The organism is Haloactinospora alba, from assembly GCF_006717075.1.
Taxonomy (GTDB): Bacteria; Actinomycetota; Actinomycetes; order Streptosporangiales; family Streptosporangiaceae; genus Haloactinospora; species Haloactinospora alba.
Genome location: NZ_VFQC01000001.1, coordinates 1746212 through 2207584 on the forward strand (window position 1 = coordinate 1746212; position 461373 = coordinate 2207584).

Here is a 461373-nt window from a genome sequence, read left to right on the forward strand (position 1 = left end):
GCGGCGAAGTCGTTGACAACGTCGAGATGCTCAACCCCCAGCTCCCGGCGGGTTTGGGAGATCGAGCAGTCCCAGTGTGCGTTGGTCAGCCGGATCCGGTCCCCGTGTACGGGTCCCGCGACAGCGGCGCACGCGGCGACGGGACGGGCGCCGGGGGCATGCTGCTGCAGGTAGGCAGCCGCTGCGGAAGCCAGATCGCGGTAGGAACGGCACGGCAGGGTGGACACGTGACTGGGCCGCCCCTCGGGAGCAAGCACGAGACCGAACCGCGCGTTGGTTCCACCAACATCACACACCAGCCAGGGCCGGTCAGGTGTGGGAAGCATCGGGTGGCTCACTGTCTCCCCTTCCAGCGGAACGCGACCGCGGCATGGCCTGGTGTGCGGCGTCGGAGCCGCTCCAGGGAATCTCCCGTTGACTTCCCGGAAACCTAGCGGTCCTTCGGTAACGAGGCAACCCTCCCTTTTGGATTCATTGCTGCAAAAGTAGGGAGAATACTCCCGTGTGATCCCGCTACAGCATGATTCAATGGAGCATGTCCCGAAGTAAGGCTTTCCCCTCAGCAGCGTTCTCCAACGGGCATGTCCTGGAACTCATCCGCACCGGCAAAGCCACCACCCGCACGGAGCTCGGGCGCGTCACCGGCCTCTCCCGGCCCGCCGTCGCACTACGCGTCGGGGAACTCGTAGCCCATGGGCTCGTACTCGAGGAAACGACCGCTCCTTCCAACGGAGGGCGCCCACCCAGCCAGCTGCAATTCAACTCCTCTGGCGGGGTCATCCTCACCGCGGCTCTCGGAATCTCGCGCAGCCAGGTCGCCGTGTGCGACCTGTCCGGCCGCGTGCTGGCGCAGGAGAACGGTTCTCCACACGTGGAACACGGTCCCACAGCCGCCCTGGAATGGGTGATGGACAGCTGGGAGAGCCTTATAGGAAAGACCGGACACACGGTCCACGACGTCTACGGGACAGGCATCAGCGTCCCCGCCACCGTCGAGTTCGCCGTGGCCCGCACCCAGAATCCCCCCGTGCTCGCCAACTGGAGCGACGTCGCCGTGGAACCCCAGGTGGCAGAACGTTTCCCCGGCCCTGTCCTCCTCGACAACGACGTCAACGTGATGGCTCTGGCAGAGCACCGTTCCCTGCACGGCGCCCCGGACGCTGACGACATGATCGTCGTCAAGGCCTCCACAGGCATCGGGGCCGGCATCATTTCCGGCGGTGCGCTGGTACGCGGTTCGCTCGGTGCGGCTGGGGAACTCGGCCACATCCCGGTGCGCACGTCCTCCACCAGGCCGTGCCGGTGCGGAAACACCGACTGTCTCGAAACCGTCGCCGGAGGCGCCGCACTTGTGGAGCACCTCGCCGCCCACCCCACGAACGCCGAGACCGTGCACGAGGTCGCGGAGTTGGCACACGGTGGGGACCCCCAGGCGACCTATGCCGTCCGAACGGCCGGGCGTCACCTCGGCGAGGTGCTCGCGGGAGCGGTCAACCTCCTCAACCCCGCTGTGATCACCCTGGGCGGGGATCTCGCCTACGCCTACGATCCGCTGGTGGCCGGGGTCCGTGAGGTCATCTTCCGACGTTCCACCGCCCTGGCCACACGACAGCTACGCATCGTGGGAAGCGAACTCGGTGAGCAGGCCGGGCTGCTCGGTTGCGCGGTGATGGTGCTCGACCACATCCTCTCTCCCGAGGCGGTGAACGCCATGATCGCCTCCCAGACCTCCCGGTAGCAGACACCACGCAAAGCACAGCGGCCGGGCGCCGCGCGCTCACGAGAACCCCTGCTCGCCGCCCCGAAGGCGGTACTGTGGCCCCTATGGAGAATGCATCTAACCGGCCGTCCACCTCGGTTGAGGACTACGTGAAGGTCATCTACGACCTTCAGGAACGCGGCTCGGGCCCGGTGACGATCTCCAGAATGGCCGAACGGCTGTCGGTGTCTAACTCGTCCGTCTCCGGCATGCTCCGCAAGCTCAGTGAGCTCGGCCTGGTGCACCACCAGCGTTACGGCGCCGTCCAGCTCACCGACACCGGAACGAAGACCGCGCTGTCGGTACTGCGACGTCACCGGCTCCTGGAAACCTATCTCGTGGAAGCACTCGGCTACTCGTGGGACGAAGTGCACGACGAGGCCGAGGAGCTCGAGCACGTCGTGTCCGACACGTTCGTCAACCGGATCGCGGAAAGTCTGGGAAACCCCCTGGTGGACCCCCACGGGGATCCCATACCCACCCGTGACGGAAGCACCGTCGAACGGGACGTCCGCCGGCTCTCGCAGGCCGAGACCGGAGCCACCGGCGTCATCGTCCGGGTGAACGACTCCGATCCCAACCTGTTGCGCTACCTGGCCGAACAGCGCATCGGCATCGGTATGCGGGTGGAGGTGCTGGGGCACCAACCCTTCGGCGGGCCACTAGTCATCCGTATCGGCTCCGCCGACGACCAACGCGAACAGACTCTCGGCGTCGTCGCCGCGGAGGCTCTGTGGTTCGCGCCGGCGGGGGAGTAGTCCGCCGGCGGCTCACCGGCGAAGCAGCGCACAGTCCCCGCACATGCCGCACCCGGGTATGCGGTAGTACAGACAGCACGTCGCACGGACGAACGCGTGCTGCTCTCCGGACCGGTCAAACTCTCCGAGACCGGTGAACGGTTCACGCCCCAGTAACAGCTCCGTCAGAACAACGGCGTCGTCAGTGACCCACGGACGGTCCCGCGCCAGTGCCTGTACGGTTCCGGCCAGGGAGGAGGCAGCGTTTCCCCACAACAGACGGGGTGCCACCTTCACCTGGGAGCGCAACGCCGTAGCGATCGGGGCGAGGGTTCCCTGAACGACCCGCTGGTGGATCAGCTCGGCCAGTGAGTCGACGCGTGGGGTGTGAAACGTATCGGACGCCGGTGGTTCCCCGACCAGTGCGAGTGGCAGCATCCCCCCTTCGGGGCGCCACCGCAGCGCGCCGGGATCGAGTGCCACCCCATGGCACAGCGCCGCGCCCACGGTTGGCGACAGCAGGCGGGATGCCAGTCCCTGGTACATGATGGAGGCGGCAACACGCCGTTCCACACGGGAAACGGCGACACCGGCACGGGACGCCAGCCGGGTGCGCACCTCACTGACGCGCTCCTCCAGGTAACCAGGGTGCTCCCACAGCTCCCGGAGGGGAAGCCACCCCGATCCGGTCTCTCGCATGTCAACCGAGAAGAACGCGTTGACCGCGGAGACGTCACTGACCGCTGCCCGCACCCCGGAACCGGCCACTGCTGTCCTCACCTCCCTGCCGACGTTCTCCGGAAACGGTCTCACGTACCAGGAGGCGAGGAGCCATCCGGGCAGCCCGGACCTCACCCGACGTTGGAGGAAGACACGTACTGCGCTTTCCCGTGCCCGAGCGACCAGTCGGCCGCCTCGTTCTCGGCCAGGACAACGAACACGTTCCGCGGTTCGGTACCCGCGTACTCGTGGGCCAACTCGGCGATCCGCCGGTACATGTCCTGTTTCTGCGACGGGGTGCGCCCGGAACGCATCGTGATGGCGACGTACACGATGTCGTCGTCACGATGCACATCGGGATAACCGTCGTAGCGCAGCGTGCTGTTGACGCCGTCGTGATTGGTCAGTACCTGGAACCGGTCGTCGTACGGGAAACCGATGGTCTCCACCATGGCGTCGTGCACGGCGCGGCCGAGCGCGTTGAGCCGGTCTCTGCCGACCCGCCACACGTGGATGCTCCTCAAGACCGCCGAAGCGAGGTCACCGTGGGGGCGGGATGTCCACCCAGCTGGGCAGCGGTTCCATGTGGGAACGCCACTCCTGCGGCAGATGGCCTCCCGGGACTCGGGTGGCGACGATACCGCCCACGATGGCGCACGTGGTGTCGGCGTCACCGCCAGGCGCAACCGTGTGCCACAACGCGCCGGGGTAGTCGTCGAGGTGTTTGGCTGCCACCCACAGCGTGAACGGAACCGTGTCGGCCGCGGTGATCCTGCTACCGCAGCCCAGCTCCCGAGCCACGGCGTGAGGGTCGGACACCACGAGAAGACTGCGTGCGTTGGCGATCCCGTCACATACGCTCCCGGCGGGGACGTACTCCAACGTCTCCTCGAGGAAAGCCCCGGCTCCCGTCGGTTCGTTGCGAGCCGCGACGGCCGCCGCGACAGCGACCGCGACGGCCCCGGCGATGCCGTCGGGGTGAGTGTGGGTCACCTGGGCCGACACCGCTGCGTTGCGGGCGGCGTGGTCAGTACTGTCAGCGAACCACGCCCCGAGCGGCGCCACCCGCATCGCAGCGCCGTTCCCCAACGAGCCGGCACCGTCGAACTGGGCTGCGGCGAGCTCACGCCAGTCCCCGCCCTCACGGATGTCGCGCAACAGCCGGCCGGCAGCCGGCCCGTAGGCGCGGTCCGGGTTGTAGTGCGCGGCGAAGCTGGCAGCCAGCGCGTCCGGATCGACGCTTCCGTCACGGACCAGCTCGCTGTAGACCGAACAGGCCATCTCCGTGTCGTCGCTCCACGGCCACGGGCCGGGAGGAAGTACCCGTTCGGCCAGTGTGTGCTGGTCCGCGCCGACGAAGATCCGCGACCCGAAACCGTCGCCGATCGCCAACCCCGTCAGTGCGGTCCGGGCGCGCTGCGTTGGTGTGGTTTCGGTACGCAACATGACGGTACTAGTCGTGCCCAATACAGGCGCTGTCATACCTGCCGCCCGAAACCACACGGGAAGGAACATCCCTGGCACCGTTCGGAAAGCATGTCGACGTGTGTACACGCTCTGAGCACACGGAGCGGCCTGTTCCCGCGCACGACAGGAAACAGTTCCCAACCCCCTGGTGAGTGGCCCACGGGACCGTGTGTCCGATACTGGGCAGTGAGACTGGACCGCGTCGGAAAGAGACGACTGTGAGCGCCACAGCACCGGAGACGCCATTGGCGGGCTCCACCATCGGGGTTACCGCCGCACGCCGCGTTGAGGAACAAGCGACGATGCTGCGCCGCTACGGCGCCTTGGTGCGCTGCGCACCAACGATGCGGACCGTTCCCCTGAGTGACGACCACCGGTTGGTGGACGCGTCCCACGAGCTCCTCGAGCACCCCGTGGACGTGATCGTCGTCACCACCGGGGCAGGTCTCACCGGCTGGGTGCAGGCCGCCCAGGAGTGGGGGATCGGCGCACCCCTGGTTCAGGCGATGGCAACAGCCAGGATCGTCGTACGCGGCCCGAAAGCCAAGGGCGCGGTACGTTCCGTCGACCTCACGGAAGAGTGGACGGCACCGAACGAGACGTCCGATGAAATGCTGGACTACCTCCTTGGGGAGTTCCCGGCAGGACTGCGCATCGCGGTGCAGGTGCACGGGGACCCCATGACCGACTTCTGCGCGGCGCTGCGCACGGCCGGCGCCACCGTCATCGAGGTTCCGGTGTACCGCTGGACCGAACCCGAGGACGTGGGGGCGGTGGACGACCTGGTGACCGCTGTGGTGCGACGCGAACTCGAGGCGGTCACCTTCACCAGCGCACCCGCTGTTTCGGGGCTGTTCCGCCGCGCCGAAGCGCTCGGTGCCGAGGACGAGATGGTAGCCGCCTTCAGCGACAGGGTGCTCGCGATGAGCGTGGGACCGGTGACGGCACACCCTCTGATGAGCCGGGATGTCCCCACACTGTGGCCGCAACGCAACCGCACAGGCGCCATGGTGCGCAAACTCGCCGAGACGTTGGCGGACCGGTCGGGGTGAGGGCGGACCCTCGCGTGTCCACACCCGGCATCATCCGTACACGCACACTCGATGACGGAAAGCGATAATACGCGGTAAACCAGAACTCCAACTTTCGTTATCGTGCTGTTACGCGTATGGTCGTTCCTGGTCGGCACGCAACCGTCGCCGAGACTGCGTCGTCAGCCGACCCACCACCCCACCCCATGCCCCGGGTGGCCCGCCGCGCCCCCGCACCGGCCCTACAACCCTCACAGGGCCGGTACTGCGCGGCCACATCCCGTCCCCGTTCAAAGGATGCTGCATCGTGGGCAGTCACGAACCTTTCCGTGCGCCGGTGTTCCAGCGCATGAAAAGCAAACGTGCGATTGTTGTCACCGCCGTTGCAGGAGCCGTGCTCATCACTGGCGGTACCGCCGGCGCCGCCGCCATCGGCGATCTCGCCCCCGGTCCCGAATCCGCCGCAATGACGGTTCCCGAAGCCGACATCGCCGGTCTCACCCCTTCCGACCCGACCCCTGGGAAGGATGGGAAGAAAGACACGGAGGGCGAACAGGAGCAAGCACGCGAGAGCGCCTCGCAAAGCGCGGACAGCACGACACAGCAGAAGGAAGAACCCGAGGAAGAGCCACAGGACGAGGAGAACACCTCCGCGTCCGGCCAGTCCGACAACGGCGGCGACAGTTCCGGATCGGAGGATCTCACCCCCACCGGTCAGAGCGTCTCCTGTGAAGCCTCCATGTACAGCGAGCCCCAGCCCACCGCCAGCGGGGAACAGTTCGACCCCAGTGCCATGACAGCCGCACACAAGAGTCTGCCGATGGACACGAAGGTCAACGTCACCAACCCCTCCAACGGCAAATCAGTAACCGTACGCATCAACGACCGCGGACCGTACGTCGAAGGCCGTTGCCTGGACCTGTCCACCGCCTCGTTCGAGAAGATCGCCTCACCCAACGCTGGAGTCACCGATGTCCAATGGCAGGTCGTGAGCTGAACCGCCTGGTGGCTCCCCACCTGCTTCCGGGGAGCCACCGCTGGCCGTCTGCCCTCGCCGACGGCGACCGGCGCCGACCGGAAGTCCACGCACCGCAACGACAGCAGAGGCAGCCTGGCCCGAACGAACGGCCCAGGACAGCACACGGAATGAGGCTGTGACGACATCAACTCTCAACACCTGACGCGAGGCCGATCGCGCGCGGCCTCAGACGCTGTGCGGCCGGGCGCACACGGGCAGCCCGACAGAGCCGACCCGAGGTCCGGCTTGAGGGTGAGCGGAAGAAGGTGCCAGGTCTCAAGAGCGGGCGGAGTCGCGCGGTGTGTCCTCTGTCCTCACGACGACGGCGGCCGCGGGAACCCCACGGCGACGCGGAAGAACGGCTCAAACGGTTCTCCAGCGGCGGTGGTCCCGGCCGCTTGAGTTCGCACCAGCGGGTCGGCAACCGGACGGTCCGAGCCCGGATCGCGGCCCGCCCCCGGACACCGGCGAAACGCCGCCGCCATCGTGACCGCGTCACAACTAACGCGAACCGGGTCCACGACCAGGCAACAATGCTGCGGTGACGGGAAGCCTGCCTTCGTGGCAGCTACCGTGCTTCGGCCCAACAGAACACGGGATCCGGAACCACGACAGCCAGCGCGCAAAGAATCACGTCACGAAGCGCTCGGAGCGGCAGCAGAAGGGGTCTGAGGAAGCTGAGTACAGAAATTAGCGGTAGTACTCTCTGTAACTGTTATTGCTCAGAGTTACCTTCTGACTTGCTGAGATACCGGTAGATGCTTGAGCGGGTGACGCCGAACTCAGCGGCGATCTGGGCCACGGTGTAGCGGCGTTTGCCGTCCTCAGCGGTTTCCTCATACATCTGGCGGGCGAGCTGAACCTGGCGGGGGCCGAGCTTGGGTTTCTGCCCACCGGTGCGGCCGCGGGCGCGAGCAGCCTGCAGCCCATCAATGGTGCGCTCGCTCAGCAGAGCGTGTTCGAACTCGGCAATGGCGCCCAGGATCTGGAAGAACATCCGGCCCACAGCAGTGGCGGTGTCGATGCCCTGGTCCAGCACGACCAGGTCCACTCCCCGGCGCTGGAGGTTCTTGGACAGCTCGATGAGGTGTTCCAGGGAACGCCCCAACCGGTCGAGCTTGGTGACCACGAGCTGGCCGCCCTCGCGGGTGACCATGAGGGCGTTGTCCAGCTCAGGGCGTCTTGCCAGCGAGCCGGAGGCGTTGTCGATGAAGACGCGCTGGCAGTCGGCCGCTACCAGCGCGTCGTGTTGGGCTTCAGGGTGTTGGTCGCGAGTGGAGACCCGTCCGTACCCGATCCGCATGCGGTGAGCGTATCGAAAACCGGGGTTGGTGTTACATAGGCGCGGACACGGGTTGTGTTACACCTTCACCCCCGGGGAGAACGCAGGGGGTTGCCGATTAATTACTTACGGATCTCGGAGTCAGTGACCCTCTACGATTCCACTATGACAGAGCGTACTGAACCGGTGCTCGCGGACGTATTCGCCAAGCTCTTGCGCCACATGGACGAACGGCAGAAGCGCCTGACCGCGGGAGCCGCAGCACGGGCCCTCGGCCACGGCGGCATCCGCACGATCGCGCGAGCGACGCGCATCGCCGAGTCCACCATCGCCCGAGGCGCAGACGAACTCAACACCGCCACGGAATCGCACGGACGCACCCGCGTGGCGGGCGCAGGCCGCAAACCGCTGCGCGATACCGACCCGGGCCTGGTCCCGGCCCTATTGGCACTGGTGGAGCCCGACCAGCGCGGCGACCCCGAATCCCCACTGCGCTGGACCACCAAGTCCACACGCAACCTGGCTCAGGAACTGACCCGCCAGGGACATCCGGTCGGCTCCGACACCGTCGCGGCCCTACTCAAAGCAGAAGGGTTCTCCCTGCAGGCCATCTCCCGCACCACCGAGGGCGCCCGCCACCCCGACCGCGACGTCCAGTTTCGCTACATCAACGACCAGGCCACCGAGCACCTGGAGGCCGGCCGACCAGTCATCAGCGTCGACGCCAAGAAGGAGGAAGTTCTCGGCGGCTATGCCGTGGCCGGACGTGAATGGCACCGCACCGGGCAACCGGTCCGGGTGCGTGCCCATGACTTCCCCGACAAGGGGGGCGGCCAAGGCGGTGCCCTACGGCATCTACGACATTGGTGCCGATGCCGGCTGGGTGACGGTCGGCTGCGACGGCGATGCCGCCCGCTTCGCGGTGGCCACCCTGCGCCGCTGGTGGCAGGGCCACGGGCGGCGCCGCTACCTCGAGGCCAGTCGGCTGTTGATCACCGCCCGCACCGCCCAGAACCTGGCCGACCTGGTGGGAAGGACCACCCCGAAATCAAGCAGTAATTAATCGGCAACCCCCTGTCTCGCGCGCCCGCTGCAACACCCATATCCGCAGGTCAGATAACGAAGTACGGCTGCCGTACCAGCGCACTAACACACTCTTTACTGGAAATCCAAGAATCGAGCTTGGCCACAATGGGCCAAAGAGCTAAAGTTTTAAATATCCTGTGATGGAAAGCGTACGAACGAGGTTAGCGAGTTTGCTGTGAACATTGCCACTCCTGGTGCAGTCTATGGCCTAACACGTCCAGCGCACGCAGAAACCTACTCACTCAAGATCGCATCAAAAAATAGCTACTCCGGGATTGCGAGGGTCTGTATATATTTGTTTACATATCAGAAACGAAGAGTCCCCCAGGAAAGGATTCACCATGTTGAGGAGAACCTCCTTCGTCTCCAGTGCCATCGCCATCACCGCAGCGATGTCCATCACTCTTTCCGGTATGTCTCCGGCTTCAGCCGAGGAGATCCCAGTCATGGGAGGCCATGAGGTGATGCAGGTCGATGCACAGTCCCAGGCTTCTCCAGAAGAGGTAAACGAGATCCTCGCTCAGGAACTGACCGAGGAAGAGCTGGCCCTTATCGACGAGCATTTCGATACCGCCTCCGAAGACGAGGTCGGAACCCGGGCCTTACCCGCCGTCGTTGTCGCTGCCGCAGCCTGGTGCGCGCGTGGCGCGCTCGCCAGTGTTCCCACTACTGCCTTGACCGACCTTATTAATGGCCAGAGCTCTAGCTGGCAAACCTACGCGCAGAACGCAGCTGTGGGATGCTTGGTCGGCGAAGTCGGAGGTGTCGTATGGCGCGCGATCCCTCAGGCTGCGAAGAAGGCCGCAATCCGCGGAGTGTTTGTCTACTACTTGTCCATTCGCGGACCCCAGTAATTATCCGCAAAAGTGGGTTATTCACCAATGCGCAAGATAAATTATGGAATCCGTTGTCGCATTTCTATTCCTGATCAAAATATTATTATCTTTGGCCTTCGTTTTCTTTGGGAGGATGGGATTACGGAACAACAAAAACTATCTCGGTGATACCCCCGACCGTGTAGACTTCGACCCCGAACTTCGCAGGAAAGCGAACAAGATATTAATCATCTGGGGGTTGTGTGCCTTCGTGCTATCTCTTCCTCCTTTTCTTTGGTCCTTCAATGTCGCTTCCTCAGAGGAATCGTTCTCGATGGTCGGCCTAGCACTCCTTGTTGCGTATAGCATCATCACTACCTCAGCACTGCTTTACCCCTTCGAACGAATTAAGAAGATAGGAAATGCGATCAACTCGCATTGACAAGTAGTTCACTCGATTTGGGGAACCCCGACCATCTATGTTCTTTCCCATCATCAGGAGGTACCCAGCGCGGTGTCATAGCGTCGTAGCAACACCACAGTTCACAGAGGGGTGCTATGAGGGGCGACGACCGTTGATCCTGGGGGAATAAGTACCTCGACATCTCCCAGTACTGGCCGTATCTGACCGCTAATATCGAGGACATCAACAACCGGCCCTGGCCCTGCCTGGACTACCTCACCCCCAAAGGAAGTCATGCAGCAGCTCCTTATCGACGGCGTTGTTTCCACGGATTAACACCGCCCGATCCGTGAGGCACTGCTCATGGCAAGGTATTGGGGTCTGAGACTGGCAGGAAGATGTCCGCCTTCCACTGGCATGTGGGGGACGGAAGGCGGACATCCCACCGCTCAACTCACACGCCAACGACAGCGCCCCAACCCGCTATCGCCTTCGTCAGACCATCAGTGTGAGCCAGGTCCTGCAGATCCTGCAGCAGCGCGCCGCAGTACGCACGGGCCGCGTCCTCATCGATAGGATTAATGACCATAGCTGGAGACTACTCATCAGTTAGCACCTGATGCTACGCCCATTACCAGCACCTCTCTATGCCAGATCCTTTTTCATAGCTCGGTGGCACAGACCTTCCCGTGCCACAGCGTCTTCGGCGGGGGCGGCCGTTCTACTCCTCGGTTGCTTCAGGATCGCGGAGCGGACGCAGCCCGGCCTGCACGTCGGGTTGGGGGAAGGTGTAGGAGCCCAGGAAGTTGATGTGTTCGCAGATCAGTGGGGACAAGCGGGCGCACATGTCCTCAGTAGCGGGAAACCCGTCAGCGCGTAGCTGGTCTACGGCGGCGTCGATGTAGAGACTGTTCCACCACACCACGGCGTTGAGTGCCAATCCCAGCGATCCGAGTTGGTCTTCCAGGCCCTGGCGGTAGCGTTGGCGTAGCTCGCCGCGGTTGCCGTGGCAGATCTTGCGGGCCAGCCCGTGGCGGGCCTCGGAGGTGTTGAGCTGGGCAGTAATCATGCGCCGGTAGCTCTCGTCGTGCAGGAACTGCAGCAGGTGCAGGGTCTTGAAGATGCGGCCGTAGTGGGCGAAGGCATCGCCCAGCCCGATGGGCCGGCCGTCACGGGAGAGCATGCGCATCAGGTCATGGGCACGCACCGCCCCGGTGGTCAGCGAGCCGGCCACGCGCAGCATGTCTTCCCAGTGGGCCCGGATCTTGTCCAGGTGGACGGTATGGCGCGACATCGTATCCAGGGGTCCGTAGTGGGCGTGGGTGTTGGTGCGCCACAACCTGGTGTCGCCCAGATCGGCGATGCGTGGGGAGAACTGGTAACCGCAGATCGCGAACAACCCGAAGACGAGATCGGAGTAGGAAGCGTTGTCGGTGACCACCCTTTCGGGTTTCTCGCCGCCGTCGCGGGCGTGGATGGCGTCCAGGATGAACAGCGAGTCGCGCAGCGTTCCGGGCACGACCACTCCACCTAGGCCCATGACCTGGTCGTTGACGACGTTGAGCCAGGTGGCGCCGCGTTTACGCAACCCGAAGTACTTCGGGTTGGCCCGCGTATGCAGGTTGTTGACCGGGACGACGAAGCGCATTCCGTCGGCCGAGGCGAGCAGTCCTCCGCCCCAGGAGTCGACGATGCCGATGTCGGATTGGGCTTCGATGAGGCGAGCGTTGGCGGCACTGATGGTCTCGGCGCGGACATAGCCCTGGTCAACCTGGTGCAGCCGACTGCGGGTCAGAGCGGCAACGCCGGGTTTGGCCACGGGAGTCAGCCCGATGTTGCAGGCTTCAGACACCAGCAGTGCGCACAGGCTGGCGTTGAAGTCCTCCATGCGGGTCTCGGCCCCGGAGATATGGGTGAAGTCGCGGGTGAAACCGGTGCGGGCGGCCACCTCCATCAGTAGGTCGGGAAAGTCCACCCGCGGCATCATCGCCTCCACCCGGGCACGGAACTGACCCATCAGGGGCGGTTCGGCCCCAGCCCCCAGGGGGTCCATGCGCAGTTTGCCACCGTCGAACTGCACGGCAGTGTTGGTGCTCAACCCCTCCAGCACCCGGTGGTAGCCGTCCTCCAACGCCGAGGCGAGTTCAGCCAGGTGCGCGGCGGGCTCGGATTCCAGGCCCAGTGCCGCCAGCACCGTGGGCCGTGTGTGCTCCCACTGCTGTCCGGATAGTAGGCGAGCGCGGGGATCACCCCACCGGTCACCGCCGCGAGCGAACACATCACGGCGCCGTAGCGCCTTGTGCAGGTGTTCCATGACGCACATGATGAAAGCGGTCTTGTCGATGCGCCCCGGATCCACGTTCGGGTTGGCAAAGATGGGGCGCTTCCAGGACCCTCCGGTGAGCTCGGCGTGGGCGGCGATGTCCTCAGCGCGGTAGTGCTTACGACTGCGAGCCATGGGAGCGGCGGTACGCAACGCGTCCAGTACCGGTTGTCCTGCCTCGGTGGCATCGAACTCGATAACGTCCAGCAGTAGCTCGATGAAGCCCTGCACGGTGCGGTAGCGCTTGACCAAGCGGGCGCGCCACTCCGCAGCGGCGTCAGCGTCGTCGGGAACTTGCTCGGCCACGGTGTTGACCGCGGTGACGAGCTTCTGACGGTCAACAACCTCCTCGATGGCGTTCCACACCTGCGGCAGTGAGACCGCCTGTTCGTGGCTGTCCTGGGATGTCGCCAGCAACACCTCCAGGGCTTGGGCCATGTTCTTGGCTGCCATGCGCAGTTCAGGCAATCTGTTCAGCTTGTCCTCGTTGCCCTCGCGCACCGACCGGTTAATCAGCTTGGAGACCATTAGCAGATTCAAGACGTCCAGGGCGTCATCCACCGAGGACGTCTCCAGGCTGCGTACCGTTGCCAGCAGGGTCGCGCTCTTGCGGTATTCGTCCAACCCACGCAGGGTCGGAGCTTTGGACTTCAGCCCGTACTTGGCCAGAGCGTCCAGTTTGACCGCCGGAACGTCGGCGACATCGATTTGGCCCGTACCTACCGATGAGATCTCGGAGACACGGTCCAAGGCGGCGACCATGGCATGGCTTGAGGCCCGGGTCGGCTCGCTACGCAGCCGCTCCAGCTCCGAGCGTCGCCTGTCCTCGGGCACATGCAACAGCCCGGTCATGGCTGTCTGCACCGTTGTGGGGAGGCGCTGGTGCATGTTCGCATGCAGCCGGGCGTTCTCCTCCCGGCGCACGGTCGCTACCATCCGGGCCAGCACCGTCAAGCCCGGGAGTAGCACCTTGTTCTCCACCAGATACACCACGGCCCGATCGAACAAAGTCCGCGGTCCTTCCTCAGTGGTCCACACCCGCGCGGCCAGGAACGTCCGTAGTTCTTCCTGGCCCGCCGCGAAGTCGCGATAGCCGAACGCGTCCCGGATCTCCCAGGAATGCTCATAGGCGGTCTGCTGACGCCGTCGGTATTCACCAACGCAGGCGGGATCTATGTCGAGCTGTTCGGCGACGAAAGTGATCGCTGAGGTAGGAAGGCCGGTGGGGTTGTCCGGCAGGAAGACTCCCAGCATGCGCACAGTGCCCCACTGCAGGGTCCATCCCAGCTTGGAGGCCGGCCCCCGCTTGGCCGTAGCCATGGCCCGCGCCTGACTGTCGAGGCGGAAGAACTGCTCCAGCTCGCTCACAGACACCTCGGCGGGGAAACGAGCGTAGCGGGCGATCTGTTCATCGGAGAGAAAATCATGTGGCATGGGCCAGAACGTAGGGCCACCGCACCCGCCCATCAGGGCAGTGTCACCAAACCGCAGCCAAGATCACGGCCTTACCGCTAATTTCTGTACTCAGCTTCCCCAGACCCCCAGAACCGTTCTCGACTACCGATCGTTACCGTCCGTAAGCCGGTGAACGAAGAACCTCACGCTGTCTTTCCGCCGTGTTCCGGCCGCCCCCAGCAGGCGCGGTTGGCGCGGGAGCTGCAGGCCTTGTCTCCCCGGGCTCTGCGGGTCGTGTGCGGGAACGCTGATGCCGTCCAGGACGGTCTGGAACCGGGAGGGCCGCACCCACTGCCCATCGGTCAGGTCAAGCTGCCTCGTCAGCGCTATGGGGGCACGAGCTCCGGTGTTCAGGTTCTTCGCGGTCGATGAACCCTCTACCGGAGACCTCACTTGCTCCACGAGCACGGCACACCCGCCACGCCGGATTTCGAGGTAGCCCCGAGGTGCCTGGTGCGACAGGCGTGACCGATGAGTATCAGAGTGGGTTGAGGCGGGCCTTGAGCAGACAGAACTCGTTACCTTCGGGGTCGGCCAGGACGTGCCACTGCTCCTGTCCTGTCTGGCCGATGTCGGCCGGGCGCGCACCGAGCCCCAGAAGACGTTCGAGCTCGGCGTCCTGATCGCGGTCGGTGGGGTTGACGTCGATGTGCAGCCGGGATTTCCCCGGCTCCGGCCCATCCCTACGGCTGAGCATGATCGTCGGCTGCGGACCACCGAACCCTTCGCGCGGCCCGATCTCCAACGAGCCGTCGTACCCGCGATCGAGCACGGCGAAGTCCAGGACCTCGCACCAGAACCGCGCCAGCACCTCAGGGTCGTGGCAACCGAGCACGAGCTCCCCGATACGACACGCCATATAACGAAACCTGCTCTCGTCCCGGGAGCTGCCGGGGAGACCACACGCGAACCTCACGGGACCCCAGCAGTGAAACAACCCCGCGATCGTACTGGAGGAGGAGAGCACGGGGCGAAAAGATTTCAGGTCCGGCCCTGCCCGGGAAACCCACTCTGAGACACGGTCTGGTCGAGGACGCCATGTGCTGGGGTGGTGTTTCGGACGCGGACGACAGCGCCGGATGCCTGGCGCGGGTCGAACTCCGCCAGCAGAGTCTGCCGTGGGGTCTGGCCCGTGCCGCGGTGATCCCGAGGAGGGCTTGCGGCGAGGTGCGGCGCAGGTCTGCCAACTGCTGCGGGTGCCCGGTGGTGTCCAGGGCGGATTCGAGGGTGCGCGAATCTGGGGGGCGATGGTGGAGCGCCGGTGGTTGGACAATGCCCCTCCGGGTCGGTGCCGAAGTCGGAAAGCGCCCCCATGACGCCCGCTCGGCTGCCGCGAGCGGGAAGGGACACCGGAAAACGAACCGGTTGGCCCCAGGGGCGGAACCAGGTGTCGCGCCGAAGAGAAACCGGTCACCCACCACACCTCCGCACTGGCAGCACAGAGGCTCCTGCAGCGGTACCATTCCTGGACTGTGGCCCCGGGGCAACACACCCGCCACGCCACCCTCCCTCCGTCGCGTCCCAGCCAGAGGAAACCTGGCTGGAGGAGAACAACACCCCGCCGCACCACCGGAAAGGTACCGCGAGATCGTGGTCGACAACGGAAACCGTCCCGACCGCAACACCAGACATCCCACGGGTATACGCGTCGTCACCGGCGTGATCGCTACTGCGTGTATCACACTGGGCCCGCTCGGCTATCTCAACGGCGTCATGGCCACCACAACCCGCGCCGCAGAGTGGTACACCCTGGGGTTCGGCGCCGCGGTCGGGCTTCCGCTCCTGGCAGCGGCGATCGCCACCGTCGCCGGTGACCGCCGTGCGGCCCTGTGGTCCCTGGCCCTGTTGGCCTGGCCAGTCGTGTTCATCATCCCGATCCACCTTCTGCTCACCGGTGCCTGAACCACGCCAGGAACCGCATTGGAGGACCCGTGGCTCCCGAGGACAGTGACATCACCCCATCCCCAGAGACCACTCCCAAGGTCAGTCGCACCCCGGTGGTCCTCGACGACCGCCGGCGTTGGCCGATACTCGTGTGGACGTTGGCGGCGCTGGCATGGTTCCTGGGTTCAGCCGTGTTCTTCACGCTCTACCTGGCCGAGGGTCTGGCCATGATCAGCGCCAGTGACGTCACCGACGAAGCGCGGAGCGCGGCTGCCTGGTACCTCATCTGGTTGCTCGTCTTCGCGCTCCTGGTTCCACTGGCCGCGGCAGTGACAGCCGCCCTCGCACGCCGAAAAGCCGCAGCTGCCACGTTCACTGCCATACTGGCCCTGTCGGCGCTGTTCCTGTTCTCCCTGGCACCTCCCAGCAGCATGCTCTCCGCCATCAGCACCGCTCTGGGGTAGCCCCGGACCGCAGGCACCGCACCACAGCCGTAGGCCCATCCGAGGAGGCTCACCCGTGGACGAGGACACCCCGACCGCCGACGTCGCCCAGGTTGTGCCGGCAGAGGTCCGCACCCACCTGGAACGCGGCACCCAGAGTGTGCTCGTCGACACCCAGGCGCTGGAAGCGGTACGGCAGCGCTTCGACGAGGAGCAGGCCACGGTTCTGGGGAGCTACCTCAGCTCAGCGCAGTCCCCCAACACGCTGCGCGCCTACCGCACCGACTGGGCGGCTTTCACCCTCTGGTGCGAAGCCGAACAGCGCCAGTTCCTGCCCGCCGACCCGATCGACGTCGCTGTCTACCTCGCCACCGCAGCCAGCACCCCCAGCCACGACAACCCCGACCGCTGGGCGCTGTCCCCCGCAACACTGGAACGCAAGGCAGCAGCGATCGCCGCTGTCCACGGGGCTCACGGAGTCCCGTCCCCGACCCGGGCCGACGTCGTCCGCCTGACCCTGCGCGGAATCCGGCGTCGACGCCGCGCCCAACCCGAACGCAAACATCCGCTTCTGCTACACACCCTGGAAACGCTGCTGGAGCATCGCCCTCCCCCCGAGTATCCGGGAGGGGTGGCTCGACGCCGTGACGCGCTGCTGCTCCTCACCGGTTTCGCCGGAGCGCTCCGCCGCAGCGAACTCGCCGCTCTCACGTTCGACGATGTCACGGTCGACACCGAGGCTTCCACGGGTGACCCGCTACTGATCGTGCGTCTCGCAGCGACGAAGACCGACCAGCAGGCGCGCCACGCCGCCCAGGTCGCTCTCCCCCGGGGGCGCCGTCCCGTCACGTGTCCCATCTGCGCGTTCGTGGACTGGGCGGAGATCGCCCGAGCCCACCACACCGGTGGCAGCTCCGCGGTGCGTGAGCTGTTGGAACGTTCTTCCTCCACCGCCGAGGGGCGGATGCACCGATGCCACACCCACACGCGAACGGGTTTGGACGAGGGGAACCGGTACCCGTTGTTCCCGCCGGTCAACCAGCACGGTCACATCGGGCGGCACGCCATGTCGGGGCGGGCCGTCGCCGATCTCGTCAAACGCTACGCTCGCCGTGCCGGGTTGGACCCCCGCGCCTTCAGCGGCCATTCGCTGCGTTCTGGTTTCGCCACCCAGGCGGCCCTGAGCGGAGCGGACGACCGTGCCATCATGCGTCAGGGGCGCTGGACCAACCCCAAAACCGTGCACGGTTATATCCGTACCGCCAACCCGTTGGATGACAACGCCGTCACCCACCTGGGGCTGTGATGTCTTCGTGTCTGTCACATGCAACGATGGCCGGGTGATCGACGAGTTTCGCTCCGCTTTCCAGGAACTGATCGACTCCTCCGTGACTGCCGGGACCGGTTTCTCCACCGCAGTGCACAGGGTCTACCAGCTGGCACCCCATGTCCCCGCCCAAGAGCGTGCCCTTGCCATGGAAGCCCTGGGGCCGGTTCTGGCGGGGGACCACGGCACTCCCGGCGTCATCGCCGACCTGATGGTGGTCGCCGGAGCCATGGCCGAGATCGGTACGCCGCCCGGGGCGACCGGGGTGGAGGTGCTGCGCCAACTCGTTTTCTCCGGCAGGGGAGCTGTCCGGTTCCTGGAGGCCTGGGACCGAACGGGTGGTGGTGCTCTGCCCGATCCCGACAGTGTGGGGGAGGCGGACCAGGACCGGGTCACTCCTCACCTGGGTGATGACGCTCCGGTGATGACCGTGGCATGGTGGACCATCCGCCGTGGCGGGCTGGCGGCCAAAACCATGCTCACCGACCCCGACGTGCGTGCCGCGTTGCGCAGGGACACCGCGCTGCACTCCGAACTGACGTCCATCGCGCAACAGCTACGTTCCTCCCTGTGGGAGTTCGACGAGATCAGCACACTGCTGCGCATGGTCCACGCGAACTCCCTCGTGGTGCTCGACAGTTCCTCCGGCCGGGGGTTCCGGGTGCGGTTCGACGGGATCAGCGACAACCAGCAGCTGCACACGTTGCTCGCCGACGAGCTCGTCGGCGCGGACAGCTACGGGCTGGACGGCCAGCGTCCCGACCCCCGTTGCAGTGCCGCGTTCCGGGACGCCGACCCGCACGATGAGTACGTGTACGGATGGTGGAACCTTCTCGTCGCGGACGGAACCGACGTGACTACCGGCCACGCTCCCGCTGACATCCCCCATGCGGGAGACGAGCGGCTGGTGACCCTGCAGCGTCGTTCGCAACCGCGGCCGTGGAAAGCCCAACGTCGCCATCCTCAGGTGCAGGGGTGGCTCGTGGTGGAGAGGGAGCTCTCCGAGGAGGAACGCGCCGCGTGGTGGGAGCTCTCGCCGGTGGAACCAGCGCCCGCGGAGGACCGCGGCGAACGCGGCCCCGAAACCCCGGAGGCTTTCACCAACGCCGCACAGGTGAGCCGGTTCGTTGAGGACATTCTCAACACCGGCACACGGGAGGATGCGGCCGCACCACCATCGGAGGCCCCCCGTGCGGCGGAGGAAGGCACCGCTCGGTCCTCTGAGCTGACCGAGGCCTTTCCCGCGGTGGACGACGGCGCGGAAGCGCCCTCGGGAGACCCACCGGGCGAGACCACGCGGCACGACGCGCCGGGGGAGGGGAGCGACGTTTCCGGTCCTCGCTTCCTCCCCCCGCTGCCACCCGGTGTGTCGGACAGTTCCGCGTGGGGACCCAGGTGGCTGTAACCGCAGCGTGACAGCGCGGATCAGCGACGCCGGGAACCACCACGGTCCTCGGCGTCGTCCGGCTGTTCGTAGTCCTCGTCGTAGAGGCCGTGGAAGTATTCCTCCTCGTCGATTCCCGCTCCGAGCTCGCCCCTCCAACGGTGGGGGAAGAACAGGGGGACGACGAGCGCCAGAGCGAGTGGGAGGTAGAGGCCGAGTTCAAGCAGGGAACGGGCCCCCTCAACCCCGGGGAGCTCGGGCACGTTCCGTATGAGTTCCGGCCTCATCTCGTGAGCGGCGGTGAGACCCGCCAGACCGAGTCCAGTGATGCTCGGCAGGAGCGGGGTCAGCCGAGGCATGCCTACGGCCAGCGCGACCAGGAACGCGACGCCGCTCAGTACGACGACGGCCACCGGGGCGGGCGAGGTGAGGAAGGTTCCTGCCCCCTCGCCGACCTCGCGCAGACGCGGCAGTGCCCAGCCCGACCCCGCAAGGATGAGGGGAACGAAAAGCAATCCAACAATAAAACCGACAAAATGGCGCATAGGTGTACTCCTCTCCATGCTGAGCAAGCACAATAGCGACATCCGGCAACAACTGGATACTCAACCACACAGGGTCACGTAGCCGCCCTGCCGTTCCTCGCGCCAACCGGCCTTTTGCCTCAGAGCAGACGAACCATCCTCACCCGCGGTAACAAACGGCTCCTCGCGTGCCCGCTCAAACAGTCCGAGCGTGGTCACCGCTAGAGTGGAGGGGTGAGCGACGACGACACGACCGCCGAACCGCAGCCGCACCACGACCCGGAAGTCATCGAGCTGGCGCACAAGATCTTCGACCTCGCGCGCAACGGGGACGAGGAGACACTGCGTACCTACCTCGACGCCGGCATACCGGCGAACCTCACCAACGACAAGGGGGACACGTTGGTGATGCTGGCCGCTTACCACGGCCATGCCCCCACCGTGACGCTGCTGTGCGAACACGGAGCCGACGTCGACCGTCTCAACGACCGTGGCCAGTCTCCCCTCGCCGGAGCAGTGTTCAAAGGGGAGGACGATGTGGTCACCGCCCTCGTCAGCCACGGCGCGGACCCCGGAATCGGGACCCCGTCAGCGATCGACGCGGCCCGCATGTTCGAGAAGGAGCACTACCTGAACCAGTTCGCCTCGGACGACGCGTGAGTCGGCGCCTCACCCCGTCCAGTCCACCGGGAAACCGTGTTCCAGATAGACCGTGCTCCCGTGCGAGGCCGCGCGGACGGACTGGGTGATCCTGCGGGCGACCGAAGCGTTCAGGTAGTCACCAAGCTCCTCCGGCCAGAGCAGAGTCGCCTCGCTGAGCTCCTCCTCCGGCAGCCGGACACGCCCCAGATCCTCCTGCTCCAGGCCTCCGGCGAAAACGAAGATGGTGGCAGGCCGCTGGTCGGGGCTGACATCCGGCGGCAGCCAGTCCACCCCCACGAGCCCCCACAGCCGCGGGACGAACCCCAGCTCCTCACGGCACTCGCGCCGGCAGGCGGCTAGGGGCGACTCGCCCTGCTCGACCACACCACCGGGCATCCCCCACCCCGGCTTGTAGGTGGGGTTCACCACGAGAACGCGCCCGTCCCCGGTACGCAGTAGCGCCGTCGCCGCCCCACGACTACGGGGCAGGGCGTCGTAGAACTCCCGTTCAGTGGCAGCCATGGCTCAACCCTATGCAGCGGCGGTGTGGAACCCCCTCAGCGCTGGTCCGGTTCCAACGGTTCAGCACTGGGCGGCAGGGCACCGAACCTACGTCGCAGCTCGTAGGCGCAGAGCACGACCGTGCAGCTGGCCAACGTCGCCAGCAGGGGAAGCCGCTGGTCCGGAATGACCGCCATCGCCACCAGAATCGCCACCAGTCCCGCAAGCGCGGCCAGCGTCACGTAGGGAAACCCCCACATCGGAAGCGTCAGCCGTTCCGGTTCCTCACGGCGCAGCCTGTGCCCCATGACAAGTTGGGAAACCGTGATCACGAGGAACAGCACCAGCAGGATGGCTCCCACCGAAGCGAGGAGGAACGCGAACACCACGTCCGGCCACAGGTAGTTGCCGATCACCGACACGTAACCCACGACCGTGCCCAGCAGGATGGCGCGCGTCGGCACACCACGACGGTTCACCGCCGCCAGCGCCCGGGGGGCGTCCCCGTGGCGGGTCAGCACGTGCAGCATCCGCGAGGTCGTGTACATCGCGGCGTTGAGCACGCTCAGCACCGCGACGAACACGACCGCTTCCATGATCGGCGCCGCAGCGGGGACACCCACCCTCTCCATCACGGACACGAACGGGCTCTTGAGAAGCTCGGCAGTGTCCCACGGGAGAACGGCGACCACCACCAGGATGGAGGCGAGGTAGAACAGCGCGATACGCCACAGCACGTTGGTGGTCGCCCTGGCCACGTTCCGCCGGGGCTCGGCACTCTCCCCGGCAGCGATGGTCACGATCTCCACACCCCCGAACGAGAAGAGCACCGTGACGATGGCGGCGAACACCGCCACCCACCCGTTGGGAGCGAACCCGCCGTGCTGCCACAGGTTGGCGACGGTCGCCCCGGAAGAGCCCGGCCACATCCCGAGCGCGAACAGCGTGCCCAGGACCAGGAACGCGACGATGGTGGCGACCTTGATCAGCGAGAACAGGGATTCGGTCTCCCCGAACACCCTGACCGACACGAGGTTGGCACCGGTCATCACCACCAACAGCAGCAGGGACAACAGCCACCCCGGTGCGGGGAGCCACTCCTCCAGGATCCCCGCACCCGCCACAGCCTCGGCCGCCACCAGCACGCAGTACATCCACCAGTACAACCAGCCGATGGTGAATCCAGCGCGGGGACCCAACGCCATACGTGCGTAGTCCGCGAAGGCCCCCGACGCGGGGCGGGCGACCACCATCTCGCCCAGCGCGCGCAGGACGAGCAGCACGAGCAACCCTGCCAGGGCGTACGAGACCAGCGCTGCGGGCCCGGCGACGTGGATGACCGCCCCCGAACCGATGAACAGCCCGGCTCCGACCGAGCCGCCGATGGCGATCATGGCCATGTGTCGACGGCGCAGGCTGTGCGCGAGGCCGGAGGACGCCTGGTCAGCTGAGGAGGAGGTGTCGCGCGAAGTCACGTCCCCCCAGAGTACGCCTTAAAAAGAACAGGCTGTCATCTATATCCACAAAACACCCAAGACAGGAGGAATCTCTCCCTCCCCGTCGGCCGGGCACGACAATACCCCGCCCTCGCGACCGTACCTAGACTCATAGCCATGACCGAGCTGATGACACGGGACGGCACGTGGACGTTCGACGGGGAGAACGTGGGAATCACTCCCGCGAGCGGGCGAGGAGTGCACAAACTCCGCCGGTACCTGGGGGAGGTCACCGTTCCGCTCGCGGCCATAGCCGCCATCACCCACGAACCCGCTCCCAAGGGAGGGCAGGTGCGTCTGCAGCTGCGCCCGGGAACGGACCCGCTCACCCACGCGACCCAGGGCCAGCTACCGGAGGCCGCCACCCCCTACCGGTTGGGGGTCGACAGCGACCGCACCGGCGTCGCCGAGTACTTCGTTGACGAGGTCCGAACCGCACTGCAGCTCCACCCCACCGACCACACCGCGGAGGGCTTCATCCTGGCCGGGCCGAACGTCCCCGTGACAGCGTCAGCCTCCGACGGGCGAGCCACCTTCGACGGGGAGACGATCCGGATCGAATGGAACTGGTTCTCCCAGGGAAAGAAGGACCCCCGCCGTATCGCGCTCAACGAGGTGGAAGGCGTGGACTGGGTTCCCAACTCGGGTTTCGACGACGGCTACCTCCGGTTCCGGCTCACCGTGAACCCGGGGACCCTACCCCCCGAACACGACCCCAACCGGTTGACCATCACCTGGGGCACCCAGAGAGAGGTAGCCACCACCGCGCTCCTCACCGCGGCGGTGACCGCCCACCTCGCCCGTCACCAAACCTCCCCGCGCGCCATCCAACCGCCGGCAGGCAACGACAACGCCCAGGAAGCAACACACGCGCCCCACAACGACCCGGACGCGACACTGCGCCGCCTACGCGAACTCGGTGAGCTCTACGCCAACGGCGTCCTCACCGAGGAGGAGTTCAGCACAGCGAAACAGGCACTGCTGCGCCGCATGTAACACCGGTCACGCCCCTCACCCACAAGCCGCGACCCGCAGCTGACCTCCCGCTTCCTCCCGCACGGACAGCCACGACAGGTCAGGCACCACCATGTCCGCCACAGCGCGGAGCTCAGCAGCGTCACTGGTCGTCGCCACCGCCACCGTGGCCGCGCCCGCGGCGTTGCCCGCGGCGATCCCGGCCGGGGCGTCCTCGAACACCGCACACCTCCGGGGATCCACACCCAGCATTGCCGCCCCCCGCACGAACGGAGCCGGGTCGGGCTTGCCCCGCTGCACGTCGTCAGCGGTCACCAACGCCGGCGGGTGCATCCCCACCGCCTTCAACCGCGCCTCCGCCAACGGACGCGTACACGAGGTCACGATCGCCCACCGGTCCTGGGGAACGGACGCCAGCACCTCCTCCGCTCCCGGAAGAACCATCAGCCCCGAAGCGCGGTCGATCTCCAACTGCTCGATCCGCGCGACCGCATCAGCGACCTCGCCGGACGGCACGAGTTGCTCCACGATCTGCCGTGCCGGAATACCGTGACCCAACACCGACGCCAACCGCTCATCGGCGATCGCGTACTCACTGGCCCAGGCAGCCCAGCACTCCTCGACGACCGGCCCCGAATCCACCAGGGTGCCGTCCATGTCGAACAGCACGCCTTCCACATCTGCAATCACGGGAACCGAGTCTAGACACGCCGGAGGCCGTCCGGCGGGGCGCGTCCTGGTGACACCTCCCACCTAACCGTCCCTGCCGGCGGGCGGATCGGCCAACCGCCGCCGCGACGCCCCCTCCCGCACCGCCGCCACGTCCGCGGCGTCCGAGACGATCTGGGTGAAATTCTCCGGCTGGTCCAGACTCACCATGTGGCCCGCACGCGGCACGTTCAACAGCCGACCGTCCACACACGCGTCCAGGAACCGCTTCTCATGGATCCGGAAATGGTCACGAGCCCCGTTGATCAACCACACCGGACCCGGATACGACCCCAACGCACCCAGTACGTCCATCTCCGCGATCTCGTCGATCACCGGCCGCGCCGCCTCCATGGCCAACCCGCCGTCCAGCACGGCATCGGCGCCGTCCCCACGCAGCATCAACCGGTGGAACCGCTCGTTGACCGCCTGCCCCTTGTCCGGCAACCGGTCCATCAGGACCGTCGGGATCCGGTACACGTGCGTCAGCGCCTGCGCCGGCCGCGCCGTGCAACTCGCCGCCACCAGCCCCGCCATCCGGTCCGGAGCGGCGGCCGCCGCCAGAATCGACACGAAACCGCCCAGGCTCAGCCCCACAACAAGAGCTCGCCCACCCAGACCATCCACGGCCTCACACACCGCCTCCACCGCACCATCCAACGTGAACGGCTCACCACGCCGCTCCCCGTGCCCCGGAAGGTCCGGCGCCGCCACACGGCGGCCGGCCGACCGCAACGCCTCCACCTGCGGGCGCCACATACTCCCCGACACACGCAGACCGTGAACCAACACGATGGGAACGTCCATACCTCACCCTCACTGACTCAGGCACCGAACCACACACGCCCCAGGCCCAGTCGCGCTCACCCCGCCTGGTACCTCACCGTCACCGGCGCATGGTCCGACCAGCGCTGGTCGTGCGACTCAGCCCGTTCCACCCATGCCTGCTCAGCACAGGACGCCAACCCCGGAGTCGCCACCTGGTAGTCGATCCGCCACCCCGCGTCGTTGTCGAAGGCCCTGCCCCGGTACGACCACCACGAATACGGGCCCTCGCGATCCGGGAGAAGCGAGCGCATCACGTCCACGTACCCGGCCTCGTCGAACACACGCGACAGCCACGACCGCTCCTCGGGCAGAAACCCCGCCTTGGTCCGGTTGTTACGCCAGTTCTTCAGGTCAGCCTCCCGGTGGGCGATGTTCCAGTCGCCGCACACCACCAGGGAACGCCCCTGGGCCTCCACCTCAGAACGACGCCGCACCAGGTACGGAAGGAACGCCTCCATGAAACGTTCCTTCTCCTCCTGGCGCGGCGTTCCGACCTCCCCCGAGGGCAGGTACAGGCTGGCCACCGTCACGGGCCCCACGTCGACCTCCATGTAACGGCCCGCACCGTCGAACTCCTCCACTCCGAACCCCACCCGGACCGCATCGGACTGTGCACGCGAGTACACCGCCACACCCGCACGCCCCTTCGCCTCCGCCGGAGCGAGATGAACATGCCACCCGGGCGGCGCGACCACCTCCTCAGGCAACTGCCACCGCTCAGCCCGTGTCTCCTGCAGGCACACCACGTCCGCACGCGTGTCCGCCAACCACGGGACGAAGCCCTTCCTCGCTGCCGCACGCAGCCCGTTCACGTTAACCGTAGAAACCACTAGCACAGGCGCAAGCGTAACCACCACACCGCCCGGCCCGGTTCACACCGCTGGGAAACCACCCACCAGCACCACCGAACCACCACCCCCAAACCCGGCCCCGACCGCACAACAGAGCCGGTCACCACCCCACGCCCGGAAGACAGCCCCGCAAACCGACACCACATGCCCCGAAAAACACCACCCCTGTGCCACAAGTCCCCACCCTCGACGGACAGCCCCGCCTTTCCGACCAGCGACCGCCACGCCACGGGGGAGCGGCGGGCACCACACTCCCGCCCCGACACCCACAGTGAGAGCGGCGCGACCAGTGGTTTCTGGACGATTCCCACAACCACACCCGCCCAGCCTCCGTTGACTGCGACATGGCATCGACCGGCCCACAGGCGTCACGCTGGAACACTGTGGCGTTCCATGCCACCAACACATCCTTGGACCGAGAAGAGGGGATCCGCTCAGGTGTTCAGTCGTGTCGCCATTGTCAACCGTGGTGAGGCCGCCACACGGCTCATCCATGCCGTCCGCGACCTGTCCGCCGAGACCGGGACCCGCATCGAGACCGTGGCCCTACACACCGACGTCGACCGCACGGCCACCTTCGTGCGTGAAGCCGACATCTCCCACGAACTCGGCCCCGCCTCCACACGCCCCTACCTCGACCTGACGGCGCTGGAACACGCCCTGGCGGAGACCGGCGCCGACGCCGCGTGGGTGGGCTGGGGCTTCGTCGCCGAGGACCCGGCGTTCGCGGAACTGTGCGAGAAGACCGGCGTCACCTTCATCGGGCCCAGCGCCCAGGCCATGCGCACCCTCGGCGACAAGATCGACGCGAAACTGATCGCCGAGGACGTCGGCGTGCCGGTCGCACCGTGGAGCCGCGGCCCCGTCAGGACCCGTACGGGCGCCCACGAGGCCGCCGCCGGTATCGGATACCCCCTCATGCTGAAGGCCGCCGCCGGCGGCGGCGGCCGCGGCATCCGCGTGGTCACCAGCGAGGACGAACTCACCGACGCCTACGAACGCACCAGCCAGGAAGCCGAACGGGCCTTCGGCAGCGGCGTGGTGTTCCTGGAACGCCTGGTCACCGGCGCCCGCCACGTCGAGGTTCAGGTGATCGCCGACAGCCACGGCACGGCCTGGGCACTGGGCGTACGCGACTGCTCGGTGCAACGACGCAACCAGAAGGTCATCGAGGAATCGGCCTCACCGGTCCTCACCTCCGACCAGGTAGCCACACTCAAGGCCTCGGCCGAACGCCTGGCCGTCGCGGTCGGCTACTGCGGCGCGGCCACCGTCGAGTTCCTCTACCACCCCGGCGACGACCTGTTCGCGTTCCTGGAGGTCAACACCCGCCTACAGGTCGAACACCCGATCACCGAGTCCACCACCGCCTTCGACCTGGTCAAGGCGCAACTACACGTGGCATCCGGAGGAAGCCTCGACGGCCAGCCGCCGGTGGAGCGCGGACACGCCATCGAGGCCAGACTCAACGCCGAAGACCCCGACCGCGACTTCGCCCCCTCACCGGGACGCATCACCCGGCTGGACCTCCCCGCCGGACCCGGCATCCGCGTGGACACCGGCGTCAGCGAGGGCGACACCATCCCCACCGACTTCGACTCGATGATCGCCAAGATCATCGCCCACGGCCGCAACCGCGACGAGGCCCTGGGCCGGCTGCGCCGGGCGGTGTCCCAGACCACCGTGGCAATCGAGGGCGGGGCCACCAACAAGAGCTTCGTGCTCGACCTGCTCGACCGGACCGAGGTGATCGACGCCACCGCCGACACCGGCTGGATCGACCGCGTCCGCGGCCAGGGCGGGCTCGTCTCACAGCGCCACTCCACCGTCGCCCTGGCGGCCGCCGCCGTCGAGGCCCACGAGGAGGAGGAACACGTCGAACGACAGCGGCTGCTGTCCACAGCCTCCGGCGGACGCCCCCAGGTACGCCACGAGAGCGGCCACCCCCTGGACCTCAGACTGCGCGGCGTGGGATACCGCCTGCGCGTGGCCCGAGTGGGCCCCTACCGGTTCCGCGTCGGCATCGAGACCGGAACCGAGACGCGCACCGCCGACGTCGAACTCGACCGCTTCGACCGCCACACCGGACACATCATCGTCAACGGCACCCGCCACCACCTGCTCACCGACACCCACGGCCCCACCCACCTGGTCGAGGTCGACGGTGTGACCCACCGGGTCAGCCGCGACGAGGGCGGCGTCCTCCGCTCACCCGCACCCGCCCTGGTGGTGGCCACACCGCTGCAGGCCGGCGCCGAGGTGGAACCGGACGCGCCGGTACTGGTGCTGGAGAGCATGAAGATGGAAACCGTGCTTCGGGCACCGTTCCGAGCACGGCTGAAGGAGTGCCTCGTCTCCGTGGGAAGCCAGGTGGAAACCGGCGCGGCACTGCTGCGGCTGGAACCGGTGGCTGACACCGACGGGGACACCCCGGCCGCCGCCTCGGCCGAACTGGACCTACCCGCCCCCCACGAGGCACCGACACCAGACGAACGACTCGCGCACCACCGGCAGGAACTACGCAGCCTACTCCTGGGCTTCGACGTCGACCCCTACGACGAACACCGGGTGCGGAGGGACTACCTCACCGCACGCGGGGAAACCACCAACACCCACCAGACCCTGGCCGAGGAGATCGAACTCCTCGACGTGTTCACCGACCTCGCCGAACTGAGCCACAACCGGCCAGCCCACGAGTACGGGGGAGACGACACCCAGGTGCACAACCCCCGCGAACACTTCCACACCTACCTACAGAGCCTCGACGCCGAACGGGCCGGACTCCCCGAGGCGTTCCAGACCAAGCTCACCACGGCACTGGGGCACTACGGTGTCACCGAACTGGAGCGCACCCCGCAACTCGAGGCCGCGGTGTTCCGGATATTCCTCGCCCAACAACGCGCCTCCACCGACGCCTCCACCATCGCGGAACTGCTACGCGCCTGGCTCCAGGACCCTCCTCCCGACGAGACACTGCGCGAACCCGCCGGACGCGCACTGGAACGGCTGGTGTCCGCCACCCAGCTCCGCTTCCCCGCCGTCGCCGACCTTGCACGGGGAGTGGTGTTCGCCTGGTTCGGCCAACCACTACTGCGCCGCAACCGCGCCCGCGTCTACGCCGGCGTCCGCAAACACCTACGCCACCTGGACGCCCACCCCGACGCACCCGACCGCGCCGAACGCATCGCCGAGATGGTCCGCAGCACCGAACCGCTGGTACGGCTGCTCGGACAGCGGCTACTACGCGATGACCGGGACAACACCGCCATGCTGGAGGTGCTGACCCGACGCTACTACGGCAACAAGAGACTGGCCGACGTGCGCACCAGCAACGCCGCCGGCCACACGTTCGTACTCGCCCGACACACCGACTCCCACGTGCTCTCCACCGCAGTGGGCTTCGAGAACCTCGACAGCGCCCTGCGAGGGCTCACCGACCTGGCCGCCGGACAGGACACCGCCACCGACGCCGACATCTACCTCGCCTGGCCGAACCAGCCCGAGGACTCCGAGACCATGGCCGAGGCGTTGAGCACCGCCCTCACCACCGCCCACCCCCTTCCCGACGGGCTCCGCAGACTCACCGCCACCGTGGCGGGCCCCAGCGGAGCGGTGATGCACCACCACTTCACCTTCCGCCCCTCAGCCACCGGCATGCACGAGGACCGACTCATCCGGGGTCTGCACCCCCACATCGCCCAACGGATGCAGATGGAACGGCTGAGCAAGTTCGACCTCACCCGGCTTCCGTCCTCGGACGAGGAAGTGTTCCTGTTCCAGTGCGCGGCCCACGAGAACCCCTCCGACGAGCGCCTGGTCGCGTTCACCCAGGTGCGTGACCTGACCGAACTACGCGAACACGACGGCAGGCTCGTCGCACTACCCACAGCCGAGAACGCCCTGACCGCCTGCCTCGACTCGATCCGCCGCGTCCAGGCGCGCAGACCCACGAAGAAACGTTTCAGCACCAACCGGATCGTGGTCTACGTCTGGCCACCCAGCGAGATCACCCGCGCCGAACTGGACACGATCGCCAACCGCGTACTGCCCACAACCGCCGGCGCCGGGTTGGAGGAGATCCTCGTCCTCGCCCGCCAGCGCGACCGCGCCACGGGCGAACTGACCAAAACCAGCGTACGCGTCACCTTCGACGCCACCGGCGGAACCGAACTGACCGTGGGCGAACCCCCCACCGAACCGGTCGAACCGCTCGACGACTACCGCCAGAAGGTACTGCGCGCCAGCAGCCGCAACACCGTCTACCCCTACGAGCTGACCAACCTCCTCGGCGACTTCCTCGAGTACGACCTCGACACCGACCACACCCTGGTACCGGTCGACAGGCCCAAGGGCCGCAACACAGCCGCCATCGTCGCGGGCGTCGTCACCACACCGACCCAACGACACCCCCAGGGTGTATCCCGGGTCGTACTGCTCGGAGACCCGACCAAGTCACTCGGAGCGCTCTCCGAGGCGGAGTGCCGCCGCGTGATCGCCGCACTGGACCTGGCCGAACGAAAAGGAGTGCCACTGGAGTGGTACGCGCTCTCGGCCGGCGCCCGCATCTCCATGGAATCGGGCACCGAGAACATGGACTGGGTAGCCGCGGCACTCAAACGCATCGTCGAGTTCACCCAGGACGGCGGCGAGATCAACATCGTGATCGCCGGCATCAACGTGGGCGCGCAACCGTACTGGAACGCCGAGGCGACGATGCTCATGCACACCAAGGGCATCCTCGTGATGACGCCGGACTCGGCGATGGTACTCACCGGTAAACAGTCACTGGACTTCTCCGGGGGCGTCTCCGCCGAGGACAACTTCGGCATCGGCGGCTACGACCGGGTGATGGGACCCAACGGCCAGGCCCAGTACTGGGCACCCAACCTCACCGCCGCACGCGACGTCCTGATGAGCCACTACGACCACACCTACGTGGCCCCCGGAGAGAAAACCCCGCGACAAGCGGCCACCACCGACCCCACCAACCGCGACATCCGCGACTTCCCCCACGCCGTGGAGGGCAGCGACTTCACCACTGTCGGCGAGATCTTCTCCACCGAGGCCAACGCGGAACGCAAGAAACCCTTCGACATCCGCACCGTGATACGCGCGCTCTCCGACCAGGACCAACCGGTACTGGAACGCTGGGCCGACATGACCGACGCCGACACCACCGTGGTACAGGACGCGCACCTGGGCGGAACACCAGTGTGCCTGCTCGGCATCGAGTCACAACCGGTACCACGGCGCGGCTTCCCACCCACCGACGGCCCCGACACCTACACCGCCGGCACACTGTTCCCGCAGTCCTCCAAGAAAGCCGCCCGGGCCATCAACGCGGCCAGCGGCAACCGACCGCTGGTGGTACTGGCCAACCTGTCGGGCTTCGACGGGTCACCGGAGTCGATGCGCAAACTACAACTGGAGTACGGCGCCGAGATCGGCCGCGCGATCGTGAACTTCGACGGCCCCATCGTGTTCTGCGTGGTCTCGCGCTACCACGGCGGAGCGTTCGTGGTGTTCTCCAAAGCACTGAACCCGAACATGACCGTGCTCGCGGTGGAAGGATCCTTCGCCTCGGTCCTCGGCGGCGCACCGGCCGCCGCGGTGGTCTTCTCCGGCGAGGTCAACGCCCGCACCGCCGCCGACGAACGCGTACGCGAACACGAGACACGCGCCGCCGAAGCCTCCGGAACCGACCGGGCCGCACTGACCGCCGAACTCGAAGAGCTCCGCGGCTCGGTACGCACGGAGAAACTCGGCGAGGTCGCCGCGGAGTTCGACCGGGTGCACGACATCCGGCGCGCGGTCGAGGTCGGATCCGTCGACGCCGTTATCAGCGCCGCGGAACTACGCCCGCGCGTCATCGAGGCCATCGAGGCCCACCGCGGCTGACCCCGCACCGAGGAACCCACCGGACCGCCGGCACCCGTGCCGGCGGTCCGGCCCCGACGGCCGCAGCACCACCCCTACATCAGACTGAGCTGCGTGGAACGCGGCCCCCGCCGCCGCGGAGCCTCCTCACGGGCGACGACACCGGGATCCACATCCGACAGGAAACGCGAGGCCTTCCTGTCCCGCTGGTTCCGCCGCCTCGCCCACGTGAGGTAAAGACGCTCCTGCGCACGCGTCATTCCCACGAAGAACAGCCGGCGCTCCTCCGCCAACTCCGCCGGGTCAACCTCGCTTCCCGGCCACCACAACGGAAGCACACCGTCCTCACACCCCACGATGAAAACCACCGGAAACTCGAGGCCCTTGGCCGCGTGCAACGTCAGAACAGAGATCGCATCCGCACGCGGATCGAGCGTGTCCACCTCGGCACCCAGCGCCACCTCACGACAGAACCCCTGCACGTCCGTACCGAAACGACGCGCCAACGGCGAAACAACCTCCACCGCCCGGTAGATCTCAGCGCTGCGCTGCTCGTAGCCTCCCGAACCGGACCTCTCCACGATCGCCTCGGCAGCCGTATGCACCCGGTCGATCACCGCGGCGGAACCCGCCGAGGACGCATAGGTCAGCTCCTGCACCAGCTCCTGCACCCCCGCGCGCGCGACCAGCGGGTCATGCGAGCGCTTCTGCACCGGTAACCCGCAACGCGACAACTCGTTGACCACAGCCCGCGACTGCGCGTCCGTGCGGTACAGCACCGCGATGTCGGAAAACCCGATCCCGCCGTGCCCGTCACCGTCCACCCGGCCGCTGTCCATCGCGTGGAACGACGCACCGCCCAACAGCTGCTCCGCCGTACGCGCCACGTAGGCCGCCTCGGCGCGCTCGTCCGCAGCCTCGTGCATCCCGACACGATGGGCGCTGTCGGACCGCTCCGGCACCAACACCCGGTCCGTCACCAGCGTCTCCGGGGCGATCGCCGACAGCGCACCCGCCACGATGTTGCGACCACTGCGGTAGTTCCGCCCCAGGTGAACCACCGGCGCCGTCGGATAGTCCCGCTCGAACCGCAGGAAGAACCCGACATCAGCCCCCCGGAAGCCATAGATCGCCTGGTCCGGGTCCCCGATCACCGTCACGTTGGCGTCCGCCGGCGCCAACACCCACAGCAACCGGTACTGCAGCTCGTCCACATCCTGGTACTCGTCGACGGTGATCCACCGGAACCGTCTCCGGCACTCCGCCGCCACCTCCGGATCGTTCTCCAACAACCACACCGAGAGAACGATCAGGTCGTCGTAGTCCACCAGACCGCGGGACCGCAACGCCGTAACGTAGCCCTGGGCCACCTCAGCGACCTCGGCGTCGTCCCCAGCCAACCCACCGCGCCGAAACCGCGACAGCTCGGCCTGCCACCGCCTCGCCGACCGCTGGTCTCCCAGCACCTCGGTCAGCACCGACTCCTGCCGGGCGGCATCAGCAACCTCGAACTCCCCGGGCAACCCCAACCGGGACCGGTAGGACCGCAACAACCACATCCCCCACGAGTGGAACGTGGCAACCGTGACATCGTCCGCCTCGGCACCGACCAACCCCCGCAGCCGCTCCGCCATCTCGTCCGCGGCCCGGCGGGTGAAGGTGATCGCCAGGCACTCCCCAGCAGGAACCCCGCGTTCCAGGACAGCGTGCGCGATACGGTAGGTCACTGTTCGCGTCTTTCCGGTCCCCGGACCCGCGACGATCAGCAACGGCCCCTCAGCGACCCCGGCCGCGGCACGCTGGTCAGGGTCCAGTCCCTCCAGCACACCGCCGCCACCGTCACCCCCGGCATCCGCGGAGGGATCCGCGGTGTCGACCGCCACCTCCGCGGGATACCCCTCCGCTGCCGACGCGGCAGCCGGGGGAGCGGAGGGGGGAGATCCCTCCTCGCGCGGGCCGCCAGCGGGCAACGCCTCCTCGCCGAATAACGCGGGAACGTCCCACGACCGCAACCGCTGCAACTCACCGGGCTCGAACAACCGGATCGTTCCGTACTCCCCGTCGTAACCCGCCTGCCGGATCACCTCACCCGACCGCAGCCGCCGGATCGCCTCGGCCAACGGTTCCGAACGCCGCCGCACGTCATCGACAGGGACATCGTCCAGGATCGCCAGCTCCGGCCCGTGTTCCGCGGTCAACACGTCGATCTCACCACGGACCTTCTTGCTCTTCGGGCCGACCCCGAGAACCTCACCCACGATCTCCGGAAGCGGAATCAGGTTGCTGTACCCCGCAGCTCCCTCAGGGGCAACCCCCGCGGCACGGTCGGCGAGCGCGTCCACCCGGTTCAGCACCCCCACCGTCACCGGCTTCCCACACGTCGGACACCGCCCGCCGTGCGCACGGGTCTCGGCAGGATCCAGACGCGTCCCGCACTTGCGGTGACCGTCCAAGTGGTACTTCCCCTCCTCCGGAAAGAACTCCACGGACCCCGCGTACCCCCGCCCGGTCTCCAAGGCCCGACGGATGGCGAAGTAATCCACGTCGGTGTCGAACACGCTCGCTTCCCGACCCAGCATCGGCGGGGAGTGCGCGTCGGAATGACTCACCAGCGTGTACCCGTCCAACCCGGAGATACGCCAGTTCATCTCCGGATCGCTCGACAGCCCCGTCTCCAGGGCGAATATGTGCCCGGAGAGGTCGCGGTAACACTCCTCGATCGTGTTGAACCCGGCCTTGGACCCCAGGACAGCGAACCACGGCGTCCATATGTGAGCGGGAACCAGATACGCCCCGTCCCCACTCTCCAGAACGATCTCCAGCAGATCCCGGGAATCGAGACCAAGAATCGGACGCCCGTCCGACCCCAGGTTCCCGATCGCCCCCAGCCGACGGTTGAACTCCTCGGCAGCAGCGAAATCCGGCATGTAACAGAGATGGTGCACCTTACGCGTGTAGTCGCCGTACTTGTAGATCGTCGATATCTCAACCGACAACATGAAACGCACAGCGCCCGAACACGCAGGGGGCAAACTACGGTCGAGCGAACGCTCGATATCCGGCCGCAGCCGGAACAACCCCGGCTCCGCCGGCCCCAACACCTCTTTCAAATGGGCGAACCACGCCGGATGGGTGAAATCACCCGTCCCCACAACCGTGATCCCCTTACGCCGGGCCCACCACGTCAGATGCTCAATGTCGCAATCCTTACTGCAGGCCCGTGAATACTTCGAATGAATATGCAAATCAGCGTAGTAGCGCACCCGAACAACCCTGTCAGCAGATCACCATGCTCCACAGCACCCCAGGACACACCACAACAGCCGGTCACGCCCCCTCGTCACCCTCTGAGAGGCGCCGCAGCACCCCGTAGGTGCGGTTGGAACGCGCCGCTTCCCGTTGCGCCGACGCCGTCACGTCAATGTAGGACTGCGACGACGCGACCGACGTATGACCCAGCAACCGCATGATCTCGGTGACCGAGGCCCCGTCCTCCGCCAACCGTGTGGCGAACGTGTGCCGGAGCGCGTGCACCAGTGTCCCGCGCGCCACCCGATCATGCACCCCAGCGTGCTTGTAGCACTGGCGGACCAGGTACTGCAGCCCACCTCGGCGCAAGCCCTCCCCGCGGTTGTCCACCAACAACGGGTCCGTTCCCCGCACCTGCACACCGAACCGCGTCTCCCGGCTACGCAGGTACGTCTCGATCAGCTCCTCGAGGGGAGGTTCGATCGGCAACGAACGTACCCGCCCCCCTTTTCCCAACGCCCGGACACGGCGCTCCCCGGGACGACCCCCCAACGAGTCCACCCGCAGCGCCAGCATCTCCGCGGAGCGCAACCCGGTCAGCAGCGCCAGCGCCAGCACCGCGATGTCGCGTTCCGGCCATGGGTCCCGAGCCTTCCGACATCCCGCGGCGAGCGCCTCCAGTAGCTGCTCCGGCGTGTCCTCACCCAGCAACGGCTTGGGCTCCGCCGGTTGCAACCGAGGACGGCGCACCGCCGACATCGGGTTTCCCCCCACGATCCCCTCGGCCACCAGGAACCCGAAGAACCCGTTCCACGTCGACCACGCGCGCACCACACTCGACGCCGCCCGCTCCGAGGCGAAATCCGCGAACGCCTGACGCAGCACCCCACCCGTCAGGTCCTCCAGCCACAGCTCGGCGCGTTCACAGCCGCGCCCCTGGGCCACACATCCCAACACCCCGGTCAGATCACGGCGGTAGGCGGCAAGGGTATGGGAGGAGGGTTTCTCCGCGCTCCGCACCACCAGGTACCTCTCGATGGCATCGACCGCCCGCATCGGTGACGCCTCAGCCTCCACAGCACTCATGTCTCCCAGCATCCCCGGTTCCGGCGGACGCGATCACCAACCAGCCCGCCGTTGTCCGGAAACCACATCCATCCACGCAGAGAGTAGGGGAGTAGGCGACGGCGTCACCCACCCTCAGCCGCACAACCCACGCGCGAGGCGCCGTAACGCTGCGGTCCCGGTCAGGGGATGCGCCGCGCGACCACGGTCGACACCGTGTGTAGCGTCCACTCCAGCGGTCCGTGGCGAAGGAGCATCCGCCAGAGAGCGGTACCGGCGAGGGACCCCAGCAGTACGCTCCATGCCAGGTTGTCCGTCAGCCAGGCCAGGGGAGTGCCGGACAGCAGTGCGTGGTCGGCAACCCAGATCGCCAGGATGTGCCCGGCGTAGGTCGTCAGAGCCAGCGCGCCCAGGGCCGCCAACGGGAACAGGAGCCAGGAGAGGTAGCGGGCGGCCAGCAGACATGTTCCCAGGACGGCTATGGCGACCCCACCGGCCCCGTACACCTCGAACGGGGTTCCGCTGTGCGGAGCGGCGGCCAGCAGCCACGTCCAGTCGCCGGTGGGGACGGTTCCCCCCAGCTCGGTACGCAGGGTGTCGGCGAGGGACTGTTCGCTCCCGTAGCCCTGCGCCTGCTGGGAGCGGAACGCCGCATCGAGGCGTTCACTCCCCCCAACGGCCATCGCGAGCCACGACCCGCCGTAGGCCAGGACGGCTGTTCCCGTCCCAACCGCGGTCAGGACCCACTGCACCCGTGCTGTTCCCAAGCGCAACCGTCCGATGGCCAGTCCCGCCAGCACGAACGGCATCCAGGTGACGGCAGGGTAGGAGCCGGTCAGCAGGAAGGCGACGATCCCTTCCCCGGACAGCGCCACCAGGGGGTCGTGGGTGTTGATCCAGGCAACGGAAACCGCCAACGGCCCGCTTTCCAACATCCCGCGCAGCACGAACGAGGAAACCGGCCCCACAACGGCCAGTACGGCCGCCGTTCCGGCCACGACCTTCCACCGTTCCCGCATGAACGGAACCGCCAGGACGAAGAACACGGCGTAATAGGACAGGATGATCGCCGGACCGGTCTCCAGCATGGTCAGCAGTGTCCCCACCGGCAGCATGCACAGGGCCCGGATCACGACTCGCCACAGCGCGACTCCCATCTCCCCACCGGACTTCGGCGTGGCACCCCCCGAGAGCAGCGCGACCGACACGCCGGCCAGTACCGCGAACAGGGCTGCTGCGCGTCCCGACACCACCGGGATCAACGGGTTGTCGGAACCGCCGCCCAGGGAGGTCCCCAGGCCGAGGTGCACCACGAACATCCCCACGATGGCCAGGCCGCGCGCCACGTCGATCCCGAGCAACCGCCCGGGGCCGTAACCGGGGAAAAGACGCGGGAACGCGAAGCGTCGGGAAGTGGAAGCAGGGGAGGGGGGAGGCGTGTGTGCCACTGGTCGCACACGTTCCGCCTCCGCGATCGGAGAGTTGGCGTCGCCCATGTGGATCGGGGAGAGGTCGTCGCGGTCCGTCACCGTTCGATGCTCCCGCGAAACATAGCAAAAAGCACCCGTATCCCACGGCTTTTCGTCAATGGACGTGACAACTGGCCGGAGGTGCGCCCCTCCCACACCATCACGGACGAGAAACCCCACAAAAGGTCATCAATGCTCCAAAATCATGTATAACGCAATTTATGCATGAAAAGTACGATCGACCATAAAGCGGTAGAGGGGGGATGAAAGGGGCAGAACAAGCCAACAACAGGACCGGCAGGCGAACCGGTGCGTACCAGTTCGCAACCGTGCCGAACCGACCCTTGGCTGTCTTGCTGTCCTTTCGCCGAACAGGGCGCGGCACGGGCTGCACCCACGGGACACGGACAGGTGCGACGACGCGTACGACAAATCGGCGATGCCGAGGAACCGGCAGAATCCAGCACGGCATCGGCGGCGCCGCGGAACACGTCGGAGGCGCCCGCGCCGTTCACCGCACCCGACACACCGCGACACGACGAGCCGCCGAAGCGGCCCGGGCGCCGGTCGCATGCCGCTGTGCCAGCGGAACGCACCGCCGACAGAACGGCCCTCAACCCCTCTCGCTCCCACCTCCCAAACACGCCGATAAGAAACATTATGTAAAGTAATACGGGTGCGGCACTTCCCCGGCGGGCGCCGTAGGGCAGTTATCCTGCAAGGATGGACCTTACGATCGTGTGCCAGGGGTGCCAAGGAAGTGGCCTACGCGTGAACGTCGTCGGTTACACCGGTAGCGACCTCTACGGCGAGATGGTGGTGCCGCGGCCCTGCGGTGACTGCCACGGCTCCGGACGGATCCTGACCACGGGATGGTCGGCTGTTCCCGACCCCGGTGACACCGCGTGAGCGTTCCCCGCACCGAATCACCCGAGTCGTAACCAGCCGGTACGTACGTGCCACTGCCCGCCGTTGCGGAGATGTTCCACAACCGCGCGTTCCAACCGGGTCCGTTGCGGGGCCTCGTCCGGTCTGACCTCGGGCATGCCGAACACGAACCGGAAGACGTCGGTGTTCCCGGGGTTCTGGCGTTCCACCAGCGTGAACCGCCGCTGGAACGCCATGATGTTGCTCGCGGGATCCAGGTACTCGGCGAGCTGCGGGTCCAGCAACCATGACGTGCACGTCGCCACCGGATAGTCCGTGCCGAGACACGAGCGGAAGAACGGGCGGGCGCGCGTCAGCGACTCCTCCACTCCCCGAGCGTCCAATGGCCCTTCCGCCGGGATATGGACGCGGAGCGCTGGTTGGCCGGGGTGCAGTTCCGCGGGCAGGGAGGCCGCTTCCGAGGCGGGGTACCATGTCACGGCCGCCTGCTCGGCCAGAACGTTGGGTTCGAACTGCAGGCGCCCCAAGGCGTACAGGCCGGCCCGGAAGTGCAGCGCTATCCAGGACGCGGTCTCCAGCCCCACACGGCCGAACATCCTGCGTGTCTGGGCGACGTGGCGCCCAACGTCCCCCAGGGTCGCTGCCGTGGCCTCCCATGGAACACCGAGCCGACGGTGAACCTCCGCCAGGTGGGGCACGGCGGCCGCGAAAGCGAACACGGAAGCGCACCGTAGCCGCGGATCGTCGGCCTCCACCAGGGCGGGCCAGTGACGCCACTCCGGCGTTCGGGTGTACAGGTCGGCGACCACCTGGGCGTACATGCGCTCCAGCAGCCACCACAGTTCCGGCGGCCACGAGTCATCGGGCCACCAGTGCACGAGTTCGGTGGCGTCCTCGTCGGCCAGTCCGAAGACGGAAAGCGCACCGCTTGCCTCCCAACGGGGCGGAAGCGGCACTCCTCCGGACGGTCGCGGCAACTGTGCGGCCTGGTACAGCCACGCCTCCGTCGTCTCCGAGAGACCGAAGCGTTCGACGACAGTATCGGTGTCCATTCCCCCATCGTCGCTGACGGCGACCGGTGTCGCCCAGAAATGAGGGCACCGTCACACACGGGAAATACTCTGGTGTTGGACCGTGCTGATCATGATGTTCCATCGAAAAGAGGACAAGCACCGATGCCTGCTCCGGCGCAGCAAATCCATGACTGGCTAGCCACATACGACACCCCGGACACCTGTGTGGCCCACCTGCTGTGCGACCGCCATCCCGCCGACACCGTCGCCATCACCGAGATCGGTCCCGACCTGGGTTCTCGGGACCTCACCTACGGTGAACTCGCTCGGCGCTCCACCGAGCTCGCGGACGGCATGGCCCGACTGGGTGTCACGCGCGGCGACCATGTCGCCACGCTCATGGGCCGCGGTGCTGACCTGGCCGTTACGGCCCTGGCGCTGTGGCGTCTCGGAGCCGTGCACGTTCCTCTTTTCACCGCTCTCGCGCCTTCCGCCGTGGCCCTGCGCCTCACCGACCCCACCGTGGCTGTCGTCGTCTGTGACGACGACCAGCGGTTCAAACTGGACCCCGGCCCGGACATGCCCGCTGAGGCGCCATGGCACGTCGTGACCACCACAACGGCACCGTTGCGGGACGGGGACCACACACTCACCGGCCTCGCCGACCCCTCCGCTCCCCCGGTGCCGCCTGCGGCGGTCGGCGGGGCAGCACCCTTCATCCTGCTGTACACCTCGGGCACGGGTGGTTCCCCCCGCGGTGTCGAGGTGCCGGTACGGGCGCTGGCAGCGTTCCACGCCTACCACCATTACGGTCTCGACGTCACCGACGACGACGTGTACTGGAACACTGCCGACCCCGGCTGGGCCTACGGGCTGTACTACGGCCTGGTCGCTCCCCTTCTCGCCGGTCACCGCACGCTGCAGCTCCGCGCTGGCTTCGACCCCGAACTGACCCTGGACGTACTCGCGACCTTCGGGGTGACCAACATGGCTGCGGCTCCCACCGTCTACCGGACCCTGCGAGCCACGGTGAAGACCCTTCCGCCCGAGATCGCGCTCCGCTGCCTCTCCAGCGCCGGGGAACCGCTGACTCCCGACGTGGTGGACTGGGCCTTCGACACGTTCGGGGTGGCGCTACGCGAACACTACGGACAGAGCGAACTCGGCATGTGCGCCGGACAGCACCACCATCCCGACGTCGCGACCGACCTTCGGGCGGCCTCGATAGGGCGTTCACTGCCCGGCTGGGACATGACCGTCCTGGATCCGGTTACCGACGAGGAAGCCCCCACCGGCAGCTTCGGGCGTGTCGCGGTGGACGTGGCGAACAGCCCCGCGATGTGGTTCACGGGATACCACGCCATGACCACGGAGGCGACGGCGCCCTTCACCCCGGACGGCCGCTGGTACCTGACAGGAGACACCGGTAGCCAGGACGAGGACGGGTACCTGTTCTTCTCCGCCCGCGACAACGACGTCATCCTCATGTCGGGATACCGCATCGGTCCCGCCGACGTGGAGTCAGCCCTGTTGCAGCACCCCGCCGTCGAGGAGACCGTGGTGTACGGGGTCCCCGACGAGCTACGCGGGCAGACCGTGGCCGCCAGCGTCGTGCTGGGGGCCGACGCGCACCCCACCGACGAGCTCGCCGAGGAACTCAAGGAACTGGTGCGCAACCGTTTCGCCGCACACGCCTATCCCCGCTACGTCACCTTCGTCACCGAGCTGCCACGCACCCCGTCCGGAAAGATCCGGCGTTCCCGGCTGCACTTTCCCGTCCGATGACCCCGCCCCTAACGGGTCGGGGCGGCATCGGAGACGAGCTCATCGATCCGGGAAGCCATATCCAGATCCTGCTGGGTAACCCCACCAGCGGCGTGCGTGGTCTGGTGGAAGGTGATCCGGTTGAACCGGATGTCCATGTCCGGATGGTGGTCGGCCTGTTCCGCGACATGCGCGACCGAGGTGACAAGGTTGATGCCGCTCATGAAACTCGGCATCGCCACGGTTCGGCGAATCTCGTTGGACTCGGGATCCCACTCCCAGCCCTCCAACCGGGCCAGACCGTCCTGGATCTGCTGCTGCTCCAACAGGGCCATGTTGCCTCCTTCGCACACACGGGCAGGCAGGCGCACTCGTTGCGACCTGCCGTTGCAGCGGCAGGGTAACCCCTCCTCCCCCGTCTTCGTGGGAAGAAGCACCCCCGAGGGGACACATCAGGCCAACCCCTCAGGGTCCCGGGGGCTTCCGGGCGGGGAACCCTCCGAGGGAGCCGTCGGCGGCTCGCTGCTGGGCGACGGCTCCCGGGGAGATCCCGGCGACACCTGCGGATCGGCGTCCTCCTCCGGTTTCGGAGCCTCCACAGGGGACGGCGGGGGCGAGGAGGGCTGCTGCCACGAGTTCACATCCGCCTGCTGCGACAACGACGACAGCAGGAAGTACAGCAGTACCAACAACACCGCGACCACCAGCAGCAGCGCCAGCACTCCCCACACCACCGACCGGGACGGCTGTGCGGCGACCGCTCCACCCGCCCCTTGCCCGCCACCCAGCCACGACCAACGTACGGCCGCGGGCGGGTGCTGGCTGCTGGCCCAGTGGGGAAGATACGACGGCGCTCCCCGCGGTGTCCCCCCGTCCGGAACGGTAACGGCCCTCAGGAACACCTCGGCACCCGGTTGTCCCGACCGGCGGCGGGCCGCCACCCACGGGGCGCTCGACCCGCCCGTGTTGCATGCCAGAACCTCCGGACGGTACCCGTGTTCGTCTCCGCCGTGCACGGCGGAGACGAACCGTTCCCACGCAGCCGCGTCACCCGCCGCCCCAGGGTGGAGCACCGCGACGCTCACCGACCGGCCCGCAGCGTCGCTGCCCGCGTACACCGTGCCGGCCGGTTCCACCCGGTCACGTCCCACCAGCCGAAAGGCCCCGACCTGACGTGGATCAGTATCATTCAGCGGCATCGACACGCCTGGCTACCGCCCTCCCGGCGCACACACCCGGCCGTGAAACCGCGCCACCCCCACGCCTTCACCCCTCACAACGGAACAGCCAGGTAACATCACCGACACGCGTTCATAAACGTACCCGGCACCAGCGGAGCTAAGACAGCCGCCAGCGGTTGAAAGGCAGAAACACATGCCGGAAGAGCCCCTCCCCCTGCACGACACGGAAACCGCGACAGACAACAGCGACAGACAGGGTGACTCCACCCGGCTGCTTCGTGCCGCGCTACACGAGGTTTCCACCGTTATCGTCGGCCAGAACCAGATGGTGGAACGCTGCCTGATAACACTCATAGCCAACGGGCACTGCCTCCTCGAAGGGGTGCCCGGAATAGCCAAGACCCTGGCGGTCTCCACCCTGGCCAAAGTAACCGGTGGCTCCTTCACCCGCCTGCAGTTCACTCCCGACCTGGTTCCCTCCGACATTGTCGGGACCCGCGTCTACCACCCCTCAACCGAACAGTTCAACGTCGAACTCGGCCCCGTGTTCGTCAACTTCGTCCTCGCCGACGAGATCAACCGCGCCCCGGCCAAAGTCCAGTCATCCCTGCTCGAGGTCATGGCGGAAAAGCAGGTCTCGCTGGGAGGAAACACGTACCAGCTCCCCCACCCCTTCGTCGTCATCGCCGCCCAGAACCCCGTCGAGTCGGAAGGTGTCTACCCACTGCCCGAAGCGCAGCGTGACCGTTTCCTCATGAAGATCACCGTCCCCCACCCCCAAGCACACGAGGAAATGGAAATCCTGCGCCGGATGAGTGCCGACCCCCCGACGGCACACCGGATACTCGACCCGGTGACCCTGCGGGAGCTCCAACAGGACGCGCAGAAAGTACACGTGCACCAGCTCATCGCCGACTACATCGTGCGCCTCGTCATGGCAACCCGCGAGCCGGGGAACTACGGCGTCCCCGACCTCACACACGTCGTGGAGATCGGCGCCAGCCCACGCGCCACCCTGGGGCTCGTCGCGGCCGCACGCGCGCTGGCCCTCATCCGCGGGCGCGACTACGTACTACCCGACGACGTGCACCAGCTCGCCCACGACATCATGGGACACCGGCTCATCCTCACATTCGACGCCCTCGCCGACGGCATAACCCCTCACCACGTCATCGACCAGATCCTGGCCACCGTTCCCCCACCACGCGTCATCTGGGACACCCCCGCAACCGCGACGACCGTCAACTAGACAGCACCAGAGATGCCACCCACCACACGCGCAGCCATCCCCATAGACCGGGAACTCACCGCGGCCCTGCGCCACCTGGACCTGCGTGTCGTACGCCGGCTGGAGGGGCTGCTACACGGCGAACACCCCGGCCTACGCGTAGGCCCCGGAAGCGAACCGGCGGAAGCACGCGTCTACCACCCCGGCGAAGACGACATACGGCTCATGGACTGGGCGGTGACCGCACGCACCACAACACCGCACGTACGCGACCCCGTCGCCGACCACGAGCTGGAAAGCTGGACCCTGCTCGACCTCTCAGCCAGCATGGACTTCGGAACCGCCCACCAGGAAAAACGCGAGGTCGCCATGGGAGCGCTCGCCGCACTCACAATGCTGACCCAACGCGTGGGAGACCGCTTCGGTGTCCACTTCCTCCACAACGGACGCATCCGCCGCTGGCCAGCGCGCTCGGGAAAAGCAGCACTCATCACCCTGCTCGCGACGATCAAGGCCGCCCCACGCGACGCTCGGCCCACCGCGGACACACCAAACACAACCTCCCTGCCCGAAGCCCTGCACGACATGGCCCGCTCCCACCCCCGCCGAGGGCTGCGCATCATCATCTCCGACTTCCTCGACACCCCACCCGAGGCGAACCGCGACTCCCCCGCCTCCTGGGAACGTCCCCTGCGTCACATCTCGGCCCGCCACCAGACACTCGCTGTCACCGTCTCCGACCCCCGCGAAACCGACCTGCCCGCCATGGGACTCGTCCCCATGACCGACCCGGAAACCGGAAAAGTCCGAGAAGTACACCTCACCCCGGCCCTCCGCGACACCTTCCACCGGGCAGCCACGGCACAACGCCAAGCCATCCACGACGGCCTCCGCCGATGCGGCGTGGAACACATAGCACTACGCACCGACCGCGACTGGGTCGCCGACATCGCCCGATTCGTCACCCAGCAACGACGCAGCGTCCACAACACACCACCGATCCCCCGCTGACACCACCACGAGACCCCACTCCCGGCGAGGAAGAGAGGAAAAGCGGGTGACCGTCCTCGGAATGACCTTCCTAGCCCCACGATGGCTATGGCTACTACTCGCCCTCGCCGCCCTCATCGCCGTATACCTGTGGCTACAATCCCGCCGCACCCACTACACGCTCCGCTTCACCAACCTCGCCCTCCTCGACCGCGTCGCCCCCAACCGGCCGAAATGGCGCCGACACGTCCCCGCAGCCCTGTTCTGCGCCACCATAGGCCTGATGATCACGGCCCTCGCCCGCCCCGCCCTACCGGTGGACGTCCCCCGCGAACGCGCCACCATCATGGTCGCCATAGACGTCTCACCCTCCATGGTCGCCAACGACGTCGAACCAGACCGGATCAGCGCCGCCAAGGAATCCGCCAAAGGCTTCGTCAACGCACTCCCCGACAGGTTCAACGTGGGCATGGTCGCCTTCTCCTCCTCCGCCAGCGTCGTCTCCTCCCCCACACGCGACCACAAAGCCGTCACCGACTCCATCGAAACCCTGCGGATCTCCACCGGAACAGCGATCGGCGAAGGAGTATTCACCTCACTACAGGCCATCCAGTCCTACGACACCGAAGAACAGTCCGACCTCCCGCCCTCAGCGGTAGTACTGCTCTCCGACGGAGAGAACACCAGCGGCCGCTCCGTAACCGAAGCCAGCAGAGCCGCCTCCGAAGCCAACATCCCGGTATCCACCATCGCCTTCGGAACCGAGAAAGCACTCGTCGAGATCAACGGAGAACAGGTACCGGCCGACATCGACAAGGACGCCCTCCACCAACTCGCCGACCACACCGACGGCCACTTCTACGAAGCGGAATCCGAAGCAGAACTCACCGACGTCTACTCCGACATCGGATCCTCCCTGGGAACCGAAACCGTCAACAAGAACATCGCCAACCGCTTCCTCATCGCGGCACTACTACTCGCCGCCGCCACCGCCACGACCTCACTGCTCTGGTTCCAACGGCTACCCTGAACCACCGGGGCGGCGCTACGGTACGCAGCCGAGAACCGGTAGCGTGGGGATGTTTGCCCTGCTACCGGACGCGATGGGAAAGTACGATGCGAGATAGCCGCACCGCGCCAACCGTGATCTTCTTCGATCTCGACGACACCCTGCTCGACGACCGCGCGGCCAGCTCAGCCGGCCTGCGCGCACTCATGGAACGGGTGGGACACCCCAGCTTCACCGCCGCACGCCACCTGTGGGACGTACAGACCGACATCTCGTTCGGCGCCTACATCACCGGACGCCTCAGCTTCCAGGAACAGCGCCGCGAACGGGTCCGGGCCCTCACCACCCAGGCAGGCAACTCCCAGATCTCCGACGCCGAGTGCGACGAGCTTTACCAGGTCTACCTGCAAGCCCACCGTGCCTCCTGGCACACTTTCGACGACGTGGCCCCGGCACTCAGCCGGATCGCCACCCTCGGCATCGGACTCGGCGTCATCACCAACGGAGTCGAAACCCTGCAACGGGAGAAACTCACAGCCCTGGGGATCATCAACCAGTTCCACGACATCGTCTGCGCCGACGCCGTCGGAGTGGGAAAACCCGACGCGCGGGTCTTCGAGATCGCCTGCCAACGGCTCGGCGTCGCCCCTCACCAGTGCTGGCACGTCGGCGACCAGATGCGGGCCGACGCCCTCGGGGCAGTGGCAGCGGGCCTCCGCCCCATCCTGGTCAACCGCTACGGTCAGCACACCGGGCCGAACAACGAAGCACCCAGTGACATCACCGCGATCGAAAAACTGGACGATCTGGTCGACCTCGCAGGAGGTGGCGGCCCCACAGCAGTGCCCAAGGCCGAAACGGAACTGCAATGACCGAACACGGCCCCCGCAAGGCCAGACGCGTGTGTGCCCATGTGACAGCACACACTCCTGAGGGGTCCGTTCTCGTGGACCAACACGGCAGGAACCAGGGGTTGCCGGGAGGACGAGTACGTTTCGGCGACGACCCAGCCCAGGTTGCCCATCAAGCCGCGAACCTTCCGCCAGGTGCCGTGCTCACCCCGCACGACTCCTACAGCGAGGTCGTAGCCACGGCTGACGCAGCCGGACCGGTCCTGCTACACATCGACCGAATCCACTACACGTGCACCCTTCCCGCAGGGACACTCCTTCCCACCTCACGGGACCCAAACCTTCCCGCGCTTCCCCAGGCCGACGAACTCGTAACCGAAGAGCCCCAACCGAACACCCCCGTGTTACGCCGGTTCGGCTGTTACGGCGTCGTCACCGACACGGCCGGGCGCGTCTTGCTGTCCAGGATCGCGCCCGGCTACCCCTCCGCCGGAAGCTGGCATCTTCCCGGTGGAGGGGTCGATCACGGCGAGGACATACGCGAAGCATTACTGCGGGAAATCACAGAGGAAACAGGCCAGCACGGGAACATCGGTACGCTGACGTCGGCCACATACCATCGACGCCCGAACGCGACCGGCCCGGAAAGCTCCCACACCGACCTGTACGCGGTGTGGGTATTCTTCCGGGTGCACGTCAGCCATCCCAAACCAGCAGTGGTCTCGGAGAGCAACGGCTCCACCGCGGACTGCGCCTGGTTCCCCCCTGAGGAACTCGCGCACCTACGGCTGTCCGCGACCGCACGTCACGGCCTCGCTCACCCCCGGGGAGAAGACTGACCACCCGCCCAACCACGACGGTGGAGGAAACGGGTCAACAACCACGCGAGCCCCCCGGCGAGAAGAACAGTGACCCCCGGAACGACCGAGGTCAACGGGAGGCTGAAAGCCAGCACCACACATCCGGTCAGCCCCCCGACCGGAACCAGTAGGGGCGGACGGTTCTCCTCCGGCCCCAACCGGAGCGCGGAGGCGTTGGCAATGGCGTAGTACACCAGGACCCCGAAAGCGGAGAACCCGATCGCGCTCGGCAGGTCGACCAGAAGCACCAACACGCACACGACCAGCGCCACGGCCCACTGCGCCCGGTACGGCACAGCGAACCGCCCGTGCACCCTCGCCAGGAACCACGGAAGGTTCCGATCGCCGGCCAACGCGTGCACGGTACGCGACACTCCCAGCAACAGAGTCAGCAACGCCCCCAGACTGGCGAACGCAGCCCCCACCCGGACGAACCCGCCCAGGGACGGCCAACCGGCCGCGGCGACGGTGTCCACCAACGGGGCGGAGCTCTCCGAGAGGGAACTGTGTCCCAGCACCGTCAGCGCGGACACTCCGACCAGGAGGTACACGAGGAGAACGAAGCCCAACGCGACGGAGATAGCACGGGGAATGGTCCGCTCGGGCCGGCGCACCTCAGCACCCAACGTCGCGATACGCGCATAGCCCGCGAAAGCGAAGAACAGCATGCCGGCCGCACCCAGCAACCCGAAGAACCCCGGCCAGTGACTGGTCAGGGACAAACGCTCGAACTGAGCGGCCCCTCCCCCCAACGACACGGCAACGGACACTCCCAGCACCACCAGGACGACGACCAGCAGAAACCGGGTTACCAACGCCGTGGCACGAATACCGCGATGACTGATCCCCGCGAGCACGACGACCGCGCCAGCAGCCGCCCAACTCCCGCCCGCCGGCCACGCGTAGGCGGCGAACGTCATCGCCATGGCCGCACACGAAGCCGTCTTTCCCACGATGAACGCCCAGCCTGCGAGATACCCCCACAGCTCCCCCAGGCGCTCCCGCCCATAGACGTAGCTCCCCCCCGACTGGGGGTGACGTGCCGCCAACCGGGCGGAGGAGGTGGCGTTGCAATACGCCACGAGTCCGGCGATCAACAAAGCGACAGGCAACCATGCCCCCGCCTCGTCAGCTGCCGGAGCGAACACCGCGAAAACGCCAGCCCCGATCATGGCACCGGCACCGATCGTCGCGGCGTCAACAGTGCCCATCACTCGCGCAGGCGTACCCTGCGAACCAGAAGAGGTGGTCATCACGCCCGAGTGTGCCCTATCCCGACCCCCTCAGGGTGAACCGAGGGCCCACTCGATCTGGCCGCAACCGGCCAATTTCCGGTCACCACGCGCCTGGCGCACGCACGAGGACGAGGGACATCCCACCACCGCTCGTGCTCTGACCAGAGCCGACGGTGCTGTGGCGCCCCTCGTCAACCGGTGTCACGGACGCCACGGAGAACCCGTGTGCTCGGAGATATCCTCAGCAGCCACTTGACGCAACTGGCGGGACAAGTCCGCCAAAGCGCGCGATACTGCGAGCTCGTCACCGATCTCCGGAACATCGACGTCCAAGGGATGCTTGCGTGCCATCCCGTGGCCCCGCAGTGCCGAGCCATCCTCGGAGTCCAGGCCCACTTCGGCCCATGTGCGGGCCGTGTCCCCCTCACTGTCCTCGGAAAGCAGGATGTCGACGTTCCACCGCTTCATCGTGTGCATCTTTCCCCCCAGGTGTTGCCCGACCACCATCCGGAGTCAGGCGGAGTCCTCCTCACCCGGACCTTCCTCGATGTGGGCGTCCGGCCCGGGATAGACCAGCGCCTCGTGGTCCTCATCCAGCCAGCGCACCTGGTACGGCGGAGCACCTTCGGAACCGCGCACCTCAGTCACCACACCGGTACGCCGATGGGCATCATCGCGTGGAGCTTCGACAACCAGGTGGTCTCCGACCTGTGCTCTCATCGGTCCTCCCTGATGACGGACTCTACTCCCCATCTTCCGCCCGATACGGCATGATTTCAATGGTTGACCGAGCGCATCCGGTCCGGAAAGCACTGCTCCGCGGACAGCGGCCCTGGGACCGCGGAGCAGGAGCGGGAACTGTTCGGTTCACTCGACGCCGGCGCCGAGCGTACGCCCGCCGTCGAGAGTGTGCGTCTGCCCCGTCACCCACGCGGCATCCGCGGAAGCCAGATGTGCGATGGCGGCAGCCACGTCCTGGGCTTCGCCCAGACGCCCCAGTGGGTAGCCCTCGGCGACCGCGGCCTCATCCTCCGAGTACAGCGCGGAGGCGAACTGGGTCTTGACCACGGCGGGCGCGACCGCGTTCACGCGAATCCCGGGGGCGAGCTCGTACGCGAGCTGCTCCGTGAGGTTGATCAGCGCCGCTTTGCTGGCCCCGTAGATACCGAGACCGGGTGAGGGATGCTGTCCGGCCAACGAGGCGACGTTCACCACCGCCCCGCCGTTGTCCTTCATCCACGCGTGGTAGACGGCACTCACCCAGCTTGCGGCGGCTATCACGTTCACGTCGAAGATCTTGGCCATAGCGGCCGGATCGACGTTGACGACGGCGTCGAAGACCGGGTTGATCCCCGTGTTGTTGATCAGGACGTCGACGCGGCCGAACGTGTCCAACGTCCGTTCGATCGCGTCTTGCCTGTGCTCCTCGTCGTGGGCCTTACCCGCGACCCCGAGAGCGTTCTCCTTGCCCCCTAGTTCGGAAACCGCGGCCTCGAGCGGATCGGGGTTACGGGCTGTGACGGTTACTTTCCCACCTTCCGCAACGATCCGCTGGGCGGAGGCCAGGCCGATGCCACGGCTCGCCCCAGTGACGATCGCGACTTTCCCGTCGAAACGTCCCACGTGCTCTCCTCCTGAACAGTTGGCTCTGTCGGCGGCACAACAGTACCGACCACTTGGTCGGTACTGGTACTCGGGTTGCGTGGCCCACTGGTACCGTCATCGTGTGGCCCCGCACTACTTCGAACCCGATCCGGAAGCGACGCACCGCCCCGCTACTGTCAATCTCGTCCTTCCCGACCTGCACCTGCGTCTGAGAACCGACCGCGGGGTCTTCTCCCCGGACAGGATCGACGTCGGGACACGGGTTCTGTTGGAGAACGTCCCCGCCCCTCCCCCGACAGGCAGGCTGCTGGACGTGGGGTGCGGGTACGGTCCCATCGCCCTGGCAATGGCCGCGCGGTGCCCGTTGGCTTCGGTGCTGGGGGTTGAGGTTAATTCTCGTGCTGTTGCTCTTGCTGAACAAAATGCACAACAGAATGGCCTTTACAACGTAGATTTTGAGTTGATCCCCGAGGGACAACCGACCGACCGGAGCACCGAGAGCGAGAAACTGTCCGGGCCGTTCGACACGATCTGGAGCAACCCACCCATCCGGGTGGGCAAACCCGCCCTGCACACGTTGCTGCACACCTGGCTGGGGCGGCTCGCCGACGGGGGCAACGCCTACCTGGTGGTGCAGCGCAACCTCGGCGCCGACTCCCTGCACCGTTGGCTGGAACACAACGGCTACCCCACCCGGCGCCTCGCCTCGCGTGCCGGATTCCGAGTACTGCATGTCCAGCGCTCCTGACACGGTGTCTCCGCACACCTCAGGCACGCGTTCCACACCCGCGACCGCTATGCTGGCTGCAACTACCATCGCTCTATCCATATAAGGAACGCACTTCAGGTGAGCACACAGCTCCGCCCCACGGACATAAAACGGCTGAACCGCCGATGGCGCAGGAACACACACGGCCGCATCGGCCTCATCGTCGAGTCGGTGACCCAACCGTTCAACCTGGGATCCATCCTGCGAAGCAGTGCGACGTTCGGTGTGGAACACCTCTGGCTGACCGGCAACTCCGCGGAGCCGACCCATCCGCAGGTAGGGAAAACGGCCCTGGGAACGGAACGGAAACTGGACTGGCGCAAGCTCCGCACATCCGGCGAAGCAGTCAGTGCCGCCCATGAGGAGGGGTTCTCCGTGGTCGCCGTGGAGCTCACACGTGACGCGGCGCCACTGCACGAGGCAGCGCTGGAGGGTGACGTCTGCCTGGCTGTCGGCGCCGAGGACCACGGCTGCTCCCCCGCCCTGCTCTCCAACGTCGACGCGACCGCCTACATACCGCAGGTGGGCCAGGTCGGTTCCCTCAACGTCGCGGTCGCGACGGCCATCGCGCTCGCGGAGACCCGCCGCAGAGAGTGGCAGAGCCTTCCCAACGGGAATGACTCCTCGGGTCAGTGATTCGGTCCGCTCACTGCGGGAATTTCTTACCTCCAGCATTCGTATCCCCAGGTACAGGCGACCAAAGAGAGGAACAGTGGACCCGTACCGAAGTACCGGCAGCGCCCGAAGCGGGCGCTGCATCCCCGATCCCGAGGACATGACGAAACCGATACCGGTGCGTGCGGTAACCGTCCGAGCGGGTGACCGCCCCGAGGTGGTGCGCGCGAAGTGAGCGTCGTCCTCAGCATCCTTTTCGGAGCGGTGGTAGTCATCGCCATCACGGCGGCGACCGGGTACTTCGTCGCCCAGGAGTTCGGTTTCATGGCGGTGGACCGCTCCCGTCTACAAGCGCAGGCCGCGGAGGGGGACACCGGAGCGCGGCGCGCTCTGAACGTCACCGGACGAACGTCCTTCATGCTCTCCGGTGCGCAGCTGGGTATCACCGTTACCGGGCTACTCGTCGGCTACGTCGCCGAACCGATGATCGGTTCCGGAATCGGCGAGCTGTTCGGCGGGATCAACGTCCCCACCGGTGTCGGACTGGCGGTGGGGACCGCTCTGGCCCTGATGTTCTCCACCGTGGTGCAGATGGTCTTCGGCGAGCTGTTCGCCAAGAATCTCGCGATCGCCCGGCCCGAACCGCTCGCCCGCCGGATCGCCTGGTCCACCAACGCCTACCTGCGCGTTTTCGGCTGGCTGATCTGGTTGTTCGACCAGGCGGCGATCCTGGTGCTCAAAGCCGTACGGATCACTCCGGTGGAGGACGTCCGCCATGCCGCCACCCCACGCGACCTCGAACGTATCGTGGAAGAGTCGCGCGAGAGCGGTGACCTTCCGGCCGAACTCTCCACTCTGCTCGACCGCACGCTGGACTTCCACGACCGCACCGCCGGGCACGCCATGATCCCGCGCCCGCAGGTCACCACGGTCGAGAACGGGGAGCCGGTCAGTCGGGTCGTCGAACTGATGGCCTCCGGCCACTCCCGTTTCCCCGTGCTGGGCCACGGCCTGGACGACATCGTCGGTGTGGTCTGCCTGCGGGACGTGCTCGCGCTGGACGACCGCGACCTGACCTCGATCACGATAGGCGACGTCGCACGTCCGGCGGTGATGGTTCCGGCACCGCTGCCGCTCCCGGCAGCACTCGGCCGGTTACGCGAGTCGGACGAGGAGTTCGCCTGCGTCGTCGACGAGTACGGCGGGCTGGCCGGCGTCATCACGACCGAGGACATCTCGGAGGAACTCGTCGGAGAGATCGCCGACGAGCACGATCCCGAGGACGCCGGCGAGATACGCGTGGGCGAGGACGGCAGCTGGCTGCTGCCAGGAGCCCTGCACATCGACGAGGTCGAACGCCTCATCGGCCACGACCTACCGAAGAACGACTACGAGACCATCGGCGGGCTCGTCATCCACGAGCTGCGCCGGCTGCCCGAACCCGGGGACTGCATCCAGGTGGAGCTCCCGCGCCATCCCGGCGCGCACGAGGATGATCCCCAGTACTCCGTATCGGTGAGTGTGCGAGAGGTCGACCGGCACGTACCGGAGACGGTGCGGTTGGAACTCCATGAGACGCGCGTCGCGGAGCCCACGTCGCCCGACCGGGAGGTAAACGCGTGAGCGATCTGCATCCTGTTGTCGCGCTGCTGGTCTCGGTGGGCATCATCGCGCTCAGTGCCTTCTTCGTCGCCATCGAGTTCGCGCTCGTTGCCGCTCGCCGTTACCGGCTGGAGGAGGCCGCGGAGGACAGTTTCTCCGCGCAGGCCGCGCTGAAGAGCGCCCGTGACCTCTCTCTGCTGCTCGCGGGTTCCCAGTTGGGCATCACCCTGTGCACCCTGGCTCTGGGCGCTGTCACCAAGCCGGCGGTGCACCACCTGTTGGAACCGTTACTGCACGAGTTCCTTCCGGGCCCCGCGTCGGCGGTGGTGTCGTTCACACTGTCCCTGGTGATCGTGACCTTCCTGCACCTGGTGATCGGCGAGATGGCTCCCAAATCCTGGGCCATCTCCCACCCGGAGAGGTCGGCGATCCTCCTGGCGGTGCCGATGCGTGTGTTCATGTGGCTCACCCGCCCCGTGCTGGTGCTGCTGAACGGTATGGCGAACTGGTGCCTGCACCGTCTCGGTATCGAGGCCGTGGACGAGGTCGCGGCCGGTCACGGTCCCGAGGACCTGCGGGAGCTCGTCGACCACTCCGCCAAGGCCGGGGCTCTTGAGGCCGAGCGCCGCGACCAGCTCGCCACGGCCCTGGAGGTGAACTCGCGGCCGGTACGTGAGATCGTCACTCCCCGCCAGGAACTGGCCGGCGTCACGCCCGAGGCCACCCACACCGAGATCAAGAACGTCTCCCGCAGTTCCGGACACCTGAGGCTCGTCGTCCTCGAGGGCGACGAGCCGGTCGGGGTCCTGCACGTACGGGACGCGCTGGTCAGTCCGGAGAAGACCACTGCCGCGGACCTGATGCGTCCGGTGCTGACGATTGAGGCCGCAACCCCCATCTACGCGGCACTGAGTATCATGCGGGAGAGTCGCAGCCATCTGGCTCTGGTGGAGGACAGCCACGGGATCGTCGGGCTGGTAACGCTGCAGGACATGTTGGACCGGCTGCTGGTGAACACGGCCGCCTGATTCCGCCCCGGAACCAGTGACCCGACGGCGGACGCACCGCCGTGCATAGACAGAGGTAACGAACGTGGCTACAACGCGTACCGCTGACCGCATGTGGGCAGTGGCCGTCGCGGCTGGATTGTGGGGGACCTCGGCCCTGATGCGGGACCCCCTGTCCCAGGTACTCCCCGCACCGACGATCGTCCTGTACGAACACGCCATCATCACCCTGCTGCTGGCGCCGTGGATCGTTCCGGCACTGCGCGCGCTCCTTCGTGCGGGCCCCAAGGCCGTGGCCGCCATGGTGGTGGTCGGCGGCGGGTCCTCCGTCCTCGCCACCACCCTGTTCACCGCGGCGTTCACGGTGGGGGACCCGATCACTCCCCAGGTGCTGCAGAAGCTCCAACCGTTGTTGGGCATCCTGCTGGCCGTACTGCTTCTGGGAGAACGCCTCTCCCCCCGTTACGTCGGGTACGCTCTGCCCGCCGTCGCCGGGACATGGATCCTGGCGTTCCCGGACCCGTTGGATGTCAGCGTCCAGGGTGCCCAAGCGGCCGGTCTGGCGCTGGGGGCCGCACTGTTGTGGGCGTCCGGCACGGTGCTGGGGCGTCTGGCCGGTATTCGGATGTCCTTCATGCACGTCACCGCCGTGCGGTTCACGCTCGCTCTGCCGGTCGCGCTGCTGTTGGTGCTCGGGAGTGGCTCGCCGGTGCTGGTCGGTCCCACGCATCTGCCGATGCTGGCCGCGCTGGCCGTCGTTCCGGGGCTTCTCGCGCTGTCGCTGTACTACTGGGGACTGAGCCGTACTCCCGCGAGCCGGGCCACCCTGGCCGAGCTCGCGTTCCCGCTCGTGTCAGCCCTCGTCGGGGTCGCGGTTCTCGGTGCGGAACTGACCTGGAGCCAGTGGACCGGCGCCGGGATCATCCTGGCGTGTGTGACCGTGATGGCCCTGAGCCGTTCCCGGGAGCGCCCCACCGGAGTGGCGACACCTGTCAGCAGGGAGCCGGAGCCGAGCTGACCGCGACTCGCCGCTTTCCGTGGGTCAGGCGGAGAGTGCAGCGATGAAGGGTTCACGCACCGCGGGGTCGCATCGTGCCGCTTCCAGTACGCGCTTTTCCCTGTTCGGGTCGGGGCCGGCCTCATGGTCGCTCCCCTCCCCCACGGCGACCGGCATGGAGGAGATCCCGTCCCACTCCGGAGTGTGCGGGAACGTCACGTCGATCGTGACACGTTCCCCTTCCACCGCGACGGTGAGGTACCGGTGCACGTCCCACAGACCGTTCTCCGGGACGGCGGAGGCCGCTTTCTCACCGAAACGCCCCCGTGCCAGTTCCGGGGTGCACCGGTAGACCCGGTGCACCAGCCGCGGTTGGGCCTGCGGCCAGCGTTCGGCGACAACCGAGGACAGCAGTTCGTGCTTGGTGGAGCTGGTCCCGCGCCACTCCGCGAGGACCGCCTGTGCTGTGGGCTCGCTGGGGCGCCCGTGCGGGATGGCGTGTACGGCCCGAACCACCTCGGCAAGGGAGGGTTGGGGGGAGATACCAGCTTGCGCGACCAGAGCCTCGAACATGGAGGCTAGGGTAACGAAGACCCGGCGGCCAGGGTAGTGCGGGCCCGTGGCGGGGGAAGAAGGGAACTGCTCCGGAGACCGTTTTCCGGTCCCACTGGGCTGTTGGGCCGCCCGCGGGGCTTCTCCCGGAGCCCAACGGCCCCGGGAGAAGCCCGGTAGCAGCCCAGTCAGGATGTGACGGCGGTGACCGTCACGTCGATGTTGCCACGGGTCGCCCTCGAGTAGGGGCACGCCTGGTGGGCGGCGTCCACGAGCTTCTGCGCCTCCGCCTGGTCCTTGCCGGGCAGGTTCACGGTCAGCTCCACCGCGAGAGCCATCCCGTCCTCCTCGCGGCCGAGGCTGACGTTGGCGTTGACCGTGGAGTTCTCGACCGAGGCCTTGGCCTCACGCGCGACCTTCTTCAGCGCGCCGTGGAAGCAGGCGGCGTAGCCCACGGCGAAGAGCTGCTCCGGGTTCGTCCCCGGGCCGTCGTCCCCGCCCAGACCTTTGGGCACGGACAGGTCGACGTTGAGCCGGTCGTCACTGGTACTGCCCTTACCGGTGCGGCCCTCGCCCTCAACGGTCGCGTCGGCAGTGTAGAGAACGTTCACGTTGTCTCCCTCAGTGTTCCTTGTTGGATGTGGGTTCCGTCGAAGCACGCACCTCCACGGATGCGGCTTCGGCTGAGGAGGTCACCCGTTCGAGCAGGGAGCGTAGTTCGGGGATCCTGTTCTCCGGGATCCCGGACGAGCACAACACGTGGTGTGGAATGTGCTCGACGCTGTCCCGCAGCGCTGTCCCCCGCTGGGTGAGAGCCACGCGGACGACCCGTTCGTCCTGGGAACTGCGGATCCGCCGCACGAGACCGCTGGTCTCCAGACGGCGCAGCAGCGGCGAGAGCGTGCCCGAGTCAAGCCGCAGTCGCTCCCCGAGCTCCTTGACGGGCACGGTCCCCTGCTCCCATAGCACCAACATCACCAGGTACTGCGGGTAGGTCAGGCCGGTTCCGGCCAGGAGCTCACGGTACAGCCCGGTCAATGCTCGGGATGCCGAGTACACCGCGAAGCACAGTTGTGCCTGTAGCGCTAGCGGGTCGTCTGGTTCCGGTGCGTTGGACATGCTCTCTTGCCCTCCTCATTGAGGACCCTACCAGTCTTTATTGTGCACAACTTTGTTGGGGGCAACCAAAAATTTGACTTTACGATGTAGATTCATAATGTTGGGCAGGGCGTCCCGGTTTCCCGGCATCCGGCCGCGGTCCGGTACAGGACCGACCACGCGGCCGAGACGCTAGATCGCCCGCCAACGCTGCAGGAGGTGGAAGGCTCCCCAGCCGGGAAGAACCGGAAGCCAGAACGTCAGGACCCGGAACAGCAGGACGGCCGGAAGCGCGATGGCCGCGGGAACGGAGGCCACCGTGGTGAGCCCTCCGAGCAGCGCCGCCTCGACCGCACCCAACCCTCCCGGGGAGGGAGCTGCCGAGCCGATCGCGTTGCCGGCCAGGAACACCACCGCGACCGCCGCCACGCTCGCTTTGCCGCCGAAGGCCGCGACGGAGAAGTGGAGACAGAGCACGAACCCAACGGTGAGCAGCAGGGTTCCGCCCACCCCCATCGCGAGTTTCCCCGGACGCTGTAGCAGGTCGAGCAGCTGCGGAAGCACCCCCCGGAAATAGGGGCGGAGGCGTTCCAGGATCGCCCGGCGCAGCACAGGGAACAGAAGCACGGTCGCGCTCAGAGCCGACAGGGACACGCTCACGACGATGACCGTGGCCGAGGGGGAGAAGTCGGCGACATAGTCCGTTCCGGTGAGGTAGGCGCACACCAGCAGCAGCGGAACATGGACCAGAAGCCCCGCGGCCTGGGAGAGTCCCACCGCGGCTATGGCCACTCCCGTCGACGCGCCGCTCTGCGTCACATAGCGGGTGTTCAGCGCGAGCGCACCCACGCTCGCCGGGGCGGCGATCCGTAGGAACGACGCCGCGTACTGCACCAGAACCGTCCGCCACAGTCCCAACCGGAGCGGAACGAATCCCATGAGGGCCATGGCCGCGGCGAGCATGCACACCAGGGAAGCGACGAAAGCGGCCGAGGCCCACCCGGGTTCGGCACCGGTGATCGTGGAAAAGTCCACGTCCGCGAGCTGGTAGGCGAAAACTATCCCGACCACGGTGGCAGCGATGACGCTGACCACGGTCCGGGGACGCATCCGTTCGATGCGGGCCGGTCTCGCCGGAGCTTCCGGGGCGATCAGCGCGATCTGCTCCCGTACGCCGCTGAGGAGCCGTGGGTGAGTGGTCAGGCGGCGGCGTAGTGCCAACGGTAGTCCCGCGGGCTGCACGAAGGGCAGAACGCCGGCCACGGGAGGCACCCCCAGAACCCGTACGGCGGAGGCCACGGCGCGTTCCGCCCCCACACGCATCGCCAACACGGTCAGCAGGGCCGCCACGTCCAGGGACATCTTGAGTGGTGCGGCGGCGAGACTCCCGCCGTACACGCCGAGGAAGGTGGGACGTCCGTTCATCTGCCAGCCGAGGGTGTCGCCGTTGATGCCGTTGTGGGCGACGCGGTGCCGGTGCAGGAGGTCAAGCTCGCTCCACACGGCGTCGAGGCTCTCCTCGGTGAGGTCGGAGGCGGTGGTGTCGTCCAATGACCGGACACGGCGGTGCTCCCGCACGAGCACCGCCGTCTGGGGACCGAGTTCCCCGATGGCGATCAGACGCGGGACAGCGGCCCCGGCGGAGCGCGCGGCCGACTCCAACAGGGCGGCGTGTTCCACGCGTCGACGCAGTCCCAGCAGTACCGGTGGGGCGGCCGACTGGCGCAGCATGGCGATGCCGAGCAGACGCCTCCCGAGGCGTGCGGTGTCGTTGGCGTGCATCAGCATGATGTCCAGGCGGCGGTCAACGGTGTCCACACTGAGGTGCTGGTTTCCCTCCTGATCGTCCTCGGACGGGGTGATCTCGAGTGGTTCGAGGCCGAACCGACGCAGTTCCCGCACCAGTTGGCCGGTGATGGAGGCCGGTTGGGACATTCCCACGGCGTAGCTGGTGCCCGTGGCACAGGTCAGTCCGACCACGATGGTCAGTAGCAGGCTGACCGCAGTGGTGATCCCCGCGAACAGGACCGAGACGGCGGTGACCGTGATGCCGAGCCACATCGCTGTACGCACGCGGGGGACGTGATCGGGCGCCAGTGCGCCCACGTAGGCAACGGCGGCGGCGATGTAGGCGTGCAGGGCGATGGTGAAGACGCTGTGCGTGTCCGACGTGGCCAGCACCTCGGGCGGCCCTCCGGGGCCGGACGCCGCGAGCACTGCGGCGTTGAGCATGCCCGTGGCGCCGTAGCCACAGATTCCGGCGACGATCCCGCGCACAAGCTGGCGGAGCTGCTTCCGGAGGAGCCGTTCCACGGTTACCACGCTGATCAGCACCAGAACGGTGAGGTTGGCCGCTCCCGCTATCAGCGCCATCAGAGAGGGGGAGATCAGCGCACGAAGCTCCTCCGGGTCGGCGGTTCCCGTGTCCTCTGCGGGGATCTCGGCGACCAGCAGGACAAGCGCGACCAACAACGTCCCGGCGAGGGCGAGCAGCAGGTCCTGTGTTCTGCGTGCGGTCGGTTGGCTGTCTTCGAGTGTTCTCATCGCGCCCTGCGTCGGGGGTGTTTTTCCTCCTGGCTCCACGTTTCCAGCGTGCCCGACGCGTCTGCCTTTCGGGGGTTGGGTGGGGGCGTGTTCGGGGGTTTCCCCGTCGCGGGGGTTTGGTGGTTTCGGCTTCCGGCAGCACGACAGTCCCCCGCCGACAAGTGAGCTTTTTCCTGAATGAAGAAATTTGTACTTTAAGCCCGGATTGTGGAGCTGCTTTCGGGATTTCTGCCGCGTCCTCCTATGGCCACCATGATGTTTCGCACCCGAGAATGAGGGCTACGTGAGCAGAAAACCCACCAAGAGCAATGGAGCACTTCGGTGACCGAGACAACCTCTGCCCAGTCTCCCGCCGACCTTCGGTCCGTGATCGGCGGTGTCCCCCTGCAGCGCGCGGACCGCCCCATGGCCAACACCAATCCCTCGCTGACGGAGGAGGTGTTGGCCCACGTCAGCCTTGCCGACCGGGGGGACTTCTCCTCGGCGTGCCGCACCGCGAAGCAGGCCCAACAGGAGTGGGCGCGGACTCCCGCTCCCATCCGTGGCCAGGTCATCGGTAACATCGCCGACCTGGCCACGGCCAACAAGGAGGCGTTGTCCCGCGCGGTGACCCGCGATATCGGAAAGACCCTCACGGAGGCGCGCGGTGAGGTTCAGGAGGTCATAGACACATGCGAGTTCTTCCGCAGTGAGGGACGCCGGTTGTATGGCCATACCGTCCCTTCGGAGATGCCGGACAAACAGCTGTTCACGTTCCGTGACCCGCTGGGTGTGGCCGCTGTCATCACGGCGGGGAACTTCCCCGTGGCTGTTCCCTCGTGGTACATCGTCCCTGCCCTCCTCACCGGAAACACGGTCGTGTGGAAGCCGGCCGAATATTCCGCCTCCTGCGCCTGGGTGCTCTACGAGGTGTTCTCCCGCGCGGGGCTCCCCCCGGGTGTGCTGAACATCGTCTACTGCGAGGGAGAGGAGGCGTTCGCGGGGCTGAGCGACGCCCTCGACGAGGGACTCGTTGACAAGGTCGGCTTCACCGGCTCCACCACGGTGGGCTCCCGCATCGGGGAACTGTGCGGCCGTCACCTCCAGACCCCCTGTCTCGAGCTCGGGGGCAAGAACCCCATGGTTGTCACGGAGGACGCCGATGTGGAGCTGGCGGCCGAGGGAGCGCTGTTCTCCGGATTCGGCACCGCCGGACAGCGGTGCACCTCGTTGGGAACCGCGATCGTGCACGAGTCGGTCTACGAGCGGTTCATCAGCCTGCTCACGGAGGCGACCGCCTCAGCTGCGGTGGGGGATCCCACCCGCGACGTGCTCTACGGACCGATGATCAACGAGCGTTTCGCGGAGCGTTACGAGGGCTTCCTCAACTGGATCAGTGACCACCATCGGGTTCTGGGGTCAACGGCGACCGGAAGGATCACCCCCGCCCGTCCGCGGGAGGGGTTCGTCGGAGACCCGGAATCGGGCTTCTTCTACCATCCGGTGATCCTGGACGGGGTGCGTCCCAGCGACAAGGTATTCACGGAGGAGACCTTCGGCCCCATCATCGGCGTGACCACCTACCGGCACCTCGAGGAAGCGATCGAACTGTCCAACCTCCCCGGTTACGGCCTGTCAAGCGCGGTATACACCACTGACCCACGAACGGCGTTCACGTTCCGTTCCGGTGTCGGAGCGGGCATGGTCAGTGTCAACAACTCCACCTCGGGTGCCGAGGCGCACATGCCGTTCGGTGGGAACGGCCGTTCCGGCAACGGTGGACGGCTGTCCGGCACCTGGGTACTGGACCAGTTCACCCGGTGGCGGTCGATGAACTGGGACTACTCCGGCAAGCTCCAGAAAGCGCAGATGGACGTTGCCCAGATAGAGGCGGACATGAGTTTCCGGTTGGAGTGACGACACCGGCGTACCGTCGTGCTTCCGTGGTGGTACGACGGTACGCCGGAGGGGCCATGGCAGGGTGGGGGCATTGTCCCGGCCCGAAGCGGCGGACGACGCTCCGGGATGCTCGGCCCGGGACGGAGACGTAGCCCGCCGGGGTTCTCCGCCCCCGGGCGGAGGCGGTCAACCCGCCGGAACGACCGCTACCAGCGCGAGCCACGCGCGGGCAAGGTCGGCCGGTGGGCGCGGTCCCCGACCGACGGCGGGGGCGTCCGCTCCGGAGACCGGATGCGCGGTAAACTCCGCACCGATCTCGAAGCCCTGCCGCCGCTTCAGTCTGGAAAAGATGAGTGCCACCACAGCGACCGTCGAGGAATCCCGCGCCGAGCTGGAGACACCGCAGCTCATCCTACGCCGCTCCGGGTTCGCCGCGGCCGCTCCCCTGTTCTCCGCCGACCTCGCCGCGGCCAGCGACCTGGACCAGGCCACCCAAACTGTGTCCTCACACGGCCGCAGACTCTGGTCGGAGGCCGCCCGCCAAGAGACGACCGACGACCGGGTTCTCTACTGGGCCCGGTTGGCGCTCATCGCACGGCTCCGGTCCTGGCAACCGTCCTTCCAACTCGGACAACGGGACCGGGCCGCTCTGATCACCCGGCTGGAACACGCCTCCCGTGGACACGACGACCTGGTCTTCCCGCCGGACGACCGGTTGCTCGGCGTCATCGTGACCGGCTTCGACCCGTGCGGCCTCGACGCCGACATCCGAGCTTCCAACTCCTCGGGGGTCGCGGCGCTCGCCCTGCACGGCGCCACCTTCGACCTCGATGGACACACCGTGGTGGTACGCACGGCGCTCTTCCCGGTGCGGTGGCGCGACTTCACCGGCGGGATGGTGGAGAGCGCCCTGTCCCCGCACTACACCGGAGGCGACGGCGGCACGGCGCCGGCGAACGCCGTCGTCGCCCTCGGCCAGGGGGACGAGGATTGCTTCGTCCTGGAAACACACAGCGCGGCGTGGCGCAGCGACGCCGCAGACAACGAGGATGTGCGGGCTCCCGGGCCGGTGCCTCTCACCGGGTCCGGGACCCCGGGGCCGCAGTGGGCCCGCTCCTCACTGCCGCACCGGACCATGGTCACCGAGTCCTCCGGAAACGTTCCGGTGCGGGAGAACACCTCCGTCGTCGAGGTTCCGGCCGGTTCGGAGGAACCAGTCCTCAGGAGCGACGGCCCTACCGCGGGATCCCGGGCCCGGGAGGGCTCCGGTGGGAACGGACTGTTCAACGAGCTCGCCTACCGCGGTGCGGTGCTCCGGGACGCCGCGAGCCGGAACGTTCCCACCGGCCATATCCGGACTCCCCCGCTACGGTCCGGCTCCGACGAGAGGCGGGAAACCACCGGTCCTGGTATCGGGATCTCCCGTGCCGAACTCGTCGAACAGGTACGCGGCATGGTCCCCGCCGCGTTGGGCGGAAGCACGGACACCGACTGAGGCGACGACCGTGCGTGCCCGCTGGCCGACTGCGACCGCTGTGGGGGACCCGCGGCGTGACCGCGTGTGGGCTTCCCGCGCCCCGGGGCAGCGGCGGTGATGGGGCGTGGTGGCGGCGAGCACCACCACGCCTGTCGCGTCAGTACGAGTAACTGGAGTCGTAGTCGTAGTAGTAGTCGTAGTAACCGGGAGTGTCCCACCCCATCGCGAATACCAGTATGAGGTAAACGATCCCGAACAGGATGCAGAGGCCGAACAGGATCCACGACGCGAGGGTGCAGCCACGCGAGGCCTTGGGGTTACTGTTCACCATGGTCAGGCCGATGATGGCCAGGATCAGCCCGACGAGGGTGCCCCCGCAGCAGCAGAAGAGCCCTACCGCGTTGGCGATCAGGGCGCCGATGGCACTGCCCTGGCTGGCTGGCTTCTCGTTTCCCTGCTGCGGACCGGGGGGTGGTGGGGGTGGGGGGCCTCCGGGAGGACCTCCGGGCGGGGGGCCACCGGGCGGGGGGCCACCGGGCGGAGGAGGCGGCGCTCCCCAGCCCCCGTTGTTCGGTGGTGGTTGTCCAGGACCTGGACCGTAACTCATGATGCGTTCTCCCCCCTTGGGAAGGATGCTTGGGGATTCGTCGCTTGATGGTCTCAGGTCAGATGTGTGGGTGCGTGCTGTGGTTCCATGTGACGTGGGTTTTGTTATGGAATCGGAGAAGTTGCCATACCAGTTCCTTTACAGTGTAGATTCTTCTGGGACTGCAACTGGGACGCGAGAAGAGTGGGTCCGCGGGTCATGGGAGGGAGCTCCGCCAGAGGCGGCGACCGGCAGGGCGCAATCCGGCCCCGCCGACCCCGCGACCACCACTCGCGGCCGCCCGCCCATCAGAGCCTCCACCGCGCGTCCTGTCGCGGACCGGCGTTGTTCCTCCGGGGCCGGACGGCATGCCAGCGCCTGGACCCTCCGGAACGGGGCCGCCGCCACGGAGGGTCGAGATACGCCGGACGCGCCACGGCACCGGGTCCGACCGAGCGGGGCGCCGAACGGAGCCACCCGGCGTCACTCTCCCGTCGCCGACGTCTCCTCCCCGACGGCCGAGGGAGCGGCGCGCAGCTGTTCCAGGAATCCGCCGACCGTGATGACCGTGGCCGACCACCCCAGTTCCCGTGCGAGGCGCAGCAGCTGCGGTTGCTCGACCCGGGCCTCGTGCAGCTTGTCCTGCTGGGCGAACACCTCGGCGGGGGTGCCGTCGGCGATGATGCTTCCGTGGGCCATGACGATGACACGGTCGAAGTTCTCCGCGCAGAAGTCCATGTCGTGTGTGATCGCAACGACCGTGGTCCCCTGTTCGTGCAGCTCACCCAGGACGTGCTGGATCCTGGTGACCTCCCGGTGGTCCTGCCCGGTGGTGGGTTCGTCCAGCACGACCGCCGGGGTTCCCATGGCCAGTACCGAGGCCAGCGCGACACGTTTACGCTCCGCCGGGGACAGGTGGTACGGGTGGTGGTCGGCCTGGTCGGTCAGTCCGGTGGCCTCCAGAGCCCACTGGGTGAGGCGGTGCCGTTCCGTCTCCGTCTTCGCGAGGTTGCGCGGACCGAACTCCACGTCGCGTCGGACCGTTTTCGCGAAGAGCTGGTCCGCCGGGTTCTGGAAGACGTAACCGACGCTGGCCGACAGTTGGGCGATGCTCTGGTCGGTTGTGTCCTGCCCCGCGATGCGGACGGTTCCGTCGGAGGGTTTGTATATGCCGTTGAGGTGGCGGGCGAGCGTGGTCTTCCCCGCTCCGTTCTGCCCGATGATGGCGACCCGCTCCCCCGCGGCCACGTCCATGCTCACTCCCGTGAGGGCGGTGACACCGCTGGGGTAGGTGTAGCTGAGGTTACTGATACTGATCAGGCTCATCGCTTTCCTTCCAGGAACGCTCGGAAACCTGCAGCAGCGGCGTCCAGCGTCACAGGCAAGCTGCGACCGCTCGGCCACGCCCCTTCCCGTCGGGCTTCCATTGCCGCAGTGGCGAAGCGGGGGCGGCCGATTCCCCACTCCTCCATCCGCGTGTCGGTGAGGATCTCCTCCGGTGTCCCCTCCGCGACGAGCCGACCGCCGGTGAGGACGTGGAGCTCGTCAGCGTACTCAGCGAGGAGTTCGAGTTTGTGCTCGATGAGAAGGACGGTCATCCCGGACTGGCGGATGGTCGCGAGCGCCTCGACTACCATGCGGGAGCCGGCGGGGTCGAGCTGGGAGGTGGGCTCGTCCAGGATGAGAACGCTGGGTTGCATAACCAGCATCGATGCCACCGCGATGACCTGCTGTTGCCCGCCGGAGAGTTCGTAGGGGGAGCGCTCCGCCAGGTGCGTGATGTCCAGCATCCGCATCACGTCGTCCACCCGGCGCACCATCTCGCCGCGTTCGGTCCCGAGGTTCTCGCAGCCGAACGCGATCTCTTCCCGGACGCTGAACCTGGCACCGGAGATCTGGTTGAACGGATCCTGTTGGACCAGCCCCACCCTGGTGACGAGCTCGGGCAGCGACGTGTCACCGACGGTGAGGCCGTCGACCGTGACATCCCCGGTGTACTCGCCGCCCTGTGCGTGGGGGATGAACCCGGCGCCGGCCATGGCCAGGGTGGACTTTCCCGATCCGCCGGGGCCGACGAGGCCGTGGAACCGCCCGGGATGCACGTCCAGGGTGATGTCGTGCAGCACGGGGGACTCACTGGTCGGATAGGCGTAGGTGAAGTCGCGGAACGTGATCACGTTAGAAAACCCCCAGCGTATTCAGCACGATCGCGGAGACTCCCAGCAGGATCATTCCCCAGCGCGCGGCTTGCTGGGTGCGGGAATCGCTGACAACGGTGTAGGCGGTCGGGTGGTGGGGAGAGCCGAACGCCCGGGACTCCATGGCGATGGAGCGGTTCTCGACATCGGTGAGGGCGCCGAGGAGCAACGGCCCCATGAGCGGGACGAGCCGACGCGCTCGGCTCAGGGCACCGCCCGAGCTGGTCTCCATCCCGCGCGCCTGCTGTGCCTGCATAATCGCGGAGGCCCGCGCCTGGAAGGAGGGGATGATCTGCATGGTCGCCGAGATCACGTAGGCGATCTTCGGGGGCAGCCCCGCCTGTTGCATGCCCGACATCAGTGTTCCCGGGTGGGTGGTGAGCAGCAGCAGAATGAACGCCCCCACCATGACCAGCAGCCGCAGCGCGGTGGTGCCGGCGAAGACGAGACCCTCGGTCTTGATGGCGAAGGGGCCGAATTCGGCGAGCACCGTTCCGGGGTCCGGGTAGGTGAGTCCCTGCAGCAGGAACAGTATGACCAGGAACGGGCCGAAGAACCCGAGGACGAGCTTGCAGAACCGGAGAGCGGTTCGCGCGATGACCGCACCGGGGAGCTCCAGGACAACGAACAGGAGGGCGGGCCACCATACGCTGTCCACTCCGAAGGCGGCGATGGTCACGGCAGCGACGAAGACCAGTTTGGTGACCGGGTTGAGCCGGTGGATCCAGGTGGTGCCCTCGTCGTAGAAGTTCAGCGTCTGGCTCACGCTCGCCCTCCTTGCAACGTGTCCTCCTGGTGGGTGGCGTCCGCGGTTTCGGTCCGTGCCAGGGCCGAGGCGCGCCTGGGGGCGAACACCGCGTGCTTCCGGGCGAACGGGAAACGGGTCGAGAAGCGGCTGGGGAGGGATCGCAGGATCAACACCGCGATGAGGAAGGCGATTGCCTTGTCCAACGGGTCGACGGTGAGCCCCTGGGCTATCGCGGCGCCGAGCGTGTCCAACCCCAGGGTCTGGAACAGGGCGACTATGGCGCTGCGTCCCGCCGAGGCGTTGGCGCCGCCGAAGACGAAGGCGGATATCGGACCGGAGATGAAGGCGGCCACTCCGCCGGTGATCACTCCCGCCGCGACGCACGTGACCAGACGCCGGGTCCAGCCCCAGCGGGCGAACAGACCGGCGAGCAGACCGATCCCGACCTGGGTGGTGGAGAACGGCAACGAGGCCGGGCTGATACTGATGCCCCAGATGACGTTGCTCAGTGCCCCCGTAGCGGCACCGGCCGCCGGCCCCGCGAGCAGGCCGACGAGTACCGTCCCGATCGAGTCGAGGTAGAGCGGCAGACCCACCATGTTGTTGATCTGTCCGGCCACGATGTTGATCGCGATGGCGATCGGCAACAGTGTCACCGTCGAGGTGGGCATCCGGGACATGGCGCCGGCGATGATCAGGGCGGAGCCGGCCAGGTAGCCGGCGAGAGCGACGAGTGCGGCTGGTCCGACCCCCGCACCACCCACCAGGCTTTCCGGCTGCCACACCACCAGGTAGAAGTACGTGGCGAGGATGATGGCAGCGCCTGCGGCGATGAGGAGCCAGGGTGGGTATCGTCGCTTTTCCGGTGAGGTGGTCATAGCAGCTCCGGGTCGGGACAGGGACAGGGTGTGCCGGACAACGCGCCAACGGTCCGGAGGGCTCGTGCCCCGCAACACGCTTTCTGCGAACGATGTCCCATATCACACCGTTTACCTGCTCGAACTCTACCCCGGACACGCAGATGGTCCGGCATGTTGTCTCCGCTGGCACCAGGGCTTCCGCTCGAAGCCCTGTCACCGTATGTGACAGTCCTGTTTCCCTGGGATCATGAAAACCACACACGTCCGGAGGGCGACGCACCGGCTTCCCGGAAGGGCCCCGCAGCGGGCGGCCCGACCCCCGCCCGGGTTCCACGGCTGTACGTGTCGCCGCCGCCGGGATGGTCCCGCTGTGGGCGCGGGACTCTTCCCGGCGGCGGCTCCGCGGGTGGATACTCGGTGCGAGGCGGGAACAGGAACGGGGCATGTCCGCCCGACACACCAGGGGTGCCCGTGGCCGGGCGCACTGGTCCGAACACGAGGTTCCGAAAGGCACGAAACTATGGGTCGGGTGACGGTCCGCGAGAAGATACTGCGGATTCGGGAAGGCGCGGTGAGCGACCGTGTCGACACGTTGGTGGTGGAGGAACCGCTCGAGGTCCGCGTCAACGGGCGGCCGCTCACGGTGACGATGCGCACGCCCGGCAACGACTTCGACCTCGCCGTGGGTTTCCTCGCTGGTGAGGGGGTTGTCCACCGGTCAGACGAGGTGGTGGGCATCCGTTACTGTGCCGGTTCCACCACGGAGGGCAGCAACACGTACAACATCGTGGACGTGGCTCTCGCACCGGGCGTCGTCGTTCCCGAGGCGTCCGTGGAGCGGAACTTCTACACCTCCTCCTCGTGCGGACTGTGCGGGAAGGCGAGTCTGGATGCGGTACGCACCGCCTCCCGCTGGACCGTCACCGAGGACCCGGTGGCGCTGACCCCCGCCACTCTGTCCGAGCTCCCCGAGAAGATGCGTGCGGCCCAGCGGGTGTTCGAACGCACGGGCGGGCTGCACGCTGCGGGGTTGTTCACCGCCGAGGGTGATCTCGTGGCGGTACGCGAGGATGTGGGACGGCACAACGCGGTGGACAAGCTCGTCGGCTGGGCGTTGCAGCACGGTCGGCTCCCGCTGCGGGAGACCGCGCTGATGGTCTCGGGGCGCGCCTCGTTCGAACTGGCGCAGAAAGCGCTGATGGCGGGGATCCCCGTGTTGGCCGCCGTGTCGGCTCCGTCGTCGCTGGCTGTCGAGCTGGCGGCCGAGTCCGGCCTGACACTGGTGGGCTTCCTGCGCGGGTCCTCGATGAACGTTTACACCCGACAGGAGCGGATCCTGGCGTGAGCCCGGGGAGTGGTGCTCGCTACTCGGGAAGGTCGCTGCGCAGCCACCGTTCGACCTCCAGCACGTGCATGGTGGCGGCGGCGCGGGCGGCCTCGGGATCCCGGTTCAGCAGTCCGCGGTAGATACGCTCGTGGTCCTCCCGAAGCCGGGCGGTGAGTCCCGCTTCGCGGTGCCCGTGCCATACCCGGGCGTTGAACGTACGCGAGGAGAGTCCGTCGTTGATCGCCGCCAGTGTCGCGTTTCCGGTGATGTCCACGATGGCTTGGTGGAAGGTGAGGTCCGCGGCGACCGTCTCCCCCTCGCTTCCCCCGCCCTCGATCCGGTCCAGGATCGTCCCGAGCCGGTTGAGCTGTTCCTCGTCCGCCCGCGCCGCCGCCAGCGCGGTGGCCGCGGGCTCCAGCATGCGGCGGACCTGCAGGACCTCGATAAGGGTCTGTCCCTGTGATACCTCGGCGAGCACGGAGAAGGTGTCCAACAGGTCCCGCGGGCGCAGCGCCGATACGTAGACACCGGAGCCGTGCCGCACCTCCAGAACCCCGAGCGTTGTGAGCGCACGGATGGCTTCGCGCATCGAACTGCGCGAGACCCCCAGCTCCCCGGCGAGTTCCCGCTCGGTGGGGAGCCGGTCTCCGGGGCTGAGCGTCCCGTCGGCGATCATCGTCTTGATGCGCTCGGTCGCCCATTGCGTGACCGGGGTCCGGCCGGCTGGTGGGGTCGCGCCGGGGGGACTGTCGGAAATAGGCACGTGGTTCCCTCCGTGTCGGGCCGCCGCCATGTTACTGGACAGTTGGTTGCGCCTCCCATCTTGACACCCTCCAAACCCCACACGTAAAAGTGATCATACCAATTTTCCGACATGGCGCGGATAGTTCGCCCACTATCCGCCATGTCTCGTCGGCCATCGAACACTGGTCAGACCAACGAACTATGCCGTAACTGGCCCAACGACACGGGAGCAACGTGCGACACCTCAGGATCGGCCCGCATGGCAGTGAGCGCCCCGCCGTGATGGCTACGGACGGAACCGTGTACGACCTCAGCGGGGTGACGACGGACATCGACGCCGCGTTCCTCTCCGGTGGCGGTATCGAACGCACCCGACAGGCCCTGGACGACGGCGGACTCCCCCAGGTCACAGACCCACACCAGCAGCGCGTCGGCCCTCCGGTCGCTTCTCCCGGAAAGATCGTCGGTATCGGGTTGAACTACCTGGACCACGCAGCGGAGAGTGGAGCCTGCCCTCCCAACGAACCGATCGCTTTCCTCAAACCCAGTGACACGGTGGTGGGGCCCGAGGACGACGTTGTCATCCCCCCACACAGCACCAAGACCGACCATGAGGTGGAGCTGGCGGTCGTCATCGGCAGCACCGCTCGCTACCTGAGCAGTACGGAGGAGGCGAGGCGTTCCGTTGCGGGTTATACCGTCGCCAACGACGTCTCCGAGCGGGAGTTCCAGTTGGAACGCGGTGGACAGTGGGAGAAGGGGAAGTCGTGCGAGACTTTCACCCCTCTCGGCCCGTGGCTCGTCACCGGTGAGGACGCCGACGCGGCGCAGGCGGACGTGCGGTTGTGGGTCAACGGCGCCCTGGTCCAGAGCGGGAACACGTCGAACATGATCTTCGGTGTCGAGTACCTGGTGTACTACCTGAGCCACTTCATGGTGCTGCATCCGGGCGACGTGGTCATCACGGGCACACCGGCGGGCGTCGCCATGGGACGTCCGGGACAGCCGTACCTGCGGCCGGGCGACACCATGGAACTGGCGATCGACGGGTTGGGACGACAGCGCCAGCAGCTCGTGGCGGCGTGATCGCGGTGCTCCCGGAACCACGGGAACGGTTCCCGACGAACATGTACCTTACGTGTCGGCACGGTCTCCGGCCCGGCTACCGCACGGGCTCGTCCAATCTCGGAACGGTGGGAAAGACATGCGGATCGCGCTGTTCGTCACCTGCCTCAACGACACGCTGTTTCCCGCCACGGGACGTGCCGTGGTACGCCTGTTGGAACGTCTCGGTCACGAGGTGGTGTTTCCGCGGGCCCAGACGTGTTGCGGGCAGATGCACTACAACACCGGGTACCGCAGGGACGCGCAGCGGATCGCGGTGCATTTCGTGCGGACGTTCTCCGACGCCGAGGCAGTGGTCGTTCCGTCGGGGTCGTGCGCGGCCATGGTCCGGGACAACTACCGGCGGTTGGCCGAACCGGGAAGCCGTCTCGCCCGCCAGGTCGAGAACCTGTTGCCACGCGTGTACGAACTCACTGAGCTGCTCACCGACGTGTTGGAGGTGCGCGATGTCGGAGCGTACTTCCCGTACTCCGTCACCTACCACCCCACGTGCCACGGCCTGCGGATGCTCGGTCTCGGGTCGAGGCCCTACGAGCTACTGCAGCGGGTGCGCGGGCTGAGACTGGTCGAGTTGCCGGAGGCCCGGGAGTGTTGCGGGTTCGGCGGGACCTTCGCGGTGAAGAACGCCGACGTGTCCGCTGCTATGGCCGCGGACAAGCTTGGCCAGGTGTCCGCGACGGGCGCCGAGGTGCTGTGCGCTGTGGACAATTCCTGCCTGATGCACCTGGGGGGAACCGCACAGCGCGCCGGCACCGGTGTCCGGACCGTCCACCTGGCCGAGATCCTCTCCTCCACAGAACAGGAGCCGACGGTGCCATGAGTACGGCGTTCATGGGAATGCCGGGCTTTCCACGCGCGGCTCGTGCGGCGGTGAACGACGCCCAGCTGCGGAGCAACCTGCGTACGGCCACCCGCACCATCCGGGAGAAGCGCGACGCCGCGGTCTCCGAACTGGACGACTGGCAGGACCTGCGGGCGGCAGGCCAGGCCATAAAGAATCGAACGCTGCGCCACCTGGACCTCTATCTGGAGCGGTTGGAGTCCGCGGTCCAGGCGGCCGGGGGCAGGGTGCACTGGGCCTCCGACGCTGCGGAGGCCAACCGTCTGGTCACCCGTCTCGTGCGTGACACCGGCGAGAGCGAGGTCGTCAAGGTGAAGTCGATGACGACCCAGGAGATCGAGCTCAACGAAGCTCTCGGCCAGGCCGGCATCACCGCCTACGAGACCGACCTCGCCGAACTGATCGTGCAGCTCAGCGAGGACCGGCCCTCGCACATCCTCGTTCCGGCCATCCACCGCAACCGTGCCGAGATCCGTGACATCCTGGCCTCCCACATGGCGGAGTGGGGGACTCCCGCCCCCGAGGGGCTCACCGACGACCCCCGCGCGCTGGCGGAGGCGGCCCGGAGGCACCTCCGCGACAGGTTCCTGACCACCAACGTGGCGGTGTCCGGGGCGAACTTCGCCGTCGCCGACACCGGGACCATGGTGGTACTCGAGTCCGAGGGCAACGGACGTATGTGCCTGACCCTGCCGCGCACCCTGATCTCGGTGGTGGGAATCGAGAAGGTCGTACCGAGCTGGTCCGACCTGGAGGTGTTCCTGCAACTGCTGCCGCGCTCGTCGACCGGGGAGCGGATGAACCCCTACACCTCGACCTGGACCGGCGTGGCCCCGGGGGACGGCCCCGAGGAGTTCCATCTGGTGCTGCTGGACAACGGCCGTACGAACGCACTCTCCGACACCGTGGGGCGTCAGGCCCTGCGCTGCATCCGTTGCTCAGCCTGCCTGAACGTCTGTCCCGTCTACGAACGCACCGGCGGTCACGCCTACGGTTCGGTGTATCCCGGACCGATCGGTGCGATCCTCACCCCCCAGCTCCGGGGAACCACCGCGGAGCCGGAAGCCTCCCTACCGTACGCCTCCTCGCTGTGTGGAGCCTGTTACGAGGTCTGTCCGGTGTCCATCGACATTCCCGACGTTCTCGTACGACTGCGTGAACAGGTGGTCTCGCAACCGGGCCACCGATCCGAGAAGGCCGCGATGCGCGCTGCCGGTTGGGTCCTGGGCGGCCACCGCAGGTTGGGTCTGGCCCAGGCAGCGGCGACGGCGGCGCGGTCGGTGGTGCCCCGCCGCCTGCCCCCTCCCGCCTCGGCCTGGACCGACAGCCGGGACCTACCGTCCGTACCCGGCAGAACGTTCCGGGAGTGGTGGCGCGACCGGGCCGAGGGGAAGGAGAGCGGCGCGTGAACGGGTCACGCGAACGGGTCCTGGGACGGATCCGTGCGGCCCTGGCCGACGTACCCGCTGGGGAGGCGCCCCCGGACGTCTCCGTACCGCAGACGTACGCGGCCAGTCACGAGCAGGGTGAGAGGTTGGAGCTCCTCGCCGGACGGATCGCGGACTACCGGGCGGAGGTCCACCGGACCACCGGCGGCGGCCTTCCCGACACGATCGCTGCGGTCCTGTCCCAACGGCGAACGCGGCGCGCCGTCACCGCTTCGGACGCTCCTCCGGTGTGGTTCACCAGTACCGCGGCCGAGGTCGTCCGCGACGACGGGGTGGACGTGGCGACGTTGGAGGGGACCGACAGTGTCGTCACCGGGTGCGCGCTGGCCGTCGCGGAGACGGGGACGCTGGTGTTGGACAGCGGAGCGGCGCAGGGCCGCCGGATCATCAGCTTGATACCCGACCACCACGTATGTGTGGTGAACGCGTCCGATGTGGTGGCAAGCGTTCCGCACGCGCTTCACCGACTGGATCCCGACCGCCCGCTGACCTGGATCAGTGGACCCTCCGCCACCAGCGACATCGAGCTGGAACGGGTGGAGGGGGTGCACGGGCCGCGGGTCCTGGACGTTGTCCTGGTGGAATGAGGCTCCTCGGGAGCTCACGGTTCCGGAGCGGCACTGCCAGAATCCGTCGGCCCCGGAACGCCTCTCCCTTTCCGAGCGCTTGCCGAACCCGGAGCGGGCGAGGAAACCGGCGTGCGGTGGCGTCGTCGCACGCCGAAACACGAGCGGCGGCACGCCGAGTTTTGCGGAGCGACCCCACTACTGCTTGACTGCAACCATGCACGACCACGGTAAGCGCCAACGCGGAACGAAAATGGGATTGTTGGCACGGATCCAGCACGGAATTCGGCACCCTGACCGGATATATCCCTATGTGCGAAGGTTGACCCGCGACGCCAAACTGCGTTTTCTCCATCGCAATCATGTCAGTTACTACCGTGCGGTCATGGCACACGACAGTGCTGACGATCCCAACGCGGCGGTCGGTAGCGCCAACCACCGCCGGTGGCTCAAGCTCGGCAAAATGCAGTTCGACTACCTGGTGGAGCACGGGCTCACGCCACAGGACCGAATGCTGGAAATCGGCTGTGGAAACCTACGCGCGGGCTGGCGGTTCATTTCCTACCTGGAGAAAGGCCACTACTACGGGATAGACATCTCGCCGGATATCCTGTTGTCCGCCCAGCGCACGTTGCGCGATTACGAGCTGCAGAACAAGCTCGCCAACGTGACACTGGTCAACGACCTGAAAATGGGATCCCTCCCGCGCGGATACTTCACCGTCATCAACGCGCACAGCGTCTTCTCCCACTGCCCCCTGGACGTGATCGAGGAGTGTTTCGCCAACGTCAGCGACGTGCTCGCGCCCGGGGGCTTCTTCGACTTCACGTTCAACCGCGCTACCGGCCGTGAGCACCACGTACTGCGTGAGGACTACTACTACCGTACGGAGACACTCCTCGACCTGGCGGCGAAGTACTCGTTGCGGGGCCGGTTCATGGAGGACTGGGAGGAGCTCCCCCACAAGCAGTCCAAGATTCGCCTGGTCAGGGAATCCGACACGGGTCGGGAACCGGATGAGGGGACGGCCCGGCGGCACGACCTCTCCGAGGCGTCCCACTGACGCCGGTCCCGCGCGCGGTCGGATCAGTGCCCTGCCTCCCGAAGAACCCGTTCGGCGAGCGCGTCGTCGCGGGCCACAGCGACGAGTCCCGCTGCCAGGGCCGCCATGTCACCAGAGGCGACAAGTCCCTGCAGTTCCGCCCCGGTGGTGTTCAGGCCCAGACGTTGTGCTCCGCGACGGGCAAGGCGGTCCGTGTAGGGCCGTAGCCAGGGCCAGACCGCCTGGACCTCACGACAGAACATCCCGGCACCGGTGGGACCGATCCCCGGGAAGCGCTGGAGTTCCCGCAGCACCCGCTTCCGGTCGTACTGCGCTGCTGACGCGAGACCCCGCAGGTCGCCGTGGTACTCGTCGAGCGCCAGTTGGGCGCACTCTCCGAGGCGTGTGGCTGTGCTCTCGTCGTAGCGTACGTACTTTCCCCTCCCGAGCGCGTCCACGCGTTCCTGCCAGCTGAGCCGGGTCATGTTCGTCGGGGTGGTACCGCCCGCGGTATTGATCTCCCGCGCGGCGGCAAGGGCGATACTGGCGGAGATCCTGGTGGAGAGGAGGTTCACCAGGGTGAGGAGCTGCCACAACGGTGCGGGTTCGTCCGCCATCCGGATTCCCGCTTGCTGCGCCAGCGTGTCCCCCGCCGCACGAAGCACGGCCTGCGCGGTGCGCTCGTGGTCACGTGTTTCCTGGTCTGTCATGACCAGCCTCCTCTCCTCGCGTTCGACGGCCGCCCCAACCACGCTGGCACGGGCGGCGGCGGGACGGCCACGGGAGACGGCGCCTCCCGGGAGATGACGCAGAGCCCCGACAGTGCAGCTTCCCGGACTTGTCCTGCCCGAAGCATCAGCTGGAGACGCGAACGGTGCTGCGTCTCCCGGCAAACGGCGCGAGAGCGGCTTCCCGTGCCGGTACGGGCCAGCGGAGCAGTCACTCTTTCTTGTTATATTGTTGAACAATCGCCCTCAGCCGGGTGATGTGAAGGTGTGTACAGCGGTTGGCGAAACGACGGGGCGCCGTGTGCGTCCCGTCGGCGAGCGACACACGCCCCTGGGACGGACCGCCTCCTGCGGACCGGGAACGCCCGTCCCGGGAGGTACGGGCGTTCCCGGCGTCGCACCAGTCCACGGTCCGGCCACACGCACCACGCCCCTCGACCACTGCCCTCCGGTCCGTAAGCAAGGAGATCATCATGGTGACACCGGAGGCGGCCTATCGGGCCGCTCCTGGAAGCGCCCTGGACGTGGACAGGGAGTTCTACTCCCGGTTGGCGCGTGAGGACAGCCGCCAGGAGACGGTACAGAGCTTCGTCCTGCCGGTCCGTTCCGGTCGGGCCTGGGAGGTTCCGGCAGGCCACCTGTGCCGCATCACCACCCCCGAAGGACCGCAGGTGGGTGACCTCAACATCTGGAACCGGCACGATCCGCGCGAGCGCATGTGGGCCGCACGCACCCGGCAGTTACACGCCGCTCATGTCACCACCTTCGACCGGCTGTGGTCCACGCTGCCGTTCCTGCGGCCGCTCGCGACCATCACCGCCGACTCCCTGGAATGGTACGGAACCGACAGCGACGGCGGCCGGGTGCACGACCTGCTCGGCAGCCGGTGCGACCCCTACGTGAACCGCGTCCTCACCGGAGAGGACGCCGACTTCCACTGCCACTCCAACCTCACCCGGGCCGTGCTCCCCTACGGACTCACCGAGTTCGACGTGCACGACGTGTTGAACGTGTTCCAGTGCACCGGTCTCAACGGGGAGGATCGCTACTTCATGAAGGCGAGCCCGGCCGCGCCGGGAGACCACATCGAGTTCTTCGCCGAGACCGACCTGCTGATGGCGCTCTCCACCTGCCCCGGTGGCGACCTGTCCGTGGACCTGTGGGGTCCGAACGCCGGGGATCCCCGGGATGTCTGCCGCCCGTTGGGTGTTGAGGTGTACCGTCCCCACTCCCGGCTTCTGGCCGGATGGGAACCGCCCCGCCGCGCCCAGTACGCCGGTATGCACGGACTCGGCTTCCCCAGCGGCCACGAGGGTTGATCCGGGAGGCACCTCCCGCGCTGGCCGTCCAGGGCGCTGTCACCTCCGGACCACCAGCCACTCGTGACCGACAGCGCCCGTCACCCCGGACCCGACCCCAGGTTCCGGTAGCGCTGGTGCCTGCGGGTCATGCGGTGGTTCGGGTCGTCCGCCAGGAGGGCGGTGAGTTCACGGCGCAGTGCCTCTCCCATACGAGTGCAGAACTCCTCCGGTTCGTCGGCCGCGTCGGGCTCACCCGCCCCGGTGGCGCCGCTGCCCTCGAGGACGACGCGATCCGCAATGCCGTTGCGGCGCAACTCCGCGGACCGCACCCCCTGTTGTTCCGCCACCTCGGCCGCGTGACCGGAGCTGCGGTACATGACGGCGCTGGCGCCTTCCGGGGGGAGTGGGGACAGCCAGGCGTGCTGGGCGCACAGGACGCGGTCGGCGGGGGTCAACGCCAGCGCTCCCCCGCCCGTGCCCTGGCCGAGGAGCACCGCGACCGTCGGTGCCTCCAACGTGACCAGCTCGGCCAGGCAGCGGGCGATCTGCCCTGCCATTCCGCCCTCCTCGGCCTCCCTGGAAAGCGCGGCTCCCGGCGTATCCACCACTGTCACGAGGGGAAGCCCCAGCTCACGCGCAATACGCATGCCCCGGCGGGCTTCACGTAGCGCATCGGGCCCCAACGGGTGCTCCCTGGTCTGCCGGGCGCGATCCTGGCCCAGCAGGACGCAGGGCGCGGGTCCGAAGCGGGCCAGGGCGAGCAGCAGACCGGGATCGGTCTCTCCCTCACCGGTGCCGTTGAGCGGGAGGACGTCGGTGGCAGCGCAGTGGAGCAGGTGACGCACCCCCGGACGGCCGTTCCTGCGAGAGCGCGTGATGGACTCCCAGGCCGGTGTGTCGTCCTCTTCCCTTGTGTCCGTCCCGTGGTTTTCGGGGGCAACGAGTTCGGCTGCTCGCTCCGTTCGTGCCCGCAGCACGTTGAGAGCCCGCTCGGCGATATCCGGGAGTTCGTGTGGGGCCAGTACCGCGTCGACCAGACCGCGACGGCGCAGGTTCTCGGCGGTTTGCACCCCCTCCGGGAAGGGGGCGTCGTACAGGGCCTCGTAGACGCGCGGCCCGAGGAACCCGATGAGCGCTCCCGGCTCGGCAACGGTTACGTGCCCCTGGGAGCCCCACGACGCGAGTACCCCGCCCGTCGTCGGGTGCCGCAGGTAGACCAGGTACGGCAGCCCTGCCGCCTTGTGCGCGGCGATGGCCGCGGAGATCTTGGTCATGGCGAGGAACGCGAGAGTCCCCTCCTGCATCCGGGTCCCGCCGGAGGAGGGCGAGGCCAGCAGCGGCATCCCCTCGGCGGTGGCCCGTTCCACCGCGCTGGTGAGGCGTTCGGCGGCGGCCACGCCGATGGATCCGGCGAGAAAGGAGAACTCGCAGGCGATCACGGCCACGCGTCGTCCGCGTAACCGGCCCTCCCCGGTGACGACCGCCTCGTCGCGCCCACTGTGCTCGCGCGCCCCGGCGAGCTGGCGGGAGTAGTCAGCGCTGGGGTGCACCTCGACGGGCCGTGTGTCCCAGGAGAGGAACGACCCCGGGTCCAGGACGGCTTCCAGTAGCTCAGCGACACTGCGATGGCGGCTCACGCTGCACGCTCCGCTCTCGTGGTGGGTGCGGTACCGGCGCCGGAGACGTGCCGTCGCCCGGCGAGCGGCCCCGGCCGGATCCCCCGATTATCCCAGGGCGCGGCACGCGGCCCGGCGCAGGGTACTCACCATCGCCGACACCGGCGCGCGGGGGCGGCGGCGGTGCACGGCGTAGATCTCCCGGGCCTGTTCCGCTCCGGCGAGCGGCCGCGATACCCAACCGGAGGCAGGGGCGGCACGCAGGATGGTCCTGGGGATGAGGCTTATCCCCACCCCGGCCCGGATCAGGGCGAGGGTTACCTCGTAGTCGTGGGTCTCGTAGGCGACCGTGAGCCGTATCCCCTCCGCCGCGGCCGCGGCCTCGAGCGCTGCCCGGTTGGAGATACCGGGGGCTCCGCATATCCACTCCTCGGTCACGAACTCCGCCAGGCGGGGTGCCGCGGCCGCGGCCGCCGGGTGGCCGTCGGGAAGGACGAGGAGCAGCGGGTCGGTGAGGAGTTGTTCCCGGTGCAGGCCCGTCGCCGCGGGAAGGGGGGTGCCTGGGTAACGGTGTGTGATGAGCAGGTCCAGGTCTGCCGCGGTAACACGGCCGTAGCCGTCGGGTGGTTCGACGTCGGACAGGGTGAGACGCACCTGGGGGTGGGTGGTGCTGAACTCGGCGAGTGCCGTGGGGACGAGGACCTTTCCCGCACTGGCGAAGGCACCCAGGGAGAGCCTGCTCGGGGCTTCCCCGGCCGCGGCGCGCACCGCTATCTCGGCGTCCCGGAGCTGGCCCACGGCGCGCTCCCCGTACTCCAGCAGCACTGCTCCCGCTTCCGTGAGTCGGGCCCCGTTGCGGCCGCGCTCCACAAGGCAACAGCCCACGTCGCGTTCCAGCTTCGCGAGTTGCTGGGACAGAGCGGGAGGGGTGAAAGCCATGCGTTCGGCGGCTCCGGCGATCGAACCGGCGTGTGCTACTTCCACGAGGACCCGAACGCGGTCCGCATCCAGCATTTGTTTCCCTCGATGCGCGACGGGGAGGTGCCACCGCGCCAGCGGGCACCCGGGCATCCCTGTGGGACAGCGACAGCAGCGGCGCCGGCCGGGGATCCCGGTCCGGTTCGGCTCCCTCCCCTCGGAAAGGAACACTTAACTGTCTTTAGCAATCTTAACTTTAACTTAAGGATACTCCGGGGCACAGTGAAGGCATGGGATCCAGTACAACAGCGCTACCCCACATCCCCACGAGCGATGACGTGCGTGCGGCAGCCGCCCGCATCGGCGACCACGCCCGGCGCACGCCCGTGCTGCGCACGCACGTGGACGGACGTCCCCTCGTGTTGAAACTCGAACAGCTGCAGCGGACCGGGGCGTTCAAGTTCCGCGGCGCCCTCAACGCGCTCGCCGCGGAGCCCGGAACGGTCTCGGTCATCACCGCCTCGGGTGGGAACCACGGGCTGGGAGTGGCCACAGCGGCGCGGTCGTTGGGCATCAACGCGACCGTGTACGTTCCCACCAGCGTCCCGGAGGCCAAAGCACGCAGACTGGCCACCTCCGGTGCCGAGCTGGTGCGGGTGGGAGAGCACTACGCCCTGGCTGCCGAAGCAGCGCACGAGCACGCGCGCACCAGTGGCGTGCGTTACGTGCCCGCTTACGACGACCCGTACGTCGTCGCCGGCCAGGGAACGATCGGTGGGGAGATCGCTGAGGACTCCCCGGAGTGCGACACGGTCGTGGTCGCCGTCGGCGGCGGGGGACTCGCCGCCGGGGTCGCGTTGGGCAGCGGCGGGCGCCACACTGTCGCCGCCGAACCCGAGGGGTGCCAGAGCCTGCATGCGGCACTGGCCGCGGGCCGACCCGTCGACACCACCGTGGACTCGGTCGCCTCCTCCGCCCTGGGCGCGGCCCGGCTCGGCGAGGTACCTTTCGCGGTACTGCGGTCGCATCCGCCCACTCCGACGCTCGTCACCGACGAGGAGATCACTGCTGCCCGTGACCGGTTGTGGGAGGAGTTCCGGATCGCTGCCGAGCCCGCTGCCGCTGTTCCGTTCGCGGCCTGGCTCGCCGGCCGGGTCCCGGGCGAATGCCCCTGCCTGGTCATCTGCGGCGCCAACACCGCCTGGCAGCCTGCCGAGTGACGGCGCCGCAGTACGGGGACCGTGGCCGCGAGGTCAGGTGGCGGGAAGGCGCTCGGCGAGCCAGACTTCCACGTCGGAGGAACGGCGCGGCAGGTCCGCCGAGAGAACCCGGTTCCCACCGGCGGTGACGAGCACGTCGTCCTCGATCCGCACGCCGATCCCCCGCAGCTCCTCGCCCACCGTAAGGTCGTCGGGCTGGAAGTACAACCCCGGTTCCACGGTCAGTACCATTCCCGGCTCCAGTGTGCCGTACAGGTGGACGTCGGTACGGGCAGTGGCGCAGTCGTGCACGTCCAGACCGAGCATGTGCCCCGTTCCGTGCAGGGTGTAGCGCCGCTGCAGACCGAGTTCGAGCACACGCTCCACCGGACCCTCCAGCAGCCCCCACGCGATCAGCCCCTCAGCGAGCACGCGCTGGGCGGCCTCGTGGTAGGTGGTGAACGGCTTCCCCGGCGCCACGGCCGCGATCCCCGCTTCCTGGGCCTCGTATACGAGGTCGTACACGCGGCGCTGGACGTCGGTGAACGTCCCCGACACCGGAACGGTGCGGGTGACGTCCGCGGTGTAGAGGGTGTCGGTCTCCACGCCGGCGTCGAGAAGCAACAGGTCCCCGGCACGTACCGGACCGTTGTTGCGCTGCCAGTGCAGGGTCGTCGCGTTGGGGCCCGACGCGGCGATGGTTCCGTAGCCGACATCGTTGCCCTCGACGCGGGCACGCAGGAAGAACGTGCCCTCGACGTAGCGTTCGGAGGTCGCCTGGGCGTGGGGAAGCGCCGACACCACGTCGTGGAAACCGCGAACGGTGGAGTCGACCGCCTGCTGGAGCTGGGTGATCTCCCAGTCGTCCTTCACCAGCCGCTGGTCGTGGAGGGCGGTGCCGAGCTCGGCGTCCCTCTCGGCCGCGGCTTCCTCGGCGTCAGGAGTGCCGCCACGCAGTTCCGCCAGCAGCCTCTCCAGTGAGTCGTCATGGCCGCGCAGGATCCGGGTGGGCGCTGCCGGCGCGTCGCGCAGCACGCTGGTGAGTTCCCGAACGTCGTGGGTGGCGATCCCGAGGAGGTCGCTGGCCTCCTGCAGGCTGTTCCGTCGCCCCGACCACAGCTCTCCGTGCCCGGCCAGCCAGAACTCGCCGTTCTCCCGGTTGGAACGGGGGTAGAGGTAGATGGTTACGTCGTGACCGCCACCACCGACATGCGGTTCGAAGACCAGGCACCCCCCGTCCGACTGGTCACCGGAGAGGTACACGTAATCGCACGCCGCACGGAACGGGTACTCCGTGTCGTTGGAACGGGTGGTGAGTTGACCCGCCGGGATGACCAGCCGTTCCCCCGGGAACCGCGCGCTGAGCGCCGCACGGCGTTTCGCGGTGTGGGCGGCCTGTTCGACGGGGTCGAGGTTCCGCCGGTCCGTGTCCGCCCAGCCAGTACGCATCCATGCAGCGAGTTCCTCGGACACGTGCTGGTACATACCGTTCTTACGGGGGGTGAACACCGGAGCGTCCGTGGTTTCGCCCCCTCGTTCCCCGGCATGCTGGCCCTGATACTCGCTCACGGTGTGCCCTCCTCGTCGAGTGCGTGGTTCCGAGCTCCGCGTCTCGGCGGTCTCCTTCCATCGTAGGCGGAAGCTGTCCCGTGCCAGAGCGCTGTCGCGCGTTCCGGGCCCGCGCGGAGAGGGGAGAACGGCACCTCCCGCCCGGCGCGGACACCCCGGAAGATCCCTCCCGTAATGGCACTGTCACGTCACCCTCCGTCGAGCGCGTCCCGGCATGTGGGACCGGGCGCCAGATCCGGGGGTGGTTGCTCCGATCCAACGAGGGGGCCCTTACAGTGTCCGGTATGCCTTTGACCGAGCGCACTCTTTTGGGACCTGGACCGAGCAATCCCTACCCCGAGGCGACGGCCGGACTGGCCGCGCCTCCTCTGGGACACCTCGACCCGGAGTTCATCAACGTACTGGAGGGCACGTGTGCCCGGCTTCGGACCGTGTGGGGCACGTCCAACCCGGTGACGCTTCCGCTGTCGGGAACCGGATCGATCGGTATGGAAACGGCCTTCGCCAACACGGTCCGGCCCGGAGACGTCGCGGTGATCGCCGTCAACGGGCTGTTCGGTACCCGCATGTGCGAGGTGGCTTCCCGGTACGGCGCCGAGGTGGTCCGGGTTGACCACACGTGGGGCCAACCGGTCGATGTCGAACGCGTACTGGCCGCCCACCCCTCCCCCGCCATCATCGCGGCGGTCCACGCGGAGACGTCGACCGGGGTGGCCAGCGACATGGCCGCTCTGGGGCAGGCCGTGCGGGAGCGCCTCCCGGAGACCCTCCTGGTCGCCGACTGCGTCACCTCGTTGGCGGGCAGCCAGATGGCCGTGGACGACTGGGGCGTGGACATCGCCTACGCGGGCACGCAGAAGTGCCTGGGTGTCACGCCGGGCCTGGCGCCGTTCACGTTCTCCGAACGTGCCTGGGCACGCCGGGTGGAGGTCCCGCCGGTGTGGTACCTGGACCTGGGTCTGTTGGGTGCTTACGTGCGTGGCGGCCCCGGGGGTCGGACGTATCACCACACGGCTCCCGTGTCGATGATCGCCTCGCTCGACGCTGCTCTGGAACGGATCGAGCACGAGGGGCTGCAGGAAGTCACCGAACGGCACCGGGCCGCCGGAGAGCTTCTGCAGAACGGTCTGCAGGAGATGGGACTGGAGTTGTTCGCCGCCGAGGGGTACCGCCTTCCGCAGCTCACGTCGGTACGCGTGCCCGAGGGTGTGGACTCCGCCAAGGTCCGCGAGCAGCTCCTCGTCGAGTACGGCATAGAGATCGGCGCGGGCGCTGGCGAGTACGCGTCCTCCGTGTGGCGTATCGGGCTCATGGGGCACAACGCCCGCCTGGACCGGGCAGAGCTGCTGCTGGGAGCACTGGGCCGCATTCTGGGACGTTGACGTTAGGACGTGGCCGGGTCCCGGGCGGGGCCCGGCCACACACGTCTTCCGGGCTCCGTGTGCCGTTCCCGCGCCCGGCAGGAGCGGTAGCGTTGCCAGGCGTGCCGACCCCGCCCGCTCCGTTCCGGAACGGAGGATCGCGTCCGCCGAGGACCACGGCTATCCTTCCGGGGGCTTCTCCCCCGGCCGGTCGGCGTTGGGACCGTAACGCGCGGCGTGGTCACCGGGATCGCTCGGGTCGGCGATGTTTCCGATGGCCGCGGCGACCGGAGGCAGCAGCATCGCGACGGCGCACATGCCCGCCGCCCCCCATACTCCCCAAAGGTGGTACACCGGGAACGACCCGGCGAACAGCACCAGGCACGTGACCATGATCGCGGTGTAGCGGCGCTTGCGCCGTTCCATCCTCCCAGCTTATCCGGTCGGCCATCGGGCCGGTTCCCGCAGCCCGAGCAGGCCGTGGCTGACGTCGTAGCCGGCGGCGTGCAGGCGCACGCGCGCGGCTCGGGCGCGTTCCCGGGTCTCCTCGGCGAACAGCCGGTCGTACAGGTCGGTGGGCAGCGCGTGCAGACCCGTCCGCAGCGCTCCCAGCGCCGCTGTGGTTGCTACCTGGGAGCCGGGCGGTTCCGGCAGCACGTTGTAGGCGCGCCGTGCCCACCGGGGAAGGGTGTGGTACGCCAGAGCCCCCACGAGGAACCAGAGTGGCTTCAGCGGCGCCAGAAGACGCAACCGTTCGGGCATCTCGGGCCACAGGAGGTAGCGCACGGTGGCCACGGCTTCCGGGCTCGTGCGCAGCTGGGGCCGTGTCCGTGCGAGGTACGCGCGCAGCTGGGCGACGGAGCTGGGAACATCGGCGGGGTCCACGCCCACGTAAGCAGCGGTGCGGGCCTGCTCGGCGAGGTAGTCGTCCGCCTCCCGCCTGCGAAGACGCAGGCCGGCGCGGGTGACGACCTCCAGGTAGGAGGCCACCTCGGCGCAGTGCACCCACACCAGCAGCTCGGGCTCGTCGGGACGGTGGCGGGTAGCGGTGGCAGGGTCGGTGAACGTGAGCTGGTTGTGGACGAGCTGGATGCGCCGCCCGAGTTCGTGGGCTTCCACCGAGTGGCCGTAGGTGGTGGTGGAGACGAAGTCGGCCGTGCGCAGCAGCCGGCCGGTGGGGTCGTCCAGGAAATCCGAACGTTGCCACACTCCCTGCATCGCTCGGGGGTGCAGGGCCTGCAGCATGAGGGACCGCACACCGGCGACCCACATGGTCCGGTCGAGGTGCACCTGCCACGTGCTCTCTTCCGGCAGGACGGCTGTCGGCCGCACACGCGCCTCCCCACGGGTCGTCTACATCCGCGCTGACAGTTCGGCGACGATCTCCCCCGCCGGCCGGGCGACCGCCGCACGGTACCCCGTACCCGCCCACAGGTGCAGGGTCTCGGTGTCACCCGCACGGGACGCCGCGGCCCGGAGCGGTCCGGTCAGGTAGTGCACGTGGGGATAGGCATGCGGGGCCGCGGCGCTGTGGGCGCGCAGGAAACGGTTGGCCAGTCCGCGCGCGTTCCTTCCGCTGAAAGCGCGTGTGACCTCCGTGGTGGTGAAACGCGGATCGGCCAGGGCGTCCTTGTGGGTAGCGCTGGCACCACTCTCCGGCGTACGGAGGAAGGCGGTGCCGAGCTGGGCGGCCACAGCTCCGCTGTCGATCACGGAACGCACTCCCTCCGCGGTGGTGATGCCGCCGGCCGCGATCAGTGGCACGTCGACCGCGGCGCGCACCAGCGGCAGCAGCTCGGCGAGCGGAAGGGTGCGTTCACCGGCATCGAACGATCCCTGGTGCCCCCCGGCGTCGGCCCCGGCCCGCACAGCGGTGCGGGCTTCGTCGGGTGTGGTGACGGTAACCGCGACAGAGCTTCCGGCGCCCTGCAGTGCCGCTATGTCGCTCTGGCCGGGGCAGCCGAAGGTGAAGCTGACCCATGGCACCGGGTCGTCGACCAGGGCGGCCAGTTTCGCTGGGTAGTCGTCGTCGCTCCAGTGGGGCTCACCGAGCTGGATGCCGTGGTGCTCGGCTTCGGGTGCGAGCCGCTGCTGGTAGGCGGCGAGTTCGTCGGGGTCCGTGTCGTCCGGCCCGGGGACGAAAACGTTGACACCGAACGGCCGGCTGGTGAGAGCACGGGTGCGGTGGATCTGCTCGGTCATGCTCTGGACCGTCTTGTAGCCCGCCGCCAGGAAGCCGAAACCACCAGCGGCGTTCACGGAGGCGACGAGTTCGGGAGTACTCGCTCCTCCCGCCATCGGAGCCGCGATCACGGGGACTCCGCTGTCACCGACGATTCCCATCATTCCCCCAATCACCCGGATGAACCCACCCGGTAGGGTGGCACACCCTCCGGACGCGGCCTGCAGGGCGTCGGCCCTCCCCTCGCCGCGTCCGCGCTCGTCCGTACCGGGGACGGTCCGTTCCCCTGGTGGGGCACCTGCCGCGCGGGCGCGTTCCGGCGCCACGTGATACACGGGCTACGGTCCCGGACAGGGTGGCCGAGCCTCACTCCTGGTGTTCGGACCCGCCAGTCGTGAGGGTTTCGGCCAACAGTTCCGGGTCCACGTTCCCGCCCGAGACGACGGCCACTGTCCGGCCGGCCGGGCTCTTTCCGGAGAGGAACGCGGCCATGGCGACAGCTCCGCTGGGTTCGGCGACAAGACGGGCGGAGCGGGCCAGCGTCCCCACCGCGGAACGGATCTCGTCCTCGGTCACGGTGACGATTCCGTCCAGACGGATCCGCAGGTGGCGGAACGTGAGCTCCGAGAGAGTCACGCGCACCCCGTCGGCGACGGTGCGTCCGGTCAGCTCCGGAGGCCAGGAGACGAGCTGGTCGGCGGCCAGACTCTCCGCCGCGTCCGAGGCCAGTTCCGGTTCCACGCCGAGAACCGTTGTCCCGGGGTGTTGCTCCTTCACCGCTGTGGCTACCCCGGAGGCGAGGCCGCCGCCCCCGACGGGAACCAGTACGGTGTCAACGTCGGAAAGGTCCTGGAGTATCTCGGCACCCACGGTTCCCTGGCCCGCGATGACGTGTGGGTGGTCGAAAGGGGGGATCAGGGTGAGCCCCTGTTCGGTGGTGTGTTTCTCCGCAGTGGGGAGACGCTGTTCCGGCGGAACAGTGACGAGTTCGGCACCGAAGGCACGCATAGCGTCGGTTTTCACGCGGGGAGCGCCCTCCGGAACGACCACGACGCAGCGGACTCCCTCCGCTCTCGCCGCGTAGGCGAGCGCCTGCCCGTGGTTGCCGGAGGAGTGGGTCACCACGCCCAGGGAACGGGAGTTCTCGTCCAGTAGTGCCAGGGCGTTGGCCGCACCGCGGATCTTGAACGCGCCCACGGGTTGCAGGCTCTCGGGTTTGAGCCACAGTGGCGACTCCGGAGGAGCCCACGGGTACCAGAGCAATGGTGTGCGCTGCGCCCGGTGTCTGATGCGGACCGCGGCGTCGTCGATGTCGGAGAGCGATATCAGCTCCATGGGGGGGATTGTGCCCGGTACCGTTGCGCGGTGCACACCGCGTTGTCGGCTCGGGACGGGTGGAATGGAGGAGGGCCCGTCCGGCCTTACCGGGACAGCGGACGTACTGGCTGCATACGCGCCGGTCGGCTGTTTCCGGCGCTGCTTCTGCTGCAGAACCGGACCCGGTTGACCGGACTCAGCCCGCAGGAAGCACGGGCGTTGTTGTTCGCCGGGATTCCGAGCGCGGCCGCCGATATCGGTCCGGGAGCGGAGTCGGCTCTTGCCCGCCACACGGTTCCGGCCTCTCTTCCCGGTGAGCTCCGGGTCCACGCGCAACGGGTCCGGTCCCGTTTCTCCGGGGGCGCGAGGCGGAGGAGGAGGCTCCCTGTCTGGTCGCTCTCGCCGCGGCTGTGTGGAGGAGAACACGGTCGAGGTCACCTACCGCCGGTGGGACGGCACCTGGATACAGCGTGCCCCGGAACCGTTGGGCGTTGAAAGGTGGGACGTGGTGCTCCTGGCGCGTCCCGCACGGACCGGTTCGGAACGGAGGTCCGCACCTTCCGGGTAGCGCGGGTGAGTGCGGTCACCGATACCGGTGCGGGCTTCCAACGCCCGGAGGACTTCGATCCCGCCGCTGTGTGGCAGGAGCGTACGCGGGCGTTCGAGGAGAACCGACACACGGTTCCGGTCCGGGTCCGTCTCAGCGAACGGGGAATGTCCCTGCTGCGGACAGTGTCCCCGCCCCGAACAGCGGCAGGGGCCGAGGACGCTGTTGTCGGCGCCGACGGGTGATACGAAGCGGTCCTCATGGTGGAGTCGGTGGAGTACGCGGTTGTCGAGTTCGCGGGCTACTGCCCCGGCATCGGGGTTCTGGAACCGTCCGGGCTGCGCAGCGCGATCGCGAGCTATGTCCGCGCTGCGGCGGAGACGTACGCGTCCTGACCACGGTCCGGTTCTCGCCGGTGCTCGCCCCTCGGAGCCCCGGTAACCTACTGGGGTATCCGGGCGAACACGCTGCCCACGGGCCATTGTGCTACCAATGGCAGGCGCCGGAGTCCTGAGGAGTAGAAGTATGCCCGACCAGCAGACACTGCTGCACTGCCTTCACCACACGCTCCAGGGCACTTCCTATTCCGTGGAGGCAACGCGCGACGGAGCACGAGCGTGGGGAACGCTGGACCACGCTACGGGGCTCGCCGCGAACCGGGCCATGGTGGCCGTGGAGATGGAACTCGACGCGGAGGCAGGAACCGCCAGGATCATCGAGCGGGTTCACAGCGGACAGCGGACACCCGTGGGACAGGAGCACGCCTTCGATCGTGGCGCTGGGTCCTACAAGAAAGTCGTCTGGCAACCGGGCGAGAGGAAGCAGAGGCTCGACGCCGGTGACCTTCGTTCTCGCGTGGTCACCGCCGTCCGACAGGCCGGCTGGCAACCGCTGGAGGACCCCGTTGCGGGGGTCGCAGGCAGGATCGGGCTTGTCGTGGGGCTGTTCGCGGCCGGTCTCACCGTGCTGGCCCTTCTCGTCTCCGGGGCGCTGTCCCTCCTCTCCTGACCAACGGACCCGTACGGTTCCCTCCGTTTGCTGGTGCCGCCCCCGGCCACCCGCTGGCAGCGGCGACGACGCGGCCGCGCACGGCGGCGGGTCCGGATTCTCCCGTCCGGTCCCTCACCGTGCGCTGGCACCGCGGTGGGCGGCCTCCCCGCAGGCCCGGGGATGCGGAGTGGTTCAGCCGAAGAACCCGTACGACAGCAGTATGCCGTTGGTCGCGGCGATCACGGCGCCGGCCAGTACCACTCCGGTGACGAAGCCGGTGCGTAGCGAACGCACCAGGTATTCCAGCCCGATCGCGTTGTTCAGCAGGAAGTACCCCAGGAACATGGCGTGGAAGAAAGCACCCGTGGTGAACGGGTCCCCGAAGTACCAGGACGCCCCGCTCCACGCCTGTGTCGTCGTGAACCACTGCCACGCGTACGAGGCTCCGTACCCCAGCGGGATCTGCAGGATCGGCAGGACCAGCAACGGCAGCAACTTGACGAAGTTCCACAGGCTCGGCTGGGCCGACCTCCGCGCCTGAGCCTGCGCTTGGCGCGCCGCTCGCTGTTCGGCCCGAACGCGTTCCTGGTGGACGCGTTCCTCCTCCTGCTTCCTGCGCTCCTCCTCACGCCGCTGTTCGGACTGCCGACCGCGGTACTGCTGGCCCTGCTGCTGGTACCGGGGATCGGATTGCTCCTGGCGGGGACCGCGGTACAGGTCCGAGTAGGGGTCGTCACCGGACGGTGCGGCGGACGAGGGAGGTTGCCCGTAGGCCATGGTGGGCGGGGCTCCCTCGCCGGAACGGGGCCTCGTCTGTCCGGGGGGCGCGCTGCCGGGATAGTGCGCCGTCTGGTCCCGGTCGTCTCCCAGTGCCCTCGTTTCCGCCGGTGTGTTTCCCGCCTGCTGGGTGGTGTCCTCGTCGCCGAGTGCCTCTCCCGCCGCGCTTCCCGCGACCGCGCCTCCGGCGGCACCGGCTGCCGCGCTACCCAGGACCGAGGTCCGGCCGCCGGAGTCGGCAGTTCCCCCCTCTCCCGGTGCCTCGCTCAGAGCCGTATTGACCTTGTTCACCTGTTCGTGGACACCCTGCATGTAGGCGGGGGGAAGCCAGGAACCGCCGGCGGGGACATCGCCCAGCGCGTCCAGCAGGTCCGTCGGCCCGGGACGGAGTCGGGCCTCCTTCGCGAGGCAGCTGGAAACGATCCGTTGCAGGGATGCCGGCACGGCGGAAATATCGGGTTCACGCTGCATGATGCGCATCACCATGGTGGGCATGGCGCCCTCACCGAACGGCCCCGTTCCGCTCGCGGCGTACACCAGGACGGCCCCCAGCGCGAACATGTCGCTCACGGGTGTCATCCGTTCGCCCTGCACCTGTTCGGGAGACATGAATCCGGGGGTCCCGATCACTGACTGGGTTGCGGCTGTCCCCTCGGTGGCCCGGGCGATACCGAAGTCGATCACGCGCGGACCGTCCTCCGCCAGGAGCACGTTGCCCGGTTTCAGGTCACGGTGGATCAGACCGACACGGTGGATGTCGTTGAGCGCCTCAGCGAGTCCGGCGGCGAGCACCCGTAGCGAGTGTTCCGGGAGGCCACCATGCGCACGCACCCCCTCGTCCAACGGCAGCGCGGGAACGTAGGAGGTGACGAGCCAGGGGACCTCCCCCTCAGTGTCGGCGTCGATGACCGGTGCGGTGAAGGCTCCGCTGACCTGGCGCGCTGCGGCCACCTCGCGGGCGAAACGCTCCCGGAAGGAGGGATCGGTGGCCATGTGGGGGTGGATCCGCTTGATCGCCACGGCTCGGCCGCCGGCGGAACGGCCGAAGTAAACCTGGCCCATTCCCCCAGCACCGAGGCGGCCGATCAGTCGGTAGCGGCCGATTCGGTCCGGGTCGCCGTTCTCCAATGGGGCCACGTCGAGAACCTCCGCATGCGCCGTACTGTCCGATCCGTTAAGAGGCTAGTGCAACCGTGCGGGTGCGTTGGTCCGCGTGAACGCCCGCACCGGCCGCCGGCGCGGGAGGAGCGTGGCTGCCCGCGGGGGTGGCCGTTCCGGTGCAACGGCAGCGTCGTAGTCTGCCGGTATGCCGCATACCTTTCTCCCTCCAGAACAGTGGTTCGCCTCCCTTCCCACGGCCTATCTGGCGTCGTCCGGTCTGATCACTGACGAGTCCGGCAACGTTCTGCTCGTGGACCCCAACTACCGGGAGCACTGGACTCTTCCCGGTGGTGTCGTGGAGGAGGGGGAGGCTCCCAACAGTGCCTGTGCCCGGGAGATCGCTGAGGAGGTCGGGCTGAGGCTGCCCGTGGGAGACCTGCTGGCACTGCAGTGGAGCGCCCCGTACGGACAGCGTCCGAAGCCGTTCGTCTCGTTCGTCTTCGACTGCGGCCGGGTCGCGTCGGACACGCCGATCCTGCTGCAGGAGGAGGAACTCGATGACTACGCGTTCGTTCCCCCCGATTCCGCCGTTGACCTGCTGCATCCGGCGATCGCCCCACGGCTGTCCGCCGCTCTGCGAGCACGCACGACCGGAAGCACACAGTACGTGGAGTGACCCTCGGTGGGGTCCGCACCGCGAGAGCGCCCGCATCCGGTCGGGGCACACCGCCTTCGGGGGCCGGTGCGCACCGGCCCCGTCACATGTTTGCCTTCATTTCAACAACCGCTGCCCCCGCAAAAAGAAACAAAAACAGGAACCATATTATGCCAAATATCCTCCACAGCAAACAATAAAAATTGGATGTTTTCTTTCGTGCATGTATCCTGACGCCTCCGGATGGGGAAAATCCGATCCCCTTCTTTTCGGACACGCGACAGGTCTCGCTTTCCGCCCCCATTCCGACGTAGTGTGCCACGATCGTGAGGACGATGAGCGCTACCTTCCTCTTTCCGTGGGTGGCGAGGAGGAAGCGGCGCTTCGCGCGTGGAGGACGGCGTCAATGCACACTCGGAGTGACCAGTCTCTATCGCCCGGAAGAATCGCGGACCTCGTACGGTCGCTGTTCGTCGGACCGGATATGCAGGACGCCCTGCAACGTATCGCCGACAGCGCGGTTGATCTCGTCGGTGGTTGCGACTACGCGGGTGTGTCGGTCACTGACGGCGAGGGAGGGATACGCACGCTGTGCTACACCCACGGTGTCGTCCTCAAGCACAACACGCTGCAGTCCCGAGTGGCCGAAGGCCCCTGTGTCGACGTCGCCGAGGGTGTGGAGTTCCTGCACGTGGCCGACCTGGCGCACGAACACCGCTGGCCGCACTACGCCGCGGAGGCCTCGGAGCTCCCCTTCGGGAGCATGCTCCTCTACCGCCTGTTCACCCGAACCGACGTGCTGGGAGTGCTGGCGATGTACTCCGACTCCCCCGACGCGTTCCCCCCACACACCCATGAGGTGGGGACAGTCCTCTCCGCCCACGCCACAGCCGCGCTGGCGGCCTCGCACCACATCGCCAACCTGAACCGCGCCCTGAAGACCAGGGAGACCATCGGACAGGCCCAGGGCATCCTCATGGAGCGCCACCGTATGACACCCGACCAGGCCTGGGAGCACCTGAGAGCGGTGTCCCAGGACCGCAACGTCAAGGTCGCGCAACTGGCTGAGCAGATCTCGCGCACCGGCGAGGATCCGCACCGCACCGTGCGGTCTCACACGGCCTCGAAACGGGAAAAGCGCGACAATACCCCGTGACTCCCCGGGCTTCAACCGTAATTTTCCGCACATCCACCCCTTTTGAAATATTGCGCTATTACCCGATTTTGGCGCAATACTAGATTACGGCTACCTGTCAGCTGTTCACGAACCGGGAGGTTATCGTTAGTGTTGTGCTGTGTCGTGCACAAGGTCCGAAAGCGTGGCCTCATGACGTCTCGCACGTCGCTCTGACGAGTTCCGGAGTTCCGTTCTCCGCAGTGGACCGGACGCAAAGCGATACCCGTCGACGGGACACGACCGGCACAGTGACGGGTTCCATTGTCCACACACCACCACCGGCAGGGCGTGTGCGCGGCGGGACGATTCTGTGAGTAGCTGAGGATGCCATCCGATGTCTACACCGAACGCGCTTCGCAACCCGACAACGACCGTGCCCTCGCAGCCCCGTTCGAACGGGACACGCCGTTCGGACGAGGAGTACTACGCCAAGACCAGGCGCCTCTTCCACGACCTGCGCATGACAGACTGTGGAACCCCGCACCGCACCAGGATCTACCAGGAGCTGGTGGAGTTACACGTCCCCGTGGTACGCCGCATCGCGCGGCAGTACCGACACCGCGGTGAGCCGGAGGAAGACCTCAAGCAGGTGGCGATGGTGGGGCTCATCCAAGCGATCCGCAACTTCGACCCTGACTACGGCAAGGAGTTCATCTCCTACGCCCTACCCATGATGACCGGCGAGGTGAAACGCCACTTCCGTGACCGGACGTGGACGGTACGGGTACCGAGGAAGCACCAGGAGAAACGCTCCGAGCTGAACCGGGTCACCGCCTCGTTCAGCCAGGAGTACGGCCGTTCACCGACGGTGTCGGAGATCGCCGCCCGCCTTGAGCTGTCCACGGAGCAGACGCTCGAACTGATCGACGCCGCCAGTGCCTACAGTGCGCTCTCCCTTGACGTTCCCTACGGGAGTGACGAAGAGGACAAGACGCTCGGCGACACGCTCGGCGAGTACGACTCCGAGCTGGAGAACGTCACCGACCGGGCCACCCTGCGCTCGGCACTGGCCGAACTCCCCCCACGTGACAGGCGCATCCTGTTGCTGCGCTTCGCCGGAAACAAAACGCAGGCGCAGATCGCGGAACGGGTGGGACTCTCCCAGATGCACGTGTCCCGGACACTGTCGGCGACGTTGGCGGAGCTCCGGAAGAAGCTCGTCACGGAGATGTGAGCCGCGGGTGTCCCACCCGGAGCACTGCAGCGGAGCCGTTTTCCTCGCCCGCCCGTACCACGGCTCCGCTCCCCGGGAACGCTGCCGTAGTCCGGCTGGTGCGCGCGGCGCGTTCATCGACGGCGGCGGGCGAGGGCAACGCCACCGCGCCCGCTCTCACGCGCTCTCTGGCGACACCGTGTCCGCCCGAGCGACAGGACCGGGGGTGTTTCCCCACTGGTACGCCTTGTGGTAGACGCCCTCGAGCTGGCCAGCGACCATTGGCCACCCGTACCGGGCGGCAGCGCGGTCGGCTGCGGCGATGCCGTAGGTCTCCCGCGCCACTGGGTCGTTCATCAGGTTACGGATCCGGCGCGCCAGGGCCGCCGGATCCGCCGGTGGAATCAGCCTCCCCGTCACACCGTGGACCATGGTGTCCAGGTGCCCTCCGACACTGGAGGCGATGACAGGGGCGCCACATGCCATGGCCTCCACTGTGGCCAGCCCGAACGGTTGCCAGCGGGCCATGTCCACAGCGAGGTCGGCGGATCGCAGCAGCGAGGGGATCTCCCGGTGCGGCACCCAGCCCAGCAGCCGGACTCGCTCGGCCACACCAGCCTCGACGGCGACACCGCGGATCCGGGCAGCGTCCGGGTCGTCGTCGAGCTCGGAGGAGGGGGGCCCGCCCGCAACGACGAGCTCCGCGTCCGGTACGTAGGCCAGCGCGCGTACGACCGTGTCGATGTCCTTGTCACTGCCCAACCGTCCCGTTGTGACGATGCGCTGGTTTCTCCCCCGGTCGCACACGGCTCCCTCAGGCCGGAAGAGGGTCGTGTCGATGCCGTAGGGCACCATGACGCAGCGCTCTCCGGGTACTCCCGACGCGCGCATCTCCTGACGGGCCTGGGTGGAGGTGGTCACCACCATTGCGGCCTGTTTCGCCGTCTCCACGGTCTCTCCCGGCGATCCCCGGGAGGCGCCCTGGGGCAGCGCCGGTTCCCCGTACGTGTTCCCGGCCGAGGCGTGGACGGTCTGTACCACCGGAATACCCAGACGAGAGGCACCGGCGAGAGCGAACCGGGCGTTCACTCCCGGCTGTGCGTGTACGACGTCCGGAGGATCGGCGGACCACTCGGCCGCCAGACGCTCGCCCACCTCTGTCACGTACGCCGTGGTGCAGCCGGGGTCCGCGGTTGTGGGAACGTGTTGTCCCCACAGACCGTCGGCGACGTCGACCGTTCGCTCCAGGGGAGGAACACTGCTCGGCGCATAGACCGTCACACGGTGCGTCCGAGCGCTCATCGCACGTGCGAGCCCAGCGACGTGGATGCTGCTTCCGTCCGTGTGCTCTCCTGACAGCGCAGCCAGTGGACCAGTGCCGTCACAGACCATAGCGATCTTCATCGCACACTTCCCCGCTCCCTGAGACTCGAGATGACACGCACCCGCCGGGGGCGGCTGTTCGGCCGCCGCCCCGCTGGAACTCCTTCGGCTACCATCCGGCCTCCGGCGTCGCAACGCTTCCCGCGGACAACGGGCCGGCCGAACGGGCCACAACCCAAAGAAGCATCCCCTCCGAAGGGATCTCCCGTTTCCGCGGAGGACCTGCCGCGACAGCAGCGTGGCCCCCACCGTTCGCACATGGGAGTACGCCCTGCCGGACCTTCTCCCAGCGCCCCGTGAGCACGCCATACCAGCTGTCACTTCTCTATCGCTTTTTGTCACTGTCCCACGCGTCACGTGGCCACCCAAGGCGGCACTCGGAGAAGGGAGCGGACACGCGCGATGCCGACGCCCCATCAGAGGACACAGCGCGACGCCTGCCGAGCAGGACAGCGCGGAGACAGTGAAGAAGCGCAGCGGTGGGACCGCTCCCGCCGGGCTCCCGGGCGGCGCGTGTGACGCCGCCCCCGACCGGAACGGTGCGTGGTTGTCCAACGGTGACGGGAGCACTGCGCACCGTTCGGTTCGGCACACGGCCGGACAGCCGCGCGACAGGCCACACACGGCACGCTGCGGACCCCCGGGAACGGACTCCGAGCCGCGGGGGACGCGGGAGCTACCCCGCGGGGTCCTCAGTGGGGGTCCGGTACCAGCACCCGAACGGCGCGCGGCACGACCCTGCACGTGATGGGGAGCTCCCCGAGCCGCTCACCATCGGCGTAGCCCGTGGGCGGCCTGCGGGTTCCCTCCTCCCGGCTGGTAATGGTGATCTCCCGCCCCCGCAGTGTCGTGACCTCGTCCAACCTGGTGTGCGTGCCGTTGAGGACGCTGGGAAAGAAACGCAGGAAAGCAGCGCGTGGTACCTCGTGCACCAGCACCACGTCGAGCAGGCCGTCGTCGTGCACGGCGTCGGGGCAGACCCGCATCCCGCCGCCGTAACTCGCGGTGTTGCCCACAGCCACGAGCATCCCGTTGAAGTCCAGTTCCCTACCGTCCACACTGACAGTGAACGGTACCGGCTGGAACGCTCCCAGCTCGGCGACGAGACCAGCGAGATAGTTGACCCGGCCGAACGAGTACGGGAACCCGTTCACCCGTTCGTTCACCTGCGAGTCGAAACCGCAGGCAAGCACACTCAGGAAGTGTCGCCCCGCGGCGTGGACGGTGTCGCTGGCAACCGTCTCGTCACGCAGGATCATGTCGACCGCCGCGGTGAGCGAACGGGGGATGCCAAGTTCCCTGGCGATGTCGTTTCCCGTACCCGTGGGGACCACTCCCAACGGTACGTCCGTGTCGGCCACCGCTTGCAGGGCCATATGCGCCTGCCCGTCGCCGCCCACCGCAACGAGGGCGTCAGGGCCTGCCAGAACAGCTTTCCGTGCGCGCTCGGCGCTCTCTTCCGCCGAGCGGCCAGCCACCACCGTGACCCCGGCCCCGCGGGAACGAAGTCTCTGTACGAGCCGGGCCCCCGTTCTGGCTGCTCTGGGGGAGGCCGGGTTCACGAGAAGGGCGACGGAGGGGGGCATCACGTTCCTATCGGTAGGGACCGGTGGGAACAGACTAGTCGGTGTGGCCGCTGTCGCCTTCCGTGGCCCCGGGATTGTTGTTCGGGGAGGGAACTGCCGTCACCGGCACCTCTCCGCGCTGTATGGCGGCTTCCTCCTCGGTGAGATACTCCTCGGGGATGTCGAACTCCCCGTCCTTCGCGCCGAGGACGAAGGCCTCCCACTCCTCGGGGGTGAAGAAGAGCGTTCCCTTCTCCGGGTTCTTCCCGTCACGCACGGCCCGGTAGCCGTCGTCGAACTTGGCGACCTCGACGATGGCGTCGGAGTCCTCCGTCGACAGGGAGGAGCGTTTCCAGACCGCGTTCGTCGTGTCGTGCCACTTCGGGTTGCCCCGCGCTTCCGGTGGCAGTTCGGTACGGGACGTGTCGGCGGTGTTCTCGCTCATCTTCTTCTCCTCACAGGTGGGCGGGACGCTGGCTGGGAGGGTCCTCTTCTTCTCCCGTACCTACCCGGACCGCGGGAGTGATTCTAACTCTTGTGGCCGTCTGGGGAGGCGTGTTCCGTCTCCTCCAGCGGCGAGATCTCGTCGTCGCTGAGGCCGGCAAGCGGGTCGTTGTTCCTCCTGCGACGGTCGTTGAGGAAGCAGAACAGTTCGGCCGCTTCGAACAGCAGGATGACCGGAACCGCCAGTGCCAGCATGGAGAGGGGCTCGGCGGGTGTAGCGACCGCTGCGGCGACGAAGGCGCCGAATATGATCATCCGCCGCCAGCGGGCGAGGGCCGCGTGGGTCACCACGCCCAGCACGTTGAGCACGGCCACCAGTAGCGGAACGACGAAACCGATCCCGAACACCACCATCATCAGCATCATGTAGCTGAGGTAGTTGGTGATCGTGATCGTGGGGAGCGCGTCCGGTGGGGCGAAACCGAACAGCACCTGCATCGCCAGGTCGGTGATGGCATAGGCCAGGGCCGCGCCCACGGTGAACAGAACAGCGGCCACGGGAACGAACAGGTACGTGTACTTCTTCTCCCGCCCGTTGAGCGCCGGGAGGAGGAAGGCCCAGAGCTGGTAGAGCCAGAACGGACTGGACACCAGGATCCCGACGATAAGCCAGACCTTGAAAGCGAGGAAGAACGCGTCGAACATCCCGGTGAAGATGAGACTGCACGACTCACCGTCGATCTCGCGTGCCTCGGGCAGGGAACAGTACGGCGCCTTCAGGACCTCCCACACGGGCTCGTACACGAAGTACCCCACGACAGTGCCGAGCGCGATGAAGATCAGCGCCTTGACCAGACGGTCACGGAGCTCGCGCATATGGCCCATGAACGACATGCGCCCTTCGGAGTCCGGTTTCTCCTGTTGTCGCCGACGCTGCATTACTCGATTACTCTCCTCGACACCCGGTCCGCACCGCGGGAGACCGGTGGTGGGGACCGTTCAGCGCTTCCGCCCTGACCCATTCCGGCGCTGGGTCGCTAGCCACCGTACTTCTCGTTGCCGGACACGTGCCGTACCGGCCGGCCGTTCTCGTCGACGACGTACTGCCCCGCGGGCAGCTCGGCCTGACCGGCCTGTTGGGCGTGGCTGTCAGGTCTCTCCTGTGTCGTGCTCGGAGTGGCCTGCTGCTGGTGCGCATCCTCCGAAGCGGAGGACTTCTCGTCGGTCGATCCGGAATCGTCCTCCTCGGTCAGCCCCTTCGTCTCGGCTTTGAGGATCCGCGCGCTGCGCCCCAGGGAACGGGCGAGTTGCGGCAACCGGCTCGCGCCGAACAGGATGAGCGCGATAAGAAGCAGAATGAGCAGCGTTCGGGCATCCAACCCCATGTTTCAACCTCTCTCCAGGGCGTTGCGCACGTCTCTAGCGCTGAGCCCCGGTTCTCCGATCTCCTCCGCGGTCCCCTACCCCGGAACGCGCTGCCAGCTCGCGCGCGGACGGGTAGCGCCACTCCAGTTCGTGACGGGTCCGACGTAGCTGCCCGTGCAGTCGCCGTGTCTGGACGAGCAGTCTCAGCGTGAGGACGCCCGTGACGAGCAGCCCACCGAGGACCGCGGCGATGAGGGTAGCGATCGCGAACACGGCTCCCACTCTACTCGTCCGCTCTCGACACGCAGCTGTCCACACGGTTAACCCGTCGCGTCGGTCCCCTCATCGTAATGTGCAGAATATCCGGCCAGCGCTCTGCGGGCATCCTCGCCCACCCGTTCCGCCAGTTCCGCCGGAGCCACGACGCGACAGCGCGGACCGAGCAGCAAGGCGAGGCGCCGCACCCACTCGGGGACGGGAGTACGCAGTGTCGCCCGCCACCAGCCACTGTCCAGCTCCTGGACGTCAGAGCACACGTACTCCTCTGTCACCCAGCGGGCGGAGGGCGCGAGGTCCAGCGTCACACGAGCGTCCCCTGTCGAGAGCTGCAGCACACCGTCAGTGAGGTCGCGACGACGGGCCCCGGCGGGAACCACGGAGGAGGTGGGCAACACGGCCAGCCTCAGCACCCGGTCCAACCGGAACAGGCGCACGTTTCCACGGAGACGGCACCACCCTTCCAGGAACATGTGTCCGTCCTGGGCAACCAGTCCCATCGGGTCGACGTCGCGTTCGGTGACCTCGTCGACATAGCCGGACAGGTAACGCAGGTGCACCGCCCATCCGTTCCGCAACGCTTCGTCGCACTTTCGCTGGACGGTACGGACCTCCTCGCTGAGGTCCACCCGGACCCTGACGGAGTCGACCAACCGGTCCACCGCCCTCTCCCGGTCGGCGGTCTCCGCTGCGGGTTCCCCAGCTCCGGCCGCGGAACGCAGCTTGGCGCGTAGGCGGTTGAGGGCCTCGCTGTCCGCGACTCCGGGCAGTTCTCCCAGAAGCTCGACACCGACGATCACACTGGCTGCCTCGTCAACCGTCAGTTTCAGCGGGCTCGCCAACGTGTCGGCGTTGGCGATGATGATCTCGCCGGTGCTACGTGCCGCGTCCAGGTCCACATCGATGAGATCCCCCGGCGTGTAACCGGGCAGTCCGCACATCCACAGCAGGCTCAGGTCCTTGAGAACCTGCTCCTGGGACAATCCGAAGTGCGTTGCCACCTCGGAGACGCCAACGTCGTGGCTCAGCGCGTAGGGAACCAGCATCAGCAGACGGCGGAGCTGTTCCGCGGAATCCGCTCGTCTCTCCTGTCCCTCCTGCTCCACCGGTTCCGCGTTCCCCGCCGGCACCGCGGTGTCGGCGTCCGGAGCCTGTGTCGCTGCGCCGGAGAGGTGCGACATGAGAGCCGTACGAGCCGAAGCGGGGTGTTCCAGCACCACCCGGTCGCCGAATCCGGCAACACTTTCCACGAGCGCCGCGAGGTCCCCGTAGGGGTATTCCACGTAGTCCCACCAGGGTTCCTCGGGTCCCCGGCTTCCGGGAACGATCCGCAGCGCCTTCCGGCGTAGCTCGTGTGCCGCGTCGACCCGTACCCGCAGCCGCGCCACCTCCTCCGGTTCGGAGTGGTAGCCAGTGACCACGGAGCGAACGTCCACTCCCTCCGGCACCACCACCGTGGGGCCGTTGCCAAGAACCGTGACATCGCCACGTATCCGACCGAGCCGGAAAACACGGCGCGCCTGCCGGTCCCGGTCGTAGCCGGCCATGTACCAGTGGCCGTTCCTGTTCACCACACCCCACGGTTCCACGTGCCGTCGGGTCGCTTCGGCCCCGGGCTTGCGGTAGGCGAACGACACCGGTCTGCGGTCCCGCAGGGCGCGCCACACCGCCAGAAACGCCGGTTCGTCGGTGCCCACGACGGGGGTCACACCCGGCGCTGTCTCGGAGTCCACGGGAACGCCCGCAGCACGAAGTTTCAGCAGCGCGTTCGCACTCATCCCGCCCAGGGCGGCGTCGCGCCACGCCCGGGCAGCCAGTCCCAGCACGGCCGCCTCGTCCGCCCGCAGCTCGATCGCGGGGAGCTCGTAGGCGCTGCGCGATATGCGGTACCCCTCGTCCCCACTCCAGATGTCGGCGTTTCCCGTTTCGATCGGGATACCGCTGTCCCGCAGCTCCTTCTTGTCCCGTTCGAACATGCGCTTGAACGCCGCGTCGTCCTCAGCGCTGGTCCCGGCCGAGCTGGTGTAGCCAGCGACGGTGGCCCGGATCTCGCGGGCGGTCAGGAAACGCCGAGTGGCCAGTAGGCAGATCACCAGGTTGATCTGCCGCTCGGTCTTCTTGCGTGACATCCCTGCCTTTCCGCAGCAGCAGGAACACAGCCGCCCCCGCTCTGCCCAAGCGTCTGTACTACCAGGGGAGCCCGACCGCACCGGCCTCCGCGCACCGGCGGTCGGGGCCGCTCCCCCGGCGCTGCCGCTGATGGCGCCAAAGGAATACGGGAAGGGGCGTGGCCCCTCTCCCTCACTCCTCCTTGTCCTTCTCGCTGTTCCCATCCCCGCTGCCACCGGACTCCTCGTCCGGCGCGGGCGGCTGGTCGACAGCGCCCAGGATGTCCACAACGAAGACGAGGGTTCCTTCGGGAGCGTTGCCGCTTCCGGCGTCCTCCCCGTAAGCCATGTCCTCGGGGACCACGAGCATAACCCGGCTGCCGACTTTCTGGCCGGTTATCCCCTTGTCCCAGCCCTCAACCATCTGGCCGACACCCACCGGGAAAGCCGTGGGAGTCCCGCCCCGTTTCCAGGTGGAGTCGAAAACCTCACCGTTGTTCCAGGAAACCCCGGTGTACTGGACGACGACCTGCTGTTCCTTCTCGACCTTGGGGCCCTCGCCCTCGATCAGCTCCACGGTTTCCAGGTCCTCGGGGGGATCCGTGTCCTCGGGAATGGAGATGTCGGGCTGCTCACTGCCCTCGTCGCGCACGGCCGGCAGACCATCACCGCCGTTGGTGGTCTGTTCGCCACTGACAGTGTCACCCTTACCGTAGCGTTTCTCGATGTCGACGATCGACACCGAGCTTCCCGGCTCCGGTGACGGCTGTCCCTGCTGGCTCTGCTGGGAGTTCTGCTGGGAGGGGAACACGAAGACCACGCGGCTACCGACGCGCTGGTCCACCAGGTCCGAGGTGAGCTCCTCCCCCATCTGGCTCAGCTCCAGCAGCACGGGCGTGTCCGTCTCGTAGGTGGACTGGCTCTTCTCGGTCTCGCCCTTGGCCTTCCACTGGTAGTCGACGATGTTGGCGAGGACCATGTCGTCGGAGCGTACGAGCTCACCCTCTCCCTCCCCTTTTTTCACCACACCCGAGACCTGCTCCTCCGGCGGGGCGATCTTGGGGAATTCCACCTCGGGCTCGCTGCCGACATCACCGGTCACGGTGGGCAACCGGTCGTCAAGCTCCTCGTCCTGGGACTGCATGAAGGCAGGGGTCTTCCAGTCCTCCGGGATGGCGTTGCAACCAGAAACCGCCAGCAGAACGGCGGAGAACGGCGCTGCTAGGAGAGCGGCGCGACGTCGCATAGGTCATTACCTCAATTGTCCGGCTCGGGTCTTCGACACACTACCGAACGGGCCACACGGCCCGGGACCGCCGATTCCGCGACGCTTCACCGTCCTTCGCACCGACCAACGCCTCCGCTTCCGGACCGCTGGGAGAGGACCGCGGTCCCGGTACACCACCACTGTTGGCGTCCCCTCGCCCGTCCGCAGCGAGGGAGCCACGCGCGGACGCTGGTGCGTCTTCCCGCGACGGGGCGCCCCGCTCACACACCACGGCGCTCCAGCCCTCGGAGTCGGACCGGCCGGCACCGCAGCGCCTACGGTGGACCGTCCCGCGCCGCAGCGGGGGCGATCCTGCCACCCGGCCGCGGCACGGGCGAGGAGCGGCTCGGCCCGCCCCGCCCGGAACGGATGTGAGCCGCCCTACCCCGCCAGAGACCTACATCCCCGCGATGAGCTTCTCCACCCGCTCGTCCACAGCCTTGAACGGGTCCTTGCACAATACGGTGCGCTGCGCTTGGTCGTTGAGTTTCAGATGGACCCAGTCGACGGTGAAGTCACGCCGTTTCTCCTGGGCCTTGCGGATGAAATCCCCCCGCAGCCGGGCGCGTGTCGTCTGGGGAGGGACCGATTTCGCCTCGAAGATCCTCAGGTCACCGACCACGCGGTCCATCTGCCCCCGGTCCTGCAACAGGTAGAACAGACCGCGGTCACGGTGCACGTCGTGGTAGGTCAGGTCGAGTTGGGCGATCCGCGGTGAGGAGAGGGAGAGTCCGTACTTCTTCCGGTACCGCTCGATGAGCTGGTATTTCGCCACCCAGTCGATCTCCCGGGAAACCAGGTCCAGGTTCTGGGTCTCGACGGCTTCCAGGGTGCGCTCCCAGAGTTCCATGACCCGCTTACCGTTGGCATCCGTGCCGTGGCGGTCGACGTAGTCCTGCACCTTCTCCAGGTACTCGCGCTGTATCTCCAACGCGCTGGCTTCCCGACCGTTGGCCAACCGGATCTTGCGCCGTCCGGTCATGTCGTGGCTGATCTCCCGGATGGCACGGATGGGGTTCTCCAGCGTGAAGTCACGCATCACCACACCGCTCTCGAGCATCCGCAGCACCAGGTCCGTCGAGGCGAGCTTGAGCAGGGTGGTCACCTCACTCATGTTGGAGTCCCCGACTATCACGTGCAGACGCCGGAACCGCTCGGCATCGGCGTGCGGCTCGTCGCGGGTGTTGATGATCGGTCGGGAGCGTGTCGTCGCGGAGGAGACCCCCTCCCAGATGTGCTCGGCGCGCTGGCTGACGCAGTACAGGGCGCCGCGCGGTGTCTGCAGCACCTTGCCCGCGCCCGTGACGATCTGGCGTGTGACCAGGAAGGGGATAAGGGTGTCAGCGAGTTTGCCGAACTCCCCGTGCCGCCCTACCAGGTAGTTCTCGTGGCACCCGTAGGAGTTGCCCGCGGAGTCGGTGTTGTTCTTGAAAAGGTATATCTCTCCCGCGATACCTTCCTCGTGGAGCCGTTGTTCGGCGTCCACCTGGAGGCCCTCGAGAATGCGTTCTCCGGCCTTGTCATGCGCCACCAGGTCGTTCAGGTTGTCGCACTCGGGAGTGGCGAACTCGGGATGGCTCCCCACATCGAGGTAAAGACGCGATCCGTTCCGGAGGAAAACATTGCTGCTCCGGCCCCACGAGACCACACGCCGGAAGAGGTAGCGCGCCACCTCGTCCGGCGACAGTCGGCGCTGTCCCCGGAACGTGCAGGTGACACCGTACTCGTTCTCTAAACCGAATATGCGACGTTCCACGCGGACTCACCCTTTTCCCGTCCTCGCGCCGCCACGGTTGCACTTGTCTGCGACGCTCGACGACTTCACCCTGTGCACCCGGTTCCGCATGCCCATATTCCCTCGGCCCCGCAGCCGTGTGTGGTGCCCACCTGGTACCGGGGCCGGACGGGAACCGGCACTGGGGCACCGCTCTGCTCCCGGCCCGGTGCCCGTCCGGCCCCTTCCTTTCCTCCTGTCAGGAGTTTTCCCCGTTCTGCTCCGCAGAGCCTCCGGAACGCCCCTCTTCTATCAACCGGTTCAGTCGTTCGCCGTGCAGGCGCCGGAACTTACGGTGCTCCCGTTCCCGTTCCAGGACCGCCACCTCGAGGCTGGAGGCCTCCAGTTCCCGGTCCTCACCGCTCTCATGCGCCAACGCGTGCGTCGCTGAGGCCAGCGCCCGGGGCAGGGGTGCTTCTTTGGCGAAACGTTCCTGCAGCGCGGTGGTGACCTGTTCCGTTGACCCTCCCATGACCACGAAGTCGCGCTCGTCCACCACGGAGCCGTCGAAAGTGATCCGGTACAACTGGTCGCTGCCCGGATCGTCCCCCACCTCCGCGACGACGATCTCCACTTCCCAGGGTTTGGGGCTCTCGCTGAACACGCCCCCGAGTGTCTGCGCATAAGCGTTCGCCAGCATGCGCCCGTTGACATCACGACGGTCGTAGGCGTACCCGCGGGTGTCAGCGAAACGCACCCCAGCGAGCCGCAGGTTCTCGAACTCGTTGTAGCGCCCCACAGCGGCGAAGGCGATACGGTCGTAGAGTTCACTGATCTTGTGCAGGGTTCGGGACATATTGTCCGCCACGAACAGGATCCCGCCGTCGTACTGCATAGCGATGGCGCTGCGGCCTCGCGCGATTCCCTTGCGCGCGTAGTCCGCCTTGTCCTTCATGCTCTGTTCGGGCGAGACGTAGAACGGCATCGACACCGCAGATCGTTCCTTTGCTCGAGGTGGTGATGAGGGCAGGGGGTTAGCGCACCGGCGCGGTGGGCCCGTCCGGACGTTCGGAACGGGCCTCGACAACGGACTGGGCGACCTGCGCGACCTCGTCCGTCGGAAGCCGGCGGTGTCCCTCCTCGGTGATCACATCGATCAGGGGATAGATCTTGCGGTGCATGTCCGGGCCCCCCGTAGCGGAGTCGTCATCGGCGGCGTCGTACAACGCCTGTACCGCAACCGTGACCGCGTCGCTCTCGGACAGGTCGTCGGTGAAAAGCTTCTTCAGGGAGCCGCGCGCGTACACGGCCCCCGACCCGATCCCGTGGAAGCGGTGCTCCTCGTAGCGTCCGCCCACCGGATCGTAGCTGTAGATCCTGCCCCGCTGGAGTTCCTCGTCGAAACCGACCAGGACCGGAATCACCACGAAGCCCTGCAGAGCCATGCTCAGGTTGCTGCGGATCATCGTGGCGAGTTTGTTGGCCTTACCCTCGAGGGAGAGTGAGCGCCCCTCCATCTTCTCGTAGTGTTCCAGCTCCACCTGGAACAGTTTGGCCAGTTCCGTACCGATCCCGGCGGCACCGGCGATAGCCATGGCGGAGAACTCGTCGGCGCGGAACAGCTTGTCGATGTCCCGGTTGGCGATGACGTTGCCGGAGGTGGCTCTTCGGTCCCCCGCCAGTACCACCCCGCCGGGGAATGTCAGAGCGACGATCGTCGTGCCTTCCGGGGTGAGATGCGTATTGCCCTCGTTCTGCGGCAGCTCCGACTGGCCAGGCAGCAGTTCGGGATTGACCGCGCTGAGAAAGTCGGTGAAGGACGAGGTCCCTGGATTCATGAACGCGGCGGGCAACCGTCCACCGCCCTCGAACACTTCTGACACGCGACTCCCTTCGGTGGCGTCCCGTCCAGCGACGAGCCCGGACGGGGTAGCAAAGTTTTCTGGTTGTACGGGTGACCCTAGTTACCGCGGAAGACAGCGGCCCAATCGTCAACTGCGACTCTGCTGTCCGCGAACCGCACGGGAACGGTGCTGCGGCCCACGGGCACGAGGGGGCGCATGCTGGCTGCCCCGCCCTTCCGTAACAACGCTCCGGCTCCGGCCTGCCGCACCCGAGCCCTTGGAACGCACCGCCTTTCGCCGGCTTACGGGACCGGTTATCCCCGAAAGGCCCCTCCCGGTCGGGCAACACCGGTGTTTACCCGCGCTCCGGATCGTCTCCGGAGCGCACAGGGAACACGGACCTCCCAACCCACCGGGACGGCTGGCTGGGCGAAGAAACCGGCGGTTTCCCAGGGGATTCCGCACCGTCCCGGGATCCCCCGCCCCGCGAGAGCGCATTCGTTACTCTCCACCCTTTTGGACGAACTGGCGCACGAAGTCCTCACTGTTGCTTTCGAGTACCTCGTCGATCTCGTCGAGGATGTCGTCAACGTCCTCGTCCAGATTCTCGGTGCTCTCCTGCGTACCGGTGCTGGCCTCGACCTGCTCGTTCTCGGTTTCCTCTTCGCGGCGGTTGTCGTGCTTCTGGCCGCCGTTGTCGTTCGTCGCCATCGAAGCAACCTCCGATCGGGGGCGTCACCCTTATCTTGGCCCAACCGCGGGTGTTTCAACCTTGATCGCGGCTTCCGTTGTGTGCACGTTACCCATTCCGAGCTCCGTACACCCGTACGAACGCACCGCAGTAGTTGCCCAATTCCCGTTGCCGCACACTCCGGAAGGGGAAAGGAGGCTTCAGCGACCACCGGTTAGCACTGCCACCAGGTCATAGGCCGTCTCACAACGGTCCAGCAGCCCCCCGACGTGCTCCTTCGTGCCACGCAGCGGCTCCAGCGTGGGAACCCGCTGCAGCGAGTCGTGGCCGGGGAGGTCGAAGATCACCGAATCCCACGACGCCGCCGCGATGTTGTCCGCGTACTTGGCCAAGCAACGCCCCCGGAAGTACGCACGTGTGTCCTCGGGAGGTTGCGTGACCGCGTCCTCCACCTCGGCGTCGCGCAACAACCGCTGCATACGGCCGCGCTCGACCAGCCGGTAGTACAGGCCCCTCTCCGGGCGGACATCCGAGTACTGCAGGTCAACGAGCTGAAGCCGATGGTGGCCCCAGTCGATGTTGTCCCGGGAGCGGTAGCCTTCCACGAGTTTGAGCTTGGCCACCCAGTCGAGCTCCTCCGCCAGCCTCATCGGATCGTCGTCCAGCCGGTCCAGAGTGGACTCCCACCGGTCCAGCACCTCGGAGGTCTCGGGGTCCACATCGGCTCCCAGACGGTCCTCAACGTACTTGCGGGCCTGCTCGAGGTACTCCCGTTGCATCTGGAGGGCCGTCATCCTGCGCCCGTCTCTGAGCCGCGCAGCGTGCTTGAGCCCGATGTCGTGCGAGAAGGCCCGCATGTCCGAGACAGGGGTCTCCAGCGTCAGGTCGATGTTGAGGAACCCGTCCTCGATCATGGAGAGCACGAGCGAGGTGGTTCCGAGCTTGAGATAGGTGGAGATCTCGCTCATGTTGGCGTCACCGACGATGACGTGCAGACGCCGGTACTTCTCCGGGTCCGCGTGGGGCTCGTCGCGGGTGTTGACGATGGGGCGCTTCAGGGTTGTCTCCAACCCCACCTCGACCTCGACGAAATCAGCGCGCTGGCTTATCTGGAACCCGCTGTCCCTGCCATCGGCGCCCAGACCGACCCGCCCTGCTCCACAGATCACCTGGCGGGACACGAAGAACGGGATCAGGTGCCGAACGATCTCGGAGAACGGCGTGGAACGGCGCATCAGGTAGTTCTCGTGGCACCCGTACGACGCGCCTTTGTTGTCCGTGTTGTTCTTGTAGAGCTGGATCGGATCGACACCGGGGATCGCGGCAGCGCGCTGCGACGCGTCCGCCATCACCCGCTCTCCCGCCTTGTCCCACAGCACCGCGTCACGGGGGTTGGTGACCTCGGGCGCGGAGTACTCGGGGTGGGCGTGATCGACGTAGAGCCGGGCCCCGTTGGTGAGGATGACGTTGGCCAGCCCGAGATCCTCGTCGGTGAGCTGGGTGGGATCGGCCGCCTCGCGCGCGAGGTCGAAGCCACGCGCGTCCCGCAGCGGGTTCTCCTCCTCGAAGTCCCAGCGGGCCTTGCGCGCCCGCGCGGCCGAGGCCGCCAGGTAGGCGTTGACCACCTGTGTTGAGGTCACCATCGCGTTGGCACCGGGGTTTCCGGGAACGGAGATCCCGTACTCGCTCTCGATGCCCATAATCCGCCGCACACTCATGACTGAAGCGTATCCGCCGACGAACGGTTTCGAACGTGGTGAACGCGATCACCACCGAACCGGTGTCCGATACAGAGTTCCGACAACACGCCCATATCGCCCCGCTACTCCGGGTCCGCCAAGTAGAGATCCGTGCTGCGGAAAAACGTACTGTGCGAACCGGTGGTCTCGTGAAAGGGATTTCTGCCGGGTGAACAGTGTCGCTGTCCGGCCTCTTCGCCGGACAGCGACACCGCAGGGATCATCAGAGATACTGGCCGGTATTGGCCACAGTATCGATGGAGCGTCCGGAGTCGGCGCCCTTCTTCCCGGAGATCAGTGTGCGGATGTAGACGATCCGTTCGCCCTTCTTCCCGGAGATTCGCGCCCAGTCGTCCGGGTTCGTGGTGTTCGGAAGGTCCTCGTTCTCACTGAACTCGTCGACGCACGCCTGCATGAGGTGGGAAACCCGGATCCCCTTGTTCTTGTTGTCGATGTACTCCTTGATCGCCATCTTCTTGGCCCGGTCCACGATGTTCTCGATCATGGCGCCGGAGTTGAAGTCCTTGAAGTACAGCACCTCCTTGTCACCGTTGGCGTAGGTGACCTCGAGGAACCGGTTCTCCTCCGACTCCGTGTAGATGCGCTCGACAACACGCTGGATCATCGCGTCCACCGTGGCCTGGGCGGAACCGCCGTGCTCCGCGAGGTCGTCCTCGTGGAGCGGGAGCTCGGGGGTGATGTACTTACCGAAGATGTCCCGGGCCGCCTCGGCGTCGGGACGCTCGATCTTGATCTTCACGTCCAGTCGGCCCGGCCGCAGGATGGCGGGGTCGATCATGTCCTCACGGTTGGAGGCACCGATGACGATGACGTTCTCCAACCCCTCGACACCGTCGATCTCGCTGAGAAGCTGGGGAACGATGGTGTTCTCGACATCGCTGGAGACTCCTGAGCCCCGGGTCCGGAAGATCGAGTCCATCTCGTCGAAGAACACGATGACCGGTGTCCCCTCACCGGCCTTCTCCCGGGCGCGTTGGAACACCAGGCGGATGTGACGCTCGGTCTCGCCGACGTACTTGTTCAGCAGCTCCGGACCCTTGATGTTCAGGAAGAAGCTCTTTCCGGCTTCCTCGCCGGTCTTGTCCGACACCTGGTTCGCCAGTGAGTTGGCGACCGCCTTGGCGATGAGGGTCTTCCCGCAGCCGGGCGGGCCGTAGAGCAGGACGCCTTTGGGAGGACGCAGGTTGTGTTCGTAGAAGAGGTTCTTGTGGAGGTAGGGAAGCTCCACGGCATCACGGATCATCTCGATCTGGCCGCCGAGGCCCCCCACATCGGTGTAGGCGATGTCGGGAACCTCCTCCAGGATGAGTTCCTCGACCTCGGACTTGGGTATCCGTTCGTAAACATAGCCCGACTTCGGCTCCAGCAGCAGGGAGTCTCCGGGCCGGACCTGTTGGTCGCGCAGTGGTTCGGCGATCCGTACGATCTTCTCGTCGTCGTGGTTGGAGATCACCAGGGCCCGGTCGCCGCCCTCAAGGAACTCCTTGAGCATGACGAGCTCACCAACGGTCTCGAACGACTGCGCCTCCACGACGTTGAAGGTCTCGTTGAGCATGACCTCCTGGCCGGGACGCAGCTCGTCAGTGTCAACCGAGGGGCTGACATTGACCCGCATCTTTCGCCCGTTGGTGAAGATTTCGACCGTGTCATCCTCCCGGTTGCCCAGGAACACGCCAAATCCTGACGGTGGTTGGGAAAGTCGGTCGACTTCCTCCTTCAGCGCGACGATCTGTTCACGCGCCTCTTTCAAAGTCGACACGAGACGCTCGTTCTGGCTGTTTGCGGCCGCCAGATTGGCCTGCGCTTCCCGGAGCCGTTCTTCGAGCAACCGCACATGACGGGGGGAATCAGCGAGCTTGCGCCGGACTACGCTGAGTTCCTTTTCCAAGTAGGAGACTTGAGCCGTAAGTTCTTCGACTTCACGGTCGCGCTCTGCCTGACGCTCGTCATCGCGTTCAGCCACGTCCGCCACCTCCCTGTCAGAGGACGACTACTCGGAACCCTACCTATCCACGGCCTGTTCGTAACCTCCCAAACGCACCGAGTGTCGAAGGCCTCAGGGCCGAGTTCGCGAACACCGAGGACACGCTGGTGGAAGGACGGTCACCGTCATAAGAAAGTAACGTCCGCGCGGGCCGGAGTCATCCCTTTCGGGTCCCGCACGCGTCGCGGTTCACGTGTAGGGCTCGTCCTCGCCGGACTCGGACCCGGTCCCCGTCGCACGTTGCTCCGTCGCGCGGTTCTGCTGCCAATCCGGCCCGTAGGCGCCCTTGGCGGGACGCCGCCGGCGTTGCGGAGGCTGGACCCCCTCCGCGAGGCGCCTGGCGGTCACCAGGAACCCGGTGTGCCCGATCATCTTGTGGTCCGGACGCACGGCGAGCCCCTCGACATGCCAGTCCCGCACCATGCTCTCCCAGGCGTGGGGCTCGTAGAAGGAACCGTGCTCGCGCATCGCCTCCACCACGGTCGAGATCTGCGTCGTCGTCGCTACGTAAACGCACAGTAGACCGCCGGGAACAAGGGCTTCCGCAACCGTGTCGAGGCACTCCCACGGCGCGAGCATGTCCAGGATGACGCGGTCGACATCGGTGTCGTCAGCCGTCTCGCCGATGTCGCCGACGGTGAGCTTCCACGAGGAGGGGGAATGGCCGAAGTAACGTTCCACGTTCTTTCGCGCGATCTCGGCGAAATCGGCGCGCCGCTCGTAGGAGGAGACAACGCCTTCCGTACCGACCGCGCGCAGCAACCAGCAGGACAGCGCCCCCGAACCGGCGCCGGCCTCGATCACGCGAGCACCGGGAAAGATGTCGGCTTGCGCGACGATCTGGGCCGCGTCCTTGGGATACACGATCGTCGCGCCACGTTTCATCGACAACGTGAAATCGCTGAGGAGCGGCCGCAACGCGACATAGGCGGTTCCGGAGGTGGAGCTGACCACGCTCCCCTCGGGTTGGCCGATCAGATCGTCGTGATCGACTCGTCCCCGGTGGGTGTGGAAAGCCGATCCGGAACGCAGGGTGATGGTGTTCTTCCGCCCCTTGGGGTCGGTCAGCTGCACACTGTCGCCGTCGTCGAACGGGCCGCGTCGGCCGTGGATACCGGTCACTGGTGTTGATCTCTTCCGGGATGTCGCGGGAGTAAGGACAGCCGTCAAGGCTAGTGGTAGCTCGTCGAAGCGGGGTAATCGGTACCGAACCGTCCGTGGGTCACCAGGACCGGGCCGGGACGGCCCCCGACCCGCCCCGCCGGCGGGTCGGACCACTCTGTCCCGCCAGTCGGATAGGACACGGGGAGACACACACGGCAAGGAGCAAAGAGGTGAGTGCGATGGGAGGCGAGACCCCGCGCGTCGGCCTGGGAATCGACATCGGGGGCAGTGGCATCAAGGGCGCGCCTGTCGACCTGCACACGGGAAGCTTCCTGGCGGAGCGCAAGAAGATCTCCACACCACGGCCGACCACTCCGGAGGCCGTGGCCGGTGTGGCCTCGGAGATCGCGGACGCTTTCTCCGATCATCTCGCGGCGGGCGCTCCGGTGGGTGCGGCGTTCCCGGGGGTCATCCGGCAGGGCGTGGCCCGGAGCGCTTCCAACGTGGCCCGCTCGTGGATCGGAACGGACGTGGAACAGCTACTGTCCGACTCCACAGGCCACCGTGTGAGGGCGATGAACGACGCCGACGCGGCCGCGGTCGCCGAACACCGCTACGGCGCCGCACACGGCGCCTCAGGGCTGGTACTGATGACGACCCTGGGAACGGGGATCGGGACCGCGTTATTGCTCGACGGCGCGCTGGTCCCCAACACCGAGCTGGGGCACCTGGAGATCGACGGCCACGACGCCGAGACGCGGGCCGCTGCCAGCGCCAAGGACCGTGAGGGGCTCTCCTACAGGCAATGGACGACGGAACGGCTGCAACGCTACTACTCCACGGTGGAGAACCTGTTGTGGCCGGAACTGATCGTGGTCGGTGGCGGGGTGAGCAGAGAGGCGCAGGAGTTCCTCCCGTTCCTGCGACTACGCACTCCCGTGCGAGCGGCCCAGCTGCGTAACACGGCAGGGATCGTCGGCGCGGCGGTCCGTGCCGTGGAACGTTGCGCGAACTGACGTCACGGCAGCTCGAGTACACGTACGATCCGGCGGCTCGCACGCCTGGTGTCACCCACCGGCGTCAGGGGTGCGGTAGCGGAGTGGTACTCACTCCACCGCAGCCACCACCACAACCGTCCCCGGTGCGGACGCAGAACGACACGCTGGCTTCGGCGGACCGGCATGTGCGCGATAGCGTCGACGGCTCCCACGACCCCGTCCATACGCGCTTCCAGTCCCCACGAGCGCAATTCGACGGTCAGGGAGCTCAACGCCTGCAGCCACGCGGTATCGACCGGATTCTCGTCCAGAAAGGACCCGTATCCGGCCATACCGGCCATACCCGACGGTGGGGTTTCAACGGTCATTCGCCACTCCCGCTTCTGCCAACAGTCCCGGCGTTTCGGTAACCTTCGGCTCCGTGCTCGATCGGAGCGCCAGTGAGCCGCCTGTCGCACACTGTTCGTAACACTCTGCGTGCTGCCCCGCCCCCAGCCCCTCCGCGCGGAGCACTCCCACCAGGGGACTGCCATCCGGAAGGTTGCGGAAGCGTCCGCGCTGTATCTGCGCCGTCACCGCCACGGAGGTAGCCGCCTCAGTTCGACTGGGCACGATATCCTTCCGTTACAGTCGCCGCACAAGGCTGGCACAGCCGTTGGACTCGAATGCTGCACGCCTGTCACGTACAGCTCCGGCTATTTTACACATAGCTATCAAGCCCGCACGGCAACAATCATGTCGTTCTGGGCGGGATCACCACAATAGGGGTCAGCTTCAGGGAAACGCCGCGTTGACGTCAGATAAGTACAACACGCCACACACGCTTCCGTCGGTTTCGGCGAGAAGATATTCCGGCGCCGGATGCTGCCGCAACACTTCCAGTAATGACTCCCCCTCCAAATCAGCGGATATCACGTTGTCGGAGGTGATGGAGCGCGCGAGACTCGAAACCGTCACCCAGGGGAGCCGGGATTCGGGCACCGCCTGGACCGCCGCCTCACTGACGATCGAGGTGGGCGCACCAGCGGGGTCGGCAACCAGAATGGCGCCGGCGTCGGCCTCGGCCATCCGGCGCCGGGCTTCGGCCGCCGGAGTGTCCGCGACAACGCTGACCACCGTGCGGGCGAAACGGCGGGCCCGCAGGGCGGGGATGCGTTCCCTGATCCTTGCTGTCCGTAGCGCCGATCCGGCGTTCAACCAGATGAACGCTCCGAGCAGAACAGCCCAAAGCACCGCGAACAACTCCGGGGGGGTGCCGACGAGCGCGGCGTTGAGAAAGGGCAGCGCCACGACGAGAACCGCGAGCAGACGCCCCGCCCAGGAAGCAACCACGGTTCCGGCCATAGGCCGCCGTGTCACCCCCCACACGACGGCTCGGACGAGTCTGCCACCATCCAGCGGCAGCCCCGGCAGCAGGTTGAACACACCGACTATCGCGTTCGCCACCCAAAGCTGCCAGAGCAGGACATGGGCGACCGTGGCAGGCGTGGTATAGCCGTACGCCACGTACCCCAGGCCGGCCAGCCCCAGCGAGAGCAGAGGACCGGAGAACGCGATCCAGAACTCCCGGCTCGGCGTCCGCGACTCACCGATCTGGGATACCCCGCCGAGCATGTACAGGGAGATCCAGTGCACGGGAAGGCCGTAGAGTCGGGCCACGACGGAATGGGCCAGTTCGTGGACCAGCACCGAGCCGTAGAGCAGGACAGCGAAGACGAACGCCACCAGGTACGACCACGGACCGAGCGCCAGCTCTCCCTCGACGAGGGGCCGGTACAGCAGGGTGATCAACGCGGCGATGACCAACCAGGACGGGGAGACGTACACCGGGACGCCGAAGGGGCGCCCCATCAGGAGTCCGGAGGGCCGGTCGGCCGGCCCGTCGCCGGGATCCGAGGGACCGCGCCGCTTGGGACGTGCAGGGTGGGGTCTACCGTGTTCCGTCACACTGCCAGGCTACGTGGTCGGAGACCGCGCCGGAGGCGTGGCCTCCGGCCTAATCTGGAGAAACGCGGGCGCAGGGGCGGACCGCCGTCCCGACGGAAGCCGCGACAGGACGCACGCCAGGAAGGAGAAGGGCGCAGCAGCTCCAGTACGGCTGGGGCGGAACCGTCCACAACACGATGAGTCAAGTCGATGACCTCCCCGTGATCCACTCGCTGTCCCCCTCCCGCGCCTCTGACTTCGTGCAGTGCCCGTTGCTGTTCCGCTTCCGTGTCATCGACCGGTTGCCGGAACGTCCCAGCCTCGCCGCGCTGCGCGGCACGCTCGTCCACAGTGTCCTGGACCGGTTGTTCTCTCGTCCGGCCGAGGAGCGCACGCAGCAGGTTGCCCTGTCGATGCTGGAACCGGCCTGGGAGGAGCTGCGCGCCAGCGAACCACGCAGCGCCGAGCTGCTGGCTGACGACCAGGAGCTGGCCACCTGGCTGGCGGAGTCCCGTAAGCTGCTCACGCGCTATTTCGGTATGGAACGACCGGAGCAGCTCGAGCCACGCGAGCGCGAGAAGAGGATCGAAGTAACCCTGGAATCGGGACTACGGCTGCGCGGGTATATCGACAGAATGGATGTCGCCCCCACCGGACACATTCGTATCGTTGATTACAAGACGGGAAAGTCGCCTCAGCCCCGTTTCGAGGACAAGGCGAAATTCCAGATCTTCTTCTACGCAGTCATGCTGTGGCGGGAACTCGGCGAGGTCCCCACCCGGCTCCAGCTCATGTACCTCGGGGACGGAAAGGTCCGTTGGTACGAGCCAACGGAGGAGGAACTCCGCAACGCCGAGTCCGAGATACTCGACATCTGGACCGATATCGAGAGGACGGCGCGCTCGGGCGCGTGGGAGCCCAAACCCAGCAAGCTATGCGGATGGTGCGACCACCAGGAGATCTGTCCGGCGTTCGGAGGAACTCCTCCCTCCCTTCCCGAAACATGAGCCCCGGGCCCTACTCCCCGGGCCGCTACCGCGAAGCAGCCCCGTTCGGGCCGCCCTTCCCAGAGTCACGATCGGAAACGACCGCCCCATGCCCATCCGTGTGTTGCTTGTCGACGACCAACCGCTGGTACGCACCGGTTTCGGTCTCATCCTGGAACCCGACCCCGAGATCACCGTGGTCGGGGAGGCCAGTGACGGGCGCGAGGCCGTGACCGACACGCGGCGGTTGCTGCCCGACGTGGTGCTTATGGACATCCGGATGCCGGGCAGGGACGGCATCGACGCCACCCGGGAGATCGTGTCCTGGGCACGCACCGCCGAGCAACAGGTCCGGGTCCTCGTTCTCACCACCTTCGACCTGGACGAATACGTGGTGGAAGCGCTCCGGGCCGGAGCGAGCGGCTTCCTGCTGAAGGACGTTCCCCCCAACGAACTCACCAGCGCGATCCGCACCGTCTCCGAAGGGGCAGCGATCGTCGCTCCCACCGTCACCCGCCAGCTGCTGGACCGCTTCGCCGACAGGCTCCCCTCCCTGCGCGGCCCAAAGGGGCAACTGGGCCAGCTGACAGAGCGGGAACGCGGGGTACTGGAACTTCTCGCGCGCGGGCTCTCCAACGTGGAGATCGCTGAGCACCTCGTCGTCAGCGAGACGACGGTCAAAACCCACGTGGGCAACATCCTGACCAAACTCGGCCTGCGGGACCGGGTGCACGCTGTCGTACACGCCTATGAGACAGGTCTCGTCACACCCGGAGGGAACGGGGCGTAACCTCACTGGTAACGGACCCAAAGGGCTACCCGTGTCATGCGGGACGGGGGGACCGCCCGGATACGGAACCCGTCGAGGGCGGCTGTCTGACCCGGCTGTGCCACCACGCTCGGCGTGCTCATCAGCCTTCCCATCCCGAGCTGCCACGATTGTCCGTGAGGTACTCGACAGACAACGCACGGGCAACGGCCAACCCGGTGCCCGCCCTCCGCGTCCGCTCAGGGCTCTACCGCCACGAAGACGTATCCTCACCGGCTGACCGTCTTGAGGAGGTTGGGGAAACCGACCATGGCCCAGAATCCGCACCGGCCGAACCCGCAGAACGAGGACAACCTGCTCACTCGGTTGCGGGATTGGCGCGCATCCCACGAACCCGAGTTACACGGCAGCTCGCTCGACGACGAGGTGGCGGAACTTCCCGATCCGCGGGTCATCGACCTCATCCTCCGCGTGGGAGAACTACTGCTGGCCAGTGGCGAGAGCACCGAAGCGGTCAGCGAAGCCATGCTGAGCCTGTCAGTGGCCTACGAACTGCCACGTTCCGAGGTGTCCGTCACGTTCACCGCCATCACGCTCTCCGCCCATCCGGGGGGTGAGCACGCTCCCGTGACCGGCGAACGGGTGGTGCGGCGACGCACACTCGATTACTTCCGCGTGTACGAGCTGCACAAGCTCGTACAGGAGGCAGCGCTCGGTCTGCTCGAGCTGGAGGACGCGATAGCGCGCCTGCGTGCCATCAAACGTGCCAGGCCGCCCTATCCCAACTGGCTCATCGTCATGTGCTTCGGCCTGATCGCGTCCAGCGCCAGTCTGATGTTCGGTGGTGGCTTCATCGTCGCGGGGGTCGCGTTCGTCGCAACCGTGCTGGGTGACCGCGCCTCCGCCTACCTCGCCAAGCGCGGGCTCGCTGAGTTCTACCAGATGACAGCAGCCACGATCATCGCTTCGTGCATCGGGGTGGCACTGCTGTGGGCCAGTGAGGCCCTGGGGCTGGGACTGAACGCCGGCGCTGTGATCACCGGTAACATCATGGCACTGCTACCGGGACGCGCCCTTGTCGCCAGTCTGCAGGACGGGATCAGCGGGTCCTACGTCTCCTCGGTCGCACGGTTACTGGAAGTGTTCTTCACGCTGGGCGCGATCGTCTCCGGCGTCGGTGCCGTCGCCTACGCCGCGGTGAAGATCGGCGTCCCCATGGACCTCGACAACCTTCCCATGGCCGGCACCTCGATCGACGCCGCGGTGATTGCCGGTGCGGCGGGGATCGCCGTGACCTTCGCCGTCTCTCTCGCCGTGCCGCCCCGCATGCTCCCTGCCATCGGCGGTATGGGAATCGTGATCTGGGTGGTGTACGCCGGCGTACGGACGCTGCTGGACGCTCCCATCATCATCGGGACCGCGGCTGGTGCCATCACCGTCGGAATAGCCGGACACTGGCTGGCCCGCAGCACCCATCGCCCGGTTCTTCCCTACGTCATCCCCGGCATCGCCCCGCTCCTGCCGGGCAGTATCCTTTACCGCGGACTGTTGGAGGTGACCCTGGACCAGACCGTGGTCGGACTCGTCAGCCTGGCCAGTGCGGTCGCTGTCGGTCTCGCGCTCGGTGCCGGCGTCAGCCTCGGCGGGGAGTTCGTCCGCGCCTTCCACCGGGGTGGTCTTGCGGGAGCCGGCCGCCGGGCCCGCCCCGCGGCCCGCAGAACCCGTGGCGGACAGTGAGGGACCACCCGAGATGCCAGAAGAACCAGAAGAAACGTCGCACGGTGAGCAGGACGCCCGGCTACGCCCGTTCCCCAGCGACCCGGACGAGGCGCGCTCTCTCCAGGAGTCCCTGGCGCACCGTGTCCGTGTCACCGCTGTGGACCCGGACAGCGTCTCCCTCGTCGCCGGCACGGATGTGACGTACTCCCCCGACGACCAGCGACTGGTCGCTGCGGTCGTGGTGCTGTCCAGGCGCACGCTGGAGGTCGTCGACCACGCGACGACCGTCGCCGAACCGCGGTTCCCGTACGTTCCCGGTCTGTTCGCGTTCCGGGAGGCTCCTCCGCTCATGGAGACCATCGGGAAACTGCGCACCTCCCCCGACGTCGTTCTCTGCGACGGTGCCGGCAGGGCTCATCCGCGCCGGTTCGGTCTGGCGTGCCACATGGGGTGGTCGCTTGGCCGTCCCACGATCGGTTGCGCGAAATCCCTGCTGGTCGGTGCCGCGGAACCGCTGGCGGAAGAGCGGGGATCGTGGAGCGACCTGGTCGCGGAAGGGGACGTCGTGGGGCGTGCGCTACGCACCCGGACCGGGGTCCGCCCCGTTTACATCTCGGTTGGTCACGATGCGGACCTGGCAGGATCCACCCGGCTGGTCCTGGACCTCAGCCCCCGGTACCGGATACCGGAGCCGATCCGGGCGGCGGACCAACTCTCCCGGGAGATACTGCGCGGGGACGGGGACCGTTCCGGCAACGTGTAACAGCGCCCCGGTGCCCCGGGACGGTTCCGGAAGCCGGGCGTCGCCTCCCCGCGGTGCACCGCAGCGGGCCGGTTCGTGCCAGCACCGGCAGCGCCTGTCGACGGCCCCGGCGGGAACGGAGAGGGCGGGGACGAGCGTGACCGGCCAGACGGTTCCGCGTCCTTTTTCCGGCAACGACACACGAAGTGTGTCTCATGCCACTAGAGTGCGGGCAACAGGTACCCGTTCTAGCTGAACCGGAGGCACAATGTCGTGCCCACACTCCCCGCAGTGCCCGGATGTCAACAGTCCCGAGCGAGAGGCGGCCCGGGTCGTAGCCAGCCATGCGGAACAGGGCTGGAGCCTGCTGTGCAACGGTGTCGTGCTGTTCGACGACACGGGGGAACTGTTGCCCGACGGCAACACGGTCGCGCCGCACCGCCCCACGGACAGGTCCGCCTCCACCCGGTCCGACGCGGACCTGTCCGCTCACTCCGTGTAACGAAGCATCCACGTGACCGCGCCCTGGGCGATGTCGTCCGGGGCCTTGGCCAGCTCGTGGCGCTCTCCCGGGCGCACGTCCAACGTTGTCGCGTCGCTGGGGTCCGGTACCCCGAACGGGTCACGGTCACCGTTCACCACCAGCGTGGGGACTCCCGTGGAGCGGAGTTCGGCTACGCGTGAGTGCTCCGGACGCCGGGGAGGGCGCAAGGGGAAGGCGAGCGCCACTACCGCCTGCGCTCCGAGAGAGCGGGCTGTACGGCAGGCCACCCGTGCGCCGTTGCTCCGTCCGCACACGACCAGAGGTAACTGGCCGGGTTCCGTACGGGCGCGGACGTGACGCACGACCGCGCACCAGGCCTCGTCCTGGGCGCTGCTTTTTCCGGGCGCCTTCCGGCCGGCGACGCGGTAGGGCTGGGTCACCCGCGCCACCACCAGTCCGGCCGCACGGGCGGCCTCGCACAGCGCCAACAGGTCGGGGGCGTCCACTCCCCCTCCCGCTCCGTGCGTGAGGACCAGCAAACCACGCGGCCGGGTGGACGGCGCGGCGATATCGAACCGGGCGGGACCGTGGGGCGTATCTATGTCCATGTGCCCCGACGTTAGCCCGTGCCACCGGGCCTCGAGTGAGATCCCACCGGAACGGTCCCGCAGCACACCTAGGTCGCGTCCGGCCATCCGGGCGGAAGCACGTCGGTACCACCCGCCACCGCACGACGTAGGCGCTCCCGGAAGTCGTCGTGCAGCGCCCTCCCCCACACGTAGGAGCTCGGCACCCGTACGGCCTCCTCCGCAACCTGGCGCAGTTCGGCGGCCCGCTCCTCCCCCGCGGCGACTGGCCCCGCGATTCGCGTGTACATCTGGTCGAGCGCGAGAAACAGCTCTCCGGCGAGCATGGCGGAAGTGCCCTCGCTCGCGGCGGCCTCCACATAGGGGTCCCACCACGCGGTCACCTCGTGTGTCTCCTCGGCCTGTGCCTCCTCGGGTGGGGAGGCGTCGAGCGCGAGGAAACCACGTCGCAGCCGGGAGCGCACCTCCTCCGCGGTGGCGGAGTCGCCGTGTGCCATGCCGTACTCCCACACACGCTGGGACTCCTCCGGGTCTCCGCGCACCTCGAGCAGGCGGGCCAGCAGCTCCACGGCCGCACCGGTCGTCTCGGGGGGCGCTGTGGTGCCTCCCTCCGGCCCCGGTTCGGTCTCGGCCGTTACGGCACCGAACTCCCCGATGGCGCGCTCCATGTACACGGCCCCCAGCAACAGCCGCAGCCCCGGGTGCTCGCCCGCTTCCAACCCCGTGCGGATCGCTGCTTCCGCCCCGTCCACCTCTCCCCGGTCGAGCAGACGCCCGGCGTAGTCGTGGGCGGCCTCCGCCACGAGCCGTGTGGGGGGTTCCGCCAGCGCCCTGCTCCAGTACTCCCGCGCCTCCGCAGGGTCGCCGCGTTCCTCGGAGATGCGGGCGAGCCCGTGGTGGGCAGCCGGAACATAGCGGTCATTGCCCAGTGCGAGGAGTTCCTGCCATGCCTCGCTGGCTTCCTCCCCGGCTCCGTCGGCCTCGTGGGAGAGGGCCAGGTGGTAGGCGGCGCGAGCGGCGAACTCGGGGTCCCCCGTTTCGATGGCCATCCGGTCCGCTCCACGGGCGGCACGCACGTCACCCAGGTCGTGTCGCACCACGGCGAGGCCGAGAGCTGCCCGAGGGCGGTACGTGGGGCTCCCCTGGTCGAGAACCTGCTCGTACACGTACGCAGCGCGTTTCAGGTGGCCGTTCTCCGCAAGGTCGCGAGCCTGCTCGCACAGGTTCGCGAGTTCCGCCTCGTTCGCCGTGCTGGGGTCAGGGTTCCCGGAGGCCGCGGTCATAGAGTCACTCTCCACTTTGGCTGGTAATGCAGCAGTGCCGTTGGTGGTGGAAGAGTAACGTCTGTGGGACGGAAGGTTAGTGGCCGTGCGCGGGATGGTTTCGTAATTGGTTGAAGAAAAGCTCCACCTTTACGGTGTAGATTCACCTCGGTGGCAGTATGCCGCAGGTACCACGTCACGGCCACGGACCGGAACGTCTTCCGGCATCCCGCAGGGGGCAGGCCCGGACCGCACCGGCCTGCACGGAACCGGGTGGTGTCAGCGACCCGGCGGGTCGCTGACACCACCCGAACACTCCTACGGGAGGGACCTATCCCTCGAAGGCCTCCGGCGGGGGGCAAGCGCAGACCAGGTTGCGGTCCCCGTAGGCCTGGTCGATCCTTCCCACGGGAGACCAGTACTTGTTGAACCGCAAACTCGCTACCGGATACCCCCCCTCGCTACGGGGGTAGTCGTGTTTCCAGTCGTCAGCGGTTAGGGCCTCGGCCGTGTGCGGAGCGTTCTTGAGCGGGTTGTCCTCAGCGTCGTAGCTCCCGTCAGCGACGCGGTCGATCTCGGCGCGGATGGCGACCATCGCGTCGATGAACCGGTCCAGCTCAGCCAGGTCCTCGCTCTCGGTGGGTTCCACCATGAGCGTCCCGGCCACGGGGAAGGACATCGTCGGGGCGTGGATCCCGAAGTCGATCAGCCGCTTCGCGACGTCCTCGTTGGTTATGCCGGTCCTCTTCGCCAGGTCGCGGATGTCGATGATGCACTCGTGAGCCACCAGCCCACCCGAACCGGTGTACAGGACCGGGTAGTAGGGCTCCAGCCGCTTCGCGACGTAGTTGGCGGAGAGCACCGCCGTCTCCGTCGCGGAACGCAGTCCTTCCGCCCCCATCATTCGCATGTACGCCCAAGAGATCGGCAGGATCCCCGCCGAGCCGAAGGGAGCGGAGGAGACCGGACCGACCCCCGTGTAGGGTCCGGCTTCCGGCTGCCCCGGGTGGTTGGGAAGGTAGCCGGCCAGGTGCGCCCGGACCCCGACCGGCCCCACTCCGGGACCACCGCCGCCGTGCGGGATGCAGAAGGTCTTGTGCAGGTTCAGGTGGCTGACGTCGGCACCGAACTCCCCGGGCTTCGCCCAACCGAGCAGCGCGTTGAGGTTGGCACCGTCCACGTACACCTGGCCCCCGGCCTCATGCACCAGACGGCACACATCGGTGATCGTGTCCTCGTACACGCCGTGGGTGGAGGGGTAGGTCACCATGATCGCGGCCAGGTCGTCACTGTGCTTGTCCAGCTTGGCGCGCAGGTCCGCCAGGTCGATGTTCCCGTTCTCGTCGCAGGACACGACACTGACCCGCATCCCCGCCATGATCGCGCTGGCCGCGTTCGTACCGTGTGCCGAGCTCGGGATGAGGCACACGTCCCGCTGTTCCTGCCCGCGGCCACGGTGGTAGCCGCGGATCGCCAGCAGCCCGGAGAGCTCTCCCTGGGACCCGGCGTTGGGCTGCAACGACACCGCGTCATAACCGGTGACCTCCGCCAGCCACTTCTCCAGGTCACGCACGAGCGATACCATCCCCGACGCCTGTTCCAACGGCGCGAACGGGTGGAGGTCAGCGAACTGCGGCCACGTTATCGACTCCATCTCGGCCGTGGCGTTGAGCTTCATCGTGCACGATCCCAGCGGAATCATGGTGCGGTCCAACGCCAGGTCCTTGTCGGAGAGCTGACGCATGTAACGCAGCAGTGACGTCTCGCTGCGGTGGGTGTTGAAGACCGGGTGGTCGAGGTAGTCCACGCCGCGGCGGAGCGCCGACGGCAGTGCGTCACGTCCGCTCTCCGAACCCTCGGTGTCCTCCCTGCCCCCGAACGCGGACAGGACCCCGTCCACGTGCTTCTGGGTGGTGACCTCGTCACATGTGATACCGACAGTGCTGTCGTCCACGCGCAGCAGGTTTATGCCCCGCTCCCGCGCGGCCTCCACGACCGCCTGGGCGTCCCCGCGCACCTGCACTCGCAGGGTGTCGAAGAACTCCCGGTGGAGCACCGTGAAGCCGCGAGCACGCAGCTTCGCCGAGATCTGGGCCGTCTGTGCGTGCACTTCCTCCGCGATGGCACGCAGCCCGTCCGGGCCGTGGTACACCGCGTACATGCCGGCCATGACCGCGAGCAGCACCTGGGCTGTGCAGATGTTGCTCGTGGCCTTCTCCCGGCGGATGTGCTGTTCGCGGGTCTGCAGAGCCAGGCGGTAGGCGGGTTTCCCCGCGTTGTCCACGGAGACGCCCACGAGGCGCCCCGGAAGCTGGCGTTGCAGTCCCTCGCGCACAGCCATGTAACCCGCGTGCGGGCCTCCGAAGCCCATCGGAACGCCGAAGCGTTGGGTGGAACCGACCGCGATGTCGGCTCCCAGCTCACCCGGGCTGCGCAGCATGGTCAGCGCGAGGATGTCAGCGGCGACGACCGCCATCGCCCCCTGCTCATGAGCTGCTTCGATAACGGGGCGCGGGTCGCGTACCGCCCCACTGGCCGCCGGGTACTGTGTCAGGACTCCGAAGGCGTCGACCTCGGGAAGACCGTTCGAGAGATCCGCGACGACGATGTCGATTCCCAGCGGCTCAGCTCTCGTACGCAGTACGGACAGCGTCTGCGGGAAGACGTCGGAGTCCACGATGAAAGCCGAGGCCGCGCTCTTCTTCTTGCTCGCGCGCCGGGCCAGGGTCATCGCCTCCGCGGCGGCGGTCGCCTCGTCCAGCAGAGACGCGCCGGAGACGGCAAGGCCCGTCAGGTCACAGACCATGGTCTGGAAGTTCAGCAGAGCTTCGAGCCGCCCCTGGGAGATCTCCGGCTGGTAAGGGGTGTAGGCCGTGTACCAGGCCGGGTTCTCCAGGATGTTGCGTTTGATCACGGGCGGGGTGACCGTGTTGTAGTAGCCCTGCCCGATCATCGTGGTCAGGGCCTGGTTGCGTTCCGCGAGATCGCGGAGCTCGGCCAGAGCGGTGCTCTCGCTCGCCGCGTCGGGGAGACGCAACGGCGCGGGCCCCTTGTTCTCGTTCAGGATATTGTGGGGGACAGCAGCGGTCATGAGAGCTGTTGTCGATTCGTATCCCACAACCTTGAGCATCTCGGCGAGGTCCGCCGGATCCGGACCTATGTGCCGGTCCGCGAACTGTCGCGCCGGAACGCGGTCGGAGGGGTTTTCGTAGGTGGGCTGCTCCGGCATGGAGACCTCCTGGTCGCATAGGCCGACTGTCGGCTGCTCCTGTCTGGTCTCCCCCTCTGTCGCCCACGACCTCTCGGACGTGGCGCAGGCGCTTACCGCCTACCGCTTCAGAGTTGCCTCCTCCACGCGGTCCTTTTGCCTGAGAGGTTACTGGGGAGTATTGCCCCGTCGGCGCCCGCTGAGGGTCTCTCCCACGTGGTATCGACGGCTCGGGTCATTGCTGAAGTTGTCCCTGTACGTCACTCGCCATGGTACTAACACCTACCCGCCACCGGAGTTTCCGGGCAGTCTGTCAGCCATCGGGAGCGCCGCTTCCCTGATCCTGGCTGCGTCCTCCCGGAACCAGCCCGAGAGTACGTGCAGGTGACCTTAACAGGACACCCACACCGCCCCCCGGATACGGGACCCCGCTCAACCGGTCTTGCGATGCCGTCTCCGCCGCGTCAGCTCGTCGTCGTGGGGAGGCTCCGGCGGCCTCGTCCCCGCGAGGCGCTCGCCGGGAAACTCGCGCAGCGAGCTCTCCAGCTCCCGCCACACGTGCCCGAGGGCGATACCGAAGACGGCTTTCCCCTCCCGCATGAGGTCGGCCACGTCCCCCGGAGAGGTGCACTCGTATACGCTGACGCCGTCACTCATCAAGGTGATCTCGGCGAGGTCGGAGGTGCCACGGTGACGGAGGTGCTCGACCGCGGTACGGATCTGCTGCAACGAGATCCCCGTGTCGAGCAGCCGTTTCACCACTTTGAGAATCAGCACATCCCGGAAGCTGTACAGGGCAGCCCCGCATGTGTCCTCGGGCCACACGCTCGGCTCGACGAGACGGGTCCGTGCCCAGTAGTCAAGCTGGCGGTAGGTGATACCGGCAGCCGCGCACGCTGTGGGACCGCGATAGCCGATGTTCATAGGCAGCGCCACCACGTCCTCGTTACACAGTAGGCCCTGCTCCCCGGCTCTCTGCACGGCGAACCGCTCGCTCCCGGAGGCCTGCTGTTCACTGTTCGCAACCGCCACGCCGAACCTCCGGCTTCTTCGCCCACGGCAGCCCGGCAAGGAGACTTTCGACGAGTGCACCGCGGGTTCTCATCGAGAACGAAAGTAAGTCGACGGTGTGGAAAGCGTCAACGGCACGCTCCGGCGCGTTGCGAAACGCTCTCCTCCTAACATGCAGTAGCCATCCGTAGCCACACGCGCACGCAGAACCGCGGTGCCTTCCGTCCGACGGCCGAAGAGAGCGAGGAGCGGCAGAGTCCCGCCACACGCCCCACCCCTCGTACGGCAGTTCACCCTCCAGCTTTCACCACCGGGGGTTTCCGGCCGCGCACGGTCCCGAACGTCTCCGGGGCGGCCCCCACACCGCCCCTCGCCCGACGGAGGGAAGGACAGCTCCCGCGCTGGCCTGACCCGTGTCTCTCAGGTTGTCCGACCGAAATCCTCGGGACTGATCGTGTCCAGGAACTCGCGGAACTTTTCCACTTCGTCCTCTTGCTCGTCAGGTATTGGAACGCCGGCCTCGTCGACAACATCGCTGTGCGCGTAGATCGCCGCGCCGGTACGCAACGCGAGAGCGATGGAGTCCGACGGTCGCGCGCTGATCTCGATCCCGTTGGAGAAAACCAGATCAGCGTAGAAGATACCGTCGCTGAGCGACGTGATGTTCACGGTTTCCAGATGCGCGTCCAGACCCTCGAGAACGTCCCGGAAAAGATCATGAGTGAGCGGCCGTGCCGGAACGACCCCTTGTTGAGCCAAAGCGATCGCAGTGGCTTCGACCGCCCCGATCCAGATCGGAAGATAACGTTCACCATCGAACTCTTTGAGTAACACGATCGGTTGGTTTGAGGGCATCTCGACCCGGACGCCGACAACCTCCATGTACTTCACTTCGGCTCCGTCCCACGACTCGTCGTCCCGGATGGGCACTCGCCAGGGTCCATTCCGTCTGTCTTCACGGTACACCGCCGAAGCCAAAGGCCACAGAGACGGATTCGGGTGTCGTGTGAGCCACACCTGCCGCTTCTACCGCCGACGGCGCCCTCCGGTACAAGGTTCTCCTGCAGTGGAGTACGCAAACCTCCCTGTCCCCTGGGTGTACCCTCCTGCCGGCGGGAGGCTCAGCGCCGTGGTTTGGTCAGCAGAACCAATCGGAACTTGCCGATCTGGACCTCGTCCCCGCCACCAAGTTCCACTTCGTCTATACGCTCCCGGTTGACATAGGTGCCGTTCAAGCTACCGACATCGCGTACGCCGAACCCATCGCCGCGCCGGAAGAACTCGACATGACGCCGGGACACGGTCACATCGTCGAGGAAGATGTCGCTGTTGGGATGACGCCCCACGGTCGTGACGTCGCTGTCCAGCAGGAAACGGCTGCCGGCGTTAGGGCCGCGCTTGACCACCAGCAGCGCTGTCCCGGAGGGAAGGGCGTCAACGTTGGTGGAATCAGGGGCGACGTCGTCACCGGACTCGGTCTCGGCCTCCAGAGCCTGGATCCCCGAGATGGATATGGTGGACGTCGTCTCACCAACGGACTCACGGCGCTCCCCCGATTGGGGGGCTTGCTGCGCGTCACTGCGGAGAGGGGTACCACAGTTGGAGCAGAAACGGGCACCATCCGCAACGGCGTGACCGCACTGCGTGCAGTAAACGCTCGACATAGGTCGGCTCGGCCTCCTACCGCACGGGGCGGTGGTTGATTCGGCTGATAATCATGGCACGTGGTGTTCGGGCGGTGTGCCCGTGACGAAGAACGACCCAGGAGATTCCTGTAGTTCCCGATTCACTTCATAGTCCTCATCCTATGTTGGGCGCGGGAGGCGCAGTGCCGATACAACAGAGGAACCTCCCCTCCCTCCTCTCGGGAAAGGCGCGGCGGCTTCGTCGGGGGAACGGGGATGAGCCGCCCTCCTGCCGGGCCCACCACGGGCATTCCCGCATGCCAGACACCGCAAGCCTTGGCATACGGGGTTACCGAGCGGTTGCACGGAGGGGAATGCCCGTCTCGACACGTGTACGAGTGTATTCGGGACACGGCCGTTCCTGATCGGAAGTTCCCGAGAAATCGGGGCTGTGAGAAAAACGCTCTCCTGCGTTCCCGTGTTCCGCGCCTCCGGGAACCGGTCCCGCGCCCCACCTGTTCCCGCCGAACGGCACCGTAGGAAGCCCTCGGTGCCCCTTCCCCACCCGCTGGCACGAACGTTCCGCACGAGGGTGCGGCCACGGCCGGGGGATCCGCCACCCGACAGGAGCACCGCACCGGGCACCCTCCGGACGCATCGGTCCCGTGGGACGCCGAGGGCAAGACCGCGTGTGTCCCACCGACGGCGCCCCGCCTTTCCCGGCGGAGTCTCCCAACCGACCACACTGTTCCCATCGGGGACACCAACGCAGCGATCGGGCTGTCCTCCCCAACGCTCCCCAGCGGCTCGTCGCCGTCGGTTCCCGCGTACCGGGGCGGATCCTCCGCGACCGTTCGCCTCCCGTGTTCCCACGTGTGGCGCTGGCCAGGAGGACACGGGGAGCCGAGGCATCCGGCCAACACGAGAGCTCCCGGAACGTAGCGCGTGTCGACCGGGTCAGCTCGACCGCGGAGGGGGTGCGTCACTCCTCGGCCTGCTCCACGACCGCTCCCCACTCGTCCAACATGCGCTGTGCGGTGTCAGTGTCGGTTCCCTCCGCCCACACGTGCGTGACCGCCTCGGAGGTGTCGGGTAGCACCAGAGCCCAACTCCCGTCGGGCTCGATGATCCGCACCCCGTCCGTGGTGTCGATCTCACGATCATCCGCGGCCTCGACGACAGCGCGCATGACAGCGCCTTTGGCGGCCCACGGAGTAGGGACGGAACGGCGCAGCAGGTTGGACCGGGGGATACGCCGGTCGATCTGGCTCAGCGACAGCCGGGTACGGGACACCAGTCCCAACAGGCGCACGAACGCCGCTATCCCGTCACTGGTTCGGGAGAACTCCGGCAGCATGAAACCGCCCCTCCCGTCCGCGGCGAAGATGATGTCATCGGCACGGGCTGCCTTGGTGAGTTCGTCGATGGCGGTGGGGGTCCACTGCACACGGACTCCGTACTGGCCAGCCACCTGTTCCGCTACCCGGGTGGATGTCACGGGGAGCGCCACCCGGCCCTCCCCCCGTTCCGCGGCGACAAGGTCCAGCACCACCAACAGGGCACGCTCGTTGTCGATGAGTTCCCCGTTCTCGTCCACGATGGACATGCGCTCCGCCACCGGCTCGAAACGGACGCCGAAGTCCGCTCCGGAGGAGGAAACGAGATCCCCGAGGTGTTGCAGGTCACGCATCTGCTTGGCGAGGGTGTCAGTGGGAGAGTCCTCGTCCAGCCGGTTGTTGAGGGTCAACACGTCGACCCCGAGACGCCCCAACAGTGACGGGAGCACCAGCGCCCCAGTCCCTCCGGCGCAGTCGATGACCACTTTCATCCCCGACTCGCGCACACCGCTCGTGTCGACGCAGCGGAGCAGCTCATAGGCGTAGTTCTCTATTCCGCGGGAGGGCAGGGAGAGCTCGGCTATCTCGCCGGGGAACGCCCTTCGGTACTCCGCCCTGGTGAAGACGCGTTCCAGCTTGCGCTGGGCCGCTGGGGAAAGGTCAGCCCCGCTCTCGTCGAAGAAGACGATGTCCACGGACTGCGGGTCTCCCGGAGAGGTCCGCAGGGCGATGCCTCCTCCGATCCCGCTCTGTGAGGTGTGGAACCGGGCCACCGGGAGCGGAACCACCTCCAGGTCATGGACATCGATCGCACCCGCGGTCAGCGCGCTGATCACCGCGCGTTTCAGTGTGCGCGCCCCACGTGACACGTCACGTGACGTCGTTACCACTGTCCCCTTCTTCAGGGTCGTCGCGAACGCGCTTGCCAGACGCACCGCGAGCTCGGGGGTGATCTCCACGTTGATGAGCCCGGAGACGCCGCGTGGACCGAACAGCGACCGCTGCCCCCGGGACTCCCACACCACGTTCGCGTTGACGACGGCACCGGCCTCGATGGTCTTGAACGGATAGACCTTGATGTCGTTGGCGAGGTAGGCCTCGGACTCGATGACGCATTCCTCGCCGACGACCGTGCCCTCCTCAACGCGGGCCCCCGGCATGACGTCCGTGTTCTTGCCGATCACGCAGCCGCGGAGGTTGGTGCTGGCACCGAGATAGACGTTGCCGTGCACAACGGAGCGGTGCAGGAACGCCTCCGAGCGCACCACGGCGTTGCTGCCCAGAACGGTGAACTCACGCAGCTCCGCCCCGGGTTCGACCTTGGCATAGTCACCGATGTACAGCGGGCCTTTGAGTACTGCCTCCGGGTCGACCTCGGCCCCTTCGGCTACCCACACACCGGGCGACATCTCGAAGCCGTCGATCTCCACGTCGACCTTCCCGGAGAGCACGTCGGCCTGGGCCCTGAGGTAGCTCTCGTGGGTACCCACGTCCTCCCAGTAACCGTCAGTGACATAACCGTAGATGGGGGATCCCGCTTCGAGGAGGGCGGGGAAAACGTCACCGGACCAGTCCACGACCTCGTTCTCCGCCACGTGCTGGAGCACTTCCGGTTCCATGACGTAGATACCCGTGTTCACCGTGTCGGAGAACACCTGGCCCCATGTGGGCTTTTCCAGAAACCGCTGGACCCTCCCCTGGTCGTCGACGATGATGATGCCGAACTCAAGCGGGTTGGCGACCCGTTTGAGCCCAATGGTGACCATGGCCCCGTTCTCCCGGTGGAAACGGACCATATCCGATAGGTCGATGTCGGTGAGCGCGTCCCCGGAAACAACGATGAACGGTTCGCCCGCCAGTTGTTCCTCGGCATTCTTCACGCTTCCTGCAGTACCTAGCGGCACCTCCTCGGCGACGTAGTGCAGATTCATGTCGAACTCTTCCCCGTCACCGAAATAGTTCCGTATCAGAGTGGCGAGGAATTGCACTGTGACGACCGTGTCATGGAATCCGTGCCGGTTGAGGAGCCGTAGCACGTGTTCCATGATCGGCCTGTTCACCACAGGCAGCAGGGGCTTGGGCTGGTTCGCGGTCATCGGACGCAGACGTGTTCCCTCGCCTCCGGCCATTACCACTGCCTTCATCGGAACCACCCTCCGATCCGGCCAACGCGTACTCTCGGGAATTCGGGCATCAGTCGGTCTCCAGAAATCGTGCGGCCTCCGGTGACGGTAGCTGACCTGCCGCTACGCGGCTCCGCCCCGACACAGGGGGCCTTGATGCCATGCAGAAGGAAGGTGCGCCACGAGGTAGTCGGCAACCGTCGGGAAACATTGGTTTCCTTTCCCGCAGAAGGTATCAATGCGGGGATCCGGCTCCCTTTCTGCCGCCGGAGGTTGGACCTGCGTCATCGGAACGCCTCCCCACGGACATGTTGGCTTCGGAACCATGGCGTCCGGAGCCATGGCGTGACTCGTCAACGTTGCCAGCGGTGTTCCACTGTTGCGGTGCGGTACCGTTTCTCACTGCGGAATTTGGGGCGGAGCCCCGACCCTGTCGCACCAGTCGGCTCGCATGCACCGCGTACAGCAGACCGGACCACCAGTAGATAGCCGTTCCCCAGATGGCGAAGGCCCAACCAACGGTTTGCGCAATATCTCCTGCTATACCGGAATAACCAGCGACAAAGAGCAGAGGGAAGGAGTACAGCAAACACAGGGTCGCAGTTTTGCCGGCGAAGTTCACCGGAAGAGCTCCGTACCCGTAATGCCGCAGAAGCGGCAGCCCCAGGGTGAGAAAAGCGTCACGCGCCACCAGGACCGCCATCAGCCACCAGGGGACGATCCCCCGGACCACCAGGCCCAGCAACGCGGCAAAGATGTACAAACGGTCGGCCATGGGATCGAGCAGCTCCCCTATCCTGCTGCTCTGGTTCCATAGGCGTGCGATCTTGCCGTCGAGCCAGTCCGACAGCCCGGCGAACGCCAACAGGCCGAGCGCCCACCAGTCCTCGCGTGGTACCAGGACCAACCACAGGAAGACGGGCACTCCGAGCAGACGGACCACGCTCAGCAGGTTCGGTACCGTCCACACGCGTCGGCCGACCGGTTCCGTACGGATCGCCACCCACCTCCTGTGTATCCAGGTGACGAGCTTACCGCTCAGGATACGTGCGGGAACGCGTCCTGAACCCTCGTTGCGCGGAAGGTGTTCTCACCGGGCGCTGCCCTGGGTGTCCGGTGGCTCCGACAGACCGGCCACCGTCGCGGAACACCCTGCCGAGGACGCCGTACCCCGTCCGCCCCCGGCCGAACCACGCCACCTTCCGGACGGGACCCACCGGCACCGGGGTGTCCGTCCCCGGTCCCGGGTCGCGGTCATCCCGCACCCTGTTCGGGACCGTTGCTCACGCGGTGCCCCAGCGAACGCAGACGGGACTCCCCGGTGGGTTCCTCCAGCAGCGCCGGGAGCTCGACGACACCCTGCCGGGCGAAACACGCCCGGACCTGCTGCGGCACAGGAGTCCCTTCCCGCTCCGGAACCTGGTTGAGCACAACGGGGCCCAGCTGGAAACCCGCTTCCGTGAGCTGCTTCGCGGCACGCCGCGTTTCGGAGAGAACCATCCGCCGCGGGAGTGTGACGAGGCGCACCCACGCGTCGGAACGCAGCCGGCTCGCGGTGCGTTCCAGCCTGTGACGACGCGCGTGCAACCGTTCCAGCAACGGGTCGTCCCCCTCGGACGACGGCCCGACAAGCCCCTCGGCGAACCGCTCCGCGCCAACGGCGCGTTCCCGTTGCCGCGCAAGCCCGTGTACCCACGGGGTGAGCAGCGCCGGCAGGTCCAGCATGCGCAGCAGATGGGCCGTGGGAGCGCTGTCCACGACAAGGCGGTCCCACTTTTCCGGAACCTGGTCCATCGCGTCGATCAGCACGTCGGTCAGGGCGGATTCGGTCATTCCCGGGCTGGAGGCCGCATGGGCAAGGTGACGGCGCACCGCGGGCATGATGTCCCGGGAGACCGCCGCACGGGCGTCCTCCGTGACACTGGCCACCCGTCGCTGCACGGCCGCCTCGGCGTCCGGTTCGACCGCCCACAGGTTGTCGGCCACACGCCTGGGGCGATCGCCGAGCCCCGTCTCCAGCGCGTCTCCGAGGGAGTGCGCCGGATCAGTCGACATCACGAGCGTACGCTCTCCCCCGTCGGCGAGGGTAACGGCGTGGGCGGCAGCGACAGTCGTCTTGCCCACCCCTCCTTTCCCGCCGACGAACACGATGGCGGGGGAAGGCGGTCTCAACAGCACACCCCCGGGTCGCCGAACTCTTCCCTGCCCATGCGCTGGTGCCACTCGTGCAGGTCAGCCACCATGTAGGGAATCACGTCCAGCGTCTCGTAGGCCACTGGGTTGTCCACTCCCAGGGTTTCCAACAGCATGAGGGCACGGAGGGTGTCGTGCTGCGTCCGCGCTTCGCGGCGCAGCACGTGACGCCATCGCGCCTCGAACCACTGCTCGTGGAACTCTGTTACCTGACGCCAGGCGTTGCGCAGGCTCTCCCAGACCGTGGTCACGTCTCTTCCGCCCTGGTGGGGTTCTCGGAGCCGACCGTGTCGTCCTGCTGCTGGCTGCTACGTGCCCCCCAGGCCCGGTACAGGGCGATCGCGGCCTCGACGATCAGCCACATGGCCAACGCGAAGATCACCACGTCCAGCGGGGCCAGGAAGAACATCTGGAGCGGCTCCCCGGAGGAGAGGAAGCCCGTCAGGTTCACGACCAGTGCCCAGGTGGTCATCACCACGAGGAACGCCAGTGGGACCAGGACCGCGACAGGGTTCCGGCTCTTCTTCGTGACCCACACCGCCACCACGGCCAGCGCGAGACCGGCGGTGAGCTGGTTGGTGGTTCCGAAGAGCTGCCAGAGCGTCCCGAACGCGAAATCACCGGGCACGAGAGCCAGAGCGAGGGGAACCGCCGCCGCCACGACCGTGGCGAGGGTAAGGTTGCGCGCCAGGGGCCTGATCCGGACGATGTCGGCGATCTCCTGGACGATGTAGCGCTGCAGCCGCAGACCGGTGTCCATCGTGGTCGCGGCGAAGCTGATAACCACGATGGCGGCGAAGACCGCACCGATACTGGTGGGGACCCCCAGGTTGGAGGCGAACTCGGCGACGCCGTTGACGAAGTTGGCCGTGGAGTTGTCGGACGCCGTGTCGAAGTCGCTGTACACGCTGTTCCAGCCGCCCGATGTCAGGGCGACTCCGGCGGTACAGGCCAGCAGCGAGCACAGCGCCAGGCTTCCCTCGCCCACAGCGCCGAGGTACCCGACGTAGCGGGCGTCGGTTTCCGAGTTGAGCTGCTTGGCCGTGGTTCCGGAGGAGACCAGGCTGTGGAATCCGGACACGGCGCCACAGGCGATGGTGACGAACAGGAGCGGGAACCAGGGTGGGGAGTCCGCGGGAACGTCGTTGACGGCGGGCGCCACGATCGTGTTCATCCCGACCACGACACCGACCAGGATCACCACCAGCGCGAGGAGCATCTGCTGTTGGTTGATGTAGTCCCGCGGCTGCAACAGCAGCCACACCGGAAGCCGGGAGGCGACGAACGCGTAGGCGAAGATCAGCACCACCCACACCGTGTGCGGCGTGACACCGACCGCTTCCGCCACCGGGTCCATAGTGACCGGCATCTGCACGCCCACCGGGATCGAGGCGTAAACGATGAGCAACGCGACGATCGAGGGCAACAGGGCCGCGGTACGCCGACGGTAGACGTACTGTCCCACTCCGATCGCCAGCGGGATCGTCACCAGGACCGGCAGTACCACGGCGGGGTTGCTCACGAACAGGTTGGCGATGACCACGGCGAACACCGCGTTCACCATTGTCAGCAGGAAGTAGATGATCAGCAGGAAAAGGGTGCGTGCCCGTGAGCTGATCACCTCGCTCGCCAGTGTGCCGATGCTCTTGGCCTTGTGCCGGACCGAGACCACGAGCGCACCGAAGTCATGCACCCCTGCGGCGAACACCGTACCGAGCACGATCCACAGCAGCGCCGGTCCCCAACCCCAGAAGACAGCCACCGCAGGCCCCACGATGGGAGCAGCCCCCGCGATCGAGATGAAGTGGTGGCTGAAGACGATGTGGCGGTTCGTGGGGACGAAGTCGATTCCGTCCCTGTAGGCGTGGGCCGGGGTGACGAACTCAGGATCCAGCGCGTAGACGCGCCTGGCCAGATACGCTGAGTAATAACGGTAACCCAGTGCAAATATCGCCAGGACAGCGACCATAACGACGACTGCGGGCATGGGGGTCCTTACTTCCCGTTGCGCTGCTCCGGTTGCTCCGTACTCACTGGGTCAGTCCCTGGTGGGTGGGCGCCTGTCCCACTGCGCGCCGCGCCAGCGCCGCTCGTGGCGAACAGCATCCACCCACCAGGGGCCGGGGGTCGGAGGCAACCGCCCAGGGCTGGTCGGATGATCCGTTAAAGTTGGCCAGAAGTTAACATGCGGCATTCGTCACACAAAGGTATGGCCTTGCAGGACATGGTCACGGTTTGGCAGCGATCCACGACGGCGGAGCTGTGCTGGGTCGCTCCCGACGGACCGACGGGGATCCCGGTGGTTCCACTGGTGTGGGGGGAGTTCCCGTGCGCGGCGCTTCCTCTCGCCCACCTGGACGCCGTCGACGGCATGTCCGGGCGCCGGGTCGTCTTCAGCGCCGGCGGCGGCGCCGGTGCCGGGACCACATCCGCGGTACTGGGCAGCGGCCCCGTCGAGGTTCGCTACGATCTCGCCGGGGAACAGTTCACCCGGGACCTGTTGGCGCAGGAGGTCGCCAAGCATCCCCCCACGCGGCTGCGCGCCGACAGTCTCATGGCCCGTCGGGAGCACTGGTGGTGGGTCGCGCGTGTTCTGGTGATCCTCACCCGCCTGGACAGCCGGAACGAGGTCCGTCCGTGGAGGCCTGCCGAGGACGCCCTGCTGGTGCGCCCCGGCAACCGGGAACCGCGCGTCGACGTGGTCACGGCGCCCGGGTGGGGCGCGGCCGGCCGGTCCGAGGAGCTCTGGCGTCGGGACGGCCTCCCGCTGGCGGGCAACCACGAGCAGGCGTTCGCTTTCGGCCACCGCCACAGCCCGGACTTCGAACGGTGGGAACGCTGGTACCGCGCGGGGAGCCTGTCCCAAGAGACACTGACGGTGGCGGAGGCCGCGGGTAATCCCGGTGAGCAGCCGCAGCCGTTCGGTTTCCTCGGCCGGATCCGCAACCACTGGCGGGTTTCCCGTGCCTGCCGAACGGGAGTCGCCCGGGCCGAGGCACGGGGCGCACCACCGTGACCGGGGCGGTAGCGATGTGGCACCTGCCGCGCCGGCGGGCTACACCTTCCGCCAGTTCGGTACCCAGGCTCCGTCCTCGACCTCGTAGTCACCGAACAACGAGGGAGCCTCGGCCCGGACCGCCTCGCCGATCTTGCCGAACACCATACGGATCTCCTCCTCCGCTCCGGGAGCGGTCCGGGCCTCCAGCGTGTGCCGCAGTGTGCGGACGTTGGCGGTCCAGACCAGGCCGGTCGCCAACCCCTCGGGGGCGAAGCGGCGCATGAAAGAGGTGTGGTGCTTCTTCTCGGCGAACTGCACACCCTCCTCGTCGAGGCCGAAGTGGTCGGCCATCCACTGTTGGAACTCCTCCATCCGCCCCAGCAGGTCCGTGGCGCGCTCCATCAGTTCGGGGTCCTGTTGGGCCCATTCCGGGAACCAGAAGGGAATGTCGGTGAGACGGACGAAACGCAGCGACTCCTGCGAGATGGCCACGCCGGGACGGTGGCGGACCAGTTCGTGCGTGGTCACGCGGGACACGTTGTGCAGCACGAAGCTGAAACTGACGTGTTCCAGCACCGAACCGTGCAGGCTTCCCATGAGGTTGGAGAGATACTGGTCCTGGTCAGTGCGCACGCGGGTCACGTTGGGGTTGAGTCCCGGCTCCCACGAGCGGTAGCACAACCGGCCGGCGAACTCGGCGAGGTTCTGCGGGTCGTTGAGCGCCGAGTCCAGCTCCCCCTTGTCCAGGCGTTCCAGCCAGCTCTGGCCGCCGACCTCGGCGAGATAGCGCGCCATCTCCTCGTAGTCCACCTGCGGACGTGCCACCAGATGGACGTCGGGCTCAACGCTTCGCACTGTGGGTTCTCTCCACTCCTACATTGCCCGGGCCCCCGCTGTCCGCAGACCGGTGGGGAAGGCGTACCGACAGTTTCCGGCCGGAGCTGTACCGGCCGCCCTCCCGGGACCTTACATGCCACAACGCCGGGTTGATGCACCGTAGGAGCACCCCACCGGCTACTCCGGGAGGTAGGGCAACAGGGCCTCCGGAGTCGCGTACTCCCCTCCCTGTGGACCCCCGTGCCAGAACGGGTCGTCGTCGGGGAAGCGGGAAGCGTACCGTGCCGCGTCGTCGACCGGTTTGTAGCCCAGCTCGGTCTCGGCCACGCTGATGTCCCAGAACCGGCGCGCGTTGGCAGACACGGCGTACACCGCGAGAAAGTTCACGTTGGGCGCGGTGAGAGCGGAACGCACGTAGCCCACACAGTCGCGTGGGCTCAGCCACGTAGCCAGATGCCGGGTTTCGGCGGGTTCCTCCTCGAACGAGCCGAAACGCAGCGCCACAACCTGCAGTCCGAAGGTGTCGGCGTACATCTGTCCCAGCGCTTCCACCGCCACCTTGCTCACCCCGTAGAACCCGTCAGGACGGGGCGGCTCGTCGCAGAAGACGTGGTGGTGGATGGGATACCCCCCGGTCACCCGGTTGCTGGAGGCGAGTACCACGCGGGGGACCGAGGTCCGCCGTGCGGCTTCCAGCACGTTGCACGTTCCCTGCACGTTGGTGTCGAGCAGGTCAGCGAGCGGGGCCTCGTCGGACAACGCCGCGAGATGAACGACGGCGTCCGCGCCGTCGAACGCTTTGACCAGTGCGTCGAGATCGGCGGTGTCGGCCTCGACCACTGTCTCGTTGTCGTCTGCATCGGTCACAGGAGCCTGGTCGACCAGCACGAGACTGTCGGCCTCCGCGCGCAGCCCCGCGCGCACGGTGAGGGCGATCCTGCCGCCCGCTCCGGTAACCACGACCCTGCCAAGATTCGCATCCATGCTGTGGAGCCTATGAGCTATCGGGGACTTGTTCACGCGATGCGCGACATCAGAGACTATCGTGTCTCCGTTCCCACCGCGCTCATTCGGGCCATACGCAGGACATTCTCCACGATCCGCTCCCCTACCCCCGAGGTGAGGATGGACTCGGGATGGAACTGTACACCCCACTGCCTGGTGTGCGGGTTCTCGATCGCCATAACCACCGGGGTGGTTTCCTCCCTGGCCACAGCGGTCACCGTGAAGTTCTTCACCTGCTCCGGAGTGGTGAAGGTGGAGTGGTAGCGCGCGGCGGTGAAGGCTCCCTCCTCGTCCGCGAGCTGGTCCAGCATGTGCCCGCCGGTAACCCGCACCCGTTCCGGTTTGCCGTGCACCGGTTCGTCCAGTGTCCGGAGCTCACCGCCAGCGTGTTCCACCAGGGCCTGCAGACCGAGGCAGACACCGAACACCGGGATGGAGCGCTGTTCCAGAGCCTCCAGCAGCTCTGAGGTACCGAAGTCAGCAGGTAGTCCGGGGCCGGGCGACAGCACGACCAGGTGGGGGGCCAGTTCGTCCAGCAGCCCCGGATCGAAGCTGTAGCGCACTGTGGTGACCTCCGCCCCGTGCCTGCGTACGTAGTCGGCGAGAGTGTTGACGAAGGAGTCCTCGCAGTCCACCAGCAGCACCCGCATACCCGCACCGGCCCGGGCGTCGGCAACGGGGCGCTCTGTCCCCTCCGCACCGCTCTCGTTGAGGGTTTCCAGCAGCGCCCTGGCTTTCAGGAATGTCTCACGCTCCTCGGCCTGGGGCTCGGAGTCGTACAGCAGGGTCGCCCCGGCCCGCACGGACGCCACACCGTTCGTGATGTGCGCGGTGCGCAGGGTCAGTCCGGTGTTCATGGTGCCGTCGAAGGCGATCACCCCGACAGCGCCCCCGTACCAGCGCCGCGGGGTGGTCTCGTTGCGCTCGATGAAACGCATCGCCCACGTCTTGGGGGCTCCGGTCACTGTCACCGCCCACATGTGGGTGACGAAGGCGTCCAGGGCGTCGAACTCCCGACGCAGTGTCCCCTCGATATGGTCCACGGTGTGGATGAGCCGGCTGTACATCTCGATCTGGCGGCGTCCGATGACCCGGACGCTTCCCGGCTCGCACACCCGGGACTTGTCGTTGCGGTCCACGTCGGTGCACATGGTCAGCTCGGACTCTTCCTTGGGGGAGGTCAGCAGGGCGCGGATGTTCTCCGCGTCCCCCAACGCGTCGGCACCACGCTGGATCGTTCCGGATATGGGGCAGGTCTCCACGCGCTGTCCGCTCCCCGGAGTACCGGTGACGCGCACGAACATCTCCGGGGAGGCACCGACGAGGTACTCGTCCTCCCCCAGGTTGAGGAAGAACTCGTAGGGGGCCGGGTTGCGTTCCCTCAGCCGGTCGTAGAAGCGTGCGGGTGAGTCGCAGGCGGCGTACATGCGGTGGCCCGGCACCACCTCGTACAGGTCCCCGCGCGCGAACCTCTCCTTCGCGTCGGCGACGATGCGCGCGTAGGAACCGGGCGTGGGCGGGGGAGGGACCTCGGTGGGGGTGCCCATCGGTGCCTCTGGGGTCTCACGTGCCATACCGTCGGTGCTCGCCGCCCGGTTGTCCGGGGAGAACGAACCGGGAACGGTGAACTCGTAGGTGTAGCGCAGGCACTTTTCGCGCTTGCGGTCGTGCACGACGAGCCTGTCCGGCAGGTGAAGCACCAGGTCCCGGTCACCGGGGTCACGGTCGATGGTGCGCGTGACCGGTTCGAACTGGAAGGCGAGGTCATAGCCGAACGCGCCGTACAACCCGAGGTGCGGGTCGGCGTCCCAGGAGAAGAGAGCGACGATGGAACGCAGCGCCGAGAACACACTGGGCCTGCGGGTGCGCTCCTCCTCGGGGAGGAAGGCTGCGGGGTCGGGTTCGGGGATGGTGGCCGTGACGCTGTCCCCGGATGATCCGGAGGATGGCACCTCGACGGCGGCGTGCTCGCGCAACGCGGCGGCGATGACGGGCAGCAGGACCCGGCCCCGCCCGTTGAGCGCCCGCGCGGTGAGCGTCCGGTCCCGGGCGGCCAGCTCCAGGCAGGGGTCGACGTATCCCAGATGCCACCTGCTGTAACGCCCCGGGTACTCCATGCCGGAGGAGAGTATCCCCCCGCGTCGGTGTTCGACGGCACGGGAGAGTTCGCCGAGGGCTTGGGGGTCGCACGCCTCAACCGTGCGTCGGACGGTGAGACCGCCCCTGGTGCGGTGGGGGACTGCGTTTTCGTTCCGTTCTTCCACTGCCGGTCCTTTTCGCGCTGAGGTGACAGCGTGGCACCGGTCCGGCGTCCGGAAGAGCGGCCACCGGTCCGGCGGCCGCTGCTCAGGTGGTTAGATATGCGAACCCGCGCGCGCCGCCCGGAAGCAGCGCCACTGGCGCTTGGAGAAAACGGTTCGCATTGCGGCAATCCTAGCGCACTCCCCGCCGGGATAACACCGGGTGAGTGCGCACTGTCCCGGTCCCTGACGGTGCTGTCCCGGCAGAGGGAGGTGTGGATACCCGTTCCCGCTCCGTTGGAGGGCGCCGTGCGGGACGTCCGTCCCGGATCCCCGCGCCGAACCGGTGGTCCAGCCAGCTCACGGTCGGATGCGGCCCTTCCTCGGTCGGACCGGGCTCGCGCTGGATCCGGGACCCGTTCACTCCATGGCGACGAACGCGCCCGACGTGTCCCGCCGCAGGTATCGGACCGCGACCACCGCGGACCGCGGTACCGGGCCGTAGATGTGCGGGAACAGGGCCTGGGGTCCGACTCCGGGCGGCGGGGCCGGTGAGGGGGCCTCCCACCGGACTTCGGCGGGCAGCAGCGTGGTGTCTATGACGAGAGCCACCTGTTGCTCATTCGTCCCCGGGAGAACGTGGTTGGCTACCGCGAGCGCGGTCGCCTCGTCGGGTGAGGCGTGGACGAACCCTTCGGTTTCCAGTGAGGCGGGCGCGATCTCCGTCGGGGCGGCGGACCAGACCTTCTCGTCGGTGAGGTGCAGCAGGTAGCGCATGGCGTCGGAGGTTACCAACGCCTCGGCTACGGCACCGCTGCGGGTCGCCCCCGGACCCGTGCTCCCGTTCCGGGGCGCTCATCCCGATACTGCCCGGTCCACCGCGGCCTGCAGTCGGGAACGCAGCTCAGCAGCGTCGGAACGCTCGGTCCGTACCTCGATGAGCCGCAGCCCCTCCCCGTGCAGGGCCTTGGGCAGCTCACTCGGGTGTTCCACCCGGGAGTAGGGGAGATCGGCCATAGCGGCCACACGCTCCATCTCGACGCCGTGTGGTGTGCCGAACAGGCGCTCGAATCCGGCGTGTCCGGCCTGCTCCATCCCGGAGAAGATCCCTCCGCCGTTGTTGTTGGCCACGATGACGGCGAGATCGGGGCGAGGCTCTCCGGGACCGATGACCAAGCCGTTCTGGTCGTGCAACGCAGCGAGGTCCCCCAACAGGGCGTAGGCCCCCTCCCCTCCCTGGCTCTGGTGCGCCAGAGCAGCACCAACGGCGGTGGACACGCTCCCGTCTATACCGCTCACTCCGCGGTTACCGAGGATCCGCGCACCGCACCGCGGGTGCATGGTCGCGTCCAGGTCCCGGATGGGCATGCTGGAACCGGCGAACAGCAGTGACCCGTCCGGCATGTGACCGGCGAGGTCACGGGCCAGACGGAGCTCGCTGAACGTCTCCTCCCGGTCCAGTACGGTGTCGATGGCCAGGCGGGCGGTTGCCTCCGCGTTGTGCCAGGAGCGCGACCATCCCGTGTCCGGAACGGGGGCACTGGGGGGGTCCACCGCTGGAACCACGTCGGTGGCGGTACGCACCGGGTCGGCGAACGAGGCGGGGGTGCTGACGACGATGTGTCGGGACGCCCCGCGCAGGTACGAGAGTATCTGGCGGGAAAGGCCCGGACGACCCACGGTCACGACCAGGTCCGGCCTGTGCCCGGCGGTGAACTCCGGACAGGCGAGGAGGTGCCGGTAGGTCGAGATCGCGTCGGCGCGCCGGGCGTTGGAGGTGGGCTCGGCGAGCAGCGGCCAGCCGGTCCGTGCGGCCAGGGCGAGGTACTCGACGGGATCGTAGTCGCCGTCGCCGCAGACGATGACACCGCGTTCCACGGGCGGGAGTTCCAGTGGGGCGGAGCCTCCGGAACGGTGCGGCAGCGTGATCCACGGCTTGCTGTTGTCCCGCCCGTCCAACGCTTCGGGCCACTGGGCGGCGTGGTTGTCCTCGCCCGGAACCAGAGGGTCCCGGAACGCGAGGTTCAGATGGACGGGACCGGGGTGTTCGGCGGTGGTGGCCGCCCATGCGCGGCACGCGACGGAGCGCCAGTAGGCGACCATTCCGGGGATGGCTTCCGGAACTCCGACCTCGGTGAAGTAGCGCACCGCCGAGCCGTACAGTCCGATCTGGTCCACTGTCTGGTTGGCTCCGGTCCCCCGCAGCTCCGGTGGACGGTCGGCGGTGAGCAGCAGCAGCGGTACGTTGCTCTGGTCCGCCTCGAGTACGGCGGGGTGGAAGTTGGCCGCGGCGGTTCCCGACGTGCAGACCAGCGCCGTGGCACGGCGCGATGTACGTGCCAGCCCGAGGGCGAGGAACGAGGCGGAACGTTCGTCGATCCGGACGTGTGTCCGGATCCCGGGATGGTCGGCCAGCGCCAGCGCCAGAGGTGTGGAGCGCGACCCTGGCGCTACGACGGCCTCGTCGAGTCCGCAACGGGCAAGTTCGTCAACGAGAACGCGCGCCAGGGCGGTGGACGGATTCATCGTGTTTCGGGCGTGGGAGCTCCGGGGTTCCGGAGGCAAACGCCCTTCTCCTTTCTGACGGGACGGCCCGGCCCTTGGTCCGTGCTGGGGTGCACGCCACGGTCATGTGGGGACATCCCACCGCGCGACACGGGCAGCGCACGCGATAGGGCGGCCCTTCCGCGTGGCGGCCGCGGGAGGACATCCCCGGAAGTGTCGGTTCGACGTACCAGCCGACGACGCGGGCGAACGTCCGAACCATGGCACGAACCACCCGGCACAACACAGGCGCATCCCCGACACGTTCCGGTGCGAGGATGGGGCAGGCCGTCGCCTGCCACGCGGGCGCCTCTCCCCCGGGTGCGCAACGGACTTCCCGCCCCAGCCATTCCGGGCCGTGGTGGTCTGCCGCGTCACAAGCCGTGGGGCGAGGGGTCGGTGTGTTCCTGGTGCCATATCCGGCGTGCTTCGGCCATACGCCTCGCCGGTGTCGGGGACCGGGTCTCCACGGCGCAAAGCCGGTGTTCGTCGACCTCGGGGCGGCGCACCGGCAAACGCCCCCCGACGGGCGACAGCGGCTCCGCGCACACGTCCGCGCTGAGCAGCTGCATCGTCGCCAGGCCGCACGCGTAGGGCAGTTCGGGCAGCGCCGCGGCGAGTGCCGCCCCGGCCGCCAGTCCCACGGAGGTCTCCACAGCGCTGGACACCACCACGGGAAGACCGCATGCCTCGGCGACGCGCAACGCGGAACGCACCCCGCCCAACGGTTGCGCCTTCAGCACGACGATGTCCGCGGCGCCGGCGGAACGGACGCGCATCGGGTCCTCGGCGCGGCGGATCGACTCGTCCGCGGCCACGGGAACAGAGCTGCGGCGGCGCACGTGGGCGAGGTCCTCCACGGCCGCGCAGGGTTGCTCAACGTACTCGAGCTCGAACGGCCCGAGCCTGCCGAGCATCCGTACCGCCGTGTCCCTGTCCCACGCCCCGTTGGCGTCGATCCGGATCCGTCCGTCCCGGCCGAGAGCGTCACGCACCGCTGCCACCCGGTCGACGTCCTCGGCCGGATCCTGACCCACCTGGGCCACCTTGACCTTCGCCGTGGTGCAATCGCTGTCGGTGACGATACGGGCCGCGTGCTCCGGGTCCACAGCGGGCACGGTGACGTTCACGGGGATGGTGTCCCGTACCGGAGCGGGCCAGCCCAGAACGGCAGCCTCGTAGCAGGCCGCCCACCACCGTGCGCACTCCCGGGGCGGATACTCGGGGAAGGGGGAGAACTCTCCCCAACCAGCCGGCCCTCGAACCAGGACGCCCTCACGCGTGGTGACGTCGCGAAAGCGTGTCCGCATCGGTATCGAGAAGGCTCTCTCCTCGGCCGCAGTGTCCATACTCCCCAGTATCCCCGATCCGCGGTGTGGTGGACGGCGTTTTCCGTCCGCTCAGGGGCGTCGGGGGAACCTGTCGAACTCGGGGGAGCGCTTCTCCTTGAACGCGTCCCGGCCCTCCTGGGCCTCGTCACTCATGTAGTACAGCATCGTGGCGTCCCCGGCGAACTGCTGCATGCCAGCGGCGCCGTCGCTGACCGCGTTGATGGCTCCCTTGACCATACGCAGGGCGAGCGGGGACTTCTCCAGCATCTCCCGCGCCCAGGTGACGGTCTCCTCCTCGAGCCGCTCCAGCGGGACGACCGTGTTCACCAGCCCCATCTCGCGGGCTTCCTCGGCACTGTACTGGCGGCACAGGTACCAGATCTCGCGCGCTTTCTTCAGGCCCACCGTCTGCGCGAGGAGCCAGGAGCCGTAGCCGCCGTCGAAGGAACCAACCTTGGGTCCGGTCTGACCGAACCTCGCGTTGTCCGCCGCGATCGTGAGATCACAGCACACGTGCAGCACGTGCCCCCCGCCGATCGCGTAACCGGCGACCATGCAGACCACCGGTTTGGGCAGACGGCGGATCTGCACCTGCAGGTCCAGTACGTTGAGCCGCCCGATCCCCTGCCGCGCGGCCGCGTCGTCGTCACCCCCCAGATAGCCGTCCTCGCCACGAATCTTCTGGTCACCACCGGAGCAGAACGCCTGCTCCCCTGCCCCGGTCAGGATGATCACGCCCACGTCCGAATCGTCACGGGCAACGTTGAAGGCCTCTTGCAGCTCGAACAGAGTCTGCGGCCGAAACGCGTTGTGGCGGTGCGGTCGGTTGATCGTGATCTTGGCGATGCCCTCGGCAGTCTCGTAGATGATGTCGGAATAGTCGCCCGAACGTTGCCAGTCCACGCCACTCACGGTTATTGACTCTCCTCACGCAACACTGCCTGTCATACCGCGGCGTCGGCCACGGCGCGGCGTGGTGTCCGTTGGCTCGCTTCGAGCCCGACCGTCCCCGCCACCGCGCTGCTTACGCCGGCGGCTGCCTACCCTAGGCTCTGTTTGGCGGACGCCTGCCGCGCTCCGCGGCGAACAGCGTCCGCCAAACAGAGCCTAGTGGTTTCGCCGCGCCGAACCACACCGGTCACCTCCAGCAACTGTGCTCCTGGTCCGGCTCCGGAAAGCGTTATCCTCGTGGACGTGGCGACTCGATCCCTACAGGCCGTCTCCGGAGTCGATCCGGAGCGTTTCACCGCGTTACTGTCCGATGCCCTCCGGGGGGACGGGCCCGCGTTACTACCGCTCGACCACCATCTGCCGCGTCCTCGTATCGACGCCCTTCTCCAGACGATGCGCCCGGACTCGCTGCGCACACCCGACGGAGTCACCCAGCTCGACGGAGGGGAACCGGTCGCGGACGACACGGCTGTCGTTGTCGCCACCTCGGGCTCGACCGAAGCGCCCAAGGGTGTGGAGCTGTCGGCTGACGCCCTGCTGCGCTCGGCCCGCGCCTCGATCGACAGGATCGGTGCCGGGCCGCAGGACACGTGGTTGTGCGTGCTTCCGCTCCCCCATATCGCCGGGTTGCAGGTGGTCGTACGGGCCCTGGTGAACGGGGGGCGCGTCCTGCACCCGTCCGGGTCCGGGACGGAGGCCATCACGGCAGCCGCCGGGGAATCTCCCCACGTCTCCCTCGTTCCCACCCAGCTCCGCCGGCTGTTGACCGAACGGGCGGACCTGTCCCGCTTCCCGACGATCCTGCTGGGTGGGGCGGCAGCGGACGAGGGTCTGCTGACCGCGGCCCGCGAGGCTGGCGGCCGTGTCATCACCACCTACGGGATGAGTGAGACCTGCGGTGGTTGCGTCTACGACGGGATCCCGTTGGACGGGACGCTGGTGCGGCTCGACGAGGCGGACCGCGTCCTGCTGTCCGGCCCCACATTGTTCTCCGGCTACCGCCGCGACCCCCGGCGAACCCGGGCGCACCGGGAACGGGATGCCGAGGGTGGGGTCTGGTTCCGTACCGGGGACGTGGGCCGGTTCGGCGCTGACGGGGCGCTGGAGGTACGCGGACGCGCCGACGAGGTCATCAACACCGGGGGATACAAGGTGGTCCCCGGCGAGGTGGCGGCGTTGGTGAACCGGCTCGACTCGGTTCATGACACAGTGGTGGTCGGTCGGCCCGACGAGGAGTGGGGAGAGCGGGTCACGGCTGTGGTCGTCCCCTCCAGGGCGGATGCCCCGCCGACACTGCGGGAGGTACGCGCGTGGGTGCGGGAGAGGATGCCGAGCTACGCCGCTCCCCGGGAACTGGAGCTGCGTTCGGCCATCCCGCTTCTCAGCTCGGGCAAACCCGACCTGACGACACTGCGTTCACCTGCGACGATGCAGGATTGATGCGCCGCTTGCTGGGCAGGATTACCTACACCACGTTCTTCTGTGAGCGAATCATTCTCGAGGGGGAACCTCCCCGAGCCCGCGGGCGTCTATTCAAGCACCCAGTCCCTATCCGTGAAGGAGGCCGGCGGTGCGGAGCACCGGGTTCACCGGACACGCGCGCGACGCCACGTTCGAGGGCAGGGGGTCGATGACCACCGTTCTTTACCCGGTCAATGGGTTAATCGGCCACAATAACAAGTGTGATCTATACCACGGCTGCCGATATGCAATCGAGACCGGGAACATTTGACTCTCTGACACGTTGGACATAATGGCGCGCCAAGACGGCGGAGGCCCAACCGCCGCGTGCCTGACGTCTTGGAAGGGAGGGAGGTGCCTTCATGTCGCGCACTGCCCTAGCCACTTCTGCCACGGTGGTGGAGACCGCAGACGGCAAGGAGGGAGCGTCCGCAGCTCTGGAGGAGCTGATCACTCGGGGGCGCTCGCAGGGACACCTGTCCCTCGACGAACTGCGGTCCGCGTTCTCCGCAGCCGGCATCAGCCCCGCCGATGGCCGCTCGATCCTACGCGAACTCAGCGACGCCGGGGTTCGGCTCGCCAACGGGAGCGATTCCGACTCCGACAGCGGGGCGGTAGTGGAGTCCGTTGACCCAGATGCCGAGGACGAAGTACTAGAAGAGACTCTCGCAGCCAGCAAGATCGCTGAGCGGGAGAGCGAGAGCGACACCGACACCGAATCCGAGAACGGCGCCGCACAGGACCTCGAACCCCAGAAAACCACCCAGGAAACCGACCTCCCCGAAGCCGATCTGGACGACCAGTCTCCCGCCATGGGGGATTCGGTCCATACGTACCTGAAGGCTATCGGCCGTCGTCAGCTGCTCAGCGCGGAGGAAGAGGTCGACCTCGCCAAGCGCATCGAGGCTGGCCTGTACGCCGAGTACAAGCTCGGGACCCTCGATGAGGACGAGGCTCCCGAGGGCAGCGTTCCCCAGCCCCAGGAGCTTTCCGACGCGGAACGCGAGGAGCTGGAGAACATCGCCACGGACGGCCGCCAGGCCAAGCAGCACATGCTCGAGGCCAACCTGCGCCTGGTCGTCTCCGTGGCCAAGAAGTACAGCGATCGGGGCATGTCCCTGCTGGACGTCGTCCAGGAGGGGAACCTCGGCCTGATCCGCGCTGTGGAGAAGTTCGACTACACCAAGGGCTTCAAGTTCTCCACCTACGCCATGTGGTGGATCCGTCAGGCGATACAGCGCGGTTTCGCGGACTCGGCGCGCACCATCCGGCTGCCCGTCCACGTGTTGGAGCTTCTGAGCAAGGTCAGCAGGCTGGAACGGGACATGCACCAGACTCTGGGCCGGGAGCCCAACCCGGAGGAGCTGGCCAAGGAACTGGACAAGACGCCGGCCCAGATCGAGGAACTGCTGCGGATCACCCGCCAGCCGATCAGTCTCGACTCCACGATCGGTGAGGACGGCGAGACCCGGATCGGTGACCTGATCGAGGACATCGACGCTTCCGAGGCCTCCGAGGTGGTCGACCGGCAGCTGATGGCCGACCAGCTACGTAGCGCACTGGATGACCTCGAACCGCGCGAGGCGACGATAATGTCGCTGCGGTTCGGACTGATGGACGGCCGCCCCCGCACCCTCGACGAGATCGGCAAACACCTCGGCCTGACTCGGGAACGGATCCGGCAGCTGGAGAAACAGTCCCTGTCCAAGCTCCGGCACCCCAGCCGGGCACAGCAGCTGCTCGACTTCGCCAGCTAAACGCTCGGACGCGCGTACGGTGGCGCGGTGGGCCAGTGATCCCCGTGATCCTGGCGCGCCCCGCCACCGTACGTTTTTCATCGGTGCCCCTGGCGCAGCGCCGCGGCGACGATGTCCAGCGCCTCCTGCGGCCCGAGACCGAGCCGGGCGATGGCGTCAGCGTAGTCGCGTGCGGCCGCTACCGCCTCGGCGCGCTGATCGTCGCCGCCGGCGGCGACGAACGTTCCGGAACGGCCGCGTGTTTCCACGACCCCGGCCTGTTCCAGCTCCCGGTAGGCACGCGCGACGGTGTTCACCGCGATGGCGAGCCGGTCGGCCAGCGCTCGGACAGTGGGCAGCTTGTATCCCACGGGGATCTCCCCTTTGGCAGCGGCGTTGGCCACCGATGTCCGTATCTGTTCGTAAGGGGGGACCCTGGAATGCGGGTCAATGCGGATGAAATCCGGCATCGTTGGTCCGTGCTCCCTGTCCTCGTCGTGGTAGTGGCCGCTGCTTCCGCCGTGGCCGGGCCACCGTTACAGGCCGGGTCGTCCTGGGGTGACCGCGGGGCGCACCCAGCCGCGTCAGGCGGCGACAGGTTGGGGCGGGACCCGCTCGATCCCGTGTAGCCGGTGTGACTCACGCGCCGTCAGCAGACGCTCGGCGGTTTCCGTCACCCGCCTGACCCTGGGGGTCGCCAGCTTCTTCCTGCGGTAGATGCGGTCGGTGTAGCCGCGGGGACCGATCAGGACACGCTCCCTGGCGTAGGCGGCGCGAACAGCATCCGTCAGCGCCGTGTCCAGCGCGGTGCCGTAACGGTTCAGCTCGGCCGTGTCCGCTCCCCCGGCGCGCGCCTCTCTGAGGTCGTGCTCCGCGGAGGCGACCGTGCGCAGCAGCTCCGGCAGCAGGTCGGCCCTACGCTGGTCCTCAGCGTACTGGTCACGCACCTGCGGGTCGGCCTTCTTCCCGATCAGACTTGCCATGAGTGCTTCCTCTATTCACTGCTTACTGCGGCTGTGGTCCAGGGGCGAACACACCGGACACCAGCCACTGATGGCTCCGCTGCGGTTCTGGTGGTGTTTCGGTGGCTAACGTCTACTGTAGGGACGGAACGGCTCCTGCGAAACACGCTGTCAATCCTTCGCCACCTTTACACAGTAAGGTTATGCTGGGGTCATGAGCCGGAACAACGCGGGTCTCAGTACCGAACGCATCATCACGGAGGCCCTGCGCATCATCGACGGCCAGGGGCTGCGCCGACTGACCATGCGACGCCTCGGCGACGCGCTCAACGTCGAGGCCATGGCCGTGTACCACCATTTCCCGCTGGGCAAGGAACAGCTCTTCGAGGCCATCGTCGCCTACATCACCGACGTCACTCCCAGCGCCGCGTCCTCTGAGGAGGAGGCGGACACCGACCAGGGGGAGTCCCCCGCCGCCGACCCCTACCGCGGCATGTCAGCGGAGGTCCCGTGGGACGAGCGACTGCGCAACTGGGCACGCGCTTACCGCCAGGCCCTGCTGCGCCATTCCGGAGCTCTCACCCTGCTGATCAACCGGCGGCCGGACACTCCCGCGGCGACCCGGTCACTGGAACTCCACTACGCGGCCTTCCACGAGGCCGGGCTGCGCGGGGCAGCCGTTGTCCAGGCGTCCGCTGTCCTGGACTCCTACGTCACCGGTGCCGTGATCCACGAGGTCCGGGAGGCCGGCCTGGCGGGCGCCGCCCCGGCCGTGGTGGACGGCCGGTTCCCCCACGTCCACCGCCTGGACAACGTCGCGCTCGACCCCGATCAGCGGTTCGAGGAGGGGTTGGAGGCGACGCTGTCCGCCCTTGCCCGCGACGCGTGAACCGGCGCAGGCGAGGACGGACATCCCCTCTCGACGGGGCGAGAGGCGGAGCGTTCTCAGGCGGGAACCCTGCTCCCCTCCTGACCGCGGCGTTCCGCCCGGTGGCGGCGCGCCTCGTCCGGGTCGAGCACGGGCGCCGCGGTGAGCAGCTTTCTGGTGTACTCGTGCTGCGGGTTGTCGTAGACCTCGTCCCCGTCGCTCATCTCCACGATCTCACCGCTGCGCATCACCGCGACCCGGTCACTGACCTGGCGCACCACAGCGAGGTCGTGCGCGACGAAGATATAGGTGAGTCCCAGCTCCTCCTGCAGGTTCGACAGCAACCGCAGCACCTGGGCCTGGGTGGAGACGTCCAGCGCGGACACGGGTTCGTCGCAGATCAGCAGCTTGGGTTGCAGTATCAGTGCCCGCGCGATCGCGATACGCTGCCGCTGCCCGCCGGAGAACGCGTGCGGGAACCGGTTGTAGTGGTGCGGTTCCAGGTCGACACGCTCCAGAACCTGTTGCACCTGTCTCTTGACCGACCTGGTGTCGGTCTCCCCCTGCACCCGCAGTGCCGTTCCGATGCTCTCCCCGATCGTGAGCCGCGGATTCAGCGAGGAGAAGGGGTTCTGGAAGACCATCTGGATGTCCCGGCGCAACGGGCGAAGCTGGCGCTCCGACAACCGGGTGATGTCCTGGCCCTCGAAGGAGATGCTGCCCTCGGTGGGCTGTAGCAGTCGCGTGATCATCCGGGAGAGGGTGCTCTTCCCCGACCCCGACTCTCCCACGACGCCCAGTGTCTCGCCCTTGTGGAGGTCGAAGGAGACATCGTCCACCGCGTAGAAGGAACTGCTGCGGCCGAACGCGCCCCCGCGCACGTTGAACCGCATGCGCAGGTTCTCGACACGCAGCAGTGGCTCGCCGCCCCCGTGCTCCGCGGGCGCCTCCCCGCCGGTTTCCGCGGGTGGGTGGGAGGCCACCGCCTCGCCCTCGGACCTTCCGGCAGCACCCTCGGACCCGGTGGGGGCGTGTTGGCCACGTTCCTGTCGCATCCGGGCCCGCTGCTCGGCCCGGGACACCTCGAGCCGGGGAACGGCGTCCAGGAGCGAGCGCGTGTAGGAGTGGGTCGGCTGGGCGAGCACCTGGCGCACCTCACCGTGCTCCACCGCCACCCCGTTCTGCATGACGAGCACCTCGTCCACGGAACCGGCGACGACAGCCAGGTCGTGGCTCACCAGGAGGAGTGCCATGTTCCGTTCCAGGCGCAGCTCGTCGAGCAGGTCGAGGATCTGCGCCTGGACGGTGACGTCCAGCGCGGTCGTCGGCTCGTCGGCCAGCAGCACCTTGGGGTCGCACATCAGTCCCATCGCGATCAGCACCCGCTGTCGCATACCGCCGGAGAACTCGTGGGGATAGGAGTTGATCCGTTTGTCCGGCTGCGGAATACCCACGCGGTCCAGGGACTCCACGGCGCGGCGCTTCGCGTCGGCCGCGGAGACGTCCGAGCGGTGCGTGCGGTAGGCCTCGACGAGCTGGTTGCCGATCGTGTACTGGGGGTGCAGCGACGACATGGGGTCCTGGAAAACCATGGCGATGTCGTTGCCGCGCATCGCACGTACCGTTTTGTCCCCGGCGTGCACCGCACGGGGCGAGGCGCCTTGCGCGGCCGGCTGTTCGGTACGCAGCACATCGGTACCGGCGACGGTGATGTTCCCGGTGATCCGCGCGCGACTGCCACGGTGCAACCCCATCAACGCCAGTGAGGCCGCGCTCTTGCCCGAGCCCGACTCCCCGACGATACCGAGCGCTCCCCCGGGTTCCACCTGGAAGGACAGCCCGTCGACCGCACGGACGTCGCCGTCCATGCTCGGGAAGGTAATCGCCAGGTCGCTGACGCTGACAGCGGCCGCCTCGGTTGTTTCGTTTCGCTGTTCGTTCGCAGGAGTGCTCATCGACCTTCCTTATCTCACATCCCAGGTCATAACGGGCGCTTCCGGCGCGGTGGAGGATCCGTCGCCGGCGTCAGGCCGTGACACGGACCCGGGGGTCGAGCCAGGCGTAGAGCAGATCGACGATCAGGTTGCACACCACCACGGTGAAGGCTCCGAAGAGCGTGACGCCCAGGATGACCGGCAGGTCCTGGGATATGATCGCGCGTACGGTCATCTGCCCGATCCCCTGGAGGGAGAAGACGCTCTCCGTGAGGATCGCGCCGCCGAGAACCAGACCGATGTCCAGTCCGAATATCGTGACGATGGGGGTCAGTGTCGGTCGCAGCCCGTGCTTGAGGATGACCTTGCGTTCCGACAGGCCCTTGGCGCGGGCTGTCCGGATGTAGTCCTCGGACATGGTTTCCAACATCCCCCCGCGTGTCTGGCGCGCGTACTGCGCCGCGTGCAGGAACGCCAGCGTGACCCAGGGGAGGAACATCCCGCTCGCCCACGCCCACGGGTTCTCGGCGAACGGCACGTAGGTCGGGGTGTCGAACAGTTCCCAGGCGTGCACGGGGAACGCGAGCAGCATGAGGCCGGTGAAGAAGATCGGCAGCGACACGCCGCCCAGAGCGACCATCATGGCCAGGCGGTCGAAGATGCTTCCCTTCTTGATAGCGGAGAGGACGCCGATGGCGACACCGCCCACCAGCCACATGACGGCCGCGCCCACGGTCAGGGACGCCGTCACCGGTAGACGCTTGATGATCTGCGGGAAGACCTCGGTGTAGTTCTGGAAGGAGAAGCCGAAGCAGGGCACCGAGCACCGGATCGTCTCCCCGCCGAACTGGTACTGGGCACCGACGAAGATGCCCTTGACGAACTCCCAGAACTGCAGGGCGACGGGCTGGTCCAGGTTGAGCCGGTCGATGGTGGCCTGGATCGCCTCGTCTGTGGGCGCCTTACCGACGTACATGGTGGCGAGCTGCTCCGTGGTCTGACCCGCAAGCCGGGGGACCACGTAGAAGATCACGAACGTCATCAGCGTGACGATGCCGAGCAGCAGGACACCGGCACCCATACGGCGGAGAATGTATGTGAGCATCGTTATCAGTCCCAGGCACGGACTTGCCGCAGGACCTTCACCTGCCTAACTCAACGGTCGCGAAGGGTTGGGTCGTTTTCGTGCGTTCGCGGGTGACGCTCAACGCCGCACGGTTGCGCGCCGGCCGGCGGGGAGACAGGACCAGCGCGGGGCGGCTGTCCCGCCCGCCGGTTCCGGCGCCACCAGTCACGGGGGTGGGTCCGGTGCCCGTGGTGCTGCCGCCGCGCGGGAGCGGCGGCAGCGCGCCCGGAGGGGGCGGTCCTGGTACCCGGTTACTCATGGGCGTCTCACTTCGCTGGCTCCGTGTCGACTCTCGCGGACGGAACCGCTGGTGTTCGGGAGCGGCCCGAACGCGGTGACCGTGACGAACAGTGTCCATCGGAACACCTAGTCGGTGGAACGTGGGTCGTAGGCGTCCCGAAGCCCATCCCCGAAGAGGTTGAAAGCCAGGACGGTGACGAAGATCGTCAGGCCCGGGATGATCACGAAGTGCGGGGAGGTGGTGTAGAACTGCAGCGAGTCCGACAGCATGCGGCCCCAGCTCGGTGTGGGCGGGTTGATACCCACCCCGAGGAAGGAGAGGGATGCCTCGAAGATGATGTTGGTGGGGATGAGCAGCGTCGCGTAGACCAGGATCGGGGTGACGAGGTTGGGGAGCAGCTCCCGGAACAGGATGTGTCCGGAACTCGCTCCGAGGCTCCGCGCGGCTTCCACGAACTCGCGTTCGCGCAGGGTGAGCGTCTGCCCGCGTACGATCCGGCCGATGTAGGGCCAGTTGAAGAAGCCGATGACGAAGATCAGGATCCCCACGCGCAGGCCGTTTCCTTCCAGCCCGAACGCCTGGTCGGGGATGGCGCCGGTGAGGGCGATCGCGAACAGCAGGATCGGGAAGGCGAGGAAGATGTCCATCGCGCGGCTGATGATCGTGTCCGTCCATCCACCGAAATAGCCGGCGATAGAGCCGAGGATGGTTCCGATGACCACGCACACCACTGTGGCGCCGAACGCGACCAGCAGGGATATCTGTGCGCCGTAGATCAGCCGGGTGAAAAGGTCCCGGCCCGTTTTCGGTTCCAGCCCCAGCAGGTGGTCCGTGCTGATGCCGCCCATGGGGTCGATCCCGGAGGCCCCGTCGTCGGGGTCGTTCAGCGCCCCGCCGGTGAGGGGGTCCATGAGCTCACTGTGGTACTGGTACGGCGAGGTTCCCAGGAGCCAGCTGATCACCGGCGCGAATATCGCCGACAGCACGAGGAGGATCACGACGACCGCACCGGTCATCGCGACCTTGTCCTTGCGGAACCGCTGCCAGGCGATCTGGCGCAGTGAACGGTTCCCGGCGCCGCCGTCGCGGCGGTCCTCCGTCTCCGTCACCACGGCCGAACCATGGTGTGGTTCCGATTCGGGTGTCTCCAACGGCGCGGTCATGGCACCAACTACCCCCACTACTCCCGCGTGCTTGTGGCCTGCGGTGCTTGATCCGGCTGCGTCGCCGGAACACGACCGGCGATGAGCGGGGTCTGCCACCGCCGAGAAGCGCGCGACACAACCGCGTCTAATCTTCTGGGATAAACGCAGCTACGCGCACTGTGCGCTGGGTGGCGCACAGCGTTCAATCTACGCCCCACTTACGGAGAAAATCGTCCAGCATACGGACATGTGACGATATCGTGATAGATACCTCACATACCCGTCATAACTAAAGCCCTACTCACCTCGGGTGAGTAGGGCGAAAGAAAACGCTCCGGTTCCCGCAGCTCATCGCTCTGGCACAGCGGGAGCCGGCGGAGGGGACGGACCGCCGCACCGTGGCGGTCTCCGGATCACTCGATCCCATGCTTGCGCAGCAGCTCCTCGACATCGGAGAAGTCCTCACCTCCGCCGGAAGCCTGCTGCGTACCGGCTCCCACCTCGCCCTGGGCCGCCTGCTTTCCGCCGGCGCCGCCTGCCTTCTCAGCATCCTTGGCATCCTTGGCCTTGCGGCCGCCGCCACTCGGCGAGGAGCTTCCCCCACCCCGGGAGCGCATCACGCCGGAGACGATCCACAGCACGACGGCCAACCCGAGGAGGACGAGTCCGGCCCATACCACCGGGTTGAACACCAGGCTGGCGAAGAACCCCACAAGGTCGCCCACCAGGCGCCAGAGGATCGTCATCAGTCCCATCAGACCCGCGGCCAGTGGCAGCAGCGACCAGGAGATACCGCGCAACCCGGCCGCGGCCCCCTTCCGGCGCCACAGCAGCCAGGAGATGAGCAGCCCCACGACGGTGAGTGCCGCTCCCAGCATCGGACCCGCAATCGGCAGTTGTTCCGGCATGTCACTAGTCTCCCATCCGCGGGAACCTGTGCCTATCAGGTTATCCACCTAGGGAATTCCCGTCGTCGGTCCGGGCGGAGCACCGTGCTCCGCCCGGACCGCGTTCGCGGAGGGAGTCCTCGGCCCCGGAAACTACTCGCTGCCGCGGGTCGTGCCCAGCGCCATGTAGTCGTACATCTTCCAACTGGGGTTGAAGAACACGTTGGTCAGGTTGTCGGGGCGGTAGAGCACGGCCTTGTGGAACACCATCGGAACGATGACGGCCTCCTCCATGGCCATCTCGTCGATCTCGGAGTAGAGCTCGGCGCGCTCCTGCTCGTCCTCGGTCCGGATGGCCTCGTTCAACTTCTCGTTGATCTCGGCGTTGTCCAGCTCGGAGATGTTGGTGTTTCCGGCCTGCTTGATCGCGTCCCCGTGGATGATCTGGCCGAAGTAGCCGTAGCCGGTCGGCCAGTCCGGCATCCACCCGTAGATGTTCAGACCCAGCTCGTTCTCGTGCACGAAGTCGGGAGACCCGGCCTGGGAATTCGTGAAGCTGTCCGAGGGGTACTGCTTGATGCTGACGTCGATACCGGCGCGGTCCAGGCTGGTCTCGACGGCCTGTGCCGCCTCGACCTCGGCCGGGCGGTCGCTGCGCACGCCGATGTTGGTCGAGAAGCCGTCCTCCTCGCCGCACTCGGCGAGCTTCTCCTCGGCCTTGTCGATGTCGCCCTTACCCTCCTCGGAGGGGTAGAGGTTCATGTCCGGGTCCGCTCCCGGGATCACCGGCGGGAGAATCTGGGTGGCCTTGCTGCCTCCGGACTCACCGCCCCAGGCGCGCTGCACCTGGTCCCGGTTGAGCGCGTACTGCACCGCCTGGCGGCAGGCGCGGTCGTCCAGCGGCTCCACCTGGGTGTTGACCGCCGTGTAGTAGTGCGCGCTGTTCTCCGGGTTGTCGAGCCGCGCCTTGGTGTCGTCGTTCTGGAGGAGCTCCCCCTTCTTGGCCGGGCCGAGACCGGTACCGCTCAGGTCGACGTCCAGGTCGCCGTTCTCCAGACGCTGGTCGATCTCGTCCTGGTCCATGCCCTCCTTGACGGTGACCTTGTCCGGCAGCGCGTCCCGGATCGGGTCGGACTCGGCGTCCCACTCGCCGTTGCGGACCAGCGTCAGCCCGTCGCCGGGGCTCCAGTCCCCGTCGAACTTGTACGGACCCGAGGACATGACGTTGCTCTGGTAGCGCTCACCGGTGTCCTCCTCGGCCGGGATCGGGGAGGTCTGCGGCTGCACCAGCACGTACTTGAAGTCGACGAAGCGTTCCTTCAGGTGGAAGACGAGGGTGTGGTCGTCCGGCGTCTCGATCCCGTCGAAGCCCTCCAACGGGTCGTCGGTGTCGGCGTAGGGACCCTCGTAGTCCCCGCTCTCGGCGAGGTGTTCCTTGTAGTACTTGGGGCCGTTGGGCAACGCGTCGTCCCCGAAGTTACTACGGGCGATCGCGTACTTGATGTCCTCGGCGACGATCTCCGAGCCGTCCTCGTACTTCAGGCCCTCCTTCAGCTCGACGGTGTAGGTGGTGCCGTCGTCACTGACCTTGGGCATGTCCTTGGCCAGGTCGGGGACGACCTCGCGGCCCGCTTCCCCGGGCTCCTTGGCGTAGGTGTACAGCGTCCGCGCGTAGTAACGGCTGAAGTTCCAGATGTAGCCGTAGTACGTGTTCCCGGGGTCCGTACTCTCGATGTTGCCCGAGATCGCGTAGCGAAGCGTTCCGCCCCGCTCGTCACTGGCGTTCACGACCTCGGAGTTCCCCTGATCGAACTCGGCCGAGCTCTCACTCGCCCCGTCCGTTCCGCAGGCGGACAACACCAGGGAGGCCGACGCGCCGAGCGCGATCCAGCCCAGTACTCTTTTCCGCAATTTTCACCTCTCGTCATGGAGCGGGGCTACCGTCCGCCGCACGTCGCTCCACGCCGTCGGCTGCGACGTTTGATCGACAGCGTTGAACAGGTGCGCGCTCATGGTGCGCACAGCGGTCAATCTAGGGCGATTCAGATCACGTTTTGTCTAAGTTGCGGTAACTTATCCAAGCCGAAACTGCAAAGTGCCGCACCATCGGCGGCGCCGGCGCCCGCACCGCCACGCTCCGGTCCGGTGCCGGACACGCACTGTCTCACGCTCCCGACCACTGTCTCCCGTCCGCTGTGGGAGACGAAAGCCCGCCTCGGGGTATGTGTGCCCCGAGCGAGCAGGCGCGGCGGAGACGGCCGGGGGGCGGCGCTCCGGCAAACGGGCGCAACGTCCGGGCCGGAGGCGCTATGCTTCGTTCCGCTCGGAGACGAGACGCGCCAGCCACGCCATGTCGATACCGGTGAGATCGTCGACGAGGGTGAGTCCCGGCGCGGGGTCGAGATCCGCTTGCGTCGCCACGGCCACGGTGGCGCACCCGGCGGCCAGTGCGGAGGCCACCCCCACCGGGGAGTCCTCGAACGCCACGCACCGGGCGGGGTCTGCTCCCAGAGCACGGGCAGCAGCGCGGTAGGGCTCGGGGTGGGGCTTGTTCTCGCGCACCTCGTCGCCCGCCAGGGTGACGTCGAAACGGTCGATGCCGATGCTGGTGATCGCTTTCTCCAGCAACGCCCGCTCCGTGGAGGTGACGAGAGCCGAGGGCACCGGGGACGCCGCCACCAGCGCCACCAGTTCCGAGGCGCCGGTTCTGGGATCGGTGCCCTCAGCCAGCAGGCGGACGAACACGGCGTGCAGCCGGCCCGTGATCTCGCTATGGGACAGCCGTGTACCGGTGAGATCAGCGATGTAGGCGGCCACTGCCTCCGCTGCCCCACCGATGTTTCGCTGGTGGTCGACCTCGGACCACTGCCCACCGAGTTCGGCGACAGCCTCGGCCTCCGCCCGGTGCCACAACCCCTCACTGTCGATCAGGGTGCCGTCCATGTCGAACAGGACGGCCTGCGGCAGGGCAGCGGGACTGTCGCCGAACTCGACCGGTGTCATGCGTTGAAGTACTTCGCTTCCGGGTGGTGGACCACGATGGCGTCCGTCGCCTGTTCCGGGACGAGCTGGAACTCCTCGGAGAGGGTGACGCCGACACGGTCGGGCTGGAGCAGCCCCGTGATCTTGGCCCGGTCCTCGAGGTTGGGGCAGGCCCCGTACCCGAGGGAGAACCTCGCTCCGCGGTACCCCAGCTTGAAGAAGGAGTCCAGCTCCTCGGGGTCCTCGTTCCGGTAGCCCAGTTCGTCACGGATCCGGGTGTGCCAGTACTCCGCGAGCGCCTCGGTGAGCTGCACGGACAGTCCGTGCAGCTCCAGGTAGTCACGGTAGGCGTTCTTCTCGAAGAGCTCCTGGGTGGCCTGGCTGATGGCCGAGCCGACTGTGACGACCTGGAAGGAGACGACGTCGAGCTCACCGGACTCCTTGGGACGCCAGTAGTCGGAGAGGCACAGGTGCCGGTCGCGACGCTGACGGGGGAAGGTGAAGCGGGTGCGCTCGCTCTTCCCGTCCTCGTCCAGCACCACCAGGTCGTCGCCCTCGCTGTAGCACGGGAAGTGGCCGTAGACCACGGCGGCTTCCAGCAGCCCCTCCGTCTGCAGCTTGTCCAGCCACATCCGCATACGCGGCCGGCCCTCGTTCTCGGCCAGCTCCTCGTAACTGGGACCGCTGTCGCTGCGGGAGCCCTTCAGGCCCCACTGCCCCATGAAGGTCGCGCGCTCGTCCAGGAACGCGGCGTAGTCGGCAAGCGGGATCCCCTTGCTGATGCGGTCGCCCCAGAACGGCGGCTCGGGAACCCAGTTGTCGGTGGCGACGTCGCTGCGGGCCGGCATGTCCTCCGGCGCCGTCACGTCGAGCTGGGCCTTGGACTTGACCTTGCGCTTGCGCAGCGGGGGAAGCTCGGCTCCCTCCTCGCCCCGCTTGTAGGCCATGAACTGGTCCATCAGGCTGAGGCCCTCGAAGGCGTCCTTGGCGTAGCGCACCTCACCCTCGAATATGTCCGAGAGGTCCTCCTCCACGAAGGACCGGGTGAGCGCCGCGCCGCCCAGCAGCACGGGGTACTTCTCGGAGATCCCGCGGGAGTTCATCTCCTCCAGGTTCTCCTTCATGATCACCGTGGACTTCACCAGCAGGCCGGACATGCCGATGATGTCGGCCTTGTGCTCCTCGGCGGTCTCCAGGATGGTCGACACCGGCTGTTTGATGCCGATGTTGACGACGTCGTAGCCGTTGTTGGAGATGATGATGTCGACCAGGTTCTTGCCGATGTCGTGGACGTCACCCTTGACGGTGGCGAGCAGGAGACGGCCCTTGCCCGCGTCGTCCTCCGCCTTCTCCATGTGCGGTTCGAGGTGGGCCACGGCGGACTTCATCACCTCGGCCGACTTCAGCACGAACGGCAGCTGCATCTCCCCGGAGCCGAACAGGTCACCGACGACCTTCATCCCGGCCAGGAGGTGCTCGTTGACGATCTCCAGCGCCTTCTTCTCGTTCAGCGCCTCGTCGAGGTCGTCCTCCATACCGTTCATCTCGCCGTCGACGATGCGCTTCTCCAGCCGGTCCCACAGGGACAGCTGCGCCAGCTCCTCGGCTCGGGAGGCCTTCATCGCCTGGGCGTCGACACCGTCGAACAGTTCCAGGAACTTCTGCAGCGGGTCGTAGTCCTCGGTGCGCCGGTTGTAGATCATGTCGAGGGCGACCTGGCGCTGCTCGTCCGGGATCTGGTTCATCGGCAGGATCTTGGAGGCGTGGACGATCGCCGAGTCCAGACCCGCCTGGACCGCCTCGTGCAGGAACACCGAGTTCAGCACGATGCGCGCGGCCGGGTTCAGACCGAACGAGAGGTTCGACAGACCCAGGGTGGTCTGGACGTCCGGGTAACGCCGCTTGATCTCGGTGATGGCCTCGAGCGTCTCCAGACCGTCGCGCCGCGTCTCGTCCTGGCCGGTGGCGATGGGGAACGTCAACGCGTCGATGATGATGTCCTCGACGCGCATCCCCCACTTGGTGGCCAGCTCCTCGATGAGCCGGACCGCGACCTTGACCTTCCAGTCCTTGGTACGGGCCTGGCCGTCCTCGTCGATGGTCAGGCCGACGACGGAGGCACCGTGCTCCTTGACCATCGGCATCAGCCGGTTGATCTTGGAGTCGGGGCCGTCGCCGTCCTCGTAGTTGACCGAGTTGATCATGGCGCGGCCGCCGACGTACTCCAGGCCGGCCTCGATCACCGCCGGCTCGGTGGAGTCCAGCATCAGCGGCAGTGTGGACTCCGTCGCCAGCCGGGAGGCGAGTTCGCGCATGTCCTGCGCGCCGTCCCGGCCGACGTAGTCGACGTTGAGGTCGAGCATATGCGCGCCGTCCCGGATCTGGTCGCGCGCGATCTCGATGCAGTCGGCGTAGCGTTCCTCGACCATCGCCTCGCGGAACTTCTTGGAACCGTTGGCGTTGGTCCGCTCACCGATGGCCATGTAGCTGGCGTCCTGGCGGAAGGGCACGCTCTGATAAAGGGATGCGGCCGACGCCGGGCTGGAGGCGTTACGGGTCTTGACGCCGCGGCCGCCGACCCGCTCGACAACCTGCCGCAGGTGTTCGGGGGTGGTGCCACAGCAGCCACCAGCCATGGACAGCCCGAACTCGCCGGTGAAGGAGTCGTGGGCGTCGGCCAGTTCACTGGGCTGGAGGGGGTAGACGGCGCCCTCGGCACCCAGTTCCGGCAGACCGGCGTTGGGCATGCAGGAGATCGGCACCCGCGCGTGCTGGGAAAGGTAACGCAGGTGCTCGCTCATCTCGGCGGGACCGGTAGCGCAGTTGATACCGATCATGTCGACGCCGAGCGGTTCCAGCGCGGTCAGCGCCGCACCGATCTCGGAGCCGAGCAGCATTGTTCCGGTTGTTTCGATCGTCACCTGCGCGATGACGGGGATGTTCGAGCCGGTAGCGCGGCGGGCGCGCATAGCGGCGATGACAGCGGCCTTGGTTTGCAGTAGGTCCTGGCTGGTTTCCACCAGGATCGCGTCGGCCCCACCCTCGATGAGGCCGATATGGCATTTCTCGTAGTAGTCGCGAAGTTGTGCGAAGGGGGCGTGTCCGAGCGTGGGCAGCTTGGTGCCCGGCCCGGCCGCGCCCAGAACGTAACGGGGATGGTCGGGTGTTGAGTACTCCTCGGCGACCTCGCGGGCCAGCCGTGCCCCGGACTCGGCGAGTTCGTAGGTGCGCTCGACGATGTCGTACTCGCCGAGGTTCCCAAAGTTCGCGCCGAACGTATTTGTCTCAACACAATCAGAACCGATTTCGAAGAAGCTCGCGTGAGTGGAGCGAACGACGTCGGGACGTGTGATGTTGAGGATCTCGTTACAGCCTTCGTGCCCCTCGAAGTCGTCGAGGTCGAGATCATGGGCTTGGAGCATGGTGCCCATCGCGCCATCGGCAACGAGGACGCGTTGAGCAAGGGCTTCCCTGAAGGAGAGTCGAGAACTCATGACCCTTAACTGTAGTGCCAGCGGTACCTCGACCTCTGGCATGGGGGTGCCTCAGTGCTGTTATTCGCAGGTCACACGCCCGGCTGCCGGTAGGGAATGCCATCGCACCGGTCCGCTGTTGGCCTTTGGGGGACGATACCGCACGGCGTTACTTCCCTGCCTTCGCGCCCCATAGGGTGGGGACGGTCCGGTTCACAGGCGCCTCGGGGCCCGGCGGTTCGCTATCGCCGTGGCCGTTGGGCGTGGTAGAGCTGGACAGCGCGTCCGCGTACGCGTCCCGTGTCAGTTGGAACCGACCGGGTTTCCCCGAGTAGCCGGGCCCGGTCAAGTAAGGAGGCGGCCCGTGCCTGAGCTCGACAGCGTCGGTGAGCTCGTCGAGCCCGTCATGGTGGCCGCGTTCGAGGGCTGGAACGATGCCGGCGAGGCTGCCAGCTCGGTGATCGAGCATCTGGCCTCCGTCTGGAACGCCAACGAGCTCCTCTCGTTGGAGTCGGACGACTACTACGACTTCCAGGTCTCGCGCCCGCGGACGACGGTGACCAACGGGGAGAACCAAGGTATTACCTGGCCCACCACCCGGGTTTCGATCGCCCATCCCGCGAACGGGAACAGTGACATTGTTCTCGTCAGCGGGGCCGAGCCGAACATGCGGTGGCGAGGGTTCGCGAGTGACCTGCTGTCGGTGGCCCGCGAACTGGGAGTGCGGCGCATCATCCTGGTGGGGTCACTCCTCGCCGACACCCCCCACACCCGTCCCGTTCCGGTGACCAGCGTCGCTTCCCCGGTGGAGCTGGGACAGTCGCTGAACCTCGAGCCCACCGGATACGACGGACCCACGGGAATCGTCGGGGTACTGCACGACGTCTTCGCCGCCGCCGGGATCGAGGCCGTGTCGCTGTGGTCCGCGGTCCCGCACTACGTCGCCCAGCCGCCCTGCCCCAAGGGGACGTTGGCACTGCTGCGCCGCGTCGAGGACATCCTCGACATCCGGATCCCACTGGGGGACCTCTCGGAGGAGGCTCGCGCCTGGGAACACGGTGTCGACGAGTTGGCCTCCGAGGACGACGACATCGCCGGTTACGTCCGGAGTCTGGAAGAGGCCAAGGACGCTGCGGAGCTCCCCGAGGCCAGCGGTGAGGCGATCGCCCGGGAGTTCGAGCGCTACCTGAAACGCCGCGGCCGGGGCTGAGCCTCCGCAGACGGTCCTTCTCGCGTAGCCGGTGTGCTCCCTCGCCGTCAGTGGGACAGCTCGACCGTCTCACCAGTGGCCGTGATCGCGGCCCAGGCCGCGGCGATGCGTGCCAGTCCACGGCGCAGCTCACTCACGACAGCCGGGCAGAGCACCGCTGAAGGGTCGTCGGTTCCGTCCTCAGCGGGCTCCATCCGGGCAGTCATCCGCAGCCCGTCCAGTACTCGTTGCCCCTGGGCGATGGCATCAGTGTCGGCCGCTCCTCCCTGTGCGCGAAGCAGGCAGGCGCGCATGCCGTCCCGGAGCGCGATGGCCTCGTCGAACTCCGCGTGGGTGATGGCTACGGGGTCGTCCCCGACCAAGTGGTGCTGGCGCAGGAACCGCGCGAGATCCGAACGACTGGTGAGTGAGTCGCCGCTGGTGGTGAAATCGTGGATGATGCCAGCGGCGGTGCTGGGGGTTGTGCCAAGAGCCATGTCCACCATTTCACCATGCCCTGTTACCCGTATCACCGAACCAGCGGCGCAGGGGCCGCGGGATTACAGGCGCACGCCGAGGAGCGCCGCCGCGGTGTCGCGCACCAGCGCGGGCGACTCGGAGTCGTCGCCGGAGCCGTCGGCCAGCGCGGCGTCGGCCCACGTGTCGATCTCGGAGACCGCGGCCGCGGTGTCGAGGTCGTTGGCCAGCGCGGCACGCACCCGCCCGAGCACTGGCATCGCGTCCGGCCCCGCCGCCAGCGCGGTGGCGGCGCGCCAACGCCGCAGACGGTTCGCGGACTCGTCCAGCCCCGTGGCGGTCCAGCTCCACGGAGTGCGGTAGTGGTGGTTCAGCATCGCGAGGCGGATCGCGTCCGGTTCGGCGCCCTCGGCACGAAGCTGCGAGACGAACACCATGTTTCCCTGGGACTTCGACATCTTCTCGCCGTCGAGCCCAACCATCCCGACGTGGGCGTAGTGCTGGGCCTGACCGCTGCCGGTCGCGCTTCGCGTCTCCGCCGCCCCCATCTCGTGGTGGGGGAAGACCAGGTCCGTTCCCCCGCCGTTCAGGTCGAAGCCGACCCCGAGTTCGTGCAGTGAGATGGCGCTGCACTCCACGTGCCATCCGGGGCGCCCCCGACCGAGCACGGTGCTCCACGCGGGTTCGTTCGGACGTTCGGCCCGCCACAACAGCCAGTCCAGCGGATCCTTCTTGCCCGGACGCTGCGGGTCACCGCCGCGTTCGGCGAACAGGCGCAGCATCTCCTCCCTGCTGTAGCCACTGATCTCCCCGAAGTACGGTGCGGCCTCGGCGGCGAAGTAGATGTCACCGTCGAGTTCGTAGGCAGCCCCGCTCTCCTGGATCCTGCTGACGAACTCCGCGATGAGGTCGACGGAGTCCACGACCGAAACGTAGGCGCGCGGGGGGCGGACCCCGAGTGCCGTCATGTCGTCCCGGAAGACCTGGATCTCACGTTCGGCCAGTTCGCGCCAGTCCTCTCCGTTGGCCCGGGCGCGCTCCAGCAGGGGATCGTCGATGTCGGTTACGTTCTGCACGTAGTCCACATCGTGTCCCGCGTCCCGCCACACCCGCTCGACCATGTCGAACGTGAGGTACGTGAACGCGTGGCCGAGGTGCGCCGCGTCGTAGGGGGTGATGCCGCACACGTACATCCGTGCCGTCGGGCCGGGGCCCGTCTCGCGCACTGTGTCGGTAACGGTGTCGTACAGGCGGAGCGGCCCGCCGGTTCCCGGCAGGCGAACGATGTCCTCAGGCACAGACCATGAACGCATGCTTCCGAGACTATCCGGCCATCCCGGAACAGAATGCTCACACCGGGGTGCGGCGACGAGATCAATCCCCTAGTGCAACCGGGAATGCGACACGTCCGGCCCGAGCTGCCGCACTCCGCGCGGCGCGCCGCAGCGACGCACCGCCCCGCCCTCCTCCGACCAGCACGGTGCTTGTCAGAACCGTCCCGCGCTCCCACGGTAGGTGTGGAGTATGGCGCCGGCTCCGAGCAGGGTCCCCGCGGCGCACAGCAGCGCGAGGACGCTGTTCCCGGACTCCCAGTGCGCCATCGTCGCGGAGAAGGCCACCACGTACAACAACCAGTAGGCGGGGCGCTCCCCCACGTACCGCCGGTACGTCAGGGGGAGGGCTTCTTCCGCCGTGCCGGTACCCCCGCGTTTCTCCCGGGAAGAGCGTCGAACCATCACGTGCCGTGGGACGCCGTGCGCCCTGCCCGGGTTTACCCGCCTCCCTGGGCCCGGTCAGTGCACGATACGCCAGGCCTCCGGATCCCCGGGCGAGTCGGTGAAGGCGTACCGGAGCACGTCTGGTGCGCAGGCGAGCAGTGTCACTGAGGAGGTCGCCCAGAGCTGTCCGTCGCCGAGGTCCACCCGGGCGCGCAACGAGGTCGGATCGTCCGTCTTTGTTCCGTCGTGCGTTCGTGCCCCCGCGCTCATGGCACGGTCGACCATCCGGGGCCACTTTCCCCATATCCCGTCGGGTTCTCCCGCATGCAGCTCCGCGGTCGTGGGGCGGGGCCGGTTCTCGGTGAAGAGTCCCGCGTACCGCCGCACGCGGGGGTCCTCGGGATCGATCCCGGTGTTGACCAGCATGCTGACCCCCGGTTCGAGGCTGCGCCGGGTGAGAGCGCCACCGTCCCAGGCGTGGTGAACGGCCGAGCGGGAGTCGGCGCCCAGGAGGTGGAAGGGTTCGTAGTCGCCCACCCGTTCCGGTCGTGGCTCCCACTGGCCGTGTGAGGCCAGACGCAGCGGAAGTTCCCCCCGGCTCGGTCGGGCGGGTCCGGCGGGACGGGCCGGATCCGCCCCGTCCCGTGGCAGCCCATTCACGACAGCGCCGACGCGGGGGCCGGAGGGAAGCGAGGCACTGGTGTTCACCGCGAGCCAGGTCCCGCCCGCACGGGTGTCCTTCCCCCCGAGCAGCTCGGGACGCTCGGGCCAGTGCCGGCCGGGCTGCTCCCAGGGACGGGCGAGCAGCTCGTCACGGACCGCGACCACCAGCAGCGGAACCTCTTCCGCCGGGGCGAAACTGACGATGACCGTACACATAACCTTCCCTCCGGGAGCCCGGGGTTCGGGAGGGCCGTCCACCGCACGGGGCGGCCAGCGGCACCCGAACGCCGCTCAGACGGGAGGCCAGGGTATCGCCGGCCATCCCGGGGCCGGGTACGGGTGCACCCGGTGCTCCAGCAGGAGCTCGACCCTGCGGCGCAGCGCGTAGCGTTCCGGCTTAGTGAGGTGGCTGCTGAGCTCCGCGGTCAGGGCGCTGTCCGGCTGACGCAGGAGAAGACGCACGTTCTCCAGGGCGTGCAGGGTCTCCGTTGCCAGTTCCTCGCCCTGCCACTGCCACAGCACGGTGCGGAGCTTGTACTGTTCCGCGAAGGACACCCCGTGGTCGCACCCGTAGAGGTGTCCGGCAGCGGTCGGCAGGAGGTGGCCGACCTTGCGGTCCGAATTGTTGATCACGGCGTCGAACACCGCCATACGGCGCAGTCCGGGATGGTGGTGCTCCTGGGCCAGGTCGACCAGGTCCACGGTGGGGTCACCCGTTATCCACAGCTGGCACATGCCCTCGCCGAAGGGGCCACCGCGGTACACCGTGGGGGGAACGATCCCCCACCCCAGCGCCTCGGAGACGGCGAAGGCAGCCAGTTCCCGGCCGGCCAGCGTCCCGTGGGGGAAGTCCCACAGCGGGCGTTCCCCCGACACTGGCTTGTAGACGCAGGGGATCTCCCTACCGGCGGAGGCGACCGTGCAGTAGAGGGTGGTGTTGGACGCCTCGGTGAGCCGGCCGGCGACAGTGATCTCACCGGTGCTCAACGCTTCCACGATCTCGCCTGCAGGCAGCTCCTGGAACGCCGCAGTCATCACTGCTCCCACCTGGATCATGATCCGCCAGGCTTGTACCCGTTCTGCCGGGGGCAGATGTGCCCTTCGGGATCGAGCGGTTGTCCGCACAACGGACAGTTGGGTCTGCCGGCGGCGACGACCTTCATCGCCTGGCCGGCGAACGCCCGGGCAGCCGTCGGGGTCAGGTGGACGCGCAGCACGTCCTTGTCCACCGGCTCCTCGTCGGCGAACACGTCGACCTCGCCCTGGTCGTCGGCGTCCCCGCCCGTCTCGTCGACCTGCTGGGCCTCGATGATCACACGGGCCGCCTCCGCGTCCCACGCCACGGCGAGCGTGCCCACCCGGAAGTCCTCGTCGATGGGTTGTTCCAACGGGCCATCGTCGATGTCGACGGTGTCGGGCTGCGTGTCGCCTGGTTGCTCGCCGAAGCGTCGCCGCACTTCCTCCAGCAACTCCTCGATGCGTTCGGCGAGCGCGGATACCTGCGCCTTCTCCAGAGCAACGCTGGTGATCCGCCCGCCGCCGCTGGCCTGCAGGAAGAACGTGCGTTCTCCCGGTTGGCCGACCGTGCCGGCCACGAAACGTTCGGGAGGGTCGAATTGGAACACGGGCATAGGACGAACCTTAGGGGATAGTGGGTCACCGTAGCGACTCTTCGTTCTGCGGGCCGCCACTTCCGCCCCCGACGACGGCGTCACCGGAGCCGGCGCTCTCCGCCGGCTCCAGTCCGGCGGCCGTCGCCCCGACATCGTTGAGCCGTTGCACGAAGGGACGTGTGGCGGTGTAGCGGATTGCCGTGAGCGAGCACGGGTCGATGCTGATGCGTTGGAACTGGTCGAGGTGCACCCCCAACGCATCCGCGACAATAGCCTTGATCACGTCGCCGTGGCTGCACATGACGTACACGGGCGAGTGGCTCCGGCCCAGCAACCACGTGTTCCACTCTCGCACAGCGGCCACCGCTCGGTGGGACACTTCGGCCAGGCTCTCCCCGCCGGGGAAGCGTGCGGCACTGGGATGGTTCTGGACCACGCGCCACAGCGGTTCCGCTGTCAGGCTCCGGATCTCGCGTCCGGTCCAGTCCCCGTAGTCACACTCGCTGATCCCGTCCTCGAGGAGCACCTCGTTGCCGCTCACCTCCGCGACGGCGGCAGCGGTCGCGCGGCAGCGTTCCAACGGGCTGGACACCACGGCGTCCAGTGCGAGGCCGGAGAGGCGTTGGGCGAGTCCCGCCGCCTGGGCCGTGCCCCACTCGTTGAGGTGCACTCCCGGGCTCCTCCCGGTCAGGGTCCCACCGGTGGTGTCGGTCAGACCGTGCCGGACGAGCAACAGGCTGACGGCCGGCTCGCTCTCGCCCATGCTGGTATCCCCTGTCGGTGCTCGGGTGTGCTGCGTCGGCAGGTGGCGCGGGATCCTCCCACCGCGACCGGGCCCCACTGTACAGCGGCCCGCGGCGCGGGCCGCCGGGAGCGGCGCTCACCCTGCGGGGGTCTGTTCCTGCTGTCCCTGCTCCTGCTGGGCCTGGGGGTCGTAGGGCTGGCCGGTGTAGGGGTCGATGGGAAGCCCGGTCTGCGGATCGATCTCCACGAGTTCCCCGGTGTTGGGGTCCTTGTGCTGTCCGGTCTCGGGGTTCTCCGCCAGTCCGGTCTCCGGATCGATCGGCCATCCGGTCTCCGGGTCCGTGCTGGGACCCGTGGACGGGTCCACCGAGGAGTCGGAGGAGCTCCCGTCCTCGTCGCCCGCGGAGTCCTTCTCCTCCTTGTCCTTCTCCCCGCCCTCCGAGGAGCTCTCCTCGGAGGAGGCCTCCGGTCCGGCGCTGCCGTTGCTCGCCGAGCCTCCCTGCGGGTCGAGGACGTTGAAACTGACGAGGGTGAGCACCAGAACGCCGAGGCCGATGCGGTAGTAGACGAACGGCATGAAGCTGTGGGTGCTGATGAACTGCATGAACCAGGCGATAACCGCGTAGCCCACGAGGAACGCCACTGCCGTGCCCACGAACGTGGCGGTCCATCCCGCGTACTCGTTACCGCCGATGTCCGTCAGTTTGTAGAACCCCGAGGCGAACACGGCGGGCATCGCGAGCAGGAAGGCGTACTCCGCCGCGTCCCGGCGTTTGAACCTGAGCAGCATCCCGCCCGTGACCGTGGCCCCGGAACGCGACACTCCCGGGATCAGCGCGAGTGTCTGGAACAGACCGTAGATGAGTCCGCGCTGCACGTTCAGGTCGCTCAGCTCGCGGTGTTTGCGCATGTACCGGTCGGCCATGCCCAGGAAAACACCGAAGATGATCAGCGTGAGGGCGATCAGCCGGAGATCGCGGAAGAGACTGTCGATCTCCTCTTCCAGGAGCAGACCGATGACCCCGATGGGTATCGTCCCGATGATCACGTACCAGCCCATGCGGGCGTCGAGGGTGCGCCGCAGTTCCCGGTTCACCAGGGACCGGAACCAGGCGGAGAGGATGCCCCACACTCGCGCGCGGAAGTAGATGAGGACGGCGAGTTCGGTTCCGATCTGGCTGACAGCGGTGAAGGCCGCTCCCGGGTCGGGCCAGCCGAAGAAGGAGGAGACGACACGCAGATGACCGCTGGAGGAGATCGGTAGGAATTCGGTCACTCCCTGGATCACACCAAGGATGATGGACTCGAGGATAGACATGACGGGCTCGGCTCCTGGGAACTAATTCCGTGGCACGTTCGTTTCCGGACCCCAGCCGGGGAAGAAGGATGGCACGTACACCGGGGGAAGGGCTGGGTCGACCGCGACAGGGGCGACGGCAGTCTACTGTCCGCACACGCGGGACAGCAGCCGACTGTGCGGGCCGGAGATTACCAGTCACCGGAGGGTGTGGGACGCGCTCCTCCCCACGTCCGCTCCCGTTCCGTCGCGGACCGGTCGCCGCTGCGCGCGCCGCGACAGCCGGAAAGGCGGTACTCTCCGCCGCATGGAGCAACGACAGGTGGGTGGGTCCGGACTGTGGGTGTCTCGCATCGCACTCGGCACGATGGCCTGGGGAAAGGATACGGCCGAGGAGGAAGCGGCCGAACAGCTCACCACGTTCGTGGATGCCGGTGGAACGCTGCTCGACACCGCCGACGTGTACACCGGGGGCAACAGCGAGCGCATCACCGGTCGGCTGTTGAACAGCACCGTACGGCGCGATGATGTGATACTCGCCACCAAGGCGGGACACACGCCCGACGGCCATCGCCCCGGGGACACGTCCCGCAGACACATGCTGGCGTCGTTGGAGGCCTCGCTGCGCCGGCTGCAGACCGACCACATCGACCTCTGGCAGTTGCACGTGCACGATCCGGCCACGCCGGTCGAGGAGACGCTCGCGGCGATGGACGCCGCCGTCACGTCGGGCAAGGTGCGCTACATCGGTGTGGGGGACCTCGCGGCCTGGCAGTTCAGTGTGTACGCGACGTGGCAGCAGGCCGCTCCCGGGTGGGAGCGGGCTCCCGTCGTCTCGACCGGGAACGAGTACTCGCTTCTCAACCGCCGGGCCGAACGCGACGTGCTGCCGGCTGCCATGGCACGCGGCGCCAGTCTGATCGCGTGGGCACCACTGGGGCGCGGTGTCCTCAGCGCGAAGTACCGCAACGGCCTCCCGCAGAGTTCCCGGGCCGCCCTCCCCCACATGGCCGCCTACATCGAGCCCTACTTCGACGAACGCAGCCGACGCATCGTGGAATCGGTGTGCACCGCCGCGGAAGGGCTGGGGGTTTCCCCGCTGTCGGTGGCACTGAGCTGGGCGCGCGACCAGAGGGGGGTGGCCGCGGCGACTGTCGGTCCCCGGACGAACGCGCAGCTCGTCGACATACTCTCCCAGGAGAGTACGGAGCTTCCAGCCGAGATCCGCCATGCGCTCGACGACGCTTCCGCGGTTCCCCAACCGTGACCGTACGGTTGGCCGCGTCGCGGCCCCCGGGAAAACACCGGGCACACGCGTGGCCCGCACACCTGTGACACGGACATGTCCAGAGAGGAGGAGGGCGTCCCTTCCGGTACGAGCGCCGGAGACGTACGCCGCGAAGCGATGAGTGAGCTCCCGCTGTCCACCGAGGGAAGCACCGTTCCCTCGTCTCCTTCGCCCGAGGAGGGCGGCAGTGCCCCTCCGGCGCAGCAGCTGCGGCAGGTACTGGCCAGCATGGGGGCTCCCGAGACCCTGGCAGAGCCCGTCACGGAAGCTCTCGGTCCGCAGGCGGCCGCTCTCCTCACCGAGGATCCGTGGCAGCTACTAACCCTCGGCAGTGTCACCGTGGAGCAGGCCGACTACTGCGCCCACCGGTTGCTCGGCCCCTCCCCCTCCCCGGACGACCCCCGTCGCCTCCGTGCCATCGTGCGCTGCGCGCTGTCCCGGGCCGCACGCGAGGGCCACACCGTTCTCGAGGAGCACCACCTCTCCACCACCGTGCGGGACCTGGGGGGTGCGTCTCCCCGGCAGGCACTGGAGGAAGCGCTGCAGCAGCAGGACGTCGTCCCCATCGAGGTGGTGGAGGACACGGACGAGGAGGGGGAGGAAGAGCCGCCGGATCCGACCCGCTACTACGCGTTGGCTGACCTGGGGCAGGCGGAGCAGGAGCTCGGCACCGGTGTCGCACGGCTGGCGTACACCAGTGAGCCCATCATGGACTCCGCCACCGCGGCGGAGACCGCGGCGGCCACCGCCGAACGGTTCGGCATGGAACTGGCCGGAGAGACCACCGCCGCTGTCGTCACCGCGGCGCTGCGGGGAGTCTGCGTGCTGGCGCACGGAGCCGGCGCTTCCCGTGGCGTGTCGCACGCTCTGGCATGCTGCGCGGATGTGGCTGCGGAGAGCGGCACCGGCATCGCTGTCGCCGCTCCCACCGCGCAGTCGGCCCAGGCCCTCAACGCGCAGCTGGACAGCGAGGGCGTCTCCGGGGTCCGCGCCGTACCACTCCCCCAGCTGCTGGAGTGCAGCTCCCCCGGTGTGTTCGAGCGCGGCCCGGAACATCCGCTGGAAGCGGGCCTCGTCGTCGTCACCAGCGCCATGGCGCTGGACACCCGGCACGCGGCGGCGCTGGTGCGGGCCTGTGGCGACGGCACACACCTGGTGCTGCTCGCCGACCCCGACCAGGCGCCCTCGGCCGGCCCCGGCCAGGTGGTGCGTGACCTCCTCGCGTCGGGAACAGTGGCCAGCGCCACGGTGCCGTCCGACCCCGCTCCGGATCCCATCACCGCGATGGCGGAACTCGTAGCCGCCGGTGAGTGGGGGGAGGTTCCGGCTCCGCACCGGGAGGTCGCCGTTGTTCCCGCCAGCTCCGGCGAGGAGGCGGCCCACCGGGTCCTACAGCTCCTGACGGACTCGATTCCCCGTGCGTTGGGGATCCCTGCCGAGGAGACCCAGATAGTGACGGCCACCCGCGGTGGGGAGGCGGGCGCGGACGCCCTGAACGCGGCCTGCAAGTCCCGGTTCAATCCCGGGGCCGGGCGGGTGGACGGCCTGGACAGCGGAGACCGGGTCCGGTTCACCACCGACGGTCCGGGCCATGCTGCCGGCGACGTGGGCTACGTGCGCGCGTTGGACGACGACGGTGCCACTGTCGACCTGGCCAACGGCACCGTCGCGACCGGTGTGGACCGCGGGAAACTGCGCCTCGGATGGGCTGTGACGGTAGCCGCTGCCCACGGCGGCCACTGGCCCGCGGCCATCGCGGTGTTCGACCCGCGGGCCTCCGGGTCCCGACCGCAGGTGTACACGGCCGCCACCCGAGCGCTACGGCACCTCTCCGTGGTCCACGCTTCCGGCCCCGAGCTCACGCGAGCTGTGCGGGACAACGTCACGCTGTCCCGGCACACGTGTCTGATGTGGATCCTGCGCGGCGCGTGAGGGGTGGCGCTCCCCGGAAAGGGAACACCACCCCGGCACAGCGCCGCTACCGGGCTCTGCCGCGCGCGGCGCTACACCTGGTCGAGGAACCCGCCGTCGACGGCCACGTTGACACCGGTGGTGAAACTCGCCGCTGGGCTGGCCAAAAAGACCACCGTGCGCGCGATCTCCTCGGGAGCCCCCAACCGGCCCATGGGGATCGAGGAACGGATCCGTTCGTAGAAATCGGGGGCGTTCTCCCGGCGGCGGGCCCAGCCGCCGCCCTCGAACTCGACGGGTCCGGGCGAGACCGTGTTCACCCGGATCCCCTCGGAAGGCAGGCTACGGCCCAGAGCGGCGGCGTGCTGGTTCATCGCCGCCTTGACCGCTCCGTAGGCCCCGGCCCCGGAGGGAGGCCCCGTGTGCAACGCGGACGTCGTCGAGATCAGCACGATCGCACCGCCCCGTCGGGATGCCGCCAGATGGGGCTGGGCCTGTTCGGCTATCCGTACGAACGGCATCAGGTCCGTCTCGTAGCTCTGCTGCCATGTCGCTCCGCCACCCGCGGAGACGTTCGACACCAGAACGTCGACACCGCCCAGCTCGCGCGCGGCGTGGTCGACGAAGCCGCGTATCCCCGCGTCATCGGTGACGTCGACGGCCTGGTGCACCACGGTTCCACCGGCCGCACGCAGCTCACGCGCGGCCTCCGCCAACGGTTCGGGGGAGCGAGCGCAGATCGCCACGTCCGCGCCCTCGTCGGCGAACGTGTGCGCGATCGCCCTACCGATGCCCCTGCTCGCCCCGGTGACGACGACCTTCGCCCCGCGGAGTCCGAGTTCCATGCCGCTGGTTCCTTTCCCGACTTCTGGATCGCGCGACCGTGCCCGACTCGAACGACGCTCTCCGCACCGACCACGCCACGGCTCTGGCCTCGTCGGCCGGACTGCCCCGCAGGGCTCAGCCTACGCGCCGGTCGAGTGGAAACCTCCGTCGACATGCACCACTTCCCCGGTCGTGGCGGGGAACCAGTCGGAGAGCAGGGCGGTGACAGCGCGCGCGGCGGGCTCGGGGTCGGACGTGTCCCACCCGAGAGGGGCGCGTTGCGGCCAGGCGTCGGCGAGCTCGTCGAAACCCGGGATGCTGCGCGCGGCCATGGTACGGAGCGGCCCGGCGGAGACCATGTTCACCCGGACCTGGTCCTCGCCGACATAGCGCGCGAGGTAGCGGGCCGTGGAGGTCAGGGCGGACTTGGCGACGCCCATCCAGTCATAGACCGGATACGAGACGCTGTTGTCGAAGTCCATCGCGACGACCGACCCTCCCTGTTTCATGAGGGGAAGCACGGCCGTCGTGAGGGCCTTCAGCGAGAACGCCGAGGTGTGCACGGCGGTGGCGACGTCGTCCCAGCCGGCGTTGAGGAAGTTGCCGCCGAGGGCCTCCTGGGGGGTGTAGGCGATGGCGTGCACGATGCCGTCGATCCCGTCGACGTGTTCGGCTATACGGCTGCTGAGGCTGTCCAGGTGCTCGTTATCGGTGACGTCGAGCTCAAGGACGGGGGGAGCTTCCGGAAGCCGCTGGGCGACGCGTTCGACCAGGCTGAGCCGCCCGTATCCGGTGAGCAGCACCGTGGCGCCCTGTTCCTGGCACATACGGGCCACGTGGAAGGCGATCGAGCTGTCCGTGATCACCCCGGTGACGAGGATGCGCTTGCCCTCGAGGATTCCCATGGGTTGTTCCGTTCTATGTCGTGGGTTCGGTTGCCGTGGCCGCGGTGTCAGTGGCCCATGCCGAGTCCGCCGTCCACCGGGATGACGGCGCCCGTGATGTAGGCGGCGCTCGGGCTGGCGAGGAAACGTACCGTCGAGGCGACTTCCTCGGGCGCACCGTAACGGCCCAGCGGGATGTTCTTCTTGATCTCGGCCTGCCGGTCCTCCGGAAGCTCGGCGGTCATGCCGGTCTCGATGAATCCGGGAGCGACAATGTTCACCGTGACGTTGCGGGAACCGATCTCACGGGCGAGGGAGCGGCCGAAGCCGACCAGCCCGGCTTTCGAGGCGGCGTAACTGGTCTGTCCCCCCGAACCGAGCAGCCCCACGACAGAGGAGACGAGGATGATGCGGCCGTCGCGGCTACGCATCATGGAGCGCACGGCCCGCTTGGCGACGCGGAACGCACCGGTGAGGTTGGTGTCCAGCACTGCGGAGAAATCCTCTTCGCTCGTCAGTGCCAGCAGTTGGTCCTTGGTGATGCCGGCGTTGGCGACGAGAACGTCGACCGGCCCCTGCTCCTTCTCTACCTGGGTGAAAGCGCTGTCGACCTGAGTGGTGTCGGTGGTATCGCAGGAAACGCCGAACAGCCCTTCCGGTGGGTCTCCGGAACGGTAGGTCACGGCGACGTTGTCCCCGGCGGCGGCGAGCTCCCGGGCGATGGCCAGACCGATCCCCCGGCTGCCGCCGGTGACCAGTGCCGAGCGGGACATAAGGTGGGCACCTCCGAAAGCGCTGATGGGCGCGAGACGACCATGAGAGAACGGGTAGCAGCGTATCTAGCTACCGGACGGTAGCGGAACGTCCGTGCTGGTTGACCTCCCCGTCCTCGGACGGCCCCCGCTCCGACGTGCGGTGCGTCACACCTCCGGTGACCGGGTATGCAGTCTCTGTGTGCCCCGGTATCGGGGGGACGGACGGGGCACCAGCGCCACTGGCAGGGGAGGCTCCAGTGAAAACCGTCACTACCGCTACACCCGTCGACTTCGACACGTTCGGGGACTACGGCTCCTACATGACCAAGCCCCGGGGGGAAGCGTTCGAACGGCCCGCCTACCCGTTCCGGGAACGGATCGGTTCCCAACGCTTCCCCGCCGAGAGCGGCCGCTACCACATCTACGCTTCCTACGCGTGCCCTTGGGCGCACCGCAGTCTGATCGTGCGCAAGCTCAAGGGGCTGGAGGACGCCGTGTCGGTCGGCATCGTCGATCCGATACGCGACGGCCGCGGCTGGGCCTTCCGGGAGGGCGAGGGGCACGGCCCCGACACCGTGGGCCACTTCGCTCTGCTGCGCGAGGCCTACGAGGCCTCCGAGCCCGGTTACGACGGCCACATCTCCGTTCCCGTGCTCTGGGACACGCACACGCGGCGCATCGTCAGCAACAACTTCCCGGACATCACCATCGACCTGAACGAATGCTTCAACGCGTGGGCCACCAAGGCGATCGACCTGTACCCGGAAAGCATGCGTTCGGAGATCGACGACCTCAACCGCCGGATCTACGCCACCGTGAACAACGGGGTCTACCGGTGCGGGTTCGCTCCCAGCCAGGAAGCGTACGACAACGCGGTGGCCGCGCTCTTCACCACCCTGGACGACCTCGAGGAGCGTCTGTCCACTCGGCGTTACCTGCTCGGTGACCGGATCACCGAGGCCGACGTGCGGCTATGGGTGACCCTGGCGCGGTTCGACATCGTCTACGCAACGCACTTCAAGACCAACGTCCGGCGCCTGGTGGACTACCCCAACCTCTGGGGCTACACCCGCGACCTCTACTCGTTGCCGGCCTTCCGCGAGACCACGGACTTCGACCACATCAAACGGCACTACTACGTCACCCACGGCGCCCTGAACCCGAAACGGATCGTTCCGGCCGGCCCGGTCACGGACTTCGACGCGCCGCACGACCGGGCCCGGCTCAGCGAACACGACCCGCACGCACAGGTCATCAGCCCTCGCCAAGGCGGTTGAGTCCCGCCCGGACCAGCTGGGGGACGGCCTCGCCGATGCGGTCGAAGTCCTCCCCCACCGTCTGGCCCTGGCTGTGCCGGTAGTGGATTCCTTCCAGGATCACCGCGAGCTTGAAGAACGCGAACCCGACGTAGAAGTCGAGCGTGGAGACGTCCCGACCGGAACGTTCCGCGTAGCGCCGCACGATCTCGTCGGCTCCGGGGAAGCCCGGGGCCTCACCGACGTTGCTGACCCCGGCGATGTGGGGAAGTTCGGGGCTGCTGTAGGCGATGATCAGCGCCAGGTCGGTGAGCGGGTCGCCGAGGGTGGACATCTCCCAGTCGAGCACGGCCGTGATGCGGTCGCGCTCGTCCACGAGCACGTTGTCCAGCCGGTAGTCCCCGTGCACGACGGTGGGGGCCGGCGATTCGGGGAGCATCGTCGTCAGCCGCTGTTGCAGCTCGTCGATTCCGGGAAGGTCGCGGCTGCGGGAAGCGTCGAGTTGTTTGCCCCAGCGGCGCAGCTGCCGTTGGAGGTAGCCGTCCGGCCGGCCGAAGTCCTCCAGCCCCACGCTCCCCGGATCCACGGTGTGCAGCTCCACCAGCGTGTCCACCAGCGAGAGGACGAGCCCGCGGGTGCGTTCCGGACCGATCTCCTCCAACTGCTCGCGCCGGCGGTACGGGGTCCCGTCGACGAAGTCCATGACATAGAAGTTCGCGCCGAGGACGTCCGGGTCCTCGCACAACAGCACGGTGGGGGGCACCGGAACGCCCGTCCCCGCCAGCGCGGCGATGACACGGTGCTCGCGCCCCATGTCGTGCGCCGTCGGCAGGACGTGGCCCAGCGGTGGGCGCCGCACCGCCCACGCGCGGTGTCCGTCGGTGACCCGGTAGGTGAGGTTGGAACGGCCACCGGCGATCACCTCTCCCGCCAGTTCCCCCTGGACCAGCCCCGGACGCTCCGCCGCCATGTGCGCGCGCAACCGTGCAAGGTCCAGCCCCGGAGGGTCGGTCTCCCCCATGAGTTCTCCCGCCTGGTCTCCTGTCACTGCAACGCCCGGGGGCATTCCGGTTCCCCGCCGGGCGTGAGCGCAATATACCCCACGGCTTTTCCAAGAGAAAATCAATGGGGATATTGACATACCATCCGGTCGGTTTCATGCTTTGGCGAAAACGTCGGCGTGTTTTTGTTCACATTTCCCGCCCCGGAACAGCGCCAGGAGGAACGGCCCGATGTCTGGTCAACCAACCGCTGCCACCGCTGCGCAGCAGCCACCCTCTCCCCGCACACGCCGCGTTGTCGCAACCGCCGCGGCGGCCACCGCAGCCGTCGAGTGGTACGAGTACTTCGTGTTCGGCGTCGCGGCCGCGCTCGTCTTCAGCACGCTGTTCTTCCCCGAGTTCAGCCCGATCGCCGGGGTGCTCGCCTCGTTCGCCACGTTCGCTGTCGGGTTCCTCGCCCGTCCGCTGGGTGGGGTGCTCGGCGGGCACCTCGGCGACAGGTTCGGGCGCAAGCCCGTACTCGTGTGGTCGCTGGCGGCGATGGGAGTGGCCACGGCACTGATCGGAGCGCTGCCCACGTTCGCCACCATCGGCGTGGGCGCTCCCCTCCTGCTGGTCCTCCTGCGGCTCATCCAGGGGGTGGCGGTCGGTATGCAGTGGGGCGGCGCCGCGCTGCTGGCCACCGAGTACTCCCCGGAGGGCAAACGCGGCCTGTACGGCAGCCTGGTCCAGATGGGGGTACCCATCGGCCTCGTCACCGCCTACACGGTGTACTACGGCACCAACTTCCTCACCGGTTCGGAGGCGTTCGTGGCCTGGGGATGGCGGGTGCCGTTCCTCCTCGGCGGGCTCGTGCTGCTGCTCGCCTGGCTGATCCACCACTACGTGGCGGAAACCCCCGACTTCCAGCGTGCAGCGGCGAAGGACTCCGGTGCGCGCTCGCCGCTCGGTGACGTGCTGCGTTCCCACAAGGCGACGGTGCTGCTGGCCGGCGGCTCCTTCATGGTCAACCACGCGACGTTCTACGTGCTCATCACCGGAATCCTGGACTACGCCACACGCGACCTGGGTCTGCCGTACGGGAACGTGCTTCTGGTCGCCCTGGCCCTGAGTATCTTCCAGCTTCCCCTCATGCCCCTCGCCGCGGGAATCTCCGACCGGATCGGCCGGGTCAGGGTCTACACGGCCGGGATCACGGGGCTGTTCCTGTGGGCCGTTCCGCTGTTCCTCCTGGTCGACACCGCCAACATCTGGGTCATGGCAGTGGGCATGTTCGGGTGCGGGTTGTTCCTGAGCATCATGTACGCCCCGCAGGCCGCCCTGTTCGCCGAACTGTTCGACGCCGAGGTCCGGTTCACCGGTGCCTCCCTGGGGTACCAGATCAGCTCCGTCCTCGGAGGCGGATTCGCTCCCCTGATCATGGTCTCCCTACTCAGCACCACCGGAAGCTCGCTGTCGGTATCGGCCTACCTCATGGTGCTCGCCACGATCGCCCTGGGGTCGGTGTGGGCGCTGGTCCGGCGGAGGCGGCGCCGCGACGCGGAAAAACCAGCCGCACCCAGCGGCACCTGAGCCTCCGGGAGCCGTCCGGGTGCGCCCGCGACGCGCATCCGGCACAATGCCTGCCGTACCCGACTCTCCGCGAAGCGAACCGACAACGTGAGCCCCCCATTGACCGAGACACCTCCCTCCGTCGACACCAGCGTCGCGCATGTGGCCCGCATCTGGAACTACTGGCTCGGCGGCAAGGACAACTACGCCGCCGACCGCGAGACCGGAGACGAGATCGCCCGTGTCGTCCCCGAGGTCCGTGAACTGGCCAACGCCGCACGGGCGTTCCTGGGACGCGCGGTGCGCTACCTGGCCGGTGAGGCCGGGGTGCGCCAGTTCCTGGACATCGGCACCGGCATGCCCACCGTGAACAACACCCACGAGGTCGCCCAGGCCGTCGCGCCGGAGTCCCGCGTCGTCTACGTGGACAACGACCCGCTGGTGCTGGCCCACGCCAACGCCCTGCTGGTCGGCACCGAGGAGGGCAGCACCGACTACATCCACGCCGACCTGCGCGACCCCGCGACCATCATCGAGGCCGCCCGCCGGCGGTTGGACCTCACCCGACCGGTCGCGCTGATGCTCATGGGCGTCCTCGAGTTCGTCACCGACGACGACGAAGCCCGCGGCATCGTGCGACAGCTGTTGGAGGCGCTACCGGCCGGCAGCTATCTCGCCCTGTACGACGGGAGTTACGTCATCTACGAGGAGCGCTCCGCCGAGATGGCTCGGATGTGGAACGAATCCGGAAACACACCGCTCGTGCTGCGGAGCCCCGAACAGCTCGCCGGTTTCTTCGAGGGCACGGAGCTGGTCGACCCCGGCGTCGTCTCCGTCTCCCAGTGGCGGCCGGATCCCACCCATATCGGGTCTCCGCGCGAGGTCGACGCCTTCTGCGGTGTCGCCCGCAAACCACACGCCTGACCCGGCAAGGACCTCCGCCGGGAGGGGCCGGCGTTCCACCGGGGTGTCAGGTCATGTCTGTATATTTCCCACTGCTGTGGGGCGTAGCGCGTCCAGGAGCAGCCGGGCGTAGTGGTCACCGATCTCGGCCGCGCTGAGCGGACCGTCCGACCGGTACCACGTGCTGAGGTGGTGCACGGAACCGAAGTAGAACTCCGCCACGAGGTCCGCCGGAACACCGGCCGCGAACACCCCGGCTTCCTGCCCCTCACAGATCAGCGAACGGAACAGTTCGTGGTACCGGCGCCGCTCGGCACGCACGTTCTGCTGTTTCGCGGCGCTGAGCTGGTGCAGGGAACGGAAGAAGATGGTGGCGTCGTCCAGGTGGGCGATGGTGGTGACGACGACGTCGGCGGCCGCCTCGCGTACCCGCTGCGCCACGGGGAGCTCCTGGTAGGCGATACGCTCCAGGCGCTCCATCTGCATCCGCAGCACCCGGGAGTAGACCTCCGCGAGGAGGTCGTCCTTGGAGTCGAAGTAGTGGTACATCGCCCCCTTGGTGACGGCAGCGGTGTCCACGATCTCCTGCACCGACGTGCGGTCGAAGCCCTTCTCCGCGAACAACCGGGTGGCCACAGCCATCAACCGGCGTGGAACGGAGCCTTCCGATCCCTCGGAGGCGGTCGGGGTCGTCGTCTCGTTTCCCCCCGTGCCGCCATGGGCGCGAACGGCCACGGCATGCGCCTTTCTGCTGAGCGGTTAACCCGGTCGGGTCTTCCTACCACCATAGGACCTCACCGCGGGCACGGGACGACAGGAACACCGCGCGAGGTGCTCACGCCCACCCGGCGTCGTGGGCCAGAATCGCCGCCTGCACCCGGTTCGTCATCTCCAGCTTCGCCAGGATCCGGCTGACGTGGGCCTTGACTGTGGCTTCCCGCATATCCAGCTCGCGTCCGGCTTCCGCGTTCGACAGGCCACGGGTGACGGCGACGAGCACCATGCGTTCCCGCCCGCTGAGGACTTCCAACCGTTGCTGGGCTCGGGCGGCGCTGTCCGGTGCGGGGGTCGCGAAGCGTTCCAGCAACCGTTTGGTGACGGTGGGGGCGAGCATCGCGTTCCCCTCGCTGATCGTGCGCACCGCCGCGATCAGGTCACGCGGCGGGGTGTCCTTCAGCAGGAAGCCGACCGCCCCCGCGCGCAGTGCCTGGTGGACGTACTCGTCCAGGTCGAACGTCGTCAACAGCACGACCTTGGGCTCATCCGCCAGCGCCACGAGTTCTCCCGCGGCGGTCAGCCCGTCGACCCCCGGCATCCGGATGTCCAGGAGCACGAGGTCGGGGGCGAGCTCACGGGCCAGGCGCACCGCATCCTCTCCGTCGGCCCCCTCCCCCACGACCTCGATGTCCTCGGCCGAGTCGAGAATCATCCGCAACCCCGAACGCACCAGTTGCTCGTCATCGATCAGGATGGTGCGGATCATCCGTACTACTCCCCGCCGTCGTCGTTCGAAGTCGTCGTGTCCTGGTCCGCTGCGGGCGCCGCCGGCAGAACGGCGCGGATCCGCCACCCACCGTCGGGATCCGCCCCGGCCGCCAGCGTTCCCCCCACCAGGGCCACGCGTTCCCGCAGCCCGGTGAGTCCGAAGCCGCTGCTCGGTGGTGGGGAACCACGGCCGCTCCCCTCCCCGGCAGAGGGCTCGTTGCTGACGACGATCTCCAGGTCCTCGCTGCCGTAGTCCAACCGTACTGCCACCGGAGCGCCCGGCGCGTGTTTCCCGGCGTTGGTCAGCGCCTCCTGGACCACGCGGTAGGCGGTGCGCTCCACCTGTGCGGCGAAGGAACACGGCGTTCCCGTCACCTGCTTCTCGACGCTCATTCCCGCCGCACGCCATTCGTCCAGGAGACGCTCGATGTCATCCAGCACCGGCTGCGGGGCGGTGGGGGCCTCGGTGCTGTTCTCGTCGCGGAGTACACCCAGGATGCCGCGCAGTTCCGAGAGCGCCTCACGGCCGGTGCTGCGGATCAGGGATGCCGTGTCCGCGGTGGCGCGGTCCGAGGCCGAGATCTCCAGCCCACCGGCGTGCAGCACCATCATGCTCACCCGGTGCGCGACCACGTCGTGCATCTCGCGGGCGATGCGGGTACGTTCGGCCACGATCGCCCGGTTCGCCATGAGGTGCTGCTCACGTTCCAGCCGCTGGGCGCGTTCCTGAAGGTTCGCGATGAGCTGGCGGCGGGTCCCCACCCACAGTCCGGCGACGAGTGGGAGGGCGATGGTGAGCGTACCCATGAAGACGATGAACAGGGCCGCTCCTGCGGCCGTGTTCGATGGCCCTATCCCGTAGAACACGACGAAGAGCGCCGCCAGGACTCCGGTCCAACCGGAGAGCCGCCGGGCGTCGGAGTACCAGGCCGCGTAGGAGTACAGCGCTATGACGCTCGGTACGAAGTTCGCGGTCGCCACCATCAGCACGGCGGCGAGTACCAGCAGCGGCCCGGGATTCCGCCGCCGGAGCAGGATCGCCCACGACACCAGCCCGGGCAGGGCGATCCCGAACAATACGATCATGACGAGCTGCGTCGGGATTCCGGGAGGGGCTCCCTGAACCAGGTAGCTGAGCACACCGGACGGGGACGGAAAGTTGAACAGCGCTACGAACGGGAAGTACGCGCACGCGGCCACCCAGTCGACGATCCGGTGGCGCCGCCCCCACCATCGCCCCCACATGCTCCGTGGCCGCCCCGTGAAAGCCCGCCACCACCGGTGTGCTCTCCCCTCGCTCATACCGGGGAGTCTAGGAGCGCGCTGGCGGTGGCCACTCGGTTCGCCGGCGGGTTCGTGTGTTCCGCCGACGAACGTCGGTGGTACCGGGTGCGGGGCGTACCCGCGGGTTCGGCCGGCTGGGACCTCTCCGTCGGAGCCGCGGTACCGACGAAAGTCGGTGGGCGCGTCCACCTAAGAGAGCGGGGCGGCGGTCAGCGCGTACTTTCGTCTGGGGGAAATCTCAGTGCTACGTCGGAGGTGTGCCGACCGCACGTGCCCGTAGCGTTGTGTCGCGAGGCGGCGGGCCCTGCCCCCGTCCGGCGCCGTCCGGAACACCCATGCACATGTCAGGAGACACCAACGTGAGCGACACAGCCGCCACGGCTGACCCCCACTCCGTCGACGCCCCGCCTGTCGTCAGCGCGCGAGGGTTGGACAAGACCTACGGAAGCGGCGACTCGGCCGTGCGCGCCCTCGACAATGTCAGTGTCGACTTCTCCCGCGGGGCCTTCACCGCGATCATGGGCCCCTCCGGCTCGGGCAAGTCCACGCTGATGCACTGCCTGGCGGGGTTGGACACGGTCACCTCCGGGTCCGTCCGGCTGGGCCGCACCGACATCACCACGTTGAAGGACAAGGAGCTGACCCTGCTGCGGCGGGACCGCATCGGGTTCATCTTCCAGTCGTTCAACCTGCTGCCGATGCTGACGGCCGAACAGAACATCCTGCTTCCGGCTCAGATCGCCAAACGCAAGGTCGACCGGGAGCACTTCAACCACCTCGTCCACGTTGTGGGGCTGGGCGAACGGCTGGACCACACGCCGGCCAAGCTGTCCGGCGGCCAACAGCAGCGTGTCGCGGTCGCCCGGGCGCTGCTCAACGCGCCCGAGGTGGTCTACGCCGACGAACCCACCGGAAACCTCGACTCCCGCTCCGGATCCGAGGTGTTGGGGTTCCTGCGCGACTCGGCCCGGGAGCTCAACCAGACCATCGTCATGGTCACGCACGATCCCGTCGCCGCCGCCTACGCCGACCGGGTGATCTTCCTGCGTGACGGACAGCTGGTGGACGAGGTGCGCGAGCCCACGTCCGAAATCGTCCTCGACCGACTGGTGAAGCTGGAGTCCTGAACAGATGCTGCGCACAACTCTGGCCGGCCTGCGTATGCACACGGGCCGGCTGGTCGCTACCGCGCTCGCCATCGTGCTGGGTGTCATGTTCGTCTCCGGCACGCTGGTGTTCTCCGACACTCTGGAGGAGGGGGTCGATTCCCAGGTCATGGGGTCGGCGAGCGATTTCGAATCGATCGTCACCCCCGAGGAGGGAGCCGGTGCTCCGGCGGACGCGGAACCGCCGCTCACACCGGAACTGCTCGACCGCATCGAGGGGCTGGACGAGGTCGCCTCCGCCAGCGGAACGATCCAGGGCGACACTCCCGTACTCGACAAGGACGGCCGGGCTCTCGGCCAGACCCCGACGACCGGTATCTCCGTCGACGGTGACACCCGGCACACCGCCGCCACCGGGGAACTGCCCTCCGCGGACGACGAGATGGCGCTGGCCACCACCACCGCGGAGCAGGCGGGCTACGAGGTCGGCGACGAGGTCACGGTTCTCGGCGGGGAGGACGCGAAGCACACGTTCACGGTCACCGGCCTGATCGACTTCGGTGTGGAGTCGCCGTTCGCGTTCAGCGGCGGGGCCGCGTTCACCCCGCAGACCGCTGAGAAGCTCACCGGCAAGGAGGCGTTCTCCGAGATCGACGTCCGGGGAGCCGAGGGGGTACCGCCCGCCGAGGTCACCGACGCGGTCGCCGAGGTTTCCGGCTCCGGCGCCAAGGCCCAGACCGGCACCGAGATGGGGGAGGAACTCGCCGAGCAGTCAGGGGCGCAGGTACAGATGCTGAGCATCGGGCTGCTGCTGTTCGCGCTCATCGCGATGTTCACCGCCGCCATCGTCATCTACAACACCTTCGCGGTGCTCATCGCCCAGCGGCAGCGCGAGATGGCGCTGCTGCGGTGCGTGGGGGCGCGACGCGGCCAGGTGTTCCGGGGCGTGCTGCTGGAGGCGCTGATCGTCGGGGCCGTGTCGTCGGTTATCGGCGTCGCCGCCGGTATCGGTCTCGGGACGGCGGGTTTCGCGCTGAGCAAGGAGAGCCTGGGTGCGGGCGGGGCGACGACGTCGCTCGTCGTCACTCCCACGGCTGTCGGACTGGGGGTTCTGGTCGGCACGGTCGTGACACTGCTCGCGGCGCTGCTTCCGGCCCGCAAGGCGACGAAGGTGTCACCGCTGGCGGCGCTGCGGACCAGCGCCGCGGCTGCGGGAATGGAGAAGGGGATCGGCTGGCTGCGGACCGGCGCCGCCGTGCTCCTGTTCGCCGTCTCGGCCTGCATGACGGTGCTCGGCCAGAACGTTGGACAGGAACCGGGGCTGTTCCTGACGGTCGGCGCGGCCATGCTCGCTTTCCTCGGGGTCGTGGTTGTCGGCCCGTTGATCGTGCGCGGGATCGCTTCGGCGGTGCGGCTCCCGATGAGGGCGTTCGGGGTTCCGGGGAAGCTGGCCGCGGACAACTCCCAGCGCGGTTCCCGGCGGGCCGCGACCGCCATGATCGCCCTGACCATCGGCGCGACGCTCATCACCGGCTACGCGGTCTTCAGCTCCTCGATGCAGAGCACGATGGAGGAGGAGCTCGCCGAACAGTTCCCCGCCGACTACGTGCTGAACCAGCAGTTCGGCACGGAGGACTTCGAGCAGGGGGGCATACCCGCCGACGTCGTCGACAGGTTGCAGGACTCCGAGGAGATCGCCGGCGCCTACAGCCAGCGCAGTGAGCCGGTCAGCATGGCCGGAGAGCCTGCCACGGCCTTCGCCTACACCGGCGCGGAGCTCGGCACCGACCTGCAGGGATCGGTTGTCGCGGGTGAGCTCTCCGAGGTCGGCCCGGGATCCGTCGCGGTCGCGGAGAACATGGCCGGTGACCGGGAGGTCGGGGACACGGTGAAGATCGGCCCCGCGCCGGAGGCCGCTCCGGCGGACGAGCCGGACACCTCCGCCTCCGAGGAGGAACAGCGCTCCTACACGATCGCCGCGATCACCCCGGCCACGGGAGCGATGTACGGGATCACCATGGACCCGGACGACTTCTCGACGGCTTTCCCGGACAGCGACACGGCCCAGAGCGTGTATGTCACCGCTGCCGAGGATGCGGCGACCGCGGACAGCCGGGAAGCCGTCAACGACGCCATCGCGGAGCACCCCACGATCCAGGTGCAGTCCACGACGGAGATGAAGGAGCAGTTCGAGCAGGTGCTGGACATCGCCTTCGCCAGCATCGCGGCGATGTTGGGGCTCGCGCTCGTCATCGCGGTGTTCGGTGTCGCCAACACCATGGCGCTCTCGGTCCTGGAGCGGAGACGCGAGTCCGCGATGCTCCGGGCGTTGGGCCTGTCCGGCGGGCAGCTACGCCGGATGCTGAGCCTGGAAGCGGTGCTGCTGTGCCTCACCGGCGCCGGGATCGGGGTCGTCCTGGGGGTCACCTTCGGCTGGGCCGGTGGCCTGGTGGCGTTCAGCGACCTGGTCCTGACCATCCCCATCGCGAAGATCGGACTGTTCCTGGCAGCCGCCGTGGTGGCCGGCCTGCTGGCGGCGGCGCTCCCTGCCCACCGCGCGGCGCGGACGTCGATCACCGGTGCGTTGGCCAGCGAGTGAGCGAGCCGGAGAACACTGCGGGGTCAGCGCGAACGGTTCGGGGGTTTCCCGTACCGTTCGCGCGCCCGCCGCTCCTGGGTTCGCATCCGGAGCGGGCGGAGTGCGGACTCCAGCTGCACTCCCAGGTCCATCTTGCTGGTTCCCTGGCCACGGTCCCGGAAGTGGATGGGGATCTCCACCATCTTCTGCCCGCGCCGGTAGGCGCGGAAGTGGGTCTCCACCTGGAAGCTGTAACCGTTGCTGTCCACGCTCGGAAGGTCCAGGGCTTGCAGCGCTTCGCGACGCCACATCTTGTACCCGGCGGTGACGTCCCGGATCGGCATCCCGAGGACGCTCTTGACGTAGGTGTTCGCCCATCCGCTGAGGAGCCGCCGGTGGAGGCCCCACTGGTGGGAGAGGCTTCCTCCCGGGACGTAGCGGCTGCCGATCGCCACCCCGGCTCCGGTGGAGAGTAGTGTTCCCAACAGCTGTGGAAGGTAGGCGGGCGGGTGGCTCAGGTCGGCGTCCATCTGCGCGACGAACTCGGCCCCCTCGTCCAGAGCCCGGGTGAGCCCCGCCACGTAGGCACGTCCCAACCCGTCCTTCGCGGTGCGGTGGAGCACCGTGACCCGTCCGGCGTACTCGGCCGCGAGTTTCTCGGCGACGTCACCGGTGCCGTCCGGGGAACCGTCGTCCACGATGAGCAGCCGCAGTCGGGTGAGTTCCAGCGAGAGTACCTCTTCCACGAGGGTGGGCAGGTTCGTCGCCTCGTTGTAGGTCGGGACGACGACACTTACCGCGGAGTCCGCCCAGGGCTCGGGAAGAACGGTCGGGGTTGGCATCGCATGATCTCCGGGACGGGTGAGTGGGTCGCAGTGGCCAGCGTACGTACTCGGCTCACTCGCCGCGATCGGACTCCAGTACCGCCACGTGCACCACGGTTCCCGTCTCCTCCAGGGTCAAAAGCACCTCCGGATCCGCGTGGTTGTCGGTGACCAGGTGCGCTATGTGCTCCGGTGGCGCTGTCGACACCATGGTGTCCGTCCCGACCGCGGTGTGGTCGGCGAGAACGATGGCCTCCTCGGCACAGGACACCAGGGCCCGCTCGGTACTGCCGGTGGCCGTCACGGAGGTGCTGAGCCCGCGGTCGGCGGTGACCCCGTCGCCGGAGAGGAACGAACGGCGTACGCGCAGCCCCCGCAGTGTCTGTTCCGCCGCGCTTCCGACGAGGGAGCGGAGCGGACCGTGCAGGGTTCCGCCGCTCACCACCACCTCGACTCCGGGGGACGCGGACAACGCTTCCGCCACCGGAAGCGAGGTCGTCACCACGGTGAGACCGTTCCGGTGGGCGATCTCGTGGGCCAGCGCCTCGGTCTTCCGTCCCGGTCCGAGCGCGATCGTGTCGTTGTCCCCCACGAGCCGGGCCGCCGCGTAGGCCAGAGCGCGTTCCCCCGCCACGGGGGCTTCCCCCGCGCCGTCGGCCGGGGGGTCGTGGTCCAACAGTCCCGGAAGGACGGCGCCGCCGCGTCTGCGGTCGAGCAACCCGTCGGACTCCAGCGCGCGTACGTCGCGGCGCACCGTGGCTTCGGACGCCCGCACCTGACGGGCGATGTCGCGCAGTGCCATGGCCCGGTTCACACGCAGCAGTTCAAGAATCCGCTCCCTGCGTTGGGCGGTGAACGTCGGTGTCGCCCCTGCCGTCATCGCTGGTGTCCCCCCTCGCGTTGTCCCACGTCTGTTGGACCGTGCATGCGAGCATAGGGGGACTGGACTCCTGAGACGGGCGAGCCGCACTTTCCGGGTAGCCGCCCGGGGGGTCCTCCTCTTCCGTTGCGTCCTCCGGCGCGGTGTCCGCCCCGGAGAAAAGCGTGACGACAAAGAGCACGACAAGCAGCCCGCACATGCCGAGGGCCGCGGTACCGAACAGCGCCAACGGGGACATGGCGCACTCCCTTTGTTTCCTGGGGTCGGGCACGGTCGTCGCCTCGTTTCAGGAGGGTCGTAGCCGGGGTTACCCGCTCGGCGCGTCGGCGACACCCGTGCGGTACGGCTCGGTTGGCCCGAGACAGCCTCCGGCATAATGGGCCCGTGGTGTCGGTAGAGCTGTGGTGGTCCACTCCGCGGGCCGCGGAGAATCCCGAGTTGTCGGACCTGCTCGACGCGCGGGAGCGGGCGAGGCGGGAGCGTTTCCGGTTCCAGGACGACCGGGACCGCTACACCGTGGCCCACTCCCTGGCGCGGCTCGTGGTCGCACGCTTCTCCGGCCGCGCTCCCGACACCGTGGAGTTCTCCCGGTACTGCGCCAACTGCGCGTCCGGGCAGGAGACGCCGACTGGCAGCCGGGAGCCGCACGGGAAACCGTATCCCCTCGGGGCCGCTTCCGGTGTGGAACTCTCGATCAGCCATTCGGGCGAGCGGGTCGTGGTCGCCGCGGCCCGGGAGGTCCCGCTCGGGGTGGACGTGGAACGGGTCTCCTCGGAACGCGACCTCGCGGGGCTGGCTGGGTACGCGCTCACGGAGGCGGAACGGCACGCGCTTTCGGGGCTTCCCCCCGACTTCCGGACGGAGGGGTTCTTCACGTACTGGGCCCGCAAGGAGGCCTCTCTCAAGGCGACCGGAGAGGGCTTGGGCGGAGGGCTCGCGTCCGTGGAGGTGAGCGGCGCTGACGCGGCCGCCGCTGTCGTCTCCTGGACGGGCCCCCGCCCGCCCCGCGACGTCCGGTTACTCGACCTCGACGCCGGTTCCGGTTACCGCTCCGCTCTGGCCGCCCTCACCCCCGAACCGCTTCACAGCGTCTCGTACGACGCCGGATCCCTCCTCGCCCGGGGGCGGAGGCACGGCTAGGTGCTCCGCCCTAGGCTGCCAGTGCCAGCGCGATCCCGAACGCGGTCAGTGTGATACCGCTCGTCAGCTCGATCCCCTGCCGTACCCGGCGACGACGCATCAGGTCCGCCAACCGCGCTATCGCCAGCACGTACACCAGCCACCAGGTCGCGGCCATCGCCACGACGATCCCGCCCAGGAGGGCGGTCTGGGCGGTCGCCTCGGGGCCGGGCGTGACGAACTGCGGCAACAGGGTGACGAAGAACGCGAGCGCCTTGGGGTTGAGCGCGTTGTTCATCACCCCCTGCCAGAACGGTGCCCCGCCCCGCTGGTCCGGTTCCGTGCGCTCCGCGGCGGGAGCCGGCGCGCGGTGGGCGCGCCACACTCCCACGAGCGCGCTCACCCCCAGGTAGCTCAGGTAGCAGGCTCCGGCCACGCGCAGCACGAGCAGAGCGGTCCCGCTGGAGGCGATGAGCACTGTCAGTCCGGCCACGGCGAGTGTCGCGTATCCCGCGAGCGCCGTCGTCGTACCGGCGGCCGTCGCCAGGCCGGCGGCCTTCCCCCGGGCGAGCGTGTTGCGAGTGACGAGGACGAAGTCGGGTCCCGGGATGACGAGGACCAGAGCCAGGGTGGTGACGAACAGGTACAGGTGCTCCGGCACGGGCATAGGTCCCCTCACACGAATACGTACGGATACTCCACAACGACACGCAGGCTTGGCCCGGCCATCAAACGGCTCATGCACTATAATTATGTATTTAAAACGACAAAAAAAGCAAATCACCGAATGAAATTTTTCAAACCATGGAAAATACGCAATTAGATTCGAAAGATTTGGAAATCCTGCGGGTGCTGCAGAACGATGCACGGATGACCAACCGGGATCTCGCCGCGGCGGTGGGGATCGCACCCTCCACATGCCTGGACCGGGTCGCACGGCTACGCGACGCGGGAGTGATCACGGGACACGCGCTCCGCGTCTCTCCCCAGGCACTGGGGCGTCCGATCCAGGCCTTCCTCTCGCTGGAGGTCCAGCACAGCAGTGAATCGATGGTGTCGCTGGTGGAGCACATCCGCGCGCAACCGGAGACGCGGGCCCTGTACCACCTGGCCGGACCGGACGACTTCCTCGTCCTGGTCGCCGCGGCGGACGTCGCCGACCTGCAGCGCCTCGTGGTCGAGGAGTTCACGTCCCTGACCGAGGTCACTCAGGTACGGACGATGCTGGTCTTCCAGGAGTGGGACGCGGGACCGCTCCTCCCTCCCCAGCGCTGAGTATCGCCCTCACTCCGAAGTGAGACGCACCTGTCGTCGGGTAAGGAAGAACTGCCTTGTGCGGTGCCACGAGGCATGTGAAGGATATGGACCGTGCGTAACCACACGAAGATCCGGTCCCCCCACAACGGCAGCCGACGCGTCGTTCGCATGTGAGTATGGCCTCCGCAGGCTCCGGGACCCAGTGTTCCCATGGCCGTCCGACAGCTCCCCCCACTGCGGGGACACAGCACGGAACCAGTGCCCCCGACCCGTACCGGTGGCTCGAGGAGCCCGACTCCGTGGCAACCCGGGAGTGGCTGCGTCAGCGACACAGCGAGTTCGCGGCGGCCGCTTCCGACTGGCCCCTGCGCACGGCTCTGGCCGCCGAGATCCGGGACCTGGTGGACACCGAGCTGTGGTCCGCGCCGGAACACCGCGCCGGCTGGCTGTTCGCCACCCGGCGCGAGGCCGGGGCGAACCACCCCCGTCTCCTGGCGATCGCGGAGGGACGGGAACGAACGCTCTTCGATCCGGAGGTCCTCGACCCCAGCGGTCGTACCACCCTGGACGGCTGGAGCCCCGGACCCGGCGGAGAGCTGGTCGCCGTGCAGAGCTCGACGGGAGGCACGGAACGGGGCGAGCTCCGTGTCCTGTCCACCCGCTCCGGGCTTCCCGTGGAACCTCCCGTCCGGGGGCTGCGGTACTCCCACATAGCCTGGCTCTCCGACACCGAGGCGCCGGCCTTCTACTACGTCCGCCGGGACAGTGGCAGTGGCGAGCGCGGAATATGGTTGCACCGCGTCTGCTCCGACGAACCCGACGTTCTGGTGCGCTCCTGTGCCGAACCGGGCAGCGTTCCCGGTGTTCGCCTGCTGGGGCAACGGTGGTTGCTGGCCACCGAGAGCCACGGCACCGGCCACAGAACCGACCTGTGGCTCGCGGACATCGGCGCTTCCGGCGGCAACGCGGCCGAGCCGCGTTGGACGACCGTGCACGAGGGACGTGACATCGTCTCCGACGCCGAGCTCGGAACGGACGACCGGCTGTACTTCCGTACGACGTTCGGAGCCGAACGGCGCCGGATATGCGTTGCCTCCCCGCACAGTCCGGACACCGCGCACTGGCGTGAGGTCGTCCCCGAGTCCCCGGACGCGACCCTGGAAGAGTTCACCGTCCTCGGCGCGGGGAAGGACACCGAGCTGCTGGTCACCCGCACCCGTCTGGGCGTCAGTGACCTCACCGTGCACGATCCCCGCGACGGGCGGACACGGCGCCGCGTCACGCTTCCGGGGGCGGGTATGGCGAACGGGCTGACCTCGGCCCCCCAGGGGCGCGCCTACATCCACTATGCCGACGTCACCCGCCAACAGACCGTCCTCGCTCTCGGCGCAGGTGGGTACGAGCCGCACCCGTGGCCGGACAGCTCCCGTGTTCCGCACGGGGAGCCGTTCGAACACCGGGTGTTCTGGTGCCGTTCGGCAGACGGCACCCGCGTTCCGGTCTCCGTGTTCACCCTGTCCTCCCGCGGGGACCCCCGGTCCGGACGACCCACCGTCCTGCACGCCTACGGAGGGTTCGGGCGGCCCCGCCAGTTCGGGTTCAGCGCCACCGTCCTCGCGTGGTTGCGTGCGGGGGGCTCCTACGCCGTCGCTCACGTACGGGGAGGCGGGGAGGGAGGACGCGGGTGGCACGTCGCGGGAGCCCGGCGCAACAAACCCCGCTCGGTACAGGACCTGGTGGCCGCTGCGGACGCCCTGGTGGCCGGCGGTTACTGCGCGCGCGAGCAACTGTGCCTCTCCGGGGGGTCGGCCGGCGGCCTCCTCGTCCTCACCGCCGCCACGTCACGTCCCGACGTGTGCTCGGCCGTCATCGCGCTGGCCCCCCTCGCCGACATGCTCCGCTTCGAACGTCTCGGTCTGGGCAGGATGTGGACGCGGGAGTTCGGCACCGTTGCCGATCCCCAGGACCTCACCGCCCTGTTGTCGTACTCCCCCTACCACCGGGCGTTGGCAGCGGGCGAACGTCGCTATCCCGCCGTCCTCATCAACGGTTTCCACGGGGACACCCGCACCGACGCCGCACACGCGCGCAAGATGTGCGCCGCTCTGCAGCGGGTCGGGTACGGCGGACCGATCCTGTTGCGCTACGAACACGGTGTGGGCCACGGACAGCGTTCTGTCGCCCGGGCTGTCGAACTCGCGGCGGACGCCCACGCGTTCGCCGCGGCACGAACGGGGCTGTCGCCGGACCGGTAGCCGATGCGTGCGGCAGCTCACGCAGATGGGAAGAGAGGTGAGAACAGCAATGGACCAGATCGAGATCGAGGTCGAGGACCTCAGCGAGGTCACGTCGCGGGACATCACCGCGGGCGGCGACAACGACGGCACGGACTCCAGCTCCGATTTCATCTGAGGTTCCCGACTCCCGGCGGCGTGTGGCTGGCGGCATCGCCAGTCACACGCCCGGTACGTGTCCCCCCTCGGAAGGTTTGTGCGTGACCGACCACCTGTTCACTGAGACACTGCGCGCGGCTGTCGGAGACGACCTCCTCACCCGACGACTCTCGGAGGAGGTCGTCTTCGCTGACCTGGGGGCGGAGACCGTGCGCCCGTTGCTGGACTTCACCGCCCTGAGCGACCTACTCACCACGCATACGTTGGAGCCCCCACGGTTGCGGCTGCACAGCGCCGGCTCCCCCGTCCCCGCGGAGCGCTACACGGAACCGGGCACGGCCTCGCCCGCCGGCCGGGGAACGATCCGCCCGGAAGCGCTGTACCGGGAGCTGCGGGACGGCGCCAGCCTCGTTCTGGACAGCGTCGACCGGCTGCATCCACCGGTTCGCGCGGCGGCCGACGACCTCATGCGTATGGTGCGCGAACGGGCCCAGGCGAACCTCTACCTGATCTGGGGAGACTCCTACGGTTTCGACACCCACTGGGACGACCACGACACGTTCGTCGTACAGCTCGCCGGAACGAAATCGTGGCAGGTGCACGGCCAGGGAGACCGCCGCAATCCGATGAAGGAGGACACGGACCATCGCCACGGTCCGCCCGGGGGAACCGTGTGGGAGGGAACCCTGCGTCCCGGCCACGTCCTGCACGTTCCCCGTGGGTGGTGGCACACGGTGAGCGGGACCGGCGACGTCAGTATGCACCTCACCTTCGGTTTCACCCGCACCACCGGGATCGACTGGGTCGCCTCCGTTCTCGAACGGTTGCACGAGGACGAGTTCCTGCGTGCGGACATCCCGCGGTTCTCCTCCGCACAGGAGCGTCACGAGCACCACCGGGAGCTCCTGCGCCGCCTCACGGAGACTGCCGAGCGGCACGGTATCGACGGGTTGCTCAACGAACGTGCCGCGCGTTTCCCGCGCCGGCAGTCGTTCGCGCTGCCGTGGGCGGTGGACGGATCCGAGCCGGAGGAGCACACCGTGGCGGAGTTCGTTCCGGTGGTGTGTCCGCCGCTGGAACGGGGCGGGACGAGTGTCGCCCTCTCCGTGTCCGGACGCCGCTACCGCTTCCCCGCGCGTGTCGAGCCGGTGCTGTCCGAACTCGTCGAACAACGGTCGCTGACGGCGGGGGAACTCGCCGAACGCTCCGGATGCTCGCTGGACACGACCGCGGAGGTCCTGCGTGTCCTGGTGCGCAACCACCTGGTGCTGCTTCGGTGACCTGTCCGGTAACGAAGAGCGACTCCGTGTCCCGTCACCCGGGTGACGGGACACGGAGTCGCTCCGGGAGCGCCGGTCACACGGCCAGCTTGACGTCCCGGGGTTTCGGCTCCGCCATCAGACCGCGAAGCTTGCCCAGGAAGAACATCATGGCGATCCCGCCCAGTACCGCAACACCACCAAGCAGCAGGTAGTAGTCCCCTCCCAGCAGGGGTTGCAGGCGGCTCACCTGGCCACCGACCGCGTCTCCGGCGGAGATGGACAGGAAGAACAGCCCCATCATCTGGGCGTGGAAGGCCTTCGGGGCGAGTTTGGAGGTCATGGACAGTCCGACCGGGCTCAGGCACAGTTCCGCGATCGTCTGCAGGAAGTACACCCCCACCAGCCACATCAGACTCACCTGGACCGAACCGCCCTGCGTGGCGAGGGTAGCCGCGTACATCAGCACGAACGAGAGACCGCACAGCACGAGCGCCACGCTGAATTTCGCGCCGGTCCCCACCCGGTCGCCGAGTTTGCTCCAGACGAAGGCGAACACGCCCGCGAAGACGATCACCATGACGGGATTGATCGCCTGGGTCCATCCGGCTGGTATCGCGAACCCGCCGACGGTCAGGTCAGTGCTGTTCTTCGCGAACAGCGTGAGTGGACCGGCGGCCTGGTCGAATATCATCCAGAAAACGGCCGAGGCGATGAAGAGCCACACGAACGCCTTGAGTTTCACCCGTTCCTCGCCGGTCATGTCGCCGCTTCGGAACACGAACATATAGACGAAGTAGCAGACGGGAACGACGAGGGCGAGCGCGGTCAGGGCATAGGTCACGTTGTCCACCGTCAGCGTCCCGGTGGCAAACGCGACGATCCCGATAACGAGGACCGCTGCGACAACTGCGGTGACACGGGGCTTCAGCGCGGACTTCTCCGCTTCGGAAAGCGGGTTTCCGGGCCGTTCTCCCGCCTTTCCGAGGTTCCCTCTCCCCAGGACGTACTGGATCAGTCCCAGTGCCATCGCCACAGCGGTAATTCCGAACCCGAAGTGCCAGGAAACGTTCTCACCGACCCAGCCGACGAGGAACAGACCGATCGCCGAACCGAGGTTGATCCCCATGTAGAAGAGAGAGTATCCGGCGTCCCGGCGGGACGCGGATTCCGACTCCCCCTCCTCGTCGTACAGTTTTCCGACCATGGCGGAAACGTTGGGCTTGAGCATCCCCGTTCCGGCGCACACCAGCGCCAGTCCCGCCCACACGAAGAACGACCCGAGCTGTATGGCCAGGGATATGTGCCCCAGCATGATAACGATTCCGCCCACGAGGACGGCGTTCCGCTCACCCAGGACACGGTCGGCGATCCAACCTCCGGGAAGGGCCGTGAAGTAGCTCATCGACAGGTAGATACCGACGATGGCGGTAGCAGCCCCCTCTGCTATTCCCATTCCTCCTTGACCCACCGATGCGACAAGGAAGAGAACGAGGATCGCACGCATTCCGTAAAACGAAATGCGCTCATTCATCTCAGTTCCAGCAAGGGTGATCAACCCTCTTGGATGTCCGCGCACGAAAGAACCAACCTTTTCGCGACCTGCTCTTGTGGAGCACAAAAAACACGCGTATTCCGCCGGCTGTGGCCGGCTTGGAAAAGCTCACGTTCCTCGGTTACCGGAATTCCGGATCCGGGAGAGGGCCGGTATTGCCCGACGCCGCGCACAGAAGCCGGACAACCCGAAATAAACCGTACCACAAAAATGTGAGACTCAGTACGTTATATCTCATGTTCCGCGGAAGCCGGGCACCGGAAACGGGAACGCCCGCGACGCGGGGAAACCGGAACGCGCCGCTTCCGCCGCACCCCGGGCAGGCCACCCCACTGGCCAGGAAGATCATTGCTTCGCACCACGACATTAGGGTAGCCTCATCTAACAGGCGGGGACGCAGTGCCGTACCGCATCGTGACGCGTCCCGTCGTCTCACCACTCCGTCCAGGAAGGTTGATGCGTGCATGGCCACGAACCAGCATCCGCTGCAAGCGGTGGTCGATGCCTGCACGCCGTTGAAGTTCGCTCCCCTCCCGGACATCCGCACTCCCGGATTCCCAGCGAACCATGACCAGCCCACCACTCAACGCTGGTACCGCGCCGACCTGATGGCCGCCGAGGGTGCCGTGGGAGAACTGTTCGACCGCACGGCCCAGCGGAACGGTCAGCACAAGCTCCCCGCCGCCACCCGCTTCCTCCGCGCACTGCTGCGCGAACCGATCTTCCTCGTCTCGGCGGGCCTATACCGCACCGGCCGCGCACCGCTGGTCGACGCCCAGCACCTGTGGTTCCCGTGGACGTCGGACGCGACCTTCGGTACCCCTACCGTGACCAGCGCAGCGATAGCGGTACTCGCGGACGACCCCGCTGCCGAGCATCCGGACGCGCTCGTCGTGGGCGGAGAGAGCGCCGCGTTGGAGCAGGCGGCAGCGCAGCACATGGTCAACGCCTTCTCCCCGATCATCGACGCCGTGCACGCCCACACCCGGGTGGGGATGCGCACCCTGTGGGGGTGGGTACTGGACACCACGCACTTCTACATGCTCAACCCCGCCCGCTACCTCTGCCATGACGCGGAGGAAGCATGGGAGCGGGCACACCGCCTGGGCGAGGAACTGATCCGCGCCGGCGCCCGGACCCGTTCCCGGCCGCGCCTGTTCCCCTTCTGCGAGAACCACCCACAGGGCACGTGGGCGGTACGCGGAACCTGCTGCTTCGCCTACAAGGACGACGCGGAACACGGCGTCTGCACCACGTGTCCGCTCAAACCGGACTCCGACCGGCGTGCCGAGCTCCAGGAGTGGATCCGCGATCCAGCCCTCGCTCCCTGACGACCCACGCCCTCGCGGGCACACCGCCGCCCGCTGCCAAGCGAGAGAGGGGGACATTCCGGCGGTGGCACCCTCCGCCGTGGAGCGGCCGCGCCCGCGGTGACCGGACCGTACGGGTGGACGCCCGCAGCGGTCTCCGTCCCGTCGCCCCCGTCCCTATCCGAAGCGAGGGCTCAGGCCCGACGGTGGGTTCCCTGACCGCAGAGGGCGGAACAGGGTGTCACATAATGTACCAATGAAGTTCACACACTTACGTCCGGACAACCGGACATCCGCGGCACGCCTGTTGCGACTTCCGAACCATAGCCTCTCGTGGCGCATCCCGTGGGGGCTTCTCGCCCTCGCGCTCACGATCGGAGTCGGTTCGGGACTCGGAGCGGTGGCGTTCCGCTGGCTCATCGACACGTTCACCCTGCTGTTCTCCGGACACGAGGATTACGCAGCCGCCGGACACGCGGCCCACCCCTACGTTCCCCAGCTGGGCATGTGGTTCCTGCTCCTCGTCCCGCCACTGGGCGGACTGCTCTACGGCCCCCTGATCGAGAAGTTCGCCAACGAAGCCCGCGGCCACGGCGTTCCCGAGGTCATGGCATCGGTAACCCACGACGGGGGGCGGATCGCTCCCCGGGTCGTCCTGGTGAAATCGCTGGCTTCCGCGCTGTGTATCGGTTCCGGGGGTTCGGTGGGCAAGGAGGGGCCGATCGTGCAGATCGGCTCCGCGCTCGGCTCGGTGTTCGGCCGCCTCGCCCGCATGGACGGATCCCGTCTGCGCCTTCTCGTCGCGTGCGGAGCCGCCGGTGGTATCGCAGCCACGTTCAACGCGCCACTGGCCGGTGTCTTCTTCGCCATGGAGCTGATCCTGGGAGAGTTCACCGTCCGGACGTTCGGGCTGCTCGTCCTGTCGAGCGCTACCGCCAGTGTCCTCAGCCGTGTGCTGGTCGGCGGTGAGCTGTTCCTGACACTCCCCCCGTTCGATGTGGACCATCCGGCCGAGTACCTTCTCTTCGCTGGCGTCGGTGTCGCCGCCGGTGCTGTGGGGGCGGGGTTCGCACGCCTGCTGTATCTGGTCGAGGACACGGTCGCGCGGATCTGGCGCGGCCCCGAGTGGTTGCGTCCCGCCGCTGGCGGACTGCTGCTCGGCGCGCTGCTGCTGGCGCTGCCGCAGCTGTACGGGGTCGGTTACCCGGCGCTGCGGAACGCCATCGAGGGACAGTACGTGCTCTGGTTCCTTCTGGCCCTGCTCGTCGGGAAGATGCTGGCTACCAGCCTGACGCTCGGCATCGGCGGATCGGGCGGCGTCTTCGCTCCCAGCCTCTTCCTCGGAGCCGTGTTCGGTACGGCGTGCGGCATGCTCATGCATTCGGTGGCTCCCGCGCTCGCCGGGCCCGCGGGAGCTTACGGGGTCGTCGGGATGGGTGCGGTGTTCGCCGGTGCCACCCGCGCTCCCATCACGGCGACGATCGTTATCGTGGAGCTGACCGGGGAGTACGCGCTCCTGTTGCCGCTCATGCTGGCAGTGGTGCTGGCTACCGGGGTGAGCCGCCTGCTGTCCGCCGAAACGATCTACACCATGAAACTGCGCCGGCGGGAGGCGGAACCGGACCTCTCCCCGCTTCCCGCGGCCAGAGGGTGACCGTCGGCCCGCCCGGTCAGTGGAACGGATCGGGCGGGACCCCGGTTCTCCCGCTCACACGCGTTCGGCGCCGGAACGCAGTCCCGATCCGGGAACCGGTTCCGCGGGGTCCGCCCCCACGCCGACGATCCGGTTGTCGGCATCGACGTGGACGACCCGCTGCCCGTGGCGGGCGCGTTCGGCCTCCTCGAGCACGACGAACGACATGATGATGACCAGGTCCCCCGGTGCCACCAGGTGGGCAGCGGCTCCGTTGATCCCGATCACGCCGCTGCCGCGCTCACCCGTGATGGCGTAGGTCACCAACCGGTTCCCGTTGTCGATGTCGACGACGTGCACCTGCTCCCCGTCGACGATGTCGGCTTCTTCCATGAGGTCGGCGTCAATGGTGATGGAGCCGACGTAGTGCAGGTCAGCCTGCGTGACTGTTGCACGGTGGATCTTTCCGTTGATCAGAGTACGCTGCACGGTTCTGTCCTTCGTTTCGCCGCCCGGCAAGGTACCGGCCCCACAGCGTCCTGTGGCCCTCCAACATGATGCCGACCGCGTGGCGTCCGCGTGCGATCGGGTGGGGCCAGTCCATCGAACGCATCACGGCCGCCCACTGTTCCCTGCCCGCCCCACCGGCCGGATCCTCCCGCCCGGAGCACGTACGGTGCCGAACGGGAAGCCTGTCGTGCATAGCCGTCCAGGGTTTGTGCATAACACAACATTGCCGGTGCGCTCTTCAACCGGTGCGCACGGGTTACCTACATTCGTGGCTCATCAGGATCCGACGCGGTCGGAGCCCGCGCTCCGGCCCCGACCGCACGCTCCCCCATTCCCCAAGGAGATCCGATGCGAGCCACCCGCGCTGTGGGAATACTCGGATTAGTCGCCCTCCTGGCCTCGTGCGCGCCTGCACAGACGGACAACGACGCCTCCGGGGCCGACAAGATGACCGGCACCCTGCGGGTCTGGTTGTTCTCCGAGGTCGACCAGGAGCCCAAGGAGGACGTCGTCAACCAGGCGGTAGACGAGTTCGAGGCGCAACACGACGACGTGACCGTCGATGTCCAGTACATCCCGGTCGACACACGGGCGGAGCGGTTCCACGCCGCGTTCAACGACCCCTCCAGCGCTCCCGACGTAGCCGAGTACGGCAACACCGACCTGGCGGGCTACGTGGAGTCCGGTGGCTTCGCCGACATCAGCGGGGAACTCGCCGACTGGGACCAGTACGACGGCATCGCCGAGGACGTTGCCGACACCGCACGCGTCGGTGACGGCACCTACGGCGTTCCCTGGTTCCTGGGGACGCGCGCGTTGTACTACCGGACCGACGTCCTCGAGGAACTGGACCGCGAGCCTCCCGAGACCCTGGAGGAGGTCGTCGACACCGGTCGTGCGATACGGGAGGAGAACCCGGACATGCTCGGTATGTCCGCCGGCGGCGACTACACCTACGGCTTCCTGCCGTTCATCTGGGCGCACGGCGGGGACATCGCGGTCGAGAACGGCGACGGTTACACCTCGGCGATCGACTCCGCCGAGGCCAGGGACGGGATCAGGCAGTACTCCGAGGTTCTCTCACCGGATGTCTGCCCCCCGCAGACGTGCGCCCAGATGGACGGCAACGCCAGCGTCCAGAACTTCATCGCCGGCGAAGCCGGTATGACGATCGGGGGGAACTTCAACCTCAACGCGGTCGACGACAGCGACATATCCGATGACTACTCTGTCGTCCCGCTCCCCGGGACAGAGCCGGGCTCCATCGCGCCGCCGTTCGCCGGCGGGAACAACCTGGGGGTGCTCTCCGGAACCGAACGCCGCACCCTGTCCGTGGAGTTCACCAAGCTCCTGGCCGGCAAGAAGTACCAACGCGAGATGTACGAGGCGATGGGGAACCTTCCCACACTCACCGGCGTCCAGGAGGAGATCGCCGAATCGGACGGGCGGATGGAGCCGTTCATCGCCTCACTCGACTCCGGCTCCCGGTTCGTTCCCGCCACCAGTGCCTGGGCCACGATCGACTCCGGCGCGGTACTCCCCTCGATGATGCAGCGGATCGCCTCCGGCGACGCCTCCGTGGACGAGTCCGCGAGCGAGGCCGCGAACGAGCTCGACGACGCTTTCGCCGAGGGCTAGATGAGCTCCCGCACCCAGCGCCCGCGGCGGGCGACGACACCGCGCCGCCGCGGGCTCGAACCATGGTTGTACCTCGCCCCGGCGTTGCTCGTTCTCGCCGCGATGCTCGCCTACCCGCTGTACCAGCTCGTCCTCGTCTCGTTCTACGACTACCGGCAGCCGCAGGTCAGCGGGGTGGAACCCCTCCGGTTCGTCGGACTGGACAACTACACGGAGCTGTTCGGGGACAGTGAGTTCTGGGGTGTTCTGGCGAACACGATCGGGTTCGCCGCTGCCTGTGTGCTGGCGACGCTGTTCGTCGGGGGCGCCTTGGCGGTGTTGGCCACACGGCTGTCGCGGTGGGTACGCACGGCGCTGTTCCTGTCGGCGCTCGCCGCGTGGGCAACGCCGGCCGTGACCGGAAGCGCCGTGTGGCTGTTCCTGTTCGACCCCTCGCTGGGTCCGGTCAACCAGGCGCTTTCCGGACTGGGGCTGGAGGGTTTCGAGGGCCACTCGTGGACGTACGGCAAATGGTCGGCGTTCGGTCTCGTCGGCGCTCAGGTCGTGTGGTGCTCCTTCCCGTTCGTCATGGTCACCTTGTATGCCGGAATTCGCGCCATTCCCGAGGAAGTGATCGAAGCGGCCCGGCTGGACGGGGCGTCCACCCCGCGGTTGGCTGTGGGGATTCTGCTACCGATGCTGCGTCCGGCCATGACGGTGGTAACGATCCAGTCGATCATCTGGGACGTGAAGATATTCACCCAGATCTACATCATGACCAGCGGCGGCGGTATCGGGGGACAGAACCTGGTTCTCAACGTGTACGCCTACCAGAAGGCGTTCGCCTCCAGTCAGTACGCGTTGGGGTCGGCGATCGGTGTGATCACCACTCTCCTGCTGCTCGGCATCACCGTCGTCTACCTGCGTTCGCTGCGCCGTAACGGGGAGGGACTGTGAGGACACGACACCTGCGCAGGGCACGCGTCGACCTGGCCGGCGCGCTGATCACGGTCGCGGTCGCGTTTCCCCTCTACTGGATGGTGCTGTCCGCGCTCAGGCCCCGTTCCGCGCTGGAGGCGGGGGAGGCCAGCCCCATCACTCTGCAGCCGAGCCTGGAGTCCTTCCGGCGCGTACTGTACGTGGACGGGTTGGGGCAGTATCTGGCCAACAGCCTCGTCGTCGCGGCCGCCGTCGTCGTGGGGTCGACAGCCTGCGCCTTCTTCGCCGCGGTCGCGTTGGCCCGTTACCGGTTCCGTACCCGCACGACACTGCTGATCATGGTGCTCGTGGCACAGATGGTTCCGGTGGAGGCTCTGACCATCCCGCTGTTCTTCCTCATGCGCAACATCGGCGACGCCGTCCCCGTGTTGGGCCTCAACCACCTGGGATCGCTGATCCTGGTCCACACCGCGTTCGCGATCCCGCTCGCGATCTGGATGCTTCGCGGGTTCGTGGCAGCGGTACCACGCGAGCTGGAGGAGTCGGCCTACCTGGACGGGGCCAGCAGTTTCACGTTCGTCACCCGGATCCTCTTCCCGATGGTCGCACCGGGCATGGTGGCGACGAGCACCTTCGCGTTCATCCTCGCGTGGAACGACTTCCTCTTCGCCAAAACGTTCATCATCTCCGCACAGGAGAACCAGACGCTCCCCCTGGCGCTGCTCTCGTTCTTCAAACCCGACGAGAACGACTGGGGCGGCATCATGGCGGGGTCCGTCCTGATGACGGTGCCGGTGCTGATCTTCTTCATGCTGGTACAACGGCGGTTGGTCTCCGGACTCGGTGGGGCGGTGAAAGGGTGACCACCTCCCAGCCCAGCGGTGCGCGGCGCAACGCCTCGGTGTCGTTGCGCCGCGCCCTGACGATCCTGGAACACGTGCGTTTCCTCCCCGTCGAGAGCGGCGGCGCCACTCTCACCCAGCTCGCCGTTGCCCTGGAGGTGAACAAGAGCACGGTGCTGCGACTCGCCACACCGTTGTTGGAGTTCGGGCTGTTGATGCGCGACCGCGACACGGGCAGGTTCCGTCTGGGTGCGGCCGCCCTCGCGCTCGGACAGGCGTATCTGGACCAGCTCGATCTGCGTTCCGTGGCTGCGACGCACCTGCGGGAGCTGATGCGCCGCACGGGGCACACGTGTCACCTCGTCGTTCTGGAGGGCAGCGACGTCGTCTACGCGGACAAGGTGGAGAACACCGCCACGGTGCGGATGGGCTCACGGATCGGGGCGCGGATGCCGGCCTACCGCACCGCGGTCGGTAAGGCGATCCTGGCGTACAGTCCCCCCGACCTCGTCACCGATGTCCTGAACGCCGGCCTCGACCCGGCCACCCGCACGACCATCACCGACCCCGAGGTGTTCCGTGGCGAGCTCTCCCGGGTACGGGAACGGGGGTACGCGATAGACGACCGGGAGAACGAGCCGGAGGTGCGGTGCGTAGCGGCACCGGTGTTCGACCACAACAGCGACCCGGTCGCGGCGATCAGTGTGTCCTCGCTGGCGAGCCGGCTCCCCGCCGCACGGGTGCGCGAGCTCGGCCCGCACGTCGCCAGCGTCGCTGCCCGGGTGTCGGCTGTGCTGCGCGCGCCGAACAGCGAGGGCGCTCCCTGAGGAACCTACTCGTAGGGATCGGGGGGATCCGTGACACGCGTCATCTCCGCGACCGCGAAGCGGTGGTCACGCACGCTCTGGAGATCCCCGTCCGGTTCCTCCCATGTCCCGCGAACCGTCCACCACGTGTCCTCCTCCGGTGCGGGCTGGCCAGTGACCAGCACCCGGTTCACGACGGCGTCGGCCGCGCAGCACGCCATCTCCAACCGCGCCAGGTACCACTCCTCGTTCTCCGGACCCGCCACGGCGAAGCCGGTGAGTTCTATGGTCCGTCCCGCCATCTCCCGGTCCGTGTCGGTCCAGGCCCGGGACACGAACTCGCTCAGCTCCATTTCCACGGGGCCGTCGGTGTCCCCGCTTCCGAGGTCGTCGAAGTCGTCCGCCTCGTTGGACACGGGGGACGCGGGCTCGCTGCTCTCCGCCGTGTACGCCCCCAGCGCGGGTGGTGCGACAACGACCACCGACACCACGGGCAGGAGCAGGAGCCACGCCACGCGCGGCGCGTGCCCGTGGTCACCGCACCCCGCCTCTCCGCCGGCAGTGTGCGGGTCGTCGGCCGTTCCGCCCGGCCGCAGAGCGGTACGTACGTCGGCGGTGATGACCCACGCCGCCAACGCGAGCAGCACCACCCCGGCAGCGACCAGGAAAGGCTTCAGCAGCCCCTGCACGTAGTTGAGGTAGAGGTCGGAGAACACGGTGGCGCTGAGTACGCTCGTTCCCAACAGGGCCAGCACCAGCCCCTGCGCGATCCGGTTCACAGCAGCACCTCCCCCAGGACGAAACTGAACAGCAGCGCCGCGCCCAGCGTCAACGGAACGAACCGGCGCACGAAGGACCATCCGAAGGTCCCGCCCTGCAACGCGATCAGTTTGAGGTCGACCATCGGCCCCACCACGAGGAAAGCCAACTGGGCTGTTCCGGAGAATCCGGTGAGACTGGCGGCGACGAAGGCGTCCGCCTCGGAGCAGATCGACAGCAGGATCGCGAGCAGCGCCAGAACCAGCACCGACACCACGGGCCTCTCGGCCACGGCGGTAACCCATTCCCGTGGGAGGGCGACGTTCAGTGTCGCAGCCGCGGCCCCGCCCACGACGAGGAATCCGCCGGCGTGCAGCAGGTCGTGCAGTATCGACTCCCGGAAGACGCGCGCCGGGGGTGCCGCGGGATCATGGGAGTTCCGGGAGGGGCGCAGCCACGCGGCGTTGCCGAACCTCGCCCACAACCAGCCCACCACGACCGCGGCCCCCAGGGAGGCGACGAAGCGTGCCGCCACCATCTCGGGCTGTCCGGGGAACGCGACCGCCGTCGCCACCAGGACGACGGGGTTGATCGCTGGCGCGGCGAGCAGGAACGTCAGCGCGGCGGCCTGGGCCACACCGCGCTTCATGAGTCCTCCGGCGATGGGAACCGACGCGCACTCGCACCCTGGCAGTACCGCACCGGCAGCACCCGCCACCGGGACGGCCGCCGCGGAGTTGGCGGGGATGGCGCGGCGGTAGAACGAGGTGGGGACGAACGCGGTGAGCACCGCCGACAGCACGACACCGAAGACGAGGAACGGCAGCGCCTGCAGGCTGATGGCGGTGAAGATGGTCGCCCAGGCGAGGAACGCTTCGCCGCCCGTTTCCTCGGACCACCATTCCTGGGCCACGAGCAGCCCGACGACGAGCAGGGCGAAGAGCCACACGGTGGCCGTGCGGCGGGGACCGCGTGGCTTTCCCCAGTCGGCCGGCGGTAACTCCTCGTCCGGACGGTCCCAGCCCGTTGCCAGGGAGTCACCGAGAGAGGGGGGAGCCTCGTGAGCCCGCTGGTTCGGCACAGTATTTCCTCGCGGTCGGAGACGGATTCCGCGGTATAGTACCGGGAATCGTTATCGTTATCGACCGCGGAAGCGGATCCTGTGCACGGCACCGACCGCGGAAACACCACGGCTCGCTACTCTTCGCACACGCCAGTGGACAGCGTACCCGGCGACGGGCCGTTATCCACCGCACTCCGGGCCCGGGGCGCGCCCGCACCCGCGTGTGAGAACACGCCGGAAGCGCCCCTGCGCGCCGGACAGGCACACTGCCAGCGGCGTCGGAGCCCCCTACACCGACCCACGCGCCGACGACGGCACGGGGCCGCCCCCTCGTTGGGACGGGACCGCTTCGCGGGGTCCTAACGACCGGGGCCACACAGCGCACTGTGTCCCCGGTGACGGTGGTGACACGCCCTTCCGCCCGTCCGGGGCGCCCGCCTCCGGCGACCGCGCGGGCATCGTCTCCGGCGGCGCCGCCGTTGTGTCCCCGGCGTGGGACCGCCGGATCCCGAGCGCCCCGGACGGAGGGATCCCATCGGTACGGGAAGCGCTGAGCGGGTGGGGACCCGTGCGCGGTCCGCCCTCCGCCTCTCCTGTGTCGCGGACGCGGTGGGGACTCACAGGCCTCCCGTGGAGGCCCAGGGGCTCGGCGACGACGTCGCGGGCGGGGCACCCGAACCAGGGGTGCCCCGCCCGCGACGTTAACCAATGCTGTGCCCTAGGGGGCCGGGGAGGACGCGGTCAGTACCGCCTCACCCACGTGCGGGGCCGGACCCGCGTTTCCCGCCGCGGTGCTGCTTGTTCCCGCCCCTGCCGGTTGCGGAGTTGTCCCGCGAGGAGCGGCGTTCCGTGTCGAACCGCCGGTCGCGACGCTGTGCCTGGTCTCCGCGGCGCTCGCCGCTCTCCCCGCGCCGTTCGCCGCGCTCCCCGTTCGGTCGCCGGTCGTTGCGGGGCCGGTTCTGGTTGTTGCGCCGGGGCCGCTGACGTCCGCGTCCACGACGGGCGGGCTCGGGTTCGGGCGGCTCCACCCACGGCTCCCAGGAGGGCTCCTGGGCTCCGGTGACGGTGCTCAGCAGCTCGTCACCCGGATTGACCAGGTGCTGCTTGGCCTCCACTCCCGCGTCCCCGAGCAGCCTCCGTGCCAGACGGCGCTGGTTGGGAGAGACCAAGGAGACCACGCACCCGGACTCCCCGGCACGTGCGGTACGGCCCCCGCGGTGCAGGTACTCCTTGTGCCCGGTCGGCAGGTCCACGTTGACCACCATGTCGATCCCGTCGACGTGGATACCGCGCGCTGCCACGTCGGTGGCGACCAGGGTCTGGATGCGGCCCTCGCGGAACTTCGTCAGCGTCTTGGTGCGTACGCTCTGGGTCTTTCCACCGTGCAGGGAGGCTGAGGGCACCCCGGCGTTGACGAGTTGCTCGCTGATGCTGTCGGCACGGTACTTGCTGCGGACGAACAACAGGGTGCGGCCGTCCCGCGCGGCGATCTGGGTGACGATGTGGTTCTTGTCCCGCGGCAGCACCTTCAGCAGGTGGTGCTCCATCGTGCTGACCTGGGACGTGGGGGAGTCCACCGAGTGGGTCTCGGGCTCGTGCATGTAGGTACGCACCAGCTTGTCCACGTCACCGTCCAGGGTGGCGGAGAACAGCAACGTCTGCGCACCCGAGGGGACCTGTTCCAACAGTTCGGTGACCTGGGGCATGAAGCCCATGTCGCACATCTGGTCGGCCTCGTCCAGGACGCACATGCCAACGTCGTCCAGTTCACAGGCGCCCTGGGAGATCAGGTCACTCAACCGTCCCGGGGTGGCGACGAGGACATCGACGCCCCGCCGCAGCTCGTTGATCTGGCGGCTGTAGGAGCTCCCGCCGACGACGTCCCCGACACGCGCGCCGACAGCGCGGGCGTACGGCAGGAGAGCGTCGCGCAACTGGTGCGCGAGCTCACGGGTGGGAACCAGCACCAACCCGCGCGGACGGCGCGCGGCGGCACGGCGCTCGCTGGCCCGTATCAGCAGCGGAAGACCGAAGGCCAGGGTCTTTCCCGATCCGGTACGGCCGCAGCCGAGGACGTCGCGACCGGCGAGTGCCGCGGGGATGGTCGCTGTCTGGATCGGGAACGGGCTGGTGACGCCGTTGCGGGTGAGTATGTCGGTGATCGATTCCGGCAGCCCAAGGTCGGAGAAGACCGGGTCTGCGGCATTGTTCGCTTCCGTCACGTGACGTAAAACCTTCCTCGTAGAGCGGCAGCGTTTCGAGGAAGGCCCCGCGGCTGCACGGCCGCAATCACACAAAACGCGCCGGGAAACGCGGCACGGAGGGCTCCTGGAGCTTCCTCCGGCGCTGGGCGGTCCGGCGCGCCGGGTGCGCGCAGTACGGGTGAGACCGCCTCCAGTAGGGTACTAGAGAGCCCGTGCCGGCAGACACAGCGGGAACCGTTCTTCCGGGGTGATTCGTACCTCCTCGGTGGGCCGGCCCCGGTCAACCGGCTCCCCGGAAGCCGTCCGTCCCGGACACGACTTGCGACCCGACCGCCCTCGGCCGGCCCGGGTACTACGCGGACTGCTGCCGGGCGAGGTCGGTGAGGCGACCGATCTGCGCCCGCCGCTCAGCCGCCGCCTGCTCCGCCAGGCTGTTGTCCGGTGCCTGCAGTAGGAGCTCCTTCGTGGCCCGCGCCGCCTCGGCGGGGGTAGTGAGCACGGCGGCCGCGAGGTCGGATACGGCGCCCTCCAGCTCGTCGCCGCCGACGACGAGCTCGGCGAGCCCGAGCTCCCGGGCCTCGGTAGCGGGAATCCGGCGGGCGGTCAGGCACAGTTCCAGGGCACGGTTCGGTCCGACCAGGTCCACGAGGGGTTTGGTTCCCGTGAGGTCGGGGACGAGCCCCAGCGCTGGTTCCTTCATGCACAGCTGCGCGTTGTCGGCGAGTATGCGCAGGTCACAGGAGAGAGCGAGCTGGAACCCCGCCCCTATGGCATGGCCGTGGACTGCGGCTATGGAGACGAGGTCCGGCCTGCGCAGCCAACGGAAACCCTCCTGGTAGCCAGCTATCGTCGCGTCCAGCTCCGCGGGGTCGGGGACCTTCCCACTGGCGAGAGGGGAACTCTCGCCCTCGGGCCCGCCGGGTTCGAACATGGTGAGATCGATACCGGAGGAGAAGGAGGCCCCATCCCCGGCTAGCACCACGATTCGGACGGACTCGGGGAGGTTCTGGCCGATACTGGCCAACGCGCTCCACGTGCGCCCTGTCATGGCGTTGCGACGCTCCGGGCGGGCCAGGGTGACTCTCGCGATCTCCCCGTCGATCTCCAGTCGCAGACCGGCCTCGTCCAGCTCCTGGTCCGTGATCACCTGGTCAGCCATGCGCACCTCCGCGATTCGGGCTATCCGCCGCAACCGGCGGGTCTGTTCGGCCGGGAACGGGGGCCAACCCTACTCGGCACGGGAGGAGGAGCGACCGCACGGGTCACGAACGGCCGGTGACCCCGCCCCGTCCACGCAGCGTTGCACCGGCCTCGGTGAGCAGGCGGCGCACGAAACCGTAGGAGCGGCCGGTGGCCGCGGCCAGCGAGCGTATGCTCTCCCCCTGCTCGTAGCGCTCCCGGAGTTCGGTCGCGAGCTCCGAGCGTTCAGTGCCTGTCACCCGCGCGCCTCTCTGCAGCGACTCGGACACGGCGTCCTCCCACTCTCCGTCGGTGATCATGGCCACAGTCGCTGCCAATGATCAGCCATGCCCGCGGCTGTGGCTACCGGTGGGACACGACGGGCGCGGCACTACAACCGCGCCTCGGGGTTTCGGACACGACACTTCGGGGGCCGAAACCGGGTCCCCGGCCGGCCACCGTTCAGGCGAGCGACACGAGTTCGGCGTACTCGGGGCTCCACATGTCCTCCCCGCCGTCGGGCAGCATGATGACCCGCTCCGGCTGCAGTGCCTCGACCGCTCCCTCGTCGTGGGTGACGAGCACGATCGCGCCCTTGTAGTTGCGCAGCGCGTTGAGGATCTCCTCGCGGCTGGCCGGATCAAGGTTGTTGGTGGGTTCGTCCAGCAACAGCACATTGGCGCTGGAGACCACGAGTCTGGCCAGGGCCAGTCGTGTCTTCTCCCCGCCCGAGAGCACCCCCGCGGGTTTCTCGACGTCATCACCGCTGAATAGGAACGATCCGAGAGTGCGTCTGGCCTCGACGTCAGGCAGGTCGGGAGCGGTGTCCATCATGTTCTCCAGGACGGAGCGCTCCGTGTCCAGGGTCTCGTGCTCCTGTGCGTAGTAGCCGAGCTGTAGCCCGTGGCCGGGTATCACCTCTCCGGTGTCGGGTTGTTCCACTCCCGCCATGAGGCGCAGCAGTGTCGTCTTGCCGGCGCCGTTCAGACCGAGGATGACCACCCTGCTGCCGCGGTCGATGGCCAGGTCCACCCCGGAGAAGATCTCCAGGGAGCCGTAGGACTTGGACAGGCCCTTGGCGGTCAGCGGTGTTCGCCCGCACGGAGCGGGGTCGGGGAACCGCAGTTTGGCGACCTTGTCCGCGCTGCGCTGGCCCTCCACGGAGTTGAGAAGCCGTTCGGCGCGGTTGTCCATCTGGTGCGCGGCTCTCGCCTTGGTGGCTTTGGCCCGGAACCGGTCGGCCTGTTTCCGTAGCGCCGACGCCTGCTTCTCCGCGTTGTCCTGCTCCCGTTTGCGCCTGCGCTCGTCGGCCTCCCGCTGGGCCTGGTAGGCCTTCCAGCCCATGTTGTACATGTCCAGTACGCACCTGTTGGCGTCCAGGTAGAAGACCTTGTTCACGACGTGTTCGACCAGGTCGACATCGTGGCTGATGACGATCAGCCCACCCTGGTGGGACTTCAGGAAGTCGCGCAGCCAGATGATGGAGTCACCGTCGAGGTGGTTGGTCGGTTCGTCGAGCAGCAGGGTGTCGGCTCCGCTGAACAGGATGCGCGCCAGCTCGATGCGGCGGCGCTGTCCACCGGACAGGGTCCCCAACGGTTGGGAGAGGATGCGCTCCTCCAGCCCCAGGCTGGAGGCGATGGACGCCGCCTCGGCCTCGGCCGCGTAACCACCCATCAGGTGCAACCGTTCCTCGGCGTGGGCGTAGGCACGGGACCCCTGGTCGCGCACTTTGGGATCGTCGCTTCCCATCCGCTCCTCGGCGGCCCGCATCTGCCGCACAGCCTCGTCGATACCGCGCGCGGAGAGGATCCGTTCCCGAGCGATCTCCGAGAGGTCGCTCGCCCGGGGATCCTGCGGGAGGTACCCGATACTTCCGTTGTTGGTGACCTGGCCGGAGCTCGGCGTCCCCTCCCCTGCCAGCACTTTGGTCAGGGTCGTCTTACCGGCGCCGTTACGGCCTACCAGTCCGATCCGGTCACCGTTGTTGACACGGAAGGAGGCGGACTCCAGCAGCAGGCGGGAGCCCACACGCAGTTCAAGATCAGAAGCGATCAGCATGAAGGCAAACTTTCTCACGGGAGAGTGCGCACGGAGATATCCGGCAGGAGCTCGGCGGATGGAACAGGCGCTGAACGCCCTCAACGAGGCTCAGTCCGGCATCGCGCACACTCGCTCCAGGATAGGGGCACCAGCCGGAGGTGCGTCCGGCCCCGTTCTCTCGTCGACACGGTGTTGGGGACCCGTTCGGTGGGTGCCTGTCCCGCTGAGTGCCGCCCCAGCACCGCCCGGCCGCGTTCCCGTCGGTCGACGGAGCCCGCTCCGCCTCCCTGCGCGGCCGCGCAGGGGCGGCACTGGAGTACGCCGCTCGCGACGAACAGCCTCCACCGAACGGGAACCTAGGCGGCTCCCGGATCCCGGCCGGAGCCGGCCCCTGGACCCGCGGCGGGGACGGCGGCACCCTCACCAGCGGAAACGGTGGCGAACGGGCGGTTGCGCAACAGGGCGGCGACCACGGCCGCGATCGGTGTGGCCAAAAACATCCCGAGTACACCGGCGATGATGCTTCCCACCGCGATCACCAGCAGGACCACCGGGGACGGCAGTTCCAGCGCCCGCCCGTAAACGCGTGGCGCGAAGACGTGGCTCTCCAGCTGCTGCACCACCAGGACCACCGCCACCACGAGCACCGCGACGATCCATCCCTCGGTGACGAACGCGACCAGGGCCGCCAGTAATCCCGTGAGGAACGCGCCCACCACCGGCAGGAAGGCACCGACGAATGTCAGTACGATCAGCGGAATCGCCAGTGCGGGGTCGATCAGGAAGATCAGGAAGACGCCGATGCCGACCGCGTCGATCAGGCCCACGAGCGCCACGCCGCGCACGTAGCGTCCCATGACGTCGTAGGCGAGGTCGCCGGCGGCCTTCAGCGCCGGCCGGGAGGGAGAGGGGAACAGGGTCCGGACCCACTCCATGAGCCTGTCGCCGGAGTGGACGAAGTACACGGCCAGCACCAGCACGAGGACCAGTCCGACCAGAACCTCCAGCACCGCCGTGCCGGCGGTCCACACACCGCTGACGATGTCCGAGCCCCTCTCCTGCAGTACGCTGCGGAGTTCCTCCTCGGCGCTGGTGATGGTCTGGTCGAGCAGGTCCGGGTCCAGTCCGACAGCGGCGAGGAGCCCCCGTATGGAGTCCAGCCCTTCGCCGACGCTGCGGACCAGTCCCCCGAATCCGGAGATGGCGGGCTGTACGACCAGCGTGACGACCGCGCCCAACGCGAGCAGGGCCCCGACGAACGTGAGGGCTGTCGAGAGGCCACGGCCGAGCCCTCTGCGGCGCAGCCAGTTGGTCGGCGGGGACAGGAGCGCGGTTATGAACACCGCGAGGATGAGGGGAACGACCACCACGCGCAGGTAGGAGATCCCCCACAGCAACAGCCCGATGACCACACCGAGGATCAGCAGCCGAAGCGCGATGTCGCTCGCCCGACGCAACGCGTCGACGGTGCCGACCTCGTCGTGGTGCGCCGGCTCGGGTTCGACAGAACGCTCCGGTGGGGGTGGATCAGCGCTCTTCTCGCGCGATGCCCGCCACCGGTTCACCAACGGCCATTCGCTCGGCCGCTTCACCCGCACATTCGCCCCTTGGGATCGGATACGTCAGAACTGCCAGTGTGCGTGCTCCCGTGTAATCCCATGATGCACCGTCGTCGACGGATTCACGTTCCTGCCGCGCTGGCTTCCGCAGCACGGACGGTCAGAATTGCCATGGCTCACGAGCGTCCTCACTGCTCACGATCTCGTTTCCGAACGGTGCCAGCGCCACCGGAATCATCTTCAGTGTGGCCCACGCCATGGGGATACCGATAACGGTCACGGCGAGGCCGGCCGCGGCGACGATGTGACCGACAACCAGCCACCATCCCGCGACGAGCACCCAGACGACATTCAGCAGCGTACTGCCGCTTCCGGAGCCACTCTTGCTCGCCATCTCCCTCCCGAACGGCCAGAGCGCGTAATTCGCCATTCTCATGGCGGCGACACCGAACGGAATGGTCACCACCAGAACGAAACAGATCATGCCGGCGATCGCGTAGCCGACAGCGAGCCACAATCCAGCCACGAGCAGCCAGATAATGTTACAAACGAGCCTTATCAGGGCCACAGTCGCCCTTCCTGTTCAGTGTTCTCGGCCGTGGGCGCGGGTTCTCGGTCCCTACTCCGGTTCGGACGGCGCTGGAGCGCGTTTCGTTCCCTCCCACCCGGGATCCGTGGATCTGCTCTGTTGCCGGCGGCGTCCTCCGGAGGGCTGGTACGGCCGCGGGGCCGCTCGGCGGTTTTCCTCCCAGTGGGAATCCTCCCGGTTCGTCCCCCATCGCCGACGGAAAACCGCCATCCGGCCTCGCGCCGTGGGCGGGGTGGCGGCGTTCCCTCCTCCCGCGACCGCGACACACCGCGGTTGGCAGGGGCGTTCTCGCGCTTCGGGGACAGCGGTGGCATGGTTGGCAGCACCCCGCGCTGTCACGTGCGCCGCTGGGTACCCGGCTCGGACCGGCTGGCCGCGTCGGGACGGCGAGAACGCGGTCAGGCGTGCTGGGGCGCCGCGTGCCGGGAGAAGCGTCCACCGCAACAGGGCCTGACGGTCGTTGCCTCAGGGTCGTGCGGTCCTCGGCGGTCTCATCCCGCGCACGGGAGGAGACCGGTACAGGCCCCGGGTTCCTCGGCTCCCGCAGCGCCGTCGGAGTGGGCGCGCTCCCCGGACCGGGCGAAGCTCTGGCCCAGGCCGTGCTGACAGGAACGAAGGCAAGCAACGCGGCATCCCGTCGCCGGATCGGCTACCGGGACAGGAGGGTGCCCGTACCGAGGATGGAACGGAGAACGGCATGCGGATCACGAAACACGGACACTCCTGCGTACGTGCGGAGAAGGGGGACGCGACCCTCGTCATCGATCCCGGTGGGTTCAGCGAACCAGAGGTCGCGGTGGGCGCGGACGCGATCGCCATCACCCACGAGCATCCGGATCATTTCGACATGGACCAGTTGAACGCTGCCGTACGGGCGAATCCGGAACTGGAGATCTACACGCACGCGGGTATAGCGGCCCGGCTGGAAGAGCTGGGGGCGCGGGTCCACGAGGTGGAACACGGGGACGCGTTGCGGATAGCCGGTTTCGACGTGCACGTGTACGGGGAGCGCCACGCGGTTATCCACCCCGACATTCCGGTAATCACCAACGTCGGGTTCCGTATCGCCACGGAGGGGGGAGCCGTCTTCCACCCGGGGGACGCGCTGACCGTACCGGAGGACCCCGTGAGCACACTGCTGCTCCCGATCCACGCCCCCTGGTCAAAGATCTCCGAGGTCATCGACTACGCGCGGGAGGTGCGCCCCAACGGGGCGCTGGCGATACACGACGGTCTGCTCAACGAGAACGGCGCCGGAGTGTACGCGGCGAACCTGAAACCCCAGCTACCGCACGTCGACTACGAGCGCTTGCTTCCCGGCCAGGAGCGCGATGTCTGACCGGACGGGCGGTTCTACCCGCCCAACGACTCGGACATTCCGGTCTAGACCGGAATGTGATCCGCGCATCAGGGCCACCCCCTAGGCAGAAGCCCAAAATCGCCATACGATGTTTGGTGTCCGGCGAACACGTCGGAACTTGCGAATCAGCACGAAATCCGGACAGACGACCAAAGGTCAGTCGCTCCGTGTCAGGTTTCGGTAACGGTTGAGCGAGTAATTTCCCCACCCCCCGTGCACGAACGGGCTCAGGGGTGGCATGATTACATACCGGCTTGCGGGGAGCAGCTCTCTCCCCCCGGCCGTCTACGTGAGCGCCCCTCGCCATCGGCGGGTCCGGGCCGCCATGGTCTCTGCCACACCGGGAACACCGAAGCGTTACACGGCGTTCGCGTTGTGTCGGGGCGACTCGCGTCGCTTGCCCGTTTTTGTGCGGAACTTTTAGCTATCCAACAGCTTACTAGCGATTCAGTAGAGGTGGTTCAAGCATGTCTCAGGTACGTCGGCAGTCCGCGATGCGCCCCCGCCCGAGCTGGGGGTGGCAGGACCGTGCCGCGTGCCGGGGAGAAGACCTTGTGCTCTTCTTCGGTCCGGATGGCGAGCGCCAGCCGGAACGCGAGATCCGGGAGCGCAAGGCCAAGGAGATCTGCGCCCAGTGCCCGGTCAAGACCGAGTGTCTCGACTACGCCATCTCCCGTCCAGAGAAGTACGGCACGTGGGGCGGTCTCAACGAGGACGAGCGCGCGTCCGAGCGTCGGCGTCGCATGCGCCGCGCCAACGCGGCCTGAGTCAATCGCCCGTACCGGGCAGAAACGCGACGATCTTCATGCTCGTGACACCAGTTCCGGTAGCGGCCCCGGCCACGCGCACCCGTGGCGCCCCGACCCTCCACGGTCGAGGGCGCCCGGGTTCTCCCACCCCAGGCAACCAACCCCGCGTCACATCCGCGACGTGAACCATTCGGCAGCTGAGTCGGCAACCGCTCGCCACTCACGCGTCGTAGCCAGCAACTGCTCCGCCCCTGCCACCGTGCGCAGCTCGCAGGGAGCACCCAACCGGCTCACCACCCACTCCGCCAGCTCACGCACGAACGAGTCCTCTCCCTCGACAAGCACCAGTACCGGCGCGCGCACCCGGGCCAGACTGCCTTCCGCGGCATCGATCCGCCCCCCGTGCACCACCACTGCGGCGATCTCGTCCGGATGGGCTGCTGCGGCGACGAGCGCTGCCGGAGCTCCCGGACCGGAGCCGAACACCCCGATCCGCTGGGGGGACACCTCCGCTGTCTCCCGCAGCCACGCAGCGGCCCGCCCGAGCTTTCTGCCACGTTCGGCGGGCTCCTCCCCACCGGTCTCACTCTCCGCTCCCTCGCGCGGATGCGACGGGTCCACGATGAGGGTGGCATAGCCGGAGTCCCGCATCGCCGCGGTGAACGCCTGACGGCGGGGCCCGTCCTCCCCACGTCCCAGCGCCACCACGACCCCGCCCCGAACGTCGGGGGGCATGGTGAGTTCACCTTCCAGCTCCGCCGTCCCCACCGGGACGTGTACGGTGCGCGCGTCACTGCCGGTGGCCGGGGCCAACCCGCGCAGCTCCGTCAGCGTACGTGTCACGTCATCGTCGGAGAGCTGACCGAAATCGCGGTACCACTCCCCCACCGCGCGGAAGTTCTCCGGCGCGGTCAGCACGACGACATGGTCGGCCTCCGGGCGCAGTGACTCCACCGCGGACTGCGCCCCTACCGGAATCGCCGCCACGACGCGCGCCGGTTGCTGCCGACGGACCATGCGCAGTGCCGCCCGCGCCGTTCCTCCGGTGGCTATCCCGTCGTCCACGACCAGAACGTCGCGTCCGGCGATCCTGGGAGCCGGACTGTGTCCCCGGTACGCCTCGAGGCGGCGTCCGAGTTCGGCGCGTTCGGCCTCGACCGTCGCCCTCAGCTGGTCCCGGGAAACATGGAGTCGGGCGAGGGCGTTGTCGTCGAAACACACCTGCCCGTCCTCGGTCACGGCGCCGACCCCCATCTCGGAGTGTCCGGGCAGGCCGAGCTTCCGCACCATGAGCACGTCCAAGGGGGCGCCGAGGGCACGGGCGAGCTCGGCACCCACCGGGACTCCGCCCCGGGGCAGAGCGAGCACGATGGGGTCGGTAACCGCATAGTCCCGCACCCGCTCAGCGAGCCGGCTCCCGGCTTCGGAACGGTCGGTGAATGGTAATGACACAGGTAGCGGACTCATCGCACACATCCGGCACCGCTTCCCCAACAGCCAGGAACCGCGGCACCGCTCCTCCATCGGCTGATCGGGCTCAGAGTGGTAGCGGGATACCCACTGGAGCGACCGAATCAACCTCACGAGGAGAGTGTCGTCCGACCTTTTCCACAGGACAGGGGGAAGTCCCTGTCCTTTTTCCGCTAGTGCCTCCGCGCCGACAGCGCGTGCACCCGTTCAGCTCCCGTCCTCCGCCGGGAAGACACGGGTACGGAACTCGCTCTCCAAAGCCGACATGATCAGGGCGTCATGCCGCCGTCCCTCCCACAGCAGAGCGTCACGTAACCGTCCTTCGACGCTGAAACCGCACGCGCGGTACACGGCGATGGCCCGCATGTTGAACGCGTAGACGTGCAGCCATACACGGTGCAACCCGAGTTTGCCGAACGCGTACTGGAGCGTGAGCCATGTTGCCTCCTTCCCTAACCCCTGTCCGGCGAACTCGATGGCGGAGAGCGCGATTCGGTAAGCGGCGCTCTCGTTCTCCGCGTCCACGTCGTTCAGGGCGAGCTCACCCACGAAACGTCCCGTCTGCTGTTCGATGATCGCCAGATCCAGGCGGTCGGACTGGTTCGGCCGGCTCCGACACCACTCCAGGACGTGTTCGTAGTCGAACGTGGTGTGTGTACCGGTGAGTCTGCGTATCTCGATGTCCTGGGTCGCGGCGTACAGGGCGTCAGCGTGCTCCAGTGAGAGCGGAACCAGACGCACGCGGTCGCCGGTCAGGGTCGGTTTGGAACGCAGGGCGCTCAACTCGATCATCGGTTACGGCTCCGGATCGGCAGGGCCGGACGAGCGGGATCCGGCGGCGGGCGGGGTCGGCAATGTGACCGGGAGCCCTATGTAAAAGGCATCGTGGGAAACGGCGCAACCCCTCACCGGTACCGGCGGGCAGCTGTTCCGGAGCCCGCCCGGATCATCGGGAAGGGAGCGGCTTCGGCTGTGACCGGTCCTGGTCCTCGGCCTCAGCAACGTGCCGGACAGACCTGCGGCCTGTGGTTCGCGCGAGGCGGTTGCCCGCCTCCAGCATCCGGAAGCCGGGGGGGAGGAAAAGGGCGGCTGTGCGGAGGGCGGTTACCGGCTGCCCCCGGTTCCACAGCAGCGGGAAAACGCGGGGGATTCCGGGACCGGTTCTGGGACGGCTGGAAAAGCCGTCCCAGAACCGGTGAGCGGGTTAGCGCACCTGCGGCCTACGGCCTGCCGCGTAGATGGTTACCGCGCCAACGCCGGCGGCCAGAACACCTCCGAGCACGAAGCCCGAGAGCTCCACACCGGTAACCGGCAGCTGCTCGCCCGCGTCGTTCACGGACTCAGTCTGGTTGTCCGTTTCCGGCGCGGACTGGTTGTTCTCCTGCTGGGCTGCGTCGTCCGACGTCTGCTTCTCGTTGTTGTCCGGGCCGCCCCCGGAGCTGTCCGAGTCGTCATCGGACGGCGGCGACGGCGGGTTCGTCCCGTCGTCCTTGGGCGGGTCCTGGGTGTCACCGTCATCCCCGCCGGGACCCTCGTCCCCGCCGGAACCGTCATCATCGTCGCCCCCGCCGGGACCCTCGTCCCCGCCGGAACCGTCATCATCGTCGCCCCCGCCGGGACCCTCGTCCCCGCCGGAGCCATCATCATCGTCGCCCCCGCCGGGACCCTCGTCCCCGCCGGAGCCATCATCATCGTCGCCCCCGCCGGGACCCTCGTCCCCGCCGGAGCCATCATCATCGTCGCCCCCGCCGGGACCCTCGTCCCCGCCGGAACCGTCATCATCGTCGCCCCCGCCGGGATCAGGGACATCGTCCCCTGGCGGGTCCTCTTCTCCCGGGTCGTCCGGGGGAAGGTCGGGGGATACATCGTCAACGATGTCAGAAACCTGAAAACCGTCATCGGACTCGACGGGGGTCTCCGTCTCCACGGCAGGCTCCGCCGCGGACCGCTGCCGGTCGTCAACAGCCGCTTCCGGATCCTGTCCGGTTTCCTGCTGTTCGCCGGTGGAAGACGAGACCGCCTCGGGCGCTGTCTCGTCCACGGTGTCCGCAACCGCCGGAGCTCCGGAGAACCCGGCGGCCAACAGACCTGCGGTGGCTATGCCGACCGCACGTGCTGTGTGGGACATCCTGCTCCCTTCGTATTATCGGGGGGATCATTCCGGGGAGAGGGCATACAGGTCGCCGTCAGCGACGACGACCGCACGACCGTCGACCAGTCCCCACGGCCGGGCGGCACCGTCTTCCATCTCGCGCGGTTCGCCCTCGGCGTCCACCGCCACGGGAACACCGCCCGTACTGCCGTAGACCACGTCGCCGGTCGCGTTCGCGGGTTCGAACCCGCTGACAGTGGTGGCGTCGCCCTCCGCAAGATCCACCACCACTGGTCCGTAGGCCGCCACACTGGCGCCCTCCACCCATCGGGCGTCGGCGATTTCGCCCGTTGTGGTGCCTGTCGCTGCTACGACGGAGCCGTCGCCGGAATCGTGGACCGCGAGAACGACACCGTCGCCCTCCGCAGCGCTCCACCGGACGATGACGTACTCCTCGCGAGCCGTCAGTACCTCGTCGAGTTCTCCGGCGCCCTCCGGCGGGGTCGGCTCCACCTCGGTCGAGGTCCCGTCGGGGGTGACCCAGTTCCACGGGCCGTGCGCCACCGCTGTGAGCACACGTTGCCCGTCCGCGACCATGGCACCCGAGTCGCCGGGCAGCTCGACCTGTTCCAATTCCCCCTGTGCCGGGACGAAGGCCTCGTCACCGCTGAGAACCAACGGGGCGGTGCCGGCGAACACGACGTTGGCGTCCTCCGGAAGCTCCACGGGATCGGATCTGTCGCCCTGCGGGGACCACTGCCACAGGTTTCCCGCGTCGACGAGGGCGATACCGTATCCGTCCTCCTGGCGCACGAACCTCGGTCTTCCCTCGACGCCCTCGGGGTCCAGCGGCAGGTCAGCCGACCACTTCTCCTCCCCGTCCTCCCCGACGACGACGAGTTGCCCCTCCGGGTCGATGAACGCGGCGGCGCTCTCGTCTGGAGCGACGTCGGGCTGTGTGTCGGGACGCATCGTCAGCCGCCACCGGGCCTCCTCGCCGAAACCGGGTGGAGCGGGGCGGGCGTCGAGGGTATGGGAGGGGCCGTCCCCGTCCTCCGTTGGTTGCGGGGGCCCCTCTCCCGGGAGGAAGTGCACGACGGTCGCCCCGAGCCCGGCGACCACGGCGACCGACAGTACTCCCCCACCGACCAGGAGGCCGACCCTGCGCCTGCGTCGTTTCGGCGCGGCGCCCCCGGTGTCCTCCGCTCCCGCGGCGCGCACGACACCAGCGGGATTGATGACGAGCTGCCACGAACCGTTGGCGTCGCGTGCGTTCACCAGGACGGACCTGCCGGTCGCGGCGGCGTGCGCGGTGGCGGTGTCCAGGGCGGCACGACGTGTCTCTTTGGGAAGACTCCCGGTCACCAACCGCATGGTGCCCTCAATCGTCACGTGAGCGCTCAGTTCGTCGGGAGCGATCGCGATCGTAACGGGAGCAGGCGTCTCTGAGCCGGCTGTGTTCATGTCCGGCCCTGTTCGGGAGGGGTAACGGCACCGGCCGCGGGGAGCCGTCGTTGGATGCGTGGCGGAATCATGGCCTTCAACCTGGTCACGAACCTGTTGTTTCTCGGGGTGTGACGATCGTCGGACACGCTCCGTGGGTACCGGTCCCACTGCGGGAGACGGGAACAGCCATGAGCGGTCAACCAGCAGACACGGACTCGGGGGATGGTACTGGTCCGGTACACACGGACAGGCTACGTTTTCAGGTCACACTTCCGGGCACCAGCTTACGGGCAAGAGAACGCTGCGGATGCCCGCACTCGGGGATTACGGCGGGCTGGTCAGGGGTGAGGGACCGAATCGCCGCAGGCAGTATGCGTTTCGGTCCGTATCCAAATCAGTTTTGGCCACATCCGGCCACCGGTGATGTTCGGTGACGGAACCAACCGGTCACTATTAGTCCCTCGTCCGCCGAGGGCCAGGAGCTGAGAGATCGTGCGCGTCCTCCGACCGCTCCGGAGGCACACGGCCCCTTTCGGGAAGCCCCTCCCTGGCTTGGTCCTTCTCCTCCTCATCGGTGGGCTCGTTCGTAACGTCACGTAGCGCGCGTTCGTGCCGTTCGGCGGAACGAGCCGCACGGTCCCTCCTGCGGTCGGCGAGCTCGGCCCGCGCCGCCGCGGTACGGCCGGTGGGCCAAATAGCATCCATCTCCGCGTTCAGCGTGGTTCCTATGAGCACTGCCAGCGCCATCACCCACAGCCACGCGAGTATCGCGATCGGCGCGGTGAGCGAACCGTAGATGGTGACCCTCCCGAACGAGGCGTCGAGGTACAGACGCAGTGCTCCGGATCCCGCGACCAGGATCACCATCGCCAACAACGCGCCGGGGAGGTGGCGCAGCACCGGAGTCCGCACTGGAACGCTCAGTGTGTACAGCAGCACGAGGGCCAGCACCGACAGCCCACCCACCACCGGCCAGTAGGCGAAACGCAGGTAGCCCGCGGCCTCGGGAAGGAGGTCACGGATGACGTCCGGACCGGCCACCAGGACCGGCAGCATGACCAGTGCGAACAGCAGCCCACCGAGGTAGGTGAGGAACGCCAGGGCCCGTTGGCGGATGTAGCCGCGCAACCCGTCCAGACCGTAGGCGATGGTGATCGCGTCGATGAAGACGTTCATGGCACGCGACCCGGACCACAGGGACACGACGAAGGTCACCGACAGCAGTCCCCCCTGGGCTCCGCGGAGGAAGTCGTCCACCAACGGCGCCACCATGCGGTCCACGGTCCGCGCTGTCAGCACCGTCTCAGCCAGGTCGAGCATCCAGACGCGTATCTCCTGGACGGTGTCCTCCCCGAGCAGGGGGGACAGATGGCCCAGCGTTCCGAGCAGCCCCAGCAGTAGGGCGGGTAGGGACAGAAGCGAGAAGAACGCGGACTCCGCGGCGAGTCCGACAACGCGGGCACGCACCACGGAACGCACGGTCCGCCCCAGGAGTAGGACGAGCTTTCCCGTACGGGGGAAACGTTCCCCGCACCTTGCTGCGGCGCCTCGCAGCCGCGCCCGTATGGTCCACACGCCACCAACATAACCGCAGGGCATGCGCGCCTCCGCGGGAGTGCGCCGCTTCGGGAACAAACGCTGCCGTTTCGAGAGCCGACCGTGACCGAGCGCGGCTCCCTACCGAACGCACCCGTGCCGGTACGACGCACGTGATGTGTTTCACGAACACCCGCGTAATTATGGACAATGCCCCGTCCCCGTGGCATTGTCAGGAACATGACTGCTGTGCTTGACCCGATGCTCTGCGTGCGCCGGCACGTGGACTTTTTGCGGGTCCGCAGCGCCATCTGTCGTAACGTCGGTTAACTTCGCCGCGCCCGTATATCCGAGTCCGCCCGAGCAACCGGGGCGTACGCGGCGCCGACGTTCCCCGCCCCCATCCGCGATCCGCGTGGTCCTGCTCGACTCGCGGAGAGTCCCGCGACTGGGGTGTGGCACGCGCCGGGCCGCGCGCCTCACCAACCCCAGTGAAGGACCCCGCGATGTCTTCCACCCCATCCACGACGTCCCGTGCGGAGAAACCCCGGCCACGCCGTGGCGAGGGCCAATGGGCCTTCGGCTATCGGGAGCCGCTGAACAAGAACGAGGAGAACAAGAAGAACGACGACGGGCTCAATGTCCGGCAGCGTATCCTCGACATCTACTCCAAGTCCGGGTTCGACTCGATCGATCCCGCGGACCTGCGCGGCCGGTTCCGCTGGTTCGGGCTGTACACCCAGCGCGCCCCCGGGATCGACGGCGGGAAGACCGCCGTGCTGGAGCCGGAGGAGCTCGAAGACCGCTACTTCATGATGCGTATCCGCATCGACGGCGGGCAGCTCAACGCCGCGCAGCTGCGCGCCATCGGTGACATCTCCACCACCTACGGACGCGACACCGCCGACGTCACGGACCGGCAGAACGTGCAGCTCCACTGGGTGCGCATCGAGGACGTTCCGGATATCTGGGAAAAGCTGGAATCCGTGGGGCTGTCCTCGACCCAGGCGTGCGGTGACGCGCCGCGTGTCATCCAGGGATGCCCGCTCTCCGGCATCGCCGCCGACGAGGTCATCGACGCCACACCGCAGATCGAGCAGGTGTACGCGGAGCACCTGGGAAGCCCGCTCTTCTCCAACCTGCCGCGCAAGTACAAGACGTCCATCTCCGGCTGCGCCTCGCACTGCACCAACCACGAGATCAACGACGTGGCCTTCGTCGGCGTCGCCGGACCGGACGGCACGACAGGCTATGACCTGCATGTCGGCGGTGGCCTGTCGACCAACCCGATGTTCGCGCACCGGTTGGGGGCCTTTGTCGCCCCCGAACAGGTCAGCGAGGTGTGGGCCGGCGTGACCGCGCTCTTCCGGGACTACGGGTACCGCCGGATGCGGCACCGGGCCCGGATCAAGTTCCTCATCAAGGACTGGGGCGCGGAGAAGTTCCGCGAGGTGCTGGAGAAGGAGTACCTCGGCTACGCGCTTCCCGACGGCCCCGCGCCACAGCTCGACCCCGGGCTGCAGCGCGACCACATCGGGGTGCACCGCCAGCGCGACGGGCGCAACTACGTCGGGTTCACCCCGCGGGTGGGGCGCGTCTCGGGGACCATGCTCTCCCGTATCGCCGACATCGCCGAGGAGCACGGTTCCGAACGCATCCGTACCACCGCCGACCAGAAGCTCGTCATCCTGGATATCGCTGACGACCAGGTGTCCTCCATCGTCGCGGCGCTGGAGGGCGAGGACCTGCAGGTGCGCCCCAGCGTCTTCCGCCGCCAGACGATGGCCTGCACCGGGATCGAGTTCTGCAAGCTGGCGATCGTGGAGACGAAGGATCGCGGCTCCCAGCTCATCGACGAACTGGAGCACCGGCTCCCCGACTTTCCGGAACCGGTCACCATCAACCTCAACGGCTGCCCCAACTCGTGCGCGCGCATCCAGGTGGCTGACATCGGTCTCAAGGGGCAGCTCGTCACTGACGCCCAGGGGCAACAGGTCGAGGGCTACCAGGTGCACCTGGGCGGCGGCATGGGGTTGAACGCGGCGTTCGGCCGCAAGGTGCGCGGGTTGAAGACGACCTCGGCCGAACTCCCGGACTACATCGAACGGGTCCTCCGCCGCTTCCTGGAGCAACGCGCCGAGGGCGAGCCCTTCGCGTCGTGGGCGGCACGCGCCGAGGACCACGACCTCACCTGACGCCACATAGGAACGGGCCACGACGACGATGTCGGAACGAGCAGCACCCCACTACTGCCCATACTGCGCGGACGAGGATCTGGTGCCGCACGAGGACGAGCAGCGTCCGGACGTCACGGGAGCCTGGGCGTGTCTCTCCTGCGCCCGTGTCTTCCAGGTGACGTTCGTCGGTCTCCGTTCCGCCGCGTTCGGTGGGACGGAGCCGGCACCGAGGGATGGGAACGCATGAACACCACACTGTCTGGCAAGGATTTAGCGAAGCACGCGGCAGCGGAACTGGAGGACGCGAGCGCGGCCGAGATCATCCGGTGGGCGTCGGAGACGTTCGGCGACGGGCTGTGCATGACCTCGTCGATGGCCGACGCTCTCATGGTCGACCTGGTCTCCGCGTCCGTCCCCGGGATCGACGTGATCTTTCTGGACACCGGGTACCACTTCGCGGAAACCATCGGTACGCGCGACGCGGTCGAGGCGGTGTACGACATCAACCTGATCAATGTCGAACCGCTGCGGTCCGTCCCCGAGCAGGACCGTGAGCTCGGCCCCCGGCTGTACGGCCGTAACCCCAACATCTGCTGCCACCTGCGCAAGGTGGAACCGCTGCAGCGGGCATTGGAGCCCTACGACGCCTGGATCAGCGGGCTGCGCCGCGACGAGGCCACCACCCGCACGAACATCAGCGTCGTGCAGTGGGACGCGCGCAAGCAGATGGTCAAGGTCAACCCGATCGCACGGTGGACCCAGGAGGACGTGGACACCTACATGGCCGAACACGGTGTTCTGGTCAACCCGCTGCGCTACGAGGGGTACCTCTCCATCGGCTGCGCTCCCTGCACCCGGCCGGTCGCCGAGGGGGAGGACCCGCGCAGCGGGCGCTGGGCCGGCATGGGCAAGACCGAGTGCGGGATCCACGTGTGAGGGTTCCTCCGCCGGAGGGACTGTCGGCCGGGCCGACCGGCCCGCCGCGACCGGTACCGGCCACCGTCACGTTCGCCCACCGCGGTGCGTGGACGGCAGCGCCCACACCAGGAAGGAGGACGGCGTGTCCTTCCCCGCCCGACGGCGGGGATCCGCGCCAATCATTCGATGAACGACAGTGACAACGTTCCGTTGGTGGCGGTGGCCCACGGGAGCCAGGACGAGCGTTCCGCGCACGCGGTGGAGATGATCTTCCAACGGGTCCGGCGGCTGCGTCCGGAGCTGGACGTGCGGGTGGCCTACCTGGACCACGTGGAGCCCGGCGCCGAGGAAGCCATCACCGGGCTGGCCGCCGAGGGCGCCGGCGAGGTCGTGGTGCTGCCGACGTTGCTGACGGCGGCCTACCACAGCACGGTGGACCTTCCCACGGTGCTGGCGCGGGTGCGGGAGTCCTGCCCGTGGCTCCGCGTCCACTACGGCGAGACCCTGGGCCCGCACCCGCTGCTGCTGGACGCGGTGGAGCGCAGGCTGGCCGAGGCCGGTGTGACGCCGGACCCGGCTACCGCGCTGGTGCTGGCCTCCGCCGGTTCCAGCGATGCCACGGCGAACGCCACCATCAGCGCGCTGACCGACCAGCTCGCCGCCCGGGGAGCCTGGGGCCGGGTGATACCGGCGTTCGCGTCCATGGCCTCCCCCACCCCGGGTGAGGCGGTAGCGCGGCTGCGGGAGTCCGGGGCCGCGCGGGTAGCGGTGGCGAGCTACCTGCTGGCTCCGGGATTCTTCGCCGACCGGGTGGCCGACCAGGCGTCCGCCGCGGGCGCGGCCGCGGTCTCTCCCGCCCTGGCCGACACCCCGGAACTCGCCTGGCTGGTGCTGGAGCGCTACGAGGAGGCGCGCTCGCGGAAGCCGTCGGTGGTGTCGGGCTCGTAGCGTGTCCCGCTCCGGAGTCACTCGCGTGGCGCGTGGGAGCACGCGGGTGACGGGAGAGGCCAGCGTGGGCGGGGCGGCTTCGCAAGGGTCGCCGGCACTGCGGCCACTGCGGATGGTGGGACCGGCTCGCAGGCGCGGGCCTCGGCCCGGTCGTCGGTGTTCCCACCGCACCGGTAGTGCGTGGGGAACACCGTGCAGGTGCGAGGTATGGCCTCCCGCTCGTGCCCCTTGGGGCGGGGATAAGGCCTCCGCCATCAGGCGCGCGTCCGGCTTGGGGAGCTGGCCTCCGGCGATGGGCGCCGCGAGCGAGGCGGCCCGGACCCGCGTACCGCCGGGCGCATGACGCACCATCGCCCGGGCCGTCAACAGCAGGCGAACTCGCAGTAGACCTGGCTGAAGTCACCCGCCCGCAGCGCCTCGGCCGGGATGTCCAGCGAGATCATGCCGCCGTCGCCCCATTCCCACATGTCGTCGGTATCGAGCTGAAGCAGGTGGTCGCTGTCGAGCTGAAGCAGGTGGAGGCGGCTGTCGTCGGCTATGGGCTCGCCCTGCATCTGCCACGGCCACCCGAACGCCCGGTGCCCGTTGATACGCCGTTCGGCGTCGAGGTCCGGAGCATGCTCATGCATATGCCGGAATCCTCCGTCGTTCCCGTCGTCCGGGAGCAGCTCCAAAAGCGGTTCCTGGATCCCTGCCAACGCCTCGCGCACCTCGGGATCGAGCCGCTCCTTGCCAAGCGCGAAATCGGTGTCGTTCAGGTCGGGAACCGTCACGATGGGCTCGGCACGGACGGGGCGCAGGGGCAGCGTGCCCACTCCAGAGGGGGCCGGGGCCTCCACCGCTTTGGCCGGGTCGGCGGGCACCACCCGCCAGTCGCGCGGCGCTCCGAAGACCGCATGACGCGAGTGGTTGGTGCCGTCCTCGATCATGTCGTTGTATCCCCCGTAAAAGACGTTGAGCAGGTTCGCGCCAGGCGGCAGTGCGACGTCGAGCCAGGGCGCCAGTGCGTCGGTGTCAAGCACCGCGAGCAGGGTCAACGTTCCGTGTTCCGATGCCGGCCACGGCGTCCCCGGCTCCAGCAGCGCCGGCCCGCCGAACCGGCACCGCCCCGAGGGTTTCTCGCCCTCCCCCGTGGGGTATAGCTCGAATCCGTTCCGAAACAGCGCCGCGACCCGCGGCCCCATATCGGTACCCAGGTGGCTGGTGCACAACCGTTCGATCCGTGTCTTGAGTTCCTGTGGTTCCACGGTGGAATCCAACCACTCCCTGAAGACATTTCTGAGCGCAACCCCAGCGCAACCCTTACATCGTAGATCCACGTACACGTTGGCTTCTGCCGCACGGTCGGCCAGTCCACGACGAGGCCCCGGGACGCTGGGACGCAGACCGCCTGCGAACACCGCGTAGCCACCGCACTCGGTGAATCTCGCACCCGCTCCGCCGGAGGACGCAGCGGTGAGAGCCCACCGCCTGGACCACGTGGTTGGTCATTGCGCACTCGGCGCATCGCCGGCTGGCCCCTCTCCTCTGCGCCCAACACGATCGGGCCGTTAGCCTGGGATCGACCACCGACCGAATCCGGTTCGAGACACGCGCCGAGGAGAGCCAACCGCATGCCCCCCACGCACGAGGTGTTCAACCAGCCCGCCCCGCTGGAGGACTACGACGTCGCCACCGAGGACGCTCTGCTCGACGGCCTCCACCGCGAGGGCGCCGGCTGGGCCGCTGACGAGCTGCACGAGCTGGGGCGGCTCGCCGGGACGGCCCGCGCCGGCCTGTGGGCCGAGCAGGCCAACGTGAACCATCCCGCGTTGCGCACGCACGACCGGTACGGGCACCGTGTCGACGAGGTCGACTTCCATCCCGCCTGGCACGTGCTCACGGACACCGCCGTGCGTTACGGGTTGCACGCCGCACCGTGGGCGGAGGACACACCGGGTTCCCACGTAGCACGAGCCGCGAAGTTCTACGTCTGGTCCCAGGTCGAGGGCGGGCATGGCTGCCCCATGTCCATGACCTACGCTGCCGTCCCCGCGCTGCGCCACTCCCCCGAGCTGGCCGCCCGGTACGAGCCACTGCTGTCGGCGCGGAGCTACGACTTCGGGCTCCGCCCACCGAGGTCCAAGGAAGGGCTCCTCGCCGGGATGTCGATGACGGAGAAGCAGGGCGGATCGGACGTACGGAGCAACACCACCAGCGCTGTCCCCACCTCGGACGGCGGGTACCTGATCACCGGCCACAAGTGGTTCACGTCGGCTCCCATGGGAGACCTGTTCCTCACCCTCGTCCAGACCGCGGAGGGCCCCACCTGCCTGCTGGTTCCCCGGGTGCTGGAGGACGGCACCCGCAACACCCTGCTGATCCAACGGCTCAAGGACAAGCTGGGCAACCGTTCCAACGCCTCGGCCGAGGTGGAGTACGACGAGGCGATGGGATGGCCGGTCGGTTCCCCCGGACGCGGGGTGCGCACCATCATCGACATGGTGAACAGCACGCGGCTGGACTGTGTCGTCGGTTCCGCCGCGGGGATGCGAGCAGGACTCGTGCGCGCCATGCACCACGCCACCCAGCGCCGCGCGTTCGGTGACCTGCTGGTCAACCAGCCGCTGATGCGCAACGTCCTCGCTGACCTCTCGTTGGAGGCAGAGGCGGCGACGGTGCTGATGCTGCGTCTGGCCGGTGCCGCGGACCGTGCCGTCCACGGGGACGAGCACGAGGACGCTTTCCGTCGGATCGCTGTCGCCGTCGGGAAGTACTGGGTCACCAAACGGTTGCCCGCCCACGCGGGAGAAGCCCTGGAGTGCCTGGGAGGCAACGGTTACGTCGAGGAGTCCGGGATGCCGCGACTGTTCCGGGAGTCGCCGCTCAACTCCATCTGGGAGGGATCCGGCAACGTGGTGGCCCTCGACGTGCTGCGCGCCATGGCAAAGCAGCCCTCCGGGGTGTCGGCGTTCTTCGCTGAGGCGGAGCGGGCCTGCGGGGCCGACCGGCGTTTCGACGACGCGCTCGCGCGGCTGCGCGAGGACGTGGGCGACGTGACGGACATGCAGTTCCGCGCTCGTGAACTGGTGGAGCGTATGGCACTGACGCTGCAGGCTTCCCTGATGATCCGGCACGCTCCCGCACCGGTCGCCGACGCGTTCGTCGCCTCACGCCTCGGCGGGGAGCGGGGCGCCAGCTTCGGCACCCTAGCGCGCGGAGCGGACGTCGCGGCGATCCTGGAGCGGAACCAGCCCCGAGTGTGACCCCTCTCTTCCCACGGGGAGCCTGCCGTTCCTTCCCTCCCCTTCCGCGATCCCGCCCCCTCCACACCGAATCGGTCATTTCGCAAATCCTACACTAAAAACAGAAAGAAAAGAACACAGGATTCCCGCACTGCCGCATTCGGAAACAGCGACTTTCCACCCATCGACTCCCAACCGGAATGCGGACCTCGTTTTTCGCGATATCTCTGAAAGAGCAGGGTTTCTGTGGTTCCATTAGGTGCGACGCCACAGCACACAACGGAACCGACACGAGCGAACCGGGGGCGGTAACGTCATGGTGGAAGTACGGCCGGGGAATTCCTACCCTCTCGGCGCGACCTATGACGGCGCGGGAACCAACTTCTCTCTGTTCTCCGAAATAGCGGAAGGTGTGGACCTCTGCCTGTTCGACCATGCCGGCAACGAGACCGTCGTTCCGCTCGTCGAGCGGGACGGCTTCGTCTGGCACGGTTACCTTCCCGGCATCGGTCCCGGCCAACGCTACGGCTACCGGGTGCATGGGCCCTACGAACCGGAAGCCGGGCTGCGTTGCAACCCCAGCAAACTACTCGTCGACCCCTATGCCAAAGCCATCGACGGTACGGTCGAATGGCACGAGGCGCTTTTCAGCTACCACTTCGACAACCCCACCCACCGCAACACGCGCGACAGCGCACCCTATGTTCCCAAATGCGTGGTGGTAAGCCCATTCTTCGACTGGGGGAACGCGAGCCGCCCCCACATTCCCTACCACCGGACCGTGATATACGAGACGCACGTCCGGGGACTGACGATGCAGCATCCGGACATTCCGGAACACCAGCGCGGAACTTACGCCGGAATCGCCCACCCGGCCATAGTCGACTACCTCACCTCGCTCGGCGTCACCTCGGTCGAGTTGATGCCAGTGCACCACTTCGTCCCGGAGCACGCGTTCGTCGCCCGTGGACTCACCAACTACTGGGGTTACAACACGCTCGCCTACCTCGCGCCGCACAGTGGCTACTCCTCCAGCGGAACGCTGGGACAGCAGGTCCAGGAGTTCAAGAGCATGGTGCGATCGCTGCACGAGGCCGGGATCGAGGTGCTGCTCGACGTGGTCTACAACCACACGGCCGAGGGCGACCACACCGGCCCCACCCTGTCCCTGCGCGGGATCGACAACCTCAGTTACTACCGGCTGCGCGACGGCGACCAGCGCTACTACCTCGACTACACCGGGTGCGGCAACAGTCTCAACATGCGCCACCCCCACGCGCTGCAACTCATCATGGACTCCCTGCGCTACTGGGTTCTGGAGATGCACGTCGACGGTTTCCGCTTCGACCTGGCATCCGCACTGGCCAGGGAGTTCCACGACGTGGACCGTCTGGCGACGTTCTTCGACATCGTCCAGCAGGACCCGGTCATCTCCCAGGTGAAACTGATCGCGGAACCGTGGGACGTCGGCCCCGGCGGGTACCAGGTCGGCAACTTTCCGCCCCTGTGGACGGAGTGGAACGGTAAGTACCGGGACACGGTCCGGGACTTCTGGCGCGGTTACCCCGTCGTCCCCGACCTCGCCTCCCGGCTCGCGGGGTCCAGCGACCTGTACCAGGACGACGGCCGTCGCCCCGGGGCTTCCATCAACTTCGTCACGTGCCACGACGGGTTCACACTCGCCGACCTGGTCAGCTACGACCACAAGCACAACGAGGACAACGGCGAGGACAACCAGGACGGGACCGACGACAACCGCTCGTGGAACCACGGGGCCGAGGGGAGCACGGACGATCCCGCCATCCGACGGCTACGGGAACGGCAACAGCGCAACCTCCTGGCGACCCTGTTCCTCTCCCAGGGAGTCGTCATGCTCTCCCACGGGGACGAGATCGGCCGCACGCAGTACGGGAACAACAACGCCTACTGCCAGGACAACACCCTCGCGTGGGTGGATTGGGACCTGTCCGAGGAGAAGGCGCGACTGCTCGTCTACGTCCGGCACCTCGCGGAACTGCGCCGCACCCATCCCGTGTTCCGGCGGCGGCGTTTCTTCTCCGGACACGCGCCCCGGGGCGGCGGGCTGCGTGACATCACGTGGTTCCACTCCGACGGAAGGATGATGACCGACCACGACTGGCAGACGGGAGGAACCGTGCTCGGGGTGTTCCTCAACGGGGACGCCATAACCGAACCCGACCGCTGGGGACAGCCGATCTCGGATGACTCCTTCCTCCTGTTCCTCAACAGCAGCACGGAACCGGTGGACTTCACCGTCCCCGGAACGGAGTACGGCCGTTCCTGGGAGACGGTGCTGGACACCGCGGATCCGGACTCCACCGGACGCCCGCCGGCTCCCGCCGGCGCCGCAGTGCGGGTACCCGACCGCGCGCTGCTGCTACTCCGACGCGGCACGACAACCCACCTCTCCGACGTCCCCGGTATGCCGGGCGCGGTCCGTTGCGCGGCGACCCCGCGGCAGCGTCTCACCTCACGGAGGTGAGTTCCCGCCGTTCCCTCTCCCGGGGGAGGGCGGCCCCGACCGGTACGGTCAGGGAACGGGTACGAAGAACGCGGCACCACGCGGTGTAGCGCGCGAGCGTGCGTCACGGTGCCGTGGGACGGACGCCGTGCACGCGGCCCAACGCGCGCGGAAGCTGTGCTTCCCACATGTGCGCGGGTGGCGTAGGAACGGTGCGTCGGATCTCCGCTTCGCCGTCGCCCGACCTGTGGCTCACACCGTGTCGACCGCTGCGTGGATACGAGCAGGAAGGAGAGGGCGTTCACTCCCCGTCCCCGGAGGGTCGGGTACTCCACGCCCAACACAACGATGAACCAGAGTTCCGCTACGGGTGCCGCGCGTTTCCGCGCGCTGCTGCCCGCCTCCGACGAGGAGCCCGGACTCGCCACGGCCTACGCCTATCCCGGGGAGCTCACCCGCCCGTGGCTGCGCGCCAACATGGTCACCAGCGTCGACGGTGGCGCGTGGGGCCCGTCCGGACGCACCGCCGAGCTCTCCGCTCCGGCAGACCGGGCTGTCATGAGCGTGCTGCGCGGCCAGGCCGACGTGGTACTCGCCGGGGCCGCGACGGCACGTATCGAGGGATACCGCCCGGTTCGGCCGCGCGAGGTTTTCACCACGCTGCGGGCGGGACGGTCGGCCACCCCGCCCGTAGCGATCATCACGCGCACGTTGGACGTCCACCCGGACCTGCTGCACCAAGCGCCGCAGGACGCTCCCACCATCGTGTTCACGACCGAGTCGGCGCCCGAGGCCAAACGCCGGGAGGTCTCGCGCGTCGCCGACCTCGTCGTTGCCGGAACCGAATCGGTACGGCCGGAGGAGGTCCTGTCGGCCCTCGCGGCACGGGGGATGTTCCGGGTTCTGACGGAGGGGGGACCCCAGTTGCTGTCCGAGTTCACTTCGGCCGGGCTCGTCGACGAGCTGTGCCTGACGGTGGCTCCCCACCTGATCGGACCGGCGGCCTCTCGCATCGTCGCCGGGGACGCCCCCTCCCACACCCAGGATCTCCGGCTCAGGCACGTACTGGAGTCCGAGGGGACGCTGTTCCTGCGCTACACGGCACAGTAGGCGGCGGCTCCGCCCGTTCTCGGACGCGGGCCGTTGCTTCCTCCCCGCGGTGGTACCGGTTGCCGCTCACCAGGAAAGCGGCGGGTCCGACGACAGCGCGGCCCCGTACGGGCGGGGCCGCAGAGGTCCGCGCCCGCGCCGGAGAGCGCGTCGGCCGCTGGTCCAGATCGCCGATCTCGCAACGGACCAACCAGGACTCCCGGAGGGCAAGGGTGGTCCGTTGCGAGATCGGCGGGCACAACGTCATGCCTCGCTAGTGTCCTACCGAGCGTCTGGACTTCTTGGACGCGAAAACCAGATAGATCAACGCGAGGATCGCGCTTCCGAGGAGGACCGCTCCCCCTGCGGCGGGAAGCAGGTCCTGGGAACGCGTCATCATCCACTCCGAAAGGGCGATTCCCAGGAGTAGGGCGACCGCCAACGCCCCGGCCGCGAACGTGGCCAGCACCCAGAAGAGCTTCTTGTCCGTCATCGGCTGCGGACGGGCACGTTCGATCCGCGACTCCGCCAGGTTCGCGGCCGTCCGCACGCGTGTCGTGGTCGCATTGACCGTCGTGGATATCACCTTCCAACTAAGACGGGCTTCCGAACGGATCCGGAAGGTGTGGTGGGCCAGCCAGAGGCGGCAGTACAGTGTCCGCCCCACACGGATCGGCTGGCGGCTTCCCAATGGCTGTCGGTATGAAACAAGCATCGCCACTTCTCCCGATCTACCTCCAAACCCTGGTGTTTCTCCTACCCGAGGAATTTCGTCCCGAACTTCACAGCTGGTATGGAAACAGACATTCAACGCTGACCCACGGGCCCGGAAGGGGCGGAAGGCGCACACGAACGGCGCTCGGGGTAGCGTCTCTCGTATGGATGATTCGACAGCTGGGATTCCCCGGACCGAAGCGGAGTGGCGCGAACGCCTCGGTTCCGACGCGTACGCTGTCCTGCGCCAGGGGGCGACCGAACGGCCGTGGAGCGGGGAGTACGTCTCCACTGACACGGTGGGCGTGTACCGGTGTCGGGGCTGTGGCACCGAGCTGTTCCGCTCCGCGGAGAAGTTCGAGTCGCACTGCGGCTGGCCGAGTTTCTACGACCCCGCCGACAGCTCCGCCGTCACCCTCCACGAGGACCGGTCACTGGGTATGACCCGCACGGAGGTCCGCTGCGCGCACTGCGGCTCCCACCTCGGACACGTGTTCCGGGGGGAGGGTTACCCCACGCCGACCGACGAGCGGTACTGCATCAACTCCGTGGCCCTCACCCTGGAACCAGCCGACTCTGCGCGATAACGCCCCTGCGTGCGTTCCACCGTGGCACCCGGCGGCGGTTGGCGACGGGTGTCGGTACCGGGCGTGTGTCCCGCCCGGACACGTGCCGCACGGACCCCACCGCTGCGGCGCCCACCCCCGGGAGATGCGGCGCGCAGCCCCGTGGGGATCTCTCCTCGTTCGACACCGCCCGTCCGCCACCGACGGACCAACCAACCGAGGGGAGGGCGGGGTTCTCCCGCCCGGCGCCAGGCACGCTCACCGGCCGCGTCCGAGTTCCCGTTCCGGGCGGTCATACCCCGCAGCGGGAACCGGAGGTGTCCCGGTCACCCGGGAGGGACGCGTTCCGGCGGCAGGCCGGGCGCGAGCACCCGCGCTCCCGCAACGGACCGGCGGCCGTGTCCGCTTCCGCGCACGAGGAGGAAGGGGAGACCCTCCGCGCCTGCAAGCGGGGTATCCGTCCCCGCGGCCGACGCCCGGTGAGCACGCTCCGCGCCGGCCGGCTCCGCCCTGGCAATCCCGCGCCCCGTGGCGAGGGCCGGGCTGCGCCGGGGAACGGGCGCCGCGATACCCGCTGCGGGTACCCGTCGTCCGCACCGGCCATACCACGGTCAGAGAAACAGGGCGCGCTCCGGGTCCCCCTCAACGGGCAGAACACGGTACAGTCACAACGCGGCCCGCGGCGCTGGCTACCTCCACGGTGGCACATGGAGTACACGCCCGCGCCCGTCCTGGCTTCTGTGCCTTCCCTCCGGGGCGCACAGTCGCATCCGGGGCGCACAGTCGCATGTGGGCCCTTGCTGCACCGGTGTCCCCGGACACCAGCAACGCTGGCCGGCGTGAAGGAGGGCGCCGCACTGGCCATGTCCATAAGCCACATCGGTATCCGCACCGGCGACACTGTCACCATCCCCGTGCCCGCGCCGCAGGAGGAACATATCCACGGCTGCCGCATTCGTCCGCTCCACCGCGCCGGTGGTGACGTCCATGCTGCCAGAAAGGAGGCGGGCCTCCCCTCCTTCCGATGAGGATGGGATCCCTACGCCCAACATCCCGATGAGCAACGACGCACAATCTGCCCCCCGACGACGTGTGCGCATGGCACGCGGCTCGGCCCCATGGCTCGTACCAGCCTGTGTAGCTGCCGTGGCTTCCGCGGTCGCAGGACGGCGCTCGTGGCTGGGATTGGCTCTGGCCGCACCGGCCGTCGGTGTGGCGGCCGGTATGACGTGGTTCTTCCGCGATCCCGAGCGTGGACCGGCCCAGGAAGGGATCATCTCCGCCGCCGATGGCGTCGTGCAGAGCGTCGAGAGCCAGCCCGACGGCCGCATCCGAGTCGCGGTTTTCATGAGCCCGCTCAACGTGCACGTCAACCGTGCGCCGGTAGCGGGTGTGGTGACCCGACAGGAGCATCGGCCCGGAGGCTTCCGTCCCGCATTCGACAAGGACAGCGAGCGTAATGAGCGCGTCATCTGGACCTTCGAAACCGCGACCGGTCAGGTCACGGTCGTTCAAATCGCCGGCGCGATGGTCCGGCGTATCGTCCCGTATTTCTCTGAAGGGCAGAAGGTGGCGGCGGGCGAAAGGATCGGGCTCATCCGGTTCGGCTCGCGCGTCGACGTCTACCTACCGGAGGGGGTTGCCCCGGCGGTGGCGCCCGGGCAGAAGGTTCGGGCGGGAGAGACGCGCCTTGACCACGGCTGACAACGCGAGTCCCGGGATCGGCAGTGCTCCTGTGCTGGAGACCGAACAGCCACCGGCACGGATGCGGCTGGCGATGGCCGATTACTTCACACTCGGCAACGCGCTGTGTGGCTTCATGGCGGTCTGGCAGCTGGCTGCTGCCCAGTCGGCGCACCTGTCGGCGGGTGTGCACGACTCGTTGCAGCGCGGTGCCATCGCGACGGCTGTGGTGCTGCTGCTGCTCGCCTCCGCCTTCGACCTGTTCGACGGTCGGGTGGCCCGCAAGTTCGGCGGGAGCGGGATGGGAGCCGAACTCGACAACCTCGCTGACGTGATCAGCTTCGGTTTCGCGCCGGCGTTCTTCGTCGTCGCGTGGGGGACGCTCACCGGCGCGGGGAGCCTCGCTCCGGTAGTGGCCGCGGGGGCCGTGCTGTTGGCGGTCGTGGTGCGTCTGGCCCGGTTCTCCCGCCAGGCGAGTGAGTGCGACTACTTCACGGGTCTGCCGAGCCCCTTCGGCGCCATGGCCGTGATCACGGTGGTCCTTCTCGATCCGCCGGTGTACGTCGGCGTGGCCGCGATCCTCGCCGTCGCCTGGCTGATGGTGAGCAGGTTGGAGTACCCCAAACCACGTGGCCGTCTGGCTTTCGCCGTCCTCGCCTGGATCCTGGGAAGCGTGGGTTGCCTCACGGCGTGGGCTGTGGACGCTCCCGCCGGCAATGCCCTGCTGTACTCCGGTTCCGGCCTGGTGGTGGTGCTGCTGCTGACCATCCCGGTCTACGTGCTGGCGACCCGCAGACACGCCTCGGGGCGCCGGGATGAGGACGTCGCCGTCCCGGCGGCTCGCGAGAGGTGACGGCCTTCCGCCGGGGCGGCTCTCTGCCGGCGCCGCGAACGGGATGCCCCGCGGGACCGAGGGGTCCGGAGGGTCGCGGACGGCCGCGCCACTGCACGGGCGAGCCCGCGTTCCCGGTTCCGGGCGGTACAGCCCACGTGCTCCGGAGCGGGAGACCACGGGCCGTACCGCACGGGTTGGCAGCCCGGGTGGCGAACTGACCGATGTCCGGAGCGCTGCCGCAGCACGGGGCGTGCTCGGCGGGCTCCGGACTCCTCCGGAACGGCTGCCACCGGGTCCGTGGTTTCCCGCCGCGCCCCTCCCCCTCCTCCGGTCCCTTCGTCGCTCGTTACTCAGACGCCCGAGGCGCTGCAGCACTCCGTGCAGGAATCGGGGCTTGCTCCGGAGGCAGCGCTGCACGAGACGCGGTGACACCTGCGCCTCGTGGACCACCGAACGGATCGTTGCGGCGCGCATCGCGCATCCCCTCCCCCTCCCTACCGGCGACGCGCACGAGATCTTCCGGGGGCTGGACACGCCGCTCGTGGTGGTCGGCGGGCCTCACACGCTCACTCCTTCTCCCGCCTCCACGACCGTGCTGTGCTGATCCCACGCTTTTTGATACACATGTACCAGAGAGCGTTCCCCATGGGACACCCGCGCGGGGGACGGCAGCGGACACGGAGGGGCCCGGCCATGACCGAACGCAAGCCACCGCACCTGAGTTTCGAGAGCTGGGTGGACAAACAGGTCCGGGAGGCCACCGAACGCGGGGAGTTCGACAACCTACCGGGCGAGGGAAAGCCCCTGCCCGACATCGACCGCCCCTACGACGACCTGTGGTGGGTGCGGAAGAAGGCTCGGCAGGAGAACGTCTCCTGCCTCCCTCCGGCACTCGCTCTGCGCAGGGAGGCCGAGGACGCGATCGCGGCCGCGCACCGCGCCGGATCGGAGGCCGAGGTGCGGCGCATCGTCGCGGACATCAACGACAGGATCCGCGCGGCGCTGAAAAGGCCCACCTCCGGACCACCGGTCACCCTGATGCCGTTCGACGCCGACCGTGTCGTCGCGCAGTGGCGTGACCAGCGTTCCGGGTGACCGGGAGGGAGCGTGGCTGGGTGCCCACCGGCACACTCCCCGCACCCACACGCGCGTCCCCAGGCACCGTCCTTGGAGGCGGGAGCAGAACGGATCCTGCCCCGGAAGAGGGGGTGCACGCTGCCCTGGCGGCTCAGGCCGGGGCGCTGCTCACCGACGCCATGGAGCCTCAATCCGCGGGAATCCGTGACCTGCGTGAGCACCAGCGCGCCACGGGCCAGGCTGCGCTGGACTGGCTGCGTGACCGCCTCAACCATCCCGGCGCACCCTGAACCCGCGTACTCGTGTCACGCCCGCCCTGCCGCGTCGGGTGGGAAGGACGTGACACGAGAAGGGGGACCCGCGACCGCGGCGAACTTCCTCGGCGCGGCAGTGGGCAACATGCTCTCCCGGACCCCTGGGAGTGGCCGGGCGCCCCTCGGCCGGGCCGGCCGGTCCGCGTGTTTCCGTCAGCGGGTGGGCGGGGCCGTCCAGGAGTAGTACCGCATGAGCCTGCCGCTGGGCGGGAACGGCTCCTCGGCTGTGCAGGCGAACCCGTGAGGGAAGAAGACGTGGCGCTCCATGTGGGCACGGGCGGGATTGTGCGACTCCATCCGCACCCTGATCGCGGAGAAGCGCGGGTCGTGCTGAGCGCGGGCCAGGTAGGCGGCCGCGGCCTCCCGGCAGTAGCCAGAGCGCCAGTACGCACGGATCAGCATGCAGCTGAGTTCAGGGATACCGTCCTCCCCGGGTGAGAGGCCCAACAGCCCGATCACGTCCCGGTTCCCGCGCAGTTCGATGGTCGCCATGCCGTATCCGTGCTGCTGGTGGTCGTCGGCCCAGCCCTGCAGGCGCCGTCCCATGCTCTCCCGGTCCCACGCGGTCTGGGTGCCCACGTGTTCGAGTGCGGCGGGATCCTCGTAGAACTCGCGCAGGGGGTCGAGATCGGTGGCCTGCGGCACGCGCAGCAGGAGCCGCTCGGTGGTGATCGGCAGGGCCAGCATCCTCGTGTTCCTTTTCCATCAGCCGCGGGGGTGGAAGGCCAGGTGCAGTCCGGCGGGGGTGAGCGCGCCGTCGGTGTCCAGCCGGTAGGGCTGGGAGTCGGGGCAGGACAGGCGGTGTGTCCGCGCTGTCATCGCCAGCACCAGGACGAGTTCGAGGGAGGCCAGAGAGGCCCCCGGGCACAGCCGCGGCCCGGCGCCGAAGGGCAGGTAGGCGCCGGTGGTTCCGGGTGAGGAAGCCTCGAGCCAGCGCTCGGGTGCGAAGGTGTCGGCCCGGTCGTGGTGGCGCTCGTCGCGGTGGAGCAGATAGGGCGAGACCATGACCCGGTCGCCGGGGACCAGTCGGTGCCCGCCCAGGTGGGTGGGTTGGGCCACGACGCGGGAGGTCAGCCAGTTCGGCGGGTACAGGCGCAGGGTCTCGCGGACGAAGGCGTCGGCGGTGCGCAGGCGCGCGACGTGTCCGGCGTCGACCTGGTGCCCGTCGTGGGGCAGCGCCGACGCCTCCGCGGCGATGTGCTCGGCCCACTGGGGGCGGCGGGCCAGGTTCAGCAGCAGCCAGGCACCCGCGCGGGTGGGCATCTCCTACCTGCTGGCCACCAGGATGGTGGCCAGCAGGTAGGAGATGGGTGGTCCGGGAGGTGTGCCGTGGTCCGATGACGCCTGGATCATGGCGCTGAGCAGGTCGGGGCCCCTCGCGCGGCCCTGGGTCAAACGCCGTTCCATCACCGCGCCGATGCGCCCGGCCAGGGCGTTGATGCGGCTGCGCATGCGTAGCCGGGTTGCGGTGGGCACCCACCACGGCAGGTACAGGGTGCTGGGGGGAATGTTGTTGCGGGTCCGGGCCAGGGCGGCCTCGGCGTGGGTGAGGGTACCGGCGTCGGCGCCGAAGCAGAAGCCGGCACCGATGCGGGAGAACGTGCGCCTGAGTCGGGGCATGACCTCCTCGGGACGGCCGCGGGGCCAGTCGCGGGCCAGGGCGGCGGCCTCGGCGGCGACCATGGGGGTGTGCTGGATGGTGCCGTTATGGCGGAAGCAGCGCCTGGCCGCGTTCAGGCTCTCGGGCAGCAACGTGCCCGGTGTCAGGGCACGGCGCACCCCGCGAGGAAGCGGGAACGCCCCCTGCGAGGGGCTGAACTGCGCTCCGGTGCGGCGGAACACCTCCCGGGTCAGCTCCGGCCCCGCCGCGACATAGACGTGCGGGGCGAACTCCCAGAAGTCGCCGTAGCGCACAGTACCCTGGGTCAGGAAACTGATCCTGTCCGCCTTGTACTGTGAGGCGGACAGGATCTCTCCGGTGTCCGGTGCAAGGTGTTGGTCCACGGCGACCGAACCTTTCTTGTACGCATTGGCCGGCCGCCGAACGCGGCCCTCCGCATGGTTTTTCACGTCCGGAACCGGAACAGGTTCGCTACCTCCAGTAGAATGGGTAAGCTCCGGCCTTCGCGGCACGGACATCACGCAGGAACTTCTTGATAGCGGTCATCTGTTCCACCCTCCTTATATCTGCGGAGCGAATTCTCCTTCCCTGGCCATAGCTGCCCAGGACATGCCGCGCGAAACATCGGGCCACAATGGTCCACATTCAAACAGGAGCGCGCGCAGCAGATTTTTCCTTTCCCGTTCCGGTTGTTTTCCGATGGGTATGATGTCCGGTCGCGTGTCGCTGCCTCTGCATTATTCTCTCTTTTTGTGCTTATGGGAAACGTTGACCTCACGCTGGCCGTATCCGGCGGTTCCTCCGACGGGAAGGAGTGATCAGGTAATGGGACCGCCGCTCAGGCGCTGTTCTGCGAACGGGGCAGATCGCGAAACCGGATCCGGACCGAGGTGGCCTGCACCGTCCCGTCGATGGTGTTCGCGCTGATCACGGGGCTGGGCGATGGTCGCTGCGAGCCCACGCCTGCGCGGGTGGACCCGGTCGGCCTTGCTGGAGCAGGCCGTGCCGCCCAGCACTCGGTCAACTCGGGTCGCGGCCTGCCGGTACCGCGAGGCAGGCCCAGAGCATCCATCAGGGAATCGAACACGGGCGAGTCCCTGCGTTGGCCGAGGCTGGCCAGGACCGGGGGGACGCCGGTGATGATCGGCGATCAGGTGGATCTTGGCGGCCGGTCCGCCTCGGAAGCGTCCGCGTGCTTCGGTCCCGTCCGGCTCGTCCCTGGCCGCGCCCCCCTTTTTCACAGCTCCGGCACCGGGCTGGTGGGCGCGCACGCTGCTCGATCCGATATTCGCGATGCGTTCTTCACCGCTGTTGGCGTCGATACGCAGCCGGTCGGCGGTTCTCTGCCAAGTGCCGTCGGTGCGCCAGCGGCGGTGGTGTCCGGCGGCGGTCTCCCAGGGGTCGTAGCGTTCGAGCGGGGCGCGCCAGGGGATACCGGTGCGGGGTCGGAACAGGATCGCGTCGATGATGCGTCGGTGGTCGGCCCGCCTCTTGCTTTCGGGCGCATCGGCGGGCCGGAGCGGGGCGAGCAGGGCCCACTCGGCACCGGTGGGTTCATGGCGGCCAGGCCGCGCTCACCAAGCCTGCCGGGCCGGGCCCTGCTTCACTCCCATTTCCAAAGAACAGTGCCTAGGGCAGGCTCGCGACGAGTTCGGTGGTGTTCTTCCGGCACCCCGTGTAGAACGGGACCTCCAGCCGGGTGTGTCTGCGGGCCTCAGCCCCTCGGAGGTGGCGCATCAGGTCAACGATCCGGTACATCTCCGGGGCCTCGAAGGCGAGGATCCACTCGTAGTCGCTGAGCGCGAAGCTGGAGACGGTGTTCGCGCGGACGTCGGAGTAACCAGCGGCCATCTTGCCGTGCTCGGCCAGCATCGTCCGGCGCTCCTCGTCGGGCAGCAGGTACCACTCGTAGGAGCGGACGAAGGGGTACACGCACAGGTAGTCCTGGGGCTCCTCCCCGGCGAGGAACGCCGGGATGTGGCTCCGGTTGAACTCGGCCGGACGGTGCAGGCCGACCGCCGACCACACCGGCGTGCTCAGCTTCCCCACACGGGTCCGGCGGAAGGCCGTGTACATCTCCTGCACGGCCTGCGGGCTGTCTCCCACCCACCAGAACATGATGTCGGCGTCGGCCCTGAAGCCCTGGACGTCATAGGAGCCGCGGGTGGTCACCCCCTTCTCGGCCGAGCTGTCGAACAGTTCCGCCAGCTCCTCCGCAGCGGCGCCGCGGTCGGTTCCACCAAGGTCACCGACCTTGAACACCGACCACATGGGATACCGCAGAAGCTCGTTCAGCTTCTCCGGATCAGCGCTGGCAGTGTGTTCCCCTGTCGCCACGTTCGTCTCCTCACTCATGGGTGTTCGCCGTTCGTCCTCAACCGGTCAGGCCGTGCCTGTCGAGAATCCGTTGCGCCTCCCGTTCGGCGCTGGCAACGCAGGCCGGTATGCCCACTCCCTCGTAAGCCGCTCCGCACAACGCCACGCCCTCCCTGTCCGAGAGCGCGTCCCGCACCCGGGCGATCCGCTGCTGGTGCCCGACCGCGTACTGCGGGAGCGCACGGTCCCAGCGGGTGACCCGGCGGTCCACGGGCGGTTGGGACACACCGCAGATCTCGGCCAGGTCGGCGGTGACGCGCTCGGTGAGCTCCTCGTCGGAGAGTTCCGCCACGGCCTCGCCACGGGACTGCGCGAGGGAACAGCGCACCAGGACCATCCCGGTGTCCGGATGCTTGTCGCGCAGTTGTTCGGCGAGCCACGGCCACTTGGTGCTGCTGAACGTGGCGGCTTTGATCGACCGCCCCTCCCGGGGGCCGACGAGGAAGCCGCTTCCTGCCGGTGGCCGTGTCACGGAGGCAGCGGGGTAGGCCAGGGTCACGATGGTGGTACTCGCGTAGTCGATCCCGGCCAGCTCACCGGAGGCCGCCGGAACGACCGGTCGCAGGAGCCGCGCTGCTTCGGGAGCGGGACAGGCGAGCACCACACTGTCCGCGTCGAGCTCCCAGGGGTGCTCCTCCGGTCCGACCAGCAACTGCCACCCTCCGCCGACCGCGCGCAGCTCCCGCACTGGGGCAGAGGTCTCGACCGCCGCGTCCGCCTGCTTGGCAAGAGTGTCGACGAGAATGGCGAGGCCGCCGCGCAGAGTGGCGAAGGCCGGACCGGAGCTCGCTTCCGCCGCTTGCTGGGCGGCGGCCCTGCGAGCGATGCCGAACAGGGAGCGTTCGCTGCGGGCGAGGGGTGCGATACGGGGGAGTGCGGACTCCACGGACAGCTCCCCGGCCTTACCGGCGTACACCCCGCCCAGGAGCGGCCCCACCAACCGGTCCACGACCTCCCGGCCCATCCGGGCTCCGACGTAGTCGCCCACCGAGGCGTCCTCCGCCACGCGGGTGGAGGGAAGGACCCTGTCCGCGGCAGCACGCAGCACGCCCCTCCAGGACACCACTCCGCTTCGCGCGAGGCTGGTGAGGCTGCCCGGGATCCCCATCACATGGGGGCGGGGGAACGAGCGCAGCCTTCCCCTGCTGTAGATGGCGGCGGGTCCCGGAGCCGGGTGGGCGATCCGCTCCTCCAGCCCCAGCTCCGTCAGCAGCCGGAGAGCCTCCGGACGTCGGGTCAGGACCGACTCGGCTCCCGAGTCCACGGGCACACCCGCCACCGGGGAGGTATCCAGCTTCCCCCCGATGCGTTCCGTGCTCTCCAGCACCGTGACCTCGGCGCCGCCGCGGGCGAGGCGATAGGCCGCGGTCATTCCGGACACCCCGCCCCCGACCACGGCGACGCGTGGTTTCCTCTCCATACCCCCAGCTTTCCAGACAACAGCGGCGGACGCGGCTCGCCCCCTGCAACCGCTGCCGCGGACCGCGCTGCCGAGCTGTTCGTTCCCGGTACCAGCCTACGCGGGCGACGCACGTGACCTGCCCGCCTCGGGAGACGCGGAGATGGGCGACGGGGGCGCGCTGCCCGCTGGTGGGAGAACGCGGACGGCTGGCCGGTGCTTCCCGGCGTCCCGCGCGCCTCGGGGATCGGCCCGGGAACACCTCCGAGCGCTCACCGGCCGGGAGACCGCCCGCGCGCTCCCTCCGGCGGCGAGGCCCAGTCACACGCGGGAAGCGCCGGACCGGCCCGGGGGCCGGGAGTGTTCAGCCGCGGGCTGTCTCCTCGTGCACGAAGTCGGTCAACCGTGCCAACGCGTCCGGGTCCGTGTCCGGAAGCACACCGTGCCCGAGGTTGAACACGTGCCCCTCGGCAGCGCGCCCCTGGGTGAGGATGCCCCGGGCCCGCTCGTTGACGACCTCCTCCGGTGCGAACAGCGTGGCCGGGTCGAGATTCCCCTGCAGGGCCGTACCGCGCCGGACGCGCTGCGCCGCCTCGCCCAGGGGGACCCGCCAGTCCACGCCCACGACATCGGCCCCGGCCTCGCTGAGGGAGGGCAGCAGTTCGCCCGTGCCCACCCCGAAGTGGATACGCGGCACGTCCAGGTTGGCCAGCTGGTCGAAGATCCAGGAGGCATGCGGCAGCACCGACTCCCGGTAGTCGGCAGCGCTGAGCGCGCCCGCCCAGGAGTCGAACAGCTGCACGGCGCTCGCCCCGGCCGCGACCTGAACCCGGAGGAACTCGGCGGTGATGACGGACAGGCGGCGCATGAGCCGGTGCCACAGTTCCGGCTGGCCGTACATCATCGCTTTGGTGCGCTCGTGGTTCTTGGAGGGGCCGCCCTCGATCAGGTACGACGCCAGGGTGAACGGGCCGCCGGCGAACCCGATCAGCGGGCGCTCCCCGAGTTCGCCGACGAGCTCGCCGACGGCTTCGGTGACGTACCAGACGTCGTCGGGTTCGAGGTCCCGCAGCTGTCCGACGCCGTCAGCGTCCCGGATCGGCTGCTCCACCACGGGACCCACACCGGCCTTGATGTCGATCCCGACCCCGATGGCTCTCAACGGCACGACGATGTCACTGAAGTAGATGGCGGCGTCGACACCATAGCGACGCACAGGTTGCATCGTGATCTCGACGATCATGTCAGGGCGCGCGCACGCCTCCAGCATCGGCACGTCCGCGCGGACTCTACGGTACTCGGGCAGAGAGCGCCCTGCCTGGCGCATGAACCACACGGGGGTGTACGGCACTGGAAGGCGCCGACAGGCGCGGAGGAAAACGGAATCTTGGAGCGTCACACCACCGATCGTGCCACGCACGGGCTCCCGTTGGGACCAGCACTCCGCGCTCCGTTCCGGTCGTCAACACGGCACGGCGGGAGGGACGCGCGAGGCACCGCCGCTCCGGTCGGCATACCCGCACCGCACGGCCGCGCGGCCGACGCCCCGGCCACCTACCCGTAGGACGGGGACCGTGTGTTCCGGCCGCGCGGCGCGAGCCGACGGGCGGAACACACCGGGAGGGAGCGGCGCCCGAGAGTGTCGTGTGCCGTGTCCGGGCCGGTCCGGGTTCGCGGTCCGCACGCGGCGGCCGGGTCACGCTCCGCGTCGGCGCCGCGGCTGTAACGAGTTCGTCGCGCCCACGATCCCGAGATCATTACAAAACACCGACACGCCGGGGAAACTCTGCGCTCTGCCACACGGCTCGTGCCACCGTCATGGGGTGCCCGCCGCCGCACTCCGGTAAGCCTCGGCCACTGCGGCGGGTAGCGGGCGCGTGTGCCGGTTCCCAGACGGTCGACGCTGCGCCCGCCATCCATGACGTACGAGACACCACATGAAGGCTGACATTCCCATCATGCCCCCTGCCGGTAGGGTCGATGACGCGCCGCCCGAGTTCCGCCGAGCGGTCGAGAGTTTGCACGTTCCCGTCGCGCGTCCCGAGATCAGTGTCGAGGACATTCCCGCGCCCCAACGCCTTGCCCCGTACGCTGTCGCGATGTCAGCGCGTGTGTGGCTCCACCAGGAGGACGTGGCGTTCGGTCGGCTGATCGTGCTCTACGACCCGGACAACACGCGCGAGTGGCCGAGTCCTTTCCGTGTTGTCTCCTACATGAGCGCGGACATGGAATCGGAGATCGCCACCGACCCCCTGCTGGGTCAGGTCGCCTGGAGCTGGCTGACCGACGCGCTCGCCTCCTGCGCTCCCCAGCACCAGGGGCTGAGTGGAACGGTCACGCGGGCCACGACCGAGGGATTCGCCGCCAAGGCCGAGGATCCCACGACCACGGAGGTAGAACTGCGCGCGTCGTGGTCCCCGTCCGGTGACGACCTCTCCGGGCACATGGCGACCTGGTTGGAGCTGTTGGCCTCCGCCGCCGGCCTCCCCCCGGTCAACGTCACCGACATCACGCAGCGCCGTCCGAGTTCCGACAGTTAGGTCCGGTCCGGCCGGCGCTGCTCGTCACGAGCGGCGCCGGCCGGTACCGCGTTGGCAAGGCCGAGAACGAAGGCAAGGCGGGGGGCGGGGGTCTGTGTCGACTGACGGGCAGGCGGCCGGACGGCGCTGGGCCCCGCGCGAGGGGACGAGCGCCTGCCGGACGGGCTTGGTCGGGACCACCGTAACCACTCCGCCGGCGGAAGCACATACCGTAGTGCTGTGGCGAATGTGCTGAATTCCAAAACAGGCTCTCCCGAGCCGGAACCGGACGGGTCCGAGGAAGGGAACCGGGCCCCGTTGCTGGAGGAGCCCCGTGGCGGGGTACCGTCCGTCGTCGAAACGGCGGATCAGCTCTCTCGGGTTGTCGCGGATTTCGCACGTGGTCAGGGACCGGTCGCCGTGGATGCCGAACGCGCTTCCGGATACCGTTACAGCCAACGCGCGTACCTCGTGCAGTTGCGTCGCTCCGGCGCGGGATCGGCTCTGGTGGACCCGGTCGCCTGCCCCGACCTGAGTGAGCTCGACGCGGCCCTGTCGGACGCGGAGATGGTGCTCCACGCGGCCCATCAGGACCTGCCCTGTCTCGACGAGCTGTCGTTGCGTCCCAGGACGCTGTTCGACACCGAACTCGCTGGACGGCTTCTCGGCTACCAGCGGGTCGGTCTGGGGACGATGGTCGAGCGCTTCCTCGGTGTGCGGCTGGCGAAGGAGCACTCCGCCGTGGACTGGTCCGTGCGCCCGCTTCCCGAGGAGTGGCTGGCCTACGCGGCGCTGGACGTGGAGGTCCTGACCGAACTGCGTGACGCTCTCCACGAGGAGTTGTCGGCCGCGGGCAAGCTGGGGTGGGCCCGGGAGGAGTTCGCCGCGGTGCTGTCCGCCCCGCCCAAGGAGCCCCGGACCGAACCGTGGCGTCGCACCTCCGGCATCCACCGGGTGCGCAACCAGCGGGCACTGGGAGCGGTTCGGGAACTGTGGCAGGAGCGGGACCGCATCGCTCAGGAGCGCGATGTGGCCCCTGGCCGGGTCGTTCCGGACTCCGGTCTCGTCGAGGCCGCCATAGCCATGCCGCGCACGGAGCGGCAGCTCGTCGCGATCAAACCGTTCGGCGTCCGGTTGGCGCGACGGTATGTCCCCTCGTGGCTCAGGGCGGTCAACCGGGTGCGGGACATGCCGGACGCGGACCTTCCCCGTCCCGGAACACCGGGCGACGGCCCTCCGCCGACGAACCGGTGGGCGGACCGCGACCCGGCCGCCGCCCAACGGTTGGAGTCCGCGCGGGCACGGGTGCGCGCTCTCGCCGAGCAGGTCACGATGCCCGCGGAGAACCTTCTCCCGCCCGACGCGGTGCGGCGGCTGTGCTGGACACCGCCGGAGACGATCGACGTCACCACGGTGAGCGAGCACCTCCGGAGGAACAACGCGCGCGAGTGGCAGATATCGCTGACCGCTGGGGAGCTCACGGGCGTGTTGGGGGGACCGGGGAACTAGGCTCTGTTCGTCGCGAGCGGCGTCCGCCGGACAGGGACCAGAGCTCGTTGTTCTCCGGCGCGTCCGGGCACCGCGCCGGCCGTGTTCCCCTCGGTTGGCGGAGGAGCGGCTCCGTCCCCGTGCCGCCCGTTCCGGCGCGGCGGCGCGGGCGGCGCAACGCGCCGGGAGCGGTGCCCGCCGAACCGGCCTGACCAGGACTCTCCGGTGCTCTCCACCACCGCGTCCAGACCTTTGTTCCACCCGCAAAACGGACAAGTGACTGATTTCACAGTTTTATCACCACTGCACGGCTCCCTAGTGTGAGCGTCACGGATTAAGTTATGGAATCGTGCTGTTGTTGTTGCGTGGTGGAAAGTTCCCAGGGTCCCCGGCGCGCGGAAGGGTGGTGAGTCTGATGTCGATGTGGCGTACTTTGCTGCGCAAGAGTGGATTCCCGACGGCGAGTTCTCCCTCCTCCCGCGCACCGTCCACCGAAGCGGGCCCCGGGCAGACCCCGGCGATGCGGGCCGCATCACTGGAACGGACGCTGAACGAGCACATAGAACAACTGGGTCACGACGACTCGCGCACCATCACCGCCCGCAACAACCTCGCCGGCAAGTACGCGCAGATCGGACGGCGCGACGCGGCTGTCTCCCAGTTCGAACAGGCGCTGGCCGAGGCCAGCCGGGTCTTTGGCGAGGACCATCCGCAGACCGACGTGATCCGGGAGAACCTCGCCTGGTCTTACGAGGACGCCAGCAGGCCCGCCGAGGCCGCGTACCAGTGGGAGACGCTGCTCAACCACCGTGACCGGCGCCTCGGCCCGGTCTCCGCGGACACGGTGGCCGCACGTGCCCGGCTCGCGGTCTGCTACCGCAAGAGCGGGCGTTACTCGGCCGCCATCGCCCATTTCGAGCGGGCTATCGAGGACTCCGCCGTGCCCGAGGAGCGGGAGGACCTACGGATCGGGCTCAGCGTCGCCTTCGGAGCCGTGGGCCGACACGACGACACCATCCAGCAGCTGCGGATCGTCCACGCGCAGCGGACCCGCAGGCTCGGGAGCAAACAGCACGACACGCTCGTGATCCAGCACCGACTCGGCCGTGCCTACAACCAGGCGGGCCGCAGCGGGGAAGCGATCGACACGCTCGGCTCGGCGTACCGCAACGGCATCGGGGCCTCCGGGGACCCCGAGATCCGGATGCTCACGCTGAAGATCCGTCGTGACCTTGCCGGGGCCCTCAGCGCCGCGGGCCGGCACCGCGAAGCCGCGAACCTGTTCTGAGCCGGACACCCCCTTTCGGTAGTCCGCGCTCCCGGCACGGTGCCGCCGGAGCGGCCCCGTGCCACTGCTACCGCAGCCCCTCCCTTCCCCGCGGAGACCCCCTCGGGGTGCCGTGTCGTACGGCGCCCCGCAACCAGCACGTACGCCCCACCGGAAGCGCCGGCGGGCCCTGGTTCGCGGGCTTCATCCGCTGTTGCGCCCCCTTGCGCCCCAGGATCCGACACAGGTTCCCGGTAGCGCTCGCACCATTGGTTACTGACCAGTAGCATGAGGGCACCAACTGATCCACCCGCATGAGTAAGGAGGGGCGATCGTGCCGCGAACCGCCCGCGATGTCGTGTTTGTCGACGGAGCACGGACTCCGTTCGGCAAGGCCGGCAAGGGCCTCTATGCCGAGACCCGCGCCGACGACCTCGTCGTCCGTGTCATCCGCGAACTGCTACGGCGCAACCCCGACCTCCCGCCGGAGCGCATCGACGAGGTCGCCATCGCCGCCACGACCCAGATCGGTGACCAGGGGCTCACCATCGGTCGCAGCGCCGGCATCCTCGCCGGCCTGCCCCGCAGCGTTCCCGGCTACGCCATCGACCGTATGTGCGCCGGAGCGATGACCGCCGTCACCACCAGCGGCGCCGGCATCTCCTTCGGGGCCTACGACGTCGCCATCGCCGGAGGCGTGGAGCACATGGGCCGCCACCCCATGGGCGAGGGGGTCGATCCGAACCCGCGTTTCCTCTCCGAGAAACTCGTGGACACCTCCGCTCTGGTCATGGGCAACACCGCGGAGAACCTCCACGACCGCTTCCCCAGCATCACCAAGGAACGCGCCGACGCCTACGCCGTACGCAGCCAGGAGAAGGTCGCCAAGGCCTACGCCGAGGGGAAGCTCCAGCCCGACCTCGTCGAGATGCTCGTCCGCTCCACGGAGGAGGGCTACGGCCTGGCTACCCAGGACGAGCCGCCGCGGGCCAACACCACCATGGAGTCCCTGGCGGAGCTGAAGACGCCGTTCCGTTCCCACGGCAACGTCACCCCGGGTAACGCCGCCGGTCTGAACGACGGTGCCACCGGCGCGATCATCGCAGCCGAGGACGTCGCCGCCGACATGGGGCTGAACGCCGGGATGCGGCTGGTGGACTTCTCCTTCGCCGGTGTGGAGCCCGAGGTCATGGGTGCCGGGCCGGTTCCGGCGACGGAGAAGCTCCTCCAGCGCCAGGGCATGTCCATGGACGACATCGGCCTGATCGAGATCAACGAAGCGTTCGCCGTGCAGGTGCTGGCCTTCCTGGAGCACTTCGGCATCGCCGACGACGACGCCCGGGTCAATCCGTGGGGCGGCGCCATCGCTCTGGGACACCCGCTGGCCTCCTCCGGCGTGCGACTCATGATGCAGCTCGCCCGCCTCTTCGCCGAGCGGCCCGACGTCCGTTACGGCGTCACCACCATGTGCGTGGGCATGGGCATGGGCGGAACCGTGCTCTGGGAGAACACGAACTGGGAAGGAAACACCAAGTGAGCAGCGCGATCGAGGAAGCCCGCGAGCTGTTCGCCGACGAGGTCGTCACCCACGCGCTCTCGCGTGACGTCGAGCTCCCGTACGGCGCGGGCACAGCTGTCCTGATCACCCTGGACAACGGGCACGACCACAACAAGCCCAACACCTTCGGCCCCGCCGGCCTGGTGAGCCTGGGCGAGGCCATCGACGCGGCCGCCGCGCGCACCGACATCGCCGCGATCGCTGTCACCGGCAAACCGTTCATCTTCGCGGTCGGCGCCGACCTCACCGGTGTCCCCCGGGTGCAGAACCACGAGCAGGGGACGGCCATCGGGAAACTGGGCCACGACGTCTTCCGCAAACTCGGTGAGCTCTCCGTCCCCACCTTCGCCTTCATCAACGGGGCGGCCATGGGCGGCGGCGTCGAGGTGGCGCTGCACTGCTCCTACCGGACCGTCTCCTCCGGGGTACCCGCGTTCGCGCTCCCCGAGGCCTTCCTCGGCCTGGTTCCCGGGTGGGGCGGCACCTACCTGCTTCCCAACCTCATCGGTGCGGAGCAGGCGCTCAAGCTGATCATCGACAACCCGCTCGCCCAGAACAAGACGATCAAGGGGCCCCAGGTACGGGAGATGGGCATCGCGGACGCGATGTTCGAGCCGGCCGACTTCGTCGAGGAGTCGCTGCGGTGGGCGTCCCGGGTCATCACGGGCGAGACCAGCGTCGAGCGCCCCCAGGTGGACCGGGGTGAGGCCTGGGACCAGGCCGTGGCCAACGCCCGCTTCCAGGTGGAGGGGAAGCTGCGCGGAGCCGCCCCGGCGCCCGTGCGGGCGCTGGACCTCGTCGCCGAGGCCAAGCACCGCGACCGGGACACGGCGTTCGCCGCCGAGGACAAGGCGCTGGCCGACCTCATCCTCAGTGACGAGCTGAAGGCGGGCCTGTACGCTTTCGACCTGACGCAGAAGCGGGCCCGTAAGCCCGCCGGCGCTCCCGACAAGTCGCTGGCCCGCCCCGTCACCAAGGTCGGGGTCGTCGGCGCCGGCCTCATGGCCGGCCAGCTCGCCCTGCTGTTCGCCCGCCGCCTCGAGGTGCCGGTCGTACTGACCGACCTGGACCAGGACCGTCTGGACAAGGGCGTCAACTACGTGCACGAGGAGATCGACAAGCTCCTCGGTAAGGGACGCGTCTCCGCCGACAAGGCCAACCGGCTCAAGAGCCTGGTGAGCGGCTCGTTGACCAAGGACGCGTTCTCCGACGCCGACTTCGTCATCGAGGCGGTCTTCGAGCGCACCGACATCAAGCAGCAGGTGTTCGCCGAGGTGGAGGCCGTCGTCTCGCCGGAGGCGGTCCTGGCCACCAACACCTCATCGCTGTCGGTCACCGACATGGCCAGCGAGCTGCAGCACCCCGAGCGCGTGGTCGGGTTCCACTTCTTCAACCCGGTGGCGGTCCTGCCGCTGCTGGAGATCGTGCGCGGGGAGAAGACCGACGACGCCACGCTGGCGACGGCGTTCGCCACGGCCAAGACCCTGAAGAAGACCGCCGTGCTGTGCAAGGACGCCCCGGCCTTCGTGGTGAACCGGTTGCTCACCCTGTTCATGGGTGAGGTGCTGGGTGCCGTCGAGGAGGGTACCGAACCCGAGGTCGCCGATCGCGCCGTGGCTCCACTGGGGCTGCCCATGTCCCCGCTGATGCTGCTCCAGCTCGTCGGCCCGGCGGTGGGGCTGCATGTCTCCGAGACGCTCAACGCCGCCTTCCCGGACCGGTTCGGTGTCTCCGAGAACCACCGCAAGCTCGTGGAGTCCGGTAAGACCGAGATCTTCGGTTCGGACCTCCAGATCGACCCCGAGGTTCGGGAGATGTTCTCCGGTGGGGGCTCCCCCTCCAGCGAGGAGCAGATCCTCGAGCGCGCCCTGCAGGCTCTGGCGCGCGAGATCCGGATCATGCTCGACGAAGGGGTCGTCGCCGAACCCGCCGACATCGACCTGTGCCTGATCACTGGTGCGGGCTGGCCGTTCCACCTGGGCGGCATCACCCCGTACCTGGACAGCTCCGGGGTTTCCACCAAGGTCAACGGGGTCCTGTTCCACCCGGACGGCCCGAAGGCCGTGTGAACCGCTTCCAGCGGCCGAACCAGCCCCGGTCCGGACGTGTCCTTTCCCGTCGCGCGATGGGTGCGCCGGGCCGGGGCTGGCAATAAACCGGGTATGCGCAACACCGCGGAGCCCTTCACCGTCGCCAACCGGGTGCGAGTGACCTGGGAGGGGACCTGGCTGGCCGCTGCCTGTACGATCTTCGCCGGCGCCGGCGCGGCCCTGGCGCTCCGGGACGGTTCCACCGACACCGCTATCGGGGTCGTGGCGCTCGTCCTGTTCGGTGGCGGCGGGCTGCTCGCGGCCTCGCGGATGCTGTCCCGCCGTCCCGTGCTCGTCCTGGACGAGGCGGGGGTCCGGCTGGTCGCACCGTGGCCACGGCCCTCCAGCGGCGACGTTTTCCTCCGGTGGGAGGACATCGCCGCTGTGCGGGTGTGCAGCCAGTTGGTCCCGTACCGCGGGGCTCCCACCGCGTTGCGCTATCTCGACTTCGTCCCGCGCGGCGAGGCCGACCAACCGCCGCAGACCCCCGGACCGTGGCAACCGCACCACGCCGTACGTATCCGGGAGAGCTGGGACCACACGGTTGCGGACGTCATCGCCGAGGTTCGCCGCCACCGCCCGGACATGCCGTTCGAGGAGCAACGGGCTCCCTGGTCGGAGCCGTAGTCCGACCGGAGGCGCGGGCGCGCGGAGGCGCGGTCGCCGCAGTCCTCCACACGCCCGCGCGCGGAGTTCACTGTTCGGACTCGTTGACACCGATCCGGTCGTGCACCAGCCGCAGCCCGCGGGGAAGCCACCAGTTGGCACCGCCCAGCAGCCGCATGGTCGCCGGGACGAGCACGGCGCGCACCAGGGTCGCGTCCACGACCACCGCCGTCGCCAGCCCGATTCCGATGATCTTGAGGAACAGCAGGTCCGAGGCCCCCATCGCCGCCAGAACCACCACCAGCAGCAGCGCGGCGCTGGTGATGATCCGTCCCGTGCGTTGCAGGCCCACAGCGACCGAACGCGGGTTGTCCCCGCTGGCCGTGTACTCTTCCCGCACCCGGCTGAGCAGGAACAGTTCGTAGTCCATCGCCAGGCCGAAGGCAACGATCAGGATCAGCACCAGGTAGGTCGGATCGATGGTTCCGACCGCGTCGAACCCGAGCAGCGACGCGAGGTGCCCCTCCTGGAACCCCCAGATGACCGCGCCGAGGGAGGCGCCCAGGGACAGGAAACCCATCGCCACCGCCTTGAGGGGGAGCACGATGGAGCCGAACGCCAGGAAGAGCAGCACGGTGGTCACCGCGATCACGAACAGCAGTGTCCAGGGGACGGCCTCCATGATCGCGTCGACGTTGTCGACGTGCTGCGCCGCGGGCCCTCCGACGAGCACGCGTTCCGCGCTGTCCGGCCCGGGTTCCCCTCGCACGTCGTTCACCAGTCGGCTGGTGTCGGCGTCGTCGGGGTCGCCCTCGTAGGTGACGGACAGGTGGGCGGTGGTGTCGCCGGCGCGCTGGACCGTGGCTCCGGTCGCGCCCTCCAGCTCTGCCAGGCGCTGTGTGTAGGCGGCGAGCTCCGGTTGGGCAACCTCGCCGGTGACCGCGACCTCCAGCTGTCCGTTCCCGCCGTTGGGAAAGTCCGTTTCCAGGATGTCGGCAGCGGTGCGGCTCTCGGAGCCGTGGGGCAGGTAGCGGTGGTCGGTGGAACCGATGTCGGTGGACAGCAGCGCCGAGGCGAACGCGAGCAGCACACAGCTCACGGTGATCAGGTACCGGAGCGGTCGCTGCATGACACTGTGCGCCAACCGTTTCCACACCCCGCTGCTGTTCGCCGCCGCGCCCGTGATGGTGTTCCGCGACCCCGGGAGCCGCAGGGAGTCGACGTGCCGTCCGACCATGCTCAGCAGGGCGGGCAGGACGAGGAGCGCGGCCAGCACGTCGAACAGGACGACGGCCATACCGCCGAGACCGATGGAGCGCAGGATCGGTTGCGGGAAGAACAGCAGTCCCGCGAAGGCGATCATCACGGTGACACCGGAGAAGGCGACGGTGCGTCCGGCCGTTTCCAGGGTGCGCGGCAGGGCCCGGGCTACGTCGCCCCTGGCCATCTCCTCCCGGAAACGGCTGACCAGGAACAGGCCGTAGTCGATGGCCAGCCCCAGGCCGAGCAGTGTGGCGACGTTGATCGCGAACACCGAGACGTCGGTGACGTGGGTCAGCGCGCGCAGGAGCGTCAGCGACCCCAGAATCGCCAACCCGCCCACGGCCAGGGGCAGCAGGGCCGCCACGACGCCACCGAAGATCACGACGAGGAGGACGAGGAGAAGGGGCAGGGAGATCAGCTCGGCACGTACGACGTCGCTCTCCGCCTTGTCCTGGAGCTCCTGCTCGACGGCGACCGGCCCGCCGACGTGCGTGTCGAGCTCCTCGGAGCGGAGTTCGCCGGTGATCTCCGCGAGCCCGTCCATCCGTTCGGCCGTGGAGTCGCCGTGGAGGGTCAGGGCCACGTAGGTGGCGTCCCGGTCCTCGGAGACGAGGACGCTACGCTCCCGCTCGCCGATCCCGTTGTCCCAGTACGTGGTGGTGTCCGCCACCACGTCGTCGGGGAGGTCGTCGACCGTCCGCTGGACCGCGGAGGCGAACTCCCGGTCCCCGACGGTCAGTTCGTCACTGCGGTAGACCGCGGTGACGTCCACAGCGTCGTGTCCCAGCTCGTCCTCGATGACCTCGCCCGCCCGTGTGGATTCGGCATCGGGGTCCTCGAAACCTCCCTCGCTCACCGCGTCGAAGATCCCGGTGCCCCAGAGGGAGGCCAGGACCACGAAGAACCCGGTTGCGACGAGTATCCAGGTTCGGCCGCGGTGGGAGAATCGTCCCAGCGCAGAGAACATGTGACCGCCTTTGATCGTTTCTGACGCTGCTAGCGTGGTGTTAATGCCAATAAATTCAGTGAACGATGTTAGCTTACAGTGTTCACTGAAACTGACAGCATTAACCACGGGTGCCGGCGGGAGCCCGGCACCGCACCCACCGACAGGAAGGACGAGCGTGGTTCACCAGGAAGCGCGGGAACCGGACACCAGGGGGAACGCGGCTCCCCCCTCTCGCCGCGAACGTCTGCGTGAGGCCACGCTGCGCGAGATCAAGGACATCGCGCGCCACCATCTCGCCGAGCACGGACCGGCTGGTATCTCGTTACGCGCCATCGCCCGGGAGATGGGTATGACCGCCCCGGCTCTCTACCGTTACTTCGCGAGCCTGGAGGAACTGCTGGAGAGCCTCGAGGCCGACTTCTTCGCCGAGCTCTCCGCCCACGTGCGCTCCTGCGAGGAGACGCTGCCCGCGGATGACACCGACGGTCGCATCCTCGCCTCCCTCCGGGCGTTCCGCCGATGGGCCCTGCGCAACCAGGCGGAGTTCGCGTTCCTGTTCGGCCCTCCCAGCCCGCAGCGGGAACGCGCCGCAGCGGGCACCGCGATCGAGGCGGGACAACGCTTCGCGGCGATCTTCTTCGCCCTGTTCGACCGGCTGCTCCAGGAGCACCGGTTCACCGTTCCAGACGAGGCCGAGCTCTCCCCCGCGCTGTGCCGCCAGCTGGAACTGTTCGCCCGCAACAACGGCTTCACCGACGACGTCTCCAACGGAGCGCTGCGCGTGCTCACCTCGTGCTGGATACGACTCTACGGACTGATCTCCATAGAAGCCTTCCATCACATGTCGTCCCTCATGGAGGACATGGAGCCCCTGTTCGAGTACGAGCTGAAAAACGTGCTCACCCAGCTGGGAGTCGACTACCGCGCTCCGTGAGACCGCTTTCGGGCGGACGTTCCCGCTTCCACTACCCTGCCCCTGTATCCCCACATAACGTGGGTTATCGCGATTCCCGAAGCGCAACACAACAGGCAGCACAACAGAAGGAACGCCCCAGTGGAGACCCCCCAGACCGGCGGACAGCCTCCCGGAACGGCCCAGACTCCCCCCTGCGGACCTGCCGGGCCCCAACCAGCGGGTCCACCCCCCGCGGCCCCTCCCCCTCCTCCGCGCCAGGACGGCCCGCCGCCCGCGCGGGGGAGTTCGACCGCCACCATCGCGGTAGCGGCGGGAGGGGCGACCTTCGCGGCTGTCACCGCCCTCGCCGTCGGAGCCACGATCCTCGTCAACGCCACGGACGACCCCGCGGCCACGGAGGGAAAGCAGGAAACGCCCGACCTCTCCCGCCACTACGAACGGAGCCTGGACGACGCCCCCTCAGCGGTGGACGTCGACGTCGCCGCGCATCCTCTCTACGGGGCCAGCCCCCCGGAGCCGAACGACTGCGACCTCCCCCGCGTTGACACGTCCTCGTCCGCTTCCTGGGAGGCGTTCAGCCAGGACATCGGAGACTGCCTCAACGACATGTGGCAACCCCGGCTGTCGGAACTCGGAATCCGCAAGGACGCCCCGTCCTTCAAGGCCAGTTCCGACATCCCGGACGACACCCCCCAGGAGGGGATGACGTTGGCCTACTACAAGGACCGGGAACCCAGCATCACCGTCGTCATCCCCAATGTCGCCAAGCTCGCCCGGCACGTTCCCGAGGAGCACCAGCAAGGGGTGTGGAGCGCGTTGCTCGCCCACGAGTACGGTCACCACGTCCAGCACGCGACGGGCATCCTGCAGCGAACCGCCGAGATGGAGGAGGACGCCCCAGCCGAGGAGGAAGCGCTGAACACGCTGCGCCGCACCGAGCTCCAGGCCGAGTGCCTGGGCGGAGCTGCCATGGGCCGGCTCGGGACCTTCCAGGACTCCGAGCTGGAGGAGATCAACCGTTTCCTCAACGGCGGAAGCGACCTGGAGACGCACGGGAGCGCGGCCAACCGCCAGTACTGGTTCGAACAGGGAACCGCCGGGGGAACTCTGGACGGATGCAACACGTTCGACGCCGACCGGTCCCGGGTGCGTTGAGTCCGCCCCTCAACGCCGCATGGCGGTGTAGAACTCGTCCCACCCCAACAGCTTCACTCGTTCCCCCCGACCCAGCGCGGCGGCCCGGTCCCGCTCGGCGCTCTCGATCGCCAGCCAGTCCTGGTACGTGGACACTGTCGCCCCACTCGCGTGAAGGACCTGATCAGCGGGAACCCGCTCGCCGCGCCGCGCGCGCAGGTCGTCGGCATCGTCCAACAGACTGCGCACACTGGCGGCGGCGTCGGACTTGTTCGTCCCGATCACCCCGGTGGCGCCGCGTTTGATCCAACCGGCGACGTACTCGCCGGGAAGAACCGTCCCTTCGGCGTCCACGACCCGCCCGTCGGCATGCGGCACGGTCCGGGAGTCGCTGTCGAACGGAACCCCGGGAAGCGGAACCCCCACGTAACCGATGGAGCGGAACACCATGCCGACATCGAACGTTTCGTACTCCCCGGTCCCGACGACCCGGCCGTCGGCGTCCAACCGGGTCGCCTCGGCCCGCAGTCCCCTGACCCGGTCCTCCCCGGTGACCGCGACCGGTCTGCGCCAGAAACGGAACTCGATGCTGCGCGGCAGCCCGGCGGGGACGCGTTGCGCCCAGTCGCGCAGGTACGTGAGGTTGGTACGCGCCGCCCGGGCGGCCTCGCGCATGGCCGGACCGTTGGGGTCGATGTCGACCTCGTCGGGGTCGACGACGACGTCGGCGTTGTCCAGCTCACCGACACCGCGCAGTTCCGGAGCGGTGAACTTCGCCTGGACCGGTCCTCGGCGGGCCAGCAGGTGGATGCGTCGTACCTTGCTGTCAGCGAGTACGTCCAGAGCCGGCTGGGGAATGTCGGTGTCACGCAGTTCCTCGGCGCTCTTGGCGAGGATGCGGACGACGTCGAGGGCGACGTTCCCCGCCCCCACCACCGCGACCTCCTCAGCGTCCAACAGGAACGATGCCAGTTCCGAGTCGGGATGACCGCAGTACCAGTTGACGAAATCCGTCGCGGCGACGCTTCCCGGGAGGTCCTCACCGGGGACCCCCATCCGGCGGTCCACACTCGCACCGGTGGCGTACACGACGGCGTCGTAGGCGCGCCCCAGCTCGCGGCGGGTGACATGCCGGCCGAACTCCACTCCGCCGACAAAACGCACCTCGGGGCGTTCCAGAACATCGCGCAGTACCCGCGCCACACCCTTGATCTTGGTGTGGTCGGGGGCGACGCCGTACCGCACCAGGCCGTAGGGGGTCGGGAGGCGGTCCAGGACATCGACGGCCACATGCTGACGGTCCTGCCGGGTGAGGGCATCCGCCGCGTATATACCTGCCGGACCGGACCCGATCACCGCTACCCGCAGGGGATCCTCGGAAGAGTTCATACCCCCATTGTTCCGTACCGCGCCAATCCGCAACGGGAACGCGGTGGCCGGTATCGGCCACACCCGTCCCCGTCTGCGGGACTCGACTCAGCGGGCGTGATGGGTTAGAGGCACCGTCCGGCGGACACGTGCCCTGCCTGCTGCACGGCGCCCCGGTACCGTGCCGGCCGCGACGAACGGCGGCCGGCGAACAGGCCCTAGTTGTACTGCCCTGAGAGGTTGGTGACGCGGGAGGCGGGAGGGCCGCTGATCGCGGTGTGGAACCGGTGGTGATTGTAGTGGTGCAACCATCCCTGCAACGCTTGGCGCCGCTCGGTTTCGGAACGGTAGGGGCGGGCGTAGGCCCATTCCTCGTTCAGGATCCGGTTGAAGCGCTCTACCTTGCCGTTGGTCTGGGGCCGGTACGGGCGGGTGCGCTTGTGCTTGACACCCTGCTCACGCAGCAGGTCCCGCCACACGTGGGACCGGTAGCACATCCCGTTGTCGGTCAGCACCCGCTGCACGGTGATGCCGGCTGAGGCGAAGAAGGCCCGGGCCCGTTCCCAGAAGGCGGTGGCGGTCTCTTTCCTCTCGTCGGCCAGGACCTCGGTGTAGGCCAGCCGGGAGTGGTCGTCGATGGCGTTGTGCACGTAGCTGTAGCCGTCCCGGGAGCGGTTCTTGCGCCCCTGGGTGCGGCCCAGCACCTTGTGTCCGCCCCCGTCGGGGATGTTGCCGAGTTTCTTGATGTCCACGTGCACCAGGTGACCGGGGCGTGAGGGGCCTTGCTGATTCCGGACAGGGAGTGAGCCGGTGATTTTACGCAGCTAGGCGCTGTTTCTCATGTTCCGCATAGATCTCTGATGGAGTGTTGTATCCCAGTGCGGAATGAAGACGCCTGTGATTATACCAGTGCTCGATGTATCGTGTAATGTCCCGTCGTGCTCGTTCTCGCGTGGGATACACCATCTGGTTCACACGCTCATTCTTCAACACCCCGAAAAATGATTCCGCCATCGCGTTGTCGAAACAAATCCCGGTTCGCCCCACCGACCGTGTCATCCCGACCGAAGCAAGGTAATCACCGAACTCCCGGGACGTGTAATTACTCCCCCGATCCGAATGGAACACCGCCCCCGCACGAACCTTTCCCTTGCCTGTCGCATGAGCGACAGCCCGGATGATCAGCGGAGTCCGGTAGTTGTCATCCATCGCATAACCAACCACTTCTTTCGTGCAGCAATCAATGACGGTGGCCAGATACACCCACCCGCTCCATGTCGGGATATAGGTGATATCCCCGACGAGTTTCACACTGGGCATGGGTGCGGTGAAGTCGCGGCCCACGAGGTCGGGGATCGCACCGGTATCCGCTGGTGTGGTCAGCGAGCTGCGCCGGGGGCGGGGTTGGCAGGGATGCAGCCCCATCTCGCCCATCAACAGACGCACCAGCTCCACTCCCACCGCAACGCCCCAGCGTTGCAGCTGGGCGCGGATCCGCCGGTGGCCGTAGGTGCCGTCGGCGTGGTCTACGGCGGTGCGGATCAGTAGCCGCAACTGTTGGCGGCGCTGAGACGTGGCGGATTCGGGCCGGGACCGCCATTCGTAGTAACCCGACCGGGAGACGTTCACGCATGCACACATGAAATCAACGGGGAAAGCGTACTCCGCGTGTTCATCGAACCGCATCGTCTCGATGAACTCGTATATGTCGCTTACGGACGATCCTTCGCGAAGTACGCGGCCGCTTTTTTCAAAAAAGCGATCTCCATGTCCTTCTCGCGGTTGAGTCGTTCCAGTTCACGCAGCCGGGCCCGCTCGGTCGTATCCAGTGACGGTGCATCGTCGGGAGTTTCTTTCCTGTATTTGCGCACCCAGTTCCGTAGTGTTTCCGAGCTGATCCCGAGCTCGTTGGCAACCCGGTTGATAGAGCGTTGACTCTCGATGACATGTTTCACCGCTTCATCACGGAACTCCGGCGAATATGCGTTTGCCTTGCCCAATGCTTCCCTCGTTTCCTTTCAGAACCATCGTATTGGCACTCTGTCCGGAAAACACGAGGCACCCCAGCGGTCGTGCTCGTAGCGGCGCACCGCCCGCCCGGTGGCCCGGTCGGTGTGGGCCAGGCGGGGGCATGTGTAGCGGGTCAGGATCCGGTGCACGGTCGAGGCGTGCATGCCCAGGTGCCCGGCGATGCGGGCCGGCCCCCACGCCCGGGTGCAGCGCAGTTTGACCACGCGGCGCTCACGCCGGGTGGGGGTGCGCCGCGGTGAGTGGCCCGGGCGGCTGGAGGCATCGGCCATGCCTGCCGGGCCCAGAGTGCGGTAGCGGTCGGCCCATCGTTGGGCGGTGGGAACCGCGACCTGGAAGCGCTCGGCGGCCCGGCGCAGGGGCCAGCCCTGGTCGATGACGCAGCGGGCCAGTTCCAAGCGCGAGGTAGGGGTGAGCTTGGCATTGGCATGGATAATGTGGGGCACGGAGGGCCTCCTGACCTACTTCAGGTGTTGGTCTTGGTCGATTCACACCTATGTCGGAGGCCCTCTCTTGTTGTCAAGCCCAGTCCGGGCTGTACTCAACCTCTGTGGTCAGTACACCTACTGAGGTTTTCGTTGGTTGGTTGGTTGTAGGACGGGGGTGGATTGTCAGGCCAGTGTGGGCGAGGAAGGACCAGGCGAGCTGGTCGTCGTTGCAGATGCGGGTGATGCCGGCCCGGGCGGCGTGGGCGGTGTCGGCGAGGTACTCGCCGGCGAGGTTGGCCAGTTCGGCGTTCTTCAGGCTGGCCCACAGCATCTCCACGGGGTTGAGCTCGGGGGCGTAGGCGGGCAGGCGTTCCACAGTCAGCCAGTCCTGCTCGGCGAGCCAGTCGCGCATGGCGCGGCTGCGGTGGGCGGGCAGGCCATCCCAGATCAGCACCACGCGCTCGCCGGTGTAGAAGTCTTTGAGGCGGGTGAGCACGTCGATCAGTGCGGTGGTGTCGTAGGTGCCGGGACGCAGGTCGAAGCACAGTCGCGCGCCGCGGCCGGGATCGGCGGCGTGATAGCCCACGGCCGCGGCCATGGATGCGCGTTTCCAGTTGCTCAGTCGGTGGCCCAGCACGGGGGTGCGTCCGCGGGGGGCGTAGGTGCGCCGCACCTGGGGCAACAGCGAGATGCCGGATTCGTCGAAGAAGACGATCCATGCCCGGTTTTCTAGGGCCCCCTTTTGATGCGCGGCCACTCGTGGGCCACCCAGTGGGCGATGGCGGCCTCGTCGCGCTCGGCGGCCCGGCGCACCGGGCGCTGCAGGCTCCAGCCCAGCCGAGCGGTCAGCAGCCGCCACACCGAGGCCGCCGACATCTGCACCCCGCACACGCGCTCGACCACGTGGCCCACCCGCCGCACGGTCCACAGATCGGAGTCGAAGCCGTGGGCGTGGGCTCCCTGCTCCAGCGCTCGGCGGACGTGCTCCACCTGGGCCTGGGTGAGCTTGGGTGCGGCCCCTGGGGCGGGACGGCGACGCAACGCGGCCGCCCCGCCCTGCTCCCAGCGCCGCTTCCAGCGGCGCACACTCTCGGCCGACACCCCGAGCCGGCGCGCGATCTCGGCCTGCGAGCAGCCCTGCTCCCACAGCTCGACGGCATGCATCCGCCGCGCCTCACACGACTGCGGCCGAGTCAACGGCGGCACAGCCTCAGGAGCGTTTCCGGTACCAGAAGGGAGAGACATGCCGCGATGCTCACACAATCTGACACCTCATACCCACAGAACCAACGAAAACCTCAGTAGTTCCGCATCGACTCGTCGCTCTCCAACTCGCGTTCCGCGTAGCGGGACACGGTCTCGGTGAGCTTACGGGCGATGTCCTGGGCGGTCAGTTCCATCTCCGCCAGCAGGTACTCCCGTTTCCCGTGTTCCGGGAACTCCTGGGGAACACCGAAGGTACGCACCGGGATGTCCATCTCCGCGTCGCGCAGCGAACGCGCCACGGCGTCGCCGACGGCACCCACCTTGCCGTTGTCCTCGACGACCGCGGCCACGCGGTGTCCGGCGGCCTCAGCGACGAGTTCCTCGGGAACGGGTTTCACCCAGCGCGGGTCGACAACGGTGACCCCGATGCCGTGGTCGGCCATCCGGTCGGCGACGTCGCAGCACACCTCGGCCATCCACCCCACGGCCACCAGCAGCAGGTCCTGGCTGTTGCCCTCGTCCGGGGAGCGACGCAGCACGTCCATGTCCCCGACCTTCTCGAGCGTCGGTATGTCCTCGGGAACCGCGGTCTTGGGGTAGCGCAGCACGGTGGGCGCGTCCTCCACCGCTACCGCCTCACGCAGCAGTTGCCGCATACGGGTGGCGTCCCGCGGCACGGCCATCCGCAGCCCCGGAACGACGTTCAGGACGGAGAGGTCCCACATGCCGTTGTGGCTGGGACCGTCGTCTCCCGTGACGCCTGACCGGTCCAGGCAGAACGTGACCCCCTGACGGTGGAGGGCGGTGTCCATCAGGATCTGGTCGAAGCAGCGGTTCAGGAAGGTGGAGTACAACGCCACCACCGGATGCAGTCCGCCCATGGCCAGGCCGGTCGCCGAGGTCGTGGCGTGCTGTTCGGCGATTCCCACGTCGTAGGTGCGTTCGGGATAGGCCTCCGCGAACGGAGCGAGCCCCGTGGGGTGCATCATCGCGGCGGTTATGGCGACGAGGTCGGAGCGTTCCGCGCCGAGCTTGACCATCTCCTCACCGAAGACCTTCGTCCACTTCAGTCCCGGCTTCGCCTGTTGCTCCCCCGTCTCGACGTCGAACGGTCCCGGACCGTGGAACTGGTCGACCGTGTGGTTCTCGGCGGGAGCGTACCCCTTGCCCTTCTGGGTCAGACAGTGCACGATGACCGGACCACCGTAGTCCCGGGCGCGGCGCAGGGCCCGCTCCACCGTCTGTTCGTCGTGGCCGTCGATGGGCCCCACGTACTTCAGCCCCAGGTCCTCGAACATCATCTGTGGCTGTATGGCGTCCTTCAAGCCCTTCTTCACCCCGTGCAGCGCCTCGTAGAGCGGCTGTCCCACCACCGGCGCGTGGTTCAGGGCGGTCTTGGCGAGGTCGAGGGCGTGTTCGTAGCCCTGGGTCATCCGCAACGACGCCAGGTGGTCCGCCAGTCCGCCCATCGTCGGGGAGTACGAGCGGCCGTTGTCGTTGACCACGATGACGACCCGGCGGTTCCTTCCCTCCGCTATGTTGTTCAGCGCCTCCCACGCCATGCCGCCGGTGAGGGCACCGTCTCCGATGACCGCGGCGACGCAGCTCCCGGTCTCCCCCCGCAGGTCCTGCGCCTTGGCCAGCCCGTCCGCGTAGGACAGCACCGTGGAGGCGTGGGAGTTCTCGATGAAGTCGTGCTCCGACTCGGCTCGGGAGGGGTAGCCGGACATGCCGCCCTGACGGCGCAGCGCGGAGAAGTCGCGCCGTCCGGTGAGGATCTTGTGGACGTAGGACTGGTGCCCCGTGTCGAAGAGAACGGGTTCCCGGGGCGACTCGAACACCCGGTGCAGCGCGACAGTGAGCTCAACCACACCGAGGTTGGGACCCAGGTGGCCGCCGGTACGGGAGACTGCGGAGAGGAGGAACTCGCGGATCTCGCCGGTCAGCGTTTCGATCCGCTCGGGTTCGAGCTTCTTCACGTCTTCCGGTGTGCGTATCGACTCGAGCAACGTCACCTCGTGTCAGCCCCCTCGTCCGGCATCGTGATACCAGCGGCCGCAGTGTCCCCGCGGTGCCACTGGACCACCTCGAGTTTATGTTCCGATGGGAACGGTTTTGCCCCGAATCTATCCCGGACCAGACGGACCGGAAGCTGCGACCGCCCCGTTCGCTGGAGGGACCCGCTTCCACAACGTCGCCATCTCCGCAGCTATCGAGGGAACGTCCCAGTGGGCGTTCAGGCCGCTGGGGTTCGGCAGTACCCACAGCAGAACGCCACCAACCGTCTCCTCCTGCTCTCCCACCCGCGCGTGGGGGCGGCCGAACGCCTGACGGTAGGCGGTGACACCCAGCACGGCGAGCGCGGCGGGCCGGTGGTCGGTCACCCGCTGGACCAGTTCCTGTCCTCCGGCCCTCAGCTCCTGGGCCGACAGCTCGTCAGCGCGCCCGGTGGCGCGGGAGACCAGGTTCGTGATGCCCATGCCCCACTGCGGAAGCAGGTGCTGCTCCGAAGGGGCGAGGCGCCGCGGCGTGAGTCCGGCGTGGTGCAGGGACGGCCAGAACCGGTTTCCGGGCCGTGCGAAATGCAGGCCCGTGTGGCCGGAGTACAGCCCGGGGTTGATGCCGCAGAAGAGGAGTCGCAGCCCGGGCGCGATGACATCGGCAACCGTGGCACCACGCGCGGCTGTCAGTTCGTCCTTGGTCGGTCCCGCCATCGGTACCGCAGCATACTCCTCTCAGCCCAGTGACCGCATGATCAGTACCACGCCGGACACGGCGACCACCGCCAGCAGCGCGGCACGCAGGATCCCGGCGTCCACCACGCGCCGCACCGGGCGCCCGGCGAGGAAACCGGCGATGACGCAGGGGACGAGCACCGCCCCGGTCCATACTTCCCGTTGCCCCATCTGCCCGGTCACCGTGAGTACGATCAGGGATATTCCCACCCCGAACAGGAAGAACGCGGCGAGGGTCGCGCGTACGCGTGGCCCCGACTCGTTCTGGTAGAGGAGCGCGAGCGGAGGGCCGCCGATCGACGTGGCGGTTCCCGTGACTCCCGACGCGGCTCCAGCGCTGAACAACGAGACCGGCGTGATGGGGACCCGTACCGACAACAGGCTCAGCCCGACCGCCACCAGCACCATCGATCCCACCACCGCCCCCAGGGTCTCCGGGTCCAGCACGGCGACGATCCAGGCTCCGGTGAGGGACCCGGGGACGCGGCCGGGAAGCCCCCAGGCCAGGCCGCGCCAGTCGACGTGGCGTCGTTCCGCGAGCAGGGACAGCAGGGGAAGCACCGCCGTCGCGATCAGGATCGCTCCCGGCATGAGGGACGGTTCGAGGAACGAGATCACGGGAGCGGCGATGAGCCCCAGCCCGAGGCCGATGCTGCTCTGCACCGTCGCGCCGATCAGCACCACGGTTCCGGCGATCAGGAAGAACGACATGTCGGGAAGGGCGACAGCGGATAAGGGCATTGGAACCGACGCTACATCCCCCACCAGGGACGGGTATCGACAGGTGGGGTGATCGGAACCTCCCATGCCGATGCACTGTCGTTCCGCTGTCCGGGAAACAGCGGGTTCCCCGGGCTCGTCCGGGGCGTCCCGGAGGGAGGGGAGGGAGGGGCCCCGGGACGCCCCGGTCCGGCCGTGAACCGGATCGGGAGTGGCGGCGGTACACGGCCGGAGCGGACGGTCACCCTCGCGCGTGGGCGCGTCGGGTCCGCCGCGAGACGGCGTCCAGCACGACAGCGATCAGCAGCACGACAGCCGTGATCATGAACCGCACGGAGGCGTCCATCTGCAACAGGTACAGCCCCGACTGGATCGCCCCGAGAACCAGCCCACCCAACAGTGCGGAGTAGGAGTTTCCGCGCCCTCCGAACAGGCTGGTGCCCCCGATCACGGCCGCGGCTATCGCCATCATCAGCTCGTCTCCCGCGGCGGTCGCCTGGCTCGCGGAGAAGGACCGGGAGACCAGCATGATGCCGCCGATTCCGGAGAGGGCCGAGGCGAGTCCGAACACCGACACCCGGATCAGGTCGACATTGATTCCCGCGCGGCGGGCCGCTTCCGCGTTACCGCCGACGGCGAAGACCATCCGCCCGTAGCGGGTTTTCCGCAGCATCAGGTCGAAGGCGACCACGAACCCCACGAAGATGAGGAAAGCCAGGGGCACGCCCTTGAACTGGTTGAGTACGGCCACCGCGGCCAGGGCCGGAACGGCCAGCAGGACCGTCCGGACCACCACCTCCACCGTGGGTTTGGCCGCGAGTCCCGCGGAGGCGCGGCGCCGCTCGCCGGCGTACGTGGCGGTGAAGTACCACACGATCGCGGCGCAGGCGATGGCCCATCCGACCGCGGGAGGGAAGTAGGTCTGGGTCAGGCCCGCGATGAGACCGTCGTAGGAGATGTTGATGGTGCCCTCGTCACCGAGCAGGTAGAGCTGTGCCCCCTGCCAACCGATCAGCCCGGCCAGCGTTACGACGAGCGCGGGAACCCCGATCTTGGCGAAGATCGTGCCGTGGATGATCCCGATGGCGGCCCCGGTGGCGACGGCACCGGCGAGGGCGGCCCATTCGGGCACTCCCTGTGTTGTGGCGAGGACGGCCAGCACCGCACCGGAGACACCGGCGACCGACCCGACCGATATGTCGATCTCGCCGAGCAGCAGCACCATGATCACGCCGGTCGACATCAGCCCGATACCGACGATCTGCACCGTGAGGTTGGACAGGTTCTGTGGCGAGAGGAAGCGGTCGTTCAGTGTCTGGAAGACCACGCAGATAACAACCAGGCCGACGAGCACGGGCAGCGGTCCCAGCTCACCACCGCGCAGGCGGCGCATTCCCGCCTCCATCAACCCGCGGGGCGAGATGGTGGTGACGATCATTCTCGGATCGGGCCCGGTGGCCGGAGAGTCGTCCGGCCCTGTGGCGACAGGGGTCTGTTGTGCCATCACGCCTCCTCCGTTCCCACCGCCGAGGAGTGCTCGGCACGCAGGGTGGCCGAATTGTCCGCCGCGCCGGTGATAGCCGCCACGATCTCCTCGTAGGCGGTGTCCTCGACCCGGAAGTCTCCCGCGTTGCGCCCCAGTCGCAGCACGGCCGCACGGTCGGCGACCGCCCGGACGTCGGCCATGTTGTGGCTGATCAGGATGATGGCGTGCCCCTGGTCGCGGAGGCGTTCGATCAGGTCGAGCACCTGGGCGGTCTGGGCCACCCCGAGCGCCGCGGTCGGTTCGTCCAGCATCACGACCTTGGGGGATCCCAGGAGGGAACGCGCTATGGCGATGATCTGCCGCTGGCCTCCGGACAGTGTCGCGGCGGGAACCCGCAGACTGGGGACGTTCACCGCGAGCGAGTCCAGGAGCTCCTTGGCGCGCCGCTCCATCTCCAGCTCGTCCAGGACCCCGTGGCGCATCTGCTCAGCACCGAGGAACAGGTTGCCCACGATGTCGAGATTGTCGCAAAGCGCGAGGTCCTGGTAGATCGTAGCGATCCCGAGCCGCTGCGCGTCACCGGGCTTGGTGATGCTGACCTCCTGGCCCTCCCACAGGATGCTGCCCGTGTCCGCCGGCCCCACGCCCGCGATCGCCTTCACGAGCGTGGACTTGCCGGCGCCGTTGTCGCCCAGCACCGCCACGACCTCTCCGGCGGCCACCCGCAGGTCCACCCCGGCAAGCGCCTGGACGGCACCGAATCTCTTGGTAATCCCGGAAAGCTCCAGGACCGGTGTACTCATTGGCTTTCCTCTGCCTCGCCTGTGTCTGGCTGAACGTCGGATTCCCTCCCGCGGCCCGGGGCCGCGGGAGGGAATCCGGTCACGTGTCCGCAGCGTTCTGGCAGAACTCGGTGTCGGAGTAGTCGTCGGTGCAGATCTCCTCGACGGTGTAGTAACCGTCCTCCACGACGGTTTCGCGCACCTGCCCCTTGGTTATGGGGACGGGCTCCAGGAGCACCGCGGGGACGTCCTCACCGCCACCGTCGGTGACCTCCCGCAGTTCCCGCTCCCCTCCGTCGTAGTCCTCGCCGGTGGCCGCGGCGACCGCCATCTCGGCCGCTGTCCGCGCCTCGGGCCGGATCTTCTTGTAGATCGTCATGTACTGCTCACCGGCGATGATGCGCTGGATCCCCGCGAGTTCGGCGTCCTGCCCCGTGACGGGGGGCAGCTCCTCCGCGCCGGCGCTCTTCAGCGCGGCGATGACGCCGGCGGCCATCCCGTCGTTTGCGGAGTAGACCCCGCTGATGTTGTCCAGTCCGACGTCGGAGATGGCGGCCTCCATCTGTTCCTGCGCCTTGTCCGGGGACCAGTCGGGGGTGTCGTACTCGGCGCCGATCTCCGCCTCACCGTCCAGGGCGTTGTGGGCCCCGGTCTTGTACGAGTCCGCGTTGGGGTCGGTGGGGGCGCCGTTGATCATGACGATCTCGCCGTCGGCCCCCTCCTCGTCCACGGCTTCCAGCAGCGCTTCGCCCTGCACCTCTCCGACGGTCTCGTTGTCGAAGGAGACGTAGTAGTCCACGCCGCCTTCAGCGAGCCGGTCGTAGGCGACCACCGGGACACCCTGGCTCTTGGCGTCCTGGACGATGCTGCCTGCCGACTCGGAGTCCACAGCGTCCAGTACCAGCACGTCCACGCCCTCGGTGAGCATCGCCTCGGCCTGCGACTGCTGCTTGGCGATTTCCTGGTCGGCGTTCTGGTACGAGAGCTCGCAGTTCTCGCAGAGTTCGCCGAGCGCCTCCTCGAAGTAGGGCTTGTCGAACTTCTCGTAACGCGTGGTCTTGGACTCGGGCAGCAACAGGCCGACGTTGAAACCCTCCTCGACGCTCACGTCGCCACCGCCGTCCGCCGTACAACCGGTAGCCAGCAGTACCCCGGAGGCTGCCACGGCCAGTGCGCCCCGCGTGACTGTGCTTCCTCGACTCACCGGCACCGACCTCCTCTTCGCGATGTTCCGGGCCAGGGGGATCAGACCCGGTAAACCAGTGCCGTGAAGTCAAACTCGTCACACTCGCAACGTCAAGACTTGAAAACATAACCGAAACATCACAGGAATTGAATTCAATCCTTAAAAACAAAAAAGACGCAGGTCACAGCCGAACAGCGTTCGTGTCACCGGAGTTCAGCCAGCGGAAACCGCGGCGATGTGCAGTGCCCCCCGCAGAGGGGCGTCGGAGGCGAGCTCGCCCGCCACGACCCGCAGGTCACCCAACGCGCTACCGAGCGTCCCCAGCTCCATGGCGCGCCGCATCGGTTCCAGCAACAGGTCCCCCGCCTCGGCCAGCTCCCCGCCGACCACGACCACCTGAGGGTTCACCATGGTCGCGACCACCCCCATACCGTGTCCGAGGGCGGTACCCGCGTCGCTCACGACCCGCTGGCATCCCGGGTCACCGGACCGGGCGGCCGCGATCAACGCGCCCAGCTCCGCGGGGGACTCCGTTCCCGCCTGGGACGGCACCATGCTCAGCAGGTACGGCGCTCCCACCAGCGTCTCCAGGCACCCCCGGTTACCGCACCGGCACACCTGCCCCCGAGAGTCCAGCGCCATATGGCCGATCTCGCCGGCGGTTCCCCCCACCCCGCGGAACACGTGCCCGTCGATCACGATCCCCGCGCCCACGCCCTCACCCAGCCGCACGTAGACGACGTGGCGCGAACCGCGCGCGGCCCCGACCGAGACCTCCGCCAGAGCGCAGACGTTGGCGTCGTTCTCCACCACCACCGGCAGGCCGAGCCGGTGGGACAACGACGCGGCGGGGCGGAACCCCGCCCAACGCGGCATGCACGTTATCGGGGAGACCTCCCCGCTGTCCGGAGCGACCGGGCCGGGTACGGAGGCACACACCAGGGACACGCTCGCGTGGTCCACCCTCGACCGCGCCAGCAGTGTCTCCGCCAGCCACACCGCGCGCCGCACACTGCGCTCCGGGTCGGCCGCTACGTCGTAGCTGATCGACTCCCGGGCCAGGACCGCACCCTGCCCGTCCCCGAGAGCGACGGTGAGCGTGACGAACGAGAAGTCGATCGCCAGCACGGCGTTCGGGGAACGCACCAGTGTGATCGCCCGGGCCCGACGCCCGTTGGCGGACGTGCTGATGACCGAGACCGCACCGGTACTGCGCAGGTTCCGGACGATGTTGGAGACGCTTGCCGCGGACAGGCCCGTACTGCGCGCGATCTCCGCCTGGGTGAGGGTTCCCGACTCGCGCAGCACCTCGACCACCCGCTGTTGGTTGGCCTGCCGCAGGGCCGCCTGCGATCCCGGTGTCACCCCAGCGTCACCCACGACTCCCCCTCGGTACCCCACTCGACGTCCGCGGCCTTACCAACGGCCCGGAGCCTACAAGAACTGAACTCACACCGGGTTTCCGGGGGCGTGGAGCCTGTCGTTAGGCTGCCGTACGTGCCTGCTATCCGCACCGACACCCCGGAGTGGCCCTCCGCAGGGGCCGAACTCCTACTCAGTCTGCCAACAGCCCCCGGAGGGTTCCGCCTCGTGGCCGTCGAGGGACGCTCCGGTTCCGGGAAAAGCACCGTCGCCGACAGGATCGCCGCCGAGCTGCGCGCTCCCGTGGTACGGATGGACGACCTGTACCCGGGTTGGGAGGGACTTGCCGCGGTGGTACCGCTGGTGCGGCGCTGGATCGTCGAACCGCTGCGCCACGGTCGCGCGCCCTGCTGGCAGCGTTACGACTGGGATCTCGGCCGGCGCGCCGAATGGCGGGAGACACCGGTCGCGGAGACTCTGTTGATCGAGGGGTGCGGCACGGGAGCGGCGGAGCTGCGGCCGTTCCTGTGCGCCCTGGTATGGGTGGAGACCCCGCCGGAGGTACGACAGCGGCGGTTGGCGGCTCGCTGGGACGCCGGCGTCTACGCGCCCTACCGCAGTACCTGGTCCCGCCAGGAGGACGCCTTCTACGCCGAGAACCGTCCCTGCGCCCACGCCCACCTGACCGTCGACAACGGCACGGACCTCCCTCTTCCCTGACTCAGGGGGTGACGGTCACCGCGACGCCGTGGTGGCCCGTGGCGCCGTCCGGAGAGGTGGGGGACTCCCGGGAGGTCTGTACCCCGCCCTCCCGGTCGCGCGCCCGCACGCTGATCCGGTGCTCACCCGGTTCCGCGTCCCACTCCAGTACCCACTGCCGCCAGGTGTCCGCCGTGTCCTCCGCCGACAGGCGAGCCCGCTGCCACTCCCCGTCGTCGACACGGACCTCGACCGCCTCGATCCCGCGGTGCTGCGCCCACGCCACACCCGCGACCGGTACGGTTCCGGCGCTGACGTTCGCCCCGTCGCCCGGGGTGTCGATACGCGACTGCGTCTTGACCGGAGCTTTCTCCGCCCAGCCGCGCGGCACCCAGTAGGGGTCGTAGTCCTCGAACGTCGTCAGCTCGAGCTCCACCAGCCACTTGCACGCCGACACGTAGCCGTACAGGCCCGGGACGACCATACGCACCGGGAAACCGTGCCGTTGGGGCAGCGGCTCCCCGTTCATCCCCAGGGCGAGCATGGCGTCGCGCCCGTCCATGACGTCGGCGACCGGTGTACCGATGGTCATCCCGTCCTCGGAACGCGAGACGAGCTGATCCGCCGGCCCGCCCTCGCCGGGCGGACGTACGCCCGCTTCCTCCAACAGCCCTGCCAACGGCACCCCGATCCACCGTGCGTTCCCCACGTAGGTACCGCCCACGGGGTTGGAGACGCAGGCGAGGGTGATGTCGCGTTCGATCAGGTCCGCGCGGTTCAGCAGGTCCGCGATGGTGTACTCGCGCTCGGCCGCTCCCCTGCCGTGCAGGCGCAGCCTCCATTCGGAGGCCGCGATCCGCGGCACGGACAGCACGGTGTCGATGCGGTAGAAGTCCTCGTTGGGGGTGAAGAACGGGTCCAACCCCGCGATGTCGAGTTCGGCCCCCTCCGGCAGCGGAGGCGCGGGCGAGGCCGGCTCCGGCAGGGTGAACCGCGCGCTGGACGGGCCGCGGCCCGCGGCGGACGCGGCGTACCAGCGGGCGCCCGTTCCCCCCACCGCGGAGACCGTGGCGACGGCACCCGCCGCGGCGACGAACCGGCGCCGGTTGGTTCCAGCACCGCGGGCCCCCGGACCGGCTGGCGCCTCCACGGCAGCGCTCTCCGCCGCCTCACGGGGCTCCTGTCCATGGGTCGGCTCCGGAGCCCGGGCCACGAGCAGCCACAGCACGACGACCGCTGCCCCTCCGCCGAGCAGGCTCGGCACGGCATCCAGCGCCCCACTGTCGGGACGGTCCAGGGCCGCTGCGGCACCGATCGCGGTGAACACCGCCACTCCCGCCCCCGCGGCCCCCGGTCTCCGCAGCGCGAGCACCCCGAGCAGTGCTGCGGCTCCCGCCAGGGCGAGCGCCATCCCCGCGAGCAGCACCGCCTTGTCCGCGGTACCGAGGACGGAGACAGCGAGCTCCTTCACCGGCCGGGGCGTCGCGTCGATGACCTCGCCCCCGACGGCGACGAGCGGTGTGGCCTCCGGTCGGGCGGCCAGTCCCGCCGCCTCCGCGGCGGCGAGTCCCGCACCGGCGGCGACGATCCCACACAGGGCGCCCACCGCGGGGCGTGCTCTCGGACGTTCCCCTGTCTGCTCACTCATCGAACCAGGCACACCTCTCGGCCGCGAACCGTGGAGAGCGTCCCCGCTCCCCGATCGCAGCCAACGGTAGTCCGCGCGTTGACGCCCTCCCGCGCCGTTCCCCGGGTCGGCACGCTCGCTTCCGTCCCGACAACCCCAGGTGGGAGGGGGTGGCGCACCGTACCTCCGGTCGTTTCCGCCCCGGGAGAGTTCACGTTTCCGTAATGGCTGTTCCCCGCGGGCGCCCGAGCGCGCTGGGCCCGTGTCTCCGACCGCGGGAACGGCACGCTCCCGTCCGGAGGCGGGTGTTCGTTTTCCCCAGCCGCCGAGCCTGTGGTCTGCGGGGAGGAACCGGCGGGCACTTGCCGGGGTGACGCCCCCGGTGGCCACGGGCGTCCCTGTCGAGCTCTCCCAGCGAGGTCGCTATGTGTATCCCTGTCCTGCGCACCGCACCACGCCGCACACGACTCGCTTCGGCGGGAGGTGGCGTGTGACGACCGAACCCACCGAGGAGCAGCGTTCCTCCCTGGTACAGCTGCGCAACGCCCACCAGGACTCGGGGTGGGTGTTCTGGTACGGCACGACCACCCGGCAGTACTGGGCCGCCCACACACGTCTGATGGTGCTGCTCTACGCGGAGGAGCCCCACGAACTGGACCGGGCGGCCCACCAGGTCAGCCGGTGGTGGTACAGCACAGCTCGTCCCCCGGCGCCCCGCCTGACTCGCCGCGTTCCGCGTCCCCGGCCGCGTGAACACCGCCCGGCCGGCCAGCCGCAGCCCGCGTGACCGGGCGCGGGACTGTCCACCCGCACGCCTGCTCGGTTCCCGGGAACACGACAGCGCCGCCGTGCTCCGGCTTCCGGGAACACGGCGGCGCTGGCCGCGACGGGTCGGGACATCCGACTCCGGTGTCGTTACTTCTGGATCAGCTGACGCAGCACGTACTGCAGGATGCCGCCGTTGCGGTAGTAGTCGGCCTCACCGGGGGTGTCGATCCGCACGTCGGCGTCGAACTCCACCCCGCTGTCGGTGCTCACCCGTACCGTCCGCGGGATCGTCCCCTCGTTGAGGGTGGTGACCCCGGTGATGGAGAACGTCTCCTCACCGGTCAGGCCCAGCGAGTCGGCGGACTGCCCCTGGGGGAACTGCAACGGGAGCACACCCATGCCGATCAGGTTGGAACGGTGGATGCGCTCGTAGGACTCGGCGAGCACGGCCTGCACACCCAGCAGACGGGTGCCCTTGGCCGCCCAGTCGCGCGAGGAGCCGGATCCGTACTCCTTACCCGCCAGCACCACCAGCGGTGTGTTCTGGGCGGCGTAGTTCTGGGCGGCGTCGTAGATGAACGTCACCGGGGCGTCGGCCGGGTTCTCCGCCTGGGTGAAGTCGCGGGTGTAGCCGCCCTCGGCACCCTGGGCCAGCTCGTTGCGTAGCCGGATGTTGGCGAACGTCCCGCGGATCATCACCTCGTGGTTGCCGCGCCGCGACCCGTAGGAGTTGAAGTCCTTGCGCTCGACCCCGTTGGCCTTGAGGTACTGACCCGCCGGACTGTCCGGCTTGATCGCGCCGGCTGGTGAGATGTGGTCGGTGGTGACCGAGTCGCCCAGTTTGGCCAGGGCGCGGGCACCGGAGATGTCACCGACCGGCTCCGGTTCCTGCCCCATCCCGTCGAAGAACGGGGGCTTGCGGACGTAGGTGGACTCCTCGTCCCACTCGAAGGTGTTTCCGGTGGGTGTGGGCAGGGCGTGCCACCGGTCGTCCCCGGCGAACACGTCCGCGTAGGCGTTGACGTACATGTCGGAGGCGATCGCGGAGTCGATGACCTCCTGGATCTCCTCCGGCGACGGCCAGATGTCGGCCAGGTAGACCGGGTTGCCGTCCTGGTCGGTACCCAGCGGCTCGGTGGTGATGTCGACGTCCATCGACCCGGCCAGGGCGTAGGCCACCACGAGCGGCGGCGAGGCCAGGTAGTTCATCTTCACGTCCGGGTTGATCCGGCCCTCGAAGTTGCGGTTGCCGGACAGCACCGACGTGACGGCCAGGTCGTTGTCCTGCACGGCCTTGGAGATCTCCTCCGGGAGCGGGCCGGAGTTACCGATGCAGGTGGTGCAGCCGTAGCCGACGAGGTGGAACCCGAGCTTCTCCAGGTAGGGCGTGAGGCCCGAGCGCTCGTAGTAGTCGGTCACGACCGTGGAGCCGGGCGCCAGCGAGGTCTTCACCCACGGCTTCCGGTTCAGGCCCTTCTCCACCGCGTGCTTGGCGAGCAGGGCCGCGCCGATCATCACCGAGGGGTTGGAGGTGTTGGTGCACGACGTGATCGCGGCGATCACCACAGCACCGTGGTCGACCTCGGTCTCGGTGCCGTCGGCCAGCGTGACCGGAACCGGCTTGTGCGGGCGCCGGATGCTCTGCTTGGCGGTGTGCTCGGCCACGGCGTCGCCGCCGTTGATGTGGACCGCGGGGGCGTCGGATGCGGGGAAGGACTCGGCGGAGGCCTCGTCGACCCCGGTCTGGATGCCGTCGTCGTGCACGTACTCCTGGACGTTCCGGCGCCAGGTGGGCTTGGCCTCCGACACGGCGATCCGGTCCTGGGGACGCTTGGGACCGGCGATGGAGGGAACGACGTCGCCCAGGTCCAGTTCCAGGTACTCCGAGTAGACCGGCTCGTGGGCGGGGTCGTGCCACAGCCCCTGGGCTTTGGCGTAGGTCTCCACCAGGTCGGTGTGCTCGGCGCTGCGCCCGGTCAGGCGCATGTAGCGGATGGCTTCCTCGTCCAGCGGGAAGATCGCCGCTGTGGAACCGAACTCGGGGCTCATGTTGCCGATGGTGGCGCGGTTCGCCAGCGGGACCGAGGCCACGCCCTCGCCGTAGAACTCGACGAACTTGCCGACGGCCCCGTGCTCACGCAGCATCTCGGTGATGGTCAGCACGAGGTCGGTCGCGGTGGTTCCGGGGCGGAGCTGACCGGTGAGCTTGAAGCCCACGACGCGCGGGATGAGCATCGAGATCGGCTGGCCGAGCATGGCGGCCTCGGCCTCGATACCGCCGACTCCCCAGCCCAGGATGCCCAGACCGTTCTGCATCGTGGTGTGGGAGTCGGTTCCCACGCAGGTGTCCGGGTAGATCTGGCCGTTGCGGTTCATCGTGACCCGGGCCAGGTTCTCGATGTTGGCCTGGTGCACGATGCCGGTTCCGGGCGGGACGACCCGGAACTCGTCGAAGGCGGTCTGTCCCCACCGCAGGAACTTGTACCGCTCGTAGTTTCGTTCGTACTCGATCTCGACGTTGCGCTCGAACGCGTCCGGGCTACCGAAGAGGTCCACGACCACGGAGTGGTCGATCACGAGCTCCGCGGGGGCCAGGGGGTTGATTTCGTCCGGGTTCCCGCCCAGGGCCCCCACTGCCTCGCGCATCGTCGCGAGGTCCACCACACACGGCACACCGGTGAAGTCCTGCATGATCACCCGGGAGGGGGTGAACTGGATCTCCTGGTGCGGCTGGGCGGTGGGGTCCCAGTTCCCGAGCGCCCGGATGTGTTCGGCCGTCACGTTCTGACCGTCCTCGGTGCGCAGGAGGTTCTCCATCAGCACCTTCAAGCTGTAGGGAAGGCGCTGCGCCCCCTCGACCGCGTCCAAGCGGAAGTACTCGTAGGATTCGTCGCCAACGCGCAGCGTGTCACGGCTGCCGAAGCTGTTCGCCGACACGGTATCTGCCTCCTGATCTCGCCACTGTTCTTCCAGCAGGCCGGTGTAGCGGCTGGTGCTGGGACACTCTGCGACCCCGTGCGAGACGCCGTTCACAGCCGGCTCAGCCTGCCACGCGAGCCCCCGTTATCCCCGTTTGTATCAGGTGGAAGCGGTGGGAACGTGTTCGCCAGTGCCGGACTCGACCCGTACGCGTCGCAGCGGGGATATCCGGCCCACCGGGCGGGGCCGCATACCCGACACCCCGTACCCTTTCTCTCGATATCAAGCTAGCGAATAGATCTCTCGATATCAAGCTAACTTTCCGTAGGTTCGCACACGCCAGCCGCCACATCGGGCAATCCACCTGAAGAACACAAACCGGATAAAAGAGAAAACCGGGGGGCCGGATCCTACGGCCCCCCGGGGAGACGGGGACGAGTGGAGGCCCGAGAGAACGCCCCCACACCCGCCGTGTCCGTGCCGGACGAGCTCCGACGTCACCCGAGCTGCGGCGCCACCTCCGTAGCGACCAGCTCCAGATGGTCCAGGTCGGAGAGGTCGAGCACCTGCAGGTACATCCGCTGCGCCCCCGCTTCGGCGAACCGGCCGATCCTGTCGGTGACCTCGTCCGGCGTCCCGGCCAGACCGTTGGCTTTGAGCTCGGCCACGTCGCGTCCGATGGCCTCGGCCCGGCGCGAGACCTCGGCGTCGTTGCGGCCGCAGCACAGCACCTGGGCGGCCGAGTACACCATCGGCTCCGAACGCCCCGAGTCCGCCACCGCGCTTCTGGTGCGCTCGAAGGCCGCCGAGGTCTCCGCGACCGGGCTGAACGGCACGTTGTACTCGTCGGCGTGAGCGGCCGCGAGCCGCGGAGTGCGCCGGGGGCCGGTCCCGCCGACCAGCACGGGAGGTCGCGGCCGCTGCTCGGGCTTGGGCAGGGCGGGGCTCTCGGAGAGACGGTAGTGCGACCCGTCGTAACTGAAGCCCTCCCCCACCGGCGTCGCCCACAGGCCGGTGATGATGTCGAGCTGCTCCGCGTAGCGCTCGAAGCGCTCCCGGGAGCTGTCCGGGAACGGGATACCGTAGGCCGCGTGCTCCTCGGCGTACCATCCCGCGCCGAACCCGAACTCGACCCTGCCACCGCTCATCTGGTCAACCTGGGCGACGCTGACGGCGAGCGGCCCCGGGTACCGGAAGGTCGCGGCCGTCATCAGGGTTCCCAACCGGATCCGCGACGTCTCCCGCGCCAGGCCGGCGAGAGTGGTCCAGGCATCGGTGGGCCCCGGCAGCCCGTCCGCGTCCCCCATCCTCAGGAAGTGATCACTGCGGAAGAAAGCGTCGTAGCCGAGGTCCTCGGCCGCGGTGGCTACGCGCAGCAGCGTCTCGTAGCTCGCACCCTGCTGCGGTTCGGTGAAAATCCTCAAGCGCATGCGTTCCATCAAATTTTCGCGGCGGGGACCCCGGCCTTCAGGCCGGGGAGGAAGCCGCTTCCTCCTTTCTCATGGTGTAGCCGTAACCGTCCGCCCGCTGGAGCAGGCGGACATGGCGATAGTGGATGTCTTTAGCGGTGCCGTGGGCGGTGGTGATATTGAAGCTCCCCCTGGCACGCACCGCAACGCGGCCGGTGTAGGTGCCCGCCTTCTTCCCGGCGGGCACAACCGCCTGGACGAGGTCGCCGGTCTGGTATCCGAAGAACGTCTTCTGCCGGGGCAGGCGCAGCCGGGGGAACCCGTGCTTATCGGGGCGGGTGCGGGCGTGGGTGCCGCGCCCGGTGCAGGCGGCCACCACCACCCGGTTCACAACCTCAGCAACAGCGCCGGTTTCACCCACGCACAACGCGTCCAGCGTGTGGGTCTTGGGCAGGTGGTTGCGGGTGCGGTTGTACTTAGTGCGGCCCCCCGAACCCACCCGGGTGGGAAGGCGGGACTCCAGTACGCGCCACAGCGCCCACCGGGTGGACTGCGCCGCCGCAGCATCCCGCAGCGGGGCCTTGGCCTGGGCGAGGATGCGCGCGGCAGCCTTGGGGGCGAACTCCTTCACGGGCTTCTCGCCCTTGGTCTGGTTGCAGCGGATGCAGGCCAGCACCAGGTTGGACACCCGGTCGGACCCACCCCGCGATTTGGGGTGGACGTGGTCCACGTTCAGCGGCGTATTCATGGCGCCGCAGTAGACACACGCCCGGTCGAACTTGGCGAGCAGGTATTCGCGGACCTCGTAACCGTGCAGGGTTCCGTGCTGGTACTCCCTGCCTTCCAACGGGCTCCCGGCGGACAGGGCGTGGGTATCGAACGCGACGCGTTCCACGTGCACGTGGCGCACCGGCGTCCACCGGGCAAGCCGCTCCACCCACGACACGGTTGTATCGACCCGGTGGCGCAGCGACGGAGGCAACCACCCCTGAGGGCGGGCGCGGTTGTTGAACCGAGGAGCGCGGTAGCGCACGTTGGCCGTCCGGCGGCGGCGCCGGTAGGCGCATCGCTGGTCGAGTTTCTTGCGGATGGCCGCGCCGCGATGGTCCAGCTGGATGCTATAGCGGTTCCGACGCTGCCCCTCTTGAGCGGTGAATACGGCAATGCCGGTGTGTTTGGATCCCGGGTCGATACCGACCTCAACCCCCTCCATCTCGGAAGCCTCGGCGGTGCGGTCTTTCAGCCGGATGGTGAACGGAACACGGCGGTGGACGACTGCCCGGCCTTTGGCCAGGAGCTTGCGGGCCCTGGCGGGCGGGCACGGTTGTAACGGCCGGTGGTGAGCGTCGAGCACGAACACGTACGGGTGCACCTCACGGTGCGTCTCCCCACCCGGAGGAGTGGGGGTGGCGCCCCCGGCGCCAGGTGCAGCACCGGGGATCTCCTCTCGCACATGTTCCACACCGGGTGCGTCGTGGCGCCCGACCCCCGTTTCGTCCCTGTTCCCGGGGGTGTCTGCTGGGTCGGGTTCCAGAGCAGGCCGCTGAGGAGGCACGGCCTGGTGGGTCTGTGGTCCTGTGTGGAACGTAGCCAACGGGGTCACCTCCCTTCATGTTGGCTAGTGCTGGTAACGGCGGGCCTTCACTCGCGGGGTGAAAGCCCCCGCCTTCAGGCGGGGGAACCCGTTACTGTCCTAGAGTCCGCACCGCGTCACACGGTCCGAAACGCGGGCTTTGGAGGGGGAGAGCCGCCTGTGGGCCCGCGGTGCCACCGCGCACCCGCAGGAGCGGGACGTCACCACGACCCGCTCTCCCGCTCCACGGGGATGTTCCGGCTGTTGGGAGACGCCAGGCCGCCGGTTCGATCCCCCAGCCGAGCACCCGCCTTGGATGGACACGGATACGGGCAGCACCGTTCTCATCGGCGGGAAGAGCCCGTGCCACCCCGCGGATCTCGACTCCGCGGGGACGCCAGGGATCCACGGAGGCGAGGTCGCCACCGGGATCAGAAGGCCCTCTCTTTGCTCAACCGCTCTGTGTGGCGTGTTGCCTGTTACCAACGTTCCGGGACATCACAACTAACCGCGGGCCAGCGTCACGACGCACTCCACATGGTGGGTCATCGGGAACGCGTCGAAGGCACGCAGCTCGACCATCCGGTACCCGAGCCCGGCGAACGTGGCTATGTCGCGGGCCAGCGTCGCCGGATCGCACGAGACATAGGAGACACGGCGCGGGCGCAGCTCGGACAGGGCGTGCACCACCTCACGGCCGGCCCCGGAACGCGGGGGGTCCAACACCGCGATGTCAGCCCGCAGGTCCCACCATTCGCGCAGTTGTCCGATCACGTCGCTCTGCGCGACACGCACCTGGTCGGTGTCGCCCAGGTTGTGAGCGGCGTCGCGGGCGGCCTGCGGATGGGACTCCACGGCCATGACGCGCCCCTCGGCCCCGACAGCGTCCGCGAGAGAGCCCGCGAAGAGTCCCGCACCGCAGTACAGGTCCACCGCGGTCTCCCCCGGCTGCGGGTCCAGAGCATCGAGCACCGCCGAGGTGAGAGTGTCGGCAGCCTGCGGATGGACCTGCCAGAAACCGCCAGCGCTGACCCGCCACTCGCGTCCGGCCGCATGCTCGCGTACGCTCCGCCGTCCCCGTACGGACTGGATCCGCCCGCCCTTGAACCGGCGCAGAACCGCCGCCGAGTCGTTGAGTTTCGGCAGCGAGGGGAGCTTGGCGCCGCGCGGCTGTACGATCACGGCGCTGTCGTTCGTGCTGTCCGACACCACGGCCTCGACGTCCGACACACCCGGCCAGGGCAGATCCTGGACACCGAGCCGGTTCACGTCGGGGTGGGCTATCGCGCACTCGTCGACGGGCTGTATCTCGTGCGACCGGTGTCGGCGGAAACCGGCCGTCCCCTCCTCGTCCACGGCGAACCGCACCCGGGTACGCCACCCCAGCCCGTCCGGCGTGTCCGGCAGCTCCTCAACCCGCACCTCCGTCTCGATCTCCGCGATACGGGAGAGCTGCTCCGCGACCACCTGCCCTTTGATCCGGCGCTGCGCCTCCAGCGAGGCGTGCTGCCAGTCGCACCCCCCGCATTTCCCCGGACCGGCGAACGGGCAGGGTGGCGTCACCCGGTCGGGGGAGGCGTCCAGGATCTCGACGGCGTCGGCTCGCAGGAACCGGCTGGTCTCCTCGGTCACCTGCGCCAGGACGCGCTCTCCTGGCAGCGTGTGGCGAACGAACACGACCTGCTGCTCGTAGCGGCCCACGCACCACCCCCCGTGCGCGGGGCGGTCCACACGAAGTTCAATACGGGTTCCGGCACGGCTCATGGGAAACCTCCGAATAGGCGGGACTGTTACAGGCGTTGGGCGGCTGACGCGACGCTCTCCGAGCCACGGCGGTCCGGCGACCGGCCCGCGTCATGGCTCGGCGGCTCCCCACGACCGGCGGGACGCTCTGGAGCGGGGCTCTGCTGCCGCCGTGCCGTCAGCGGGAACAGCCCTGTTCCTGCGGAGGGCACGGCACGGGTCCGTACGGGCGAAAGCGGCGGTGACGGCCGGGGCCGCGTCCGGCTTCCCCACGCTCCGTACGGCACGCCTGACAGTGGGATCCTGCTGCCCGCCTCATCCGGGTGGCTCACAGCCCAGGGGCAGGCCTGCACCAGGTTGGCTGACCACCGCCCATCTGCGACAACCCTAACCGACCCGCCCCCTGCCCCACGCCAGCGTTGGCCCCCGCTCCGGGCAGCGCGCATGGCCCCTTGCACGACAGGCACGGTTACGCTCGGATGGGTGAGGGCCGAGCCACACACCTAGGGGAGCGGAGCGTCAGTGCATATCGTGATTTTGGGGTGCGGACGGGTGGGCGCGACCCTCGCGCACACCCTGGAGGACCTCGGTAACACCGTCGCCGTGATCGACCGGGACCACGAGGCCTTCCGTCGGCTGCGCGCGAGTACGGCCAAGGCCGCCGTCCGTGGCCTCGGCCACGACCGCGCCGTGCTCACCACCGCCGGCATCGAGTCCGCCTCGGCGTTCGCCGCGGTCAGCAACGGTGACAACTCCAACATCATCTCGGCACGCGTGGCCCGGGAGACCTTCGGGGTGGAGCACGTGGTCGCCCGGATCTACGACCCGCGTCGCGCGGAGGTCTACCAGCGGCTGGGGATTCCCACCGTGGGTACCGTGCGCTGGACCGCGGACACCGTCCTCCGCCGTCTCGTCCCGGGATCGGCCGGGTTGGACAACGGGCCGTTGTGGCGCGACCCCTCCGGGACGATCGTGTTGGACGAGACCCCGCTTCCGGAGGAATGGGTGGACTGGCGGGTCGAGAACCTGGAGGCCGCCTGGCCCGTCCGGGTGGCGTACCTGTCCCGCGGAGGCGAGCTCCTGCTTCCACGCGGGGACGAGGTGCTTCGGGCCGGGGACGTGCTGCACGTCCTGGCCCGGACCTCGGACATCGACGGCGTACTGGCGCGGTCGGGCGCACGCGCCAGTAGCGACGAAACGACGGGAAGGGCGTTGTGATGCGGGTCGCGATAGCCGGAGCCGGAAGCGTGGGACGCTCCATCGCCACGGAGCTCACCGGGAACGGCCACGAGGTCGTACTCATCGACTGGGACTCCCGCGCGATCGGCGTGGACGAGCTTCCCGGGGCGGAGTGGCTGCTGGCCGACGCCTGCGAGCTCGCCTCCCTGGAGGACGCGCGGCTCGCGGAATTCGACGCTGCTGTCGCGGCCAGTAGTGACGACAAGGTGAACCTGGTGTTCTCGCTGCTGGCCAAAACCGAGTTCGCGGTGTCCCGGATCATCGCCCGGATCAACGAACCGCAGAACGAGTGGTTGTTCACCGACGACTGGGGGGTCGACGTCGCCGTCTCCCCGCCCCGGCTGATCGCGGCCCTGGTCGAGGACGTGTCCAGCACCAACGACTCCGGCGACGCGCTGCCGTTGCTGTCGACACCGGAGACGGACCTGTTGGAGTTCACACTTCCCGACGGGGCGCCGCACGCGGGCCGACCCGTCTCTGAGTTGGCCCTCCCGGAGGGGATCGTCCTGGTCGCGGTGGTCCGCGAGGGTCAGGTACGGACACCGCACCCGGAGACCGTGCTCGACGCCGGGGACGACCTCGTCTTCCTCAGCAGCGCGGAGAGCACGGAGGAACTCGGCGCCCTCCTCACGGGCGGTGACGGGTGACCGACCGCGGACACGGTTCCGGACGTCGGCGGAGGCCCCGTCATGCTCTGGAGCTGTGTCCCGCGTCGCTCTGAGGGGCGAGCGTACCTCCCGGCCCCATGGGGGTGCGGCCGCGTGTCAGCAGCCACACCATCACGGCCAGAGCGGCCACCTGCAGTGGCCACCCCAGGGCGATCTTGGAGAAACCGAGCAGGCCGAACACGTCAGCGGTGCCGGAACTCTCCGCCGCCCACAACGGGAACTGGACCGCCACCCGGATCACGCACGGCAGCACCAGCAGCCACGTCAGCCGCGAACTCAGTTTCACCACGGCCGGGTTCTTCCGCCAGCCGGTGGGGTCGCCGGTGACGCTTCCGATCAGTAGGCCGACGGCGGGCCACCGGATGAGGACGGTCAGCGCGAGCACGACGGCGTAGCCGGCGTTGTAGATGATGCCGGGCAGGAACGCGTCCTCGGCGTCGCCGCTACGCAACGCGAACACTGCGGCGATGGCGATACCGAACAGGCTGTTGGCCACGAACTGCAGCGAGGAACGCTGCACCAGCCGCACGCCCCCCAGCAGCACGGCGGCACCGATACCCAGCCCCAGCGCGAGGCGCAGCTCCTGGCCGACCATGTAGGTGAGCGTGAACACCAGGGTCGGGATCGCCGCCTCCACCATGCCGCGTTTCCCGCCCAGCGCCTTGGACAACTGCGCGCGTACCGCGGCCTCCACGGTGTGTTCCGAAACGGCGGGAGTCTCCTGCGCGGTTCCGGAGGTGGCGGACGTCGTTTCCCCGGGGCCGTCCGCTGCCGCGTCGGCAGGGCGCTGTTGTTCGGTCATCGATTCTCTGGGGCCAAATCCCGGACCCTCGGATCCGGGGAGGAAGCCCCTGCCTCCTTCTCTGCGGTTCGGGCGTACCCGTCGGCGCGTCGCGGCGAACGGACGTGCTTATGCCGGATTCCTTGGACGGGCGTGTGGCCGGTTCCCGTGGCGACACCGCGTCCGCCGCCCGCACGGCTTCCTCCCGGCCCGGGAGCTGTCCGCTGGGACGGGAGCCGCGGCGCGCCGTCGGCCGGAGACAGTCTGGTGGGTCTGCCGCCCTGGGCACAACGGAGCCAACGTCGGTCACTTCCCCTCGGGTGCCGGCTGGTGATGGTAACTGCGCAACCCTCGCCCCATCCTCCCGGAAGCCCTCTGTGGGAGAAGGCCCCGGTGGCGCTCCGCGGTGTGACACCCAGGGCGGCTACCGGCGCTGCCCCCGGAACCGGCCCTGCCCCGCTTCCAGGGTCTCACGGGGAGGAATTCCACACACGCATCGTCCCAGACACGGTACGTGACCGAACCGGTCCGGAGAAACTGGTGACATGTCCGGGACGGTCTCACTAGGCTGGTCGCGATCCGCACCAGGCCGGTGAGGAGAGTGAACGCGACGCTATGCCAGCACCGCGCAGCGACCATCTCGACTTCGCGCTGCTGTTGGACGGCCGGCTGTCCGACAGCGGCTCCTCCACGGTGTGGTCCCCGCACTCGGTGGCCTACGCGCTGGGGACACTGGCCGCCGGCGCCCGCGGTGGGACCCGTGCGGAACTGACACGTCTGCTCGGCGCGAAGCCGCGCGAGCACCTCGCGGCCCTGGACGACGCCGTGGCCGACGGCCCGGAGCTGGCCGCCGGCACCGGACTGTGGGTACGCGAGGAGCTTCCCCTGAACCCCGGCTTCGAGGCGGAGCTGCGGCAGACGCCCGGAGCGGCGGTGCACACCGCCGACTTCCACAACGACGCCGAGGGGGCGCGGCACACGATCAACGCTGACGTCGCCAGGGCCACCCGCGGTATGATCACGGAGCTCCTCACCAGCGGGACGGTGACGGCCGCTACCCAGGCCCTGCTCGTCAACGCGCTGTGGGTCCGCCTCCGCTGGCGGCACCCGTTCGACCCCGGTAGGACGGCACCCGCCGTGTTCCACGCGCCCTCCGGCGACCATCGGACCCCGATGATGCGCTACACGGGACGACTCCCGCACTCCCACACCGCCGGGTGGCGCATGGTGACCCTCACTGGGGAGCACGAGCTCGCTCTGGACCTGCTGCTTCCCGACGACACCACCGGGTTCCCGCCGCGACTGGAACACGACGCCCTCACCGCTCTGTACGAACGCTCCTCCCCCACCGAGGTCGAACTCACCCTCCCCCGCTTCGAGGCGGCACAGCGCGCCGAACTGTCCGGGCCGCTCGCCGGTTGCGGTGTGCGTACCGTCTTCGGCGACCGGGCCGACCTGTCCGGCGTCTCCGAAGTGCCGCTACGTATCGACGAGGTCATCCACCAGGCGCGGCTCCGGGTGGACGAACACGGAGCGGAGGGCGCCGCCGCCACGGCCGTGGCGATGCAGCTCGCCGCCGTGACCCGTTCCCGACCGGTCGTGTTCCGGGCCGACCGCCCGTTCCGTTTCGTCCTGCGGCGCCGCTCCTCGGTCCTGTTCCTCGGTACTGTCGCCGCTCCCAGGGATCCGGGGACGGCGGAGTGACCCGTCCGTAGCGGATTCAGAGCCGGGTGAACGGTTCGGCGTAACGGAACACGGCCCCCGCCGTGAAGGGCGCCCCCGCCAACAGGCGCGCCTGGAAATAGGTTCCCCAGGACGCCTCGGGTGGTTCGATCCCGTGGTCCTGAGCCGGGCGGAAACCGAACCGCCGGTAGTACGCCGGTTCGCCGAGCAGCGCGACCATCCGCTCACCGCGCGCCTCCGCGGCGGCCAGTACCGCGTGCATGAGCGCACTCCCCGCACCGTGGCGCTGGTGGTGCGGGTGGACGCTCAACGGGCCCAGACCAAGCGCGGGCACGTCCGCCAACCAGCCACGGGTGCACACCACGTGCCCGACCACCGACGGGCGCTCCGTCGCACCGCCGGGGTTCCGGGGGCGGGTGGCGACCAGGGAGAGCTCCGGTATCCAGCCGGGGTCGGCACGGAGCCGGTCAAGGAGTGTCACTTCGACCGGCTCGCGGTCGGAAGCACCGGCCTCGGCGGAGGAGAACGCCGCGCTGGTCACGCTCCGGACAGCGGGGATGTCCTCGTCGGTCTCTCGTCGGATCAGCATCGGTCCATCCTCACCGCGGCTCTCCCGGAGAGCAACGCGTTTCCCACGTACCGGGCACGGTCGTGGGCCCCGCACCCGGGGCCCTCTCACCGTCCCGACCGGGTCAGCCCGTGGAGGATGCGGGACCGGCGGTTGCTCGGAGCCGGGGGCACCGGGGCGCGTCCCCGAAGCACCCTACTCCTGACCGTTGCCCTGGGAGGGCTCGGAGGCGCGCTGCACCGCCGCTGCCATGGCTTCCTGCTGCTCCGGGGGAACCTTGATCTCGAGCATCTCGCGTGGAGGGATCGGTTCCTCGCCGCGGACCACGACGATCTTGGCGAAGATCTCCTCGACCCGGGCCATGGCCTCGGGCTTCACCGCGGCCTCGCCGCGGATCACGCCGCGCAGCACCCAACGGGGCCCGTCAACACCGATGAAACGCATTCGCTGTCCCATCTGGTGCCCCTCCTCGTTGGTCTTGCCCTCCACAGGCACGACCGCGCGCAGCTCCGTACCGAACGTTCCGGAGAACTCCTCGGCCTTGCCGCCCTGTTCCGTGATCTGGCTACGCAGCTCCTCGCGCATCTCGTCCCACAGACCACTGGACTTGGGGGCCGCGAACGGCTGCACCTGGATCGCCGACCCACCGTGGACCAGGGTGACCCCGATGATCCGGTTCTGCTTCTGGGCGACGTTGACCTGGACCTCCACCCCGGACTCCACCGGAACCCTCATACTGCCCAGGTCGAGGCGCTGCGTCTCGGGAGCCTCCTCGGAGGAGTCCCACGGACCCTGCGCCCGGTGCTGGTCCGACTCCTTCTCCGGCTCCTGCACCGGATCGATGCGTTCGGGAGCCGCGACGCTCTCCTCGGCCACGTTCTGCGTGCTGCTCTTCGTGCTGTTCTTCCTGCTTCGACGTCCGAACACGCCTCACACCTCTCCCGCGTCATCGTTCCCGGATCGGCCGGGAATCACCGTCGTGGTTCTTCCCTCGCGTATCCGCCCGTGGAGCCGAACCCATCCGCACCGCGCACCGAATCGGACAACTCATCTACCTCAGTAAAAATCGCCTGTTCGACACGCTGAATAATAAGTTGGGCGATTCGGTCGCCACGCGACAACCTGAGCGGCATATCCGGATCCGTGTTGAGCAGGGTCACTCTGACTTCCCCCCGGTACCCGGAGTCAATGGTCCCGGGAGCGTTGACAAGGGTCAGGCCGTGCCGGGCGGCCATGCCCGAGCGCGGGTGCACGAACCCCGCGTACCCGTCGGGAAGAGCGATGGCGATACCGGTGCCCACTGTGGCGCGCCGGCCGGGAGGGAGCTCGACGTCCTCGGCCGTAACGAGATCAGCGCCCGCGTCACCGGGGCGAGCGTAGTCGGGAAGCGCCAGGTCCGGTTGCAGACGACGAACCGAGACGCGCGGTTGGTCGCCGTTCGGGCAGTCACTACTCACACCGTGCGAGCCTACCGTCTTCCGCACGGCGCGGCAGCCGAGCCGCGGACCGCCGTTCCCCGCCCGCCGGGCCCCATCGGGCTCTGTCCTCCGGCCGCGCGGTGGCCCCGCGCTCGTATCGTTACCTCGGGGACCCAGCACCCGCCCCGGGAGGCGGGGCTGTTCCGTGGTGTGCGGGAAGCCCTTCTCGCACGTTCCCTCTTTCCGGTCCGGAACAGCCCCGTACCTCGACGGGACCGCGTCTCAGCCCACGGTCTCGGGAAGTGTCACGTCCACGCTGAGCTCGGCGCCGTCCACCGCCTCGAAACTGAGGTCGTTGACATTGCCCGCGGCGGCGATGTCGCTCTCGGCGGCCCGGGCATCGGGCACGTTCTCCCCGCGTACCGCGGCCCGCTCCACTTCGGCACGCATCGAGAGCTGCGCCTCCGACTTGGCCTTGCGCACCCCGCGCAGCACCTCGGAAGCCGCGGTCAGGACAGCGGGGTCCCCGTGCACCGCCCCGAACTCCGCCGTGTCCGGCCACGGCTCGGCATGCACCGAACCGTCGTGCCACCAGGACCACACCTCGTCGGCGACGAAGGGCAGGAACGGGGCGAACAGCCGGTTCAGGGTCGCCAGAGCGATCAGCAGCGCGCTGCGGGCCGATGCACCGGCCTCGGAGGAGGTGTCGTAGGCGCGGCTCTTCACCAGTTCCAGGTAGTCGTCGCAGAACTCCCAGAAGAAACGCTCGACACGCTCCAGGGCACGTGTGTGCTCGAACTCCCGCAGTGACGCCGTGGCGTCCGCAACGGCGTCACTGAGCGCGGCCAGCATCGCGCGGTCCAACGGTTCGCGCACTGCCGCCGGGTCCGAGGGGGTCTCCTCTCCCGCCACCTTCAGTACGAACTTGCTGGCGTTGAGGATCTTGATCGAGAGCCGACGGCCGACCTTCATCTGGCCCTCGTCCAGGGCGGTGTCCGTACCGAGCCGGCCGTTGGCCGCCCAGTAGCGGATAGCGTCCGAGCTGTAGCGCTCCAGCAGGTCGATGGGAGTGACGACGTTGCCCCGGGACTTCGACATCTTCTTCCGGTCCGGGTCCAGGATCCAACCGGAGATCGCGGTCGCGTTCCACGGAAGCCCGCCGTGCTCGAAATGGGACCGCACGACGGTGCAGAACAGCCACGTCCGGATGATGTCCTGGCCCTGCGGACGCAGGTCCATCGGGAACACCCGCTCGAACAGGTCGTTGTCCCGTTCCCACCCTCCTGCGATCTGCGGTGACAGGGAGGAGGTCGCCCACGTGTCCATCACGTCGGAGTCGCCGGTGAACCCGCCCGGAACGTCACGCTGGCCCTCGGAGTAGCCGGGTGCCGCCTCGGAGCTGGGATCGACGGGCAGGGTGCCCTCCTCCGGTAGGATCGGCGCGTCGTAGCGGGGTTCGCCCTCGGAGTCCAGCGGATACCAGACCGGGAACGGCACCCCGAAGAAACGCTGCCGGCTGATCAGCCAGTCCCCGGTGAGGCCCTCAGCCCAGTTCTCGTAGCGCGTGCGCATGTGCTGCGGGTACCACGTGAGCTCCCGGCCGCGTTGCAGCAGCGCGTCACGCACCTCGGCGTCCCGACCCCCGTTGCTGAGGTACCACTGCCGGGTGGTGACGATCTCCAGCGGCTTGTCGCCCTTCTCGTAGAACTTGACCGGGTGTGTGAGGGACTCCGGTTCGCCGATGAGCTCACCGGACTCACGCAGCATCTCCACCATCCGCTCCCGGGCGGTGTGCACCGTCGCGCCGGCGAGACGCGCGTAGGCAGCACGGCCGGCCTCGGAGTCCAGCCCCGGCGGAGGCGTGGGGACGATGCGCCCGTCCCAGCCGATCACGGAACGCGTCTCCAGCTGGAACTCCCGCCACCAGGTGACGTCGGTGATATCACCGAACGTACAGATCATGGCGATACCCGAGCCCTTCTCGGGATCGGCCAGGTGGTGGGCCTTGACGGGAACCTCCACGTCGAACACGGGGCTGCGCACGCTCCTGCCGAACAGGTCCTGGTAGCGCTCGTCGTCAGGGTGCGCCACAAGCGCGACGCAGGCGGGCAGCAGCTCCGGCCGGGTGGTCATGATGTACACCGGTTCGCCGTCGTCCCGGTGGAAGGAGACCTTGTGGTAGGCGCCCTGGCGTTCCCGGTCCTCCAGTTCGGCCTGGGCGACGGCCGTCCTGAACGTCACGTCCCACAGCGTGGGCGCCTCGGACATGTAGGCCTCCCCACGCGCCAGGTTGCGCAGGAACGCCCGCTGCGCCGCCGCGCGGGAGTTGTCGTCGATCGTCGCGTAGGTGTAGCGCCAGTCCACACTGAGACCGAGCCTGCGCCAGATCCCCTCGAAAACCTTCTCGTCCTCGGCCGTGAGCCGGTCGCAGAGTTCGATGAAGTTCCGTCGGGAGACCGGTACCTGTCGTTTCGGGTCGGGCTTGGCGGGCGGGGAGAAGTCCGGGTCGTAGGGGATCGACGGGTCGCACCGGACACCGTAGTAGTTCTGCACCCTGCGTTCTGTGGGCAGGCCGTTGTCGTCCCACCCCATCGGGTAGAAAACCGACCGGCCCTGCATCCGTTGGAAGCGGGCGATGATGTCGGTATGCGTGTAGGAGAAGACGTGGCCGATGTGCAGCGACCCCGAAACGGTGGGGGGCGGGGTGTCGATCGAGAAGATCTCGTTGCGGTTCTTCGTACGGTCGAAGTGGTAGACGCCGGACTCGTCCCATACGTCGGCCCACTTCGCCTCGATACCGTCCAGTGAGGGCTTGTCGGGCACGTGGAAGGAACGAGAGCGGTTGGTCATCGTGGCGCTGGAGGCCCTCCGCGTCGCCGGGGCGCGGGTTGGACCTCTTTCCTCCATTTCTCGGGTTCGCAACGTCTTTCGGTAACACACCCATTGTCGCAGGAGCGGGCGGGCGCGTGCGTGTCACCGGACCTCGCACCGACTGCTCTCGGACCCGTGGCGACGGCGTTCTCGCGAGTACGCAGCCAGCAACCACCTGAACGGGGTTGCCACGGCGACACAGCGCTGCCCTCCGGCGTGGGTGGAGCCTGCACCACCGGCACCGCACCGGCGACGGCGGCAGGTGCGGTTCGGGAAGGCGCTGGGCCAATGGTATTGCTTCCCGCAGCATGCTCGCTCCGGAACACCTGAGCCTGTCGGGGGAGAACACCCGAATCGCGGCCGCCCGGCGGGACGGAGCCGACATTCCGGCGGCCGGCGCTCCGGACGCGACGCACCGACCATGGCAGTATTTCGGTACAGGCTCCCCGCAGCACGCGGGAGTGACGCACGACTACGGAGAAGTGATCGATCGTATGGCAAAGAGGGAAGGCGCGCTCCCCGCGCAGCTCGTCGGCGGTGCGGCCGCCCTCGTGGCGGGTTTCGTCGCGCGCAAGGCTCTGACTTTCGCCTGGACCCAGGCAACCGGTAAGGAACCCCCGACCGAACCGGAGTCGTTGGATGTCGGTTTGGGAGAGGCCCTTGGCTGGGCGGTGGTGACAGGCGTGGGGATGGAGGTCGCGCGTGTCCTCGCGGTACGCGCCGCTCACCAGAAGATGCTTCCTCCCCCGGAGCACGGGGCTGATAACACGGTGTGAACCCGCGGATCTCGTGGTGGCAACGGCTGTCCCCGTCGTCCCCGCGAGGTCCGGTCCGTGCCCTCGGGCCGGTGTCTACGCGGGACGGGCCCTCTCCCCGAGCCCGGCGTTACGAGGGTTCGCTGTCCGTCCTCTGCCGCGTCTCCGACGGGGCGGAGGGGCGCAGTTCGGCGCGGAGGCCGGAAACGAGGCTGCGTGTGGCCGCTCGGTTCAGGGTTCCGCCCGCGACCGCGCCGCTGAGGTAGGGGCCCAGCGTGCCGAGCTGGCGGCCGAACAACAGCATCAGGCGCTTGCGCAGGGCCGTTCTCGCTGTCGCTCCGAGGACGGTGGTCACGCTCTCGGGGGAGCCCAACGGTGCGACACCGCGGTTGTGCGCCCAGGCGAGCACGTAGTCCAGGCCGCGTTCGGTCGCGGACCCCTGGGCGGGCCGGTGGTAGCACTCGTGCAGTTCGGCGACGAGTTTGACCTCGACAGCGGCGACGACGAGCGTCTCCGCCGCGAGCTGCGCCGGTGTGCTGAGCAGCAGTGGTGGAGCGGTGAACTGCGCGGCCGCGAGTGCTCCTCCCACGACGCCCGTCGTGGTGGTGGCGCGAGAGGCGTTGCGCTCCAGCGCCTCGGCGAGTCCCTCACCGTCCAACCCGTTGTGGTGGCGGACCAGCGTCGCGTGGTCACGCACCGGTATGCGGGGGACGACCTCGTCAGTGAACGTCTCCGTGAGCCAACGGCCGCTGGCCACTCCCCGCACGCCCGCGGTGCGGGCACCGGAGGCCAGAACCCGCGCCAACCGAGCCATCAGGCCGCTGCGCTGCCGTGCGTCACTCCCCTCACCACCGATGATCCGGCCGACGAGCACGCCTGCGTCCTCGTCGGCCGCGGGGGTCGCGCTCCCACCGGAGCGGTTGCCGTGTGAGGGCCCCTCACTCACCGAACGTGGCACTGCCGCCACCCTTCCCGGGGAACGCGGAAAACGTTCTTGAGCCGTTCTCGTACGGCACGGTGTCGCCCCCGACGTGTGATACGACCGCTTCGCGACGCCATCCGGTGGCAGCGGTCGGTGTGGCTGTCACCGACACGGGCTCTCCTCACTCACGGGTACGGGTACGGACCCGCGGCACAGTTCCGGTTTCCGCCCCGATCAGCACGACGCTTCGCCTCCGGGTCGCAACGACCGACCGGGGTGAGCGCCGCCCGTGGGATCAGGACAGGACCGGCGTGTCTTCCCGCGTGCACGATGCGTCCCGAACCGGGACGCATCACGCGCAACGGTCCGCCGGTCGCCGAGGCAGCGGGGGGAACCGCCCGTCTCAGGCAGCGCATTCCTTGCAGACGAGCTGGCCCTTCCGCTGTTCGGCGAGCTGGCTACGGTGGTGGACGAGGAAGCAGCGCGAGCAGGTGAACTCGTCGGCCTGGCGCGGCAGGACACGGACCGCCAACTCCTCACCGGACAGGTCAGCCCCCGGGAGTTCCATCCCCTCGTTGGCTTCCTCCGGGTCGACGTCGACGGTGCTCGTTCCCTTCTCACCCCGACGCGACTGCAGCTCCTGCAGGCTGTCCTCGTTGATCTCCTCTTCGTTCTTGCGCGGGCTGTCGTAATCGGTCGCCATTCTGCTAACTCCATCCCCCTCGATCTATGCCTCGTTGCGCCGATGCAACGTTTGGGCGCCGCCTCGTGTGCCCGACACGACGGGAAAATTCCGCTCGCGTACGTGGACTGTGCCCCTTCCGGGTGTCCTCACACCCGGCAACCGCGTTGAGTGACCGAACGCGTCCGCTCCCAAGCACTCTGCGCAACGGCTGCTGTTCATGTGCTACCCAACGCTCGAAGGAGTCCGACCTATTTCTCCGTCTTCCCTCGCACCGGACAAGCGTGGGTACGCCCCGTGTGACAAGGTCAGAACAGACACGTCCGCGTCGCGGCACATTCCCGCCGCGTTCACGCCCGGGAGAGCATACCTAGTTGTGGCACGCGCCCGGACCACGGGTTGCCGTGTCGTCAGACACGTATAGATACCATGCCGGCGCGGTCAGCCGCAGCTTCTCCACGGAAGGCGTTACGGGTTCGTCCCCGCGGACGTCTCCTGGGCCGCCGACGGGAACCGCACGGTGACGACCAGCCCCCCGCCCGCTCGGGGCCAGGCGGTCACGGTACCGCCGTGCGCCTGGGCGACCGAACGGACGATGGACAGCCCCAGGCCGGCGCTCTTTCCGGAGCTGGTGCGGTCCGAGGTTCCACGGCGGAAGGGCTCGAACAGTCCCTGCATCTCGTAGGCGGGAATGACCGGGCCCGAGTTCTCCACCTGGATCGCCGGCGCTCCCTCGTATATCCCGGAACGCACCGTGATCTCGCCCTCGGCCACGTTGTACCGCAGGGCGTTCTCCACAAGGTTGGCGACCAGGCGCTCCAGCAGCACGGGGTCCCCGGTCACCGGCGCGCCACGCAGGTCAGAGCGGACCGTCAGCCCCGACTCGTCCAACTCGGCCGACAGCTGGCTGAGCACGGTCGTGGACACCTCTCCCATGTCGACGTGGGTCCGGACCTCGAGCTCCCGGTCGCTCTTGGCCAGGAACAACAGCCCGTCGATGAGCCGCTCGTGCCTGGCGTTGGTCTCCTGGAGGGTACGCCCCACCGTTTTGAGGTCGGACGAGGCCTCCGGGTCGCTCAGTGCGACCTCCAACAGGGTCCGGTTGATCGCCAGGGGGGTGCGTAGTTCGTGGGAGGCGTTGGCGACGAACCGGCGCTGCCCGTCGAACGCGCGGTCGAGGCGCTCCAGCATGTCGTCGAAGGTGTCCGCGAGCTCGCGGATCTCGTCGTCGGGACCGCTCAGCGCGATCCGTTCGTGCAGGGAACGCTCGGAGAGACGGCGCGCTGTCCGGGTGATCTTCTGCAACGGGGACAGGGCGCGGCCCGCCACGACGTAGCCCAGACCCACCGCGAGCATGCCGACGATGACCAGTGCGAGTACGGAGAACCGGGTGACCTCGGCCAGCACGCTCTCGATCATGGAGTTCTTGAGGCCCTCGATCAGCTCCGGATCGTCGGCGTAGGGGGAGTCCGGCGGGAGGGTGAACGTGAGGTTGTCCAGCAGGCCCGCCACGATCACGTAGTTCAGCAGGACCAGCAGCGACCCCGCGGCGAAAAACAGCATCCCGTAGATGAGGGTGAGCCGGGCCCGCAGGCTGATGTTGTCGGTCAGCCGGCGCACCCCGTGGGACGCCGCGTGCTGGTTCGCCGTCTGCTGGTCCGGGGAAGACGCCAACCGGCGCCACGTCCCGGTGTCCCCCTGCCGGGTGGGCGCGACCGTCTCCGGGTGGGAACCGGGGGTCGTCTCGTTCTCGCTCATGCTCACATCCGGTACCCGGCGCCCGGCACGGTATGGATGACCGGGGGGTCGCCGAGTTTCTTCCGTAGTGTCATGACGGTGACGCGCACGACGTTGGTGAACGGGTCGGCGTTCTCGTCCCAGGCCTTCTCCAGCAGCCCTTCGGCGCTGACGACCGTTCCCTCGGCACGCAGCAGGACTTCGAGCACGGCGAACTCCTTGGGGGTCAGTGACACGCCCTGCCCGTCGCGTTCGACCGTGTGGTTCGCGGGGTCGAGCGAGATCCCGTTGCGTTCGAGCACCGGCGGCAGGGGCGGTGTCGCTCGTCTCCCCAGCGCCCGTACCCGCGCGATCAGTTCCGGGAACGCGAAGGGTTTGGCGAGGTAGTCGTCCGCGCCGAGTGTCAGCCCCTCGACCTTGTCCTCCATCTCACCGGAGGCGGTCAGCATCAGGATCCGGCACGTGTAACTCTTGTTGACCAGTTCCCGGGCGACGTCGTCCCCGTGGACCCGCGGAAGGTCCCGGTCCAGCACGACGACGTCGTAGTCGTTGACGGTGAGGTGCTCGAGAGCGCTGTCACCGTCGTAGACGACGTCCACGGCCATGGACTCACGCCGCAGCCCGACAGCCACCGTGTCGGCGAGGACCTGTTCGTCTTCGACCACAAGTACGCGCACTGTCGCCCTTCGTCACGGGACACCGGGGAGAGCCGCTGCCGGAGCATCCCCCAACACACCGGCAGCGGCATCAACCCCGGCTACGTCCGCCGTTATCGCACCCGCGGAGTAAGGATGAGGTAAGCCCGTCCGGTTCACACGCCGCAGCGGTACCGCATCCAGCACCTCACCCTGTTCCACCCGCCCCGCGGGCCAGAGCGCGGGTGCGTGACAGACCCCAGGCAGTGGAACCACCGACCGGCTCGGAGGCGCGGTAGCGGTTCCTCCTGGATGCGGGGTAACCGCTGCCGGTGTATCCCCCAACCACCGGCAACGGATCAACCCCGCACATCTCAAAACTGACACATCCAGGATAAGAAAAAACTAAACACAGCCACCCACCGCCCACTGTGTCATACGACACCCCCGAAACCAGAGCGTCGGTGTGTTCGGGGACCATGGGAACGGAGGGCGCTACGGTCCCCGAGCCGAGGTGCCGATCACCCACCCCCCGCTGTCGGTGGAGGACGAGCAGTAAGGCAAGTTTGGTCACAGCGACAGCACGGGTAAGAATGGTGAGGCTTCCGCTAGCTCCCGTCACAGTGCCGTGACATGTCATAGCGCGGACACAACCGAGAAGTGAGGTGAAATGGGCGAGTTCGTAGCGGAGATCAAGGGCCGCATCGACGAGACGCACCAGTCGCTCCAAGCAGCCCGAGCCGCAGGAGACGACGTCCTTGCCGACGCGCACGCGTCCGAACTCGAGGACCTGCACCGCATCGCTACTCGCAACGGTGTCAACCCCCACTGCGGGTAGTTCACACGACCACGAGCCATAACACAGCACGTACCCGCCGGCGGACCGACCGTTCCGCCGGCTTTTTTCGTTACCCCGGCAGCGGCGGAGAACACGCCACGTCCCGTCCGCGTTTCCGGTTAGTCTTCTCCCGAGGATGCCCTCCCCGTTCCCGACGCCACGGGGCCGCACGGGAGGTGGTTGTCGCGGGCGGCAGAACAGGCATCCACGTCCGCCGCGTTGCCGTACTGGTACGCGGCGGCCCCACCGCCGCCCACGGCGTTGGCCACCGTCGTGTCCGTCCGCTGCGGCGCACGGACGGCAACACCCGCACCAGGAAGGAGGACGGCGTGTCCTCCCCGCCCGACGGCGGGGATGTCCGCGCCAACCGTCCAGTGACCGTCGAGCAGTTCCGTGCCGACCTCGCCGGGAGACCGGAGGCGCTCAGCACGCTGGCCGATCGCGTCAGCAGGAACGATCCCTACGCCGCCCTACCGTCCCTGTTGGACGAGGAGCCCGCCGGGGTTCTCCTGCTGGGGGTCGGCGGCGCACGCTACGCCTGTGAGGTCGCCGCGTCCCGAATCCGTATGGCCGGGATCGGAGCGGTCGCGGAGTACGCCTCCGCGGCGCGCAGTTTCCCGCCCAGCTCCGACATCCTCGTGGTCGCCGTTGCCGTGGGAGGCGGCCTGCGCGAAGTGTGCGGGGCTCTCGAGGCCTACACGTCCCACTCCCCCATCATCGTCCTGACCGACGCTCCCACGTCCCCTGTGGCCCGTTACGCGGACGTCCTCGTCCCCGTCTCCCCAGCGGCCGCGCACGGTGGGACCGGTAGCCACGGATACCAGAACGCTCTCGCGCTGCTCCTGCTTCTGGGACAACGGTTGGGTGCTCCGGCTCTCGGCGCCAGCAGCGACCTGACGCTGAGTATGCGCCGCGCTGCCAACGCCGCGCAGGACCTGCTGGAGCGTGCCCCCACCTGGGTCCCCCGATTCGCCGCGGCTCTCGAGTCGCCCACCGGACCGCACTTCCTGGCTCCGGCCGAACGGTTCTGTTCCGCACAGCACGCGGCGTTGGCCCTCCGGCAGGGACCTGTCCTCGCGTCCCACGCCGTCGAGTCGGGCGAATGGTCGCACACCGGCCGTTACCTGGCCGCCGTCAGCGACTACCGGGCCGTCCTGTTCACCGGGTCGCAGTACGACGACCGGGTGTCGGAGCACCTTCGTCAGCTGCAGGGGACGTTCGTCGCGGTCGGCGGAACCGTGGAGGGCGCGGCGGCGGAGCTGCGCTACCTCGGGGACGGGGACACCGAGATCAGGCTGCTCACCGAACCGTTGGTGGGCGAACTGCTCGCCGCGCACTGGTGGGCCCAGCGCGGTGTCTGAGCCGGGCTCAGGCCGAACTGCGCACCCAGGAGGAGTGCAGGTCGGCGTAGACGCCCGGTTGCCCCACCAGTTCCGCGTGGCTTCCGCGCTGGACGACGCTTCCCCCGTCGAACACGAGCACCTCGTCGGCGGCCTCCGCCGTGGACAGCCGGTGGGCGATCGTCACGGACGTCCGGCCGGAGGTGAGCCGCTGCAGCGCGTGTTGGATCCGCACCTCGGTGTCGGGATCGACTGCCGACGTCGCCTCGTCCAGCACCAGTAGCTCGGGTCCGGCGATGTAGGCCCGCACCAGCGCCACGAGCTGTCGTTCTCCCGCCGAGAGCGACTCTCCCCGCTGCCCGACCGGAGTGTCCAGCCCGTGTGGCAGTCCCTCCAGCCAATCGGTGAGACCGAGTTCGGCGACCGCCGAGAGGAGTTCGGCGTCCTCGGACTCGGGCCGGGAGAACCGGATGTTCTCCCGGAGGGAGTCGTCGAACAGGAACCCCTCCTGGGGAACCATCACGATCCGGCTGCGCAGGGAGGAGAACGTGACGTCGCGCAGGTCCGTCCCGTCGACGAGGACCTGTCCCTCGTCAGGGTCCATGAGGCGCGTCAGCAGCTTGACGAACGTGGTCTTTCCGGAACCGGTCTCTCCGACGACGGCGACCCTGCTCCCCGGCCGGATCACCTCCTCGATCCCGTCCAGCACCGGAGGACCGCCGGGGTAGGCGTAGGAGACACCGCGGAAGCGTACCTCCACCGGTCCCGGCGGAAGGTCGTGGCCACGCTCCCCCGGGTCCGTGATGTCGGGGGTGGTGTCGAGCACGCTGAGGATCCGGCTCCAGCCGGCGATCGCGTTCTGGGCCTCGTTGAAGATCTCCGTGGCCATCATCATGGGCTGGATGAACAGTGTCACCAGGAACAGGAAGGCGACGAGCTGGCCGGGGGTGAGGTTTCCCCCGACACCGAGCAGCACGCCGACCACGACGATGGCCGCGGTGGCGAAGGCCGAGACGAGTTCACCGACGGGGGACACCGCCATGGACAGCCGCTGCGCCCGGACCTGGGCGTCCCGCGTGGCGACAACCGTCGTGTCGATGCGCCGCGCCGTGCGTTCCTCCGCCGCGTGCGCCCGGATGACGGCGGCGCCCGTGATCGTCTCACCGACGACGCCCAGCATCGCCCCGGTGCGTTCACGTACCCGAACATAGGCTCGGGAGAGCAGGCGCTGCAGCCAACGCGCCCCGAACAGCAACGGCAGGAAGCACGCCCAGACGACGAGTGTGAGCTCCCAGGAGTAGACCGCCATCAGCCCGGTGGCGACGAGGAGTTGCCCCGCGCTCACGATCAGCTGCACCCCGCCCCACTGCATGAACGTGCTGATCTGGTCGACGTCGGAGGTGACGCGGGAGACCAGGGAACCGTTGCGCTCACTGTTCTGGGTCAGCACCGACAGGTCGTGGATGTGCCGGAATGCTTTGCGGCGCAGCGTTGCCAGCCCCGACTCCGTGGCCCGGTACAACCGGACGTTCATGAGGAAGCCGGACACGGTGGTGAGCACCAGCAGCACAGCGCACGACGCGACGGCGAACCCCACGAACCCCAGGTCGGGTGCTTTCCCGGTCCCTCCCAGACCGTTGTCGATGATCTGCTGGACGGCCAGCGGGACCACGATCTTGCCGACAGTCGCGACAACGGCGAACACGAGTGTCAGTCCCAGTCCCCGGGTGAACTCGGGGGAGAGACGCAGGCCGCGGCGCAGGGTTCCGGACGCGGGTTCGGAGGAGTGCCCGAGTCCGGGCGCCGGCCCGTCGGAGGCCGCTGTACTGTTCTCGTCGTGGACAACCGTGGAAGCGCTCACCGCAGTACCTCCGTTGCGGTCTCGGGGGTGGTCTCCGGGGTGGTCCGGTCATCGTGGCGGTCACGGGCCGCACGCTCGTAGGCGGTGACCAGGCGGTTGTAGCCGGGGGACCGGCGCAGCAGCTCACTGTGGCTGCCACGGTCGCGGACGGTGCCCTGTTCCATGTAGACGACCTCGTCGGCGAGCTCTATGGTGGCCCGCCGGTAGGCCACGACCAGTACGGTGCGTCCGGCCGCGGCCTCCTGTCGTCCGGACGCCCGGGTAGCGATCTCGCCCAGCCCGGACAGGATCCCGGCCTCGATCTGCGGGTCCACCGCCGACGTCGCGTCGTCCAGGACCAGCAGCCTCGGGTCGCGTGCCACGGCGCGGGCCAGCGCGAGGCGCTGGCGCTGGCCCCCGGAGAGCGTGGTGCCCCGTTCGCCCAGTTCGGTGTCGAGACCGTGCGGCAGGGCCGCGACGAACGAGTCCGCGTGTGCCACCCGCAGGGCGGCCCACACATCGGTGTCGTCGGTCTCCTGCTCCGCGCCGAGGAGGACGTTGCCGCGCACGGTGTCGTCGAAGATGAACGCTTCCTGCGGCACCAGGGCGGCGGATGCGGCGATCTCTCCCCTGGCCAGGTCCCGTGTGTCGGTCCCGTCCATCCGGACCGTTCCCGTGTCGGGGTCCACGAGGCGCACCAGGAGGTGCGTCAGGGTGGACTTGCCCGAACCGGTGGGGCCGACGACGGCGACGGTGCTTCCGGCCGCGATGTCGAGGTTCACGTCGCTGAGCACGGTGGTGCGTCGCGTTTCCGCCGGTTGGGCGGTGCCGGCGAGGTCCTGACCGGAGCCCGCACCGGTTCCGGTCGGCGACGAGGCGTCGAAGGCGTCCTCGTAGGAGAACCCCACCCCGCGCGCCGAGAGCCGGATGCCGCCGCTTCCCTCCAACCGGGACGTGCCGTGTTCCATCGCTCCCCCGGCGGACAGGACGCTCTGGACACGGCTCCACCCCACGACGCTGCGCGGTAGGTCTCCCAGCAACCAACCGAACGAGCGGGTCGGTTGCGCGAGCAGGGTGAACAGGTAGGCCACCTCGACCAGGTCCCCCGCCGCGACGTTGCCGGTGGCCAGACGCCACGCGCCGACGGCCAGGACGGCGAGCACCCCGAGGTTGGGCAGTGCCTCTATGACGGGGTCGAACATGCCACGCATCCGCCCCACCCGGATCTGGGCGTCGCGCAACCGGTGGGCGGCGGAGGTGAAGCGGCGCGTCTCGGTGTCCTCGCGCCCCAGGGATTTCACCACGAGGGCTCCGTCGAACGACTCGTGGGCGACCTCGCTCACCTCGGCCCGTAGCGCCTGGGCCCGGCTGGCGGCCGGCGACACCCGGCGCTGGAAGACGAGGTTGGCGGTGATGAGGAGGGGGAAAACGACGAACCCGACGGCAGCGAGCAGGGGGTCGGTCGCGACCATCGCCACGGCCGCGATCACGAACATGAACAGGCTGCCGATAGCCATGGGAAGCGGGGCCAGTGGGCCCCACGCGGCCTCGACGTCAGCGTTGGCGTTCGACAGGAGCTGACCCGCGGGATGGCGGTGGTGCCAGGACATGGGAAGCCGGAGGTACTTCCTGGCGACCTTCCGCCGGTAGCGCGCCTGCATCCGGAACTGCATCAGCCCGGCGAACAGGCGGCGCGCCCCGAGACCGAGGGCCTTCGCCACCCCCACACCGAACAACAGCGCCGCGGCGGTGGTGAGTGCGGCCGCCGTGGTGCGTCCCTCGTCGAAGGCGGGGAGGATGACCGTGTCGGTCACATGCCCGAGAACCGTTGCCGAGGCCACGGAGACGGCGGCGTGGAGTGAGGCCCCGAGCGTGGCGAGGAGGAAGACGGCGGGCTCGGTGCGCATCGCCGTCCACAGCACCCCCATACCGCGGCGGAACACCGCGGGTTCACCGCTCCTGTCGGGTCTGTTCCCCTGCCGCATGCGGCCCCCTTGTCATGTCCTGGTCCCTGCCGGAGGCGGGCCGCCCGCAGGAGACGACATCCGCCTGTATCGCCCCGCTCCTGGGGCGGAGGGGGCCGCCCTGTTCAGCATCCGACCGGGGCGGCCTATTCCGGTTTTTCCGACACGTGTCGCGTTCCTGGGACCACGAGAACGGGCCCGGCCCCCCGTGGGGCGAGCCGGACCCGTCAGCGGTTGGCACGTGGGGCTATACTCCGCCTGCCACAAGGGCGCGGAACGTGTGCGGACCGACGATGCCGTCCACGGCCATTCCGAACTCGTCCTGCATTTCCTCAACGGCCTGTTCCGTGTTCGGACCGTAGATTCCGTCGAGTGCCAGGGATTTGTCGTAGTCCTGGATCAGGCTGTGCTGGATCGCGTACACCACGGGCCCGGTGGTGCCCCGGCCGTACTCTCCGAACACCTCGCTCCGGAGGGTGTTCCAGGTTTCCTGGTTCAGTGTCCCGCTGTCGTGGAGATCGTTGTCGGGATCGTCCTGGAAGGCGGTGACGGCCTCGGTCATCGCCTCGCCGTAATCGTCGTTGATGTCGCCCTCGAAGTATCCGAGGTCGTCGAGTAGGTATTTCGCGACACCGATGTCGGTGTCACTGTCCCCCTCCTCGTATTCCGGCCACTGCAGTGCCTCGATCTCGGCCAGTACCTCGGGGGAGGTGTCCGGGTCGTCCGCGGAGGCGGCCTGCGCCCCGGCTATTCCCATACCGAAAGCGAGAGCTCCGGACACGAGCACCGTCGTGGTCGTACGCACCATCTGCATACGTGCTTTCCCTTCATCGACTGGAATCGGCAACTGTTCCACGCGGGAAGATGCCTCAGCCAGATGAATGGTTTGCGACAACGCGGCAAATCAATCTTAAGGGTTAACTTTTTCTTACTTTGCGAATTGCGTGACAACCAAAGGGAGGCGAATGCGTCGGCCACGAATTATCCAGGATCCTGGCCAGTCACAAAACAAACAAAAAAGAAAAATGCGACACAAAAAACAAAGCGAACTTTTTTAGCGCCCAGTTATCTGCCCGTGGAATGCAGAACAAACAACTATCTGCCACACTAATCGACCCAATCCCGACTCCGCGCACCGAAACAACAGCAGCAGGTTCCGCGACGGGGGAGCATGCGGGGACGGTGCGACAGGCTGCCTCTCCCGCTCCCGGGACACCGGGGCGCGAGTCCCGGGGAGCAGACGCCTCGGCAAGCGGCCCTGCCCCCCAGAGCTCTCACGGTCCGCACACGGTCATGGCAGCGCCCTCCCCACGCCCCCGTGCCCGGTTGCGCGGGCCCGCACCGCCGGAAAACCGCTCAGCGCACCGGGTACCCGGCGTCGGAGAGGTGCGCCTTGATGTCCGGGATGGTCACTTCCTGGAAGTGCAGCACACTGGCCGCGAGAACGGCGTCGGCCCCCGCGGCGACGGCCGGAGGGAAGTCCGCCGCCTTTCCAGCACCGCCGCTGGCGATGAGGGGGATTCCGGTCGCTCTGCGCGCTGCCCGGATGAGCTCCAGGTCGAACCCCTCTTTCGTCCCGTCCGCGTCCATGGAGTTGAGCAGGATCTCACCGGCCCCCAGCTCCGCGGCGCGCTGCACCCACGCGACGGCGTCGATGCCGGTACCGCGCTTCCCGCCGTGCGTGGTGACCTCGAACCCGCTCGCCGGCGCGTCACCGCCCACACTCCGGCGGACATCAGCGGAGAGCACCAGTACCTGGCTACCGAAACGGTGAGCGATCTCCCCGATGAGCTCGGGCCTGGCGACAGCCGCCGTGTTCACCCCGACCTTGTCGGCACCGGCACGCAGCAGGCGGTCCACATCGGAAACCGTGCGCACCCCACCGCCCACTGTCAGTGGGATGAAGACCTGCTCGGCCGTACGCCGCACCACCTCGTAGGTCGTCTCCCGCTCACCACTGGAGGCCGTCACGTCCAGGAACGTGAGCTCGTCCGCACCGCTCGTTCCGGCGTCGTAACGCCCGGCGAGCTCCACCGGGTCCCCAGCGTCACGCAGCTGGGCGAAGTTGACTCCCTTGACGACACGTCCCTCGTCGACGTCCAGGCAGGGAATGACTCGAACCGCTACTGACACTGTTCCACCGCCTCCACTGCCTGGGCGAAGGTGAACGCCCCCTCGTACAGGGCGGTTCCCATGATGACCCCCTCGACACCCATCGGGGCCAGCCCGGCGACCGCCCGCAGGTCGTCCAGCTCGGCGATACCACCGCTGGCCACCACCGGTTTGGTGGTGTTCTCGCACACGGTACGCAACAGTTCCAGGTTGGGGCCCTTGAGCGTACCGTCCTTGTTGACGTCGGTCACGACGTAGCGGGCGCACCCGTCCGCGTCCAACCTGCGCAGGGTGTCCAGCAGGTCGCCGCCGTCCCGGGTCCAACCACGAGCGGCCAGCGTCGTCCCCCGCACGTCCAGGCCGATCGCGATGCGGTCCCCGTGTTTCGCGATGGCCCTGGCGCACCATTCCGGGTTCTCCAGGGCGGCGGTACCGATGTTCACCCGGCTGCATCCGGTGTCCAGGGCCGCGGCGAGCGAGTCATCGTCGCGGATACCGCCGGACAGCTCCACCCGGATACCGAGGCGCTCGATGATGGCGGCGAGCACGTCGCGGTTGTTCCCGCGACCGAAGGCGGCATCGAGGTCAACGAGGTGGATCCACGTCGCTCCGGCGTTCTGCCAGTCGAGCGCGGCCTGCAACGGGTCGCCGTACTGGCCGCCGGAACCACTCTTTCCCTGGACGAGCTGGACGGCCTGCCCACCGGAGACATCCACCGCTGGGAGCAATTCGAACGTGGAGGACATTGGCGTTGTGTGACCTTTGCTGACGAGACGTTGGGGTGCGAGGCCGGGGTGCCGGCCGCGTATGAGCCGCGTGACAGGAGTCGCGGGCGCGACGGTGGGGACCGGACGGCCGCAGTGGAGGCTGCGTCTCCGACCTACAGGGTCGCGACCCAGTTGGCCAGCACCTGTGCTCCGGCATCACTCGACTTCTCCGGGTGGAACTGGGTGGCGCTCAGCGGGCCGTTCTCGACGGCGGCGACGAACGGCTCACCGTGCGTGCACCAGGACACCAACGCCGGCGGGATGTGCGCGCTGGCCGGTTCCTGCTCCCACTCCAGAACGGCGTAGGAGTGGACGAAGTAGAAGCGCTCTTTCGGGTCGAGGCCGGCGAACAACCGGCTCCCCTCCGGAACGTCCAGGGTGTTCCACCCCATGTGCGGAACGGTCCGGGCGCGCAGCCGTTCCACGGTACCGGGCCACTCACCGCATCCCTCACTGGTGACACCGTGTTCGGCACCGTGCTCGAACAGGATCTGCATTCCCACACAGACCCCCAGCACCGGACGCCCGCCGGCGAGGCGCTTACCGATCACACGGTCCCCACCCGCCGCGCGCAGCCCTTCCATACAGGAGCTGAAGGCGCCGACTCCGGGAACGACCAGCCCGTCCGCCGCCATCGCGGCGGACGGGTCGTCGGTAACCACAGTGTCAGCCCCCGCACGCTCCAGCGCCCGGTGCGCCGAACGCAGGTTGCCTGATCCATAGTCGAAGATGACGACGTACGGTTGCACGTACGACTGCCGCCTTTCATTCACACCTGGTGTTTCCAGGACTTGCGATCACGTTAGCCACCCAGGCGCAGAACGCCCGCGGCGAGAGCCACCGCGGCACACGCGCCAAGGCTCAGAGCACCGGCCGTGGTGGCGGTTCGCACCGACCAGGCGCCCCCGAGCAGCAGCCCACCCAACGCGAACAGCAGGACGGGCCACGCGCTGTCCATCACAGGGCGCCCTTCGTCGAGGGGACGTCGCTGACCCGGGGATCCCGCTCGCACGCGAACCGCAGCGCGCGGGCCAGCGCCTTGAACTGGCACTCCACAATGTGGTGGGCGTTGCGTCCGTAGGGAACGTGCAGGTGGATCGCCACACGCGCCTGCGCCACGAAGGACTCGAGAATGTGGCGCGTCATCGTCGTGTCGTAGTCCTGCCCCACGAGCGGGGCCATTCCCTCGGGTTCCGTGTGCACCAGGTAGGGCCGCCCGGAGACGTCAACAGTGGCTTCGGCCAGGGCCTCGTCCAACGGGACCTTCGCGTCCGCGAACCGACGGATGCCGGCCTTGTCGCCCAGGGCCTCGGCGAACGCCGCGCCCAGGGCCAGAGCGGTGTCCTCGATCGTGTGGTGCGAGTCGATGTACAGGTCGCCCTCGGCTCGGACCGTCAGGTCGAACAGCCCGTGTTTGGCGAGCTGGTCGAGCATGTGATCGTAGAAGCCGACGCCGGTGGCGACATCGGCGACCCCGGTACCGTCGAGATCGATCTCCACGGCGACCTTGGTCTCTTTCGTGGCGCGTTCGACGCGGCCGGTACGACTCATGTGCCCTCGGATTCCTCTGTGTTCGTGCCGCGCTGGGACGGACTCCGCCGTGCGGACGGGTCAGGACGGCGAAGCCGGACCTCCCCGACCGGGACGGGATACGTGGCGCGGTGTGCCTCTATCGCGCGGACCGGACGGTCGGCGACACTAACCCCCGGTCACTTGGAGCAACGCGTCGCGGAACGCCGACATTTCCTCCGGGGTGCCGACGCTGACCCGCAGCCACCCCGCGGGGCCGGTCTCACGGATGAGCACACCGCGGTCGAGCAGGCCCTGCCACACGGACTTCCGGTCACTGAACCGCCCGAACAGCACGAAGTTGGCGTCGGAGTCAGCGACGACGAAACCGTGCGCGCGTAGCCATTCCACCAGTTCGTCGCGTTCCTCGCGAAGCTGTTTCACCGCTCCCAGCAGTTCGGGGGCGTGCTCCAGCGCCGTGATCGCCACACTCTGGGTGATAGCCGACAGGTGGTAGGGGAGCCGCACCAGGTGCAGGGCTTCCACGACGGCAGGGTGGGCCGCCAGGTAGCCCAACCGCGCTCCCGCCATGGAGAACGCCTTGGACATGGTGCGCGAGACGATCAGCCGAGGGTGGGAGTCCAGCAGTTCCAGCGCACTCGGGGTGCCCGCGCGGCGGAACTCGGCGTAGGCCTCGTCCACGACGACGATCCCGGGAGCCACCCGCGCGATCGCCTCGATGGTCTCCAGCGGAAGCGCGGTCCCCGTCGGATTGTTCGGTGAGCTCAGGAAGACCACGTGCGGCTGGTGCTGTTCGATCGCGCTCGTTGCCTCGGCGACGTCGACGGAGAAGTCGTCGGCGCGCGCTACCGAGAGCCAGGTGGTGTTGGTGACCCCGGTGATGATGGGGTGCATCGAGTAGGAGGGTTCGAACCCCATGGCCGTACGCCCGGGGCCACCGAAGACCTGCAGGATCTGCTGCAGTACCTCGTTGGAACCGTTGGCGGCCCATATCCGGCTCTCGTCCAGCCCGTGGCCGAGGTACCCGGCCAGCGCGCGGCGCAGCCGGACAGCGTCCCGGTCGGGATAGCGGTTGAGCCCGGTGGCGACCTCGGCGACGTCGCGCGCGAGAGCCGCCGCCACCTGCTCCGACGGAGGGTAGGGGTTCTCGTTCGTGTTCAGCGCGATGGGAACGTCGATCTGCGGGGCACCGTAGGGGGTGCCTCCGCGCAGGTCGTCGCGGAGTGGGAGATCCTCGAGTCCGAGTTCCCGCGAGTTCGGGTCCATTACTCCCCCCGTTCCGTCGTACTGCGTTCGGGAGCGAACCGGGCGCTGACCGCCTCCCCGTGGGCGGGCAGGTCCTCGGCGTCGGCCAGCGCGATCGTGTGGCCGGCGACCTCCCGCAGCGCCGAGCGGTCGTAGTCCACGATGTGGGTCCCCCGCAGGAAGCTCTGGACGCTGAGGCCGGAGGAGTAGCGGGCGCTGGCCCCGGTGGGCAGCACGTGGTTGGATCCGGCGCAGTAGTCGCCCAGTGAGACCGGGGTGTGGTCCCCGACGAAGATGGCACCGGCGTTGTGCACCCGTTCCGCCACCGTCCGGGCGTCGGCCGTCATGATCTCCACGTGTTCGGCGGCGTAGGCGTCCACCACGGAAACGCCGTGCGAGAGGTCGTCGACCAGCACGATACCGGACTGGGGGCCACCGAGCGCCTCGGCCACCCGCTGGCTGTGCTTCGTGGCGGGGACGCGCGTCTCCAGTTCGTCCTCCACCCGCTGCGCGAACGTTTCCGAGGGGGTGACAAGCACCGATGCCGCGACAACGTCGTGTTCGGCCTGGCTCACCAGGTCAGCGGCCACGTAGCCGGCATCGGCCGTGTCGTCGGCGAGGACGGCGATCTCGGTGGGCCCCGCCTGCGCGTCGATCCCGATCACGCCGCTGAGGAACCGTTTCGCGGCCGCCACCCATATGTTCCCCGGCCCGGTCACCATGTCGACGCGTCCGCACTCGTCCGTGCCGTAGGCGAACATCGCCACCGCCTGCGCGCCGCCGACACTGTAGATCTCGTCGACACCGAGCAGCGCGCACGTGGCCAGGACCGTGGGGTGCGGAAGCCCGGTGTCCGGCTGTGGAGGGGAGGCCACGGCCAGCGACCCCACCCCTGCCTCCTGCGCCGGTACGGCGTTCATGACCACACTCGAGGGGTAGGCGGCGCGCCCGCCCGGCACGTACAGCCCGACCCGGCCGACGGGAAGCCACCGTTCGGTGACCGAGCCCCCGGGGGCGACATGGGTGGTGGTGTCGGTCCGGCGCTGGTCCCGGTGGACGAGCCGACTGCGGCGGATGGCCTCTTCCAGGGCAGCGCGTACGTCCGGGTCGAGCCCGGCGAGAGCGCTGTCGACAGCCGTTCGGGGGACGCGGAACTCGGTTACCCGCACACCGTCGAACTTCTCCGTAAGCTCGCTCAGTGCCTCGTTTCCCCGGTCACGCACGTCCGCGCAGATCGGGCGGACCTTGTCGGCCATGTCGTCGACGCCGGTTTCGGCACGCGGCAGTACGTCGCGCGGGTCTCCCGGCTCTCCTCGGAGGTCGATTCTAGAGATCACGGCCCCTATTCTACGTGCGCTGGAGCAGCGTCCCGGTGCGCGTTCCCTCCCGTCCCCGGTCGCGGAGCACGATCCACGCTCGCCGGTGGCGAGGAGACGGGCGGGCCGGAGTGACCCCTCCCCGGAACCACACGCCCGGGCCCCGCCACGGGGCGCCGGGCGCGAGTGAGCGCCCGTCCGGCACACCACCCGCGCGGCACGGACAACCCACCCCTCACTGCACCATTTCCCACACCACAACAAGAATGTAGGCAAGCCTCACCATAAGAAATAAAAACGAGCCTATCCTAACTTTGGAATACCTAACCTAATGCGGCAACAATGGAGGTGCACCTAAGTGATGTACCTTGCATTCATTTGATCGAACGTTCTTTGGATATGAGTTATTGTTGGGGCATGACTTCGACGAGCAAGACAAGCGAGCACGGACTGTCCAAGTTCCACCGCCTCCTGGTTGACCAGCTGCGGCACGAGTACACGGCGTCCCAGCAGTACATCGCCCTGGCCGCGTGGTTCGACGACCGCGACCTCCCCCAGCTCGCGCGGGTCTTCTACCGCCAGTCGCTGGAGGAGCGCGACCACGCGATGATGATCCTGCGTTTCCTGCTGGACAACGACGTCCCGGCGACGATCCCGCAGGTCGATGAAATCCAGAACAATTTTGACGCCGCACGGGAGCTCGTGGCGCTCGCCCTGCGCCAGGAACAGGAAGTGACCGAACAGTTCCATTCCCTCATGCGGGCGGCCCGTGAGGAGAACGACTACACCGGGGAACAGTTCCTCCAGTGGTTCCTGCAGGAGCAGACGGAGGAAGTCGCCAAAATGTCGACCCTGCTTTCCGTCATCGACCGCAGCAGCGGGAACCTTTTCGACGTCGAGACGTTCGTCGCCCGCGACATGCCGGACGAGGCCGGCGGCGACCCGTCCGCCCCGGAGACCGCCGGTCCCGCACTGACAGTGTGAGCCGACACCCGTCAGACCGGTCCGCTGTCCGCCGCGCAGGCGGGCAGCGGACCGGTCGGCAGCAGCGTTGCTCCCGCTCCGTCCATGTGACACCTCCATGACCCTCCCGGTAGTGACCGGGTCGGTCTCGCTTCGGGTCTCTCCCCCACACATTCCGGCTGTCCACCCGCCGGCCGGGGACACACGAGACCCCGCACCCATCCCGGGCCATGCGTCGGTTCCGCACCAGGACCGCCCGGCTGAGCACGGTTCCCGAGCGGACGCGCACCAGCCCGAGCCGCGCGTGTGACGGACCGCCAGCGGACCCCCTGGGAGGACAGCGCCGCGCGGCACACCCGTGGCCCCTCCCCGGGCCCGCGCCCGCGTAGGGGCCCCTCCGGAACGGCTGGCGCCCGACCTTCGCACCGTGGGAAAGCCGAACGGCGACGAACCGGAACCGTCGCGACTCGCTTCCCTGTCTCCGCACGGGCCCCGTGGACACGCGGCCCTGTTGTCCACGCTCCGGACGCGGCTCTTTCGGAACCGGTCCGTGGAAACGGCGGTCCTGGGCACCGGTTACGAGAGGTCCGCCCTCCGGCGACAGGGCTCCACGATGCTTCGTCGCCCCTCCCCGGATCCGCTGGGAGGGCCGGGGCCGTTCCGGTGCCCCCGTTCACGGGCGGCGACATTCAGATAACTCCACCAAACACACCACAAGTGAAAATAATTCACACGTCAGGTAATTCCCATGCTTTTCCGTTGCTCCTTTATCTTTTCCGTGGTGCGGGATAAACTCATGCCCGCATCACCGGCAGCGACGCATTACACGAGCACAAAAACACAACAAAACGGAACAAAAAGGCAACCAGCACCCAGTGCCCCCCTCCAGAGAGATACCTGTGCACCCTCCACACTCACCAGCGTCGGGAACGGGGCCACCACCGAACTCGGCCTGCCCTCTGTACTCCGGTGAAAGCCCTCCCCCCGTTCCCCTCACCGGACAGGAGAACCTGGCCGAACTCCGCGAACGCTACGGTTCCGCCGCCCCCGTCGAGCTGGAACCGGGCGTCCGCGCATGGCTGCTGCTCGGTTACCAGGAGAACCTGGAAGCACTGCGTAACACGCGCAGCTTCTCCAACGACCCACGCAAATGGAGCCTACGCCGGGAAGGCCACATACCTCCGGACTCTCCCCTCCGCTATGTCGCCCAGCACCTCCCGCAGGCCGCCACCAACGACGGAGAGGTCCACCGGCGGCTCCGCTCCCCGGTCGCCGCAGCGCTCCGCCGCCTTGACGAGGAAACGTTGCAGGCCCGGGTCCAGTACCTGGCCGACCTTCACATAGACGCGTTCTCCGGTCGCGGACACGCCGAACTCGTCGAGGAGTACGGCTCCGCCCTTCCCGCGGCCGTGCTCAACTGGATCATCGGCGTTTCCGACGACGAGCGCGCTCCGGACATCGCCGCCACGGACCCCCAGAGCAGTGACCGGGCGACGGCCCACGAACAGTTGCGTACCGTGACGCAGTACTTCACCGAACTGGCGCGCCGCAAACGCGACTCACCCGGCCACGACCTCGTCAGCCAGCTGGTAGCCCACGAGTCGAACCTCTCCGACACTGAGGTGGCCCACTCCCTGACAATGCTCGTCACCTCGGGGCACGGGACAACCTCCGCTCTCATCGGCAACGCGTTGTACCGGGTACTCACCGACGCGGACCTGCGCTCGGCGCTGTTCGACTTCCAGCTGCGCGTCGATGACCTGGTCGAGCAGACCCTGTGGAACGATCCACCACAGCGGAGCTGGCTGGGGCGCTACGCTCGGGAGGACCTGCGGTTCGGCTCCGCCGACATCCGGGCCGGGGACGGAATAGTCATCGGCTTCGCCGCAGCGCACAGCGACCCGACAGCGACCGGCTCCGGTGAGTCCGCCGCCGGCCTCGGTTCCGCCACGAACCGGGCCCACCTCTCCTGGGGTGCCGGGGCCCACCAGTGCCCGGGACAGCATCTCGCCTGGCACATCGCCACCACCGGGATAAGCGCTCTGCTCCGCCGCCTACCCGACACGCGACTGGGCACATCACCCGCACGGATACGCCGTTCCGGGTTGTTGAACGGCCGGGGACTACTCGAACTGCCCGTCACCTTCACCCCGGTGGCGGCCTCCCGGAGTGGGGGCAAGACGCCGCCCTCCACGCCCGAAACCGCGCAGTACGCCCCAAGGGGCGGGGTCTCCGCGCCGTTCGCCGCCATGGTCGCCCGATGGCGGCGCCGCCGGTAGGAACTCAGCGTGGCACGTCACCGTCCGGACCGGCGGCGCGCGCACTACCGGGGTCAGCGCTGTCCGGCTGCCCACCGGCACAACGCATGTACGGAAGATCCCGGCGCCACATGCTGACCGCGTCGAAGACCGCGTACTGCAGCACCCCCACGAACGGCCACGTCAGCAGGGCGCTCAACGCGTGCAGCCGCAGCCCCGCGGTAATGACGTCGCCCGGCTGCGCGGCGTCACGCGCGCGTTGGAAGCCCTCCGCGTCGAGCAGGACTCCCACGCGCCACGCGACCACCGAACCCAGGAAGGCGCCCACCACGAGGCAGAACAGGAAAAAGAGCCGCACGTCGGCCCCGCGGAACGTAGCGGCCAGACGATACTGCAGGGCGTAGACGGTGTAGCCGGACACCAGTCCGACCGCCGTCGCCATGAGAGCGAAGTACCCTTCCGAGGCGAACGTCGTCTCGGAGACCGGGTAGGGAACGGTGGCCCCCTCCGAGGTAACGGTGACGTCGGGACGCGGGGCGAGCGTCCACCACAGCACACCGACCAACGCGCCGACCAGCGCCATCGCCCCCACGACCACCGCGGCTGCCACCAACCGCCGCTGCGTCACCAACGACCCACCCTCTTTCCTACTCTCCCGTGGTTACCGGAACATCCCAGCACCACTGTCCAGCACACCGGCACCAGGGGTGCCCCACGGGACGAGCGCGCGAACAGAACACCATCGTGCACCATAACCGAGTACGCGCCAGGACTCGTGGTTTCGGGCGGGGGCTCGGACGGCTGTCCGCACGGACGGGCCGGTGCGATCCGCCCGCACCGACCGACCGTCACCCCGACCGGCGGGAACGGCAGGGTGACGCGAGTGGACACGAATGTTCACTTTCCGGTTGGTTCAAGACGTCTCCCGCGAGTGGCACGCTTGGACCACCCGGTTCCCGTCCCCGCCGCGAAAGGTCCGAACAATGCGCCTTTCCCGAAGAAACTCCCGTGCTGTCTCTCTCACGACAGCAGCCGTTCTCTCCCTGGCCAGCGCTCCCCCGGTATCCGCGGCGGAAACGCAGCGGGACAGCGTCCGGTTCGCGACCTACAACGCGTCGCTGCACCGGCAGTCGGAGGGAGAGCTCGTCGCTGACCTGTCCGACGGCGACGACGAGCAGGCGCAGGCTGTTGCCGAGAACATCCAGCGGGTGCGCCCGGACGTTCTGCTCGTCAACGAGTTCGACTACGACGAGGCGGGGCGTGCCGCGGAACTGTTCCAACGGAACTACCTCTCCCAGGGGCAAAACGGCACCTCGGGTATCGACTACCCCTACCGGTACACGGCGCCGAGCAACACCGGGGTCCCCTCGGGCTTCGACCTGGACAACGACGGCAGGAGCGTGACCGACCCCGACGAGCCGGGCTACGCGGACGACGCTTTGGGATTCGGGGAGTTCCCCGGGCAGTACGGGATGGTCGTCTACTCCAGGTACCCCATCGACACCGACCGCGTCCGCACTTTCCGGGAGTTCCGTTGGGCGGACATGCCGCACGCCCTGCTTCCCACCGACCCGGAGACCGGCGGGGACTTCTACTCCGACGAGGAGCTTGCGGCACTGCCTCTGTCCTCCAAGAGCCACTGGGACCTCCCCGTACGTGTCGGGCCCGGGCCCCCGGTACACCTACTGGCCTCCCACCCCACGCCGCCGAACTTCGGGGGTCCCGAACAGCGCAACCTCGCCCGGAACCACGACGAGATCCGGTTCTGGTCGGACTACGTCTCGCCCCGGGCCGGGGACTACATCCACGACGACAGGGGAGAACGTGGCGGGCTGCGGCCCGGCGCCGCGTTCGTCGTCGCCGGTGACCTGAACGCGGATCCGCGCGATGGCGGCAGCCACCCCGATGCGGTGTCCCAACTGCTCGACACCGCGCGGGTGAACGCTTCGGTCCGCCCGCGCAGTGAGGGCGGGCCGGAGGCGGCCGAACTGCAGCGGGGCGCGAACGAGGAGCATGATGGCGACCCCGCTCACGACACGGGTGATTTCACCGACGACCCGGCCCCGGGGAACCTGCGTGTCGACTACGTTCTTCCCTCCCGCGGCTTGCCCGTGCGGGACAGCGGGGTGTTCTGGCCCACCACCGACGACCCGCGTTCCGAGGCCGCGGCCACCGCCTCCGACCACCGGTTGGTGTGGACAGACGTGCTTTGACCGTTCAGAAAGCGTGTCAGAACGTGCGCACGTTCTGAGTCGTCGCATTACTACGCGGCGTTGACCCCGCCCTGGGGCGGGGGCGTCCCGTGGCGGTACCCGCTACCCGACACACCCGAGGATGCGGCGGTCGTACACGGGTTTCCATCGGGCGTGTTCAGCGTCCCGGCGCAACTCTCCGTGGACGTGCCACCCGCCTCCTCGACCAGGTGGGCGAGGTTGCGGGCGGCATTGAGGTCGCGGTCCAGGTGTGTCGGGTTGGGAACGGTTTCTCCGGTGGACAGCACCGCCAAGTGGTGCCCCAGATCCACACCGATCACCCCGCCGCGCTGTGCCGGGGCGGTCTCGCGTGGGGTGGTCTCGGTGGAGAAGGAGACCATCCACCGGCCGCGCTGGAAATTCACCGTTGCCGAGCGGATCCGGCCGGTGTCCCGGGCCAGGTGGCGGGCGAGTGTGCGGGTGGACTCGTGGGTGCGCACCGTGCCGATGCGCGGCAGCGCCACATGGCGGCAATCCCGAGGGGACAGGCCGATGCTGCCGGTGGTGAACCGGCACGACCACCGCGAGCGTTTCGTCTTGAACCGGGGAAAACCCACCCGTTTCCCCGCACGGGTGCCGCGCCGGGAGGCGGTCCAGTTCGCCAGGGCGGTGGCGAGGTTGGCCGCCCCGCCGGCGTAGGCCTCCGTGGAGTTCTCCGCCCACTACGGCGCCACCTCACCCTTGACCTGGTTGAAGGCTTTGCGCAGCCCCGTAGGCCGACCACGACACGCTGGGGGTCAGCTCCCGCTCACCCACACCGGACTCGCGCTGCGCGCGGCGCTGCTCCAGATTCGTCTTGATCCGGGCGAGAGCCCGGTTGTAGGCGAAACGGGCCGCACCGCAGTGCGAGGCCAGAGCCTGCTGCTGGGCCGGGGTGGGATCCAACGCGAACTGATACGCCCGCACCAGCCCCGCACCCACGCCCGCCCCCGCGTAGCTCGCCGCAGCACAGCCCCTGGCACCCGAATCATGACCGAGAGTGGTGACATTAGCACGGATTGATCTGTTCCCGCACACAACAAGGCACAATTCCCCACCCCCACGGCCGCGGAACCACCACCGGGAAGAGAGGAATACCCCTCCGCACTCCCGGTTAGCGGGACAGTGACGGCGGCGCCCCGGCCATCGGACGCCGCGGTCGGCCGGCCGGCTCCGCCGGAGACACGGCGTCCCGCCGTCCGGCCCGCGGTTCCCGGCATGGGTGGTGAGCGAGAATAAGCACGGACACGGATACGGACACGGAAACAGTCCGAGTCGGCCGGTACACCGTCGCCGTCAGCCGACCGGACAAAGAGCTGTTCGGTGGTTCCGGCGTGACGAAACGCGACCTCGTCGCGCACTACCGCGAGGCGGCACCGTGGATGCTGCCGCACGTACGGAACCGTCCCGTGGCGCTGCACCGCTTCCCGGACGGCATCGATCCCTCCGGACCGGGGACGGCGGGGTTCTTCCAGAAACGGGTACCCGATACCGCGCCCCCGTGGGTACAACGCCTCCGTGTGGTGCGTGTCCGGGGTGGAACGCTCACCATGGTGTCCTGTACGAACGCGGCCACCCTGGCATGGCTCGCTGACCAGGGTGTCATCACGGTGCATCCCTGGTTGAGCCGCGCTGGCCACCTGGGGGAGCCGGATCGGCTCGTTGTGGATCTCGACCCGCCGAACGACGGGTTCGCCCGGGCCCGTTGGGCTGCCCGGTGCGTCCGGGAGACGCTCCAGGAGGCCGGTCTGGTGCCCTACGTGATGACCACCGGATCGCGCGGCCTGCATGTGGTGGTCCCGTTGCGGCCGGAGCGCGACCACGCGGCCGTGCGGGAGCTGGCGCTCGGCGTGGCCGAGGTCACGGCACGGCGCCATCCGGACCGGTTGACCACCCAGTTCCGGAAGGACCGACGCGGGGGGCGGTTGTTCCTCGACACTCTGCGCAACGCCTACGGGCAGCACGCCGTGGCCCCGTACGCCGTCCGTCCGTTGCCGGGCGCGCCCGTCGCCGCTCCCCTCTCCTGGGAGGAGCTGGAGGACGTTGACAGCCCACGCAGGTGGTCCGTGTCGAACTTCGGGGAACGGGTCCGGGTGCTGCGGCACCGGGGCAACCCCTGGCGGGACATGGCACGCCACGCGTGCTCCCCCGGGAAAGCGGCCCGCCGATTGGAGCGCATGGACGGCTGATCCGGCCCCGTTCGCGCCACCGCGTCCCTCCCCCGGGTGGGAACCGCGATGCCCGGACACCTTCCGTGGAGCCTCCCGCGAGGAGCGGAGGCAGGGAAGTCACATATAGCCACTCACATAGAGTATTTGTTCCTATACAGGGAATATAAATAGTCAACCGAATCTTACTTTTTCTCCTTGCACATAACCGAAGAAAAGAGGATTCGTAACGGTGGTACCTCCGTCGCTGGACCTCACCCCCGCGTGGCAAGTCCGGATCGTGGCTCACGGCGGCACGATCGCCGGAGGCGGAGTCCTCGTCCCCGGGAACCAGATCCTGACCTGCGTACACGTTGTCAATGCCGCTCTGGACCGAGGGGATAGCCCTTCCCCACCAGGAGGGGAGAGCCCCCTGCGGGTGGATCTCCCCCACGAGACCGGGTTCCGGCCCGCCGACGCTCGCGTCGTCACCGCGGCCTGGAACCCGGAACGGGACACCACACTTCTCGCGCTGGACAGCGCTCCTGCGCACACGACGGCGCGGCTTGACCCGTGCATGGCGGACACCAGTCCCGCGAACACACCGCGACCGGTGCGCGTACGGGGCTATCCGCGTGGTACTCCCGAAGGGCTGACCGCGAGCGCGCGCGTCGTCGGCGTCGGTGGCGACCGCGCCCACCGGGCACAGCTCGACATCAGTACGGACGACCCGGTCCGGTTCGAGGCGGGGTTCAGCGGCTGCGGCGTGGTGGACACCGAGAGGGGATCAGTCGTCGGGATCCTCGTCAGCGCCCGCTACGGGGGATCCGAACCGGGACACGTCGGGATCATGGAACCGGTCGAGATGGTGGAGAGCCTGTCCCACCACCTGTACGACCGGGAGCTCGAGGCGCTGCGCTCCGTACTCAGCGCGCTGCGGTTCGACGCCGTCCGTGACGTCTACCACGCGGTTGCGGGACGTGGCGCCTCCACCCCCGCTGGCTTCGCCACCGCCTGGGAGGCGTTCCTCCAGCTCCGCCAACTCGCCCCCACCCCTGACGGGCTCCCCCGTGAGGTGTCCTTCGTGGCGGGGATCGCCAGGACCGGAGTGGCGAACACCGCCACTCTGCGCTCCTACATCGACAGCCGCCCCGCGCCGGAGGTCCCACCACACGCTCCAGCCCCGGTCCGGGAGGCCCCCGCGCCGAGCCCGCAGCCCTCGGGGACACTCATCGTCACCGCGGAGCCGGTTCCGGGACGCACCGCCCCCGGCGCCCGCCATCTCCTCACACACTGGGTCGACGACGGGGAGACCCTCACCAACGGCGGTTCCGTCGAGATCGGCCAGACCCAGCTGCGCGAGTCCGTACTGGATCTGATCGGACGCGTCGAGGAGCGGATCCCGGTCTCGCAGGCCGGAAGTTCCACCGCCCTGCGCTTGGACTTCGTGCTTCCCTTCACTCTTCTCACCCGGGGAATCGCGGAATGGCGCCTACCAGCGCCGCTTACCGGCGAGGGGGAGCGCATAGGAGCCTCGTACGACCTCGTGCTGCATTCCCGGGAACGCCTGTGCAACCGGGGGTGGGAACGAGCGCGGCACAAACTGGCCGAACGTTGGCACACTCTGGGAGAGAACGGGTCCGGGAGGGTCTACCACGTTCCCGTGGAGTCCGAGGCCGCCGCGGACCCGGGAATGCAGGACAGTATGTGCGACCCGGCGATCATCGCGTGTGTTCTCGGCAGGAGCCCCTCCCAACGGGAGGGCGCCTTGCAGCTCGGATGCGCGCTGCAGACCGGAATGCCGGCCATAGCCTGGCTGGACTCCGACGACCCCCAGGAGACGAGGAACTTCCAGGAGGACTTCGCCCGCCTGGCTTCCAGCGCGGGAAACACCCTGACGGGCGAGAACGTGCTGGAGCTGCCGCACTGGGTACGGAAGTGCCGAACACGGGACGACTCCCCGCCCCAACGGGACCGTGGCTACGACCCGTACAGCGTGCACCTCATCCTGGACGACATGGTGCACATACGGAGACTGTCCAGGATCGGGATCCTCGCGCTGCCGAAACGGGCGAGGAGGGAGCGTTCGGCCGCCGTACCCCCGTCCGGGAGCACCGCACCCCACTGACCGACCGCGTCCCGCGCGAGACGAGAACCCCGCGAGCCGAACGAGAACGCCCCCACCCCGCGAGGGAGACCCCCATGACGGAAATCATAAGGTTCACGAGCACACGCGGAGATCCCATCCTTGTCGAGGCGACCGGAACGTCATCCGTGATGCGCGAGGTCTCCGGGACAGCGGGTTTCCGGAACTCGGAACACGCCTTCGAGACGATCCTGGGAAAGGTCCGCGACATGTCCGACCTCGTCGCGGGGGAACTGACCCGGCTCTCCTCGGGTCCGGACGAGGTCACCGTGGAGCTGGGGGTCAACGTCAGCGCCGAGGCGGACGTCTTCATCGCCCGCGCCTCCGGCGAGAGCAGCATCACCGTCACCATGACGTGGCGAAACGACGGCTCCGGCGGGTGGGAGGCGTGACGGCCGGGCCCGCCCGCGTCACCGACGCTCGTACATCCCGGCGATCTCGTCCGCGTACCTTTCCAGTATCCGGGTCCGGCGCAGTTTCAGCGTCGGTGTGAGCGTCTCCTCCGCGACGCTGAACCCCGGATCGATCAGGGTGAACTCGCGGATGGCCTCGGCACGGGAGACCGTGGTGTTGGCGTCGTCCACGGCGCGCTGCACCGCGGCGCGCAGCCTCGGGTCGGTAGCCAGGTCAGCCACCCCGTACTCCTCCGGGTACCCGTTCTCCCGTTTCCACGCGGAGAACTCCTCCGGCGCGAGGCTGACCAGAGCCGCGACGAACGGTTTCCCGTCCCCCACGAGCATGCACTGGTCCACCAGGGGGTCGACGCACACACGTTCCTCGATCGGAGCCGGGGTGACGTTCTTCCCTCCCGCGGTGACCAGGATCTCCTTCTTCCGTCCCGTCACCCGGATGTAACCCTCGGAATCCAGCTCACCAAGGTCGCCCGTGGCGAACCAGCCGTCCGTGAAGGCCGCCTCGGTGGCTTCGGGTCGGTTCCAGTACCGGTCGAAAACGTGCGGCCCGGAGACCAGGATCTCGCCGTCGTCGGCGATCCGCACCGCGGCGCCGGGCAACGGGGTCCCGATGGTTCCGGGACGCACACGGCCGGGGACGTTGGCCACCACGGCCGCTGTCGTCTCGGTCAGCCCGTAGCCCTCGTACACGTCCAGTCCCACACCCCGGTAGAAGTGCAGCAGCCGCTCGTCCAGCGCACCCCCGCCGGAAATGATGCTGCCGCACCGTCCACCGAGCGCGTTCCGCAACTGCCGGTACACCAGCGGCTCGAAGACGGCACGCGCGGCACGTAGCCACGGCCGGGGCCCGCTCCGGTCGAGAGACCTGCTGTAAGCGACCGCCACCGCCTCCGCACGGTCGAAGATCCTGCGCCGCAGACCACTGGTCCGGTTACGCGCGCTGCTGTGGACCTTCTCCACCACGTAGGGCACGGCGAGCAGGAAACTCGGGCGGAACGTGGCCAGATCCGCTATGAGGGAACGGACGCTGCCCGTGTGTCCCAGCTTCGCTCCCGCCTGTACCACACCGATCTGGACCATGCGCCCGAAGACGTGGGCGAGCGGGAGGAAGAGCAGCGTGGACGGCGTGCTCCCGTCCGGCTGGGGACGGAACAGTACCGACAGCTCCTGCACCACGCTGTCGACCTCGGCGCGGAAGTTGGCGTGCGTGAGCACGCACCCCTTGGGTGTACCGGTGGTTCCCGACGTGTAGACAATGGTCGCTGGCTCACCGCTCGCCACCCCGGACCGGCGTTGCGCGAGCTCAGCGTCGGTGACCCCGGCACCGGCACCGTCCAGCTCGTCCAGGGCTCCCCGGTCGATGGTCCACACCCGGCCCAGGTCCGGAAGCTGGTCCTGGAGGTCCCGGACAGTAGCAGCGCGCGTCTCGTCGTCCACGAAACAGGCCACCGCTCCGGAGTCCCGCAGGATCATCGCGATCTGCTCGGCCGAGGACGAGGGATAGATCGGCACGCTCACCGCACCGGCCGCCCAGACAGCGTAGTCGAGCACGGTCCACTCGTAGCGGTTTCCGGAGAGCAGAGCCACCCGTTGCCCCTCGGTGACGCCGCACGCCATGAGCCCCTTCGCCGCTGAGGCGACCCAGTCCCGGGTCCGGGCAGCGCTGATGTCACGCCAACCCCCCGAGTCCGGGATGCTGAGCATGGGACGGTCCGGGTCCCGCGCGGCCCGGTCGAACAGTGTCTCGGCCAGTCCGCGGGGGTCGGGATCCACGCTGGCCTCTGGTGCGGAGATATGCTGCACACTTCCGGTGTATCGGATGGCGGCACCGTGCAACGCCGGTACGCGCCCCTCAGCCGCCATGAGATGGCCCATAGTCGCTGACCGACGCGGGGACGGCGCACGTGCCGCTCCCCCATCGGGCCCCTCGAACGGCGACCGCCTTCCGGAACCCCGCGGTGGCACAACGGATCCGCTCCGTAACCGGCCCACCTAGCGTCTCTCCCGCCGCAAACGCAACATCCATCGCGCGCACACCGCCGAGGGGGGCGACCGGCCGACCTGCTCCCCTTCCTGACCTTCCTTACAGACGCTACTCCCCGTAAGGTGCTTACATGGAGCTGATGAAGGTCGAGGACGCACGGAAGAACTTCGCGGACATCCTCAACGAGGTCCGGTACCAGGGGAAACAGATCATCATCACCCGGCACGGGAAACCGGTCGCCAAGATCGCCCCTCTCACGGAGGAGGAACGCGCCGAGTACGGGAACCCGTCACCCTGAACCACAGAGCGGTTGCTGTTCGGCGGTGTGTCCTCCCGCCCGACCGCGCGGGAGCGTTCCCGCACGACCGTGCCGGTGCGGCACCGGCGGCCCGCTCGTGACGGCCAGCCCGCCGGGGGCGGGAGCCTAGCCGGAGGCGTCGAAACGCACCATGAGCGCGGTCCCTTCGGCGGTAACCGTGCCGTTGTGCCGGACCTCTCCGGAGACGAAGACCTTGCGGCGCTCGGTACCGGTGACACGCGCGGTGACCTCCAACGGGGCGTGCAGCGGTGTGGGGCTGCGGTAGTTCACGTCCAGGTTGGCCGTCATCCCGGGCATGCCGGCCGCGCTCGCCGCGCCTCCCAGTGCCTGGTCGAGTATCGCCGCGATCCAGCCACCGTGTACGAGGCCGGGAGGTCCCTGGTACACGCCGTTCAGAGTGATCTCGGCGCGCAGCCCGTCTCCGGAACGTTCCAGTTGCAGCGGCGGGGACGCCGGGTTCGTGACTCCGGAGACGACGTTGGTCAGCGTTCCGTACTCGGCGGTGCCGTCCGGTCGGGTCTGTTCCATGAGCGCACCGGTCTCCCGGCGGGTTCCACTGATCCGCTCGGTGGCGGCGGCCACGGACGCGCGCGCCTCGGCGAGGTCCTCCGGACCGGCCTCGGTGTGGGCAACGGCGTCGACCAGAGCGCGGACATCCGCCACCAACGCTGTCAGTTCGCTGGGAATCTCGTGCTCGGGCAGCACGGACAACCCGAACTCTCGGGGATCGGGGGTTTCCGCTACCGGCTGGTCGTGAACCGTCATGCTCTTCTCTCGTCGTGTCTCTCGGCTGTGTCGCGGGACGGCCGTACCGCCACCAGAGCAGAATATTACTCGGTAGTAGTACAGCGTGGCCAACCCTCCCCGAGGGGTTGGGGCCGCCCCACTCTGCAACCCGCGGCGATCCACCACCTATTTCGTGACACGTGCCACCGGCATCGGGACGGCGCTGCCGGTTCCCGTTCACAACTCCTTGCGCATGTGCAGGTGCGGGATCCCGGCCTCGAGGAACCGCTCGCCGTGGGCGGCGTATCCGAGCCGCTCGTAGAAACCACGGGCGTGTAGCTGGGCGTGCAGTTCCACCACCGCCAGACCCCGCTTGGCGGCGCGCTCCTCGAGCCCGTCCACCAGGGCCTTTCCCGCACCCGTTCCCCGCGCGTGCGGCAACACGGCCAACCGCCCGAGCAGACCCTGCTCCCCCTCGACCACCATCCGGCCGGTACCCACGGGACTGCCGTCGAGGCGTGCCAGCAGATGGTCCGCATCCCGGTCTCGGCTGTCCGGTTCCTCGTCGACGGGAACCTGCTGCTCAGCCACGAAAACGGCGCCCCGGATGGTGAACACGAGCGCGCGTTCCAGGGCATCACTAGCGAGTTCAACGGTCACCATGGGTACCGAGCCTATACCGCGGTCGCGTCGCAGCAGTGCCCGCGTGGTACGGGCAAGCACCGTACCCGGCGGTTGTGGCACCACCTTGCCTCCCCGCGACATCACACGTGGCGACAACGGCGTAAGTCGGCGCGAGGCGGGAAAGTCCCGCAGGGGACCAGACCCCGTTCGGTGGAGACTGTTCGTCCCGAGCGGCGTAGTCCAGCACCGCGCCGGTGCGGTGCTGGCGCGTCGCGCGGCAGGGACAAGCGTGTGCCGAACAGGGACTGGCACCCGTGCCACACGACGACGTGTCGGAAGGACGATCCGATGGCTGATTCCCCCGCCCCACGCACCGCCGCCGAGGAAACCGTGCGCGTCCTCGCGCAGTCGGGCGTCCAACGGTGTTACACCGTGCCCGGTGAGAGTTTCCTGGAGCTGGCCGACGCGATCGAGCAGCACGACGGGATGCGGCTCGTCTCCACCAGGCACGAGAACGGTGCGGGATTCATGGCGGAGGCCGATGCCAAGCTCACCGGGGTCCCCGCCGTGGCCGCGGTAACCCGGGGCCCCGGTGCCTCCAATCTCGCGGTGGGGGTGCACACGGCTATGCAGGACTCCACGCCGATGGTGGTCTTCCTGGGACAGGTGGAGACGGACTACCTCGGGCGGGAAGCGTTCCAGGAAGTGGACCTGACCGCGTTCTACTCCCCCATCACCAAGTGGGCGACGACGGTCGGCCGGGCTGACCGGCTGGCCGAGACAACGGCCCGGGCCCTGCGGCTCGCCACGACCGGCCGCCCCGGCCCGGTGGCCGTGGCGGTACCAGCCGACCTGTTCGGCCAACACGTGGCGCCGTTCCCGGCACTGCCCGGGGCGCCACCGCCGCGGCCTCCCCTGGAGGACGCGGAACGCGAGAGGCTTGCTGCCTGGTTGGCCGCGGCGCGCCGCCCCGCCATCATCGCCGGCGGCGGCACGTACGGTGCGCGCGAGGAGCTGGTGCGCGCAGCCGAACGGTTCCAGGCCGCGGTTTACACGTCCTGGCGTCGGCAGGACGTGTTCCCCAACGACCATCCGCTGTACGCGGGCCACCTGGGGCTGGGGTGCCCGAAGCCGGTTCTGGAGACGCTGGAGAACGCGGATGCCGTCCTCGTGGTCGGTTCCCGGTTGAGCGAGGTCACGACCCAGACGTACCGGCTCCCCGGTGGTGGGACACCCTCCTCGCCTTCCTCCGTCGCCCAGATCGACATCGACGCCGCCCAGGTCGGAGCGAGTGCGGGAGTGTGGCTGGGCGCCGTGGCCGACGCCGGCAGGGCGCTGTCCGCTCTCGCCGAAGCCGACGTGCACGTACCGGAACGGGACACCAGCGCTGCCCACCGGGCCTGGGTCGCGACCACCACCGCACCCGAGAACACCGCGGACAGCGGGAACACCCCCCTACACCCGTGGGCGGTCGTCGAGGGGATGCGCCGCACGCTTCCGGAGGACGCCATCATCACCAACGACGCCGGAAACTTCGCCGCGTTCCTGCACCGCGGTTGGTGGTACCGCCACCCGCGTACACAGCTCGCCCCGACAAGCGGCGCCATGGGATACGCGGTACCCGCTGCCGTGGCCGCCAAGCTCGCGGAACCGCGGCGGACGGTTGTCGCGGTCGCCGGCGACGGGGGCGCACTCATGACCGGCAGCGAGCTGGAGACGGCGGTCCGGCTCGGGCTCCCGCTCGTCGTGGTGGTGTTCCAGAACGGCCTGTACGGCACGATCGCGATGCACCAGGCACGCGCACTGGGCCGCACCGCAGCCGTCGACATCAGCGGCCCACTGGACCTGGCCCGCTACGCCCGGGGGCTGGGAGCTCGCGGCGCCACCGTCACCACTGCCGGGGAGCTGGACACGGTGCTGTCCGACGCCGTCTCCGCCGACACGGCGACGCTGGTCGACGTCCGTACCGACGGGGAGGCCATCAGCCCGGAGACGACCATGACGGAACTGCTCTCCTGAGCTCGGGGAGGCGGCTCAGTCCTCGCGGAGCTGCTCCACGGCTGCGACGAGATCGGGCGGGTAGGAACTGTCGAACTCCACGGTTCCGCCCCGCGTGGGGTGCTCGAACCGCAGCCTCATCGCGTGCAGCCACTGCCGACTGATCCCCAGCCGTTCGGAGATGGTGGGGTCCGCACCGTAGAGGTGGTCGCCCACGCAGGGGCGGCCGATGGCGGCCATGTGCACCCGGATCTGGTGTGTACGGCCGGTCTCCAGGTTGATCTCCAACAGGCTGGCGGAGCGGAACGCCTCGAGCGTGTCGTAGTGGGTAACCGAGGGCCGCCCGCTGGTGACGACCGCGAACCGGCCGTCACCGGAGGGATGCCGGCCGATGGGGGCGTCGACGGTACCGCGCAACGGGTCCGGGTGCCCCTGGACCAGCGTGTGGTAACGCTTGTCCACAGTGCGTTCCTTGAAGGCACGTTTGAGGACGCTGTAGGCGGTCTCGCTCTTGGCGAGCACCATGAGACCGGTCGTGTTGGCGTCCAGCCGGTGGACGATTCCCTGGCGTTCGGCGGCACCGCTGGTACTGAGCTGGACGCCGGACGCCAGCAGCCCTTCCAGCACCGTCGGCCCGGTCCAGCCGACGGTGGGGTGGGCGACGACGCCGGTGGGCTTGTCCACCACGATGATGTCGTCGTCCTCGTAGACCGTGGCCAGGCCGGGGACCGGCTCCGCGGTCGCGGTCGGTGGGGCGGGGGGCGGCGGCAGGGTCACATCGAGCCAGGAGCCTGCCTGGACCCGGTCGGACTTACCGGGTTCGCTCCCGTCGAGACGCACGTTGCCGTCGGCTATGAGTTCGGCGGCGCGGGTGCGGGAGAGCCCGAACATACGCGCGATGGCCGCGTCGAGCCGCTCCCCCTCTATGCCGTCCGGGACGGGCATACTGCGCTCGTCACCGGCTGCCGTCGTCACGCGCGTTTCCCCTTTCCGTCATTGGCCGTCGTGGCCGACCCGCGATCCCGGGTCCCGTCGATGTTGACACCGTTGAACGCCAACAGCACCGTGAGCACGCCACCGACAACTATGCACGAGTCCGCGATGTTGAACACCGGCCAATGCGGGAGCTGGATCCAGTCCACCACTGCTCCCCGCAACGGCCCCGGATCCCGGAACAGCCGGTCCACCAGGTTCCCGCACGCCCCGCCGAGGATCAGGCCGAGGGCCACCGCCCAGCCGGGACTGTGCAGTCTGCGCGCTATCCGCAGGATATACCCCACGACAACGAAAGCGAGCAGGGAGAAGACCCAGGTCATACCGGTCCCGATGGAGAACGCCGCTCCCGTGTTGAAAACCAGGGTGAAGCGGAGAATCTCGCCGACGACGCTCACGGCCTCCCCCGGGCGCAGTAGCGCCAGGGCGGCCTCCTTGGTGGCCAGGTCCGCCGCTATCCCCGTGAACGCGACAGCCGCCAGGAGAACGAACCGCCGCGGTCCCTGCGCGGCGGTTCCGTCCCCTTCCCGTCCGTCACCCTGTGAAGATCCCGTATCAGTCAGCGACGCTCCTCGCGCTGTTTGCACTGCACGCACAGTGTCGCCCGCGGGAACGCCTGCAGCCGGGCCTTCCCGACAGCCTGGCCGCACGACTCGCACTCACCGTAGGTTCCCTCGTCCATCCGCTGGACGGCCCGCTCACTCTGCGCGAGCAGGTCCCGGGTGTTGTACGCGAGTGCCAGGTCGTGTTCACGCTGGTACGCCTTGGCTCCCGTGTCGGTGGGGTCGTCCCCCGCCCCGTCCACCGAGTCCGCGAGGCGTTCCGCCAGCTCCGATTCGGCCTCCGCGATCTCTTTGCGCAGCAGGGCGATGTCGGACTCGAGCTGGTTGCGTACCTCGGCCAGCTCCTCCTCAGTCCATGCAGACTCCCCCGGTCGAACGGGCAGCCCCGCAGCTTCGGTCACGCTCATGTTCCCCTCGTGTTTCCCCCGGTCGGGCCCGGCTACGATCCCTAACTCTGACGCAGGACGGCCGCTGGTTGGCACCGCCGGTCGTGGCTGTCTCCCGGCACCCGTCCCTTTCGGTACCGTGCCGGAACGCGGCGGCTCAGGGCCCTATTCCACACAATTCCGGGTAGCTTAAGCGCCGTCCGCGCGCGGATCAACTCGCGACACCGGACGACACTTTCCCTGTGGTGTTCCCGGTGCTCCCGCTTTTGATACGCGGGAGCACCGGGGCTCAGTCCAGCGAGGCCACCCCTCCGTAGTCGGCGGCCAGGGCCGCCAGGTGCGGTTCCTCGAACGCGGCGGGACCACCGTGCGGCCCGGTCCGCACCTCGATCACCCAGTCGGCGTCGGCGGCGTCGTCCTCGCCCGCGAGCATGCTGCGATGCACCGAGCACGGCTCGTAGCCCTGTTCCAGCAGCTCCTCGGCCAGCTCGTCAGCGTCCTCCCGTTCGGCCAGCGTCACCAGCACGCTCTGTCCCTGGTCGTTCTGTGCCATTCGGCTCACCTTTCCTGGCTGTGTTCGGGGTTACGACAGGCAAGTATGCCCGGTCGCGTTCAGCCGGGGGGAAACGGCCGCGGCCAACGGGAATCCAGCACACGCTACCGCCGCAGTTGCGCTATTCTCGGTCCGCAGCAAGGCGTTGATGGGGCGAGTAGCGCCGGACACAGCCCGCAGCGACTCGGGGATGGTGGGAGCCCGAGGGTATGACCGCCGTGAAGATCACCCCGGAGCCGCCGGAAGAACGGCTGGAAGCGCCACCGTCGCCCTGGGTCCAGCTCAGTAGAACCGGCAGCAACAGGAACAACGAGGTGGGGGACGCGCGGCGTTCCCAAGGAGGGTGGTACCGCGGGGCTTGGGCCTCGTCCCTCCATCAGGCCACTTGTCTGGTGGAAAGGTACGACGAATGCCGAACGAGCAACACTCCGACTCCCGCGTTTTCCCCAGCCTTCCCGCCCAGATCGACCTGCCCGCGGTCGAGCACGAGGTACTGGACCGCTGGTCCCGGGACAGTGTCTTCGAGCGCTCCCTGGAACAGACCCGGGGTAGGCAGAACTGGGTCTTCTTCGAGGGGCCGCCGACCGCCAACGGCCAGCCCGGCGTGCACCATGTCGAGGCCCGCGTGTTCAAGGACGTCTTCCCCCGCTTCAAGACCATGCGGGGCTACCACGTGGACCGCAAGGCCGGATGGGACTGCCACGGCCTTCCCGTGGAGGTCGCCGTGGAGAAGGAGCTCGGCCTGAGCGGGAAGCGGGACATCGAGGAGTTCGGCGTCGCCGAGTTCAACGCGCACTGCCGCGAGTCGGTGCTGCGCAACGTGGACGCGTTCACCGCCATGACCCACCGCCTGGGTTACTGGGTGAACATGGACGACGCCTACCGCACCATGGACCCCCAGTACGTGGAGTCGGTGTGGTGGGCGCTGAGGTACATCTGGGACCAGGGACTGCTCGTCCGCGACTACCGGATCAGCCCCTACTGCCCGCGCTGCGGCACGACCCTGTCCGACCACGAGCTGGCACTGGGCTACGAGACCGTGGTCGACCCCTCGGTGTACGTACGCTTCCCCGTGACCTCCGGCCCCCTGGCGGACCCGGAACGCTCCACCTCACTGCTGGTGTGGACCACGACCCCCTGGACCCTGGTATCCAACACCTCGGTGGCCGTCCATCCGGACGTCTCCTACGTCGTGGCCACCGACGGCTTCGAGCGGCTGCTCATCGCCGAACCACTGGTCGCCGCTGTGCTGGGTGAGGACTGGGAACTCACCGGGGAGCGCTTCGAGGGCGCGGAGATGGAGGGGTGGTCCTACCAGCGCCCCTTCGAGTTCGTCGAGTTCGACGAGACGGCGCACTACATCGTGCTGGCCGACTACGTCACCGTCGAGGACGGCACCGGCCTGGTGCACCAGGCTCCCGCCTTCGGTGCCGACGACATGGCGCTGGCGCGCGCCTACGACCTGCCGATCGTCAACCCCGTCGGGTCCGACGGCACCTTCCGGGCCGAGCTGGAGCTCGTCGGCGGCGACTTCTTCAAGACCGCCGACGACAAACTCGTCACCGACCTCACGGAACGAGGGCTGCTCTTCCGCCACCAGTCCTACGAGCACAGTTACCCGCACTGCTGGCGCTGCCACACCCCGCTGCTGTACTACGCCCTGCCGTCCTGGTACATCAAGACGACGGCGATCAAGGAGCAGCTGCTGCAGCAGAACGCCGACACCAACTGGTACCCCGAGAACGTCAAGGAGGGGCGCTACGGGGAGTGGCTGCGCAACAACGTCGATTGGGCCCTGTCGCGCAGCCGTTACTGGGGAACGCCGCTTCCGATCTGGCAATGCGCCGAGGAGCACACCACCGTCGTGGGATCGCTGGAGGAGCTCGGGCGGCTCGCGGGTTCCGACCTCGGCTCGTTGGACCCGCACCGGCCCTACGTCGACGGGATCACCTTCGCGTGCCCGCAGTGCGGCGGTGATGCCGCCCGCGTCCCCGAGGTGATCGACGCCTGGTTCGACTCGGGCGCGATGCCGTTCGCCCAGTGGGGCGCACCGCACCGCAACGAGGAAACGTTCCGGGACAACTTCCCCGCGCAGTACATCTGCGAGGCCATCGACCAGACACGCGGCTGGTTCTACTCCCTCATGGCCGTGAGCACCCTGGTGTTCGGCCGTTCCTCCTACGAGAACGTGGTGTGCCTGGGCCACATCCTGGCCGAGGACGGGCGCAAGATGAGCAAGCACCTGGGCAACGTGCTGGAACCGATGGAGGTGATGGAACGGCACGGTGCCGACGCGCTGCGCTGGTTCATGCTCGCCAGCGGTTCGCCCTGGATGCCGCGCAGGGTGGGACACACCGCCCTGGAGGAGATCGTCCGCAAGGTGCTGCTGACCTACTACAACACGGTCTCGTTCTTCACCCTGTACGCCAACGCCGGCGACACGTGGGACCACAGCAGACTGGCCGAGGCCCCGGAACCGGGAGCGCGCCCCCTGCTCGACCGGTGGCTGCTCTCCGAACTCAACCGTGCCGTGTCCGGCGTCACCGAGGCTCTGGACAACTTCGACACCACGACAGCGGGGCGTCTTCTCACCACGTTCATCGACGACCTCTCCAACTGGTACGTGCGTCGTTCGCGGCGCCGTTTCTGGGCGGGACCGAAAACTCCCGAGAACGCCTCGGCGTTCGCGACACTGTTCGAGTCGCTGGAGACCCTCACCCAGCTGATGGCGCCGATGGTGCCGTTCATCACCGACCACGTGTGGTCGGCCCTTCGCCGCCCCCAGGCCCCGGACTCCGTGCACCTGACCAGCTGGCCCGAGGTGCGCAGCGAGCTCATCGACACGCACCTGTCCGAGCAGATGGCTCTCACACGGCGCCTCGTGGAACTCGGCCGCTCCGCCCGGGCCGATTCCGGAGTCCGCACCCGCCAACCGCTGTCCCGCGTTCTGGCTGGTGCGGAGGGAGTCGGTTCCCTGCCGGAGGAGTTGCGCTCCCAGATCGCGGAGGAACTCAACGTCGGTCGGATCGACGTACTCGCCGAGGAAGAAGGCGAGCTTGTGGACTACATCGTCAAACCCAACTTCCGTGCCCTGGGGAAACGTTTCGCGAAACGCACCCCGCTGGTGGCGGAGGCCATCCAGTCGGCCGACGCGGCGGAGCTCGTCACGGCGGTGCGCTCCACCGGCTGGGCGCACGTGCGGGTCGAGGAGGAACCGGTGGAGATCAGCGCGGAGGAGGTGCTGATCACCGAGCAGCCGCGGGAGGGCTGGGCCGTGGCCTCGCAGGCCAACGAGACGGTGGCGTTGGACCTGGAGATCACACCGGCGCTGCGGCGCTCCGGCCTGGCGCGTGAGGTCATCCGCCTGGTCCAGGACGCCCGCAAGTCCAGTGGCCTGGACATATCCGACCGCATAGACGTGTGGTGGTCGGCCACCGCCGACGAGACGCACCGGGCGCTGGTCGAGCACGCCGACACCATCGCGGGCGAGGTGCTGGCCAACACACTGACCGAGGGAGTTCCCGAGGAGGAGACACACGCGGTCTCCTCGGACGAGTTCGGGGTGACCTTCTGGCTCCGCAGAGCCTGACGGGCCCCGGGCTCTCCTACGACCGGCCTCGGCGGGGGAACCGTCGGGGCCGGCGGGGCCGGTCGGTACGCGGCAGGCGTCCGGCTCCCACGGCGCGGCACGTCTCGTATCGGTTCCTGCCGGAGTCGAGGGCCCGTGCGGCTTACGACCCGTCGGAGCGGGCGTCGTCCTCCGGGCGCGAGGAGGTCTCGGTTGTCTCGGAGGTTTCCGGCACCTGCGAGGTGTCGCCTCCGTCCCCGGTTTCCGCCTCCGCGGCGGCGGTCCCGGCAGCGGAACCCTCCCCGGAACGGTCCTCCTCGTCCTCCGCCCCGGAACTCTGATCGTCCTGGGAGTCGCCCTGATGGCCGGTGCTCTCGGGATCGGGGCGGGCGCCGCCTTCGGAGTCCTCCTCCACGGCGGTGCTCTCCTCCGCGGCAACGCTCTCCTCCCCGACGGCACTGCGCGCCGCGGAGTCCTCGGAAGCGGGACCGGATGGCTCCGGACTGGTTTCCGGGGCCACCGTCGGTGGAGGAGTGGCCGGGTCGACAGCGTCGGGGGCGTCCTCCTGTGACGGTGTGTCGGCCGGACCTGGCTCAAGGGTCCCGGCCGGTGGGGTCCCAGCCGACGGGGTGTTCTCCTCGACTGAGACTTCCCCGTCCGTCGCAGACAGCGGGGAGTTCTCTTCCGTCGCCTGCTGGGTCGCTCGCGACGGATACTCCGTTGGTACGTCGGGGGAGAAAGTGTCACTCTCCTCGACGCTCTCGGTCGGCGCCGGCGACGTTGCCGACGCGCCGGGGACGGACGCCTTCCCCAACTCGTCCGTCCGCGGGGTGCTTTCGCCGGACCGGTCGGCCCCGTCCGCAGGGAGGCCCCACAGCGCTACCGAGTAGCCCATCAGACGGAGCGCCTCGACAGTGAGAAGCACCGCGCTGATGACGCCCAGGCCGATAGCGATGTAGGCCAGGACCGTCTCGGCAAGTGTCACAGCCATCAGGAGGACGAGCAGCGCCGCCACCAGGATGACGAGACTGGCGATAGTTAGCACCGGAAGAGAGCCTTCGTCGTCGAGGTCGTGTGCAGCAGTGTGACACTGCCTCCTGGGCTACGTACTAACGGCGTTCATGCGGAGGCTCGCTCGGGTTGTAGTTCCCGGGCTGGGCGGGCTCGGCCTGGGCGAACGGGTTTCCGGAGGGGGCACCGTTGCCCGGAGCGCTCGCCTGCTGCATCGCGGGCGCCCCGCCCGAGGGCGCCATCGTCTGGAAACCGCCCGTCGTGTTCGGGTTCTGCTGGGCCGGATTCTGCTGGGCCGGGTTCTGCTGGCTGGGGTTGGGAGCGCTCGGCTCGTTCGCGCCCTCGGCGAGTTCACGCAGCTGCCGCTCGAAGTAGTCCTTCAGCCGGCTGCGGTACTCGCGCTCGAAGTCCTTCAGCTCACTGACCTTGTGCTCCAGCTCCTCGCGCTGCTGCACCAGGGAGCCCATGACCTGACGGTGACGTTCCTGCGCGTCGCGGTCGAGGTTCTCGGAACGGGCACGGGCCTCGTTGACGATCTGCTCGGCCTGCCGGCGCGCTTTTCCGAGGATGTCGTCAGCCTCGTTGCGGGCCCGGCCCAGCGTCTCGTCGGCCTCCCGGCGGGCGTCCGAGATCGCCTGGTCAGCTGTCTGTTGGGCGAGGGCCAGCACCCGCGAGGCGGTGTCCATGTTCTCCTCACCGCCGCCGCCCTGGGCCGCCATGTTCGCCGCCATCGCCGGAAGCTGCTGCTCCATGGACTGGGCGGGGGAGGACTCGGCACGGGCCGGCTCGGGCTGCTGCTGGGGCTGCTGGGCCGGCTGGGGCTGTTGCGGCTGCTGGGCCTGGGGCGCCGGTTCCGCGGGCGCCTGCTCCTGCGGCTGCTGGGCCTCCTGGCCGTTGCCGTTGGGAACCTTGCCCCGCAGGCACTCGGCGAGTTTCCCACGGAGTTCCTCGTTCTCCTGGATGAGTCGGTCCAGCTCGGACTCGACCTCGTCGAGGAACGCGTCGACCTCTTCCTCGTCATAGCCCGGTCGCAACCGGGTCGTACTGAACTGCTTATTCCGCACATCCGCGGGTGTCAGCGGCATGTTCGACTCCTTGGCGCGCTTGGACTCTGTCCGTAAGGACGCTACCTGATCGTGACCTCACGGCAACCCGGAACATGACCAAGACCACACATCGAAACCTCAACCTGCTTTTTCTGTGCCCGTGGCCTGGTCACATGACGGAAATCCGGCTCACGATCTGGATGAGAATAACCACGAAGAGGAAAAGGACGGTGAAGCTGAGGTCGAGTGCCACGCTTCCCAAACGTACAGGTTTGATGAACCGCCGTAGGAACCTCAACGGTGGATCGGTGATCGTGTACGTGGCTTCGGCGAGCACAAGTACGGCCCCCGTGGGCCGCCACGATCGGGAGAACGACTGGACGAGCTCGAACACGAGCCGACCGATCAGCACGAACATGAAGATATACAGGGCGCTGACGAGTACGTTCTGGACGATACTCACGGTCGTTCTCCGACTCCGTCTCTGAACAATGGTCTAGCTCTGATTGAAGAACCCCCGCTCGGCGATGCGGGCTTTGTCCTCAGCAGTCACTTCAACGTTAGCTGGTGACAGCAGGAACACCTTGTTGGTCACACGTTCGATGCTGCCGTGCAGACCGAATATAAGCCCCGCCGCGAAGTCGACCAGACGCTTGGCATCGCTGTCGACCATCTCGGTGAGGTTCATGATCACCGGTATACCTTCCCGGAAGTGCTCCCCGATAGTGCGCGCTTCGTTGTAGGTCCGTGGGTGCAGGGTCGTGATACGCGCGAGGTCGGCGGTGGAGGGAGGAGCCGTCGCGGACGCTCGCCGCTCCTCTGTGGACGTTGTCTGACTGTCCGCATCTGTCACGGGCTCAGCTCGCGAATCACTGCGTTGTTCGAGGCCACGGTCCCGCCGTTCCTCGATACCGTCATCGAAGTCATCAAAGTCATCATACTCGTCCGCATAGCGGAGATCGTAGCGGTCGTCCTCCATGAGGCCGAGATAGACTGCCATCCTGCGCATCGCGCCGGCCATCTCTAGTCCTCCGTCATCTCTGTGGTGCCGCGCCGCAGATGACTTTCCGGTATCCGCCCTGGTTCGCCAAGCGGGCGAACTCGACAGATGGGCGCCAACGTCCATGTGGGGACATTACCCCACGTTGGCATCGCGGGCACCGAGCAACGCCGTGCCCACACGTATGTGGGTTGCCCCTTGGCCGATCGCGGCCTCCATGTCTCCGGTCATCCCCGCGGAAACCACCGTGGCTTGCGGATAGCGTTCGCGGATCGCCGCAGCTGTGGAGCGCAGTCGCGCGAAGCTGGCACCGGGGTCCTCGCCACGGGGAGCTACCGCCATCACCCCGCCGAGGGACAGTCCGGGTTCCGCGACGATCTCGTCCGCGAGACCCATCGCGTCACGCGGGTCCACACCACCGCGGGTTCCGAGTTCGCCCACTTCCGAGTCCGGGTCGAGATTGACCTGTACCAGGCACCCGATCTCCCGGTTCTCCGTCCGCACCCGGGAACCCAGGGTCCGGACCAAGCGGGTGCGGTCCACCGAGTGCACGACGTCAGCGTAACGCGCGACCGAACGGGCCTTGTTCGTCTGCAGCTGGCCGACGAAGTGCCACCTGAGCGGCAGGTCCCCGCACTCGGCCGCCTTTCCCGCCGCCTCCTGGTCCCGGTTCTCACCAACATCGCCGATACCGAGACCAGCGAGAATTCGCACATCAGAGGCCGGGTACGTCTTCGTCACAGCGACGATCGTCACATCGTCCGGCGACCGGGCGTGTCGTTCGCACGCTGCGGAGATCCGGGAACGCAACTCGGCGAGGTTGGCCGCGATCCGCTCGGTCCGAGCGGTCTCCCCCGCGTTTTCCGTCACACGCTTCATGTCGGACATGATCAGCACCACCAGATATATCCGGCAAACCGCCCAGTCATGCCGGTACGCCGGTGCGAGAAAAGGTCGGGGTCCTCCAGGGTGCAGCGCCGATCCACCACGACATTGTGCACCCCGCACTCCTCGAACTGGGCGGTGACCGCTGCGCGGAGGTCGATACTGGCCGTTCCGACGGAGGTACGACCGGCCCCCTGGGGGAGGCGTTCGGCCATCTCGTCACGCATCCATTCCGGCACCTCGTAACACCGGCCGCAGATCGCCGGGCCGAGGGCCACCGTGATCCGGCTTTCCCTGGCCCCCTGGTTGACCATGGCCTCCACGAGACGGGGCGCGATCCCCGCCAGCGTTCCGGCGCGCCCGGAGTGCGCCGCGCCCAGGACACCCGCGTCCGGATCCGCCCCGAGGATCGGCAGACAGTCCGCAGCCAGCGCTGCCAGGACGAGATCGTCGCGGGTGGTGACGATCCCGTCGACCCGTGGCGCCACACCGGGTGCTGTCACCACCGCGACATCAGCACCGTGCACCTGGTCCATCCAGACCACACGACCGCTGTCGAACCCCAGCCGGGCGGCCGCGTCCTGCCGGTTGCGCTCCACAGCCGTGTGGTCGTCGGACACCCCCGAACTGAGGTTGAGCGTATCGAACGGAGCAGCGCTCACCCCGCCGTCATACCGTCGAGTGAAACCGGCAGCCACTCCGGGGCCCAACTGGAACACGGCACTCATCAACCGACGCTGCTCTTCCTGGCTGTGTGGGGAGGGGACAGCAAACAGGGTACCGGCCTCGGAGGAGGCCGGTACCCTGTGCGTTACGTTCCCGCAGGGCATACCGCCCCTGCGGGAAGGGACTACTTGAGGAAGTCCGGGACGTCCAGATCGTCGGGATCGTCGAACACCACTCTGCGCCGGGGGGAGGAGACCTCCCCACCGGAGGCTCCCGAACGCGGAAGCTGGCTCTCCGTACCGGTGCTGCGGAGTTGGGTGCTCTCGCTGTCGCTGACCGACTGGATGTTGCGGCCGCGGTTCCCCTCCTCCTCAGGAGCAGGCTCCGTGTCGGTCTCCTCCTCCACCCGCGCCGCGGCGGAGGCCTGGTTCTCCTCCCTCCGGGGCTCGGGCTCGGGCCGCCTGGATTCCGGTTCTGGCCGCCTGGGCTCGGGCTCGGACCGCCTGACCTCGGGCTCGGGCCGCCTGGGCTCCGGCTCGGGCTCGGAGGGGACCTGGGCGCGGGGAGGCTCCTCCCGCACCGGTTCCGGGGCGGGGCTACGCACCGGCTGTTCGGCAGCCGGCTCCGGGGCGCGCTCCGTTTTTCTCTCCGGCCCGGTCTGGGTGGTCTGGGCCGTCACCGATGACGGTTTCGACTCGGCGGACTCGCCACGCTGCGGTACGGACGGTTCCGCGGTGAGCGCTGCCGCGGTGGACTCGGGTCCCGATTCGACACTCGGCTCGTCGAACCCGGCAGCGATGACGGTGACGCGCACCTCGTCCCCGAGCGCGTCGTCGATCACAGCGCCGAAGATGATGTTGGCGTCGGGAGCGGCCGAGTTCGCAACGAGCTGTGCTGCCTCGTTGATCTCGAACAAGCCCAGGTCGGAACCGCCCTGGATGGACAGGAGCACCCCGTGGGCACCATCGATACTGGCTTCCAGCAGGGGCGAGGAGATCGCCATCTCGGCCGCGGCCACAGCGCGATCGTCCCCCCGCGCCGAGCCGATCCCCATGAGTGCCGACCCCGCACCCGACATGACGGATTTCACGTCAGCGAAGTCCAGGTTGATCAGTCCGGGTGTGGTGATCAGGTCGGTAATGCCCTGCACACCGGAAAGCAGCACCTGGTCGGCTGCTTTGAACGCGTCCAGCACGCTCACTTGCCGGTCAGAGATGGACAGTAGGCGGTCGTTGGGAATCACGATCAGGGTGTCGACCTCTTCGCGCAGTGTCGCTATCCCGGACTCCGCCTGGGTCGCTCTGCGCTTACCTTCGAAACTGAAGGGCCGGGTCACCACACCGATCGTGAGGGCGTCCAACGACCGGGCTATATCGGCAACCACGGGAGCGCCGCCCGTGCCGGTGCCACCACCCTCCCCAGCGGTGACAAAAACCATGTCGGCCCCTTTGAGGACCTCCTCGATCTCCTCGCGGTGGTCCTCGGCCGCCTTTCGTCCCACATCCGGGTTGGCCCCGGCGCCCAATCCGCGCGTGAGCTCGCGGCCGACGTCGAGCTTGACGTCGGCGTCGCTCATCAGCAGCGCCTGAGCGTCGGTGTTGATGGCGATGAACTCGACGCCCTTAAGTCCCTCTTCGATCATCCGATTCACGGCGTTGACACCACCGCCGCCGATACCGACGACTTTGATGACCGCGAGGTAGTTCTGCGGTGCTGCCACGACGAGGGGCCTTTCCGCTCGCTTCTGCCAGCCGCACCGTCCCGTTCCAGCACGATCGTGTGCCTCGCACAGGAGCGAGTCAGCCAGCTTTTCCGGTTCTACAGTGCTACGTCCGGGCTTTTCCGGACTGGTCAACCACCAGCCCGGCTCCCTACAAGAGTGGGTACCGCCCCGCCAGCTCCAGGCTGCCGGCCCCGCCCACCTCGCCCGTTGCAGGGTTCATAGTCATGTCAATCAGGGGCTGCGTTCTTCGACAGTAAGTTGCAGGATGCCGACGGGCAACCAACCACGCGCTTAGCCTAACGGGGCGCACGTTTCCAAGGCGATGCGCGGCCTCGGCGCGTCGCGGCTGTTCCCCCGTCACGCGCGATCGGTCACGCCCCCGAGCCGCCTCGGAGGGAGTCAGGAAACGACCGCCGTGTCCGGAGCGCTGACGTCGTACTCGCGATCCTCGTTCGGAGGCCGCTCGCGCAACAGGATCGCCAGAACCTCGCTCTTCTCCCGCGTCCGCTCCCCGTCTCCCCACACCACACGAGCACCGCTGTCCAGGAGCACGACCACGTTGTCGGGCTCCTCCGCCTCGATGCCCGTGACTCTCCCGAGCACGGGGTCGGAAAGGTGCTCGGTGATACCGGCCGCCACGGAGAGGCCCGGGTTACCCCTGACCTCTCCCGTGATGCGCGCCAGCGGGTAGTCGGAAGGCTCCTCCTCCCGTTCGGCGATCCGCACCCCGGCACCGTCCACCAGCCAGTACCCGCCGTCGATCTCGATACCCACCCGGGGTTCGCGTTCCGTGATGGCCACGCGCAGTGTCGACGGCCATTGCCGGGTGACGTCGACGGACTCGACCAGCCGCAGCTCGTGCACCCGCTGCGCGATGGCGTCCGTGTCCGCACGGATGAGCGGAGTCTCCGATCCGACGTCCGCGCTCGCCACCACCTCGTCAGGGTCGACCCGTTCCGCCCCGGCGACGTCGACGTCGCGGACAGCGAGCAGTTGGGAACTCAGTAACAGCCACCCCGCCCCCGCCAGGACCCCCAGCACGAGAAGCACGACGAAAGCGACCTTCCACGGGTCCCGAGGGGAGGAACGCGCGGCGGTACCAGCCTCCTGTTTCCGGGATTCACCACGTCTCACCGGTCCCCTTCCGACGCCCGTTCGTACCACCCAGCGTCAGGCTAGGCGGAGACACGCTCCAGCTCTGCCAGCAACTCCGGTCCCAGCTCAGTCACGTCACCAGCACCCATGGTGAAGACGAGGTCCCCCGCAGACGCGAGTTCCGCCACCTGCTGCAGGGCCTCGTCCCCGCTGCGACAGTCACGGACACGGCCATGCCCGATGCCGCGGGTGATGAGTTCGGAGCTCACTCCCGGTTCCGGGTCTTCCCTGGCCGCGTATATCGGCAGCACGAGGACCACGTCGGCCAGCGAGAGGGAGTCCGCGAGGTCCGCGGCGAAGATCCGGGTGCGGCTGTACAGATGCGGTTGGAAAACCGCGATCACCCGCCCCGGCCGCAGGCCCTCCCCAGCCGGCACGGAGGTGTGTGACTCCAGGGCCGACCGTGCCGCTCGCAGGTCAGCAGCGATCTCGGTGGGGTGGTGGGCGTAGCTGTCGTAGAGCGCGACCCCTCGGGCCTCGCCCTTGTACTCGAACCGGCGGGCGGCACCGGAGAAACCGCGCAGACCCGCGGAAGCCGACTCCGGGGAGTACCCCAGTTCCTCGGCGACGGCGACGGCGGCCGCGGCGTTGAGCGCGTTGTGCCGCCCCGGCACGGGGACGGTGTACTCCAGCGGCGGCGCGGAGGCGGTGTGCAGCGTGAAGGTGGTGGTGAACCCTTCGGCCCGGACGTCGCTCACCCGGTAGTCAGCCGCCGGGTCCTCCCCGTAGGTACGGACGCGTGCCCCGCGTTCCCGGGCGAGTTCGGCGATCCTGCCGGCGCCGGGATCGTCGATACCGATAACGAGCGTCCGCCGGACCTGGTCGACGAACCCCGCGAAATTGGCGTGGATCTCTCCGAGGTCGCCGTAGTTGTCCAGGTGGTCCGCCTCCACGTTGGAGACCACGGCGATGTCGGGCCAGAGCATCAGGAACGAGCCGTCGCTCTCGTCGGCTTCCGCCACCATGATCTCCCCGGCGCCGGCGTCGGCCCCGGCACCGGTACTGGCGAGCGTTCCGCCGATGACGTATCCGGGGTCGGCTCCCGCGGACCGCAGCACCGTGGTGAGCATCGCGGTGATGGTGGTCTTGCCGTGGGTTCCCGTCACGGCCACGCTGTTGCGGCCCCTCAGCAGTGCGCCCAGAGCCGCGGCCCGTGGAAGGACCCGCAGTCCGCGCCGGCGCGCCTCGCGCAGCTCGGGGTTGTCCTCGCGTACCGCGGAGGAGACGACGACCGTGTCCGCGCCGTCGACGTGCTGCGCGTCGTGTCCCACGTGCACCGTGGCCCCACGCTCTCCCAGCTCGCGCACGAGGTCACCGTCCTTGGCGTCGCTTCCGGACACGGAGGCTCCGCCCTGCAACAGGATGCGCGCGATACCCGACATCCCGACACCGCCGATACCGACGAAGTGCACCCGCCCCAGTTCGTCACTTCGGACCGGTTCGGTCGGCTCGACCAGGCTCATTGCGCGTCCTTCCCGTCGTCAACGTAAGCGTCGTCCTCGTCTCCCTCGTCGTCCTCGTTGACCGGAATGTCGGGAGTGGGACGCTCGCCGGTGGCGATCGCGCTCACCTCCCGGGCCAGTTCCATGTCCGCGTGACGCCGCCCCATGGCCGACGCCGCCTCGGACATACCCACGACCCGGTCCGTATCGGTGAGAAGGGGCACGAGGTTCTCCCTGATCCACTGCGGGGTCAGGTCAGCGTTGTCCACCATGATGCCCCCGCCCGCCTCGATGATCGGCTCGGCGTTGAGCCGTTGCTCACCGTTACCGATCGGCAGGGGCACGAACGCTCCCGGCAGCCCCACGGCCGTGAGTTCGGCGCAGGTCATCGCGCCGGAACGGCACATCGCGACGTCCGCTGCCGCGTAGGCGAGGTCCATGCGGTCCACGTAGGGGACGGCCACGTAGGGAACGCCGTCGCGCGTGTAGTCCTCGGGTTCACTGGCGTTCTTGGGTCCTACGACGTGCAGGACCTGAACGCCGGCCTCCCGGAAGTCGGCTATGGTGTCGAACGCCGCCTGGTTGACGTCCTGCGCTCCCTGGGAGCCGCCGAAGATCAGCAGGGTGGGGAGTTCGGGTCGGAGGCCGAAGTGCGCTCGGGCCTTGTCCCCCGAGGCGAGACGGTCCAGGGTGGATATCCCCTCACGCAGCGGAATACCGACGAAACGGCCGCGGCGGAGGTCGGTGTGCGGGTGTCCGGTGAAAACGTGGGGGGTGAGTCGCGCCCCGAGCCGGTTGGCCAGGCCGGGCAGCGGGTTGGCCTCGTGCACGACGATCGGGATGCCGCGCCGACGTGCGGCGATGTAGCCGGGGGTGGCCACGTAACCACCGAAACCGACGAGTACGTCGGCGTTGAGCTGGTCGAGATGGTTCCCGGCGGCACTGATCGAACTCGCCAGTTTGCCCGGTACGGTGAGCAGCTTCGGCGTGATCTTCCGCGGCAGGGGGACAGCGGGTATCTCACCGAGATCATAGCCCCGCATGGGCACGAGCCGGGTTTCCAGTCCCCGTTCAGTTCCCAAACACGTGATCTGGCACTCCGGATCGATACGCCGCAGCGCATCCGCCAGGGATAGGGCGGGCTCGATATGCCCGGCCGTGCCGCCTCCGGCGAGGGCTACCCTCATCGTCGCCGATTCCTCCTTGATTGAACCTGCGTTGGACGCGAGCTGTTCTTCGTCTGCGCCCCGGAACCGGGTCTCGTGTCCGTCCCGGCCCTGTCCAGCCCGAGCCAGCGTAGAGCCTGTTGCACTGGTCCCGGACCACGCGCGGCCAACGCTTTCCTCGCTTGGGGCTCGGTTTTGGCGAGAGCGAGCAGGACGCCCAACCCTGCCAGGGTCGGAACCAGCGACGATCCACCCGCCGAGACCAGGGGGAGCGGGATACCCGTCACCGGCAGCACGCCGATAACCGTGCCGATGTTGACCAACGCCTGGACCACGATCCAGGCGGTGACCGCCGTGGCGGCCAGCCGCACGAACGGATCCTTGACCCGCGAGGCGATGCGGAGCCCAGCGTAACCGAGGACACCGAAAAGTCCCACGACGACCAGAGTCCCGATGAGACCGAGCTCCTCGCCGAGGATGGCGAAGATGAAGTCGCTCTCCGGGTGCGGGAGGAATCCCCACTTCTCCCGGCTCCTCGCGATCCCGACACCGAGTACCCCGCCCGTACCCAACGCGTACAACCCGTGCAGCAGCTGGAATCCCGAACCGGTCGGGTCGGACTGGGGGTTGAGGAAGGAGGTGACCCGGGCCAGCCGGAACGGCTCGACCGCGATCATGATCCCCGCGAGTACGCTGGCCAGACCGAACATGCCGACGAACAGCTTCGCCGGTGCGCCGACGACCCACAGCAGGGCGAGGAATATCGCCAGAAGCACCAGCGTGGTCCCCAGGTCGGTACCGATCAGCACCAGCAGTACCAGCACCCCGCACCCCGGCAACAACGGGACCAGCAGGTGGCGCCACTCGGCGATCTGCCGCAGTTCCTCCTTACGCGCCAACACGTTGGAGCCCCACAGCGCGAAGGCGAGTTTGGCGAACTCCGAGGGCTGGATGGTGTAACCACCGACCTCCAACCAGCGCACCGCGCCGTAACCGTACTCCTTGCCCTGGAAAGCCGTGAGGACCAAGAGAGCGATCGATCCCAGCATCGCCGGGTAGCCGACCTTACGCAGCAGCGTCACCGGAAGGTGGGACACCACCATCATCAGCGGAATCCCGCAGGCGGCGGCAGCCACCTGCTTCTGGAAGAGCGAGTACGCCGAGCCGGTCTCGGTGTAGGAGTCGACTATGGAGGACGACAGGACCATGGCCAGTCCCAGTGCGATGAGCAGCACGCTGCTGGAGAAGACCAGGTAGTACGAGGTCAACGGCCGGTTCAGCGCCTGGGGCAGTTCCCGCAGCCACCCCAGGCTCCTCGCGGCGGTGCTTTCCGGTCTGTCCGTGCCGCCGCGCCGAGGACCGGCGCTGGGAGTACGGGCAGATCCTGACCTCGAGGTTGACGATGACACTGCCGCTGGCCGCCTTTGTCCCACTGGTTCCCTTGCTGTCCTTCTCACCGTCCGGGGGCGGGGAATCGCGGTTCCCCCACGGAGCGCACAAGGGACAGGGGCTCCGAGCCCGGTGGCTGCGTCCGGGCGGGAACAGACACCGCCGACTCCGCGACAGCGCGGCTGTGCCCTCGCACCGCTGGGCCCGTGCCACGCCGGGGCCCGCCCTGTCCGCCGTGTCCCCCGGCTCCGTGACGCTTCCGGAGGCCGCGCTCTGACACACGGTCGGACGGGACCGGAACCGCAACAGCACGGTCGTTCGCCTCCCCCATCTCTCCGGCGCGAACGGTCGGCTCCTGGTTCCGGTGGGAGCCGACAGCCCCCAGGAACGCGTTCTGCCTCAGCCCGGGAGCCGGAAACACCCCGCGATAACTGGTAGCGTCGCCCAATTCTGGCGGCGCGACGACGACAAGCGTCGGACATTTCGCGCGTGTTGCCGTCCTTGTGGAATACCGGAGAGCCTAGCCCTCACGGAACGGAGTACGCCAGAACACAGTGCGTCCGCTCATTCCGGCGGGGAGGGCGCCAATCCCCCGACGGCCGCGACGAAGGCCTCACCGCGCTCGTTGTAGTCGGTGAACATGTCCATTGAGGCGGCGGCGGGAGCCAGGAGGACCGTGTCACCGGAACGGGCGAGTTCGGCCGCGGCGGACACGACCTTTCCCATAGCTTCGGGACCGGTGTCGGGGATGTCCACGACGGGAGCGTCGGGAACGTGCTCGGCCAGGGCCGACCGGAGCCGAGCACGGTCCTGGCCGAACAGGACCGCCCCTCGCAGTCGGGGAGCGGCCGCACGGACCAGCTCCTCCACGTCGGCCCCCTTCAGCAGTCCCCCCGCGAGCCACACGACGGATCCGAACGAGGCGACGGACGCGGCGGCAGCGTGCGGGTTGGTCGCTTTGGAGTCATCCACGTAGTCCACCGTCTCCACGGTCGCGACCCGTGAGATGCGGTGGGGCTCGGGAGCGAACCGCGCGAGGCCGGTACGAACCGCTTCGGGTGAGACTCCGACGGAGCGCGCGAGCGTCGCCGCGGCCAGCGCGTTGGCGACGTTGTGCGGGTCCGCGGCAGCCATCTCGCTGACCCGGGCGAGTTCGACGGCTTCGGTCCGCGGTTCGCTCACGAACGACCGGTCGACGAGCCGTCCCGCGTCCAGTCCCAACTCGCCGGGCTCCGGCCGGTTGGTGGAGAAACCCGCGAGCGGAGCCCCGGAGTCTCCCCGGGTTGTGGCCAGGTGCCGGGACCACGGGTCGTCCTGGTTCGTCACCCGGACCGTCCCGGGCGCATAGACCTGCCCCTTCGCCCGGGCGTAGGGTTCCATCCCCCCGTGCCAGTCCAGGTGGTCGGCCGCCACGTTGAGGACCGTCGCGGCGTACGGCCGCAGCGTCGCCGACCAGTGGAGCTGGAAGCTGGAGAGCTCCACCGCGAGGATGTCGGCGGGAGCCCGGCCGTCGGTTCCGGGAAGTACCGCGTCGATGATCGGGGTCCCGACGTTTCCCACCGCAGCGGCGGCGCGGCCGTCGGCGCGCAGGATCTCCTCCAGCATGCGCACCGTCGTCGTCTTGCCGTTGGTTCCGGTCACGGCCAGCCATGTCTGGTTGGCCGGTCTCAGCCGCCAGGCGAGCTCCACATCACAGATGACCTCGATTCCGGAACGGGCGGCGGCAACCAGCAGGGGGGAGTCGGGGCGCCACCCGGGTGAGGTGACGACGAGTTCGCTACCAGGGGGGAGTTCCTCACCGCCGAGCGCGACCTCGACACCCTCGGTACGCAGTTCGGCAGCACGCTCTCGGGCGGTCTGGTCCGTACGGCCGTCCACCACCACCACGTGGGCGCCCATACCCGACAGGGCGCGGGCCACCGGCGGTCCGGACACTCCCAGACCGGCGACGCACACGACGCGGTCCCTGAACTCGCCGGAGAGGTTCCCGGGCGGAGAGTCACACACTAGCTCGGCATCCATTCAAGGTAGAACAGGCCGATACCGATTCCCACCAGCAGGCCCTGGATGATCCAGAACCGGATCACGATGGTGGTCTCGTCCCAGCCCTTGAGTTCAAAGTGATGCTGCAGGGGCGCCATTCGCAGGATGCGCTTCCCTGTCAGACGGAAGAAGCTGACCTGCATCATCACGGACGCGGTGATGATCACGAACAGTCCGCCGATGATCAGCAGCAGCAGTTGCGTACGGGTCGTGATGGCGAGACCCACCAGAAGACCGCCCAACGCCAGCGACCCGGTGTCGCCCATGAAGATCTTGGCAGGCGGCGCGTTGTACCACAGGAACCCGATGCACCCGCCCAGGCACGCCGCCGCGACCACGGCGAGGTCCAGCGGGTCCCGCACGGGATAGCAGCTCGGGGTGAGAGCGGTCGCGCAGCTCTGGCGCAGCTGCCAGTTGCCGATGATGACATAGGCCACCAGCGAGAGGATCGTCGCTCCCGTGGCGAGGCCGTCCAGACCGTCGGTCAGGTTCACCGCGTTGGAGAAGCCCACGATCAGCAGCAGCGCCCAGATCACGAAAACGGCGAGCAGCAGGGGCGGACCGAAGTCCCGGAGGAACGAGAGCTGCGGTGCTGCCGGCGTGTACTGGTAGCCGTTGGGGAACTGGGTCACCCCGACGGCGAACGCCACACCCACCACGATCTGGCCCAGCATCTTCGCGCTGCTGCGCAGACCGAGGCTGCGGCGCTTGTAGATCTTGATGAAATCGTCCAGAAAGCCGACTGCGCCCAGCCCGACGAACAGGAACATGACCAGCAGGCCGGAAGCCGTGGGTCGGGTCATCAGGATCAGGTGGGAACCGAAGTACCCGATCACCGCACCGATGATGATGATGATGCCACCCATGGTGGGTGTGCCCTGCTTGGTCTTGTGCCCCTCCGGACCGTCGTCCCGGATCTCTTGACCGAACTTGAACCGGAACAGGATCCGGATCACCATCGGCATAGCCAACAGTGACACGACGAGGGAAAGCGCAGCCGCGGCGAGGATGCCGGTCACTTGTCGGCCTCCTGTGCGGTCAGTTGTTCGGCTACCTGCTCCAACCCGGCCACGCGTGATCCCTTCACCATGACGACGTCTCCTGCCCGCAGCCGGTCACGCAATGCCGCTGTCGCTTCCGCGGCATCCGCCACGCTACGGACCTCTCCTTGCCACGCGGCAACGCTGCGGGCGCCGTCGGCGATGGGCGCGGCCTCGTCCCCGACAACGATGAGCTCCGTCACTCCGCTCGAGGCGGCGAACCGCCCGACGTTCTCGTGCGCCTCCCGGTGCTGCGCACCCAGTTCCGCCATGTGCCCGAGAACGGCGTAGGAGCGCCCCGCGCCAGCCAGCGACCGCAGCGTGCTCAGGGCCGCTCGCACCGACTCCGGGTTGGCGTTGTAGGCGTCGTTGAGGACGGTGGCGCCGCCGGTGGAATACGTGATCTCCATCCGCCACCGGCTGAGCGGTTGGGCCTCGCTCAACGCAGCCGCGACACTCTCCGGGTCGGCACCCGCCTCGACAGCCGCCGCGGCGACAGCCAACGCGTTGTGCACCTGGTGCCACCCAACGAGCCGAAGGTGGACCCGCGCCGTGTGCTCCCCCACGCAGAGCGTGAAGCGGGGGCGTCCCGCGTCGTCCAGCTCCGCGTCACGAGCACGCACGTCAACGTCGGCCGCCAACCCGTAGGTGACGACGCGCGCACGCGTACGCTCGGACATGGCCAGCACAGCGTCGTCGTCGGCGTTGAGCACGGCGACACCGCCACCGGCGGCCTCCGGCAGGGCCTCCACCAGCTCACCCTTGGCCTGCGCGATGGCCGCTCGGCTGCCGAACTCCCCCACATGGGCGCTTCCCACATTGAGCACCACACCGATGCGCGGTGGGGCGACGGAGCACAGGTGCGCGATGTGCCCCTGACCACGAGCCGCCACTTCCACGGTGATGAACCTGGTGTCCGCGTCCGCCCGGAGAACGGTCAGCGGGTGGCCGATCTCGTTGTTGTACGAACCCACGGGTGCGACGGTCCGTCCGAAACGGCCCAGCACCTGCGCGAGCAGATCCTTGGTGGTGGTCTTACCGGAGGAGCCGGTGATTCCGATGATCTCGGCGCCGGTGAGCCGGTCCGCCACGGAGCGGGCAAGACGGCCCAGGGCCGCCACGACCTCGGCGTCCCCGCCGTCGACCCTCAGATGCGGCACCGGGACCGGCCGAGAGGCCAACACGGCCACCGCACCCGCCGCGACAGCGGACTCGGCGAAATCATGGCCGTCCGCGTGTTCGCCCTCGAGAGCCACGAACAGAGCGCCCGGCTCGACCCGCCGGGAATCGGTCACCACAGGGCCAGTGACGAGTTCCGCCGGTCGCGCCGACCCACCCAGTCGGGCTTGGGTGATCTCGGCGATCCGATCGAGCGTCAGCGCGATCAAATCCACTCCTCAAGTCGGGCCCGCCCCTACCACGCTTGGAAACACTCGGCACGTCAACGGAACTCGACACACGGGGACACCACCGTGCTCGTTAACCGCGCGGCGTCGCCGTGCCACGGGGCCGGGCAGCGATTGCCGGACCTACCTTAGAACATCTCACGTGGCCGGGAGTGCCTCCAGTCCCGGACGAACCTGTCTTTTCCGTTCGTTTCACCGAGAAGTGCGGCTTCCGGGCACCCGCGAACACCGGGTCGAAGGTGGGCGCCTACGTGCCGGCGCGCCGGCGTAGTGCCTCCCGCAGCACCTCGCGGTCGTCGAACCACACGACCTCCGATCCCACGTATTGGCCGCGCTCATGGCCCTTGCCCGCCACGACCACGACATCATCGGACGCCGCACGGTCCACCGCCAGGCTAATAGCGGCGGCGCGGTCAGGTTCGACCGTCACCCCAGCGCGCCGTTCCGGCGGGACCTTCGTGACACCGTCGAGCATGCCGGTGATGATCGTGATCGGATCTTCACTGCGGGGGTTGTCGTTGGTGACGATCACCATATCCGCCAGGGCGCTGGCGGTTTCCCCCATGAGAGGGCGTTTGGCCCGGTCACGGTCACCTCCGCACCCGAGGACGATGATCACCCGCCCCCGAGTGACCTCGCGGAGCGAGCCGAGGACGGCCTCGATCGCTCCGGGCTTGTGGGAGTAGTCGACCAGCGCGGTGAAATCCTGCCCCTCATCGACGCGTTCCATCCGCCCGGGAACACCGGGAGACTCGCTGACTCCGCGCACCGCTTCCTGCAACGGCACTCCCGCATCCACCAACGCCACGATCGCCGCCAACGCGTTGGAGACGTTGAACGGGCCGGGGAGGCACACCGACGCGTCGGCCTGCACCCCACCGGGACCCACCACGTGGAACGTGCTCCCGTCCGCACCCGACCGGATGTCCAGTGCCCGCCAATCGGCCTGTGCGTCCCCGGCCGTGGAGAACGTGGTCACCTCGACGGCGCCCCGGTCCTCCACCATGTCGACGAGCGCCCGCCCGAACTGGTCGTCACGGTTGATGACAGCGGTCGAACAGTGTTCCGGGGTGAACAACCGGGCCTTGGTTTCGAAGTACTCGCGCAGGTCGGTGTGGAAGTCCAGATGGTCCTGGGAAAGGTTGGTGAAGACGGCCACGTCGTAACGGGTCTCCCCCACCCGGCCCAGGGCGAGCGCGTGACTCGAGACCTCCATGGCGGCCGCGGCCACCCCACGTTCCCGCATAACGGCCAGTAGCCCGTGCAGATCGGTCGCTTCCGGAGTGGTCAGGGAGGACTGGACCCGGTCGTCACCCACGCGCATCTCCACGGTGCCCACGAGCCCGGTCGACATGCCGGACGCCCGCAGACCGGACTCCACCAGGTACGTGACCGTGGTCTTCCCGCTGGTCCCGGTGGTACCGATCAGCAGCAGGCTGTCAGCCGGGTGGCCGTAGACGCAGGCGGCCGCCGACCCGAGGTGGGAACGCGGCGAGTCGACCGTGAGGACGGGAACTCCAGCGGCCGCGGCGCGCTCGCGGCCCGCGGGGTCGGTGAGAATGGCCGTAGCGCCGGCGGCCACCGCCTGACGGGAGAAGTCCGCTCCGTGCGCCTGCTCGCCAGGCAGGGCGGCGTACAGGTCGCCGGGACGCACCTGTCGGGAGTCGTGCGTGATCCCCGACACCGTACGGCCGGTGTCGGCGACGCGTTCGGTCGTATCCGCACCCACTGCCCGGACGATGTCGGAGAGGGGCCGGGGCTGGTTCTGTTCGGGTCGTGTTTCCGGTGCCACATCGAGAGGTTATCGGGTGCGCGGCGCGAATAGCTAATCCATGTCCCCGCTCCCCCCATGCGGTGAGGGGGCGGGGACCGATCTCTCGGCGGGGCCGGAGCCTCCCCGGCCTCTCCCGATCACTCCTCCTCGAACAGGCGCACGTCGGGAGCACCCGAACCCGACGGTGGGACCTGTTCGCTCTTGAGCGCGAACGACATCACGTCGGAGAACACGGGGGCGGCGGCGTCATTGCCGTAGTAGTCGTCCTCCGGGTCGTTCACGACGGCCTGGACGATCAGCTCCGGATCGTCCGCGGGGGCGAACCCGACGAAGGACGCGGTGTAACCGCCGTCCTCGTAGTTGCCGGTCTCGGGGTTGAACCGCTCGGCGGTTCCGGTCTTACCAGCTACCCGGTACCCGGGGATGTTGGCATTCGGCGCGGTGCCCTCCTCCCCTGTCACCGCCTCCAGCATCCGCCGTGTGTTGTCGGCTGTCTCCTCGCTGACGACCCGCTCCCTCTTCGGGTCCTCGGCGGGGGTGAGCTCACCGTCGGCGCCGACGGTCCCCTCCAGGATCGTCGGTTCGGTCCGCACTCCCCCGTTGGCGATCGTCGCGTAGACACTCGCCATCTGCACGGCGTTGACGGATATCCCCTGTCCGAACGAGATCGTGGGCAGGCGTGTTCCCGACCAGTCGTCCGGGTCGGTGAGCATGCCGGCGTTCTCGCCGGGAAGGTCCAGCCCGGTCGGCTTGCCGAAGCCGAACTTGCCCAGGTACTCGTAAAGACGGTCAGCGCCGAGCTCCTCGCCCACCTGGATCGTACCGACGTTGCTGGACTGGGCGATGATGCCGTTCAACGTGAGCCGTTGTGTCTCGTGCTTCTCGGAATCCGTGAACGTCCGGTCGTAACGCTGGATGGAGTCCGGCACGGTGAAGACCGTCTCCGGGTCCACGAGTCCTTCCTCCATCGCGCCCGCGGCCGTGATGACCTTGTTCGTGCTTCCGGGCTCGAACGACTCGGTGACGGCGCCGTTCAACCGCTCCTCCGGTGCGGAGTCGTCGATGTCGTCGGGAGAGTAGCTCGGGTAGTCGGCCATCGCCACGATCTCCCCCGTGGGACGCATCGCGATGACACTGCCCCCCTCGGCGTCGAGTTTCTCCACCTGCTCGGACAGCGCCTGCTGGGCCTTCCACTGGATGTCCTGGTCCAGGGTGAGCCGAACGTCCTGTCCGGGAGTGGGTTTCTTGACCAGCCCACCGGCCATCGGGATCCGTGTTCCGGAAGCTCCCATCTCCACCTGCCGCTTACCGGGTTCCCCCGCCAGTGTGCCGTCCATGACGGCTTCCAGCCCTTCCAGACCGTCGCCGTCGTCCCCGGTGAAGCCAACCAGGTCGGCAGCTGCCGTCTCGTCGGGGTAGACCCGTTTGTAGTCCACCTGGGCGCCCACCCCGTGCAGGCCGAGTTCGTCCAGCTTCTTCCAGCCGGCGGGCAGGACGTTGCGTTTCACCACCTCGTAGCGGCTCTGCTCGGCGTCGATTTTGGACCGGACGTCGTCCGGTTCGAGGTCGAGGCGTTGCGACAGCTCGTCAACGACCTCGTCACGCTGGTCGTCGTGGATCTCCGCCGGGTCCACGAAGACGGTACGGACCTCGATGGAGGTGGCGAAGGTGTGGCCGTTGGCACCGACGATGTCCCCGCGAACGGTGGGAACGTCGAGAGTGGTGAGTCGGGCTTCGGCGGCTTCGGAGGCGTAGTTGGCGGCGTCGATCCCCTGGATCTGCACCAGCCGGACGGCGAACAACGCCATGACCCCCGCCATGAGCACCGCAGCGATCCGGAGCCGGCGTTTGGGGTCGCTCCGGCGGAAGTACCGGCCCAACCGCGGGGAAGCGGGCCGCCCGCCGGGACCCCGGCGCGGGGGCCCCTGCCGGGAGGCCGACGACCTCCGGTCGGTTCCGGACGCTCGCTGTCGCTGCCTGGCCCCGGATGTGGGACGTTGGTTTCCGTTCTTCCCGGTGGCCCGTCCGTCAGCGGAACGGCGCCTACCGTTGGGGTACCTGTCCCGGGAGGAGTTCAACGGCACCCTCCTCCGCTCTCCCGCGCCGTTCCGGGGACGGACCCGCGGAACGCGTCACTCTCCCGCATCTGCAGCTCCGTCGTTCCGCGACGCCTTGCCACCGATGACCTCTCCCGTTTCCAGGTTGATGAAGACCGGGGCCTCGCCCTGCTCCATTCCGAGTTCCTCCGCCGAGGAGGCGAGGGAACCCGCCGACTCCAGCTCGACCACCCGTTCGCGAAGCTTCTCCTCCTGGTTGGAAAGCTCACTGTTCTGCTGTTCCAGCCGGCTGATGGCGAACGCGTCCTCGATGAGCACCGTGCGCAGCGCCAGCAGGCTTACCAGAGCCCCGCCGAGCAGACCAAGGATGAGTAGCACGAACGGCATGCGTGGTGCCTTGGGGCCCGTGCCCGCGCCTTTGGACGTGTCGTCCCGTCGCCTCATACAACCCTCCGCCTTCGTCCTGGCCTATCGCGGTCCGGTCTCACTTCCACCGGTGCGACGCGCTTCCGTCACGACGCCGTTCCCGGATCGCGGATACGCTCGGCTGCCCTCAACCGCGCCGACGCGGCGCGAGGGTTGCCCTCGCTCTCCTCGGCGCCGGGTTGTTCGGCGCCCCTGGTGAGCAGACGGAGTTCGGGACGTTCCTCCTCGAGCGTCACCGGGAGGTCGGGTGGAGTGGTGTCGGTCGCGAGTGACGCCAGTGTCCGCTTACTGATGCGATCTTCCAGGGAGTGGTAGGAGAGCACAACGACCCGGCCACCCACGGCAAGCCGGGAGACGGCGGCGGGAAGCGCGCGCCGCAGGATCGTCAGTTCGGCGTTCACCTCGATCCGCAGGGCCTGGAACGTACGTTTGGCGGGGTTGCCGCCGCTGCGCCGGGCCGCGGCGGGGATGGCCCCGCGGACGATCTCCGCCAAGCGACGCGTGGAGTCGAGGGGCTCTGTCCCCCGTTCGCGTCCGATCGCCTGGGCGATACGCCGCGCGAACCGTTCCTCGCCGTAGTCGCGCAGCACACGCGCGAGCTCGCCGACCGGGTAGGTGTTGACCACGTCAGCAGCCGTTTGCCCCTGCGAACGGTCCATACGCATGTCCAGCGGGGCGTCGTAGGAGTAGGCGAAACCCCGCTCGGCCTCGTCGAGCTGCGGGGAGGACACTCCCAGGTCCAGGAGGAGGCCGTGGACACGGGAGATGCCGAGGTCATCGAGGACGCGGGGGATCGCGTCGAAGTCGGCGTGGTGCAGGCTCACCCGTTCGTCCACGGACGCGAGCCGACGGCGGGCGCGGTCCAGGGCCGACGTGTCCCGGTCCAGCCCCACCAGACGCGCTCCGGGAACGGCGTCCAGTAACCGCGCGGCATGCCCTCCCAGACCGAGGGTCCCGTCCACGAGGACCGCCTCCTGGCTTTCCAACGCGGGGGAAAGCAGTTCGCACACCCGGTCCGGCATGACCGGAGTGTGCGAGGCGTCAGCATCCGCCATGGACACGTTTCTCCCTACCGTTCAGACGCGTGCGAACGTGTTGTTGCGCTGTCCCGGTGACAGTGCGGTACCAGCCCGGTGTGCGGTGGGCTGCCTCCCGGCGGCCCCCGCGACCGGAACGACCGGCCGCCCGCCGCGTTCCGGCGACTAGGCCGGCCGCCTTCCGGCGACGGGAGAACGTGGCCTCCGCCATCCCGACCGCTCCGACGGGAACGGCGGACGCGTTCAGCTCGTGGCCGGCACCGTCACCCTACTGCCGACGGGCGGGCCCGTGCTTAAGGGGACACAGCCCACCGGAGGCGTTTCCCGCCCCGTATTCCAGGGTCCCACCGGACAGCACGTCACACGCGGCGGGCCGGACCCAGCTTCCGGGGGAACCGCGGAAAACGTGGTGGTAGCGACCGGACACGAGCCACCGGTCTCCGGCCACGGAACGCGGCGCGCGTCGGCGACCAGGTTCCGGCACCGCGTTGGGACACACGGCGGCTCGCGCCTTCCGCCCGTGAGCCCGGGGTTCACGGGCCTGCCCCGAACGCCCCGGGACACAAGTGAGCGCCCGCCACAACGTGTTGGCGGGCGCGATCCACCGCTGGGAAGAACTGGCGAGACGAAGCTACTGGTCGCCCTCCTGCCGCCGGCGCCAGCGTTCCTCGAAACGCTGCATCATCCCGGGGCGTTGCTGGCGACGCTGCTTGGGACGGGACGCGGCAGCGGTCTTCTCCGTACCTCCGCCTCCCGCCGCACGTCGCCAACCGGACATGCCCCACAGGGCGCATGCCAGCATGGCGACGAAACCGATGATGCTAACGACCGGCTGCTGGAGGAAGACGCCAGCCATCAGCAGAATGATGCCGAGCGCGAACCCGATCGACGCCTTGACGATCCAACGCTTGTAATGGACCGCAGGAGTCGTCTGTCGCACGGTGTTGGCGAATTTCGGATCCTCAGCGTAGAGCGCCTGCTCGATCTGGTCGAGCATACGCTGCTCGTGTTCAGAGAGCGGCACGGCGCCTCCCAATGACAGTCCCCAGCGGGTGCTGAACAGCATTGTAATGAATAGTGCTACGCCCAGAATACGGCGACATAGCTGCTAATGAAAAGAAGCGATCCACATGTAGCTGACCCACATCACTCACGGTACCCTCACCGCCACTACGAAACACCACGCCACGGACTCCACCTCCACACGTCACCACGGTTTTGGACCGCACGGGACGGCCCCGCCCCCGTGGTGCCGTCCACATATGCAACGAACGATGCCGCACCGATGGTGCCAGACTATGTGTCACGTTCCTCACGCTGTGCCAACGTGGCAGGAAGAACAGCACCGGTACCGAACTTCCGGGCGATGTGGTCCATCGCCTGTTCCGCCTCGCGCCACCCGTTTTCCGGCTCGTCCAGAACGGGTTGGCGCGAGACGCGGGAAGCCGTGACGAGCCCCTCGGCACGGACTCCCACCAGACGCAGCGGTGTCCGCTCCAGACCGGCTGCCAGGTAGAGCTCCCGTGCTGCCGCGTTGATGTCCCGGGCCACGTCGGTGGGTGCGGTCAACGTCCGGGAACGGGTGATCGTCGTGAAATCGGACCGGCGCAGCTTCACCACCACCGTGCGGCCCGCCTGGTCCTCAGCACGGAGCCGCCGCGCCACCGTCTCGGAGAGCCGCAGCAGCTCGCGCCCTATCACTTCCGCGTCGGCGACGTCGTGGGAGAACGTCTGTTCCACGCCGACACTCTTGTCCGGCGCCGTCGGGACGACGGGGCGTTCGTCCCGACCCGCCGCCAACGCCGCGAGATGGTTCCCGGCGGCCTGGCCCAGGGTGTGCCGCAGCGTCTGGGCGGGGATACGAGCGACGTCCCCGATCGTACGCGCTCCCAGCGCCCCGAGCGCGGACTCCGTCCGCTCCCCCACTCCCCACAGCGCTCCGACCGGCAGCGGGTGCAGGAAATCGTGGACGTACTCGGTGGGAACCAGAAGCATCCCGTCCGGTTTGCAATGGGTCGAGGCGAGTTTCGCGACGAACTTGGTCGCCGCGACCCCTACCGAACAGGTGAGCCCCTGCTCCGCGTGGATCCGTTCCCGGACCAGCTCGGCGATACGTACGGGGCTGCCGAGCCGACGGCGGGAGCCCGACACGTCGAGGAACGCCTCGTCCGCCGAGAGTGGTTCCACCTCGGGGGTGACGGACCGCAGGATCCGGCCCACCTCGCGGGAGACGCGCTGGTACTCCTCCCCGTCCGGCGGAAGCACGACAGCCCGGGGGCACAGTCGCAGCGCCCGGGCCATGGGCATCGCCGAGTGCACTCCGTAGGTACGGGCCGTGTAGTCGGCCGAGGAGACGACCCCCCGGTTTCCCGTACCGCCGACGATGAGGGGCTTCCCCCGCACCTCCGGGCGCCTCAGCTGCTCGACACTGGCATAGAAGGCGTCCATGTCGATGTGCAGTACGCGGCAGTCGCCGTCCTGCTCCGCCCCACCGGGTAACCGCCTGAGGCCCTCTGGCCCCACGGCCCCGCGCAACGGTGTTCCACGCTCGAGCTGACGACGACTCATACCCACAGTCTGCCGTGGGACGCGCGGGACACCAACGGGCTCTACGCGGCGGCCGGCGGACGCCGCGCGGGGCCGGGGTCACGCCCCGGGGCGGTGCGCCACAACGTGCAGTTGGGTAGCGATGCCCGAGAGTGCCGGGTGGGCCGCCGCGATCCGCTCCAGAGCCAGGAGTTGCGGCCCCTCCTGCGTATCCGCGTCACAGGCGCGCCCGGGGAGCAGGTCGGCGAAGACGCGCACGCCTCTGGTGCTCGGCTCGATCAACCCCGTACGTTCGGCCAGTTCGGTGAGCTGCTCCGCGGTGAACCGGCGCGGCATCGGGTCACCGCTCCCCCAGCGCCCGTCCGGATCCACCAACAGCTGGTGGGCCTCGGAAACGTGTCCCGCCAGGGCCCGGTGCAGGGCGCCCGCGACCGTGTTCGCCGCGAGTACGCTCACCGCCCCGCCCGGGCGGGTGATCTCCATGACGTCGGTCAGTGCCCGCAGTGGATCGTCCACGTACTCCAGCACGTTGTGGACGAGGACGAGATGCGCCTCCCGCGCGGGAAGCAACCGGGAGAGATCTCCCGTCTCCCCCTGCAGCGCCTGTACACGGACCCCGGCTTCCGCCGCGCGGCGTTCCAGGGCGGCCAGCGAGTCGGGGCTGGGCTCGACCACGGTCACCCGGTGTCCCAGCTCGGCGAGCGGAACGGCGGCGCCACCGGTGCCACCTCCCGCGTCGACGATCTCCAACGGAGTGTCGCCGCCGGGACTGAGGCCGGCCAGCAGGCCCTGCAACGCCTCCCACACCACGGCGGGGCGAGTGACGCTCGCTTCCCTGGGGCTACCGGCAGCTGTGCCCTCGGTGGATGCGCCGCCGTCCTTGTCCGTCACGCCAGTCCTTCCTGATCGGCACTCCGCAGACTACAGCGCGAGTGTCGCCTTGTTCTCCATCAAACGCGAGAGCAGACCGTTGACGAACGTCGGTGACTCCTCGGTGGACAGGTCCTTGGCAACGGCGACAGCCTCCGCGATCGCCACCTTGTCCGGGATGTCACTGTCCCACAGCAGCTCGTACGCGCCCATGCGGAGGATGTTGCGGTCGACCGTGGGCATCCGCTCCAGCGTCCACCCGATGGCGTACTCCTCGATCAGCTCGTCGATGCGCGCACGGCGCTCGTCGACGGCCGTGGCGAGCCGCTCGGTGAACTCGTTGATCGGCGGTTCCGACTCCCCGCGGCGCCTGCGTTCGATCACCTGCGGCGCGGTGGTCGAACGCAGTTCTGCTTCGTAGAGTACCTCGACCGCGCGCTTTCGGGCCTTGCGTCGCGCGCTGCTCACTGCTCTCTCCGCTCGCGTTCGGCTACGGTTCGTGGGTGCAGTGTCCTCAATTGACACGGCCGAGGTAGTCACCGCTACGGGTGTCGACCTTGATTCGCTCACCGTTGCCGATGAACAGCGGAACCTGGACGGTCGCTCCCGTCTCCACCGTCGCCGACTTCGTGCCGCCGGTCGAGCGGTCTCCCTGGACTCCGGGCGCGGTCTCGGTGATCGTCACCTCGATGGACGGGGGAAGCTCCACGTAGAGCGGCTCGCCCTCGTGCATGGCGACGGTGACGGTGGCGCTCTCCATCATGAAGTCGGCGTTCTTGCCGACGACCTGGTCGGGCACGATGATCTGGTCGTATGTCTCGGCGTCCATGAAGACGAAGGACTCACCGTCGTTGTAGAGGTACTGCATCTCGCGCCGGTCGACGTTGGCGAACTCGACCTTGGCGCCGGCGTTGAACGTCTTGTCCACGACCTTGCCGGAGGTGACGTTCTTCAGCTTGGTGCGCACAAACGCACCACCCTTACCGGGCTTCACGTGCTGGAACTCCACCACGTTCCAGAGCTCGCCGCCGTCGAGCTTCAGGGTCGTGCCGTTCTTCAGGTCGTTCGTCGTGGCCACTTCGGTCGTCTCCCCAAGGGTTCGGGCGCAGTCGATCACGGGACGGGATCCCGGCCGGCGGCGTCGACCCGTCTCGGGGACGCGCAACCGTTGCCGGTCCTGTCTCTCGCACCTGTCCAGTCTAGTGGGTTCGCGGAGTGGGGGTGTTCAGACGCTCACCGCCCGGTACGCAGCGGTGAGAAGGTCCTCCGAGGGGGAGGCGAGGAGCGCCGGCCTCCCCGGGGCGTCCAGGACCACGAACCGGAGCGTGGCTCCGCGCGCCTTCTTGTCCACCCGCATCGCCTCGTTGAGTCGCGGCCAGGCCGCTTCCGGATAGCTGACGGGAAGTCCGACCGAGGACAGGACATCCCGGTGGCGGTGCACCACCTCCGCCCCGATACGGCCGTCCAACCGGGACAGTTCCGCGGCGAACAGCATCCCGACACTGACCGCGTACCCGTGCCGGAAGGTGTAGCCCTCGACACGCTCGATCGCGTGCCCCAGGGTGTGGCCGTAGTTCAGCATCTCCCGCCGGCCGCTCTCCCGCAGGTCGGCCGAGACGACCTCGGCTTTCACCGCCACGGCGCGTTCCACCAGCTCCCGGGTGTGCCTCCCCTCGGGCCTGCTGGCCTCCCGGGGGTCGGACTCCACCAGGTCCACGATGGCGGTGTCGGCGATGAAACCGGCCTTGACGACCTCCGCCAGACCAGCGATGTGGTCGTCGGCGGGCAGGGTCGACAGGGCGTCGAGGTCACACAGGACACCCGCCGGCGGGTGGAACGCTCCCACGAGGTTCTTGCCCTCGTCGGTGTTGATCCCGGTCTTGCCGCCGACAGCGGCGTCCACCATGCCGAGCATGGTGGTGGGTACCAGAACGCAGCGGACCCCGCGCAGCCAGGTGGCGGCGACGAAGCCGGCGAGGTCGGTGACCGCTCCCCCGCCGATACCAACGACCGCGTCGCTGCGGGTGAAGCCGGCCCGGCCGAGCTTTCCCCACAGCTGTGCTGCGACGGTCGCGTCCTTGGCGGCCTCGCCGTCGGGGACCAGCATGGAGTGGACCGTGTGGCCCGCGGCCTCCAGCGCCTCCACCAGGGGGCGCGCGATCAGCCACGTGTTCCCGGTGTACAGCACCGCCACCCGCTCCGCGCTGCTTCCCACCAGGTGGGGCAGCTCCGCGGAGACGCCGTTGCCGATCACGACCTCGTAGCGGTCCGAGCTGCCGCCCACCGCGATCCGGCTCACTGTCATGACCGGCCGTCCCGGCGTCCGGGCAGCGTGGTCAGGAGCTCGTCGACGACCTCCTCGGGGTGGTAGCCACTGGTCGGCACCGTCACGGTGGCCAACCCCTCGTAGATCGGCAACCGCTCCTCCAACAGCTTCTTCAGCCTCGTCCGCGGGTTGATCGCCAGCATGGGACGGGCCTGGTCCATGCCGACGCGCTTGGCCGCATCCGAGAACTCCACCTGCAGGTAGACCACATGGTGGTCGGCCAGGTCCCGCTGGGTGTCCGGGTCGAGGACCGCCCCGCCACCCAGCGCCAGGACGCCCGAGCATCCGGTCAGGCTCTCCGCGACCACCTCACGCTCCAGCGCGCGGAACGCCGCCTCTCCGTCGTCGACGAACATGTCACTGATCGTCTTGCCCGCGCGCGTCTCGATCTCGGCGTCCGTGTCCACCAGCTGCGTCCCCAGACGCTCGGCCAGCGCGCGGCCGACCGTGCTCTTCCCGGAGCCGGGTGATCCGATGAGAACCGCTGTCGGCGCAGTCATTCGTCTCCTCCAGGACGTGTTCCCGTCCAGCCGCGGTCTTCCAGCGTTTTCAGGTAGGAACGCAGGTTCTGCTCGGTCTCTCCCACCGAGTCCCCACCGAACTTCTCCACCGCCGCCTCGGCGAGCACCAGGGCGACCATCGCTTCGGCCACCACCCCGGCCGCGGGGACCGCCGTGACGTCGCTGCGCTGGTGGTGCGCCTGGGTCGCCTCGCCCGTGGCCACGTCGACGGTCTCCAGAGCGCGCGGCACCGTCGCTATGGGCTTCATCGCCGCGCGCACCCGTAGCGGCTCTCCCGTGGTCATGCCGCCCTCGACGCCACCGGCCCGGTTGCTCCGGCGGTTCACCCCCGTGCTGTCCCCGGCGGGTTCGATCTCGTCGTGCGCCGCGGAACCGCGGCGCGCCGCAGTGCGGAAGCCGTCCCCGACCTCGACGCCCTTGATGGCGTGCACCCCCATGAGGGCACTCGCGAGCCGGCCGTCCAGGCGGCGGTCCCAGTGGACGTGGCTCCCCAGCCCGGGGGGCAGGCCGTAGGCGAGAACCTCGACGACGCCGCCCAACGTGTCCCCGGACTTCTTCGTGTCGTCCACCTCGGCGACCATCCGGGCGCTGGCCTCCGGGTCGAGGCAACGCACCGGGTCGGCGTCGACGCGTTCCATGTCGTGGGGCCCTGGCGCGTGCTCCTCGGACACCTCGACGGTCCCCATGGAGACGACGTGGCTGAGGATGCGCACTCCGAGCGCCTGCTGGCAGAACCGTCGTGCGACCTCACCGATGGCCACGCGGGCGGCGGTCTCCCGTGCGCTGGCGCGTTCCAGGACCGGACGCGCCTCGTCGTGACCGTACTTCTGCATGCCCACGAGGTCGGCGTGCCCCGGCCGGGGGCGGGTCAACGGCGCGTTGCGCGCCAGCCCCTCCAGTTCCTCCTCGGGGACGGGGTCAGGGGACATGACGCGTTCCCACTTGGGCCACTCGGTGTTGCCCACCTCGACAGCGACGGGGCCTCCCATGGTGGCACCGTGCCGGACACCCCCCGTGAAGGTGACCTCGTCCTGTTCGAACTTCATCCGGGCGCCGCGGCCGTATCCGGCGCGGCGCCGGGACAGGGCGGCGGCGAGGTCCGAGGAAGTGACGGACACACCTGCCGGAAGCCCCTCCAGTATCGCTACGAGTTTGGGCCCATGGGACTCGCCCGCGGTCAGCCAGCGCAACATACTCCGATCTTCCCATGTTCGACGGGGTGACGGCGCAACGACCCGAGCCGCCCGTCGCGGCGGCACTCAGGAGAACAGGAGAGACATCGGGTCACCGAACAGGATAACCGCCAGTGCTCCGGCGACCATGAAAGGACCGAACGGGATCCTGCTCTTGCGGGTCGCTCTCCCCAGCAGGATCAGCACCAGGCCGAGGGAGGCGGAGAGGAGCGAGGCCAGGAAGGTGGCCGAGACCACGCTTCCCGTCCCCTCCCATCCGAGGTAGAGGCCGAGCACACCGGCGAGTTTCACGTCCCCCCAGCCCATACCCGCCGGATAGATGAACCACAGCAGCCAGTAGAAGGCCCACAGTCCGACAAGGCCGAGGAGGGCCCCGACCATGGGTCCGGCGTCGGCGGAGAGCCCGGAGGCGGTGGCCAGCAGCACGAGGGCCACCACGTAGGAGGGGAACACGAGGGCGTTGGGCAGCCGCTGCACCCGCGCGTCGACGACGGACAGCAGCACGCCCACGGAACAGAGGAACAGGAGGGCCACGGTCTCCGCTGGCGCGCGGCCGGCTCCCTCCAGCCCTCTGGTGAGGCCGACCAGCGCGAACGTCGCCGCGGTGAGTACCGCCGTGGGGACGGACTCGCCGACGGGGGTCGCGCAGGCGGGGCAGCGGCCCCGCACCGGCAACCGGTAGTCGCGGGGTACCGGCGCCCAGCGCGCGAACCCGACCTCGGCGTCACACCGGGGGCAGGAGGGTGGCGGTGGTCCGGACGCCTCGGAGGCGGGTTCGTGCCGGTGGAACAGGGAAACGGTGCGGCCCGTGGCGAGCCCCACCGGAATACCGGCTGCGCCAAGGCACAGGGCGAACACGGCGTCCGCGGCGGAGGGCAGGAGCGAGAGCATCGTGTGCTGATCGTACAGATCCCGGGAGGGTTCCTCCGCACCACCGGGGCGTACCGGGTCCGGGTCCTATCCGTTGTCCTCCACACGGGGACGGGAGCGGCCTCACTCCTCCTGACCGGAGCGAACCACGGCGCTGAGCTCCACCCCGCCGGGCAGCAGGGGGGCGAGCACCGCGTCGAGGCGTCGGGCGAGGTGCCGCAGGGAGTCGTCGTCGCGTTGTTCCAGCTCCAGGCGGATGCCGATGTCCGCCCGGTCGGACTCCAGGACCCGGACTCGCTCGATGCCGAACTCGGTGTGTGTCACGCGGTAGATGCCCGCCAGGACCTCCGGGTCCTCGCGCGGCTCGGGCAACGCGCCGCGTTCGGCCAGGGCGGTGAGGAAACGCCCCTGGACGGTGTAGGTCACCGGTCCCGCGATGTCGAGGACCAGCGCGTCGGCGCCCTCCTCCAGCGCGGCGCCGCACGCTTCGGCGGCGCTCAGCGGTACGGGGCGCGCGTCCGTGCGCCACGCCCCCAGTGCGGCCGCGGAGGTGAAGGCGGGGACGCCCCGGCGCCCTTCCGGTCCGGAGATCAGCGGGAGGGTGACGTCACTGTTCCGCTCCGTACCGGTGCCGTTCCCCTCGGCGGGGGCGGCGAGCACGGGCACGAGCACGCGGCGGGTCCCGAGCGCGGCCAGTACTTCCCGTTCACTGGCCTCCCCTCGCTCGTAGGCCGCCAGCCGCTCGCTCACCAGCGGGTCCGCGGATCCGTCGTCGTTGGAGAAGCGCTGTGCACCGATGATGGATGGTCCGTTCACAGGGGAAGCCTACCGCCTCAGCGTGGAACTCCCGGCGGGGATGGGCGCGACGGTCGCGACGGACGGGGGGCCGCGGTTGACGTTCCCCACCGGAAATAAATTATCTTCCTTGAAAGTTATTTCTCTTAAAGTAAAGATGTGACGGTACCATCACATGGAGTAACCGCACATACCCTAGTCACAGGAGGACCCCGTGAGCGAGCAGCAACTTCCCGTCGGAACGTGGCGGATCGACCCCGTGCACTCCGAGGTGACGTTCTCCGTCCGTCACATGATGGTCAGCAAGGTACGCGGGAGTTTCGAGCGGTTCGACGCCACGCTGACCGTCCCGGAGGACCCGTTCGCCTCCTCGCTGGAAGCCACGATCGACGCCTCGTCCATCAACACCGGCAACCAGCAGCGCGACGACCACGTGCGCTCCGCCGACTTCTTCGACGTCGAGAACCACCCGCAGTTCCACTTCGTCTCGACCGAGGCCCGCCAGTCCGGCGACGACCTCGTTCTCACCGGGAACCTCACGATCAAGGGCAACACCAACCCGGTCGAGATGAAACTGGAGTTCAACGGCTCCACCCGCGACCCCTACGGCATGCTCCGCGCCGGCTTCCACGCCGAGACCGAGATCAGCCGCAAAACGTTCGGAGTGGACATCGAGATGCCCATGGAGGGTGGCGGCGTGGTCGTCGGCGACCGCATCAGGATCGAGATCGACGCCGAGTTCACACTCGACGAGGGCTGAACCGCACGGCCGGGTTCCGGCCCTGCCGCCCGATCCCGACCAGTGCCGGACCCGGGACCGTGGTAGAGCTCACGAAGCCTAGGGCTACCCGCCCCCGCCGGGGGCGGGTAGCCCTAGGCTGGAGGCGTCGTACCGCAACCGGACCCTCAGCCGAGAGACGCCGCCCGCACCATGGCCACGCCAGACGAGCCGGACCCCAACGCACCCACGGAAAGAGTCGAACCCGCCGCCCCGGGACGGTCGGGACACGACGCCGGTCCCACACGCCGGGCCACTCGGATCCTGCGTCCCGACACCGGCCGGAACACGCGCGTGTCCGCATCGCCGCAGTCCCGGCGTCCGCACCGGCCCCGGCCCTGGCAGCGGTTCCTCTCCTGGCTCGCCGGCCTCGTCTCCCGGTTGGTCATCCGTCCGGCCGCAGAGCTGGAATACGCGGTCCCGGCAGAACTCCGCCGCCGGTACGCCATCCACGACCGCATCGGAGCGGGCGGAGAGGCCGTCGTCTACCGCGCCGAGCCGCGTGGCGAGCCGCAGCGCCCGCTCGCGCTGAAGGTCTACCGTCCGGGGCACGACATCAACCGCGAGCTCCTGGACCGGCTGCGTGCCCGCAGCAGCGCCGCACCCCACGCACCGGCCATCCACGACTACGGCTACGCGCGTTCCTCGTGGGACGAGGAGACCGCCTGGGAGGCCCAGGAGTACTTCTCCGGCGGATCGCTGCGGGGACTGCTGGAGGACGCCCCGCTGCCCGAGGAACGCGCCCGCGAGATCGTCTCCGCCATCGCGGAGTGCCTGCACTACTGGCAGGACTCCCTCAACCACAACCACACGGACGTCAAACCCGAGAACCTGCTCGTCCGCAGCAGCGACCCTCCCGTTTTCGCCCTCACCGACTTCGGCGGCGCCGTGCGGGCCACGATGAGCCGCGTGTACGGCGGTCTGGCGGTCACCCAGGACTACGCTGCCCCCGAGGTCGTGGAGGGCCGCAGGGAGGCTCCCGCGGCGTGGTGGTCCCTGGGAGTGATGGTCCACGAACTGGTGACCGGACGGCGTCCGGAACGCGGCGAGAACTGGTTGGTGGCGCGCAGTACGGGGGTCGACGTTTCCGCCGTCGCCGATGAGGAGTGGCGGCTGCTGGCCCGGGGCCTGCTCACCCCCGACGCCTCGGGGCGCTGGGGGTACGCCGAGGTACGGCAGTGGCTGTCCGGTGAACGTCCGCAGTTGGCCTCCTCCCGGACGACATCGCCCATACGCTTCGCCGACGTCTCCCACCACGACCCGCCCAGCCTCGCGTTCGACCTGCTCGACCGCTCCGACAAGGGCGAGGTGTGGCTGGGCACCCACTGGCCGACGGTGCGGACCTGGCTGGACCGGGAGGTCAACGACTACACGTTCGACCGGGGGTATCTCACCGACCTCGAGCAGCGCCCGGAACGCGTCCACGTGGCGATAAGCGCCCTTGCCGCACGGTTCGTCCCCGGGATGCCGCCGCGGTACCGGGGGCACGAGACGAGCGCCGAGGGCGTACTGCGGCTGGTCTCGGGGGAGCAGCGCCAACACGCGGTCCTGCGGGAGGCCGTCGAGTTCGGCGCGCTGGAGCTGGCCGCACGGCACTGGTGCGACCACTCCGAGTGCCGGACCGAGGGAACCGGGCGCTGTGCGCTGCTGGAGCGTGTCCACCACGAGGTTCCCCTGGTCATGGAGCGTGTCGAGGAGCGGGTACGGCTTCTGGCCAGTGAACACGGCGCCGGCACGCCCGCCCGCCACGAATGGGACACGTGCTGGGCGCGTGTGGCCGAGCTGGTGCTCGACCCCCGAGCGTGGACCCGCCAACGGCGGCTGCTGCGTGCCCAGTCCTGGCATCCGGCGCAGCGGAGCAACGCCCCTCGCCTCGCCTGGTGGCGCGGGTTGCGTACCGCCGGGTTGCACGGCGGTTCCGGCAGCACTCCCGTGGACACGACGGCCGCGTTGGCCACGGCGCTCCTCCTGCTGCCCGCCGCGTCCCGGGCTGGGGACACGCAGCGGGAGCACGACCGGGCGAACAGCAGGGCCCGCTGGCACAACCGGTGGCAGCGGGCGGCCAGCGGCTGCGTCAGCGGTTGGTACTGGCTGCGCGAACGGTTGACGCGTCGGTCGCAGCCAGGTTCCACGGCAGTGGGCGATCCCACGGTCGGGGAACCTCCCGCGACCGGTCACGACTACCCGTCGCGGGGTGGGAAGGCGGAGAGGAAACGCCTCGATCGCGGGATGCGCCAGTTGCAGAAAGCGATGGGTGCCGGCCGGTGCCGCCGGTTCGTCTACCCGGTCGCGCTGTTGGGACTGGTCGACGGTCTCGGTCGGGTGCTGCGCGGCGACGGGTACTTTCCCGGCGACAACCCTGCCGGTGCCGCCTACGTCTCCCTGGTGGACTTCAGCGGCGACGGGGCGGTGCGGCCGGTTACCGGGACCGCGAGCTCCGTCGCCGAGACACTGGGCGACAGCGGGCAGTGGTGGTACCCGGTTCTGCTCGGCCTGGTGCTGTTCCTGCTCGGACGCACGACCGCGAGCGACCGCCGCAGGGCCAGAACCCAGCTGATGGCGCGGCGGCTGGCCGTGGTCGGTACGGTGCTGCTGGCGGTCGTGCTTCTGGGGAGCGTCCGCGCTCTGGGCGGCGGCGTGCTCATCCCGTTGGACTCGCTCCTCGGCTGATCAGCTCGGGGCAGGCCGCCCGGAACGTCACGTCCTCCCGCCGCCGATTCGGGAAACCGCGGTTCAGTCGGATCCCGCGTCGAGTGTTTCCCGGATGCGTTCCAGGTCATCCCGGGTATCCACGTCCTCGGGGGAACCGGCGTCGTCACAGGGGACCGGCGTGACAAGGTGAGGGTTGGCACGGAGGAAGGGACGCGCGCCGACGTCTCCCGTCGCCAGGCTACGCACCTCAGGCCAGTGTTCACGGGACAACAGCACCGGGTTGCGCGGGAGCCCCTCGTACGTCGCCACCGCCACGCTCGCCCCCGCCCGGTGGGCGTCACACAGCCGCCGCACGGCGACCGCGGTCACCAGGGGCTGGTCCGCCAGGGCCACGACCGCCGCCCCGACGTCCTCCGGCAACGCGTCCAGGCCGGCCCGCAGCGAGGTTCCCAGGCCGCTTTCCCACAAGGGATTGTCCACGATCCAGGCGCCCGCCACGGTCACCCCGACAGCTCCGCTCACGACACACACCGGTTCGCAGCCGCCGTCGCGCAGCGTCCGCACGCCGCGGTCAGCGAGCCGTTCCCCCGCCACCGTCACCACCGCCTTGGGGCCGCCCAACCGGCTCCCCTCGCCGGCGGCGAGGAGAACCCCGGCCACCGGCGCGTGCTTCCCCCGGACCGCGGACATCATGCTCCGGCCCGGTTACGTGTGGTGGGGAGAGTGTCGTTCATGCCCGGAACCCGCCGTCCCGGTCGTCGGTGTCTCCCGCCGACGGAGCGGATCCCACCAGGGGTGTGCTGTGGATGCGGCCGCTGGTCGTCCGCAGCGGGCGGCCGCTTCCTCCCCGTCTGCCCTGGATGAGTTCGGCGGCCACCGAGACCGCCGTCTCCTCCGGTGTACGGGCTCCCAGGTCCAACCCGATGGGGGAGCACAACCGGTCGAGGTCCGCCTCGTCCACACCCGCCGCGCGCAGCCGTGCCAGCCGGTCCTCGTGGGTTCGCCGACTGCCCATCGCCCCGATGTAGCCGGCGCGGGTGCGGAACGCCGCCTGCAACGCGGGAACGTCGAACTTCGGGTCGTGTGTCAGTACGCAGATCGCCGTACGTTCGTCGAGCCCCTCCGCGACCTCCTCGAGGAACACGTGGGGCCATCTGACCACGACCTCGTCGGCGGTGGGGAAACGCTTGGAGGTGACGAAAACCGGCCGCGCGTCGCACACGGTCACGTGGTACCCCAGGTAGCTCCCGATGTCGGCGACCGCCGCGGCGAAGTCGATCGCGCCGAACACCAGCATCCGCGGCGGTGGGGTGAACGACTGCACGAACACCTCGACCTCGTCGCCGTCGCACTGCCCCTCGGGACCGTAGCGGCGGATTTCCGTACCGCCGTGCGCGAGCGCGCCCCGGACCTCCTCGTCCACGGCCGCATCCAGCTGGCCGCTTCCCAACGTTCCCTCGGAGCCCTGCTGCCGCACCACCCGGCGCTTCCCCGCACGCCCGGCACCGGAGACGAGGGTGACCACCGCCACGGGCTCGTGTACCGCGATGCTCTCCAGCACGCCGGACAGCTGGGGATAGAGCCGGGGGTTGACCGGTTCCACGAAGACACGCAGTACGCCGCCACAGGTCAGACCGGAAGCGAAAGCGTCCTCGTCGGTGATGCCGTACTGCTCGCAGACGGGTTCGCCCGTGGCCATCACCTGTTGTGCCAGTTCGTAGACGGCGCCCTCCACGCATCCTCCGGACACGCTTCCGGCGACCTCTCCGGAGGCGCTCACGGCCAGCGCCGCGCCGGCTTCCCGGGGCGCACTCCTGTAGGTGTCGATGACCGTGGCGAGAGCGAACGTCTCACCGGAGTCGTAGAACTCCGTGACGGCCGAGCGAATGTCCCGCACGTGGCACCCTTCCCGTGCATCCGCCTACTGTCCTGGGAACCAGCTTAGGAGCCGCACGTTGTTGGGAGGAGAGCACGATTCTCCAAAATCGGCCGGGCGCACTCGTCAGTGAACACATACGCCCGGCCGCCCGAGCTCGGAAGCCCCGGACCGTTACCGGCGCTCAGGAACTCCGCGCCCCGGGCGGCGTCCGGGAGATGTCCGAGAGGTGTCCGGGAGGCACCTACACACCGACACGCTCCGGCGCGGGTGTCAGCGAGCGCCCCACCATAGCGGGGAGGTTGGTTGCCATCTCGGCCAGTTCGGTGATGTCGGACCCGCTGAGAGCCTGCGGGCCGTCGCACAGGGCGGTTTCGGGGGCCGGGTGGACGTCGACGATGACGCCGTCGGCGCCGGCGGCGACGGCGGCACGCGAGAGCGGGAGCACCAGCTCGCGCTTCCCTCCCGAGTGGGAGGGGTCAGCGATCACCGGCAGGTGGGACAGGCCCTGGGCGACGGGAACCGCGCTGATGTCCAGCGTGTTGCGGGTCGCCTTCTCGAAGGTACGTATCCCCCGTTCGCACAGCACGATGTCGAGGTTCCCGCGCTGGGCGATGTACTCGGCGGCCATCAGCCACTCCTCGATGGTGGCGTTCATGCCGCGTTTGAGCAGCACCGGGACGCCGGCTTCCCCGGCCGCCTGCAGCAGGGCGAAGTTCTGCATGTTCCGCGTGCCGATCTGCAGCATGTCCGCGTAACCAGCGACCAGGTCAACGTCGGCCGCGTCCACGACCTCGGTGACGATCGGCAGGCCGGTTTCCGCACGCACGTCGGCCAGGATCTTGCAACCGGACTCCCCCAGCCCCTGGAACGCGTAGGGGGACGTCCGGGGTTTGTAGGCACCGCCGCGCAGTACCGAGGCTCCGGCGGCTTTGGCCATCTGCGCCGCGGCCAGGGTCTGTTCCGGGGTCTCCACTGCGCACGGGCCGGCGATCAGTGTCATGTTGTCTCCGCCGATGGGGACGCCGCCGACCCGCACCACGGTGCGGCTCTCGTGGTTCTCCCGGCTCACCAGCTTGTAGGGGGCGGAGATACGGAGTACGTCACTGACTCCCGGCATGGCCCGCAGGTCGAGGGTCTCGAACTGCCGGACGTCCCCCACGAGGCCAACGATGGTGCGGCTGACTCCGCGGGTGACGTAGGCCTCGCCTCCAGCCGAGGCGACGAGTTCGACAAGACTGTCGATGTTTTCCGGGGTGGCGTCCGGCGCCATAACGATGACCATCTGCACGGTTCCTTCGGCGTTCGGGAGCTTTCCCGCGGTTCGGGGCCGCGGGTGTGGGACACGTTTCTGGGACAAAAAAAGCCCCCGGGCCATGTGGCCCGGGGGCAGGAAAGATCGTCCGTTTCAGCGCAGCGCTTGGCGGGCGACCGCCCTCTCCCTGGGCCGGTAGCCATAAAAACGCCAAAAGTTACGCTGCATGGTTCCGACTGTAACGCACCCGGACTACCGCTGCGCACACCCGGGGTATGCATGTTCCGCCTTCCCGTCCCTGGCAGTATGGCGGTGACGGTTCGTGAAGGAGCTCGATTGTCGGATCATCGACTGCCACCAGGGCAGTATGTGCCACGCGAGCGGCCGGTTCTGCACTACGGTCCGGTCCCCCGTTTCCGCCCGCAGCAGTGGGATTTCCGGGTATACGGCATCACTGCCTCGCTCGGCGAGTTCCGGTGGTCCTGGCCGGAGTTCGACGCACTGCCGCGTACGGAGGTCGTGTCCGACTTCCACTGCGTTACCAGATTCACGATCCCGGGGATCCGCTGGTGGGGGGCACCCGCCGCGCACCTGACGGAGCTGGCTCCTCCCGACGGTTCGGTGACCCACGTCATGGTCTGGGCCGAGTTCGGTTTCAGCGCGAACCTGCGCATCGACGACTTCCTCGCCGAGAACGTCGTGCTGGCCACCCACCGGGACGGGGAACGCCTGCCGCCCGAGAACGGGTATCCGGTACGGCTGGTCGTTCCGCACCTGTACGGCTGGAAGAGCGTGAAATGGGTGCGCGCCATCGAGTACCTGACCGCCGACCGTCGCGGTTTCTGGGAACAGCGCGGATACCACAACATCGCCGACCCGTGGGCAGAGCAGCGTTACTTCTACCAGGAGGAGCCCGGGCAGGGCCCGCCGCTGGCATAGCCACCGCGGGGCTACCGGAGTCGTGGCCGCGTGTTCCGGGAAGGTGCGACCGGCGCCCTGCTGCCGGGTCAGCGCGGGACGCACATCTCGATCTCGGTCCCCTCCTGGGGTGCTGTCGTCACCGTGGTCCACCCGCCGAGGTCGCGGACGCGACCGCGGATCGACTGGGCGACACCGAGGCGCCCGTGCGCTGCGGCCTCCTCCAGACGCGCCTCGGACGTTCCGGGGCCCTCGTCCCGGACTGTCACCGTCACCCGGTCCCCCTCGTCCTCGGCGAGGATCCACACGCCGGTTTCCGGTGGGCAGTGCCGTCGGACGTTGTCCAGCGCAGCCTGCACGGCAGCGTCGACCTCCCGGGCGCGGGACGGTGGCAGCGGTACCCCCGTGGCGGGTGCCGACACCGTGACGCTGGTGGAGGCGTGCGCGCGCAGGAGGGAGCGCAGGTCCTCTTCCTCCGGCTCCGAGCGTGCGGCGGGGGTAGCGGGGGCCTCGGCTGTGGGAGGCTCCCGCTCCTGCATACCGACCAGGCTGCGCAGCTTCTCCTCCTGCTGGCCTGCCATACGCCCCAGTTCCGCCGTCTCCCCTCCGATCTCGAGACCGCGACGCTGCACCATCGCCAACACCTGCAGCACGGAGTCGTGTATGGAACGGGCCAGACGCTCGCGTTCGGCTGTCCTGGCCTCCATCTCGACGGCCTGGGCGAACTTTCGCTCCGCCTGGGACATGTAGTGCGCCATGTAGCCCACGGCGTAACCGGCGAGGATGAGCAGCACAACACCACGTACCGTGGCGCTGGTCATCCCCGTGCCCAACGACACGCGCAGCGCGACGTCCACAACGCCGTACCCCAGCGCCACGGCCAGCGCCCCGCGGCGCCCGCAGATCACGGCGGTGGCCAGAGCCGCTCCGGCGAACCATGTGGCGGTGAGCGGGGGCGCCATCCGCACGTAGCTCGGTTCGACGGCGAACGCGGTCGCCCCCAGGCACCCGAACGCGACCGTGAGGTCGGTAGCCAGGACCTCCCACCCCGTGTACCTGCGGCGCACGTACACGTGGCTGGAGAGAGCGGTCCACCCGGCCATGACGACCAGCACCGTCCACGCCAGCCAGGGACGGGCAAGCAGCTCGTGGTTCTGCGCGAGGAGGGCGCCCGCGTACAGCAGCGAAGCCGCGCGGAAGACAGCTATGCCGCGCCACAACGGAACATGGAAGCCCATGGGAATCAGTGTCCTCGCCGGCAGGGTGCTCCGTGTCTCTGCTGCGTCCACGGTTCCGGGAGAAACCGTACCGCTGGCACCGCAGCCGGCGCCCCACTGTGGGCGACACCGTCGCCGCCGGCCTTCTCCGGTGCCCGACGCCAGCGGCCCGTGCTACACCACGGCACCGTCGTCCGGCCCGTTGTCCCCGGACGGCCCGTCACCCATCCGGACCACCAGCACCACGAACCCGGCGATGAAGGCGGCGACGGAGCAGAACGCCAGCCAGCCCGGGAGCCGCTGCCCGAGCAGCATCGAGCCGAGTAGGAGCAGAGGCCCGCCGAGGAGCCCCGCCCATGCCAGCCTGCTGGTGGCGTCCCCTCTCGGGAAGGGCGGGGGCGGGGGCGGGACGAAGTGGTCGTCGCTGCCGCCGCTGTCGTCCGCAGCACGTTCCGCACGAACGCTGTCGGGCGTGTCCCGCGACGTGGTGTCACTGGCCGCGTCGGCGCCCCCGGGCGTCGTGTCCTCCTCGTCCGTTGCCACCGGAGATTCCTCCCCGGAGGCGGATATGTTCTCCGCGTCCGGCCAGACCGCATCGTGGGCCGCGACGTCACTCTCGTAGAACCGCGCCACGAGCTCGGCCCACACGGCGTCGTCGGGGTCGCTCTCCTCGGATCCGGACTCCTCCCCGCCGGAAGGGTGCGTATCCGTGGTGGCGGTCCCGTCTCCCTCCGCCCTGTCCGCGGCCACCGACGTCCCGTCCGCGGTACCGGCCAGGTCGGGAAGCTCCGCGTGCAGCACCCGCTCGGCTTCCGCCTGTTCCCGGGCGTCGACGTAGAGACGGTCGCACTCCGGATGCCCCTGCGCCGGGTCCGTCTCGCGGTTCGACGGTTGCTCGACGTCGATCGGAACCGCGTAGGCGGCTATACCAGTGCGGCGCAGCGCGTCGAGCATGGCGTCGGCGCGGGATGGCGGAAGTGTGATGAGTGGAGTGTAGGCGTCCGCGGGCAGGCCGTTCTCCCGACGATCCGTCATCAGCTTTTCGGGCGTGCCGCTCCACCTCAGGCAGAGGAAACGCCCTCCTCCTTTCGGGTGGTGTAGGCGTGGCCGGCGACGCTCTGACGTAGGTGGATACGGCGGTTACTGGTCCGGTACGCGGTCCGCTGGCTGGCGGGTCCCGGCAGCGGGAGCGGTGGCACCGCACCCACCGGAGCTCGGGAGGCCGCACCACGGATACCGCCGGAGCGGGGAGTGTCTCCGGGCGCGGAGCGCCACGGGGGTGGCGGGGCAGCGGTACTCACGCCCCCGGGCGCGCCCGAGGCACGAGGGGGTGCGCCTCCCGGCCCGCCGGGAGGCTGGGCGCGTACCGGAACCATCGATGCCGCCTCCCTTCGCGGTGGTTGGTGGTCACGGCGCAACCGGACCGTTTGTCCGACGAACGCTGGAGTCCGGTGCGGGTGTTCCCGCTACCCACTGTCGTCGTCGCCGTAATGCTGTGTGTGCCCGCGAACGGCCACTGTCGGCACTGGCCGCTCCTGTTGGTGAGGATACGTGCTGCCGGATGCGGCACCACATGGTCGTGCGGCTCGCGACGGAGCGCAGCGGACTCTGGTGACTGACGCCACATTTTCCGGTTTCCGGTCGCGCGCCGCGCTCCGCAGCCGGAGCACCGCGACGCCGCTGTCGCCGTTGCCTCCTCGGTACGTTCCCCAACGTGCACGGGGGAAGCCCGCCGCGCGGTTTCCCTCCCGGTTGCTGGCGGGACACGTGCGGGACCGCGCGTTGTGCCGTGAGGCTCGGCCAGCCTCGTACCCGCGGTTTCCCGCCGAACTTGGTGGTCGTTGCCATGCGATGCGAAGATGGCAAGGATTGTTCGTGGATACGGGGAGGCAAGCCGGGTGTTCTACTGGGTGGTCAAAGCAATCCTCGGGCCAGTGCTCGCGGTCCTGTGGCAACCGCGCGCGGAAGGAGTGGAGAACGTCCCCCGTCAGGGGCCGGCGATTCTGGTCAGTAACCACCTGTCGTTCTCCGACCACTTCTTCGGGCCGCTCCCCCTGCCCCGCAAGATCACGTTCCTGGCCAAGTCGGACTACTTCACGGGCAAGGGCGTCAAGGGGCTGTTCACGCGCCTGTTCTTCACCGGGGTCGGCCAGCTCCCCATCGACCGCTCCGGCGGCAAGGCCAGCGAGGCCGCGTTGCGCACCGCGCTGCGGGTCCTCAACCAGGGCAAGCTACTCGGGATCTATCCCGAGGGCACCCGCTCCCCCGACGGGAAACTGTACCGGGGGAAGACCGGCGTCGCCCGGATGATCCTGGAGTCGCAGGCACCGGTCATCCCGATGGCCATGATCAACGTCGACAAGATCATGCCCCCCGGGCGCACCGTTCCCAAACTGGGGGTGCGTCCCAAGGTCGTGTTCGGGAAACCGCTGGACTTCTCCCGGTATTACGGAATGGAGAAGGACCCGAAGATCCTGCGGGCGGTAACGGACGAGCTCATGTACGCCCTGATGGAGCTGTCCGGCCAGGAGTACGTGGACCGCTACGCCCAGTCGGTCAAGAGCGAACGCACCGCCGCCGCGAGGGAGGAGAGGAAGGAGCACACCAGCGAGAAGCGTGCTCAGCGGCGTAGCGAGCGGAAGGCGAGCCGGCGCGCCAGGAAGCGACGGGCCCGCGCCGAACGGAAACGCGACGGCTCCGGGTCGGGCACCGCCGAGTGAGACGGCGCTGGGCTCTGTCCGGCTGGCGCTTGTCCTCCCGCGCGGGCACGCCCGGTGCCGCTCGCGGCGAACAGCGTCCGGCGAACAGGGCCTAGTGGGACCGGCCGCCTTCCCGGGGCGGGTCCTCTCCGGAGGCCGGGGAGGCCGAGCGCTGGTTCCGTTGCTCTTCCAGGGTCCGCTCCAGCACCCCCCATCCCTGGTTCAGCGCTGTGAACAACGTGCTTCCCGCCCGGAAGAGGTGGGTCGCGACCTCGGGTCCCGCGGTGCGCGCGATTCCGGCGAGCTGCTCCAGCGGCCGCTCCTGCTGCTCGGGCTGCTCGCGTCTGACGGCCTCCTCCCACACGTCCCCGCTGCTCTCGGCTCTGGTCGCCGGGCTGGAGGGGGAACGGCGCATTCCCGCGACGACCAGCTTGCGTTGCAGTGCCTCCGCCAGGTGCAGCGCGTCGTCGATGATGTCCTGCGACCCGTCGGTCTGGCGATCCTCGTCTACCATGGTCCTGATCTCCCGTCGCCTCGGCTGGACAGTGCTGGACGCGGCGCCCGCCGCCCTGGGAACGAGGATATCGGTACCGGCCGCGGCCCTCCCGCGTGTCAACCACCGGTCACCATCTCATACCGAACCGCTCGGTATCCTACCCGCGAGTAAGGAAAGTTGTTAGCGTCATCACGTCCCCTCGTCTACACCTCATACCCAGGAGCGAACATCGTGCGCGAGTACAGCCGCCCCGTGAGAGCCGAGATATCCTCCGACGCGCATCTGCCGGACACCGTCTTCGCACGCGTGGTTGAGGAACCCGACTCTGTCGCGCTCCGGCGCCAGGAGTCCGGCCAGTGGCACGACGTGACGTGGCGGGAGTTCGGCGACGACGTGGCACGCACGGCCAAAGCCCTGATCGCGCTCGGTATCGAACACGGCGACCGGGTCGGCCTGATGTCGCGGACCCGCTACGAATGGACCGTCATCGATTACGCGATCTGGTCGGCCGGCGCGGTCACCGTCCCCATCTACGAGTCCTCGTCCGCGGACCAGATCGAATGGATCCTCAGCGACTCCGGGAGCAGGGCCGTGTTCGTCGAGAAACCGGAGCACGCGGAACGCGTGCGTTCGGTGTGGGAGAGCCTCCCGGAGCTGGGCCACATATGGGAGATCGAAGGCGCAGGACTGCGGGAGTTCAACGAGTCCGGTTCCGAGGTTGAGGACTCCACCCTGCGGGAGCGGCGCACGGCCGGAGACGTGAACGACCTCGCCACCCTCATCTACACCTCGGGAACGACCGGCCGCCCCAAGGGGTGCGAGCTCACACACCGCAACCTGTTGTTCACCATCTACAACACAACGATGTACGGACCGCTGGAGGAGCTCTTCAGCGTCCAGGGCAGGTCCACCCTGCTGTTCCTCCCCCTGGCGCACTCGTTCGCCCGCATCATCCAGATCGGTTGTATCGAGTCCCGCACGGTGCTCGGCCACTTCCCGACCACCGGCCCCGAACTCATCGACACGCTCGCGGTGTACAAACCCACCTTCCTGCTCGCCGTCCCCCGCGTCTTCGAGAAGGTGTACAACAAAGCCGAGCAGAAGGCCGTCTCAGAGGGGCGAGGGAAGATATTCAAGGCCGCGGCCGACACCGCGGTCGCCTACAGCCGGGCGATGAGCTCCGGCCGGGTCCCACTCGGGCTGCGTGTCAAGCACGCGGTCTTCGCCAAACTCGTCTACGGGAAGATCCTCTCCGCGGTCGGAGGACAGGCCAGCCACGCCGTGTCCGGCGGCTCGGCCCTGGGCGACCGCCTCGGCCACTTCTTCCGCGGTGTGGGACTGACCATCATCGAGGGCTACGGCCTCACGGAGACCTCCGCCCCCACCGCCGTCAACTCGCCGCAGGAGAACAAGATCGGCACGGTCGGCGCTCCCTTCCCCGGTGTGACCGTCCGGATCGCCGACGACGGCGAGGTGCTGTGCAAGGGCGACCACGTGATGCGCGGGTACTGGAACAACGAGAAGGCCACCAAGGAGGCCTTCGACGAGGACGGCTTCTACCGGACCGGTGATCTCGGGTCCCTGGACGAGGACGGCTACCTCAGCATCACCGGCCGGAAGAAGGAGATGATCGTCACCGCAGGCGGGAAGAACATCCCCCCGGCGGTACTGGAGGACCGGATATGCGGCCACGCGATCGTCAGCCAGTGCATGGTGCTCGGCGACGGCCGCAACTTCGTCTCCGCCCTGGTGACGATCGACCCGGAGGCCTACGAGTTCTGGCGCCAGAAGCACGGCAAGACCGGTGACATCCCGGACATGGTCAACGACCCCGACCTCCTCGCCACTGTCCAGGAAGCCATCGACGACGCCAACGCGGCGGTCTCCCGCGCCGAGTCGGTGCGCAAGTTCACGATCCTCCCCCGGGACTTCTCGGAGGAGGGCGGCGAGATGACCGCCTCACTGAAGGTGAAGCGCCACGTGGTGGCCAAGCAGTACAGCGACGAGATCGAGGCGATGTACGCCTAGCCGCCTACCCGCCCCGCCGTCGACCGGACGGCGGGGCGGGGGTGGGGCCCCGACAACTCCTCAGTCGAGCAGGTCCGCCAAGCGCCGGGCTGTCGCCTCCCAGCTCCACTCTCGTTCGACCCACGCCCGGCCGCGCTCTCCCATCCCGTCGGCGGTTTCGGGATCGCCCAGCAGCCGGACCAGCGCGCGCGCTGTGGGGCCCGGCCGGTCCCCGTCCACGACCCTGCCGGTCTCGCCGTCGAGGACAGCGTCCGGAGCGCCGCCGGAGTTACCGGCGACCACGGGAAGCCCGCTCGCCGACGCCTCCAGGTACACCATGCCCAGACCCTCGATATCCAGCCCGCCGTTGCGGCTACGGCACGGCATGGCGAACACGTCACCCGCGGCGTAGTAGGCGGGGAGTTCCTGGTGGCTCGCGGTTCCCGCGAAGTGGACGCAGTCCTGCACCCCCAGTTCCCGCGCCAGTGAGCGCAGCCGCGCGCGGTAGGGGCCGTCTCCCACGATGAGCAGGGCAGCGTCGGGGATCTCCGCGCGCACCCGGGGCCACGCCCGGATGAGAGTGTCCTGGCCCTTGCGGGCCACCAGCCGGGAGATACACACGGCGACGCGCCGACCGGTGAGTCCGTGCCGCTGGCGGATCCGTTCTCCCCCCGACCGGGGGTGGAACCGGTCGGTGTCCACGCCCGGCGCGAGCTGGCGCATCCGCGCGGCGGCGTCCGGGGAGACGGCGCGGGCCAGCCTCCTGCGGGTGTACTCGCCCAGGTAGGTCACGGTGTCGCACTCGTCGGCGATACGGCGCAGCGCCTGCCGGGCTCCGGGCAGGAGCGACCATCCGGCTTCGTGTCCGTGTGTGAGCGCGACGACGCGCTCCACCCCCGACCGGCGCAGCCCGCCGGCCAACAGGCCGAGGGGCGCCGCAGCGCCGAACAGCACCGAATCGCAGCCTTCCAGCGAGGCGATGCGCTGCGCGCGGCGCAGAACACGGGGGGTGGGGAGCAGCACGGATGTGTTCTCCCGGATCACGGGGAACGGCTCACCCGTGTCGTGCACCCGCGGGTCGCCCCGTGTGGCGGAGGTGGGAGTGGAGCAGTAGACCACCACCGAGCCGGGCGGTCGGCGCAGTGCGAGTTCGTGCACGAACTCCTGGATTCCGCCGGTTCGGGGTGGGAAGTCGTTGGTGACGATCAGTGTGGACGGCACGGGGCCGAGTCTAGGACCGGTTGGCGCTCCGGTGTGCTCGGCCCCGCGCGTCGGGTGTCAGGGGCGTACGACGCCGGTCTGGTTCCGCTCGTAGTAGCCGTCCAGCTGGACCTCCTGGACGGGCTTCTCCGGGTTGGAGGCGTGCACCATCTTGCCGTCCCCGGCGTAGATCCCCACGTGCGAGGGACCGTCGTAGAAGAAGAGGAGGTCACCGGGCTGCTTCTCGCTCCAGGAGACGCTCTGCCCAGCGTTGATCTGGTCGTAGGTGGTGCGGGGCAGGTTCACTCCGGCCTGCTTCCAGGCGTGCTGGGTCAGGCTGGAGCAGTCCCACACGTCGGGGCCGTTGGCGCCCAGTTGGTAGCTGTCCCCGATCTGGGCGTAGGCGAAGTCCAGTGCCGCTCCAGCGTCGCCGGAGGCCGAGCCGGTGTAGGAGGCGGACGAGGAGTTACCGGACCCGCCGCCGACCTCTTCCTGCTGTTCGGCGGTCAGCTCGTCGAGCAGGTCCTCCTTCTCCTCGAGCTTCTCCTCGGCGTCCTCCTTGGCGGACTCGGCCTCGTCGAGCTTCTCCTTCGCCTCTTCCTCGGTCTCCTCCGCTTCGGACTTGAGGTCGTCGAGCTCTTCCTTCCTCTCCAGGTAGCTCCGCAGGTTCTCCTGCTGGTTCTCGGAGAGGTAGCCGAGGTCGGATGCCTGCTCCAGCGCGTCCTGGGGGCCGTCCGAGCTGATCAGGTAGGCCGGCGACGTGTAGTCCACGCCGCTGTAGGCGGCGTTGGCCAGGGTCCGCACGTCCTCCTGCATCGTGTCCAGCTCTTCCTGGGCGTCCTCCTGCTTGGACTCGATGTCCTCGAGTTTCTCCTGGGCGGCGTCATGCTCTTCCTTGGCCTGGTTGTACTCGTCGGCCAGGCTGGCGTAATCCTCCTCAAGCTGCTCGACCTCGTCCTTGACCTCGTCGAGCGACGGGTCCGCCTGGGCGGTGCCCGTGGACATCAGCAGGGCACCAACCGCGACGAAACCGACGGCCGCGAGGTGACGACGATACGAGCCACGTTCATGGTGGTCGTCCATGGTGGTGGCACACCTTTCTCCCAATGGTCCGCCTGCCGGTACGCGCAACCGGTGTCGAGGGGGCCTCTCTGGCGACACGTGGTCAGGGGTTGTGCTCAGGGGCCCGGCCTCCGCACCAGGGGGTTGCGGGGACATGTGCGGAGTTCGGCGGGAACGGGCCGTGCCGTCCTGGTGACGGCGAGAACGACGGCGCCGCTCGGCGGGGAACCCTACTGTATCGTGCGCTCCCCTCTCAACTATTTCGTTACTTTTTACCTTAATCTACGGAATATCCGGAAATAACACTGCTGCCCGAACACGCGGTGTCCAGGCGGCAGGAAGACCCGCGGGATCGGGGGTTCTACGGACGGACCCCGAACTGGAACTTACTGTCCCAGTGACCCGCCATGGAGACCACCTGGACGTTCTTGCCCGTACGCGGAGCGTGCACCATCTGGTCGTTTCCGGCGTACATGCCCATGTGGCCCAACCCGTCGAAGAAGACCAGGTCGCCCGGTTGCAGCTGGCCACGGGAGACACGGTTACCGACCTCGGCCTGCGTGTAGGTCGTCCGCGGCAGGTCGACCCCGGCGGCCTCCCACGCGCGCATGGTCAGGCCGGAGCAGTCGTAACCGTCCGGTCCGGCACCGCCGTACACGTAGGGCTTACCGATCTGGGCGTAGGCGAAGTCGAGGGCGGTGCGCGCGTCACCGGAGGCGCTCCCCTCGTAGCTGCCCCCCTCGGTGTCGCCCTCACCGGCCGGGTCGGCGTCGGGGAACTCCTCGAGCAGGGACTCCTGCTCGTCGATCTTGTCCTCGACCTCGTCCTTCTTGTCCTCGATCTCCTCTTTCTTGTCCTTGGCGTCCTCCAGGGCGCTGTCCGCTTCCTCCTTGAGTTTGAACAGCCGTTCCGAGGACTCGCTGAAGTCGTCGAGCTCCTTCTTCTGGCTCTCCGAGAGGTACCCGAGGTCGGCCGACTGGTCGAGAAGGTCGTCCGGTTCCTCCACCGAGAGCACTGTGCTCGTCGCATCGAGCTCAGTGGACTTGTAAGCGGCGCTGGCGAACTCGGCTACCTTGTCCTGCAGTTCCTCGTAGCGGTCCTGCTCGTCGCCGACGTCGTCCTCGAGTTCGTCGGCCTTCTTCTTCGCCGCGTCGTAGTCCTCTTTCGCCTGGTTGTACTCGTCGACGAGACGTCCCGCCTCGTCGTTGAGCTCGTCGATCCGGTCCTCGACCTCCTCCTGGGAGGGGTCCGGATCGGCGTGGGCGACTCCGGACGGCACGATCAGACTGCCGGCCGCAACGGCTCCGATGCCGGCGGCGAACCGGTGCGCCGTACGCCGACCACCACTACTCGCCATGGCGGTACACGCTCCTTCTGGTTAAGAATCCACATGCGCAGACGGGACATCGGCGCCCGCAACGGGGGTGGAGGAGAAGCCTGCTCCGGGACAGGCAGGCGGGAATGCTCCGGGAAAAACGTAGCGGACCGCCACCCTCACCTCAACCAGGGAGACACATCCATAACGCCCAGCACGCCGGGATCGTGCGGATTGTGCGTTACCCGCGCTCCGTCAGCCACCGCAGGAACAGCGCGGAGGGCACCGTGCGCGCCCCCTCCCGGCGGACGGCGAGAACGATCTCGTGGTCCGAGGTCACCACGGCCAGGGGGCGGCCCGTGGGCTCGCCCCGGACGAGGCGGATGATCAGGTCGTCGGCGGTCTCCTCCGGGTCGCTGAACAGCAACCGGATCCGGCGCGCCGTCGACCGCGCCGGCTGGGGGTCCACGTCCGCGCCGTCGAAGACGCAGGTGATCTCTGCTTTCGTCTGGCTCGTGATGCCTTCCAGCGAGGAGACGAGCCGCAGCCGCTGGTCCGCCAGCGGAAGGGCGGGATACCCCGTCTTGGTGACGTTGTAGCCGTCCACCAGCAGGTGGACACGCGGCAGCGCCAGCAGGTCGTCCACGACCCCCGGGTCGTCGTCGGGGCGCCCGTGGCTGCGACGTTCGGGTTCGGGCTGTGGCTGTTCCCTGGCCATCAGATCCGCCGGGGTGTCGATGGAGCTGGGAAGCGCGAGTTCCCGCCGCAACCCGTGCGCGGATTCCAGTAACACGTCCAGAAGCACGCGCAGCCGCGCGTCATCCGCGCTGCGCCCCGCCCGCGCGGCCCGCCGGGCGTTCTCCACCTGCTCCTCGGCGGCGGCGACCCGGTTACGCAACCGACGGTTCTCCGCATCCACGGCGTTGGCGTGGTTCTCCGCCTCCGTGCTGCGTTCCTGCGCGCGTGCGGTCGCCTGTTCGGCCCTCTCCTCCGCCTCCCGCACACGTTGCCGCTGACTGTGCATCTTCCGCCTGAGGTCGGCGATCGTCCGACGCTGTTCGCGCAACTCGCCACGCAGCCGGTTGGTCTCCTCCCGGTGCTGGGTTTTGCTCTCCTCCAGCTGACGCCTGAGGTCGGCGATCGTGTCCTCCGCCTCCGCGGCCTCCTTCGCGCTCTCCTGACGCTCCAGCTCGTCGTGGACGCGCTCCACGACCGCGGCCCACCCGCGCGGCCGAACGACATAGGCAGCGGCAGCCACCGCAACCGGATCAGCGGCGGGAGGAACCTCCCCCTCGCGCAGCCGTGTCACGAGTTCCGGCCAGAACCGTTCCACCTGCTGGGCCACGCGGGAACGGAAGCTGGAGTCGCTCTCCAGTTGGGCGGCGATCTGCGGACCCGCCAGTCGTGCCCGGCGCCGCGGCTCGAACTTGGCCACCCGCCGCAGGGCGGCGGGAACCTCCGAACTCGGCAGGGAGCCCAGGACATCCGACCCGTACTCGACAACCCTGCTGCGCACTCTCTCCGGCAGCGGCCGGGACAGGGAGTCGGGGGACGCGGCCCCCTCCTCACGTGAGGAAGAGGCCGCGCCCTCCGGGTCATCGCCGGAGCTCATTCCCGCTCCGCACCGTTCTCGGCGGCGACGAGCTCCTCCGCGGCGGGACGGTCGACGATCTCCACCGAGTCGACCGTGTCACACCAGCGGCACCGCACCTGCTCAACAGTCTCGTTCAGGATCTCGTGCTCCTCGGTCCTACTCGCGCCGGAAAGATCGAAGTGCAGGTAATCACACGAACGTACAGTACGCGTCACGTCGAACCGGGTCAGGTTCCCGCACTGCACGCATCTCCAACGCTGGGTATCGGACGGTACCGAGACACTCACAACTATGTCCTCCTTACTTCCTCTACCGACCTTAGGCGCTGGCTACACGCAAGGTCCGGGCCATCTTTCCATGGCCGGGGCCCGAGGTCCGGGGGGCGGGTGGCGTTTACCCTGACGGGGTGACGCAGTCGCAACCTCACGTCCAAACCTCTCTTTACGACCTCGGCACGCCGCTTTCGCACGTCACCTTCGTCGTGGTGGACCTGGAGACCACCGGCACCCGCCCGCGGGAGGCGGGGATCACCGAGATCGGTGCGGTGAAGGTACGGGGCGGGGAGGTCCTGGGGGAGTTCACCACACTCACCAACCCGCGTACCCCTGTATCCCCGAACGTCACCATGCTCACCGGAATCACCAACGCCATGGTGGCCTCCGCCCCTCCCCTGGAGACGGTGCTTCCCGAGTTCCTGGAGTTCGCGGAGCTGGACGGGGACACGGTGCTGGTGGCCCACAACGCCCCGTTCGACGTGCGGTTCCTCACCGCCGCCTGTGCCGAGCACAACCATCGCTGGCCCCGCCCCACCGTGGTGGACACGTTGCGGATCGCGCGCCACACCCTCCCCCGGCACGAGGTCAGCAACCACAAGCTCACGACGCTCGCCTCGTTCTTCGGCGTGACGGAACAGCCCGTCCACCGCGCGCTGGAGGACGCGCGCGCCACGGTCGGGGTACTGCACGGGCTGTTCGAACGTCTGGGGCCGTTGGGGATCGACACACTGGAAGAGCTGCGCCGGTTCGGCCCCAAACCGACCCAGGCGCAGCGGAGCAAGCGCCACCTCGCCCGGGACGTCCCGCACGGCCCCGGGGTCTACGTCTTCGTCGACGCCGCGGGAGACACCCTGTACGTGGGCAAGAGCTCGGACGTGCGCACCCGTGTGCGGTCCTACTTCACCGCCGGGGAGACCCGGGGCCGGATCCGCGAGATGATCCCCCGCGTCGAGAGGGTCGTCCCGATCCCCTGCGCCACGGCGCTGGAGGCTGACGTGCGGGAGCTGCGTCTCATCGCCGAACGCAAACCGCCCTACAACCGCCGCTCCCGCGCGCCGGAACGGACAGCGTGGCTCACGCTGACGGAGGAGGAGCGCCCCCGGCTGACGATCGTGCGGACGTCCCAGAACGACGGCGGTCCGTGCATCGGGCCGTTCAGCTCCACACGCGAGGCGGAAAGCGTCCGGGATATGCTGCACCCCGTTCTCCGCCTGCGACGCAGCGCCTGCCAGGCCGCCCGCGAGGAACCGGAGGACTACGCGACGCGTGCCGCGGCCGCGCGCGAGGCACTGTTCACCGACCCTGCTCCGGTGGTCGAGACCCTGTTCGCCCGCATCTCGGAGCTCTCCGCCGACCTCCGCTTCGAGGAGGCTGCCACCGCACGCGACCAGCTCAGCGCCTTCCTCTCGGCGGCCGCCCGGACACAACGGCTGGCGGCGCTCGCCCGGATCCCCCACCTGGTCGTGGCACGTCCCGCGGCATCGGGCTGGGAGACACACGTCGTCCGCCACGGCCGCCTGGCGGGCAGTGGCGTACTGGAACCGGGGCGCGATCCGCAGGCGTTCACTGACTCCCTGGTACGTACCGCGGAGACGGTGCCGCCCGGCGTCGGCCCGGTCCCGCGCGCCAGCGCCGCGGAGACGGAACGGGTACTGGCGTGGCTGGACGCCCCGGACCTGCGGATCGTGGAGATCGAGGGATTCTGGACGTGCCCTGTCACCAGCGCGGAGAGATACCGCGACCTGACAGACTGGCGGCATGGCGGGCATCCCACTCAGTGACGACTACCCGGTACGACGGGTTCCGGCGGTCAGCTACCTGCTCATCACCGCGAACGTTCTCGTCTACCTTCTCTCGCCGTTGTCGTTATTGGCGACCTGGTACGGGGTCGACCTGCAGGTACGGGCGTGTGCGCTGGAAAGCTACCTGTTGCGGTGGGCGGTCATTCCCACTGAGCTCCTGGCCGGGGAACAGCTGTCCGCCGTCTCCTCCTGCCCGGGCTCCGACGTCACCAAGGTGGTGTGGCTCTCCCCCGCCACCGCCATGTTCCTGCACGGCGACGTCGTCCACCTGCTGAGCAACATGGTGTACCTGTTCGTGTTCGGTCCCGTGGTCGAGGACCGGCTGGGACGAACACGCTACGCCGTTCTCTACGCGGCTTCGGGGGTTCTGGCGACGTACGCCTTCGCCTTCACACAGCCCGGCTCCGCGTCCCCGATGCTGGGGGCCTCCGGCGCGATCTCCGGCGTGCTCGGGGCCTATCTCGCCGTGCAGTTCCGCAGCCGCGTCACCACACTGATCTTCTTCGTGCTGCCAATCCGTCTGCCGGGGTGGGTACTGGTGCTCAGCTACTTCGTGCTCCAGTACTTCCTGTACATCAGTGTCGCGCTCTTTCCCGGAGCCGAGGATTCGGGTGTAGCCTACGCCGCGCACGTGTACGGCTTCATCGCCGGTCTGCTCGGCGGAGCCGTCATCTACCGCATACGCTGGCGGTCCGGCAGGCGCCTGTCCGACGTGCACTAGACAGCCGGTGTCCGCACGCCACGATTTCGCAGGAGAGCTCGTGATCACTGCCATCGTCATGATCAAGACCGACGTCGACCGTATCTCGGAGGTGGCGGAGACCGTCGCCGACATCGACGGCGTCAGCGAGGTGTACTCCGTGACAGGAGACGTCGACCTGATCGCGATAGTTCGGGTGGCCGGACACGAGGAACTCGCCGAGGTCATCCCGGGCCGGGTGAACAAGACCACCGGGGTGCGCTCCTCCGACACGCACATCGCGTTCCACACGTACTCCCAGCACGACCTGGACGCGGCGTTCTCCCTGGGGACATAGCCCTCGGGTCGCGCTCAGCACCGGTCCGGTGGAACACGGCGGTTTCCGGGCCCACCGGACCCGCGACACCGCGCGAGGACCGGGTGCGTCCCTCACACGCCCGCGCGCTTGGCGAACTGCTGGCTGGCGGCGATCCAGTCCTCCAGTGTCGCCGTCGCCGCGCCGCTGTCCACGGCGGATGCCGCCCTCTCGTATCCCGAACGCAGCAGCTCGACGAGGCCCGCGGAACCGTTCTGGTCCTCGTCGGCGGCCGCGATCGTCGCGGCCGCGTTCAGTAGCACGGCCTCCCGAACCGGGCCCCGCTCGCCGGAAAGCACCGCGCGCAGGACACCGGCGTTGAACTCGACGTCCCCGCCACGCAGCGCCTCCGGGTCGCAACGCTCGATTCCGAGGTCTGCGGGGTCGAACTCCCGTTCCTGGATCTCGCCCCCGCAGACGCGCCAGACCCGGGACGTGGTGGTCGTGGTCAGCTCGTCCAACCCGTCGTCACCGCGGAACACCAGCGCGGAGGCGTTCCGTTGGGCGAACACTCCCGCGATGGTCTCGCACATCTCCCGGTCGAAAACCCCGACGGCTCCGGCTGTCGGACGCGCGGGGTTCGTCAGCGGCCCGAGGAAGTTGAAGACCGTGGGCACCCCGAGTTCGCGACGCGGTTTGGCCGCGTACCGCAGCGAGGGGTGGAAGAGCGGCGCGAAACAGAACGTGATTCCGGTCGTCTCGGCCACCTGCCGCGTCTGCTCCGGAGGGAGGTCGATGACAACGCCGAGCCGCTCCAGGACGTCAGCCGTTCCGCAGGAGGAGGAGGCCGCACGGTTGCCGTGTTTGACGACCTGGCAGCCCGCCGCGGCAGCGACGATGGCGGCCATCGTCGAGATGTTGACGGTGTGCGCCCGGTCCCCGCCGGTGCCCACGATGTCCACCGTGCGCCCCGGGACATCGAGCCGCACGGCGTGGTCCAGCATGCCCTGGGACAGGCCGGTGACCTCCGCGACGCTGGCGCCCTTCGCACGCAGCGCGATGGCGAACCCGGCGATCTGGGCGTCGGACACGGACCCTGTCATGATCTCGCGCATGGCCCATTCCGTGTCCGCCGCCGACAGCGACACACCGTCCAGCAGGGACGTGATCAGTTCGGGCCAGGTCCGGTCTTGTGGTCTCACGTGGCTCCCATCCCGGCTGTCAGTTCTGCTGCGCGGAGAGCTCGGCGGCACGGCCACGCATGAGCTCCGCCAGCGCCTCGGCCAACGCCACCGGGTCTATGGGGTGGCTGACGACCCTGTCCGCGCGTGACCACGTGGCGAGCCACCCGTCGTCCCGCCTACCGATGAGCAACAGCACCGGCGGGCACCGGAACACCTCGTCCTTGACCTCCCGGCAGACGCCCATGCCTCCTGCCGGGGCGGACTCGCCGTCGAAAATGGCGACGTCGACAGCGGTGTCCGGGTCGTGCAGTCGCTTGTGCACGGCGGGAGCGGTGGCGCACTCCAGGAACTCGACCTTGGGGACGTCAGCGGCGGGCCTGCGCCCGATGGCGAGACGCACCTGCTCGCGCACAGCCGGCTTGTCGCTGTAAATGAGAATGCGCATTCCCCTAGGATGCCACCAAGGACGCACCAGTGGCCACGCATCAGCGGTACGGTGGGGGCGGTAGCGGAGCCGACGCCATCGGCGATCGGGCACGTTACGGGGGGTCGTGCAGCACTCGTCGCCAGATACCGCAATAATGCTGCCGTGGCGACAGTAACCGCGAACCAAGAAGCTCAACCGACACCAGTGCATGGTGCGGCCAAACGACCTGACCTGGTGAGCGTTGGCACCATCGTGTGGTTGTCCAACGAACTCATGTTCTTTGCGGCGCTGTTCGCGATGTACTTCACCATCCGATCAGTGACGGTGGGAGACCCCGAGCTGGGACCGTGGCCGGCCACCGACTTGAACGTCGGCTACGCCCTGGTCTTCACCATCATCCTCGTGGCCTCCAGCTTCACTGCGCAGGCGGGTGTTTGGGCCGCCGAGCGCGGTGACGTGGGCAAGCTCCGGATGTGGTTCATCATCTCGTTCCTGATGGGCCTGGTCTTCGTACTCGGGCAGGCGAACGAGTACCGCGAACTCGTGCACGAGGGGCTGACTCTGCAGTCCAGCGCCTACGGCTCGATGTTCTACCTCACCACGGGCTTCCACGGCCTCCACGTCATCGGTGGTCTCATCGCGTTCCTGCTCATGCTGGGACGGACGTACGCCGCGAAGCGCTTCACCCACCAACAGGCCACCAGTGCCATCGTCGTGTCCTACTACTGGCACTTCGTGGACGTGGTCTGGGTCGCTTTGTTCGCATCCATCTACTTCATCCAGTAACCCGAAACGGGGAAACCGTGAAATGGATTAACGCGCGGCGGCGGCATCCCCTAGCGGGGTATGTCGTCGTCCTCATCGCGCTCGCGTTCTTCGGGGCGGGCTACGCCTTCCTGGCCCCCGACCCGGGAACCGCGGAAGCGCAGACTCTTGCCGCGGAAAGCACGAGCGACGACCGGGAACAGCCCGACGTCGCCAGGGGCAAGGAGATCTACAACAAGAGCTGTGCGAGCTGCCACGGAACCGACTTCTCCGGTACCGACGACGCCCCTGCGCTCACCGATGTTGGCGGCGCCGCGATCGACTTCCAGGTAAGCACCGGGCGTATGCCCTCGACCGACCCCGACACGCAGATGCCGCGCAAGGCCCCGGTGTTCTCCCAGGAAGAGATCAACGACCTGATCGCCTACTACAAGCAGGAAGGCGGCAGCGGGCCGGAGGTACCCCAGGGGGTTCCCGGCAGTGCTCCCCAACGCGCCGACTTCTCCGACGAGGAGGAGTACGAGGCCGCCAAGGAGGAGTACGACGAGGCCAAGGAGAGCTACGTCTCCGGTGCGGAGGACACCGAGTCGGGGATGAAGCTGTACCTGACCAACTGCGCGCACTGCCACAGCTGGTCGGGTGGCGGCGGTGCCCTCACCGGCGGCAACTACGCGCCGGAGATCCACGAGGCCTCGCCGCGCCAGCTCTACGAGGCGATGATCACTGGCCCCAGCCAAATGCCCGTGTTCAACGACGCGAGTATCACACCGGATGAGAAACAGGATCTGATCGCCTATGTGAAGGAGCTGCAGGCCGAGCCGGACGCGGGTGGTGTCTTCGCCCTGAACCGGGTCGGTCAGGTCGCCGAGGGCTTCATCGGCTGGACCGTCGGCCTCAGCCTGATCGTGGCGTGCGCGATCTGGATCACCGCGAAGCAGCGAGCCCATGACTGATAACAACACCAACCACGACAATGGAGGTGCCGAGGACCGCGACCGGGTCATCGGCACCCCGTCGTCCGCTGATGACGACGCGATCATCGCCGCCGAGGAGGATCAGCACCCCGAGCACGAGGGGGCGTATCCGGCCGAGGAGACGCAGAAGCACTCGGAGGAGGTGCAGCGTCGCGGCGAGAAGGTGGCCGCACTGTGGTTCGTCCTCGCGTTCCTCGCCGGGATCGGATTCTTCGTGGCTTATTTCGCCTTCCCGCCGAACGCGGAGGGGGAACCGGCCATCGCCAACCCCCAGACCGGCCAGTACTCCAACATGGCGTTGGGGGGGACTCTCACCGTCGCACTGTTCGCGATCGGGGCCGGCATGACCGTGTGGGCACGCAAGGTCATGCCGCACTACGAGGTCTCCTCACCGTACGACGAGCTTCCCTCGCCCGCCGAGGAGAAGAGTTCGTTCGGTGACTTCTTCATGAAGGGCGCGAACGAGAGCGGACTGACCAAGCGCCCCCTCATGCGCCGTACGATGCTGGCCGCGATGCTGCCGTTGGGGCTGGCGCCCCTGGTGCTGCTTCGGGACACCGGCCCGCTTCCCGGCGACAAGCTCAAACACACCATGTGGCGGAAGGGCATGCGCATGGTCGTGGAGGGCGGCACCGGAGAGGGCGACGACCAGTGGATCCGGGCCGAGGACCTGGCGAACGAGCCCGGCGGGATGATCACCGCCCTGCCCTACGCCGAACCCACCGAGGAGCACCCGGAGGGCCTGAGCCTGGACGAGAAGGCGAAGGCCGTGGTCCTGCTGATCCGGATGCCCCAGGACTCCTGGGGCGAACGGATGAAGGAGGAGAACGGCAAACGACTCGACTGGACCCAGGACGGGATCGTCGCCTACTCCAAGATCTGCACCCATGTGGGCTGTCCCGCCGCGCTGTACGAGCGGGATACCCACCGGATTCTGTGCCCGTGCCACCAGTCGACGTTCGATGCCGCCAACGCCGCCGAGGTCGTTTTCGGACCAGCGCACCGCCCTCTACCCCAGCTACCGCTCTCGGTGGATGACGAGGGATACCTGGTCGCCGACGGTGACTTCGACACTGCGGTCGGACCGACCTTCTGGGACGCGGAGAGGGGTGAGTAGCCGGTGAGTACGAGCTCCCAGCCGCCCAAAGGGCTGCGCAATGTCGGTAACTACATCGACGACCGGTTCCATTTGGCGAAGCTCGGGGAGAAGAACCTGCGCAAGGTCTTCCCGAACCACTGGTCGTTCATGCTGGGCGAGATCGCGCTGTACTCGTTCATCATCCTGCTCGTCACCGGGGTCTTTCTGACCCTGTGGTTCAACCCGAGCATGTCGGAGACCGTCTACGAGGGCTCCTACGAGCGCATGCACGGCGTCCACATGAGCGAGGCCTACGCCTCGACGCTCTACATCGACTTCGATGTACGCGGCGGGTTCCTCATGCGGCAGATCCACCACTGGGCGGCGCTGATCTTCGTCGCAGCCCTGGTGACACACATGCTCCGGGTCTTCTTCACCGGCGCGTTCCGCAAGCCCCGCGAGATCAACTGGATCATCGGCGTCGTGATCTTCATGCTCGCCATCGTGGAGGGACTCTTCGGTTACTCGCTTCCCGACGACCTCCCGTCCGGCATGGGTGTGCGGATCCTGCAGGGTGTGATCCTGGCGATCCCGGTCATCGGCACCTACGTGATGATGTTCCTCTTCGGGGGGCAGTTCCCGGGCGAGGACATCATCCCGCGGCTGTACATGCTGCACATCCTGCTCATCCCGGGGATCCTGCTGGCGCTGATCGTCGCCCACATATTCATCCTGTGGCACCAGAAGCACACCCAGTATCCGGGGCAGGGGCGAACGGAGAAGAAAGTCGTCGGGACACCGATGTTCCCCGGCTTCGCCATCAAGGCCGGAGGATTCTTCTTCTTCGTGTTCGCCATTGTCACCGGTCTCAGCGCGTTCGTGCAGATCAACCCGATCCACCTGTTCGGGCCGTTCACCCCGACATCCATCACATCGGGCCTGCAGCCCGACTGGTACATGGGCTTCATGGAGGGGTCGCTCCGGATCTTCCCGAACTGGTTCGACTTCAGCATCGCCGGGTACGCGGTACCGACCGGTGTCCTGGTCCCGGGGCTCGTCATCCCCGGCGCCATCTTCGGCGCTCTGCTGCTGTGGCCGTTCGTGGAGCAGTGGATCAGCGGCGACAAGCGTCACCACAACGTGGCCGACCGCCCGCGCAACGCCCCGGTCCGCACGGGCCTCGGCGTGGCCGGCATGGTCTTCTACGGCCTGCTGTGGTTGGCGGGCGCCAACGACGTGCTCGCCGAGACGTTCTCCATCAGCCTGTACGCGACGACGTGGTTCTTCCGGATCTTCGTCATCGCGGGGCCGATCATCGGGTTCATCGTCACGAAACGCATCTGTCTGGGGCTGCAGCTCCGGGACCGTGAGACTCTGGAGCACGGTTACGAGAGCGGCAACATCCAGCAGCTCCCCAGCGGGGAGTTCGTCGAGGTGCACCGGGAGTCCTCCGCGGACACGGTCAGCGTGCTGCAGAGCAAGAAGGAGGCACCCGCCCCGGCTCCCACGGTGGACGAGAACGGTGTCGAGTCCCCGGCCGCCCGCGGCCTCAAGGGACGGCTCCGTCGTGCGCTGGCCCACTGGTACACGAAGGACAACGTTTCCTTCGAGGGAGTCGAGCCGCACAGCGCCCACCACGGCCACGGCGAAGGGGGCTCCTCGGAGGAGGAGACCGCAGCCAGCCACTGACACGGCGCTCGGCACTCGGCCCGGCCCTCCGGTTCGCGCGGAACACCTCCGCACGGCACCGGGCGGCCGGGCCTTACTGTGTCTCCCCCGAGCCCCGGGCGAACCCTCCCGGGACCAGCCGGTGGGCCCCACGGCCACGCGCGCCGACTCCGTGACGGGCCACAGCCCCGACTGTCGTCCGACCCCCTCACACCATCGGCCACTGTGTCCCCATCTCCTCTCCGTGCCACTGATGGGCGCACACGGGAATCGGAGTCCGGCCCCGGAGCCGGACGGGTGCGCCCCACCGGCAGCCGGCGGGCAGAACACGCCGATCATCCGAGAGGAACGGTGGCACGCGGTGCGTCCGCGGAGGCCCGCTCGGGTCTTCCCGCCGCCCGGCCGGGGCACGGGGCTGTCCCGGACGTGTCAGGCGGAGCCGGCGGGGTGTGGGGGTCGCGCGCCGTCGGCGCTGCGGGAAGCCGTCGCAGCTGCCTGGAAGGCCCCGGCAGCGTCCGCCGCCCCGCGGTGGGGACGCTGCCGGGCTTCGGGGGAACGGCCGGGAGAACCCTGCCGGCGCGCCCGGATGGACGCGCCGGCAGGGCGGGAGCGGGGAAGGCCGCGAGCCGGGAGGGGCTCCGCGGCCGCTCGTGGGGGTCACCCGGCCGGAGGAGGGAATTCTCCGGTGTCGCTGTCGGGGGCTCTTCGCGGGAACGGGATTCCCGGACCCGCTACTCGTCGGTGGTGTGCACCGAGCCGGGGGTCCCCTCCTCGTCGGTCCTGTCGGGCTCGCCCGTCGCGCTGTTCTCCAGCCACTGGTCCCACGAGCGCTGCCAGTAGCCCCAGCCGTTGTCCACCTCGAGCTCGCGGTCGGTCCCCTCCACAACGAGCGGGTCACCCTGGTAGCTGTTCTCGTAGAACCACTTGGCGTCCTCGGTGGACATGTTGGGGCAGCCGTGGCTCGTGTTCTCCTCGCCCAGTGCCGCGCTGTTCCACGGGGCCGCGTGGGTGAACTCGCCACTGTTGGAGAAGCGCACCGCGTACTCCACGTCGAGCTTGTAGCCCTCGGGACTGTCGACGGGGACCCCGGTCGTGGAGGAGTCCATCGTCAGCTCACGGCGTTTGTTCATCGTCAGGTGCGTACCGCTGGTGGTGGTGTACTTCTCCACGTTGGCCTTGCCGATGCTGACCGGGAACTTCTGGATCTGCTCACCGTCGCGCTCCACCGTCATCTGGTGGGAGTCGCTGTCGATGGTGCTGACCTGCTTCCGCCCCACCTCGAAGTTGAGCCGGTGGTTCTCGATGCCGTGGACCCCCTCGCTGGCCTCGGTCCCGGCCAGGTGCATGTCCACGGTCACCTCCGTTCCGGAGGGCCAGTACTCCTTGGGCCGGAACACGGCCATGTCATCGCCGAACCAGTTCCAGGCACCCTGGGTCGGCTCGTCAGCGGACACCTCGATGGAGTTCTCCACCTGCTTCTTGTTCTCCACCGGAAGGTCGAAGTTGACGATGACCGGCATTCCCACACCCACGGTCTCGCCGCTGGTCGGGAAGTTGGACACCAGCTCCAGCCGCTGCCCCTGGGGCGCCGGCACGGTGCTGAACTCGCTGACGGCCTCGCTCTCCTCACCGTCCTCGTTCTCGGCGGTGGCGGTCACCGTGACGTCCGCACCGGGCTTCAGGTTCCACTCGCTGACCCACTCGGTCTTGTCGTCGTTCAGCTGCCCGGTGACCTCGTCGACGGCGGAGTCGGACCCGTCCCCGGTGTCGGCTCCGCCGCTCTGCTCCACCTGTACGTCGGTGATGCTTCCCCCGTCCGCCTGGACCGTGACGGGGACGTCGGGACGGACTTCGGAACCACCGTCCTCAGGAAGGACCTTGACCGTGACCGGGTCGCTTCCCCCCTCCGCGCCCGCGGTGTCAGCACCTTCGGAACCGGAACCGGAGCATGCGGCGGTGAGGCCGAGGGCTAACACCGCCAGCCCCGCACCCGCACGGCGGTGCGCCGTTGGGAATGCGCTGTCCTTCACGCCTGGTCCTCCAGCATCCAGCTCGACCCACGTTGCTCTACACCCGCTGGGACGCGCCCCGAATCGGGACAGTTCCTGACAAACCAGCGGCACGTTCGCGGGCTACAACAACAAGCATTATTGGGGGAAAGCCCGCACCAAAAGAATACCCCGGTTCCCTTCCGGATGGCTCACGGGCCGGAAGGGAACCGGGGTAGGGCGAAGGTCAGCCGCGGCGTGCGGCCTAGTGCTCGAACTCGTGGCGGTAGTACTCGAAGACCCAGCCGATGACGGTCAGCATCAGTGCGAAACCGCCGATGAACACCATCCACCAGCCGATCGCCACCCCGACGGCGGTGAACGCGACCGCCATGGCGACGAACAGCGGCCACCAGCTGTGCGGGCTGAAGAAGCCGTAGTCTCCGGCGTTCTCGGCGATCTCCCCGTCGAGTCGCTCCTCTGGCGGAGGACCGTGGTGGTGTTCGCTACGGCGTGCCGACTGCCAGATCCAGAAACCGACCATCCACCCGAAGGCGATCGCGACGATCAGCGCGACCGTCCCGGTCCATTCGACGCTTCCTTCGGAGACCCACGCCCAGTAGGCGTACAGTGCCGCGACCAGACCGAAGAAGGTCGAGACACCCATAAACATGTATGCCTGCATCTTCATGCTCGGACTCGCCTCCTAGGTCGCGCTCGACGGTTCCGGCGCCGCGCCGGGAGCCGCAGCGTGCGGATGGTGCAGGTCGAACGCGGGGCGTTCGGAACGGATACGCGGCAGCGAGGTGAAGTTGTGCCGCGGTGGCGGGCACGACGTCGCCCACTCCAGCGAGCACCCGTACTCCCACGGGTCGTCCACGGTGACCTTGGCCGCGTTCTTGTGGGTGATCCACATGTTCCAGAAGAACACCAGGGTGGAAGCGCCCAGGACGAACGCGCTGATCGAGGAGATCATGTTCAGCGTGGTGAAACCGTCGGCGGGGTGGTAGTCGGCGTACCGCCGCGGGAAGCCCTCAGCGCCCAGCCAGTGCTGCACCAGGAACGTGCCGTGGAACCCGAAGAAGAGCAGCCAGAAGTGGATCTTGCCCAGCGTCTCGTTCAGTAGCTTCCCGGTGAACTTGGGCCACCAGAAGTAGAACCCGGCGAACATCGCGAAGACCACGGTGCCGAACACGACGTAGTGGAAGTGGGCCACGACGAAGTAGCTGTCGGTGACGTGGAAGTCGATGGGCGGGGAGGCCAGCAGCACACCGGTGAGTCCACCGAACAGGAACGTCACCAGGAAGCCGACGACGAACAGCATGGGGGTGCTGAACACCAGCTGGCCGCGCCACATCGTGCCGATCCAGTTGAAGAACTTCACACCGGTGGGAACGGCGATGAGGAAGCTCATGAAGGAGAAGAACGGCAGCAGCACGGCCCCGGTCGGGAACATGTGGTGCGCCCACACCGTGACGGAGAGTCCGGTGATCGCGATGGTCGCTCCCACCAGGCTCTTGTAGCCGAAGATCGGTTTGCGGCTGAACACCGGGAGGATCTCGGTGACGATGCCGAAGAACGGCAACGCGATGATGTACACCTCGGGGTGCCCGAAGAACCAGAACAGGTGCTGCCAGAGGATGGCGCCGCCGTGTTCCGCGTCGTAGACGTGGGTGCCGATCATCCGGTCCGCTCCCAGCGCCACCAGGGCGGCTGTCAGCACGGGGAACGCGATCAGCACGAGCACGCTGGTCAGCAGCGTGTTCCACGAGAAGATCGACATCCTGAACATCGTCATCCCGGGCGCGCGCATGACCAGCCCGGTGGTGATGAAGTTGACCGCGGCGAGGATCGTTCCCAGACCGCTGACCACCAGTCCCAGGATCCACAGGTCGCCTCCGATGCCCGGCGACCGGACCGCGTCCGAGAGCGGGGTGTAGGCGAACCAGCCGAAGCTGGCGGCGCCACCGGGGGTGAGGAATCCGCCGACGACGATCAGGCCGCCGAACAGGAACAGGTAGTAGCCGAAGATGTTCATCCGGGGGAACGCCACGTCCGGAGCACCGATGTGCAACGGCATGATGATGTTGGCGAACCCGACGAACAGCGGTGTGGCGAACAACAGCAGCATGATGGTGCCGTGCATGGTGAACAGCTGGTTGAACTGTTCGTTGGTCACCACCTGCAGGCCCGGCCACAGCAGCTCGGCGCGGATCAGCAGCGCCAGCAGACCGGCGAAGACGAAGAACCCGAACGAGGTGATCAGGTACATGTACCCGATCGTCTTGTGGTCGGTCGACGTCAGCCAGTCGACGATGATCGACCCTTTACGGGTGGTCGTGGGTGCGGGAGTCGCAACGCTGGACGGAGTCACTGTCGTCATCAGTCGCCAGCCTCCTCGGCCTCGTCGCGGGTAGCCGCAGCGTCCGCTTCCTCATCCTGCTGCTCGGTCGGGGTCTCCTGCTGTTCGGAGCCGTTCTGGGCCTGAGCCTCCTGCTCCTCGACCCACGCGTCGTACTCCTCGGAGTCCACGACCTTGACGTCGAACAGCATCTCACTGTGGTCGACGCCGCAGAGCTCTGCGCAGCGGCCACGGTAGACACCCTCAGTGCCCTCGTTGATCTTCACCTGGAACTCGTTGTCCTTGCCCGGGATCACGTCCATCTTGAACGCGAACTCGGGTACCCAGAACGAGTGGATGACGTCCGGTGAGGTCAGGTCGAAGTGCACGACCTCTCCCTCGGGGAGAACGAGGGTCGGCAGGTCGTCGGGGGTTCCCACGGTGGAGAACCGGGTCTCCGGCTCGGCACCGTCACCTGCCTCGCTCTTGGGCTCGTCCAGGTAGTTGAACTGCCAGCTCCACTGGAAAGCGACCACCTCGACGTTGACGTCGGCTGGTTCGTCGGTCTCCAGCAGGTAGGTCTGGTCGCGCGCGGTGAAGTAGAAAAGGACAGAAATGATAACGATCGGCAGCACGGTGTAGAGCGCCTCGATGGGCATGTTGTAGCGCACCTGCGGCGGCAGCTGCTCGGAGCGCTTGCGGTGGAAGATGACCGACCAGATGGTCAGCCCCCACACCAGGATGCCGACCGCGAACGCCGCCACCCACGAGCCCTGCCAGAGCGTGAGCACGCGCTCTGCCTGCTCAGTGATCGGCTCCGGCACGCCCAGCCGGGTGAACTCGTTCGAGGCGCAGCCGGTCGCGGCCATGCCCAACGCGGCCAACGCTACGCCGCGCGGTGCCCATCGGCGCAGCGCGGGGCGCCGATTCCTAAGGCGGGTCGGACTCACGGATTGCCTTCCCAGCGATGATGCCCGCGTCCAACGCGGGCGGTCGTGTATCCCAAGCTCGTCAAGGGGCAACATATCGCGACTCACCCGCCGTGCTGCTCACGGACATGCGTAAACCAGCGTGTTACTCGGCGCACGGCGGCTGGCACTCGCGTTTCTGCCACCCCGGCCCGCCTGTAGAGACGGGCTAAGGCGAGAGTACCGCTGCCTTCACGTCCTCTTTAACCGGGTACCGGTTAGCCACCAGGACGGGTAGGGATCGGGGGTGAACCGAACCCACGAGGAGGAGCCCGTGTCCGACCAGCCGCTGGTAACGATCGAAGCGATCGGACGGAAATGCCCCGTTCCCGTCATCATGCTCGCCGAGAGGATCCGCGAGGTCCCCATCGGCTCGCTCGTCGCCGTTACCGCCGACGATCCGGCGGCCAGGACCGACATTCCTTCCTGGTGCCGGATGAAGATGCAGGAGTTCGTCGCCGAACACCCGCTGGACCATGGTAGCGCCTTTCACGTCCGGCGCATGTACTGAGTCCGGGACAACAACGGGACCGCGCACCCGGCGGGTGCGCGGTCCCGTGTATCCGGGCTGTCCGGTTGTTACCGCGCGTAGTACTCGACGACGAGCTGCTCGTCGAAGGGAATCGGCACCTGCTCGCGCGACGGGCGGTCGACGACCGCCACCCGCAGGTCCGAGTGGCTCACGGCGAGGTAGCCCGCAGTGCGCTCGTCAGCGTGCACACCCTCGGCAGCCTCGACGAACGGGACCAGCTTCTTGGACTTCTCCCGAACGCTGACGATCTGCCCCGGCTTGACCTGGAACGAGGGAATGTCCACTTTCTGGCCGTCCACGGTGATGTGACCGTGGTTCACGTACTGCCGGGCCGCGTAGATCGAGGGAGCCAGCCCCGAGCGCAGCACGACCGACACGAGCCGCATTTCCAGCTCGGCGATCATCTCCTCGCCGGTACGGCCGGAACGCTTGCGGGCGCTCTCGTACACCCGGGCGAGCTGCTTCTCCGACAGGTCGTAGTACCAGCGCAGCTTCTGCTTCTCTGCCTGGCGCACCGCGTAGTCGCTGCTCGAGCGACGAACCCGGCGGCCGTGCTCGCCCGGCGGGTAGGGCCGCTTCTCGAAGTAGCTGACCGCCTTACGGGTCAGCGGGGTACCGGCGCGCCGGGACAACCGCACCTTAGGTCCGGTGTAGCGCATTCACGTCCTCCGTCTGTTTTCATCAAGAGAGTCCGAGGTAAGGCTCGCCTAGGTCTCGGAGGTGCCACACAGCAACCCGGTCGCGTCCGTCCCACGGACACGACCGCTCCCGTACCGCCACAGAGACCCCCACCGTGGCGGCGTTGGCGTATCTGAACCCGGCGCGCATCTCAGCGCGCCGGGGCGGGATCACGCCGCTGGCACCGCGGGCGTGTAACACCGCCGGGTGCCGCGGCGCGTGGGTCGCGCTCCCACTGTACGCGTTCTCCACGGGTGGCCCGAACACACGTGTGCCCGTCGGGAACACTCCCGACGGGCACGACACGGGTAGCTCAACCCGGTGTCACAGGAAGGCCTCGGCCTCGCGAGCGCTCTCCTCGCCGTAGGAGTCGGTGAGCTTCCTGAGCAGGCTCTCCTTCGTCAGCGTGTACTCCTGGGGCCCATCGGCCTCCAGGCAGTGCACGGCGGTGGCGTTCCCCACCTGGGCGGAGCGCTCCAGGCTGAGGCCCCATCCCAGGGCGGTGAGGAAACCGGCCCGGAAGGCGTCTCCCACACCGGTGGGCTCGCCGATGGAGGTCACCGCGGCGGAGGGAACGTGCACCGGCGGCTCACCCTTGCGCGCGATCTCGACGCCCTTGGCGCCGAGCGTGGTGATCCGCATACCGACCCGGTCCAGGATCTCCTCTTCGCTCCACCCGCTCTTCTGCTCGGCGAGCGCCTTCTCGTACTCGTTGGTGAACAGGTAGGTGGCGCCCTCGATGAGCTGGCGGACGTCCGGCCCTTCCAGCAGGGCCAGCTGTTGGGAGGGGTCGGCGGCGAAGGGGATACCGCGCTCCCGGCACTCCTTACTGTGCTGCACCATCGCCTTGGGGTCGTTGGCGCCGATCAGGACCAGCTCGATCCCGTGCTGCGCGGTCAGTGACGCGAGCTCGATGTCACTGGCCTCGGCCATGGCACCGGGGTAGAACGAGGCGATCTGGTTCTGGTCGAGGTCGGTCGTGCAGACGAAGCGAGCGGTGTGCTTCCTCTCGGAGATCCGCACGCCGGAGGCGTCCACTCCATGGCTTTCCAGGTAGGACTTGTACCCGTCGAAGTCGGCACCGGCCCCGCCCACGAGGAGGGGACGCGCACCCAGCCGTGCCATGGCGAAGGAGATGTTAGGCGCAACCCCACCGCGCCGGACGTCCAACTCGTCCACCAGGAACGACAGGGAGATCTGCTCGAGCTGGTCAGCGATGATCTGCTCGGAGAACCGCCCGCCGAAGGACATCAGGTGATCGGTAGCGATAGATCCGGTTACAGCGATGCGCACTCTGTAGGGCTCCTTGTATCGGGGAGACAAGACAAGCCCCAAGAGTACCCAGCGTCCTTCGCCGGCTCCGGAAGGCCCCCTCGAATTCCCTATGTTCCTGACCCTGCGCATCCGGGCGAACACAGCACCGGCCCGTGCGACACGCACTCGCACGGGCCGGTGCTCGGGGCTCCTCAGTTGAAGGAGTCGCCGCAGGCGCAGGAGCCGGTCGCGTTGGGGTTGTCGATGGTGAAGCCCTGCTTCTCGATGGTGTCGACGAAGTCGATCGTGGCACCGATCAGGTAGGGCGCGCTCATCCGGTCGGTAACGACCTCGACGCCACCGAAATCGGCCACCACGTCGCCGTCGAGCTCACGCTCGTCGAAGAAGAGCTGGTACCGCAGTCCCGAGCAGCCGCCCGGCTGGACAGCGACACGAAGACGAAGATCGTCCCTGCCCTCCTGGTCGAGCAGACCCTTGATCTTGCTCGAAGCCTCGTCAGTCAGGATGACCCCTTGCGCGGTGGCCTCGCTCTGAACCGTCATCTGCTAGTTCCTCCAAAACAGGCGTGGCGGCCGCCACGGCGACCTGGTTGCTCCTCGGCCGCCTCAACGCCGAGGCTCGGTTGTGCATTCCTGCCAATGGCGGGCACGCGCGCTGGTACTGCCTCCAGGTTAGGCCGTTGAGTGACGACGGGCTACCGTCGCCGCAAGCGTACGCAGCTCGGCGGCCGGCTGTTCGAGCGCGGCCTCCACCGAACCGGCGGACTCCACCAGGGAGTACGTCGACGTGATGCCAGCCGCCCGCGCCTCGTGTGGGGCCACGTCCACCACCCCGGCCACCACCGCGCACGCGGTTCCTCGCTTCGCGGCCGTGGTGGCGACACCGTGGGGGAGCTTGCCCCGCAGCGACTGGGAGTCGAACGACCCCTCCCCAGTGAGGACCAGGTCGGCCGACGCCACCCGTTCGGCGAGTCCCACCGCTTCCAGTACCCGCTGCACCCCCGACTCCACACTTCCGTCGAGAAGCAGGAGAGCATAGCCCAGGCCGCCCGCCGCGCCCGCTCCTGGAGTGTTGCGGAACTCACCTCCCACCGTGACGGCGTCGGCGAAGGTGGAGAGCGCCGTTTCCAGGCGCCGCACCTGCTCCTCGTCCGCTCCCTTCTGCGGGCCGAAGACGGCCGACGCCCCGCTGTCGCCGACGAGGGGGTTGTCCACGTCCGTGGCGGCGACCAGCCGCACACCGGCGGTGGCGGCACGGGCCGGGGCCAGGTTCACGGGACCGGTGAGTGCGGCGAGGGGCGATCCCCCGTGGGCCAGGAGGTCACTCGGGGCGGCGCCGAGCGCGGCGAGCATCCCCGCGCCGCCGTCGTTGGTCGCGCTGCCTCCGAGCCCCACGACGGCGGTCTCGGCGCCTTCGGAGACGGCATGGGAGATCAGCTCCCCCACGCCGTAACTGGTCGCGTGTTCCGGGTTTCGCTGTGTGGCGGGCACCAGGTGCAGCCCGCACGCCTGGGCACTCTCGATGTAGGCGGTGGCGGTGTCGGACACGAGAAGGTACTCGGCGTCCACCGGGTTTCCCTGGGGCCCGGTCACGGTTACGGACACGCGCTTCCCACCCAGGGCGGTGTGCAGCACTTCGACGAAACCGGGGCCACCGTCGGACAGGGGAACGCGCTCGATGTCCGCGTCGGGGTCGGTCTCGTGCCATCCCTGGGCGAGCGCCTCGGCGGCCTCGACCGCGGAGAGGGTTCCGGCGAACTTGTCTGGGGCAATAACGATACGCACGGTTCCAGTCTGCCCGCAGGCACCCGCCGCGACCAGCCCTCTGCGGAAAATTTATCCACTTTACGAGATTTATTTTCCGCTTCACGAAATAAACGTATGGCAGCGCTCCTAGAAGACGAGCGTGTCCAACCACCGTTCCCACGGTTCCCGGTTACCCGTCAGCACGCGGCTGTGACCGTTCTCGAGCGAAAGCCGCCGGGCGACCACCAGCGCCAGTTCCCCCGGCGGCCCGGCGAGCGTCGAGTCCGCGGGCTCGTCAGCGGTGGCGTGCCTCGTGGTGAAACCGTCCGTGCCGAGGTCGACGCGCCAGTGCACGTCACTGTCGGTGGCCGACAGCGCCAGCACCCCCGGGGTCTCCGGCCCCGTCGGGACTCCCTTGTACTCGTGCACAACGGCGATGATCCCGAAGAACTCGTCGATGGCGTCGACTCCGTACTGATACTCCTCCGGAGCGGGTTCCCCAGCGCCAGTTCCGCGTCGGCCCGGTGGACCGCCGTCTCGTGCAGCGCGCGGCGCGGCCAGAAGCGGGCGTGGTTGTCACTGCTCCAACTCCACACCGGGGTCTCCGGATCGGCTCCCCGGAACGCCGACTCCATCACCTCCGCACCCTCCGCCAACCACGCCGGATAGGCCTCGAACGTCTCCGGAGCCGGAGCGTTCACCTCCAGCATCCGGGTACTGCGCTGTTCGACCAGGGCGGCGAACCAGCGGTGCGCCCGGCCCACATGCCGCAGCAACTCGCCCAGGCTCCACTCCGGACACGTCGGCACGGTGACGGTGAGGTCGGCGCCCTCCACCATCCCGGCGAGCCTTCGGGTCTCCGCTCCCACCGCCTCGATATACGTCCCGTAGCTCAACCGGTGGCACGCCTCGGTTGGTTCCGGGACAACCGCGTCGGTCATAGGGCTTCCTCACGTCGTGCGGGGGGTAACCGCCCACGGACACATCCTCCCGGTGGGAACGTATCCCTTCCCAACGACGCGACGAGGCAACCCGCTACAGTCCGGGGGCCCCGTACACCGGGAACCACCGGGACTTGTCCTTCTCCAGCGGAACGTCGTTGCCCACGGTCGCCTCGATCTGCAGCTCGAGCGCGTTGTCCCTGCGCTGCCCTCCGGCCGGGACGAACGGGTAGAAGGTGCCGCGCTTGTAGAGGTACACCAGGGCGACCTTGCGCCCCCTGTCGTCGGCGAACGCCACCAGGGAGCACAGCAGGGACGGGCCGAACCCGGCCTGTTCCAGCGAGGAGTTGACCGCGTGGATGTCGGTGACCAGGTCACTGATGTCGCCCGTCTCCGGATTGCCGCCCCGGAGCACCAGCCAGGTGTAACCGTACTCATCCGACACAGGTTCGGTGGCCGGTCCACTTCCCGTGTTGAGCAGCTCGGTGATGTCCTGCTCGACGTCGGCGAAGGCCCGTCCTTCGGTCGGACGGAACGCCACGGACCCCACGCCGGTGGGGACGAACCCTGTCGCGGCGCGCAGGGTCACGGCCGCCGACGGCAGGCTGAACAACTGGTCCAGATCGGGTTTGGCCGGTTTGGAACGGCCCAGCAGGGCACGCAGGAAACTCATGCCGATACTCGTCTCGCTCTCGTCACGGAAGGGCGATGCCCCTCCCGGGGTTACGCTCCGGTGCCAAGGTTGCGGGAGATCTCGCCGAGCTGGGCGAGGCGCTGCTCGACCGGGGGGTGGGTGGCGAACAGCTGACTGAGGCTGAACCCCTTCTTGGAGAACGCCGGGGTGAAGAAGAAGGCGTTGAACGGTTCCACCTGGCGCAGGTCCTTGCTCGGAATCCGCGCCATGTCGCCCGTGATCTTGGTCAGGGCGCTGCCGAGCGTCGAGGGTTGCCCGGTCAGGTAGGCGGCGGCGCGGTCGGCCGAGAGTTCCCGGTACCGCGACAGGACGCGGGTCAGCACGAAACTGACCGCCCACACCACGGCACTGATCACCACGACCGCCAGCGCGATCAGGGCGGGGTTGTTCTGGTCACGTCCACGGCCCCCGCCGGAGAACAGCGCGAAACGCAGCGCTATCTGGGTGAGGAAGCCCGCCACGATCCCGAGGAAGCCGGCGATGGTCATCACCATCACGTCCCGGTGGGCGACATGGGACAGTTCGTGGGCCAGCACCGCCTCCAGCTCGCCCTTCTCCAGCCGGCGCATGAGGCCGGTGGTCGCGCACACCACCGTGTTCTTCTCGTTGTGTCCGGTGGCGAACGCGTTGGGCACGTCCGTTTCCGCGACGGCGACCCTGGGTTTGGGCATGTCGGCCATCGCGCACAGCCGGTCCACCACGGCGTGCAGCTCGGGCGCCTGCTCCGGGGTGACCTCCCGGGCCCCCATCGAGTACACCGCGACCTTGTCCGAGGAGAAGTACTGGATCACCGCGAACACCGCGACGAGTCCGGCGACCAGGTACCACGGCACGCCGACGAGGACCAGCAGGACGACGAACGCCACGTAGACGACGCCCAGCAGGGCCATCGTCGCCACCATACGGACTGTCAGCCCACGGTCGGGAATGAACTTGGAACCTGCCACGGCGTTCCGCCTTTCAGCGAACGGTTCCGTTACTGAACGGACTCACTGCAGTCTAGTCCGGTCAGGTTGGAATTCCGTAAGACGAGCCGTGGCCTGTCGTCCTCTGCTCAGCCGTTCCCGGAGCGGCGCGCCCGCACGGGTGGTGGTTCCCCCTGTCGAGGGCGGCCGTCACGCGAGGTCGGGGATCAGCCCCTCGTCCCCGAGCATGGCACGGACCTCCTCCATGCTGGCGTCCGCGTGCGGCAGGATGAACTGTGAGGGCTCCAGGGACTCCGGCGGCAGCGGCTTCCCGTCACTGCGCACCTTGTCCAGGAGTTCGTGGAGCGCCTGACGAAAGTCCGACTCGTTGCCCGCCTCGATCGCCTGCTCCAACGTGCGGTCCACGTCGTTGAGCAGGTCGAGGTCGGCATCGGAGAGGTCGACCTGGCCCTCCCCCATGATGCGGACGATCATGTGTCCTCCCCTTGACGGTGCGAGCGGGAACTGCTCTGCGTCTGGGCGGAGCCGGAACCACCGTTCTCGAGCTGCGGGGTGGAATCACCGCTGCCCTGGCCCACCTCGCGCTTCATCTGCTCGAGCTCCAGTTCGACGCCGCTGCTACTGGCCATGTTGTCGAGCTCGGACTGGATGTCGTCCTTCGAGGAGGAACCGGTCACATCGTCCAACGCACCGGACTCCAGGAGTTCGTCCACCGCACCGGCCCGCGCCTGCATGTCCGAGGTCTTGTCCTCGGCCCGCTGCACCGCCATGCCGACGTCGCCCATCTCCTCGGAGATTCCGGAGAACGCCTCGCTGATCTGCGTCTGTGCCTGGGCGGCGGTGTAGTTGGCCTTGATCGTCTCCTTACGGGTGCGGAAGGAGTCGACCTTGGCCTGCAGCCGTTGCGCGGCCAGACTCAACTTCTGTTCTTCGCCCTGCAACTGTTCGTGCTGCTGGCGCAGGTCGTCCATCTGGGACTGCAGTCCGGAGCGGCGGGTGAGCGCCTCGCGGGCGAGGTCCTCCCGCTCCTGCTGAAGAGCCTGCCGACTCTGGTTCTGCAGTTTGTCCGACTGCTGTTCCAGCTGCTGGATCTGCATCTCGACCCGTTTACGGGAGGTGGCGACGTCCGCCACACCCCGCCGGACCTTCTGCAGAAGCTCCAGTTGCTTCTGATACGAGTAGTCGAGGCTCTCCCTCGGATCCTCGACGGAGTCCAGGGCTTTGTTGGCCTTGGACTTGAAAACCATGGAAAGTCGCTGAAACACGCTCATCGGCGTGGCCGTCCCCTTCTCGGTCCGTAATCGGCTGTTCCCGGCGGGCGCTGCATCCACCCTACGTGCTATGGCGAGTCGTCGCCATGAACCCTGATGCGGCAACAGCCTCTATCCTGAGAGACGTGTTCCGACGTCGCGTTACTTCTTCCGCCAACGAACCGGCTGCCGCCGGCTCCAACAGTGCCGGGGCCAGTGCCGCCGAGTCCGCCAAGGGCTACACCCCGAAGAAAGGGGAGCCCACCCCCAAGCGCAAAGAGGCCGAGCAGGACCTGCGCCGACCGTTGCGCGCCCCGAAAACACGCCGGGAGGCCTACCAGCACTACCGGGCACGGCGCGAACAGGAGCGCCGCGGGCGTGGCGGCCAGCGTTCCGCCGCGCGCGGCGGCGGTGGTGGTGGCGCGCGGGGGGAGGAACGACACTTCCGTCCGCAGGACCACGGCCCGGTGCGCGCCTACGCGCGAGACGTCGTCGACTCGCGGCGCAGCATCAGTGAGTTCTTCCTCTACTTCTCGCTGGCCATAATCGTCCTGCTGTTCCTCCCCGTTCCGGAACTCCAGCTGGCGGTCACCTACATCGTCTGGCCGTTGATGATGGTGGGGATCGTGACCGAGGGGATCTACGTCGGGAACAGGATCAAGAAGGACGCCCGCCAACACCTTCCCGGCGAGGACGGCCTGCGCGGGGTCGGCATGTATGCCGCGATGCGTCAGCTGCAGATCCGCAAGCTCCGGCTCCCCAAACCCCGGGTGAGCGTGGGTGACACTCCCGTACCCAAACGCGGGTGAACCGGCCGGGCCACGGTTGGCAACGGCCCGGCCGCTGGAGAGCGGGTGGCAGCGCCGGGGCCGCCGGTGCCCATACCGGCGGTGAGCCAGCACGTCCTTCCGGTGGGAAACCGGCGTTGACGGGCGGTCCACAGCGACCCCCGCGCGCCGCCGGCCTCCGCGGTCCGGTCGTCAGAGAGGGTCGCTGAGACTCATCGAGTACACGTCCCGTTCCCCGTCGACCAGGATCGCGCGTTCCGCCCCGGCTGCCGCGATCTCCTGCCAGTTCTCTCCGAGCCACGTCTCCGCGTCACCGCGCGAGGAGAACGCCTCCTCCGAGAACCACTCGTCGGTGAGCGCTTCTCCCTCAGCCGTCTCACAACGCCAACTCCACGCCACGCCGTCCCGCCTTTCCACTACGGTTGCCTTCGCTGGCCGAATGTGTCGAGCGTAACGGCGAAAGCAACCATCTATGTTGTTAACTGGCTTACGTGCGAATACGACTCTCCGGGACGTCCGGCCCGGCCGGATGGCCCGCCCCCAACTGCCCCTGCGCCTCGTGCAACCGCGCCACCGACAACCGTCGCCTCCCGGCGCGGGTGACGGTGGACGGCGCGTTCACCCTGCGCGCTCCCGGTGCGGGAACGCTCACCGCCGGCCAGGTCCCCGCGGGCTACACGGTGACAACGACGCCGTACGGAACCCGGGTGGAGGGACCGGGCGGGGAGAGCCTGCTCTACGCCTGTCCGGAGGCTCCGGCGGATCCGCCCACCACGGCCGGGGGGCACGCGCCCGTCCCGCCACCGCAACAGGTCGACCTCGCCCTGGTGGACGTCGTGGAGTCACCGCGCAGCGTGGGGGCGCTGCGCCGCGCCGGTGTCGTGGGAACGACGACCGCGGTGGCGGCGCTCGGCGGTGACCACCGGCTCCACTCCCCCGCCGAGTTCGAACGGCGGGCCCGGTTGTGGGGGACCTTCGCCCCCTCGGACGGCCAGGAGCTGCCGTGCCCCCCGGCCGCGTGGCCGCCGTCCCGGATCCGCGGCCCGCACCGCGCGCTCGTCACCGGAGGTGCCCGTTCCGGCAAGTCCGCTGAGGCGGAACGCCGCCTGCTCGCGGAGCCCGAGGTCACCTATATCGCGACCGGCCCCACCGCGGACGGGGACGACGCCTGGCGGGAACGGGTCGAGGCGCACCGGGCGCGCCGCCCCTGGTGGTGGCGCACCGAGGAGACTCTGGACGTGGCGGCGGTACTCCGGCGGGCCAGTGGCGCGGTCCTCCTCGACTGCGTTGGGACGTGGCTCGCCGGTGTGCTGGACGCCTGCGGCATGTGGGACGAGCAGCCGCCCGTGGGGGCCGAGGAAGAGCTGCGGGCCAGGATCGACGAACTGGTGGAGGCGTGGCGGCGCTGCGGCGCCTACGCGATCGCGGTGACCAACGAGGTGGGGTCGGGAGTGGTACCCCCCACCGCCAGCGGCGGTATGTTCCGCGACTACCTGGGGCGGGTCAACCAACGCCTCGCGGCGGAGTCGGAGGACGTGGTCCTGACCGCGGTGGGACGCATCTCGGAGCTGCCGTGAACGGGCTCCGGGAGGCGTTCCGCGACAGCGCGGACGGGCTGCGGATGGCACTGGGCACGTTCACGGTCATCCCGGTGCGGGTCCGACGCGTCGACCGGGGAGTGGCCGGCTGGGCCATGGTGCTGGCCCCTGCCGCGGGGGCGGTGCTCGGCGCGGTCGCCGCGGCGCTCCTGCTGGCGGCTGTGGGTGCCGGACTGTCGGCACCGTTGTCGGCCGCCCTCGTGGTGGGGTGTCTGGCACTGCTCACCCGGGGGCTTCACCTGGACGGGGTGGCCGACCTCGCCGACGGGTTGGGCAGCGCCCGCCCCGCCGGTGAGGCGCTGGACGTGATGAAACGGTCCGACATCGGCCCGTTCGGGGTGGTCACGTTGGTGACGGTCGTTCTCGTCCAGACGCTGGCGCTTGGTCAGGTTGCCGGGGCGTCTCCCCCCGCTGGTGCCGTCAGTGTCCTTCTGGCGGTGCTCACCGGACGTTTGGCGGTCACGTGGGCGTGCACTCCCCGGGTTCCGGCGGCGCGTCCCGAGGGACTCGGAGTGATGGTGGCGGGCACGGTCCCGGTGCGGGGCGCGGCGGTAGCGACCGTGGCGACGCTGGCCGTGGCGTCCCTTGGCACGGTTGTGGGACCGGGGTTCGCTCTCGGGTGCGCGTTGGCCGTCGTGGCGGGTCTGGCGGTCGCGGGGGCGGTGCTGTGGCACGCCCTGCGCCGGTTGGGCGGCGTCACCGGCGACGTCCTGGGGGCGCTCTCCGAGGTGGTGACCACGGTGGTTCTGGTCGGGACCGCCGCTGCGGTCTGACCCGACGGTCGGGGTGCGCCGGGAGACGCGGGACCACGGCCGGTGGGAGCCGGCGCCATCCCGGGTTCCGGCCGGTATGGCCGTCGGCCCACCGCACGGAACCTACGATCCCATCTTTCTGACGTTCTGGCGACAGGTTGCCCGGACGGACCTGGGGTGCGACGGGTTTCCTTCCTACGGTGTTACGCGACACCGCCCGGTTCTCCCCGGGGATCCGCGGGGTCTGCCCTCCCGCGAGGAGTCCCGCCAACCGGACGCCTTCTAGGACAAATCAGACATAGATCTGAAAAATACCCACTGCTGCTACCCCATGCCGAGGAGAGGTTCGTGCACGACACCCCCCGAACACACCACATCGTCTGGGACTGGAACGGCACCCTGTTCGCGGACGCCCCCGTCCTGATCGAGTCCACGATCGAAGCGTTCGCGGCCCTCGGCATGCCGCCCGTGACCGCCGACCTGTACCGGCGCGTGCACACCCAGCCCATACCGGTCTTCTACGAGCGTCTGGCGGGCCGGGCGCTGAGCGAGAGCGAGCACGCCTCCCTGGCCGAGGCGTTCCACACCGCCTACCTCCGACGACGCTCCTCCCTCACCCTGGACGAGGGGGCCCACCACGCCCTGGAGCAGACCGCACGGGCCGGCCTGAGCCAGTCCCTGCTGTCCATGTACCCCCACCACCGGTTGCTCCCCCTGGTCCGGGATTTCGGCATCGAACCGCACTTCACCCGGGTCGAGGGCCAGCGCGGCACCAACACCGAGGGGAAACGGCAGAGCTTGCGGGAGCACCTGCGCACCATCGGGGTGGACGGTTCCCGGTGCCTGGTCATCGGGGACAGCGTCGACGATGCCCGTGCCGCCGCCCATGTGGGGGCGCGCTGTGTGCTCTACGCGAGCGGGCTGCACACGGCCCAGGACCTCGCCCGGACCGGCGCACCGGTCGTGGAGTCGCTCGACGAGGCGCTCACCACCGCCCGCGTCCCGCAGCAGGAAGCGTCGTGAGCGGGGGCGAGACTCGGGCGAAGGCCTCGCCGCGCCCGGCACTCGAGGTCCTGAGGTCCCGCCACGTCCCGCGCCTGCTCTCTGGGTCCCTGATCGGACGGCTCCCCACGGGTATGGCGCCACTCGCCATCCTGACAGCGGTGCGCGCGCACGACGGGGACTACCAGCTGGCGGGCATGCTGAACGGGGTCTACGCGGTGAGCCTGGCCGTGGCCGGCCCGGTACTGGGGCGGGTCATCGACCGCACCCGGCAGGCACCCGTCCTGCTGGCGAGCGCGGTCCTGTCGGCCGTGGGGTTCTGGGCGCTCGCGGCGCTCGATCCGGTGGCCAACACCACCGCGGCGGTCGTCGCCGCGCTGGTGGCGGGAGCCGCCACCCCGCAGCTCGAGCCGTGCCTGCGTGTGCTGTGGGAGGACGTCCTGTCCAGCGAGCGGGACGTGCGCGCGGCGTTCTCCCTGGACGCGGGGACGCAGGAGCTCATCTTCGTGTTCGGCCCACTGGCGGTCATGGGAGCGAGTGCCCTGGGCGGGGCCGACTCGGGGCTGACAGCGGCAGCCGTGATCGGTCTGGTGGGCACGGTGTGGTTCGCGACGGCGCGTCCCGCTCGCGTGTGGCGCGGCAGCGCGCAGCATCGGCACTGGGCGGGCCCGCTGCGGTCCTCCGTCATGGTGCGGCTGTTCCTCGTGCTGCTCGGGGTCGGTGGGACGATCGGGGCGTTCACCGTCGGCATCACCGGCTACGCCGAGGAACAGGGCTCCGCCGGGGCGGCGGGGTGGTTGATCGCCGCGAACGCGTTCGGAGCGCTGGTCGCCGGTATCGCCTACACTGCGGTTCCCGCCTCCCGGGACGAGGGTGGGCGGTTCCGCCTGCTCGCGGTCCTGTTCACCGCTGGTTACACGCCGCTGTTGCTGCTTCCCGGGGTTCCGCTGATGGCACCGTTGGCGTTCCTCAGCGGCTGCGCCCTGCCGGCCGTGCTGGCCTCGGCCTTCGCGCTGGTGGCTCGCCTCGCCCCGCACGGCACCGTCACGGAGGCCCACGCGTGGATGATTACCTCGTTCGGGGTGGGCAACGCGGTCGGCTCGGCCGTGGCTGGGGTCGCGACCGATACCGTGTCGGCGCGGGCGGCGTTGGGGACTGCCGTGTGCTTCGCCGCTGGAGCGGCAGGGATGACGGCCGTGACCCTCCTCCGCCCGGCGGGTGAGGACTCCGCTACCGGACGGTGAGAGCGGTGTGTTCGTTTCTGCTTCCGTTGTAAGCAACGCCACATTTCTTCACACGATGAGGCGCCACGACGGCAACCGGCACAGCAAAGAGGACCAAAAACCTGACCGAGCATGATGTTCACCCGACAATTCCACAGAAAACATCCCATATTTTTCCAATGGATCAACTACCCCGATCATTGCGAGTCGTGGTAGGCACGCCGGGCTCCCGGTGCCCAGCGGGATGCCACAAGAGCTAGCATCGGTTTCGTGAGCACGCCGTTGTCAGTTACCACCAGTCCTGCATCCCCCGACTCCGTCGAGGCCGACGCCGTCGTCGTCGGCTACCACTCGGGGTCCGACGGCCCCCAACCAGCCTCCGGCGCCCGTGCCGTGGACGCCGCCTTTCCCGGCGGCCTCGCCCGGCACCTGTCCCTGATGGGGGCCAGTGGGGCGTTGGAGGAGACCCACAACGTCCCCTCGCTGGGGGCGACAACCGCCCCCGTCGTCATCGCTGTCGGCCTGGGCGAGACTCCCGGAGACGCCAGCACGGTCGACACCGACACGCTCTCGCGGGCGGCGGGTGCCGCCCTGCGGAGCTGCGGTTCCCAGCACCGGGTCGCGCTCGCCCTGCCCGCTGACACAGCCGAGCTCGCCGGTGCCACGGCGCTGGGTGCCCTGCTGGGGTGCTACTCCTTCACCCGTTACCGCACCGACGAGGAGTCCACCACCGCGGGAACCAGCGAGCTCCTCGTCCTCAGCTCCGCCAGCGGGGCGCAGGGCGCTCTCGACCGCGCCCGGACCCTCGCCGGTTCGGTGGGGCTCGCACGCGACCTCGTGAACACGGCGCCGGCCGACCTCGTCCCCGAGGACCTCGCCGGTGTCGCGGAGGAGGTCGCCCGCGACAGCGGATTGCAGTTCGAGGTGCTGGACGAGCAGCAGCTCGCCGAGGGCGGCTACGGCGGTCTGGTCGGTGTGGGCCAGGGGTCGGTGAACCCGCCGCGCATGGTGCGGCTCTCCTACACCCACCCGGACGCCACCTCGACCCTCGCCTTCGTCGGCAAGGGCATCACCTTCGACAGCGGCGGCCTGTCGTTGAAGCCCGCCGGGTCCATGGACTGGATGAAGTCCGACATGGGTGGCGCGGCCACCGTCCTGGCCGCCATGCAGGCCATAGCGGAGCTGCGGCCCCGGGTCAATGTCGTCGCCTACCTCGCGCTCGCCGAGAACATGCCCAGTGGCAGCGCGCAGCGTCCCTCCGACGTCCTCACGATCTACGGCGGCACCACGGTCGAGGTACTCAACACCGACGCCGAGGGTCGTCTCGTCATGGCCGACGCGCTGGTGCGGGCACGCGAGGACGAGCCCGCGCTGATCGTCGATGTCGCCACCCTGACGGGCGCTCAGCTCGTCGCCCTGGGAACGCGCGTTTTCGGGATCATGGCCAACGACGATGCGACCCGGGACAGTGTCGTCACCGCCGCGGAGCAGGCCGACGAGGCGGCGTGGCCGATGCCGCTGCCGGCGGAGCTGCGCAGCGGGCTGGAGTCGTCGGTCGCCGACATCGCCAACGTTCCCGGGGAACGGTGGGGCGGAATGCTGGCCGCGGGCGTCTTCCTCAAGGAGTTCGTCGCCGAGGACACACGCTGGGCGCACCTCGACATCGCCGGCCCCGCGTTCAACCAGGGAGAGCCGTTCGGTTACACCCCGAAGGGCGGAACCGGCTGTGCGACGCGCACCCTGGTGCGCCTGGCCGAGAACCACGCGCAGAACTGAATAGAAGGGTGGTTCGGACGGGCCCCACCCGGCCATGCCACTGGCACGACAAAACGCATCACACCATCCACAACAAGGAGTGTCCTTCCCGTGAGTGAGAGCGGCGGCACCTTCGACCTCGTGATCCTGGGCGCCGGAAGCGGCGGCTATGCGGCGGCGCTACGCGCGGCCGAACTGGACATGAGCGTCGCCCTGATCGAGAAAGACAAGCTCGGCGGCACCTGCCTGCACTACGGTTGCATCCCCACCAAGGCGCTCTTGCACTCCGGCGAGGTCGCCGATTCCACCCGCGACAGCGAGAACTTCGGTGTCAAGGCCAGTTTCGACGGCATCGACATGGCAGGCGTGCACAAGTACAAGAACAAGGTGATCAACGGCCTGCACAAGGGCCTCACCGGACTGATCAAGTCCCGCAACATCACGGTTGTCGAGGGTGAGGGCAAGGTCACCGGCACTGACGAGATCACCGTTGGCAACACGGCCTACAAGGGCCGCAACATCCTGCTCGCGAGCGGTTCCAAGCCCAAGACGCTGGGTGTCGACATCGACGGCGAGAAGACGATCACCAGCGAGGAGGCGCTGAAGCTCGAGCACGTCCCGAGCTCGGTCGTGATCCTGGGCGGTGGCATCATCGGCGTGGAGTTCGCCAGCGTCTACCGCTCCTTCGGTGCCGAGGTCACCATCGTCGAGGCGCTGGACCACCTCGTCCCCTCCGAGGACGAGGACAGCTCCAAGCTGCTGGAGCGCGCGTTCCGCAAACGCGGCATCAAGTACGAGCTGGGCACGCCCTTCGAGAGCGTGAAGACCACCGAGTCCGGCGTCAGTGTCACTCTGCAGGGCGGCAAGACGATCGACGCCGAGCTGCTGCACGTCGCCGTAGGGCGCGGCCCGGTCTCCGACGGGTTGGGCTACGAGGACGTCGGCGTCCGGATGGAGCGGGGCTTCGTCAAGGTGGACGAGAACCTGCACACCGGCGTCGGCAACATCTACGCGCTCGGTGACCTGATCGAGACGTGGCAGCTCGCGCACGTCGGTTTCGCCGAGGGCATCTTCGTCGCCGAGCGGATCGCCGGCCTCAACCCGCCGGCGATCGACTACGACGGTGTCCCGCGTATCACCTACTGCGACCCCGAGGTCGCCTCCGTCGGCCTGACCGCCAAGGTGGCGCGGGAACGCGGTTACGACATCGTGGAGAAGAACTACAACCTGGGCGGGAACGGCAAGAGCCAGATCCTGCAGACGCAGGGGGCTGTCAAGGTTGTGGCCGAGAAGGACGGCCCTGTTCTCGGGGTACACATGGTGGGCGCCCGCGTGGGCGAGCTGACCACCGAGGGCCAGCTCATCTACAACTGGGAAGCGCTCCCCGCAGAGGTCGCACAGCTCATCCACCCGCACCCGACACAGTCCGAGGCGTTGGGCGAGGCGCACCTCGCCCTGGCCGGAAAACCACTGCACGACCACGACTAACACGGCGATCGGGGCGGGCCACAGGGCCCGCCCCCTGCCTTTCCGCGCCTAGCACGTTCAGCTAAGAGGAACCATGCCGACTTCCGTACCAATGCCCGAGCTGGGTGAAAGCGTCACCGAGGGAACCGTCACCCAGTGGCTCAAACAGGTGGGCGACACCGTCGAGACCGACGAGCCGCTTCTCGAGGTCGCTACCGACAAGGTCGACACCGAGATCCCCTCGCCGACCTCGGGCGTGCTGACCAGGATTCTCGTCTCCGAGGACGAGACGGTCGAGGTCGGCGCCGAGATCGCGGTGATCGGCGGGGAGGACGAGGCCGCGGGTGGTGAGGAGAGCGCGTCACCGGCCAAGGACGCGCAGCCCGAACCCGAGCCCCAGCCGGAACCCCAGACCGCGGGCGCCCCGACGTCCGCACCCGAGGAGCAGGCGGCTCCCGCCGCTTCCGCTCCGGAGCCGGAACCGACACCCGCCCCCTCCGCCGAGACGTCCACGGACCGCGAGGAGACCGCTCCCCCGGTCGACGTGGGAACCGTCAGCGGTGCCAACCAGGCGGACGGGACCGACGCCGTCACGGAGACGTACGTGACCCCGCTCGTGCGTAAGCTCGCCGCGGAGGAGAACGTCGACCTGAGCACGGTACGCGGCACCGGGGTCGGTGGCCGCATCCGCAAACAGGACGTCCAGGAAGCGGCGCGCAAGCAGCGGGAACGTTCCACCGCACCCGCCGCCGCTCCTGCCTCCCCCGCCGCTTCCACCCCGGCACAGCAGCGCCCGGCCACCGCGGCCGACACGAGCATGCGCGGGCGTACTGAGCAGATGTCGAAGCTGCGCCAGTCCATCGCCGAGCAGATGGCCGACTCACTGCGGATCTCCGCCGAGATCACCCAGGTCGTCGAGGTCGACGTCACCAACATCGCGCGGCTCCTCGAACGCGCCGGGGACCAGTTCGAGGCGCGCGAGGGCGCGGAGTTGGGCTTCTTCCCGTTCTTCGCGCTGGCGACCGTCGAGGCGCTGAAGACCCACCCGAAGCTGAACGCGGTCATCGACAGCTCCAGCTACGAGGTCACCTACCACAGTGTCGAGCACCTCGGAATCTCCGTGGACACCGAGGGCGGGTTGCTGATCCCGGTCGTGAAGGACGCGGGCGACCTGAACCTGGGTGGCGTGGCACGCAAGGTCTCCGACCTCACCCAGCGTGCGCACACCGGGGCTCTCAACCCCGAGGAGCTCAGCGGGGGAACGTTCACCCTGACCGACACCGGGAGCGTCGGTGGGTTGCTCGAGACCCCGATCATCACGCAGCCCCAGGTGGGCATCCTCAGCACCGGAGCTGTCGTGAAACGGCCCGTGGTGGTGGATGATCCCGAGCTGGGAGAGGTCATCGCGGTCCGGTCGATGGTGTACCTGTCGCTCACCCACGACCACCGCCTGATCGACAGCGCGGACGCGGGCCGCTTCCTGCAGGCCGTCCGTGAGCGGCTGGAGGAGGGCGCGTTCGACGCGGACCTCGGCCTGGCGTAACCGCAGCGACCGACGGAGAGTAAGCGGGGCGGTACCGGTCGGTACCGCCCCGCTTTTCACCCCACCATTCACCATCCCCTGGTGATCCCCATCACCAAAGGTCCACACGGGCGGACGATCCTCTCGCGATGGCAGACACGCGTGGTTGTGGCCTCTCACCACATGCCACGGAGAGTTCCTCCACCCGCACACACAGTACGACCCCGCCAGCACCTCGCGCAGGGGTTTTCACCAAATTCCAACCCGGTTTTCACGCGCCCGGCCGGACGAGCGGCGCCGCTCCCCGGCGTTGGCCGCGGACCCGGCCGGTGACGTGCGCTGTTTCGGGCAGCCGGGAAACGCGCACCCCGGAGGGGTTCCGGGAACCCGGAGCGGCCGCCGGGAACGCCAGGCCTCCGGACTTCACCCTCCACCGGCCCGGCCGCGAGCCGCCGGATGGCACCCGCAGGCGGCTGAACTCCGACGGGCGGGCCCCTGCGACGGGATGCGGCCTCCGCCCGGGGTACGGATGATTCCGGCGGTATCGGGTAGCCACGGGGGTATGCGAGTCGCTATCACAGGAGCTTCCGGACTGATCGGGACGGCGTTGGGCCGCTCCCTGACCGAGGACGGGCACGAGGTGCTGCGCCTGGTGCGGCGCAGTCCGCACGACATGGCCGAGGTGGAGTGGGACCCGTCGGGGGGCGAGGTCGACACCGCGCGGTTGGACGGTGTGGACGCTGTCGTCCACCTGGCGGGCGCGCCGCTCGGTCCCGCCAGGTGGACCGCGGAGTACAAGCGGCGGATCCGGGACAGCCGGATCATGGGCACCCGCACTCTCGCCACGGCGCTCGCCGCCATGGAGAACCCTCCGGCGCACCTGTTGTCGGGGTCCGCTGTCGGGTTCTACGGCGACACCGGCTCGGACACGGCCACCGAGCACAGTCCGCCCGGCAGCGGGTTCCTCGCCGGCGTGGTACGCGAGTGGGAGGCCGCGACCGAGCCGGCCGAGCGGGCGGGCGTTCCCGTCACCCACCTGCGCACCGGCATCGTGCTCGCCCGCTCCGGTGGCATGCTGGGGACGGTGCTCCCGCTGTTCCGGTTGGGACTGGGCGGGAAGCTCGGCAACGGTCGCCAGTTCGTGAGCTGGATCTCGCTGCGCGACGAGGTGGCAGCGATCAGGTTCCTGCTGGGGCGCGGCGACATCACCGGCCCGGTCAACCTCTGCGCCCCCGGTGCGGTCAGTAACGCCGCCTACACCCGGGCCGTCGCCAAGGCGGTGCGGCGCCCCGCCGTGTTCACCGTTCCGGCGTTCGCGATGCGCGCGGCACTGGGCGGCTTCGCGGACGAGGCCGCTCTGGTGAGCCAGCGGGTGACGCCGCAACGTCTGCTCGACTCCGGTTTCTCGTTCCACCACTCCGACGTCCGCACCGCGGTCTCCGACATCGTCGGTGGCGGGAGCGGCCCCTGACCGGCGGCACGGCCCGGGCGGCGGACAGGGCACATCCCCGTTCCGGGCGGCCGGGACCCGAACGTGCCCTATCCGACATCGCCCGCGGAGAGCCCGGGGCATAAGGTGGGATGTGTGAGTGAGCTCGTTTACGCCTGGATCGGCGACGCCCCCGTCCCCTACGACCAGGGGTGGGAACTGCAGAAGCGCGTGCACGCGAGACGCGTCGCCGACGAGATCCCCGATACGGCCCTTCTCCTGGAGCACGAGCCGGTGTACACCGCGGGTAAGCGCACCGGGAAATGGGACCGCCCGCTGACCGATCCCGGAGCCCCCATCTACGACATCGACCGTGGCGGCAAGATCACCTGGCACGGTCCTGGGCAGCTCACCGTGTACCCGATCGTGCGGCTCCCGGACCCGATCGACGTCATCGCCTACGTCCGGATGCAGGAGGAGGCGATCATTCGCGTCCTCGCCGAGTACGGGCTGAGCGGCAAACGCGTCGAGGGGCGCACGGGAGTGTGGTTGGACGCCGATCCCGCGCGGGGCCTGATCGAACGCAAGGTGGCCGCTATCGGTTGCCGGATCTCCCGCGGGGTGGGCATGCACGGGTTCGCACTGAACTGCGACAATGATTTGTCCTGGTTTGACCGTATCGTTCCGTGCGGGATCGCCGATGCCGGCGTCACTTCGCTCTCGCACGAGCTGGGACGCGACGTCACGGTGGCCGAGGTGCTCGCCAGCACCGAGCGCCACCTCGCGGACGTGCTCGACGCGCCCAGCTACAGCCACACACATGGCATCGACGAGACCGAGGGCCTCGTCGGCGCCTGACCCCGAATCGAGCACGATCCCCACAAGGGATGAGGAAAGGAAGGGGCCCGCGTTGACCGTCGCTCCTGAGGGCCGCAAGCTGCTGCGGATCGAGGCCCGCAACAGCGAGACCCCGATCGAGAGAAAACCGTCCTGGATCAAGACCAAGGCGAAGATGGGTCCGGAATACACCCAACTCAACTCGCTCGTGAAGCGCGAGGGCCTGAACACGGTCTGCCAGGAGGCCGGCTGCCCGAACATCTACGAATGCTGGGAGGATCGCGAAGCCACCTTCCTCATCGGCGGTGACCAGTGCACCCGCCGGTGCGACTTCTGCCAGATCGCGTCCGGCAAACCCACCCCGCTGGACCGGCTCGAACCGACCAAGGTCGCCGACTCGGTCCGCAAGATGGAACTGCGCTACGCCACGGTGACCGGGGTCGCCCGGGACGACCTCGAGGACGGCGGCGCCTGGTTGTACGCGGAGACGGTCCGCAAGATCCACGAGTTCAACCCGGGCACGGGCGTAGAGCTGCTGATCCCGGACTTCGACTCCAAGGACGACCAGCTCGCCGAGGTGTTCGGCTCGCGGCCCGAGGTACTGGCCCACAATGTCGAGACGGTTCCCCGGATCTTCAAACGGATCCGGCCCGCCTTCCGCTACGAGCGTTCCCTGGAGGTCATCACCAAGGCCCGTAACGACGGTCTGGTGACCAAGTCCAACCTGATCCTGGGTATGGGCGAGGAACGCCACGAGATCAGCGAGGCGATGCGCGACCTGCACGAGGCCGGCTGCGACCTGCTGACCATCACCCAGTACCTGCGGCCGTCCAAGCTGCACCACCCGATCCACCGGTGGGTCAAGCCCGAGGAGTTCGTGGAACTGTCCAACGAGGCCGAGGAGATCGGTTTCTCCGGCGTCATGTCGGGCCCGTTGGTACGCTCCTCCTACCGTGCCGGCAGGCTGTACAAGCAGGCCATGGAGAAGCGCGAGGCGCAGGCGGCCACCGAGGCGTGACCCGACGGGGCCGTGCCGACCGGCGCGGTGCTCCGCCCGAGACAGCGGATCGTACCGCCGTTTCGCGTGCACGGCCCCGCTGGACATATCCTGGGTGACATGGCGAAGCAGCCCAAAGACAGCAAGACGGCCCAGACCGCTACAGAGTCCAAGCAAGGCAAGAGCGGTTCGCAGCAACCAGGCCGGTTCAAGCAGATCGGCATGGTCGCGCGGGTTGTGCACAAACAGAGCCCGCGCAGCATACCGACCGCCGTCGGGATCGCTCTCGCGGTGCTGGTCCTCTCCATCGTGGGCGGCTTCCTCACCGGGTGGTGGCTGTACTGGATCACCCTGGGAGTTCCGATCGCGTTCCTCGCCGGGTTCGTCTACTTCTCGCGTGTGGCGCAGAAGACCCAGTACGCCATGCTGGACGGCCAGCTCGGCGCGGGGATGGCCATCCTGGACAACCTGCGTGGGGACTGGACCGTGGAGTCGGGGGTCTCCGCCAACCGGCAGATGGACGTCGTGCACCGCGCGGTCGGGCGCCCCGGCATCGTCCTCGTCGGCGAGGGGGACCCCAACCGGCTGAAGGGACTGCTCGCGACGGAGAAGAAGCGCGTGTCCCGCGTCGCCCACAGCGCCCCGATCTATGACCTGCAGGTCGGCAACGGCTCGGGGCAGGTTCCGGTCTCCCGCCTGCAGCGCCACCTGATGAAGCTGCCGCGGAACCTGAAGAAGGGCGAGGTCGGCGAGCTGCGCAACCGGCTCAACGCCATGCCCGCGTCCATGCAGATGCCCAAGGGCCCGATGCCCAAGGGCGCGAAGATGCCCAAGGGTCCGAAACCGCAGAAGAACTGACCTCCGGTACCGCCTCCGGTTACCGACGGGCTCAGAACCGCCTGGTGACGGTTCCCGCGGCACGGTCGTGCAGCCCGCGCTGGTCGTCGTCGCTGATCAGCGCGGGAACGAACAGACACAGCAGCACAGTGCGCACCAGCATCGCCACGGGCCAGGGCAGTGCCCGCTCCCCTGTCATCGCGACGTCCACGCCGGCGACGCGTTTCCCCGGTGTCGTTCCGAACAGGATCAGGAACGCGATGGTGAGCACCGCGAACACGACGAGCGCGGCACCGGAGGCTCCGGTCGGGTCGAGTCCCAGCAGACCGAGTGTGATCGCCAGGCTGAGCAGCCAGTCCAGCAGCACACCAGCTGCCCGGCGCCCCATCCCCGGAACCGCGCCGGACCCCTCGGACGGCATGCCCAACCGCTCTCCCGCGTAGTACGCGCCGGTCTCCCCGGTACGACCTCCGTTACCCATGCGTCCAACGGTAGCGGACCCGGTAGGCTCTCCCGCCTGCCGCCCGGAAACACCCGCATCCCGCCCTCCTCTCGTCCCAGCAGGTCATAGACGTAACACGGGGGAAACATCCGGGACATGGCGCGGAAACGGCCCTGCTGTAGGTTGAGTTACGTGGCCGATGGGCCCGGACGAACCCGGTCGCCAACGGCGGTGAACGGCTAGCCGCGGCCTTGCGAGATCTGCACGGAGGTAGGTTTGTTCAACAGCGCCGATGAGGCCCTCGCTTTCATCCGCGACGAGGACGTGAAGTTCCTCGACATCCGGTTCACCGACCTGTTCGGCGGCGTCAACCACGTAACGCTGCCCACCGAGGGCGTCGACGAGAAGACGTTCACCGAGGGCCAGTCGTTCGACGGCTCGTCGGTCCGCGGTTTCCAGACCATCAACGAGTCCGACATGATGCTGCTGCCGGACCTGAGCACCGCCTACGTGGACCCGTTCCGCGAGTACAAGACGCTGAACATGACGTTCTTCGTCCACGACCCGATCACGCTGGAGTCCTACAGCCGCGACCCGCGTAACATCGCCCGCAAGGCGGAGGCGTTCCTCGCCGGTACCGGCATCGCCGACACCGCCTTCTTCGGCCCGGAGGCCGAGTTCTACATCTTCGACGACGTCCGGTTCGAGACGCGGCCGAACACGGGCTACTACGAGATCGACTCGGCCGGCGGCGCGTGGAACACCGGAAGCACGCGCGACGGCGGCAACCTGGGGTACCGTCCGCGTTACAAGGGTGGCTACTTCGCTGTGGAGCCGGTCGACCACTACAGCGACCTGCGCTCCCGGATGGTGCGCCACCTCATCGACGCCGGGCTCGACGTGGAGCTGCAGCACCACGAGGTCGGGACCGCGGGCCAGGCCGAGATCGGAATCAAGTTCGGGACGCTGCTGGCCGAGGCCGACCGGATACAGCTCTACAAGTACGTGGTGAAGAACGTGGCCAACGCCGCCGGCAAGACGGTCACGTTCATGCCCAAGCCGCTGCACGGCGACAACGGGTCGGGCATGCACTGCCACCAGAGCCTGTTCCAGAACGGCGAACCGCTGTTCTTCGACGAGACGGGCTACGCGCAGCTCTCCGACAGCGCCCGGCACTACATCGGCGGCCTGCTCAAGCACGCCCCGAGCCTGCTGGCGTTCACCAACCCGACGGTGAACTCCTACCACCGGCTCGTTCCCGGCTACGAGGCCCCGATCAACCTCATGTACTCCCAGCGCAACCGGTCGGCCTGCATCCGGATCCCCCTCGCCGGCGCCAGCCCGAAGGCCAAGCGGCTGGAGTTCCGGGTTCCGGACCCCTCCGCCAACCCGTACCTGGCGTTCTCCGCGATGCTGATGGCCGGCATCGACGGCATCAAGAACAAGATCGAACCGCCGGAGCCGCTGGACAAGGACCTCTACGAGCTGCCGCCGGAGGAAGCCACCGGTATCGAGACGGTTCCGGCGTCGCTGGACGAGGCGTTGAACGCGCTGGAGGCCGACCACGAGTTCCTGCTCGAGGGCGGGGTCTTCACGCCGGACGTGATCTCGACCTACATCGACTACAAGCGCACCGAGGAGATCGACTCGCTGCGGCTGCGCCCGCACCCGCGCGAGTTCGAGCTCTACTACGACGTGTGAGCCCATAGCGGTGTGCGCTGCATTTTCCTTCCTTCAGGAAAGGATCGGGCGCACATTGGGCGCACTTGCGCTTGTGTGGGAGTCATCGGCCATCGACCACACGCGGTCGATGGCTCCCCGCATCCTTGCCTCGCTGTTCGGCATCATGTGGGCGTACGTCCGCAACGTGAACCCCGGGTCAGCGTGCCCAAGGTACTCAGCCAGGGCTCTGATGGACACTCCGGCTTCCAGCAGCACTGACGCGAAGTGGTGACGCAAGGCGTGGTAGCCATACTCCCGGGCCGACGCCTGGTGAGAGAGGACTCCCGCGTCCACCAACGCAGGTTTCCACACGAACTTATTGATGTAGTTCTTGTTGAGCGGCTTACTCTCCCGGCTCGTGAAAATTAACTGTGCGGTGACCGGCTCGCCTTCCGGATGGCGCCATGGGAGCGTGACGCTGACAGGCGGGAACTGGGCCATGTGCGCCGATAGGCGCAAGGCGACGTGTTCAGGAAGCGGAATCTCACGTTCTTTGCCGTGCTTCGGCGGAGCGAAGCATAACTTGTTCCGCACTTTTTTGACCTGCCTGCGGACATAGAGTGTTCCATCGAGAAACCCCACGTCCTCAGCAGCCAAGCCGATTGTCTCGCCTTGGCGCAAGCCACATCCAGCACCGGGAACGACGTACGCTCGGTAGCGGGGCGGTATGCTTTCTTCCACGGCAGCTACCCGCTCCAAGGTCCACGGAACGACCTTACGTTTTTCCGGGACGGGCGCCTTAACCGAACTCGATGCACACGGATTCCTAGCAATCAGCCCATCGTCGACAGCAGCCGCAAGTGCACCTGATAGATGCTCGAAAATCGTGCGTGTCGACGAACTAGCCAAGTGAGTCTGTAGTCCCGCGAGCCAACTCCGGATGACTGACGGCTTGAGCTTGCGTAGCTCTTGGGATCCGAGATGCGGAAAGACATGGAGCTGTAACCGCTTCTCCATAGCTTCTTTCGTGGACTCTTCGACGGTTAAATTCGCCAGCCACTCCTCAGCAAACGCCTGGAGGGTGACCTTTCCAGCCTTAGGGTCGACGTACTCGCCGCGCTGCAAGTCCCCCTTGATATTCGTCAGGTGCTGCTCAGCTTCGACCTTGGTCCGGAATTTAGGATTCTTCTGCTTCCCATCATCGTCGCGGTAGCGGACTGCCCAGCGCTTCCCGCGTCCGTAGTGCGCACTCTTTTCTTTCTTGGTCGAACCATCGGGCTGCTTGACGGTGCGGTACCACGTGTCAACTACCGGCATCGGTGTCGTCCTGCGAATCGAAAAATTTGTCTCTTCCTGCGTTGCTTGGATGACGCATCTTTGAAATAGTTACCGCTTCACTGGGGCTATATACTTTATCTATCCCTTCTGCTTTTTCAATAAAGTCTAAAATTTCCTCACCAGGGCGTTCGGTGAAATAAATTCTTGAGTTTTGAGCTGCCCCGACGTTTTCTCCACGGAACCATCCGCGAGCGAATTCTATATTTCCCAGTGCACGTGATTCTCCTGTTTTTTGTGATGGGGTTAGTGCGTAAGTACCTTCCTCTGATATCGGAAACACGAGGTGAACCGGGGCAACGTCGAGCGCAAACGCAAGTCCTATTAGCTCATCAACGGTGACGTGTCGACGCCGGCGCCCGTTCTTGTCTCTGCGGCCAGACTCGATGTTTTCAATCGTGTTTGCACTGAGCTGGAGTCCGACGTCCGCGCATTCCTGCGCGAGTTGATGCGGCGTCCAGCCGCGACGCTTGCGCACTTCTCTGACCCGCTCGGCGACAACGTCACTTGGCGGGCCGTATGTAGCTGTTTCCTGCTGTTCCGTCATATCGACGGATCATACATACCTAATCAACGGCTGTCCACCGTTTGACATGCGGCGCAACGGAAGCTAGCTTCCTGTGACAGCAAGCACCCGTCAATAATACGGAAGCTAACCGTCGAATCTACGGCGGGATGTACAGGAGTGTTCATGGCTCAGTCTGATGCGCGTCCGCTGTGGAGCCCGAGCGAGCTTGCCAACTACCTCGGCGTGCCCGTCACCACGATCTACCGGTGGCAGCACATCGGAACCGCGCCACCCAGCATCCGTCTCGGTCGCCACACGCGCTATCGCCCGGATGCCGTGGACCGGTGGCTCAATGCAAAGGAGAACGCATGAAAGCACAAAAAAAGCCCGGTGCTGCCAACACCGGGCCCAACACCTCTACTGAGGCTATAACCAGCAACATCGTATCCGATGCGTCTCCGTACGTACAGGCTGCGGTCTACGCGGTGGTGGAGAACCCGGTTCCGGCTCCGCCGATGCCGAGGAAGTCGCCCGAACGGCGCTACCGCAAGCAGTGGGCTCGCCACCTGCTTGCCACTGCCGAGGAATTGGGCGAGGTACCGGAGTTTGGTTCGATCGAATGGGGCCAACTCCCCTCCGATGACCTACGCAAGCAAGCCGCTGCGATCCGGACAGCCGAGGCATACGCCGAGGAAGGCGACGATCTCGAATACCACCTGGCGGTAGAGGATTACGAGCGTCGCCGCGTTGAGGAAGAGACCTGGCGGCAGTACCAGGACCGGGTTCGTCCTGGCATCGCTGCGCGTGTGATCGAGCGGTCTCGTGGTGGCGAGTTCCGCAAGCCGCCTCATGCCGGGGTTTACACGGGCGGACCGGTCGCCTGGGAACCAGGGGGTGAGGCATGAACATTCCGGACAGCATGCCCCCGCTTAAGGCGTTCGACACGGGAAGCGCTGGAGAAAGTACCCTGTCCAGCTCTGCCAAGGGCCGTGCTAGTGGGGACGATGGTTCCGAAGGGGAAAAACCTAAGGAGTCCCAGGCCTCCAAGGTCGCCAAGCTTGCCCGTGAGCGCTATGCGTTGTTCTTGTCCGATGATGGGCGCCCGTATGCGGTCGCCAACGATGGCCCTCATCTCGCGGTGCCGCTGCGGGGGAAAGCGGGTCTTCGTTCCCAGCTCGCCCGGATCTATGCCGATGAGAACAATGGCGCGGTTCCCTCACAAACGGCGTTGGCCGATGCCATGACCGTCCTTGAAGGGGTCGCTGCGGGCACGGAACCGCGTGTCCCCCAGTTGCGGGTGGCTCGCCATGGTGACTCCATCGTGGTCGACTTGGGCACGCCCGACGGGCGCTGCGTGGTGGTTGGCCCGCACGGCTGGCAGCGGGAGCCGCGCTCACCGGTGCTGTTTCGCCGCTCGGGTGCGATGAAATCCCTTCCCGAACCGGTGCGGGATGGCGACGGGCTCGCCACGTTGCGGGCGTTGCTCAACATCGACGAGGCGGGGTTTCGCTTGTTGGTGGCCTGGCTCGTCGCGGCGTTCATCCCGGACTTGCCCCACCCGATCCTGGCGTTTCGGGGTGAGCAGGGAACGGGCAAGTCCAAGGCCGCTCAGATGGTGATTGGGATTGTCGACCCCTCGGGCGCGCCCAAACGCACCGCCCCGCGCGATATGCGGACCTGGGCGACCCAGGCGTTCAACTCCTGGGCGTTGTGTTTGGACAACGTGTCGATCGTGCCCGACTGGCTGTCGGATGCGCTGTGCCGCGCGGTCACCGGGGAAGGGGTCATCGATCGGGCGCTGTACACCGATGATGACGTGGTGGTGTTGGAGTTTCGCCGGGTGCTAGCGATGACCACGATCGATGCCGGGGCGTTGCAAGGCGACTTGGCCGAACGGCTACTCACCCTGGAACTGAACCTGATCCCGGAAGACAAGCGCCGCGAGGAAGCCGACCTTGATACGGCCTTCAGTGACGGGCACGCGGCGATTCTGGCGAGCCTGTTCGACCTACTGGCCCAGGTGGTGAAGGCCCTTCCCGACACCACCTTGACCCACCGTCCGCGCATGGCCGACTTCGCGCGTGTGCTGGCCGCTGTCGACCGGGTGCGGGGATGGAACACGCTGGATTCCTACCGGCAAAGCGCCCGGGATGCGGTCTCAGACGTGCTGGACGGTGACCCGTTCGGGCAAGCGGTGCTCACTCTGGCTGATCGGGCCGGACCGGATGGGGTGACGATGACCGCTCGAGAGATCCTTGATGCGGTCGAGGCTCCGGACAAGCTCCCCAAGGGGTGGCCCAAGGACCCCACACGCGCGGGAACCAAGCTCAAACGGCTAGCGCCGACGTTGCGCACGGTCGGTGTGGAGATCGACGACAGCCAACGCGGAGGCAACGCCCAACGCAAACGGCTGTATGCGATCCGCTCCACACCCCAGCGGCTAGCGGAGATAGAAGGTGCATCCCAGCGTCCACAGCGTCCTCAGCGTCCACACGATGACGAGCACCAAGGGGTGAGCAGGGAAAACACGATGGACGCTGCAAACCCTGGCATGGACGCTGCCAACAGCCACAGTGTCCAGCCCAGTTATCGCGGTGACCAGCAACAACAGGGACCGATGGACGCTGCGGACGCTATGGACACTGTTTCGCAGCCGCTCTCTACCGACGCGTCCCGTGATCCTGCCACGTCTCTTCACTGTCCCGACTGTGGCGAGCCGCTACCGCCCGGGCGTGCTCGCTGCCAGTCCTGTTTCGAGGTTCTCCAGAAAGGATCGGAATGACTGAGCACCCGAGCACAACGGAATGGTTCGTTCTCTCTGCCCTGTTCCGCAAGGCAGCCGACGAGGGATACGGGTTCTTCGACGGGACTCGTTTCGAGGCGATTCCCGGAATGGAAAACGCGACGGCTGACTACATTCAATCTCTACTCGACGAGGAAGGCGAATAGGAATTTCGTGTGATCACATAAATACCGGCCGTTCTCCCCGGTTTACCCAAAAAACGTGCCAGAGAAAGAGAAACCGCAGGTCACAAAAGAATACGGGCCATTATAGAACCGAACCTCAACTGTGGTTTGTGGTTGACAATGGGACTATAATAGAAGTAGGAAGATAAAAACACAGAGCCCCCAGCTCTAACGTTGGGGGCTTTTTGTGTATCGAGGGGGCTCGGAACGTCCCCCCAACTTCCGGAAAACTTAATACAGCCGCATGATGGGCGAGATCAGAGCGGCGCCACATACAGGCCCCGCGGATCGCTAGCTACTCGCCCTAGCCAGCGTTTCCCGCGGGGCCATTTTTATGTCTCAGAACAAGGAGAATCATGGATTACAAAACCGAACGCCGCTGGAGAGAACACCCGGTACGTAGGCTCCTCAACCGCGCCGCTGAAGGCGACCACGTCTACTCTGACGAGATCGACGACGTCCGACTACCAGTCCGGGAACGCAACGCTCTCATTCAGGCTATGAAAACCGTGCAGAGCCGCCACGAAGCAGACCAGATCTCTCAAGAGATCTTCGAGGCCCTTCCGGACCACCACGAAACGAGAATCCAGTACGAGGAACGTCGCGCCCGGGCGGGTGACGCACAGGCCCTGGCCAGCGTCCAAGCGCGCGAAGACGCACACGAGCGGCTCGTAGATGAGGTGTGGAACAAGGCGCGTAATAGCGCTAACCCGCCCACCGCATCCGCCCCGCGCCCGAAGAACACTGAGGAGAACTAATGAACGAGATAGACGAGATTATTGCGGAAAACGCGCAGCGGAAAGCAGACCAGAAAGCCGCAGAAGAAGCCGGACAGCAAGCGGCTCATGATGCTGTTGACCAGATCGAATCCCAGAAAAAAGGGGAGACCGAGCGGCAACGCGCGGAACGCCGAGAACAAGAAGAATTCGACCGGAAAGTGGCTAAATCTCTGGGGCGGTTGGGGCAAAGCTGATGAGAAACAAAAGAGAACCGAGAGAGCCACTCCGGCCGGGCGCGATGCCAGAGGGGTGGAAGAATCCAACACCACCGCCCCGCGCCTGGACAAACACCAGCAAACAAGACCGCACCGTCACCCACGCCAACGGGGAACAATGGGAGGTAGACCCGCATCCGCACGATGCGACCCCGATTGAGACGCCACCACGTCCGACCGGTGGTGACGTACGTGAGCAGCTAGCCTACGACCACGCGATGCAGGCGAACGGGTCAGAGATGGTCCTGAAGGACCTGTATTGCCTATGCGGCACCCCGCACACGTGGTACGGCCGGGAAGACTGCGAGCCTGCCAAGGTGCGGTGTGAGGACTGTATAGACTGACAGTCCAGCCCGGCCTACAACGGGGGAAGAGACAGGGGAGGCAGGACTTGCCTCCCCTTACTCATGTCGGACGTCACCGTCACGGGCCAGGCTTTTTGTCGGAGGCGGCAAAAAGGGTGCGCACGTCGCGCGCACCCTTACCCGACAGACCTCCTTCAAGGAGGCCAGTTCTTCCGAACACCGCGCCCGGGTGGGGGACCCCTCCCCTTCAAAAGGACACTCCGAACGGTGGGGTTAACAGGTCTGAATGGCTACGGGTCATGAGGTTTCAGGTCCGAAAGGGTACCCAGATCGTGGGTACCCCGGCGCTACCTGCCAGGAACGCGACAACCGCGCGAGTCCGAGAAGGGGCGGCACGTTTTGCCCACCCCGTACCCCGCGCGGGGACGGCGAGTCCCTTCGGGGGACTCGCGAACAGACCACCGAGGGGTTAACCAATCTGGTTACCCCCTACCCGCACGCGGAGAACTCCGGGGGTACCCAGATCGTGGGTACCCTTCTCCTGACCATGTGCAGCCCGGGCTCAATATGATCCTGAGCTGCGGTTGCGGGCTAGACGTCGACGACCGCAAGCCACCGGCGCCTATGCGGGCGGGGTGTCCCTGAAGTGCCACACCCCGGGGGCGAGTTCGTCCCCCTGCATGATGTTCAGGGACGCCGCCAACAGCGAGAACGGCCGCCCCGCACGTGCCGGGGGACTCTCCAGTTCCGCTACGAACGCCTCCACGTCAGAGTTCACGACGGTAGGGGCGTGGTCGGCGTCGTGGTCAACGGCCGTAGCAATCCACAGGCTTTCGGTGCGGCGGATGTGCCACCGGTCGGCGTAATGCCGGCGTAGCGCCTCAAGGGCGAAGTCGTCGGGCTGTGCAGTGGACATACACGCCACCCTCACCCCGCTGCGCGCGTATCGGGAGACGACCACGCGGCTGGTCACCACCTAGTCACCAGTCACCGCCCCTCGGTTGCCGCCGCGAGCGCGTCGCGGTATTCGCCGGTCCAATCGGCCTCGTGTTGATCCTCGGGAAGGCGGTTGAGGGCATCGGAGAGGTAGTCTGCCGCCTCGGCATAGTCGCCCAGGTTCAGGTACGCGATTCCGACCTGTAGCAGGAAGAACGGGCGGGTGTAGTAGTAGTGCCACGGGCGCGCGGTGTCACGCTGCCGCTCGGTCTCCTCGGTCAGGACGGCCGCTTCATCGAGGCGTCGCCGCGCGGCATCCCGTTCTCCCAGAGCGCCCAACGCCTGGGCGGCCTGTAGTGTGTCGAAGGCATGCTGGGCCACGTGCGCGCCGGAAGTGTGGAGCGATCCTTGGGCGGCGCGCAGCATCGCTGGATAGCGTTCCTGCTGCCAGGCTATATAGCCACGGAACGATGTGGCAGTAGCGGCCATCGTGGCGTCGCCCCCCTCGTCAGCGAGTTCCTCGGCTTGGTCGAAGAGAGTGAGGGCGTCGCGATCGCGTCTCAACGCGACGCTGAGCCAGCCAGTGAACTGTGTCCACTGGGCGGCGACGCTCACCATATTCTCCCGGTGCGGCCCTCGGGCTTCTTTGGCGAGTCGGGTGACGGTGGCGAGCTGCGCGCGGGTTCCGGGCAGTACCGCGCGGGGGCCGATCACGTCCTCGAGACGGCGTTGGGCGGCGAGCACGTCGGCGAGCGCGCTCACGGTCTCAGCGTCGACGCGTGAGGGGTAGATACTGCTGTGGGCTAGACGGTCGGTGTCGTCCGGGGTGAGCGTTGCCGCGATCGTAGACAGGGCGCCCCCGGCATCGAGGGTGTTATCAATGCGACTCGCGAGGTCGGCCGAGGGGCGTTGCTTGCCAGCGAGGACACGGGAAACGTAGGCGTGGTCGTAGTGGACACGGCGAGCGAGTTCCCGCACGCTTATCCCGTGTTCTGCCAGGGCGGCGCGTACGGTCGGTCCGAAGGACTGATCAGGGGTAGAGTCGTTCATAAGGCTCTGCTCTTCCTCTAGGTCGCACTATCAGGTTAGAGCAGAGCCTTAGCCATGGTGGAAGGTCATCGACCACCGCAGGGGCGCCGAATCAGTCCCCTCGTCGGAGCCTTCGACGTTGTCGAAGCGTGCCCCCGTGCGGACCATACGCAGCTCGGTCTCAATATGCTTCTGTCCGGGGAGCGGGCTCGTGCGCCATGGCGCACATTGGGCGCACATGGCGTTCAAAAAAGCTACAAAACGGTGATGGTTGCCGACAGGCAGAATCCCTGCACACACGGGGTTTACTGGAACTCCCCCAGGTGAGAAAACCCCGAGAGGCAGTTCTACGACGTGTGAGCCCATAGCGGTGTGCGCCGGCGTTCCTCCCCTCGGGAAGGGACTGGGCGCACACCGGGCAGCGTTTGAGTGAGCGGGGAGCCACCGGCCGGTGGCTCCCCGCATCTTTGCCCCGGGGTGCCCAGCCGGACCCCTGATGGACACTCCAGATTCCAGCGGCACTGACGCGAAACGGTGGCGCAGGGCGCGGTAGCCATACTCCCGGACCCACGCCTGGTGGGAGAGGACGCCCGCGTCCACCGAGGCAGGTTTCCACGCGAACGTGTTGACATAGCTCTTGTTGAGCGGCCTGCCCTCCCGGCCCGCGGAAATCGATCGTGCGGTGACCGGATCGCCTGCCGGATGGCGCCTGGGAGCCTGACGCTGACAGGCGGGAACTGGGCCATGTGCGCCGAGAGGTGCAGGGCGACGTCTTCGGGAATCGTAATCTCACGTTCCCCGCGCTGCTTCGGCGGAGCGAATCACAACTTGTTTCGCACTTTTTTGACCTGCCTGCGGACCTAGAGTTTTCCATCGGAGAACGCCGCATCCTCAACACCAGAGCCGATGCACACGGATTTCCAGAAATCAACCCATCGTCGACAGCAGCCGCAAGCACGCCCGCTAGATGCTCGACAACCGTGCGAGTCGACGAACCAGTCAAGCGAGTCTGGGCCCCCGAGATCCAGCTCCGGATGACTTACGACCTTAAGCTTGCCCAACTTCCGGAACCCGAAATGCGGAAAGATATGGAGTTGTAACCGTTTCTCCACAATTCCTTTCGCGGGCTCTTCGGCACCAAGTTCGCCGACCACTCCTCGGCGAATACCTGGAGGGCAACCCTTACAGCTTTAGCGCCGACACGCTCACCACGCTTCAACCTCCCCTCTTAATGTTCATCACATGGAGAAACTCGACAACAACCAAAAGTAATCGAGCGAGGACTCGGCCTTACAAATCAACACTTAAGAGTCTTAATGGTTCGTGCTACCGAACTCGACGCACTTCTGATTGTGCCTAACTAGACAGGAATTAAAAAATGCGTTTGGAGAATTCAACCCCCTGGCTAGCCGGTGGCATCGCGTCAATCGGCGCGATTCTGGCCGTGTTCGTGGCACCTGCCATAGCCGATTCGACCGAGGCGCAGGCGCCCGCGACCGAGTCGTCCTCCGCCGGCTACGTGGTGGAGGACTTCGACTATCCGCAGGCCGCGAAGATCGAAGAGGAGCGCGGCATCACCCTCAAGCGCGGCGATGGGCACATCGTCCTGGCCGACTGCGGATCGCAGGAGGACCTGTTGGAGGTGTGGGCCCGCGATAACAAACAGTCCAAGTACTGTTTCCGCGTCACCGGCGACAGCGGTTGGCTCACGCTGGAACTGCCCGCCGTCTACGGTGTCGCGAATGCCGACTACGACACCAGCCTGGACATGACCGTCGACGGCCAGCACAAGCAGTTCGACGTGGCTCCGAACGAGCAGAAAGGCGTGGGCGAGTCCGCCGATCCGGACGACCGCGAGCACCTCCTCGTCAAGATCACTTCCACCAAGTAGGCAGAGAAGGCTTCCATTTTTCATGCGTAATCTCCGATATTCCGGAAGGATTGCCGGGTTCGCGGCCTCTCTGCTCGCTGCCTCGGTGCTGTCCACTGGTTCGGCGGCCGCGGTGACCGGCCCGGCCGCTGATGCCGACGCGTTGAACTTCACCGCGCACATCGACGTCGGCGAGGGCAAGCAGGCCTGTAGCGGTGCACTCGTCGATCCCGAATGGCTGGTCACCGCCGCCTCGTGTTTCGCCGACAACCCGGCCGAGTCGCTGGAGGTTCCCGCGGGTGCGCCTGCCGAGCACACCACGGCCACCATCGGCCGCACCGATCTGACGACCGACGCCGGACAGGTCCGGCAGGTTGTGGAACTGGTGCCGCGGGAGGACAACAGTGACGTGGTCCTGGCGCGGCTGGCCCGCAGGATGACCGGGATCACACCAGTGCCGCTGGCCGATGCGGCCCCGGGCGCCGGTCAGGAGCTCACCGCGGCCGGATACGGCCGCACCTCCGACGAGTGGGCGCCGGTGAAGCTGCACACCGGAGTCTTCACCACCAACGGCGTGTCCGACGGCGAAGTAGATCTCACCGGCGGCGACAACGCCGCGATATGTCCGGGCGACGCGGGTGCTCCCCTGGTCCGCGACACCGCCGACGGGTGGAGACTCGCCGGGGTCGCCAGCCGGTCGGGGCAGGCCGGATGCTTCGGCGTCGACTCCACGGACCGCACGGCCGTCGCCACCCGGGCCGACTCCCTGGCCGGATGGGTCGACTCGACGGTCCGCGCGTCCCGCGTCGTGGACTTCGACTGCGACAGCCGTGCCGACACGGTTATCGGTGACCCGGACGCCGAGATCGGCGGGGATGCCAGTGCCGGCGCAGCACACGTGACCTACGGCGGGGGCGGGACCGCCATGGTGCACCAGGATCTCGCCTCGGTTCCCGGCGGCTCCGAAACCAACGACCGCTTCGGCGACGAGCTCGACACCCTGGATTACAACAACGACGGCTGCACCGACCTGGTGGTCGGCATCGGCGACGAGGACATCGGTAACACCTCTAACGCCGGCATGGTCTCGGTGGTCTTCGGATCGCGGGACGGTCTCGGCCGCGGCCGGGACTCCCTCAACTTCGAACAGGGCAAGGGGAACGGCGCGCTGGCCAGAACCTCATCGGAGGCCGGCGATCGGTTCGGCGCGGCGCTGGCGGCCGGGAACACCCCCGCGGGCGACCCCTACATCGTCGTCGGAAAGCCCGGTGAGGATATCGGCTCCACCAAGGATGCCGGGGCGAGCGTGTACATACGCGGCGGTACGAGCCACGAAATCCACCAGGACACGTCCGGAGTCCCGGGTGGCGTGGAGGCCGATGACCGGTTCGGCGCGGCGGTCGCCTCAGACGGTGTCCATTTCGCCGTCGGTATTCCCGGAGAGGGGCTCAATGGTAATGACGAGGCCGGCGGAGTGCCGCTCTTCTCCCACAGCACCGATTCCGATGGACGTCCCACCCCACTCGCGTGGCTCGGCCAAGACCGGGAGATGATCCCGGGAAGCCCGGAGGAAGGCGACCATTACGGTGCGGCGCTGTCCATGGCCCGCTACAAACCCGAGGCGTCCGCAGCGGCCACAACCTCGGTGCTGACGGTCGGTGTCCCGCACGAGGACCTCGGCAGCACGACCGACGCCGGTGGTGCCAACACCGTCACCATCTCCGCCTCTGGTGAGGTGAGTCTGCGCTCCGTCATAAACCAGGACGTCGACGGTGTCGCCGGCGGCGCCGAACAAGGCGACGAGTTCGGTGCGGAGGTCGCCGTGGCCAACCGTACGCCGAACACGGTGCCCGGCGGCGATGATCTTCTGGTGCTGGCCGGATCCCCCGGAGAGGACCTCGATGGTGCTGCCGATGCCGGGGCGGTGCAGGTCTTCGACCACGCTACTGCCCCGGGCGACGGTGACCGGTTCGTCAGGGCCGGAAAGTACGGGATTCCCGGCGAGCCGGGTGCCGACCAGCGGCTTGGCCAGACCATCAGCGCAACCCCGGCCGAGTTGTACCTCGGCATGCCGGACGGACCCGCGGCTCGTGGCTCGGTCTACCGCCTCCCCTGGTCGCAGCTGACCTCCGGTGAAGGTGCGGCTGCCGACGTGCTGAAGCCGGGCAGCGACGGCATCAGCGCCACCGGTGCCCACCGCTTCGGTGCGGCCATCCGATAGCCGCACTCGTCCCGCCCCGGTTTCGGGGGCACCGGGGCGGGACCGCGCACCCCTGATCTCCCCCCCTCACTGTTGCCCCCGGGTCGATTCCACACGGAAGGAACATCCCCCCGTGAGCTACACATCGTTGACCAGGCGTCAGGTTCTGGCCACTATCGGCGCGGCCGCAGCCGGGGCGGCCATCCCCTCGGTTCTGCCGGGCCGACCGGTCTTTGCCGCAGACGAGACGCCGAGACTGCCGGACACCGACCGCGGTAAGGCCGTATGGGCGTACAAGACCGGAGGCCGGGCGGTGCGTGAAGCCGCGACGGCCGCGCTGGCCGGGAGCGGCTCGGTGTCGGCGTTCCTGACGAAGAAGCTGCCGAACGCCCGAGCCGAGGACAACCGGGTTGCCGTCTTCAGTGAGCTGTCGTACGCGGGCAAGGGCGTCCAGGAGGCGGCGACCGCGGCCCTGGAGGCCGGCGACGACGCCGTGGCCGCGTTCCTGAAGTCCGGATACGAGGAGTCGCTGCTGGAAGACCTGCGCGTGGCGACGTTCACCGTGTTGGAGAACGGCGGGAAAGCGGTCAAGCGTAAGGCCAGGGCGGCACTGGATACCGACACCCGTGAGGCTCTGCAGGACTTCCTGGCCGAGGGGCAGTACACCGCCCGTGAGGAGGACGAGCGGGTCGAGGTGTTCACGATCCTCAACGACGCCTCGCCGGAGGTGGAGAAGTACGCCAACCGGGCCCTGGACGACGGATCCCCGAAGGAGATCCGCTGGTTCCTAGAGTCCGGCCAGCACATCGCCCGCGCACGCGACGAGGAAACCGCCACGATCGAGCAGCTGGTGGCGATCGTCGAGCGCGAGGGAAAGCGCGCGAAGTTGGAGACGGACAAGGCGGTCGCCGAGTCGGAGAAGGCGAAGACCGCAGCCTCTGAGGCGAAGGCGGCCGCGCTGGAGGCGGCCGAGGAGGCCAAGGCCGCCCAAGAGGACGTCGCCAAGTCCGGCAGGGCCGCCAAGAACGCCGCCGACGCCGCCCGCGGCGCTTCCAACGCGGCACAGACCGCGATCTCCGCGTCGCGGACCGCGCAGGCGGCCTCCCGCAGGGCCGCCCAGGCCGCCCAAGCCGCGGCTGCGGCCGCTGCCTCGGCCGGGCGCGCGGCAGCGCGAGCCTACAATTCAGCGATCGCGGCCTCAAAGGACGCCTCCAAGGCGTCCGCCGCCCGCGAGGCCGCCGAAGGTGCCCGCAACGCCGCGAAGAAGGCGCGTGATGCGGCCAAGGCAGCCGACCATGCCTCCACCGCCTCCAAACAGGCCTCGTCGGCCGGATCGGCCGCTGCTTCCTCGGCGCGTAACGCCGCCGCGGCGGCGAACGCCGCCGCCGATGCCGCCGACCACGCGGGCGCGGCGAGCGCGAAGGCCCGGGAAGCCCGGCAGGCCGCGAACGAGGCGGACGCGGCCGCCGACCGTGCCACCCGGGCAGCCAGCACCGCACGGGCGCTGGCGGACAGGGCGGCTTCGGCCGCGGCCACGGCGCACAAGGCCGCCAACTCCGCCGCCGACCACGCCGACAACGCTGCCGACGCTGCTGAGGAGGCCGCCGAGCACGCCGGTGAGGCCATCGAGCACGCCAAGCGGTCCACCGAGCACGCCGAGGCGGCCGTCGAGGCGGCCGACTCCGCCGCCGACGCGGTCAAGGAGGCCCAGGAGGTAGAGAAGAAGGCTCGCGAGTCCGAAACCGAGCAGATCAAGATCAACACCGAGCTCGCCATCGAGGAAGCCCGGAAACGGGCCGAGGAGGAGACCGAGGACGCCGAGCAGGCCGAGAAGGAGCGCACCCAGGCGCAGAAGACGGAGCAGGAGACCAAGGACCTCATCGCGAAGGCCGAGAAGGCCCTGAACTCAGGGAATACCGATGCTGCCGTGGCCGCGGGCCGCAAGGCCGCCGTCCGGCTGCTGGACTCCACCGGCACCTGGACACGGGAGGCCGCAGAGTTCGCGCTGGCCGGCACCGGAAACGACATGGTCAATTGGGTCGAGGTTGACCGGATCACGGCCCAGCGCCTGGACGACCGGGAGACCGTGCTGGCCATCGCCGAAACGAGCACGCCGAACGTGGCCGCTGCGGCGCAGAAGGCCCTGGAGTCCGACGAGCCGGACGCGGCCAGTGAATTCCTCACAACCGGGGCTATCGAGGCGGCGGCCGAGGACAACCGGGTGGCGATCTTCACGATCCTCGAACAGGACCCCGGCAAAGCCGTCGAGACAGCGGCGAACGCCGCCCTGGACGACAACAGCCCTCAAGCTCTCCACCGTTTCCTCTCCGTCGAGTACGCCGAGGCGGTCAAGGAAGACGACAAAGTAGAGCTCTTCCACTTCATCGAGAACGGCGGCGCCTACCTGAAATCCGCCGCCGAAGTCGCCCTGGAAGGCTCCGCACGAATGCGGCGGACACTCGTGGAGAAAGACCAGTACGACATCGCTCGTATCGACCACGACGCCGCCTCCCACATTTCCGCCATCCGTTCCTCCATCGCCCACGCCGCACAGGTCGCCGAAAAGGCACTGGAGGACGCCGCTCGCGCCTCCCAGGCGGCCGCCGAAGCGCGCGAGGCCGCCCAAGAAGCAACCGACTGGGCCAACAAGGCCAAAGGCTACGCCGAGGACGCCGCCGCCTCGGCCGAACAGGCCCGGGAGAACGCCGAGGACGCCGACGCATCGGCCGCCAAGGCCGCCGATGCCGCTGCCACCGCCGAAGACGCCGCGGCCACGGCGCGCAAGGCGTCCCGGCGGGCGAACTATTCGGCCAACCAGGCTTTCGCCTCCGCTCATAAGGCGCAATCGTTCGCCTCCTCGGCGCAGGAGTCCGCCGCCAAAGCCCGTGCTTCTGCCATCCAGGCCGGCAAGGACGCCAAGGCAGCAGCACAGGCAGCAAAAGAAGCCCACACAATCGCAAAGAACAAGCGCAGGGCCGAACTAAAAGAAAAAGCGAAAGAAGCAGCGCAACAAGCCGAAGAGGACAAGCAGAACGGAGTCGACCCCGGCGACGATCCCGAGAACGACGAACTCGACGCCGGTAAGGATGAGTTTCTCGGTGGCACCAGAGAGGAATGGGCCGATGCCGCGGGCAGTGCTAGCACCTGGGCCGGAACGGCATCGGCTGTATCCAATACCATTGCCTTAGGTGCCACTGTGTCGGGAAACCCCTATGCCGGAGCCGTTTTTGCTGGAATCGGAGGGTTCTTAGGAGAAGTCTCTATCATCTCCGGAGGGCTCAGTGCCATCCTCTACCATGATGTCGACAATCAGAAATTCAAGGAAGCCCTTGGCGGATTCGCCATAAGCACCATGACCTGGGGGCAGGGCAAGACAGTTAAACATATAGCCCCCGGGATTGAAAGGGAAGTCGGATATATGCTCCATGACGCCATGTGGAGCGCGGCAACCGCTACCTATGGCTGGGTAACTTCATAATATTAACCACGAACACCACTAACTGATGGTCGGGTGGCGATTGACTGCCATCCGACCACTGTTGTGACCAACGGATGACTCAAATGCTGACTTCGCTTCTATCAACAGGACAACTATGGATGGCTGCCGCTGCCGCGGGAGCCATATTCGTTGTTGTCAATTTGTTCATCATACGGCGACACCTCTCAATCAAAGCAGCATCGGCAATCATATCAATTCCCATTATGGGAATACCAATGCTTATTTTTGGAGGCCGATCCGGACAGGGTGGCCTGTCTAGAGACGAAGGACTAGTCATGTACATTGTAGGAACATTGAGTTTTGCAATTCTATTATCATCCGTGTTTTATGGGGCATGAAACGAGAAGAGAAAAGCAAAAAAGAAGGCAGGCCCGCAAACGAACCACCATCAAGAAAAAATACTTTGATAATTGGATTTTTATTTGCATTTCTATATGCAGCATTTTTATTTTTACATACATATTTCTCATTTAAGAAGAACTTGTAAACACAAACGCATGAGTTTCCTGACCAACCGCGAGAACTTCCAAGCCCCACCCACGCCCATGAGAATCAGGATCCCTGCTCAATCACGACCATCCCGGCCACCGGTTTGGGCCTTCCGGCGCCCGCCAAGCGGTGCGCACCGAACGCTGCCGCCGCGAGCACGGAACGGCCTTACCAACCGCGAGGTCGTCTGCGCCGTCACCGACCTGGACGCTCACCAGGTTCCACCGCCGGGTCCGGCCAATTCCTTCCGCAGCAACGGGATGATGGAAGACCAGCTGCACCCGCACGTACGCGGCCCCAACCGTGCTGGGCCGTGTCACCGGCCTCGTCCGTGAGCCCCCGATCGCTGCTGGGTAGAAGAACCTCGCTTTTGGCCGTAGAGCACGCAACCCTGGACAAGGCCGTCATTTGAGCCACGGCACGGTTGGGTGAGGGTGATGTCCGGATGCGTGCACACGGCGGCTCCCGGGCACGGACCCGCCTCAGGCCCAAACACGAGAACACCGTGTCCGGCTTCGGTTACGCGCGCCTCCTCGCCTCACGTCCCGTCGGACCACCGATACGGCGCCCCCACTGGCCAGCTCCATTGGGGCGCTGCCACGGCGCACGAATCAGTACCGCGACGTGCGACCCCATAGCGGTATGCGCCGGGTCCTCCCCCGGTGGGAAACAGGGCGCACCTCGGGAAGCGCCCCGAGTTCGCGGGGGGCCACCGGCCCTTTGATCCCTCGGCCGGTGGCTCCCCGCGTTCGTGTCCCGCCCGCCGGTTCCATCCCGGAGCTGTGGGCTACTACGGCTCGTCCCGTACGCTCGCTGCGGCGGGGCGAACGGCGCCGGGAAAGAGGCTCAGTTCCCGCTATCGGGGTCCGTCGGGTCGACCACCTCGGCCTCGGTGGGCACTGTCCCGGACCGGGAGAATTCCAGGGAGAGCCGCACCGTCTCCCCCGCCTCCAGTTCCCCGGGTTCCATCAGCATCAGGTGCAGCCCGCCGGTCTCGAACGCCACGGTCTCCTCCGCGCCGACGGCGACCTCCTCCTGGCGCACCATCTCCGTGTTTCCGTCGCTCTGTCTGGTGTCGTGCATCTGCACCTCGTCGGCGGCGTCGCTGGTGACACCGGTCAACGTGTCGTCGGTTCCTCCCGTGTTGCGCACGGTCAGGTATCCGGCGGTCACGTCGGGGTTCGCGGGAACGCGCACGCTCGCGTCGGTGACGGTGATGTCGGGCTGTTCCTCGCCGCATCCGGCGAGCACACCGACGAGGCCGGCGGCAGCGGCCGCCGCCATGCGGGTGACGGCACGCATCAGGCCTCCTCGTCCAGGAGCAGGGTGACGTCCTCGGCTATGTCCTCCGGTTCGGTCCCGTACTTCCACATGAGTTCGGAGTCGCCCTCCGGTGAGAACACGAGTACCTGGCTCCCGTGTCCGACGTCGTACTCGCCGGTGCGTTCCTCGGGTTCCGGACGGTCGATGGAGATGCCCAGGTCGCTGGCTGCCTGGTCCGTGTTCTCGATGGAGCCGCTCAGCCCGGTGAAGGACGGGTCGAAGCTCTCCAGCCACCGGCCCACCAGCTCGGGGTCGTCCCGGTCGGGGTCGGCGGTGATGAACATCACCTGGAAGCGTTCCCGCTGTTGTTCGTCGAGCTGCTCGACTGCCTGGGCCATGTCGGCCATCGTCGTCGGACACACGTCGGGGCAGTTGGTGAACCCGAAGAAGACGGCGGTCGTGGTGCCGTTCGGGTCCTCGGCCAGGTTGTAGTCCTCCCCCTGGGTGTCGGTGAAGGTGAGGTCGGGCAGGGAGAACGCCCCTTCGATACTGGAACCGGTGTAGGGCGAGTCGTCGCCGGGCTGGGCGGGCTCGGAGCATCCGGCCAGCGCCGTGAGAGCCAGCAGGGCCGCGCCGCTGGCGAGCAGAGTGGTGCAACGCATCGTATGAGTCCATTGCTTCGGCTCCCGCGCCGGTGTCAGGCGGCGGGAGAACAGGTCAGGGCCACGCGGGTGCGGGCCGGAGCGCAGGGGCTCCCGGCCCGGGCGCGCGGCGGCGCGCGCTCGGCTATGGCGTGCCGCAGCCTGGACAGCCGAAGCCCCGTCGCGGGGGGCGGGGTGGAAGGCCGGGGACCTCCCGGGACGCCGGCACCGGTGGTGTGTGGTGGCAGCGCCAGGGCAGCGCGCAGCCACCGCAGTACCGTCCACAGTCCCTCCTCTCCCCAGGCGAGCCACCATCCGGTGGCGAGCGCCGCCCACAGGTGGGCCACTCCCATGACGGCGTCTCCGGGGTCGACGACGCCACCGCCGCACATGGGCCCGGCGAGGCGTGCGACCTGCTCGGGGGAGCCGGGCGCCGGCGCGGGAGCCGCGACCCAGAACAGGGTGTGCAGCAGCAGCTGGGCGGTGAGCAGCCCGAGAGTGAGGGACCGCACCGAACGCTGGCCGCCCGCGGCGGGAAAGGCCAGCAGGGTGAGGGCGCCCGCGGCGAGGAGCACCACGGCCAGCTGTGGAGCGGCACCGCCGGCGGCGACATGGCCGCACAACGCCATGCCGACGCAGACGGCGGCGAAGAGGGCCGCTCGGACGGCGCGGAATCCGGGAGCTGACATTGCGCTCCCCATCCTCTCAGCGCGACGCGGGCACCCGTCGCAGGGTGGGGCGCGGGCGGGGCGGCTACGGTGGGGAGGGTGGTGGTGTGGGAGCGGTCCTCAGTAACAGCGGGCGCGCTGGCACGGCGCGGCTTCGGAGACGGTAAGCGGGCCGAGCGATTGCTCGCGGACGCTGGGCTCGACCTGGAGCGGGACACGGGCGCGGTCGACGCCCTCGGTGCGGCGGCCGACCCGGACCTGGCCCTGCTGGGGCTGTCCCGGTTGGCGGAGTCCGAGCCCGACCCGGAGGCGCTGCGTGCCGCGCTGCGGGAGGAGCCGGACCTGCGGGACAGGCTGGCGCGTGTGCTCGGGGCGAGTGTCGCGCTGACCGACCACCTGGTGCGGCACTCGGGGGAATGGCGGGAGCTGCGCGGCGCGGACAGCATGCGGGTGCCGAGCGCCGCGGAACTGCGCGCGGGCATGCTGCACGTGGTGGGCGCCGACCCGGACAACACCCCCGCCCCGGTCGCCGACGCCGGTTCGGAGGATCCGGACAGCCGTTCCCACGCGCTGCGGGTGGGCTACCGGCGCCGGGTGCTGCGGTTGGCGGCCCGCGACCTCACGGGCACCGGCACGCTGGACACGACCTCGGCGGAACTCGCCGACCTGGCGGCCGCGACGTTGGAGGCCGCGCTGGCGATCGCCCGGGCTCGCCTGCCGCAGGCGGCCGAGCAGTGCCGTGTGGCGGTGATCGGGATGGGCAAGTGCGGTGGTCGGGAGCTCAACTACGTCAGTGACGTGGACGTGGTCCTCGTCGCCGAACCCACCGACGCCGCCCCGGACGAGCAGGCCGCGATGCGCGCCGCCGCGGAACTGGCCTCGGCGATGATGCGCATCCCCGCCGAGACCGACGGGGAGGGGACCCTGTGGCAGGTCGACGCGGCGCTGCGCCCGGAGGGGAAGAACGGGCCGCTGGTGCGTCCACTGCACAGCCACGTCGCCTACTACGAGCGCTGGGCCAAGACGTGGGAGTTCCAGGCGCTGCTCAAGGCACGGCCTCTCGCGGGCGACGCCGAACTGGGACGCGCCTACTGCGACGCCGTCGCTCCCCTGGTGTGGGCCGCAGCGGGCAAACCGAACTTCGTCGAGGACGTCCAGGCGATGCGGCGGCGTGTGGTCGCCCACATCCCGGCCTCGGAGTCCGGGCGGGAGATCAAGCTGGGTGAGGGCGGGCTGCGCGACATCGAGTTCTCGGTGCAGCTGTTGCAGCTCGTCCACGGGCGCGGCGACACGTCGCTGCGGTGCGGGGGCACGCTGGAGGCGCTGGAGGCGCTGTCCGCGGGCGGCTACGTGGGGCGCGCGGACGCGGCCGGGTTGTGCCGCGCCTACCGGTTCCTGCGCCGGGTTGAGCACCTGCTCCAGCTGTACCGGCTACGCCGGACCCACGTCCTGCCCGACTCCACCGACGAGCAGGGGGCGCAGCACCTGCGCCGGCTGGGACGCGCCCTGGGGTTCACCGCCGACCCGACAGGAGAGCTGCTCGCGGCGTGGCGCCAGGTCGCGGGCGAGGTGCGGCGGCTGCACGAGAAGCTGTTCTACCAGCCGTTGCTGCACGCGGTGGCGCGCCTTCCCGAGGACGAGGTCCGGTTGGGGCACGAACAGGCGCGCGACCGGTTGGAGGCGCTGGGATTCGCGGACCCCGCAGGGGCGCTGCGGCACCTGGAGTCACTCACCTCCGGGGTGTCCCGCCGCGCCGCCATCCAGCGCACGCTGCTTCCGGTGATGCTCGGTTGGTTCGCCGACGCTCCCGACCCCGACGCGGGACTGTTGGGATTCCGCCAGGTCAGCGAGGCGCTGGGAACAACACCGTGGTACCTGCGGCTGTTGCGCGACGACGTCCGGGTGGCCGAGCGCATGGCGACCCTGCTCGGCACCAGTCGCTACGTCACCGAGCTTCTGCTGCGCGCCCCGGAGTCCGTGGCGATCCTGGCCGACGACGCCGACCTCGTCCAGCGGCCCGCGGCGACGTTGCGGGCGGAAGCGGACTCGGCCCTGCGGCGGCACGACTCCGCGGAGAACGCGGTGGCGGCGGTGCGGGCGTTGCGGCGCCGGGAACTACTGCGCACCGCTACCGCCGACCTGCTGGGGGTGGCGGGTGTCGCCGAGGTGGGAAGCGCGCTCACCACGGTCACGGCCGTCACGGTCGAGGCCGCCCTCCGGGCGGCGCACGCCCGGGTCGCCGGGGAGTTCGGCGGTGAGCTTCCCACCCGGTTGTGTGTCGTCGCCATGGGGCGTTTCGGCGGCGGGGAGCTGAGCTACGGAAGCGACGCCGACGTGGTGTTCGTCCACGAGCCGCGCCCCGGTACCGGGACCGCCACCGCGACGGAGGCGGCCAACGCCCTGGTGCGGGAGCTGTCGCGGCTGTTGGCCATGCCCGCCGCTGATCCGCCGCTGCACCTGGACACGGACCTGCGCCCCGAGGGGAAGAACGGGCCGGTGGTGCGCACGCTCGACTCCTACGCCGCCTACTACCGGAACTGGGCGGCGGTGTGGGAGAGCCAGGCGCTGCTGCGTGCCGCCCCCGTGGCGGGGGACTCCGAGGTGGGTGAGCGGTTCGTCGCTCTCGCCGACCGGCTCCGCTACCCGCAGGACGGTGTGTCCACCACGGCGGTACGGGAGATCCGGCGTCTCAAGGCGAGGATGGAGGCCGAGCGGCTCCCGCGCGGCGCCGATCCGACACTGCACACCAAGCTGGGGCGCGGCGGGCTCTCCGACGTGGAGTGGGCGGCGCAGCTGTTGCAGCTGCGGCATGCCCACGAGCTTCCCGGACTGCGCACCACGGGCACCCTCGAGGTCCTCGATGTCGCGGTATCCGAGGGGTTGCTGGCCGCCGAGGACGGCGCCACCCTCGCCACCGCGTGGAGGTTGGCCGCCCACGTCCGGGGGACGGTGATGCTGGTGCGGGGCAAGGCAGGCGACTCCCTGCCCTCGAATGTCCGGGAGCGTTCGGCCCTGGCCCAGGCGTTGGGCTACCGGCAGGACGAGGACACCGAGGGCGCCGCCGAGCAGCTCGTCCAGGACTACCGCCAGGCGACCCGCCGCGCCCGCGCCGTCATGGAGCGCGTCTTCTATGACGACTGACGGTGTGCGGGCCGCCGTGGGAACGTCCGGACCGGTGTTACCAGAACACCGCGACGGCGACGTTGAGGATGGCCAGCACGCCCGCCGAGGCGGCGAGCTTGGTGGCGGGGTTGCGCAGGTTGAGGACTCCCAGGACGGTGACCACGATCGCCACGCCCAGTTTCACGGCGATCTTGGCGTGGTTGACGGGGTCGTCGCCCATCTCGGCCAGCCCGGTCAGCAGGAGTCCGGTGACCAGTTGGAGGAGGGTACTGTGCAGGATCACCTTGGGTGACTTGGCGTTGCCGGTCATGAGCTGCATCAGGAAGCCGCTGAGGATACCGGCCATCCCCAGCAGGTGCAGGAAGACGAGTGCGGCGTGGATGATTTCCATGCCGCACACGCTACTACGAGCCGTAGTAACGAGAAGACAGGGCTGTACCGTCAATCCGGCCGACTGTCGCTGGGGCCGGACAGGATCTCGCACGGGAATTGAGTGAAGCGGGCTTCCGGGAGCTGAAACCCGAGAGCCCGCTTGTCTTATCGGGGCTCAGATAAGATCGCGCTTCACTGACGACATGAGAGCTACCCACCCGTCCATGCCAAACGTGAGGTGACCGGCTTGACGGTGCTGGCTGTCGCGGACTGCGACAATCTCGGGGAGGTCCGCCACCTCAACACAGTTGTTGTTGTTGGGCTGACTGTACGACGACTTGCGGAACAGGGAATCGAAAACTGGGTGGTTCATTGGTCTACTCGATCTCGGTCATCTCTCGTAGGCGGTGCAGGGTCTCGTCAGGGCGTAGCGCTGCGAGACGCAAGTGGTCACTGAGCTGGCGGTACCGAGCTATCTCCTCGTACTCCTCAAGGTAGATACCGTCAGTGTCGGTCTCCAAATACACGATCGGTGGATCTATCGGCGCCGCAAAGTCCATGATCACGAACGATCCGGACAAACCTGGGTTCAGGTCGTCAGCCTGGGTCATCTGAATCGTAATGTGCGGCTCTTCAGCTCGACGAATCAGGTGTTCGAGTTGCGAACGGAGTACGTCAGGGCGCCGTCGTAGGCGGTGTAGTGCACCCTCATCGAACACCGCCCACAGTTCGAGCGGGTTGGGATCGTCCAGGAGCTGTTGCCGCTCGGTTCTCGCCTGAATGTTGCGCTGGATGTCGGTCGGCTTGGTCAGCACGGCACGACACAGCACCTCGACGTACTCCGGCGTCTGGAGGAGCCCGGGGACGATGAGCGGTTCCCAGGTGGTGAGTCTCGCCGCCTCGAGTTCGAACCCGACGTACTGGCCGGGCAGCACGTCACTGTAACGCGTCCACCACCCGCGCATGTGGCTCTGTCGACATAGGTCGAAGATCGCATCACGTTCGCGTGCGTCCTCCACCCCGCACGCGTCGAGGATGGCCGTCACCTCTGCGAGCGTCGGTTTCTTCTTCTTACCGATCTCGATGTTGTTGATCGTGGAACGCGGGATCTTCGTCCGACGGGCGATCTCTTCGTACTTAAGGTCAGCCTGCTTGCGGACTCTGGCGAGTTCAGCGCTCAAGCGTCGCCGTCGCACAGTTGGGCTGTATCGGTCCGTCATCCTCGTCTCCTCATGATGCGCTGACTCGATCGTAGACCCCTGTTGACCAGATCCAGGCATTCCGGAAACCAATACTTTCTTAGTTGGAAATCAACTCCAGTCTTCCTGGAAGGGGTTGAAAAGTTGATTTCCAAGTTACAAGATGTGGGATAGCTCGTTCGGTTGGCACAGCGACCCGTTGGAGATGCATGACGCACTATCTGTCCTGCTTATCCCGCTGGCGTTGCTGGTTCCCGTGCCGCCGCCATGCCAGAAAAAGCCTCCGCGAGAGCCCGAACCCTCCGGAGGCGTGGCCATCAACTGGATAGGAGTCGATGACAGTGCTTCAGTTTATTCGCACCCTCGCGTCCCTGTGGACGCTGCTTTTGATGCTGGCTATCGCCCTGTTCCCACCCACCCGCTACCGGGACTGTTACGAACGCCGAGCCCCGCGTACCTCGCCACCGCCACCCGCCGGGCGCGGAACAGCGCGACGGTTCGCCGTGCCTTCGCCACGGAACGGATCCCACGACCAGACTGGGATCTCTTGTCGGGACGTGGATAACGGCATGGTGCCCCCGGACGTATTTCCCGAGCCCGAGCTGCTTGACCCGCAGGAGCACAGCCCCGTGCGGCCGTATGTGACCGAGTACGAACGCCACCGGCAAGAACGGAAGCACAAGTCCGGTCTGTGCCCGGCCTGTGGTGCAGTAGTCCCCGCACCAGAGTCTTCCACCCCACCGACGCACGACGACGGGTTGGACGACGTGCGCGCGGAACTGTCTCCGCTGGTGCGCCGGTGGCTGGCCCAGCATGAGGAGAACCGTGCGGGGGTGGTCCGGTGAGCATCCCCGAGAGCTGGTCTTCTCCGTTGCTGCGTCCCGGTGATGTCGCCGAGGTCTTCGGTGTAACCACCTCCACCGTCAACACCTGGGTGCGCCGCGGCCACCTGACTCCCGCACTGGTCACCCTGGGAGGACACCGCCGCTTCCTTCCGGAACAGGTCCAGGACCTCATGGCCACCACTCACCAGGACCAGGGAGGTGGGCAGGCGTGAATCTCACCCCGCGGGAACGCCGCGAGTTGCGCGAGTTACTGGAGGACCTCACCCAGGCCATGGACAGCGGTGCCCTCTGGCCCGGCCAGCTCCGCGAGACCACCCGCAAACTGCACACGTACGTCACCGCCTGGCTCGGCGACGCCGACGAGAACACCGAAACCGAGGGCACACCACCGCCCCACCACGACCACTAACCCCGCGCGGGGCCCGCACCCGGCACTCTCTCCCGGGTGCGGGCCCCGCCGCTTGCGCCGAGACCGAGGAAAACCACGCATTCACCGCCCGCGATACGCGGATACCTACGATGGCGGCACGCGAGCCGTATCACCAGCAGGGGATCCCTACACACGTGGGGATATGGGCCCAGCACGGGCCGTGCCATCCCCTTGGGCATACGGAAACCCGCCCCTCCGCGGACGTGTCCGGGCCGGGGAAGAGTCAGCTATTTGCCCGTGGCCTTAACAACTCACCTCACTACCGGTATGCCGGTATGAAGCTCCGCTATCGTTCGCACCGGGAAACACCGCCCCTTTCCCCAACCACCCCCGCTCGTGTGCGTCATCGCTCTCCCGGAACCCGCGCTAGAGAGCCGGTTCCGTCTTAGTCCGCCGTCCCGCCTCACCGGACCGCTCGCCGCGATCTCGGTAATCCTCCCCATGTGCCGCCCCATGGCTTAGCGCGATTCTGCGGAACGAGCGGGGAACACCGCCCCGCGCTCCGCAGCGATCCCGAGAGGCGACCATGATGCACCCGGACATTCTCACCGCCGTGGCCGTGGAACGCGTGGCCGACGCGCAACGACAGGGGCACCCGGCACCTGCGCGGGAACGCGGGGACCGCGGCTCGGGAAACCTCGGTTCCCTCCTGCTCACGTGGCTGCACCACATCCGCCAGGCCAACGCCCGCCACGACGTGTGACCACACGCCGCGGCGGTTGCAAAACGACCTCCGACGGTGCCGATACCGCTCCCACCGGGCATACTGGCACCATGCACGCTCCCGCTGCCAACTCCGCCCTCATCGGCAGGGAAGCCGAGCTCCAGTCCCTGCTCTCCCACGCCCGCACCGGTTCCGGTGCCACCCTCCTTCTCGGCGGGGACGCGGGAGTGGGCAAGTCCCGGCTGCTCACCGAGTTCACCACTCGGACACCCGCCGGGAGCGTGGTGACGGGCGGTTGCCTGGAGCTGGGCAGCGACGGTGTCCCCTTCGCGCCGTTCCTCGCCGTGCTGCGCCAACTGTTGCGTGAGCACGGCCGGGCACCGTTCGAGACAGTGTCCCGGGGCGGCGAACACGAGCTCGCCCGGCTGCTTCCCGAGCTCGGTCCGGTACCGGACACGCACCGCGAGGGCCGCGGTGTCCTGTTCGAGCAGGTCCTGCGCCTGCTCACCGCCGCCTCCGCTCCGGACGGGCTGACCGTCGTCCTGGAGGACCTGCACTGGGCGGACAGCGCCACCCAGGACCTGCTGGTCTTCCTCGTCCGCAACCTGGACGCCTCCCCGGTGCAGCTCGTCGCGACCTACCGCTCCGACGAGCTGCACCGCGACCGCGCCCTGCGGCGCTGCTGGCCGAGCTGGAGCGGCACCCCACCGTCACCCGGCTGGAGCTGTCGCCGTTGGGCCGGGAGGACACGGCCCGGCAGGCGGCGGCGATCCGCGGCGCGGAGCTCAGTCCCGCGGAGGTCACCGCGCTGCACCAGCGCACGGGGGAAACCCGCTGTTCGTGGAGTCGTTGGCCGGACAGACCGAGATCGCCACCGCCCCGGTTCCCGAAGGCCCGCGCGAGCTGCTGCTGTCCCCGCTGCGCGAGCTGGACGAGTCCGCCCGTCTCGTCGCCCGGGTGGCGACCGTGGACGCGTTCAGTGAGCAGCGCGTCGAGCACACCCTGTTGGCGCACGTCGCGGATCTTCCGGAGGACGAGCTGGAACGCGCGCTGCGCTCCCTGATCGACGCCAACGTGCTGATCGTGGACGGCACGGGGTACTGCTTCCGGCACGCGCTGCTGCGCGACGCCCTGCACGCCGAGCTGCTGCCGGGCCAGCACAGCCGGCTCCACCTGCGCTAGGCCACGGCACTCGACACCTTCCCGGACACGGTTCCCGCGCACCTGCACGCCTCCCGCCAGTTCCACCACTACTACTGGGCGGGAGCCCTGCCGCAGGCGTTGTCCGCCGCCTGGCGGGCAGCGCTGCGCGCGGGCGAGACGCTCGCGTTCCACGAGGAGCTGCGCATGCTGGAACACGTGCTGGAGCTGTGGGACCGCGTCCCGGACCCGGCCGAACACGTTCCCGGTGAGAGCCGTCCCCGGGTACTCAACCACGCGGCGGCCGCCGCCCTGGAGAGCGGGAACGCCTACCGGGCCCGGGAGCTGTGCGAGGCGGGGCTCGCCCAGCTCCGGGAAGCGAGCGACGACTCCGACACCAGGACCCAGCGCGCCGTCCTGCTCCGCCGGCGGGGCAAGGCACGCGCTCACATCTCGGACAGTGACGGCCTGTCGGACATGCTCGACGCCCTCGCCATCCACCCGCCCGAGACCCCCGGCTACCGCGTCCTCCTCTCCACGATCGCCGCCGAGGTCCTGCTGCACCGGGAGGGGATCACGGTCCCGGCCGGCACTCCCGGGTTCACCGCCGAGGGCGGCGAACCACGCACACTCACGGCGACCGACATCGCTCAGGAGGCGCTGCGCCGTCCCGGAACCGGCTCCGACTACTGCATCGAGGCGGAGTCCCTGATCACGATCGGTTCCGCGCAGTGCGAGCGGGGCGCTCTGGACGACGGGATCGACGCGATCCGGCGCGGTATGCGGCACGCGCGGGAACTGAACGAGCCCTCCGTGGAGCTGCGCGGAGCGACCCACCTGTCGCACCACCTCCGGGACGGCGGCCGCTTCTCCGAGGCGTTGGAGACGTTGGACACGGCGGTGGCCATCGCCCGCGAGCTGGGCCTGATGAGCGCGGACGGATGCTACGTGGCCGGCAACCTCGTCGACACCCACCTGGCCCTGGGCAACGTCGATGAGAGCCGCCGGTGGGCGGACATCGGGATGACCTGGTCGTCCTCGCCGTTCCGGCACACCCTCATGCGCGACTTCGCGATCCGCGCCGCCCTGGCCCAGGGGGACCACGAGGCCGCCCGCGACTGGGCAGCGCGGACCGACCCCTGGGAGCGGATCGGCTTCGCTCGCGTGCAGTGGGCCCAGAGCGCCGTGATCTCCGCCCTCGAACTGGCCCTGGCCGACGGCCGGGAGGCGGAGGCGTGGCGGCTCGCCGAGCGGGCGTTGCGCAGCCTGCCTTCCGCGCTCTCCCCCGGTTACGGGTGGGAGATCACGAACCTGGCCGCCGAGGCGCTACGACGCGTCTCGGCCGACCACCCCGGCGAGGGCGAGGGAGCGGACCCGGGGGCCTGCGAGCTGCTGCGCGCGCGTGCCGCGGAGACACCGGTGCACGGCCCCGTCCACGCGGCCTTCCGGGATACGGTCGCCGCGCGTCTGGCCGAGGCGCGGGGCCTTCCCGCATGCGAGGCCCTGGAGGCGTGGCGGACTGCTTCGGAGGCGTGGGAGCGACTCGGGATGCGGCTGCACCACGTCGACACCCTGCTGGAGGCCGCACTGGCCGCGGCGAACGCGGGCGGCCGCCCGGACACGGCGGCGTGGGTCCAGCGGGCCGCCGCCACCGCGAAGGAGTGCGGGGCGCTCGTACTGGAACGGCGCGCCCGCGACCTCGCCCGCAGGCTCGGAGCCGCCGTGGACGCGTCCTCCGGGACCGCCCCTCCCCCGCTGCCCGCGGGTCTCACCCAGCGTGAGGCGGAGGTGCTGCGGCTGCTGGCACACGGGTTCAGCAACGCCGAACTCGCCACCGAGCTGTTCATCAGCCGCAAGACCGCCAGTGTCCACGTCTCCAGCATCCTGGGCAAGCTGGGGGTCGCCAACCGTGGCGCCGCCGGCGCCCGTGCACGCGAACTGGGGCTGAGCTGAGAGACTGGGGGAAGCGGCAGGCGTAACGAGCAGGGGGTGATGGGAGTGGACCGACAACAGGAATTCGTTCTCCGCACATTGGAGGAACGCGACATCCGCTTCGTGCGGTTGTGGTTCACCGACATACTCGGCTATCTCAAGTCGGTGGCCGTGGCCCCTGCCGAGCTGGAAGCCGCGTTCACCGAGGGCATAGGGTTCGACGGCTCGGCGATCGAGGGGTTCGCCCGGGTGTACGAGGCCGACATGCTGGCCCAGCCCGACCCGTCGACGTTCCAGGTGCTGCCGTGGCGCAACGAGCCGCACGGCACCGCCCGCATGTACTGCGACATCATGATGCCGGACGGCTCCCCCAGCTACGCCGACCCGAGGTACGTCCTCAAGCGGCAGCTCCAGCGGGCCTCCGACCTCGGGTTCACCTTCTACACCCACCCCGAGATCGAGTTCTACCTGCTGAAGAACATGCCCACCGGCGGCGAGGCCCCCGAACCCAACGACTCCGGTGGCTACTTCGACCACACGCCGCACAACAGCGCCCACGACTTCCGGCGCAACGCCATCAACATGCTGGAGGCCATGGGGATCTCGGTGGAGTTCAGCCACCACGAGGGCGGACCGGGCCAGCAGGAGATCGACCTGCGGTACGCCGACGCGCTGACCACCGCCGACAACATCATGACCTTCCGCCTGGTCATGCGGGAGGTGGCGATGGAGCAGGGCGTGTACGCCACGTTCATGCCCAAACCGTTCACCGAGCACCCGGGCTCGGGCATGCACACGCACATGTCCCTGTTCGAGGGCGACCGGAACGCCTTCTACGAGCCGGGGGCGGAGTACCAGCTGTCCAAGGTCGGACGGGGGTTCATCGCCGGGGTGCTGCGGCACGCGAGCGAGATCACCGCGGTCTGCAACCAGTGGGTCAACTCCTACAAGCGGCTGTGGGACCACCCCACGGCCTCCGCCGGCGCCGGGGACGAGGCACCGGCCTACATCTGCTGGGGGCACAACAACCGTTCCGCCCTGGTTCGGGTGCCGATGTACAAACCCGCCAAGTCGACGTCCAGCAGGATCGAGTTCCGTTCCCTGGACACGGCGTGCAACCCCTACCTGACCTTCGCCGTCATCCTCGCGGCGGGGCTGAAGGGGATCGAGGAGGACTACGAGCTGCCGCCCGGCGCCGAGGACGACGTGTGGGCGCTGACCGACGCGGAGCGGCGCGCGCTCGGCATCGCACCGCTCCCGCAGAGCCTGGACGAGGCGATCCGCGCCATGGAGAGCAGCGAGCTCATCGCCGAGACTCTCGGGGAGCACGTGTTCGACTTCTTCCTGCGGAACAAGAAGGCCGAGTGGCAGGACTACCGCCGCCAGGTCACCCCCTACGAGATCCAGCGCTACCTACCGACGCTGTAGACCGGAATGCGCCGGTTTCAGAATGTTCAATTCCTTTGTCGTCCGAAGCGAGAAATGTCGCGATCACGGGGTGGTCGGACGCCGAGCGGGCAAGGAACTCTGAAACCGGCAATCCCGGACACATGACACGAACGAATATCCGAATAACGCCCCACCGCCACAGACGATTGCGTTAGGGTCCCAACCAGTCCGACGGGAGCGCCACGGAATTCCCATCCGTGCGTTTCCCTATCGCGGGATACCAGCGAGAATTCCCGGTCGGCCTCGTCAGCCCCCGACTGACCAGAGGACCCTTGTCCATGGCACCACGTCTGTCCGAGCGTAGTCACACTCGTCTTCCGGCCGCCCAGCAGGCCGCGTTCGTCTTCGTCACCGTCGCCGTCCTCGCTGCCTGCGCGCTGCTCTGGACCGTGTTCGCCGCGCCCGCCCGCACGGAACCGTTCGTGGCCGTGTACGGCGGAACCACTGGTCTCCTGCTCTCCGCCGCCCTCGCCGCCGCCACCTACCACGCCGCCGCCGCGCGCGCGTTTCGGGAACACGGCTCGTGGCTGGACGCCCGCGTCGCCGCCCTCGAGGCGGAGATACGCGCATTCGAGGAGGAGGCGCGCTACCTCGCCGACGAGGTCCTCCCCGCCATCGGGGAACGCGGCGCCCCGGAGACACCGGCCGAGACGCGGCTCTCCGGCACCGGGCGGGTGAGCAACGAGGCACTGGCACACCTGCGGGACGGTATGGCCCGGGAGGTCAGGAAGGCGGAACGGCGCGGCTCCTCCGCGATGAGCGCGTGCGCCAGTGCCGCGGCCCGGGTGCAGGCCCAGGTCACCACCATGCTCGCCCAGTTGCGGAGTCTGGAGGACCGCTACGGGGATCAGCCCTCGGTCTTCGGTGACCTGCTGGAGCTGGACCACCGGGCCGCGCAGACGGGAAGACTCGCGGACAGCTTCGCCCTCCTCAGCGGCGGGCGCTCCGGGCGCCGCTGGACCAGACCCGTCGCGATGGAGAGCATCCTCCGCGGGGCCGTGAGCCGCATCTGGGCCTACCGACGGGTTCGGCTGAACTTCACGAGCACCGCCGCCGTCGCCGGACACGCCGCCGAAGGGGTCATGCACGCGCTGGCCGAGGTGATGGACAACGCCACCTCGTTCTCCGCCACCAACACCGAGGTCCACGTGTTCGTGGAGGAGGTGGACCACGGTGTGGCGATCGTGGTGGAGGACAGCGGGTTGGGAATGCGCTCCCGGGAACGGCAGCGTGCGGAGCAGCTCGTTTCCGAGTCACGGGCGTTGACGACCCTCCCCGGCACCCGCCTGGGGCTGGCCGTCGTGGGGCGTATCGCGGACAAGTACGGCCTCACCGTCAACTTCCGGCCCTCCTCCCGGGGCGGGACCGGCGTGGTCCTGCTCGTACCGCGCCGTCTCATCACGCATCCGAAACCGCTCGTCGACGAGCTCACTACACCCAGCGAGCCCGCCGCGAAGGAGCCGCGAACGGTCCACGGCAGCGCGGACGGGGGGTCGCGGCGGGTTCCCGAGGCTCCGAGGACGGCGCCGCAGGAGGACGGGAACCGGGAGAACGAAACACGGCAGCAGCAGGACGGGGACCTTCCCAAGCGGCGTCGCGGCTCCACATTGGCGTCCGCGCCCCGGCCGACGTCCGCGCCGAACGCGCATGTCCCACGGGAGCGGACCGATCCGGCCACCAGGTTCGCCGCTTTCCGCCAGTCAGGGAGAACCGGTCCCGGTGCCGGGAACCAGGAGGCGGAAGACCGGTAGGTGCCCTCCCGGCATCCGGGACTCCGGGAAGACACCCCCACGATCGGCCGTCCCCACGGGTCCCACCGGGACGCACACGGCCGGCAGGCGACACCCCGCTCGCGCGGTGGGCGTCTTCTCCGCCGAGACCGAACTGGAGCACAGGATAGGAGGAGCTGGTCACGAGACCGGCAGGCACGGCGTCGTGACCCGTAACCGCGTATGAGTACCACGGATCGCAGCCTTGATTGGCTACTTGAGAACCTCCTGGAGAAAACGCCCGGTATGCAGCACGCCCTCGTACTGTCGCGGGACGGCCTCAAACTGTGCTTCACCCCGGGGCTGGACGAGGACAAGGCCGACCAGTTGTCGGCGATAGCGGCCGGTATCCAGAGCCTGTCGCTGAGCGCCTCAGCCGAGTTCGGCGACAGCATCGGCCCCGGGCAGGCGATGGTGGAGTTCGGCGGTGGGCTCCTGCTGATCGTGCAGGCGGGCGACGGAGCGCACCTGGCCGCGCTCACCGAGGAGGACGCCGACGTCGGCATCGTCGGCCACAACATGAACGAGCTGGTGGAACAGATCGGCTGGCACCTCACGGCACCACCCCGCCTCTCCGAGCGCGAAGTCCGAACGCCATGAACCGACGCTCCATCGACAACGAGAGACCGGACCGCCTCTACGCCGTGACCAGTGGACGCAGCCGCACGGAGGAGGAGCTTGACACGGTCACGCTCATCGTCAGCGAGTGCGCTCCCACAGCCGGCATGCAGTCGGAACACGTCAGGATCCTGCACCTGTGCCAGCGCCCTGTGGCGGTGGTGGAGCTCTCCGCCGAACTCGAGCTGCCCGTGACAGCGGTGCGTATCCTGCTTCGCGATCTCATGGACACCGGCCGGGTCACCGCCCGCCACCCCTCATCGGCGCCCACGCAGGCACACTCTCCCGACTCCGACACCCTGAAACAGGTGCTGCATGCGCTCCAACGTCTCTGAGCAACCGGTGCCCACTCCCCGGACTCCCCTGCCGAACGCCGCTCGGGACGCGCTGAAACTCGTGGTCGTCGGCGGTTTCGGAGTGGGCAAGACGACCATGGTGGGGTCCGTCAGCGAGATCCGCCCGCTGAGCACCGAAGAGACCATGACCCAGGCGAGCACGGGGGTCGACGACACCAGCGGCGTGCGGAGCAAGACGGCCACCACCGCCGCGTTCGACTTCGGCCGTATCACCATCAACGAGTACAAGGTGCTCTACCTTTTCGGAGCACCCGGTCAGGAACGCTTCTGGTTCCTGTGGAACCAGCTCTTCTCCGGAAGCCTCGGTGCCGTCGTCATGGTGGACACGCGCCGGGTGGAGGACTCCTGGTACTCCATCGACCGGTTGGAGCACCACCGCATGCCGTTCGTGGTGGCCGTCAACCGTTTCCGCCCCGGACCCGACCTCGGTCAGGTGCGTGAGGCGCTCTCCCTCTCGGAGGAGGTGCCCCTGCTCGAGTGCGACGCGCGGAGGCGGGACTCGTGCAAGAACGTCCTCATCACGCTCGTCCACCACCTGGCAGACCCGAACCAGCAGCCGGACCGGGAAGGTACGCCGTGACGCACACTCCCAGCACTCCCGACCCCGCCGTACCGCCCCAGGGCACGTCATCGCCGCTCCTGGCGCGGTACCCCGACCACAGGAACGCCGTACGATTCTACGGCCCGGACATCACCGGCGACCCCGCCGCCCTGTACCGGGACCTGCGCAAACGCTTCGACTCGGTCGCGCCGATCCTGCTCGACGGCGACATACCCGCCTGGTTCGTCCTGGGATACCGGGAGCTGCACCATGTCACCAGCAATCCGCAACTGTTCGCCCGCGACTGCCGCCGGTGGAACGTCTGGGACCACATCCCCGACGACTGGCCGCTCATGCCCTACGTGGGATGGACGCCCTCGGTGATGTTCGCGGAGGGGACCGAGCACCAGCGCCGTGCCGGAGCCCTGGGGGACGCGCTCGACGACACGGACCGCACCGAGCTGCGGGAGATATGCGAACAGGTCGCGGACGGGATCGTCGACACCTTCGTGGGAGACGGGCGCGCGGACCTGGTCTCCCAGTACGCGCACCAGATACCGGCCGGGGTCATCGCCCGCCTGTACGGGTTGCCCGAGTCCGAGATCCCCGCGCTGGTCGACGACATCCTCGACTCGCTCGACGTCCACGAGGACGCTGCCAAAGCGCACCAGCGCGTGCACGACAGGATGCGCGAGCTCGTCACGGCGCGGAGCGCGCAGCGCGGGGAGGACGTGCCGTCGAAGCTGCTGGACCATCCCGCCGGCCTCAGCGTCGACGAGATCGTCATCGACCTGCTCGTGGTGATGGCCGCCGCCCAGGCGCCCACCGGCAACTGGATCGGCAACGCCCTGCGGCTGATGCTCCTGGACGACGACTTCTCGGTGACGCTGCAGGGCGGACGCAGCAGTCCCGGACAGGCGCTGAACGAGGTGCTGTGGAAGAACACGCCGACCCAGAACTTCATCGGCCGTTGGGCCGTACAGGCCTGTGAGGTGGGCGGTTGGCAGGTGAGACGGGGGGATCTGCTGGTTCTCGGCCTCTCCGCGGCCAACACCGACCCGCGGGTCGATCCCGAGGCCTCGGAGGACTTCGGGGTCAACCGGGCCCACATGTCCTTCGGGAACGGAGAGCACGGCTGCCCGTTCCCCGCACCGGAGCTCGCCGAAATCATCGCCCGCACAGCGATCGAGGTGCTGCTGGACCGGCTGCCCGACCTCGAGCTCGCGGTCCCCTCCCGGGAACTCCACTGGCGGCCCTCGGTATGGATGCGTGGCCTGTTCTCGCTGCCGGTGGTGTTCACGCCGACGGTTCCCGAGCTGCGGCAGGGGTGAGCGCCACCGCGCCGGAGGCCGGCGGCGCCACCACGCGTGGCCGGGCGCGCCGCGCCGCGTCGGCCGGGACCGGTACGCGGCGCGGCGCTGCGGATGTGACCGTCCACGGCCTCCAAAGGCCGGTTCACCTCGGGGTGCTACGCGCCCGCGGGGTGAACCGGAGGGGCACGGTGGCGGGACCGCGGGTGAACACCCCCTGTTCTGTGGGGACGGCGCCGTCCGCGGGACGGATGTCGTCCATGGCGTCCAGCAGGTCGTTCGTCGCCACCCGCACCTCCGTCTCGGCGAGCAGGGCACCGACGCAGAAGTGGCGTCCGAGAGCGAACGCCACGTGGTCGGCGGCTGCGGTGAACGAACGCGTGGTGTCCGTCTCCTCCCGGAAGATGTCGAACGTGTCCGGGTCGGAGTACTGCCGCTCGTCACGGTTGGCGGCACCGATGAGGCAGATGACGGTACTGCCCGCGGGGACCGTGCCACCGCTGAGGGTGACGTCGGAGCCCGGTTGGCGCATGATCATGTGGACGGGTGGCGTGTAGCGCAGGGTTTCCACGAACGCCTTCGGGATGAGCTCGCGGTCGTGGCGCAGCGCGGCCAGCTGTTCCGGGTGCTGCGCGAGGTTCGCGAACATGCTCGCGATGGCCTTGTCCGTGGTCTCCCCGCCCGCGGCGAGCAGCAGACTGCAGAACGCCTTGATCTCCTCGTCGCTCATCGACGTGCCGTCGATCTCCGCCTGGCACAGGTTGGAGAGCAGGTCACCGCCCGGGTGTTCCCGCCGGCGCTGGATGACGGGGAGCATGTAGGAGGCGAGTTCCTCCCGGGTGCGCATGCCGTCCTCGATGATTCCGGGGTCCTGCGAGAGGTTCCCGAGGAACGCGATGATCGAAGTGTACCAGCGGTGGAACCGGTCGTGGTCCGACGTGTCCAGGCCGAGCATGTCGACGATGACGTTGATGGGAAAGCGCGTCGCGAACTGCGACACGAGCTCCACGCTGCCGGCGTCGCGGAACCCGTCGATGAGTTCCCGACTGTTGCGCTCGATCACCGGCAGGAACTTGTCCTGCAGTTCGCTCCCGCGGAACGCGGGCGCCACCAGGGCGCGGCGCACCGCGTGCTCCCGCCCGTCCAGCTGCAGGATCGTGCGGCCGTGCACCGGTTCCAGCTGCCAGTCGTAGTTGGCGGTCGTGAACGCTGACTCCTTGAACGCGCGGCGCACGTCCTCGTACCGCGAAATGATGTAGCTCTGTGTTCCCTCGTGCCAGATCAGTGGGGCGTCCTGCCGCATGGCCCGGTACGCCGCGTAGGGGTTGGCGGTGAACTCCTCGGAAAGGATGTCCGGAATATCATGAGCCGTCGCCATAGCTCTCCTCAGCACGATCGAATAACAGCGTATCCCCCCGCGCCAAGTATTTTTTCACATTCGGTCTATACCATTCCGTTCTGACCCACCGCCATCCGCACCAAACATCCAAAAAGCGGCATTGAACCATAATCTACACGAATACGACACAAACTAATATTCTGCTCGGAATAGAAAGACAATCACACGTTTCACTCCTGCGGAGGGACCGGACCGGGCAGGAGGCCGTGGTCACCTCCCCTCCTCCGAGAGGTCGCCTTCGGAGCCTTTCCCGGAGTCCTCGCCCTCCGGCGCGGTGGCGGCCGTGGCGGGGGCCTCGCGCGGCATCCAGACGAGTACGACCACGAGGCAGAGCAGCCCGATACCCATCGAGCACAACGCGGCGGAATGCATACCCTGCAGGAACGCGTCCTTGGCCGGAGCCACCAGCTCCTGCCCGCGCTCACCCAGCCGCGGCACGACCGCCATGGTCGCCTCGATGGACTCACCGGCGTCCCGGCGCACCTGGCGGGGCAGTCCCGCGAGCTCGGGTGCCATGTGCGAACGGTAGACGGCGGAGAGCACCGCGCCGAGAACGGCCACTCCCAGGGCCGTGGCCACCTGCCGGACGGTGTTCTGCACCGCGGACGCGGCTCCGGCCTGGTCCTGCGGGACCGAGGACATGATGGAGACGGTGGCCGGGGTCATCACCATCGCGACTCCGGTCCCCTGCAGGAAGAACGCCACCTCGATCGTCCATACCGGGGTGTCGAGGCCGATCGTGGAGTAGTAGCCCAGCGCCAGGGACAGCAGCACCACGCCGACGGCACCGACGAGCTTGGGACCGAACCTGGTGACGAGATGGGGCGCCAGGGGGGAGACGATCATCTGCGCGGCCGCGATGGGAAGCACCAGCAGCCCGGCGTGCAGCGGGGTGAACTCGCGCACGCTCTGCCAGTAGAAGGTGATGAAGAACAGGACCCCGGCCATGGCGAAGAACATCATCATGATGGCGACGACCGCCACGGACATCCGGGGGTTGCGGAACAGGCGCACGTTGAGCGCCGGGTACTCGCAGCGCGACTCGTAGTAGAGGAACCCGGCCAGTACCGCCAGACCGGCGAGGATGGCGCCGGCGACGTCCGGTTCGGCCAGCGAACTGCGTTCACCGGCCTCGATGATGCCGTACACCAGCAGGACGAGGCCGATGATGGACAGGACCACCCCGACCGGATCCAGTTTCCCGGGCTCCTCGTTGCGCGACTCGGGGACCAGCAGCGCCATCAAGAGCAGGCCGATTCCGGTGACCGGGACGTTGATGAGGAAGACCGACCCCCACCAGAAGTGTTCCAGCAGGAAACCGCCCAGCGGCGGACCGATCCCCAGGGCCAGTCCCACGGCACCGGCCCAGATACCGATGGCCTTGCCCCGTTCGTCGGACGGGAAGACGTTGGTGATGATCGCCAGTGTCTGGGGCATGATGGCCGCGCCGCCGAGTCCCATGACGGTGCGGGCCCAGATGAGGTGCTGCGGCTCCTGGGAGTACGCGGCGGCCAGGGACCCCAGGCCGAAGATGGCCAGTCCGGTGAGGAGGACGCGTTTGCGACCGACGCGGTCGCCGATGATCCCGAAGGTGAACAGCAGCCCGGCGAAGACGAGTGTGTAGGAGTTCACCGACCAGGCGAGTTCTCCCTGGCTGGCGCCGATCCCCTGCTCCGGGTCGGATATCACCCGCAGTGCCACGTTGAGGATGGTGTTGTCCAGCACCACCACGAGCAGGCTGATGACGAGCACAGCGAGTATGCCCCACCGTCTGCGGTACACCGATAACGAATCCACGCAAAGCTCCCATATACCGAATAACGGAATCTCAACAACAAGATAGTTCAGTGCCGCACGGCACACCCACGCACCACCACGCAAGCGTCCGCTCGCGTACGTGTGCCGCGCCGCCCGGGACAACTCGCTCCCGCCCGGGAAGCGTCCCGTACAGGTAGGACAATTCCTGCGGGAATGTCAGCTACCTCACCAATGCCGCGGAAAACACCACGTGCCATGATGTGGTGGAGGGGCCGGTGGCCTCTGCCACCGGTGCGAGACCGGCCCCGTACCGGTAACCGTCCGGGGACGCCGCCACGGCGCCTCGAGGCTGAAGGAGCTGCACATGACAACCGCCGCCTCCCCTCTGTACGGGGGGAACTCCAACCGCCGCGTAACCGTGCGTGACATCGCTCAGGCCCGGGAGCGCGGCGAGCGTTGGCCCATGCTGACCGCCTACGACGCCCTCACCGCGCGTGTGTTCGACGAGGCCGGCATCCCGGTGCTGCTCGTCGGGGACTCCGCCGCGATGGTCGTCTACGGCTACGAATCGACCGTTCCGGTCACGGTGGACGAGCTGCTCCCGCTCACGGCGGCGGTCGCCCGCTCCACCAGGCGCGCTCTGGTCGTGGCGGACCTGCCCTTCGCGTCCTACCAGGGCTCCTCGCAGCAGGCGCTGGACACGGCCGCCCGGTTCATGCAGGAGGGCGGTGCGCAGGCCGTCAAGCTGGAGGGCGGCCGGCGCGTGGCCCACCAGGTGGAGGCCCTGGTCTCGGCCGGCATCCCGGTCATGGGACACGTCGGGCTCACCCCGCAGTCGGTGAACACCCTGGGCGGCTACCGGGTCCAGGGGCGCGGCGACGCCCGGGAACGCCTGCTCGCCGACGCCAAGGAGCTGGAACACGCCGGTGCCTTCTCCGTGGTCCTGGAGTGCGTTCCGGCCGAGCTGGCCAGCCAGGTCACCGAGCAGCTGTCCGTTCCCACGATCGGCATCGGCGCCGGCGACGGCACGGACGCGCAGGTTCTCGTGTGGCAGGACATGGCGGGTCTCAGCCCGACGACGGCGTCGTTCGTCAAGACCTACGCCAACCTCGCCGACACCCTGACCCAGGCGGCGCGGAGTTTCGCGGACGAGGTCGTCGCGGGGGACTTCCCGGACTCCGAGCACTCCTTCACCTGAGAGCTCCCGAGCCGGAGGGCCCGCCCTCCGGCTCGGGATGACCAACCCCGAACCGAATATTACTCAGCGGTAGAATCAGGGGATTCAGCGCGATGACAAACGGAGGCACGATGCGCATCTCCATGCCGCTGCAGTACGCCGGAGAGCCGAAAGAGGCCGTCGAGCAGGTGGCCGAACTGGAAAAGGTCGGCCTGGACACGGTCTGGGTAGCCGAGCTGTACGGGTACGACAGCCCCACTCTGATGGGCTACCTCGCGGCCCGCACCGAGCGGGTCAACATCGGTTCGGCCATCCTCCCGCTGTACAGCCGCACCCCCACCCTGATCGCACAGACCGCGGCCGGACTGGACTACCTCTCCGACGGGCGCGCCGTGCTGGGACTGGGCGCCAGCGGCCCCCAGGTCATCGAGGGGTGGCACGGTGTCCCCTACCGCAAGCCACTGGCGCGCACCCGGGACGTGGTCGAGGTGTGCCGCAAGGTCTGGGCCCGCGAGGACCGGCTCAGCCACGACGGGAAAACCGTCACCCTGCCGCTTCCCCCCGAGGAGGGCACCGGCCTGGGCAAACCACTGAAGATCATCAACCACCCGGTGCGCGGTTCCATCCCCATCTACGCGGCCTCGCTCGGGGAGAAGAACGTGGAGATGACCGCCGAGATCGCCAACGGATGGCTCCCCCACCTCTTCATTCCGGAGAAAGCCCACAGGGTCTGGGGGGACGCGCTGGCGGCCGGTAAGGCCAAGCGGGACCCGGCGCTGGGGGAGCTGGAGATCTCCGCCGGCGGGATGCTCGCCATCGGTGAGGACGAGGAGACGCGCAAGCTCGCCGACCTCACCCGACCGATGATCGCGCTGTACGTCGGGGGTATGGGCGCCAAGGGGGCGAACTTCTACAACAACGTCGCCCGCCGCTACGGGTACGAGGAAGCCGCGGAGAAGATCCAGGACCTCTACCTCGACGGGAAGAAGGACGAGGCCGCCGCCGCGGTCCCCGACGAGATGGTGGAGCTCACGAACCTCGTCGGCCCGGAGTCCTACGTGCGCGAGCGGGTCGAGGCCTTCCGGGAGGCCGGAGTCACCAACCTGAACGTGACCCCGGTCGGCGGTGACCCCGTCGCGCTCATCGAGAAGCTCAACAGCTGGATGTAGGCCGCATCCGGTGGTTCGCGGCTGGCCCGGGCACACCGCGGGGACGCCCGGGCCGGCCGGTCAGACGTCAGTGACGCGAAGTCCCGCGTGGGCCTTGTAACGCCGGTTGACGGCGATCACGTTCGCGGTGAGCGCCTCCACCTGGTGGGCGTTGCGCAACCGCCCGCCGTAGATCCCGCGCATCCCGGATATCCGGCTCGCCAGGGCGCGCACGGTGTCGGTGGCGTCCCGGTCGTCCCCGAGCACCAGGACGTCCAGCTCGACCTCGTCGACCGCCGGGTCCAGCAGCAGCACGCTGGAGACGTGGTGGAACGCCGCGACCACCCGGCTGTCGGGCAGCACGGCCTCGGCCTGCTGGGCAGCGCTGCCCTCCTCGACCTGCAGCGCGTAGGGGCCGCGCTTGTCGAACCCCAGGGGGTTCACGCAGTCCACGACGATCTTGCCCGCGAGTGGTTCCGCGAGCGAGGCGAGCAACTCCCGGTGCCCGTCCCAGGGAACGGCAACGATCACGATGTCGCCCTCCCGCGCGGCCCGGGCGTTGTCCGCACCACGGACCCCCAGGTGCGCACCGAGCTCGTCGGCCGCCGCCTGGGCACGCTCGGCGCTGCGCGACCCCAGTACCACGTCGTGCCCAGCCATGGCGAGCCGCAGCCCCAGGCCCCGGCCCTGGTCACCGGTTCCTCCCAGCACACTCACGGACAGTCCGCTGATATCGGGAAGATCGTAGGGAGATTTCTGCTGTTCTGACATGTACCCGATCATTCCAGTTGTGGATCAGCGAGGGGACACCAGTGGTCCGGGTGTCGGGTCCTGCTGCGGCAGCGGGGATGTATACGGCAGCATGGGCGGATGGACGCCCATCACGTAGCGGTACTGCGCGACCTCCTCGCATCGACCCCGTGGGTGGAACGCAGTGAGAAGTTCGCCCAAGCTCTTCGCCGCACCCGGGAGGCGGGAGGGTTGTTACTGATGGGGACACCGGGTGAGGAACCGTGGCACCTGGCCGCGCACCTGGACGACGAGAGCCGCTACGCCGGCCTTCCCCAGCTCTCCCCGAGCCTGGTGCGGTGGAGCCCGCCCCCCGATGCCCCCGCCCACCTCGGCATCGGTCTCGAGCGGCTGTCCGACACCCGGCGGGGGGACACCCTGTTCGTGGTGAACTCCGAGGAGGAGGCCCCCGTTCCCCTGTTGGAACGGGTCGACGACGCGCGCCGGAAGGGGGCCACCGTTCTCTCCATGGACCAGGGGGACCGAGAGCTGGGGGCGCTCGCGCACGAGGCGCTCAGTCTGACCCCGGAGGCCGCGCCGTTGACGTTCGACGGTCTGCAACACCTGGTCAGCACAGCAGCCGGGGATCCGCGGGAGGGTTCCGCCAGTGCTGGACTGCGTGAACGGGTTTCCCGGTTCCTCGACCTCGTCAGTGGTCCGCGCATCCCCGACTAGTGTTGTTCAGTCCCGGTCGTCCTGTTCGTCCCAGGCCTCGTTGCGTTCGGCTACGGTGCTCAGCGCAGCGGCGGCGGTGGCCTCATCGGGATAGGGACCCAACCGGTACTTCCCGGGACACCCGGGACCCTGTTCCGGTTTGCTGTGCCTGAGGCAGTACCACCACTGCTGATCCTCAGGAGTGTTGTTCTCCCAGTCACTCATACCCAACTCCTGTTGGACCCGTTACGGCGTTACGTCCGTGCATCCGGTCCCTACCCGCACATTCCGTTTCCGACGCGGACCTTTGGGTGTCGCTTGGGAACTACACTTGGCAGTCATGACTACCCCGTTGGTTCCCGGGCGTGTTTCCCCACCCCGTTCGGTGCCGCGCCATATCACGCGGCCGGAGTACGTTGGCAAGAAGCACCCCACCGAGGGGGTGCGCGGCGACGTCCAGTCCGCCGAGACCGTGGAGGCCATGCGCGAGGCGGGACGCATCGCCGCGCAGGCGCTGCAGGAGGTCGGCCGCCACGTCGCTCCGGGAACGACCACGGACGAGCTCGACCGTGTCGGCCACGAGTTCCTCTGCGACCACGGGGCCTACCCGAGCACCCTGGGGTACAAGGGATACCCCAAGTCGCTGTGCTCCTCGCTCAACGAGGTCATCTGCCACGGCATCCCCGACGACACCGTCATCGGCGACGGCGACATCGTCAACATCGACATCACCGCCTACATCAACGGTGTCCACGGCGACACGAACGCGACGTTCCTCGCCGGCGACGTCGACGAGGAGACCCGATCGCTGGTGGAACGCACCCGTGAGGCCACCTCGCGTGCCATCAGGGCGTGCCGCCCCGGGCGCCAGATCAACGTGATCGGCCGGGTGATCGAGTCCTACGCGAAGCGGTTCGGTTACGGGGTGGTGCGCGACTTCACCGGCCACGGTGTGGGCCCGGAGTTCCACTCCGGACTGGTGATCCCGCACTACGACGACCCGGGGGCGACCACCGTCATACAGCCCGGGATGACGTTCACGATCGAGCCCATGATCACGCTGGGCACGGTCGACTACGACGTGTGGGACGACGGATGGACCGTGGTCACCGCGGACCGGAGGCCCACGGCCCAGTTCGAGCACACCCTGCACATCACCGACGAGGGCGCCGAGATCCTCACGCAGCTCTAGGCTCTGTCCGCCGGGCAGAGCCTGGTCTCGGTCGCGGCGAGTCGTTAGGCTCGCCCCGTGAAGATCCTCATCTCCGCCGACATGGAAGGCGCGACCGGGGTCACCTGGGGCGCGGATGTGGAACCGGGAACGGAGCAGTGGCAGCGCTGCCGCGCCATGTTCACCTCGGATGTCAACGGCGCGATCGCCGGGTTCCTCGCCGGCGGCGCCTCCGAGGTCGTGGTGAACGAGGCGCACTCCACCATGCGGAACCTCCTGCTGGAGCAGCTCGACGAGCGCGCCACGATGCTGACCGGCAGGCACAAGGACCTGTCCATGGTCGAGGGCGTGCAGCACGGGGACACGGACGGTGCGGCGTTCCTGGGGTACCACAGCGGCGCCGGGGACAGCGGGGTCCTCGCGCACACCTACCTGCCGAACTCCATCACGGGGGTGTGGCTCGACGGGGAACCCGCGAGCGAGGGGCGCCTCAACGCCCGCGTCACCGCCGAGCACGGCTGCCCGGTCGTTCTGGTCACCGGCGACGACCGGGCGTGCGCGGACGCCGCCTCCTACGCCCCCGACGCCCGCACCGTGACGGTCAAGGAGTGCGTGTCGCGCTACGCCGCGGTGTGCCGTCCTCCCTCCCGCACGTTCACCGACATCGCGGCCGGCGCCGAGCAGGCCGTCGCGCTGGCAGGAAACACCGGACCGGGGCGCCGCGACCCGCTCACCGTGGAGGTCGAGACGGACGCCTCCCACCTGGCCGGCGCGGCGACGCTCGTTCCCGGGGTCGGCCGGGTCGGCACCCGGCGGGTGCGCTACACCTCCCCGAGCGCCTACGAGATGATCCGCACCTTCAAGGCGGTTACCACCCTGATCTCCAACGCGGCCGAGACCAGCTACGGGTAGGCGCGCTGCCCGGTGCGGGGCACGCCCGAAACGTGCCGCCGTGCCCGCGCAGCGGACCCGCCGGACGTTCCACCGGAAAGGAGTAGGACAGCGCGCTCCACCAGCGGGGAGCGGCCCTGGCTGTCCGGCACCATGACGAGCGAGACGCAGGCCACCGACCGGACCGCCGATGCCGAGGTCGTCCGGTTCACGTCCGAACTGATCCGGATCGACACCACCAATCACGGGGGAGGCCAGGGGTGGGAACGCCCCGCCGCGGAGTACGTCGCCGCGCGGTTGGGCGAGGCGGGTCTCTCCCCGCGGATCCTGGAGTCGGCTCCCGGCCGCGCCAACGTGGTCGCCCGGGTCCGGGGGAACGATCCCGACGCCCCCGCGCTGCTCGTACACGGCCACCTGGACGTGGTGCCGGCGGACCCGGAGCTGTGGAGCGCGCCCCCGTTCTCCGGCGAGGTCCGCGACGGGACGGTCTTCGGCCGTGGCGCGGTGGACATGAAGAACACCGATGCCATGCTGCTCGCGTTGGTGCGTTCCTGGGCGCGCACCGGGACGCGGCCGCGCCGGGACATCGTGCTCGCGTTCACCGCGGACGAGGAGGACAGCGCCGCCTACGGCGCGGAGTGGCTGGTGCGCGAGCACCCCTCGCTCTTCTCCGACTGCGCCGCGGGCGTCAGCGAGTCGGGCGCGTTCACGTTCCACGCGCGGACCGTTTCCGGTGAGCCCGTACGGCTGTACCCGGTCGGCGCGGGAGAGCGCGGCTCGGCGTGGTTGCGGCTGACAGCCTCCGGCACCGCCGGCCACGGCTCCAAGGCCAACGACGACAACGCGGTGGGAGCGCTGGCCGCCGCGGTCACCCGCATCGACTCCCATGCCTGGCCGGTCCGGCTCACACCCGTCACCCGGGCGGCCCTGGCCGGGATCGGGGACGCCGTGGGCAGGCCGGTCGACCCGGACGATGCCGGCTTCGACCCGCAGCGGGACCTGGAGAGCGTGCTGGCGGACTTCGGCCCGGCCGCCTCCCTCGTGCGGTCCACGCTCCGCAACAGCACGAACCCGACCGTGCTGGAGGCCGGCTCCAAGGTCAACGTCATCCCCTCAAGGGCTTCCGCCCTGGTGGACGGGCGGATCCTTCCCGGCTGCGCCGAGGAGTTCCACACCACTCTCGACGAGCTCACCGGGGACCGCGTGGAGTGGGAGTACACCCACCGCTCCCCCGCACTGCTCTCCCCCGTGGACTCCCCCGTGTTCGCGGCGATGCGGGAGGCGCTGCTCGCGCACGACCCCGATGCGCACGTCGTCCCGGTCTGCCTCTCCGGCGGCACCGACGCCAAACAGTTCTCCGAGCTCGGCATCCCCGGGTACGGCTTCTCCCCGTTGCGCCTTCCGCCGTCACTGGACTACGGCGCGCTCTTCCACGGTGTTGACGAACGGGTGCCCGTCGACTCCCTCACGTTCGGTGTGCGGGTACTGGACCGGTTCCTCACGACAGTCTGACAAGGAGCAAGGACTCACGGTGACACAACGCATCCTGCCGCACGGTTCATGGCCCTCCCCGATATCGGCCGACGACGTCGCCCACCGCAGCGGCGCGCCCAACTGGCCCGCGGCGCTCGGCGACGAGGTCTTCTGGACGGAGTCCCGACCCGCGGAGGGCGGGCGGGTCACCGTGTGCCGGAGACGGCTGAGGGAAGCCGGGGAGGCCGCGACGGTTCTGCCCTCCCCGTGGAACGTCCGCAGTCGGGTGCACGAGTACGGCGGTCAGCCCTACACCGCATTGCGCGGCGCGGAAGGGACGACGCTCGTCTTCAGCGAGTTCAGCGACCAACGGCTGTACCGCCACCCCCCGGACTCCGACCGCTCCCCCGCGCCCCTCACCCCGGAGCCCGGGGTTCCCAGCGCCGTGCGGTACGTGGAACCCGTCGCCGGACCCGGCGGGGACGAGGTGTGGTGCCTGCGCGAGACCCGCACCGGCCCGGCACCCACTGACGTGGCACGGGCGCTCGTCGCCGTGCCGCTGGACGGGTCGGCGGCGCGGGACGCCGGCGCGGTGCGGGTGGTGGCCTCGGGGCCCCGCTTCCTCGCGTGTCCGCGCGTCTCCCCCGACGGTCGGCGCCTGTCCTGGATCGGCTGGGACCACCCGAACATGCCGTGGGACTCCACGTTCCTGTACGTCGCCGAGATCGCGGCGGACGGAACGGCGTCGGGGGTACGCACCCTCGCGGGCGGCGACGACGAGGCCGTGGTGCAGGCAGAGTGGTCCGGTGAGACCACGCTGTACTGCGTCACCGACCCCTCCGGCTGGTGGAACCCGCACCGGATCACCCTGCCTGAG

412 protein-coding genes, 4 pseudogenes and 1 riboswitch (2 of these 417 only partly in view) are annotated in these 461373 nt (G+C 68.2%); of the genes and pseudogenes, 167 read left to right on the forward strand and 249 right to left on the reverse strand.

What is annotated here, in order from left to right; translation table 11 throughout:
- A protein-coding gene (gene glk / locus FHX37_RS07895) for a glucokinase (RefSeq protein WP_141925101.1) crosses the window boundary here: on the reverse strand, window positions 1-326 show its 5' end (the start). The gene continues 658 nt to the left of window position 1, outside the view; only the first 326 of its 984 coding nucleotides appear in the window; it begins with the start codon at window positions 324-326; the stop codon falls past the left edge of the window.
- A 209-nt stretch (window positions 327-535) separates the two neighbouring features.
- On the opposite strand from glk, the gene FHX37_RS07900 reads away from it, so the two are divergent.
- Window positions 536-1738 (forward strand): ROK family transcriptional regulator, encoded by a 1203-nt coding sequence (locus FHX37_RS07900; protein ID WP_141923219.1) that lies wholly within the window; start codon window positions 536-538, stop codon window positions 1736-1738.
- Window positions 1739-1824: 86 nt separating this feature from the next.
- Window positions 1825-2517 carry a metal-dependent transcriptional regulator gene (locus FHX37_RS07905; protein WP_141923221.1) on the forward strand — a complete coding sequence of 231 codons (693 nt, stop codon included), beginning with the start codon at window positions 1825-1827 and terminating at the stop codon, window positions 2515-2517.
- A gap of 12 nt (window positions 2518-2529) precedes the next feature.
- Here the strand turns inward: FHX37_RS07905 and FHX37_RS07910 are convergent, their stop codons facing one another.
- From FHX37_RS07910 to FHX37_RS07920, 3 genes are read right to left on the reverse strand one after another with little or no spacing between them, the layout of a single operon-like run.
- Window positions 2530-3309, reverse strand: coding sequence for a (2Fe-2S)-binding protein (locus FHX37_RS07910; RefSeq protein WP_246062182.1), 780 nt, complete (start codon window positions 3307-3309; stop codon window positions 2530-2532).
- Window positions 3310-3347: 38 nt separating this feature from the next.
- A complete protein-coding gene (locus tag FHX37_RS07915) occupies window positions 3348-3725 on the reverse strand; it encodes a tautomerase family protein (RefSeq protein ID WP_246062183.1) in 378 nt (125 codons plus the stop codon).
- 31 nt (window positions 3726-3756) lie between these two features.
- Window positions 3757-4662, reverse strand: a complete 906-nt coding sequence (locus tag FHX37_RS07920) for an ADP-ribosylglycohydrolase family protein (RefSeq protein WP_141923223.1) — start codon at window positions 4660-4662, stop codon at window positions 3757-3759.
- A gap of 239 nt (window positions 4663-4901) precedes the next feature.
- Between FHX37_RS07920 and FHX37_RS07925 the strand changes: the two genes are divergently transcribed.
- Both FHX37_RS07925 and FHX37_RS23495 read left to right on the forward strand, forming a co-directional pair.
- Window positions 4902-5735 carry a uroporphyrinogen-III synthase gene (locus FHX37_RS07925; protein WP_170181527.1) on the forward strand — a complete coding sequence of 278 codons (834 nt, stop codon included), beginning with the start codon at window positions 4902-4904 and terminating at the stop codon, window positions 5733-5735.
- A 373-nt stretch (window positions 5736-6108) separates the two neighbouring features.
- A complete protein-coding gene (locus tag FHX37_RS23495; protein ID WP_246062184.1) occupies window positions 6109-6711 on the forward strand; it encodes a septal ring lytic transglycosylase RlpA family protein in 603 nt (200 codons plus the stop codon).
- Between the two features lie 736 nt (window positions 6712-7447).
- Here the strand turns inward: FHX37_RS23495 and FHX37_RS07935 are convergent.
- Window positions 7448-8035, reverse strand: coding sequence for a recombinase family protein (locus FHX37_RS07935; RefSeq protein WP_141923228.1), 588 nt, complete (start codon window positions 8033-8035; stop codon window positions 7448-7450).
- A 144-nt stretch (window positions 8036-8179) separates the two neighbouring features.
- On the opposite strand from FHX37_RS07935, the pseudogene FHX37_RS07940 reads away from it, so the two are divergent.
- A pseudogene (locus FHX37_RS07940) lies at window positions 8180-9014 on the forward strand (ISAzo13 family transposase); the annotation flags it as partial.
- 427 nt (window positions 9015-9441) lie between these two features.
- Window positions 9442-9954: a hypothetical protein gene (locus FHX37_RS07945; protein ID WP_141923230.1), complete on the forward strand. Its 513-nt coding sequence runs from the start codon at window positions 9442-9444 to the stop codon at window positions 9952-9954.
- 818 nt (window positions 9955-10772) lie between these two features.
- On the opposite strand, the gene FHX37_RS23840 is transcribed toward FHX37_RS07945, so the two are convergent.
- The 3 genes from FHX37_RS23840 to FHX37_RS07955 form a co-directional block, all read right to left on the reverse strand.
- Entirely contained in the window at window positions 10773-10907 is a 135-nt protein-coding gene (locus FHX37_RS23840) for a hypothetical protein (RefSeq protein WP_281288283.1), read from the reverse strand.
- 132 nt (window positions 10908-11039) lie between these two features.
- The gene (locus FHX37_RS07950) at window positions 11040-14075 is read right to left on the reverse strand and encodes a Tn3 family transposase (RefSeq protein WP_141923232.1); all 3036 of its coding nucleotides are present in this window, start codon (window positions 14073-14075) and stop codon (window positions 11040-11042) included.
- Between the two features lie 499 nt (window positions 14076-14574).
- Window positions 14575-14955, reverse strand: a complete 381-nt coding sequence (locus FHX37_RS07955) for a VOC family protein (RefSeq protein WP_141923234.1) — start codon at window positions 14953-14955, stop codon at window positions 14575-14577.
- 731 nt (window positions 14956-15686) lie between these two features.
- Here FHX37_RS07955 and FHX37_RS07960 point away from each other — a divergent pair.
- From FHX37_RS07960 to FHX37_RS07975, 4 genes are read left to right on the forward strand one after another with little or no spacing between them, the layout of a single operon-like run.
- Window positions 15687-15998 (forward strand): hypothetical protein, encoded by a 312-nt coding sequence (locus FHX37_RS07960; protein WP_246062185.1) that lies wholly within the window; start codon window positions 15687-15689, stop codon window positions 15996-15998.
- A 29-nt stretch (window positions 15999-16027) separates the two neighbouring features.
- A complete protein-coding gene (locus tag FHX37_RS07965; RefSeq protein WP_141923236.1) occupies window positions 16028-16444 on the forward strand; it encodes a hypothetical protein in 417 nt (138 codons plus the stop codon).
- 55 nt (window positions 16445-16499) lie between these two features.
- Window positions 16500-17729: a site-specific integrase gene (locus FHX37_RS07970; protein WP_141923238.1), complete on the forward strand. Its 1230-nt coding sequence runs from the start codon at window positions 16500-16502 to the stop codon at window positions 17727-17729.
- A gap of 34 nt (window positions 17730-17763) precedes the next feature.
- Complete coding sequence (locus FHX37_RS07975) at window positions 17764-19155, forward strand: hypothetical protein (RefSeq protein ID WP_141923240.1); 1392 nt, start codon at window positions 17764-17766, stop codon at window positions 19153-19155.
- Window positions 19156-19175: 20 nt separating this feature from the next.
- On the opposite strand, the gene FHX37_RS07980 is transcribed toward FHX37_RS07975, so the two are convergent.
- Window positions 19176-19649: a hypothetical protein gene (locus FHX37_RS07980; RefSeq protein ID WP_246062186.1), complete on the reverse strand. Its 474-nt coding sequence runs from the start codon at window positions 19647-19649 to the stop codon at window positions 19176-19178.
- Window positions 19650-19892: 243 nt separating this feature from the next.
- On the opposite strand from FHX37_RS07980, the gene FHX37_RS07985 reads away from it, so the two are divergent.
- Window positions 19893-20318: an ankyrin repeat domain-containing protein gene (locus FHX37_RS07985; RefSeq protein ID WP_141923244.1), complete on the forward strand. Its 426-nt coding sequence runs from the start codon at window positions 19893-19895 to the stop codon at window positions 20316-20318.
- Between the two features lie 9 nt (window positions 20319-20327).
- Here the strand turns inward: FHX37_RS07985 and FHX37_RS07990 are convergent, their stop codons facing one another.
- Window positions 20328-20822, reverse strand: a complete 495-nt coding sequence (locus FHX37_RS07990) for an NUDIX domain-containing protein (RefSeq protein ID WP_141923246.1) — start codon at window positions 20820-20822, stop codon at window positions 20328-20330.
- Window positions 20823-20857: 35 nt separating this feature from the next.
- Entirely contained in the window at window positions 20858-22201 is a 1344-nt protein-coding gene (locus FHX37_RS07995) for an amino acid permease (RefSeq protein WP_141925106.1), read from the reverse strand.
- Between the two features lie 213 nt (window positions 22202-22414).
- Between FHX37_RS07995 and FHX37_RS08000 the strand changes: the two genes are divergently transcribed.
- Window positions 22415-23293, forward strand: a complete 879-nt coding sequence (locus FHX37_RS08000; protein WP_141923248.1) for a DUF4429 domain-containing protein — start codon at window positions 22415-22417, stop codon at window positions 23291-23293.
- Window positions 23294-23308: 15 nt separating this feature from the next.
- Here FHX37_RS08000 and FHX37_RS08005 read toward each other — a convergent pair whose 3' ends face one another.
- From FHX37_RS08005 to FHX37_RS08015, 3 genes are all read right to left on the reverse strand, one after another.
- A complete protein-coding gene (locus FHX37_RS08005; RefSeq protein ID WP_246062187.1) occupies window positions 23309-23962 on the reverse strand; it encodes an HAD-IA family hydrolase in 654 nt (217 codons plus the stop codon).
- Window positions 23963-24025: 63 nt separating this feature from the next.
- Window positions 24026-24787: an alpha/beta fold hydrolase gene (locus FHX37_RS08010; protein ID WP_141923250.1), complete on the reverse strand. Its 762-nt coding sequence runs from the start codon at window positions 24785-24787 to the stop codon at window positions 24026-24028.
- A 56-nt stretch (window positions 24788-24843) separates the two neighbouring features.
- Window positions 24844-25638 (reverse strand): exodeoxyribonuclease III, encoded by a 795-nt coding sequence (locus FHX37_RS08015; protein WP_141925108.1) that lies wholly within the window; start codon window positions 25636-25638, stop codon window positions 24844-24846.
- A 459-nt stretch (window positions 25639-26097) separates the two neighbouring features.
- Here FHX37_RS08015 and FHX37_RS08020 point away from each other — a divergent pair, with 459 nt between their 5' ends.
- Window positions 26098-31557, forward strand: a complete 5460-nt coding sequence (locus FHX37_RS08020) for an ATP-binding protein (RefSeq protein ID WP_141923252.1) — start codon at window positions 26098-26100, stop codon at window positions 31555-31557.
- Between the two features lie 74 nt (window positions 31558-31631).
- Here FHX37_RS08020 and FHX37_RS08025 read toward each other — a convergent pair whose 3' ends face one another.
- The 3 genes from FHX37_RS08025 to FHX37_RS08035 form a co-directional block, all read right to left on the reverse strand.
- Window positions 31632-34535 carry a UvrD-helicase domain-containing protein gene (locus FHX37_RS08025; protein ID WP_342777600.1) on the reverse strand — a complete coding sequence of 968 codons (2904 nt, stop codon included), beginning with the start codon at window positions 34533-34535 and terminating at the stop codon, window positions 31632-31634.
- Between the two features lie 328 nt (window positions 34536-34863).
- On the reverse strand, window positions 34864-35871 hold the full coding sequence (locus tag FHX37_RS08030) for a tyrosine-type recombinase/integrase (protein WP_246062188.1): 1008 nt from the start codon (window positions 35869-35871) through the stop codon (window positions 34864-34866).
- A gap of 161 nt (window positions 35872-36032) precedes the next feature.
- Entirely contained in the window at window positions 36033-37379 is a 1347-nt protein-coding gene (locus tag FHX37_RS08035) for a heparan-alpha-glucosaminide N-acetyltransferase domain-containing protein (protein WP_246062189.1), read from the reverse strand.
- Between the two features lie 663 nt (window positions 37380-38042).
- On the opposite strand from FHX37_RS08035, the gene FHX37_RS08040 reads away from it, so the two are divergent.
- Window positions 38043-38228: a hypothetical protein gene (locus tag FHX37_RS08040; RefSeq protein WP_141923256.1), complete on the forward strand. Its 186-nt coding sequence runs from the start codon at window positions 38043-38045 to the stop codon at window positions 38226-38228.
- A 17-nt stretch (window positions 38229-38245) separates the two neighbouring features.
- Here FHX37_RS08040 and FHX37_RS08045 read toward each other — a convergent pair whose 3' ends face one another.
- A complete protein-coding gene (locus tag FHX37_RS08045) occupies window positions 38246-39259 on the reverse strand; it encodes an acyltransferase domain-containing protein (RefSeq protein WP_141923258.1) in 1014 nt (337 codons plus the stop codon).
- Window positions 39260-39382: 123 nt separating this feature from the next.
- Here FHX37_RS08045 and FHX37_RS08050 point away from each other — a divergent pair, with 123 nt between their 5' ends.
- Window positions 39383-41005 carry an AMP-binding protein gene (locus tag FHX37_RS08050; protein WP_141923260.1) on the forward strand — a complete coding sequence of 541 codons (1623 nt, stop codon included), beginning with the start codon at window positions 39383-39385 and terminating at the stop codon, window positions 41003-41005.
- Between the two features lie 8 nt (window positions 41006-41013).
- Here FHX37_RS08050 and FHX37_RS08055 read toward each other — a convergent pair whose 3' ends face one another.
- Both FHX37_RS08055 and FHX37_RS08060 read right to left on the reverse strand, forming a co-directional pair.
- Entirely contained in the window at window positions 41014-41319 is a 306-nt protein-coding gene (locus FHX37_RS08055; RefSeq protein ID WP_141923263.1) for a 4a-hydroxytetrahydrobiopterin dehydratase, read from the reverse strand.
- 117 nt (window positions 41320-41436) lie between these two features.
- The gene (locus tag FHX37_RS08060; protein WP_141923265.1) at window positions 41437-42183 is read right to left on the reverse strand and encodes a hypothetical protein; all 747 of its coding nucleotides are present in this window, start codon (window positions 42181-42183) and stop codon (window positions 41437-41439) included.
- 175 nt (window positions 42184-42358) lie between these two features.
- Between FHX37_RS08060 and FHX37_RS08065 the strand changes: the two genes are divergently transcribed.
- The 5 genes from FHX37_RS08065 to FHX37_RS08085 all read left to right on the forward strand — a co-directional run bounded on the left by FHX37_RS08065 (window position 42359) and on the right by FHX37_RS08085 (window position 47082).
- Window positions 42359-43414 (forward strand): AAA family ATPase, encoded by a 1056-nt coding sequence (locus FHX37_RS08065; protein ID WP_141923267.1) that lies wholly within the window; start codon window positions 42359-42361, stop codon window positions 43412-43414.
- A gap of 12 nt (window positions 43415-43426) precedes the next feature.
- Window positions 43427-44404 carry a DUF58 domain-containing protein gene (locus FHX37_RS08070; RefSeq protein WP_141923270.1) on the forward strand — a complete coding sequence of 326 codons (978 nt, stop codon included), beginning with the start codon at window positions 43427-43429 and terminating at the stop codon, window positions 44402-44404.
- A 61-nt stretch (window positions 44405-44465) separates the two neighbouring features.
- A complete protein-coding gene (locus FHX37_RS08075) occupies window positions 44466-45413 on the forward strand; it encodes a VWA domain-containing protein (RefSeq protein WP_141925111.1) in 948 nt (315 codons plus the stop codon).
- Window positions 45414-45499: 86 nt separating this feature from the next.
- Window positions 45500-46264, forward strand: a complete 765-nt coding sequence (locus FHX37_RS08080; RefSeq protein WP_141923272.1) for an HAD family hydrolase — start codon at window positions 45500-45502, stop codon at window positions 46262-46264.
- A gap of 179 nt (window positions 46265-46443) precedes the next feature.
- A complete protein-coding gene (locus FHX37_RS08085; protein WP_246062190.1) occupies window positions 46444-47082 on the forward strand; it encodes an NUDIX hydrolase in 639 nt (212 codons plus the stop codon).
- Here FHX37_RS08085 and FHX37_RS08090 read toward each other — a convergent pair.
- From FHX37_RS08090 to FHX37_RS08100, 4 genes are all read right to left on the reverse strand, one after another.
- Window positions 47061-48356 (reverse strand): APC family permease, encoded by a 1296-nt coding sequence (locus tag FHX37_RS08090; protein WP_141923277.1) that lies wholly within the window; start codon window positions 48354-48356, stop codon window positions 47061-47063. The two genes, FHX37_RS08085 and FHX37_RS08090, sit on opposite strands and share 22 nt — an antisense overlap.
- 183 nt (window positions 48357-48539) lie before the next feature.
- Window positions 48540-48815, reverse strand: coding sequence for a DUF1876 domain-containing protein (locus FHX37_RS24210; protein WP_449405179.1), 276 nt, complete (start codon window positions 48813-48815; stop codon window positions 48540-48542).
- A 36-nt stretch (window positions 48816-48851) separates the two neighbouring features.
- Window positions 48852-49058, reverse strand: a complete 207-nt coding sequence (locus tag FHX37_RS24215) for a DUF1918 domain-containing protein (RefSeq protein ID WP_246062192.1) — start codon at window positions 49056-49058, stop codon at window positions 48852-48854.
- A gap of 147 nt (window positions 49059-49205) precedes the next feature.
- Entirely contained in the window at window positions 49206-49961 is a 756-nt protein-coding gene (locus FHX37_RS08100; protein ID WP_141923279.1) for an SDR family oxidoreductase, read from the reverse strand.
- Between the two features lie 103 nt (window positions 49962-50064).
- On the opposite strand from FHX37_RS08100, the gene FHX37_RS08105 reads away from it, so the two are divergent.
- The 5 genes from FHX37_RS08105 to FHX37_RS08125 all read left to right on the forward strand — a co-directional run bounded on the left by FHX37_RS08105 (window position 50065) and on the right by FHX37_RS08125 (window position 54954).
- Window positions 50065-50691, forward strand: coding sequence for a class I SAM-dependent methyltransferase (locus FHX37_RS08105; protein ID WP_141923282.1), 627 nt, complete (start codon window positions 50065-50067; stop codon window positions 50689-50691).
- 99 nt (window positions 50692-50790) lie between these two features.
- Window positions 50791-51348 (forward strand): TrmH family RNA methyltransferase, encoded by a 558-nt coding sequence (locus tag FHX37_RS08110; protein ID WP_141923284.1) that lies wholly within the window; start codon window positions 50791-50793, stop codon window positions 51346-51348.
- 210 nt (window positions 51349-51558) lie between these two features.
- Complete coding sequence (locus FHX37_RS08115; protein WP_141923286.1) at window positions 51559-52950, forward strand: hemolysin family protein; 1392 nt, start codon at window positions 51559-51561, stop codon at window positions 52948-52950.
- Window positions 52947-53957 (forward strand): hemolysin family protein, encoded by a 1011-nt coding sequence (locus tag FHX37_RS08120; RefSeq protein WP_141923288.1) that lies wholly within the window; start codon window positions 52947-52949, stop codon window positions 53955-53957. The genes FHX37_RS08115 and FHX37_RS08120 overlap by 4 nt, the downstream gene beginning before the upstream one ends.
- Before the next feature lie 64 nt (window positions 53958-54021).
- Window positions 54022-54954, forward strand: a complete 933-nt coding sequence (locus FHX37_RS08125; RefSeq protein ID WP_246062193.1) for a DMT family transporter — start codon at window positions 54022-54024, stop codon at window positions 54952-54954.
- 24 nt (window positions 54955-54978) lie between these two features.
- On the opposite strand, the gene FHX37_RS08130 is transcribed toward FHX37_RS08125, so the two are convergent.
- From FHX37_RS08130 to FHX37_RS08145, 4 genes are all read right to left on the reverse strand, one after another.
- Complete coding sequence (locus tag FHX37_RS08130; RefSeq protein ID WP_141923290.1) at window positions 54979-55506, reverse strand: hypothetical protein; 528 nt, start codon at window positions 55504-55506, stop codon at window positions 54979-54981.
- A gap of 167 nt (window positions 55507-55673) precedes the next feature.
- Window positions 55674-56096 (reverse strand): organic hydroperoxide resistance protein, encoded by a 423-nt coding sequence (locus tag FHX37_RS08135; protein WP_141923292.1) that lies wholly within the window; start codon window positions 56094-56096, stop codon window positions 55674-55676.
- Between the two features lie 10 nt (window positions 56097-56106).
- Window positions 56107-56604 (reverse strand): MarR family winged helix-turn-helix transcriptional regulator, encoded by a 498-nt coding sequence (locus FHX37_RS08140; RefSeq protein WP_141923294.1) that lies wholly within the window; start codon window positions 56602-56604, stop codon window positions 56107-56109.
- A gap of 171 nt (window positions 56605-56775) precedes the next feature.
- Complete coding sequence (locus FHX37_RS08145) at window positions 56776-59127, reverse strand: lysylphosphatidylglycerol synthase transmembrane domain-containing protein (protein WP_211351773.1); 2352 nt, start codon at window positions 59125-59127, stop codon at window positions 56776-56778.
- A 321-nt stretch (window positions 59128-59448) separates the two neighbouring features.
- On the opposite strand from FHX37_RS08145, the gene FHX37_RS08150 reads away from it, so the two are divergent.
- Complete coding sequence (locus FHX37_RS08150; protein WP_246062194.1) at window positions 59449-61023, forward strand: aldehyde dehydrogenase family protein; 1575 nt, start codon at window positions 59449-59451, stop codon at window positions 61021-61023.
- Window positions 61024-61354: 331 nt separating this feature from the next.
- Entirely contained in the window at window positions 61355-62500 is a 1146-nt protein-coding gene (locus tag FHX37_RS08155) for a pyroglutamyl peptidase (protein ID WP_141923296.1), read from the forward strand.
- Window positions 62501-62639: 139 nt separating this feature from the next.
- Here the strand turns inward: FHX37_RS08155 and FHX37_RS23200 are convergent, their stop codons facing one another.
- The 5 genes from FHX37_RS23200 to FHX37_RS08185 form a co-directional block, all read right to left on the reverse strand.
- Window positions 62640-63089, reverse strand: a complete 450-nt coding sequence (locus tag FHX37_RS23200; RefSeq protein WP_211351774.1) for a hypothetical protein — start codon at window positions 63087-63089, stop codon at window positions 62640-62642.
- A gap of 462 nt (window positions 63090-63551) precedes the next feature.
- Window positions 63552-64394: an energy-coupling factor ABC transporter ATP-binding protein gene (locus FHX37_RS08170; RefSeq protein ID WP_141923298.1), complete on the reverse strand. Its 843-nt coding sequence runs from the start codon at window positions 64392-64394 to the stop codon at window positions 63552-63554.
- Window positions 64391-65245 (reverse strand): energy-coupling factor ABC transporter ATP-binding protein, encoded by an 855-nt coding sequence (locus tag FHX37_RS08175; RefSeq protein WP_141923301.1) that lies wholly within the window; start codon window positions 65243-65245, stop codon window positions 64391-64393. The genes FHX37_RS08170 and FHX37_RS08175 overlap by 4 nt, the downstream gene beginning before the upstream one ends.
- 1 nt (window position 65246) lies before the next feature.
- A complete protein-coding gene (locus tag FHX37_RS08180) occupies window positions 65247-66032 on the reverse strand; it encodes an energy-coupling factor transporter transmembrane component T family protein (RefSeq protein ID WP_141923303.1) in 786 nt (261 codons plus the stop codon).
- A complete protein-coding gene (locus tag FHX37_RS08185) occupies window positions 66029-66892 on the reverse strand; it encodes a histidine kinase (protein WP_141923305.1) in 864 nt (287 codons plus the stop codon). Before FHX37_RS08185 ends, FHX37_RS08180 begins: the two co-directional genes overlap by 4 nt.
- Before the next feature lie 502 nt (window positions 66893-67394).
- Between FHX37_RS08185 and fdhD the strand changes: the two genes are divergently transcribed.
- Window positions 67395-68219 carry a formate dehydrogenase accessory sulfurtransferase FdhD gene (fdhD, locus tag FHX37_RS08190; protein WP_141923307.1) on the forward strand — a complete coding sequence of 275 codons (825 nt, stop codon included), beginning with the start codon at window positions 67395-67397 and terminating at the stop codon, window positions 68217-68219.
- A 19-nt stretch (window positions 68220-68238) separates the two neighbouring features.
- On the opposite strand, the gene FHX37_RS08195 is transcribed toward fdhD, so the two are convergent.
- Entirely contained in the window at window positions 68239-68964 is a 726-nt protein-coding gene (locus FHX37_RS08195) for a FadR/GntR family transcriptional regulator (protein ID WP_394344484.1), read from the reverse strand.
- Window positions 68965-69227: 263 nt separating this feature from the next.
- On the opposite strand from FHX37_RS08195, the gene FHX37_RS08200 reads away from it, so the two are divergent.
- The 5 genes from FHX37_RS08200 (at window position 69228) to FHX37_RS08220 (ending at window position 73988) form a co-directional block, all read left to right on the forward strand.
- The gene (locus FHX37_RS08200; RefSeq protein WP_246062195.1) at window positions 69228-70031 is read left to right on the forward strand and encodes a fumarylacetoacetate hydrolase family protein; all 804 of its coding nucleotides are present in this window, start codon (window positions 69228-69230) and stop codon (window positions 70029-70031) included.
- 118 nt (window positions 70032-70149) lie between these two features.
- Window positions 70150-70890, forward strand: coding sequence for a (Fe-S)-binding protein (locus FHX37_RS08205; RefSeq protein WP_141923313.1), 741 nt, complete (start codon window positions 70150-70152; stop codon window positions 70888-70890).
- A complete protein-coding gene (locus FHX37_RS08210; protein WP_141923315.1) occupies window positions 70887-72320 on the forward strand; it encodes a lactate utilization protein B in 1434 nt (477 codons plus the stop codon). The genes FHX37_RS08205 and FHX37_RS08210 overlap by 4 nt, the downstream gene beginning before the upstream one ends.
- Window positions 72317-72946 carry a LutC/YkgG family protein gene (locus FHX37_RS08215; protein ID WP_141923317.1) on the forward strand — a complete coding sequence of 210 codons (630 nt, stop codon included), beginning with the start codon at window positions 72317-72319 and terminating at the stop codon, window positions 72944-72946. The genes FHX37_RS08210 and FHX37_RS08215 overlap by 4 nt, the downstream gene beginning before the upstream one ends.
- Window positions 72947-73310: 364 nt before the next feature.
- Window positions 73311-73988, forward strand: a complete 678-nt coding sequence (locus FHX37_RS08220) for a class I SAM-dependent methyltransferase (RefSeq protein WP_394344485.1) — start codon at window positions 73311-73313, stop codon at window positions 73986-73988.
- A 23-nt stretch (window positions 73989-74011) separates the two neighbouring features.
- Here the strand turns inward: FHX37_RS08220 and FHX37_RS08225 are convergent, their stop codons facing one another.
- Entirely contained in the window at window positions 74012-74677 is a 666-nt protein-coding gene (locus FHX37_RS08225) for an endonuclease (RefSeq protein ID WP_141923319.1), read from the reverse strand.
- 491 nt (window positions 74678-75168) lie between these two features.
- On the opposite strand from FHX37_RS08225, the gene FHX37_RS08230 reads away from it, so the two are divergent.
- Window positions 75169-76014, forward strand: coding sequence for an urea carboxylase-associated family protein (locus FHX37_RS08230; RefSeq protein WP_141923321.1), 846 nt, complete (start codon window positions 75169-75171; stop codon window positions 76012-76014).
- Between the two features lie 80 nt (window positions 76015-76094).
- Here FHX37_RS08230 and FHX37_RS08235 read toward each other — a convergent pair whose 3' ends face one another.
- Window positions 76095-77633 (reverse strand): carboxyl transferase domain-containing protein, encoded by a 1539-nt coding sequence (locus tag FHX37_RS08235; protein ID WP_141923323.1) that lies wholly within the window; start codon window positions 77631-77633, stop codon window positions 76095-76097.
- 87 nt (window positions 77634-77720) lie between these two features.
- Window positions 77721-78626, reverse strand: coding sequence for a LysR family transcriptional regulator (locus FHX37_RS08240; protein ID WP_141923325.1), 906 nt, complete (start codon window positions 78624-78626; stop codon window positions 77721-77723).
- Between the two features lie 194 nt (window positions 78627-78820).
- Between FHX37_RS08240 and FHX37_RS08245 the strand changes: the two genes are divergently transcribed.
- Complete coding sequence (locus FHX37_RS08245; RefSeq protein ID WP_141923327.1) at window positions 78821-79750, forward strand: serine/threonine dehydratase; 930 nt, start codon at window positions 78821-78823, stop codon at window positions 79748-79750.
- A gap of 33 nt (window positions 79751-79783) precedes the next feature.
- Here FHX37_RS08245 and FHX37_RS08250 read toward each other — a convergent pair whose 3' ends face one another.
- Window positions 79784-81298 carry an aminopeptidase P family protein gene (locus FHX37_RS08250; RefSeq protein ID WP_246062196.1) on the reverse strand — a complete coding sequence of 505 codons (1515 nt, stop codon included), beginning with the start codon at window positions 81296-81298 and terminating at the stop codon, window positions 79784-79786.
- Window positions 81299-81582: 284 nt separating this feature from the next.
- Here FHX37_RS08250 and FHX37_RS08255 point away from each other — a divergent pair, with 284 nt between their 5' ends.
- Window positions 81583-82680 carry a pyridoxal-phosphate-dependent aminotransferase family protein gene (locus FHX37_RS08255; RefSeq protein ID WP_141923329.1) on the forward strand — a complete coding sequence of 366 codons (1098 nt, stop codon included), beginning with the start codon at window positions 81583-81585 and terminating at the stop codon, window positions 82678-82680.
- A gap of 159 nt (window positions 82681-82839) precedes the next feature.
- Here the strand turns inward: FHX37_RS08255 and FHX37_RS08260 are convergent, their stop codons facing one another.
- The 4 genes from FHX37_RS08260 to FHX37_RS08275 all read right to left on the reverse strand — a co-directional run bounded on the left by FHX37_RS08260 (window position 82840) and on the right by FHX37_RS08275 (window position 86176).
- Entirely contained in the window at window positions 82840-83085 is a 246-nt protein-coding gene (locus tag FHX37_RS08260; RefSeq protein WP_141923331.1) for a DUF3099 domain-containing protein, read from the reverse strand.
- A gap of 9 nt (window positions 83086-83094) precedes the next feature.
- Window positions 83095-83991: an oxygenase MpaB family protein gene (locus FHX37_RS08265; RefSeq protein WP_141923333.1), complete on the reverse strand. Its 897-nt coding sequence runs from the start codon at window positions 83989-83991 to the stop codon at window positions 83095-83097.
- 21 nt (window positions 83992-84012) lie between these two features.
- Complete coding sequence (locus tag FHX37_RS08270) at window positions 84013-85005, reverse strand: NAD(P)H-dependent flavin oxidoreductase (RefSeq protein ID WP_141923336.1); 993 nt, start codon at window positions 85003-85005, stop codon at window positions 84013-84015.
- A 202-nt stretch (window positions 85006-85207) separates the two neighbouring features.
- A complete protein-coding gene (locus tag FHX37_RS08275) occupies window positions 85208-86176 on the reverse strand; it encodes a threonine ammonia-lyase (protein WP_141923338.1) in 969 nt (322 codons plus the stop codon).
- A gap of 555 nt (window positions 86177-86731) precedes the next feature.
- Between FHX37_RS08275 and FHX37_RS08280 the strand changes: the two genes are divergently transcribed.
- The 3 genes from FHX37_RS08280 to FHX37_RS08285 all read left to right on the forward strand — a co-directional run bounded on the left by FHX37_RS08280 (window position 86732) and on the right by FHX37_RS08285 (window position 87713).
- Window positions 86732-86950, forward strand: coding sequence for a hypothetical protein (locus FHX37_RS08280; protein WP_246062197.1), 219 nt, complete (start codon window positions 86732-86734; stop codon window positions 86948-86950).
- Between the two features lie 15 nt (window positions 86951-86965).
- Complete coding sequence (locus FHX37_RS23845) at window positions 86966-87100, forward strand: hypothetical protein (protein WP_281288285.1); 135 nt, start codon at window positions 86966-86968, stop codon at window positions 87098-87100.
- A gap of 130 nt (window positions 87101-87230) precedes the next feature.
- A complete protein-coding gene (locus tag FHX37_RS08285) occupies window positions 87231-87713 on the forward strand; it encodes a hypothetical protein (protein WP_141923342.1) in 483 nt (160 codons plus the stop codon).
- 174 nt (window positions 87714-87887) lie between these two features.
- Here FHX37_RS08285 and FHX37_RS08290 read toward each other — a convergent pair whose 3' ends face one another.
- Window positions 87888-89609, reverse strand: coding sequence for a serine/threonine protein kinase (locus FHX37_RS08290; RefSeq protein WP_141923344.1), 1722 nt, complete (start codon window positions 89607-89609; stop codon window positions 87888-87890).
- A gap of 169 nt (window positions 89610-89778) precedes the next feature.
- Between FHX37_RS08290 and FHX37_RS08295 the strand changes: the two genes are divergently transcribed.
- Window positions 89779-90249 (forward strand): NUDIX domain-containing protein, encoded by a 471-nt coding sequence (locus tag FHX37_RS08295; protein ID WP_141923346.1) that lies wholly within the window; start codon window positions 89779-89781, stop codon window positions 90247-90249.
- Between the two features lie 82 nt (window positions 90250-90331).
- Here FHX37_RS08295 and FHX37_RS22755 read toward each other — a convergent pair whose 3' ends face one another.
- On the reverse strand, window positions 90332-90550 hold the full coding sequence (locus FHX37_RS22755; protein WP_170181528.1) for a hypothetical protein: 219 nt from the start codon (window positions 90548-90550) through the stop codon (window positions 90332-90334).
- A gap of 84 nt (window positions 90551-90634) precedes the next feature.
- Between FHX37_RS22755 and FHX37_RS22760 the strand changes: the two genes are divergently transcribed.
- Entirely contained in the window at window positions 90635-91384 is a 750-nt protein-coding gene (locus tag FHX37_RS22760; RefSeq protein ID WP_170181529.1) for a GAF and ANTAR domain-containing protein, read from the forward strand.
- A 481-nt stretch (window positions 91385-91865) separates the two neighbouring features.
- Window positions 91866-92579 carry an RNA polymerase sigma factor SigF gene (locus tag FHX37_RS08305; protein ID WP_141925117.1) on the forward strand — a complete coding sequence of 238 codons (714 nt, stop codon included), beginning with the start codon at window positions 91866-91868 and terminating at the stop codon, window positions 92577-92579.
- Window positions 92580-92735: 156 nt separating this feature from the next.
- Here the strand turns inward: FHX37_RS08305 and FHX37_RS08310 are convergent, their stop codons facing one another.
- The 15 genes from FHX37_RS08310 to FHX37_RS08380 form a co-directional block, all read right to left on the reverse strand.
- Window positions 92736-93962 carry a glycosyltransferase gene (locus FHX37_RS08310; RefSeq protein WP_170181530.1) on the reverse strand — a complete coding sequence of 409 codons (1227 nt, stop codon included), beginning with the start codon at window positions 93960-93962 and terminating at the stop codon, window positions 92736-92738.
- Window positions 93963-94633: 671 nt separating this feature from the next.
- A complete protein-coding gene (locus FHX37_RS08315; protein WP_141923353.1) occupies window positions 94634-95527 on the reverse strand; it encodes a diacylglycerol/lipid kinase family protein in 894 nt (297 codons plus the stop codon).
- A gap of 34 nt (window positions 95528-95561) precedes the next feature.
- Window positions 95562-95951, reverse strand: a complete 390-nt coding sequence (locus FHX37_RS08320; RefSeq protein ID WP_141923355.1) for a DUF397 domain-containing protein — start codon at window positions 95949-95951, stop codon at window positions 95562-95564.
- A gap of 83 nt (window positions 95952-96034) precedes the next feature.
- A complete protein-coding gene (tatC, locus tag FHX37_RS08325) occupies window positions 96035-96844 on the reverse strand; it encodes a twin-arginine translocase subunit TatC (RefSeq protein WP_141925118.1) in 810 nt (269 codons plus the stop codon).
- 143 nt (window positions 96845-96987) lie between these two features.
- Entirely contained in the window at window positions 96988-97335 is a 348-nt protein-coding gene (locus FHX37_RS08330; RefSeq protein ID WP_170181531.1) for a twin-arginine translocase TatA/TatE family subunit, read from the reverse strand.
- 34 nt (window positions 97336-97369) lie between these two features.
- Complete coding sequence (locus FHX37_RS08335; RefSeq protein ID WP_141923357.1) at window positions 97370-97588, reverse strand: hypothetical protein; 219 nt, start codon at window positions 97586-97588, stop codon at window positions 97370-97372.
- A gap of 47 nt (window positions 97589-97635) precedes the next feature.
- Window positions 97636-99720: a helix-turn-helix transcriptional regulator gene (locus FHX37_RS08340; RefSeq protein ID WP_141923359.1), complete on the reverse strand. Its 2085-nt coding sequence runs from the start codon at window positions 99718-99720 to the stop codon at window positions 97636-97638.
- 172 nt (window positions 99721-99892) lie between these two features.
- Window positions 99893-100945 (reverse strand): FKBP-type peptidyl-prolyl cis-trans isomerase, encoded by a 1053-nt coding sequence (locus FHX37_RS08345; protein WP_141923361.1) that lies wholly within the window; start codon window positions 100943-100945, stop codon window positions 99893-99895.
- 418 nt (window positions 100946-101363) lie between these two features.
- Complete coding sequence (gene pafA / locus FHX37_RS08350; RefSeq protein WP_141923364.1) at window positions 101364-102722, reverse strand: Pup--protein ligase; 1359 nt, start codon at window positions 102720-102722, stop codon at window positions 101364-101366.
- A gap of 217 nt (window positions 102723-102939) precedes the next feature.
- A complete protein-coding gene (gene prcA / locus FHX37_RS08355; RefSeq protein ID WP_141925120.1) occupies window positions 102940-103665 on the reverse strand; it encodes a proteasome subunit alpha in 726 nt (241 codons plus the stop codon).
- A 49-nt stretch (window positions 103666-103714) separates the two neighbouring features.
- Window positions 103715-104563, reverse strand: coding sequence for a proteasome subunit beta (gene prcB / locus FHX37_RS08360; protein WP_211351777.1), 849 nt, complete (start codon window positions 104561-104563; stop codon window positions 103715-103717).
- Between the two features lie 462 nt (window positions 104564-105025).
- Complete coding sequence (locus tag FHX37_RS08365) at window positions 105026-105235, reverse strand: ubiquitin-like protein Pup (RefSeq protein WP_141923366.1); 210 nt, start codon at window positions 105233-105235, stop codon at window positions 105026-105028.
- A gap of 180 nt (window positions 105236-105415) precedes the next feature.
- A complete protein-coding gene (gene dop, locus FHX37_RS08370; protein ID WP_342777601.1) occupies window positions 105416-106933 on the reverse strand; it encodes a depupylase/deamidase Dop in 1518 nt (505 codons plus the stop codon).
- 244 nt (window positions 106934-107177) lie between these two features.
- Window positions 107178-108947, reverse strand: a complete 1770-nt coding sequence (gene arc / locus FHX37_RS08375; protein WP_141923368.1) for a proteasome ATPase — start codon at window positions 108945-108947, stop codon at window positions 107178-107180.
- A gap of 201 nt (window positions 108948-109148) precedes the next feature.
- Entirely contained in the window at window positions 109149-110081 is a 933-nt protein-coding gene (locus tag FHX37_RS08380; RefSeq protein ID WP_141923370.1) for a tRNA (adenine-N1)-methyltransferase, read from the reverse strand.
- A 221-nt stretch (window positions 110082-110302) separates the two neighbouring features.
- On the opposite strand from FHX37_RS08380, the gene ppgK reads away from it, so the two are divergent.
- The gene (gene ppgK / locus FHX37_RS08385; RefSeq protein ID WP_141925123.1) at window positions 110303-111079 is read left to right on the forward strand and encodes a polyphosphate--glucose phosphotransferase; all 777 of its coding nucleotides are present in this window, start codon (window positions 110303-110305) and stop codon (window positions 111077-111079) included.
- Between the two features lie 2 nt (window positions 111080-111081).
- On the opposite strand, the gene FHX37_RS08390 is transcribed toward ppgK, so the two are convergent.
- Window positions 111082-111429 (reverse strand): hypothetical protein, encoded by a 348-nt coding sequence (locus FHX37_RS08390; protein WP_246062198.1) that lies wholly within the window; start codon window positions 111427-111429, stop codon window positions 111082-111084.
- Window positions 111430-111835: 406 nt separating this feature from the next.
- A complete protein-coding gene (locus FHX37_RS08395) occupies window positions 111836-113008 on the reverse strand; it encodes a site-2 protease family protein (RefSeq protein ID WP_342777602.1) in 1173 nt (390 codons plus the stop codon).
- 176 nt (window positions 113009-113184) lie between these two features.
- Between FHX37_RS08395 and FHX37_RS08400 the strand changes: the two genes are divergently transcribed.
- The 5 genes from FHX37_RS08400 to FHX37_RS08420 all read left to right on the forward strand — a co-directional run bounded on the left by FHX37_RS08400 (window position 113185) and on the right by FHX37_RS08420 (window position 117705).
- Entirely contained in the window at window positions 113185-113994 is an 810-nt protein-coding gene (locus FHX37_RS08400; protein WP_141923372.1) for a RecB family exonuclease, read from the forward strand.
- A gap of 88 nt (window positions 113995-114082) precedes the next feature.
- Window positions 114083-114763 carry a response regulator gene (locus FHX37_RS08405; protein WP_141923374.1) on the forward strand — a complete coding sequence of 227 codons (681 nt, stop codon included), beginning with the start codon at window positions 114083-114085 and terminating at the stop codon, window positions 114761-114763.
- Between the two features lie 288 nt (window positions 114764-115051).
- A complete protein-coding gene (locus FHX37_RS08410) occupies window positions 115052-116479 on the forward strand; it encodes a threonine/serine exporter family protein (protein WP_211351778.1) in 1428 nt (475 codons plus the stop codon).
- Between the two features lie 13 nt (window positions 116480-116492).
- Window positions 116493-117224: an endonuclease V gene (locus tag FHX37_RS08415; RefSeq protein WP_141923376.1), complete on the forward strand. Its 732-nt coding sequence runs from the start codon at window positions 116493-116495 to the stop codon at window positions 117222-117224.
- Between the two features lie 247 nt (window positions 117225-117471).
- Window positions 117472-117705 carry a DUF5999 family protein gene (locus tag FHX37_RS08420; RefSeq protein ID WP_141923378.1) on the forward strand — a complete coding sequence of 78 codons (234 nt, stop codon included), beginning with the start codon at window positions 117472-117474 and terminating at the stop codon, window positions 117703-117705.
- Here FHX37_RS08420 and FHX37_RS08425 read toward each other — a convergent pair.
- The 11 genes from FHX37_RS08425 to FHX37_RS08475 form a co-directional block, all read right to left on the reverse strand.
- Window positions 117693-118295, reverse strand: coding sequence for an alpha/beta hydrolase family protein (locus FHX37_RS08425; RefSeq protein WP_141923380.1), 603 nt, complete (start codon window positions 118293-118295; stop codon window positions 117693-117695). The two genes, FHX37_RS08420 and FHX37_RS08425, sit on opposite strands and share 13 nt — an antisense overlap.
- 68 nt (window positions 118296-118363) lie before the next feature.
- Window positions 118364-119557, reverse strand: a complete 1194-nt coding sequence (locus tag FHX37_RS08430) for a tetratricopeptide repeat protein (RefSeq protein WP_141923382.1) — start codon at window positions 119555-119557, stop codon at window positions 118364-118366.
- A 310-nt stretch (window positions 119558-119867) separates the two neighbouring features.
- On the reverse strand, window positions 119868-122765 hold the full coding sequence (gene gcvP, locus FHX37_RS08435; protein WP_141923384.1) for an aminomethyl-transferring glycine dehydrogenase: 2898 nt from the start codon (window positions 122763-122765) through the stop codon (window positions 119868-119870).
- 117 nt (window positions 122766-122882) lie between these two features.
- Window positions 122883-122969, reverse strand: a riboswitch (glycine riboswitch).
- A gap of 207 nt (window positions 122970-123176) precedes the next feature.
- Entirely contained in the window at window positions 123177-123776 is a 600-nt protein-coding gene (locus FHX37_RS08440; protein ID WP_281288286.1) for a MerR family transcriptional regulator, read from the reverse strand.
- Window positions 123777-124175: 399 nt separating this feature from the next.
- Window positions 124176-124646: a bifunctional nuclease family protein gene (locus tag FHX37_RS08445; protein WP_141925128.1), complete on the reverse strand. Its 471-nt coding sequence runs from the start codon at window positions 124644-124646 to the stop codon at window positions 124176-124178.
- Between the two features lie 230 nt (window positions 124647-124876).
- Window positions 124877-125419, reverse strand: coding sequence for an FHA domain-containing protein (locus FHX37_RS08450; protein ID WP_141923386.1), 543 nt, complete (start codon window positions 125417-125419; stop codon window positions 124877-124879).
- 943 nt (window positions 125420-126362) lie between these two features.
- The gene (locus tag FHX37_RS08455; RefSeq protein WP_141923388.1) at window positions 126363-128861 is read right to left on the reverse strand and encodes a mannose-1-phosphate guanyltransferase; all 2499 of its coding nucleotides are present in this window, start codon (window positions 128859-128861) and stop codon (window positions 126363-126365) included.
- A gap of 214 nt (window positions 128862-129075) precedes the next feature.
- On the reverse strand, window positions 129076-129837 hold the full coding sequence (locus FHX37_RS08460) for a CDP-alcohol phosphatidyltransferase family protein (protein WP_394344514.1): 762 nt from the start codon (window positions 129835-129837) through the stop codon (window positions 129076-129078).
- 257 nt (window positions 129838-130094) lie between these two features.
- Window positions 130095-131012, reverse strand: coding sequence for an ArsA family ATPase (locus FHX37_RS08465; protein ID WP_246062199.1), 918 nt, complete (start codon window positions 131010-131012; stop codon window positions 130095-130097).
- Window positions 131009-131284, reverse strand: a complete 276-nt coding sequence (locus tag FHX37_RS08470; RefSeq protein WP_141923390.1) for a cory-CC-star protein — start codon at window positions 131282-131284, stop codon at window positions 131009-131011. Before FHX37_RS08470 ends, FHX37_RS08465 begins: the two co-directional genes overlap by 4 nt.
- Window positions 131281-133020, reverse strand: a complete 1740-nt coding sequence (locus FHX37_RS08475) for a carbon starvation CstA family protein (protein ID WP_141923392.1) — start codon at window positions 133018-133020, stop codon at window positions 131281-131283. Before FHX37_RS08475 ends, FHX37_RS08470 begins: the two co-directional genes overlap by 4 nt.
- A 222-nt stretch (window positions 133021-133242) precedes the next feature.
- Between FHX37_RS08475 and FHX37_RS08480 the strand changes: the two genes are divergently transcribed.
- On the forward strand, window positions 133243-134049 hold the full coding sequence (locus tag FHX37_RS08480; protein WP_141923394.1) for a hypothetical protein: 807 nt from the start codon (window positions 133243-133245) through the stop codon (window positions 134047-134049).
- A 39-nt stretch (window positions 134050-134088) separates the two neighbouring features.
- On the opposite strand, the gene thyX is transcribed toward FHX37_RS08480, so the two are convergent.
- The 7 genes from thyX to menB form a co-directional block, all read right to left on the reverse strand.
- Window positions 134089-134886, reverse strand: a complete 798-nt coding sequence (thyX, locus tag FHX37_RS08485; protein WP_141923397.1) for an FAD-dependent thymidylate synthase — start codon at window positions 134884-134886, stop codon at window positions 134089-134091.
- A 159-nt stretch (window positions 134887-135045) separates the two neighbouring features.
- Window positions 135046-135852 (reverse strand): NAD-dependent epimerase/dehydratase family protein, encoded by an 807-nt coding sequence (locus FHX37_RS08490; protein WP_141923399.1) that lies wholly within the window; start codon window positions 135850-135852, stop codon window positions 135046-135048.
- A 56-nt stretch (window positions 135853-135908) separates the two neighbouring features.
- Window positions 135909-138137, reverse strand: coding sequence for an anthranilate synthase component I (locus FHX37_RS08495; RefSeq protein WP_141923401.1), 2229 nt, complete (start codon window positions 138135-138137; stop codon window positions 135909-135911).
- A gap of 396 nt (window positions 138138-138533) precedes the next feature.
- Window positions 138534-138890, reverse strand: coding sequence for a DUF952 domain-containing protein (locus tag FHX37_RS08500; RefSeq protein ID WP_141923403.1), 357 nt, complete (start codon window positions 138888-138890; stop codon window positions 138534-138536).
- A gap of 78 nt (window positions 138891-138968) precedes the next feature.
- Entirely contained in the window at window positions 138969-140639 is a 1671-nt protein-coding gene (gene menD / locus FHX37_RS08505) for a 2-succinyl-5-enolpyruvyl-6-hydroxy-3-cyclohexene-1-carboxylic-acid synthase (protein ID WP_141923405.1), read from the reverse strand.
- A gap of 392 nt (window positions 140640-141031) precedes the next feature.
- Window positions 141032-142006, reverse strand: coding sequence for an o-succinylbenzoate synthase (locus FHX37_RS08510; RefSeq protein ID WP_141923407.1), 975 nt, complete (start codon window positions 142004-142006; stop codon window positions 141032-141034).
- 51 nt (window positions 142007-142057) lie between these two features.
- Window positions 142058-142891: a 1,4-dihydroxy-2-naphthoyl-CoA synthase gene (gene menB, locus FHX37_RS08515; protein ID WP_141925131.1), complete on the reverse strand. Its 834-nt coding sequence runs from the start codon at window positions 142889-142891 to the stop codon at window positions 142058-142060.
- 291 nt (window positions 142892-143182) lie between these two features.
- Here menB and FHX37_RS08520 point away from each other — a divergent pair, with 291 nt between their 5' ends.
- Together FHX37_RS08520 and FHX37_RS08525 are read left to right on the forward strand one after the other, a co-directional pair.
- On the forward strand, window positions 143183-144379 hold the full coding sequence (locus FHX37_RS08520; RefSeq protein ID WP_141923409.1) for an AMP-binding protein: 1197 nt from the start codon (window positions 143183-143185) through the stop codon (window positions 144377-144379).
- 383 nt (window positions 144380-144762) lie between these two features.
- The gene (locus FHX37_RS08525) at window positions 144763-146157 is read left to right on the forward strand and encodes an RNA polymerase sigma factor (protein WP_141923411.1); all 1395 of its coding nucleotides are present in this window, start codon (window positions 144763-144765) and stop codon (window positions 146155-146157) included.
- A 77-nt stretch (window positions 146158-146234) separates the two neighbouring features.
- Here the strand turns inward: FHX37_RS08525 and FHX37_RS08530 are convergent, their stop codons facing one another.
- Both FHX37_RS08530 and FHX37_RS08535 read right to left on the reverse strand, forming a co-directional pair.
- Entirely contained in the window at window positions 146235-146606 is a 372-nt protein-coding gene (locus FHX37_RS08530) for a GntR family transcriptional regulator (RefSeq protein WP_141923413.1), read from the reverse strand.
- Window positions 146607-146720: 114 nt separating this feature from the next.
- Entirely contained in the window at window positions 146721-147119 is a 399-nt protein-coding gene (locus FHX37_RS08535) for a LemA family protein (RefSeq protein ID WP_141923414.1), read from the reverse strand.
- A gap of 193 nt (window positions 147120-147312) precedes the next feature.
- Between FHX37_RS08535 and FHX37_RS08540 the strand changes: the two genes are divergently transcribed.
- Entirely contained in the window at window positions 147313-147987 is a 675-nt protein-coding gene (locus FHX37_RS08540; protein WP_141923415.1) for a TetR/AcrR family transcriptional regulator, read from the forward strand.
- A 56-nt stretch (window positions 147988-148043) separates the two neighbouring features.
- Here FHX37_RS08540 and FHX37_RS08545 read toward each other — a convergent pair whose 3' ends face one another.
- The 7 genes from FHX37_RS08545 to metH all read right to left on the reverse strand — a co-directional run bounded on the left by FHX37_RS08545 (window position 148044) and on the right by metH (window position 159775).
- The gene (locus FHX37_RS08545; RefSeq protein ID WP_141923416.1) at window positions 148044-149921 is read right to left on the reverse strand and encodes a dipeptide ABC transporter ATP-binding protein; all 1878 of its coding nucleotides are present in this window, start codon (window positions 149919-149921) and stop codon (window positions 148044-148046) included.
- 70 nt (window positions 149922-149991) lie between these two features.
- Window positions 149992-151005 carry an ABC transporter permease gene (locus FHX37_RS08550; protein WP_141923417.1) on the reverse strand — a complete coding sequence of 338 codons (1014 nt, stop codon included), beginning with the start codon at window positions 151003-151005 and terminating at the stop codon, window positions 149992-149994.
- A 387-nt stretch (window positions 151006-151392) separates the two neighbouring features.
- On the reverse strand, window positions 151393-152430 hold the full coding sequence (locus FHX37_RS08555) for an ABC transporter permease (protein WP_141923418.1): 1038 nt from the start codon (window positions 152428-152430) through the stop codon (window positions 151393-151395).
- Window positions 152431-152825: 395 nt separating this feature from the next.
- Window positions 152826-153320, reverse strand: coding sequence for a cellulose synthase (locus FHX37_RS08560; RefSeq protein WP_141923419.1), 495 nt, complete (start codon window positions 153318-153320; stop codon window positions 152826-152828).
- A gap of 132 nt (window positions 153321-153452) precedes the next feature.
- On the reverse strand, window positions 153453-155210 hold the full coding sequence (locus FHX37_RS08565; RefSeq protein WP_141923420.1) for an ABC transporter substrate-binding protein: 1758 nt from the start codon (window positions 155208-155210) through the stop codon (window positions 153453-153455).
- Between the two features lie 396 nt (window positions 155211-155606).
- Window positions 155607-156302, reverse strand: a complete 696-nt coding sequence (locus FHX37_RS08570; RefSeq protein WP_141923421.1) for an HAD family hydrolase — start codon at window positions 156300-156302, stop codon at window positions 155607-155609.
- Window positions 156299-159775, reverse strand: coding sequence for a methionine synthase (metH, locus tag FHX37_RS08575; RefSeq protein WP_141923422.1), 3477 nt, complete (start codon window positions 159773-159775; stop codon window positions 156299-156301). Before metH ends, FHX37_RS08570 begins: the two co-directional genes overlap by 4 nt.
- Window positions 159776-160118: 343 nt before the next feature.
- Between metH and FHX37_RS08580 the strand changes: the two genes are divergently transcribed.
- Window positions 160119-160964 (forward strand): PAC2 family protein, encoded by an 846-nt coding sequence (locus FHX37_RS08580; RefSeq protein ID WP_141923423.1) that lies wholly within the window; start codon window positions 160119-160121, stop codon window positions 160962-160964.
- 47 nt (window positions 160965-161011) lie between these two features.
- On the opposite strand, the gene FHX37_RS08585 is transcribed toward FHX37_RS08580, so the two are convergent.
- From FHX37_RS08585 to FHX37_RS08620, 8 genes are all read right to left on the reverse strand, one after another.
- Window positions 161012-161440 (reverse strand): ABATE domain-containing protein, encoded by a 429-nt coding sequence (locus FHX37_RS08585; RefSeq protein ID WP_141923424.1) that lies wholly within the window; start codon window positions 161438-161440, stop codon window positions 161012-161014.
- Window positions 161441-161503: 63 nt separating this feature from the next.
- Window positions 161504-162733, reverse strand: coding sequence for a cysteine--1-D-myo-inosityl 2-amino-2-deoxy-alpha-D-glucopyranoside ligase (mshC, locus tag FHX37_RS08590; RefSeq protein WP_141923425.1), 1230 nt, complete (start codon window positions 162731-162733; stop codon window positions 161504-161506).
- Window positions 162734-162907: 174 nt separating this feature from the next.
- On the reverse strand, window positions 162908-163156 hold the full coding sequence (locus tag FHX37_RS08595) for a hypothetical protein (RefSeq protein ID WP_246062200.1): 249 nt from the start codon (window positions 163154-163156) through the stop codon (window positions 162908-162910).
- A 57-nt stretch (window positions 163157-163213) separates the two neighbouring features.
- Window positions 163214-164017 carry an NRDE family protein gene (locus FHX37_RS08600; RefSeq protein WP_141923426.1) on the reverse strand — a complete coding sequence of 268 codons (804 nt, stop codon included), beginning with the start codon at window positions 164015-164017 and terminating at the stop codon, window positions 163214-163216.
- 75 nt (window positions 164018-164092) lie between these two features.
- Window positions 164093-164836 (reverse strand): SCO1664 family protein, encoded by a 744-nt coding sequence (locus FHX37_RS08605; RefSeq protein WP_141923427.1) that lies wholly within the window; start codon window positions 164834-164836, stop codon window positions 164093-164095.
- A gap of 17 nt (window positions 164837-164853) precedes the next feature.
- Window positions 164854-165432 (reverse strand): DUF3090 domain-containing protein, encoded by a 579-nt coding sequence (locus FHX37_RS08610; protein ID WP_141923428.1) that lies wholly within the window; start codon window positions 165430-165432, stop codon window positions 164854-164856.
- Window positions 165433-165457: 25 nt separating this feature from the next.
- Window positions 165458-166177: an MSMEG_4193 family putative phosphomutase gene (locus FHX37_RS08615; RefSeq protein ID WP_141923429.1), complete on the reverse strand. Its 720-nt coding sequence runs from the start codon at window positions 166175-166177 to the stop codon at window positions 165458-165460.
- 117 nt (window positions 166178-166294) lie between these two features.
- Window positions 166295-167476, reverse strand: a complete 1182-nt coding sequence (locus FHX37_RS08620) for an undecaprenyl-diphosphate phosphatase (protein ID WP_141923430.1) — start codon at window positions 167474-167476, stop codon at window positions 166295-166297.
- 286 nt (window positions 167477-167762) lie between these two features.
- Between FHX37_RS08620 and FHX37_RS08625 the strand changes: the two genes are divergently transcribed.
- A complete protein-coding gene (locus FHX37_RS08625) occupies window positions 167763-168722 on the forward strand; it encodes an aldo/keto reductase (RefSeq protein WP_211351780.1) in 960 nt (319 codons plus the stop codon).
- Window positions 168723-168860: 138 nt separating this feature from the next.
- Window positions 168861-170675, forward strand: coding sequence for a helix-hairpin-helix domain-containing protein (locus tag FHX37_RS08630; RefSeq protein ID WP_141923431.1), 1815 nt, complete (start codon window positions 168861-168863; stop codon window positions 170673-170675).
- A 71-nt stretch (window positions 170676-170746) separates the two neighbouring features.
- Here the strand turns inward: FHX37_RS08630 and FHX37_RS08635 are convergent, their stop codons facing one another.
- The 3 genes from FHX37_RS08635 to FHX37_RS08645 all read right to left on the reverse strand — a co-directional run bounded on the left by FHX37_RS08635 (window position 170747) and on the right by FHX37_RS08645 (window position 173136).
- Window positions 170747-171499 (reverse strand): SDR family NAD(P)-dependent oxidoreductase, encoded by a 753-nt coding sequence (locus FHX37_RS08635; protein WP_141923432.1) that lies wholly within the window; start codon window positions 171497-171499, stop codon window positions 170747-170749.
- Window positions 171500-171619: 120 nt separating this feature from the next.
- Window positions 171620-172384 carry an enoyl-ACP reductase FabI gene (gene fabI / locus FHX37_RS08640; RefSeq protein ID WP_141923433.1) on the reverse strand — a complete coding sequence of 255 codons (765 nt, stop codon included), beginning with the start codon at window positions 172382-172384 and terminating at the stop codon, window positions 171620-171622.
- Between the two features lie 47 nt (window positions 172385-172431).
- Window positions 172432-173136, reverse strand: a complete 705-nt coding sequence (locus FHX37_RS08645; RefSeq protein ID WP_141923434.1) for a beta-ketoacyl-ACP reductase — start codon at window positions 173134-173136, stop codon at window positions 172432-172434.
- A gap of 239 nt (window positions 173137-173375) precedes the next feature.
- Here FHX37_RS08645 and FHX37_RS08650 point away from each other — a divergent pair, with 239 nt between their 5' ends.
- Entirely contained in the window at window positions 173376-174395 is a 1020-nt protein-coding gene (locus tag FHX37_RS08650) for a glutathione S-transferase family protein (RefSeq protein WP_246062201.1), read from the forward strand.
- Here the strand turns inward: FHX37_RS08650 and FHX37_RS08655 are convergent.
- Entirely contained in the window at window positions 174373-175395 is a 1023-nt protein-coding gene (locus tag FHX37_RS08655) for a phosphotransferase family protein (RefSeq protein WP_141925135.1), read from the reverse strand. The genes FHX37_RS08650 and FHX37_RS08655 overlap by 23 nt on opposite strands.
- A 211-nt stretch (window positions 175396-175606) precedes the next feature.
- On the opposite strand from FHX37_RS08655, the gene FHX37_RS08660 reads away from it, so the two are divergent.
- Both FHX37_RS08660 and FHX37_RS08665 read left to right on the forward strand, forming a co-directional pair.
- Complete coding sequence (locus FHX37_RS08660; RefSeq protein WP_141923435.1) at window positions 175607-176947, forward strand: MFS transporter; 1341 nt, start codon at window positions 175607-175609, stop codon at window positions 176945-176947.
- Between the two features lie 99 nt (window positions 176948-177046).
- On the forward strand, window positions 177047-177850 hold the full coding sequence (locus FHX37_RS08665; RefSeq protein WP_246062202.1) for an SAM-dependent methyltransferase: 804 nt from the start codon (window positions 177047-177049) through the stop codon (window positions 177848-177850).
- 51 nt (window positions 177851-177901) lie between these two features.
- Here the strand turns inward: FHX37_RS08665 and FHX37_RS08670 are convergent, their stop codons facing one another.
- From FHX37_RS08670 to FHX37_RS08680, 3 genes are all read right to left on the reverse strand, one after another.
- Complete coding sequence (locus FHX37_RS08670; protein ID WP_141925136.1) at window positions 177902-178471, reverse strand: TetR/AcrR family transcriptional regulator; 570 nt, start codon at window positions 178469-178471, stop codon at window positions 177902-177904.
- Window positions 178472-178664: 193 nt separating this feature from the next.
- Window positions 178665-179312: a response regulator gene (locus FHX37_RS08675; RefSeq protein WP_141923437.1), complete on the reverse strand. Its 648-nt coding sequence runs from the start codon at window positions 179310-179312 to the stop codon at window positions 178665-178667.
- Window positions 179313-179317: 5 nt separating this feature from the next.
- Window positions 179318-180616 carry a sensor histidine kinase gene (locus tag FHX37_RS08680; RefSeq protein WP_141923438.1) on the reverse strand — a complete coding sequence of 433 codons (1299 nt, stop codon included), beginning with the start codon at window positions 180614-180616 and terminating at the stop codon, window positions 179318-179320.
- 323 nt (window positions 180617-180939) lie between these two features.
- Here FHX37_RS08680 and FHX37_RS08685 point away from each other — a divergent pair, with 323 nt between their 5' ends.
- Both FHX37_RS08685 and FHX37_RS08690 read left to right on the forward strand, forming a co-directional pair.
- Complete coding sequence (locus FHX37_RS08685) at window positions 180940-181725, forward strand: ABC transporter ATP-binding protein (RefSeq protein ID WP_141923439.1); 786 nt, start codon at window positions 180940-180942, stop codon at window positions 181723-181725.
- Window positions 181726-181729: 4 nt separating this feature from the next.
- On the forward strand, window positions 181730-184303 hold the full coding sequence (locus FHX37_RS08690) for an ABC transporter permease (protein WP_141923440.1): 2574 nt from the start codon (window positions 181730-181732) through the stop codon (window positions 184301-184303).
- Window positions 184304-184326: 23 nt separating this feature from the next.
- Here FHX37_RS08690 and FHX37_RS08695 read toward each other — a convergent pair whose 3' ends face one another.
- Complete coding sequence (locus FHX37_RS08695; RefSeq protein ID WP_141923441.1) at window positions 184327-185124, reverse strand: polyprenol monophosphomannose synthase; 798 nt, start codon at window positions 185122-185124, stop codon at window positions 184327-184329.
- A 55-nt stretch (window positions 185125-185179) separates the two neighbouring features.
- Entirely contained in the window at window positions 185180-185986 is an 807-nt protein-coding gene (locus tag FHX37_RS08700) for a DeoR/GlpR family DNA-binding transcription regulator (RefSeq protein WP_141923442.1), read from the reverse strand.
- Window positions 185987-186370: 384 nt separating this feature from the next.
- Here FHX37_RS08700 and FHX37_RS08705 point away from each other — a divergent pair, with 384 nt between their 5' ends.
- Window positions 186371-187126: a 4'-phosphopantetheinyl transferase family protein gene (locus FHX37_RS08705; protein WP_246062203.1), complete on the forward strand. Its 756-nt coding sequence runs from the start codon at window positions 186371-186373 to the stop codon at window positions 187124-187126.
- A gap of 10 nt (window positions 187127-187136) precedes the next feature.
- On the opposite strand, the gene FHX37_RS08710 is transcribed toward FHX37_RS08705, so the two are convergent.
- Window positions 187137-187772, reverse strand: a complete 636-nt coding sequence (locus FHX37_RS08710) for a LysE family translocator (protein WP_141923443.1) — start codon at window positions 187770-187772, stop codon at window positions 187137-187139.
- Window positions 187773-187909: 137 nt separating this feature from the next.
- Between FHX37_RS08710 and FHX37_RS08715 the strand changes: the two genes are divergently transcribed.
- The 3 genes from FHX37_RS08715 to FHX37_RS08725 all read left to right on the forward strand — a co-directional run bounded on the left by FHX37_RS08715 (window position 187910) and on the right by FHX37_RS08725 (window position 192035).
- Complete coding sequence (locus tag FHX37_RS08715) at window positions 187910-188380, forward strand: Lrp/AsnC family transcriptional regulator (RefSeq protein WP_141923444.1); 471 nt, start codon at window positions 187910-187912, stop codon at window positions 188378-188380.
- Window positions 188381-188538: 158 nt separating this feature from the next.
- Window positions 188539-190617: a prolyl oligopeptidase family serine peptidase gene (locus FHX37_RS08720; RefSeq protein WP_141923445.1), complete on the forward strand. Its 2079-nt coding sequence runs from the start codon at window positions 188539-188541 to the stop codon at window positions 190615-190617.
- A gap of 239 nt (window positions 190618-190856) precedes the next feature.
- Window positions 190857-192035: a JmjC domain-containing protein gene (locus FHX37_RS08725; protein WP_141923446.1), complete on the forward strand. Its 1179-nt coding sequence runs from the start codon at window positions 190857-190859 to the stop codon at window positions 192033-192035.
- A gap of 76 nt (window positions 192036-192111) precedes the next feature.
- Here FHX37_RS08725 and FHX37_RS08730 read toward each other — a convergent pair whose 3' ends face one another.
- On the reverse strand, window positions 192112-193593 hold the full coding sequence (locus FHX37_RS08730) for an oligopeptide:H+ symporter (RefSeq protein WP_281288287.1): 1482 nt from the start codon (window positions 193591-193593) through the stop codon (window positions 192112-192114).
- A gap of 440 nt (window positions 193594-194033) precedes the next feature.
- Here FHX37_RS08730 and FHX37_RS08735 point away from each other — a divergent pair, with 440 nt between their 5' ends.
- Window positions 194034-194900 (forward strand): (2Fe-2S)-binding protein, encoded by an 867-nt coding sequence (locus FHX37_RS08735; protein ID WP_141923448.1) that lies wholly within the window; start codon window positions 194034-194036, stop codon window positions 194898-194900.
- Window positions 194901-195135: 235 nt separating this feature from the next.
- Window positions 195136-196533 carry a chloride channel protein gene (locus FHX37_RS08740; protein WP_141923449.1) on the forward strand — a complete coding sequence of 466 codons (1398 nt, stop codon included), beginning with the start codon at window positions 195136-195138 and terminating at the stop codon, window positions 196531-196533.
- A gap of 54 nt (window positions 196534-196587) precedes the next feature.
- Here FHX37_RS08740 and panD read toward each other — a convergent pair whose 3' ends face one another.
- Window positions 196588-197001, reverse strand: a complete 414-nt coding sequence (gene panD, locus FHX37_RS08745) for an aspartate 1-decarboxylase (RefSeq protein WP_141923450.1) — start codon at window positions 196999-197001, stop codon at window positions 196588-196590.
- A gap of 369 nt (window positions 197002-197370) precedes the next feature.
- On the opposite strand from panD, the gene FHX37_RS08750 reads away from it, so the two are divergent.
- The 4 genes from FHX37_RS08750 to FHX37_RS08765 are packed head-to-tail and all read left to right on the forward strand — an operon-like array spanning window position 197371 to window position 201247.
- Complete coding sequence (locus tag FHX37_RS08750) at window positions 197371-198660, forward strand: extracellular solute-binding protein (RefSeq protein WP_141923451.1); 1290 nt, start codon at window positions 197371-197373, stop codon at window positions 198658-198660.
- On the forward strand, window positions 198661-199596 hold the full coding sequence (locus FHX37_RS08755) for a carbohydrate ABC transporter permease (RefSeq protein ID WP_141923452.1): 936 nt from the start codon (window positions 198661-198663) through the stop codon (window positions 199594-199596). It abuts the gene before it with no gap.
- On the forward strand, window positions 199593-200441 hold the full coding sequence (locus FHX37_RS08760) for a carbohydrate ABC transporter permease (protein WP_141923453.1): 849 nt from the start codon (window positions 199593-199595) through the stop codon (window positions 200439-200441). The genes FHX37_RS08755 and FHX37_RS08760 overlap by 4 nt, the downstream gene beginning before the upstream one ends.
- Window positions 200438-201247 (forward strand): IclR family transcriptional regulator, encoded by an 810-nt coding sequence (locus FHX37_RS08765; RefSeq protein ID WP_141923454.1) that lies wholly within the window; start codon window positions 200438-200440, stop codon window positions 201245-201247. The genes FHX37_RS08760 and FHX37_RS08765 overlap by 4 nt, the downstream gene beginning before the upstream one ends.
- A 5-nt stretch (window positions 201248-201252) precedes the next feature.
- Here the strand turns inward: FHX37_RS08765 and FHX37_RS08770 are convergent, their stop codons facing one another.
- The 8 genes from FHX37_RS08770 to FHX37_RS08805 all read right to left on the reverse strand — a co-directional run bounded on the left by FHX37_RS08770 (window position 201253) and on the right by FHX37_RS08805 (window position 210601).
- On the reverse strand, window positions 201253-202005 hold the full coding sequence (locus FHX37_RS08770) for a TIGR03943 family putative permease subunit (RefSeq protein WP_141923455.1): 753 nt from the start codon (window positions 202003-202005) through the stop codon (window positions 201253-201255).
- Window positions 202002-203066: a permease gene (locus tag FHX37_RS08775; protein ID WP_141923456.1), complete on the reverse strand. Its 1065-nt coding sequence runs from the start codon at window positions 203064-203066 to the stop codon at window positions 202002-202004. Before FHX37_RS08775 ends, FHX37_RS08770 begins: the two co-directional genes overlap by 4 nt.
- A 734-nt stretch (window positions 203067-203800) precedes the next feature.
- The gene (locus FHX37_RS08780) at window positions 203801-205270 is read right to left on the reverse strand and encodes a DEAD/DEAH box helicase (RefSeq protein WP_141923457.1); all 1470 of its coding nucleotides are present in this window, start codon (window positions 205268-205270) and stop codon (window positions 203801-203803) included.
- A gap of 334 nt (window positions 205271-205604) precedes the next feature.
- Entirely contained in the window at window positions 205605-206411 is an 807-nt protein-coding gene (locus tag FHX37_RS08785; RefSeq protein WP_141923458.1) for an enoyl-CoA hydratase/isomerase family protein, read from the reverse strand.
- A 103-nt stretch (window positions 206412-206514) separates the two neighbouring features.
- Complete coding sequence (locus FHX37_RS08790; RefSeq protein ID WP_141923459.1) at window positions 206515-206751, reverse strand: helix-turn-helix domain-containing protein; 237 nt, start codon at window positions 206749-206751, stop codon at window positions 206515-206517.
- 142 nt (window positions 206752-206893) lie between these two features.
- Window positions 206894-208492 (reverse strand): ABC-F family ATP-binding cassette domain-containing protein, encoded by a 1599-nt coding sequence (locus tag FHX37_RS08795; RefSeq protein ID WP_141923460.1) that lies wholly within the window; start codon window positions 208490-208492, stop codon window positions 206894-206896.
- Between the two features lie 338 nt (window positions 208493-208830).
- The gene (locus FHX37_RS08800) at window positions 208831-210066 is read right to left on the reverse strand and encodes an AI-2E family transporter (protein ID WP_394344486.1); all 1236 of its coding nucleotides are present in this window, start codon (window positions 210064-210066) and stop codon (window positions 208831-208833) included.
- 127 nt (window positions 210067-210193) lie between these two features.
- Window positions 210194-210601 (reverse strand): YccF domain-containing protein, encoded by a 408-nt coding sequence (locus FHX37_RS08805; RefSeq protein ID WP_141923461.1) that lies wholly within the window; start codon window positions 210599-210601, stop codon window positions 210194-210196.
- 718 nt (window positions 210602-211319) lie between these two features.
- On the opposite strand from FHX37_RS08805, the gene FHX37_RS08810 reads away from it, so the two are divergent.
- Window positions 211320-211961, forward strand: a complete 642-nt coding sequence (locus tag FHX37_RS08810) for an MBL fold metallo-hydrolase (protein ID WP_141923462.1) — start codon at window positions 211320-211322, stop codon at window positions 211959-211961.
- A gap of 515 nt (window positions 211962-212476) precedes the next feature.
- On the forward strand, window positions 212477-212749 hold the full coding sequence (locus tag FHX37_RS08815) for a WhiB family transcriptional regulator (RefSeq protein ID WP_141925138.1): 273 nt from the start codon (window positions 212477-212479) through the stop codon (window positions 212747-212749).
- Between the two features lie 150 nt (window positions 212750-212899).
- Here the strand turns inward: FHX37_RS08815 and FHX37_RS08820 are convergent, their stop codons facing one another.
- From FHX37_RS08820 to FHX37_RS08840, 5 genes are all read right to left on the reverse strand, one after another.
- Window positions 212900-214198, reverse strand: coding sequence for a phosphoribosyltransferase family protein (locus FHX37_RS08820; protein ID WP_141923463.1), 1299 nt, complete (start codon window positions 214196-214198; stop codon window positions 212900-212902).
- 210 nt (window positions 214199-214408) lie between these two features.
- Window positions 214409-214993, reverse strand: coding sequence for a GNAT family N-acetyltransferase (locus FHX37_RS08825; protein ID WP_141923464.1), 585 nt, complete (start codon window positions 214991-214993; stop codon window positions 214409-214411).
- Between the two features lie 412 nt (window positions 214994-215405).
- The gene (locus tag FHX37_RS08830) at window positions 215406-216329 is read right to left on the reverse strand and encodes a hypothetical protein (RefSeq protein WP_141923465.1); all 924 of its coding nucleotides are present in this window, start codon (window positions 216327-216329) and stop codon (window positions 215406-215408) included.
- Between the two features lie 27 nt (window positions 216330-216356).
- Window positions 216357-217685 carry a hypothetical protein gene (locus FHX37_RS08835; protein ID WP_246062207.1) on the reverse strand — a complete coding sequence of 443 codons (1329 nt, stop codon included), beginning with the start codon at window positions 217683-217685 and terminating at the stop codon, window positions 216357-216359.
- A gap of 507 nt (window positions 217686-218192) precedes the next feature.
- Window positions 218193-219209, reverse strand: coding sequence for a YihY/virulence factor BrkB family protein (locus tag FHX37_RS08840; protein ID WP_342777606.1), 1017 nt, complete (start codon window positions 219207-219209; stop codon window positions 218193-218195).
- Between the two features lie 572 nt (window positions 219210-219781).
- Between FHX37_RS08840 and FHX37_RS08845 the strand changes: the two genes are divergently transcribed.
- The 4 genes from FHX37_RS08845 (at window position 219782) to FHX37_RS08860 (ending at window position 223318) form a co-directional block, all read left to right on the forward strand.
- Complete coding sequence (locus FHX37_RS08845) at window positions 219782-221470, forward strand: nitrite/sulfite reductase (RefSeq protein ID WP_141923468.1); 1689 nt, start codon at window positions 219782-219784, stop codon at window positions 221468-221470.
- A gap of 28 nt (window positions 221471-221498) precedes the next feature.
- Window positions 221499-221699, forward strand: a complete 201-nt coding sequence (locus FHX37_RS23510) for a hypothetical protein (protein WP_141923469.1) — start codon at window positions 221499-221501, stop codon at window positions 221697-221699.
- Entirely contained in the window at window positions 221696-222388 is a 693-nt protein-coding gene (locus FHX37_RS08855; RefSeq protein ID WP_141923470.1) for a phosphoadenylyl-sulfate reductase, read from the forward strand. Before FHX37_RS23510 ends, FHX37_RS08855 begins: the two co-directional genes overlap by 4 nt.
- 168 nt (window positions 222389-222556) lie before the next feature.
- On the forward strand, window positions 222557-223318 hold the full coding sequence (locus FHX37_RS08860; protein WP_141923471.1) for a sirohydrochlorin chelatase: 762 nt from the start codon (window positions 222557-222559) through the stop codon (window positions 223316-223318).
- Window positions 223319-223680: 362 nt separating this feature from the next.
- Here FHX37_RS08860 and FHX37_RS08865 read toward each other — a convergent pair whose 3' ends face one another.
- Window positions 223681-224565, reverse strand: coding sequence for a DUF1963 domain-containing protein (locus FHX37_RS08865; RefSeq protein WP_141923472.1), 885 nt, complete (start codon window positions 224563-224565; stop codon window positions 223681-223683).
- A 366-nt stretch (window positions 224566-224931) separates the two neighbouring features.
- Here FHX37_RS08865 and FHX37_RS08870 point away from each other — a divergent pair, with 366 nt between their 5' ends.
- The 3 genes from FHX37_RS08870 (at window position 224932) to FHX37_RS08880 (ending at window position 230134) form a co-directional block, all read left to right on the forward strand.
- Window positions 224932-226563, forward strand: a complete 1632-nt coding sequence (locus FHX37_RS08870; RefSeq protein WP_141923473.1) for an acyl-CoA dehydrogenase family protein — start codon at window positions 224932-224934, stop codon at window positions 226561-226563.
- A gap of 295 nt (window positions 226564-226858) precedes the next feature.
- On the forward strand, window positions 226859-229045 hold the full coding sequence (gene glgX / locus FHX37_RS08875; RefSeq protein WP_141923474.1) for a glycogen debranching protein GlgX: 2187 nt from the start codon (window positions 226859-226861) through the stop codon (window positions 229043-229045).
- Between the two features lie 327 nt (window positions 229046-229372).
- Window positions 229373-230134, forward strand: coding sequence for a pyrimidine reductase family protein (locus FHX37_RS08880; RefSeq protein ID WP_141923475.1), 762 nt, complete (start codon window positions 229373-229375; stop codon window positions 230132-230134).
- Between the two features lie 253 nt (window positions 230135-230387).
- Here the strand turns inward: FHX37_RS08880 and FHX37_RS08885 are convergent, their stop codons facing one another.
- Window positions 230388-230828, reverse strand: coding sequence for a hypothetical protein (locus tag FHX37_RS08885; protein WP_141923476.1), 441 nt, complete (start codon window positions 230826-230828; stop codon window positions 230388-230390).
- A gap of 163 nt (window positions 230829-230991) precedes the next feature.
- Here FHX37_RS08885 and msrB point away from each other — a divergent pair, with 163 nt between their 5' ends.
- The 6 genes from msrB (at window position 230992) to FHX37_RS22765 (ending at window position 235278) form a co-directional block, all read left to right on the forward strand.
- Window positions 230992-231414, forward strand: coding sequence for a peptide-methionine (R)-S-oxide reductase MsrB (msrB, locus tag FHX37_RS08890; protein WP_141923477.1), 423 nt, complete (start codon window positions 230992-230994; stop codon window positions 231412-231414).
- A gap of 1035 nt (window positions 231415-232449) precedes the next feature.
- Complete coding sequence (locus FHX37_RS08895) at window positions 232450-233097, forward strand: phosphatidylserine decarboxylase (protein ID WP_141923478.1); 648 nt, start codon at window positions 232450-232452, stop codon at window positions 233095-233097.
- The gene (locus FHX37_RS08900) at window positions 233084-233929 is read left to right on the forward strand and encodes a CDP-alcohol phosphatidyltransferase family protein (protein WP_394344487.1); all 846 of its coding nucleotides are present in this window, start codon (window positions 233084-233086) and stop codon (window positions 233927-233929) included. Before FHX37_RS08895 ends, FHX37_RS08900 begins: the two co-directional genes overlap by 14 nt.
- 376 nt (window positions 233930-234305) lie before the next feature.
- Window positions 234306-234515 carry a hypothetical protein gene (locus FHX37_RS08905; protein WP_141923479.1) on the forward strand — a complete coding sequence of 70 codons (210 nt, stop codon included), beginning with the start codon at window positions 234306-234308 and terminating at the stop codon, window positions 234513-234515.
- An 89-nt stretch (window positions 234516-234604) separates the two neighbouring features.
- Window positions 234605-235006, forward strand: a complete 402-nt coding sequence (locus FHX37_RS08910) for a DnaJ family domain-containing protein (RefSeq protein WP_141923480.1) — start codon at window positions 234605-234607, stop codon at window positions 235004-235006.
- Window positions 235007-235119: 113 nt separating this feature from the next.
- Window positions 235120-235278, forward strand: coding sequence for a hypothetical protein (locus FHX37_RS22765; protein ID WP_170181533.1), 159 nt, complete (start codon window positions 235120-235122; stop codon window positions 235276-235278).
- Window positions 235279-235455: 177 nt separating this feature from the next.
- Here FHX37_RS22765 and FHX37_RS08915 read toward each other — a convergent pair whose 3' ends face one another.
- The 7 genes from FHX37_RS08915 to hemE all read right to left on the reverse strand — a co-directional run bounded on the left by FHX37_RS08915 (window position 235456) and on the right by hemE (window position 242034).
- A complete protein-coding gene (locus tag FHX37_RS08915; RefSeq protein WP_141923481.1) occupies window positions 235456-235989 on the reverse strand; it encodes a GNAT family N-acetyltransferase in 534 nt (177 codons plus the stop codon).
- Between the two features lie 18 nt (window positions 235990-236007).
- Window positions 236008-236565: a cytochrome P450 gene (locus FHX37_RS08920; RefSeq protein ID WP_141923482.1), complete on the reverse strand. Its 558-nt coding sequence runs from the start codon at window positions 236563-236565 to the stop codon at window positions 236008-236010.
- Window positions 236566-236568: 3 nt separating this feature from the next.
- Entirely contained in the window at window positions 236569-237306 is a 738-nt protein-coding gene (locus FHX37_RS08925; RefSeq protein WP_141923483.1) for a cytochrome P450 family protein, read from the reverse strand.
- A 435-nt stretch (window positions 237307-237741) separates the two neighbouring features.
- Entirely contained in the window at window positions 237742-238455 is a 714-nt protein-coding gene (locus tag FHX37_RS24065) for a transposase (RefSeq protein WP_141925140.1), read from the reverse strand.
- A gap of 97 nt (window positions 238456-238552) precedes the next feature.
- Window positions 238553-239278 (reverse strand): hydrogen peroxide-dependent heme synthase, encoded by a 726-nt coding sequence (hemQ, locus tag FHX37_RS08935; RefSeq protein ID WP_141923484.1) that lies wholly within the window; start codon window positions 239276-239278, stop codon window positions 238553-238555.
- A 19-nt stretch (window positions 239279-239297) separates the two neighbouring features.
- Window positions 239298-240719 (reverse strand): protoporphyrinogen oxidase, encoded by a 1422-nt coding sequence (hemG, locus tag FHX37_RS08940; RefSeq protein ID WP_141923485.1) that lies wholly within the window; start codon window positions 240717-240719, stop codon window positions 239298-239300.
- A gap of 343 nt (window positions 240720-241062) precedes the next feature.
- On the reverse strand, window positions 241063-242034 hold the full coding sequence (gene hemE, locus FHX37_RS08945) for a uroporphyrinogen decarboxylase (protein ID WP_246062375.1): 972 nt from the start codon (window positions 242032-242034) through the stop codon (window positions 241063-241065).
- A gap of 622 nt (window positions 242035-242656) precedes the next feature.
- On the opposite strand from hemE, the gene FHX37_RS08950 reads away from it, so the two are divergent.
- The 6 genes from FHX37_RS08950 (at window position 242657) to FHX37_RS08975 (ending at window position 250247) form a co-directional block, all read left to right on the forward strand.
- Window positions 242657-243238 (forward strand): DUF3000 domain-containing protein, encoded by a 582-nt coding sequence (locus tag FHX37_RS08950; protein WP_141923487.1) that lies wholly within the window; start codon window positions 242657-242659, stop codon window positions 243236-243238.
- A 219-nt stretch (window positions 243239-243457) separates the two neighbouring features.
- Window positions 243458-244726 carry an HRDC domain-containing protein gene (locus tag FHX37_RS08955; protein WP_141923488.1) on the forward strand — a complete coding sequence of 423 codons (1269 nt, stop codon included), beginning with the start codon at window positions 243458-243460 and terminating at the stop codon, window positions 244724-244726.
- Window positions 244727-245120: 394 nt separating this feature from the next.
- On the forward strand, window positions 245121-245993 hold the full coding sequence (locus FHX37_RS08960; protein ID WP_141925141.1) for a tetratricopeptide repeat protein: 873 nt from the start codon (window positions 245121-245123) through the stop codon (window positions 245991-245993).
- A gap of 313 nt (window positions 245994-246306) precedes the next feature.
- Complete coding sequence (locus FHX37_RS08965) at window positions 246307-247509, forward strand: thiolase family protein (protein ID WP_141923489.1); 1203 nt, start codon at window positions 246307-246309, stop codon at window positions 247507-247509.
- On the forward strand, window positions 247506-249599 hold the full coding sequence (locus tag FHX37_RS08970; RefSeq protein WP_141923490.1) for a 3-hydroxyacyl-CoA dehydrogenase NAD-binding domain-containing protein: 2094 nt from the start codon (window positions 247506-247508) through the stop codon (window positions 249597-249599). Before FHX37_RS08965 ends, FHX37_RS08970 begins: the two co-directional genes overlap by 4 nt.
- Window positions 249600-249692: 93 nt before the next feature.
- Entirely contained in the window at window positions 249693-250247 is a 555-nt protein-coding gene (locus tag FHX37_RS08975; protein ID WP_141923491.1) for an STM3941 family protein, read from the forward strand.
- A gap of 67 nt (window positions 250248-250314) precedes the next feature.
- On the opposite strand, the gene FHX37_RS08980 is transcribed toward FHX37_RS08975, so the two are convergent.
- Complete coding sequence (locus FHX37_RS08980) at window positions 250315-252456, reverse strand: MMPL family transporter (protein ID WP_141923492.1); 2142 nt, start codon at window positions 252454-252456, stop codon at window positions 250315-250317.
- Window positions 252457-252613: 157 nt separating this feature from the next.
- Between FHX37_RS08980 and FHX37_RS08985 the strand changes: the two genes are divergently transcribed.
- Complete coding sequence (locus FHX37_RS08985) at window positions 252614-253372, forward strand: TetR/AcrR family transcriptional regulator (RefSeq protein WP_246062208.1); 759 nt, start codon at window positions 252614-252616, stop codon at window positions 253370-253372.
- Window positions 253373-253492: 120 nt separating this feature from the next.
- The gene (locus FHX37_RS08990; protein WP_246062209.1) at window positions 253493-254509 is read left to right on the forward strand and encodes a neutral zinc metallopeptidase; all 1017 of its coding nucleotides are present in this window, start codon (window positions 253493-253495) and stop codon (window positions 254507-254509) included.
- A gap of 9 nt (window positions 254510-254518) precedes the next feature.
- Here FHX37_RS08990 and FHX37_RS08995 read toward each other — a convergent pair whose 3' ends face one another.
- The 13 genes and pseudogenes from FHX37_RS08995 to FHX37_RS09060 form a co-directional block, all read right to left on the reverse strand.
- Window positions 254519-255877 carry an FAD-dependent oxidoreductase gene (locus tag FHX37_RS08995; protein WP_141923494.1) on the reverse strand — a complete coding sequence of 453 codons (1359 nt, stop codon included), beginning with the start codon at window positions 255875-255877 and terminating at the stop codon, window positions 254519-254521.
- Window positions 255878-256074: 197 nt separating this feature from the next.
- Window positions 256075-257563: pseudogene (locus FHX37_RS24070) on the reverse strand (IS3 family transposase).
- 5 nt (window positions 257564-257568) lie between these two features.
- Window positions 257569-257856, reverse strand: coding sequence for a transposase (locus tag FHX37_RS09010; protein WP_141921957.1), 288 nt, complete (start codon window positions 257854-257856; stop codon window positions 257569-257571).
- A gap of 60 nt (window positions 257857-257916) precedes the next feature.
- Window positions 257917-258321: pseudogene (locus FHX37_RS09015) on the reverse strand (helix-turn-helix domain-containing protein); the annotation flags it as partial.
- An 82-nt stretch (window positions 258322-258403) separates the two neighbouring features.
- Window positions 258404-259069: a transposase gene (locus FHX37_RS09020; RefSeq protein ID WP_246062210.1), complete on the reverse strand. Its 666-nt coding sequence runs from the start codon at window positions 259067-259069 to the stop codon at window positions 258404-258406.
- Window positions 259042-259476: an IS630 family transposase gene (locus FHX37_RS09025; RefSeq protein ID WP_170181534.1), complete on the reverse strand. Its 435-nt coding sequence runs from the start codon at window positions 259474-259476 to the stop codon at window positions 259042-259044. Before FHX37_RS09025 ends, FHX37_RS09020 begins: the two co-directional genes overlap by 28 nt.
- 134 nt (window positions 259477-259610) lie before the next feature.
- A complete protein-coding gene (gene dxs, locus FHX37_RS09030; RefSeq protein ID WP_141923497.1) occupies window positions 259611-261533 on the reverse strand; it encodes a 1-deoxy-D-xylulose-5-phosphate synthase in 1923 nt (640 codons plus the stop codon).
- Window positions 261534-261644: 111 nt separating this feature from the next.
- Window positions 261645-262232: a G/U mismatch-specific DNA glycosylase gene (gene mug / locus FHX37_RS09035; RefSeq protein WP_141923498.1), complete on the reverse strand. Its 588-nt coding sequence runs from the start codon at window positions 262230-262232 to the stop codon at window positions 261645-261647.
- Between the two features lie 21 nt (window positions 262233-262253).
- On the reverse strand, window positions 262254-262994 hold the full coding sequence (locus FHX37_RS09040) for a sulfite exporter TauE/SafE family protein (RefSeq protein WP_141923499.1): 741 nt from the start codon (window positions 262992-262994) through the stop codon (window positions 262254-262256).
- A gap of 220 nt (window positions 262995-263214) precedes the next feature.
- Complete coding sequence (locus FHX37_RS09045) at window positions 263215-264477, reverse strand: sugar ABC transporter permease (RefSeq protein ID WP_141923500.1); 1263 nt, start codon at window positions 264475-264477, stop codon at window positions 263215-263217.
- Window positions 264477-265262, reverse strand: a complete 786-nt coding sequence (locus FHX37_RS09050) for an ATP-binding cassette domain-containing protein (RefSeq protein WP_141923501.1) — start codon at window positions 265260-265262, stop codon at window positions 264477-264479. Before FHX37_RS09050 ends, FHX37_RS09045 begins: the two co-directional genes overlap by 1 nt.
- Before the next feature lie 79 nt (window positions 265263-265341).
- Complete coding sequence (locus FHX37_RS09055) at window positions 265342-266445, reverse strand: sugar ABC transporter substrate-binding protein (RefSeq protein WP_141923502.1); 1104 nt, start codon at window positions 266443-266445, stop codon at window positions 265342-265344.
- Between the two features lie 195 nt (window positions 266446-266640).
- Window positions 266641-267807: an ROK family transcriptional regulator gene (locus tag FHX37_RS09060; RefSeq protein WP_141923503.1), complete on the reverse strand. Its 1167-nt coding sequence runs from the start codon at window positions 267805-267807 to the stop codon at window positions 266641-266643.
- A gap of 117 nt (window positions 267808-267924) precedes the next feature.
- On the opposite strand from FHX37_RS09060, the gene FHX37_RS09065 reads away from it, so the two are divergent.
- On the forward strand, window positions 267925-268509 hold the full coding sequence (locus FHX37_RS09065) for a nucleoside/nucleotide kinase family protein (RefSeq protein WP_246062211.1): 585 nt from the start codon (window positions 267925-267927) through the stop codon (window positions 268507-268509).
- Window position 268510: 1 nt separating this feature from the next.
- Here the strand turns inward: FHX37_RS09065 and FHX37_RS09070 are convergent, their stop codons facing one another.
- On the reverse strand, window positions 268511-270136 hold the full coding sequence (locus FHX37_RS09070) for a molybdopterin-dependent oxidoreductase (protein WP_141923504.1): 1626 nt from the start codon (window positions 270134-270136) through the stop codon (window positions 268511-268513).
- A 469-nt stretch (window positions 270137-270605) separates the two neighbouring features.
- Between FHX37_RS09070 and FHX37_RS09075 the strand changes: the two genes are divergently transcribed.
- A complete protein-coding gene (locus FHX37_RS09075) occupies window positions 270606-270902 on the forward strand; it encodes a hypothetical protein (protein ID WP_141923505.1) in 297 nt (98 codons plus the stop codon).
- 128 nt (window positions 270903-271030) lie between these two features.
- Here FHX37_RS09075 and acnA read toward each other — a convergent pair whose 3' ends face one another.
- From acnA to FHX37_RS09095, 4 genes are all read right to left on the reverse strand, one after another.
- On the reverse strand, window positions 271031-273820 hold the full coding sequence (gene acnA / locus FHX37_RS09080) for an aconitate hydratase AcnA (protein WP_141923506.1): 2790 nt from the start codon (window positions 273818-273820) through the stop codon (window positions 271031-271033).
- A gap of 479 nt (window positions 273821-274299) precedes the next feature.
- Window positions 274300-275232, reverse strand: coding sequence for an LLM class F420-dependent oxidoreductase (locus FHX37_RS09085; RefSeq protein ID WP_141923507.1), 933 nt, complete (start codon window positions 275230-275232; stop codon window positions 274300-274302).
- Between the two features lie 37 nt (window positions 275233-275269).
- A complete protein-coding gene (gene iscB / locus FHX37_RS09090) occupies window positions 275270-276571 on the reverse strand; it encodes an RNA-guided endonuclease IscB (protein WP_141925145.1) in 1302 nt (433 codons plus the stop codon).
- A gap of 717 nt (window positions 276572-277288) precedes the next feature.
- The gene (locus FHX37_RS09095; RefSeq protein ID WP_141923508.1) at window positions 277289-278548 is read right to left on the reverse strand and encodes a class I SAM-dependent RNA methyltransferase; all 1260 of its coding nucleotides are present in this window, start codon (window positions 278546-278548) and stop codon (window positions 277289-277291) included.
- A gap of 501 nt (window positions 278549-279049) precedes the next feature.
- Between FHX37_RS09095 and FHX37_RS09100 the strand changes: the two genes are divergently transcribed.
- A complete protein-coding gene (locus FHX37_RS09100; protein ID WP_141923509.1) occupies window positions 279050-279745 on the forward strand; it encodes a potassium channel family protein in 696 nt (231 codons plus the stop codon).
- Complete coding sequence (locus FHX37_RS09105; RefSeq protein ID WP_141923510.1) at window positions 279745-280413, forward strand: potassium channel family protein; 669 nt, start codon at window positions 279745-279747, stop codon at window positions 280411-280413. The genes FHX37_RS09100 and FHX37_RS09105 overlap by 1 nt, the downstream gene beginning before the upstream one ends.
- A gap of 40 nt (window positions 280414-280453) precedes the next feature.
- Here the strand turns inward: FHX37_RS09105 and FHX37_RS09110 are convergent, their stop codons facing one another.
- Window positions 280454-281236 (reverse strand): DUF3159 domain-containing protein, encoded by a 783-nt coding sequence (locus FHX37_RS09110; protein ID WP_141923511.1) that lies wholly within the window; start codon window positions 281234-281236, stop codon window positions 280454-280456.
- A gap of 594 nt (window positions 281237-281830) precedes the next feature.
- On the opposite strand from FHX37_RS09110, the gene FHX37_RS09115 reads away from it, so the two are divergent.
- Window positions 281831-282919, forward strand: coding sequence for a serpin family protein (locus tag FHX37_RS09115; RefSeq protein ID WP_141923512.1), 1089 nt, complete (start codon window positions 281831-281833; stop codon window positions 282917-282919).
- 16 nt (window positions 282920-282935) lie between these two features.
- Here the strand turns inward: FHX37_RS09115 and FHX37_RS09120 are convergent, their stop codons facing one another.
- From FHX37_RS09120 to valS, 4 genes are all read right to left on the reverse strand, one after another.
- Window positions 282936-283487: a GNAT family N-acetyltransferase gene (locus tag FHX37_RS09120; protein ID WP_141923513.1), complete on the reverse strand. Its 552-nt coding sequence runs from the start codon at window positions 283485-283487 to the stop codon at window positions 282936-282938.
- 174 nt (window positions 283488-283661) lie between these two features.
- Entirely contained in the window at window positions 283662-284393 is a 732-nt protein-coding gene (locus FHX37_RS09125) for a DUF3710 domain-containing protein (protein WP_141923514.1), read from the reverse strand.
- A 44-nt stretch (window positions 284394-284437) separates the two neighbouring features.
- Window positions 284438-284923, reverse strand: a complete 486-nt coding sequence (dut, locus tag FHX37_RS09130; protein WP_141923515.1) for a dUTP diphosphatase — start codon at window positions 284921-284923, stop codon at window positions 284438-284440.
- 243 nt (window positions 284924-285166) lie between these two features.
- Complete coding sequence (gene valS, locus FHX37_RS09135; RefSeq protein ID WP_141923516.1) at window positions 285167-287734, reverse strand: valine--tRNA ligase; 2568 nt, start codon at window positions 287732-287734, stop codon at window positions 285167-285169.
- Window positions 287735-288249: 515 nt separating this feature from the next.
- Here valS and FHX37_RS09140 point away from each other — a divergent pair.
- Window positions 288250-288531 (forward strand): DUF4235 domain-containing protein, encoded by a 282-nt coding sequence (locus FHX37_RS09140; RefSeq protein ID WP_141923517.1) that lies wholly within the window; start codon window positions 288250-288252, stop codon window positions 288529-288531.
- 109 nt (window positions 288532-288640) lie between these two features.
- Here the strand turns inward: FHX37_RS09140 and FHX37_RS09145 are convergent, their stop codons facing one another.
- The 4 genes from FHX37_RS09145 to FHX37_RS09160 all read right to left on the reverse strand — a co-directional run bounded on the left by FHX37_RS09145 (window position 288641) and on the right by FHX37_RS09160 (window position 292528).
- Window positions 288641-289468 carry a hypothetical protein gene (locus tag FHX37_RS09145; RefSeq protein ID WP_246062212.1) on the reverse strand — a complete coding sequence of 276 codons (828 nt, stop codon included), beginning with the start codon at window positions 289466-289468 and terminating at the stop codon, window positions 288641-288643.
- Window positions 289469-289835: 367 nt separating this feature from the next.
- Window positions 289836-290135, reverse strand: a complete 300-nt coding sequence (locus FHX37_RS09150; protein ID WP_141923518.1) for a DUF4193 domain-containing protein — start codon at window positions 290133-290135, stop codon at window positions 289836-289838.
- A 447-nt stretch (window positions 290136-290582) separates the two neighbouring features.
- Window positions 290583-291872 carry a sensor histidine kinase gene (locus tag FHX37_RS09155; RefSeq protein ID WP_141923519.1) on the reverse strand — a complete coding sequence of 430 codons (1290 nt, stop codon included), beginning with the start codon at window positions 291870-291872 and terminating at the stop codon, window positions 290583-290585.
- Between the two features lie 2 nt (window positions 291873-291874).
- Window positions 291875-292528 carry a response regulator transcription factor gene (locus tag FHX37_RS09160; RefSeq protein WP_141923520.1) on the reverse strand — a complete coding sequence of 218 codons (654 nt, stop codon included), beginning with the start codon at window positions 292526-292528 and terminating at the stop codon, window positions 291875-291877.
- A 628-nt stretch (window positions 292529-293156) separates the two neighbouring features.
- Between FHX37_RS09160 and FHX37_RS22770 the strand changes: the two genes are divergently transcribed.
- Window positions 293157-293324, forward strand: a complete 168-nt coding sequence (locus tag FHX37_RS22770) for a hypothetical protein (protein ID WP_170181535.1) — start codon at window positions 293157-293159, stop codon at window positions 293322-293324.
- Window positions 293325-293698: 374 nt separating this feature from the next.
- Window positions 293699-294685, forward strand: a complete 987-nt coding sequence (locus FHX37_RS09165) for a MurR/RpiR family transcriptional regulator (RefSeq protein WP_141925147.1) — start codon at window positions 293699-293701, stop codon at window positions 294683-294685.
- Between the two features lie 7 nt (window positions 294686-294692).
- Here FHX37_RS09165 and FHX37_RS09170 read toward each other — a convergent pair whose 3' ends face one another.
- The 10 genes from FHX37_RS09170 to hisD form a co-directional block, all read right to left on the reverse strand.
- A complete protein-coding gene (locus FHX37_RS09170; RefSeq protein WP_141923521.1) occupies window positions 294693-296525 on the reverse strand; it encodes an ABC transporter ATP-binding protein in 1833 nt (610 codons plus the stop codon).
- On the reverse strand, window positions 296522-298489 hold the full coding sequence (locus FHX37_RS09175; protein ID WP_141923522.1) for an ABC transporter ATP-binding protein: 1968 nt from the start codon (window positions 298487-298489) through the stop codon (window positions 296522-296524). The genes FHX37_RS09170 and FHX37_RS09175 overlap by 4 nt, the downstream gene beginning before the upstream one ends.
- 226 nt (window positions 298490-298715) lie before the next feature.
- Complete coding sequence (locus tag FHX37_RS09180; RefSeq protein ID WP_141923523.1) at window positions 298716-299282, reverse strand: peptidoglycan-binding domain-containing protein; 567 nt, start codon at window positions 299280-299282, stop codon at window positions 298716-298718.
- A 542-nt stretch (window positions 299283-299824) separates the two neighbouring features.
- Window positions 299825-300601 carry an imidazole glycerol phosphate synthase subunit HisF gene (gene hisF / locus FHX37_RS09185; protein ID WP_141923524.1) on the reverse strand — a complete coding sequence of 259 codons (777 nt, stop codon included), beginning with the start codon at window positions 300599-300601 and terminating at the stop codon, window positions 299825-299827.
- A complete protein-coding gene (priA, locus tag FHX37_RS09190) occupies window positions 300592-301326 on the reverse strand; it encodes a bifunctional 1-(5-phosphoribosyl)-5-((5-phosphoribosylamino)methylideneamino)imidazole-4-carboxamide isomerase/phosphoribosylanthranilate isomerase PriA (protein WP_141923525.1) in 735 nt (244 codons plus the stop codon). Before priA ends, hisF begins: the two co-directional genes overlap by 10 nt.
- A gap of 134 nt (window positions 301327-301460) precedes the next feature.
- Window positions 301461-302096 (reverse strand): imidazole glycerol phosphate synthase subunit HisH, encoded by a 636-nt coding sequence (gene hisH / locus FHX37_RS09195; RefSeq protein WP_141923526.1) that lies wholly within the window; start codon window positions 302094-302096, stop codon window positions 301461-301463.
- A 53-nt stretch (window positions 302097-302149) separates the two neighbouring features.
- On the reverse strand, window positions 302150-302305 hold the full coding sequence (locus tag FHX37_RS22775; protein WP_170181536.1) for a hypothetical protein: 156 nt from the start codon (window positions 302303-302305) through the stop codon (window positions 302150-302152).
- Complete coding sequence (gene hisB / locus FHX37_RS09200) at window positions 302305-302898, reverse strand: imidazoleglycerol-phosphate dehydratase HisB (RefSeq protein ID WP_141923527.1); 594 nt, start codon at window positions 302896-302898, stop codon at window positions 302305-302307. Before hisB ends, FHX37_RS22775 begins: the two co-directional genes overlap by 1 nt.
- 147 nt (window positions 302899-303045) lie before the next feature.
- The gene (locus FHX37_RS09205; RefSeq protein WP_141923528.1) at window positions 303046-304143 is read right to left on the reverse strand and encodes a histidinol-phosphate transaminase; all 1098 of its coding nucleotides are present in this window, start codon (window positions 304141-304143) and stop codon (window positions 303046-303048) included.
- Window positions 304143-305459 (reverse strand): histidinol dehydrogenase, encoded by a 1317-nt coding sequence (hisD, locus tag FHX37_RS09210; protein ID WP_141923529.1) that lies wholly within the window; start codon window positions 305457-305459, stop codon window positions 304143-304145. Before hisD ends, FHX37_RS09205 begins: the two co-directional genes overlap by 1 nt.
- A gap of 396 nt (window positions 305460-305855) precedes the next feature.
- On the opposite strand from hisD, the gene FHX37_RS09215 reads away from it, so the two are divergent.
- Both FHX37_RS09215 and FHX37_RS09220 read left to right on the forward strand, forming a co-directional pair.
- Window positions 305856-306422: a ferritin gene (locus tag FHX37_RS09215; protein ID WP_141923530.1), complete on the forward strand. Its 567-nt coding sequence runs from the start codon at window positions 305856-305858 to the stop codon at window positions 306420-306422.
- 878 nt (window positions 306423-307300) lie between these two features.
- Window positions 307301-308680, forward strand: coding sequence for a cytochrome P450 family protein (locus FHX37_RS09220; RefSeq protein ID WP_141923531.1), 1380 nt, complete (start codon window positions 307301-307303; stop codon window positions 308678-308680).
- Window positions 308681-308684: 4 nt separating this feature from the next.
- Here the strand turns inward: FHX37_RS09220 and FHX37_RS09225 are convergent, their stop codons facing one another.
- On the reverse strand, window positions 308685-309287 hold the full coding sequence (locus FHX37_RS09225; protein WP_246062377.1) for a hypothetical protein: 603 nt from the start codon (window positions 309285-309287) through the stop codon (window positions 308685-308687).
- A 355-nt stretch (window positions 309288-309642) separates the two neighbouring features.
- Here FHX37_RS09225 and FHX37_RS09230 point away from each other — a divergent pair, with 355 nt between their 5' ends.
- Entirely contained in the window at window positions 309643-310872 is a 1230-nt protein-coding gene (locus tag FHX37_RS09230) for an endonuclease/exonuclease/phosphatase family protein (protein ID WP_141923532.1), read from the forward strand.
- A gap of 50 nt (window positions 310873-310922) precedes the next feature.
- Here the strand turns inward: FHX37_RS09230 and FHX37_RS09235 are convergent, their stop codons facing one another.
- A complete protein-coding gene (locus FHX37_RS09235) occupies window positions 310923-311468 on the reverse strand; it encodes a hypothetical protein (protein ID WP_141923533.1) in 546 nt (181 codons plus the stop codon).
- A 118-nt stretch (window positions 311469-311586) separates the two neighbouring features.
- Window positions 311587-311817 carry a helix-turn-helix domain-containing protein gene (locus FHX37_RS22780; RefSeq protein WP_170181537.1) on the reverse strand — a complete coding sequence of 77 codons (231 nt, stop codon included), beginning with the start codon at window positions 311815-311817 and terminating at the stop codon, window positions 311587-311589.
- A 308-nt stretch (window positions 311818-312125) separates the two neighbouring features.
- On the opposite strand from FHX37_RS22780, the gene ligD reads away from it, so the two are divergent.
- From ligD to FHX37_RS09255, 3 genes are all read left to right on the forward strand, one after another.
- The gene (gene ligD, locus FHX37_RS09245) at window positions 312126-313079 is read left to right on the forward strand and encodes a non-homologous end-joining DNA ligase (protein WP_141923535.1); all 954 of its coding nucleotides are present in this window, start codon (window positions 312126-312128) and stop codon (window positions 313077-313079) included.
- A gap of 211 nt (window positions 313080-313290) precedes the next feature.
- On the forward strand, window positions 313291-315165 hold the full coding sequence (locus FHX37_RS09250; RefSeq protein ID WP_141923536.1) for a VMAP-C domain-containing protein: 1875 nt from the start codon (window positions 313291-313293) through the stop codon (window positions 315163-315165).
- 74 nt (window positions 315166-315239) lie between these two features.
- Complete coding sequence (locus FHX37_RS09255; protein ID WP_141923537.1) at window positions 315240-315575, forward strand: CU044_2847 family protein; 336 nt, start codon at window positions 315240-315242, stop codon at window positions 315573-315575.
- Between the two features lie 18 nt (window positions 315576-315593).
- On the opposite strand, the gene FHX37_RS09260 is transcribed toward FHX37_RS09255, so the two are convergent.
- Entirely contained in the window at window positions 315594-317399 is a 1806-nt protein-coding gene (locus tag FHX37_RS09260; protein WP_246062213.1) for an AMP-dependent synthetase/ligase, read from the reverse strand.
- Between the two features lie 311 nt (window positions 317400-317710).
- On the opposite strand from FHX37_RS09260, the gene FHX37_RS09265 reads away from it, so the two are divergent.
- Window positions 317711-317878 (forward strand): type II toxin-antitoxin system Phd/YefM family antitoxin, encoded by a 168-nt coding sequence (locus FHX37_RS09265; protein WP_141923539.1) that lies wholly within the window; start codon window positions 317711-317713, stop codon window positions 317876-317878.
- Between the two features lie 126 nt (window positions 317879-318004).
- Here FHX37_RS09265 and FHX37_RS09270 read toward each other — a convergent pair whose 3' ends face one another.
- Both FHX37_RS09270 and FHX37_RS09275 read right to left on the reverse strand, forming a co-directional pair.
- Window positions 318005-318664, reverse strand: a complete 660-nt coding sequence (locus tag FHX37_RS09270) for a PaaI family thioesterase (RefSeq protein ID WP_141923540.1) — start codon at window positions 318662-318664, stop codon at window positions 318005-318007.
- Between the two features lie 198 nt (window positions 318665-318862).
- Window positions 318863-319288 carry a GNAT family N-acetyltransferase gene (locus FHX37_RS09275; RefSeq protein WP_141923541.1) on the reverse strand — a complete coding sequence of 142 codons (426 nt, stop codon included), beginning with the start codon at window positions 319286-319288 and terminating at the stop codon, window positions 318863-318865.
- Window positions 319289-319597: 309 nt separating this feature from the next.
- Between FHX37_RS09275 and FHX37_RS09280 the strand changes: the two genes are divergently transcribed.
- A complete protein-coding gene (locus FHX37_RS09280) occupies window positions 319598-321268 on the forward strand; it encodes a thiamine pyrophosphate-dependent enzyme (protein WP_141923542.1) in 1671 nt (556 codons plus the stop codon).
- Window positions 321269-321283: 15 nt separating this feature from the next.
- On the opposite strand, the gene FHX37_RS09285 is transcribed toward FHX37_RS09280, so the two are convergent.
- From FHX37_RS09285 to FHX37_RS09300, 4 genes are all read right to left on the reverse strand, one after another.
- Window positions 321284-322192 (reverse strand): RluA family pseudouridine synthase, encoded by a 909-nt coding sequence (locus FHX37_RS09285; RefSeq protein WP_141925148.1) that lies wholly within the window; start codon window positions 322190-322192, stop codon window positions 321284-321286.
- A gap of 26 nt (window positions 322193-322218) precedes the next feature.
- Window positions 322219-322827 (reverse strand): signal peptidase II, encoded by a 609-nt coding sequence (gene lspA / locus FHX37_RS09290; protein WP_342777607.1) that lies wholly within the window; start codon window positions 322825-322827, stop codon window positions 322219-322221.
- Window positions 322800-323210 (reverse strand): TraR/DksA family transcriptional regulator, encoded by a 411-nt coding sequence (locus tag FHX37_RS09295; protein ID WP_141923543.1) that lies wholly within the window; start codon window positions 323208-323210, stop codon window positions 322800-322802. Before FHX37_RS09295 ends, lspA begins: the two co-directional genes overlap by 28 nt.
- A gap of 268 nt (window positions 323211-323478) precedes the next feature.
- Window positions 323479-323742 carry a hypothetical protein gene (locus FHX37_RS09300; RefSeq protein ID WP_141923544.1) on the reverse strand — a complete coding sequence of 88 codons (264 nt, stop codon included), beginning with the start codon at window positions 323740-323742 and terminating at the stop codon, window positions 323479-323481.
- Between the two features lie 409 nt (window positions 323743-324151).
- On the opposite strand from FHX37_RS09300, the gene ileS reads away from it, so the two are divergent.
- A complete protein-coding gene (ileS, locus tag FHX37_RS09305) occupies window positions 324152-327331 on the forward strand; it encodes an isoleucine--tRNA ligase (protein WP_141923545.1) in 3180 nt (1059 codons plus the stop codon).
- 142 nt (window positions 327332-327473) lie between these two features.
- Here the strand turns inward: ileS and FHX37_RS09310 are convergent, their stop codons facing one another.
- From FHX37_RS09310 to FHX37_RS09445, 28 genes are all read right to left on the reverse strand, one after another.
- Window positions 327474-328355 carry a hypothetical protein gene (locus FHX37_RS09310; protein ID WP_141923546.1) on the reverse strand — a complete coding sequence of 294 codons (882 nt, stop codon included), beginning with the start codon at window positions 328353-328355 and terminating at the stop codon, window positions 327474-327476.
- Between the two features lie 64 nt (window positions 328356-328419).
- Window positions 328420-329406, reverse strand: a complete 987-nt coding sequence (locus tag FHX37_RS09315; RefSeq protein ID WP_141923547.1) for a DivIVA domain-containing protein — start codon at window positions 329404-329406, stop codon at window positions 328420-328422.
- Between the two features lie 130 nt (window positions 329407-329536).
- Window positions 329537-329830, reverse strand: coding sequence for a YggT family protein (locus tag FHX37_RS09320; protein ID WP_141923548.1), 294 nt, complete (start codon window positions 329828-329830; stop codon window positions 329537-329539).
- Between the two features lie 33 nt (window positions 329831-329863).
- A complete protein-coding gene (locus tag FHX37_RS09325; RefSeq protein ID WP_141923549.1) occupies window positions 329864-330388 on the reverse strand; it encodes a cell division protein SepF in 525 nt (174 codons plus the stop codon).
- A gap of 114 nt (window positions 330389-330502) precedes the next feature.
- Window positions 330503-331246, reverse strand: a complete 744-nt coding sequence (locus FHX37_RS09330) for a YggS family pyridoxal phosphate-dependent enzyme (protein WP_141925150.1) — start codon at window positions 331244-331246, stop codon at window positions 330503-330505.
- Between the two features lie 11 nt (window positions 331247-331257).
- Window positions 331258-331980: a peptidoglycan editing factor PgeF gene (gene pgeF, locus FHX37_RS09335; RefSeq protein WP_141923550.1), complete on the reverse strand. Its 723-nt coding sequence runs from the start codon at window positions 331978-331980 to the stop codon at window positions 331258-331260.
- A 122-nt stretch (window positions 331981-332102) separates the two neighbouring features.
- Window positions 332103-333638, reverse strand: a complete 1536-nt coding sequence (gene ftsZ, locus FHX37_RS09340; RefSeq protein ID WP_141923551.1) for a cell division protein FtsZ — start codon at window positions 333636-333638, stop codon at window positions 332103-332105.
- A gap of 402 nt (window positions 333639-334040) precedes the next feature.
- Entirely contained in the window at window positions 334041-334775 is a 735-nt protein-coding gene (locus FHX37_RS09345; RefSeq protein WP_141923552.1) for a cell division protein FtsQ/DivIB, read from the reverse strand.
- A gap of 41 nt (window positions 334776-334816) precedes the next feature.
- Window positions 334817-336259 (reverse strand): UDP-N-acetylmuramate--L-alanine ligase, encoded by a 1443-nt coding sequence (gene murC, locus FHX37_RS09350; RefSeq protein WP_141923553.1) that lies wholly within the window; start codon window positions 336257-336259, stop codon window positions 334817-334819.
- A complete protein-coding gene (gene murG / locus FHX37_RS09355) occupies window positions 336256-337425 on the reverse strand; it encodes an undecaprenyldiphospho-muramoylpentapeptide beta-N-acetylglucosaminyltransferase (protein ID WP_141923554.1) in 1170 nt (389 codons plus the stop codon). Before murG ends, murC begins: the two co-directional genes overlap by 4 nt.
- Window positions 337422-338813, reverse strand: coding sequence for a putative lipid II flippase FtsW (ftsW, locus tag FHX37_RS09360; protein ID WP_394344488.1), 1392 nt, complete (start codon window positions 338811-338813; stop codon window positions 337422-337424). The genes murG and ftsW overlap by 4 nt, the downstream gene beginning before the upstream one ends.
- Window positions 338814-339357: 544 nt before the next feature.
- Window positions 339358-340815: a UDP-N-acetylmuramoyl-L-alanine--D-glutamate ligase gene (gene murD / locus FHX37_RS09365; protein WP_141923556.1), complete on the reverse strand. Its 1458-nt coding sequence runs from the start codon at window positions 340813-340815 to the stop codon at window positions 339358-339360.
- Entirely contained in the window at window positions 340800-341855 is a 1056-nt protein-coding gene (gene mraY, locus FHX37_RS09370) for a phospho-N-acetylmuramoyl-pentapeptide-transferase (protein WP_141923557.1), read from the reverse strand. The genes murD and mraY overlap by 16 nt, the downstream gene beginning before the upstream one ends.
- A complete protein-coding gene (locus FHX37_RS09375) occupies window positions 341852-343264 on the reverse strand; it encodes a UDP-N-acetylmuramoyl-tripeptide--D-alanyl-D-alanine ligase (RefSeq protein ID WP_141923558.1) in 1413 nt (470 codons plus the stop codon). Before FHX37_RS09375 ends, mraY begins: the two co-directional genes overlap by 4 nt.
- 265 nt (window positions 343265-343529) lie before the next feature.
- Entirely contained in the window at window positions 343530-345074 is a 1545-nt protein-coding gene (locus FHX37_RS09380) for a UDP-N-acetylmuramoyl-L-alanyl-D-glutamate--2,6-diaminopimelate ligase (RefSeq protein WP_141923559.1), read from the reverse strand.
- Between the two features lie 119 nt (window positions 345075-345193).
- Window positions 345194-346864 carry a peptidoglycan D,D-transpeptidase FtsI family protein gene (locus FHX37_RS09385; protein ID WP_246062215.1) on the reverse strand — a complete coding sequence of 557 codons (1671 nt, stop codon included), beginning with the start codon at window positions 346862-346864 and terminating at the stop codon, window positions 345194-345196.
- Window positions 346865-347188: 324 nt separating this feature from the next.
- Window positions 347189-347557, reverse strand: coding sequence for a hypothetical protein (locus FHX37_RS09390; protein WP_141923561.1), 369 nt, complete (start codon window positions 347555-347557; stop codon window positions 347189-347191).
- 68 nt (window positions 347558-347625) lie between these two features.
- Window positions 347626-348594 carry a 16S rRNA (cytosine(1402)-N(4))-methyltransferase RsmH gene (gene rsmH, locus FHX37_RS09395; protein ID WP_141923562.1) on the reverse strand — a complete coding sequence of 323 codons (969 nt, stop codon included), beginning with the start codon at window positions 348592-348594 and terminating at the stop codon, window positions 347626-347628.
- A gap of 613 nt (window positions 348595-349207) precedes the next feature.
- Window positions 349208-349600 carry a DUF3040 domain-containing protein gene (locus tag FHX37_RS09400; protein ID WP_141923563.1) on the reverse strand — a complete coding sequence of 131 codons (393 nt, stop codon included), beginning with the start codon at window positions 349598-349600 and terminating at the stop codon, window positions 349208-349210.
- A 272-nt stretch (window positions 349601-349872) separates the two neighbouring features.
- Complete coding sequence (locus FHX37_RS09405; protein WP_141923564.1) at window positions 349873-351144, reverse strand: DNA polymerase IV; 1272 nt, start codon at window positions 351142-351144, stop codon at window positions 349873-349875.
- A 78-nt stretch (window positions 351145-351222) separates the two neighbouring features.
- A complete protein-coding gene (locus FHX37_RS09410; RefSeq protein ID WP_141923565.1) occupies window positions 351223-352014 on the reverse strand; it encodes a methyltransferase in 792 nt (263 codons plus the stop codon).
- A gap of 30 nt (window positions 352015-352044) precedes the next feature.
- Complete coding sequence (gene nusB / locus FHX37_RS09415; protein WP_141923566.1) at window positions 352045-352461, reverse strand: transcription antitermination factor NusB; 417 nt, start codon at window positions 352459-352461, stop codon at window positions 352045-352047.
- Window positions 352462-352507: 46 nt separating this feature from the next.
- The gene (efp, locus tag FHX37_RS09420) at window positions 352508-353071 is read right to left on the reverse strand and encodes an elongation factor P (protein WP_141923567.1); all 564 of its coding nucleotides are present in this window, start codon (window positions 353069-353071) and stop codon (window positions 352508-352510) included.
- 147 nt (window positions 353072-353218) lie between these two features.
- The gene (gene aroB, locus FHX37_RS09425) at window positions 353219-354298 is read right to left on the reverse strand and encodes a 3-dehydroquinate synthase (protein ID WP_141923568.1); all 1080 of its coding nucleotides are present in this window, start codon (window positions 354296-354298) and stop codon (window positions 353219-353221) included.
- On the reverse strand, window positions 354295-354819 hold the full coding sequence (locus tag FHX37_RS09430) for a shikimate kinase (RefSeq protein ID WP_141923569.1): 525 nt from the start codon (window positions 354817-354819) through the stop codon (window positions 354295-354297). Before FHX37_RS09430 ends, aroB begins: the two co-directional genes overlap by 4 nt.
- Window positions 354816-356033 (reverse strand): chorismate synthase, encoded by a 1218-nt coding sequence (gene aroC / locus FHX37_RS09435; protein ID WP_141923570.1) that lies wholly within the window; start codon window positions 356031-356033, stop codon window positions 354816-354818. Before aroC ends, FHX37_RS09430 begins: the two co-directional genes overlap by 4 nt.
- 66 nt (window positions 356034-356099) lie before the next feature.
- Entirely contained in the window at window positions 356100-356924 is an 825-nt protein-coding gene (locus tag FHX37_RS09440) for a prepilin peptidase (RefSeq protein WP_141923571.1), read from the reverse strand.
- A 102-nt stretch (window positions 356925-357026) separates the two neighbouring features.
- Complete coding sequence (locus FHX37_RS09445) at window positions 357027-357719, reverse strand: SseB family protein (protein ID WP_141923572.1); 693 nt, start codon at window positions 357717-357719, stop codon at window positions 357027-357029.
- Window positions 357720-357912: 193 nt separating this feature from the next.
- Here FHX37_RS09445 and FHX37_RS09450 point away from each other — a divergent pair, with 193 nt between their 5' ends.
- Complete coding sequence (locus tag FHX37_RS09450; RefSeq protein ID WP_141923573.1) at window positions 357913-358458, forward strand: YceI family protein; 546 nt, start codon at window positions 357913-357915, stop codon at window positions 358456-358458.
- A gap of 171 nt (window positions 358459-358629) precedes the next feature.
- A complete protein-coding gene (locus tag FHX37_RS09455; protein WP_141923574.1) occupies window positions 358630-361146 on the forward strand; it encodes a protein kinase domain-containing protein in 2517 nt (838 codons plus the stop codon).
- Between the two features lie 63 nt (window positions 361147-361209).
- Here FHX37_RS09455 and FHX37_RS09460 read toward each other — a convergent pair whose 3' ends face one another.
- The 3 genes from FHX37_RS09460 to aroF form a co-directional block, all read right to left on the reverse strand.
- The gene (locus FHX37_RS09460) at window positions 361210-361818 is read right to left on the reverse strand and encodes a nucleotidyltransferase family protein (protein WP_141925151.1); all 609 of its coding nucleotides are present in this window, start codon (window positions 361816-361818) and stop codon (window positions 361210-361212) included.
- Between the two features lie 40 nt (window positions 361819-361858).
- Window positions 361859-363025 (reverse strand): XdhC family protein, encoded by a 1167-nt coding sequence (locus tag FHX37_RS09465; RefSeq protein WP_141923575.1) that lies wholly within the window; start codon window positions 363023-363025, stop codon window positions 361859-361861.
- Window positions 363026-363248: 223 nt separating this feature from the next.
- A complete protein-coding gene (gene aroF, locus FHX37_RS09470) occupies window positions 363249-364289 on the reverse strand; it encodes a 3-deoxy-7-phosphoheptulonate synthase (protein WP_141923576.1) in 1041 nt (346 codons plus the stop codon).
- A 306-nt stretch (window positions 364290-364595) separates the two neighbouring features.
- Between aroF and FHX37_RS09475 the strand changes: the two genes are divergently transcribed.
- The gene (locus tag FHX37_RS09475; RefSeq protein WP_141923577.1) at window positions 364596-365198 is read left to right on the forward strand and encodes a molybdopterin-dependent oxidoreductase; all 603 of its coding nucleotides are present in this window, start codon (window positions 364596-364598) and stop codon (window positions 365196-365198) included.
- Between the two features lie 68 nt (window positions 365199-365266).
- On the opposite strand, the gene macS is transcribed toward FHX37_RS09475, so the two are convergent.
- Window positions 365267-366415, reverse strand: coding sequence for a MacS family sensor histidine kinase (macS, locus tag FHX37_RS09480; protein WP_141923578.1), 1149 nt, complete (start codon window positions 366413-366415; stop codon window positions 365267-365269).
- A 153-nt stretch (window positions 366416-366568) separates the two neighbouring features.
- On the reverse strand, window positions 366569-367429 hold the full coding sequence (locus FHX37_RS09485) for a hypothetical protein (protein ID WP_141923579.1): 861 nt from the start codon (window positions 367427-367429) through the stop codon (window positions 366569-366571).
- Window positions 367430-368292: 863 nt separating this feature from the next.
- Here FHX37_RS09485 and FHX37_RS09490 point away from each other — a divergent pair.
- Complete coding sequence (locus tag FHX37_RS09490) at window positions 368293-369114, forward strand: lysophospholipid acyltransferase family protein (protein ID WP_141925152.1); 822 nt, start codon at window positions 368293-368295, stop codon at window positions 369112-369114.
- Between the two features lie 91 nt (window positions 369115-369205).
- Here the strand turns inward: FHX37_RS09490 and FHX37_RS09495 are convergent, their stop codons facing one another.
- On the reverse strand, window positions 369206-369607 hold the full coding sequence (locus FHX37_RS09495) for a hypothetical protein (RefSeq protein WP_141923580.1): 402 nt from the start codon (window positions 369605-369607) through the stop codon (window positions 369206-369208).
- Between the two features lie 213 nt (window positions 369608-369820).
- Here FHX37_RS09495 and FHX37_RS09500 point away from each other — a divergent pair, with 213 nt between their 5' ends.
- Window positions 369821-371617 carry an AMP-dependent synthetase/ligase gene (locus FHX37_RS09500; protein WP_141923581.1) on the forward strand — a complete coding sequence of 599 codons (1797 nt, stop codon included), beginning with the start codon at window positions 369821-369823 and terminating at the stop codon, window positions 371615-371617.
- A gap of 60 nt (window positions 371618-371677) precedes the next feature.
- Here the strand turns inward: FHX37_RS09500 and FHX37_RS09505 are convergent, their stop codons facing one another.
- The 5 genes from FHX37_RS09505 to FHX37_RS09525 all read right to left on the reverse strand — a co-directional run bounded on the left by FHX37_RS09505 (window position 371678) and on the right by FHX37_RS09525 (window position 377054).
- Complete coding sequence (locus tag FHX37_RS09505) at window positions 371678-372817, reverse strand: glycosyltransferase family 4 protein (protein ID WP_141923582.1); 1140 nt, start codon at window positions 372815-372817, stop codon at window positions 371678-371680.
- A 57-nt stretch (window positions 372818-372874) separates the two neighbouring features.
- Window positions 372875-373879 carry a C40 family peptidase gene (locus FHX37_RS09510; protein WP_141923583.1) on the reverse strand — a complete coding sequence of 335 codons (1005 nt, stop codon included), beginning with the start codon at window positions 373877-373879 and terminating at the stop codon, window positions 372875-372877.
- A gap of 340 nt (window positions 373880-374219) precedes the next feature.
- Window positions 374220-375215 carry a C40 family peptidase gene (locus tag FHX37_RS09515; RefSeq protein WP_141923584.1) on the reverse strand — a complete coding sequence of 332 codons (996 nt, stop codon included), beginning with the start codon at window positions 375213-375215 and terminating at the stop codon, window positions 374220-374222.
- 199 nt (window positions 375216-375414) lie between these two features.
- A complete protein-coding gene (locus FHX37_RS09520; protein WP_141923585.1) occupies window positions 375415-376785 on the reverse strand; it encodes an NYN domain-containing protein in 1371 nt (456 codons plus the stop codon).
- Window positions 376782-377054, reverse strand: coding sequence for a hypothetical protein (locus tag FHX37_RS09525; RefSeq protein WP_141923586.1), 273 nt, complete (start codon window positions 377052-377054; stop codon window positions 376782-376784). Before FHX37_RS09525 ends, FHX37_RS09520 begins: the two co-directional genes overlap by 4 nt.
- A 119-nt stretch (window positions 377055-377173) precedes the next feature.
- Between FHX37_RS09525 and FHX37_RS09530 the strand changes: the two genes are divergently transcribed.
- Genes FHX37_RS09530 through FHX37_RS09540 form a run of 3 tightly spaced genes read left to right on the forward strand, consistent with a single transcriptional unit; the run spans window position 377174 to window position 379881 of the window.
- On the forward strand, window positions 377174-378823 hold the full coding sequence (locus FHX37_RS09530; RefSeq protein WP_141923587.1) for a DEDD exonuclease domain-containing protein: 1650 nt from the start codon (window positions 377174-377176) through the stop codon (window positions 378821-378823).
- Window positions 378801-379565, forward strand: a complete 765-nt coding sequence (locus FHX37_RS09535; protein WP_141923588.1) for a rhomboid family intramembrane serine protease — start codon at window positions 378801-378803, stop codon at window positions 379563-379565. The genes FHX37_RS09530 and FHX37_RS09535 overlap by 23 nt, the downstream gene beginning before the upstream one ends.
- Window positions 379566-379605: 40 nt before the next feature.
- Window positions 379606-379881 (forward strand): Lrp/AsnC family transcriptional regulator, encoded by a 276-nt coding sequence (locus tag FHX37_RS09540; RefSeq protein WP_141923589.1) that lies wholly within the window; start codon window positions 379606-379608, stop codon window positions 379879-379881.
- 92 nt (window positions 379882-379973) lie between these two features.
- Here the strand turns inward: FHX37_RS09540 and trpD are convergent, their stop codons facing one another.
- Both trpD and FHX37_RS09550 read right to left on the reverse strand, forming a co-directional pair.
- Window positions 379974-381041: an anthranilate phosphoribosyltransferase gene (trpD, locus tag FHX37_RS09545; protein ID WP_246062216.1), complete on the reverse strand. Its 1068-nt coding sequence runs from the start codon at window positions 381039-381041 to the stop codon at window positions 379974-379976.
- A gap of 19 nt (window positions 381042-381060) precedes the next feature.
- On the reverse strand, window positions 381061-381468 hold the full coding sequence (locus FHX37_RS09550) for a response regulator transcription factor (protein WP_141923591.1): 408 nt from the start codon (window positions 381466-381468) through the stop codon (window positions 381061-381063).
- A 186-nt stretch (window positions 381469-381654) separates the two neighbouring features.
- Between FHX37_RS09550 and ctaE the strand changes: the two genes are divergently transcribed.
- Genes ctaE through qcrB form a run of 4 tightly spaced genes read left to right on the forward strand, consistent with a single transcriptional unit; the run spans window position 381655 to window position 385956 of the window.
- The gene (gene ctaE, locus FHX37_RS09555; RefSeq protein ID WP_449405185.1) at window positions 381655-382236 is read left to right on the forward strand and encodes an aa3-type cytochrome oxidase subunit III; all 582 of its coding nucleotides are present in this window, start codon (window positions 381655-381657) and stop codon (window positions 382234-382236) included.
- Between the two features lie 17 nt (window positions 382237-382253).
- Complete coding sequence (gene qcrC / locus FHX37_RS09560; protein WP_141923593.1) at window positions 382254-383168, forward strand: cytochrome bc1 complex diheme cytochrome c subunit; 915 nt, start codon at window positions 382254-382256, stop codon at window positions 383166-383168.
- Window positions 383161-384306, forward strand: coding sequence for a cytochrome bc1 complex Rieske iron-sulfur subunit (qcrA, locus tag FHX37_RS09565; RefSeq protein ID WP_141923594.1), 1146 nt, complete (start codon window positions 383161-383163; stop codon window positions 384304-384306). Before qcrC ends, qcrA begins: the two co-directional genes overlap by 8 nt.
- A gap of 3 nt (window positions 384307-384309) precedes the next feature.
- Window positions 384310-385956, forward strand: a complete 1647-nt coding sequence (gene qcrB / locus FHX37_RS09570) for a cytochrome bc1 complex cytochrome b subunit (RefSeq protein WP_141923595.1) — start codon at window positions 384310-384312, stop codon at window positions 385954-385956.
- 710 nt (window positions 385957-386666) lie between these two features.
- Here qcrB and FHX37_RS09575 read toward each other — a convergent pair.
- The 4 genes from FHX37_RS09575 to ctaC all read right to left on the reverse strand — a co-directional run bounded on the left by FHX37_RS09575 (window position 386667) and on the right by ctaC (window position 391214).
- On the reverse strand, window positions 386667-387965 hold the full coding sequence (locus FHX37_RS09575; RefSeq protein ID WP_141923596.1) for a L,D-transpeptidase: 1299 nt from the start codon (window positions 387963-387965) through the stop codon (window positions 386667-386669).
- Between the two features lie 223 nt (window positions 387966-388188).
- Complete coding sequence (locus tag FHX37_RS09580; RefSeq protein ID WP_141923597.1) at window positions 388189-388614, reverse strand: cytochrome c oxidase subunit 4; 426 nt, start codon at window positions 388612-388614, stop codon at window positions 388189-388191.
- A 15-nt stretch (window positions 388615-388629) separates the two neighbouring features.
- Window positions 388630-390306 (reverse strand): aa3-type cytochrome oxidase subunit I, encoded by a 1677-nt coding sequence (ctaD, locus tag FHX37_RS09585; RefSeq protein ID WP_141923598.1) that lies wholly within the window; start codon window positions 390304-390306, stop codon window positions 388630-388632.
- Window positions 390306-391214, reverse strand: a complete 909-nt coding sequence (gene ctaC / locus FHX37_RS09590) for an aa3-type cytochrome oxidase subunit II (RefSeq protein WP_449405180.1) — start codon at window positions 391212-391214, stop codon at window positions 390306-390308. The genes ctaD and ctaC overlap by 1 nt, the downstream gene beginning before the upstream one ends.
- A gap of 292 nt (window positions 391215-391506) precedes the next feature.
- Between ctaC and FHX37_RS09595 the strand changes: the two genes are divergently transcribed.
- Window positions 391507-391743 carry a sulfurtransferase TusA family protein gene (locus FHX37_RS09595; protein ID WP_141925154.1) on the forward strand — a complete coding sequence of 79 codons (237 nt, stop codon included), beginning with the start codon at window positions 391507-391509 and terminating at the stop codon, window positions 391741-391743.
- A gap of 68 nt (window positions 391744-391811) precedes the next feature.
- On the opposite strand, the gene rpsD is transcribed toward FHX37_RS09595, so the two are convergent.
- The 5 genes from rpsD to FHX37_RS23515 all read right to left on the reverse strand — a co-directional run bounded on the left by rpsD (window position 391812) and on the right by FHX37_RS23515 (window position 395891).
- Window positions 391812-392423, reverse strand: coding sequence for a 30S ribosomal protein S4 (gene rpsD, locus FHX37_RS09600; protein ID WP_141923599.1), 612 nt, complete (start codon window positions 392421-392423; stop codon window positions 391812-391814).
- 343 nt (window positions 392424-392766) lie between these two features.
- The gene (locus FHX37_RS09605; RefSeq protein ID WP_141923600.1) at window positions 392767-393735 is read right to left on the reverse strand and encodes a carbohydrate kinase family protein; all 969 of its coding nucleotides are present in this window, start codon (window positions 393733-393735) and stop codon (window positions 392767-392769) included.
- A gap of 173 nt (window positions 393736-393908) precedes the next feature.
- A complete protein-coding gene (locus FHX37_RS09610) occupies window positions 393909-394259 on the reverse strand; it encodes a HesB/IscA family protein (RefSeq protein ID WP_141923601.1) in 351 nt (116 codons plus the stop codon).
- Between the two features lie 129 nt (window positions 394260-394388).
- On the reverse strand, window positions 394389-395501 hold the full coding sequence (locus FHX37_RS09615; RefSeq protein WP_141923602.1) for a glycerate kinase family protein: 1113 nt from the start codon (window positions 395499-395501) through the stop codon (window positions 394389-394391).
- A 108-nt stretch (window positions 395502-395609) separates the two neighbouring features.
- On the reverse strand, window positions 395610-395891 hold the full coding sequence (locus FHX37_RS23515; protein WP_246062217.1) for a hypothetical protein: 282 nt from the start codon (window positions 395889-395891) through the stop codon (window positions 395610-395612).
- On the opposite strand from FHX37_RS23515, the gene FHX37_RS23520 reads away from it, so the two are divergent.
- Complete coding sequence (locus FHX37_RS23520) at window positions 395886-396131, forward strand: hypothetical protein (RefSeq protein ID WP_246062218.1); 246 nt, start codon at window positions 395886-395888, stop codon at window positions 396129-396131. The genes FHX37_RS23515 and FHX37_RS23520 overlap by 6 nt on opposite strands.
- Here FHX37_RS23520 and FHX37_RS24075 read toward each other — a convergent pair.
- From FHX37_RS24075 to FHX37_RS09640, 5 genes and pseudogenes are all read right to left on the reverse strand, one after another.
- Window positions 396014-396403: pseudogene (locus FHX37_RS24075) on the reverse strand (maleylpyruvate isomerase N-terminal domain-containing protein); the annotation flags it as partial. The gene FHX37_RS23520 and the pseudogene FHX37_RS24075 overlap by 118 nt on opposite strands.
- A 94-nt stretch (window positions 396404-396497) precedes the next feature.
- Complete coding sequence (pspAB, locus tag FHX37_RS09625) at window positions 396498-397076, reverse strand: PspA-associated protein PspAB (RefSeq protein WP_141923604.1); 579 nt, start codon at window positions 397074-397076, stop codon at window positions 396498-396500.
- A 50-nt stretch (window positions 397077-397126) separates the two neighbouring features.
- Window positions 397127-398044, reverse strand: coding sequence for a zinc metalloprotease HtpX (gene htpX / locus FHX37_RS09630; RefSeq protein ID WP_141923605.1), 918 nt, complete (start codon window positions 398042-398044; stop codon window positions 397127-397129).
- Window positions 398045-398212: 168 nt separating this feature from the next.
- On the reverse strand, window positions 398213-398497 hold the full coding sequence (pspAA, locus tag FHX37_RS09635) for a PspA-associated protein PspAA (RefSeq protein ID WP_141923606.1): 285 nt from the start codon (window positions 398495-398497) through the stop codon (window positions 398213-398215).
- Entirely contained in the window at window positions 398494-399294 is an 801-nt protein-coding gene (locus tag FHX37_RS09640; protein WP_141923607.1) for a PspA/IM30 family protein, read from the reverse strand. The genes pspAA and FHX37_RS09640 overlap by 4 nt, the downstream gene beginning before the upstream one ends.
- A 125-nt stretch (window positions 399295-399419) precedes the next feature.
- Between FHX37_RS09640 and FHX37_RS09645 the strand changes: the two genes are divergently transcribed.
- Window positions 399420-400082 (forward strand): DUF3043 domain-containing protein, encoded by a 663-nt coding sequence (locus tag FHX37_RS09645; protein ID WP_246062219.1) that lies wholly within the window; start codon window positions 399420-399422, stop codon window positions 400080-400082.
- A 171-nt stretch (window positions 400083-400253) separates the two neighbouring features.
- Here FHX37_RS09645 and FHX37_RS09650 read toward each other — a convergent pair whose 3' ends face one another.
- Window positions 400254-400460 carry a hypothetical protein gene (locus FHX37_RS09650; protein ID WP_141923609.1) on the reverse strand — a complete coding sequence of 69 codons (207 nt, stop codon included), beginning with the start codon at window positions 400458-400460 and terminating at the stop codon, window positions 400254-400256.
- 200 nt (window positions 400461-400660) lie between these two features.
- Here FHX37_RS09650 and FHX37_RS09655 point away from each other — a divergent pair, with 200 nt between their 5' ends.
- The 11 genes from FHX37_RS09655 (at window position 400661) to FHX37_RS09705 (ending at window position 413501) form a co-directional block, all read left to right on the forward strand.
- The gene (locus tag FHX37_RS09655) at window positions 400661-401638 is read left to right on the forward strand and encodes a bifunctional adenosylcobinamide kinase/adenosylcobinamide-phosphate guanylyltransferase (RefSeq protein ID WP_141925155.1); all 978 of its coding nucleotides are present in this window, start codon (window positions 400661-400663) and stop codon (window positions 401636-401638) included.
- A gap of 44 nt (window positions 401639-401682) precedes the next feature.
- Window positions 401683-402432, forward strand: coding sequence for an adenosylcobinamide-GDP ribazoletransferase (locus FHX37_RS09660; RefSeq protein ID WP_141925156.1), 750 nt, complete (start codon window positions 401683-401685; stop codon window positions 402430-402432).
- Between the two features lie 327 nt (window positions 402433-402759).
- Complete coding sequence (locus FHX37_RS09665) at window positions 402760-403434, forward strand: HAD family hydrolase (protein WP_141923610.1); 675 nt, start codon at window positions 402760-402762, stop codon at window positions 403432-403434.
- On the forward strand, window positions 403431-404657 hold the full coding sequence (locus FHX37_RS09670) for an MFS transporter (protein WP_141923611.1): 1227 nt from the start codon (window positions 403431-403433) through the stop codon (window positions 404655-404657). The genes FHX37_RS09665 and FHX37_RS09670 overlap by 4 nt, the downstream gene beginning before the upstream one ends.
- 249 nt (window positions 404658-404906) lie before the next feature.
- Window positions 404907-406412, forward strand: coding sequence for a leucyl aminopeptidase (locus FHX37_RS09675; protein ID WP_141923612.1), 1506 nt, complete (start codon window positions 404907-404909; stop codon window positions 406410-406412).
- A gap of 90 nt (window positions 406413-406502) precedes the next feature.
- Entirely contained in the window at window positions 406503-407879 is a 1377-nt protein-coding gene (lpdA, locus tag FHX37_RS09680) for a dihydrolipoyl dehydrogenase (RefSeq protein WP_141923613.1), read from the forward strand.
- A gap of 73 nt (window positions 407880-407952) precedes the next feature.
- A complete protein-coding gene (sucB, locus tag FHX37_RS09685) occupies window positions 407953-409401 on the forward strand; it encodes a 2-oxoglutarate dehydrogenase, E2 component, dihydrolipoamide succinyltransferase (protein ID WP_342777608.1) in 1449 nt (482 codons plus the stop codon).
- A 541-nt stretch (window positions 409402-409942) separates the two neighbouring features.
- Window positions 409943-410851: a TIGR01777 family oxidoreductase gene (locus FHX37_RS09690; protein ID WP_141923614.1), complete on the forward strand. Its 909-nt coding sequence runs from the start codon at window positions 409943-409945 to the stop codon at window positions 410849-410851.
- A gap of 114 nt (window positions 410852-410965) precedes the next feature.
- Window positions 410966-411667, forward strand: coding sequence for a lipoyl(octanoyl) transferase LipB (lipB, locus tag FHX37_RS09695; protein ID WP_141923615.1), 702 nt, complete (start codon window positions 410966-410968; stop codon window positions 411665-411667).
- A 52-nt stretch (window positions 411668-411719) separates the two neighbouring features.
- Window positions 411720-412664 carry a lipoyl synthase gene (gene lipA, locus FHX37_RS09700; RefSeq protein WP_141923616.1) on the forward strand — a complete coding sequence of 315 codons (945 nt, stop codon included), beginning with the start codon at window positions 411720-411722 and terminating at the stop codon, window positions 412662-412664.
- A gap of 99 nt (window positions 412665-412763) precedes the next feature.
- Window positions 412764-413501: a DUF4191 domain-containing protein gene (locus FHX37_RS09705; RefSeq protein ID WP_141923617.1), complete on the forward strand. Its 738-nt coding sequence runs from the start codon at window positions 412764-412766 to the stop codon at window positions 413499-413501.
- 31 nt (window positions 413502-413532) lie between these two features.
- Here FHX37_RS09705 and FHX37_RS09710 read toward each other — a convergent pair whose 3' ends face one another.
- A complete protein-coding gene (locus tag FHX37_RS09710; protein WP_141923618.1) occupies window positions 413533-413961 on the reverse strand; it encodes an RDD family protein in 429 nt (142 codons plus the stop codon).
- A 237-nt stretch (window positions 413962-414198) separates the two neighbouring features.
- Here FHX37_RS09710 and glnA (FHX37_RS09715) point away from each other — a divergent pair, with 237 nt between their 5' ends.
- Window positions 414199-415623, forward strand: coding sequence for a type I glutamate--ammonia ligase (gene glnA / locus FHX37_RS09715; RefSeq protein WP_141923619.1), 1425 nt, complete (start codon window positions 414199-414201; stop codon window positions 415621-415623).
- Window positions 415624-415656: 33 nt separating this feature from the next.
- Here glnA (FHX37_RS09715) and FHX37_RS09720 read toward each other — a convergent pair whose 3' ends face one another.
- Together FHX37_RS09720 and FHX37_RS09725 are read right to left on the reverse strand one after the other, a co-directional pair.
- Window positions 415657-416901 (reverse strand): tyrosine-type recombinase/integrase, encoded by a 1245-nt coding sequence (locus FHX37_RS09720; RefSeq protein WP_141923620.1) that lies wholly within the window; start codon window positions 416899-416901, stop codon window positions 415657-415659.
- Window positions 416888-417466 carry a hypothetical protein gene (locus FHX37_RS09725; RefSeq protein ID WP_141923621.1) on the reverse strand — a complete coding sequence of 193 codons (579 nt, stop codon included), beginning with the start codon at window positions 417464-417466 and terminating at the stop codon, window positions 416888-416890. The genes FHX37_RS09720 and FHX37_RS09725 overlap by 14 nt, the downstream gene beginning before the upstream one ends.
- 144 nt (window positions 417467-417610) lie before the next feature.
- On the opposite strand from FHX37_RS09725, the gene FHX37_RS09730 reads away from it, so the two are divergent.
- The 6 genes from FHX37_RS09730 (at window position 417611) to FHX37_RS09750 (ending at window position 421367) form a co-directional block, all read left to right on the forward strand.
- Window positions 417611-417799 carry a helix-turn-helix transcriptional regulator gene (locus FHX37_RS09730; RefSeq protein ID WP_141923622.1) on the forward strand — a complete coding sequence of 63 codons (189 nt, stop codon included), beginning with the start codon at window positions 417611-417613 and terminating at the stop codon, window positions 417797-417799.
- Window positions 417796-418332 (forward strand): hypothetical protein, encoded by a 537-nt coding sequence (locus tag FHX37_RS09735; RefSeq protein ID WP_141923623.1) that lies wholly within the window; start codon window positions 417796-417798, stop codon window positions 418330-418332. Before FHX37_RS09730 ends, FHX37_RS09735 begins: the two co-directional genes overlap by 4 nt.
- On the forward strand, window positions 418329-420209 hold the full coding sequence (locus FHX37_RS09740; RefSeq protein WP_211351786.1) for a TraR/DksA C4-type zinc finger protein: 1881 nt from the start codon (window positions 418329-418331) through the stop codon (window positions 420207-420209). Before FHX37_RS09735 ends, FHX37_RS09740 begins: the two co-directional genes overlap by 4 nt.
- Complete coding sequence (locus FHX37_RS22785) at window positions 420206-420376, forward strand: hypothetical protein (protein ID WP_170181539.1); 171 nt, start codon at window positions 420206-420208, stop codon at window positions 420374-420376. The genes FHX37_RS09740 and FHX37_RS22785 overlap by 4 nt, the downstream gene beginning before the upstream one ends.
- A gap of 374 nt (window positions 420377-420750) precedes the next feature.
- Window positions 420751-421152: a hypothetical protein gene (locus FHX37_RS09745; protein ID WP_141923624.1), complete on the forward strand. Its 402-nt coding sequence runs from the start codon at window positions 420751-420753 to the stop codon at window positions 421150-421152.
- Window positions 421152-421367 carry a hypothetical protein gene (locus tag FHX37_RS09750; RefSeq protein WP_141923625.1) on the forward strand — a complete coding sequence of 72 codons (216 nt, stop codon included), beginning with the start codon at window positions 421152-421154 and terminating at the stop codon, window positions 421365-421367. Before FHX37_RS09745 ends, FHX37_RS09750 begins: the two co-directional genes overlap by 1 nt.
- 948 nt (window positions 421368-422315) lie before the next feature.
- On the opposite strand, the gene FHX37_RS09755 is transcribed toward FHX37_RS09750, so the two are convergent.
- A complete protein-coding gene (locus tag FHX37_RS09755; RefSeq protein WP_141923626.1) occupies window positions 422316-422609 on the reverse strand; it encodes a hypothetical protein in 294 nt (97 codons plus the stop codon).
- A 71-nt stretch (window positions 422610-422680) separates the two neighbouring features.
- Window positions 422681-423679 carry a helix-turn-helix domain-containing protein gene (locus FHX37_RS09760; protein ID WP_141923627.1) on the reverse strand — a complete coding sequence of 333 codons (999 nt, stop codon included), beginning with the start codon at window positions 423677-423679 and terminating at the stop codon, window positions 422681-422683.
- A 1363-nt stretch (window positions 423680-425042) separates the two neighbouring features.
- On the opposite strand from FHX37_RS09760, the gene FHX37_RS09765 reads away from it, so the two are divergent.
- The 3 genes from FHX37_RS09765 to FHX37_RS09775 all read left to right on the forward strand — a co-directional run bounded on the left by FHX37_RS09765 (window position 425043) and on the right by FHX37_RS09775 (window position 431206).
- Window positions 425043-425549, forward strand: a complete 507-nt coding sequence (locus tag FHX37_RS09765) for a hypothetical protein (protein ID WP_211351787.1) — start codon at window positions 425043-425045, stop codon at window positions 425547-425549.
- Window positions 425550-425571: 22 nt separating this feature from the next.
- A complete protein-coding gene (locus FHX37_RS09770) occupies window positions 425572-427749 on the forward strand; it encodes a S1 family peptidase (RefSeq protein WP_141923628.1) in 2178 nt (725 codons plus the stop codon).
- Between the two features lie 112 nt (window positions 427750-427861).
- Entirely contained in the window at window positions 427862-431206 is a 3345-nt protein-coding gene (locus tag FHX37_RS09775; protein WP_211351788.1) for an ALF repeat-containing protein, read from the forward strand.
- Between the two features lie 1356 nt (window positions 431207-432562).
- On the opposite strand, the gene FHX37_RS09785 is transcribed toward FHX37_RS09775, so the two are convergent.
- The 3 genes from FHX37_RS09785 to FHX37_RS09795 are packed head-to-tail and all read right to left on the reverse strand — an operon-like array spanning window position 432563 to window position 434309.
- Complete coding sequence (locus FHX37_RS09785; protein ID WP_141923630.1) at window positions 432563-433018, reverse strand: copper chaperone PCu(A)C; 456 nt, start codon at window positions 433016-433018, stop codon at window positions 432563-432565.
- Window positions 433018-433641, reverse strand: coding sequence for an SCO family protein (locus FHX37_RS09790; protein WP_141923631.1), 624 nt, complete (start codon window positions 433639-433641; stop codon window positions 433018-433020). The genes FHX37_RS09785 and FHX37_RS09790 overlap by 1 nt, the downstream gene beginning before the upstream one ends.
- Before the next feature lie 35 nt (window positions 433642-433676).
- Entirely contained in the window at window positions 433677-434309 is a 633-nt protein-coding gene (locus FHX37_RS09795) for a hypothetical protein (RefSeq protein WP_246062220.1), read from the reverse strand.
- 78 nt (window positions 434310-434387) lie between these two features.
- Between FHX37_RS09795 and FHX37_RS09800 the strand changes: the two genes are divergently transcribed.
- Window positions 434388-437429 carry a bifunctional [glutamine synthetase] adenylyltransferase/[glutamine synthetase]-adenylyl-L-tyrosine phosphorylase gene (locus FHX37_RS09800; RefSeq protein ID WP_246062221.1) on the forward strand — a complete coding sequence of 1014 codons (3042 nt, stop codon included), beginning with the start codon at window positions 434388-434390 and terminating at the stop codon, window positions 437427-437429.
- Between the two features lie 37 nt (window positions 437430-437466).
- Here FHX37_RS09800 and FHX37_RS09805 read toward each other — a convergent pair whose 3' ends face one another.
- From FHX37_RS09805 to FHX37_RS09815, 3 genes are all read right to left on the reverse strand, one after another.
- On the reverse strand, window positions 437467-437802 hold the full coding sequence (locus FHX37_RS09805; RefSeq protein WP_141923633.1) for a hypothetical protein: 336 nt from the start codon (window positions 437800-437802) through the stop codon (window positions 437467-437469).
- A 156-nt stretch (window positions 437803-437958) separates the two neighbouring features.
- A complete protein-coding gene (locus FHX37_RS09810) occupies window positions 437959-438156 on the reverse strand; it encodes a DUF397 domain-containing protein (protein WP_141923634.1) in 198 nt (65 codons plus the stop codon).
- Window positions 438157-438160: 4 nt separating this feature from the next.
- Window positions 438161-438979 (reverse strand): helix-turn-helix domain-containing protein, encoded by an 819-nt coding sequence (locus tag FHX37_RS09815; RefSeq protein ID WP_342777609.1) that lies wholly within the window; start codon window positions 438977-438979, stop codon window positions 438161-438163.
- A 572-nt stretch (window positions 438980-439551) separates the two neighbouring features.
- Here FHX37_RS09815 and FHX37_RS09820 point away from each other — a divergent pair.
- The 13 genes from FHX37_RS09820 to FHX37_RS09875 all read left to right on the forward strand — a co-directional run bounded on the left by FHX37_RS09820 (window position 439552) and on the right by FHX37_RS09875 (window position 450057).
- Window positions 439552-439827: a hypothetical protein gene (locus FHX37_RS09820; protein WP_141923636.1), complete on the forward strand. Its 276-nt coding sequence runs from the start codon at window positions 439552-439554 to the stop codon at window positions 439825-439827.
- Window positions 439824-440039 carry a helix-turn-helix domain-containing protein gene (locus tag FHX37_RS09825; protein WP_211351789.1) on the forward strand — a complete coding sequence of 72 codons (216 nt, stop codon included), beginning with the start codon at window positions 439824-439826 and terminating at the stop codon, window positions 440037-440039. The genes FHX37_RS09820 and FHX37_RS09825 overlap by 4 nt, the downstream gene beginning before the upstream one ends.
- Entirely contained in the window at window positions 440036-440236 is a 201-nt protein-coding gene (locus tag FHX37_RS09830; RefSeq protein ID WP_141923637.1) for a hypothetical protein, read from the forward strand. The genes FHX37_RS09825 and FHX37_RS09830 overlap by 4 nt, the downstream gene beginning before the upstream one ends.
- Before the next feature lie 547 nt (window positions 440237-440783).
- Window positions 440784-440960, forward strand: a complete 177-nt coding sequence (locus tag FHX37_RS22790) for a hypothetical protein (RefSeq protein WP_170181540.1) — start codon at window positions 440784-440786, stop codon at window positions 440958-440960.
- A 71-nt stretch (window positions 440961-441031) separates the two neighbouring features.
- The gene (locus FHX37_RS09835; RefSeq protein WP_141923638.1) at window positions 441032-441904 is read left to right on the forward strand and encodes an AAA family ATPase; all 873 of its coding nucleotides are present in this window, start codon (window positions 441032-441034) and stop codon (window positions 441902-441904) included.
- Window positions 441888-442103: a hypothetical protein gene (locus FHX37_RS09840; RefSeq protein WP_170181541.1), complete on the forward strand. Its 216-nt coding sequence runs from the start codon at window positions 441888-441890 to the stop codon at window positions 442101-442103. Before FHX37_RS09835 ends, FHX37_RS09840 begins: the two co-directional genes overlap by 17 nt.
- A 99-nt stretch (window positions 442104-442202) precedes the next feature.
- Window positions 442203-444014, forward strand: coding sequence for a LuxR family transcriptional regulator (locus FHX37_RS22795; RefSeq protein ID WP_170181542.1), 1812 nt, complete (start codon window positions 442203-442205; stop codon window positions 444012-444014).
- Window positions 444015-444059: 45 nt separating this feature from the next.
- Window positions 444060-445421, forward strand: coding sequence for a type I glutamate--ammonia ligase (glnA, locus tag FHX37_RS09850; protein WP_211351790.1), 1362 nt, complete (start codon window positions 444060-444062; stop codon window positions 445419-445421).
- A gap of 299 nt (window positions 445422-445720) precedes the next feature.
- Window positions 445721-447193, forward strand: coding sequence for a sensor histidine kinase (locus FHX37_RS09855; protein ID WP_141923641.1), 1473 nt, complete (start codon window positions 445721-445723; stop codon window positions 447191-447193).
- A gap of 201 nt (window positions 447194-447394) precedes the next feature.
- The gene (locus tag FHX37_RS09860; RefSeq protein WP_141923642.1) at window positions 447395-447811 is read left to right on the forward strand and encodes a roadblock/LC7 domain-containing protein; all 417 of its coding nucleotides are present in this window, start codon (window positions 447395-447397) and stop codon (window positions 447809-447811) included.
- Window positions 447808-448164, forward strand: a complete 357-nt coding sequence (locus FHX37_RS09865) for a DUF742 domain-containing protein (RefSeq protein ID WP_141923643.1) — start codon at window positions 447808-447810, stop codon at window positions 448162-448164. Before FHX37_RS09860 ends, FHX37_RS09865 begins: the two co-directional genes overlap by 4 nt.
- Window positions 448145-448765 carry a GTP-binding protein gene (locus FHX37_RS09870; protein WP_141923644.1) on the forward strand — a complete coding sequence of 207 codons (621 nt, stop codon included), beginning with the start codon at window positions 448145-448147 and terminating at the stop codon, window positions 448763-448765. The genes FHX37_RS09865 and FHX37_RS09870 overlap by 20 nt, the downstream gene beginning before the upstream one ends.
- Complete coding sequence (locus tag FHX37_RS09875; protein ID WP_394344489.1) at window positions 448762-450057, forward strand: cytochrome P450; 1296 nt, start codon at window positions 448762-448764, stop codon at window positions 450055-450057. Before FHX37_RS09870 ends, FHX37_RS09875 begins: the two co-directional genes overlap by 4 nt.
- Window positions 450058-450181: 124 nt before the next feature.
- On the opposite strand, the gene FHX37_RS09880 is transcribed toward FHX37_RS09875, so the two are convergent.
- Both FHX37_RS09880 and FHX37_RS09885 read right to left on the reverse strand, forming a co-directional pair.
- The gene (locus FHX37_RS09880) at window positions 450182-451414 is read right to left on the reverse strand and encodes a cytochrome P450 (protein ID WP_141923645.1); all 1233 of its coding nucleotides are present in this window, start codon (window positions 451412-451414) and stop codon (window positions 450182-450184) included.
- A 231-nt stretch (window positions 451415-451645) separates the two neighbouring features.
- Complete coding sequence (locus FHX37_RS09885; protein WP_246062222.1) at window positions 451646-453232, reverse strand: MFS transporter; 1587 nt, start codon at window positions 453230-453232, stop codon at window positions 451646-451648.
- A gap of 325 nt (window positions 453233-453557) precedes the next feature.
- On the opposite strand from FHX37_RS09885, the gene panB reads away from it, so the two are divergent.
- Entirely contained in the window at window positions 453558-454391 is an 834-nt protein-coding gene (panB, locus tag FHX37_RS09890; RefSeq protein WP_141923646.1) for a 3-methyl-2-oxobutanoate hydroxymethyltransferase, read from the forward strand.
- Between the two features lie 110 nt (window positions 454392-454501).
- Window positions 454502-455539 (forward strand): LLM class F420-dependent oxidoreductase, encoded by a 1038-nt coding sequence (locus FHX37_RS09895; protein WP_141925165.1) that lies wholly within the window; start codon window positions 454502-454504, stop codon window positions 455537-455539.
- Between the two features lie 60 nt (window positions 455540-455599).
- Here FHX37_RS09895 and npdG read toward each other — a convergent pair whose 3' ends face one another.
- Window positions 455600-456289 (reverse strand): NADPH-dependent F420 reductase, encoded by a 690-nt coding sequence (npdG, locus tag FHX37_RS09900; RefSeq protein ID WP_141923647.1) that lies wholly within the window; start codon window positions 456287-456289, stop codon window positions 455600-455602.
- 99 nt (window positions 456290-456388) lie between these two features.
- On the opposite strand from npdG, the gene FHX37_RS09905 reads away from it, so the two are divergent.
- Entirely contained in the window at window positions 456389-456982 is a 594-nt protein-coding gene (locus tag FHX37_RS09905; RefSeq protein WP_141923648.1) for a hypothetical protein, read from the forward strand.
- 6 nt (window positions 456983-456988) lie between these two features.
- Here FHX37_RS09905 and FHX37_RS09910 read toward each other — a convergent pair whose 3' ends face one another.
- Window positions 456989-457186, reverse strand: coding sequence for a hypothetical protein (locus tag FHX37_RS09910; protein WP_141923649.1), 198 nt, complete (start codon window positions 457184-457186; stop codon window positions 456989-456991).
- A 115-nt stretch (window positions 457187-457301) separates the two neighbouring features.
- Here FHX37_RS09910 and map point away from each other — a divergent pair, with 115 nt between their 5' ends.
- The 4 genes from map to FHX37_RS09930 all read left to right on the forward strand — a co-directional run.
- Window positions 457302-458153, forward strand: coding sequence for a type I methionyl aminopeptidase (gene map, locus FHX37_RS09915; protein ID WP_141923650.1), 852 nt, complete (start codon window positions 457302-457304; stop codon window positions 458151-458153).
- 57 nt (window positions 458154-458210) lie between these two features.
- Complete coding sequence (locus FHX37_RS09920; protein ID WP_141923651.1) at window positions 458211-459044, forward strand: M55 family metallopeptidase; 834 nt, start codon at window positions 458211-458213, stop codon at window positions 459042-459044.
- A gap of 132 nt (window positions 459045-459176) precedes the next feature.
- A complete protein-coding gene (locus FHX37_RS09925; RefSeq protein ID WP_141923652.1) occupies window positions 459177-460535 on the forward strand; it encodes a M20/M25/M40 family metallo-hydrolase in 1359 nt (452 codons plus the stop codon).
- 19 nt (window positions 460536-460554) lie between these two features.
- On the forward strand, window positions 460555-461373 hold the 5' end (the start) of the coding sequence (locus FHX37_RS09930) for a S9 family peptidase (protein WP_141923653.1). The gene runs 1221 nt beyond the window's last position; only the first 819 of its 2040 coding nucleotides appear in the window; the start codon lies at window positions 460555-460557; the stop codon falls past the right edge of the window.

Coding starts and splice junctions, on each gene's coding strand:
- FHX37_RS07900 (WP_141923219.1), top strand. CDS start 536: ATGTCCCGAAGTAAGGCTTTCCCCTCAGCAGCGTTCTCCAACGGGCAT.
- FHX37_RS07905 (WP_141923221.1), top strand. CDS start 1,825: ATGGAGAATGCATCTAACCGGCCGTCCACCTCGGTTGAGGACTACGTG.
- FHX37_RS07920 (WP_141923223.1), bottom strand. CDS start 4,662: ATGTTGCGTACCGAAACCACACCAACGCAGCGCGCCCGGACCGCACTG.
- FHX37_RS07935 (WP_141923228.1), bottom strand. CDS start 8,035: ATGCGGATCGGGTACGGACGGGTCTCCACTCGCGACCAACACCCTGAA.
- FHX37_RS07945 (WP_141923230.1), top strand. CDS start 9,442: ATGTTGAGGAGAACCTCCTTCGTCTCCAGTGCCATCGCCATCACCGCA.
- FHX37_RS23840 (WP_281288283.1), bottom strand. CDS start 10,907: ATGGTCATTAATCCTATCGATGAGGACGCGGCCCGTGCGTACTGCGGC.
- FHX37_RS07950 (WP_141923232.1), bottom strand. CDS start 14,075: ATGCCACATGATTTTCTCTCCGATGAACAGATCGCCCGCTACGCTCGT.
- FHX37_RS07955 (WP_141923234.1), bottom strand. CDS start 14,955: ATGGCGTGTCGTATCGGGGAGCTCGTGCTCGGTTGCCACGACCCTGAG.
- FHX37_RS07990 (WP_141923246.1), bottom strand. CDS start 20,822: ATGGCTGCCACTGAACGGGAGTTCTACGACGCCCTGCCCCGTAGTCGT.
- FHX37_RS07995 (WP_141925106.1), bottom strand. CDS start 22,201: ATGGCCATGATCGCCATCGGCGGCTCGGTCGGAGCCGGGCTGTTCATC.
- FHX37_RS08000 (WP_141923248.1), top strand. CDS start 22,415: ATGACCGAGCTGATGACACGGGACGGCACGTGGACGTTCGACGGGGAG.
- FHX37_RS08010 (WP_141923250.1), bottom strand. CDS start 24,787: ATGGACGTTCCCATCGTGTTGGTTCACGGTCTGCGTGTGTCGGGGAGT.
- FHX37_RS08025 (WP_342777600.1), bottom strand. CDS start 34,535: ATGTTGTCGGTTGAGATATCGACGATCTACAAGTACGGCGACTACACG.
- FHX37_RS08030 (WP_246062188.1), bottom strand. CDS start 35,871: ATGAGTGCTGTGGAGGCTGAGGCGTCACCGATGCGGGCGGTCGATGCC.
- FHX37_RS08040 (WP_141923256.1), top strand. CDS start 38,043: ATGGACCTTACGATCGTGTGCCAGGGGTGCCAAGGAAGTGGCCTACGC.
- FHX37_RS08045 (WP_141923258.1), bottom strand. CDS start 39,259: ATGGACACCGATACTGTCGTCGAACGCTTCGGTCTCTCGGAGACGACG.
- FHX37_RS08050 (WP_141923260.1), top strand. CDS start 39,383: ATGCCTGCTCCGGCGCAGCAAATCCATGACTGGCTAGCCACATACGAC.
- FHX37_RS08055 (WP_141923263.1), bottom strand. CDS start 41,319: ATGGCCCTGTTGGAGCAGCAGCAGATCCAGGACGGTCTGGCCCGGTTG.
- FHX37_RS08060 (WP_141923265.1), bottom strand. CDS start 42,183: ATGCCGCTGAATGATACTGATCCACGTCAGGTCGGGGCCTTTCGGCTG.
- FHX37_RS08065 (WP_141923267.1), top strand. CDS start 42,359: ATGCCGGAAGAGCCCCTCCCCCTGCACGACACGGAAACCGCGACAGAC.
- FHX37_RS08070 (WP_141923270.1), top strand. CDS start 43,427: ATGCCACCCACCACACGCGCAGCCATCCCCATAGACCGGGAACTCACC.
- FHX37_RS08075 (WP_141925111.1), top strand. CDS start 44,466: ATGACCTTCCTAGCCCCACGATGGCTATGGCTACTACTCGCCCTCGCC.
- FHX37_RS08080 (WP_141923272.1), top strand. CDS start 45,500: ATGCGAGATAGCCGCACCGCGCCAACCGTGATCTTCTTCGATCTCGAC.
- FHX37_RS08090 (WP_141923277.1), bottom strand. CDS start 48,356: ATGACCACCTCTTCTGGTTCGCAGGGTACGCCTGCGCGAGTGATGGGC.
- FHX37_RS24210 (WP_449405179.1), bottom strand. CDS start 48,815: ATGCACACGATGAAGCGGTGGAACGTCGACATCCTGCTTTCCGAGGAC.
- FHX37_RS24215 (WP_246062192.1), bottom strand. CDS start 49,058: ATGAGAGCACAGGTCGGAGACCACCTGGTTGTCGAAGCTCCACGCGAT.
- FHX37_RS08130 (WP_141923290.1), bottom strand. CDS start 55,506: ATGTTCGAGGCTCTGGTCGCGCAAGCTGGTATCTCCCCCCAACCCTCC.
- FHX37_RS08140 (WP_141923294.1), bottom strand. CDS start 56,604: ATGTCCAACGCACCGGAACCAGACGACCCGCTAGCGCTACAGGCACAA.
- FHX37_RS08145 (WP_211351773.1), bottom strand. CDS start 59,127: ATGAGAACACTCGAAGACAGCCAACCGACCGCACGCAGAACACAGGAC.
- FHX37_RS08155 (WP_141923296.1), top strand. CDS start 61,355: ATGAGTGCCACCACAGCGACCGTCGAGGAATCCCGCGCCGAGCTGGAG.
- FHX37_RS23200 (WP_211351774.1), bottom strand. CDS start 63,089: ATGAGTTACGGTCCAGGTCCTGGACAACCACCACCGAACAACGGGGGC.
- FHX37_RS08170 (WP_141923298.1), bottom strand. CDS start 64,394: ATGAGCCTGATCAGTATCAGTAACCTCAGCTACACCTACCCCAGCGGT.
- FHX37_RS08185 (WP_141923305.1), bottom strand. CDS start 66,892: ATGACCACCTCACCGGAAAAGCGACGATACCCACCCTGGCTCCTCATC.
- fdhD (WP_141923307.1), top strand. CDS start 67,395: ATGGGTCGGGTGACGGTCCGCGAGAAGATACTGCGGATTCGGGAAGGC.
- FHX37_RS08200 (WP_246062195.1), top strand. CDS start 69,228: ATGGCTACGGACGGAACCGTGTACGACCTCAGCGGGGTGACGACGGAC.
- FHX37_RS08205 (WP_141923313.1), top strand. CDS start 70,150: ATGCGGATCGCGCTGTTCGTCACCTGCCTCAACGACACGCTGTTTCCC.
- FHX37_RS08210 (WP_141923315.1), top strand. CDS start 70,887: ATGAGTACGGCGTTCATGGGAATGCCGGGCTTTCCACGCGCGGCTCGT.
- FHX37_RS08220 (WP_394344485.1), top strand. CDS start 73,311: ATGGCACACGACAGTGCTGACGATCCCAACGCGGCGGTCGGTAGCGCC.
- FHX37_RS08225 (WP_141923319.1), bottom strand. CDS start 74,677: ATGACAGACCAGGAAACACGTGACCACGAGCGCACCGCGCAGGCCGTG.
- FHX37_RS08230 (WP_141923321.1), top strand. CDS start 75,169: ATGGTGACACCGGAGGCGGCCTATCGGGCCGCTCCTGGAAGCGCCCTG.
- FHX37_RS08240 (WP_141923325.1), bottom strand. CDS start 78,626: ATGCTGGATGCGGACCGCGTTCGGGTCCTCGTGGAAGTAGCACACGCC.
- FHX37_RS08245 (WP_141923327.1), top strand. CDS start 78,821: ATGGGATCCAGTACAACAGCGCTACCCCACATCCCCACGAGCGATGAC.
- FHX37_RS08255 (WP_141923329.1), top strand. CDS start 81,583: ATGCCTTTGACCGAGCGCACTCTTTTGGGACCTGGACCGAGCAATCCC.
- FHX37_RS08260 (WP_141923331.1), bottom strand. CDS start 83,085: ATGGAACGGCGCAAGCGCCGCTACACCGCGATCATGGTCACGTGCCTG.
- FHX37_RS08270 (WP_141923336.1), bottom strand. CDS start 85,005: ATGATGGGAATCGTCGGTGACAGCGGAGTCCCCGTGATCGCGGCTCCG.
- FHX37_RS08275 (WP_141923338.1), bottom strand. CDS start 86,176: ATGGAGCTGATATCGCTCTCCGACATCGACGACGCCGCGGTCCGCATC.
- FHX37_RS23845 (WP_281288285.1), top strand. CDS start 86,966: ATGGTGGAGTCGGTGGAGTACGCGGTTGTCGAGTTCGCGGGCTACTGC.
- FHX37_RS08285 (WP_141923342.1), top strand. CDS start 87,231: ATGCCCGACCAGCAGACACTGCTGCACTGCCTTCACCACACGCTCCAG.
- FHX37_RS08295 (WP_141923346.1), top strand. CDS start 89,779: ATGCCGCATACCTTTCTCCCTCCAGAACAGTGGTTCGCCTCCCTTCCC.
- FHX37_RS22760 (WP_170181529.1), top strand. CDS start 90,635: ATGCACACTCGGAGTGACCAGTCTCTATCGCCCGGAAGAATCGCGGAC.
- FHX37_RS08305 (WP_141925117.1), top strand. CDS start 91,866: ATGACAGACTGTGGAACCCCGCACCGCACCAGGATCTACCAGGAGCTG.
- FHX37_RS08310 (WP_170181530.1), bottom strand. CDS start 93,962: ATGAAGATCGCTATGGTCTGTGACGGCACTGGTCCACTGGCTGCGCTG.
- FHX37_RS08315 (WP_141923353.1), bottom strand. CDS start 95,527: ATGCCCCCCTCCGTCGCCCTTCTCGTGAACCCGGCCTCCCCCAGAGCA.
- FHX37_RS08320 (WP_141923355.1), bottom strand. CDS start 95,951: ATGAGCGAGAACACCGCCGACACGTCCCGTACCGAACTGCCACCGGAA.
- tatC (WP_141925118.1), bottom strand. CDS start 96,844: ATGTCGTTCATGGGCCATATGCGCGAGCTCCGTGACCGTCTGGTCAAG.
- FHX37_RS08330 (WP_170181531.1), bottom strand. CDS start 97,335: ATGGGGTTGGATGCCCGAACGCTGCTCATTCTGCTTCTTATCGCGCTC.
- FHX37_RS08340 (WP_141923359.1), bottom strand. CDS start 99,720: ATGTCACGCAAGAAGACCGAGCGGCAGATCAACCTGGTGATCTGCCTA.
- FHX37_RS08345 (WP_141923361.1), bottom strand. CDS start 100,945: ATGCGACGTCGCGCCGCTCTCCTAGCAGCGCCGTTCTCCGCCGTTCTG.
- prcA (WP_141925120.1), bottom strand. CDS start 103,665: ATGCCGTTCTACGTCTCGCCCGAACAGAGCATGAAGGACAAGGCGGAC.
- FHX37_RS08365 (WP_141923366.1), bottom strand. CDS start 105,235: ATGGCGACGAACGACAACGGCGGCCAGAAGCACGACAACCGCCGCGAA.
- dop (WP_342777601.1), bottom strand. CDS start 106,933: ATGAGTGTGCGGCGGATTATGGGCATCGAGAGCGAGTACGGGATCTCC.
- ppgK (WP_141925123.1), top strand. CDS start 110,303: ATGGGAGGCGAGACCCCGCGCGTCGGCCTGGGAATCGACATCGGGGGC.
- FHX37_RS08390 (WP_246062198.1), bottom strand. CDS start 111,429: ATGACCGTTGAAACCCCACCGTCGGGTATGGCCGGTATGGCCGGATAC.
- FHX37_RS08400 (WP_141923372.1), top strand. CDS start 113,185: ATGAGTCAAGTCGATGACCTCCCCGTGATCCACTCGCTGTCCCCCTCC.
- FHX37_RS08405 (WP_141923374.1), top strand. CDS start 114,083: ATGCCCATCCGTGTGTTGCTTGTCGACGACCAACCGCTGGTACGCACC.
- FHX37_RS08410 (WP_211351778.1), top strand. CDS start 115,052: ATGGCCCAGAATCCGCACCGGCCGAACCCGCAGAACGAGGACAACCTG.
- FHX37_RS08415 (WP_141923376.1), top strand. CDS start 116,493: ATGCCAGAAGAACCAGAAGAAACGTCGCACGGTGAGCAGGACGCCCGG.
- FHX37_RS08420 (WP_141923378.1), top strand. CDS start 117,472: ATGTCGTGCCCACACTCCCCGCAGTGCCCGGATGTCAACAGTCCCGAG.
- FHX37_RS08425 (WP_141923380.1), bottom strand. CDS start 118,295: ATGGACATAGATACGCCCCACGGTCCCGCCCGGTTCGATATCGCCGCG.
- FHX37_RS08430 (WP_141923382.1), bottom strand. CDS start 119,557: ATGACCGCGGCCTCCGGGAACCCTGACCCCAGCACGGCGAACGAGGCG.
- gcvP (WP_141923384.1), bottom strand. CDS start 122,765: ATGCCGGAGCAGCCCACCTACGAAAACCCCTCCGACCGCGTTCCGGCG.
- FHX37_RS08450 (WP_141923386.1), bottom strand. CDS start 125,419: ATGTCGAGCGTTTACTGCACGCAGTGCGGTCACGCCGTTGCGGATGGT.
- FHX37_RS08455 (WP_141923388.1), bottom strand. CDS start 128,861: ATGAAGGCAGTGGTAATGGCCGGAGGCGAGGGAACACGTCTGCGTCCG.
- FHX37_RS08475 (WP_141923392.1), bottom strand. CDS start 133,020: ATGCCCGCAGTCGTCGTTATGGTCGCTGTCCTGGCGATATTTGCACTG.
- FHX37_RS08480 (WP_141923394.1), top strand. CDS start 133,243: ATGGCCTTGCAGGACATGGTCACGGTTTGGCAGCGATCCACGACGGCG.
- FHX37_RS08490 (WP_141923399.1), bottom strand. CDS start 135,852: ATGGATGCGAATCTTGGCAGGGTCGTGGTTACCGGAGCGGGCGGCAGG.
- FHX37_RS08500 (WP_141923403.1), bottom strand. CDS start 138,890: ATGCGCTACCTGCTGCACCTCACCGACGAGAAGGTCTGGTCCGCCGCC.
- menD (WP_141923405.1), bottom strand. CDS start 140,639: ATGAATCCGTCCACCGCCCTGGCGCGCGTTCTCGTTGACGAACTTGCC.
- FHX37_RS08510 (WP_141923407.1), bottom strand. CDS start 142,006: ATGGACACTGCGGCCGAGGAGAGAGCCTTCTCGATACCGATGCGGACA.
- FHX37_RS08525 (WP_141923411.1), top strand. CDS start 144,763: ATGTCGCGCACTGCCCTAGCCACTTCTGCCACGGTGGTGGAGACCGCA.
- FHX37_RS08530 (WP_141923413.1), bottom strand. CDS start 146,606: ATGCCGGATTTCATCCGCATTGACCCGCATTCCAGGGTCCCCCCTTAC.
- FHX37_RS08535 (WP_141923414.1), bottom strand. CDS start 147,119: ATGGCAAGTCTGATCGGGAAGAAGGCCGACCCGCAGGTGCGTGACCAG.
- FHX37_RS08540 (WP_141923415.1), top strand. CDS start 147,313: ATGAGCCGGAACAACGCGGGTCTCAGTACCGAACGCATCATCACGGAG.
- FHX37_RS08545 (WP_141923416.1), bottom strand. CDS start 149,921: ATGAGCACTCCTGCGAACGAACAGCGAAACGAAACAACCGAGGCGGCC.
- FHX37_RS08550 (WP_141923417.1), bottom strand. CDS start 151,005: ATGCTCACATACATTCTCCGCCGTATGGGTGCCGGTGTCCTGCTGCTC.
- FHX37_RS08555 (WP_141923418.1), bottom strand. CDS start 152,430: ATGACCGCGCCGTTGGAGACACCCGAATCGGAACCACACCATGGTTCG.
- FHX37_RS08560 (WP_141923419.1), bottom strand. CDS start 153,320: ATGCCGGAACAACTGCCGATTGCGGGTCCGATGCTGGGAGCGGCACTC.
- FHX37_RS08570 (WP_141923421.1), bottom strand. CDS start 156,302: ATGACACCGGTCGAGTTCGGCGACAGTCCCGCTGCCCTGCCGCAGGCC.
- metH (WP_141923422.1), bottom strand. CDS start 159,775: ATGAGTTCTCGACTCTCCTTCAGGGAAGCCCTTGCTCAACGCGTCCTC.
- FHX37_RS08585 (WP_141923424.1), bottom strand. CDS start 161,440: ATGGCTCTTGGCACAACCCCCAGCACCGCCGCTGGCATCATCCACGAT.
- mshC (WP_141923425.1), bottom strand. CDS start 162,733: ATGCGTTCATGGTCTGTGCCTGAGGACATCGTTCGCCTGCCGGGAACC.
- FHX37_RS08595 (WP_246062200.1), bottom strand. CDS start 163,156: ATGGTTCGACGCTCTTCCCGGGAGAAACGCGGGGGTACCGGCACGGCG.
- FHX37_RS08600 (WP_141923426.1), bottom strand. CDS start 164,017: ATGTGTACGGTCATCGTCAGTTTCGCCCCGGCGGAAGAGGTTCCGCTG.
- FHX37_RS08605 (WP_141923427.1), bottom strand. CDS start 164,836: ATGACTGCGGCGTTCCAGGAGCTGCCTGCAGGCGAGATCGTGGAAGCG.
- FHX37_RS08610 (WP_141923428.1), bottom strand. CDS start 165,432: ATGCCCGTGTTCCAATTCGACCCTCCCGAACGTTTCGTGGCCGGCACG.
- FHX37_RS08615 (WP_141923429.1), bottom strand. CDS start 166,177: ATGGGCGAGAGCGAGCCGGCCGTCAGCCTGTTGCTCGTCCGGCACGGT.
- FHX37_RS08620 (WP_141923430.1), bottom strand. CDS start 167,476: ATGTCTATCCTCGAGTCCATCATCCTTGGTGTGATCCAGGGAGTGACC.
- FHX37_RS08625 (WP_211351780.1), top strand. CDS start 167,763: ATGGAGCAACGACAGGTGGGTGGGTCCGGACTGTGGGTGTCTCGCATC.
- FHX37_RS08630 (WP_141923431.1), top strand. CDS start 168,861: ATGAGTGAGCTCCCGCTGTCCACCGAGGGAAGCACCGTTCCCTCGTCT.
- FHX37_RS08635 (WP_141923432.1), bottom strand. CDS start 171,499: ATGGAACTCGGACTCCGCGGGGCGAAGGTCGTCGTCACCGGGGCGAGC.
- fabI (WP_141923433.1), bottom strand. CDS start 172,384: ATGGGAATCCTCGAGGGCAAGCGCATCCTCGTCACCGGGGTGATCACG.
- FHX37_RS08645 (WP_141923434.1), bottom strand. CDS start 173,136: ATGTCCCGCTCGGCACTGGTCACCGGCGGCAGCCGGGGGATCGGTCTG.
- FHX37_RS08655 (WP_141925135.1), bottom strand. CDS start 175,395: ATGGGGGAGACCGACCCTCCGGGGCTGGACCTTGCACGGTTGCGCGCG.
- FHX37_RS08660 (WP_141923435.1), top strand. CDS start 175,607: ATGTCTGGTCAACCAACCGCTGCCACCGCTGCGCAGCAGCCACCCTCT.
- FHX37_RS08670 (WP_141925136.1), bottom strand. CDS start 178,471: ATGGCTGTGGCCACCCGGTTGTTCGCGGAGAAGGGCTTCGACCGCACG.
- FHX37_RS08675 (WP_141923437.1), bottom strand. CDS start 179,312: ATGATCCGCACCATCCTGATCGATGACGAGCAACTGGTGCGTTCGGGG.
- FHX37_RS08680 (WP_141923438.1), bottom strand. CDS start 180,616: ATGAGCGAGGGGAGAGCACACCGGTGGTGGCGGGCTTTCACGGGGCGG.
- FHX37_RS08685 (WP_141923439.1), top strand. CDS start 180,940: ATGTCAGGAGACACCAACGTGAGCGACACAGCCGCCACGGCTGACCCC.
- FHX37_RS08690 (WP_141923440.1), top strand. CDS start 181,730: ATGCTGCGCACAACTCTGGCCGGCCTGCGTATGCACACGGGCCGGCTG.
- FHX37_RS08695 (WP_141923441.1), bottom strand. CDS start 185,124: ATGCCAACCCCGACCGTTCTTCCCGAGCCCTGGGCGGACTCCGCGGTA.
- FHX37_RS08700 (WP_141923442.1), bottom strand. CDS start 185,986: ATGACGGCAGGGGCGACACCGACGTTCACCGCCCAACGCAGGGAGCGG.
- FHX37_RS08710 (WP_141923443.1), bottom strand. CDS start 187,772: ATGCCCGTGCCGGAGCACCTGTACCTGTTCGTCACCACCCTGGCTCTG.
- FHX37_RS08715 (WP_141923444.1), top strand. CDS start 187,910: ATGGAAAATACGCAATTAGATTCGAAAGATTTGGAAATCCTGCGGGTG.
- FHX37_RS08720 (WP_141923445.1), top strand. CDS start 188,539: ATGGCCTCCGCAGGCTCCGGGACCCAGTGTTCCCATGGCCGTCCGACA.
- FHX37_RS08735 (WP_141923448.1), top strand. CDS start 194,034: ATGGCCACGAACCAGCATCCGCTGCAAGCGGTGGTCGATGCCTGCACG.
- FHX37_RS08740 (WP_141923449.1), top strand. CDS start 195,136: ATGAAGTTCACACACTTACGTCCGGACAACCGGACATCCGCGGCACGC.
- FHX37_RS08750 (WP_141923451.1), top strand. CDS start 197,371: ATGCGAGCCACCCGCGCTGTGGGAATACTCGGATTAGTCGCCCTCCTG.
- FHX37_RS08755 (WP_141923452.1), top strand. CDS start 198,661: ATGAGCTCCCGCACCCAGCGCCCGCGGCGGGCGACGACACCGCGCCGC.
- FHX37_RS08785 (WP_141923458.1), bottom strand. CDS start 206,411: ATGGCTGACCAGGTGATCACGGACCAGGAGCTGGACGAGGCCGGTCTG.
- FHX37_RS08790 (WP_141923459.1), bottom strand. CDS start 206,751: ATGATCACCGACGGAGAGTGGGAGGACGCCGTGTCCGAGTCGCTGCAG.
- FHX37_RS08795 (WP_141923460.1), bottom strand. CDS start 208,492: ATGCTGATCGCTTCTGATCTTGAACTGCGTGTGGGCTCCCGCCTGCTG.
- FHX37_RS08810 (WP_141923462.1), top strand. CDS start 211,320: ATGCGGATCACGAAACACGGACACTCCTGCGTACGTGCGGAGAAGGGG.
- FHX37_RS08815 (WP_141925138.1), top strand. CDS start 212,477: ATGCGCCCCCGCCCGAGCTGGGGGTGGCAGGACCGTGCCGCGTGCCGG.
- FHX37_RS08820 (WP_141923463.1), bottom strand. CDS start 214,198: ATGAGTCCGCTACCTGTGTCATTACCATTCACCGACCGTTCCGAAGCC.
- FHX37_RS08825 (WP_141923464.1), bottom strand. CDS start 214,993: ATGATCGAGTTGAGCGCCCTGCGTTCCAAACCGACCCTGACCGGCGAC.
- FHX37_RS08830 (WP_141923465.1), bottom strand. CDS start 216,329: ATGTCCCACACAGCACGTGCGGTCGGCATAGCCACCGCAGGTCTGTTG.
- FHX37_RS08845 (WP_141923468.1), top strand. CDS start 219,782: ATGTCTTCCACCCCATCCACGACGTCCCGTGCGGAGAAACCCCGGCCA.
- FHX37_RS23510 (WP_141923469.1), top strand. CDS start 221,499: ATGTCGGAACGAGCAGCACCCCACTACTGCCCATACTGCGCGGACGAG.
- FHX37_RS08855 (WP_141923470.1), top strand. CDS start 221,696: ATGAACACCACACTGTCTGGCAAGGATTTAGCGAAGCACGCGGCAGCG.
- FHX37_RS08860 (WP_141923471.1), top strand. CDS start 222,557: ATGAACGACAGTGACAACGTTCCGTTGGTGGCGGTGGCCCACGGGAGC.
- FHX37_RS08870 (WP_141923473.1), top strand. CDS start 224,932: ATGCCCCCCACGCACGAGGTGTTCAACCAGCCCGCCCCGCTGGAGGAC.
- glgX (WP_141923474.1), top strand. CDS start 226,859: ATGGTGGAAGTACGGCCGGGGAATTCCTACCCTCTCGGCGCGACCTAT.
- FHX37_RS08880 (WP_141923475.1), top strand. CDS start 229,373: ATGAACCAGAGTTCCGCTACGGGTGCCGCGCGTTTCCGCGCGCTGCTG.
- FHX37_RS08885 (WP_141923476.1), bottom strand. CDS start 230,828: ATGCTTGTTTCATACCGACAGCCATTGGGAAGCCGCCAGCCGATCCGT.
- msrB (WP_141923477.1), top strand. CDS start 230,992: ATGGATGATTCGACAGCTGGGATTCCCCGGACCGAAGCGGAGTGGCGC.
- FHX37_RS08895 (WP_141923478.1), top strand. CDS start 232,450: ATGAGCAACGACGCACAATCTGCCCCCCGACGACGTGTGCGCATGGCA.
- FHX37_RS08910 (WP_141923480.1), top strand. CDS start 234,605: ATGACCGAACGCAAGCCACCGCACCTGAGTTTCGAGAGCTGGGTGGAC.
- FHX37_RS08915 (WP_141923481.1), bottom strand. CDS start 235,989: ATGCTGGCCCTGCCGATCACCACCGAGCGGCTCCTGCTGCGCGTGCCG.
- FHX37_RS08920 (WP_141923482.1), bottom strand. CDS start 236,565: ATGCCCACCCGCGCGGGTGCCTGGCTGCTGCTGAACCTGGCCCGCCGC.
- hemQ (WP_141923484.1), bottom strand. CDS start 239,278: ATGAGTGAGGAGACGAACGTGGCGACAGGGGAACACACTGCCAGCGCT.
- hemG (WP_141923485.1), bottom strand. CDS start 240,719: ATGGAGAGGAAACCACGCGTCGCCGTGGTCGGGGGCGGGGTGTCCGGA.
- FHX37_RS08950 (WP_141923487.1), top strand. CDS start 242,657: ATGCCCCCTGCCGGTAGGGTCGATGACGCGCCGCCCGAGTTCCGCCGA.
- FHX37_RS08960 (WP_141925141.1), top strand. CDS start 245,121: ATGTCGATGTGGCGTACTTTGCTGCGCAAGAGTGGATTCCCGACGGCG.
- FHX37_RS08975 (WP_141923491.1), top strand. CDS start 249,693: ATGCGCAACACCGCGGAGCCCTTCACCGTCGCCAACCGGGTGCGAGTG.
- FHX37_RS08980 (WP_141923492.1), bottom strand. CDS start 252,456: ATGTTCTCTGCGCTGGGACGATTCTCCCACCGCGGCCGAACCTGGATA.
- FHX37_RS08995 (WP_141923494.1), bottom strand. CDS start 255,877: ATGAACTCTTCCGAGGATCCCCTGCGGGTAGCGGTGATCGGGTCCGGT.
- FHX37_RS09025 (WP_170181534.1), bottom strand. CDS start 259,476: ATGCATGCCGTCGAGCTGTGGGAGCAGGGCTGCTCGCAGGCCGAGATC.
- mug (WP_141923498.1), bottom strand. CDS start 262,232: ATGGCGGGACCGACCAAGGACGAACTGACAGCCGCGCGTGGTGCCACG.
- FHX37_RS09040 (WP_141923499.1), bottom strand. CDS start 262,994: ATGCCCTTATCCGCTGTCGCCCTTCCCGACATGTCGTTCTTCCTGATC.
- FHX37_RS09045 (WP_141923500.1), bottom strand. CDS start 264,477: ATGGCACAACAGACCCCTGTCGCCACAGGGCCGGACGACTCTCCGGCC.
- FHX37_RS09050 (WP_141923501.1), bottom strand. CDS start 265,262: ATGAGTACACCGGTCCTGGAGCTTTCCGGGATTACCAAGAGATTCGGT.
- FHX37_RS09070 (WP_141923504.1), bottom strand. CDS start 270,136: ATGAGTGAGCAGACAGGGGAACGTCCGAGAGCACGCCCCGCGGTGGGC.
- FHX37_RS09085 (WP_141923507.1), bottom strand. CDS start 275,232: ATGCGCTTGAGGATTTTCACCGAACCGCAGCAGGGTGCGAGCTACGAG.
- FHX37_RS09095 (WP_141923508.1), bottom strand. CDS start 278,548: ATGAGCCGTGCCGGAACCCGTATTGAACTTCGTGTGGACCGCCCCGCG.
- FHX37_RS09105 (WP_141923510.1), top strand. CDS start 279,745: ATGCGGGTCGCGATAGCCGGAGCCGGAAGCGTGGGACGCTCCATCGCC.
- FHX37_RS09110 (WP_141923511.1), bottom strand. CDS start 281,236: ATGACCGAACAACAGCGCCCTGCCGACGCGGCAGCGGACGGCCCCGGG.
- FHX37_RS09115 (WP_141923512.1), top strand. CDS start 281,831: ATGCCAGCACCGCGCAGCGACCATCTCGACTTCGCGCTGCTGTTGGAC.
- FHX37_RS09120 (WP_141923513.1), bottom strand. CDS start 283,487: ATGCTGATCCGACGAGAGACCGACGAGGACATCCCCGCTGTCCGGAGC.
- valS (WP_141923516.1), bottom strand. CDS start 287,734: ATGACCAACCGCTCTCGTTCCTTCCACGTGCCCGACAAGCCCTCACTG.
- FHX37_RS09140 (WP_141923517.1), top strand. CDS start 288,250: ATGGCAAAGAGGGAAGGCGCGCTCCCCGCGCAGCTCGTCGGCGGTGCG.
- FHX37_RS09150 (WP_141923518.1), bottom strand. CDS start 290,135: ATGGCGACCGATTACGACAGCCCGCGCAAGAACGAAGAGGAGATCAAC.
- FHX37_RS09155 (WP_141923519.1), bottom strand. CDS start 291,872: ATGAGCGAGAACGAGACGACCCCCGGTTCCCACCCGGAGACGGTCGCG.
- FHX37_RS22770 (WP_170181535.1), top strand. CDS start 293,157: ATGGGCGAGTTCGTAGCGGAGATCAAGGGCCGCATCGACGAGACGCAC.
- FHX37_RS09175 (WP_141923522.1), bottom strand. CDS start 298,489: ATGCGGCAGGGGAACAGACCCGACAGGAGCGGTGAACCCGCGGTGTTC.
- FHX37_RS09180 (WP_141923523.1), bottom strand. CDS start 299,282: ATGCAGATGGTGCGTACGACCACGACGGTGCTCGTGTCCGGAGCTCTC.
- priA (WP_141923525.1), bottom strand. CDS start 301,326: ATGTCCTCCACGTTCGAATTGCTCCCAGCGGTGGATGTCTCCGGTGGG.
- FHX37_RS22775 (WP_170181536.1), bottom strand. CDS start 302,305: ATGGACAGCGCGTGGCCCGTCCTGCTGTTCGCGTTGGGTGGGCTGCTG.
- hisB (WP_141923527.1), bottom strand. CDS start 302,898: ATGAGTCGTACCGGCCGCGTCGAACGCGCCACGAAAGAGACCAAGGTC.
- FHX37_RS09205 (WP_141923528.1), bottom strand. CDS start 304,143: ATGGACCCGAACTCGCGGGAACTCGGACTCGAGGATCTCCCACTCCGC.
- FHX37_RS09215 (WP_141923530.1), top strand. CDS start 305,856: ATGACTTCGACGAGCAAGACAAGCGAGCACGGACTGTCCAAGTTCCAC.
- FHX37_RS09230 (WP_141923532.1), top strand. CDS start 309,643: ATGCGCCTTTCCCGAAGAAACTCCCGTGCTGTCTCTCTCACGACAGCA.
- FHX37_RS09255 (WP_141923537.1), top strand. CDS start 315,240: ATGACGGAAATCATAAGGTTCACGAGCACACGCGGAGATCCCATCCTT.
- FHX37_RS09265 (WP_141923539.1), top strand. CDS start 317,711: ATGGAGCTGATGAAGGTCGAGGACGCACGGAAGAACTTCGCGGACATC.
- FHX37_RS09270 (WP_141923540.1), bottom strand. CDS start 318,664: ATGACGGTTCACGACCAGCCGGTAGCGGAAACCCCCGATCCCCGAGAG.
- FHX37_RS09275 (WP_141923541.1), bottom strand. CDS start 319,288: ATGGTGACCGTTGAACTCGCTAGTGATGCCCTGGAACGCGCGCTCGTG.
- FHX37_RS09280 (WP_141923542.1), top strand. CDS start 319,598: ATGGCTGATTCCCCCGCCCCACGCACCGCCGCCGAGGAAACCGTGCGC.
- FHX37_RS09285 (WP_141925148.1), bottom strand. CDS start 322,192: ATGCCCGTCCCGGACGGCATAGAGGGGGAGCGGCTCGACGCGGCCATC.
- FHX37_RS09295 (WP_141923543.1), bottom strand. CDS start 323,210: ATGAGCGTGACCGAAGCTGCGGGGCTGCCCGTTCGACCGGGGGAGTCT.
- FHX37_RS09300 (WP_141923544.1), bottom strand. CDS start 323,742: ATGGCACAGAACGACCAGGGACAGAGCGTGCTGGTGACGCTGGCCGAA.
- ileS (WP_141923545.1), top strand. CDS start 324,152: ATGCCGAACGAGCAACACTCCGACTCCCGCGTTTTCCCCAGCCTTCCC.
- FHX37_RS09315 (WP_141923547.1), bottom strand. CDS start 329,406: ATGCCGCTGACACCCGCGGATGTGCGGAATAAGCAGTTCAGTACGACC.
- FHX37_RS09325 (WP_141923549.1), bottom strand. CDS start 330,388: ATGGCCGGCGCGATGCGCAGGATGGCAGTCTATCTCGGCCTCATGGAG.
- FHX37_RS09330 (WP_141925150.1), bottom strand. CDS start 331,246: ATGAAGCGTGTGACGGAAAACGCGGGGGAGACCGCTCGGACCGAGCGG.
- pgeF (WP_141923550.1), bottom strand. CDS start 331,980: ATGAGTGCCGTGTTCCAGTTGGGCCCCGGAGTGGCTGCCGGTTTCACT.
- murC (WP_141923553.1), bottom strand. CDS start 336,259: ATGAGCCTGGTCGAGCCGACCGAACCGGTCCGAAGTGACGAACTGGGG.
- murG (WP_141923554.1), bottom strand. CDS start 337,425: ATGAGGGTAGCCCTCGCCGGAGGCGGCACGGCCGGGCATATCGAGCCC.
- murD (WP_141923556.1), bottom strand. CDS start 340,815: ATGGATGCCGAGCTAGTGTGTGACTCTCCGCCCGGGAACCTCTCCGGC.
- FHX37_RS09385 (WP_246062215.1), bottom strand. CDS start 346,864: ATGGCGTTGTTCGCCGTCCGGCTGGTGCAGATCCAGGGGATCGACGCC.
- FHX37_RS09390 (WP_141923561.1), bottom strand. CDS start 347,557: ATGAGGCGACGGGACGACACGTCCAAAGGCGCGGGCACGGGCCCCAAG.
- rsmH (WP_141923562.1), bottom strand. CDS start 348,594: ATGGCGGATGCTGACGCCTCGCACACTCCGGTCATGCCGGACCGGGTG.
- FHX37_RS09405 (WP_141923564.1), bottom strand. CDS start 351,144: ATGAGTCGTCGTCAGCTCGAGCGTGGAACACCGTTGCGCGGGGCCGTG.
- aroB (WP_141923568.1), bottom strand. CDS start 354,298: ATGACAGTGAGCCGGATCGCGGTGGGCGGCAGCTCGGACCGCTACGAG.
- FHX37_RS09430 (WP_141923569.1), bottom strand. CDS start 354,819: ATGACTGCGCCGACAGCGGTTCTCATCGGATCACCCGGCTCCGGGAAG.
- aroC (WP_141923570.1), bottom strand. CDS start 356,033: ATGTTGCGCTGGCTGACCGCGGGCGAGTCCCATGGGCCCAAACTCGTA.
- FHX37_RS09440 (WP_141923571.1), bottom strand. CDS start 356,924: ATGCTCTCGCTCCTGCCCTCCGCCGCGGACGCCGTGTTCGCCCTGTGC.
- FHX37_RS09455 (WP_141923574.1), top strand. CDS start 358,630: ATGGCCACGCCAGACGAGCCGGACCCCAACGCACCCACGGAAAGAGTC.
- FHX37_RS09460 (WP_141925151.1), bottom strand. CDS start 361,818: ATGTCCGCGGTCCGGGGGAAGCACGCGCCGGTGGCCGGGGTTCTCCTC.
- aroF (WP_141923576.1), bottom strand. CDS start 364,289: ATGGTCATCGTTATGGCGCCGGACGCCACCCCGGAAAACATCGACAGT.
- macS (WP_141923578.1), bottom strand. CDS start 366,415: ATGGGCTTCCATGTTCCGTTGTGGCGCGGCATAGCTGTCTTCCGCGCG.
- FHX37_RS09485 (WP_141923579.1), bottom strand. CDS start 367,429: ATGACGGATCGTCGGGAGAACGGCCTGCCCGCGGACGCCTACACTCCA.
- FHX37_RS09495 (WP_141923580.1), bottom strand. CDS start 369,607: ATGGTAGACGAGGATCGCCAGACCGACGGGTCGCAGGACATCATCGAC.
- FHX37_RS09510 (WP_141923583.1), bottom strand. CDS start 373,879: ATGGACGACCACCATGAACGTGGCTCGTATCGTCGTCACCTCGCGGCC.
- FHX37_RS09515 (WP_141923584.1), bottom strand. CDS start 375,215: ATGGCGAGTAGTGGTGGTCGGCGTACGGCGCACCGGTTCGCCGCCGGC.
- FHX37_RS09520 (WP_141923585.1), bottom strand. CDS start 376,785: ATGAGCTCCGGCGATGACCCGGAGGGCGCGGCCTCTTCCTCACGTGAG.
- FHX37_RS09535 (WP_141923588.1), top strand. CDS start 378,801: ATGGCGGGCATCCCACTCAGTGACGACTACCCGGTACGACGGGTTCCG.
- FHX37_RS09550 (WP_141923591.1), bottom strand. CDS start 381,468: ATGCGCATTCTCATTTACAGCGACAAGCCGGCTGTGCGCGAGCAGGTG.
- qcrA (WP_141923594.1), top strand. CDS start 383,161: ATGACTGATAACAACACCAACCACGACAATGGAGGTGCCGAGGACCGC.
- FHX37_RS09580 (WP_141923597.1), bottom strand. CDS start 388,614: ATGAAGATGCAGGCATACATGTTTATGGGTGTCTCGACCTTCTTCGGT.
- ctaD (WP_141923598.1), bottom strand. CDS start 390,306: ATGACGACAGTGACTCCGTCCAGCGTTGCGACTCCCGCACCCACGACC.
- rpsD (WP_141923599.1), bottom strand. CDS start 392,423: ATGCGCTACACCGGACCTAAGGTGCGGTTGTCCCGGCGCGCCGGTACC.
- FHX37_RS09610 (WP_141923601.1), bottom strand. CDS start 394,259: ATGACGGTTCAGAGCGAGGCCACCGCGCAAGGGGTCATCCTGACTGAC.
- pspAB (WP_141923604.1), bottom strand. CDS start 397,076: ATGAGTTTCCTGCGTGCCCTGCTGGGCCGTTCCAAACCGGCCAAACCC.
- pspAA (WP_141923606.1), bottom strand. CDS start 398,497: ATGATCGTCCGCATCATGGGGGAGGGCCAGGTCGACCTCTCCGATGCC.
- FHX37_RS09640 (WP_141923607.1), bottom strand. CDS start 399,294: ATGAGCGTGTTTCAGCGACTTTCCATGGTTTTCAAGTCCAAGGCCAAC.
- FHX37_RS09660 (WP_141925156.1), top strand. CDS start 401,683: ATGGCACTGGGCACGTTCACGGTCATCCCGGTGCGGGTCCGACGCGTC.
- sucB (WP_342777608.1), top strand. CDS start 407,953: ATGCCGACTTCCGTACCAATGCCCGAGCTGGGTGAAAGCGTCACCGAG.
- FHX37_RS09690 (WP_141923614.1), top strand. CDS start 409,943: ATGCGAGTCGCTATCACAGGAGCTTCCGGACTGATCGGGACGGCGTTG.
- FHX37_RS09705 (WP_141923617.1), top strand. CDS start 412,764: ATGGCGAAGCAGCCCAAAGACAGCAAGACGGCCCAGACCGCTACAGAG.
- FHX37_RS09710 (WP_141923618.1), bottom strand. CDS start 413,961: ATGGGTAACGGAGGTCGTACCGGGGAGACCGGCGCGTACTACGCGGGA.
- FHX37_RS09720 (WP_141923620.1), bottom strand. CDS start 416,901: ATGCCGGTAGTTGACACGTGGTACCGCACCGTCAAGCAGCCCGATGGT.
- FHX37_RS09725 (WP_141923621.1), bottom strand. CDS start 417,466: ATGACGGAACAGCAGGAAACAGCTACATACGGCCCGCCAAGTGACGTT.
- FHX37_RS09730 (WP_141923622.1), top strand. CDS start 417,611: ATGGCTCAGTCTGATGCGCGTCCGCTGTGGAGCCCGAGCGAGCTTGCC.
- FHX37_RS09735 (WP_141923623.1), top strand. CDS start 417,796: ATGAAAGCACAAAAAAAGCCCGGTGCTGCCAACACCGGGCCCAACACC.
- FHX37_RS09740 (WP_211351786.1), top strand. CDS start 418,329: ATGAACATTCCGGACAGCATGCCCCCGCTTAAGGCGTTCGACACGGGA.
- FHX37_RS22785 (WP_170181539.1), top strand. CDS start 420,206: ATGACTGAGCACCCGAGCACAACGGAATGGTTCGTTCTCTCTGCCCTG.
- FHX37_RS09745 (WP_141923624.1), top strand. CDS start 420,751: ATGGATTACAAAACCGAACGCCGCTGGAGAGAACACCCGGTACGTAGG.
- FHX37_RS09750 (WP_141923625.1), top strand. CDS start 421,152: ATGAACGAGATAGACGAGATTATTGCGGAAAACGCGCAGCGGAAAGCA.
- FHX37_RS09755 (WP_141923626.1), bottom strand. CDS start 422,609: ATGTCCACTGCACAGCCCGACGACTTCGCCCTTGAGGCGCTACGCCGG.
- FHX37_RS09760 (WP_141923627.1), bottom strand. CDS start 423,679: ATGAACGACTCTACCCCTGATCAGTCCTTCGGACCGACCGTACGCGCC.
- FHX37_RS09770 (WP_141923628.1), top strand. CDS start 425,572: ATGCGTAATCTCCGATATTCCGGAAGGATTGCCGGGTTCGCGGCCTCT.
- FHX37_RS09785 (WP_141923630.1), bottom strand. CDS start 433,018: ATGCGTGCCGTCACCCGCATGGCGGCGGCCGCTGCCGCCGGCCTCGTC.
- FHX37_RS09790 (WP_141923631.1), bottom strand. CDS start 433,641: ATGCGTTGCACCACTCTGCTCGCCAGCGGCGCGGCCCTGCTGGCTCTC.
- FHX37_RS09795 (WP_246062220.1), bottom strand. CDS start 434,309: ATGTCAGCTCCCGGATTCCGCGCCGTCCGAGCGGCCCTCTTCGCCGCC.
- FHX37_RS09805 (WP_141923633.1), bottom strand. CDS start 437,802: ATGGAAATCATCCACGCCGCACTCGTCTTCCTGCACCTGCTGGGGATG.
- FHX37_RS09810 (WP_141923634.1), bottom strand. CDS start 438,156: ATGAACCACCCAGTTTTCGATTCCCTGTTCCGCAAGTCGTCGTACAGT.
- FHX37_RS09820 (WP_141923636.1), top strand. CDS start 439,552: ATGGTGCCCCCGGACGTATTTCCCGAGCCCGAGCTGCTTGACCCGCAG.
- FHX37_RS22790 (WP_170181540.1), top strand. CDS start 440,784: ATGATGCACCCGGACATTCTCACCGCCGTGGCCGTGGAACGCGTGGCC.
- FHX37_RS09835 (WP_141923638.1), top strand. CDS start 441,032: ATGCACGCTCCCGCTGCCAACTCCGCCCTCATCGGCAGGGAAGCCGAG.
- FHX37_RS09855 (WP_141923641.1), top strand. CDS start 445,721: ATGGCACCACGTCTGTCCGAGCGTAGTCACACTCGTCTTCCGGCCGCC.
- FHX37_RS09860 (WP_141923642.1), top strand. CDS start 447,395: ATGAGTACCACGGATCGCAGCCTTGATTGGCTACTTGAGAACCTCCTG.
- FHX37_RS09865 (WP_141923643.1), top strand. CDS start 447,808: ATGAACCGACGCTCCATCGACAACGAGAGACCGGACCGCCTCTACGCC.
- FHX37_RS09870 (WP_141923644.1), top strand. CDS start 448,145: ATGCGCTCCAACGTCTCTGAGCAACCGGTGCCCACTCCCCGGACTCCC.
- FHX37_RS09880 (WP_141923645.1), bottom strand. CDS start 451,414: ATGGCGACGGCTCATGATATTCCGGACATCCTTTCCGAGGAGTTCACC.
- panB (WP_141923646.1), top strand. CDS start 453,558: ATGACAACCGCCGCCTCCCCTCTGTACGGGGGGAACTCCAACCGCCGC.
- FHX37_RS09895 (WP_141925165.1), top strand. CDS start 454,502: ATGCGCATCTCCATGCCGCTGCAGTACGCCGGAGAGCCGAAAGAGGCC.
- npdG (WP_141923647.1), bottom strand. CDS start 456,289: ATGTCAGAACAGCAGAAATCTCCCTACGATCTTCCCGATATCAGCGGA.
- FHX37_RS09905 (WP_141923648.1), top strand. CDS start 456,389: ATGGACGCCCATCACGTAGCGGTACTGCGCGACCTCCTCGCATCGACC.
- FHX37_RS09910 (WP_141923649.1), bottom strand. CDS start 457,186: ATGAGTGACTGGGAGAACAACACTCCTGAGGATCAGCAGTGGTGGTAC.
- map (WP_141923650.1), top strand. CDS start 457,302: ATGACTACCCCGTTGGTTCCCGGGCGTGTTTCCCCACCCCGTTCGGTG.
- FHX37_RS09925 (WP_141923652.1), top strand. CDS start 459,177: ATGACGAGCGAGACGCAGGCCACCGACCGGACCGCCGATGCCGAGGTC.